At 71.8% G+C, this 410,230-nt stretch carries 377 protein-coding genes, 2 tRNA genes, 4 pseudogenes and 3 riboswitches (2 of these 386 cut by a window edge); of the genes and pseudogenes, 226 read left to right on the top strand and 157 right to left on the bottom strand.

The features are described 5' to 3' along the window. Positions 1 to 603, bottom strand: the 5' portion of a protein-coding gene (locus R2B67_RS27640; protein WP_317821846.1) for an adenosylcobinamide-GDP ribazoletransferase. 183 nt of this gene lie to the left of the window's left edge; the window shows 603 of its 786 coding nt (coding positions 1-603); its start codon is at positions 601 to 603; its stop codon lies off the left edge, out of view. 88 nt (positions 604 to 691) lie between these two features. Between R2B67_RS27640 and R2B67_RS27645 the strand changes: the two genes are divergently transcribed. After that, positions 692 to 1,456, top strand: coding sequence for a hypothetical protein (locus R2B67_RS27645; protein ID WP_317821847.1), 765 nt, complete (start codon positions 692 to 694; stop codon positions 1,454 to 1,456). Here R2B67_RS27645 and R2B67_RS27650 read toward each other — a convergent pair. The 4 genes from R2B67_RS27650 to R2B67_RS27665 form a co-directional block, all read right to left on the bottom strand. Beyond that, positions 1,396 to 2,172, bottom strand: a complete 777-nt coding sequence (locus R2B67_RS27650) for a hypothetical protein (RefSeq protein WP_317821849.1) — start codon at positions 2,170 to 2,172, stop codon at positions 1,396 to 1,398. The two genes, R2B67_RS27645 and R2B67_RS27650, sit on opposite strands and share 61 nt — an antisense overlap. After that, entirely contained in the window at positions 2,169 to 3,992 is a 1,824-nt protein-coding gene (locus R2B67_RS27655) for a phosphatidylglycerol lysyltransferase domain-containing protein (protein ID WP_317821851.1), read from the bottom strand. The genes R2B67_RS27650 and R2B67_RS27655 overlap by 4 nt, the downstream gene beginning before the upstream one ends. Positions 3,993 to 4,077: 85 nt before the next feature. Beyond that, positions 4,078 to 5,187: a nicotinate-nucleotide--dimethylbenzimidazole phosphoribosyltransferase gene (cobT, locus tag R2B67_RS27660; RefSeq protein ID WP_317821853.1), complete on the bottom strand. Its 1,110-nt coding sequence runs from the start codon at positions 5,185 to 5,187 to the stop codon at positions 4,078 to 4,080. A gap of 181 nt (positions 5,188 to 5,368) precedes the next feature. Next, complete coding sequence (locus R2B67_RS27665; protein WP_317821855.1) at positions 5,369 to 6,571, bottom strand: bifunctional adenosylcobinamide kinase/adenosylcobinamide-phosphate guanylyltransferase; 1,203 nt, start codon at positions 6,569 to 6,571, stop codon at positions 5,369 to 5,371. A gap of 118 nt (positions 6,572 to 6,689) precedes the next feature. On the opposite strand from R2B67_RS27665, the gene R2B67_RS27670 reads away from it, so the two are divergent. Beyond that, positions 6,690 to 6,899: a hypothetical protein gene (locus R2B67_RS27670; RefSeq protein WP_006123939.1), complete on the top strand. Its 210-nt coding sequence runs from the start codon at positions 6,690 to 6,692 to the stop codon at positions 6,897 to 6,899. 57 nt (positions 6,900 to 6,956) lie between these two features. Here the strand turns inward: R2B67_RS27670 and R2B67_RS27675 are convergent, their stop codons facing one another. The 3 genes from R2B67_RS27675 to R2B67_RS27685 form a co-directional block, all read right to left on the bottom strand. Beyond that, positions 6,957 to 8,045 (bottom strand): S1C family serine protease, encoded by a 1,089-nt coding sequence (locus R2B67_RS27675; protein WP_317821862.1) that lies wholly within the window; start codon positions 8,043 to 8,045, stop codon positions 6,957 to 6,959. A 263-nt stretch (positions 8,046 to 8,308) separates the two neighbouring features. Continuing rightward, positions 8,309 to 9,001: a class I SAM-dependent methyltransferase gene (locus R2B67_RS27680; protein WP_317824969.1), complete on the bottom strand. Its 693-nt coding sequence runs from the start codon at positions 8,999 to 9,001 to the stop codon at positions 8,309 to 8,311. 77 nt (positions 9,002 to 9,078) lie between these two features. Then, on the bottom strand, positions 9,079 to 9,678 hold the full coding sequence (locus tag R2B67_RS27685; protein ID WP_018511918.1) for a DUF3043 domain-containing protein: 600 nt from the start codon (positions 9,676 to 9,678) through the stop codon (positions 9,079 to 9,081). A 298-nt stretch (positions 9,679 to 9,976) separates the two neighbouring features. Between R2B67_RS27685 and R2B67_RS27690 the strand changes: the two genes are divergently transcribed. From R2B67_RS27690 to R2B67_RS27710, 5 genes are all read left to right on the top strand, one after another. Next, the gene (locus R2B67_RS27690) at positions 9,977 to 10,759 is read left to right on the top strand and encodes a PspA/IM30 family protein (protein WP_018511919.1); all 783 of its coding nucleotides are present in this window, start codon (positions 9,977 to 9,979) and stop codon (positions 10,757 to 10,759) included. A gap of 13 nt (positions 10,760 to 10,772) precedes the next feature. Continuing rightward, positions 10,773 to 11,051, top strand: coding sequence for a PspA-associated protein PspAA (pspAA, locus tag R2B67_RS27695; protein ID WP_018511920.1), 279 nt, complete (start codon positions 10,773 to 10,775; stop codon positions 11,049 to 11,051). A 163-nt stretch (positions 11,052 to 11,214) separates the two neighbouring features. Further along, the gene (locus tag R2B67_RS27700; protein ID WP_317821868.1) at positions 11,215 to 12,495 is read left to right on the top strand and encodes a sensor histidine kinase; all 1,281 of its coding nucleotides are present in this window, start codon (positions 11,215 to 11,217) and stop codon (positions 12,493 to 12,495) included. Beyond that, on the top strand, positions 12,492 to 13,232 hold the full coding sequence (locus tag R2B67_RS27705) for a response regulator (protein WP_317821870.1): 741 nt from the start codon (positions 12,492 to 12,494) through the stop codon (positions 13,230 to 13,232). The genes R2B67_RS27700 and R2B67_RS27705 overlap by 4 nt, the downstream gene beginning before the upstream one ends. 258 nt (positions 13,233 to 13,490) lie before the next feature. Then, positions 13,491 to 16,664, top strand: coding sequence for an efflux RND transporter permease subunit (locus R2B67_RS27710; protein WP_317821872.1), 3,174 nt, complete (start codon positions 13,491 to 13,493; stop codon positions 16,662 to 16,664). A gap of 61 nt (positions 16,665 to 16,725) precedes the next feature. Here the strand turns inward: R2B67_RS27710 and R2B67_RS27715 are convergent, their stop codons facing one another. Both R2B67_RS27715 and R2B67_RS27720 read right to left on the bottom strand, forming a co-directional pair. After that, positions 16,726 to 16,920 (bottom strand): DUF397 domain-containing protein, encoded by a 195-nt coding sequence (locus R2B67_RS27715; RefSeq protein ID WP_317821874.1) that lies wholly within the window; start codon positions 16,918 to 16,920, stop codon positions 16,726 to 16,728. 32 nt (positions 16,921 to 16,952) lie between these two features. Then, a pseudogene (locus tag R2B67_RS27720) lies at positions 16,953 to 17,646 on the bottom strand (helix-turn-helix domain-containing protein). Between the two features lie 65 nt (positions 17,647 to 17,711). On the opposite strand from R2B67_RS27720, the gene R2B67_RS27725 reads away from it, so the two are divergent. Further along, positions 17,712 to 18,053 carry a hypothetical protein gene (locus R2B67_RS27725; RefSeq protein ID WP_398869153.1) on the top strand — a complete coding sequence of 114 codons (342 nt, stop codon included), beginning with the start codon at positions 17,712 to 17,714 and terminating at the stop codon, positions 18,051 to 18,053. 13 nt (positions 18,054 to 18,066) lie between these two features. Here R2B67_RS27725 and R2B67_RS27730 read toward each other — a convergent pair whose 3' ends face one another. Together R2B67_RS27730 and nadA are read right to left on the bottom strand one after the other, a co-directional pair. After that, entirely contained in the window at positions 18,067 to 20,484 is a 2,418-nt protein-coding gene (locus R2B67_RS27730; RefSeq protein WP_317821876.1) for an ATP-binding protein, read from the bottom strand. 221 nt (positions 20,485 to 20,705) lie between these two features. Beyond that, positions 20,706 to 21,884: a quinolinate synthase NadA gene (gene nadA, locus R2B67_RS27735; protein WP_030564260.1), complete on the bottom strand. Its 1,179-nt coding sequence runs from the start codon at positions 21,882 to 21,884 to the stop codon at positions 20,706 to 20,708. A 252-nt stretch (positions 21,885 to 22,136) separates the two neighbouring features. On the opposite strand from nadA, the gene R2B67_RS27740 reads away from it, so the two are divergent. Continuing rightward, positions 22,137 to 22,493 carry a HesB/IscA family protein gene (locus R2B67_RS27740; RefSeq protein WP_003969624.1) on the top strand — a complete coding sequence of 119 codons (357 nt, stop codon included), beginning with the start codon at positions 22,137 to 22,139 and terminating at the stop codon, positions 22,491 to 22,493. 76 nt (positions 22,494 to 22,569) lie between these two features. Here the strand turns inward: R2B67_RS27740 and R2B67_RS27745 are convergent, their stop codons facing one another. Both R2B67_RS27745 and R2B67_RS27750 read right to left on the bottom strand, forming a co-directional pair. Then, a complete protein-coding gene (locus tag R2B67_RS27745; RefSeq protein ID WP_317821880.1) occupies positions 22,570 to 24,006 on the bottom strand; it encodes a hypothetical protein in 1,437 nt (478 codons plus the stop codon). A 215-nt stretch (positions 24,007 to 24,221) separates the two neighbouring features. Beyond that, a complete protein-coding gene (locus R2B67_RS27750; protein WP_109977391.1) occupies positions 24,222 to 24,428 on the bottom strand; it encodes a hypothetical protein in 207 nt (68 codons plus the stop codon). Positions 24,429 to 24,584: 156 nt separating this feature from the next. Between R2B67_RS27750 and R2B67_RS27755 the strand changes: the two genes are divergently transcribed. Next, positions 24,585 to 25,559 (top strand): carbohydrate kinase family protein, encoded by a 975-nt coding sequence (locus R2B67_RS27755; protein ID WP_018511931.1) that lies wholly within the window; start codon positions 24,585 to 24,587, stop codon positions 25,557 to 25,559. Positions 25,560 to 25,568: 9 nt separating this feature from the next. Here the strand turns inward: R2B67_RS27755 and R2B67_RS27760 are convergent, their stop codons facing one another. Beyond that, the gene (locus R2B67_RS27760; RefSeq protein ID WP_317821882.1) at positions 25,569 to 26,951 is read right to left on the bottom strand and encodes a cysteine desulfurase/sulfurtransferase TusA family protein; all 1,383 of its coding nucleotides are present in this window, start codon (positions 26,949 to 26,951) and stop codon (positions 25,569 to 25,571) included. Positions 26,952 to 27,224: 273 nt separating this feature from the next. Between R2B67_RS27760 and ctaC the strand changes: the two genes are divergently transcribed. From ctaC to R2B67_RS27780, 4 genes are all read left to right on the top strand, one after another. Beyond that, the gene (gene ctaC / locus R2B67_RS27765; RefSeq protein ID WP_026241468.1) at positions 27,225 to 28,196 is read left to right on the top strand and encodes an aa3-type cytochrome oxidase subunit II; all 972 of its coding nucleotides are present in this window, start codon (positions 27,225 to 27,227) and stop codon (positions 28,194 to 28,196) included. Then, positions 28,193 to 29,929 carry an aa3-type cytochrome oxidase subunit I gene (gene ctaD, locus R2B67_RS27770; protein ID WP_018511934.1) on the top strand — a complete coding sequence of 579 codons (1,737 nt, stop codon included), beginning with the start codon at positions 28,193 to 28,195 and terminating at the stop codon, positions 29,927 to 29,929. Before ctaC ends, ctaD begins: the two co-directional genes overlap by 4 nt. Then, complete coding sequence (locus tag R2B67_RS27775) at positions 29,926 to 30,324, top strand: cytochrome c oxidase subunit 4 (RefSeq protein WP_018511935.1); 399 nt, start codon at positions 29,926 to 29,928, stop codon at positions 30,322 to 30,324. The genes ctaD and R2B67_RS27775 overlap by 4 nt, the downstream gene beginning before the upstream one ends. Positions 30,325 to 30,450: 126 nt before the next feature. Further along, positions 30,451 to 31,704: a L,D-transpeptidase gene (locus R2B67_RS27780; protein ID WP_018511936.1), complete on the top strand. Its 1,254-nt coding sequence runs from the start codon at positions 30,451 to 30,453 to the stop codon at positions 31,702 to 31,704. Between the two features lie 60 nt (positions 31,705 to 31,764). Here the strand turns inward: R2B67_RS27780 and R2B67_RS27785 are convergent, their stop codons facing one another. Next, positions 31,765 to 32,166 carry a DNA-binding transcriptional response regulator gene (locus R2B67_RS27785; protein ID WP_018511937.1) on the bottom strand — a complete coding sequence of 134 codons (402 nt, stop codon included), beginning with the start codon at positions 32,164 to 32,166 and terminating at the stop codon, positions 31,765 to 31,767. Between the two features lie 187 nt (positions 32,167 to 32,353). Here R2B67_RS27785 and ctaE point away from each other — a divergent pair, with 187 nt between their 5' ends. From ctaE to R2B67_RS27815, 6 genes are all read left to right on the top strand, one after another. Then, complete coding sequence (gene ctaE / locus R2B67_RS27790) at positions 32,354 to 32,974, top strand: aa3-type cytochrome oxidase subunit III (RefSeq protein ID WP_026241469.1); 621 nt, start codon at positions 32,354 to 32,356, stop codon at positions 32,972 to 32,974. Between the two features lie 55 nt (positions 32,975 to 33,029). Further along, complete coding sequence (gene qcrC / locus R2B67_RS27795; RefSeq protein WP_018511939.1) at positions 33,030 to 33,839, top strand: cytochrome bc1 complex diheme cytochrome c subunit; 810 nt, start codon at positions 33,030 to 33,032, stop codon at positions 33,837 to 33,839. After that, positions 33,836 to 34,888, top strand: a complete 1,053-nt coding sequence (qcrA, locus tag R2B67_RS27800; protein WP_237325430.1) for a cytochrome bc1 complex Rieske iron-sulfur subunit — start codon at positions 33,836 to 33,838, stop codon at positions 34,886 to 34,888. Before qcrC ends, qcrA begins: the two co-directional genes overlap by 4 nt. Further along, complete coding sequence (gene qcrB, locus R2B67_RS27805) at positions 34,885 to 36,531, top strand: cytochrome bc1 complex cytochrome b subunit (protein WP_018511941.1); 1,647 nt, start codon at positions 34,885 to 34,887, stop codon at positions 36,529 to 36,531. The genes qcrA and qcrB overlap by 4 nt, the downstream gene beginning before the upstream one ends. A gap of 123 nt (positions 36,532 to 36,654) precedes the next feature. Further along, positions 36,655 to 37,719 (top strand): anthranilate phosphoribosyltransferase, encoded by a 1,065-nt coding sequence (gene trpD, locus R2B67_RS27810; protein WP_317821887.1) that lies wholly within the window; start codon positions 36,655 to 36,657, stop codon positions 37,717 to 37,719. Between the two features lie 85 nt (positions 37,720 to 37,804). Further along, positions 37,805 to 37,922, top strand: a riboswitch (SAM riboswitch). A gap of 178 nt (positions 37,923 to 38,100) precedes the next feature. After that, a complete protein-coding gene (locus R2B67_RS27815; RefSeq protein ID WP_317821888.1) occupies positions 38,101 to 39,480 on the top strand; it encodes an aminotransferase class V-fold PLP-dependent enzyme in 1,380 nt (459 codons plus the stop codon). A 65-nt stretch (positions 39,481 to 39,545) separates the two neighbouring features. On the opposite strand, the gene R2B67_RS27820 is transcribed toward R2B67_RS27815, so the two are convergent. Further along, positions 39,546 to 39,827 carry an Lrp/AsnC family transcriptional regulator gene (locus R2B67_RS27820; protein WP_003969641.1) on the bottom strand — a complete coding sequence of 94 codons (282 nt, stop codon included), beginning with the start codon at positions 39,825 to 39,827 and terminating at the stop codon, positions 39,546 to 39,548. Then, positions 39,824 to 40,588 (bottom strand): rhomboid family intramembrane serine protease, encoded by a 765-nt coding sequence (locus R2B67_RS27825; protein ID WP_317821894.1) that lies wholly within the window; start codon positions 40,586 to 40,588, stop codon positions 39,824 to 39,826. The genes R2B67_RS27820 and R2B67_RS27825 overlap by 4 nt, the downstream gene beginning before the upstream one ends. A gap of 194 nt (positions 40,589 to 40,782) precedes the next feature. Between R2B67_RS27825 and R2B67_RS27830 the strand changes: the two genes are divergently transcribed. The 5 genes from R2B67_RS27830 to R2B67_RS27850 all read left to right on the top strand — a co-directional run bounded on the left by R2B67_RS27830 (position 40,783) and on the right by R2B67_RS27850 (position 46,341). Further along, a complete protein-coding gene (locus tag R2B67_RS27830) occupies positions 40,783 to 41,025 on the top strand; it encodes a hypothetical protein (protein WP_003969643.1) in 243 nt (80 codons plus the stop codon). Between the two features lie 39 nt (positions 41,026 to 41,064). After that, positions 41,065 to 42,426 (top strand): NYN domain-containing protein, encoded by a 1,362-nt coding sequence (locus R2B67_RS27835; protein WP_317821896.1) that lies wholly within the window; start codon positions 41,065 to 41,067, stop codon positions 42,424 to 42,426. Between the two features lie 289 nt (positions 42,427 to 42,715). Then, positions 42,716 to 43,750, top strand: a complete 1,035-nt coding sequence (locus R2B67_RS27840; protein ID WP_317821898.1) for a C40 family peptidase — start codon at positions 42,716 to 42,718, stop codon at positions 43,748 to 43,750. Between the two features lie 242 nt (positions 43,751 to 43,992). Continuing rightward, positions 43,993 to 45,021 (top strand): C40 family peptidase, encoded by a 1,029-nt coding sequence (locus R2B67_RS27845; protein WP_317821899.1) that lies wholly within the window; start codon positions 43,993 to 43,995, stop codon positions 45,019 to 45,021. A 63-nt stretch (positions 45,022 to 45,084) separates the two neighbouring features. Beyond that, positions 45,085 to 46,341: a hypothetical protein gene (locus R2B67_RS27850; RefSeq protein ID WP_317821901.1), complete on the top strand. Its 1,257-nt coding sequence runs from the start codon at positions 45,085 to 45,087 to the stop codon at positions 46,339 to 46,341. On the opposite strand, the gene R2B67_RS27855 is transcribed toward R2B67_RS27850, so the two are convergent. After that, entirely contained in the window at positions 46,317 to 47,558 is a 1,242-nt protein-coding gene (locus R2B67_RS27855; protein ID WP_381075246.1) for a glycosyltransferase 87 family protein, read from the bottom strand. The two genes, R2B67_RS27850 and R2B67_RS27855, sit on opposite strands and share 25 nt — an antisense overlap. A gap of 123 nt (positions 47,559 to 47,681) precedes the next feature. Between R2B67_RS27855 and R2B67_RS27860 the strand changes: the two genes are divergently transcribed. Beyond that, positions 47,682 to 48,824 (top strand): glycosyltransferase family 4 protein, encoded by a 1,143-nt coding sequence (locus tag R2B67_RS27860; RefSeq protein WP_317821903.1) that lies wholly within the window; start codon positions 47,682 to 47,684, stop codon positions 48,822 to 48,824. Positions 48,825 to 48,890: 66 nt separating this feature from the next. Here R2B67_RS27860 and R2B67_RS27865 read toward each other — a convergent pair whose 3' ends face one another. Continuing rightward, positions 48,891 to 50,687, bottom strand: a complete 1,797-nt coding sequence (locus R2B67_RS27865; RefSeq protein ID WP_317821905.1) for an AMP-dependent synthetase/ligase — start codon at positions 50,685 to 50,687, stop codon at positions 48,891 to 48,893. 279 nt (positions 50,688 to 50,966) lie between these two features. On the opposite strand from R2B67_RS27865, the gene R2B67_RS27870 reads away from it, so the two are divergent. The 6 genes from R2B67_RS27870 to R2B67_RS27895 all read left to right on the top strand — a co-directional run bounded on the left by R2B67_RS27870 (position 50,967) and on the right by R2B67_RS27895 (position 56,035). After that, on the top strand, positions 50,967 to 51,776 hold the full coding sequence (locus R2B67_RS27870; RefSeq protein WP_018511952.1) for a metallophosphoesterase family protein: 810 nt from the start codon (positions 50,967 to 50,969) through the stop codon (positions 51,774 to 51,776). Between the two features lie 109 nt (positions 51,777 to 51,885). Continuing rightward, positions 51,886 to 52,335: an SRPBCC family protein gene (locus R2B67_RS27875; RefSeq protein ID WP_317821907.1), complete on the top strand. Its 450-nt coding sequence runs from the start codon at positions 51,886 to 51,888 to the stop codon at positions 52,333 to 52,335. Positions 52,336 to 52,340: 5 nt separating this feature from the next. Continuing rightward, complete coding sequence (locus R2B67_RS27880; RefSeq protein WP_317821908.1) at positions 52,341 to 53,549, top strand: ArsA family ATPase; 1,209 nt, start codon at positions 52,341 to 52,343, stop codon at positions 53,547 to 53,549. A 108-nt stretch (positions 53,550 to 53,657) separates the two neighbouring features. Beyond that, complete coding sequence (locus R2B67_RS27885; protein WP_317821909.1) at positions 53,658 to 54,125, top strand: DUF5304 domain-containing protein; 468 nt, start codon at positions 53,658 to 53,660, stop codon at positions 54,123 to 54,125. A gap of 134 nt (positions 54,126 to 54,259) precedes the next feature. Further along, the gene (locus R2B67_RS27890) at positions 54,260 to 55,201 is read left to right on the top strand and encodes an ROK family glucokinase (protein ID WP_109977380.1); all 942 of its coding nucleotides are present in this window, start codon (positions 54,260 to 54,262) and stop codon (positions 55,199 to 55,201) included. Between the two features lie 78 nt (positions 55,202 to 55,279). Then, on the top strand, positions 55,280 to 56,035 hold the full coding sequence (locus R2B67_RS27895) for an endonuclease/exonuclease/phosphatase family protein (protein ID WP_381075249.1): 756 nt from the start codon (positions 55,280 to 55,282) through the stop codon (positions 56,033 to 56,035). Position 56,036: 1 nt separating this feature from the next. On the opposite strand, the gene R2B67_RS27900 is transcribed toward R2B67_RS27895, so the two are convergent. Continuing rightward, entirely contained in the window at positions 56,037 to 56,753 is a 717-nt protein-coding gene (locus R2B67_RS27900; protein WP_317821910.1) for a hypothetical protein, read from the bottom strand. Beyond that, positions 56,746 to 57,525, bottom strand: coding sequence for an alpha/beta hydrolase (locus tag R2B67_RS27905; RefSeq protein WP_317821911.1), 780 nt, complete (start codon positions 57,523 to 57,525; stop codon positions 56,746 to 56,748). Before R2B67_RS27905 ends, R2B67_RS27900 begins: the two co-directional genes overlap by 8 nt. A gap of 224 nt (positions 57,526 to 57,749) precedes the next feature. Between R2B67_RS27905 and R2B67_RS27910 the strand changes: the two genes are divergently transcribed. The 4 genes from R2B67_RS27910 (at position 57,750) to R2B67_RS27925 (ending at position 61,662) form a co-directional block, all read left to right on the top strand. Continuing rightward, entirely contained in the window at positions 57,750 to 58,547 is a 798-nt protein-coding gene (locus R2B67_RS27910; protein WP_237329398.1) for a lysophospholipid acyltransferase family protein, read from the top strand. Between the two features lie 32 nt (positions 58,548 to 58,579). Then, positions 58,580 to 59,827 carry a MacS family sensor histidine kinase gene (macS, locus tag R2B67_RS27915; RefSeq protein WP_317821913.1) on the top strand — a complete coding sequence of 416 codons (1,248 nt, stop codon included), beginning with the start codon at positions 58,580 to 58,582 and terminating at the stop codon, positions 59,825 to 59,827. 86 nt (positions 59,828 to 59,913) lie between these two features. Continuing rightward, positions 59,914 to 60,558, top strand: coding sequence for a response regulator (locus R2B67_RS27920; RefSeq protein ID WP_051104635.1), 645 nt, complete (start codon positions 59,914 to 59,916; stop codon positions 60,556 to 60,558). Between the two features lie 108 nt (positions 60,559 to 60,666). Then, a complete protein-coding gene (locus tag R2B67_RS27925) occupies positions 60,667 to 61,662 on the top strand; it encodes a 2-hydroxyacid dehydrogenase (RefSeq protein WP_109977374.1) in 996 nt (331 codons plus the stop codon). A gap of 29 nt (positions 61,663 to 61,691) precedes the next feature. On the opposite strand, the gene R2B67_RS27930 is transcribed toward R2B67_RS27925, so the two are convergent. After that, positions 61,692 to 63,590 carry an anthranilate synthase family protein gene (locus tag R2B67_RS27930; RefSeq protein WP_317821915.1) on the bottom strand — a complete coding sequence of 633 codons (1,899 nt, stop codon included), beginning with the start codon at positions 63,588 to 63,590 and terminating at the stop codon, positions 61,692 to 61,694. A gap of 129 nt (positions 63,591 to 63,719) precedes the next feature. Next, entirely contained in the window at positions 63,720 to 63,788 is a 69-nt protein-coding gene (locus R2B67_RS36080; protein ID WP_106429850.1) for a trp operon leader peptide, read from the bottom strand. Between the two features lie 102 nt (positions 63,789 to 63,890). Between R2B67_RS36080 and R2B67_RS27935 the strand changes: the two genes are divergently transcribed. Together R2B67_RS27935 and R2B67_RS27940 are read left to right on the top strand one after the other, a co-directional pair. Continuing rightward, positions 63,891 to 65,237 carry a class II 3-deoxy-7-phosphoheptulonate synthase gene (locus R2B67_RS27935; RefSeq protein WP_026241475.1) on the top strand — a complete coding sequence of 449 codons (1,347 nt, stop codon included), beginning with the start codon at positions 63,891 to 63,893 and terminating at the stop codon, positions 65,235 to 65,237. A gap of 175 nt (positions 65,238 to 65,412) precedes the next feature. Beyond that, complete coding sequence (locus tag R2B67_RS27940; RefSeq protein ID WP_317821917.1) at positions 65,413 to 65,721, top strand: (2Fe-2S)-binding protein; 309 nt, start codon at positions 65,413 to 65,415, stop codon at positions 65,719 to 65,721. Between the two features lie 22 nt (positions 65,722 to 65,743). Here R2B67_RS27940 and bfr read toward each other — a convergent pair whose 3' ends face one another. Next, a complete protein-coding gene (bfr, locus tag R2B67_RS27945; RefSeq protein WP_018511967.1) occupies positions 65,744 to 66,223 on the bottom strand; it encodes a bacterioferritin in 480 nt (159 codons plus the stop codon). Between the two features lie 152 nt (positions 66,224 to 66,375). Between bfr and R2B67_RS27950 the strand changes: the two genes are divergently transcribed. Beyond that, the gene (locus R2B67_RS27950) at positions 66,376 to 67,008 is read left to right on the top strand and encodes a sulfite oxidase-like oxidoreductase (RefSeq protein ID WP_018511968.1); all 633 of its coding nucleotides are present in this window, start codon (positions 66,376 to 66,378) and stop codon (positions 67,006 to 67,008) included. Between the two features lie 15 nt (positions 67,009 to 67,023). Here R2B67_RS27950 and R2B67_RS27955 read toward each other — a convergent pair whose 3' ends face one another. The 5 genes from R2B67_RS27955 to thiO all read right to left on the bottom strand — a co-directional run bounded on the left by R2B67_RS27955 (position 67,024) and on the right by thiO (position 72,204). After that, positions 67,024 to 67,893 (bottom strand): deoxyribonuclease IV, encoded by an 870-nt coding sequence (locus R2B67_RS27955; protein WP_317821919.1) that lies wholly within the window; start codon positions 67,891 to 67,893, stop codon positions 67,024 to 67,026. Positions 67,894 to 67,895: 2 nt separating this feature from the next. After that, positions 67,896 to 69,830: a Stk1 family PASTA domain-containing Ser/Thr kinase gene (gene pknB, locus R2B67_RS27960; RefSeq protein ID WP_317821920.1), complete on the bottom strand. Its 1,935-nt coding sequence runs from the start codon at positions 69,828 to 69,830 to the stop codon at positions 67,896 to 67,898. A 150-nt stretch (positions 69,831 to 69,980) separates the two neighbouring features. Continuing rightward, the gene (locus tag R2B67_RS27965) at positions 69,981 to 70,775 is read right to left on the bottom strand and encodes a thiazole synthase (protein WP_317821922.1); all 795 of its coding nucleotides are present in this window, start codon (positions 70,773 to 70,775) and stop codon (positions 69,981 to 69,983) included. A gap of 2 nt (positions 70,776 to 70,777) precedes the next feature. Continuing rightward, complete coding sequence (gene thiS, locus R2B67_RS27970; protein ID WP_018511972.1) at positions 70,778 to 70,999, bottom strand: sulfur carrier protein ThiS; 222 nt, start codon at positions 70,997 to 70,999, stop codon at positions 70,778 to 70,780. Next, complete coding sequence (gene thiO, locus R2B67_RS27975) at positions 70,996 to 72,204, bottom strand: glycine oxidase ThiO (protein ID WP_317821924.1); 1,209 nt, start codon at positions 72,202 to 72,204, stop codon at positions 70,996 to 70,998. Before thiO ends, thiS begins: the two co-directional genes overlap by 4 nt. Continuing rightward, a riboswitch (TPP riboswitch) is annotated at positions 72,202 to 72,314 on the bottom strand. It overlaps the preceding gene by 3 nt. 53 nt (positions 72,315 to 72,367) lie before the next feature. Between thiO and R2B67_RS27980 the strand changes: the two genes are divergently transcribed. From R2B67_RS27980 to R2B67_RS28005, 6 genes are all read left to right on the top strand, one after another. After that, complete coding sequence (locus R2B67_RS27980) at positions 72,368 to 72,709, top strand: avidin-fold protein (protein WP_317821925.1); 342 nt, start codon at positions 72,368 to 72,370, stop codon at positions 72,707 to 72,709. 29 nt (positions 72,710 to 72,738) lie between these two features. Beyond that, complete coding sequence (locus R2B67_RS27985; RefSeq protein WP_317821926.1) at positions 72,739 to 73,983, top strand: NAD(P)/FAD-dependent oxidoreductase; 1,245 nt, start codon at positions 72,739 to 72,741, stop codon at positions 73,981 to 73,983. 115 nt (positions 73,984 to 74,098) lie between these two features. After that, the gene (locus R2B67_RS27990) at positions 74,099 to 74,464 is read left to right on the top strand and encodes an Rv2175c family DNA-binding protein (protein WP_018511976.1); all 366 of its coding nucleotides are present in this window, start codon (positions 74,099 to 74,101) and stop codon (positions 74,462 to 74,464) included. Positions 74,465 to 74,544: 80 nt separating this feature from the next. Continuing rightward, positions 74,545 to 75,195 carry a thiamine phosphate synthase gene (thiE, locus tag R2B67_RS27995; RefSeq protein WP_317821928.1) on the top strand — a complete coding sequence of 217 codons (651 nt, stop codon included), beginning with the start codon at positions 74,545 to 74,547 and terminating at the stop codon, positions 75,193 to 75,195. 121 nt (positions 75,196 to 75,316) lie between these two features. Continuing rightward, positions 75,317 to 76,234: a methylenetetrahydrofolate reductase [NAD(P)H] gene (gene metF, locus R2B67_RS28000; protein ID WP_109977364.1), complete on the top strand. Its 918-nt coding sequence runs from the start codon at positions 75,317 to 75,319 to the stop codon at positions 76,232 to 76,234. 48 nt (positions 76,235 to 76,282) lie between these two features. Beyond that, positions 76,283 to 77,260: an SCO2102 family sporulation regulator gene (locus R2B67_RS28005; protein WP_317821930.1), complete on the top strand. Its 978-nt coding sequence runs from the start codon at positions 76,283 to 76,285 to the stop codon at positions 77,258 to 77,260. Positions 77,261 to 77,281: 21 nt separating this feature from the next. Here the strand turns inward: R2B67_RS28005 and R2B67_RS28010 are convergent, their stop codons facing one another. The 5 genes from R2B67_RS28010 to R2B67_RS28030 all read right to left on the bottom strand — a co-directional run bounded on the left by R2B67_RS28010 (position 77,282) and on the right by R2B67_RS28030 (position 83,380). Continuing rightward, complete coding sequence (locus R2B67_RS28010; protein ID WP_317821932.1) at positions 77,282 to 78,784, bottom strand: phytoene desaturase family protein; 1,503 nt, start codon at positions 78,782 to 78,784, stop codon at positions 77,282 to 77,284. Positions 78,785 to 78,883: 99 nt separating this feature from the next. After that, entirely contained in the window at positions 78,884 to 79,501 is a 618-nt protein-coding gene (locus tag R2B67_RS28015) for a DUF4126 domain-containing protein (RefSeq protein WP_317821934.1), read from the bottom strand. 384 nt (positions 79,502 to 79,885) lie between these two features. Next, positions 79,886 to 80,497: a TetR/AcrR family transcriptional regulator gene (locus tag R2B67_RS28020; RefSeq protein ID WP_018511982.1), complete on the bottom strand. Its 612-nt coding sequence runs from the start codon at positions 80,495 to 80,497 to the stop codon at positions 79,886 to 79,888. 29 nt (positions 80,498 to 80,526) lie between these two features. Continuing rightward, positions 80,527 to 82,623: a YhgE/Pip family protein gene (locus tag R2B67_RS28025; RefSeq protein ID WP_317821935.1), complete on the bottom strand. Its 2,097-nt coding sequence runs from the start codon at positions 82,621 to 82,623 to the stop codon at positions 80,527 to 80,529. Further along, entirely contained in the window at positions 82,595 to 83,380 is a 786-nt protein-coding gene (locus R2B67_RS28030) for an ATP-binding cassette domain-containing protein (protein ID WP_317821937.1), read from the bottom strand. Before R2B67_RS28030 ends, R2B67_RS28025 begins: the two co-directional genes overlap by 29 nt. Positions 83,381 to 83,577: 197 nt before the next feature. Between R2B67_RS28030 and R2B67_RS28035 the strand changes: the two genes are divergently transcribed. The 3 genes from R2B67_RS28035 to R2B67_RS28045 all read left to right on the top strand — a co-directional run bounded on the left by R2B67_RS28035 (position 83,578) and on the right by R2B67_RS28045 (position 85,696). After that, complete coding sequence (locus R2B67_RS28035; RefSeq protein WP_237325400.1) at positions 83,578 to 84,105, top strand: SAV_6107 family HEPN domain-containing protein; 528 nt, start codon at positions 83,578 to 83,580, stop codon at positions 84,103 to 84,105. A 125-nt stretch (positions 84,106 to 84,230) separates the two neighbouring features. Continuing rightward, positions 84,231 to 84,989, top strand: coding sequence for a class I SAM-dependent methyltransferase (locus R2B67_RS28040; protein WP_317821939.1), 759 nt, complete (start codon positions 84,231 to 84,233; stop codon positions 84,987 to 84,989). Positions 84,990 to 85,291: 302 nt separating this feature from the next. Next, on the top strand, positions 85,292 to 85,696 hold the full coding sequence (locus tag R2B67_RS28045; RefSeq protein WP_317821940.1) for an SCO2097 family morphological protein: 405 nt from the start codon (positions 85,292 to 85,294) through the stop codon (positions 85,694 to 85,696). A 204-nt stretch (positions 85,697 to 85,900) separates the two neighbouring features. On the opposite strand, the gene R2B67_RS28050 is transcribed toward R2B67_RS28045, so the two are convergent. The 4 genes from R2B67_RS28050 to R2B67_RS28065 form a co-directional block, all read right to left on the bottom strand. Further along, positions 85,901 to 88,321, bottom strand: coding sequence for a transglutaminase TgpA family protein (locus tag R2B67_RS28050; RefSeq protein ID WP_317821941.1), 2,421 nt, complete (start codon positions 88,319 to 88,321; stop codon positions 85,901 to 85,903). Further along, a complete protein-coding gene (locus R2B67_RS28055; RefSeq protein ID WP_317821942.1) occupies positions 88,318 to 89,700 on the bottom strand; it encodes a DUF58 domain-containing protein in 1,383 nt (460 codons plus the stop codon). Before R2B67_RS28055 ends, R2B67_RS28050 begins: the two co-directional genes overlap by 4 nt. Further along, on the bottom strand, positions 89,700 to 90,764 hold the full coding sequence (locus R2B67_RS28060; protein ID WP_317821944.1) for an AAA family ATPase: 1,065 nt from the start codon (positions 90,762 to 90,764) through the stop codon (positions 89,700 to 89,702). The genes R2B67_RS28055 and R2B67_RS28060 overlap by 1 nt, the downstream gene beginning before the upstream one ends. 209 nt (positions 90,765 to 90,973) lie before the next feature. Next, positions 90,974 to 91,537 (bottom strand): beta-class carbonic anhydrase, encoded by a 564-nt coding sequence (locus R2B67_RS28065; protein WP_237325398.1) that lies wholly within the window; start codon positions 91,535 to 91,537, stop codon positions 90,974 to 90,976. A 433-nt stretch (positions 91,538 to 91,970) separates the two neighbouring features. Between R2B67_RS28065 and rsmH the strand changes: the two genes are divergently transcribed. The 16 genes from rsmH (at position 91,971) to R2B67_RS28145 (ending at position 109,842) form a co-directional block, all read left to right on the top strand. Beyond that, entirely contained in the window at positions 91,971 to 92,936 is a 966-nt protein-coding gene (gene rsmH / locus R2B67_RS28070; RefSeq protein ID WP_317821946.1) for a 16S rRNA (cytosine(1402)-N(4))-methyltransferase RsmH, read from the top strand. Positions 92,937 to 92,955: 19 nt separating this feature from the next. Continuing rightward, entirely contained in the window at positions 92,956 to 93,567 is a 612-nt protein-coding gene (locus R2B67_RS28075) for a cell division protein FtsL (RefSeq protein WP_317821948.1), read from the top strand. A 4-nt stretch (positions 93,568 to 93,571) separates the two neighbouring features. Further along, the gene (locus R2B67_RS28080) at positions 93,572 to 95,554 is read left to right on the top strand and encodes a peptidoglycan D,D-transpeptidase FtsI family protein (RefSeq protein WP_317821949.1); all 1,983 of its coding nucleotides are present in this window, start codon (positions 93,572 to 93,574) and stop codon (positions 95,552 to 95,554) included. A 40-nt stretch (positions 95,555 to 95,594) separates the two neighbouring features. Further along, positions 95,595 to 97,313, top strand: coding sequence for a UDP-N-acetylmuramoyl-L-alanyl-D-glutamate--2,6-diaminopimelate ligase (locus R2B67_RS28085; RefSeq protein WP_026241483.1), 1,719 nt, complete (start codon positions 95,595 to 95,597; stop codon positions 97,311 to 97,313). Between the two features lie 4 nt (positions 97,314 to 97,317). Beyond that, entirely contained in the window at positions 97,318 to 98,739 is a 1,422-nt protein-coding gene (locus R2B67_RS28090; RefSeq protein ID WP_317821950.1) for a UDP-N-acetylmuramoyl-tripeptide--D-alanyl-D-alanine ligase, read from the top strand. Further along, complete coding sequence (gene mraY / locus R2B67_RS28095; RefSeq protein WP_018511997.1) at positions 98,736 to 99,806, top strand: phospho-N-acetylmuramoyl-pentapeptide-transferase; 1,071 nt, start codon at positions 98,736 to 98,738, stop codon at positions 99,804 to 99,806. The genes R2B67_RS28090 and mraY overlap by 4 nt, the downstream gene beginning before the upstream one ends. Further along, positions 99,788 to 101,230: a UDP-N-acetylmuramoyl-L-alanine--D-glutamate ligase gene (murD, locus tag R2B67_RS28100; RefSeq protein ID WP_317821951.1), complete on the top strand. Its 1,443-nt coding sequence runs from the start codon at positions 99,788 to 99,790 to the stop codon at positions 101,228 to 101,230. The genes mraY and murD overlap by 19 nt, the downstream gene beginning before the upstream one ends. A 64-nt stretch (positions 101,231 to 101,294) precedes the next feature. After that, positions 101,295 to 102,623: a putative lipid II flippase FtsW gene (gene ftsW / locus R2B67_RS28105; protein WP_317821952.1), complete on the top strand. Its 1,329-nt coding sequence runs from the start codon at positions 101,295 to 101,297 to the stop codon at positions 102,621 to 102,623. Positions 102,624 to 102,629: 6 nt separating this feature from the next. Next, positions 102,630 to 103,724, top strand: coding sequence for an undecaprenyldiphospho-muramoylpentapeptide beta-N-acetylglucosaminyltransferase (gene murG, locus R2B67_RS28110; RefSeq protein ID WP_015607995.1), 1,095 nt, complete (start codon positions 102,630 to 102,632; stop codon positions 103,722 to 103,724). Positions 103,725 to 103,773: 49 nt separating this feature from the next. After that, on the top strand, positions 103,774 to 104,568 hold the full coding sequence (locus tag R2B67_RS28115) for a cell division protein FtsQ/DivIB (protein ID WP_317821953.1): 795 nt from the start codon (positions 103,774 to 103,776) through the stop codon (positions 104,566 to 104,568). Between the two features lie 276 nt (positions 104,569 to 104,844). Next, a complete protein-coding gene (ftsZ, locus tag R2B67_RS28120) occupies positions 104,845 to 106,068 on the top strand; it encodes a cell division protein FtsZ (protein ID WP_237325389.1) in 1,224 nt (407 codons plus the stop codon). Then, positions 106,065 to 106,805, top strand: a complete 741-nt coding sequence (pgeF, locus tag R2B67_RS28125; RefSeq protein ID WP_317821955.1) for a peptidoglycan editing factor PgeF — start codon at positions 106,065 to 106,067, stop codon at positions 106,803 to 106,805. The genes ftsZ and pgeF overlap by 4 nt, the downstream gene beginning before the upstream one ends. Before the next feature lie 6 nt (positions 106,806 to 106,811). Beyond that, the gene (locus R2B67_RS28130; protein ID WP_237325387.1) at positions 106,812 to 107,531 is read left to right on the top strand and encodes a YggS family pyridoxal phosphate-dependent enzyme; all 720 of its coding nucleotides are present in this window, start codon (positions 106,812 to 106,814) and stop codon (positions 107,529 to 107,531) included. A gap of 126 nt (positions 107,532 to 107,657) precedes the next feature. Next, on the top strand, positions 107,658 to 108,281 hold the full coding sequence (locus tag R2B67_RS28135; protein WP_030564126.1) for a cell division protein SepF: 624 nt from the start codon (positions 107,658 to 107,660) through the stop codon (positions 108,279 to 108,281). Positions 108,282 to 108,371: 90 nt separating this feature from the next. Further along, positions 108,372 to 108,656, top strand: coding sequence for a YggT family protein (locus R2B67_RS28140; RefSeq protein WP_006123846.1), 285 nt, complete (start codon positions 108,372 to 108,374; stop codon positions 108,654 to 108,656). 49 nt (positions 108,657 to 108,705) lie between these two features. Continuing rightward, a complete protein-coding gene (locus R2B67_RS28145) occupies positions 108,706 to 109,842 on the top strand; it encodes a DivIVA domain-containing protein (RefSeq protein WP_317821960.1) in 1,137 nt (378 codons plus the stop codon). Between the two features lie 304 nt (positions 109,843 to 110,146). Here R2B67_RS28145 and ileS read toward each other — a convergent pair whose 3' ends face one another. Further along, the gene (ileS, locus tag R2B67_RS28150) at positions 110,147 to 113,290 is read right to left on the bottom strand and encodes an isoleucine--tRNA ligase (RefSeq protein WP_317821962.1); all 3,144 of its coding nucleotides are present in this window, start codon (positions 113,288 to 113,290) and stop codon (positions 110,147 to 110,149) included. Positions 113,291 to 113,867: 577 nt separating this feature from the next. Here ileS and R2B67_RS28155 point away from each other — a divergent pair. From R2B67_RS28155 to R2B67_RS28175, 5 genes are all read left to right on the top strand, one after another. Next, complete coding sequence (locus tag R2B67_RS28155) at positions 113,868 to 114,695, top strand: TraR/DksA family transcriptional regulator (RefSeq protein WP_317821964.1); 828 nt, start codon at positions 113,868 to 113,870, stop codon at positions 114,693 to 114,695. A 58-nt stretch (positions 114,696 to 114,753) separates the two neighbouring features. After that, on the top strand, positions 114,754 to 115,344 hold the full coding sequence (gene lspA, locus R2B67_RS28160) for a signal peptidase II (protein WP_018512009.1): 591 nt from the start codon (positions 114,754 to 114,756) through the stop codon (positions 115,342 to 115,344). A 43-nt stretch (positions 115,345 to 115,387) separates the two neighbouring features. Further along, positions 115,388 to 116,329 carry an RluA family pseudouridine synthase gene (locus tag R2B67_RS28165; RefSeq protein WP_018512010.1) on the top strand — a complete coding sequence of 314 codons (942 nt, stop codon included), beginning with the start codon at positions 115,388 to 115,390 and terminating at the stop codon, positions 116,327 to 116,329. Beyond that, a complete protein-coding gene (locus R2B67_RS28170; RefSeq protein ID WP_317821966.1) occupies positions 116,326 to 116,811 on the top strand; it encodes a GNAT family N-acetyltransferase in 486 nt (161 codons plus the stop codon). The genes R2B67_RS28165 and R2B67_RS28170 overlap by 4 nt, the downstream gene beginning before the upstream one ends. 191 nt (positions 116,812 to 117,002) lie before the next feature. Next, positions 117,003 to 118,589 carry a Na+/H+ antiporter gene (locus R2B67_RS28175; RefSeq protein ID WP_317821968.1) on the top strand — a complete coding sequence of 529 codons (1,587 nt, stop codon included), beginning with the start codon at positions 117,003 to 117,005 and terminating at the stop codon, positions 118,587 to 118,589. Between the two features lie 38 nt (positions 118,590 to 118,627). Here the strand turns inward: R2B67_RS28175 and R2B67_RS28180 are convergent, their stop codons facing one another. Then, positions 118,628 to 119,779: a mechanosensitive ion channel family protein gene (locus tag R2B67_RS28180; RefSeq protein WP_317821970.1), complete on the bottom strand. Its 1,152-nt coding sequence runs from the start codon at positions 119,777 to 119,779 to the stop codon at positions 118,628 to 118,630. Positions 119,780 to 119,816: 37 nt separating this feature from the next. Between R2B67_RS28180 and R2B67_RS28185 the strand changes: the two genes are divergently transcribed. After that, positions 119,817 to 120,395: a dienelactone hydrolase family protein gene (locus R2B67_RS28185; RefSeq protein WP_317821971.1), complete on the top strand. Its 579-nt coding sequence runs from the start codon at positions 119,817 to 119,819 to the stop codon at positions 120,393 to 120,395. Positions 120,396 to 120,402: 7 nt separating this feature from the next. On the opposite strand, the gene R2B67_RS28190 is transcribed toward R2B67_RS28185, so the two are convergent. From R2B67_RS28190 to R2B67_RS28205, 4 genes are all read right to left on the bottom strand, one after another. Next, positions 120,403 to 122,088, bottom strand: a complete 1,686-nt coding sequence (locus R2B67_RS28190; RefSeq protein WP_317821972.1) for an alkaline phosphatase D family protein — start codon at positions 122,086 to 122,088, stop codon at positions 120,403 to 120,405. A gap of 162 nt (positions 122,089 to 122,250) precedes the next feature. Further along, the gene (locus R2B67_RS28195) at positions 122,251 to 123,066 is read right to left on the bottom strand and encodes a DsbA family protein (RefSeq protein WP_018512016.1); all 816 of its coding nucleotides are present in this window, start codon (positions 123,064 to 123,066) and stop codon (positions 122,251 to 122,253) included. Between the two features lie 64 nt (positions 123,067 to 123,130). Then, positions 123,131 to 123,862, bottom strand: a complete 732-nt coding sequence (locus tag R2B67_RS28200) for a hypothetical protein (protein ID WP_317821973.1) — start codon at positions 123,860 to 123,862, stop codon at positions 123,131 to 123,133. Positions 123,863 to 123,940: 78 nt separating this feature from the next. After that, the gene (locus R2B67_RS28205; protein ID WP_317821974.1) at positions 123,941 to 125,266 is read right to left on the bottom strand and encodes a DUF2252 domain-containing protein; all 1,326 of its coding nucleotides are present in this window, start codon (positions 125,264 to 125,266) and stop codon (positions 123,941 to 123,943) included. Between the two features lie 203 nt (positions 125,267 to 125,469). On the opposite strand from R2B67_RS28205, the gene dnaE reads away from it, so the two are divergent. Further along, complete coding sequence (gene dnaE, locus R2B67_RS28210; protein ID WP_317821975.1) at positions 125,470 to 129,009, top strand: DNA polymerase III subunit alpha; 3,540 nt, start codon at positions 125,470 to 125,472, stop codon at positions 129,007 to 129,009. 79 nt (positions 129,010 to 129,088) lie between these two features. Here dnaE and R2B67_RS28215 read toward each other — a convergent pair whose 3' ends face one another. Next, positions 129,089 to 129,268, bottom strand: coding sequence for a hypothetical protein (locus R2B67_RS28215; RefSeq protein ID WP_026241484.1), 180 nt, complete (start codon positions 129,266 to 129,268; stop codon positions 129,089 to 129,091). 291 nt (positions 129,269 to 129,559) lie between these two features. On the opposite strand from R2B67_RS28215, the gene R2B67_RS28220 reads away from it, so the two are divergent. The 4 genes from R2B67_RS28220 to R2B67_RS28235 all read left to right on the top strand — a co-directional run bounded on the left by R2B67_RS28220 (position 129,560) and on the right by R2B67_RS28235 (position 133,686). Continuing rightward, positions 129,560 to 130,831 (top strand): NYN domain-containing protein, encoded by a 1,272-nt coding sequence (locus tag R2B67_RS28220; protein WP_317821976.1) that lies wholly within the window; start codon positions 129,560 to 129,562, stop codon positions 130,829 to 130,831. 152 nt (positions 130,832 to 130,983) lie between these two features. Beyond that, a complete protein-coding gene (locus R2B67_RS28225) occupies positions 130,984 to 131,967 on the top strand; it encodes an ABC transporter ATP-binding protein (RefSeq protein WP_030564098.1) in 984 nt (327 codons plus the stop codon). Between the two features lie 97 nt (positions 131,968 to 132,064). Next, positions 132,065 to 132,904 carry an ABC transporter permease gene (locus R2B67_RS28230; protein ID WP_018512023.1) on the top strand — a complete coding sequence of 280 codons (840 nt, stop codon included), beginning with the start codon at positions 132,065 to 132,067 and terminating at the stop codon, positions 132,902 to 132,904. A gap of 68 nt (positions 132,905 to 132,972) precedes the next feature. Further along, the gene (locus R2B67_RS28235) at positions 132,973 to 133,686 is read left to right on the top strand and encodes an ABC transporter permease (protein ID WP_317821978.1); all 714 of its coding nucleotides are present in this window, start codon (positions 132,973 to 132,975) and stop codon (positions 133,684 to 133,686) included. Between the two features lie 173 nt (positions 133,687 to 133,859). On the opposite strand, the gene ybaK is transcribed toward R2B67_RS28235, so the two are convergent. The 4 genes from ybaK to R2B67_RS28255 form a co-directional block, all read right to left on the bottom strand. Continuing rightward, a complete protein-coding gene (gene ybaK, locus R2B67_RS28240) occupies positions 133,860 to 134,363 on the bottom strand; it encodes a Cys-tRNA(Pro) deacylase (protein ID WP_317821980.1) in 504 nt (167 codons plus the stop codon). Between the two features lie 17 nt (positions 134,364 to 134,380). Continuing rightward, the gene (locus tag R2B67_RS28245; RefSeq protein ID WP_018512026.1) at positions 134,381 to 135,145 is read right to left on the bottom strand and encodes an LON peptidase substrate-binding domain-containing protein; all 765 of its coding nucleotides are present in this window, start codon (positions 135,143 to 135,145) and stop codon (positions 134,381 to 134,383) included. A gap of 5 nt (positions 135,146 to 135,150) precedes the next feature. After that, on the bottom strand, positions 135,151 to 136,191 hold the full coding sequence (locus R2B67_RS28250; protein ID WP_018512027.1) for a hypothetical protein: 1,041 nt from the start codon (positions 136,189 to 136,191) through the stop codon (positions 135,151 to 135,153). A 221-nt stretch (positions 136,192 to 136,412) separates the two neighbouring features. Then, positions 136,413 to 138,014 carry a hypothetical protein gene (locus R2B67_RS28255; RefSeq protein WP_018512028.1) on the bottom strand — a complete coding sequence of 534 codons (1,602 nt, stop codon included), beginning with the start codon at positions 138,012 to 138,014 and terminating at the stop codon, positions 136,413 to 136,415. A 168-nt stretch (positions 138,015 to 138,182) separates the two neighbouring features. Between R2B67_RS28255 and hisD the strand changes: the two genes are divergently transcribed. The 11 genes from hisD (at position 138,183) to R2B67_RS28310 (ending at position 149,502) form a co-directional block, all read left to right on the top strand. Beyond that, complete coding sequence (gene hisD, locus R2B67_RS28260; protein ID WP_317821984.1) at positions 138,183 to 139,505, top strand: histidinol dehydrogenase; 1,323 nt, start codon at positions 138,183 to 138,185, stop codon at positions 139,503 to 139,505. Further along, complete coding sequence (locus R2B67_RS28265) at positions 139,502 to 140,632, top strand: histidinol-phosphate transaminase (RefSeq protein ID WP_317821986.1); 1,131 nt, start codon at positions 139,502 to 139,504, stop codon at positions 140,630 to 140,632. The genes hisD and R2B67_RS28265 overlap by 4 nt, the downstream gene beginning before the upstream one ends. Further along, on the top strand, positions 140,629 to 141,225 hold the full coding sequence (hisB, locus tag R2B67_RS28270; protein ID WP_006123812.1) for an imidazoleglycerol-phosphate dehydratase HisB: 597 nt from the start codon (positions 140,629 to 140,631) through the stop codon (positions 141,223 to 141,225). Before R2B67_RS28265 ends, hisB begins: the two co-directional genes overlap by 4 nt. Beyond that, entirely contained in the window at positions 141,222 to 141,389 is a 168-nt protein-coding gene (locus R2B67_RS28275) for a CG2302 family histidine operon protein (protein WP_003969742.1), read from the top strand. Before hisB ends, R2B67_RS28275 begins: the two co-directional genes overlap by 4 nt. Positions 141,390 to 141,399: 10 nt before the next feature. Beyond that, a complete protein-coding gene (gene hisH, locus R2B67_RS28280; protein ID WP_026241486.1) occupies positions 141,400 to 142,041 on the top strand; it encodes an imidazole glycerol phosphate synthase subunit HisH in 642 nt (213 codons plus the stop codon). Continuing rightward, positions 142,041 to 142,766, top strand: coding sequence for a bifunctional 1-(5-phosphoribosyl)-5-((5-phosphoribosylamino)methylideneamino)imidazole-4-carboxamide isomerase/phosphoribosylanthranilate isomerase PriA (priA, locus tag R2B67_RS28285; protein ID WP_018512033.1), 726 nt, complete (start codon positions 142,041 to 142,043; stop codon positions 142,764 to 142,766). Before hisH ends, priA begins: the two co-directional genes overlap by 1 nt. Then, positions 142,763 to 143,176: a RidA family protein gene (locus R2B67_RS28290; RefSeq protein ID WP_018512034.1), complete on the top strand. Its 414-nt coding sequence runs from the start codon at positions 142,763 to 142,765 to the stop codon at positions 143,174 to 143,176. Before priA ends, R2B67_RS28290 begins: the two co-directional genes overlap by 4 nt. Next, the gene (gene hisF / locus R2B67_RS28295) at positions 143,173 to 143,928 is read left to right on the top strand and encodes an imidazole glycerol phosphate synthase subunit HisF (RefSeq protein ID WP_317821996.1); all 756 of its coding nucleotides are present in this window, start codon (positions 143,173 to 143,175) and stop codon (positions 143,926 to 143,928) included. Before R2B67_RS28290 ends, hisF begins: the two co-directional genes overlap by 4 nt. 204 nt (positions 143,929 to 144,132) lie before the next feature. Continuing rightward, the gene (gene bdeA / locus R2B67_RS28300; RefSeq protein WP_018512036.1) at positions 144,133 to 145,056 is read left to right on the top strand and encodes a bis(hydroxyethyl) terephthalate hydrolase; all 924 of its coding nucleotides are present in this window, start codon (positions 144,133 to 144,135) and stop codon (positions 145,054 to 145,056) included. Positions 145,057 to 145,208: 152 nt separating this feature from the next. After that, positions 145,209 to 148,037: a LuxR C-terminal-related transcriptional regulator gene (locus R2B67_RS28305; RefSeq protein ID WP_317821998.1), complete on the top strand. Its 2,829-nt coding sequence runs from the start codon at positions 145,209 to 145,211 to the stop codon at positions 148,035 to 148,037. Positions 148,038 to 148,131: 94 nt separating this feature from the next. Beyond that, on the top strand, positions 148,132 to 149,502 hold the full coding sequence (locus R2B67_RS28310; protein ID WP_317822000.1) for a PucR family transcriptional regulator: 1,371 nt from the start codon (positions 148,132 to 148,134) through the stop codon (positions 149,500 to 149,502). Positions 149,503 to 149,507: 5 nt separating this feature from the next. Here R2B67_RS28310 and R2B67_RS28315 read toward each other — a convergent pair whose 3' ends face one another. Continuing rightward, positions 149,508 to 150,140: a TIGR03085 family metal-binding protein gene (locus R2B67_RS28315; RefSeq protein ID WP_018512039.1), complete on the bottom strand. Its 633-nt coding sequence runs from the start codon at positions 150,138 to 150,140 to the stop codon at positions 149,508 to 149,510. A gap of 84 nt (positions 150,141 to 150,224) precedes the next feature. Here R2B67_RS28315 and hisI point away from each other — a divergent pair, with 84 nt between their 5' ends. From hisI to lgt, 11 genes are all read left to right on the top strand, one after another. Beyond that, the gene (hisI, locus tag R2B67_RS28320; RefSeq protein WP_317822002.1) at positions 150,225 to 150,608 is read left to right on the top strand and encodes a phosphoribosyl-AMP cyclohydrolase; all 384 of its coding nucleotides are present in this window, start codon (positions 150,225 to 150,227) and stop codon (positions 150,606 to 150,608) included. 9 nt (positions 150,609 to 150,617) lie between these two features. Further along, a complete protein-coding gene (locus R2B67_RS28325) occupies positions 150,618 to 152,111 on the top strand; it encodes an anthranilate synthase component I (RefSeq protein WP_317822004.1) in 1,494 nt (497 codons plus the stop codon). A 14-nt stretch (positions 152,112 to 152,125) separates the two neighbouring features. Beyond that, entirely contained in the window at positions 152,126 to 152,791 is a 666-nt protein-coding gene (locus R2B67_RS28330; RefSeq protein WP_317822006.1) for a TIGR02234 family membrane protein, read from the top strand. Between the two features lie 134 nt (positions 152,792 to 152,925). After that, a complete protein-coding gene (locus R2B67_RS28335) occupies positions 152,926 to 153,177 on the top strand; it encodes an HGxxPAAW family protein (protein WP_030564058.1) in 252 nt (83 codons plus the stop codon). Between the two features lie 475 nt (positions 153,178 to 153,652). Continuing rightward, positions 153,653 to 154,084 carry a DUF2752 domain-containing protein gene (locus R2B67_RS28340; RefSeq protein ID WP_317824971.1) on the top strand — a complete coding sequence of 144 codons (432 nt, stop codon included), beginning with the start codon at positions 153,653 to 153,655 and terminating at the stop codon, positions 154,082 to 154,084. Between the two features lie 115 nt (positions 154,085 to 154,199). Then, entirely contained in the window at positions 154,200 to 155,009 is an 810-nt protein-coding gene (trpC, locus tag R2B67_RS28345; protein WP_010064524.1) for an indole-3-glycerol phosphate synthase TrpC, read from the top strand. A 22-nt stretch (positions 155,010 to 155,031) separates the two neighbouring features. After that, positions 155,032 to 155,244, top strand: a complete 213-nt coding sequence (trpM, locus tag R2B67_RS28350) for a tryptophan biosynthesis modulator TrpM (protein ID WP_317822008.1) — start codon at positions 155,032 to 155,034, stop codon at positions 155,242 to 155,244. A 145-nt stretch (positions 155,245 to 155,389) separates the two neighbouring features. Further along, positions 155,390 to 156,676, top strand: a complete 1,287-nt coding sequence (trpB, locus tag R2B67_RS28355) for a tryptophan synthase subunit beta (RefSeq protein ID WP_317822010.1) — start codon at positions 155,390 to 155,392, stop codon at positions 156,674 to 156,676. Next, positions 156,673 to 157,485 (top strand): tryptophan synthase subunit alpha, encoded by an 813-nt coding sequence (gene trpA, locus R2B67_RS28360; RefSeq protein WP_317822012.1) that lies wholly within the window; start codon positions 156,673 to 156,675, stop codon positions 157,483 to 157,485. Before trpB ends, trpA begins: the two co-directional genes overlap by 4 nt. Before the next feature lie 76 nt (positions 157,486 to 157,561). Continuing rightward, positions 157,562 to 158,389 (top strand): thioredoxin domain-containing protein, encoded by an 828-nt coding sequence (locus R2B67_RS28365; protein WP_018512048.1) that lies wholly within the window; start codon positions 157,562 to 157,564, stop codon positions 158,387 to 158,389. 121 nt (positions 158,390 to 158,510) lie between these two features. Then, positions 158,511 to 159,488 carry a prolipoprotein diacylglyceryl transferase gene (gene lgt / locus R2B67_RS28370; protein ID WP_317822014.1) on the top strand — a complete coding sequence of 326 codons (978 nt, stop codon included), beginning with the start codon at positions 158,511 to 158,513 and terminating at the stop codon, positions 159,486 to 159,488. A 50-nt stretch (positions 159,489 to 159,538) separates the two neighbouring features. On the opposite strand, the gene R2B67_RS28375 is transcribed toward lgt, so the two are convergent. Genes R2B67_RS28375 through R2B67_RS28405 form a run of 7 tightly spaced genes read right to left on the bottom strand, consistent with a single transcriptional unit; the run spans position 159,539 to position 167,355 of the window. Beyond that, on the bottom strand, positions 159,539 to 160,405 hold the full coding sequence (locus R2B67_RS28375) for an HpcH/HpaI aldolase/citrate lyase family protein (RefSeq protein WP_317822016.1): 867 nt from the start codon (positions 160,403 to 160,405) through the stop codon (positions 159,539 to 159,541). Continuing rightward, on the bottom strand, positions 160,402 to 161,619 hold the full coding sequence (locus tag R2B67_RS28380) for a CaiB/BaiF CoA transferase family protein (RefSeq protein WP_317822018.1): 1,218 nt from the start codon (positions 161,617 to 161,619) through the stop codon (positions 160,402 to 160,404). The genes R2B67_RS28375 and R2B67_RS28380 overlap by 4 nt, the downstream gene beginning before the upstream one ends. After that, entirely contained in the window at positions 161,616 to 162,506 is an 891-nt protein-coding gene (rbsK, locus tag R2B67_RS28385; RefSeq protein ID WP_317822019.1) for a ribokinase, read from the bottom strand. The genes R2B67_RS28380 and rbsK overlap by 4 nt, the downstream gene beginning before the upstream one ends. Further along, positions 162,503 to 163,870 (bottom strand): ADP-ribosylglycohydrolase family protein, encoded by a 1,368-nt coding sequence (locus R2B67_RS28390; protein ID WP_317822020.1) that lies wholly within the window; start codon positions 163,868 to 163,870, stop codon positions 162,503 to 162,505. Before R2B67_RS28390 ends, rbsK begins: the two co-directional genes overlap by 4 nt. Then, positions 163,867 to 165,063 carry an ADP-ribosylglycohydrolase family protein gene (locus R2B67_RS28395; RefSeq protein ID WP_317822022.1) on the bottom strand — a complete coding sequence of 399 codons (1,197 nt, stop codon included), beginning with the start codon at positions 165,061 to 165,063 and terminating at the stop codon, positions 163,867 to 163,869. The genes R2B67_RS28390 and R2B67_RS28395 overlap by 4 nt, the downstream gene beginning before the upstream one ends. Next, a complete protein-coding gene (locus tag R2B67_RS28400; protein ID WP_317822023.1) occupies positions 164,987 to 166,234 on the bottom strand; it encodes an ADP-ribosylglycohydrolase family protein in 1,248 nt (415 codons plus the stop codon). The genes R2B67_RS28395 and R2B67_RS28400 overlap by 77 nt, the downstream gene beginning before the upstream one ends. Beyond that, a complete protein-coding gene (locus R2B67_RS28405) occupies positions 166,231 to 167,355 on the bottom strand; it encodes an ADP-ribosylglycohydrolase family protein (RefSeq protein ID WP_317822024.1) in 1,125 nt (374 codons plus the stop codon). The genes R2B67_RS28400 and R2B67_RS28405 overlap by 4 nt, the downstream gene beginning before the upstream one ends. A 298-nt stretch (positions 167,356 to 167,653) precedes the next feature. Here R2B67_RS28405 and R2B67_RS28410 point away from each other — a divergent pair, with 298 nt between their 5' ends. The 3 genes from R2B67_RS28410 to R2B67_RS28420 all read left to right on the top strand — a co-directional run bounded on the left by R2B67_RS28410 (position 167,654) and on the right by R2B67_RS28420 (position 174,854). Beyond that, positions 167,654 to 168,385, top strand: a complete 732-nt coding sequence (locus R2B67_RS28410; protein WP_018512057.1) for a VIT1/CCC1 transporter family protein — start codon at positions 167,654 to 167,656, stop codon at positions 168,383 to 168,385. Between the two features lie 456 nt (positions 168,386 to 168,841). After that, positions 168,842 to 173,401, top strand: coding sequence for a glutamate synthase large subunit (gltB, locus tag R2B67_RS28415; protein ID WP_317822027.1), 4,560 nt, complete (start codon positions 168,842 to 168,844; stop codon positions 173,399 to 173,401). After that, positions 173,394 to 174,854, top strand: coding sequence for a glutamate synthase subunit beta (locus R2B67_RS28420; RefSeq protein ID WP_161264456.1), 1,461 nt, complete (start codon positions 173,394 to 173,396; stop codon positions 174,852 to 174,854). Before gltB ends, R2B67_RS28420 begins: the two co-directional genes overlap by 8 nt. A 187-nt stretch (positions 174,855 to 175,041) precedes the next feature. On the opposite strand, the gene R2B67_RS28425 is transcribed toward R2B67_RS28420, so the two are convergent. Next, entirely contained in the window at positions 175,042 to 175,953 is a 912-nt protein-coding gene (locus R2B67_RS28425; RefSeq protein ID WP_109977310.1) for a rhomboid family intramembrane serine protease, read from the bottom strand. A gap of 304 nt (positions 175,954 to 176,257) precedes the next feature. Between R2B67_RS28425 and R2B67_RS28430 the strand changes: the two genes are divergently transcribed. From R2B67_RS28430 to R2B67_RS28440, 3 genes are read left to right on the top strand one after another with little or no spacing between them, the layout of a single operon-like run. Then, positions 176,258 to 177,007 carry a vWA domain-containing protein gene (locus R2B67_RS28430; protein ID WP_317822031.1) on the top strand — a complete coding sequence of 250 codons (750 nt, stop codon included), beginning with the start codon at positions 176,258 to 176,260 and terminating at the stop codon, positions 177,005 to 177,007. Then, positions 177,004 to 177,576, top strand: a complete 573-nt coding sequence (locus tag R2B67_RS28435) for a HutD/Ves family protein (RefSeq protein WP_317822032.1) — start codon at positions 177,004 to 177,006, stop codon at positions 177,574 to 177,576. Before R2B67_RS28430 ends, R2B67_RS28435 begins: the two co-directional genes overlap by 4 nt. 55 nt (positions 177,577 to 177,631) lie before the next feature. Further along, a complete protein-coding gene (locus tag R2B67_RS28440; RefSeq protein ID WP_026241492.1) occupies positions 177,632 to 178,123 on the top strand; it encodes a pyridoxamine 5'-phosphate oxidase family protein in 492 nt (163 codons plus the stop codon). 31 nt (positions 178,124 to 178,154) lie between these two features. Here R2B67_RS28440 and R2B67_RS28445 read toward each other — a convergent pair whose 3' ends face one another. Together R2B67_RS28445 and R2B67_RS28450 are read right to left on the bottom strand one after the other, a co-directional pair. Continuing rightward, positions 178,155 to 179,141 (bottom strand): acyl-CoA dehydrogenase family protein, encoded by a 987-nt coding sequence (locus R2B67_RS28445; RefSeq protein ID WP_317822034.1) that lies wholly within the window; start codon positions 179,139 to 179,141, stop codon positions 178,155 to 178,157. After that, entirely contained in the window at positions 179,141 to 180,286 is a 1,146-nt protein-coding gene (locus R2B67_RS28450) for an acyl-CoA dehydrogenase family protein (protein WP_317822035.1), read from the bottom strand. Before R2B67_RS28450 ends, R2B67_RS28445 begins: the two co-directional genes overlap by 1 nt. Positions 180,287 to 180,395: 109 nt before the next feature. Between R2B67_RS28450 and R2B67_RS28455 the strand changes: the two genes are divergently transcribed. From R2B67_RS28455 to R2B67_RS28475, 5 genes are all read left to right on the top strand, one after another. Continuing rightward, the gene (locus R2B67_RS28455; RefSeq protein ID WP_317822037.1) at positions 180,396 to 181,178 is read left to right on the top strand and encodes an SDR family oxidoreductase; all 783 of its coding nucleotides are present in this window, start codon (positions 180,396 to 180,398) and stop codon (positions 181,176 to 181,178) included. Positions 181,179 to 181,221: 43 nt separating this feature from the next. Then, positions 181,222 to 181,833 (top strand): TetR/AcrR family transcriptional regulator, encoded by a 612-nt coding sequence (locus tag R2B67_RS28460; RefSeq protein ID WP_026241493.1) that lies wholly within the window; start codon positions 181,222 to 181,224, stop codon positions 181,831 to 181,833. 30 nt (positions 181,834 to 181,863) lie between these two features. Further along, on the top strand, positions 181,864 to 183,021 hold the full coding sequence (locus R2B67_RS28465) for an acetyl-CoA C-acetyltransferase (RefSeq protein WP_317822040.1): 1,158 nt from the start codon (positions 181,864 to 181,866) through the stop codon (positions 183,019 to 183,021). 234 nt (positions 183,022 to 183,255) lie between these two features. After that, entirely contained in the window at positions 183,256 to 183,459 is a 204-nt protein-coding gene (locus tag R2B67_RS28470; RefSeq protein ID WP_003969786.1) for a cold-shock protein, read from the top strand. Between the two features lie 205 nt (positions 183,460 to 183,664). Beyond that, entirely contained in the window at positions 183,665 to 185,311 is a 1,647-nt protein-coding gene (locus R2B67_RS28475) for a DEAD/DEAH box helicase (RefSeq protein WP_317822048.1), read from the top strand. Positions 185,312 to 185,504: 193 nt separating this feature from the next. Here R2B67_RS28475 and R2B67_RS28480 read toward each other — a convergent pair whose 3' ends face one another. Genes R2B67_RS28480 through R2B67_RS28495 form a run of 4 tightly spaced genes read right to left on the bottom strand, consistent with a single transcriptional unit; the run spans position 185,505 to position 188,982 of the window. After that, positions 185,505 to 186,572, bottom strand: coding sequence for an NAD(P)H-dependent flavin oxidoreductase (locus R2B67_RS28480; RefSeq protein WP_317822050.1), 1,068 nt, complete (start codon positions 186,570 to 186,572; stop codon positions 185,505 to 185,507). Further along, positions 186,572 to 187,321 carry a CoA-transferase subunit beta gene (locus R2B67_RS28485; RefSeq protein ID WP_317822051.1) on the bottom strand — a complete coding sequence of 250 codons (750 nt, stop codon included), beginning with the start codon at positions 187,319 to 187,321 and terminating at the stop codon, positions 186,572 to 186,574. Before R2B67_RS28485 ends, R2B67_RS28480 begins: the two co-directional genes overlap by 1 nt. Continuing rightward, positions 187,318 to 188,196, bottom strand: coding sequence for a CoA transferase subunit A (locus R2B67_RS28490; RefSeq protein ID WP_317824972.1), 879 nt, complete (start codon positions 188,194 to 188,196; stop codon positions 187,318 to 187,320). The genes R2B67_RS28485 and R2B67_RS28490 overlap by 4 nt, the downstream gene beginning before the upstream one ends. Positions 188,197 to 188,232: 36 nt before the next feature. Further along, positions 188,233 to 188,982, bottom strand: a complete 750-nt coding sequence (locus R2B67_RS28495) for an enoyl-CoA hydratase family protein (RefSeq protein ID WP_317822053.1) — start codon at positions 188,980 to 188,982, stop codon at positions 188,233 to 188,235. Positions 188,983 to 189,076: 94 nt separating this feature from the next. Here R2B67_RS28495 and R2B67_RS28500 point away from each other — a divergent pair, with 94 nt between their 5' ends. Both R2B67_RS28500 and R2B67_RS28505 read left to right on the top strand, forming a co-directional pair. After that, positions 189,077 to 190,003, top strand: coding sequence for an SDR family oxidoreductase (locus R2B67_RS28500; RefSeq protein WP_317822054.1), 927 nt, complete (start codon positions 189,077 to 189,079; stop codon positions 190,001 to 190,003). 87 nt (positions 190,004 to 190,090) lie between these two features. Beyond that, positions 190,091 to 190,654 carry a GNAT family N-acetyltransferase gene (locus R2B67_RS28505; protein ID WP_317822055.1) on the top strand — a complete coding sequence of 188 codons (564 nt, stop codon included), beginning with the start codon at positions 190,091 to 190,093 and terminating at the stop codon, positions 190,652 to 190,654. On the opposite strand, the gene R2B67_RS28510 is transcribed toward R2B67_RS28505, so the two are convergent. Then, complete coding sequence (locus R2B67_RS28510) at positions 190,620 to 191,453, bottom strand: ankyrin repeat domain-containing protein (RefSeq protein ID WP_317822056.1); 834 nt, start codon at positions 191,451 to 191,453, stop codon at positions 190,620 to 190,622. The genes R2B67_RS28505 and R2B67_RS28510 overlap by 35 nt on opposite strands. Before the next feature lie 30 nt (positions 191,454 to 191,483). Continuing rightward, positions 191,484 to 192,398: a hypothetical protein gene (locus R2B67_RS28515; protein WP_317822058.1), complete on the bottom strand. Its 915-nt coding sequence runs from the start codon at positions 192,396 to 192,398 to the stop codon at positions 191,484 to 191,486. A 234-nt stretch (positions 192,399 to 192,632) separates the two neighbouring features. On the opposite strand from R2B67_RS28515, the gene R2B67_RS28520 reads away from it, so the two are divergent. Continuing rightward, positions 192,633 to 193,412 carry a S1 family peptidase gene (locus R2B67_RS28520; RefSeq protein WP_018512078.1) on the top strand — a complete coding sequence of 260 codons (780 nt, stop codon included), beginning with the start codon at positions 192,633 to 192,635 and terminating at the stop codon, positions 193,410 to 193,412. 34 nt (positions 193,413 to 193,446) lie between these two features. Here R2B67_RS28520 and R2B67_RS28525 read toward each other — a convergent pair whose 3' ends face one another. Then, entirely contained in the window at positions 193,447 to 195,261 is a 1,815-nt protein-coding gene (locus tag R2B67_RS28525) for a glycoside hydrolase family 35 protein (RefSeq protein ID WP_317822059.1), read from the bottom strand. A 234-nt stretch (positions 195,262 to 195,495) separates the two neighbouring features. Here R2B67_RS28525 and R2B67_RS28530 point away from each other — a divergent pair, with 234 nt between their 5' ends. Both R2B67_RS28530 and R2B67_RS28535 read left to right on the top strand, forming a co-directional pair. Then, positions 195,496 to 196,374 carry a helix-turn-helix domain-containing protein gene (locus R2B67_RS28530; RefSeq protein ID WP_030563986.1) on the top strand — a complete coding sequence of 293 codons (879 nt, stop codon included), beginning with the start codon at positions 195,496 to 195,498 and terminating at the stop codon, positions 196,372 to 196,374. A 25-nt stretch (positions 196,375 to 196,399) separates the two neighbouring features. Beyond that, entirely contained in the window at positions 196,400 to 196,774 is a 375-nt protein-coding gene (locus R2B67_RS28535) for a chorismate mutase (protein ID WP_317822061.1), read from the top strand. Here the strand turns inward: R2B67_RS28535 and R2B67_RS28540 are convergent. Further along, complete coding sequence (locus R2B67_RS28540) at positions 196,755 to 197,549, bottom strand: MIP/aquaporin family protein (RefSeq protein ID WP_317822065.1); 795 nt, start codon at positions 197,547 to 197,549, stop codon at positions 196,755 to 196,757. The genes R2B67_RS28535 and R2B67_RS28540 overlap by 20 nt on opposite strands. Positions 197,550 to 197,748: 199 nt before the next feature. Between R2B67_RS28540 and pepN the strand changes: the two genes are divergently transcribed. The 3 genes and pseudogenes from pepN (at position 197,749) to R2B67_RS28555 (ending at position 203,522) form a co-directional block, all read left to right on the top strand. After that, entirely contained in the window at positions 197,749 to 200,313 is a 2,565-nt protein-coding gene (gene pepN / locus R2B67_RS28545; RefSeq protein ID WP_317822067.1) for an aminopeptidase N, read from the top strand. A gap of 350 nt (positions 200,314 to 200,663) precedes the next feature. Continuing rightward, positions 200,664 to 202,078: pseudogene (locus R2B67_RS28550) on the top strand (pyridoxal phosphate-dependent decarboxylase family protein). Between the two features lie 67 nt (positions 202,079 to 202,145). Further along, a complete protein-coding gene (locus R2B67_RS28555) occupies positions 202,146 to 203,522 on the top strand; it encodes a lysine N(6)-hydroxylase/L-ornithine N(5)-oxygenase family protein (RefSeq protein WP_317824973.1) in 1,377 nt (458 codons plus the stop codon). A gap of 74 nt (positions 203,523 to 203,596) precedes the next feature. Here the strand turns inward: R2B67_RS28555 and R2B67_RS28560 are convergent, their stop codons facing one another. Further along, the gene (locus tag R2B67_RS28560) at positions 203,597 to 205,432 is read right to left on the bottom strand and encodes a bifunctional metallophosphatase/5'-nucleotidase (protein ID WP_317822069.1); all 1,836 of its coding nucleotides are present in this window, start codon (positions 205,430 to 205,432) and stop codon (positions 203,597 to 203,599) included. A gap of 142 nt (positions 205,433 to 205,574) precedes the next feature. On the opposite strand from R2B67_RS28560, the gene R2B67_RS28565 reads away from it, so the two are divergent. Together R2B67_RS28565 and pyk are read left to right on the top strand one after the other, a co-directional pair. Continuing rightward, positions 205,575 to 206,297, top strand: coding sequence for an SIMPL domain-containing protein (locus R2B67_RS28565; RefSeq protein WP_317822070.1), 723 nt, complete (start codon positions 205,575 to 205,577; stop codon positions 206,295 to 206,297). Positions 206,298 to 206,417: 120 nt separating this feature from the next. Next, on the top strand, positions 206,418 to 207,857 hold the full coding sequence (gene pyk / locus R2B67_RS28570; RefSeq protein WP_317822071.1) for a pyruvate kinase: 1,440 nt from the start codon (positions 206,418 to 206,420) through the stop codon (positions 207,855 to 207,857). 6 nt (positions 207,858 to 207,863) lie between these two features. Here pyk and R2B67_RS28575 read toward each other — a convergent pair whose 3' ends face one another. Continuing rightward, positions 207,864 to 208,652 carry a helix-turn-helix domain-containing protein gene (locus tag R2B67_RS28575; protein WP_317822072.1) on the bottom strand — a complete coding sequence of 263 codons (789 nt, stop codon included), beginning with the start codon at positions 208,650 to 208,652 and terminating at the stop codon, positions 207,864 to 207,866. 71 nt (positions 208,653 to 208,723) lie between these two features. Continuing rightward, a tRNA-Leu gene (locus R2B67_RS28580) sits at positions 208,724 to 208,810 on the bottom strand. A 94-nt stretch (positions 208,811 to 208,904) separates the two neighbouring features. On the opposite strand from R2B67_RS28580, the gene R2B67_RS28585 reads away from it, so the two are divergent. Next, a complete protein-coding gene (locus tag R2B67_RS28585; RefSeq protein ID WP_018512090.1) occupies positions 208,905 to 209,561 on the top strand; it encodes an ANTAR domain-containing response regulator in 657 nt (218 codons plus the stop codon). 90 nt (positions 209,562 to 209,651) lie between these two features. On the opposite strand, the gene R2B67_RS28590 is transcribed toward R2B67_RS28585, so the two are convergent. The 7 genes from R2B67_RS28590 to R2B67_RS28620 form a co-directional block, all read right to left on the bottom strand. After that, positions 209,652 to 210,368: an ABC transporter ATP-binding protein gene (locus R2B67_RS28590; protein WP_237325321.1), complete on the bottom strand. Its 717-nt coding sequence runs from the start codon at positions 210,366 to 210,368 to the stop codon at positions 209,652 to 209,654. After that, positions 210,365 to 211,324: an ABC transporter ATP-binding protein gene (locus R2B67_RS28595; RefSeq protein WP_317822075.1), complete on the bottom strand. Its 960-nt coding sequence runs from the start codon at positions 211,322 to 211,324 to the stop codon at positions 210,365 to 210,367. The genes R2B67_RS28590 and R2B67_RS28595 overlap by 4 nt, the downstream gene beginning before the upstream one ends. A 2-nt stretch (positions 211,325 to 211,326) precedes the next feature. Next, positions 211,327 to 213,156 carry a branched-chain amino acid ABC transporter permease gene (locus R2B67_RS28600; protein WP_381075203.1) on the bottom strand — a complete coding sequence of 610 codons (1,830 nt, stop codon included), beginning with the start codon at positions 213,154 to 213,156 and terminating at the stop codon, positions 211,327 to 211,329. Between the two features lie 5 nt (positions 213,157 to 213,161). Then, positions 213,162 to 214,091 carry a branched-chain amino acid ABC transporter permease gene (locus tag R2B67_RS28605; protein ID WP_018512094.1) on the bottom strand — a complete coding sequence of 310 codons (930 nt, stop codon included), beginning with the start codon at positions 214,089 to 214,091 and terminating at the stop codon, positions 213,162 to 213,164. 94 nt (positions 214,092 to 214,185) lie between these two features. Continuing rightward, positions 214,186 to 215,421: a branched-chain amino acid ABC transporter substrate-binding protein gene (locus R2B67_RS28610; RefSeq protein WP_237325319.1), complete on the bottom strand. Its 1,236-nt coding sequence runs from the start codon at positions 215,419 to 215,421 to the stop codon at positions 214,186 to 214,188. A 658-nt stretch (positions 215,422 to 216,079) separates the two neighbouring features. Continuing rightward, positions 216,080 to 216,550 (bottom strand): PaaI family thioesterase, encoded by a 471-nt coding sequence (locus tag R2B67_RS28615; protein WP_018512096.1) that lies wholly within the window; start codon positions 216,548 to 216,550, stop codon positions 216,080 to 216,082. Between the two features lie 89 nt (positions 216,551 to 216,639). Continuing rightward, positions 216,640 to 218,934 carry an FdhF/YdeP family oxidoreductase gene (locus R2B67_RS28620; protein ID WP_317822081.1) on the bottom strand — a complete coding sequence of 765 codons (2,295 nt, stop codon included), beginning with the start codon at positions 218,932 to 218,934 and terminating at the stop codon, positions 216,640 to 216,642. A gap of 128 nt (positions 218,935 to 219,062) precedes the next feature. Here R2B67_RS28620 and polA point away from each other — a divergent pair, with 128 nt between their 5' ends. Next, the gene (gene polA / locus R2B67_RS28625; RefSeq protein ID WP_317822082.1) at positions 219,063 to 221,774 is read left to right on the top strand and encodes a DNA polymerase I; all 2,712 of its coding nucleotides are present in this window, start codon (positions 219,063 to 219,065) and stop codon (positions 221,772 to 221,774) included. A 117-nt stretch (positions 221,775 to 221,891) separates the two neighbouring features. On the opposite strand, the gene R2B67_RS28630 is transcribed toward polA, so the two are convergent. After that, positions 221,892 to 222,779, bottom strand: coding sequence for a DUF4184 family protein (locus tag R2B67_RS28630; RefSeq protein WP_317822084.1), 888 nt, complete (start codon positions 222,777 to 222,779; stop codon positions 221,892 to 221,894). 201 nt (positions 222,780 to 222,980) lie between these two features. Here R2B67_RS28630 and R2B67_RS28635 point away from each other — a divergent pair, with 201 nt between their 5' ends. From R2B67_RS28635 to R2B67_RS28645, 3 genes are all read left to right on the top strand, one after another. Then, positions 222,981 to 224,741, top strand: coding sequence for a lytic transglycosylase domain-containing protein (locus R2B67_RS28635; RefSeq protein ID WP_317822085.1), 1,761 nt, complete (start codon positions 222,981 to 222,983; stop codon positions 224,739 to 224,741). Positions 224,742 to 224,881: 140 nt separating this feature from the next. After that, positions 224,882 to 225,019, top strand: coding sequence for an SPW_0924 family protein (locus R2B67_RS28640; RefSeq protein ID WP_018512101.1), 138 nt, complete (start codon positions 224,882 to 224,884; stop codon positions 225,017 to 225,019). A 60-nt stretch (positions 225,020 to 225,079) separates the two neighbouring features. Next, entirely contained in the window at positions 225,080 to 226,069 is a 990-nt protein-coding gene (locus tag R2B67_RS28645; RefSeq protein WP_317822086.1) for a cell envelope lipid trafficking protein PgfA, read from the top strand. Here R2B67_RS28645 and hrpB read toward each other — a convergent pair. Continuing rightward, on the bottom strand, positions 226,047 to 228,551 hold the full coding sequence (hrpB, locus tag R2B67_RS28650) for an ATP-dependent helicase HrpB (protein ID WP_317822087.1): 2,505 nt from the start codon (positions 228,549 to 228,551) through the stop codon (positions 226,047 to 226,049). The two genes, R2B67_RS28645 and hrpB, sit on opposite strands and share 23 nt — an antisense overlap. A gap of 91 nt (positions 228,552 to 228,642) precedes the next feature. Continuing rightward, positions 228,643 to 229,473: a class I SAM-dependent methyltransferase gene (locus tag R2B67_RS28655; protein ID WP_026241497.1), complete on the bottom strand. Its 831-nt coding sequence runs from the start codon at positions 229,471 to 229,473 to the stop codon at positions 228,643 to 228,645. A 436-nt stretch (positions 229,474 to 229,909) separates the two neighbouring features. Here R2B67_RS28655 and rpsA point away from each other — a divergent pair, with 436 nt between their 5' ends. Continuing rightward, the gene (gene rpsA / locus R2B67_RS28660; protein ID WP_018512105.1) at positions 229,910 to 231,421 is read left to right on the top strand and encodes a 30S ribosomal protein S1; all 1,512 of its coding nucleotides are present in this window, start codon (positions 229,910 to 229,912) and stop codon (positions 231,419 to 231,421) included. 106 nt (positions 231,422 to 231,527) lie between these two features. Here rpsA and R2B67_RS28665 read toward each other — a convergent pair whose 3' ends face one another. Next, positions 231,528 to 232,487 carry a right-handed parallel beta-helix repeat-containing protein gene (locus R2B67_RS28665; protein WP_317822090.1) on the bottom strand — a complete coding sequence of 320 codons (960 nt, stop codon included), beginning with the start codon at positions 232,485 to 232,487 and terminating at the stop codon, positions 231,528 to 231,530. Positions 232,488 to 232,726: 239 nt separating this feature from the next. Here R2B67_RS28665 and R2B67_RS28670 point away from each other — a divergent pair, with 239 nt between their 5' ends. The 3 genes from R2B67_RS28670 to R2B67_RS28680 all read left to right on the top strand — a co-directional run bounded on the left by R2B67_RS28670 (position 232,727) and on the right by R2B67_RS28680 (position 234,786). Continuing rightward, on the top strand, positions 232,727 to 233,665 hold the full coding sequence (locus R2B67_RS28670) for a PAC2 family protein (RefSeq protein ID WP_317822092.1): 939 nt from the start codon (positions 232,727 to 232,729) through the stop codon (positions 233,663 to 233,665). A gap of 65 nt (positions 233,666 to 233,730) precedes the next feature. After that, positions 233,731 to 234,336: a dephospho-CoA kinase gene (gene coaE, locus R2B67_RS28675; protein WP_109977276.1), complete on the top strand. Its 606-nt coding sequence runs from the start codon at positions 233,731 to 233,733 to the stop codon at positions 234,334 to 234,336. An 81-nt stretch (positions 234,337 to 234,417) separates the two neighbouring features. Continuing rightward, positions 234,418 to 234,786, top strand: a complete 369-nt coding sequence (locus R2B67_RS28680; protein WP_018512109.1) for a tetratricopeptide repeat protein — start codon at positions 234,418 to 234,420, stop codon at positions 234,784 to 234,786. An 88-nt stretch (positions 234,787 to 234,874) separates the two neighbouring features. Here the strand turns inward: R2B67_RS28680 and R2B67_RS28685 are convergent, their stop codons facing one another. After that, complete coding sequence (locus tag R2B67_RS28685) at positions 234,875 to 235,183, bottom strand: DUF6343 family protein (RefSeq protein WP_043185009.1); 309 nt, start codon at positions 235,181 to 235,183, stop codon at positions 234,875 to 234,877. A gap of 81 nt (positions 235,184 to 235,264) precedes the next feature. Here R2B67_RS28685 and R2B67_RS28690 point away from each other — a divergent pair, with 81 nt between their 5' ends. After that, the gene (locus R2B67_RS28690) at positions 235,265 to 235,963 is read left to right on the top strand and encodes a class I SAM-dependent methyltransferase (RefSeq protein ID WP_317822096.1); all 699 of its coding nucleotides are present in this window, start codon (positions 235,265 to 235,267) and stop codon (positions 235,961 to 235,963) included. 57 nt (positions 235,964 to 236,020) lie between these two features. Here the strand turns inward: R2B67_RS28690 and R2B67_RS28695 are convergent, their stop codons facing one another. Further along, on the bottom strand, positions 236,021 to 236,377 hold the full coding sequence (locus R2B67_RS28695; RefSeq protein ID WP_076967538.1) for a hypothetical protein: 357 nt from the start codon (positions 236,375 to 236,377) through the stop codon (positions 236,021 to 236,023). Positions 236,378 to 236,745: 368 nt separating this feature from the next. Here R2B67_RS28695 and R2B67_RS28700 point away from each other — a divergent pair, with 368 nt between their 5' ends. From R2B67_RS28700 to R2B67_RS28710, 3 genes are read left to right on the top strand one after another with little or no spacing between them, the layout of a single operon-like run. Next, the gene (locus R2B67_RS28700; RefSeq protein WP_317822098.1) at positions 236,746 to 239,826 is read left to right on the top strand and encodes an SCO1167/SCO6262 family helicase; all 3,081 of its coding nucleotides are present in this window, start codon (positions 236,746 to 236,748) and stop codon (positions 239,824 to 239,826) included. 8 nt (positions 239,827 to 239,834) lie between these two features. Continuing rightward, positions 239,835 to 241,205, top strand: a complete 1,371-nt coding sequence (locus R2B67_RS28705) for an SWIM zinc finger family protein (RefSeq protein WP_317822099.1) — start codon at positions 239,835 to 239,837, stop codon at positions 241,203 to 241,205. Positions 241,206 to 241,248: 43 nt separating this feature from the next. After that, entirely contained in the window at positions 241,249 to 241,980 is a 732-nt protein-coding gene (locus R2B67_RS28710) for a DUF7873 family protein (protein ID WP_109977272.1), read from the top strand. A 462-nt stretch (positions 241,981 to 242,442) separates the two neighbouring features. Here the strand turns inward: R2B67_RS28710 and R2B67_RS28715 are convergent, their stop codons facing one another. Next, positions 242,443 to 243,654: a pyridoxal phosphate-dependent aminotransferase gene (locus tag R2B67_RS28715; protein WP_161267944.1), complete on the bottom strand. Its 1,212-nt coding sequence runs from the start codon at positions 243,652 to 243,654 to the stop codon at positions 242,443 to 242,445. Positions 243,655 to 243,740: 86 nt separating this feature from the next. Here R2B67_RS28715 and R2B67_RS28720 point away from each other — a divergent pair, with 86 nt between their 5' ends. Together R2B67_RS28720 and R2B67_RS28725 are read left to right on the top strand one after the other, a co-directional pair. Beyond that, entirely contained in the window at positions 243,741 to 244,406 is a 666-nt protein-coding gene (locus R2B67_RS28720; RefSeq protein WP_317822101.1) for an HxlR-like winged helix-turn-helix transcriptional regulator, read from the top strand. Positions 244,407 to 244,430: 24 nt separating this feature from the next. After that, positions 244,431 to 245,075: a nucleoside/nucleotide kinase family protein gene (locus R2B67_RS28725; protein ID WP_317822102.1), complete on the top strand. Its 645-nt coding sequence runs from the start codon at positions 244,431 to 244,433 to the stop codon at positions 245,073 to 245,075. Here the strand turns inward: R2B67_RS28725 and R2B67_RS28730 are convergent. After that, positions 245,072 to 245,989: a carbohydrate kinase family protein gene (locus tag R2B67_RS28730; RefSeq protein WP_317822103.1), complete on the bottom strand. Its 918-nt coding sequence runs from the start codon at positions 245,987 to 245,989 to the stop codon at positions 245,072 to 245,074. The genes R2B67_RS28725 and R2B67_RS28730 overlap by 4 nt on opposite strands. Beyond that, entirely contained in the window at positions 245,986 to 246,918 is a 933-nt protein-coding gene (locus R2B67_RS28735; protein ID WP_317822105.1) for a pseudouridine-5'-phosphate glycosidase, read from the bottom strand. Before R2B67_RS28735 ends, R2B67_RS28730 begins: the two co-directional genes overlap by 4 nt. Before the next feature lie 105 nt (positions 246,919 to 247,023). Here R2B67_RS28735 and R2B67_RS28740 point away from each other — a divergent pair, with 105 nt between their 5' ends. After that, on the top strand, positions 247,024 to 247,386 hold the full coding sequence (locus R2B67_RS28740) for a cupin domain-containing protein (protein ID WP_030567974.1): 363 nt from the start codon (positions 247,024 to 247,026) through the stop codon (positions 247,384 to 247,386). A gap of 91 nt (positions 247,387 to 247,477) precedes the next feature. Here R2B67_RS28740 and R2B67_RS28745 read toward each other — a convergent pair whose 3' ends face one another. The 3 genes from R2B67_RS28745 to R2B67_RS28755 all read right to left on the bottom strand — a co-directional run bounded on the left by R2B67_RS28745 (position 247,478) and on the right by R2B67_RS28755 (position 250,541). After that, a complete protein-coding gene (locus R2B67_RS28745; protein WP_381075198.1) occupies positions 247,478 to 248,758 on the bottom strand; it encodes an MFS transporter in 1,281 nt (426 codons plus the stop codon). Between the two features lie 236 nt (positions 248,759 to 248,994). Continuing rightward, entirely contained in the window at positions 248,995 to 249,561 is a 567-nt protein-coding gene (locus R2B67_RS28750) for a methylated-DNA--[protein]-cysteine S-methyltransferase (RefSeq protein ID WP_026241499.1), read from the bottom strand. An 89-nt stretch (positions 249,562 to 249,650) separates the two neighbouring features. Further along, positions 249,651 to 250,541, bottom strand: coding sequence for a glycerophosphodiester phosphodiesterase family protein (locus R2B67_RS28755; RefSeq protein ID WP_317822109.1), 891 nt, complete (start codon positions 250,539 to 250,541; stop codon positions 249,651 to 249,653). A gap of 248 nt (positions 250,542 to 250,789) precedes the next feature. Between R2B67_RS28755 and R2B67_RS28760 the strand changes: the two are divergent. The 5 genes and pseudogenes from R2B67_RS28760 to R2B67_RS28780 all read left to right on the top strand — a co-directional run. Next, a pseudogene (locus R2B67_RS28760) lies at positions 250,790 to 251,434 on the top strand (MHYT domain-containing protein); the annotation flags it as partial. 47 nt (positions 251,435 to 251,481) lie between these two features. Then, complete coding sequence (gene uvrB, locus R2B67_RS28765; RefSeq protein ID WP_317822112.1) at positions 251,482 to 253,608, top strand: excinuclease ABC subunit UvrB; 2,127 nt, start codon at positions 251,482 to 251,484, stop codon at positions 253,606 to 253,608. 159 nt (positions 253,609 to 253,767) lie between these two features. Then, entirely contained in the window at positions 253,768 to 254,346 is a 579-nt protein-coding gene (locus R2B67_RS28770; RefSeq protein ID WP_018512128.1) for a TerD family protein, read from the top strand. Between the two features lie 112 nt (positions 254,347 to 254,458). Beyond that, the gene (locus tag R2B67_RS28775; protein ID WP_317822114.1) at positions 254,459 to 256,408 is read left to right on the top strand and encodes a TerD family protein; all 1,950 of its coding nucleotides are present in this window, start codon (positions 254,459 to 254,461) and stop codon (positions 256,406 to 256,408) included. A gap of 242 nt (positions 256,409 to 256,650) precedes the next feature. After that, positions 256,651 to 257,670 (top strand): TerC family protein, encoded by a 1,020-nt coding sequence (locus R2B67_RS28780; RefSeq protein ID WP_317822116.1) that lies wholly within the window; start codon positions 256,651 to 256,653, stop codon positions 257,668 to 257,670. Positions 257,671 to 257,780: 110 nt separating this feature from the next. Here the strand turns inward: R2B67_RS28780 and R2B67_RS28785 are convergent, their stop codons facing one another. From R2B67_RS28785 to R2B67_RS28795, 3 genes are read right to left on the bottom strand one after another with little or no spacing between them, the layout of a single operon-like run. Next, entirely contained in the window at positions 257,781 to 258,563 is a 783-nt protein-coding gene (locus R2B67_RS28785; protein WP_317822118.1) for an alpha/beta fold hydrolase, read from the bottom strand. A gap of 55 nt (positions 258,564 to 258,618) precedes the next feature. Beyond that, entirely contained in the window at positions 258,619 to 259,275 is a 657-nt protein-coding gene (locus tag R2B67_RS28790) for an MBL fold metallo-hydrolase (protein WP_317822119.1), read from the bottom strand. A 53-nt stretch (positions 259,276 to 259,328) separates the two neighbouring features. Beyond that, positions 259,329 to 260,018, bottom strand: coding sequence for a maleylpyruvate isomerase family mycothiol-dependent enzyme (locus tag R2B67_RS28795; protein WP_317822121.1), 690 nt, complete (start codon positions 260,016 to 260,018; stop codon positions 259,329 to 259,331). A 178-nt stretch (positions 260,019 to 260,196) separates the two neighbouring features. Between R2B67_RS28795 and uvrA the strand changes: the two genes are divergently transcribed. After that, complete coding sequence (gene uvrA / locus R2B67_RS28800) at positions 260,197 to 263,256, top strand: excinuclease ABC subunit UvrA (protein WP_317822123.1); 3,060 nt, start codon at positions 260,197 to 260,199, stop codon at positions 263,254 to 263,256. A 210-nt stretch (positions 263,257 to 263,466) separates the two neighbouring features. Then, the gene (locus R2B67_RS28805) at positions 263,467 to 263,895 is read left to right on the top strand and encodes a Rieske (2Fe-2S) protein (RefSeq protein WP_018512135.1); all 429 of its coding nucleotides are present in this window, start codon (positions 263,467 to 263,469) and stop codon (positions 263,893 to 263,895) included. A gap of 53 nt (positions 263,896 to 263,948) precedes the next feature. Here R2B67_RS28805 and R2B67_RS28810 read toward each other — a convergent pair whose 3' ends face one another. Continuing rightward, positions 263,949 to 264,884 carry a hypothetical protein gene (locus R2B67_RS28810; protein ID WP_317822125.1) on the bottom strand — a complete coding sequence of 312 codons (936 nt, stop codon included), beginning with the start codon at positions 264,882 to 264,884 and terminating at the stop codon, positions 263,949 to 263,951. Positions 264,885 to 265,110: 226 nt separating this feature from the next. Here R2B67_RS28810 and R2B67_RS28815 point away from each other — a divergent pair, with 226 nt between their 5' ends. The 15 genes from R2B67_RS28815 to R2B67_RS28885 all read left to right on the top strand — a co-directional run bounded on the left by R2B67_RS28815 (position 265,111) and on the right by R2B67_RS28885 (position 280,782). Further along, entirely contained in the window at positions 265,111 to 265,713 is a 603-nt protein-coding gene (locus R2B67_RS28815; RefSeq protein WP_317822127.1) for a papain-like cysteine protease family protein, read from the top strand. A 4-nt stretch (positions 265,714 to 265,717) separates the two neighbouring features. Continuing rightward, entirely contained in the window at positions 265,718 to 266,596 is an 879-nt protein-coding gene (locus R2B67_RS28820) for a hypothetical protein (RefSeq protein ID WP_317822129.1), read from the top strand. A 141-nt stretch (positions 266,597 to 266,737) separates the two neighbouring features. Next, complete coding sequence (uvrC, locus tag R2B67_RS28825) at positions 266,738 to 268,774, top strand: excinuclease ABC subunit UvrC (protein ID WP_317822131.1); 2,037 nt, start codon at positions 266,738 to 266,740, stop codon at positions 268,772 to 268,774. Beyond that, complete coding sequence (gene rapZ, locus R2B67_RS28830; protein ID WP_317822133.1) at positions 268,771 to 269,778, top strand: RNase adapter RapZ; 1,008 nt, start codon at positions 268,771 to 268,773, stop codon at positions 269,776 to 269,778. Before uvrC ends, rapZ begins: the two co-directional genes overlap by 4 nt. Further along, positions 269,775 to 270,809: a gluconeogenesis factor YvcK family protein gene (locus tag R2B67_RS28835; protein WP_026241501.1), complete on the top strand. Its 1,035-nt coding sequence runs from the start codon at positions 269,775 to 269,777 to the stop codon at positions 270,807 to 270,809. Before rapZ ends, R2B67_RS28835 begins: the two co-directional genes overlap by 4 nt. After that, complete coding sequence (gene whiA / locus R2B67_RS28840) at positions 270,800 to 271,789, top strand: DNA-binding protein WhiA (protein WP_026241502.1); 990 nt, start codon at positions 270,800 to 270,802, stop codon at positions 271,787 to 271,789. The genes R2B67_RS28835 and whiA overlap by 10 nt, the downstream gene beginning before the upstream one ends. A 292-nt stretch (positions 271,790 to 272,081) precedes the next feature. After that, the gene (gene gap, locus R2B67_RS28845) at positions 272,082 to 273,092 is read left to right on the top strand and encodes a type I glyceraldehyde-3-phosphate dehydrogenase (protein WP_018512143.1); all 1,011 of its coding nucleotides are present in this window, start codon (positions 272,082 to 272,084) and stop codon (positions 273,090 to 273,092) included. A gap of 115 nt (positions 273,093 to 273,207) precedes the next feature. Beyond that, positions 273,208 to 274,419 (top strand): phosphoglycerate kinase, encoded by a 1,212-nt coding sequence (locus R2B67_RS28850; protein WP_317822137.1) that lies wholly within the window; start codon positions 273,208 to 273,210, stop codon positions 274,417 to 274,419. Positions 274,420 to 274,425: 6 nt separating this feature from the next. Next, positions 274,426 to 275,202: a triose-phosphate isomerase gene (gene tpiA / locus R2B67_RS28855; protein WP_317822138.1), complete on the top strand. Its 777-nt coding sequence runs from the start codon at positions 274,426 to 274,428 to the stop codon at positions 275,200 to 275,202. A gap of 120 nt (positions 275,203 to 275,322) precedes the next feature. After that, positions 275,323 to 275,553: a preprotein translocase subunit SecG gene (secG, locus tag R2B67_RS28860; RefSeq protein WP_018512146.1), complete on the top strand. Its 231-nt coding sequence runs from the start codon at positions 275,323 to 275,325 to the stop codon at positions 275,551 to 275,553. 109 nt (positions 275,554 to 275,662) lie between these two features. Continuing rightward, complete coding sequence (locus R2B67_RS28865) at positions 275,663 to 275,998, top strand: RNA polymerase-binding protein RbpA (RefSeq protein WP_073217477.1); 336 nt, start codon at positions 275,663 to 275,665, stop codon at positions 275,996 to 275,998. Between the two features lie 179 nt (positions 275,999 to 276,177). Continuing rightward, the gene (gene pgi / locus R2B67_RS28870; RefSeq protein WP_317822146.1) at positions 276,178 to 277,830 is read left to right on the top strand and encodes a glucose-6-phosphate isomerase; all 1,653 of its coding nucleotides are present in this window, start codon (positions 276,178 to 276,180) and stop codon (positions 277,828 to 277,830) included. 4 nt (positions 277,831 to 277,834) lie between these two features. Beyond that, complete coding sequence (locus tag R2B67_RS28875; protein WP_317822147.1) at positions 277,835 to 278,344, top strand: PH domain-containing protein; 510 nt, start codon at positions 277,835 to 277,837, stop codon at positions 278,342 to 278,344. Continuing rightward, positions 278,341 to 279,885, top strand: coding sequence for a PH domain-containing protein (locus tag R2B67_RS28880; RefSeq protein ID WP_317822148.1), 1,545 nt, complete (start codon positions 278,341 to 278,343; stop codon positions 279,883 to 279,885). The genes R2B67_RS28875 and R2B67_RS28880 overlap by 4 nt, the downstream gene beginning before the upstream one ends. Positions 279,886 to 279,942: 57 nt before the next feature. Further along, entirely contained in the window at positions 279,943 to 280,782 is an 840-nt protein-coding gene (locus tag R2B67_RS28885) for a poly-gamma-glutamate hydrolase family protein (RefSeq protein WP_317822150.1), read from the top strand. Between the two features lie 12 nt (positions 280,783 to 280,794). Here the strand turns inward: R2B67_RS28885 and R2B67_RS28890 are convergent, their stop codons facing one another. The 6 genes from R2B67_RS28890 to tkt form a co-directional block, all read right to left on the bottom strand. Further along, entirely contained in the window at positions 280,795 to 281,157 is a 363-nt protein-coding gene (locus R2B67_RS28890; RefSeq protein WP_317822151.1) for a VOC family protein, read from the bottom strand. Between the two features lie 72 nt (positions 281,158 to 281,229). Next, entirely contained in the window at positions 281,230 to 282,012 is a 783-nt protein-coding gene (pgl, locus tag R2B67_RS28895) for a 6-phosphogluconolactonase (protein ID WP_317822152.1), read from the bottom strand. Then, positions 282,009 to 283,037, bottom strand: coding sequence for a glucose-6-phosphate dehydrogenase assembly protein OpcA (gene opcA, locus R2B67_RS28900; RefSeq protein WP_317822153.1), 1,029 nt, complete (start codon positions 283,035 to 283,037; stop codon positions 282,009 to 282,011). The genes pgl and opcA overlap by 4 nt, the downstream gene beginning before the upstream one ends. Continuing rightward, complete coding sequence (gene zwf, locus R2B67_RS28905; protein WP_018512155.1) at positions 283,034 to 284,566, bottom strand: glucose-6-phosphate dehydrogenase; 1,533 nt, start codon at positions 284,564 to 284,566, stop codon at positions 283,034 to 283,036. The genes opcA and zwf overlap by 4 nt, the downstream gene beginning before the upstream one ends. Positions 284,567 to 284,571: 5 nt before the next feature. After that, on the bottom strand, positions 284,572 to 285,690 hold the full coding sequence (tal, locus tag R2B67_RS28910; RefSeq protein ID WP_161265352.1) for a transaldolase: 1,119 nt from the start codon (positions 285,688 to 285,690) through the stop codon (positions 284,572 to 284,574). 46 nt (positions 285,691 to 285,736) lie between these two features. Further along, complete coding sequence (tkt, locus tag R2B67_RS28915) at positions 285,737 to 287,824, bottom strand: transketolase (RefSeq protein WP_317822155.1); 2,088 nt, start codon at positions 287,822 to 287,824, stop codon at positions 285,737 to 285,739. Between the two features lie 289 nt (positions 287,825 to 288,113). On the opposite strand from tkt, the gene R2B67_RS28920 reads away from it, so the two are divergent. Both R2B67_RS28920 and R2B67_RS28925 read left to right on the top strand, forming a co-directional pair. Then, entirely contained in the window at positions 288,114 to 289,067 is a 954-nt protein-coding gene (locus R2B67_RS28920; RefSeq protein ID WP_043184826.1) for a heme o synthase, read from the top strand. Between the two features lie 95 nt (positions 289,068 to 289,162). Then, positions 289,163 to 289,540 (top strand): hypothetical protein, encoded by a 378-nt coding sequence (locus R2B67_RS28925; protein ID WP_018512159.1) that lies wholly within the window; start codon positions 289,163 to 289,165, stop codon positions 289,538 to 289,540. A gap of 60 nt (positions 289,541 to 289,600) precedes the next feature. Here R2B67_RS28925 and R2B67_RS28930 read toward each other — a convergent pair whose 3' ends face one another. From R2B67_RS28930 to R2B67_RS28940, 3 genes are all read right to left on the bottom strand, one after another. Continuing rightward, entirely contained in the window at positions 289,601 to 290,587 is a 987-nt protein-coding gene (locus tag R2B67_RS28930) for a COX15/CtaA family protein (protein WP_317822159.1), read from the bottom strand. Between the two features lie 76 nt (positions 290,588 to 290,663). Continuing rightward, positions 290,664 to 291,431, bottom strand: a complete 768-nt coding sequence (locus R2B67_RS28935) for an ABC transporter permease (RefSeq protein WP_317822161.1) — start codon at positions 291,429 to 291,431, stop codon at positions 290,664 to 290,666. Continuing rightward, the gene (locus R2B67_RS28940; RefSeq protein WP_018512162.1) at positions 291,428 to 292,354 is read right to left on the bottom strand and encodes an ABC transporter ATP-binding protein; all 927 of its coding nucleotides are present in this window, start codon (positions 292,352 to 292,354) and stop codon (positions 291,428 to 291,430) included. Before R2B67_RS28940 ends, R2B67_RS28935 begins: the two co-directional genes overlap by 4 nt. Positions 292,355 to 292,490: 136 nt before the next feature. On the opposite strand from R2B67_RS28940, the gene R2B67_RS28945 reads away from it, so the two are divergent. The 8 genes from R2B67_RS28945 to R2B67_RS28980 all read left to right on the top strand — a co-directional run bounded on the left by R2B67_RS28945 (position 292,491) and on the right by R2B67_RS28980 (position 299,088). After that, complete coding sequence (locus R2B67_RS28945; protein WP_237325273.1) at positions 292,491 to 293,234, top strand: helix-turn-helix transcriptional regulator; 744 nt, start codon at positions 292,491 to 292,493, stop codon at positions 293,232 to 293,234. Next, entirely contained in the window at positions 293,231 to 294,652 is a 1,422-nt protein-coding gene (gene sufB / locus R2B67_RS28950; RefSeq protein WP_109977242.1) for a Fe-S cluster assembly protein SufB, read from the top strand. Before R2B67_RS28945 ends, sufB begins: the two co-directional genes overlap by 4 nt. 99 nt (positions 294,653 to 294,751) lie before the next feature. Continuing rightward, the gene (gene sufD / locus R2B67_RS28955) at positions 294,752 to 295,933 is read left to right on the top strand and encodes a Fe-S cluster assembly protein SufD (protein ID WP_026241505.1); all 1,182 of its coding nucleotides are present in this window, start codon (positions 294,752 to 294,754) and stop codon (positions 295,931 to 295,933) included. Next, a complete protein-coding gene (locus R2B67_RS28960; protein WP_018512166.1) occupies positions 295,933 to 296,250 on the top strand; it encodes a bifunctional 3-phenylpropionate/cinnamic acid dioxygenase ferredoxin subunit in 318 nt (105 codons plus the stop codon). The genes sufD and R2B67_RS28960 overlap by 1 nt, the downstream gene beginning before the upstream one ends. 7 nt (positions 296,251 to 296,257) lie before the next feature. Next, a complete protein-coding gene (gene sufC / locus R2B67_RS28965; RefSeq protein WP_018512167.1) occupies positions 296,258 to 297,022 on the top strand; it encodes a Fe-S cluster assembly ATPase SufC in 765 nt (254 codons plus the stop codon). Continuing rightward, on the top strand, positions 297,019 to 298,287 hold the full coding sequence (locus tag R2B67_RS28970; RefSeq protein ID WP_317822166.1) for a cysteine desulfurase: 1,269 nt from the start codon (positions 297,019 to 297,021) through the stop codon (positions 298,285 to 298,287). The genes sufC and R2B67_RS28970 overlap by 4 nt, the downstream gene beginning before the upstream one ends. Before the next feature lie 10 nt (positions 298,288 to 298,297). Continuing rightward, complete coding sequence (gene sufU / locus R2B67_RS28975) at positions 298,298 to 298,753, top strand: Fe-S cluster assembly sulfur transfer protein SufU (RefSeq protein WP_010061311.1); 456 nt, start codon at positions 298,298 to 298,300, stop codon at positions 298,751 to 298,753. Next, positions 298,750 to 299,088, top strand: a complete 339-nt coding sequence (locus tag R2B67_RS28980; protein ID WP_015607822.1) for a metal-sulfur cluster assembly factor — start codon at positions 298,750 to 298,752, stop codon at positions 299,086 to 299,088. Before sufU ends, R2B67_RS28980 begins: the two co-directional genes overlap by 4 nt. 53 nt (positions 299,089 to 299,141) lie before the next feature. Here the strand turns inward: R2B67_RS28980 and R2B67_RS28985 are convergent, their stop codons facing one another. Continuing rightward, positions 299,142 to 299,591 carry a hypothetical protein gene (locus R2B67_RS28985; protein WP_317822174.1) on the bottom strand — a complete coding sequence of 150 codons (450 nt, stop codon included), beginning with the start codon at positions 299,589 to 299,591 and terminating at the stop codon, positions 299,142 to 299,144. A 75-nt stretch (positions 299,592 to 299,666) separates the two neighbouring features. Here R2B67_RS28985 and R2B67_RS28990 point away from each other — a divergent pair, with 75 nt between their 5' ends. Continuing rightward, complete coding sequence (locus tag R2B67_RS28990) at positions 299,667 to 300,032, top strand: VOC family protein (protein WP_018512170.1); 366 nt, start codon at positions 299,667 to 299,669, stop codon at positions 300,030 to 300,032. A gap of 3 nt (positions 300,033 to 300,035) precedes the next feature. Here R2B67_RS28990 and R2B67_RS28995 read toward each other — a convergent pair whose 3' ends face one another. Next, the gene (locus tag R2B67_RS28995; protein WP_317822176.1) at positions 300,036 to 301,019 is read right to left on the bottom strand and encodes a DUF7847 domain-containing protein; all 984 of its coding nucleotides are present in this window, start codon (positions 301,017 to 301,019) and stop codon (positions 300,036 to 300,038) included. A gap of 286 nt (positions 301,020 to 301,305) precedes the next feature. Here R2B67_RS28995 and R2B67_RS29000 point away from each other — a divergent pair, with 286 nt between their 5' ends. The 3 genes from R2B67_RS29000 (at position 301,306) to dapD (ending at position 303,366) form a co-directional block, all read left to right on the top strand. Further along, entirely contained in the window at positions 301,306 to 301,632 is a 327-nt protein-coding gene (locus R2B67_RS29000; RefSeq protein ID WP_018512172.1) for a DMT family transporter, read from the top strand. Beyond that, on the top strand, positions 301,632 to 302,186 hold the full coding sequence (locus R2B67_RS29005; RefSeq protein WP_317822178.1) for a TetR/AcrR family transcriptional regulator: 555 nt from the start codon (positions 301,632 to 301,634) through the stop codon (positions 302,184 to 302,186). Before R2B67_RS29000 ends, R2B67_RS29005 begins: the two co-directional genes overlap by 1 nt. A gap of 181 nt (positions 302,187 to 302,367) precedes the next feature. Beyond that, complete coding sequence (gene dapD, locus R2B67_RS29010; RefSeq protein ID WP_237325269.1) at positions 302,368 to 303,366, top strand: 2,3,4,5-tetrahydropyridine-2,6-dicarboxylate N-succinyltransferase; 999 nt, start codon at positions 302,368 to 302,370, stop codon at positions 303,364 to 303,366. Between the two features lie 11 nt (positions 303,367 to 303,377). Here dapD and dapA read toward each other — a convergent pair whose 3' ends face one another. Continuing rightward, positions 303,378 to 304,259: a 4-hydroxy-tetrahydrodipicolinate synthase gene (dapA, locus tag R2B67_RS29015; RefSeq protein WP_317822181.1), complete on the bottom strand. Its 882-nt coding sequence runs from the start codon at positions 304,257 to 304,259 to the stop codon at positions 303,378 to 303,380. A 169-nt stretch (positions 304,260 to 304,428) separates the two neighbouring features. Between dapA and R2B67_RS29020 the strand changes: the two genes are divergently transcribed. The 7 genes from R2B67_RS29020 (at position 304,429) to R2B67_RS29050 (ending at position 310,325) form a co-directional block, all read left to right on the top strand. Then, the gene (locus R2B67_RS29020; protein ID WP_317824975.1) at positions 304,429 to 305,082 is read left to right on the top strand and encodes a DUF4232 domain-containing protein; all 654 of its coding nucleotides are present in this window, start codon (positions 304,429 to 304,431) and stop codon (positions 305,080 to 305,082) included. A gap of 84 nt (positions 305,083 to 305,166) precedes the next feature. Further along, on the top strand, positions 305,167 to 305,880 hold the full coding sequence (locus R2B67_RS29025; protein ID WP_317822182.1) for an antibiotic biosynthesis monooxygenase: 714 nt from the start codon (positions 305,167 to 305,169) through the stop codon (positions 305,878 to 305,880). Between the two features lie 102 nt (positions 305,881 to 305,982). Beyond that, complete coding sequence (locus R2B67_RS29030; RefSeq protein WP_317822184.1) at positions 305,983 to 307,482, top strand: hypothetical protein; 1,500 nt, start codon at positions 305,983 to 305,985, stop codon at positions 307,480 to 307,482. After that, positions 307,477 to 307,538: transfer RNA gene (locus R2B67_RS29035), tRNA-Arg, on the top strand. Before R2B67_RS29030 ends, R2B67_RS29035 begins: the two co-directional genes overlap by 6 nt. A 79-nt stretch (positions 307,539 to 307,617) precedes the next feature. Then, entirely contained in the window at positions 307,618 to 307,809 is a 192-nt protein-coding gene (locus R2B67_RS29040; RefSeq protein ID WP_317822185.1) for a hypothetical protein, read from the top strand. Between the two features lie 610 nt (positions 307,810 to 308,419). After that, on the top strand, positions 308,420 to 310,009 hold the full coding sequence (locus tag R2B67_RS29045; RefSeq protein ID WP_317822186.1) for a TROVE domain-containing protein: 1,590 nt from the start codon (positions 308,420 to 308,422) through the stop codon (positions 310,007 to 310,009). Positions 310,010 to 310,094: 85 nt separating this feature from the next. Beyond that, on the top strand, positions 310,095 to 310,325 hold the full coding sequence (locus R2B67_RS29050; protein ID WP_003969918.1) for a hypothetical protein: 231 nt from the start codon (positions 310,095 to 310,097) through the stop codon (positions 310,323 to 310,325). Positions 310,326 to 310,454: 129 nt separating this feature from the next. On the opposite strand, the gene R2B67_RS29055 is transcribed toward R2B67_RS29050, so the two are convergent. The 4 genes and pseudogenes from R2B67_RS29055 to R2B67_RS29070 all read right to left on the bottom strand — a co-directional run bounded on the left by R2B67_RS29055 (position 310,455) and on the right by R2B67_RS29070 (position 314,004). Continuing rightward, positions 310,455 to 311,663 (bottom strand): TerD family protein, encoded by a 1,209-nt coding sequence (locus tag R2B67_RS29055; RefSeq protein WP_237325263.1) that lies wholly within the window; start codon positions 311,661 to 311,663, stop codon positions 310,455 to 310,457. A gap of 99 nt (positions 311,664 to 311,762) precedes the next feature. Continuing rightward, positions 311,763 to 311,984: a hypothetical protein gene (locus tag R2B67_RS29060; RefSeq protein WP_018512182.1), complete on the bottom strand. Its 222-nt coding sequence runs from the start codon at positions 311,982 to 311,984 to the stop codon at positions 311,763 to 311,765. A gap of 37 nt (positions 311,985 to 312,021) precedes the next feature. Beyond that, positions 312,022 to 313,009 (bottom strand): annotated as a pseudogene (locus tag R2B67_RS29065) (MFS transporter). Between the two features lie 83 nt (positions 313,010 to 313,092). Next, positions 313,093 to 314,004 carry a LysR family transcriptional regulator gene (locus R2B67_RS29070; protein WP_317822190.1) on the bottom strand — a complete coding sequence of 304 codons (912 nt, stop codon included), beginning with the start codon at positions 314,002 to 314,004 and terminating at the stop codon, positions 313,093 to 313,095. A gap of 159 nt (positions 314,005 to 314,163) precedes the next feature. On the opposite strand from R2B67_RS29070, the gene R2B67_RS36085 reads away from it, so the two are divergent. From R2B67_RS36085 to R2B67_RS29095, 6 genes are all read left to right on the top strand, one after another. Further along, complete coding sequence (locus R2B67_RS36085; protein WP_356067282.1) at positions 314,164 to 314,238, top strand: putative leader peptide; 75 nt, start codon at positions 314,164 to 314,166, stop codon at positions 314,236 to 314,238. A gap of 214 nt (positions 314,239 to 314,452) precedes the next feature. Further along, positions 314,453 to 315,577: a dimethylsulfone monooxygenase SfnG gene (gene sfnG, locus R2B67_RS29075; RefSeq protein ID WP_317822192.1), complete on the top strand. Its 1,125-nt coding sequence runs from the start codon at positions 314,453 to 314,455 to the stop codon at positions 315,575 to 315,577. Then, the gene (locus R2B67_RS29080; protein ID WP_317822193.1) at positions 315,574 to 316,791 is read left to right on the top strand and encodes an acyl-CoA dehydrogenase family protein; all 1,218 of its coding nucleotides are present in this window, start codon (positions 315,574 to 315,576) and stop codon (positions 316,789 to 316,791) included. Before sfnG ends, R2B67_RS29080 begins: the two co-directional genes overlap by 4 nt. A 61-nt stretch (positions 316,792 to 316,852) precedes the next feature. After that, positions 316,853 to 317,407, top strand: coding sequence for an NADPH-dependent FMN reductase (gene ssuE / locus R2B67_RS29085; protein ID WP_237325258.1), 555 nt, complete (start codon positions 316,853 to 316,855; stop codon positions 317,405 to 317,407). A 74-nt stretch (positions 317,408 to 317,481) separates the two neighbouring features. Continuing rightward, positions 317,482 to 318,654 carry an SfnB family sulfur acquisition oxidoreductase gene (locus R2B67_RS29090; protein WP_317824976.1) on the top strand — a complete coding sequence of 391 codons (1,173 nt, stop codon included), beginning with the start codon at positions 317,482 to 317,484 and terminating at the stop codon, positions 318,652 to 318,654. 27 nt (positions 318,655 to 318,681) lie between these two features. Then, the gene (locus R2B67_RS29095) at positions 318,682 to 319,836 is read left to right on the top strand and encodes an LLM class flavin-dependent oxidoreductase (RefSeq protein WP_317822195.1); all 1,155 of its coding nucleotides are present in this window, start codon (positions 318,682 to 318,684) and stop codon (positions 319,834 to 319,836) included. A 57-nt stretch (positions 319,837 to 319,893) separates the two neighbouring features. On the opposite strand, the gene R2B67_RS29100 is transcribed toward R2B67_RS29095, so the two are convergent. Then, positions 319,894 to 320,814: an alpha/beta fold hydrolase gene (locus tag R2B67_RS29100; RefSeq protein ID WP_317822196.1), complete on the bottom strand. Its 921-nt coding sequence runs from the start codon at positions 320,812 to 320,814 to the stop codon at positions 319,894 to 319,896. A gap of 170 nt (positions 320,815 to 320,984) precedes the next feature. Between R2B67_RS29100 and R2B67_RS29105 the strand changes: the two genes are divergently transcribed. Further along, positions 320,985 to 322,310 (top strand): NCS2 family permease, encoded by a 1,326-nt coding sequence (locus R2B67_RS29105; RefSeq protein WP_317822197.1) that lies wholly within the window; start codon positions 320,985 to 320,987, stop codon positions 322,308 to 322,310. Positions 322,311 to 322,386: 76 nt separating this feature from the next. Here R2B67_RS29105 and R2B67_RS29110 read toward each other — a convergent pair whose 3' ends face one another. From R2B67_RS29110 to R2B67_RS29135, 6 genes are all read right to left on the bottom strand, one after another. Then, a complete protein-coding gene (locus R2B67_RS29110) occupies positions 322,387 to 323,838 on the bottom strand; it encodes a peptidoglycan D,D-transpeptidase FtsI family protein (RefSeq protein WP_317822198.1) in 1,452 nt (483 codons plus the stop codon). 90 nt (positions 323,839 to 323,928) lie between these two features. Further along, positions 323,929 to 324,594 (bottom strand): response regulator transcription factor, encoded by a 666-nt coding sequence (locus R2B67_RS29115; protein WP_317822199.1) that lies wholly within the window; start codon positions 324,592 to 324,594, stop codon positions 323,929 to 323,931. Continuing rightward, the gene (locus tag R2B67_RS29120; protein WP_317822200.1) at positions 324,591 to 325,892 is read right to left on the bottom strand and encodes a sensor histidine kinase; all 1,302 of its coding nucleotides are present in this window, start codon (positions 325,890 to 325,892) and stop codon (positions 324,591 to 324,593) included. Before R2B67_RS29120 ends, R2B67_RS29115 begins: the two co-directional genes overlap by 4 nt. Further along, positions 325,889 to 326,938: a hypothetical protein gene (locus R2B67_RS29125; RefSeq protein ID WP_317822202.1), complete on the bottom strand. Its 1,050-nt coding sequence runs from the start codon at positions 326,936 to 326,938 to the stop codon at positions 325,889 to 325,891. Before R2B67_RS29125 ends, R2B67_RS29120 begins: the two co-directional genes overlap by 4 nt. An 89-nt stretch (positions 326,939 to 327,027) precedes the next feature. Next, positions 327,028 to 327,507 (bottom strand): GNAT family N-acetyltransferase, encoded by a 480-nt coding sequence (locus R2B67_RS29130; protein WP_109977222.1) that lies wholly within the window; start codon positions 327,505 to 327,507, stop codon positions 327,028 to 327,030. Further along, positions 327,507 to 328,277 carry an IclR family transcriptional regulator gene (locus tag R2B67_RS29135; protein WP_237325249.1) on the bottom strand — a complete coding sequence of 257 codons (771 nt, stop codon included), beginning with the start codon at positions 328,275 to 328,277 and terminating at the stop codon, positions 327,507 to 327,509. Before R2B67_RS29135 ends, R2B67_RS29130 begins: the two co-directional genes overlap by 1 nt. A gap of 142 nt (positions 328,278 to 328,419) precedes the next feature. Here R2B67_RS29135 and R2B67_RS29140 point away from each other — a divergent pair, with 142 nt between their 5' ends. The 5 genes from R2B67_RS29140 to R2B67_RS29160 all read left to right on the top strand — a co-directional run bounded on the left by R2B67_RS29140 (position 328,420) and on the right by R2B67_RS29160 (position 334,237). Then, on the top strand, positions 328,420 to 329,940 hold the full coding sequence (locus tag R2B67_RS29140; protein WP_317822204.1) for an aldehyde dehydrogenase (NADP(+)): 1,521 nt from the start codon (positions 328,420 to 328,422) through the stop codon (positions 329,938 to 329,940). Positions 329,941 to 330,001: 61 nt separating this feature from the next. After that, positions 330,002 to 330,613, top strand: a complete 612-nt coding sequence (locus R2B67_RS29145; RefSeq protein WP_317822206.1) for a DUF1349 domain-containing protein — start codon at positions 330,002 to 330,004, stop codon at positions 330,611 to 330,613. A gap of 44 nt (positions 330,614 to 330,657) precedes the next feature. Then, positions 330,658 to 332,217: a hypothetical protein gene (locus R2B67_RS29150; RefSeq protein ID WP_317822208.1), complete on the top strand. Its 1,560-nt coding sequence runs from the start codon at positions 330,658 to 330,660 to the stop codon at positions 332,215 to 332,217. Between the two features lie 156 nt (positions 332,218 to 332,373). After that, a complete protein-coding gene (locus R2B67_RS29155; protein ID WP_161268011.1) occupies positions 332,374 to 333,090 on the top strand; it encodes a DsbA family oxidoreductase in 717 nt (238 codons plus the stop codon). A gap of 88 nt (positions 333,091 to 333,178) precedes the next feature. Then, complete coding sequence (locus tag R2B67_RS29160) at positions 333,179 to 334,237, top strand: aminotransferase class V-fold PLP-dependent enzyme (RefSeq protein WP_317822212.1); 1,059 nt, start codon at positions 333,179 to 333,181, stop codon at positions 334,235 to 334,237. Between the two features lie 36 nt (positions 334,238 to 334,273). Here the strand turns inward: R2B67_RS29160 and R2B67_RS29165 are convergent, their stop codons facing one another. Next, positions 334,274 to 334,780, bottom strand: coding sequence for a MarR family winged helix-turn-helix transcriptional regulator (locus tag R2B67_RS29165; protein ID WP_317822214.1), 507 nt, complete (start codon positions 334,778 to 334,780; stop codon positions 334,274 to 334,276). 197 nt (positions 334,781 to 334,977) lie between these two features. On the opposite strand from R2B67_RS29165, the gene R2B67_RS29170 reads away from it, so the two are divergent. Next, positions 334,978 to 336,048 carry an alkene reductase gene (locus R2B67_RS29170; RefSeq protein ID WP_317822216.1) on the top strand — a complete coding sequence of 357 codons (1,071 nt, stop codon included), beginning with the start codon at positions 334,978 to 334,980 and terminating at the stop codon, positions 336,046 to 336,048. On the opposite strand, the gene R2B67_RS29175 is transcribed toward R2B67_RS29170, so the two are convergent. The 6 genes from R2B67_RS29175 to R2B67_RS29200 all read right to left on the bottom strand — a co-directional run bounded on the left by R2B67_RS29175 (position 336,024) and on the right by R2B67_RS29200 (position 341,942). After that, positions 336,024 to 337,058 carry a VOC family protein gene (locus R2B67_RS29175; protein ID WP_317822217.1) on the bottom strand — a complete coding sequence of 345 codons (1,035 nt, stop codon included), beginning with the start codon at positions 337,056 to 337,058 and terminating at the stop codon, positions 336,024 to 336,026. The genes R2B67_RS29170 and R2B67_RS29175 overlap by 25 nt on opposite strands. Before the next feature lie 102 nt (positions 337,059 to 337,160). Then, entirely contained in the window at positions 337,161 to 338,054 is an 894-nt protein-coding gene (thpD, locus tag R2B67_RS29180; protein ID WP_018512206.1) for an ectoine hydroxylase, read from the bottom strand. Positions 338,055 to 338,060: 6 nt separating this feature from the next. Next, positions 338,061 to 338,459: an ectoine synthase gene (locus tag R2B67_RS29185; protein WP_018512207.1), complete on the bottom strand. Its 399-nt coding sequence runs from the start codon at positions 338,457 to 338,459 to the stop codon at positions 338,061 to 338,063. Between the two features lie 84 nt (positions 338,460 to 338,543). After that, entirely contained in the window at positions 338,544 to 339,806 is a 1,263-nt protein-coding gene (ectB, locus tag R2B67_RS29190; RefSeq protein WP_161263391.1) for a diaminobutyrate--2-oxoglutarate transaminase, read from the bottom strand. 190 nt (positions 339,807 to 339,996) lie between these two features. Continuing rightward, positions 339,997 to 340,527 (bottom strand): diaminobutyrate acetyltransferase, encoded by a 531-nt coding sequence (ectA, locus tag R2B67_RS29195; protein WP_078533124.1) that lies wholly within the window; start codon positions 340,525 to 340,527, stop codon positions 339,997 to 339,999. Between the two features lie 308 nt (positions 340,528 to 340,835). Next, on the bottom strand, positions 340,836 to 341,942 hold the full coding sequence (locus tag R2B67_RS29200) for a pyridoxal-phosphate-dependent aminotransferase family protein (protein ID WP_317822219.1): 1,107 nt from the start codon (positions 341,940 to 341,942) through the stop codon (positions 340,836 to 340,838). 112 nt (positions 341,943 to 342,054) lie between these two features. Here R2B67_RS29200 and R2B67_RS29205 point away from each other — a divergent pair, with 112 nt between their 5' ends. Both R2B67_RS29205 and R2B67_RS29210 read left to right on the top strand, forming a co-directional pair. Then, positions 342,055 to 343,131 carry an amidohydrolase family protein gene (locus R2B67_RS29205; protein WP_381075220.1) on the top strand — a complete coding sequence of 359 codons (1,077 nt, stop codon included), beginning with the start codon at positions 342,055 to 342,057 and terminating at the stop codon, positions 343,129 to 343,131. Between the two features lie 313 nt (positions 343,132 to 343,444). After that, entirely contained in the window at positions 343,445 to 344,575 is a 1,131-nt protein-coding gene (locus R2B67_RS29210; RefSeq protein WP_317822220.1) for an SCO1860 family LAETG-anchored protein, read from the top strand. Between the two features lie 117 nt (positions 344,576 to 344,692). Here the strand turns inward: R2B67_RS29210 and cobC are convergent, their stop codons facing one another. Further along, positions 344,693 to 346,273 carry an Rv2231c family histidinol phosphate aminotransferase CobC gene (gene cobC / locus R2B67_RS29215; protein WP_317822222.1) on the bottom strand — a complete coding sequence of 527 codons (1,581 nt, stop codon included), beginning with the start codon at positions 346,271 to 346,273 and terminating at the stop codon, positions 344,693 to 344,695. A gap of 170 nt (positions 346,274 to 346,443) precedes the next feature. Between cobC and R2B67_RS29220 the strand changes: the two genes are divergently transcribed. Further along, positions 346,444 to 347,166 (top strand): ZIP family metal transporter, encoded by a 723-nt coding sequence (locus R2B67_RS29220; RefSeq protein WP_018512214.1) that lies wholly within the window; start codon positions 346,444 to 346,446, stop codon positions 347,164 to 347,166. 34 nt (positions 347,167 to 347,200) lie between these two features. Here the strand turns inward: R2B67_RS29220 and R2B67_RS29225 are convergent, their stop codons facing one another. From R2B67_RS29225 to R2B67_RS29255, 7 genes are all read right to left on the bottom strand, one after another. Beyond that, entirely contained in the window at positions 347,201 to 348,559 is a 1,359-nt protein-coding gene (locus R2B67_RS29225) for a cobyrinic acid a,c-diamide synthase CobB (RefSeq protein WP_317822223.1), read from the bottom strand. Continuing rightward, positions 348,553 to 349,152 (bottom strand): cob(I)yrinic acid a,c-diamide adenosyltransferase, encoded by a 600-nt coding sequence (gene cobO, locus R2B67_RS29230; protein WP_018512216.1) that lies wholly within the window; start codon positions 349,150 to 349,152, stop codon positions 348,553 to 348,555. Before cobO ends, R2B67_RS29225 begins: the two co-directional genes overlap by 7 nt. Beyond that, on the bottom strand, positions 349,152 to 351,194 hold the full coding sequence (locus R2B67_RS29235) for a putative cobaltochelatase (RefSeq protein ID WP_317822225.1): 2,043 nt from the start codon (positions 351,192 to 351,194) through the stop codon (positions 349,152 to 349,154). Before R2B67_RS29235 ends, cobO begins: the two co-directional genes overlap by 1 nt. After that, positions 351,191 to 352,825 (bottom strand): cobyric acid synthase, encoded by a 1,635-nt coding sequence (locus tag R2B67_RS29240; RefSeq protein ID WP_317822226.1) that lies wholly within the window; start codon positions 352,823 to 352,825, stop codon positions 351,191 to 351,193. The genes R2B67_RS29235 and R2B67_RS29240 overlap by 4 nt, the downstream gene beginning before the upstream one ends. After that, on the bottom strand, positions 352,822 to 353,817 hold the full coding sequence (locus R2B67_RS29245) for a cobalamin biosynthesis protein (RefSeq protein WP_317822228.1): 996 nt from the start codon (positions 353,815 to 353,817) through the stop codon (positions 352,822 to 352,824). Before R2B67_RS29245 ends, R2B67_RS29240 begins: the two co-directional genes overlap by 4 nt. A 145-nt stretch (positions 353,818 to 353,962) precedes the next feature. Beyond that, positions 353,963 to 354,145: riboswitch (cobalamin riboswitch) on the bottom strand. A gap of 117 nt (positions 354,146 to 354,262) precedes the next feature. Beyond that, entirely contained in the window at positions 354,263 to 354,499 is a 237-nt protein-coding gene (locus R2B67_RS29250) for a hypothetical protein (protein WP_018512220.1), read from the bottom strand. 12 nt (positions 354,500 to 354,511) lie between these two features. Further along, entirely contained in the window at positions 354,512 to 355,780 is a 1,269-nt protein-coding gene (locus R2B67_RS29255; RefSeq protein WP_317822230.1) for an inorganic phosphate transporter, read from the bottom strand. 277 nt (positions 355,781 to 356,057) lie between these two features. On the opposite strand from R2B67_RS29255, the gene R2B67_RS29260 reads away from it, so the two are divergent. The 3 genes from R2B67_RS29260 (at position 356,058) to R2B67_RS29270 (ending at position 359,467) form a co-directional block, all read left to right on the top strand. Beyond that, positions 356,058 to 356,717: a class II aldolase/adducin family protein gene (locus R2B67_RS29260; RefSeq protein WP_317822232.1), complete on the top strand. Its 660-nt coding sequence runs from the start codon at positions 356,058 to 356,060 to the stop codon at positions 356,715 to 356,717. 102 nt (positions 356,718 to 356,819) lie between these two features. Next, the gene (locus R2B67_RS29265) at positions 356,820 to 357,947 is read left to right on the top strand and encodes an alpha/beta hydrolase (RefSeq protein WP_317822233.1); all 1,128 of its coding nucleotides are present in this window, start codon (positions 356,820 to 356,822) and stop codon (positions 357,945 to 357,947) included. 185 nt (positions 357,948 to 358,132) lie between these two features. Then, the gene (locus R2B67_RS29270) at positions 358,133 to 359,467 is read left to right on the top strand and encodes a hypothetical protein (RefSeq protein ID WP_018512224.1); all 1,335 of its coding nucleotides are present in this window, start codon (positions 358,133 to 358,135) and stop codon (positions 359,465 to 359,467) included. Positions 359,468 to 359,494: 27 nt separating this feature from the next. On the opposite strand, the gene R2B67_RS29275 is transcribed toward R2B67_RS29270, so the two are convergent. Continuing rightward, complete coding sequence (locus R2B67_RS29275) at positions 359,495 to 359,908, bottom strand: VOC family protein (protein ID WP_317822234.1); 414 nt, start codon at positions 359,906 to 359,908, stop codon at positions 359,495 to 359,497. Positions 359,909 to 359,968: 60 nt separating this feature from the next. Next, positions 359,969 to 360,859, bottom strand: coding sequence for a KPN_02809 family neutral zinc metallopeptidase (ypfJ, locus tag R2B67_RS29280; protein WP_317822235.1), 891 nt, complete (start codon positions 360,857 to 360,859; stop codon positions 359,969 to 359,971). A 203-nt stretch (positions 360,860 to 361,062) separates the two neighbouring features. Here ypfJ and R2B67_RS29285 point away from each other — a divergent pair, with 203 nt between their 5' ends. The 3 genes from R2B67_RS29285 to R2B67_RS29295 all read left to right on the top strand — a co-directional run bounded on the left by R2B67_RS29285 (position 361,063) and on the right by R2B67_RS29295 (position 364,168). Next, a complete protein-coding gene (locus R2B67_RS29285) occupies positions 361,063 to 362,661 on the top strand; it encodes an ABC-F family ATP-binding cassette domain-containing protein (protein WP_018512227.1) in 1,599 nt (532 codons plus the stop codon). A 364-nt stretch (positions 362,662 to 363,025) separates the two neighbouring features. Beyond that, positions 363,026 to 363,247 carry a helix-turn-helix domain-containing protein gene (locus R2B67_RS29290; protein WP_006123601.1) on the top strand — a complete coding sequence of 74 codons (222 nt, stop codon included), beginning with the start codon at positions 363,026 to 363,028 and terminating at the stop codon, positions 363,245 to 363,247. A 129-nt stretch (positions 363,248 to 363,376) separates the two neighbouring features. Further along, positions 363,377 to 364,168, top strand: coding sequence for an enoyl-CoA hydratase/isomerase family protein (locus R2B67_RS29295; protein ID WP_317822245.1), 792 nt, complete (start codon positions 363,377 to 363,379; stop codon positions 364,166 to 364,168). A 6-nt stretch (positions 364,169 to 364,174) separates the two neighbouring features. On the opposite strand, the gene R2B67_RS29300 is transcribed toward R2B67_RS29295, so the two are convergent. Beyond that, a complete protein-coding gene (locus R2B67_RS29300; RefSeq protein ID WP_317822247.1) occupies positions 364,175 to 365,038 on the bottom strand; it encodes a hypothetical protein in 864 nt (287 codons plus the stop codon). A 95-nt stretch (positions 365,039 to 365,133) separates the two neighbouring features. Between R2B67_RS29300 and R2B67_RS29305 the strand changes: the two genes are divergently transcribed. Genes R2B67_RS29305 through amaP form a run of 5 tightly spaced genes read left to right on the top strand, consistent with a single transcriptional unit; the run spans position 365,134 to position 367,467 of the window. Further along, a complete protein-coding gene (locus R2B67_RS29305) occupies positions 365,134 to 365,607 on the top strand; it encodes an Asp23/Gls24 family envelope stress response protein (RefSeq protein WP_161267401.1) in 474 nt (157 codons plus the stop codon). Between the two features lie 54 nt (positions 365,608 to 365,661). Then, positions 365,662 to 365,853, top strand: a complete 192-nt coding sequence (locus tag R2B67_RS29310; protein ID WP_012381448.1) for a hypothetical protein — start codon at positions 365,662 to 365,664, stop codon at positions 365,851 to 365,853. Further along, positions 365,850 to 366,197: an Asp23/Gls24 family envelope stress response protein gene (locus R2B67_RS29315; RefSeq protein ID WP_109977200.1), complete on the top strand. Its 348-nt coding sequence runs from the start codon at positions 365,850 to 365,852 to the stop codon at positions 366,195 to 366,197. The genes R2B67_RS29310 and R2B67_RS29315 overlap by 4 nt, the downstream gene beginning before the upstream one ends. Further along, complete coding sequence (locus tag R2B67_RS29320) at positions 366,194 to 366,883, top strand: DUF6286 domain-containing protein (protein WP_317822249.1); 690 nt, start codon at positions 366,194 to 366,196, stop codon at positions 366,881 to 366,883. The genes R2B67_RS29315 and R2B67_RS29320 overlap by 4 nt, the downstream gene beginning before the upstream one ends. Positions 366,884 to 366,888: 5 nt before the next feature. Next, positions 366,889 to 367,467 carry an alkaline shock response membrane anchor protein AmaP gene (gene amaP, locus R2B67_RS29325; protein ID WP_317824978.1) on the top strand — a complete coding sequence of 193 codons (579 nt, stop codon included), beginning with the start codon at positions 366,889 to 366,891 and terminating at the stop codon, positions 367,465 to 367,467. A 20-nt stretch (positions 367,468 to 367,487) separates the two neighbouring features. On the opposite strand, the gene R2B67_RS29330 is transcribed toward amaP, so the two are convergent. From R2B67_RS29330 to R2B67_RS29355, 6 genes are all read right to left on the bottom strand, one after another. Further along, complete coding sequence (locus R2B67_RS29330) at positions 367,488 to 368,243, bottom strand: SDR family oxidoreductase (RefSeq protein WP_317822251.1); 756 nt, start codon at positions 368,241 to 368,243, stop codon at positions 367,488 to 367,490. A 4-nt stretch (positions 368,244 to 368,247) separates the two neighbouring features. Then, complete coding sequence (locus R2B67_RS29335) at positions 368,248 to 370,041, bottom strand: glycoside hydrolase family 15 protein (protein WP_317822252.1); 1,794 nt, start codon at positions 370,039 to 370,041, stop codon at positions 368,248 to 368,250. An 84-nt stretch (positions 370,042 to 370,125) separates the two neighbouring features. Then, positions 370,126 to 370,932, bottom strand: a complete 807-nt coding sequence (locus R2B67_RS29340; RefSeq protein WP_317822253.1) for an SURF1 family cytochrome oxidase biogenesis protein — start codon at positions 370,930 to 370,932, stop codon at positions 370,126 to 370,128. Between the two features lie 78 nt (positions 370,933 to 371,010). Next, positions 371,011 to 371,244 carry a metallothionein gene (locus R2B67_RS29345; protein WP_006123591.1) on the bottom strand — a complete coding sequence of 78 codons (234 nt, stop codon included), beginning with the start codon at positions 371,242 to 371,244 and terminating at the stop codon, positions 371,011 to 371,013. 63 nt (positions 371,245 to 371,307) lie between these two features. Further along, positions 371,308 to 372,321 carry a DEDDh family exonuclease gene (locus tag R2B67_RS29350; RefSeq protein WP_237325224.1) on the bottom strand — a complete coding sequence of 338 codons (1,014 nt, stop codon included), beginning with the start codon at positions 372,319 to 372,321 and terminating at the stop codon, positions 371,308 to 371,310. Positions 372,322 to 372,427: 106 nt separating this feature from the next. After that, positions 372,428 to 375,091, bottom strand: a complete 2,664-nt coding sequence (locus tag R2B67_RS29355; protein ID WP_317824979.1) for an MXAN_6230/SCO0854 family RING domain-containing protein — start codon at positions 375,089 to 375,091, stop codon at positions 372,428 to 372,430. A gap of 272 nt (positions 375,092 to 375,363) precedes the next feature. On the opposite strand from R2B67_RS29355, the gene R2B67_RS29360 reads away from it, so the two are divergent. Together R2B67_RS29360 and R2B67_RS29365 are read left to right on the top strand one after the other, a co-directional pair. Beyond that, the gene (locus R2B67_RS29360) at positions 375,364 to 376,278 is read left to right on the top strand and encodes a sterol desaturase family protein (RefSeq protein ID WP_317822255.1); all 915 of its coding nucleotides are present in this window, start codon (positions 375,364 to 375,366) and stop codon (positions 376,276 to 376,278) included. Then, entirely contained in the window at positions 376,275 to 376,955 is a 681-nt protein-coding gene (locus tag R2B67_RS29365; protein WP_317822256.1) for a lysoplasmalogenase, read from the top strand. The genes R2B67_RS29360 and R2B67_RS29365 overlap by 4 nt, the downstream gene beginning before the upstream one ends. A gap of 81 nt (positions 376,956 to 377,036) precedes the next feature. On the opposite strand, the gene R2B67_RS29370 is transcribed toward R2B67_RS29365, so the two are convergent. After that, positions 377,037 to 378,575: a S8 family peptidase gene (locus tag R2B67_RS29370; protein ID WP_317822257.1), complete on the bottom strand. Its 1,539-nt coding sequence runs from the start codon at positions 378,573 to 378,575 to the stop codon at positions 377,037 to 377,039. Positions 378,576 to 378,922: 347 nt separating this feature from the next. Between R2B67_RS29370 and R2B67_RS29375 the strand changes: the two genes are divergently transcribed. The 3 genes from R2B67_RS29375 to moaA all read left to right on the top strand — a co-directional run bounded on the left by R2B67_RS29375 (position 378,923) and on the right by moaA (position 382,098). Beyond that, positions 378,923 to 379,288, top strand: a complete 366-nt coding sequence (locus R2B67_RS29375; RefSeq protein ID WP_018512243.1) for a DUF485 domain-containing protein — start codon at positions 378,923 to 378,925, stop codon at positions 379,286 to 379,288. Beyond that, positions 379,285 to 380,928: a monocarboxylic acid transporter gene (locus tag R2B67_RS29380; RefSeq protein WP_018512244.1), complete on the top strand. Its 1,644-nt coding sequence runs from the start codon at positions 379,285 to 379,287 to the stop codon at positions 380,926 to 380,928. The genes R2B67_RS29375 and R2B67_RS29380 overlap by 4 nt, the downstream gene beginning before the upstream one ends. Before the next feature lie 180 nt (positions 380,929 to 381,108). Next, entirely contained in the window at positions 381,109 to 382,098 is a 990-nt protein-coding gene (gene moaA / locus R2B67_RS29385; RefSeq protein WP_317822258.1) for a GTP 3',8-cyclase MoaA, read from the top strand. Positions 382,099 to 382,107: 9 nt separating this feature from the next. Here the strand turns inward: moaA and R2B67_RS29390 are convergent, their stop codons facing one another. Further along, positions 382,108 to 382,350, bottom strand: a complete 243-nt coding sequence (locus R2B67_RS29390; protein ID WP_317822260.1) for a hypothetical protein — start codon at positions 382,348 to 382,350, stop codon at positions 382,108 to 382,110. A 221-nt stretch (positions 382,351 to 382,571) separates the two neighbouring features. Next, a complete protein-coding gene (locus R2B67_RS29395; RefSeq protein WP_317822262.1) occupies positions 382,572 to 382,949 on the bottom strand; it encodes a DUF3099 domain-containing protein in 378 nt (125 codons plus the stop codon). 207 nt (positions 382,950 to 383,156) lie between these two features. Here R2B67_RS29395 and R2B67_RS29400 point away from each other — a divergent pair, with 207 nt between their 5' ends. Further along, positions 383,157 to 383,432 carry a GlsB/YeaQ/YmgE family stress response membrane protein gene (locus R2B67_RS29400; protein ID WP_317822264.1) on the top strand — a complete coding sequence of 92 codons (276 nt, stop codon included), beginning with the start codon at positions 383,157 to 383,159 and terminating at the stop codon, positions 383,430 to 383,432. A 79-nt stretch (positions 383,433 to 383,511) separates the two neighbouring features. Here R2B67_RS29400 and tyrS read toward each other — a convergent pair whose 3' ends face one another. The 3 genes from tyrS to R2B67_RS29415 all read right to left on the bottom strand — a co-directional run bounded on the left by tyrS (position 383,512) and on the right by R2B67_RS29415 (position 387,859). Beyond that, positions 383,512 to 384,783, bottom strand: coding sequence for a tyrosine--tRNA ligase (tyrS, locus tag R2B67_RS29405; protein WP_317822265.1), 1,272 nt, complete (start codon positions 384,781 to 384,783; stop codon positions 383,512 to 383,514). Positions 384,784 to 384,834: 51 nt separating this feature from the next. Further along, positions 384,835 to 386,229 (bottom strand): metallopeptidase TldD-related protein, encoded by a 1,395-nt coding sequence (locus tag R2B67_RS29410; RefSeq protein ID WP_317822266.1) that lies wholly within the window; start codon positions 386,227 to 386,229, stop codon positions 384,835 to 384,837. Between the two features lie 106 nt (positions 386,230 to 386,335). Continuing rightward, positions 386,336 to 387,859 carry a TldD/PmbA family protein gene (locus R2B67_RS29415; protein ID WP_317822268.1) on the bottom strand — a complete coding sequence of 508 codons (1,524 nt, stop codon included), beginning with the start codon at positions 387,857 to 387,859 and terminating at the stop codon, positions 386,336 to 386,338. Between the two features lie 237 nt (positions 387,860 to 388,096). On the opposite strand from R2B67_RS29415, the gene fabG reads away from it, so the two are divergent. The 3 genes from fabG to R2B67_RS29430 all read left to right on the top strand — a co-directional run bounded on the left by fabG (position 388,097) and on the right by R2B67_RS29430 (position 390,145). After that, positions 388,097 to 388,816, top strand: a complete 720-nt coding sequence (gene fabG, locus R2B67_RS29420; RefSeq protein WP_018512251.1) for a 3-oxoacyl-[acyl-carrier-protein] reductase — start codon at positions 388,097 to 388,099, stop codon at positions 388,814 to 388,816. A 5-nt stretch (positions 388,817 to 388,821) separates the two neighbouring features. Then, positions 388,822 to 389,589: an enoyl-ACP reductase FabI gene (fabI, locus tag R2B67_RS29425; protein WP_018512252.1), complete on the top strand. Its 768-nt coding sequence runs from the start codon at positions 388,822 to 388,824 to the stop codon at positions 389,587 to 389,589. 184 nt (positions 389,590 to 389,773) lie between these two features. Then, complete coding sequence (locus R2B67_RS29430) at positions 389,774 to 390,145, top strand: hypothetical protein (protein ID WP_018512253.1); 372 nt, start codon at positions 389,774 to 389,776, stop codon at positions 390,143 to 390,145. A 12-nt stretch (positions 390,146 to 390,157) separates the two neighbouring features. Here the strand turns inward: R2B67_RS29430 and R2B67_RS29435 are convergent, their stop codons facing one another. Then, positions 390,158 to 390,832, bottom strand: coding sequence for a FadR/GntR family transcriptional regulator (locus R2B67_RS29435; protein ID WP_018512254.1), 675 nt, complete (start codon positions 390,830 to 390,832; stop codon positions 390,158 to 390,160). 135 nt (positions 390,833 to 390,967) lie between these two features. On the opposite strand from R2B67_RS29435, the gene R2B67_RS29440 reads away from it, so the two are divergent. The 4 genes from R2B67_RS29440 (at position 390,968) to R2B67_RS29455 (ending at position 393,446) form a co-directional block, all read left to right on the top strand. Further along, positions 390,968 to 392,302 carry a CynX/NimT family MFS transporter gene (locus R2B67_RS29440; protein ID WP_317822270.1) on the top strand — a complete coding sequence of 445 codons (1,335 nt, stop codon included), beginning with the start codon at positions 390,968 to 390,970 and terminating at the stop codon, positions 392,300 to 392,302. A 17-nt stretch (positions 392,303 to 392,319) separates the two neighbouring features. Next, the gene (locus tag R2B67_RS29445) at positions 392,320 to 392,436 is read left to right on the top strand and encodes an SGM_5486 family transporter-associated protein (protein ID WP_256859158.1); all 117 of its coding nucleotides are present in this window, start codon (positions 392,320 to 392,322) and stop codon (positions 392,434 to 392,436) included. A 147-nt stretch (positions 392,437 to 392,583) separates the two neighbouring features. Beyond that, complete coding sequence (locus tag R2B67_RS29450) at positions 392,584 to 392,823, top strand: hypothetical protein (RefSeq protein WP_317822273.1); 240 nt, start codon at positions 392,584 to 392,586, stop codon at positions 392,821 to 392,823. 104 nt (positions 392,824 to 392,927) lie between these two features. Then, positions 392,928 to 393,446 carry a SixA phosphatase family protein gene (locus R2B67_RS29455; protein WP_026241515.1) on the top strand — a complete coding sequence of 173 codons (519 nt, stop codon included), beginning with the start codon at positions 392,928 to 392,930 and terminating at the stop codon, positions 393,444 to 393,446. A 122-nt stretch (positions 393,447 to 393,568) separates the two neighbouring features. Here the strand turns inward: R2B67_RS29455 and serB are convergent, their stop codons facing one another. Further along, positions 393,569 to 394,822 (bottom strand): phosphoserine phosphatase SerB, encoded by a 1,254-nt coding sequence (gene serB / locus R2B67_RS29460; protein WP_317822274.1) that lies wholly within the window; start codon positions 394,820 to 394,822, stop codon positions 393,569 to 393,571. A 250-nt stretch (positions 394,823 to 395,072) separates the two neighbouring features. On the opposite strand from serB, the gene R2B67_RS29465 reads away from it, so the two are divergent. Further along, positions 395,073 to 397,649 (top strand): ABC transporter ATP-binding protein/permease, encoded by a 2,577-nt coding sequence (locus R2B67_RS29465; protein ID WP_455679980.1) that lies wholly within the window; start codon positions 395,073 to 395,075, stop codon positions 397,647 to 397,649. Positions 397,650 to 397,745: 96 nt separating this feature from the next. Here R2B67_RS29465 and R2B67_RS29470 read toward each other — a convergent pair whose 3' ends face one another. From R2B67_RS29470 to R2B67_RS29480, 3 genes are all read right to left on the bottom strand, one after another. Then, positions 397,746 to 398,492: a transglycosylase SLT domain-containing protein gene (locus R2B67_RS29470; protein WP_026241518.1), complete on the bottom strand. Its 747-nt coding sequence runs from the start codon at positions 398,490 to 398,492 to the stop codon at positions 397,746 to 397,748. Between the two features lie 273 nt (positions 398,493 to 398,765). After that, positions 398,766 to 399,869 carry an S-adenosylmethionine:tRNA ribosyltransferase-isomerase gene (locus tag R2B67_RS29475; RefSeq protein ID WP_381075338.1) on the bottom strand — a complete coding sequence of 368 codons (1,104 nt, stop codon included), beginning with the start codon at positions 399,867 to 399,869 and terminating at the stop codon, positions 398,766 to 398,768. 80 nt (positions 399,870 to 399,949) lie between these two features. Then, positions 399,950 to 400,675: an SDR family NAD(P)-dependent oxidoreductase gene (locus R2B67_RS29480; protein WP_317824981.1), complete on the bottom strand. Its 726-nt coding sequence runs from the start codon at positions 400,673 to 400,675 to the stop codon at positions 399,950 to 399,952. Positions 400,676 to 400,956: 281 nt separating this feature from the next. Between R2B67_RS29480 and R2B67_RS29485 the strand changes: the two genes are divergently transcribed. The 3 genes from R2B67_RS29485 (at position 400,957) to R2B67_RS29495 (ending at position 403,103) form a co-directional block, all read left to right on the top strand. Continuing rightward, the gene (locus R2B67_RS29485) at positions 400,957 to 402,102 is read left to right on the top strand and encodes a GAF domain-containing sensor histidine kinase (RefSeq protein ID WP_317822277.1); all 1,146 of its coding nucleotides are present in this window, start codon (positions 400,957 to 400,959) and stop codon (positions 402,100 to 402,102) included. Further along, on the top strand, positions 402,095 to 402,739 hold the full coding sequence (locus tag R2B67_RS29490) for a response regulator (RefSeq protein ID WP_018512265.1): 645 nt from the start codon (positions 402,095 to 402,097) through the stop codon (positions 402,737 to 402,739). Before R2B67_RS29485 ends, R2B67_RS29490 begins: the two co-directional genes overlap by 8 nt. Positions 402,740 to 402,851: 112 nt before the next feature. Beyond that, a complete protein-coding gene (locus tag R2B67_RS29495) occupies positions 402,852 to 403,103 on the top strand; it encodes a chaplin family protein (RefSeq protein WP_317822278.1) in 252 nt (83 codons plus the stop codon). A 279-nt stretch (positions 403,104 to 403,382) separates the two neighbouring features. On the opposite strand, the gene R2B67_RS29500 is transcribed toward R2B67_RS29495, so the two are convergent. Continuing rightward, positions 403,383 to 404,174 (bottom strand): Rv1486c family protein, encoded by a 792-nt coding sequence (locus R2B67_RS29500; protein WP_026241522.1) that lies wholly within the window; start codon positions 404,172 to 404,174, stop codon positions 403,383 to 403,385. 170 nt (positions 404,175 to 404,344) lie between these two features. Here R2B67_RS29500 and R2B67_RS29505 point away from each other — a divergent pair, with 170 nt between their 5' ends. From R2B67_RS29505 to R2B67_RS29520, 4 genes are all read left to right on the top strand, one after another. Next, entirely contained in the window at positions 404,345 to 405,142 is a 798-nt protein-coding gene (locus tag R2B67_RS29505; RefSeq protein ID WP_317822280.1) for an ABC transporter ATP-binding protein, read from the top strand. Between the two features lie 118 nt (positions 405,143 to 405,260). Further along, positions 405,261 to 405,692, top strand: a complete 432-nt coding sequence (locus tag R2B67_RS29510) for an NfeD family protein (RefSeq protein WP_018512269.1) — start codon at positions 405,261 to 405,263, stop codon at positions 405,690 to 405,692. A gap of 99 nt (positions 405,693 to 405,791) precedes the next feature. Further along, a complete protein-coding gene (locus R2B67_RS29515; RefSeq protein ID WP_317822282.1) occupies positions 405,792 to 406,820 on the top strand; it encodes an SPFH domain-containing protein in 1,029 nt (342 codons plus the stop codon). An 84-nt stretch (positions 406,821 to 406,904) separates the two neighbouring features. Continuing rightward, positions 406,905 to 407,672: a sulfite exporter TauE/SafE family protein gene (locus tag R2B67_RS29520; RefSeq protein ID WP_018512271.1), complete on the top strand. Its 768-nt coding sequence runs from the start codon at positions 406,905 to 406,907 to the stop codon at positions 407,670 to 407,672. Positions 407,673 to 407,757: 85 nt separating this feature from the next. Here R2B67_RS29520 and R2B67_RS29525 read toward each other — a convergent pair whose 3' ends face one another. The 3 genes from R2B67_RS29525 to R2B67_RS29535 form a co-directional block, all read right to left on the bottom strand. Beyond that, positions 407,758 to 408,270, bottom strand: coding sequence for an HNH endonuclease (locus R2B67_RS29525; protein WP_030568234.1), 513 nt, complete (start codon positions 408,268 to 408,270; stop codon positions 407,758 to 407,760). Positions 408,271 to 408,408: 138 nt separating this feature from the next. Then, on the bottom strand, positions 408,409 to 408,945 hold the full coding sequence (locus R2B67_RS29530; protein ID WP_317822285.1) for a YbhB/YbcL family Raf kinase inhibitor-like protein: 537 nt from the start codon (positions 408,943 to 408,945) through the stop codon (positions 408,409 to 408,411). An 84-nt stretch (positions 408,946 to 409,029) separates the two neighbouring features. Further along, complete coding sequence (locus tag R2B67_RS29535) at positions 409,030 to 409,812, bottom strand: sporulation protein (RefSeq protein ID WP_018512274.1); 783 nt, start codon at positions 409,810 to 409,812, stop codon at positions 409,030 to 409,032. 87 nt (positions 409,813 to 409,899) lie between these two features. Here R2B67_RS29535 and R2B67_RS29540 point away from each other — a divergent pair, with 87 nt between their 5' ends. Beyond that, positions 409,900 to 410,230, top strand: the 5' portion of a protein-coding gene (locus R2B67_RS29540; protein WP_317822288.1) for a DNA-3-methyladenine glycosylase. Its footprint extends 314 nt past the window's final position; 331 of the gene's 645 nt are visible here — the first part of the coding sequence; the start codon lies at positions 409,900 to 409,902; its stop codon lies off the right edge, out of view.

The following is a 410,230-nucleotide window of genomic DNA, read 5'->3' on the forward strand; positions in this document are numbered from 1 at the left end:
GCCCGCCGCCGCGCACAGGGCCACCGTCACCGCTGCCACGACCACCGCCCACCTCACCGGGACCGTGGCCGCGACCACCGCGCCGAGCCCCTCCGGCCGGGCCGCCGGGACGCCCTGACGGGACGCCAGGGTGAGCGCGAGCCGGGCGGCGACGGCCGCGACGACGGCCCCGAGCGCCCCGTGCGCCCAGCCCCCCTCCCCGTACAGCTCGAAGAGGACGGCGACCTGGGCCAGCAGGACCAGGAGCAGGGTGATGACACCGAACGGCCCAATGTCGGACTGCTTCATGATCCGCAGCGCGTCCCCGGCCGGTTTCCCGCTGCCGAGGCCGTCCGCCGTGTCGGCGAGGCCGTCCAGGTGCAGCCCCCGGGTGAGGGCGGCGGGCACCGCGACCGAGGCGACCGCCGCGAGCAGCGGCCCCGACCCGGCCAGCAGCGACAGCGCGCCGAGCCCGGCGGCGAGCAGGCCGACGACGAGCCCGGCGAGCGGGGCGCAGAGCATCCCGGCCCTGGCGGTCGCGCGGTCCCAGCGGGCCACGCGGACGGGCAGCACGGTGAGGGTGCCGAAGGCGAAACGCAGCCCGTGGCTGTTCAGGGAGGTCACCGCGGGCAGGTTAGCCGCTCCCGCGCACGGATAGATTGGCCAAAACGTCAGAAAAGCCGCAGAGCAGGGCACATCGGGAGCGGGTGGCATGGGTAACTGGTGGCACACCAACATCGCCGAGCCGGGCAAGCTCCCGCTGCTCCTCGCGCTGGCCGCCTTCGTGCTGACCTTCGCCGTCACCCGCACGATCACGCGGATGATCCGCGCGGGGAAGGGCCCGTTCCGCAACATCACCCCGGGCGGCATCCACATCCACCATGTGGTGCCCGGGGTCGTGCTGACGGTGGTCGGCGGCTTCGGCGCGGTGGCCGCGGGGAGGCACGGGGTGGCCGCCGGGGTGTTCGCGGTGATCTTCGGGGTCGGGGCCGGTCTGGTGCTGGACGAGTTCGCGCTGATCCTGCATCTGGACGACGTGTACTGGACCGAGGAGGGCCGCCAGAGCGTGGAGGTGGTCGTGCTGACGGCCTCGCTCGTGCTGCTGGTCCTGGCGGGGTTCTCGCCGCTCGGGGTGGACGACGTCACCGACGAGGAGCAGCAGGGCAGGCTCAGTGTCATCACGTCGTACGTGGTCAACTTCTGCTTCGTCCTGATCGCGCTGTTCAAGGGCAAGACCCGGATGGCGGTGCTCGGCACCCTCGTCCCGTTCGTCGCGCTGATCGGGGCGATCCGGCTGGCCCGCCCCACCTCGATGTGGGCTAAGCGGTTCTACCGCAACCGCCATCGGGCCCGCTCCAAGGCGGTGCTGCGCGCCTACCACCACGATGTGCGGTGGGCGGGGCCGCGCCGGAAGTTTCAGGACCTCATCGGCGGCGCCCCCGACCGGGTCCCGCTGCCGCCCGCCGGCAAGCCCTGACCGCCGCCCGTCCGCCGCCGCCCGAGCCACTCCCGTACGGCACAGACCACCAGGACGGCGGCGATGGAGGCCAGATGTTCCCGGCCCGCCAGGTTGTCCTTGACGAGGACCTCCACCACCATCGCGACGACCACCAGCGCCCCGGTGAACCAGGCCCGGTAGGCGTGGCAGACGTACACCGCGAGCCCCACCACCGCCGCGGACGGCCCGGTGTCCACCACCTGCGCGTCCGAGGCCGGCAGCCCCAGGAACGCGTCCGGGCCGAGCGCGATGCCGACCCGGGCGTACAGGGTCCCCGCCAGCGTGGCCACGTACGCGATCGCGAGGGTGCGCCACCGCCCCAGGCACACCTCCGCGATGCCGAACACCAGCAGGATCTGCGCCAGCGCACCCCAGACCGGCAGGTCGAGGGCGGGGACGAAGAGGGACAGCGGCGTACGCAGCAGAGCCAGCCAGAGGGGGTCCTCGGCCCGCACCGCCCCCAGGTTCTGCACCGGGCCGTAGCCCCACGCCTGGTTCTGGACCAGCTGGACGGTCGCGGTCAGCGCCACCGCCGTGAGGGTCAGCGCGAGCGCCCGTATGCCGTGGTCGTGGAGCCCCGTCCGTACGGTGGTGAACAGCGGGCCCCACTCGCGCCGCGCGGCCCGGCGCAGCGCCGGGAAGCGGCTCGTCCCCGAGCGGCTCGTCTCCGCGCGGCTCGTCCCGGAGCGGTTCATCTAGGGGCGCCGAGACACGCGCGGTGCAGCCACTTCGGCAGCCCCGGCGCCTCCAGGAACCCTTCGGCGCGGCCTGCCGCGAGGGAGATGCGCGCCAAGTCGGCGCTCTTCTCGAACAACATGAAACGTGGCTCCCAGATCGGTCGGTACTTGGCGTTGGCCCGGTACAGCGACTCGATCTGCCACCAGCGCGAGAAGAAGCTCAGCAGCGCACGCCACAGCCTCAGCACCGGTCCCGCGCCGAGTCGCGATCCCCTCTCGAAGACGGACCGGAACATGGCGAAGTTGAGCGAGACCTGCGTGATCCCGATCTCGCCGGAGCGCTGGAGGAGCTGGATGACCATGAACTCCATGAGGCCGTTCTCCGCCTCCCGGTCGCGGCGCATCAGGTCCAGGGAGAGGCCGTGCGGGCCCCAGGGGACGAAGCTGAGGACGGCGCGGAGTTCGTCGGGGGCCTGTGTCCGATCCGGCTCTCCCGTGTCGTCCTTGCCCGGCTTTCCGCCCTCGCTCGCGTTCCGGCACTCCAGCATCACGCACTGCCCGTCCGCCGGGTCGCCGAGCCGGCCGAGCGCCATGGAGAAGCCGCGCTCGGTCTCCCCGTCGCGCCAGTCGTCGGCGCGCCGGACCAGCTCGGCCATCTCGGCCTCGGGGATGTCCGCGTGGCGCCGGATGGTCACCTCGTAACCGGCGCGCTTGACCCGGTTGTAGGCCTGGCGCACCCCGCGCATCGCCCGGCCGTCCAGGGTGAAGTCGGCCGTCTCCACGATCGCCTCGTCACCCAGCTCCAGCGCGTCCAGGCCGTGCCGGGCGTAGACCGTGCCCGCCTCCTCGCTCGCGCCCATCACGGCCGGGATCCAGCCGTGCTCGCGGGCCTCGGCGAGCCATGGGTCGATCGCGCCCGGCCAGGCCTCCGGGTCACCGATCGGGTCGCCGGAGGCCAGCGAGACCCCGCCGACCACCCGGTAGACCACGGCGGCCTTCCCGGTCGGCGACCAGAGCGCGCTCTTCTCCCGGCGCAGCGAGAAGTAGCCGAGCGAGTCCCGGTCGCCGTGCCTGTCCAGCAGGGCGCGCAGCTTCGCCTCGTCCTCGGGGGAGAGTGGGTCGACGGCCCGGCGGGAGCGGAACGCGGCGTACACGACGGCGATCAGGAGCAGCGTCGAGAGGATGTTGATGACGACGTTCACCCAGCCCGGGGTGGTGATCCCGGGGAAGCGTGAGTCGTCGGCGGCCACCGAGACCAGCCGCAGCGCGCCGTAGCGCCAGCGGTCCAGAAAGGTGGAGCGGTAGTCGTCGTGGGCGGTGTTGGTGACGGTGACCAGGGCCGTCGCGACCAGCGAGGTGACCAGCAGCCCCACCACGGCGACCAGGGACGCCAGCTTGGGGTTGGAGCGGTCGCCCTTGGCGTAGAACTCGCGCCGCCCCAGCACCAGGGCCACGACGAAGGAGGCCGTCAGTGCCAGGGAGACCCAGTTCTGGGCGTGCTGCCGGATCTCCCCGAAGAAGAACGCGAGGAGATACGCGACCAGCACGAGCCCGCCCAGGACCATGTTCACGATCCACGCGGCCCGCTTCCGCCGCCGCATGGTCACCGCCAGGAACAGGGCGATCACCCCGGAGGAGAACCCGGCCGTGAGCAGGTACGGCGTGAAGTAGTTCTCGGTGTTGTGGCGGCGCAGGTCCTGGCCGAGGGTGACCCAGACGGCGCTCAGGAAATTGATGAACGAGACGACGCGCAGATACCAGATGGCGAACGCCGCGCTGCGCCGGGAACGGGCGGTGCTGTGCCGGGCTGCCTCTTCGGCCGATCGAACCTCTCCCATGAGAGGTGATCATATGGCGCATTACGGACACAGGGGCGGCAAAGGTGGCTCACGGGACCTGCCCCGCAGCGCCGCCCCCGGCCGCTCAGGTCGCGTCGAGTGCCTGTACGTCGTACTCCTCGCTCCCGGAAGGCCCGGCGTCCTCCTCGTCCTTCTCCGGCGTACGCTCCGGCAGCTCGGCCGCGAACGCGGCCGCCGCCTGCACCAGCGGCAGGGCCAGCAGCGCCCCCGTGCCCTCGCCCACCGTGACCCCGTGGTCCAGCAGCGGGGTCAGCGCCATCCGGTCCAGGGCCTTCGCCTGCGCGGGCTCCCCGCTGACCTGCCCGGCCAGCCACCAGTCCGGCGCCCGGAAGGCCGCCCGCTGCGCCACCAGCGCACAGGCCGCCGCGACGACCCCGTCCAGGATCACCGGCATCCGGCGCACCGCCGACTGGAGCAGGAACCCCGTCATCGCGGCCAGGTCCGCCCCGCCCACCGTGGCCAGCAGCTCCAGCTGGTCGCCGAGCACCGGCCGGGCCCGGCGCAGCGCGTCCCGGATCGCGGCGCACTTGCGCATCCAGGCCAGGTCGTCGATGCCCGCACCGCCGCGCCCGGTCACCACCGAGGCGTCCGTACCGCACAGCGCCGCGATGAGGGTGGCCGCGGCCGTGGTCCCGCCGACGCTCAGGTCGCCGAGCACCACCAGATCGGTGCCGGAGTCCGCCTCCTCGTCGGCGATCGCCATGCCCAGGCGGACGGCCCGCTCGGCCTCCTCGGCACTCAGCGCGTCCTCGATGTCGATGCGCCCCGATCCTCGCCGCACCCGGTGGCGTACGGCGGACTCGGGCAGCAGCTCCGGGTCGCAGTCGACCCCGGCGTCCACGATCCGCAGCGGCACCGAGAAGCGCCGGGCCAGCACCGCCACCGGGCTCGCCCCGTCGAGGGCAGCCCGCACCAGCTCATGGGTGGTGCCCGCCGCACGTCCGGAGACGCCCAGCTCCGCCACCCCGTGGTCACCGGCGAAGAGCACCACGCGCGGCTGCGCGACGGCCTTGACCGGTACGGACTGCTGCGCGGCGCTGAGCCACTCGCCCAGCTCGTCGAGCCGGCCCAGGGCCCCGGGCGGGACGATCAGCCGCTCCCGCCGTTCCTCGGCGTCGCGCCGTACGCCCCCGTCGGGGCGCTCGATCAGGTCGGAGAAGTCGTCCAGGTTCACGGAGGTCTGCCTCGCGGGTCGTCACGTCGGTTTCCGGTGCGGGCACCCGGCGGCGGGCCCCTGCCGGGAACAGTACCGGTCGGCCCGGACACCCCGAGAGGTAGCAGTGACGCCCCCTCACCCCGCGAGTCGGGCTGAGGACCGCCCCCTCACCCCGCGAGACGCGCCAAGGACCGCCCCCTCACCCCCGCAGCACCACCGCCTGCCCCGCCACCACCAGCAGCACCTCCTCGCACTCGGCCGCCACCGCCGCGTTCAGCCGCCCCAGCTCGTCCCGGAACCGCCGTCCCGCCGGGGTCGCCGGGACCACCCCCGCACCCACCTCGTTGGTCACCAGCACCACCTGACGCCGGGTCCCGCGCACCGCCGCCACCAGCTCCCGGGCCCGCGCCCGCAACGCCTCCTGGCCGCCCTCCCGCCACCGCTCGTCCTCCCAGGCGTCCACCCGGTCCATCGCGTCGGTCAGCCACAGCGACAGGCAGTCCACCAGCAGCGGCGGCCCGTCCGCGCCCAGCAGCTCCGCGACCTCACAGGTCTCCTCGGTCCGCCACGCGCCCGGCCTGCGCTCCCGGTGCAGCCCCACCCGGGCCGCCCACTCCGGGTCCCCTTCGCGCCGCCCGCCGGTCGCCACGTACACCACCTCGGGGAACGTCTCCAGACGCCGCTCCGCCTCCACCGACTTCCCCGACCGCGCGCCGCCCGTCACCAGCACCCGGCGCGGCACGTCCGGCACCACCGGGTACTCGCCCACCACCAGCGTCGTCCCGTCCGGCACCGCCCGCGCCCCGGCCGCCGCCAGGCGCCGGTCCAGCGCCGCACCCGGCGGGGCGTCGTGGTCCAGGTGGACCGCGATCACCTCGGTGGCCGGCCCGACCGCGCCGACCGCCCGCAGCCGCGCCACCGCGTCGGGCCGCCCGATCACATCGCAGAGGACCATGTCGTACGGCCGCTCGGCCCGCCCGTCGAGACCGGCGGGCGCGGCCCCCGGCGGCAGGTAGAGCAGCCGCTCGCCGTCCGGGGAGCTCACCTCGTAACCGGTCCCCGGCGCGTCCATCGGCACCGCCCGCACCCGGTGCCCGCTGATCAGCGTCAACACCTGGCCGTCCGGCACCCGTCCGGCCGGCGGCAGCGTGGGCGGCAGCTCCACGGCGGGCCCGTCGTGCGGATGGGTCAGCAGCACCTGGCGCACCGCGCCCAGCGAATGCCCCGCGCGAGCGGCCGCGAACACCGCTCCCGGGGTCAGGTCCAGCAGCAGCGCGTCGTCGATCAGCAGGGCGGTCGCGGCGCGCGCCCACGGGCCACGGGCCGTCGCGCAGGCCGCACAGGGGCAGGAGGGGCGCGGCAGCCCGTCGGGGGCTCCGGTGCCGAGCAGAGTCAGTTCCACACCTTGATCCTCCCGTGTCCGCACGCCGGGTGCGCGCCCGGCTAGGCTTCGGGCAGCAACTGACCCAGGAGCGGCAACGGGCCCGGGAGTCGGGCGCAACGCGACCCAGGAGGCGGACATGGCGTGGACGTGGCGGTTCGAGAAGTCCGACGGTACGGAGACGGAGCCGGCGCTGCAGCCGGAGGAGTTCACCACCCAGGGCGACGCGGAGTCCTGGATCGGTGAGTACTGGAAGGAGCTCCTGGAGGGCGGCGCCGCCCAGGTGACGCTCTTCGAGGACTCGACCAAGATCTACGGCCCCATGAGCCTGCAGGCCGACGGCGCCTGAGGGCTGCCGGAAGGGGCGGTACGGGGCTTCCCGTACCGCCCCTTCTCCCTGCGGGCCTCAGATCTCCCCGAGCGTGACCTCCGCCGTCCTGCTGTCGCCGTCCCGGGTGTACGTCACGGTCACCTTGTCGCCCGGCTGGTCGCCCGCCAGGGCCTCGGAGAGCGAGGTGATGGTGGTGACGGCCGTGTCGCCGATCTTCGTGATGATGTCTCCGGCACGCAGTCCCGCCTCGCCCGCGGCGCCGTCCCGCTCCACGCTCACCAGCGCCACCCCGGCGGGCCGGTAGGAGTCGTCGACGACCGTACGGCCGGTGATGTTCAGCCCGGCCCGGCCCGAGTCGGTGACCCGGCCGTCCTTGATGATCTGGTCGGCGACCGTCCGCACCATCGAGACGGGGATCGCGAAGCCGATGCCCGGCGCCGCGCTGTCGCCCATCTGCGGGTCGGTCGCCGCGAGGGTCGGGATGCCGATCACCTCGCTGCTCAGGTTGACCAGCGCCCCGCCGCTGTTGCCCGGGTTGATCGCTGCCGAGGTCTGCACCATGTTGGCGATCGTCGCGCCCGTGCCACCGCCCGCCCGGCTCTCGCTGACGGTCCGGCCGAGCGCCGAGACGATGCCCTGGGTGACGCTGCTGGAGAGGCCGAGCGGCGAGCCCATCGCCATCACGATCTGCCCCACCTCGACCTTCTCCGCGTCGCCGAACTTCGCGGGCTTCAGACCGTCGGGCACGTCGTCCAGCTTGATGACCGCGAGGTCCTGCTCCGGGTAGGAGGAGACCAGCGAGGCGTTCAGCACCGCCTCCCCGGTGGCGACGGTGACCTTGAAGGTCTTCTCGTCGCCGATCACATGGGCGTTGGTGACGATATGGCCCTTGTCGTCGTAGACGATCCCGGAACCGAGGCTGTCCGACGCGTCGATCTGCACCACCGAGGGCAGCACATCGTTGATGACGGCCTTGTAGGCGTTCTCCAGCTCGGCGGTGTCACGGGTCACGGAGCCCTGGGCCGTACCGGAGGCACTGGCCTCCGGCGCGGGTGATGCCGCCGGTTCCGCGCCGGAGCAGCCGGCCGCCAGGGCGATCGCGCAGACCCCCGTGATCAGGGGCAGCAGGCGCCGTGCGGAGCGGCGGGAGGGGGATGCGTCCATATCCGGAGTCTGGTGCCCCCACCCTTTCGGGTGCCTGTGCTGATGGGCCGAACGAGGCCCTGCCGCCGTACCCGGCTTCGTACCGTCCGCTAGGGCCTGTCGTCAAACTGCCGCCTGCCGCGCGACGCCTGGCACGCACGCTCGCGGCGTTGCCGAAATGGCCAAGTAGCTCCGCTACGAGACCATTCCGGCGCCTTGCGATCGCACGCACCATGCGCCGCGCGGCCGCCCTTCGGGCGACGACGGCAGTTTGACGACAGGCCCTAGCCGCGCACTCCGCACAGATGCAGCAGCGCCGCGACACCCCGGTACGGGTCGGTCCGCCCGGCCCGGTCCTCCAGGGTCAGCACCCGCTCCAGCTCGCCCGCGGGCAGCTCGGTCCCGTCGGCCGCGTTGTCGGTGAAGACCCGGATGCCGTACCAGGCGTGCAGCGGGGCGGCGATCCCGGCCAGGGTGGCCCGCAGCGCGTCGAGCCGGTCGGCCCGCACGGTGAGGCCGAGGTCGTTCGTGTACGTCGCCGAGTCGAAGGCATCCAGGGCCGCACCGAAGTCGCCGGTGAGGCCGGGGCGCATCGCGAGGGCGTCCGCGTTCCGTACGAGCAGCGAGAGCAGACCGCCCGGCGCCAGCATCCGGGCCAGCCCGGCCAGCATCGGATCGGGCTCCTCGACGTACATCAGGACGCCGTGACAGAGCACCACGTCGAAGCTGCCGGGCAGGAAGTGCACACCGGTCTCCCGGCCGTGCCCCTCGATCAGCTTGACCCGCTCCCGGATGCCCTCGGGCTCGGTCGCCAGGGCCTCGCGGGCCACCCGCAGCAGCTCGGCGTCCGACTCCAGACCGGTCACCGAGTGACCGGCCCGCGCGAGGCGGAGCGCCTGGACCCCCCGGCCCATGCCGACGTCCAGGACGCGCAGCCGCTGACCGACCGGGAACCGCCCGGCTATCTGCTCGTCCAGCTGCCGGGCGACGAGCTCCTGGCGGACGGTGTCCCGTACGCCCCCTACGGGGCTCACCGGAGGGACGATCTCCGTGCTCAGGGCCGCTCTCCGCGCTTGACCTGCGGCTTCGGGAGCCGCAGACGACGCATCTGGAGCGTGCGCATCAGGCCGTAGGCGACGGCGCCGCGCTTGGGGGTGTCCGGGAAACGCTCTCGCAGCTGCTTCTTCAGGCGGATCGACAGACCGATCGAGTCGATCACGATCAGGATGATCACACCCATCCAGAGCAGCAGCGAGATGCTCTGGATGTTCTGCACCTGGATCACGCTGAGAATCAGGATGACCACGGCGAGCGGCAGGAACCACTCGGCGATGCAGAAGCGCGAGTCCACGAAGTCACGGACGAAGCGCCGCACCGGGCCCTTGTCGCGGACCGGGAGGTAACGCTCGTCGCCCGACGCGAGCGCCTCACGCTGCCGGGCCAGATCGGCCCGGCGCGCCTCGCGCTGGCGCTTCACGGCCGCCTTGCGGTCGGTCGGCGCGCTGGACGCGGCACGGCGGCGCTGCGTCTGGGCCTCGCTGCGCTTGGGGGTGGGGCGACCCTTGGGAGCCTGCGGGTCGCGGGGCTGCTGGGAGAGGTCCGCCGTCACCTTGTCGGTGGGGGCCTTCTCTGTCTTGGCACGGCTACGGAACACAAAACCCAAGGGTACGGGGTCGGGCCGCGGGCTCGTGGACCCGGGCGGGAACGATCCGGCAACGGACGGCGTCCCTGTAGGCACCCGACACGGGCAGAACAGGCCTTAACCATCGGTTTCCCTGACCGTCACCTACACCCTGGGCGGGAGCACCGGCCGGGCTCAGTCGTCCTTGGGGAGGAGCACATCGGGACTCGAACAGTGCGGTAATAGAGACAGGGCCCGTACTGTGGGTTCTATCGGGAGTGCTGGAGCTCAGTCCGTCAGAAGGGGGCGCGCGAAGCCCATGAGCGGTGTCATGAAGCGTATGGGGATGCTTTTCCGCGCGAAGGCAAACAAGGCCCTTGACCGGGCCGAGGATCCGCGCGAGACCCTGGATTACTCGTACCAGAAGCAGCTGGAGCTGCTTCAGAAGGTGCGCCGCGGCGTCGCCGACGTCGCGACGTCCCGCAAACGGCTGGAGTTGCAGCTGAACCAGCTGCAGGGCCAGTCGTCCAAGCTGGAGGACCAGGGCCGCAAGGCGCTGGCGCTCGGCCGTGAGGACCTGGCGCGCGAGGCGCTGTCCCGGCGCGCCGCCCTCCAGCAGCAGGTCACCGACCTGGAGACGCAGCACACGACGCTGCAGGGCGAGGAGGAGAAGCTCACCCTCGCGGCCCAGCGGCTACAGGCCAAGGTCGATGCCTTCCGCACCAAGAAGGAGACCATCAAGGCGACCTACACGGCGGCCCAGGCGCAGACCCGGATCGGCGAGGCCTTCTCCGGCATCTCCGAGGAGATGGGCGACGTCGGCCTGGCGATCCAGCGGGCCGAGGACAAGACGCAGCAGCTCCAGGCGCGGGCCGGCGCCATCGACGAGCTGCTCGCCTCCGGCGCCCTGGACGACCCGACCGGCACGGCGAAGGACGACATCGCCGCCGAGCTGGACCGGATCTCCGGCGGCTCGGACGTGGAGCTGGAGCTCCAGCGCATGAAGGCCGAGCTGGCCGGCGGCTCCTCGTCCTCGCAGCAGGCGATCGAGGGCGGTGCCCAGGACGGCACGCAGCAGTCGCAGCAGTCCCCGCACAAGTTCGACAAGCAGTAGTGAGGGCGGCGTCATGATCGTACGGATCATGGGGGAAGGCCAGGTCAAGCTGGCCGACAGTCACTTCGTCGAACTCAACGAGCTCGACGACGTCCTGCTCAAGGAGATGGACAGCGGGGACGGTCCCGGCTTCCGCACCACGCTCCACGCACTCCTCGACAAGGTGCGCGAGCTCGGCACTCCGCTCCCCGACGACTCCCTGGAGCCGTCGGAGCTGATCCTGCCGGCGCCCGACGCGACCCTCGAAGAGGTGCGCGCGATGCTCAGCGACGACGGACTCATCCCGAACTAGGCGTACCGGCTCCACCAGCACTCTTACGTCTGTGCCCCGCATCCGGCCCGTCCGGTGCGGGGCACAGGTGCTGTACGCGCCTGCTGTCCTCGTACGGTTCCGTGCCCGTTCCGGCACACCGCGGAGACCGATCCGTACACGACACGCCGTACCGTTGCTGGACGTGACCACCCTCCCCTCCGGGTTCGCGCGTGCCCGCCGCTGGCTTCGGGACCACCCGCTCGCGTTCGACGCGACCCTGGCGTTCTGCGTCCTGATCGCGATGATCTGCGGTTCGTTCGCGGACCCGGGCAAGGGCGGGCACGGGCCGACGTTCGGGACCCGCACCCCCGAGGCGTTCAGCGTGCTGCTGATGGTGCTGGCGGCCTCGGCGCTCGTCCTGCGCCGGCGGCACTCCATGGCGGTCCTCGCGGTGACCGGCGGTCTCACGGCGACCGAGTACATCTTCATGGACCCGCCGGCCCCGGTCGTGATGAGCACCGTCATCGCGCTCTACACCGTCGCCTCCCGCACCGACCGCCCCACCACCTGGCGGGTCGGCCTGCTGACCATGGGGATCCTGACGGTGGCCGCGATGGTGTTCGGCTCGACGCCCTGGTACAGCCAGGAGAACCTCGGCGTCTTCGCCTGGACCGGGATGGCGTCGGCCGCCGGGGATGCCGTACGCAGCAGGCGCGCCTTCGTCGACGCGATCCGGGAGCGCGCGGAGCGGGCCGAGCGCACGCGGGAGGAGGAGGCCCGTCGCCGCGTCGCGGAGGAGCGGCTGCGGATCGCCCGGGACCTCCACGACGTCGTCGCCCACCACATCGCCCTGGTCAACGTGCAGGCCGGGGTCGCCGCCCACGTCATGGACAAGCGCCCGGACCAGGCGAAGGAGGCGCTCGCCCACGTACGGGACGCCAGCCGCTCCGCGCTCAACGAACTCCGCGTCACCGTCGGCCTGCTCCGCCAGTCCGGCGACCCCGAGGCCCCCACCGAACCGGCCCCCGGCCTCGCGGTCCTGGACGAGCTGGTGGACACCTTCCGCAACGCCGGGCTCCCCGTCGAGGTGGCCGGCGCCGACCGGGGCCCGGGGCTGCCCGCCGCCGTCGACCTGGCCGCGTACCGGGTCATCCAGGAGGCCCTGACCAACGTACGCAAGCACGCGGGCGCCGGAGCGAGGGCCGAGGTGAGCGTCGTACGGGTCGGAACCACGGCCGAGATCACGGTGCTGGACAACGGCCGGGGCAGCGCGGCCGGGCGCCCGGGTGCCGAGAGCACCCCGGACGGTGGCGGCCACGGTCTGCTCGGCATGCGCGAACGGGTCACCGCCCTCGGCGGCGCCCTCACGGCGGGACCTCGCTACGGGGGCGGGTTCCGGGTCCATGCGATCCTGCCCCTGGAGGCCCGCACGGGTGAACCGGAACAGCCCGGCCCGGCGGCCGCGACGGGGGAGCGCCGATGAGCGAGTCCGTACAGGCACCTGAGGCACTTGAGACACCTGGGGCATCTGAGGCACCCATCAAGGTGCTGCTCGCCGACGACCAGGCGCTCCTGCGCAGCGCGTTCCGGGTGCTGGTGGACTCCGAACCCGATATGGAGGTCGTCGGCGAGGCGGCCGACGGGGCCCAGGCGGTGGAGCTGGCCCGGGAGACCGGCGCCGACGTGGTGCTGATGGACATCCGGATGCCGGGCACGGACGGGCTCGCCGCCACCCGCATGATCAGCGCGGACCCGGCCCTGGCGGCGGTGCGGGTGGTCATGCTCACCACGTTCGAGGTCGACGAGTACGTGGTCCAGGCCCTCCGCGCCGGAGCCTCCGGCTTCCTCGGCAAGGGCGCGGAGCCGGAGGAACTGCTCAACGCGATCCGGATCGCCAACGCGGGCGAGGCGTTGCTCTCCCCGGCGGCGACCAAAGGGCTGATCGCCACCTTCCTGGCGCAGGGCGGGAGTTCGGGGGAGGGGCCGGACAGCGCGGAGTACGCGGAACGGCTGGCCGCGCTCACCGTGCGCGAGCGGGAGGTGCTCGTCCTGGTGGCGGGCGGCCACTCCAACGACCGGATCGCGGAGCGGCTGGCGGTCAGCCCGCTCACGGTCAAGACCCATGTGAACCGGGCGATGGCGAAGGTGGCGGCCCGCGACCGCGCCCAGCTGGTGGTCATCGCGTACGAGTCGGGCCTGGTACGCCCCCGGGTGGAGTGAGGCGGAGCAGGAGGACGCGGAGGGTGGAGAGACGGCGTACTCCACCTGCGGTATGCGCGGCATAAGAAAGCAGCCCGGGGACCGACGTCCGGGCGATCCGGGTCGGAGATCGTATAAGCGGGCGGGCTTGTCCCCCCGAGCGGACCCCGGAACGCACCGGAACGCAGGAACGCACCGGAACGCACCGGGACCTCAGACCTTGGGTCCCCGCTCTCTCCCGCCCCTCCGTCTCGTACGCCACAGAAGAGAGACCCACCCATGTCCTGGCTGTCCAGATTCAGCCTCGCGCAGCGGGCCCTGATCGGGCTGATCTCGATCGTCGCGCTCGTCTTCGGCGCGATCGCGATACCGCAGCTCAAGCAACAGCTGCTGCCCACCATCGAACTCCCGATGGTGTCGGTGCTGGCCCCCTACCAGGGTGCGTCTCCCGATGTGGTGGAGAAGCAGGTCGTCGAGCCGCTGGAGAACTCCCTCAAGGCCGTCGACGGCGTCGAGGGCATCACCTCCACCGCCAGCGAGGGCAACGCCCTCATCATGGCGACCTTCGACTTCGGCGACGAGGGTACGAAGCAGCTCGTCGCCGACATCCAGCAGGCGGTGAACCGGGCCCGCGCCCAGCTGCCCCCGACGGTCGACCCGCAGGTCATCGCCGGTTCCACGGACGACATCCCGACCGTGGTCCTCGCCGTCACCTCCGACAAGGACCAGCAGGCGCTCGCCGACCAGCTGGACCGCACGGTCGTCCCCGCCCTCCAGGACATCGAGGGCGTCGGCCAGGTCACGGTGGACGGGGTGCAGGAGCTCCAGGTCTCCGTCGTCCCCGACGACAAGAAGCTCGCCGCGGCCGGCCTGAACGCGGGCGCGCTCGCCCAGGCGCTCCAGGCGGGCGGCGCCACGCTGCCGGCCGGCTCCTTCTCCGAGGCCGGCAAGAACCGCACGATCCAGGTCGGCGGCGGCTACACCTCGCTGAAGCAGATCGAGGACCTCCAGATCGCTCCCCAGCCGCAGGCGGGTGGCGGCGACGGCGGCGACGGCGGCGGCCAGGCCAAGCCGGTCGTCCGGCTCGGTGACGTCGCCGAGGTGAAGCAGGAGCCGTCCACCGCGGTCTCCATCACCCGGACGAACGGCAAGCCGAGCCTCGCCGTGATGGCCACGATGGACAAGGACGGCAGCGCCGTCGCCATCTCCGACGCCGTCAAGGACAAGCTCCCCGACCTCCGTAAGGACCTCGGAGCGGGCGCCGAGCTGACCGTCGTCTCCGACCAGGGCCCGGCCGTCTCCAAGTCGATCTCCGGCCTCACCACCGAGGGCGCGCTCGGCCTGGTCTTCGCGGTCCTGGTGATCCTGGTCTTCCTCGCCTCGATCCGCTCGACGCTGGTCACGGCTGTCTCCATCCCGCTCTCGGTCGTCCTCGCGCTGATCGTGCTGTGGACCCGCGACCTGTCGCTGAACATGCTGACGCTCGGCGCGCTGACCATCGCGATCGGCCGGGTCGTCGACGACTCGATCGTGGTCCTGGAGAACATCAAGCGGCACCTCGGCTACGGCGAGGAGCGCCACGCGGCGATCATCACCGCGGTCAAGGAGGTGGCCGGAGCGGTCACCTCCGCGACGCTCACCACCGTCGCCGTGTTCCTGCCCATCGGTCTGGTCGGCGGCATGGTCGGCCAGCTTTTCGGCTCGTTCTCGCTGACCGTCACCGCCGCGCTGCTGGCCTCGCTGCTGGTCTCGCTGACGGTGGTCCCGGTCCTCTCCTACTGGTTCCTGCGCGCCCCCAAGGGCACCCCCGAGGACGCGGCGGAGGCCCGCCGCCTGGCCGAGGAGAAGGAGGCGGCGAGCAAGCTCCAGCGCCTGTACGTTCCGGTCCTGCGCTTTGCGACCCGCCGCCGGATCACCAGCCTGGTCATCGCGGTCGCGGTACTCATCGCCACATTCGGCATGCTCCCGCTCCTCAAGACCAACTTCTTCGACGCGGGCGAGCAGGAAGTCCTCACCGTCAAGCAGGAGCTGGCCCCCGGCACCAGCCTCCAGGCCGCCGACGAGGCTGCCCGCAAGGTCGAGAAGGTCCTCACCGAGGACAAGGGCGTCAAGGACTACCAGGTCACCGTCGGCTCCTCCGGCTTCATGGCGGCCTTCGGCGGCGGTACGGGCTCCAACCAGGCGTCGTACCAGGTCACGCTGAAGGACGCGGCCGACTACGTGGACGCCCAGGACCGTATCGACGCGGCCCTCGGCAAGCTCGACGGCATCGGCGACACCACCATCGCGGCGGGCGACGGCTTCGGCTCCCAGGACCTCAGCGTCGTGGTCAAGGCGTCCGACGCCGAGGTCCTGAAGAAGGCGGCCGAGGCGGTCCGTACGGAGGTCGCCACGATCAAGGACGTCACCGACGTCCAGAGCGACCTGGCGCAGAGCGTCCCGCGCATCTCCGTCACGGCCAACGAGAAGGCGGCGGCAGCCGGTTTCGACTCCACCACCCTGGGCGGGATCGTCGCCGGAGCCGTACGCGGCACCCCGGCCGGCAGCGCGACGCTGGACGACACCGAGCGCGACATCGTCATCAGGTCGGCCCGCCCGACGGCCACCATGGCCGAACTGAAGGCCCTCCCGCTCGGCCCGGTCAAGCTCGGCGACATCGCCACGGTCGAACTGGTCCCCGGCCCGGTCTCGATGACCCGCATCGACGGCCAGCGCGCGGCGACGATCACCGCCAAGCCGGTCGGCGACAACACGGGCGCGGTCAGCACGACGCTCGCCTCCAAGATCGACGCACTGGACCTCCCCGAGGGCGCCACCGCCACCATCGGCGGCGTCACCGAGGACCAGAACGAGGCGTTCGCCCAGCTCGGCCTCGCCATGCTGGCAGCCATCGCGATCGTCTTCATGCTGCTGGTGGCCACGTTCCGCTCGCTCGTCCAGCCGCTGATCCTGCTGGTCTCGGTCCCGTTCGCGGCGACCGGCGCCATCGGCCTCCTGCTCATCACGGGCACCCCGCTGGGCGTCCCCGCTATGATCGGCATGCTGATGCTCATCGGCATCGTGGTCACCAACGCGATCGTGCTGATCGACCTGATCAACCAGTACCGCTCACGCGGCCTCGGCATCGTGGAGGCAGTCATCGAGGGCGGCCGCCACCGCTTCCGCCCGATCATCATGACGGCCCTGGCCACCATCTTCGCCCTGCTCCCGATGGCGCTCGGCGTCACCGGCGAGGGCGGCTTCATCTCGCAGCCGCTGGGCGTCGTGGTGATCGGCGGCCTGATCAGCTCCACGGTCCTGACCCTGGTGCTGGTCCCGACGCTGTACGCGATGGTCGAACTCCGCAAGGAACGCCGAGCCAAGAAGAAGGCCGCGAAGCGCGCGGCCAAGGCAGGCGTCCCGGCACAGCCGGAGCCGGAGGAGGCGAAGGAGGCCGAGCCCGCGAAGGCCTGACGGCAAGGGAAGGGGCCCGCCCCACGCACGCGCGTGGGACGGGCCCCTTCGGCTTCCCGGCCTACTTCACCGAGGAGACGAACGCGCTCCAGGCGGCGGCCCGGAGGACGAGTGCGGGTCCGGTGGGGTTCTTGCTGTCGCGTACGGGGACGAGCCCGGGGAAGTCGTCGCTGACCTGGACGCATTCGCCGCCGTTGGAGTTGCTGTAGCTGCTGCTGCGCCAGTGGGCGGTGCTCAGCTCGGGGGAGTGGTTCATGGTCGTTAGCCCTTCATCGCGGTACGAATCCGTTAGGCCGACTCGTCCAGCGTGAGGGAGTTGGCGCGCAGCACCTCGTACTGCCGCCTCCACCTCTTCACCGCAGCCGGGTCCTCGTAGAGATGACCAGCTTCGATGCCCTCCTCGTACGCCACCGAAACGCCATCCGGCAGGGTCAGCAGAGTCAGCGCGCCACCCAGCAGCGAGTGAGATCCCGCACCGAACGGCATGACCTGAACCTTACTGCTCGGCGTGTCCACCTGCTCCAGCAGAGAAGCCAGTTGCTCGCGCATGCAGTCCCGGCTTCCCATCGGCCGTAGCAGCACGCTCTCGTCGATGATGGCCCAGCGGAACGGCGGCTGTTCCGACCGCAGGCGCCCCTGCCGTGACATCCGCGCGGTGATAGCGCTTGTACTGGTCGGGATGGATCTCGCGGCGGGCCAACTCGTACAGCCCGTGGAAGTGCTGGTCCGTCCCGAAGGCGATGTCCAGCCGGGCCGGGATGTCCGGCGGCGGCATCAGCTCCGCCGTCTCGATGCGGCCCAGCGTGCTCTTGCTGGAGTTCACGATGCCCGCGAGCTGGTTGAGGGAGAGGCCCGCCTGCTCGCGGTGGCGGCGTTGCTGCGAGCCGAAGTAGTGGCGGGCGGAGAGGTACGGGGTGAGGGGCTGGGGCTTGAACGTTACGGTGCGTGCCTTTCGTGTGTCCCGTTCCCAAGGCCGGGACAGCGGCGCCCTGTTGGGGCGATGTTCCCCAGGGCGACGATTGCGGCACACACCGTAACCGTCCTCTCGTGCGGTGCACCAGAGGGCCTTCTCCGGAGGTAGCGACCGAGATGATGTTCGACGGCAAGGGCCGGGCCATGCGACTGCTCCCGTGGACCAACGACTTCGGGGCGCCGTGCTGGCTCAGCACGGCGAACCCCGACAGCCGCATCTCCCGGATGGCAGACGAACTGGAGGCCGCCATGATCGCCTCGGCCGAGGAAGTGCTGGCCGAGGCACGGGAGTTGCTGGCGGAGTCCGCCGTGGGGGAGCAGGAGCTGCGCTTCACCGGCACCCGGCTCGCCGAGTCGCTGGGGGACACCCTGCGGATCGCGGCGAGCCGGGGCGGGCGGCTGGAGAGTGAGGGCTGAGTGCTGAGCGGGGTCAGGCGTCCCCGCCGAGGGCCCGGATGATCCGGCGCAGTGCCTCACCGTGCCGCTCGGGGTGCCGGACGCCGACGGCGAGGGTCTCCTTCAGCAGGCGGATACGGGTCTCCTCGTCGGACTTGTGCCGGAGCGCGGCCAGGTCGTCGGGGTCGAAGCCCTCGCTCTCGCCCGAGAGCACCAGGGCCACCTGGGCGTGGGTGAGGGAGGAGAGGCGGTCGCCGAAGACCTGGCCCTCGATGCCTCCGCCGTGCATCAGCGCGGTGCCGTCGCCGGCCTCCAACGACCGGTCCACATAAGCCTGGAGGGCTTCCCGGTCCGCCACCAGGCGGTACGCCGCGTCCAGGCCCTCCGCGCGGCCGATGTCGAGCACGGCGACGTGGGCCAGCGGGGTGTCCTGCGGCGGCGTCACGGTCAGGAGGCGCGGGTGCTCCTCCAGGTAGGCGCGGGACTCCGCCCAGTCCGCGCACTCCAGCCACTCCGCCAGCTGCTCCGACAGGATCAGCGGATCGTAGGCGGCGGTCACCCCGTGCACGAGTACGGCGTCGCGGAGCACGGCGTGCCGTTGCGCGCCGTGCGGGTCCAGCACCGCCAGCTCGTCCAGGGCCGTCCCCGCCGCCTGGCCGCTCAGCGCCTCCGCGTTCTCGGACCAGAAGTCCCGCGACCGGGGCCAGTTGGGCGCGAACATCCAGGCGCTGACCAGCTCCAGGGTCTCCGGCCGCAGCGCGAGCCACTCCGGTACGGGCGTGAACGTCTCCTCCTCCCACGCCGTGCGCACCGCCGCCGTGTCACCGTACGAACGCAGCGCCTGCCGGGCCCGTACGATCACGGTGTCCGCGCTCACGCCGCCCTCCGCCTCGCGGTCCAGCCACGCCACCAGCTCGGTCAGCCCGTTCCCGGGCCACGGTTCGGGGCAGCGCAGCAGGAAGATGTCCCGCTCCACGCCCAGGCGTCGGGCGGTCGCCGGGTCGGTGTCCTCGAACTCCTTGACGGTCTCCTCGAACTCGTTGATCGCCGCCAGATGCTCGCCGGTCCGCGCGAGCGCCCGGGTCAGGTCGTCCAGCGCCGAGACCAGGGCGGTGACCGAGGCGGCAGCGGCGCCCGGCTGCTCCAGCGCCAGGGCCCGGTGGAGCGCCACCGCCTCCCAGAACGCCTCCACCGCCCCCTCGGTGTCGCCGTTCAGCTCCACATACGTACCGAGCACCTGGAGGGAGTCGGCCAGCTCCGGCAGGAAGGCGTCCCCCAGCTCCCGCAACAGGTCGACCGCCTCCCGCACCGGCGGCAGCGCACCCACCGGGTCCCCGGTGGAGGCCAGGCACCGGGCCAGGGTGAGCAGGGCGGCGGCGAGGCCGGGCCGGGACGCCTCAAGGTCCTGTGCGGCCGGCTCGCGGTGCAGGGCCACGGCCTCCTCCGCCGCCCGCCGGCCCTCCACCGGGTCGCCCGCCCTGCTGAGGTGACCGGCGAGGCCGTCGAGCGCCGTGGCCAGCTCCGGGCGGCAGGCGTCCGGCCGGTGAGCGGAGAGTTCGCGGAGGAGGCCGCACGCCTCCTGGGCCGCCTCGATCGCCCCGGACACGTCGCTCACCGCCGCCCGGTGGCCGCCCAGCGCGTGCAGGGCGGCGGCCAGCCGGGGCCGGAACGCCTCCGGGTCCTCGGCGGCGAGGCTCCGGAGATGGCCGACCGCCTCCTCGGCCCGGGGCACCGCCTCCACCGGCTCCCCGGCGGCCGCCAGATGCCGGGCGTAGTTCAGCAGGTACTCCACGAGCGCCGGCACGGACGCGTCCGGCTGCTCCTCCTCCACCAGCTCCCGCTGGAGCCGTACGGCCTGCTTCCCGAACGGCACGGGGGTCGTCCGGTCCCCGGTGTCGGCGATCCGGTCGCCCAAGGCGTTCATGGCCTCGGCCAGCTCCGCCTGGTAGCGGTCCGGGCGCTTCATGCCCAGCTCGGCGTACAGCTTCGCGGCCTCCTTCGCCGGGGGCAGGGCGGCGGTGTGGTCCCCGGTGGCGGAGATCCGGTTCGAGAGCTGGTGCAGGGCCCCGGCCAGCGTGGGTACGAAGCCGTCCTCGGGGTTCTCGGAGAGCGCCCGGTAGATCTCGACCGCCTCCCGGGCCGGAGCCACCGCCCCTTCCCGGTCCCCGGCCTCGGCCCGGAGCGAGGAGAGGGCGCCGAGCGCTGCCGCCAGCCCGGGCCGGCCGGCGGCGGGATCACCCTCGGCCGCGGCACGCCGGTTCCGTACCTCCTCCTCGGCCTGGGGGAGGCCGACGGGGTCAGGTGTCTCCGTCTGCGCACGGTCGTCCAGACCGGTCGTCTCCGTGCGCGCAAGCGCACCCGGGCCGCCCCGACCGGCAGCTACCGCCTGCCCCGCACCCCCCGCCCCCCGCGCCTCGTCGCCCGCACCCGTCCCACGGTCCTCGTAACTCATGCCCGCCCCACCGTCCTCGCCGTTCCATCCGGTCAGTCCCGCGCGCGCCGACGGCCCACTGCGGTGAGTAGCAGCGTAGTTACGGGGAGGAGGGGGCGGGGTTCGTATGGAGAAGATTCAGCCTGCCCGCGAGTGCGCGAAAAGCCCCGCTCGGCAGCGAAAAGCCCGGGTATGCCGCACCTGCGGCATACCCGGGCTTTTCCCGGCGGACGGGGCCGCTGCTACGGCAGCGCCAGCATCCGCTCCAGCGCCAGCTTCGCGTACTTCTCCGTCTCCGGGTCGACCTCGATCCGGTTCACCAGCTTGCCGTCGGCCAACGACTCCAGGGTCCAGACCAGGTGCGGCAGGTCGATCCGGTTCATCGTCGAGCAGAAGCAGACCGTCTTGTCGAGGAAGACGATCTCCTTGTCCTCCGAGGCGAAACGGTTCGCCAGGCGGCGGACCAGGTTCAGCTCCGTGCCGATGGCCCACTTCGAGCCGCGCGGAGCCGCCTCCAGGGCCTTGATGATGTACTCCGTCGACCCGACGTAGTCCGCCGCCGCCACGACCTCGTGCTTGCACTCCGGGTGCACCAGCACGTTGACCCCGGGCATCCGGGCACGGACGTCCTCGACCGACTCGACCGAGAAGCGGCCGTGGACCGAGCAGTGGCCGCGCCACAGGATCATCTTCGCGTTCCGCAGCTGCTCGGCGGTGAGGCCGCCGTTCGGCTTGTGCGGGTTGTACAAAACGCAGTCGTCCAGGCTCATCCCCATGTCCCGCACCGCCGTGTTGCGGCCCAGGTGCTGGTCGGGGAGGAAGAGGATCTTCTCGCCCTGCTCGAAGGCCCACTCCAGGGCCCGTTTCGCGTTGGACGACGTACAGATCGTGCCGCCGTGCTTGCCGGTGAAGGCCTTGATGTCGGCGGAGGAGTTCATGTACGAGACGGGCACCACCTGGTCGGCGACCCCGGCCTCCGTCAGCACGTCCCAGCACTCGGCGACCTGCTCGGCGGTGGCCATGTCGGCCATCGAGCAGCCGGCGGCCAGGTCCGGCAGCACGACCGCCTGGGCGTCCGTGGTCAGGATGTCCGCGGACTCGGCCATGAAGTGCACACCGCAGAACACGATGTACTCCGCCTCCGGGCGCGCGGCCGCGTCCCGGGCGAGCTTGAACGAGTCGCCGGTGACGTCCGCGAACTGGATGACCTCGTCGCGCTGGTAGTGGTGGCCGAGGACGAAGACCCGGTCCCCGAGCTTCTCCTTGGCTGCCCGGGCGCGGGCGACCAGGTCCGGGTCGGAGGGGGAGGGGAGGTCGCCGGGGCACTCGACGCCTCGCTCGCTCCTCGGGTCGGCCTCGCGGCCGAGCAGCAGGAGCGCGAGGGGTGTCGGCTGTACGTCCAGGGGCTGGGCCGTGGTCACGTCACGCACCCTTTCTTCTATGCGTTCTGCTCTGCGGCTTCGGCGAACGCGCCTTTTCGTCTATTTGACGTTATCTATCATAGCTCCTTCGTGTCACTTTGACGATGCCGATAGCGTCGATGTGACGCATCCCCCGGGCGACCGGGTGTGCGAGCATGAAAAGGAACAGACAAGCGCTTGGCCCGGAATGAATCCGCGGCGCAGGCGGTTGAACCGTCGGCAAGCAGTCCGTACAACCCGGGAGAGAAGCAGATGTCCGTATCGGACGAGACCACCACCGTGAGCGACGGCATCCTCCTGTCCGACGCCGCCGCAGCCAAGGTCAAGGGCCTGCTGGAGCAGGAGGGCCGCGAGGACCTGGCGCTGCGCGTCGCCGTCCAGCCCGGCGGTTGCTCGGGCCTGCGCTATCAGCTCTTCTTCGACGAGCGTTCGCTCGACGGCGATGTCGTCAAGGACTTCGACGGCGTCAAGGTCGTCACCGACCGCATGAGCGCCCCGTACCTGGGCGGCGCCTCCATCGACTTCGTCGATACCATCGAGAAGCAGGGCTTCACGATCGACAACCCGAACGCCACCGGCTCCTGCGCCTGCGGCGACTCGTTCAGCTAACCGCTGAGCGGACACAGACGTACGAGGGCGGCCCCGGGAATCACTCCCGGGGCCGCCCTCGTACGTCCTCAGACTCTCAGCTGCGCGGCACCGTCGCCCCGCTCTCCGCGTCGATCACCGTCCGGTCGCCCAGCGGCTTCTCCAGCGTCACCGTCCGCTTCAGCTCCTTGGCGATCATGATGCAGGCGCCCTTCTTCTGCTTCTCCTCCGTGATGGTGACCCGCACCTGGCCCGCGCTCTCCTCGGCGCTCGCCGTGTAGGTGGAGCAGACGCCGCCCCAGAAGGTCACCTCAAGGGTCCGCCCGTCGGCCGCGTACGAGGTCGCCTTCCGGTCACCCGAGGGCGTCGGGGCCGTGGGCTTCTCGACGAACTCCGGCGCCACCGCGATCTGCGTGACCGTGCTCTCCGGCCCGCCCGTCCCCTGGCGGACGTGGAACAGCCAAGACGGTACGAGGGTCTGCCGGCCGTCCACGTACTGGAGGGCCAGGCCGAACTCCGCGTCCTCGACCGTCTGCGTCACCGGCGCCCGCTTGCCGTTCGCCGGCACGCACTGCGGGTCCGACGGCTTCGGCTCACCCTCCAGCGGTACGGGAGTGGCGCAGCCGCCGATGTCCCGGCTCGCGTCCCCCTTGGCCTTGCCCGCCTCGTTGAGCTGCTTCAGAGCGTCCTCGGCGCCGACCACCGGGTACGTGTCGCCCTTCTCCAGCGCCTTCAGCTGCCCGCTGCCCCCGACCACCTTGCCGTCCGGGCCGACCTGCACCCCGGTCGACCAGCCGTACGTGGGCAGCCCGTCCACCTTCGGGTCCGCGTTCACCACGCGTACGTCGCCCATGAGCTGGCCCGCCGTGAGCGCCGCGTCGTCCTGGCCGACGGCCTTGAGGACCGGCACCGCGGCGGCCTTCGCCGCCTTCTCGCTCACCGGCTGCCCGTCCGCCTCCGGCGGGCTCTGGTTCGCGCACATCTCGCCCGGGTCGCAGGGCTTCGTCGGCATGGTGCGGGCGAACGTCCAGGTGCCCGGGGCCTGCTTGGTGACCTTCAGGAGCGCACCGGGCCCGTCCTCGTCACCGACCACCCAGGACGCGTCCACGGTCCGCGGGGTCCCCGGAATGCCGAGCACCTCCGCCAGCCGGGCCACCTCCGCCGAGGCGACCGTGCCCGTGGCCCGGTGGACCGCCGCCTCGTCCGGGCCGTCCGGGAGCTGGCCCGCCGCCCGGTAGACCACGGGCGGACCGTTCGGGTCCGGTTCACCCGGGGCGATGCCCGGGGGAGGCGTGCTCGGGTCGCCGGGGGTGGCCGGGTCCGCCTCGGCGACGGAGTCCAGGGCCAGCACGGGGGCCTTGTCACGGGAGGCGGAGCCGCTGTCCGCCGCGCTGCCATCGCCGGAGGCGGTGGAGGCCCAGTAGGCCGCGCCGCCCCCGGCCAGCAGCACCGCTGCCGCCACCGAGGCCACCGCGAGCGGCGTACGCCGCCGCCGGGGGCCGGTCACGTCGTTGTCGGGTCGCTCGGTGCTCACCGGATCGCTCCTTCGACTGCGTTGCCGTCGCGTTCACTACCGCGTGCCCCCGGACGGGGACACCGGTGGGACGGAGCGGAGGAGGATGTGGTTCCCGTACGGCGGTGAACCGGGCACGGATTCCGTACAGTTCCGGCCGAAAACATGGCACTTCCGGCCGAGAAACGCGCCGAAGTGCTGTGCTCAGCCGCCGAAGTGCTCAGCCGTCGAAGTCCTCAGTCCCCGTAGTCGGACATCGCGTCGATCAGCCGCGCCGACGCGGGCGGCACCGTCACCCCGTGGATCAGGGACGGCTTCACCGGCACGGTGACGGCCTTCTTGGGCGCGGCCCAGTGCGGAGCCATGCGTGCGCAGTCCCCGCGCAGCTCGGCCAGGCTCACTTCGGTCTCTCGGGACTCTCGCGATGCGGTGTGGTTCGACATATCCGCACCGTAACCACGGTCACGCTCAGGTAGAAAGCCCTACTATCGGGTAGTTTTCCCTTTTCCCGACCGGAGAGCTCACCCGGTAGCGTGAACTGTCACGCCGTCCCGGAGGGCGCACCTCGGCCCTTCGCCTTCCGCAGGAGAAGCCTCCCCGTGCGTATTGCAGTCACCGGCTCCATCGCCACCGATCACCTCATGACCTTCCCCGGCCGCTTCGCCGACCAGCTGGTCGCGGATCAGCTGCACACGGTCTCCCTCTCCTTCCTGGTCGACAACCTCGATGTGCGCCGGGGCGGTGTCGCCGCCAACATCTGCTTCGGCATGGGCCTGCTCGGCACCAAGCCGATCCTCGTGGGCGCCGCGGGCTCCGACTTCGACGAGTACCGCGCCTGGCTCGACCGGCACGGCGTCGAGACCGGGTCGGTCCGGATCTCCGAGGTCCTGCACACCGCCCGCTTCGTCTGCACCACCGACTCCGACCACAACCAGATCGGCTCCTTCTACACGGGCGCGATGAGCGAGGCCCGCCTCATCGAGCTGAAGAGCGTCGCGGACCGCGTGGGCGGCCTCGACCTGGTCTCGATCGGCGCGGACGACCCGGAGGCGATGCTCCGCCACACGGAGGAGTGCCGCTCCCGGAACATCCCGTTCGCCGCGGACTTCTCGCAGCAGATCGCCCGGATGAACGGCGACGAGATCCGCATCCTGCTGGACGGCGCCACCTACCTCTTCGCCAACGAGTACGAGAAGGGGCTCATCGAGTCCAAGACCGGCTGGAGCGACGAGGAGATCCTCTCCAAGGTCGGCCACCGCGTCACCACGCTCGGCTCGCGCGGTGTGCGGATCGAGAAGGCCGGCGAGCCGGTCATCGAGGTCGGCTGCCCCGAGGAGGACACCAAGGCCGACCCGACCGGCGTCGGCGACGCCTTCCGGGCCGGGTTCCTCTCCGGTCTCGCCTGGGGCGTCGGCCTGGAGCGCGCCGCCCAGGTCGGCTGCATGCTCGCCACGCTGGTCATCGAGACGGTCGGCACCCAGGAGTACACCCTGCGCCGGACCAACTTCATGGACCGCTTCACCAAGGCGTACGGCCACGAGGCCGCCGCCGAGGTCCAGCAGCACCTGAAGTAGACGCAGCCCTCAGGAGAGCCGGCGGACCACATAGGCCGAACCCCGGTCCGCCGGCTCCTCGCCCACGTACTCCTGCTCCCGCATCTCGCACCAGGCGGGGATGTCCAGCCGCGCCGCCTCGTCGTCGGCGAGCACCGTCACCATGGCGCCCACCGGTACCTCCCCGATCACCTTTGCGAGCTCGATCACCGGGATCGGGCAGCGCCGGCCGAGCGCGTCCACCACCAGGGAGGCGACGGGGGAGGAGGACGGGGGCGAGGCGACCGGCGCGCCGAGCCGCTCCCGTACCTCCGCGACCACCCCGGGCAGCACCTCCAGGAACCGGTCCACATCCGCCTCCGCCGTGCCCACCGGCAGCGACACCCGGACGTTCCCCTCCGACAGCACGCCCATCGCCTTGAGCACATGGCTCGGCTCCAGCGTGCTGCTGGTGCAGGACGAACCGGACGATACGGAGAAACCGTGCCGGTCCAGCTCGTGCAGCAGGGTCTCCCCGTCGACATAGAGACAGGAGAAGGTGACCAGATGCGGCAGCCGCCGCTCCGGATCGCCCACCACCTCCACATCGCCCACCCGCTCGGCCACCACCGACCGGATCCGGTCCACCAGCGCCCGCAGCCGCACCGCCTCGCCCGCCGCCTCGTCCCGTACCGCACGGAGCGAGGCCGCCGCCGCCACGATCGCCGGCAGGTTCTCGAACCCCGGCGCCCGGCCCGACTCCCGCTCCCCGGCCGGGCCTTGCGGCGCGAACCGCACCCCCTTGCGTACCGCCAGCAGCCCCACCCCGGCCGGCCCGCCCCACTTGTGCGCGCTCCCCGTCAGCAGCGACCAGCCACCCGCCACCGGCCCCCACCCCAGCGACTGGGCGGCGTCCACCAGCAGCGGCACCCCCGCCTCGGCGCAGAGCGCGGCCACCTCCGCCACCGGCTGCTCGGTCCCCACCTCGTGGTTGGCCGACTGGAGGCAGGCCAGCGCGGTGTCGGGGCGCAGCGCTCCGGCGTACGCCGCCGGGTCCACGGCCCCCGACCGCCCCACCGGCACCTCGGTGGACGAGCCGCCCGCCGCCTCGTGCGCCGCCGCCGTATGGAGTACGGAGGAGTGCTCGACGGCGGAGAGGGCCAGATGGCGGCCGACACGCCGACGCCCCGAAAGAGCTCCGGCAATTCCCGCGTGCACCGCGGTCGTCCCCGAAGAGGTGAAGACCAGCTCGTCCGGACGGCAGCCGACGGCTTCCGCGGCGGCCTCCCGGGCGGCGTCCAGCAGCAGCCGGGCGCGGCGCCCCTCCCGGTACAGGCGGGCGGGATCGGCCCAGCCCTCGTCGAGCGCGGCAAGCAGCGCCCGGCGTGCGACGGGGTGCAGGGGGGCGGCGGAGGCGGCGTCGAAGTAGGGCACACCGCCACGCTAGCCCGCACCGGTCCCGGCCCCGCCGCCCGCCCGTCCGCCCCGGCCGGGAGAGAGGGCGTCAGATGGCTGCCGGAGGCCCGGATTCCACCCCTTCGGGGAGTCGGGCGGCGCGTTGGGCACCCTCCCCGCGCGACCCCAAATAGCGTCCAGTAGGGTTTGGTCCGCATAAACATCCAAACCCCTGCCCGCGACAGGGACGGCGACCGACCAGTAGAGACGGGCGCGCCGACCGTGCGGGCGAGACTCTCGGGAAGGCGCTACGTGAGTCCCAACGGCTCCGACCGCTCGTCGCGGCGCCCGATGCGGCGGAAGCTGCCGCAGGTGCTGACTGCGGGCCTGGTCCTGGCGACGGCCTCCGGTTGTTCATACAACTGGGAGGATTTTCCCCGCCTCGGTATGCCCACCCCGGTGACGGAAGAGGCCCCTCGGATCCTCTCCCTCTGGCAAGGCTCGTGGGCGGCAGCGCTCGTCACGGGTGTCCTTGTCTGGGGGCTGATCCTCTGGAGCGTCTTCTTCCACCGGCGTAGCCGCACCAAGGTGGAGGTACCTCCGCAGACCAGGTACAACATGCCCATCGAGGCGTTGTACACAGTGGTCCCCCTCATCATCGTCTCGGTGCTCTTCTACTTCACCGCGCGTGATGAGTCGAAGCTCCTCGAGCTCTCCGACAAGCCGGCCCACACCGTCAACGTGGTCGGCTACCAGTGGAGCTGGGGCTTCAACTACATCGAGAAGGTGGACGGCCAGCCCGCCCCGGCGGGCAACGAGATCCCCAAGGAGCTCGACGCCATCCCCAAGAAGTTCCAGGATGACTTCCCGAAGGACGCCACCGGCGTCTACGACGCGGGCATCCCCGGGACGCGCAACCCCCAGAACGGCAACCCGGGCCCGACCCTGTGGCTGCCGAAGGGGGAGAAGGTCCGCTTCGTCCTCACTTCGCGTGACGTCATCCACTCCTTCTGGGTGGTGCCGTTCCTCATGAAGCAGGACGTCATCCCGGGCCACACCAACGTCTTCGAGGTGACTCCCAACCGGGAGGGCACCTTCATGGGCAAGTGCGCCGAGCTGTGCGGCGTCGACCACTCCCGGATGCTCTTCAACGTCAAGGTCGTCTCCCCGGAGCGGTACCAGCAGCACCTCAAGGAGCTGGCCGAGAAGGGTCAGACGGGCTACATGCCGGCAGGTATCGAGCAGACCGACCCGGCCAGGGATTCGGAGAAGAAGCAACTGTGAGCATCCTCAACGAACCTCAGGGTGCGGCACCGGCGGACGACTCGTACGAGGACGAGCTGCCCGTGCGCCGCAAGGAGCCCGGAAACGTCGTCATCAAGTGGCTGACCACCACCGACCACAAGACGATCGGCTCGCTCTACCTGGTCACCTCGTTCGCCTTCTTCATCATCGGCGGACTCATGGCGCTCTTCATGCGCGCCGAGCTCGCTCGTCCCGGCACGCAGATCATGTCGAACGAGCAGTTCAACCAGGCGTTCACGATGCACGGCACGATCATGCTGCTGATGTTCGCGACGCCGCTGTTCGCCGGGTTCGCGAACTGGATCATGCCGCTGCAGATCGGCGCGCCCGATGTGGCGTTCCCGCGGCTGAACATGTTCGCGTACTGGCTGTACCTCTTCGGCTCGCTCATCGCGGTGGCCGGCTTCCTCACGCCGCAGGGCGCCGCCGACTTCGGCTGGTTCGCCTACGCGCCGCTGAACGACGCGGTCCGCTCGCCGGGCATCGGCGCCGACATGTGGATCATGGGTCTGGCCTTCTCCGGCTTCGGCACGATCCTCGGCTCGGTCAACTTCATCACCACGATCATCTGCATGCGCGCCCCCGGCATGACGATGTTCCGCATGCCGATCTTCACCTGGAACGTCCTGCTGACCGGTGTCCTGGTCCTGCTGGCCTTCCCGGTTCTCGCCGCCGCGCTCTTCGCGCTGGAGGCGGACCGCAAATTCGGTGCGCATATCTTCGACTCCGCCAATGGCGGCGCGTTGCTGTGGCAACACCTCTTCTGGTTCTTCGGACACCCAGAGGTGTACATCATCGCCCTGCCGTTCTTCGGAATCATTTCCGAGGTCATCCCGGTATTCAGCCGCAAGCCGATGTTCGGCTACATCGGTCTGATCGCCGCGACGATTGCCATCGCCGGCCTTTCGGTGACGGTGTGGGCGCACCACATGTATGTGACGGGCGGCGTGCTGTTGCCGTTCTTCTCCTTCATGACGTTCCTCATCGCGGTGCCAACGGGTGTGAAGTTCTTCAACTGGATCGGCACCATGTGGAAGGGGTCGTTGTCCTTCGAGACACCGATGCTCTGGGCCGTCGGCTTCCTCATCACCTTCACCTTCGGTGGTCTGACCGGCGTCATCCTGGCCTCGCCCCCGATGGACTTCCACGTCTCCGACTCGTACTTCGTCGTCGCGCACTTCCACTACGTCATCTTCGGCACCGTGGTCTTCGCGATGTTCTCCGGATTCCACTTCTGGTGGCCGAAGTTCACCGGCAAGATGCTGGACGAGCGGCTCGGGAAGATCACCTTCTGGACGCTGTTCGTCGGCTTCCACGGCACCTTCCTGGTGCAGCACTGGCTCGGTGCCGAGGGAATGCCGCGTCGCTACGCGGACTACCTCGCCGCCGACGGCTTCACCGCGCTGAACACGATCTCCACGATCGCGTCCTTCGTGCTCGGCCTGTCGATGCTGCCGTTCTTCTACAACGTCTGGAAGACCGCCAAGTACGGCAAGAAGATCGAGGTCGACGACCCCTGGGGTTACGGCCGCTCGCTGGAGTGGGCGACCTCCTGCCCGCCCCCGCGGCACAACTTCATCACCCTGCCGCGGATCCGTTCCGAATCCCCGGCGTTCGACCTGCACCACCCGGAGATCGCGGCGCTCGAACAGCTTGAGCACCACTCCGAGTCGGACAAGGCCCTCGCCGGCGGCAAGGAGGCAGGCAAGTGAAGATCCAGGGACAGATGTTCATCTGGCTGAGCGTCTTCATCCTCATCATGGCCGGCGTCTACGGCGTGTGGTCGAAGGAGCCGGTCGGCACCACGGCGCTCTTCCTGGCCTTCGGGCTCTCGGTCATGATCGGCTTCTACCTGGCCTTCACGGCCAACCGGGTCGACGCCATGGCCCAGGACAACAAGGAGGCGGACGTCGCCGACGAGGCGGGCGAGCTGGGGTTCTTCTCCCCGCACAGCTGGCAGCCGCTCGCGCTGGCCGTCGGTGGCGCCTTCGCCTTCATGGGCGTCGTCTTCGGCTGGTGGCTGATGTACTTCTCGGCTCCGCTGCTCCTGATCGGCCTCTTCGGCTGGGTCTTCGAGTACTACCGGGGTGAGAACCGCACCCAGTGACACCCTCCGGAGGGTGACACCGCACTACCCCACGAGGGGCCCGCGTCGCAGGAAGCGACACGGGCCCCTCGCTCGTTCGGAGTCATTGAACGCGCTGGATCGGATGAATCTTCTTACGTTGAGTTCATGAACCACACGCCGCGCATCCGCACCGTAGTGAGCTGCACTCTGCTGGTCGTGACCCTTGGCGCGGGTGCGACCGCCTGTGGCGAGCCCGACGGACACCCGCTGTCGACGAAGCCGTACGACGCGGGCGACCAGGTCTCCTTCAACGGCCCCTCCAAGAACGAGAAGGCCGACCCCGACAAGCCGCTGGAAGTCACCGTCAAGGGTGACGACGGCCGCATCACCGACGTCAGCGCCGTGGACACGGGCGGCCGCCACCTGGCGGGCGAGCTCTCCGCCGACGGCCGGAGGTGGCGCTCCACGGCCCCGCTGGCGGCCGGCACCGGATACACCGTCAGGGTCTCCACCGAGAACGGGGACGGCGCTCCCGGCACCCGTACGCTCTCCTTCGACACCTCCTCGCCCAAGAAGCTGCTGAAGGTCGCCTTCGGCCCGGAGGCGGGCACCTACGGCGTCGGACAGCCCATCACGGCGGAACTCAGCGCTCCGGTCACCGACAAGGCTTCCAGGGCCACCGTGGAGCGCGCCCTGAAGGTCCGCTCCACCCCGGCCTCCACCGGCTCCTGGTACTGGGTCGACGACAAGAAGCTGCACTACCGGCCCCAGGAGTTCTGGCCCGCCAACGCCACCATCGAGGTCCGCTCCAACCTCAGCGGCATCAAGGTGACCAACGCGCTCTACGGAGCCGAGGCCAAGCCCCTGAAGATCACCACCGGCGACCGGATCGAGGCCCTCACCGACGCCTCGACCCACACCATGACGGTCCTGCGCAACGGAGAAGTGATCAACACCATTCCGGTCACCACCGGCAAGCCCGGTTTCTCCACCCGCAACGGCGTCAAGGTGATCCTCGCCAAGGAGCAGTTCGTACGGATGCGCGGGGAGTCCATCGGCATCGCCGCCGGCTCCTCGGAGTCGTACGACCTGCCGGTCTACTGGGCCACCCGGGTGACCTGGAGCGGCGAGTACGTCCACGCCGCGCCGTGGTCCGTCGGCTCCCAGGGCAACGCCAACGTCAGCCACGGCTGCACCGGCATGAGCATGAGCAACGCCGAGTGGTTCTTCGACACCGTGCGCCAGGGCGACATCGTCAAGGTCGTCGGCAGCGCCGGGGAGACCATGACCCCGTTCGACAACGGGTTCGGCGAGTGGAACCTCTCCTGGGCGAAGTGGCAGAAGGGCAGCGCCCTCAACGAGGGGGTGCCGGACAGCCCGCAGACGCTCCAGGCCGCCCGCCTGCGCCCGCATGTCTGACCGGACACAGCAGGAGCGCCCCGCACGGCGGGGCGCTCCTCATGGGCTCACAGGGCCCTCTCAGGCCTCCACGGCGAGCCGGGCGCGCAGCAGCGCCGCCAGCGCGTCGGCGAACTCCACCGGATCCACCGGCAGCGTCACAGCCGCCTCCGCCCGGCTCCAGGTGGCCAGCCAGGCGTCCTGCGGGCGGCCGATCAGCAGGAGGACCGGGGGGCAGTGGAAGATCTCGTCCTTGATCTGACGGCAGACGCCCATGCCGCCGATGGGAGCCGTCTCGCCGTCCAGGACGCAGACGTCGATCCCGCCGCCGTCCAGCGCCTCCAGGACGGCCGGAAGCGTCGCGCACTCCAGGAACTTCACCGGTGGCACGTCGGCGGCGGGCCTGCGACCGGCTGCCAGCTTCACCTGCTCGCGGATGTTGGCGTCGTCGCTGTAGACCAGGACCGTGGCGGTCGCCTGCATTGTTCCTCCGTGACATCTGTGTCTTCGGGGCTCTCGGGGCATGAACCGATGCGCGGATCGTACTCCGGTCGACCGGCCGTCAGCACCGGTAAGGACACCGATTCGATGGGCCGTTCGGGCAGGACACACGGGACTGACACACCGAACGGCACCCCCCGGAGTGAGGGCGGGATAAGCGACCGACATAATGTCGGTCGTGGCGACAGCAACGACAGTAGAAACCGGGCACGCGCACCCGTCGGTCAATCGGCCGAACCTCACCAGCGTCGGAACCATCATCTGGTTGGCGTCCGAGCTGATGTTCTTCGCGGCCCTCTTCGCGATGTACTTCACCCTTCGATCGGTGATGGGACCCGATTACTGGAAGGAGATGGCCGGGCATCTGAACTTCCCGTTCTCGGCCACGAACACCACGATCCTGGTGCTTTCCTCACTCACCTGCCAGCTCGGCGTGTTCGCCGCCGAGCGGGGCGATGTGAAGAAGCTCCGCACCTGGTTCATCGTGACGTTCGTGATGGGCTCGATCTTCGTGGGCGGCCAGGTCCTGGAGTACGTGGAGCTGGTCAAGGAGGCGGGGCTCTCCCTGTCGTCCGACCCGTACGGCTCGGTGTTCTACCTGACCACCGGCTTCCACGGTCTGCACGTGACAGGCGGCCTCATCGCCTTCCTGCTGGTCCTCGGCAGGACGTACGCAGCCAAGAGGTTCACCCATGACCAGGCCACCGCGGCCATCGTCGTGTCCTACTACTGGCACTTCGTGGACGTGGTGTGGATCGGCCTGTTCGCAACGATCTACATGATCAAGTAACCGGGCTCGCACCCGCCCACCATCGACGCAGAAGATCCTGACACCGGGGTAATCCGTGAAAAAGCTCTCCGCACGACGACGCCATCCGCTGGCGGCGGTCGTCGTACTACTCCTCGCGCTGGCGGCTACCGGGGGGCTGTACGCCGCGTTTGCGCCTGCGGGCAAGGCGCAGGCCGATGAAACCGCCCAGTCCCTCGCCATCGACGAGGGCAAGAAGCTCTACACCGTAGGCTGCGCCAGCTGCCACGGAACCGGCGGTCAGGGCACCACCGACGGGCCGTCCCTCGTGGGCGTGGGCTCCGCCGCCGTCGACTTCCAGGTCGGTACGGGCCGTATGCCCGCGCAGCAGCCGGGCGCCCAGGTACCGAAGAAGAAGGTCATCTACACCCAGGCGGAGATCGACCAGCTCGCGGCGTACGTCGCGTCGCTCGGCGCCGGTCCGATCACGCCGACCGACAAGCAGGTCGACCCGGCCGGCGCGGACGTCGCCAAGGGTGGCGAACTGTTCCGCAACAACTGCGCCCAGTGCCACAACTTCACGGGTAAGGGCGGCGCCCTGACCAAGGGCAAGTACGCCCCGGACCTCGAAGGCGTGAGCCCGAAGCACATCTACGAGGCCATGCAGACCGGCCCGCAGAGCATGCCCTCCTTCCCCGACACGACGATGCCGGAGCAGGAGAAGAAGGACATCATCGCGTACATCCAGACCGTGAACGGTTCGGAGTCGGCGAGCCCCGGTGGCCTCTCCCTCGGCGGTCTGGGCCCGGTCAGCGAGGGCCTGTTCGCCTGGATCTTCGGACTCGGTGCGCTCGTCGCAGTTGCCATTTGGGTCGCGGCCCACACCGCTAAGGCCAAGAAGTCATGAGTAGCCAACAGATTCCAGAAGACAACCTGCCCGTAGTGCAGGAGACCGCGCACGGCGCGGTGGAGGGTACGGACGACCCGTTCGCCGACCCGGGGCTGCCGGCCCACAAGCCGCGCATCCAGGACCTCGACGAACGCGCCGCGAACCGCTCGGAGCGGGCCGTCGCGTTCATGTTCGTCCTCTCGATGCTGTCGACGGTGGGCTTCATCGCCTCCTACGTCATCTTCCCGGTGGACAAGATCGTGTTCATCTGGCCCTTCGGCCATGTGAGCGCGCTCAACTTCTCCCTGGGACTGACGCTCGGCTTCGCGCTCTTCTTCATCGGAGCGGGCGCCGTCCACTGGGCGCGCACCCTGATGTCCGATGTCGAGGTCGCGGCCGAACGCCACCCGATCGAGGCTCCGGCCGAGGTCAAGGCGCAGGTCCTGGCCGACTTCAAGGCCGGTGCCGAGGAGTCGGCGATCGGCCGTCGCAAGCTCATCCGCACCACGATGTTCGGCGCGCTGGCCCTGGTGCCGCTCTCCGGTGTGGTGCTGCTGCGCGACCTCGGTCCGCTCCCGGAGAAGAAGCTCCGGACCACGATGTGGGCCAAGGGCAAGCTGCTCGTCAACATGAACACGGGCCAGCCGCTGCGTCCCGAGCACGTCGCCGTGGGGTCGCTGACCTTCGCCAAGCCCGAGGGCCTGGAGGACGACGCGCACGACTTCCTGTCGCAGATCGCCAAGGCCGCCCTGATGATCGTCCGCATCGAGCCGGACGACATCAAGGACAAGCGCCAGCGCGACTGGGCCCACGAGGGCATCGTCGCCTTCTCCAAGATCTGCACCCACGTCGGCTGCCCGATCAGCCTGTACGAGCAGCAGACACACCATGTGCTCTGCCCGTGCCACCAGTCCACCTTCGACCTCTCCGACGGCGCCCGCGTCATCTTCGGTCCGGCCGGCCACGCGCTTCCGCAGCTGCGGATCGGCGTGAACAGCGAGGGCAACCTCGAGGCGCTCGGTGACTTCGACGAGCCCGTCGGCCCTTCCTTCTGGGAGCGCGGATGAGTACTGCGACAACCAACCCGCCCGCCGACCAGGCGGGACAGCGCAAGGCACCCGCGGGCGAGCGGGTCGCCGACTGGGCGGACGGCCGGCTGGGCATCTACGGCCTGGCCAAGGCCAACATGCGCAAGATCTTCCCGGACCACTGGTCCTTCATGCTCGGTGAGGTCGCGCTCTACAGCTTCATCATCATCATCCTCACGGGTGTGTATCTGACGCTGTTCTTCCAGCCGAGCATGAACGAGATCGTGTACCACGGTCCGTACGAGCCCATGCAGGGCATCCGCATGTCGGAGGCCTACGCCTCCACGCTGAAGATCAGCTTCGAGGTCCGCGGTGGTCTGCTCGTGCGGCAGATCCACCACTGGGGCGCGCTGATCTTCCTGGCCGCCATGTTCGTGCACATGTGCCGTGTCTTCTTCACCGGTGCCTTCCGCAAGCCGCGCGAGGTCAACTGGGTCTTCGGCTTCCTGCTCTTCGTGCTGGGCATGTTCACCGGCTTCACCGGCTACTCCCTCCCGGACGACCTGCTCTCCGGTACGGGTGTCCGCTTCACCCAGGGCGCGATCCTGTCCGTGCCGATCGTCGGTACGTACATCTCGATGTTCCTGTTCGGCGGCGAGTTCCCCGGCCACGACTTCGTGGCCCGGTTCTACTCGATCCACATCCTGCTGCTGCCGGGCATCATGCTCGGGCTGCTGGTGGCCCACCTGATCCTGGTCTTCTACCACAAGCACACGCAGTTCGCGGGTCCCGGCCGGACCAACAAGAACGTCGTGGGCATGCCGCTGCTGCCGGTGTACATGGCGAAGGCCGGAGGGTTCTTCTTCCTGGTCTTCGGCATCATCGCGATCATCTCGGCCATCGCCACGATCAACCCGATCTGGGCGCTCGGCCCGTACCGCCCGGACCAGGTGTCCACCGGCGCCCAGCCCGACTGGTACATGGGCTTCGCCGAGGGTCTCGTCCGTGTCATGCCGGGCTGGGAGATCGTCTTCTGGGGCCACACGCTCAACCTGGGCGTGTTCATCCCGCTGGTCCTCTTCGGCCTGGTGCTCTCGCTGCCCGCGGTGTACCCGTTCGTCGAGTCCTGGATCACCGGGGACAAGCGCGAGCACCACATCCTGGACCGCCCGCGCAACGCCCCGACCCGTACGGCGCTGGGCGTCGCCTGGATCACGGCGTACTTCATCGGCCTCGTCGGCGGTGGTAACGACCTGTGGGCCACGCACTTCCATCTGTCGCTGAACGCCATCTCGTGGTTCGTCCGGATCTTCTTCTTCGCCGGACCGGTCATCGCGTTCATCGTCACGAAGCGGATCTGCCTGGGCCTCCAGCGCCGCGACCGGGACAAGGTGCTGCACGGTCGCGAGACCGGCATCATCAAGCGCCTGCCGCACGGTGAGTTCGTCGAGATCCACGAGCCGCTCTCCCCGGGGCAGCTGCACACGCTCACCGCGCACGAGCAGTACAAGCCGGTCGAACTCGGCCCCGAGGTCGACGAGAACGGCGTCAAGCGCAAGATCTCCCCGGTCCAGAAGCTGCGCGCCAAGCTCAGCAAGGGCTACTACGGCGAGAACAACCAGATCGCCAAGCCCACCGCCGAGGAGTACAAGGAGATCACCGAGGGCCACGGCCACCACTGATCGCCTGACCTGATCGCCACCGTGAGAGCCCCGTCCATTCGCTGGACGGGGCTCTTCGCGGTCCCGGTGGCTGGATAGGGTGGAGCCGTATCTTTCCCGGCTGTGGACCCCCTGGAGCGGACCATGAACGTTGTGACCCCGAGCGGCGGCGACAGCGTGGCGGACCGTTCCTGGCCCGGCCTGCTGAACCCCCTGCTGCGCGGCGAGAACCTCTCCTCCGAGGCGACCGCCTGGGCGATGGACCGCATCATGAGCGGCGAGGCGACCGACGCGCAGATCGCCGGCTTCGCGGTCGCGCTGCGGGCCAAGGGCGAGACCGTCGAGGAGGTCACCGGTCTGGTGCGCGCGATGTACGCGCACGCCAACACCATCCAGGTGCCCGGCCGCACCGTCGACATCGTCGGCACCGGCGGCGACCTCGCCAAGACGGTCAACATCTCCACCATGTCCGCGATCGTCATCGCCGGGACCGGCGCCAAGGTCGTCAAGCACGGCAACCGGGCCGCCTCGTCGGCGAGCGGCTCCTCCGACGTACTGGAGAAGCTCGGCGTCAACCTGGAGCTGACCCCGCAGCGGGTGGTCGAGGTCGCCGAGGCGGCGGGCATCACCTTCTGCTTCGCCGTGAAGTTCCACCCCGCCCTGCGGTACGCGGCCAAGGCCCGCCGGGAGCTCGGCGCGCAGACCACGTTCAACATCCTGGGCCCCCTCACCAACCCGGCTCAGGTGCGCTCCCAGGCCATCGGGGTGGCCGACGCAAGGATGGCGCCCATCGTCGCGGGCGTCCTGGCGGAGCGGGGCAACTCGGCGCTCGTCTTCCGCGGCGACGACGGCCTCGACGAGCTGACCACCACGGCCACCTCCCGGGTCTGGGTGGTCCGCGACGGCGCGGTCCGCGAGGAGCCCTTCGACCCGCGCGACGTCGGCCTCCCGCTGGTCCCCGTCGAGGCGCTGCGCGGCGCCGACGCCTCGTACAACGCCGATGTGGCCCGCCGCCTCCTGGACGGCGAGGGCGGCGCGGTACGGGAGGCGGTGCTGCTCAACTCGGCGGCGGCGCTGGTCGCGCTCGACCCGGGGCCCGGCACGCTGACCGAGCAGATCGCGGCGAAGATCCAGGTGGCCGCCGAGGCCGTCGACTCCGGGGCCGCCAAGCGCGCGCTGGAGCGGTGGGTGGCGGCCAGTAACGCCTGAGCGACGCAGAGTGTGACGCAGGGCGCAGTCCGGATGCCGGACTGCGCCCTTGCGCGTGCGCATACATATGGCAAGATGCTGCGCAGGTCATGAGTGACAGCGACTACGGCCCCGGCCCGCTGTCCGGCAACCCTCCGTCCGTGGCGGGGTGCCCCGGGTGAAGACCAGGCCGTAGGCAGCGAGGTCTGCGGCAAGCGCGGGCCCCTCGGCGTCCAGTGGACGCCAGCCCCCGGGGTCCTGGTCCCTAGGGAGCCTCTTGTGAGCAAGCGAATGCGCTAGGGCTTCATCGCCCTCCTTCAGCGCACCATTTTTCCTTCCCCCTCCCGCGCTGCCGCGTACCCGCCGGCGCCGGATTTCGCCTGCCTTTTACGGGAGTTCGCCATGTCTGTCTCCACCGCTGCCATCGACCCGTCGGTTTGTGCCCCGCTGCCCGTTCTGGGGCAGGATGTCACCGTTCCGCTCGTCACCGGCGGTGAAGTCACCTACGCCGCACTCGACTACGCCGCCAGCGCCCCGGCCCTCCAGCGGGTCTGGGACGACGTCGCCGCGTACGCCCCGTACTACGGCAGCGTCCACCGCGGGGCCGGATACCTCTCGCAGCTCTCCACCGACCTCTTCGAGAACAGCCGCCGCACGGTCGCGGAGTTCCTCGGCTGCCGCGCGGAGGACCAGGTCGTCTTCACCCGCTCGACGACCGACTCCCTCAACCTGCTGGCCGCCGCGATCCCCGCCGACTGCCAGGTCTTCGTGTACGAGACCGAGCACCACGCCTCCCTGCTGCCCTGGCGCGACGCCCAGGTCACCTACCTCAACGCGCCCCGCACCCCCGGCCAGGCGGTGGAGACCCTGGAGCGCGCGCTGGCCGACCGCGACCCCTACGGCCCCGCCCTGGTCTGCGTCACCGGCGCCTCCAACGTGACCGGTGAGCTGTGGCCGGTGAGGGAACTGGCCGCCGCCGCCCACGCGCACGGCGCCCGAATCGTCCTCGACGCCGCGCAGCTCGCCCCGCACCACCCCGTGGACATCGCCGAACTGGACGTCGACTGGGTCGCGTTCTCCGGCCACAAGCTGTACGCGCCCTTCGGCTCGGGCGTCCTCGCGGGCCGCGCCGACTGGCTCCAGGCGGCCGAGCCGTACCTCGCCGGCGGCGGCGCCTCCCGCAAGGTCGCCCGGCGCGCCGACGGCGGCGTGGACGTCGACTGGCACACCACGGCCGCCCGCCACGAGGCCGGTTCGCCCAACGTCATCGGCGTCTACTCCATCGCCTCCGCCTGCAAGGCCCTCACCGAGGCGGGGTTCGACTCCCTGGTGGCCCGGGAGCAGGAGCTGGTGGGCCGGGTACGCGAAGGGCTCGCCGAGGTCCCCGAGGTCCAGGTGCTCTCGCTCTTCGGCGACGACGCGCCCCGGGTCGGCGTCATCTCCTTCGTGGTGCGCGGCTGGAACAGCTCGCACTTCGCCGCCGCCCTCTCCGCGGAGTACGGCATCGGCGTCCGCGACGGCCTCTTCTGCGCCCACCCGCTGGTGCGCACCCTCCTCGGCAGCGACCCGCAGGACCCGGGCGAGTGCGGCGCCCCCGAGGCCGAGCCGGGCGAGCGGTCCCTCAACGCGATCCGGGTCAGCTTCGGCGCCGGTACGCCCGACGAGCACATCGACCGCTTCCTGCGCGCGGTCACCGAGCTGGTCCGCGAGGGCGCCCAGTGGAAGTACCGCACCGAGGACGGCCGTTGCGTCCCGGACCGGGGCGAGGCCGCCCAGGTCTGAGGCTGGTAAAGCATGTCGGCCGGGAACAGGCAGCGCGCCTGTACCCGGCCGAAGTGCGTCGGAGGTTACGCGTCCAGGCCGATGGCGAACGCCGCTTCCAGGTCGTGCTGGGAGTACGTACGGAACGCCACATGGGTGTCGGTGCCCTCGACGCCCGGGATCTTGCTGATCCGGCCGGGGATGACATCGGCGAGGTCGTCGTGGCGGGCGACCCGGACCATGGCGATCAGGTCGTAGGTGCCGGTGACGGAGAAGACCTCGCTGACACTGTCCAGCGCGGCGATGGCCTCGGCGATCTCCGGAATCCGGTCCACGCTGGTCTTGATGAGCACGATCGCGGTGATCACGGCTGTCTGTCTCCCTCGGTCGCCGTGGCTGGAACCTTCACCTTAGCCCCACCCCGATACCGCACCCAGGCGTACAGGAACCCGGCCGCGAACCCCGCCACATGCGCCAGATACGCCACCCCCGGCCCGGCGTCCGCCGCCTGAGCGGCCGCCCACTGGAGCCCGAACCAGAAGACCAGCACGATCCAGGCGGGAAACCGCAGCGGCAGGAAGAAGAGGAACGGGAACAGGCTGGTCACCCGGGCCTTGGGAAACAGGTACAGGAACGCGCCGAGCACCGCCGAGATCGCGCCCGACGCGCCGACCAGCGTCTGTTCCGAGTCCGCGTGCACCGCCGCGTAACAGACCAGCGCCAGGTAGCCGCACCCCACGTAGAAGAGGGCGAACGGCACCCGGCCCATGCGTTCCTCGGCCATCGCCCCGAACACGTACAGGAAGAGCAGGTTGCCCAGCAGGTGCAGCCAGCTGCCGTGCACGAACAGCGCGGTGAACGGGGTGAGCAGGGCGCGCGCCGAGCCCTCCCACAGCTCGGCCGGGATCACGCCCCACCGCTCGAAGTACCCGGCCTGCGCGGCGAGCAGTGCGTCCTGGCTGCTGTAGGAGGCGCCGCCGAACCCGGAGAGCGGGCTGATCAGGAAGATCGCGCAGCACAGGGCGATCAGCCCGTACGTCACCGGCGCCCCGCCCACCGTCCCGCCCGCCGCGCTGTCCCGGACCCTCCCGGCCGAGGCCCGCCAGTCGAACCGCCCTAGGTCGATCATGTACAGAGCATGGCGTACCGAGGGAGAACGGGACGGAGCGCCTCGCCGTGCCGATGCCTATACGCGAGGCCGTAGGGTTACGCCAGGACTTCCGCAGTTCGACGGCGCACCGCGAGATCCTTGACGTAGACAGGTGGAGTCGCGGCGGCACGCCCGGCGCGGGCTCCTGGAGACGACGAAAGAGGACGCAGACGATGACGACGGTTCCCCTGCCGACGGACTCGACCCGCTGGCGCTGCACCCTGTGCGGCAATCTCACGCGCTTCGACGTGACGCGGTCCTCCAAGGTCGTGGAGTACGTGCACCTCGACCTGGCCGGTGAGTCCAGTGTCGAGGAGCGGGAGGTGGTCAGTGAGACCATCGAGTCGGTCCGCTGCCGTTGGTGCAACGCGGTGGACCAGATCGAACTGGTGGACAGGCCGGGTGCCGCTTCCTGAGGGAGCGCACCGACAGACATATCTATGGGGTGACGGACGGTGGATCAGCCGACCAGCGGCGCCGAACCGGCCGATGCGGCCGACGGTGGTGCAGAGGCGCTCGACCGCCCGCTGCCCGAAGGCGTACGGCGGCGGGTCATCGCCCTGGTCGCGGACGCCTTCGGTGGCCTGACCGTCGCCGAACTGCCCGCCCAGTTGCGGCAGTATGCCCGGTTCACCCCGACCCGGCGGGCCAAGTTCGCCGGGAACGCGATGGCCGCCGCGCTGGAGGGCGACCCGCTGTTCCGGCAGCGCATCGGTGAGCGGCTGAGCCAGGCCCAGCCGGAGCTGGCCGGTGCGCTGGAGGCGGGGTCGCCGCCCGCGGCCGCCGACCCCGTCGACGTGGCCGCCGCCGCCTATGTGCTGCGCCCGGTGGGCTGGGTCAAGCTGGTCGAGGCGGCCGGCGAGGAGGTCCAGCGCGCCGACGCGGAGCGGGTGGACGAGGAGACCCGGCGCGAACTGGTCCAGCTGCGCGAGGAGCTGGAGCGGGCGCGCGCCCACACCCGCAGCGAGACCGAGCGGCTCCGCGCCGAGCTGGACGCGGCCCGCAAGGAGTCCGAGTCGCTCCACCGCAAGCTCCGCTCCGCGCAGAGCGAGGTGAAGCGCGGCGAGGCCGCCCTGCGCCGCTCCACCGCCGAGGCGGAGGCCCAGCGCGCCGAGGCGGCCGCCCAGCTCTCCGCCGCCGAGAGCGAGTCGCGCCGGCTCAAGCACCGGCTCGGCGAGGCCGAGGCGTCCGTGGAGGCGGGCCGCAGAGCCTCCCGTGAGGGGCGCTCGATGGAGGACATGCGGCTGCGGCTGCTGCTCGACACGGTCCTGGACGCGGCCTCGGGGCTCCGGCGCGAGCTGGCCCTGCCCCCGGTGACCTCCCGCCCGGCCGACAGCGTGGACGCGGTGGAGCCGGGCCGGATGTCGCCCAAGGACATCGCCGCCAGGGCGCTTTCGGACACCGATCCGGCGCTCCTCGACCAATTGCTGGCGCTCCCGCAGGCGCATCTCATCGTGGACGGCTACAACGTCACCAAGACCGGCTATCCCCAGATGCCGCTGGAGAAGCAGCGGTTGCGGCTGCTGGGCGGCCTCTCGGTGCTCGCCGCGCAGACCGGCGCCGAGATGACCTGTGTCTTCGACGGTGCCGAACTGGCCGCCCCGGTGCTGCTCGCGCCGCCGCGCGGGGTGCGGGTCCTGTTCAGCAAGGCGGGGGTCACGGCGGACGAGCTGATCCGTCAACTGGCCCGCGCGGAACCGCCGGGGAGACCTGTCGTGGTCGTCTCCACCGACCGCGAGGTGGCGGACGGGGTGGCCAAGGCCGGCGCCCGGCCTGTCGCGTCCGTCTTGCTCCTGAAGCGCCTTTCGCGCGTCTAGGCACAGTTGTGCGACATGTGTGCCATGCCGGATTTTTGGGAACGTACCGTCAAGTCGCCACTACACGTGGTGGAGTGAGAGTAAAGAAGTGCCTGATGTGACAAGAAAAATCCTGTGAGGATTTGAACTGATCACAAGAGGGTCACTAGGGTCAGGCCTCGAACCTTCGCACGGTTGATCACCCATCGGGGGTGACGGCGAAGGAACCGCCGAGTCCGTGAGTGTACGGAGCCGGGGATTCTTCCCCACAGCCCGGTAGGCGGCTCTGAGGAAGAAGGAGCTCGCCTTCGTGGCGTCCCACCGTCGTCCCAAGCAGCCGAGCCGCACCCGCGTGACCGTGCTCACCGCGACCGCCGCCGCGGCCGTTGCCCTGACCTCCCAGGCCGCCCACGCCGACCCCAAGCCGACCAAGAACGAAGTCAAGGCGAAGGTCGACAAGCTCTACCACGAGGCCGAGGCCGCCACCGAGAAGTACAACGGCGCCAAGGAGCAGCAGGACAAGCTCAAGAAGCAGGTCGACGCGCTGCAGGACAAGGTCGCCCGCGGCCAGGACGAGCTCAACACCCTGCGCGGCGAGCTGGGTTCGATCGCCACCGCGCAGTACCGCTCCGGCGGTATCGACCCCTCGGTCGCCCTCTTCCTCGCCTCGGACCCGGACAGCTTCCTCGACCAGGCCTCCGCGCTCGACCAGCTGACGGTCAAGCAGACGGAGTCGCTGCAGAAGATCCAGGCCAAGCAGCGCACCCTCGCCCAGCAGCGCAAGGAAGCCCAGGACAAGCTCGGCGACCTCGCCGACGTCCGCAAGGCGCTCGGCGAGAACAAGAAGAAGTACCAGGGCAAGCTGGCCGACGCGCAGCGCCTCCTCAACAGCCTGACCGCTGCCGAGCGCGCGAAGATCCAGGAGGAGGAGGCCGCGAAGGACCGCGCCAGCCGCGCCACCAGCGAGCGGGTCGACCTCGGCAACGAGGCCCCCGCCTCGGGCCGCGGAGCCGCCGCCCTCAGCGCCGCCGCCACCCAGCTCGGCAAGCCCTACGTCTCCGGCGGCTCGGGCCCCAACTCGTACGACTGCTCCGGGCTGACCCAGTGGGCCTTCGCCCAGGCCGGTGTCGGCATCTCCCGGACCACGTACACCCAGCAGAACGACGGCACGAAGATCGGCCGCAGCCAGCTCCGCCCGGGCGACCTGGTCTTCTTCAACGGCCTGTCGCACGTCGGCTTCTACGCCGGCAACAACCAGATCCTGCACGCCCCGAAGCCGGGCACCGTCGTCCGCTACGAGTCGATGGACTACATGGGCACCTTCCAGTTCGGCGTCCGCATCTGACGCCACGCCCGCCCGGAGCGACGCCCGAACGAGGGAATCGCCCCAGCTCGCGCTGACGCCCTGCCCCGCCCGGAGACCGAGGTCACCGGCGGGGCAGCGCCGTTTCGACGCCCCTTCCGCCACCGGCGAGGTCTTTGGACGCCCGGTAGTCGTCCGATTACTGTCTGGCTGCTGCGCGGCTCCCCGTACGGACCCGCGCGTTCCTGCGTCAACTGCGTCAGCGGAAGGAAGTGCGGCTTCCTGTGGTGTCCCATCGCCGTCCCACCCAGTCCGGCCTCCATCGGGGCGTCCGCGTCACGGTCGTCTCGGCGGCCGCCGCCACCGCGGCCGCGACCCTGACCGGGGCCCCCGCGAGCGCCGACCCGAAGGACACCCGCGAGAGCGCCAAGGCGGCCGTCGACCGGCTCTACGGTGAGGCCGAGCAGGCCACCGAGCGCTACAACGAGGCCGGGGAGCGGGTGGACCGGCTGCGCGGCGAGGCGGACCGGGCCCAGGACGCGGCCGCCCGCGGCCAGGAGTCCATCAACCGGATGCGCAACTCGCTCGGCGCGATGGCGGGCGCCCAGTACCGCACCGGTGGCATCGACCCCGCGCTCGCCCTGCTGCTCTCCTCCGACCCGGACACCTACCTGGAGCGGGCCGCCGCCCTCGACCGGGCCGGCGCGCGCCAGGCGCTCACCCTGGACAAGCTCCGCCACGCCCAGCGCGGCGTCGCCCAGAGACGCGCCGAGGCCTCCCGCGCCCTCACCGAGCTGGAGCACAACCGGGCCGCCGTCACCCGCCACAAACGGGCCGTCGAGGCCAAGCTCCGCCAGGCCCGGCAACTGCTGGCCTCACTGCCCGCCGAGGACCGCGCCTCCTTCGACCGGGTCTCCCGCTCCGGCCGCGACGGCGCCCCCGACCTCTCCGGCGTCGCCCCCGGCTCGGCCCGGGCGATGTCCGCCGTCGCGGCCGCCCGCCAGGCGCTCGGCAAGCCCTACGTGTGGGGCGCCAACGGGCCCTCCGGCTTCGACTGTTCCGGCCTCATGCAGTGGGCCTACGCCCAGGCCGGGGTGAGCCTGCCCCGCACCTCGCAGGCCCAGCGGTACGCGGGCCGCATGGTGCCGCTCTCCCAGGCCCAGCCCGGCGACCTGGTCGCCTACCGCGCCGACGCCAGCCACATCGGGATGTACGTGGGCAACGGCCAGGTCATCCACGCCCCCTACCCGGGCGCCGCGATCCGCTACGACCCCGTCGGCATGATGCCCGTCTCCTCGGTGACCCGGATCTGATCACCGCCCGGATCCGGCCGCCGTGCCGGCCGCCCGCCCGGAACGGACCGTACGATCGGCAGGGTGGCCGTACGAGGACGTGATGCGCGAGGGGGACGCCCTCGGCTCCCTCGGTGTGCGGCGGGCCTCGTGCTCGCCGTCCTGCTGACCGCCTCCGCCTGCTCGGCCCCCGCCGACGCCGACACCTCCCTCACCGTCCGGGAGATCGACGCCACCCTGGAGCGCCGCGCCGCCGCCGTCCTCGCCCGGGACCCGGCGGGCTACCTCGACGCGCTCGCCCCCGACGCCGCGAAGCTGCGGGCCGCCCAGCGCACGGAACTGGCCAACCTCGCCGACGTACCCCTGAAGTCCTGGTCGTACGAGGTGAAGGGCATCACCGAGGAGGACGGCGACTGGGCCACCGCCGAGGTGGAGCTGCGCTACCGGATCGACGGGTACGACACCGCGCCCGTCGCCGCCCGCCGCACCCTGGAGCTGATGCGGGACGGCGAGCGGTGGTACGTCAGCGCCGACCGGCCCGCCAAGGGCGCCTCCGACCAGCTCTGGCACCAGGGGGAGGTGGAGGTGATACAGGGCGCCCACAGCCTCGTCCTGGGCGTCGGGCGGCCCGAGGAGGAGCTGCGCCAGATCGCGGACACCGTGGACCTCGCCGTCCCGGCCGTGTCCGACGCCTGGCCGCAGCCGTGGGCGCGCCGGGTGGTCGTCCACGTCCCGGACTCGGTGGAGTCCATGGCGGGGCTGCTGGGCTCCCCGGAGACCAGCTACCGGGGCATCGCCGCCGTCACCACCGGTGAGGCGGGCACCACCGGCGAGCGGCCCGCCCTCGCGGACCGGGTGATCGTCAACCCGCAGGCGTACGCCTCACTCGGCAGTTTCGGCCAGCGCGTCGTCCTGACCCATGAGACGACCCATGTCGCCACCCGGACCAGCACCTCCACGGCCACCCCCGTCTGGCTCTCCGAGGGCTTCGCCGACTGGGCCGCCTACCGGGGCGAGGACCGCACCCCCGACCTGGTCGCCCCGGAGCTGACGGGCGCGGTCCGGGCCGGTGACGTACCCGCCGGACTCCCCGACGACAAGGACTTCGGCTTCGACGGCGACCCCGCCGAGCTCGCCCGGGCCTACGAGAGCGCCTGGATGGCCTGCGAGCTGATCGCGGAGCGGTGGGGCCAGGAGAAGCTCACCGCCTTCTACGCGGCGGTGGGCGCCCATCCCGGGCGGGACGGGGCGGTGGAGCAGGCGATGGGGTCGGTCCTCTCCACGACGCCGGAGCAGTTCACCGCCGACTGGCGCGACTACCTGAGCACCCGGCTCGGCTGATCCGCGCCGACAGGAGACAGACCGGCCGCCGCCCCCGGCACCGTCTCCCGCCACAGCCGCCGCGCGGCGATCAGCGAGGCCGCCACCAGGAGCCCGTTCCGTACGAAGAGGAGCGCCACGCCCCACGCGTCGCTCGCCACCACCTCGGCGAAGTACACCGGGAACTCCAGCACCGTCACCCCGGCCGCGGCCAGCACCAGCACGGCGGGCCGCACCATCCCGCCGCCCCGGAACGCCAGGCAGACCGCCGCGAGACCGACCAGCCACACCACGTACTGCGGGCTGATCACCCGGCTCGTCGTGGTGAACAGCAGCACCGCCGTGAACGCGGCCTGCGCCGGGGTGTGGGCGGCGAACGTCCGGGCCCGCAGCCGCCACACCAGCAGCCAGCCCAGTGCCACCACGGCCAGCCCCAGCACCAGCGTCGAGACCAGCCCCACGTGCGGGCCGAGGAACTCCATGGAGCCGTAGTGCAGCTCCACCCGCCCCTCCCAGCCGGTGTGCCGCGCGAGGTGGAAGTACAGCGCCCCCAGCGACTCGATCTCCAGGCCCCGGTCCCGCTGGAAGGCGAGGAACGCGTACCCCCCCGGCATCCACAGCGCGAACCCCACACCGAGACCGGCCGCCGTCAGCGCCGCCGCCGACCAGGCCGCCCGGGTCGGCCGCCCCCGCCGGACCCCGATCAGCACCAGCGCCGGCCACACCTTCAGCAGCGCCCCGAACGCGGCCAGCGCCCCCAGCGCCTTCGGATGGCGCACCCCCGCCAGCAGCGCCGCCACCGCGACCGCCGTCACCATCAGGTCGTAACGGGCGTACACGGTCGGCCCCAGCAGCGGCACCCCCACGACCCACACCCACGCACCCGCCGCCCTCATCCCCGGCCGCCGGCCCGCGTACAGCAGCAGCCCGAACACCAGCGCGTCGCAGAGCAGGACGAGGGCGTAGAAGGCGCTCGCGTACTCCCAGAAGGGCAGCAGGGCGGGGGAGAGGATCGCGAGGGCGGCGCCGGGCGGGTACTGCCAGGTGACGTCGTCCAGCGGGTACGTGCCCGTCAGCAGCGTCTCGTACCAGCCCCGGTAGATCACCGACACGTCCACCGTGACATCGAGGCCGCCCAGGGTGAACACCCCGCACACCCAGAGCAGCAGCGCCGCCCGGGTCACCGCCCAGACCGCGCACGGCAGGAGCGCCGCGCCCCTGGATGTCTGCCCTGTCATCCGCATGTCCGCCCGGTCATCGCCGCCGCCCTGGGCCGTCTCCGGCCCTCGTCCGGCGGCCCATGATGCCGGGGGGTGAGGGCGTGGGCCGTGAAGCGCGGCCGTTCGGTACTGTCAGCCGCGATGGACAAGACCTTGATCGTGACCAACGACTTCCCGCCCCGCCCCGGTGGCATCCAGGCGTTCCTGCACAACATGGCGCTGCGCCTGGACCCCGACCGGGTCGTCGTCTACGCCTCCACCTGGAAACGCGGCGAGGAGGGTACGGCGGCCACCGCCGCCTTCGACGCCGAGCAGCCGTTCACCGTGGTGCGCGACCGGACGACGATGCTGCTGCCGACCCCGCGCGTCACCCGGCGGGCCACCGACCTGCTGCGCGAACACGGCTGCACCTCCGTCTGGTTCGGTGCCGCCGCTCCGCTCGGGCTCATGGCCCCGGCGCTGCGCCGCGCGGGCGCGCAACGGCTCGTCGCCACCACCCACGGGCACGAGGCCGGGTGGGCCCAGCTGCCCGCCTCCCGGCAACTGCTGCGCCGCATCGGGGAAGGCACGGACACGATCACCTATCTGGGGGAGTACACCCGCTCCCGGATCGCCGCCGCCCTCACCCCGGACGCGGCCGCCCGCATGGTGCAACTGCCGCCGGGCGTCGACGAGAAGACCTTCCACCCGGCCTCGGGCGGTGACCAGGTCCGCGCCCGCCTCGGGCTCTCGGACCGCCCGGTCGTCGTCTGCGTCTCGCGCCTGGTGCCGCGCAAGGGCCAGGACACGCTGATCCTGGCCATGCCCGCCATCCTCGCGCAGGTCCCGGACGCGGTGCTGCTGATCGTCGGCGGCGGCCCGTACGCCAAGGAGCTTGAGCGGCTCGCGGCGGAGACCGGGGTGGCGGACTCGGTGCGGTTCACCGGGCCCGTGCCGTGGGCGGAGCTGCCCGCGCACTACGGGGCCGGGGACGTCTTCGCCATGCCGTGCCGGACCCGGCGGCGAGGGCTCGACGTGGAGGGGCTCGGGATCGTCTACCTGGAGGCGTCCGCGACCGGGCTGCCGGTGGTGGCCGGGGACTCGGGCGGCGCGCCGGACGCGGTGCTCGACGGCGAGACCGGGTGGGTGGTGCGCGGCGGCAGTGCCGAGGAGTCGGCGGACCGGATCGTGACGCTGCTCGGCGACCCGGAGCTGCGGCGGCGGATGGGGGAGCGGGGACGGGCCTGGGTCGAGGAGAAGTGGCGCTGGGACCTGCTGGCGGAGAAGCTCAAGACGCTGCTGTGAGTACGCGGAAGGGGCCCGCGCCTGATGATTCAGGTGCGGGCCCCTTCCGCGTACGCGTAACACCGCTCAGGCGCGGTAGATCGACTCCACCTCGTCCGCGAAGTCCTTCGCCACCACGTTCCGCTTCAGCTTCAGCGACGGCGTGATGTGGCCCGCCTCCTCGGTGAACTGGGCGGGCAGGATCCGGAACTTGCGTACGGACTCTGCCTTGGAGACCGCCGCGTTGCCGTCGTCCACCGCCCTCTGCACCTCCGCCAGCAGCTCCGGGTCCTCGCGCAGCGACAGGGCGGTCGAACCGGCCGGCTTGCCGTGCTCCTCGGCCCAGCGGCCCAGGAAGTCCTCGTCCAGGGTGACCAGGGCGCCGACGAACGGGCGGCCGTCGCCGACCACCATGCACTCGGCGACCAGCGCGTGGGCGCGGATGCGGTCCTCGATCACCGCCGGGGCGACGTTCTTGCCGCCCGCCGTGACGATGATCTCCTTCTTGCGGCCGGTGATCGCGAGGTAGCCGTCCTCGTCGAGGGTGCCGATGTCCCCGGTGTGGAACCAGCCGTCGGCCAGCGCCTCGGCGGAGGCCGCCTCGTTCTTCCAGTACCCGGTGAACAGGTGCTCGCCGTGGAGCAGCACCTCGCCGTCGTCCGCGATCCGGACCACCGAGCCGGGCAGCGGCTGGCCGACCGTACCGATCTTCTGCCGGTCCCACGGGTTGAACGCGGTCGCCGCGCAGCTCTCGGTCAGGCCGTAGCCCTCCAGGACCGTGAAGCCGATGCCCCGGTAGAAGTGGCCGAGCCGCTCGCCGAGCGGGGCGCCGCCGGAGATCGCGAACTCGCCCTTGCCGCCGAGGACGTTGCGCAGCTTGCCGAAGACCAGCTTGTCGAAGAGCTTGTGCTTGAGCTTCAGCCCGAGGGAGGGACCCTGCGGAGTGGAGAGCGCCCGGCTGTAGGCGATCGCCGTGTCGGCGGCCCGGTCGAAGATCTTGCCCTTGCCGTCCGCCTGCGCCTTGGCGCGCGCCGCGTTGTAGACCTTCTCGAAGACCCGGGGCACCCCGAGGATCAGCGTCGGCCGGAACGAGGCCAGCTCATCGGTGAGGTTCTTGATGTCGGGGACACAGCCGAGCCGGATCGGGGCCATCACCGAGGCCACCTCGACCATCCGGCCGAAGACGTGCGCGGCGGGCAGGAACAGCAGCACCGAGCACTCGCCCGTACGGAACAGCGGCTTCAGCCGCTCCACCACGTTGCCGCACTCCGCGAAGAAGCTGCGGTGGGTCAGCACACAGCCCTTGGGCCGGCCGGTCGTGCCGGAGGTGTAGACGATGGTCGCCGGGTCGTCCGCCTTGGCGCTGACCATCCGCAGGTCCATGGTCTCGTCCGAGACTTCGGCACCCGCCTCGCCCAGGGCCTTCACCGCGCCGGCCTCGATCTGCCAGACGTGCGCGAGATCGGGCAGCCCCTCCCGTACGGAGGCCACCGCCGCCGCGTGCGCGTCGCTCTCCACGAACACCGCCACCGCGCCGGAGTCGCTGAGGATCCACTGCACCTGCTCGGCGGAGCTGGTCTCGTACACCGGCACGGTCACCGCGCCCGCGCTCCAGATCGCGAAGTCCAGCAGCACCCACTCGTACCGGGTGCGGGACATCAGGGCGACCCGGTCGCCGGGCTGCACGCCCGAGGCGATCAGGCCTTTGGCGGCGGCTCTCACCTCGGCCAGGAACTGGGTGGCGGTGACATCGGCCCACGCACCGGCCACCTTGCGGCTCATCACCGCGACATCGGGATGCTGAGCGGCGTTGCGGCGGATGAGATCCGTCAGATTGCCGTCCGTCGGGACCTCGTACAGGGCCGGAAGGCTGAACTCGCGCAAGACTGCTGCTCCTCATCGGGCTCCGGTGCCACGGCTCTGTGTGACGCACCGGCTGCGGTCCAAGAATGGCAGGTGCTCAGTGGGGTGAGCACGACTGGACTGCCCGGACGTTACCCACCGGTACTAGGTTCCCGATAGGGGGTTCCGGCCAGATGTCTTATGCATCACACATATAAATGGCCCTTTCGCGCACAGTAGTCCACCGGCGTGACGACTCGAAAGTAACCGCAGGTCCAGCCGGTCTACCCGCGCGTGGACGGGCGCTCTAGGGTGATCCGTATGCGAGGCAGCGAAGCAGGCGGCCCGGCGGCCGGCACCCGGCGCACCACCCGGATCCACGTGGTCAGCGATGTGCATGGCAACACCGAGGCCCTGGCCCGCGCCGGGGACGGCGCCGACGCCCTCATCTGCCTCGGTGACCTGGTGCTCTTCCTCGACTACGCCGACCACTCGCGCGGCATCTTCCCCGACCTGTTCGGCCAGGAGAACGCGAGCCGCATCGTCGCCCTGCGCACCGCCCGCCGCTACGAGGAGGCCCGCGCCTTCGGCCGTGAGCTGTGGGCGGGCCGCGACCGCAACACCGAGATCATCGGCGCGGTACGCAGGCAGTACGCCGAACTCTTCGCCGCCTTCCCCACTCCGACGTACGCCACCTACGGCAACGTCGACGTCCCCCGCCTGTGGCCCGAGTACGCCCTCCCCGGCACCACCGTGCTGGACGGCGAGCGGGTGGAGATCGGCGGATGGGTCTTCGGCTTCGTCGGCGGCGGCCTGAAGACCCCGATGAACACCCCGTACGAGATCAGCGACGAGGAGTACGCCGCCAAGGTCGAGGCGCTCGGCCCGGTCGACGTGCTCTGCTCGCACATCCCGCCCGAGGTCCCCGAGCTGACGTACGACACCGTCGCCCGCCGCTTCGAACGCGGCTCCACCGCCCTGCTGGAGGCCATCCGCACCACCCGCCCCCGGTACGCACTTTTCGGCCATGTTCACCAGCCGTTGGTCCGCCGGATGCGGATCGGCCACACCGAGTGCGTCAACGTCGGTCACTTCGCCTCCACCGGGACGCCCTGGGCGCTGACCTGGTGACCGGAAGGGCCCGGGGCGTGGACCGGAGCGCGGCGGGCACGCGATAGCCTGCACAGCGGCAGGCTCCTGCCGAAAGCGACCGGTTACACCGCACTGGAGGGCCACGGCGATGGCTGAACACACCAGCTCGAGCATCACGATCGAGGCGGCACCGGCCGACGTCATGAGCGTGATCGCCGACTTCGCCCGCTACCCCGAGTGGACCGGCGAGGTGAAGGAGGCCGAGGTCCTGGCCACGGACGACCAGGGCCGCGCCGAGCAGGTCCGCCTCGTCCTGGACGCCGGGGCCATCAAGGACGACCACGTCCTGAAGTACACCTGGCTGGGCGACAAGGAAGTCAGCTGGACCCTGGTCAAGTCCCAGATGCTGCGCTCGCTGGACGGCACGTACGCCCTCGCGCCGATGGCCGGCGGGGTGCGCACCGAGGTCACCTACAAGCTGGCCGTCGACGTCAAGATCCCGCTCCTGGGCATGATCAAGCGCAAGGCCGAGAAGGTCATCATCGACCGCGCGCTCGCCGGTCTGAAGAAGCGCGTCGAATCCTTCCCGCAGGGCTGAGAGAGATGCGTACGGTCCTGGTCACCGGCCCCGGCGGCGCGGGCCGTACCACCCTCGCCGCGGCGACCGCCCTGGCCGCCGCCGCGAGCGGCCGCCGCACCCTCCTGGTCTCCGCCGAGCCCATACCCGGCTTCCCCTCCGGCCCGGAACCCACCCCGGTCACCGACCGCCTCGACCACGCCCGGATCGACTCAGGCGCCCACTTCCGCGCTGAACTCACCGAGCTCCAGCAGCGCGCATCGAGCGTCCTGGACCTGGTCGGGGCCGGGCGCCTGGACGGCGAGGAGCTGACCGAACTCCCCGGCGCTCCGCAGCTCGCCCTTCTCCACACCCTGCACCGGGCCGCCGCAGGCGACTGGTCGACGGCCGGCTACGACACCCTCGTCGTCGACCTCCCGCCGCTCGATCAGGCCCTCGCCCTGCTGGCCCTCCCCGAGCAGCTCCGCCGCTACCTGCGCCGCCTGCTGCCCGCCGAACGCCAGGCCGCCCGCGCCCTGCGCCCGGTCCTCGCCCAGCTCGCCGGGGTCCCGATGCCCGCGCAGTGGCTGTACGAGGCCGCCGCCCGCAAGGACGAGGAGCTGGCCGCCGTGCAGGCCCTGGTCGAGGACGGCTCCACCACGCTCCGCCTGGCCGCCGAGCCCGGGCCCGCCGCCGAGGACGCCCTGCGCACCGCCCGCACCGGCCTCGCCCTGTACGGGCTCCGCGCCGACCTGCTGGTGGCCAACCGGGTCCTGCCGCGCCACTCCTCCGACCCCTGGTTCGCCGATCTCGCCGCCCAGCAGGAGAAGTGCCTGGGCCACTGGCACGAGGAGTGGGCCCCGCATGTCCCGGTCCACGAGGCCGCGCACCTCGGCCGCGACCCCCGGACCGCCGACGACCTGGCCGCGCTCGCCGTCCCCGCGCCGGACGAGCGTGAGCCGGGCCGGGTGGAGGACCCGTGGTGGATCGAGGAGGAGTCGGGGGAGGAAGAGCCGGGCGAGGAGGGCCGTCCGGCCATGCTGGCCTGGTGCCTGCCGCTGCCCGGCGCGGTGAAGGAGGAGCTGCGCCTGGTCCGCCGGGGCGAGGAACTGCTCCTGACCGTGGGCCCGTTCCACCGGATCGTCCGCGTCGCCTCGGCCCTGCGCCGCTGCACGGTCTCGGGCGCGGCCCTGACCGACGGGGTCCTGCGGGTCCGCTTCACGCCGGACCCGGCGCTCTGGCCGCGTACCCCGTGACCCGTACCTCCTGAACGGTCCGCGGCCATTCGGGTAACGTCGGTGGTACGAGTTCGAGCCCGGCCGGCCGGCGCCGGCCGTCTCCACCCCGCGTCGCAGGAGTCCGCCATGAGTGAAGCCACCGATCGTCCCGTCGACGGCGACGCGTGGGCCGACGCCTGCGCCGAGGACCTCGCCGAGGAGAAGGCCCGCCGCCGCGCGCAGTATGGCCCGCAGTCCGGCTCGGCCGCCGAGGAGCTGCGCAAGCTGGTCGACGCGGTCGCCGACAAGGTCTCCTCGCTCCAGTCGCCGCTGCTCGGGGTCGCCGCCCAGGGCGCGGTCCAGCAGGCCATCCGGCAGGCGAAGTCCGCCGTGGAGCCGGTCATCGAGCGCAACCCGCAGGTCTTCGACCACCTCGCCGCCGCGGGCAACGAGCTGCTCGCCGCCTACCGCTCGGCGGTGGAGGGCCAGGAGAGCCGCTGGACCCGCACGGCGGCCGACCCCGCCAGGCCCGCCTCTACGGAGAAGGCCGCCGACGACCCGTCCGACCCCCGCGACGAAGGCCCCTCCGGCACCGAACGCATCGACCTGGACTGAATCGTCCTGGACCGAGCGGACGCACCACCCGGCAGGCCGCTCCACATCGGCCGGGACCGACCGGTCCCGGCCAGGCCGGGCGCTGCCTCGGGTACGGTTGGCCCTAGCGGGGCTCGACCGAAACTGAGGGATTCATGGGACTCACCATCGGCGTCGATATCGGCGGCACGAAGATCGCGGCTGGAGTGGTCGACGAAGAGGGCCGGATCCTCTCGACGTTCAAGGTGGCGACGCCCCCGACGGCCGAAGGCATCGTCGACGCGATCTGCGCGGCGGTGGCCGGGGCGAGCGAGGGCCACGACGTGGAGGCCGTCGGCATCGGCGCCGCCGGTTACGTCGACGACAAGCGCGCCACGGTGCTCTTCGCGCCCAACATCAACTGGCGCCACGAGCCGCTCAAGGACAAGGTCGAGCAGCGCGTCGGCCTGCCCGTCGTCGTCGAGAACGACGCCAACGCGGCCGCCTGGGGCGAGTACCGCTTCGGGGCCGGCCAGGGCCACGACGACGTCATCTGCATCACGCTCGGCACCGGCCTCGGCGGCGGCATCATCATCGGCAACAAGCTGCGCCGCGGACGCTTCGGCGTGGCCGCCGAGTTCGGCCACATCCGGGTCGTCCCGGACGGCCTGCTCTGCGGCTGCGGCAGCCAGGGCTGCTGGGAGCAGTACGCCTCCGGCCGCGCCCTCGTGCGGTATGCGAAGCAGCGCGCCAACGCCACCCCGGAGAACGCCGCCATACTGCTGGGCCTCGGCGACGGCACGGTGGACGGCATCGAGGGCAAGCACATCAGCGAGGCCGCCCGCCAGGGCGACCCGGTCGCGGTCGACTCGTTCCGCGAGCTGGCCCGCTGGGCCGGCGCCGGACTGGCCGACCTCGCCTCGCTGTTCGACCCGTCCGCGTTCATCGTCGGCGGCGGCGTCTCGGACGAGGGCGAGCTCGTGCTCGACCCGATCCGTAAGTCGTTCCGGCGCTGGCTGATCGGCGGCGAGTGGCGCCCGCACGCCCAGGTGCTCGCGGCCCAACTCGGCGGCAAGGCAGGGCTCGTGGGCGCGGCCGACCTGGCCCGCCAGGGCTGAGTCCGTACGGCACGACGCATCGGACGCCCGTCGCCGCCCTCCGGGGCAGCGGCGGGCGTCCGTCGTATCGTGGCCCGCATGGTCCTGACGCCTCTGCCCGACTCCCGTACCGAGCCGGACGGTTCAGCCGTGATCCGGGTGCTGAGCTACAACGTCCGGTCGATGCACGACGACACCGCGGCCCTGGCCCGGGTCATCCGCGCCTGCGCCCCCGACCTCGTCCTCGTCCAGGAGGCGCCGCGCTTCTTCCGCTGGCGCAAGGCGGCCGCGAGACTGGCCAAGAGCAGCGACCTCGTGGTCCTCAGCGGGGGCGCCACCGCCGCCGGACCGCTGCTGCTGTGCTCGCTGCGGGCGGCCGTCGAGAGCACCGAGGACGTTCTGCTGCCGCTCACACCGGGCCTGCACCGCAGGGGCTTCGCCACCGCCGTCGTCAGGATCGGCGGGGTCCGGCTCGGGGTGCTGAGCTGCCATCTGAGCCTCCAGCGCGACGAGCGCCTCGCCCAGGCGGACCTGCTGCTGGAGCAGCTGGCCTCGATGGGCGTGGAGCACGCGGTGGCGGGTGGCGACCTCAACGACGTACCGACCGGGAAGGCGTTCCGGCATCTGGCCGGGCCGCTCCAGGACTGCCGGGCCGTCGCCCCGTGGGGCGGCGAGCTGACGTTCCCGCCCGACGAGCCCCGTAAGCGCATCGACGCGGTCTTCGCGACCCCGGGCATCGAGGTGCTCGGCTGCGGCGTCCCGGCCGGGCTCCCCGGCGTGAGCGAGGAAGACCTGAGGGCGGCCACGGACCATCTGCCGGTCCTGGCCGCCCTCAGAGTGCCTGCCGCGAGGTGACCTACACGACCGCGCCGCGCCCCGGGTCGCCGTAGCTGTCGTCATCGTCGTCGTGCGGCATCCGGGCCACCAGGGTGACGAAGCCGCCCAGGAAGCCGCCGACGCAGAGCGTGGTGAGCCACCACGTCATGTGCCACTGGAGCAGCACCGCCAGCAGCATCAGGACCGGTCCGCCGAGCACCGCGAGCCAGGCGAACTTCGCCGTGGTGTCGGCCTCCGGCAGCGGCGGCGGCTCCGGGGGCACGAAGTGGCCCTCTTCGCCGTCGTCCGGCACATCGATGCCGTCGTCCTTGGACTCGGGCAGCTCGTAGTCGCGGGGACCGGCGACACCGGGCGCGAAGACGACGGAGCTGCCGAGCGGCTTCTTCTCGGGAGGCTTCGGGGGTGCCTTGCCCGACCCCTTGTCCGCCGGGTCACCGGCCCGGCCGTTGTCCGGCCCGACCACGTTGCGCTGGTCGTCCTCCAGCAGGGCGAGGTCCTCGACCGACTTGAAGGGTTTGGCGCCCGGCGGGTCCGGCGGCTCCTCCCCGTACCCCGCGACGATCGCGGCCCAGGCCGCGTCCTCGTCGATCACCCGCTCCTCGTCCGCCCTCTTCTCCGGCTCGGCCCCTTCCGGGACAGCCGGTTTCGTCGTCCCCTCCGGGACGGCCGCGCTCTCCGTGGGGCGCGGTTCGCGCTCCTCGTCGCTGCCTGTGCGTTCCGCGTCGTGCTCAGCCACCGGACGTGCTCCCCTTCATCCCGACGCTCGGTGCGAGACGGCCGATGAACCGGTAGCTCTCATCGAAGATCCGCTCCGCATCATGGTCCAACGTCGCCACGTGGTAGCTCTGTTCCAGCAGGATCTCCTCGACGTCGGTGGAGGAGATCCGGCTCAGGATCCGCGCGCTGTCCGCGGGCGGTACGACATGGTCCTGCGGGCTGTGCAGCAGCACCACCGGCTGGGTCACCTGCGGCAGCTCGCCGTCGACCAGCCGGAAGAACTTCCGCACCGAGTGGGCGGCGTGCAGCGGCACCTTGTCGTAGCCCACCTCGTGCGACCCGGGGAGCGCGATGTCGTCGGCCAGCCCCTTCGTCGTACGGACGAGGTGGCGGGCGACCGGCAGCGCGTACGCCGAGAGGCCGTGCACCTTGTTGGCCGGGTTGACCAGCACCAGACCGCTGATCGCGTCCCCGTGCTTGGCCGCCAGCCGCAGGGACAGCGCGCCGCCCATGGAGAGGCCGAAGACGAAGACCTGCGCACACTTCTCGCGCAGCACCCGCAGCTCGCGGTCCACCTCCGCGTACCAGTCCTGCCAGCCGGTGACCGCCATGTCCTCCCAGCGGGTGCCGTGGCCGGGCAGCAGCGGCAGGGAGACGGTGAGCCCGCGCTCGGCGAGGTAGTCGGCCCAGGGGCGCAGCGACTGCGGGGAGCCGGTGAAGCCATGACAGAGGAGGACGCCGACCTCTCCGCCCTCGTGGCGGAACGGCTCGGCTCCAGGGAGGACCGGCACCGGGGTCTCCTGTTCGTGAGGTGAGGTAGAGGTGAGGCGGGGGTGGGGGCGGGGGCGCGCACCGGGGCGTGCTTGACGGATGACTTCACCGTACGCGACCGGACCGACACCGACCAGGGCCGTCACGGACCCCGCGCACGCGCCGGGTCACGGACCCCGCGTACGCCCCGGGATAAGGTCTGAGCCACAGCACACAGGAGGCAGAGCAGTTGATCTACGGCGCAATGAAGTTCTCCATCGGCGGCTCCTTGAAGCTCGCCTTCCGGCCGTGGGTGGAGGGCCTGGAGAACATCCCCGAGCGGGGGCCGGCGATCCTCGCGAGCAACCACCTCTCCTTCTCCGACTCGTTCTTCCTCCCCGCTGTCCTGGACCGCAAGGTCACGTTCATCGCCAAGGCGGAGTACTTCACGGCCCCCGGGGTGAAGGGCAAGCTCACCGCCGCCTTCTTCAAGGGCGTCGGCCAGCTCCCCGTCGACCGCTCCGGAGCCCGCGGTGCCGGTGAGGCCGCCATCAAGGCGGGCATCCAGGTCGTCGAGAGCGGCGGCCTCTTCGGCATCTACCCCGAGGGCACCCGCTCGCCCGACGGCCGCCTCTACCGCGGCAAGCCCGGCGGCCTGGCCCGCGTCGCGCTGGCCACCGGCGCCCCCGTCATCCCGGTCGCGATGATCGACACCGAGAAGATCCAGCCGCCCGGCCAGGTGGTGCCCAAGCTGATGCGCCCCGGCATCCGGATCGGCAAGCCGCTGGACTTCAGCCGCTACCAGGGCATGGACGGCGACCGCTTCATCCTGCGTTCGGTGACCGACGAGGTCATGTACGAGATCATGAAGCTCTCCGGCCAGGAGTACGTGGACATCTACGCCACCGCCGCCAAGCGCCAGATCGCCGACGAGGCGAAGGCGAAGGCGGAGGAGGCCAAGCGGGAGCGGAAGCAGGCGCAGGCGGCGGGTGACGAGAGCGGGCGCGCGCAGAGCCAGGGGCGCGCGGGCGACGAGGACGGAACGGAACGGTCCGGCGCCTGAGCGCGTCGTAGACCGTCGGGGGGTGGGGCCAGATGGCCAAGCGTGAGCGGGTCGTACGGATGTCGGTCGAGCAGCCGCTGTGGCGCGCGCTGACGGGCTACCGCGTACTGACGATGGTCTACGCGGTGCTGCTCGCGATCTTGGGGAAGGACAACTTCGGCCAGCCGAGGTTCGAGCGGCCCTGGGTGGCCTTCGCCTACCTCGCGTTCCTCGCCGTGTGGACGCTCGCCACCCTGCCCAAGGTCCGCTCGGCGGCGGCCTGTACCAAGCGCTTCCTCGGCGCGGATCTCGTCGTCGCGCTGACCGGGATCATGCTCACCCCGGTCGCCGACATCCACTCCCACACCTTCGACGGCCCGACGCTGCCCTCGATCTGGACGGCCGGAGCGGTCCTCGCCTTCGCCATCAAGGGCGGCTGGCGGTGGGCGGCCTTCGCCTCCACCTTCGTCGCCGCCGCCAACATCATCCAGCGCGGCGACCCCAGCCGGGACACCTTCCACAACGTCCTGCTGGTCTGGGTCGCCTCCATCGCCATCGGGTACGTCGTCGAGGTCGCCCGCGCCAGTGAACGCACCCTGGCCCGCGCCCTGGAGATCGAGGCGGCGACCCGCGAACGCGAGCGCCTCGCCCGCGACATCCACGACAGCGTCCTCCAGGTCCTCGCCATGGTGCAGCGCCGGGGCACCGCGATCGGCGGTGAGGCGGCCGAGCTGGGCCGGATGGCCGGGGAGCAGGAGGTGGCCCTGCGCACCCTGGTCTCCAGCGGCCTGGTCCCGCCGACCCGGGTCTCCGAGGACGCCGCCGAGGGGGCCGTCGTGCGCACGGTCGACGTGGACGAGGAGAGCCCGGACTCCGCCGCCACCTGCGACCTGCGCGCCCTGCTCGCCCCGCACGCCGGCGCCCGCACCAGCTTCGCGGAGCCCGGCGCCCCCGTGGTGCTGCCGGCGGAGGCCGCCCGCGAGCTGGCCGCCGCTGTCAGTGCCGCCCTGGACAATGTGCGGGTGCACGCCGGGGACGGGGCCCAGGCGTGGATCCTGGTCGAGGACGAGCCGGGCGAGGTCATCGTCACCGTCCGGGACGACGGCCCCGGCATCCCGGAGGGCCGCCTCGCCCAGGCGGAGGGGGAGGGGCGGATGGGGGTCGCGCTCTCCATCCGCGGCCGGCTGCGCGATCTCGGCGGCACGGCCGAGGTGATCTCGGTGCCGGGACAGGGCACCGAGGTCGAGTTGAAGGTTCCGAAAGCACAGGTTTCCCGGGGGAAGGCAGGATCGGCCCGATGAGCACGCAGAACGCAGGACCGCAGGACACGCCTCAGAGCGCACCGCAGCAGGACGGCGGGGAGGGCGCCGACCGGCCCATCAGGGTCATGGTGGTCGACGACCACCCCATGTGGCGTGACGCCGTCGCCCGCGACCTCGCCGAGTCCGGCTTCGACGTCGTCGCGACCGCCGGCGACGGCCCGCAGGCGGTCCGCCGCGCTAAGGCGGTCAACCCGGACGTCCTGGTCCTCGACCTGAACCTGCCCGGCATGCCCGGCGTCCAGGTCTGCAAGGAGCTGGTCCCCTCCCACCCCGGCCTGCGCGTCCTGGTCCTCTCGGCGAGCGGTGAGCACGCCGACGTCCTGGAGGCGGTGAAGTCCGGCGCCACCGGCTATCTCCTGAAGTCCGCCTCCACCCAGGAGCTGACCGACGCCGTCCGCTCCACCGCCAACGGCGACCCGGTCTTCACCCCGGGCCTCGCCGGCCTGGTCCTCGGCGAGTACCGCAGGCTCGCCTCCGACCCCGTACCCGCCGCGTCCAACGAGCCCAAGGCCCCGCAGCTCACCGACCGGGAGACCGAGGTGCTGCGGCTGGTCGCCAAGGGGCTCTCGTACAAGCAGATCGCCGAGCGCCTGGTCATCTCGCACCGCACCGTCCAGAACCACGTGCAGAACACCCTGGGCAAGCTCCAGCTGCACAACCGGGTGGAGCTCGTGCGGTACGCGATTGAGCGCGGCCTCGACGACGTCTGACCGGGACCCGGGGCCGGGGAGGGCCGGGACGCGGGCCGGGACCTCCGGCCCGACCGGAGGGCCGTCCGGCCCCGGGCGCACCTGGGAGCGGAGTCGTATATTCGCGCTATGGAGATCCTCGCGTTCGGTGTGCAGTCAGACGAGAAGCCCCTGATCGAGAAGGCCTTCGCCGGGCTGCACGAGGTCCGCTGCCTGGACGTCTTCCTGAACCGGGACACCGCCCCCATCGCGGCCGGGTACGAGATCATCTCCACCAGCGTCAACGCCGACCTCGGCTCCCCGGTGCTCCAGACCCTGGCCACCGGCGGAACGCAGATGATCGCCCAGCGCTCCACCGGCTTCAACAACATCGACCTGGACGTCGCCGAACGGCTCGCCCTGCGCGTCGCCCGGGTCTCGTACTACTCGCCGTACTCGGTCGCCGAATTCGCCTGGACCCTGGCCATGGCGGTCAACCGGCGCGTCATCCGGGCCGCGAGCCGCACCCGCGACTTCGACTTCCGCCTCGACGGGCTGCTCGGCCGCGACATGCACGGGCGGACCGTCGGCGTCGTCGGCACCGGCAAGATCGGTGAGGCGTTCACCCGGATCGCCCACGGCTTCGGGATGAAGCTGCTCGGCTGGGACGTCGTGGAGAACCCGGCCTGCCTGGAGCTGGGCATGGAGTACGTGGAGAAGGAGCGCCTCTTCGCCGAGGCCGACCTCGTCAGCCTCCACGTCCCGCTGCTGCCCGCGACCCAGCACATCATCAACGAGGCCGCCCTGAAGTCGATGAAGGACGACGCGATCCTGGTCAACTCCAGCCGCGGCGGCCTCATCGACACCGCAGCCCTGGTCACCGAGTTGCGCGCGGGCCGCTTCCTCGGCGTCGGACTCGACGTGTACGAGGCGGAGGCCGGGCTCTTCTTCCTGGACAAGTCCCTGGAGGGCGTCGACGACGACACCCTGGCCCGGCTGGTGACTTTCCCGAACGTGATCGTCACCTCGCACCAGGCGTACTACACCGAGGACGCGGTGGGCCAGATCATCGACGCGACCGTACAGAACGTCACCGACTACCTGGCCCGCCGCCACAGCGAGAACGTGCTCGTGCCGCGTATGTGAACCCTCCGAGGCCGTGAGCCCGAAGGGGCTCAGCTCAGCACCGGCAGCCCCGCCAGCAGCTCCGTCACGATCGCCGCCCCCCGCACGGTCAGCACCGACTCCGGGTGGAACTGCACCGAGGCGAAGCCCGGCCCGCGCAGCGCGTGCAGCTCACCGCTCTCCTCGTCCCGGCTCACCTCGATCCCGTGCGCGGCCAGCTCGGCGGCGGCAGGAGAGTCGCAGCGAGCGGTGAAGCTGTTGTAGAAGCCGACCGTCTCCGGCCGCTCGAACAGCTCGATCCTGGTCTGCGCCCCCTGGTACGGCACCGCCTTGCGCACGATCTCCATGCCCAGCTCGGCCGCGATCAGCTCATGCCCGAGGCAGACGCCCAGCAGCCCGTACCGGTGCTCCCGCACCAGCCCCGCCGCCAGCTCCCGCAGCAGCCGCATCTTCGGGTCCGCGAGATCGCCCGGATTCCCGGGACCGGGGCCCAGCACGACCGGCCCCCGGTGCGCCCGCACCACCTCACGCAGCCCCGGCTCGTCGAACCGCCGCACCGACACCTCCAGCCCGGACGAGCGCAGCAGGTGGGCCAGCATCGCGGTGAACGTGTCCTCGCCGTCCACCACCAGCGCATGCCCGGTCAGCTCCCGGGTGCGCTCCTGCATCCGCAGCCAGAACGGAGCGAGCCCGCCGCGCCGGTCGTCCAGCGCCGCCTGCACCCGGGGATCGGCGGCCAGCAGCGGACGCCCCGCCTCCGCCTCCGGCCGCCCCGGCCGCACCCCGAGGGCGGCCAGCACCCCGGCGGCCTTGGCATGGGTCTCGGCGACCTCGCTCTCCGGGTCGGAATGGCGTACGAGAGTGGCGCCGACCGGCACCTTCAGCGAACCGTCCGGGGCGATGTCGGCGGTCCGGATGAGGATCGGCGAGTCGAGCGTCTGCGCCCCGTTCGCGTCCTGCCCCACCAGGGCCAGCGCGCCCGCGTAGTAGCCGCGCCCGCCCTGCTCGTACCGCTCGATCACCCGGCAGGCGTTCTGCACCGGGGAGCCGGTGACGGTGGCCGCGAACATGGTCTCGCGCAGCACCTCCCGTACGTCCAGGGAGGACCGGCCCCGCAGCTCGTACTCCGTGTGGGCGAGGTGGGCCATCTCCTTGAGCCGGGGTCCGACGACCACCCCGCCCATGTCGCCGACCGTGCACATCATCTTCAGCTCCTCGTCGACCACCATGGACAGCTCCTCGCTCTCCTTGCGGTCCCCGAGGAACGCCAGCAGGCTCGTCGCGGTGGGCCCCTCGGCCGGGTAGCGGTAGGTCCCGCTGATCGGGTTCATCACGACGGTCCCGCCGGACATCCGCACATGCACCTCCGGGCTGGCCCCCACCAGCGTCCTGTCGCCCGTGTGCACGACGAACGTCCAGTACGCGCCCCGCTCACCCGCGAGCAGCCGCCGGAACAGCGCCAGCGCGTCCGCCCGCCCGAACCCCGGGATCTCCCCCCGGAACGTCCGCCGGATCACGAAGTTCGCGCCCTCGCCCTGCCCGATCTCGTCCCGGATCACCCGCCGCACGATCTCCGCGTACGCCGCGTCCGGCACATCGAAGCCCCGGTCCTCCACCACCACGTCATGGGCGGGCAGCGCGGCCAGCACCTCCGCCAGCTCCAGCTCGTGACTCTCGTCCGCGACCAGCACGCTCAGCGGCGTCCCGTCGTCCCGTACGTCGAAGCCGCGCTCGGCGATCTGCCGGAACGGCACCAGGGCCAGCGCGGGCGACGCGCCCACCGGCAGATCGGCCAGCCGCTCCGCCTCCCGCACCCGGCCGATCAGCACTTCCACGTGATCGTGGTCACGGCCGGGCGTACGTCGGCGCAGCAGGGCGAAGGGCGGGGCGTCCTCGGCCAGCAGCCGGCGGACGAGATCGGAGGCGGTGCGATGCGCGGTACGGGACATGGGAGCGGGTTCCTTCCGGACGGACCGTACGAGGGGCTCGTACGGGATTCACGGGGGAGAGGAACGGCTCCGAAACGCAGGAAAGGCCGCCCCTCGGGCGGCCTTCGCGAAGTGTGTCAGCGCGATGTGTCAGCGGGCCGCCGGATGAGCGGTCCACCACCAGTTCTGGATCGAGATCTGGATCTGTTGCGTCGACATGCTGCGACCCTAGCGGACGTTCCGGGCATCGGAGCGGGTGTCTCAACTATTGAGCGCTCGAATGGACGCCCCGCGCGACCCCGTAATGTTGTGCACGTGACCGTGAACGCCAATACCTCCGTCGCCGGTGGCAACACCTGGCGAGACCTTCCCGCGGCGCAGCAGCCCGAGTACCCCGACTCCGAGGCCCTGCGCGATGTACTCGCGGACCTCGCGTCGTATCCGCCGCTCGTCTTCGCGGGCGAGTGCGACCAGCTGCGCGCCCGCCTGGGAGCCGTCGCCAAGGGCGAGGCGTTCCTGCTGCAGGGCGGCGACTGCGCCGAGGCCTTCGACGCCGTGTCCGCCGAGCACATCCGGGCCAAGCTGAAGACGCTGCTCCAGATGAGCGCCGTCCTGACCTACGCCGCCTCCGTGCCGGTCGTCAAGGTCGGCCGGATCGCGGGCCAGTACTCCAAGCCGCGCTCCAAGTCGACCGAGACCCGCGACGGCGTGACCCTGCCGACCTACCGCGGCGACTCGGTGAACGGCTTCGCCTTCACCGAAGAGGCCCGGATCCCGGACCCCGCGCGGCTGAAGCAGATGTACCACGCGTCCTCCTCGACGCTGAACCTGGTGCGCGCCTTCACCACCGGTGGTTACGCGGACCTGCGCCAGGTGCACGCCTGGAACCAGGACTTCGTGAAGTCGTCCCCCGCAGGCCAGCGCTACGAGGCCCTGGCGCGCGAGATCGACAACGCGCTCAACTTCATGAAGGCGTGCGGTACCGACCCGGCCGAGTTCAAGGCGGTCGAGTTCTACGCCTCGCACGAGGCGCTGCTGCTGGACTACGAGACGGCGCTGACCCGCACCGACTCGCGTACCGGCGAGCTGTACGACACCTCCGGCCACATGGTCTGGATCGGTGAGCGCACCCGGCAGATGGACGGCGCGCACATCGAGTTCGCCTCCAAGGTCCGCAACCCGATCGGCATCAAGCTCGGCCCGACGACCACCGTCGACGAGGCCCTCGGCTACGTCGACCGCCTGGACCCCGAGCGCGAGCCCGGCCGGCTGACCTTCATCGTCCGCATGGGCGCCGACAAGGTCCGCGACAAGCTGCCCGAGCTGGTCGAGAAGGTCACCGCGTCCGGCGCCACCGTGGCGTGGGTGACCGACCCGATGCACGGCAACACCTTCGAGGCCGCCTCCGGCCACAAGACGCGCCGCTTCGACGACGTTCTGGACGAGGTCAAGGGCTTCTTCGAGGTCCACAAGGGCCTCGGCACCCACCCGGGCGGCATCCACGTGGAGCTGACCGGCGACGACGTCACCGAGTGCGTGGGCGGCGGCCACGAGATCTTCGTGGACGACCTCCACCAGCGCTACGAGACGGCCTGCGACCCGCGGCTCAACCGCAGCCAGTCCCTCGACCTGGCCTTCCTCGTCGCCGAGATGTACCGCGACCAGTAAGCGGTCCGGCGGGTATTCCCGCCGGTCGCACCTGTGGGGCACGGATCCATGTGATCCGTGCCCCACAGTCCGTTCCCGGGCTTTTGCGCGCCTCGCCAGGCGGGTAAGGTTAGGTTAGCCTCACCGACGAAGACGGGGACGGCACCAGCGACCGGCCCGCAGGGAGGTGAACCGCATGTACGTCTGCTCCTGCTTCGGCATCACCGAGGCGCAGGTCAAGAAGCATGCGGACGCCGGGGCCTGCACCCCGCGCCAGATCGCCTCGGCCTGCAAGGCCGGCACCGACTGCGGCGGCTGCGTCCGCCGGATCCAGGCCCTGCTGGGGCGTGACTGCTCGCGCCGCGACCTCACGGGCCAGCAGCGGGAGCCCGCGGCGGCGTCCGTCACGCACCCGGTCCCCGCGGCGGCATCGGTCACCCACCCGGTCCCTGCGGCGGCATCGGTCAGCCACCCGGTCCCGGCGGTGGCACCGCTCGCCGCCTGACGGCCTCTCGTAGCGCGTCGGCTCAGCTCTCCGGCTGCTCGATCAGCTGCGCGATGTAGAGCGGCTCACCGAGCTTCTCGACCAGCTCCAGCTGGGTGTCGAGGTAGTCGATGTGGTGCTCCTCGTCCTCCAGGATGGACTCGAAGATGTTCGCCGAGGTGATGTCCCCCTTGGCGCGCATCAGCTCGATCCCGCGCTTGAGGCGGTCGATCGCCTCCACCTCGACCTGGCGGTCCGCCTGGAACATCTCGGTGACCGTCTGGCCCACCCGGACGTGGAAGAGCCGCTGGTAGTTCGGCAGCCCGTCCAGGAACAGGATCCGGTCCGTGAGGATCTCGGCGTGCTTCATCTCGTCGAAGGACTCGGCCCGGGTGTACTTGGCGAGCTTGGTCCAGCCGAAATTGTCCTGCATCTTCGCGTGCAGGAAGTACTGGTTGATAGCGGTCAGTTCGGCCGTCAGCTGTTCGTTGAGGAACTCAAGGACCTCGGGGTCGCCCTGCATCGCAGAGGCTCCTTCCAAGCGTGATCGACAAGGTGGCCGCATCCTCGCACCGCACTCACCGGCCGTCCAGTAAGTGCACGCTTAGTACGAGTTGACCCCATGGGGGTCTGCCCTGGTCATGACCACCCCTGCCTGTCTGTCACCATGGATACATGGGTCAGCCGGAAAACCGGGAGAATCGCGCGGCAGAGCAGTCGGAGCTTCCACCAGGACAGCGACTGCAGCGCGGATGGCCGGTCACCCACTACGGGCCCGTTCCCAAGTTCAAACCGGAGCGCTGGGAGTTCCGGGTCTTCGGGGCCACCGCCGACGGCGACAAGCACTGCTGGAACCACCAGGACTTCTCTGCGCTGCCGTTCTCCTCGGTCGTCGCTGATCTGCACTGTGTGACGAAGTTCAGCATGATCGGCGCCGAATGGGGCGGAGTCCTCGCCCGTACGGTGCTCGACCTGGCACCCCCCGCGCCCGACGTCACCCACGTGATGGTCTGGGCCGAATACGGCTTCTCCTCGAACCTGCGCCTGGACGACTTCGCCTCCGAGCGCACCCTCTTCGCCACCCACAAGGACGGCGAGCTCCTCACCGCCGAGCACGGCTTCCCGCTCCGCCTCGTCGTCCCGCACCTGTACGCCTGGAAGGGCCCGAAATGGGTCCGGGGCGTGGAGTACATGACGACCGACCGGCGCGGATTCTGGGAGGAGCGGGGCTACCACAACATCGGCGACCCCTGGAGCGAGCAGCGCTACTCCTACCAGGAGGAGCCCGGGGACGGCCCCGAGCTCTAAGGCTTCTTCAGCGCGCTAGGGCTTCTTCCGGACGCCCTTCCGGAGCTCCTTCAGGCGGGCCACGTCCGCCGCGTGCCCCTCCTTGCCGCCGGGCGTCTCGATGATCAGCGGTACGCCCTCGGTCGCCGGGTGCGCGAACAGCTCCCGGAAGGGCTCCGCACCGATGTGACCGGCGCCGATGTTCTCGTGCCGGTCCTTGTGCGCGCCCACGACGTCCTTGGAGTCGTTGGCGTGGATCAGCTTCAGACGGCCCTCGCCCACCGTCTCCACCAGCAGGTCGAGTGTCTGCCGCATCCCCGAGGGGCCGGCCAGATCGTGCCCCGCCGCGTAGATGTGGCAGGTGTCCAGGCAGATGCCCAGCTTGGGGTGGGCGTCCAGCGCCTCGAAGTACGGTCCGAAGTCCCACGTACGGGAGCAGAGCGAGGAGCCCTGGCCCGCCGTCGACTCCAGCAGCAGATACGGGTCGTCGTCGTGGGTCAGCTCGTCCAGCAGGGGCCGCATGTGCTCCCGCACCTGGGCCAGCGCCTCGGAGCGGGGCCGCCCGCCCGTCGCCGAGCCGGTGTGCACCACCACGCCCAGCGCGCCGATCTCCCGGGCCCGCCGCAGCGAGTGGCGCAGCGACTCCACGGACTTCTCGACCGTCGCCTCGGTGTGCGAGCCGAAGTTGATCAGATACGGGGCGTGGACGTACGCCGGTATCGACGCGGTCGCGCACTCCGTGCGGAACAGCTCGTCCTGGGCCGGGTTCCCCGTGGGCGTCGCCCAGCCGCGCGGGTTGGCGACGAAGACCTGCACGGCCTCGGCCGCCAGCTCACGGGCGTACTCCAGACCGACCTTGGCGAGGCCGCCGGCCACCGGGACATGACCGCCCACAGGGTTACGCATGTCTAGAACCCCTTGGTCCTGATGGTGATGGTGGAGCCCTCGGGGGCCTGCTCGCCGCCCTCCACGGACTGGCTCGCGATCGTGTTGCTGAAGGAGAGGAACGGCCGGTCGACCTTCACCTCGAAGCCCGCCTCCTCCAGGGTGGCCCGGGCCTCGTCGACGTCCCGCCCGGTGATGTCGGGGACGTCCAGCATCCGGGGGCCCTTGGAGACGGTCAGCTCGATCGTGTCGCCCTCGGCCGCCTCGGCGCCCGCGCCGGGGGACTGCTTGGCGATGTCGCCGTCGGCCTCGGGGGAGTGGACCCGGCCGGGCAGCACGTCCACCTTCAGCCCCTCCTCCGCCAGCTCCGCCGTGGCGTCCTCGACCGAGAGGCCGGTGACGTCCGGGACGTCGACGGGACTGCCCTTGCTGACGATCAGAGCGACGGCCGTGTCGGGGTTCCGGTCGGTGCCCGCGCGCGGATCCGTACGGATCACCTCACCGCGCGCCACGTCCTCGCTGAACTCCCTGGTCACCATGCCGGGGACCAGGCCCACCTTCTTCAGGGAGCGCCGGGCGTCCGCGAGGGAGGAGCCCGCGACATCGGGCACCCGGACGATCTCCGGGCCGCGCGAGACGACGAGCTTCACCGAGCCGTTGCCCCGGATCCGGTCGCCGGACGCGGGGTCGCTGTCGACCACGGAACCCCGCTCGACGGTGTCGCTGAAGACCCGCTCCACCCCCTTCAGCCCGAGCCCCTCGTCCGCGAGCCGCTGCTCCGCCACCTTCTGGGTCTGGCCGAGCAGCGAGGGGACCTGGGTGAACTGGCCCGAGTTGATGTACCAGACGCCCGCGCCGACGCCGAGCGTCAGCAGGACGGCGGTGATGATCGTGATCAGCTTGCGGTGCGGTCCGCCGAACGGCCCGCGCCGGGCGGCCCGGCGCCGGGGCGGGGCGACCGGCGGCGGCATCTCCAGCCGGCTGGTGCGGTGCACGCCGCCCCCGTCCGCGCCGTCGTCCACCGGAAGGGCCCGGGGGATCACGCTCGTACGGTCCTGAGCGCCGTCGTGGGTGTCCGACAGCGCCTGCGGCGGTACGGCGTCCAGCTCGGCCTCGGTCAGCCCGGCACGGGCCTCCCGGGCCTCGGCCAGCAGCAGGACCGCGTCGTACGGGCGCACCTCGGGATTGCGGGCGGTCGCGCTCGCCACCAGGCTGTCCAGCGCGACCGGGAGCCCCGGCACGACGGCGGACGGGGCCGGGACGTCGGTGTTGAGGTGCTGGTAGATGACCTGGGCGGCGTTCTCCCCGGTGTGCGGCTTGGCGCCGGTCAGCATCTCGTACAGCACGACCCCGCAGGCGTACACATCACTGCGGGTGTCGGCGGTGCCGTGCTCGATCTGCTCGGGCGCCAGATACGAGACCGTGCCCAGCAGCGAACCCGTGGTGTCGGTGGCCGTGCCGACCGCCCTGACCAGGCCGAAGTCGGCGACCTTCACCCGCCCGTCGTCCCCTATCAGGACGTTCTCCGGCTTCATGTCGCGGTGCACGAACCCCGCCCGGTGCGCGGCGCCGAGCGCGGCGAGGACCGGCTCCAGGATGTCCAGCGCGGCCCGGGGCTGGAGGGCGCCGCGCTCGCGCAGGACGTCGCGCAGAGTGCAGCCCGCCACATACTCCATCGCGAGATAGACGTACGCACCCTGGGCGCCCTGGTCGAAGACCGCGACGACATTGGGGTGGGCCAGCCGGGCCACCGACTTGGCCTCGCGGATGAACCGCTCGACGAAGGCGGCGTCGACGGCGAGCGCCGGGTGCATCACCTTGAGGGCGAGCACCCGGTCCAGGCGGGTGTCCACGGCCCGGTAGACCGTGGCCATCCCGCCGACGGCGATGCGCGCCTCAATGCGATACCGGCCGTCGAGCAGCTGCCCGACGAGAGGGTCCTGGAGGGTCGTGTCCACCCCGAGAGTCTACGAGCCGCCACCGACACCCCGGACGGAGCGGGCACTCCCGGGGCCGTTCCCTTACCGACCTGTGACGTGCGGTTCAAGCCCCTCCGGCGTTTGAGGAGCGGGGGCTCGGGGGCAGCGCCCCCGACCACGAACCGCCGCTCAGAACGCCGGCCGCTCCGGATCCAGCGCCGCCCGCCCGTCCACCGGCGAGGACGCCTCGGCGAAATGGCGGCGCGGAATCCGCCCCGCCCGGTACGCCAGCCGCCCGCCCTCCACCGCGTGACGCATCGCACCCGCCATCAGCTCCGGCTCCTGCGCCCGGGTCACCGCCGAGGCGAGCATCACCGCCGCGCACCCCAGCTCCATCGCCAGCGCCGCGTCCGACGCGGTCCCGGCCCCCGCGTCCAGGATCACCGGCACCCCCGCCCGCTCCACGATCAGCTCGAAGTTGTGCGGGTTGCGGATGCCGAGCCCCGAGCCGATGGGGGAGCCGAGCGGCATGATCGCCGCGCACCCCACGTCCTCCAGCTTCCGGGCCAGAACCGGGTCGTCATTCGTGTACGGCAGCACGGTGAACCCGTCGTCCACCAGGATCTCCGCCGCGTCCAGCAGCTCGATAGGGTCCGGCAGCAGCGTCCGCTCGTCGGCCACCACCTCCAGCTTGACCCAGTCGGTGCCGAGCGCCTCCCGGGCCAGCCGCGCGGTCAGCACCGCCTCACCGGCCGTGAAGCAGCCCGCCGTGTTCGGCAGCACCTGGATGGAGAGCCGCTCCAGCACGGAGAGGACCGAGCCCTGCACGGTCGGGTCGAGCCGGCGCATGGCGACGGTGGTCAGCTCGGTGCCGGAGGCGATCAGCGACCGCTCCAGCACCTCCAGGCTCGGCGCCCCGCCGGTCCCCATGATCAGCCGGGAGCCGAAGGCGGCCGGCCCCAGGGCGAAGACGTCGTCGGACACGGTCAGCCTCCCTGGACAGCGGTCAGGACCTCGACGCGGTCGCCCTCGCCGAGCGTGGTGGCGGCCCACTGCCCGCGCGGCACGACGCACTCGTTGACGGCGGCGGCGACGCCGGAGGGCGCGGTGGTCAGGGTGGCGACGAGGCGGTCCAGCGCGGTGCCCGCGTCGAGGACGCGCGGCTCCCCGTTGACCGATACCGACACGGGCGGGCTCAGCGTGCTCATACGGACTGCTCCTGGAGTACGGGGGCGGCGCCGGCGGACGTGAACCGGCCCGGGGTGAAGGGGCGGGCCACCTCGGGCAGCTCGCCGGTGGTCAGCACCTCGGCCATCGCGTCGCCGGTGACGGGCGTCAGCAGGACGCCGTTGCGGTGGTGGCCGGTGGCGAGGAGGAGACCGGGCAGGGCGGTCGGGCCGAGCAGCGGGGCGTTGTCGGGGGATGCGGGGCGCAGACCGGCCCGGGTCTCGGTGAGCGGCAGCTCGGTGATGCCGGGCACCAGCTCGTGGGCGTCGCGCAGCAGCTCGTAGACCCCGCCGGCGGTGACCGTGGTGTCCCAGCCCATCTCCTCGCTGGTCGCGCCGACGACCAGCTCGCCGTTCTCACGCGGTACGAGATAGAGGTGGCCGCCCCGGACGACGGCGCGCACGGTCCGGCTGAGGAAGGGGGCGTACGCCCGGGGCACGGTCAGCCGCAGGACCTGGCCCTTGACCGGGCGGACCGGCGGCAGGACCTCCTCCGGCAGCCCCGCGAGCCGCCCGCTGAGGCTGCCCGCCGCCAGGACGACCTGGTCGGCCCCGGCCTCCGTACCGTCGTCGAGCACGGCCCCGGCCGCCCGGCCCCCGCTGACGGTGAGCCGCACGGCGGAAGCCCTGCGGAACACCACCCCCGCCCGCTCGCACGCGGCCAGCAGCGCGGCGGCGAGCCGACGCGGATCCACCTGATGGTCACCGTCCACCCGCAGCCCGCCCCGTACCCCCGGCGCGAGCATCGGCTCCAGGCGGCGGCACTCACGGCCGCTCAGCCAGACCGACTCCAGGCCCGAACGCTCCTGGAGGGCGTGCAGCTCCCGCAGATGGGCCCGGTCGTCGGAGTCCAGCGCGACGGCCAGCGTTCCGCAGGTACGGAAGCCGGTCTCCCGGCCGCTCGCCGCCTCCAGCTCCGCGACGAACTCCGGATAGCGGGCGGCCGAGGCGAGGTTGAGGCCGAGCAGCATCTCCTCGCCGTAGTGCAGTTCGGTGACGGCGGCCAGCATGCCCGCCGCGACCTGGGCGGCGCCGCCGCCCGGACCGGGATCGGCCACGGTGACGGCCAGCCCGCGCTGGGCCGCCCGCCACGCCGTGACCAGGCCGATGACGCCGCCCCCGATGACAAGGACATCGGACCCTGATTTCTCCCCCGGGCTTCCGGAGGTCTTCCCCGAGACGCGCATGGGTGTCCAGCCCCTCCCTTCGCCGGCATGACCCGGATCAGGTTCGTACGGTCGGAGGCGCTCCAGCCTCCCTCTCAGCCCGGTGCGTCCGGGCTCCCGCGAGTTGTTCTACGTTGGCCACCCTAAACCCACCCGCATTCCGCCCAGTAGGGGAGCAGCCACCATGGCCCGTTCGCTCGACGGACTCGTCCTCTCACCCGTCGCCGACCAGGCCCCGGGCCAGGTCGGCACCCGTACCCGCTTCACGTACCACGAGCAGGACGGCGCGATCTGGGCCGAGTACGCGGGCGGTGACGTGGCCCGCGGCCATCTCGTCGGCACCCGCGAGGGGGACGCCCTCGACTTCCGCTACGTCCAGCTCAAGCAGGACGGAACGACCTCTTCCGGACACTGCCTCTCCACCGTCACGGCACTCCCGGACGGCCGGGTGCGGCTGGACGAGCGCTGGGAATGGGAGTCACAGGAAGGCAGCGGGACGAGTGTGGTGGAGGAAGTCACCCCTTGACGTCGCGTCAGCTGAATAGAGTGGTACACGTGAGCGAGCAGACGGAACACCACGCGGCGCGAGAGCGCACACGGAACGTCGTGATCGTCGGAGCGGGCATGGCGGGCGTACAGACCGCCGTCGCCCTGCGGGAAGCCGGCTTCACCGGCCCCGTCACCCTGATCGGCGCCGAACCCCACCAGCCCTACGACCGGCCGCCGCTGTCCAAGGCGGTGCTGCTGGGCAAGGCCGAGGACTCCGCCTTCGACGTCGACTTCGAGGCGCTGGACATCACGCTGCGCCTCGGTGTGGACGTCACCGCCCTGCGCGCCGCCGACCACGTCCTGGACACGGCGGACGGCCCCGTCCCCTACGACGTCCTGGTCCTGGCGACCGGCGCCGAGCCCATCGCCCTGCCCGGCACCGAGGCCGTTCCCGGCGTCCATCTGCTGCGCACCCTGGACGACGCCGCCCGGCTGCGGCCCGTCCTGGAGCAGCAGCACGACGTGGTCGTCGTCGGGGCGGGGTGGATCGGTGCCGAGTTCGCCACCGCCGCCCGCGCCGCCGGCTGCGCGGTCACCGTCGTCGAGGCCGCCGCCCGCCCGCTGGCCGGCACCCTGCCCGCCGAGGTCGCCGCCCCGATGGCCGACTGGTACGCGCAGAGCGGCACCGAACTCCTCACCGAGGCCCGGGTCGAGCGCGTCGAGGAGGGCACCGTGGTCCTCGCGGACGGCCGGACCCTGCCCGCCGGGGCCGTGGTCGTCGGCATCGGCGCCCGCCCCGCCACCGGCTGGCTGGCCGGCTCCGGGATCGAACGCGGCCCGGACGGTTCGGTCACCGCCGACAGCGCGCTGCGCACCTCCCTGCCCGATGTGTACGCGGTCGGGGACTGTGCCTCCTTCCCCTCCGCCCGCTACGGCGAACGCCTGCTGATCCACCACTGGGACAACGCCCTCCAGGGCCCGCGCACCGCGGCCGCCGCGATCCTCGCCGCGGAGAGCGGTGAGCCGCTGCCGGTCCACGACCCCGTCCCGTACTTCTGGTCCGAGCAGTTCGGCCGCTTCGTGCAGTACGCCGGCCACCACGCCCACGCCGACACCCTGATCTGGCGCGGCGACGGCGCCGAGGCCACCTGGTCGGTGTGCTGGCTGAAGGCCGGTGCGCTGGTCGCCGTCCTCGCGGTGGGGCGCCCGCGCGACCTCGCCCAGGGCCGCAAGCTCATCGAATCCGGGGCCGTCCTCGACCCCGAGCGGGTCGCCGACCCCGCCGTACCGCTGAAGTCCACCGCCCTGTGACACCCCGGGCCGACCCCCTGTGACACCCCGGGCCGACCCCCTGTGCCCCCCGGTCCGACCCCCGTACGGTCGGCCCGGCTACCGGCTGTCAGTCCCAGATGGCACGCTTGTCCTTGTGACCGAGATTGACGCAAAGACCGATGCTCTCGTCCCCGCCTGGCTCCACCTTCCCGACATCGCGGAAAAGCTCGATGTCGAGGTGACGCGTGTACGGCAGTTGGTCAAGGAGGGCCAGCTCATCGCCGTACGCCGTGGTGAGAACCGGACGCTCCAGGTGCCCGCCGCCTTCATCGACGGCACCAAGGTGGTCAAGGGCCTCTCCGGCACCCTGACCCTCCTGAGGGACGACGGCTACTCCGACGAAGAGATGCTGGAGTGGCTCTTCACTCCCGACCCGACCCTGCCCGGCACCCCCGCACAGGCGCTGAGTGAGAATCGCGGTACGGAGGTGAAGCGCCGCGCCCAGGCGCTCGCCGTCTGACCGACACGACCGGAAGCGGCGTACGGGCCCCGCGCTGAGCGCGGGCCCGTGCCCCGCCTCGACCACGGGGGGAATCCACCATGCCCACGCCTCGCGAGCAGCTGTCCGACGCCCGGCTCTACCTCTGCACGGACGCTCGTAAGCGCCAAGGTGACCTCCCGGCCTTCCTGGACGCCGTGCTCTCCAGCGGCGTCGACATCGTCCAGCTCCGGGACAAGGGCATGGAGGCCGCCGAGGAGCTGGAGCACCTCGCGGTCTTCGCCGATGCCTGTCGGCGCCACGGCAAGCTCCTCGCCGTCAACGACCGCGCCGACGTCGCCCACGCCATCGGCGCCGACGTCCTGCACCTGGGCCAGGGCGACCTGCCCGTGCCCGCCGCCCGCGCGATCATCGGCTCCGACCGGCTGATCGGCCGCTCCACGCACGCCGAGTCCGAGGTCGACGCCGCCGTCGCCCAGGACGGCGTGGACTACTTCTGCACCGGCCCCTGCTGGCCCACCCCCACCAAGCCCGGCCGCCACGCCCCCGGCCTCGGCCTCGTGCGGTACGCCGCCTCCCTGCGGCAGTCGCGCCCCTGGTTCGCGATCGGCGGCATCGACGCGGGCAACCTGGACGAGGTGCTGGAGGCGGGCGCCCGCCGGATCGTCGTCGTCCGGGCGATCACCGCGGCGGACGACCCGGCGGCCGCCACCGCCGAGCTCGCGAAGAGGGTCCGGGCACACACCCTCTGATCAGGTCTTACGAGGTTTCCGGTCCACCTTCGTCCCAAGGGGTGGACGGCAAACCGGCAAAACGAGACAATCTTGGCTGCTCTGGTTGGGGGAGTGTCCACCCCCTGGTTAACCTCGCCCTATGGCCCTTGGGACAGCTTCCACCAGGACGGACCACGCACGCACGGTGCGTGACCTGCTCGCGACCGGCAAAACCTCGTACTCCTTCGAGTTCTGGGCGCCCAAGACCGAGAAGGGCGAGCGCAACCTCTGGAACGCGCTGCGCCGGGTCGAGGCGGTGCGCCCGAGCTTCGTCTCGGTGACCTACGGGGCCGGCGGCTCCACCCGGGCCGGGACCGTGCGGGCGACCCAGCAGATCGCCGCCGACTCCACGCTCACCCCGGTCGCCCACCTCACCGCGGTCAGCCACTCGATCGCCGAGCTGCGCAACATGATCGGCCAGTACGCCGACGCCGGGATCAGGAACATCCTCGCGGTCCGCGGTGACCCGCCCGGCGACCCCATGGGGGAGTGGGTCGAGCACCCGCAGGGCGTGAAGTACGCGGCCGACCTCGTCCGCCTCATCAAGGAGTCCGGCGACTTCTGCGTCGGCGTCGCCGCGTTCCCCGAGATGCACCCGCGCTCCTCCGACTGGGAGACGGATATCGGCCACTTCGTCGACAAGTGCCGGGCCGGGGCCGACTACGCGATCACCCAGATGTTCTTCCGTCCGGAGGACTACCTCCGGATGCGTGACCGGGTGGTCGCGGCCGGTTGCGATACGCCGGTGATTCCCGAGGTCATGCCGCTCACGAGTGTGAAGCAACTGGAAAGATTCTCGCAGCTCAGCAACGCGACCGTCCCGGAGCCGCTGAAAGAGCGGATCCTCGCGGTCAAGGACGATCCGGCCGCTGTACGCTCCATCGGTATCGAGTTCGCGACGGAGTTCTGCGCGACGCTGCTGTCCGAGGGTGTGCCCGGGCTGCACTTCATCACGCTCAACAACTCGACGGCAACGCTCGAAATCTACGAGAATCTCGGACTGCACAAGCAGTCGTGACCGGCCGTACCCGCCCCCGAGCGGCTGCGGCCGCAGGAGGGGGCGGGCGTGGGCTGGACGGTCCTCTACATCGCATTCGGCTTGGTGGCACTGTGGCTGCTCGGTGAGGTGCTGCTGCAGTACAAGGCGCGGCTGCGCTGGCGGCTCCTCGCCTTCGGCGGCTTCCTCGGTGTGGTCATGGGGGTCCTGCTCGCCTCCGTCCCGGTCATCGTCGTCGGCGCCCTCGCCTTCGCCACCGGTCAGACCTATGTGACGCTCTCCTTCCGCCGCGGCTTCTCCACCGGCTGGGCCATAGGCGGCAGCCCGGGCGAGAGCCGCCGTCGCCGGGGCGGCGGCGAGCGCCCGGCCGCCAAGGAGCCCACGCTGGAGGTCTCCGGCCTGGAGGTCTCGGACCCCGCGGCCGAACCGGCCTTCGACTCCTTCGGCAACGGCACCGGGGCTCCGGCCACCGCGTCCGACGACCCCACCTCGGTCACCTCCGTGTACGAGCCGCAGCCGCTGCCCGACGACACCGGCCAGTACGGCGTGTACAGCGACTCCGGCTACGCGGCCGACGGCCCCGGCCAAGGGAGCCAGGACTCGTACCCGTACGAGGCGGACCCCGCGGCCCAGCCGCAGTTCGCCGCGTACGACCCCTACTCCGGCTACGACCCGCAGCAGGTCCAGGACACCTACGCCGGCCCCTACGACTACGGGACCGGCCAGCAGAGCTACGCCGCCTACTCCGACCCGTACATCGGCACCACCAACGGGACGGCCCCCTACGGCGGTTACGACGCCTACGGCAACGGTGGCAACGGCTACGACAGCCAGGGCGGCCAGCAGAGTTACGCCGACCCCTACGCCCAGAGCTACGGCACGGACGCGTACACCACGGACACCCCGCCCGGCGGCGTCTGGGTCCCGCAGCAGCGCGACGCCGAGCAGTACCCCCCGATGCCGCCCGAGCAGCCCGCCCCGTACGGCCAGGGCAACGGCAACGCCAACGGGTACGACACCGGGCAGAACGAGCAGTACCGCTACTGAGGCGGCGCGCCCCCGCGGCCCCTACTGCGAACCGCGGAACCCGTCGCCCTCCACCACGAGCCCGGCCACCAGCGTCCCCGACATCCCGGCGTGCGCGAGCCCGCCGCCCGGGTGCGACCAGCCGCCCGCCAGATAGAGCCCCGGCAGCCGGGTGAGGTTACCGGGGTGCAGATACGTGCCCTGAGCACCGGCCAGCGCGGGCGGCGGCACCGCACCGCCCTCGGCCCCCGTCTCCGCCTCGGTCTCCGCGGGCGTACGGACCTCCGTGTGCAGGATTCGCTCCCGCAGCCCGGGCACGGCCGCGCCCGCCCGCTCCACCAGCACGTCCGCGAACCGCTGCCGCACCGCCGGGTCCGTCCAGTCCACCGGGCCCTGCGTGGCCACCACCGCGCTCAGCGTCACCGCCTCGTGCGCGTCGTCCGGCCGGGTCGCCGGGTCGTCGGGGCGCAGCACCGTCACCGTCGGGTGCGCGGCGACCCGGCCCCCGAACACCGCCCCCCGCTCCGCAGCCGCATCGGCGCTGTGCACCACGGTCCGGTGCGCCGCGTCCGCCTCCCGGCCCCCGCGCAGCGACAGCAGCACCACGAACCGCCCCGGCACCGAGCCCGCCCGGACCGTCACATCGTCCGCGCCCCACACCTGCCCGCCCGGCACCAGCCCCGCGTGCGGCCGCGCCCCCAGCACCACCCGGTCCGCCTCGGCCACCTCACCGCCGGCCAGCTCCACGCCCGCCGCCCGGCCGTCCTTCTCCACGACCCGGACCACCTGGGCCCCGAAGAGGAACTCCACCCGCCGGGCCACACACCGCTCGTACACCGCCCGGGCCAGCTCCCGCATCCCGCCCATCACGTACCAGCTGCCGAAGGACTGCTCCATGTACGGCAGCAGCGCGGCGCTCGCGGGCGCGGTGCGCGGGTCGAGGCCGTAGGAGAGCGCGTACCCGTCGAGCAGGGCGGCCAGCCGGGCGTCCGCCAGCTCCCAGGCGCCGATCTCCGCCACGGTGGCCGCCTGCCGGGTGCGCAGCAACCGCCGCTGCTTCAGGGCGGGATACGGGTCGCGGCCCAGCACCTGGTGGTCCGCCCGCAGCGGCTCCTCCAGCAGCGGCCGCCGCGACCGGTCCCAGGCGTCCCGGGCCCGCTCCAGGAACCCGGTCCACCGCTCCCCGGTACCGGCGCCGAGCGTCGCGTCCAGGGCGGCGGCCACCCCGGCGCGGGAGGCGTTGGGCAGGGACACCGACGTGCCGTCGGCGAAGAGGTGACGGCTCGCCGGGTCGACCTGGGTCAGCGTGACGCTCTGCTCCAGGGACTCCTTGCCGGTCTTGACGAAGAGGTCCCGCTGGACGGCGGGAAGATGCAGCAGCCCGGGTCCCGTGTCGAAGACGAAGCCCTCGTGCTCATGACGGCCGAGCGAGCCGCCGTAGCTCGCGGACCGCTCGTACACCGTCACCTTGTTGCCCGCGACGGCCAGCCGGGCGGCCGCCGCCATGGCGCCCGTCCCGGCGCCGATCACCGCAATTCGTGCCATGCCGGTGACTTTATCGACCGCCACCGACAGCCCGGCCGGGAGGCCGGGACCCACCGGCCGACAGCTCAGCCGGGAGGCCGGGACCCACCGACCGGCAGCTCAGCCGGGCGGCCAGGGCCCCTCCGCGCCGGCCAGCCGTTTCTCCTCGCGGCGCTGGGCCCGGCGGCGCAGGAAGCGGCGGATCCGCGAGGCCAGGAAGATGACTATGACGATCCCGAGCACCAGCAGCACGGCGGCGATGATCGCCGCCGCCACCGGATTGAATATGGCGAACGTGACCACCCCGGCGACCCCGAGGTCCTCGGCGATGCTCATCCCGATGTTGCTGAAGGGCTCCGGGGAGGTGTTGACCGCCATCCTCGTCCCGGCCTTCACCAGATGGCTCATCAGCGCCGTCGACCCGCCGATCGCCCCGGCCGCCAGCTCCGGCAGCGAACCGCTCTCCCCGGCGAGCAGTGCGGCGATCACCGCCCCCGCCACCGGACGGATCACGGTGTGCAGGGTGTCCCAGACGGAGTCCACGTACGGGATCTTGTCGGCCACCACCTCGCAGAGGAAGAGCACACCGGCCACGATCAGGACGTCGGTGCGCTGCAACGCGGCGGGCACCTCGTCGGAGACGCCGGTCGCGCCGAAGACGCCGAGCAACAGGACCACCGCATAGGCGTTGATCCCGCTCGCCCAGCCACTTGTGAACACCAGAGGGATTACGGACACGCAGGAGATCGTAACGACCCGGTCGGACAACGGGCTGGGGTCGGGTGCGCAGCTCTGAGTACCCGTACTCAGGGAGCGAGATGAGTAGATGCGCGGATAGGCCCGGATCTGCGGGGACGGAAGAGTGGTGACCACGGAAGGGGCGCGGCGCCCGGACCGCCGACACGGGGCGGCGGACCGGGCGCGGCCCCTGACGGAACGGGGGTGCACGACGTCAGGACCCGGGGGCCACGGGGGACATACGGGGTCACGGGGAACGGGTCCGACGGATGCACGGAAGACGCCGGTCCGGTGGAGTTCGCAGGGGGATGCGAGCTTCACCGGACCGGCGTCTTCGTGCTTTCCGGGACCCTGGGCTCTCCGTTCGTCCGGGACCCCGGGCTCTCAGTGCCCGCTGACCCGCCCGTGCAGCAGCAGGGACAGCGCCGAGTGGACCTCGTCGATCGACCGCTCCGGCTGGAACGCCTGCCAGTCCAGCGCCGCCACCAGCACCATCCCGACCAGCGCCGCGGCCGTCAGCGGGATGTCGATCTCCTCGCTCAGCTCACCGCTGCGCACCGCCTCGCGCAGCACGTCCTCCACCACCGCGACGGCCTCCTGCCGCACCACCAGCAGCGTGGACTGCCAGGCGCGGTTGGTGCGCCATAGCTCGGCCACGTACAGCTGGGTGAAGGCCGGGTAGCGGTCGATGAAGGCCAGGCCGGCCCGGATCATCGCGTCCAGTGCCTCGACCCGGGTGCCGCCGCGCTCCTCCGACTCCTCGGCGGCGGCCCGCAGTGAGGCGGTGAGCAGCCCGACGCCGTGCCGGAGCAGCTCCTCGAACAGTTCGGTCTTGCTCTTGAAGTTGTAATAGACCGTGCCCTTGGCGACCCCGGCCCGCTCGGCGATCTCGTCGACGGTGGTGGCGGAGAAGCCCTGCTCGGCGATGAGGGTCACCGCCGCCTCGTAGAGCCTCTGCCGGGTGGCCTGGCGGCGCGTGGTGCCACTGCTTTCCATGAGGCCGATTCTCCCAGCTTCCGGCGCGCTCACAGGCTCAGCTCCGGGTGCAGCCGGCTCAGGCTCCACACCTGCTTGCGGCGGGCGGTGAACGCGGTCAGGGCGAGGGCGCCGACGGTGAAGGCGGCCAGCACCGCGCAGCCCAGCCAGACCGGGCCGAGAGGACCGCCGGTGATGAGCCTGCGCAGCCCCTCGACGACGTACGTCATGGGCAGGTACGGGTGGATCGCGCCGAAGAAGCCGGGGCTGGTCTGGACGGGGTACGTGCCCCCGGCCGAGGTCAGCTGGAGCATCAGCACGACCAGCACCAGGATGCGTCCTGCCGCGCCGAAGCAGGCGTTCAGCCACTGCACGATCGAGGCGAAGCAGCAGGTCACCAGGGCCAGGAAGGCGATCGTCCCGGCCGAGCGCGCCATCTCCAGACCAAGGCCCCAGTGCAGGACGGCCATCAGGGCGCCGACCTGGAGGATGCCGATGGCGGCGACCGGCAGCCAGCCGGCGAAGGCGATCCGCCAGGCGGAGGCGCCGGTGGAGAGCGCCCGCTTGTTGAGCGGTTGGATGATCATGTAAGCGACCATCGCGCCGACCCAGAGGGAGAGCGGGATGAAGTACGGGGCGAAACCGGTGCCGTAGTTGGGTGCCGCGTGAAGGGACTTGGAGGCCAGCTTCACCGGGTCGGCCATGACGTCGGTCCGGGCGTCGCGGTCCTTCTTGTCGTAGTCCGGGATCTTCTCGACGCCGTCGTTGAGCCCCTGGGCGAGCTCGGCCGAGCCGTCGCCGAGCCGGAACAGCCCGCCGTCGAGGTTCTCGGCGCCCGTCTTCAGCTTGCCCATGCCGGTGTTGAGGTCGGCCGAGCCGGTACGGGCGTTGCCGAGGCCGGTGTGCAGCGCGACCGCGCCCTTGGCGACCTTCTGGGCGCCGGTGTTGAGGGCGTTGACGTCCTTGACGGCCTTCTCCAGGTCGGACTCGAGGTTCGGCGCGCGCTGCGCCAGGTTCTCGGCCTGCTTCTGGAAGGCGGCCAGGTGCGTGCTGAGCGTGTTCAGTTCGCCGTTCTGACCGCTGACCAGCTTGCTCACGTCGGCGGCCGTCGTGGCGGCGTCGGACGCCGCCTCACTGGCCTTCTTCAACGCGGGGCAGGACGCCTCGTCGGGCTCGGCCGCCTCCTCGCACCGGGTGCGGTACACCCTGCCGAGTTCGTCGGCGGCGGTGCGGGCGTCGGCTGCCGCCGCCGGGGCGGCGGCCACCAGCTTGCCGAGGTTCTCACGCGCGGTCTTCGCCCCGTCGGCGGCCAGGCGGGCGGCCTCCCCGATGCTCTTCCCGTTCTCCTTGAAGTACGTGAAGAAGGGGCGGGCCTCGCCGGCGGCACCGTTGACCTTGTCGGCCAGCTGCTGGGTGCCGCCGGCCACCTGGCGGGCACCGGAGGCGACTTGGCCCGCGCCGGTGTTCAGCTTGACGATCCCGTCGGAGAGCCGCTCGGTGCCCGCCTTGGAGTCCTTGAGGCCGTCCGCGAGCTCCTTGGAGCCCTTCTTCGCCTTCGATATGCCGCCCTTGAGCTCGTCGGCGCCCTTGGCCGCGTCGGCGGTCTTGTCGTGCAGATCGGAGAAGTTGACGAAGATCCGGTCCAGGAAGCCCCGCGAGGCGTTGGTGGAGGCGGCGTTGCGCACCTCGCCGAAGACGGTCTTGGAGATCTGCCCGACGATGTAGTTGTTGGCGTCGTTCGTCCGCACCTGGAGCGCGCCCGTCTCGGGGGAGTCCCCGCCGCTGGACGCGATCTTCTTGCTGAAGTCGGCCGGCATCGTCAGCGAGAGGTAGTACGTCCCGTCCTCGACGCCCTTCTCCGCTTCCGCGGAACTCACCTCATGCCACGCGAACACCTTGGAGTCGAGGAGCTTGTCGCTGATCTCGTCCCCCGCCTCGACACGCTTGCCGTTGTTCGTGGCCCCCTTGTCGTTGTTGACCAGGGCGACGGGCAGCTTGTCGAGGTTCCCGTACGGGTCCCAGAACGAGAACAGGTACAGGGCGCCGTAGAGCAGCGGCAGGAGCAGCAGGGCGACCAGCGCGGCGGCCGGCAGCTTCCCCCTGCGGAACCGCCTCAGCTCAAGCGCGGCCAGCTTCGGCGATCGCATCGGCGCTCTCCTCCTCTTCGGTCTCTTCGGTGGTGGGTGCGGCCGGGGCCTCGTCGGAGGTGGCGGGCGCGGTACGGACGACCTGGACGTCCTCGGGGGCCTCGCTGCACACGGCGAGCACCGTGGTGCCGGAGTCGGCCACGGACCGCAGCAGCGCCCAGGCGTCGGCGCGTTCGGCGGGGGAGAGCTTGAGATCGGCGTCGTCCAGCGCGAGCAGCCGCGGGGTGCCGATCAGCGCCAGGGCGACGGAGAGCCGGAGCGCTTCGAGCCGCTCCAGATCCCGTACGGAGGTCCGCTCGGCCTTCGGCAGGGTGGCGGTGTCGAGCCCCGCGGCTTCGAGCGCCGTGTCGATCCGGGCCCGGGCGGTGGCCCGGCGTTCGGCGCGCGGGCGGAGCAGGGTGCGCAGAGAGGCCCCGTAACGGCCCTGGAGCAGGGCCCGTTCGCGCAGGTGCTCGGCGACGGTGAAGGCGGGGTCCAGCTCGCTGACGCCGGGCACCGGGCCGAGGGCCGCGATCCTGCGGACGGCGGCCGCCTTGCGGGGCAGTTCGAGGCCGCCGGTCTCCGCGCTGCCCTCGGTGGCGCGCATGCGGCCGGTCAGAGCGAGCAGAAGACAGGTGCGTCCGGAGCCGGAGGGCCCCTCGACAGCGACGAGCGACCCCGGTGGAGCGCTGAACCCCACGTGGCGGAAGACCCAGCCGCGCGGCCCCTTGAGTCCGAAGTCCTCGGCGCCGACTGCGGCGCCGTGCGGGCTCTCCACAGACCCTCCCCTGATCTCGTCCGTGATCCGATCCGGTCCCATTCTTTGAACTGACCGGTCAGTTCAAAAAGCTATCCCGAACTCGCGCTCGAAGCAAAACGGCAGGTCAGGGAAGGTTTCTGACCGATTGTCAGTGGTACCCGCCACCATGGGCACATACGGCCACGGAGCCGTCACACGACGACAGGAGGTTCGTCATGGCCAGCTCGTCCGCAGCCGCCGCCCCGCGGCGCCGCGCAGGCAGCCCTGCCCCCTCACTGACCGGTCCCGCCGACGATGTGCACCCCGTGCTGCGCCGCACCACGGCACCGCCCGCCGCCCTCGACCTGCTCGCCAAGGCCCGCACCGGCCTGGACGAGGCCGCCGTGCTCCACGAACCGAACGAGCGCTACGCCACCGCCCACCTCGCGGCCCTGCGCACGGCGGCCGCCGTGCTGGCCGCCCGGGGCCGCCCCGAGACGAACAAGCGCCACCGCGACCGCATCCGGAGCGTCTGGGAGGTCCTCCCGGAGATAGCGCCCGAGCTCACCGACTGGAGCGACCTCTTCGCCTCCGGGGCGCCCCGCAGGGCCCGCGCCGAGGCGGGCATGCCCGGCGCCGCCGACGACCGGGACGCGGACGACCTGCTGCGTGACGCCGCGCAGTTCCTGCGCCTGGTGGAGCGGCTGCTGGTCCTCCAGCCGGTGCTCCCGCAGCCGAGGACGGGGAGGCCGGCCACGGGATGAGACGGGCCGGTGCCGGATGACCGGGACGGCGGTGCGAGGCAATAGGGTGGTCAACGCTCACATCACCACCTGCACTGTTCACGCTCCGCCGTCCCAGGCGGCACCGTGCCGAGGAGTCATCTGCCGTGTCGGACCAGCTGCGCCCCCGCGCCTCCCTCCGTACCGCCGTGGTCTGGGAGGTCCTGAAGGACGCTCTGGACCGTCAGGTCAAGGCGGCCGGCCGGGACGCCCTGGATGTCCTGGACACCGGCGGCGGCACCGGCAACTTCGCGGTGCCCGCCGCCCGGCTCGGCCACCACGTCACCGTCGTCGACCCCAGCCCCAACGCGCTCTTCGCGCTGGAGCGCCGGGCCGCCGAGGCCGGGGTCGCCGACCGCGTCCGGGGCGTCCAGGGCGACATCCTCGGCCTGTTCGACGTCGTGGAGCGCGGCGGCTTCGACGCGGTGCTCTGCCACGGCGTCCTGGAGTACGTCGACGACCCCGCCGAGGGCGTACGGAACGCCGTGGCGGCCCTGCGCCCCTCCGGCGCCCTCAGCCTGCTCGCCGCGGGCCTGGGCGGGGCCGTGCTGGCCCGCGCGCTGGCCGGCCACTTCACCGAGGCCCGGCAGGCGCTCACCGACCCGGCGGGCCGCTGGGGCGAAGGCGACCCGGTGCCCCGCCGCTTCACCGCCGAGCAGCTCGCCGAGCTGGTCTCGGGGGCCGGCCTGGAGGTCGGAGCCGTGCACGGCGTGCGGGTCTTCGCCGACCTCGTACCGGGCGTCCTGGTGGACACCGAGCCCGGTGCCGTTGACGCGCTCCTCCAGCTCGAAGCCGCCGTCGCGGAGCTGCCCGCCTTCCACTCCGTCGCGACCCAGCTGCACGTTCTCGGCGAGAAGCGCCCCTGAGCCGGGCGCCCGGACCGGCCCCCGGAAGCCCCCGCGAGGGCCGGTACGGGGCTGATCAGCAACGAAGCTGTGCACGGAGTCGGACTCGGGACCCCCGTAGCGGGCCGGAGCCCCGTATGATCGGGTGACACCATCCGGCATGACGGATCGGTCGTCGGGGAATCTACGCCTCAGCAGCCGAGCCGACATAGCGGTCCGGACTGGCTGAACGCTAGAGGGCGGGTTTCACGGGGGCGAATCCCTGCCTATCCTGGAAGGGCCGCATACCGGTCGCCCCCGCGGCCGACGACGAGGAGGATCCCGTGCCGCTCTCGGAGCACGAGCAGCGCATGCTCGAGCAGATGGAGCGAGCGCTGTACGCCGAAGATCCCAAGTTCGCGACAGCGCTCGAGGGAAGCGGGCTGCGTACGTACACCCGTAAAAGGGTCTACCAGGCGGTCGCTGGCTTCCTGGTGGGTATCGCGCTCCTCATGGCCGGAATGGTCGCCCAGCAGATCTGGATCAGCGTGGTGGGGTTCCTCGTCATGCTCGGCTGTGCCGTGCTCGCGGTCACCGGATGGCGCAAGGCGCCGAAGCCCGGTGAGCAGCAGCCGGCCGCCGCGGACGGCGGGCACGGCGGCTCGCGCCGACGACCCAGACAACGCCGGTCGGTGATGAACCGCATCGAGCAGCGGTGGCAGCGCCGCCGCGACGAACAGGGCCAGTAAGAATCTTCCGGCCCGGCCCCGGAGCTCATGGCGGGGCGGGCCGTGCTCGGCACGACGTACGACACTGATGGCTGAGGGGCGGCCGCATTTCTGCGGCCGCCCCTCAGCCGTTGGCGCATGAATTCTCTGTGACGGATGAACGGGCGGACGGACGAGCGGGGCCCGGCCAGGACCACGCGGTCCTGGCCGGGCCCCGCCTCCGTCTCAGCCGTGCTGGCGTGACAGCCGGCGCCACCGGGCCGTCCAGCGGCCGCGCCCCGGACGGTCCGTCCACCGCTGGACGAGCGCCGCCCACCGGTCCGAGAGCGCCCACGCCACCCGGACGGCCGAGCGCGGTGCCAGCTTCGCCCGCAGCCGTGCGCCCCGGCCGGCCTTGGCCTCCAGCCCCGCCCGCACCGCCAGCGCGTCCTCGATCAGCCCGGCCGCGAGGCGCGGCTCGGGGGCGTACAGCACCTGTTCCACCGCGCCCGCGATCCGGTGCACGGCCTCGGCCGCCATGGTGTCGAGCCCGCCCAGACGCACGATCCGGGCCGCCGCCTTGCGGGGCGTCAGCGACTCGTCCGGCGCGATGCCGTAGTCCCAGGCGCAGTCGGTGATCTCCTGCCAGGCCGCCAGGACCCTGGCCGCCGCGTCCGAGGGCGTACGCCCCCCGGAACCGAGGCGCCGGTTTCTCACCCGGATCCGCCAGAGCAGCGGCAGCAGGGGCAGCAGCAGGACCAGCAGCGCACCGAGAACCACCAGCGCGACCGTGCCGGCCGGGGTGCCCTCGTCGGTCGGGGACGTCGGACCGGGCGCGGCGGACAGACCGCACTCACCCTGTCGGCGCATCTGCGGCGAGCAGCTATCCGAGGCGGACGGGACCGCGGACGGGGCGGTGGAGGCGTCGGCCGACGGCTGAGCCGGAGCGCTCGAACCGCCCGTGGGGGTCTCCGGCAGGGTGTAAGCCGGGGTGGCCCCCCGGCTCGGGGTGGGCTCGAAGCGGGTCCACCCGACGCCCTCGAAGTACAGCTCGGGCCAGGCGTGCGCGTCCCGCAGCCCGACCGAGGTCGAACCGTCCGCCTGGAGGGTGCCCGGGGTGAAGCCCACCGCGACCCGGGCCGGGATGTCCAGGGTCCGGGCCATCGCGGCCATCGTGAAGGAGAAGTGGATGCAGAACCCCTCCTTGTCCCGGAGGAACCGGGCTATGGCCGAGGAGCCCGTCCCCGAACTGACCGAGGTGTTGTACGTGAAGCCGCCCTCGGAGGCGAACCAGCTCTGGAGCTTCACGGCCCGCTCGTAGTCGTTGGCCGAGCCTTCGGTGATCTTCTCGGCCTCCTCGGCCACCACGTTCGGCAGCGAGTCGGGGACCTGCGTGTACTCGCTGCGCAGCTTCTGCGGCGGCGGTCCGGCCGCCGCCAGCTGGGCCGCCGTCGGCTCGACGACCAGGCTGGAGACCTCGTACTGCGCGCCGCCGGTGTCCTGCCCGTCGTCGCCGATGAGCGTGCGGCCCTCCGGCTCGTACCGCCAGCGGCCCTCGATCGCCACCTCGCTCGCCGGGTAGGGGAGCGGCAGATAGTTCTGCCGGTACGAGGGCGAGGAGGAGATGTTCGTGCGGATCTCGGTGACGGAGACGTCCCGGCCCAGACCGGTGGGCTGCGGGAGGCGGTCCGGCACATCCGTCAGACGGCGGGTCGAGGAGCGCCACTCACTGCCGTTGAACTCGTCCAGGGAGATGATCCGCAGATAGAGGTCGCGTGGGTCCTCGGCGTTGGTGCGGTACGTCATCACCTCCCGGTTGTCCGGCTGGTTGAGGTTGTCCTTGAGCGACACCAGCGGGTTCACCGCGGTGATGGTGCCGCCACCGCTGCCCTTGCCGTTCCCGCCGCCCCGGCCGCCCAGCAGACCGTTGTCCATGGCGGGCAGCGCCAGCGGAACCACCAGGGCGATGCCCAGGGCCAGCACACCGATGCGCCGCCCGGTGCGGACCGGTGCGGCCGCACCGCCGCCCCGGCCGGACAGGCCGTCCGCCAGGCCTCCCGGGGACCGGCCGGCTCCGCCGAAGACGCGCCCCCACTGGGAGAGCCGGTCGCGGCCCTCGACCAGCAGAAGCACCAGATAGCCGCAGGCCGCCAGCAGGAACCAGAGCCAGCCCGCCCCGCCGTCACCGAGTCCGGCGGCCACCGAGTACAGGGCGAGCAGGGGCAGTCCGGCCGGGGCCGCGCTGCGGAAGGTCACCGCCAGGGCGTCCACCGCCAGCCCGATCAGCACCACCCCGCCGACCACCATGAGCCGGATGCCGTCCGTCATCGGGGCCGGGATGGCGTACGTACCGATGTCCTCGCCGCCCGCCACCAGCAGCTCACCGAGGCGGACGACGGCCTGCGGGCCCGGGAGCACGCCGAACACGGCCTGGTCCCGCGCGAAGACCACGGTCAGCAGCAGCAGGGTCACCAGCGTCTGGGAGGCGATCGTCAGCGACCGGGCCAGCGGAACCCGGCGGGCGAGCGCGCCCACCCCGCCCTGGACCCCGAGCAGCAGGGCCGCCTGCACGAGCCAGCCCGCCCCCTCCACCAGCGGGAGCAGGGCCCCCGACGCCAGGAGTGTCGCCGCAAAGGCGCACAGCGCCAGCCGGGCCCGCCCGCTCATGACCATCCCCCCGGGAAATCTGTCGAACCGCCGTTGCCGGCGGACTGGGTGTCGGTGCGCATCTGGCCCGCCAGCTGCCACAGCGCCGGCAGCTCGGCCCCCGGCTCCACGGGCACCACGATCCAGCCCGCCTCGCGCAGCTTCCGCAGCCGCTCCTCGGCCTGCCCGGGCGGGGGGCCGAGGAGCAGCTCCATGCCGCCGGACCAGCGGGCGCTGTCCAGGACGAAGGCGACCGCCGCTCCGGTGCGCTGCCGCATCCGGGCCGCGACCGAGGTCTGCTCCTCGTCGAGATCGCCGAAGAACGCGATCAGCAGCCCTTCGTTGCCGCCGCGCAGCACATCGTGGGCGCGCGAGAGCCCGCCGCCGTCGGAGTGGTCGACGACCGCGAGCGTGTCCAGCATCAGGCCCGCCGAGTCCGCTGACTCCTGGGTCGAGCCCGCGAAGCCGTCGGACCCGCTCCCGGGCACCGCGTTCCCGTCGTCCGTGAGCAGCCGTACGGCGAAGCCGCGCTCCAGCATGTGCACCAGGGCGGAGGCCGCCCCCGAGACCGCCCACTCGAACGCCGAGTCGGGCCCGGAGCCCGTGTAACCGGCCTGCCGGGTGTCCAGCAGCACCGTGCAGCGGGCCCGCTGCGGCTGTTCCTCGCGGCGGACCATCAGCTCGCCGTGGCGGGCGGTGGAGCGCCAGTGGACCCGGCGCAGGTCGTCGCCGTGCCGGTAGCCGCGCGGGATGATGTCGTCCTCACCGGCCAGCGCGAGCGAGCGCTGCCGCCCGTCGCCGTACCCCGAGGCCTCGCCCGCGAGCCGCAGAGCGGGCAGCGGGACCGTGCGCGGGATGACGACGAGCGTGTCGTACGCGCTGAAGGAGCGGGTCAGCTCGCACATCCCGAACGGGTCGCTGAGCCGCAGCTGCAACGGGCCCAGCGGATAGCGGCCGCGCAGGTCGGAACGGACCCGGTAGGACACCTCACGCCGGCCGCCCCCCTCCACCCGGTCCAGCACGAACCGGGGCCGCGGCCCGAGCACGTACGGCACGCGGTCCTGGAGCATCAGCAGCCCCGTGGGGAGCCGGGACACGTTGTCCATCCGCAGGTGCACCCGGGCCTCCGAGCCCGTGGGCACCCGGGACGGCGTCAGCCGCCGGGTCCCCGTCACCCGGTAACGGGTGCGGTAGAGCACGATCACGCAGACCAGGGGCAGCACGGCCAGCAGCAGCCCGACGCGCAGCAGGTCGGCCTGGCCCAGGACGTACGCGCAGACGGCGGCGGCCACCCCGGCGGCGAGGAAGGAGCGCCCCCGCGTGGTGAGCCCGCCGAAAGCCGCCCGCAGTCCGCCCTTGCTGGAGCCGTCCTGCACGGCGCCGGGCTCGCCGGCCGTCATCACAGCCGCCGGGTGCCGGGCTGCTGCTGGCCGTAGAGCGGGCGGCCCGGGTCGTGCGCGCCCTGGGGCGGAGGCACGGGGCCGCCGCGCACGGCGCCGGGATCGGTCGGGACCGGGGTGCGCTGGATGATCTCCAGCACCACCTGCTCCGCCGTCCGGCGGTTCAGCTGGGCCTGCGCGGTGGGCAGCAGCCGGTGCGCGAGCACGGGCGCGGCCAGGGCCTGCACGTCGTCCGGGAGGGCGTAGTCCCGGCCGCTGAGGGCCGCCGAGGCCTTCGCGGCGCGCAGCAGGTGCAGCGTCGCGCGCGGGGAGGCGCCGAGCCTGAGGTCCGGGTGGCTGCGGGTGGCCCCGACCAGCTCCACCGCGTACCGCCGCACGGCGTCGGCGACGTGCACCGTACGGACGGCGTCGATCAGCTTCACGATGTCGTGGGCGTGCGCCACCGGCTGGAGGTCGTCCAGCGGGGAGACGCCCCCGTGCACGTCGAGCATCTGCAGCTCGGCCTCCGGGCTCGGATAGCCGATGGAGACCCGGGCCATGAAGCGGTCGCGCTGGGCCTCGGGCAGCGGGTAGGTGCCCTCCATCTCGACCGGGTTCTGCGTGGCCACCACCATGAAGGGGTCGGGCAGCTCGTAGGTCTTGCCGTCGATGGTGACCTGGCGCTCCTCCATCGACTCCAGCAGCGCCGACTGGGTCTTCGGCGAGGCACGGTTGATCTCGTCGCCGATCACGATCTGCGCGAAGATCGCACCGGGCTTGAACTCGAAGTCGCGCCGCTGCTGGTCGAAGATCGACACACCGGTGATGTCCGACGGCAGCAGATCCGGCGTGAACTGGATGCGCCGCACCGAACAGTCGATGGACCGCGCCAGCGCCTTGGCCAGCATGGTCTTGCCGACCCCGGGCACATCCTCGATGAGGAGATGCCCCTCGGCGAGCAGCACGGTCAGCGAGAGCCGTACGACCTCAGGCTTGCCCTCGATCACACCCTCCACCGACCTGCGCACCCGCTCCGCTGTGGTGGTCAGATCTGTGAGGCTCGCTCGATCGTCATAGGTCGTCACCCGGCCCTCCTCGGCCCTTTTGCGCATGGGCCGGGGCGCATGTATCCGCCCGGCCCACCCCGAAATACGGACGCTCCTCCGGAAGGCCCGGTGGAGGTCACCCACGCATTCTTGTTGCCGTTACCGCTTCGTGTCACTTGCCTGTGGATAAGTGGGTGCGAAATGTCAGTCTCTGCCGTGTTTCGCGGGTGGGCCGGGACGGGCGGTGGTCAGGAGGCGGGCTTGATCTCGCGGAGCAGACCGGTGGTCACGTCGAAGACGAAACCGCGGATGTCGTCGGTGTGCAGGAGGAACGGCGAGGTCCGCACCCGCTGCATCGACTGGCGTACGTCCTGGTCGGCGTCCGTGTAGGCCTCGACCGCCCAGACCGGCCGCTGGCCGACCTCGCGCTCCAGGTCCTGCCGGAACTCCTCGGTGATGGATTCCAGGCCGCAGCCCGTGTGGTGGATGAGGACGATGCTGCGGGTGCCGAGCGCCCGCTGGCTGATGGTGAGCGAGCGGATCACGTCGTCGGTGACGACACCGCCGGCGTTGCGGATGGTGTGGCAGTCGCCGAGTTCGAGACCCAGCGCGGCGTGGAGGTCGAGACGGGCGTCCATGCAGGCGACGATGGCGACCTGGAGGACCGGCTTGGCGTCCATCCCGGGGTCGCGGAAGCCCTTGGCGTACGTGGAGTTCGCCTCGACCAGCTGATCGGTGACCTGGCCCCCCTCGCGGACCGCCGCGGCGGTGGACGTCACGGAGTCGGCGGGGGAGTGAGCAGAAGTCGACATGGCTACGACGTTAGCCTTCCCACCTGGTCCGGGTGGGATGTGAGAGCGGACAAAGAACGTCAACGGGTCTTGTTGTGAGCTAACCCACAAGCACCAGGAAACGCGCCCGTTCGGGTGGCGTCGCCGCTTCCGGACGGGTGGCGCGACTCGCTGCCCGGTTCGTTGATCGCGAATCGATCGAATGGCAGGGTGGACTAAAGTAACGCGAAGTCACCACCCTGAACCCGTACCACCACCACTCCGCACCCCCTGCACCTCCTGCATATTCCGTATAGTCCGTTTCCCCGTGATGTGCGGCGTACGTGCGGCCCGGCCCTCTCCCGCTCTCGGTCGGCCGACGCCCCTTCCCCGGCGCCGGCGGACCTCCCCTTCAGAGCGGGCGGGGACCAGGACGTACGTACCGGCCGCGCGGTACAGAGCCTGAGAGGGCGCATTGAGCCAGACCCGACACGTCCCGGTGATGCTCCAGAGGTGTCTGGACCTGTTGGCCCCGGCTCTCCAGGACCCGGCCCACCCCGAGCCCGTGGTCGTCGACTGCACCCTCGGCCTCGGCGGCCACAGCGAGGCGCTCCTCGAAGCCTTCCCCACCGCCCGGCTGATCGCACTGGACCGGGACAAGGAGGCCCTGCGGCTCTCCGGTGAACGGCTCGCCCACTTCGGCGACCGCGCCACCCTCGTCCATGCCGTCTACGACGAGCTCCCCGACGTCCTCGCCCGGCTCGGCGTCCCCAAGGTCCAGGGCATCCTGTTCGACCTCGGCGTCTCCTCCATGCAGCTCGACGAGGCCGACCGCGGCTTCGCGTACGCCCAGGACGCCCCGCTCGACATGCGCATGGACCAGTCGACCGGCATCGGCGCCGCCGAGGTGCTCAACACCTACCCGCCCGGCGAGCTCGTGCGGATCCTGCGCGCGTACGGCGAGGAGAAGCAGGCCAAGCGGATCGTCTCCGCCGTCGTACGCGAGCGCGAGAAGGAGCCGTTCAGCAACAGCGCCCGGCTCGTCGAGCTGATCCGCGACTCCCTGCCCCAGGCCGCCAAGCGGACCGGCGGCAACCCGGCCAAGCGGACCTTCCAGGCCCTGCGCATCGAGGTCAACGGCGAGCTCAGCGTGTTGGAGCGGGCCATCCCGGCGGCCGTGGCGGGCCTCGCGGTCGGCGGCCGGATCGCCGTGCTCTCGTACCACTCGCTGGAGGACCGGCTGGTCAAGCAGGTCTTCGCGGCCGGCGCCGCCAACACCGCGCCGCCCGGACTGCCCGTCGTCCCCGAGCGCTACCAGCCCCGCCTCAAGCTGCTCACCCGGGGCGCGGAACTGCCCACCGAGGACGAGATCGCCGAGAACCGGCGCGCCGCCCCCGCCCGGCTCCGCGGCGCCCAGCGCATCCGGGAGGACGAGCGATGAGCACCACGGGGGGCACGCGGTGAGCAGGCCGGCCGCATCGCTGAAGGGGCGCGCCGGGCGGCTCGCCCGGCTGATGCCGTCCGCATCACCCAGCAGCGCGGCCCGTACGCCTTTCGTCCTGCTGGTCGTGCTCCTCCTGGGCGGCGGGCTCATCACCCTGCTGCTGCTGAACTCCGCGCTCAACGAAGGATCGTTCAGGCTCAGCAAGCTCAAGCGGGACACCACTGAGCTCACCGACGAACAGCAGGCCCTCCAGCGCGACGTCGACAGCTACTCCCAGCCCGACGCCCTGGAGCGCCGCGCCCGGGAACTCGGCATGGTCCCCGGCGGCAGCCCCGCCTTCCTGAACCCGGACGGCACGGTCCGCGGAGTCCCCAAGAAGGCCATCGCCCCGCCGCCCAGCCCCAGTCCGAGCCCCACCCCCACCCCGAGCGCCGACCCGACACCCGAGGGCGGCGCGCAGGCCGACGGCACGGACCCCGCCGCCCCGGCCGCCCCCTCCGGCTCCGCGATCCCTTCGCCGGGCGCATCCGCCGAGCCCGAGCCCCAAGGCGCCCAGGCCGACACCGCCCCCGCCCCGGAGAACAACCCGGCGTCTCCGACCCCGCCCCCGACCACCCCCGGCAGGTGACGCAGTGCCGCCCAAGGAACCGCCGCGCCGCCGAGTACCCGGCCCGGCGCGCCCCCGTAACGGGGCCAACGGCCGCTCCGGCGCTCGCCCCCCGGCCCCCGGCCCCCGCCCCGCCCCACGGCGCACCACCGCACGCGGACGGGCGCCCCGCACGCTCCGCCTCGGCTCCCCGCGCCCCCGGCTCCGGCTGGTCAGCCTCGGGCTGACGCTGATCATGCTGCTCTTCGTGGCCCGGCTGCTCCAGGTCCAGGCTGTCGACGCCACCGCGTACGCGGCCAAGGCCGAGAAGAACCGCTACCTGGAGTACACGGTCGCCGCCGAGCGCGGCGAGATCACCGACCGCAGGGGCGTCGCCCTCGCCACCAGTGTGGACGCGCACAACATCACGGCCGACCCGAAGATGTTCACGCCCGAGGACAGCAAGGCCCCCGACGCGCCCCAGCAGGCCGCCGCCCTGCTCGCCCCGATCCTCGGCAAGGACGTCGACGAGCTGGTCAAGAAGCTCTCGACCCCCAAGAGCCGCTACACCGTGCTCGCGTACCGGCAGACCCCCCAGGTCTGGAAGCAGATCAAGGACCTGAAGGCCGTCTTCGCCGAGAAGGCGTCCGAGGACGAGCTGAACGGGGGCACCGGCGCCAACGTCCTGGCCGGGGTCCTCCAGGAACCCACCACCAAGCGGGTCTACCCCAACGGGGACCTCGCCGCCGGGATACTGGGATTCGTCAGCGCCGACGGCAAGGGCGGCGGCGGACTCGAATCGCAGCTGGACAAGGAGCTCGCGGGCGAGGACGGCAAGATCCGCTACGCCCAGTCCGGCGGCCGCCGCGTCCCCACCGCGGGCGGCAGCGAGGACCCGGCCGTGCCCGGCTCCGACATCGAGCTGACCATCGACCGCGACATCCAGTGGGCCGCCCAGAAGGCCATCAGCGACCAGGTCGCCAAGTCCAAGGCCGACCGCGGCTACGTCATCGTGCAGAACACCCGGACCGGCGAGCTGCTGGCCATGGCCAACTCGCCGGGCTACGACCCCAACGACCTCTCCCAGGCGACCTCGGCGTCGCTCGGCAACGCGGCCCTCCAGGACGTGTACGAGCCCGGCTCCACCAGCAAGGTCATGTCGATGGCCGCCGTACTGGAGGAGAAGGCCGCCACGCCCGGCACCCATGTCACCGTCCCCAACCGGCTGCACCGCGGCGACCGGCTCTTCAAGGACGACGTCGACCACCCCACCTGGTACCTCACGCTCAACGGGGTCCTCGCCAAGTCCAGCAACATCGGCACCATCCTGGCGACCGGTCAGCTCGGCAAGACCCAGGCCGAGTCGAACAAGGTGCTCTACGACTACCTGCGGAAGTTCGGCCTCGGCAAGAAGACCGGCCTCGGCTACCCCGGCGAGTCGCCCGGCCTCCTCGCCCACCCCAAGGACTGGTCGACCTCGCAGCAGTACACGATCCCCTTCGGCCAGGGACTCTCCATGAACGCCGTCCAGGCCGCCTCGGTCTACTCCACGGTGGCCAACGGCGGGGTCCGGATCGCCCCCACCCTCGTACGCGGCACCAAGGGCGCCGACGGCCGCTTCACCGCAGCCGACGCCCCCGACGAGAACCGGGTGGTCAGCGAGAAGACCGCCAAGACCCTGGCGACCATGCTGGAATCCGTCGTCGACGACCAGGAGGGCACCGGCACCAAGGCCGCCATCCCCGGCTACCGGGTCGCGGGCAAGACCGGCACCGCCAACCGGGTCGACCCGGTCCGCGGCGTCTACAAGGGGTACACCGCCTCCTTCGCCGGCTTCGCCCCGGCCGACGATCCGCAGATCACCGTCTACTGCGCGATCCAGAACCCCACCAAGGGAAGCTACTTCGGCGGCCAGATCTGCGGCCCGATCTACAAGCAGGTCATGGAGTTCGCGCTCAAGACGCTCCAGGTACCACCGTCCGGCAGCAAGCCGCCCCGGCTGCCGGTGTCCTTCAAACCCGGCGAGTGAACACGGGGATGCGCGAGCATCTCCTCCAAGGGAACCCTCAGTGACAACCATCACCCCCGATCCCGGGAACCGGAACGAGAACTTCCCGGGACCCGGTCCCTCGCTTCGCGAGAGCCCGCACCGGCCCGGTACGCTCACCGCCGTGCCCCACGCTGATCAGTCCCAAACCTCTCAGAAGGACGCGCCTGTGACCTACCCGGGAGCGCCCCGACCGGACCGGCTCCGGCCCACCCCTCTCGGCGAGCTGGCCGCCCGGCTCGGCGTCGAAGCGGCGGGAGCCGGTGACGTCACCGGCATCACCCACGACTCGCGGGCCGTGCGCCCCGGAGACGTGTACGCGGCCCTGCCCGGCGCCCGTATGCACGGCGCCGACTTCGCCGCCCAGGCCGCGGGCCTCGGTGCCGTCGCCGTCCTCACCGACCCGACGGGCGCCGAACGCGCCGCCGCCACCGGCCTGCCGGTGCTGGTCGCCGAGGACCCACGGGGCGTCATGGGCGAGCTGGCCGCCGACATCTACGGGCGGCCCGGCATCGGCCTCCTCCAGATCGGCATCACCGGAACCTCCGGCAAGACCACCACCGCGTACCTGGTCGAGGGCGGACTGCGCGCCGCCGGCCGCGCCACCGGGCTCATCGGCACCGTCGAGATGCGCATCGGCGACGAGCGCATCAAGTCCGAGCGCACCACCCCCGAAGCCACCGACCTCCAGGCCCTGTTCGCCGTCATGCGCGAACGCGGCGTCGAGGCCGTCGCGATGGAGGTCTCCAGCCACGCCCTGGTGCTCGGCCGGGTCGACGGCTGCGTCTTCGACGTCGCCGTCTTCAACAACCTCAGCCCGGAGCACATGGAGTTCCACTCCGGCATGGAGGACTACTTCCAGGCCAAGGCCCAGCTCTTCACCCCCGAGCGCAGCCACCGCGGCGTCGTGAACTTCGACGACGAGTACGGCCGCCGGCTCATCGACGAGTCCGGCGTCCCGGTCACCACCTTCTCCACCGAGGGCCACCCGGACGCCGACTGGCATGCCGAGGACGTCCAGGTCGGCCCGCAGGACAGCACCTTCACGGCTGTCGGCCCCAAAGGTGAGCGGATTGCCGCCCGCGCCCCGCTGCCCGGCCCGTTCAACGTCGCCAACACCCTCGCCGCGATCGTCACGCTGGCCGTCGCAGGCGTCGACCCGCAGATCGCCGCCGACGGCATCGCCGCCGTCCCCGGGGTCCCGGGCCGGCTGGAGCGGGTGGACGCCGGACAGCCGTACCTCGCCGTCGTCGACTACGCGCACAAGACCGACGCCGTCGAGTCCGTGCTCCGCTCCCTCCAGAAGGTCACCGAGGGTCGGGTGCACATCGTCCTCGGCTGCGGCGGCGACCGCGACACCACCAAACGCGGCCCGATGGGCGCCGCCGCGGCGCGCCTCGCCCACACCGCCGTCCTGACCTCCGACAACCCCCGCTCCGAGGACCCCCTCGCGATCCTCGCCGCGATGCTCTCCGGCGCCGCCGAGGTCCCCGTCCACGAACGCGGTGACGTCCTGGTCGACGCCGACCGGGCCTCGGCCATCGCCGCCGCCGTCGCGCGCGCCGAGCCGGGGGACACCGTCCTCGTCGCGGGCAAGGGCCACGAGCAGGGCCAGGACATCCACGGGGTCGTACGCCCCTTCGACGACCGCAAGGTCCTGCACGACGCCATCGAGCGGTCCCTGGGGCGCACCGGCGCCGCGGACCGCGCCCCCCGCCACGAGAACAACAGTCAGGGATGACCAAGTGATCACCCTTTCCCTCGCCGAGATCGCGGACATCGTCGGCGGGCAGCCGCACGACATACCGGATCCGGCAGTCACCGTCACCGGCCCCGTCGTCATCGACTCCCGCGAGGTCGAACCCGGCAGCCTGTTCGTCGCGTTCGCCGGCGAACGCGTGGACGGCCATGACTACGCCCAGCGCGCCGTCGAGGCGGGCGCGGCAGCCGTCCTGGCCGCCCGCCCCGTCGGCGTTCCGGCGATCGTCGTGGACGACGTCCTCGGCGCCCTCGGCGTGCTCGCCCGTACCGTCGTCGAACGCCTCGGCACCACCGTCGTCGCGCTCACCGGCTCCGCGGGCAAGACGTCCACCAAGGACCTGATCGCGCAGCTCCTCCAGCGCCACGGCCCGACCGTCTGGACGCCCGGCTCCCTCAACAACGAGATCGGCCTGCCGCTCACCGCCCTGAGCGCCACCTCCGAGACCCAGCACCTGGTCCTGGAGATGGGCGCCCGCGGCATCGGGCACATCCACTACCTCGCCGAGCTCACCCCGCCCCGCATCGGCCTGGTCCTCAACGTCGGCTCCGCCCACCTCGGGGAGTTCGGCAGCCGCGAGGCGATCGCCCAGGCCAAGGGCGAGCTGGTCGAGGCGCTCCCCGAGGACGGCTGCGCCGTACTCAACGCCGACGACCCTCTCGTACGCGCGATGGCTTCGCGCACCAAGGCCCGCGTCCTGCTCTTCGGAGAAGCCCCGGAAGCGGACGTACGGGGCGAGAAGGTCCGCATGACCCCCGACGGGCGGCCCGCGTTCGAGCTCCACACACCCACCGGGTGCAGCGACGTGACCTTGCGCCTGTACGGTGAGCACCACGTGTCGAACGCGCTCGCCGCGGCCGCCGTCGCCCATGAGTTGGGCATGTCCGTGACCGAGATCGCCGAGGCGCTCTCGGAGGCGGGCACCCTCTCCCGCTGGCGCATGGAGGTCACCGAGCGCGGGGACGGTGTGACGGTTGTCAACGACGCCTACAACGCGAACCCCGAATCCATGAGAGCCGCACTGCGTGCGCTGGCTGCCATGGGCCAGGCCCGAGCGGCCGACGGGGGACGCACCTGGGCGGTGCTCGGTCAGATGGCCGAGCTCGGTGACGCGTCGCTCGCCGAGCACGACGCGGTCGGACGGCTCGCCGTCCGGCTCAACGTCAGCAAGCTCGTCGCTGTCGGGGGGAGAGAAGCCTCCTGGCTGCAACTGGGCGCATATAACGAGGGTTCGTGGGGTGAGGAGTCGGTGCACGTGTCCGACGCACAGGCGGCCGTCGACCTGTTGCGCAGTGAACTGCGCCCGGGAGACGTCGTGCTGGTGAAGGCGTCCCGGTCGGTCGGCCTGGAGAAGGTCGCCCAGGCACTGCTGGAGAACTCGACCGAGGGCGAGGTCGCCGGCCGATGAGGCAGATCCTCTTCGCGGGGGCCATCGGGCTCTTCCTGACCCTGGTCGGGACCCCGCTGCTGATCAAGCTGCTGGCCCGCAAGGGATACGGGCAGTTCATCCGGGACGACGGCCCGCGCACGCACGGCAGCAAGAAGGGCACGCCCACGATGGGCGGCATCGCCTTCATCCTGGCGACGATCATCGCGTACGTCCTGGCGAAGGTGATCACCGGCGAGGACATGCGGTACTCCGGCATCCTCGTGCTGTTCCTGATGGCCGGGATGGGCCTCGTCGGCTTCCTCGACGACTACATCAAGATCGTCAAGCAGCGTTCGCTGGGTCTGCGGGCCAAGGCGAAGATGGCCGGCCAGCTGATCGTCGGCATCGCCTTCGCGGTGCTCTCGCTCCAGTTCGCGGACTCCCGGGGCAACACCCCCGCCTCCACCCGGCTCTCCTTCGTGGAGGACTTCGGCTGGTCGATCGGCCCGGTGCTGTTCTGCGTCTGGGCGCTGTTCATGATCCTCGCCATGTCCAACGGCGTGAACCTCACGGACGGCCTCGACGGCCTCGCCACCGGCGCCTCGGTGATGGTCTTCGGCGCCTACACCTTCATCGGCCTCTGGCAGTTCCAGGAGTCCTGCGCTAACGCGGACAACCTGACCAACCCCAGCGCCTGTTTCGAGGTACGCGACCCACTCGACCTCGCAGTCGTCGCCGCCGCCCTCATGGGCGCCTGTTTCGGCTTCCTGTGGTGGAACACCTCGCCCGCCAAGATCTTCATGGGTGACACCGGATCGCTCGCCCTCGGCGGCGCCCTCGCGGGCCTCGCGATCCTCTCCCGCACCGAATTCCTGCTCGCCATCCTCGGCGGCCTCTTCGTGATGATCACCATGTCCGTGGTCATCCAGGTCGGCTCGTTCAAGATGACCGGCAAGCGGGTCTTCCGGATGGCACCGCTCCAGCACCACTTCGAACTCAAGGGCTGGTCCGAGGTCCTGGTCGTGGTCCGTTTCTGGATCATCCAGGGCATGTGCGTGATCGTCGGCCTCGGCCTCTTCTACGCGGGATGGGCAGCCAAGAAGTGAGCACCGTGGACTGGCAGGGCAAGCACGTCACCGTCGCCGGACTCGGCGTCAGCGGCATCCCAGCGGCCCGTGCCCTGCACGAGCGCGGCGCGCTCGTCACCGTCGTCAACGACGGCGACGACGAGCGCGCCCGCGCGCAGGCCGCCGAACTGGAGGCGCTCGGCATCACCGTGCGCCTCGGCGACGGCGCCACCCTGCCGCCGTCCACGGAACTGATCGTCACCGCCCCCGGCTGGCAGCCGGACAAACCGCTCTTCCTGGCTGCCGCCGAGGCGGGCGTCGACATCTGGGGCGACGTCGAACTCGCCTGGCGGCTGCGCGGCGACAACGGCAGGAAGGCCGCGCCCTGGCTCGCCGTCACCGGCACCAACGGCAAGACCACCACCGTACGGATGCTGGCCTCGATCCTCGAAGCGGCCGGCCTGCGCACCGCGGCGGTCGGCAACATCGGCGTATCGCTGCTGGACGCGGTGCTCGGAGACCAGGAGTACGACGTCCTCGCCGTCGAACTCTCCAGCTACCAGCTGCACTGGGCGCCCTCCCTGCGCGCCCACTCCGCCGCCGTCCTCAACCTCGCCCCGGACCACCTCGACTGGCACGGCTCGATGGAGGCGTACGCCGCCGACAAGGGCCGGGTCTACGAGGGCAACACCGTCGCCTGCGTCTACAACGCGGCCGACCCCGCCACCGAGGACCTCGTCCGCGAGGCCGACGTCGAGGAGGGCTGCCGCGCCATCGGCTTCACCCTCGGCGCCCCCGGCCCCTCCCAGCTGGGCGTGGTCGACGGCATCCTCGTCGACCGGGCCTTCGTGAAGAACCGCCAGAAGCAGGCGCAGGAGCTCGCCGAGGTCTCCGACGTGAACCCGCCGGCGCCGCACAACATCGCCAACGCGCTGGCCGCCGCCGCCCTCGCCCGCGCCTTCGGCGTGGAACCGGCCGCTGTCCGCGACGGGCTGCGGAACTTCCGCCCCGACGCCCACCGCATCGAACACGTCGCGGACATCGACGGAGTCGCGTACGTCGACGACTCCAAGGCCACCAACACCCACGCCACCGAGGCCTCCCTCGCCGCCTACGACTCCATCGTCTGGATCGCCGGCGGCCTCGCCAAGGGCGCCACCTTCGACGAGCTGGTCACCGGCGCGGCGAAGCGGCTGCGCGGGGTCGTGCTGATGGGCGCCGACCGGGCGCTGATCCACGAAGCCCTGACGCGACACGCCCCGGAAGTCCCGGTGGTCGACCTCGACCGGACCGACACTGGGGCGATGTCCGAGGCGGTGGAGCACGCCGCCAGGCTCGCGCGGCCGGGCGATACGGTATTGCTGGCCCCGGCCTGCGCCTCGATGGACATGTTCACCAACTACAACAAGCGGGGCGAGGCGTTCGCGGACGCGGTCCGCGCACGCGCCGAGACGAGCGCCTGACCGACCGGGCCTCCGCGCCCGGGGTCACCGGCCCCGGGCACGAGCAGTGGAGGGGACAGCGACAATGCCGGCCGAGAAGAGCTCCGCCGTACGCAGCCGCCGGCCGGCGCCGCCCCGGAGCGCGGGACGCGGCTCCCCGGCGCCCCGGGCCCCGCGCGGCGGCGTACGGCGCCTCTACGAACAGGCACGCCGGGCCTGGGACCGCCCTCTGACCGCCTACTACGTGATCCTCGGCTCCAGCCTCCTGATCACCGTGCTGGGCCTGGTGATGGTCTACTCCGCCTCGATGATCCAGGCGTTGAACATCGACAAGTCGTCGACGTACTTCTTCGGCAAGCAGTTCGTCGCCGCCGTCATCGGGGGCGCGCTCATGCTGATCGCGTCCAGGATGCCGGTGAAGCTCCACCGCGGGCTCGCCTACCCGATGCTCATGATCACGGTCTTCCTGATGGTCCTGGTCCAGGTGCCGGGGATAGGGCTTTCCCGCGGCGGGAACCAGAACTGGATCTACCTCGGCGGCCCGTTCCAGCTCCAGCCCAGCGAGTTCGGCAAGCTCGCGCTGATCCTGTGGGGCGCCGACCTGCTCGCCCGCAAGCAGGACAAGCGGTTGCTGACGCAGTGGAAGCACATGCTCGTCCCGCTCGTCCCGGTCGCCTTCATGCTCCTCGGGCTGATCATGCTCGGCGGTGACATGGGGACCGCGATCATTCTCACGGCGATCCTCTTCGGGCTGCTCTGGCTGGCCGGCGCCCCCACCCGGCTCTTCGCCGGGGTGCTCGGATTCGCCGCCGCCCTGGCGTTCCTGCTGATCTGGACCAGCCCCAACCGGATGTCCCGGCTCTCCTGCATGGGCATCATCGGCGAACCCGATCCGGACGACGGCTGCTGGCAGGCCGCACACGGAATCTACGCCCTGGCCTCCGGCGGATGGTTCGGTTCCGGGCTGGGTGCGAGTGTGGAAAAATGGGGTCAACTCCCGGAACCGCACACCGACTTCATCTTCGCGATCACGGGTGAGGAACTGGGTCTGGCGGGGACGCTGTCCGTGCTCGCCCTGTTCGCGGCTCTAGGCTATGCGGGTATCCGCGTGGCCGGACGCACGGAGGACCCCTTCGTCAGGTATGCCGCGGGAGGCGTGACCACCTGGATCATGGCCCAGGCCGTGATCAACATCGGTGCGGTGCTCGGCCTGTTGCCGATCGCCGGTGTCCCGCTCCCGCTGTTCTCCTACGGAGGGTCCGCCCTGCTGCCGACGATGTTCGCGGTCGGGCTCATGATCGCCTTCGCGCGGAACGATCCCGCCGCGAAGGCGGCCCTGGCCATGCGGAGGCCCGGGGTGAGATGGAAGACGATGAGACGGCGCGTCACGAAGCGTCCGTCCGGAGAGCGGTGAATTTCGGTGCATGTCGTACTCGCCGGCGGGGGGACCGCCGGACACATCGAGCCCGCGCTTGCCCTCGCAGACGCCCTGCGCAGGCAGGACCCGACCGTGGGAATCACTGCCCTCGGCACGGAACGCGGCCTGGAGACCAGGCTCGTACCCGAGCGGGGGTACGAGCTCGCCCTCATCCCTGCCGTGCCGCTGCCCCGTAAGCCCACCCCCGAGCTGATCACCGTCCCGGGCCGGCTGCGCGGCACCATCAAGGCCGCCGAGCAGATCCTGGAGCGCACCAAGGCGGACTGCGTGGTCGGCTTCGGCGGCTACGTCGCGCTGCCCGGCTACCTCGCCGCCAAGCGCGTCGGCGTGCCGATCGTGGTCCACGAGGCCAACGCCCGCCCGGGCCTCGCCAACAAGATCGGCTCCCGGTACGCCCACGGGGTCGCCGTCTCCACCCCGGACAGCAAGCTGCGCGGCGCCCGCTACATCGGCATCCCGCTGCGCCGCACCATCGCCACCCTGGACCGCGCCCGGGTCCGCCCGGAGGCCCGCGCCTCCTTCGGCCTCGACCCCAACCTGCCCACGCTGCTGGTCTCCGGCGGCTCGCAGGGCGCGCGCCACCTCAACGAGGTGGTCCAGCGGGTCGCGCCGCTGCTCCAGCGCTCCGGGATCCAGATCCTCCATGTGGTCGGCCCGAAGAACGAATTGCCGCGGATCGACAACATGCCCGGGATGCCGCCCTACATCCCGGTACCGTACGTGGACCGGATGGACCTCGCGTACGCCGCGGCCGACATGATGCTCTGCCGTGCGGGCGCGATGACCGTCGCCGAACTCTCCGCTGTCGGGCTCCCCGCCGCCTACGTCCCGCTGCCCATCGGCAACGGCGAACAGCGGCTGAACGCCCAGCCGGTGGTCAACGCCGGCGGCGGCCTGCTGGTGGACGACGCGGCGCTGACCCCCGAGTGGGTGCAGGGCAACGTCCTGCCGGTGCTGTCGGACCCCCACCGGCTGTACGAAATGTCCCGTGCCGCGGCCGAGTTCGGCCGGCGCGACGCCGACGACCTGCTCGTCGGCATGGTGTACGAAGCGATTGCCTCCCGCCGCCAGGCGTGAGGCGGTGCGGACCCGGGGCGGGCGCCCCGGGTCCGGCGAAGGAGCGAGCGTGGCCGGACCGACGACCGCCCAGCGCGGCGCAACGGGACGGGCGGACACCACCGCCCGCCCGCCGCACATCGGCCCCGAGGGGCGCCGGCTCAGCCGCCGTACGCTCCTGATCCTCATCGGCGTAGCGGCGGCCCTGCTCACCGCGTTCGTCATCTGGGTGCTGTACGGCTCCTCCTGGCTCCGCGTCGAACGTGTGACCACCAGCGGCACCGAGGTGCTGACCCGCGAAGAGGTGGAAGCGGTTGCCGCCGTACCGCTCGGGGCTCCGCTGATCTCCGTGGACACCGGTGCGATGGAAGGCCGGTTGCTCCAGAAGTTGCCACGTATCGACTCCGTGGATGTCGTGCGGTCCTGGCCGCACGGCATCGGCCTTAAGGTGACGGAACGCAAGCCGGTCCTTCTGGTGGAAAAGGGCGCGAAGTTCGTCGAAGTAGACGGAACGGGCACCCACTTCGCCACGGTGGACCGGGCGCCCAAGGGTGTGCCCCTGCTGGAGCTGAAGCCGGAACGGTCCGCGAGTCTGCGCAGGTTCGGCGGCGACCGTCTGTCGGCGGAGGCCGTGCAGGTCGCGGGCGAGCTGCCGAAGGGGCTCGCGAAGGAGATCAAGGCGGTGCGGGTCACCTCGTACGACGGGATCTCCTTGCGGCTCACCCGTGGCCGGACGGTGATCTGGGGCAGTAGTGAGGACGGGCCGGTGAAGGCGCGTGTTCTCGCCGCTCTCATGAAGGCGGACCCCAAAGCGGGACAGTTCGACGTGAGTGCCCCCAGCGCCCCTGCGGTATCGGGGAGTTGACGTGCATTTGTGCTGGCCAGCCCCCTGGTTGGTCAGCGCTACGGGTGATCACATAGGGTGAAAAGAAAAACGGGAGGTTCGGCGTGTTCGTTGAACGTGCGCCACTTGTCGACTTAGTGTCCTGTTCGGAAGAGTCCAGGAAGCAGACACACTGTTAACCCTAAAGTTGAACGTTAGGGTTTGGGTCGGCGTTCGGACCGTCCCCATCGACATCAGTCGTCGCCGCGGGTCCCCCGCAGAGCGACGACACGTAACTCGAGGCGAGAGGCCTTCGACGTGGCAGCACCGCAGAACTACCTCGCAGTCATCAAGGTCATCGGTGTCGGCGGCGGTGGTGTCAATGCCATCAACCGAATGATCGAGGTCGGTCTCAAGGGCGTCGAGTTCATCGCGATCAACACGGACGCACAAGCCCTGTTGATGAGCGACGCCGACGTCAAGCTCGACGTCGGCCGCGAACTCACCCGGGGCCTCGGCGCCGGGGCGAACCCGGCCGTCGGTCGTAAGGCGGCAGAGGACCACCGTGAGGAGATCGAGGAGGTCCTCAAGGGGGCCGACATGGTCTTCGTCACCGCCGGAGAGGGCGGCGGCACCGGCACCGGCGGCGCACCCGTCGTCGCCAACATCGCGCGCTCGCTGGGCGCCCTGACGATCGGTGTGGTCACCCGCCCGTTCACCTTCGAGGGCCGGCGACGCGCGAACCAGGCGGAGGACGGCATCGCCGAACTCCGCGAAGAGGTCGACACCCTCATCGTCATCCCCAACGACCGCCTGCTGTCCATCTCGGACCGCCAGGTCAGCGTGCTCGACGCCTTCAAGTCGGCCGACCAGGTCCTGCTCTCGGGTGTCCAGGGCATCACCGACCTGATCACCACGCCGGGCCTGATCAACCTGGACTTCGCCGACGTCAAGTCGGTCATGTCCGAGGCCGGATCGGCGCTCATGGGCATCGGCTCGGCGCGCGGCGACGACCGCGCGGTCGCGGCGGCGGAGATGGCGATCTCCTCGCCGCTCCTGGAGGCGTCCATCGACGGCGCCCGCGGCGTCCTGCTCTCCATCTCCGGCGGCAGCGACCTCGGTCTCTTCGAGATCAACGAGGCCGCCCAGCTGGTGAGCGAGGCGGCACACCCCGAGGCCAACATCATCTTCGGCGCCGTCATCGACGATGCCCTGGGCGACGAGGTCCGGGTCACCGTGATCGCGGCCGGATTCGACGGCGGACAGCCGCCGGCCCGGCGCGAGAGCACGCTGGGCGCCAGCACGAACAAGAGGGAGGAGCCGGCCGCCCCGGCCAGGCCCTCCGCCGAGAGCGCGCGTCCGTCGGGCGGACTCGGTTCCGTACCTCCGCGTGAGGAGAGCCCGGCCCCGGCCGAGCCCGCCCCCGCGTCGGCTTCGAGCGAGGGCCCGCTGTCGCCGGTCTCTCCGCCGCACGTCCCGCCGGCCCGTCCCTACCAGGACACCCAGGCCGAAGAGCTGGACGTACCGGACTTCTTGAAGTGATAGGTCAGCACCAGGCGGAACCCGTCACGGGCAGCGCTCATTTCGCCTTCACCGACCGGTGGGGCGGAGTGAGCGCCGCTCCGTACGGTGAGCTCAACCTCGGCGGCGCGGTCGGTGACGACCCCGCCGCCGTCGGCGCGAACCGCGAGCGCACGGCCCGCCGGCTCGGCCTCGACCCGGCCTCGGTCGTCTGGATGAACCAGGTGCACGGCCGGGACGTGGCGGTCGTCGACGGACCCTGGGGCGCGGAGGCGGAGATCCCGGCCGTGGACGCGCTGGTGACCACGCGGCGCGGACTGGCGCTCGCCGTCCTCACCGCCGACTGCACCCCCGTCCTCCTCGTCGATCCGGTCGCCGGAGTCGTCGGGGCGGCGCACGCCGGGCGGCCGGGGCTGGTCGCCGGGGTCGTCCCGGCGGTGGTCGAGGCCATGACCGCGCGGGGCGCACGCCCGTCCCGGATCACCGCACACACCGGGCCTGCCGTCTGCGGGCGGTGCTACGAAGTGCCCGAGGAGATGCGGGCCGAGGTCGCCGACGCGGTCCCCGGTACCTGGTCGGAGACCAGCTGGGGGACCCCGGCGGTCGACGTCACCGGCGGAGTCCACGCCCAGCTCGCCGCTCTCGGGGTGAGCGACCTGCACCGTTCGCCGGTCTGCACCCGTGAATCGGGCGACCACTTCTCGTACCGCCGCGACCGCACCACCGGGCGGCTCGCCGGATATGTCTGGTTGGACTGATAGGGCATGACGGACCGTAAGGCTCAACTCGCGGCGAATCTCGCACAGGTGGAGGAAAGGATCACCTCCGCCTGTGCCGCGGCCGGCCGCAAGCGCGAGGAGGTGACCCTGATCGTGGTCACCAAGACCTACCCCGCGAGCGATGTACGGATGCTGCATGAGCTCGGTGTGCGCCATGTCGCCGAGAATCGTGACCAGGACGCGGCACCGAAAGCCACCGCTTGTGCGGATCTTTCCCTGACATGGCACTTTGTCGGACAATTGCAGACGAACAAGGTTCGTTCTGTGACGAGTTATGCCGATGTCGTGCAGTCGGTCGACCGGATCAAGCTGGTCACCGCCCTCTCGGCCGCAGCGGTCCGTGCGGAGCGCGAGCTCGGCTGTCTGATCCAGGTCGCCCTGGACGCGGAGAGCGGCGAGCGCGGAGAGCGCGGCGGCGTCGCGCCCGACGGGATCGAGGAGTTGGCCGCCGCGGTCGACGCGGCGGAGGGTCTGCGGCTGGAGGGTCTGATGACCGTGGCGCCGCTAGCCGGACCGTTTGCCGGCAGGCAACGGGCCGCGTTCGACCGGCTGATGGAATTCGCCACCCGCCTGCGCGCCGGTCATCCGGCTGCCACCATGGTCTCCGCAGGTATGAGTGCGGACCTGGAGGACGCGGTGGCGGCCGGAGCGACACATGTACGCGTCGGTACGGCGGTACTCGGAGTCCGACCCGGGCTCGGGTAACGTCGCGAAGCAAGTCGGACCACAGCAGAAAATATGGTCATTCCCCAGCACGACGGGGCGGACCACAGTGGATCGCGGGCACTTGGTGACGAATGCCGATCCACCACAGAGCGGAGGACTCGGAGCATGGCCGGCGCGATGCGCAAGATGGCGGTCTACCTCGGCCTCGTGGAGGACGATGGGTACGACGGTCCGGGGTTCGACCCCGATGACGAATTCGAGCCTGAGCCGGAGCCCGATCGGCGACGGCATCAGCCCCCGCACCAGGTGGAACGCGAGCGCGAGCGGGAGCGCGAAAGGGACGAACCGGTACGAGTGGTACAGCCGCCCGCCCAGCGTGAGCCGGTTCAGCTCCCCGCGGAAAGCGGGCGACCCGCCCGGATCGCACCCGTGGCATCCATCACACCTGAACGCCCGAACATGGAGAAGAACGCACCGGTGATCATGCCCAAGGTCGTGTCCGAGCGGGAGCCGTACCGCATCACCACGCTGCATCCCAGGACCTACAACGAGGCCCGTACCATCGGGGAACACTTCCGTGAGGGCACTCCGGTGATCATGAATCTCACGGAGATGGACGATACGGACGCGAAGCGACTTGTCGACTTTGCCGCAGGACTCGTCTTCGGGCTCCATGGCAGCATTGAACGCGTGACGCAGAAGGTGTTCCTGTTGTCGCCTGCTAACGTCGATGTCACGGCGGAGGACAAGGCCCGCATCGCAGAGGGCGGATTCTTCAACCAGAGCTGAGAACACGACACCGGGAACAACCCGGCCGCGAGGCCGGTGCCGGCCGAGAGGCCGGAGCTACGAGAGCCAGGGGAGAGGGAAGCGCGAGACATGGGCGTCGCACTGGATGTGGTCTATATCGCGCTGATGTGTTTCCTCATCGTGCTGATCTTCCGGCTGGTCATGGACTACGTCTTCCAGTTCGCACGTTCATGGCAACCCGGCAAGGCGATGGTGGTCGTACTTGAGGCCACCTACACTGTCACCGATCCACCGCTCAAGCTTCTGCGGCGGTTCATTCCGCCGCTGCGTCTCGGGGGCGTGGCACTCGACCTGTCCTTCTTCGTTCTGATGATCATCGTCTACATCCTGATCAGCGTTGTGGTCAGGTTGTGAGCGATACGGTCTTGCCGACTGCCGACGACTACGTAGAGGTGAAGAAGAGATGCCGTTGACCCCCGAGGACGTGCGGAACAAGCAGTTCACGACCGTCCGCCTCCGAGAAGGCTATGACGAGGACGAGGTCGATGCCTTTCTCGACGAGGTCGAATCGGAGCTGACCCGTCTGCTCCGTGAGAACGAGGACCTGCGCGCCAAGCTGGCCGCCGCGACGCGTGCCGCCGCGCAGAACCAGCAGCAGCAACAGCAGCAGGGTATGCGCAAGCCCCCGGAGCAGCAGGACCGCCCGGGCGCTCCCGTACCCGCCGCCATATCTGGACCGCCGCAGCAGCAGCAGCCCCCGCAGATGGGTCCGCCCCAGCTGCCCGGTGGCGCGCCGCAGCTGCCTGCCGGTCCCAGCGGTCATGGCCCCCAGGGCGGCCACGGCGGCCCGCAGGGTCAGGGCCCGATGCAGGGCGGCCCCATGGGCGGTCCGATGGGTCAGCACCCCCAGCAGCAGCAGATGCAGCAAATGCAGCAGATGCAGCAGCCGCAGATGCAGCAGCAGGGGCAGGGCCCCGGTGGCGACAGCGCCGCCCGTGTCCTCTCGCTCGCGCAGCAGACCGCCGACCAGGCGATCGCGGAGGCCCGTTCCGAGGCCAACAAGATCGTCGGCGAGGCGCGGAGCCGTGCCGAGGGTCTGGAGCGCGACGCGCGCGCCAAGGCGGACGCCCTGGAGCGGGACGCGCAGGAGAAGCACCGCGTGGCGATGGGCTCGCTGGAGTCGGCCCGCGCGACGCTGGAGCGCAAGGTCGAGGACCTGCGTGGCTTCGAGCGCGAGTACCGCACGCGGCTGAAGTCCTACCTGGAGAGCCAGCTGCGTCAGCTGGAGACCCAGTCGGACGACTCGCTCGCCCCGCCGCGGACCCCGGCGACGGCCTCGCTGCCGCCGTCCCCCTCGCTGGCCCCGGCCGGTGCGGGTGCGATGGGTCACTCCATGGGCAGCTCCAACCACGGTGGCCACGGTGGCCAGCAGATGGGTGGCGGCCAGTCCATGGGCGGTGCGCCGTCCTACGGTGGGCAGCAGCAGATGTCGCCCGCGATGACGCAGCCGATGGCGCCGGTTCGGCCTCAGGCGCCGCAGCCGATGCAGCAGGCGCCGTCGCCGATGCGTGGCTTCCTGATCGACGAGGACGACAACTGATCGGATCGCGCTCGCTGAGCGCGTAGCCGTCGGCAGTCAAAGGGCCGGGCCTCGGGGTTTTCCCCGGGGCCCGGCCCTTTGCCGTGGGCGGTGCCGATGGGGGCGCCTGCGGCGGGCCTTGTCCCCTCCCCGCCCCTTCCCGAAACCGGGGCGCTGCCCCGGACCCGCTCCTCAAGCGCCGGAGGGGCTGAAACCTCAGCCTCGCCGGCGTTTGAGGCGTGGGGGTTCGGGGGCGGAGCCCCTGAGGGGGTACGGCGAAGGGCCCGGCCGGATGCGTTCCGGCCGGGCCCTTCCGCGTACGGGCCTACTGCTTGCGCAGGCGGAACACCAGCTCCAGGCCCTCGTCCTCGAACGGCGCGCCGTACGTGTCGTCCGCCTCGCCCTCCGCGTAGTCCAGGGCCAGCACCTCGTCCGCGATCAGCGGCTTGTGCTCCGTGAGGGCCTCCGCCGTTGCGGGGGACGTCGTCGTCCAGCGGACGGCGATGCGGTCCGCCACGTCCAGGCCGCTGTTCTTGCGGGCCTCCTGGATCAGGCGGATCGCGTCACGGGCCAGGCCCGCGCGGCGCAGCTCCGGGGTGATCTCCAGGTCCAGGGCCACCGTCGCGCCCGCGTCCGAGGCGACCGACCAGCCCTCGCGCGGGGTCTCCGTGATGATGACCTCATCGGGGGTAAGGGTGATCTGCTCGCCCTCCACCTCCACCGACGCCGTGCCCTCGCGCAGGGCCAGGGAGAGCGCCGCCGCGTCCGCGTTCGCGACCGCCTTGGCCACCGCCTGCACGCCCTTGCCGAACCGCTTGCCCAGCGCCCGGAAGTTCGCCTTCGCCGTCGTGTCGACCAGCGAGCCGCCGACCTCCGAGAGCGTGGCGAGCGATGTGACGTTCAGCTCCTCCGTGATCTGCGCCCGCAGGTCCGGGGCAAGCGACTCGAAGCCGCTCGCCGCCACCAGTGCCCGCGACAGCGGCTGCCGCGTCTTCACGCCCGACTCCGCGCGCGTCGCCCGGCCCAGCTCCACCAGGCGGCGCACCAGCGCCATCTGGGAGGAGAGGGTCGGGTCGATCGCCGACGCGTCCGGCTTCGGCCAGGAGGAGAGGTGCACCGACTCCGGGGCGTCCGGGGTCACCGGTGCGATCAGGTCCTGCCAGACCCGCTCCGTGATGAACGGGACCAGTGGGGCCATCAGCCGGGTCACCGTCTCGACGACCTCGTGCAGCGTGCGCAGCGCCGCCTTGTCGCCCTGCCAGAAGCGGCGGCGCGAGCGGCGTACGTACCAGTTGGAGAGGTCGTCGACGAACGCCGAGAGCAGCTTGCCGGCGCGCTGGGTGTCGTAACCCTCCATCGCGACCGTCATCTGGTCGACCAGCGCGTTGAGTTCGCTGAGCAGCCAGCGGTCCAGGACCGTGCGGTCCGCCGGGGCCGGGTCGGCCGCCGACGGGGCCCAGTTCGAGGTGCGTGCGTACAGGGCCTGGAAGGCGACCGTGTTCCAGTAGGTGAGGAGCGTCTTGCGGACCACCTCCTGGATCGTGCCGTGGCCCACCCGGCGCGCCGCCCACGGGGAGCCGCCCGCCGCCATGAACCACCGCACCGCGTCCGCCCCGTGCTGGTCCATCAGCGGGATCGGCTGGAGGATGTTGCCCAGGTGCTTGGACATCTTGCGGCCGTCCTCGGCGAGGATGTGGCCCAGGCAGACCACGTTCTCGTACGAGGACTTGTCGAAGACCAGCGTTCCTACAGCCATCAGCGTGTAGAACCAGCCGCGGGTCTGGTCGATGGCCTCCGAGATGAACTGCGCCGGGTAGCGGCTCTCGAAGACTTCCTTGTTCTTGTACGGGTAGCCCCACTGCGCGAACGGCATCGAACCCGAGTCGTACCAGGCGTCGATGACCTCCGGGACGCGGTACGCCTCCAGCTGGCAGTTCTCGTGCGTGCAGGTGAAGGTGATCTCGTCGATGAAGGGGCGGTGGGGGTCGAGGGATGACTGGTCCGTGCCGGTGAGTTCTGTGAGTTCCGCCCTTGAGCCCACGCACGTCAGGTGGTTGTCCTCGCAGCGCCAGATCGGCAGCGGCGTGCCCCAGTAGCGGTTACGGGACAGCGCCCAGTCCACGTTGTTGTTCAGCCAGTCGCCGAAGCGGCCGTTCTTGACCGAGTCCGGGAACCAGTTGGTCTTCTCGTTCTCCTGAAGGAGACGGTCCTTGATCGCCGTCGTCCTGATGTACCAGGACGGCTGCGCGTAGTAGAGCAGCGCCGTGTGGCAGCGCCAGCAGTGCGGGTAGCTGTGCTCGTACGGGACGTGGCGGAAGAGCTTGCCGCGCGCCTCCAGGTCCGCGGTGAGAGCCTCGTCGGCCTTCTTGAAGAAGACGCCGCCGACCAGGGGGAGGTTCTCCTCGAACGTGCCGTCGGGGCGGACCGGGTTGACCACCGGCAGGCCGTACGCGCGGCAGACCAGGAGGTCGTCGGCGCCGAACGCGGGGGACTGGTGGACCAGACCCGTACCGTCCTCGGTCGTGACGTACTCGGCGTTGACCACGTAGTGGGCTTCTGCCGGGAAGTCGACGAACGTGAAGGGGCGCTCGTAGGTCCAGCGCTCCATCTCCGCGCCGGTGAAGGACTGGCCGGTTGCCTCCCAGCCCTCGCCGAGGGCCTTCTCCAGGAGCGGTTCGGCTACGACGAGCTTCTCCTCGCCGTTCGTCGCGACGACGTACCGGACCTCGGGGTGTGCGGCGACCGCCGTGTTGGAGACCAGCGTCCAGGGGGTCGTCGTCCAGACCAGAAGCGACGCCTCGCCGGCCAGCGGGCCGCTGGTGAGGGGGAAGCGGACGAAGACGGACGGGTCGACGACCGTCTCGTAACCCTGCGCCAGCTCGTGGTCGGAGAGGCCGGTGCCGCAGCGCGGGCACCAGGGGGCGACGCGGTGGTCCTGGACCAGCAGGTCCTTGTTGAAGATCTCCTTCAGCGACCACCACACGGAGTCCACGTACTCCGGGTCCATCGTGCGGTAGGCGTCGTCCAGGTCGACCCAGTACCCCATCCGGGTCGTGAGCTCGGCGAAGGCGTCGGTGTGCCGGGTCACCGACTCGCGGCACTTGGCGTTGAACTCGGCGATGCCGAACGCCTCGATGTCCTTCTTGCCGTTGAAGCCCAGCTCTTTTTCCACCGCGAGCTCGACCGGCAGGCCGTGACAGTCCCAGCCGGCCTTGCGGCCCACGTGGTAGCCCTGCATGGTGCGGAAGCGGGGGAAGACGTCCTTGAAGACGCGGGCCTCGATGTGGTGGGCGCCGGGCATGCCGTTGGCGGTGGGCGGGCCCTCGTAGAAGACCCACTCGGGGCGGCCCTCGGACTGGTCGAGGCTCTTGGCGAACACCTTGTGCTCTTGCCAGAAGTCGAGAACGGCGTGCTCCAGCGCGGGCAGGTCGACCTGGGCGGGTACCTGGCGGTACTGCGGCGATGTCATGTGCGGCTTCCTCCGGCGGACGTATTCCACTTCCGTCGGAGGGACGAGAGCCGGATCTGCTCCCGCGGTACCACCCTCCTTGGCCCCGGGCGTGTGCCCGTGGCCCCCTCATTGGGGTCGCGATGCCGGGTCTAGTGGCCTCGGGCGCCGGTGGGCGGGGCCCATGGTCCGAGGCGTTCTTCCGGCGGCTCCGGGGTGATCTTCACGACGCGCTCGCCCCCGGGCTCCCACCGTCCCCGGGTCGCTGCTGGCTGCGTACGGCGCTACTCGTCCCATCCATGCCTTTCGCTGCGCCCAGTGTACGGGCCCGGACGGCTGACGGCCGACCGGTTTAACCGGGGCCCGGGCGTGACCCGAATGGCCAGTCGGGGGCGTACGGAGTCGAGCGCGGGGTGCGGGGGCGGCCGGGGGCTGGATTACCGGGCGGGGAGCTGGGAACAACGGATGCAGGTGCGCCACGACCGGGTACGGGGAGGGGCGGAAAGGGCGGCGTGCCCCGTTGCCGCGGGGCTGGGGTCGATTTATCGTCCCAGCACGATTCGCGTGCAAGATCACAATATGTGAAGGGGCCGCGGCCATGGTGGCGAAGAAGACGGCGGAAGAGACCGCGGCCGGGCAGAAGGCCGACGGGAAGCCACCGGCCGACGAGACGTCCGAGGACGGGACGGCCGCCGGGAAGGCGCCCACGAAGAAGGCGGCCGTGAAGAGGGCTGCCGCGAAGAAGGCGGGCGCGAAGAAGACCGCCGCGAAGAAAGCGCCTGTCAAGAAGGCGGCTGCGAAGAAGGCCGCCGCCGAGAAGAGCACCGCGAGTACGAAGAAGAGCGCCGCGAAGAAGAGCGCGGCCGAGAAGGCTTCGAAGACGGCCGCACAGACGGCCACGGGGGCGGCTCAGGCCGCCGAGGAGACGGGAGCCCACACGGTGGTAGCCAAGAAGAGCGCGAGTCGCCCCGCAGCCGCTACGGACGAGGCGGCCGTGCCGCCGGCCCGTGGAGCCGCCGCGACCGCTCCCGGCGAACTGGCGGTACGGCCCGGGGAGGACCCCTGGACGCCCGAGGAGGTCACCGAGGCACGCACGCTGCTGACCAGCGAGATCATGCGGCTGCGCAGCGAGCTGGAGGCCTCGGGGGCAGCCCTTGCCGGGCTGATGCGGGACTCCGGCGACGGCGCGGGCGACGACGAGGCCGACACGGGCACCAAGAACATCACGCGGGAACACGAGCTGTCGCTCGCTGCCCACGCCCAGGAGACGCTGGAGCAGACCGAGCGGGCCCTCGCGCGGCTGGAGGCGGGGACCTACGGGCTCTGCGAGGTGTGCGGCAAACCGATCGGCAAGGCACGGATGCAGGCATTTCCCCGCGCCACCCTCTGCGTCGAGGACAAACAGAAGCAGGAGCGGCGCGGCTGACCCGTACAGGTGTGTCGTACCCTCGTCCTCAGTCAGGCACCTAGGTTGAGGGACTCACGTGGCAGAGGCGGAGCGCATCATCGGTACGCCGGACAATCCCGAGGCCGAGCACACGGACGAAGGCGGCTCCACGGCCGCCGACGCCGCGGTGAACGCGGGCACGGGCAAGCGCAAGATCCTGGCACTCGTCGTCGTCGCGATCGTGGCCTACCTGCTGGACCTGGTCTCCAAGCTGATCGTGGTCGCCAAGCTGGAGCACCAGCCGCCGATCGACATCATCGGTGACTGGCTCCAGTTCCGGGCGCTGCGCAATCCCGGTGCCGCGTTCGGGTTCGGCGAGGCGTTCACGGTGATCTTCACCATCATCGCCGCCGGCGTGATCGTGGTCGTCATCCGGCTGGCCCGCAAGCTCTACAGCCTGCCCTGGGCCATCGCCCTGGGACTGCTCCTGGGCGGCGCGCTCGGCAACCTCACCGACCGCATCTTCCGGGCGCCCGGCGTGTTCGAAGGGGCGGTGGTCGACTTCATCGCCCCCAAGCACTTCGCCGTCTTCAACCTCGCCGACTCCGCCATCGTCTGCGGCGGCATCCTCATCGTGATCCTCTCCTTCAAGGGGCTGGACCCCGACGGGACCGTCCACAAGGACTGACCGGGCTGCGCGGGGAGCGTGGCGCGCAAGGCATACTCGACAGGTGAGTACGCACCCCGAGATCCGCACCCTGCCCGTACCGGACGGCCTGGAAGGCGAGCGTGTCGACGCCGCCATCTCCAGGATGTTCGGTTTCTCCCGCACCAAGGCCGCCGAGCTGGCCGCCGCCGGGAAGGTCCAGGTGGACGGTTCGGTGGCCGGCAAGTCCGAGCGCGTGCACGGCGGCGCCTGGCTGGAGGTCGAGATGCCCCAGGCACCCGCCCCCGTCCAGGTCGTGGCCGAGCCCGTCGAGGGCATGGAGATCGTCCACGACGACGACGACATCGTGGTCATCATGAAGCCGGTCGGCGTCGCGGCCCACCCCAGCCCCGGCTGGACCGGCACCACCGTCATCGGCGGCCTCGCCGCCGCCGGGTACCGCATCTCGACGTCCGGCGCCGCCGAGCGCCAGGGCATCGTGCACCGCCTCGACGTCGGCACCTCCGGCCTGATGGTCGTCGCCAAGTCCGAGCGCGCGTACACCCTGCTCAAGGCCCAGTTCCGCGACCGGATCGTCGACAAGAAGTACCACGCGCTCGTCCAGGGCCACCCGGACCCGATGAGCGGCACCATCGACGCCCCCATCGGGCGCCACCCCAACCACGACTACAAGTGGGCGGTCACCGCCGAGGGCAAGCCGTCGGTGACCCACTACGACCTGATCGAGGCGTACCGCGCCGCCAGCCTCCTGGACATCAAGCTGGAGACCGGCCGCACCCACCAGATCCGGGTCCACATGTCCGCCCACCGCCACCCCTGCGTCGGCGACCTGACGTACGGCGCCGACCCGACCCTGGCCAAGCGGCTCGGGCTGACCCGGCAGTGGCTGCACGCGGTGCGCCTGGGCTTCGAGCACCCGAGCGACGGCAGCTGGGTGGAGTTCTCCAGCACCTACCCGGCCGACCTCCAGCACGCCCTCGACACCATCGCCGCGGAGAGCCAGTGACCGCCGTACCACCCCCGTACACCGTCCGCAGGGCCGTCGAGGAGAGCGACCTCGCCGCCTGCTTCCAGGTGCGCAAGGAGGTCTTCGTCGGCGAGCAGAACGTGCCCGAGGAGATCGAGTACGACGCCTACGACCCGACCGCCGTGCACGTCCTGGCCGTGGCGGCCGACGGCACCGCCCTCGGTACGGGGCGGCTGCTGCACGGCGCCGACGCTGCCGGGAAGACCGGCGGTGACCTCACCGTCGGCTCGCTCGGCCGGCTCGCGGTGACCCGGCAGGCGCGCGGCCTCGGCGTCGGCGCGGCCCTGGTGCGCGCCATCGAGGACGAGGCGGTCCGGCTCGGCCTGACCGCCGTGGACCTGCACGCCCAGACCCACGCCCTCGGCTTCTACGAGCGGCTCGGCTATGTCGCGTACGGCCCCGAGTTCCCGGACGCGGGCATCCCGCACCGGGCGATGCGCCGCGACACCGCGGCTGCCTGATCCCGCCGTACGGGGGGTCTCGCCCGTTCCGTGAACCGTGCGTGGCAGGGTGGAGCCCTGCCCGGCCGTCGCCCCGGCCGGGCTCCTGACGGCCGCTCACTCCGGCCGGACCCGCGGTCACGGCCGAGGCCGTGACCTGCACGTCGGCCCGGTGAGAGGCCCGGAACCGCACGCTCCGGAAGGCACCTGCCGTGGATCAAATGGCCCTGCTGCTCCTGCTGCTGCTCGGAGCCGTGGTCACGGTGCCCCTCGGCGCCCGCCTGGGGCTGCCGGCACCGGTCCTGATGACGCTGGCCGGGGTCGCGATGGCGTTCGCGCCCTTCGTGCCGAACGTCGACATCCCGCCCGAGATCATCCTCCCGGCCCTGCTGCCGCCGCTGCTCTACGCCTCCGTGCAGCGCACCTCCTGGCGCCAGTTCGCCGCCAACAAACGCCCGATCTTCCTGCTGGCCGTCGCCCTGGTCTTCGTCACCACGGCCGCCGTCGCCGCCGTCGCCAACTCCGTCGTGCCCGGTCTGCCGATCGCCGCGGCCGTCGCGCTGGGCGCGCTCGTCGCCCCGCCCGACCCGGTCGCCGCGACCGCCGTGGCGGGCTCGGTCGGCCTGCCGCGCCGGCTGGTGTCGATCCTGGAGGGCGAGGGGCTCTTCAACGACGTCACCGCCATCGTGCTCTACCACGTGGCCATCGCCGCGGCGGTGAGCGGCACCTTCTCGGTGCCCGAGGCCTTCGGGCTGCTGATCCTCTCCGCCGTGGTCGCGATCGCCGTCGGCCTCGCGCTCGGCTGGCTCACCATCAAGCTGATGGGCCTGCTGGGCGACGCCACCCTCCAGGTCGGCCTGAGCCTGCTGGTGCCGTTCGTCGCCTACGTCCTCGCCGAGGAGCTGATGGGCTCCGGTGTGCTCGCCGTCCTGACCATCGCGCTCTACCTCGCCGAGCACACCGCCGACGCCGACGACGTGCTCGGCCGGCTCACCGGACGTACCTTCTGGGAGATCGTCGACACCCTCGTCACCGGCGTGGCCTTCGGACTGATCGGCCTGGAGCTGCACAGCGTGTTCGGCACCTCGGGCGGGCGCGAGTTCCAGATGCTCGGCTGGGGGCTCGTGATCGTCGGGGTCGTCGTCGGTGTCCGGCTGGCCTGGCTGCTGCCCGCCACCTGGCTCGCCAAGCGGCTGCACACCCGGCGGGACGTCAGCGAGGAGATCCCGACCAGCTGGCGGGAGACCGTCGTCATGTGGTGGGCCGGGATGCGCGGGGTGGCCTCCGTCGCGCTGGCGCTGGCGATTCCGCTGGAGACGGACGACGGGCAGCCCTTCCCCGGCCGCGACGAGATCATCTTCATCGCCTTCTGCGTCATCATGGTCACCCTCGTCTTCCAGGGCCTCACCCTGCCGTGGCTGGTCCGCAAGCTCCGGGTGCGCGCCGACGCCGACGCCGAGGAGGCCCTGGAGCGGGAGCTCGCCGTGCGCGCCGCCAAGGCGGCCAAGCGCCGGCTCAAGGAGATCCAGGAGGTCGAGGAGTTCCCGGACGAGGTCGTGGAGCGGCTCCAGAAGGCCGCGTACGACATCGGGGCCCGGATCAACCCGGAGATCGTGGACGAGGAGCGGCGCGAGGCGTACGCGAAGCGGGCCGAGCGGTTCAAGGCGGTCAGCCGGGTCCAGCGGGAGATGATGTCGGCCGCCCGCCACGAGGTCCTCTCGGCGCGCAACGAGGCCGGCTCCGACCCCGAGGTCGTGGACCGGGTGCTGCGCTACCTGGACTTCCGCTCACTGCGCTGAGCCTCGGGGCGCCCTGAGCCTTCAGGACGCCCCGGTCCTCAGCCGCGGCCCGTCCGGGGTGACTTGGAGTCGTCCAGGTCGAGGGAGGGGCCGGACCCGTTGCGGCCGGGCCGGGGCCGTGCCCCCGTCAGCTCCGCCCACTGCTCGCCCGGCGGCAGCGCGGCGGGGGAGCTGGCGATGCGCGGCAGCGCGTACGGGTGGTGGTCGCGCAGCCAGCCGATCAGCTGCTCGCGCACCGCGCACCGCACCGTCCAGATGTCGTCCGCGTCCTTCGCCGTGACCACCGCCCGCACCTGGATCGTGGTCGGGGTCGTGTCGGTGACGGCGAGGGACCAGTCGCGGCCGTCCCACGCGGCGATGTCGCCGAGGATGTCCCGCAGCTTCTTGCGCATGGCGGCCACCGGCGCCGCGTGGTCCAGGTGGAAGAAGACCGTGCCGGTCATCTGGACCCCGCCGCGCGACCAGTTCTCGAACGGCTTGCTCGTGAAGTACGAGACCGGCATCGTGATCCGCCGCTCGTCCCAGGTCCGTACCGCCAGGAACGTCAGCGTGATCTCCTCGATGGTGCCCCACTCGCCGTCCACCACCACGGTGTCGCCGATCCGGACCATGTCGCCGAACGCGATCTGGAGCCCCGCGAAGAGGTTGCCGAGGGTCGACTGGGCGGCCACACCCGCGACGATGCCGAGCACACCGGCCGAGGCCAGCATCGAGGTGCCGACCCCGCGCATCGCCGGGAACGTCAGCAGCATCGCCGCGATGGCGACCACCGTCACCACCGCGATGACGACCCGCTGGATCAGCGTCACCTGCGTCCGGACCCGGCGGACCCGGGCGGGGTCGCGGGTGGACGTCGCGTACCGGGCGTAGCTGGACTCGACGACCGTCGCGGCGGCCCGCACCACCAGCCAGGCCGTGGCGCCGATCAGCACCAGGGAGAGGGCCTGGCCGATGCCGACCCGGTGCTCCCACACCCAGGCGATGCCCGACTGCCGGTAGCTGCCGCGCAGCAGCGCCGTGATGATCACCACCTGCAACGGTGGCCGGCAGCGCCGCAGCAGACCCCACAGCGGGGTCTCGTGGTGGCGGCTGTCGGCCTTGCGCAGCAGCCGGTCGACCAGCCAGCCGATCAGCAGGGTGATCACCACGGATCCGCCGAAGACGATCAGCGGGCGCAGCACGTTCTCCATCGTCCGGTCCTCCAAGCTGTGAGGCGCAACTGGCACCATGGGCCTCATGAACATCATGCTTTTCCACTCGACCTACGGGCTCACGCCCGCAGTGCACGCCGCGGCCGCGCGTCTGAGGGACGCCGGCCACGTGGTGCGCGTGCCCGATCTTTTCGAGGGGCACACCTTCGACACGGTGGAAGAGGGCATTGCCTTCAAGGAGGAGGTCGGCAAGGAGGAGCTGCTGAAGCGCGCGGTGCTGGCCGCCGCGCCCTACTCCGACCAGGGGCTCGTCTACGCCGGGTTCTCCCTCGGGGCGGCGACCGCGCAGACCCTGGCGCTCGGCGACGCGAAGGCGCGCGGGCTGCTGCTCCTCCACGGCACCTCGGACATCGCCGAGAACGCCACGGTGGACGAGCTTCCGGTCCAGCTGCACGTCGCGGACCCGGACCCCTTCGAGTCCCACGACTGGCTGAACAGCTGGTACCTCCAGATGCAGCGGACCGGCGCGGACGTGGAGATCTACCGCTACCCCGGGGCCGGCCACCTGTTCACCGACCCCGACCTCCACGACTACGACCAGGCGGCCGCCGAGCAGACCTGGAAGGTCGCGCTCGGCTTCCTGGCCACGCTGTAGAGCTCTCTCACCGCACCGGGCGGTCCACCCGCTCGACCTTCTGGGTGCCCCGGCGCGTCCGGTAGGAGCGGACCCAGGCGGAGGTGGCGTCCTGGGCCGTCTTGTCGGACAGCACGTAGTAGTCCATCTGCGAGCGCTCGGCGGTGACGTCCAGGACGCCGTAGCCGTGCGAGTCCATGTCCACCCACTTCACATGGCGGTTGGCGGTACGGACGGCCGCCGACGCGACCGTCGACACGGTCTGCGGCGCGACCCGCAGGATGTCGTCCAGGTTGTCCGAGGTCACCGACGTGACGACGAACTCCGTCGCCGCCGAGGGCGACAGCGGATACGTCGCCGCCTTCACCGGCACCTCACTGGCCCAGGCCATGTGGACGTCGCCGGTCAGGAACACCGTGTCGCGGATCCCCCGGTCCCGCAGATGCCCGATCAGCTCCTTGCGGTCGTCGGTGTACCCGTCCCACTGGTCGACGCTGAACGCCAGCCCCTCCTTCGGCAGCCCCAGCAGCCCGGTGAGCGGCCCCAGCAGATGGGCGGGGAGAGCCCCGAAGGCGACCGGCGAGATCATCACCGACGTCCCCACCAGCTTCCACACCGCGTCCGACCCGGCCAGACCCGCCTTCAGCCAGTCCAGCTGCGCCCGGCCGGTGATCGTACGCTCCGGGTCGTCCACCGAGCCGTTGCCGATGGACGCCTGCTCGGAACGGAAGCTCCGCAGGTCCAGCAGGTGCAGATCGGCCAGCCGCCCGAACCGCAGCCGCCGGTGGACGGTCCCCTCGGTGGAGGCGCGGACCGGCATCCACTCGAAGTACGCCTGCTTGGCCGCCGCCACCCGCTCCGCCCACGCCCCCTCCGTACCCGGGGTGTGGTTCTGCGCCCCGCCCGACCAGGCGTCGTTGGCGAACTCGTGGTCGTCCCAGATCGCGATGACCGGGTGGGCGGCGTGCAGCGCCTGGAGGTCGGTGTCGGTCTTGTAGGTGCCGTGCCGCAGGCGGTAGTCGGCCAGGTTCAGGATCTCGTGGGCGGGCCGGTGCTCCCGCAGGGCCGCGCCCTGGGTCGGGTAGCCGCCGGTCGCGTACTCGTACAGGTAGTCGCCCAGGTGCAGCACCGCGTCCAGGTCGCCGCGGGCGGCGAGATGGCGGTACGCGGAGAACCAGCCCGCCTCCCAGTTGGCGCAGGACACCACGCCGAAGCGGAGCCCCGCCACGCTCGCCCCGGTGGCGGGCGCGGTGCGGGTGCGGCCTACGGGGGAGCGGACCTCGGCGCCCTCGCCGGCCCCGCCTGCCTCGCCGCCCGCCGTGAAGCGGAAGTAGTACGTGGTGGCCGGGCGCAGTCCGCGGACGTCGGCCTTGACCGTGTGGTCGGAGGCGGCCGAGGCGAGCGTCGTACCGCTCCCGGCCGGCACGGTGAACTCCCGGTCCTCCGCGACCTCCCAGCGCACCGGGGTATCGGCCCCGCGCCCCGAACCGGGCTCCGCGCCGGGCTCGGGGGTGACGCGGGTCCACAGCAGGACCCCGTCGGGCAGCGGGTCACCGGAGGCGACGCCGTGCAGGAAGGCGGGCGCCGCCACCTGAGAGCCGGCAGTGGCGGAGGTGATGGTCGAGGTGGCGAGTACGGGGACGGCGGCGGCGGTCGCGGCGGCGGCCCGGACGACCGTGCGGCGGCTCAGCGAGGGTATGTGTCGACTGGTCACGGCCGATCACCCTACGGGCGCGTACAGCGAACGGGCGGGCGAACGGAGGAAGTTCGCCCGCCCGTCGGGAAACGGTCGCCGGGAGGTGGCCCGCCGGTCGGGGGCCGCCCGGAGGCGGGCGGACAGTCGGGGCCGCCGCCCGGCCCGGCAGCTCTGGAGGCGTTACGCCTTCAGCGCCTTGTCCACCGCCGCCGTGAACTCGGCCGCCGTCATCGGGGCGTTGTCGCTGCCCTCGGTGGTGACCTTCTTGCCGTCCATCTTCAGCGTGGGCGTGCCCTCCACCCCGCTCTTGCCGAACGCGTCGGACATCTTCATCGCCCAGGCGTCGTACGTACCGTCCTCGACGTCCTTCTGGAAGGCCTTGTTCCCCTTCAGCGCGTCCACCGAGTCGGCGACCTCGATGAGGTAGCTGTCCTTGGCGAACTTGTCCTCGCTCTCCTCCGGGTGGAACTTCGCGGAGTACAGCGCGGCCTTGTACTCCATGAACGCCTCGGGGCTCACGTTCAGCGCGGCGCCGAGCGCGCTCAGGGCGTTCTTGGAGCCCTCACCGTTGTCGACGTTGTCGATGAAGGTCGCACCGACGTACTTGACCTTGTACTTGCCGGCGTCGACGTCCTTCGTGACGGTCTCGCCGACGCCCTGCTCGAACGTGGCGCAGACCGGGCAGCGGGAGTCCTCGTACAGCTCCAGGGTCTTCTTGGCGTCGGACTTGCCGATCACCACGGTGGTGCCGTCCTTGCCGGAGGTGTTCCTCGGCGCTGTGACGTTCTTCGCGTCGGCGGCGGCGTCCCAGGCGGAGGGCTTGTTCAGCTGCATCACGCCGTAGCTGATACCGCCGATGACGGCGAGGGCCGCGACGACCGAGACGCCGACGACGAGCTGCTTGCGGGTCCGGTCCTTCTTGGCCTGCGCCTCGCGCTCGGCGCGCAGCCGCTCACGGGCCGCTGCCTTGTTCTGCTGGGTGTTGCGCTTGCTCATGGTGGTGTTCTCCGTGGATGCGTGGGGAGTGGAAGGGTGCTGCCCGGCGCCGGCCGTCCTGCCCTCAGGCAGCGGTGGCGTACGCGGTGAGCGGCGGCCCCCTCCGTCCCACGGAGTGCACGGGGAAGCGGGCCGGGGAGAGCGGGTGCACGCGCCCGGCTGCGCGGGGGAGACGGGGAGCGGACCGGACGGTGCCGCTCACCACGGCGACCGCGGTGAGCAGCGGCCGGAACGCCACCAGGGCCGCCGTGCGCACCAGCCCCGCCAGCGCCGCCTCGCCGCGCCGCAGCCAGGCGGCGGCGAGCAGCCCGACGGCCACATGGGCGGCGAGCAGCAGCCACGGCACGGCCGGACCCGGCTGCGCCAGCAGGGCCGCCGCGCGGTCGCCCGTACCGGTCATCCCGGCGAGCGGGGTGCCCACCGTGCCGACGCCCGCGATCCGTGCCCCGGTCGCGCCGACCTCGCCGCCCCCGCAGAGCACGTCGAAGCCGACCGAGCGCAGCGGGCCCGCGATGGGCCCGCCGGCCGCCCCGTAACAGAGGTGCTGGCCGGTGGTGAAGAGCGTGTCGGCCGCCAGCTCCAGCGGGACGAGCAGCCCCGCGATGGCGCCGAAGCCGCGCTCCCGGCCGGCCAGCGCGTACGCCATGCCGAAGACGACCGCCGCGAGGAGCGCGACGGCGGCCAGCGGCAGCGGGACCCCGGAGAGCAGCACGTGGGACGCCGTGGACAGGGTGACGACGAGCGCGGCGAAAAGCGCCGCGCGCACCACCCTGAGCTGCGTACCTGAGATGTCCATCGTCGGAAAGTGTGTCATGTGCGGAGGTAAGCGGACCTTAAAGAAGCTGAGAGTCACGGCACGGCCGGCTGCCGGCGCCTACAGGCCGGGGATCCGGCCGTTGCGGAAGAGGTCCACGAAGATCTGGTGGTCCGCGCGGGCCCGGGCCCCGTAGCTGTGGGCGAAATCGACCAGCAACTCGCCGAACCCCTCCTCGTCGGCCGCGATGGCCGCGTCGATCGCCCGCTCCGTGGAGAACGGCACCAGCGAGTGGCCGCTCTCGTCGTCCGCCGCCGCGTGCATGGTGGCCGTCGCCCGGCCGAGGTCCGCGACGACCGCCGCGATCTCGCCCACCTCGTCGATCTCGGACCAGTCCAGATCGACCGCGTACGGCGAGACCTCGGCGACCAGCTGGCCCGCGCCGTCCAGCTCGGTCCAGCCCAGCCACGGGTCCGCGTGCGCCTGGAGCGCCCGCTGCGAGATCACCGTGCGGTGCCCCTCGTGCTGGAAGTAGTCCCGCACGGCGGCGTCCGTGATGTGCCGGGAGACCGCCGGGGTCTGCGCCTGCTTGAGGTAGATCACCACATCGTTCTCCAGGGCGTCGCTGTTGCCCTCCAGGAGGATGTTGTACGAGGGCAGCCCGGCCGATCCGATGCCGATGCCCCGGCGGCCCACCACGTCCTTGACCCGGTAGGAGTCGGGGCGGGTCAGGCTCGACTCCGGCAGCGTCTCCAGATAGCCGTCGAACGCGGCCAGCACCTTGTACCGCGTGGCGGCGTCCAGGTCGATCGCGCCGCCGCCGTCCGCGAACCGGCGCTCGAAGTCCCGGATCACCGTCATCGAGTCCAGCAGCGAGAAGCGGGTCAGCGAGCGGGCGGCGCGCAGCGCGTCCAGCAGCGGGCCCTGAGCGGTGTCCAGCGTGAAGGGCGGCACCTCGTCGTTCTTCGCGCCCGTCGCCAGCGCGTGGATCCGCTCCCGGTAGGCCGCGGCGAAGACCCGGACCAGGTCGGTGATCTGCTCGTCGGACAGCGCCTTGGCGTACCCGATCAGCGCCACGGAGGCGGCGAACCGCTTCAGGTCCCAGGTGAAGGGGCCCACGTATGCCTCGTCGAAATCGTTGACGTTGAAGACGAGGCGGCCGTTGGCGTCCATGTAGGTGCCGAAATTCTCCGCGTGGAGATCACCGTGGATCCAGACCCGGCCGGTGCGCTCGTCCAGATACGGGCCGCCGCTCTGCTCCCGCTCCAGGTCGGTGTAGAACAGGCAGGCCGTGCCCCGGTAGAAGGCGAAGGCCGAGCCCGCCATCTTGCGGAACTTGACCCGGAAAGCGGCGGGATCGGCGGCCAGCAGCTCCCCGAAGGCGGTGTCGAAAACGGCGAGAATCTGTTCCCCGCGCTGCGCTGCGCCGGTCTGCGTTTCCGACATCTCTTGCTGCCTCCTGCTGTCGTTGGCGTGCCTGCCGGGGAACCCGGTGCGTGTGACGGAGTGCATGACAAAACGGACACCCGCCCCGCCCTCTCCAACGCTCGGCGGAAGCCGGGAGTGCCCGTCGTCCGACTCCGTCACGTCGTAGACTTCCACGCTGTCCCCCCGTCCGTCATCGCCCGACTTCCCGGAGGCCCGACGCCGTGACCAAGCCGCCCTTCACGCACCTGCACGTTCATACCCAGTACTCGCTGCTGGACGGTGCGGCGCGGCTCAAGGACATGTTCGAGGCGGCCAACGAGATGGGCATGACGCACATCGCGATGACCGACCACGGCAACCTCCACGGGGCCTACGACTTCTTCCACTCGGCCAAGAAGGCGGACGTCACGCCGATCATCGGCATCGAGGCGTACGTCGCCCCGGAGTCGCGCAAGCACAAGCGCAAGGTGCAGTGGGGACAGCCGCACCAGAAGCGCGACGATGTGTCCGGATCCGGTGGTTACACCCACAAGACGATCTGGGCGTCCAACAAGACCGGGCTGCACAACCTCTTCCGGCTCTCCTCCGACGCGTACGCCGAGGGCTGGCTCCAGAAGTGGCCCCGCATGGACAAGGAGACCATCTCCCAGTGGTCGGAGGGGCTCATCGCCTCCACCGGCTGCCCCTCCGGCGAGGTGCAGACCCGGCTGCGGCTCGGCCAGTTCGACGAGGCGGTGCAGGCGGCCTCCGACTACAAGGACATCTTCGGGGCCGACAAGTACTTCCTGGAGCTGATGGACCACGGCATCGAGATCGAGCGCCGGGTCCGTGACGGGCTGCTGGAGATCGGCAAGAAGCTGGACATCCCGCCGCTGGTCACCAACGACTCCCACTACACGTACGCGCACGAGGCCACCGCCCACGACGCCCTGCTCTGCATCCAGACGGGCAAGAACCTCTCGGACCCGGACCGCTTCCGCTTCGACGGCACCGGCTACTACCTGAAGACGACGGACGAGATGTACGCCGTCGACTCCTCCGACGCCTGGCAGCAGGGGTGCGCCAACACCCTGCTGGTCGCCCAGCAGATCGACACCACCGGCATGTTCGAGGCGAAGAACCTCATGCCGAAGTTCGAGATCCCGGACGGCTTCACGGAGATCACCTGGTTCCAGGAGGAAGTGCGCAAGGGCATGCAGCGCCGCTTCCCGAACGGTGTGCCCGACGACCGGCAGAAGCAGGTCGAGTACGAGATGGACATCATCATCCAGATGGGGTTCCCGGGGTACTTCCTGGTCGTCGCGGACTTCATCATGTGGGCCAAGAACAACGGCATCGCGGTGGGCCCCGGCCGTGGTTCGGCGGCCGGTTCGATCGTGTCGTACGCCATGGGCATCACCGACCTCGACCCGATCGAGCACGGGCTGATCTTCGAGCGGTTCCTCAACCCCGAGCGCGTCTCCATGCCCGATGTCGACATCGACTTCGACGAGCGTAGGCGCGTCGAGGTGATCCGGTACGTCACCGAGAAGTACGGCGCCGACAAGGTCGCCATGATCGGCACCTACGGCAAGATCAAGGCGAAGAACGCCATCAAGGACTCGGCCCGGGTGCTGGGCTACCCGTACGCCATGGGCGACCGCCTCACCAAGGCGATGCCCGCCGACGTCCTCGGCAAGGGCATCGACCTCAACGGCATCACCGACCCCAAGCACCCGCGCTACAGCGAGGCGGGCGAGATCCGGGGGATGTACGAGAACGAAGCGGACGTCAAGAAGGTCATCGACACGGCAAAGGGTGTCGAGGGCCTGGTCCGGCAGATGGGCGTGCACGCCGCCGGCGTCATCATGTCCAGCGAGCCGATCGTCGACCACGCCCCCGTCTGGGTCCGGCACACCGACGGCGTCACCATCACGCAGTGGGACTACCCGCAGTGCGAGTCGCTCGGCCTGCTGAAGATGGACTTCCTCGGCCTGCGCAACCTGACGATCATGGACGACGCCATCAAGATGGTGAAGTCCAACAAGGGCATCGACCTGGAGATGCTCGCCCTGCCGCTGGACGACCCCAAGACGTACGAACTGCTCTGCCGCGGTGACACGCTCGGCGTCTTCCAGTTCGACGGCGGGCCGATGCGCTCCCTGCTCCGCCAGATGCAGCCCGACAACTTCGAGGACATCTCCGCCGTCTCGGCCCTCTACCGGCCGGGCCCGATGGGCATGAACTCGCACACGAACTACGCGGAGCGCAAGAACGGCCGCCAGGAGATCACCCCGATCCACCCGGAGCTGGAGGAGCCCCTCAAGGAGGTCCTCGGCCTCACCTACGGCCTGATCGTCTACCAGGAGCAGGTCCAGAAGGCCGCCCAGATCGTCGCCGGGTACTCGCTCGGCGAGGCCGACATCCTGCGCCGCGTGATGGGCAAGAAGAAGCCCGAGGAGCTGGCGAAGAACTTCGTCCTCTTCGAGAAGGGCGCCAAGGAGAAGGGCTTCTCCGACGCGGCGATCAAGGCGCTGTGGGACGTCCTGGTGCCGTTCGCCGGGTACGCATTCAACAAGGCGCACTCCTCGGCGTACGGCCTGGTCACCTACTGGACCGCCTACCTCAAGGCGAACTACCCCGCCGAGTACATGGCTGCCCTGCTGACCTCGGTCAAGGACGACAAGGACAAGTCCGCGGTCTACCTCAACGAGTGCCGCCGCATGGGCATCAAGGTGCTCCCGCCCAACGTCAACGAGTCGCTGTCCAACTTCGCCGCCCAGGGCGACGACGTGATCCTCTTCGGCCTGACCGCCATCCGCAACGTAGGCCAGAACGTCGTCGACTCGATCATCCGCTCCCGCAAGGCCAAGGGGAAGTACAGCACCTTCCCCGACTTCCTCGACAAGGTCGAGGCGGTCGTCTGCAACAAGCGCACCGTCGAATCGCTGATCAAGGCCGGCGCCTTCGACGAGATGGGCCACACCCGCAAGGGGCTCGTCGCCCACCACGAGCCGATGATCGACAACGTGGTGCAGGTCAAGCGCAAGGAGGCCGAGGGACAGTTCGACCTCTTCGGCGGCATGGGCGAGGAGGAGAGCGACGAGCCGGGCTTCGGCCTGGACGTGGAGTTCTCCGACGTCGAGTGGGAGAAGGCCTACCTGCTCGCCCAGGAGCGGGAGATGCTCGGCCTGTACGTCTCCGACCACCCGCTCTTCGGCCTGGAGCACGTGCTGTCCGACAAGGCCGACGCCTCGATCTCCCAGCTGATGGGCGGCGACTACAGCGACGGCTCGATCGTCACCGTCGGCGGCATCATCTCCGGTCTCCAGCGCAAGATGACCAAGCAGGGCAACGCCTGGGCCATCGCCACCGTGGAGGACCTGGCCGGCTCCATCGAGTGCATGTTCTTCCCCGCCACCTACCAGCTGGTCTCCACCCAGCTCGTGGAGGACACCGTCGTCTTCGTCAAGGGACGGCTCGACAAGCGCGAGGACGTGCCCCGGCTGGTCGCCATGGAGATGCAGGTCCCCGACATCTCCAACGCCGGGACCAACGCCCCGGTCGTCCTCACCATCCCCACCGTGAAGATCACCCCGCCGATGGTCACGCGCCTCGGCGAGGTGCTCAGCCACCACCGGGGCGACACCGAGGTACGCATCAAGCTCCAGGGCCCCCGCAAGACCACCGTCCTGCGGCTGGACCGGCACCGGGTCAAGGCCGATTCGGCCCTCTTCGGCGATCTGAAGGTGCTGCTCGGGCCGTCCTGCCTGGCCGGCTGAGCCGTCCCGTAGAGACGAGAGGGGCGTCCCGCACCGTGCGGGACGCCCCTCTCGTGCATGACCGCGAGCGGCCGACGCGTCAGTTGTGACCGAAGCGCCGCTGGTGCTTGCGCGCCACGTCGGACGGGCTGCCCTGGGACTGCGTCTGCGGCTGGGTCTGCGACTCGTACGCCGTCGACTTGGCCTGCTCGGCGCTACGCTCCGACGCGGACGCGCGATCGTGCTGGCTGCCCTGCTTGCGGTTCTTGTTCTTGGCCATGGTGAATGCCTCCTGTGGGGAATCCTGGGGGGCCAGGACCATCGTCAGACTCACATAGCGCCGCAAACCGTGCATGTTGGATCATTACCGTGCGTAGCGGTATCCGCAGTGACGGTCGTCCCCGCCCTCCGCCCCAGACCTTTTCCAGCCCTTTCCCGATTCGCCACGCCGATGATCGAGTTCCGGCCGTTAACCCTTGTGCGGTCGGGCAGACTCGAAGGAAACCCTGGGTAAGCGGACCCGGTCATCGAGGGGCGGGCCGCTGAACCGTTCCCGAATTCCTGGAAGAGGGTGGAACGCGTGGACCGTTGCGTCGTCCTGGTGGACGCCGGCTACTTGCTGGGCGCAGCCGCGAGTCTGCTGGCCGGAGAGCCCGCCCGTTCCCGCATCACCGTCGACCACGCGGCCCTCATCCAGGGGCTGCGCGAGCGGGCCGAGGCCGATACGCAGCAGCCGCTGCTGCGGATCTACTGGTTCGACGGCGCCCCCGACCGGGTGCCCCAGCCCGAGCACCGCAGGCTCCGGGTGATGCCCCGGGTGACCGTACGGCTGGGAGCCCTGACCCGCAGCGACGGACGCTGGGCGCAGAAGGGCGTGGACGCCGCCATGCACGCCGAGCTCACCGAGCTGGCCAGGAACCGGGCCTGCTCGGACGTGGTCCTGGTGACCGGTGACGGCGATCTGCTGCCGGGGCTCATGTCCGCCAAGGAGCACGGCGTCGCCGTCCACCTGTGGGCCGTCCAGGCCGCCGACGGCGACTACAACCAGTCCGAGGACCTCGTCGCCGAGGCGGACGAACGCCGCGTCCTCGACCGGGCCTGGATCACCAAGGCCGTCCGCGCCAAGGACACCGGCGGCAGCTGCCCCCCGCCGCCCGCCCCGCGCCCCGAGATCGCCGCCATCCTCTCCGCGCCACTGCCGGAGGCCGCCCTCGCCGCCTCCGCCGAGCGGGCCTCCGAAGCGGCCCAGGCGGCCCAGGCCGCCGCCCGCACCGGGCCCGCCGCGCCCGCCGAGCCCGGCCCCTCCGAGCCCCCGGCCGCCCCCGGCCACAAGGGCGTCCCCACCCCCAAGGACCTCGCCGCCCTCCGCGCCCACGCCACCCACCCCGACCGGACGGCCGCCCAGAACGCGACCCCCGCCAACGCGACCCTGCGCTGGTCCTCCGACAAGGGCTGGGTCGAGCGCGGCGGCCCCCTCGGCGAACCCGCCGAGACCGCCTCCCTGCCGACCCTCGCCCAGGTCACCAGCGCCGAACAGCGCTGGGCCGACCGGGAGGAGGACATCACCACCGTCGGCGGCGACCCCTTCGAGGTCGGCCAGGTCTTCGCCCGGCGCTGGATGGAACGGCTCCCGGAGACCGTCCACCTCCAGAAGCTCTCCACCATGTACCCGCGCATCCCGCACCGCATCGACGGCGAACTCCTGCGGTACGCGGCCCGCTTCGGGCTCCTCGCCCACAAGGACGACCAGATCGACGAGCACGACCGCTATGCGATCCGGGCCGGGTTCTGGCGCGAGATCGACGTGCGGGCGGCGGCGGAGCACGTGCCCGCCGGGGAGTAGGGCGTTCCCCCGGGCCGTGCCGGGCGTCTCCCGCCGCTCGTGACGGGCTCCGCGACGCGTGACGGCCCCGGACGCAAACCGGGGCGTGTGACCCCGTACCCTCGTACCTCGTGAGTACGGGCACAGCACAGGCGCAGAGCGACACCGGCACCGTGTGCGCGGTGCGTGACCTCGTCAAGACCTATCCCGCCGTCCGGGGCCGCCGCGGCGCGCCCGCCACCCCCGAGGTGCGCGCCACCGACGGGATCAGCCTCGATGTCGAGCGCGGCGAGATCTTCGGACTGCTCGGCCCCAACGGCGCCGGCAAGTCCACCCTCGTCCGCCAGCTCACCGGGCTGATGCGCCCCGACTCCGGCTCCGTCGAAGTCCTCGGCCACGACCTCGTACGCCACCCCGAGCGGGCCTCCCGGCTGATCGGCTACCTCGGGCAGGAATCCACCGCCCTGGACGAGCTGACGGTCTCCCTGGCCGCCGAGACCACCGGCCGGCTGCGCGGCCTCCACGTCCGCGAGGCCCGCGCCGAACGCGACGCCGTACTGGAGGAGCTCGGCCTCACCGAGCTGGCCGGGCGGCCCCTGAAGAAGCTCTCCGGCGGACAGCGCAGGCTCGCCTGCTTCGCCGCCACCCTCGTCGGGGACCGGCCCGTACTGGTCCTGGACGAACCGACGACCGGCATGGACCCGGTGGCCCGGCGGGCCGTCTGGGCCGCCGTCGACCGCCGCCGGGCCGAACGCGGCGCCACCGTCCTGCTGGTCACCCACAACGTCATCGAGGCCGAGACCGTCCTCGACCGGGTCGCCGTCCTGGAGCGCGGCCGGGTCATCGCCTGCGACACCCCCTCCGGGCTCAAGGAGAAGGTCGCCGGCGAGGTCCGCGTCGAGCTCATGTGGCGCGAGCGGGCCCCGCTGGACGTCCCGGAGGTCGCCGCGCTGCGCCCGTCCGCCCAGGAGTCCGGGCGGCGCTGGGTGCTGCGGCTCAGCCCCGACGAGGCCCGGGCCGCGGTCGCCGCGGTGACGGGCGGCGCGGCCTTCGCCGCGCTCGACGATTTCACCCTGGCCACACCCAGCCTGGAAGATGTGTACCTGGCGCTCGGCGGGGACGCGGCCAATGCGAGCAAAGGGCTGGTGAAGGCGTGAGGATCCGGGGACGCGGGGCGCTGAACGGGGCGCAGGCACCGTACGTAGTGGTGGGCGCGGTGGATGTACTGGACGGGTGTAAGGGGAGCGGCCTCAGGTGACGAGCATCATTCCGGCCCGGACCGCACCCTCGCGGCCCCGGTCCCTGCCCCGGCCCACCGGCTCCGCCGCGCGGACCGTGCCCGCCCCGCTCGCGCCGCGCGCCCGACTGCTGCCCTCGCTGGCCGCCGTCTACCGCGCCCAGCTCTCCCGGGCCCGGGTCGCCCGGATCCCGCTGCTCTTCGTGGCGACCTTCCAGTCCGTCGGGATCATGGTCCTGATGCGGGGCGTCGTCGACGGCGGGGCCGAGGCGCGTGCGGTGGTCGCCGGCTCCAGCGTGCTGGTGGTGGCGTTCGTCGCGCTCAACCTGCTCGCCCAGTACTTCGGCCAGCTACGGGCCGGCGGCGGGCTCGACCACTACGCCACCCTGCCGGTGCCGCCCGCCGCGGTGGTGCTGGGGGCGGCGGCCGCGTACGCCTCGTTCACCGTGCCCGGCACGGTCTTCACGGCGATCACCGGGAGCGTGCTGTTCCAGCTCCCGATGACCCATCTGTGGGTCCTGGTCGCCGTCATCCCGCTCTCCGGCGCCGCCCTGGCCGGTCTGGGGGCGGCTCTCGGGCTGCTCGCGCCGCGCCAGGAGCTGGCCACGCTGCTGGGGCAGCTGGGCATGTCCGCGGCCCTGCTGCTCGGGGTGCTGCCGGCCGACCGGCTGCCGGAGCCGGTGGGGTGGGCGCGGGACCTGCTGCCCTCGACGTACGGGGTGGAGGCGCTGGCCCGCTCCTTCGACGCCTCGCCGGACTGGGGCATGATCGGCCTCTTCCTCGCGGTCTGCGCGGTGGTGGGGGTGCTGTCGCTGGCGGTCGCCACGTGGGCGTACCGGCGGGCGGCGGTGCGGTAGGGGCGTGTCGTACGCCGGTGGCGTGCCCCGTACGCACGGGTGCGGCAGCCGGTGAGGCGCCGCACAGGGTGGCCTGGCACGATGGCACGGTGACCGCACCTCTGACGCCGCCTCACCAGCCGAACCCGCACGATCCGTGGCAGAACCCGCCCTCGGGCTCCCACCTCGCGCCCGCGTACGGCTCGCCCGACGACCCGGACACGGCGACGGAGCTCCGTCAGGCCGCCGTGGTCCTGGTGCTCGTGGCGCTCGCCGGTATCGCGCTCGGGCTGCTGTGGCTGTGGCTGGCGCCCCGCGTTCCCCTGGTCTCCGACGGCAGTGCCGTCTTCCTGCAGAACAGCGAGGGCGAGGAGGCGATCGGGGCGGACGGAACGTTCGTCCTGCTGGCGGCCGTGTTCGGCGTGCTGTCGGCGGCCGTCGTCGCCTGGCGGCTGCGGCGGGGCGGTGTCCTCGTCGTGGTGGGACTCGCGCTGGGCGGGGTGCTCGGCTCGCTGCTGGCCTGGCGGGTGGGGATCTGGCTGGGGCCGTCCTCCGACGTGGTGGCCCGGGCGCGGGAGGTCGGCAAGGGGGTCGTCTTCGACGCGCCGCTGGAGCTGCACGCGGTGGTGGTGGCGGTGCTGGTGTGGTCGTTCGTGGCGCTGGCCGTGCATGTCCTGCTGACGGCGGCGTTCGGGGTGCGGGAGCCTGAGCCGGCTTGGGTGGGGGAGGGGTGGACGTCCTATTACGGGAAGCCGGGGCCTGATGTGCCGCCGGCGCCGGGTGGGGGTTCGGGGGCGTCGTAGCGGCGCGGGTGGGGGCGCCTGCGGCGGGCTGTTCCCCTCCCCGCCCCTTCCCGATACCGGGGCTCCGCCCCGGGCCCCTTTGTCCTCAAGCGCCGGACGGGCTGGTTTCGGGGCTCCGCCCCCGGACCCCGCTCCTCAAGCGCCGGAGGGGCTATGAATAGCCCCGGCCGGGGCTACAAGTGGCCCCGGCCGATCTCCGCGAACACCGCCCCCGTCAGCTCCGCCAGATCCGGCGCCGCCAGCTCCACCTGCAGGCCCCGGCGGCCCGCCGAGACGCAGATCGTGGTGTGCGTCCGGGCCGACGCGTCCAGCACCGTACGCAGGCGTCTGCGCTGGCCCAGGGGGGAGATGCCGCCCCGGACGTAGCCCGTGGTGCGTTCTGCGGCCGCCGGGTCCGCCATCGTGGCGCGCTTGCCGCCCACCGCGGACGCCAGGGCCTTGAGGTCCAGGGAGCCGGCCACCGGGACGACCGCGACCGTCAGCTCGCCGTCGACGTCCGCGACCAGGGTCTTGAAGACCCGGTCGGGGGAGATGCCCAGGGCCTCGGCGGCCTCCTCGCCGTAGGAGGTGGAGGCCGGGTCGTGGTCGTAGGGGCGGAGCGTGAAGGCGGTGCCCGCCGCGGTCAGGGCGACCGTGGCGGGGGTGCCGCCCGACTGCTTCTTCGGCTTCTTCGCCACCGGTACGGAATCCTTGTTCAGTTGGGGTGGGTAGGGGCGCGGGTCAGGTCCGGCGCGGGGAGCGAGGGCAGGTGGCGGATGACCGCAGTCTCCCGGCGCAGCAGCGTCAGCTCCTCGCGCAGGCGCGTCGCGGTGTCCGGGGCCTGGAGGAGGCGCTGCTTGGTGGGGACGTCCAGGACGGTGGCCGCCGCGACCAGGTAGGAGACCACCGAGGGGTCGTCGGGCAGCTCGGAGCCGGTGGCGAGTGAGCGTTCGGTCGCTCCCGCCAGCCGCTTCTGGTAGGCGCGGAACGCCCGCAGGACGCCCTCCGCCAGGGCTCCGGCCTCGTCGGCCTCGTCCTCGGCGGGCGGCTCCTCGGCGACCTCCTCGACCTCGGCGCTCAGATACGGGCCGCTCGCGTCGATCGAGAGCAGCCTGACCCGGGTGGTGCCGGTGGCCAGGACCTCGAAGCTGCCGTCCGGGCGCTCATGGATGGTCGCCGCGTCGGCGATGCAGCCGACCCGGTGGAAGGTCTGGATGGGGTCGGGGCCGAAGCCCTCGGCGGGCGCGCGCTCGGCGGGGGGTGCGGAGGCGACGGGGTCCGGCATGCCGGTGCCCGTCACCGCGGTCTCGCGGCCGTCGCGGATCGCGACCACGACGAAGCGGCGAGGTTCGTCCTCGTCGCTCTTCAGCAGCTCCCGCATCATGGCGCGATACCGCTCCTCGAAGACGTTGAGCGGCAGCACGAGGCCGGGGAACAGCACCGTGTTGAGCGGGAAAAGGGGGAGACGGGCGGTGGTCACAACGCTCAAGCGTAATGGCCGCGCGGACGTCCGCGGTCGGCCCGGTTCCGCAAGGGGGTCACGGAGGCCACCTGGAGCCGTGCGCCGTCCCGTGCGTCGAGGAACCGGCCCAGGGCGTCGTCGGAGACCGAGGACCACGGGAACGACGTCGCGTGCTGCCCGATCAGCGTGAACTGCTCCAGCGCCTCGGCCCAGCGCCCCCGGGCGAGGAGCACGTACGCGAGGAGGTTGCGGACCTCGGCGGGCCACGGGTCGCCGGGCCGGTAGGCGGCCGACAGCCGGATGGCCGCGTCGGCCGCCGCGTCGATCCGCTCCTCCAGTACGGAGGTGGTGCGGCCGAGCGCCTGGGTGTCCAGGAGGAGGGCGAAGGCCGCCCGGACCGGGAGGGCCTGCACCAGGGAGTGGGGTACGGCGTCCTCGGCGGCCCGCTCGGCGAAGTCGAAGCACTCGCGGTGCGAGCCGTACCAGGCGGCCGAGAGGTACCGCAGCGCCGCCACATGGCAGCCGTAGTGGTGCGCGGAGCGCCGTATCGCCTGTTCCCACAGCGACTCGAAGGCGGTGTGCGTGGCGTGGCTGCCGCGGGCGTGGTCCAGGGCGAGCCGCCAGGGGACCGGGTCGCGCGGGTCCGCCTCGGCGGCGGCGGTGATCAGCGGGCCGACCTCGTGGAGCCGTTCCGCGCGGGCGGGCGACTCCCAGGCCCGGCGGACCGCGAGCTCCGCCTTGACCAGCAGGGCGTCCGGGTCGCGCGGGGCGGCGGCCAGCCAGTCGGTGAGCCAGCCGTCCCGGTGGCGGGCGAAGGTGACGAGCCGGCCGAGATAGCGGTCGCGGTTCTCCCAGTCGGCGGAGTCCCGGGTGGTGGCGAGCAGCTTGGCGGCCGGTTCGGGGTCGCCGAGGGCAGCGGCCACCAGCGCCGGGGACAGCCGCTCGTCGGGGGCGTCGAGCAGCACGGCGTCATCCGCGGGCAGTCCGGCGGACAGCGGAGGGCTGTGCCGGATCATGCGCGCGGTACTGAGCAGAGCGCGAAGGAAGGCCATGGTGCAGACCATTGAAAAGCCCTGGTGAGGGCCGCGCCAGGGGTGCGCTGTGAAGCTTCTGTGCCGAGTGGATGGGTTGTATCCGGCCGGGTCAAGAAAGGGCAAAGGAAATGTCCGGCAGTGGCTTGAAAATGACCCTCCAGGCACCTCGTCACCGGCGTCACAGCGGCCCCGCGCACCCCTCGGAACCGCCGGTCCAGGCCACCCTCACCCGGTTCGAACTGCCGTTTCGGTCAGCCCCTGCGCAGCAGCCGGGAGGCTCCCGCGGCCACCGTCGTGGCCAATATCCACCCCACGAGCACCAGAGCGGCCGCCGCCCACTGCCAGCCGCCCTCCATCCGCCAGTAACCGTCCTGGCCGAGGTTGACCACGGGGATGAGGAGGTCCAGCGCGTAGAGCGCCGGATTCCACAGCGGCGACTCGTCGTTCTTGATCGTCAACGGGTCATACCGCGAGAAGGCCGCCGTGCCCGCCGCCCACAGCACCGCCATCCACACCAGCGCCCGCCCCGGCCGGTACCCGTACGCCACCGTCCAGTCCTGGAGGAACCCCCACGCCTTCGCGGCGGGCGGCAGCGTCTCCCGGCGGCGGCGCTGCTTGGCCAGCAGCACCTCCCGCGCGTCCGAGTCCTCCCCGCTGCCGCGCAGCACCGTCGCGAGCCGCTCGTACGGCTCGGGGACGTACTCCGGGGTCGCAGCCAGCACCCACTCCAGCCGCCGCGAGAGCGGGAAGTGGCCGTACGGGACGAGGTTCTCGTAGACGAAACCGCCCATCGCCAGACCGCCGGGCCCCGGCCAGCTGGTCGACAGGTCGATCAGGGTCACCACCTTCGCCCCGTTCAGCACGACCCGGCCCTCCTCCGGCCGCTCCGCGTTGAACCGCAGCTCCGGCGTGACGATCCGGCGCAGCGACAGCTCCTCCTGCCGGGTCATCGAGAACCGGGCCTTGTGCAGGTCCACCGCGTCCCCGAACCGCCCGTCGTCCAGCCGCACCCCGCCCTTGCACTCGAAGATCTGCGACCGGGTCCCGCGCGCCGGGGTCGGCGCGTAGACCACGCCGTACGGGGGAGTCGTGCCCTGGTTCCCGGTGTCGACGCTCACCCACGCCTCGGTCATGTAGAGCGTGCGCTCCACCGTCAGCTGCGGTGCGTTCAACGCGCGCCGGTCCTCCGCCGCCCGCAGATGGCTGCCCCGCAGGCTCAGCGAACCGCCCACCTTCGCCCCGCGCAGGCTCAGCTCCCCGTGCGTCTCGATCATCTCGGCCTGGAGGTCCTGGGCGACCGACATGCCGTCCCCGACGAAGGCCCGGCCGTGCCGGTCGGGCCCCACGCTGAGCTGGTTGATCAGGAGGTCCGTGCCGATCTGGGCGTCGGTGAGCCGGATGCCCCGGTCGATCCGGCAGCGCGGCAGATGCAGATCGCCCTCCGTGTGCAGCCGGGCCGCCTCCAGCCGGGGCAGCAGACAGCCCACCATCCGCAACGTCGTGAAGTGGCACTCCGGGAGCACCACCTCCTGCTCGAAACGGCACCCCGTCAGCTCCACGTACGGCGAGACCCGCCCGCCCGCCAGATCCAGCTTCCCGGTGATCCGCACCCCCCGGAGCTTCAGCGCCGCCACCCGGCCCGGCCGCGCCGGCGGCCCACTCAGCAGCAGCCGCGCCACCGTCCGCGCGCCGACACTCCGCTCGGGCCCCCAGGAGTGCGGGCCGAACGGATCGTTGCGGGCGGAGTCGTACGTACGTAAGTCGTAGGTCGTCCCGTTCCGGAAGGACTGCCACATGCCCAGCTCCGCTGCGCTGAGCCCGTCCGGGATATCGCCTTCGTGCGGCTCGGTCACGGCCGCTCCCTCCGTGCACACATGCTGTAGTCGTGTCCTTCCCTCTGTGTGACGCCGTGAAAGCTATCGGGCAGCAGTGACAGCGGGCACGGCCCGAGTTGGCCGAGACATGTATCAGCCAGTGATACGGGCGACCGGGCGTCCCGAGCGGTCTGCGAGAATTGCGGTGTGATCTCTCGAATCGATCTGCGCGGCGACACCCTCCCCGAGGGTGCTGCCCTGCGCGACCTGCTGCCCCGTGCCGAGTTCGACGTGGAAGCCGCCCTGGAGACGGTGCGGCCCATCTGCGAGGACGTACGCCATCGCGGCTCCGCGGCAGTGATCGAGTGGGGGGAGAAGCTCGACGGTGTCCGGATCTCGTCGGTCCGTGTGCCCGCCGAGGCGCTGAAGCAGGCGCTGGAGGAGCTGGACCCGGCCGTGCGCGCCGCGCTGGAGGAGTCGATCCGCCGCGCCCGCCTCGTCCACCGCGAGCAGCGCCGCACCACGCACACCACCCAGGTCGTCCCCGGCGGCACCGTCACCGAGAAGTGGGTCCCCGTCGAGCGCGTGGGGCTCTACGTCCCCGGCGGCCGCTCGGTCTACCCCTCCTCCGTCGTGATGAACGTCGTCCCGGCCCAGGAGGCGGGCGTCGAGGGCATCACGGTGGCCTCTCCGCCGCAGAAGGACTTCGACGGCCTCCCGCACCCGACGATCCTCGCCGCCTGCGCCCTGCTCGGCGTGGACGAGGTGTACGCGGCGGGCGGCGCCCAGGCCGTCGCGATGTTCGCGTACGGCACCGAGGACTGCCTCCCGGTCAACCTGGTCACCGGCCCCGGCAACATCTACGTCGCCGCCGCCAAGCGCCTCCTCAAGGGCCGCATCGGCATCGACGCCGAGGCCGGGCCCACCGAGATCGCGATCCTCGCCGACACCACCGCCGACCCGGTGCACGTCGCCGCCGACCTGATCAGCCAGGCCGAGCACGACCCGATGGCCGCCGCCGTCCTGGTCACCGACTCCGAGGAGCTGGCCGCCGCCACCGAGGCGGAGCTGGCCCCTCAGGTCGCCGCGACCAAGCACATCAAGGACCGCATCGAGCCCGCGCTGGCCGGCCGCCAGTCCGCGATCGTGCTGGTCTCCTCGATCGAGGACGGCCTCAAGGTCGTCGACGCGTACGGCGCCGAGCACCTGGAGATCCAGACCGCCGACGCCGCCGCCGTCGCCGACCGGGTCCGCAACGCCGGAGCGATCTTCGTCGGCCCCTGGTCGCCGGTCTCGCTCGGCGACTACTGCGCCGGCTCCAACCACGTCCTGCCCACCGGCGGCTGCGCCTGCCACTCCTCGGGCCTCTCCGTGCAGTCCTTCCTGCGCGGCATCCACATCGTCGACTACACCCGCGACGCGCTCGCCGAGGTCACCCACCATGTGGTGACCCTCGCCGAGGCGGAGGACCTCCCCGCCCACGGCGCAGCGCTCAAGGCAAGGTTCGGCTGGAAGGTCCCGCAGCAGTGACGAACGGCAGCACCACCCCCCGTAACCCCTGGGACGAGCTCCCCATCCGCGACGAGCTGCGCGGCCAGTCCCCGTACGGCGCGCCCCAGCTCGACGTCCCCGTACGCCTCAACACCAACGAGAACCCCTACCCGCTCCCCGAAGCCCTGGTCGATCGCATCGCCGAGCGGGTCCGCGAGGCCGCCCGCGGCCTCAACCGCTACCCCGACCGGGACGCCGTCGAGCTCCGCACCGAGCTGGCCCGCTACCTCACCCGGACCGCCGGGCACGAGGTCACGGCGGCCCACGTCTGGGCGGCCAACGGCTCCAACGAGGTCCTTCAGCAGCTCCTCCAGACCTTCGGCGGGCCCGGCCGCACCGCGATCGGCTTCGAACCGTCGTACTCGATGCACGCCCTGATCTCCCGGGGCACCGGCACCGGCTGGATCTCCGGGCCGCGCAACGACGACTTCACCATCGACGTCGAGGCCGCCCGCGCCGCCATCGCCGAACACCGCCCCGAGGTCGTCTTCATCACCTCGCCCAACAACCCCACCGGCACCGCGGTGAACGCCGACACCGTCCTCGCCCTGTACGACGCCGCCCAGGCCGCCGGGCCCTCGATCGTCGTCGTCGACGAGGCGTACGGCGAGTTCAGCCACCACCCCTCGCTGCTCCCGCTGATCGAGGGCCGCCGCAACCTGATCGTCTCGCGGACCATGTCCAAGGCGTTCGGCGCCGCCGGGCTGCGCCTGGGCTACCTCGCCGCCGACCCGGCCGTGGTCGACGCGGTCCAGCTGGTGCGGCTGCCGTACCACCTCTCCTCCGTCACCCAGGCCACCGCGCTCGCCGCCCTGGAGCACACCGATACGCTGCTCGGGTACGTCGCGCAGCTCAAGAGCGAGCGCGACCGGCTGGTGGCCGAGCTGCGCGCCACCGGCTACGAGGTCACCGACTCGGACGCCAACTTCGTCCAGTTCGGCCGCTTCGACGACAGCCACGCCGTCTGGCAGAGCATCCTCGACCGGGGCGTCCTGGTCCGGGACAACGGCGTACCGGGATGGCTGCGGGTCACCGCGGGCACCCCGGCAGAGAACGACGCGTTCCTCGATGCGGTACGCGAACTCAAGAAGGAGCACGACGCATGAGCCCCCGCGTAGGCCGCGTGGAACGCACCACGAAGGAAACGTCCGTGCTCGTCGAGATCAACCTCGACGGCACCGGAAAGGTCGATGTCGCCACCGGGGTCGGCTTCTACGACCACATGCTCGACCAGCTCGGCCGCCACGGCCTCTTCGACCTCACGGTCAAGACCGAGGGCGACCTGCACATCGACACCCACCACACCATCGAGGACACCGCCCTCGCGCTCGGCGCCGCCTTCAAGCAGGCCCTCGGTGACAAGGTCGGCATCTACCGCTTCGGCAACTGCACCGTCCCGCTGGACGAGTCGCTCGCCCAGGTCACCGTCGACCTCTCCGGCCGCCCCTACCTGGTGCACACCGAGCCGGAGAACATGGCCCCGATGATCGGGACCTACGACACGACGATGACCCGCCACATCTTCGAGTCCTTCGTCGCCCAGGCCCAGGTCGCCCTGCACATCCACGTGCCGTACGGGCGCAACGCCCACCACATCGTGGAGTGCCAGTTCAAGGCGCTCGCGCGTGCCCTGCGGTACGCCTCCGAGCACGACCCGCGCGCCGCCGGCATCCTGCCCTCCACGAAGGGCGCCCTGTGACCGGCCTCAACACCATCCTGATCGTCGTCGGCCTCTTCCTGGCCGGCGGCGTCTACTCCTTCGCCAAGCAGGGGATGCCCAAGGGCGTCATCGTGCTGCTGTCGATCGGCTCCGTGATGTGCCTGGTGGCGGGCATCCTGCGGATCCAGGGCCTGTGGGACTGAGGGGCACGCTGTGACTGACACGAAAAAGGTCGTCGTCTTCGACTACGGCTTCGGCAACGTCCGTTCCGCCGAGCGGGCCCTCGCCCGCGTCGGCGCGGACGTCGAGATCACCCGCGACTACGACCGCGCGATGAACGCCGACGGGCTCCTCGTCCCCGGCGTCGGCGCGTTCTCCGCCTGCATGGACGGGCTGAAGCGGGCCCGCGGCGACTGGATCGTGGGCCGCAGGCTCTCCGGCGGCCGCCCCGTGATGGGCATCTGCGTCGGAATGCAGATCCTCTTCGAGCGGGGCATCGAGCACGGCGTGGAGACCGAGGGCCTGGACGAATGGCCCGGTACGGTCGGGCCCCTGAAGGCCGACATCGTCCCGCACATGGGCTGGAACACCGTCGACGCCCCCGAGGACTCCCGGCTCTTCGCCGGCCTGGACCCCGAGGCCCGCTACTACTTCGTGCACTCCTACGCGGCGCACGACTGGTCCCTCGAAGTCACCAACGCCAAGATCCGTGCGCCCAAGGTCACCTGGGCCACGCACGGCGAACGGTTCGTGGCCGCCGTCGAGAACGGCGCGCTGTGGGCCACCCAGTTCCACCCCGAGAAGTCCGGCGATGCCGGCGCCCAGCTGCTGACCAACTGGATCGAGACGCTGTAATGCCGAAGCTTGAACTGCTCCCCGCCGTCGACGTCCGCGACGGCCAGGCCGTCCGCCTCGTCCACGGCGAGTCCGGCTCCGAGACCTCCTACGGCTCCCCGCTGGAGGCCGCCCTCGCCTGGCAGAGCGCCGGCGCCGAGTGGCTGCACCTCGTCGACCTGGACGCCGCCTTCGGGACCGGTGACAACCGGGACCTGATCGCCGAGGTCGCCGGGGCCATGGACATCAAGGTCGAGCTCTCCGGCGGCATCCGCGACGACGCCTCGCTCGCCGCCGCCCTCGCCACCGGCTGCCGTCGCGTCAACCTCGGCACGGCCGCCCTGGAGACCCCGGAGTGGGTCGCCAAGGTCATCGCCGAGCACGGCGACAAGATCGCCGTCGGCCTCGACGTCCGGGGCACCACCCTGCGCGGCCGCGGCTGGACCCGCGACGGCGGCGACCTCTACGAGACCCTCGCCCGCCTCGACGCCGAGGGCTGCGCCCGCTACGTCGTCACCGACATCGCCAAGGACGGCACCCTCCAGGGCCCCAACCTCGGCCTCCTGCGGGATGTCTGCGCTGTCACCGACCGCCCGGTCGTCGCGTCCGGCGGTGTCTCCTCCCTCGCCGACCTCCGCGCGATCTCCCTCCTCGTCCCCGAAGGTGTCGAGGGCGCGATCGTCGGCAAGGCGCTGTACGCGAAGGAGTTCACGCTCGAAGAGGCGCTCAAGGCGGTCGCCGCATGACGGAGCCCACCGCTTCGGCCTCCGTCCGCCGGATCTCCACCGGCGCCCCCTGGGAGGAGAAGTTCGGCTACTCCCGCGCGGTCGAACTCCCCAACGGCCTCGTCCTGGTGGCCGGCTGCACTTCGGTCGTCAACGGCCAGATCGCCGCCGGCTCCCCGTACGAGCAGACGATCACCGCCTTCGACGTCGCCTTCGCGGCGCTGGAGCAGGTCGGCCTCACCCGCGAGGACGTCGTCCGCACCCGGATGTACATCACGCACGCCCGGGACGTGGACGACATCGGCCGCGCCCACAAAGAACTGTTCGACGCCGTACGCCCCGCCGCCTCCATGATCATCGTGTCCGGGTTCGTCGACCCGAGCCTGGTCGTCGAGGTCGAGATCGAGGCCTACCGAGGAGGCGCCAAGTGACGCTCGCCGTACGGGTCATCCCCTGCCTCGACGTCGACAACGGCCGCGTCGTCAAGGGTGTCAACTTCCAGAACCTGCGGGATGCCGGTGACCCCGTCGAGATGGCCAAGCTGTACGACGCCGAGGGCGCCGACGAGCTGACCTTCCTCGACATCACCGCCTCCAGCGGCGACCGCGAGACCACGTACGACGTGGTCCGCCGCACCGCCGAGCAGGTCTTCATCCCGCTCACCGTCGGCGGCGGCGTCCGCACCCCCGACGACGTGGACAAGCTGCTGCGCGCCGGGGCGGACAAGGTCGGCGTCAACACCGCCGCCATCACCCGCCCCGACCTCATCCGCGAGATCGCCGAACGCTTCGGCCGCCAGGTCCTGGTCCTGTCGGTGGACGCCCGCCGCACCCCGTCCGGGACCTTCGAGGTCACCACCCACGGCGGCCGCAAGGGCACCGGCATCGACGCCGTCGAGTGGGCGCACCGCGCCGCCGAGCTGGGCGCGGGCGAGATCCTGCTCAACTCGATGGACGCGGACGGCACGAAGGACGGCTACGACACCGAGATGATCGAGGCGGTACGCAAGCACGTCACCGTCCCCGTCATCGCCTCCGGCGGCGCGGGCCGCCTCGCGGACTTCGCCCCGGCCATCGAGGCGGGCGCGGACGCGGTGCTCGCCGCGTCGGTGTTCCACTTCGGCGACCTGCGGATCTCCCAGGTGAAGGACGCGCTGCGGGAAGCGGGACAGCCGGTCCGCTGACGCCTTCGATCCCTTTTGGCGGTATCACCGGTCCGCGAAGACCGGTGATACCGCCGATGCGTGTGCACGGGACGCACCGTGAGAGTGGCGACCGCCGACGAACGACGACGGCAGCCACGCGGCGCACCCCGACAGCCCCCGGACGACGGGCTCATGGGCCTCCGCGTGGTGTGGTTCCCCCCGCCACCACCGAGAGGATCCCCCGTGCAGCAGCACCTCCTCGCACGCCGACAGGCCCCACGCCCGAGCCGCTCCCGTACGCTCACCGGCCTGCTGGCCTCCGCCGCGGCCACCGCCGGTCTCCTGCTGACCGGCCTGGCACCCGGCGCCCAGGCCGTCGCCGCCAACCCCTACGAGCGCGGCCCGGCCCCCACCAACGCCTCCATCGAGGCGAGCCGCGGCTCGTACGCCACCTCCCAGACGTCCGTCTCCTCGCTCGCCGTGAGCGGGTTCGGCGGCGGCACGATCTACTACCCGACCTCCACCGCCGACGGCACGTTCGGCGCGGTCGTCATCTCGCCCGGCTTCACGGCCTACCAGTCCTCCATCGCCTGGCTCGGCCCGCGCCTGGCCTCGCAGGGCTTCGTGGTCTTCACCATCGACACCAACACCACCCTCGACCAGCCCGACAGCCGGGGCCGCCAGCTCCTGTCCGCGCTGGACTACCTGACCCAGCGCAGCTCGGTACGGACCCGGGTCGACGCCTCCCGGCTCGGCGTGATGGGCCACTCGATGGGCGGCGGAGGCTCGCTCGAAGCGGCCAAGAGCCGTACGTCGTTGAAGGCGGCGATCCCGCTGACCGGCTGGAACACCGACAAGACCTGGCCCGAACTGCGCACGCCCACCCTGGTGGTGGGAGCGGACGGCGACACGGTCGCACCGGTCGGCACGCACTCCAAGCCGTTCTACGAGTCGCTGCCCGGCTCGCTGGACAAGGCCTACCTGGAGCTGCGGGGCGCCTCGCACTTCACGCCCAACTCGTCCGACACCACGATCGCCAAGTACAGCCTTTCGTGGCTGAAGCGATTCATCGACAACGACACCCGCTACGAGCAGTTCCTCTGCCCGATCCCGCGACCGAGCCTCACCATCGCGGAGTACCGGGGCACCTGCCCGCACACGTCGTAGACCCGCACACGTCCTGGAACGGCTCCTTCCGGCGGCTCCGGCCCTGTGCCCGCGCACAGTGCCGGAGCCGTCCGGCTGGGAGCCCGCACCGCCCGGCCGGGCCGCCGGACGCGCACCTTCCGCCCCCGCTCGCACGGTCCTAACGTGCCGATGTGACCTCATCGACGACCGTGCACAGTCCGCTCCGGCTGTACGGCCGCAGCGGTGAACTCGCCATCCTGGAAGGCCTGCTGGCCCGGCTCTGGCAGGGCGACGGCGGCGCCCTCGTCCTGACGGCACCGCCCGGCCTGGGCCGCAGCGCGCTTCTCCGCGAGGCGGCCGCCGCCCACCGGGCCCGGGGCCCGGTGCTGCATGCCACCGCCTCCCCCGACGAACGCGGCCCGCACTCCCTGCCCCGCACCGCCGATGCGCTGCTCGCCCGGCTACGGGAACGGGGCGCCGCCCGCCCGCTGCTGGTCTGCGCCGACGACGCCCACGCCTGGGACCCGGCCTCCCGCACCGCCCTCGCCCTCGCGGCCCGCAGTCTGGGCCCGGGCAGCCGGGTCGCCCTCCTGATCGCGGCCGACGGCGGGCCCGCCTTCGCGGGCCTGCCCGCACTGCGGCTCGGCCCGCTGGACGAGGACGCGGCCGCCGCGCTGCTGGACCGGCTTGCGGGGGGCGGGGAGGGGGTGTCCGGCGGGGCGGATGGCCCCGGCCGTCGCCCGCCAAGGCTTCCCGGCGTTACGGGGGGACTCGACCCGGTCGTGCGTGCCGAGCTGCTCCGGGAGGCGGCCGGGAACCCGCGCCTCCTCACCGGGCTCATCCGCCGCCTCACCCCGGACCAGCTCGCCGGGCGCACCCCGCTGCCCTGTCCGCTGCCCGGCGCCGAGGGGGTGCTGGCCGCGCACGCGGACCGCCTCGACGGGCTCCCGGCGCACACCCGGGCGCTGCTCCTGCTCGCGGCCGCCGCCCAGGAGCACGAGCCCGCCGGCGCCGGGGCCGATGCCCTGCTCCTGCTGCGCGCCGGCACCCGGACCGGGCTGCCCCGGGACTTCCTGGACGGCGTCCTGTTCGGCTCGGCCGCCCCCGAAGGCTTCCTCCAACGGGCGGGCAGCCGGGTCCACTTCAGCCACCCGCTCTTCGCCCGAGCGGTCCTGCACCACGCCCCGCCCGCCCGCCGCCGCGCCACCCATGAGCTGCTGGCCGCCCTGCTGGCGGAGACCGGCGACCGCCCCGCCCTGCCGGGCACTCCCGCCGCGCCCTCCGGTGACCGCGACGTCCTTCCGCTCGCCGCCCTCGTCCAGCTCTCCTGCGCCGCCCCCGGCCCGGACACCGTGCTCGCCGCCCGGCTGGAGGCGGCCGCGACCGCCCCGTACCCGCACGGCGAACGCTCCTCCGCCCTCTGCCGCGCCGCCGCGCTCACCACCGGCCCGCCCCTGCGCTCGGCCCGGTTCGCGGCGGCGGCCGAACAGGCGGCCCTCGCGGGTGACCCGGACCGGGCCCGCGCCCTGCTGGCCCGTACCGGAGCGGCGGGGGAGCAGAGCGCCTCGCCCGGTCTGGCCCCGTACGTCCACGGCCTGCTCGCCCTGCGCACCGGCCCCGTCGCCGACGCCCACGCAGCCCTCATCGCCGCGGCCGCCCTGCTCGGCCCGTACGACCCCCGGCGGGCCCTCGACGCCCTCCTCGGCGCGGCCGAGGCGGCCTGGGTGGCGGGGGACGCGCCCGGCTACCTGGAGGCCATGGGCCGCATCGACCCCGCCCCGTACGACCGTGCGTTCGCCTCCTACCGGGCCGGGATGTGCGCGGTGCTCGCCGGGCGCACGGAGGCGGGGCACGCGCTGCTCCGCCAGTGCCTCGACCCGGTGGACCCCGCCCCCGCCGCCCTCCTCCGCGCCGGGGTCGCCGCCCTCGTCCTCGGGGAGGTCGCCGCCGCCTGCCGGACCGGGGCCCGGGCGCTCGCCGCCGTACGGACCGCAGGGCCCGACGCCCTGCTGCCGCAGGCCCTGGAGCACCTGGCCTACGCCGAGCTGCGGGCCGGACTGCACGCCGGGGCCCGCGCCCACGCGCTGGAGGGGCTGCACGCCGCACGCCGTACCGGGCAGCCCGACAGCTCCGTCCACCTCCACGCCGTCCTCGCCCTCGCCGCCTCCGTGGAGGGGCCCGCCGAAGCCTGCGCCGCCCACTGCGACGCCGCGCTCGCCGGGGCGGGACCGCACGGACTCGCCCAGCCCGCGACCCTCGCCACCTGGGCCCGGGCCCGGGCCGACCTCGCCGCCGGGCGCTCGGATGAGGCGGCCGCCCGGCTCGGCCCCCTGGTGCGCCCCGGGCCCCGGCAGGGCCACTTCGCCGCCCGGATGCTCGCCGTGCCCTGCTATGTCGAGGCCGCCGTCCTCGCGGGCCGGGGAGCCGAGGAGGCCGGTGAACTCCACGCCGCCGTGGCCGAGTTCGCCGGGTGGACCGCCCGGACCGCCGACCCGCAGGCCCCCGCCCAACTGGCCCGCTGCCAAGCCCTGCTGGCACCGGCCGAGGAGGCCGACGCCCGGTACGCGGAGGCCCTGGCCCACCACGCCAGGGCGGGCGGGGACTTCGAACGGGCCCGCACCCAGCTCCTGTACGGGCAGTGGCTCCGCCGCCGCCGGCGTACCCGCGAGGCCCGCACCCCGCTGCGCGACGCCCTCGTCGCCTTCCAGCGCTGCTCGGCCCGCGCGTGGGCGGAACGCGCGGCCGGCGAGTTACGGGCGGCGGGGGAGCAGGGCCCCTCGGTGCGGCCCGCGACGGACGGGGCGCTCTCCGCGCTCACCCCGCAGCAGCAGCGCATCGCCCGCTGTGTCGCCGAGGGGGCCACCAACCGCGAGGTCGCGCTCCGGCTCTCGCTCAGCCCGCGCACGGTCGACCACCACCTCCGCAACGTCTTCGCCGCCCTCGGCATCCGCTCCCGCACCGAGCTGGCCCGGCTCCTGGGCCCCGAGGGCCCGTCATGGCCGGAGGTTGCGAGACCGTGATGACAAGTTCCGCGCAGACCCCTAGGTACCGACCGGGCGGTATGTCATTCTGCGGGCGTCAGGATCGCCCGGTCGATCTCCGGTGGAGGCCGCCATGCCACAGGTCGTACGTCCTCGGTTCGCGGTGCTGCACGGCACCCACCCCGCCGCGCCGTTGCCCCAGCGCTTCCGTTCCCTGGCCGACCGCGCAGCCGTCGAGGTGCTGCACCGGGCCGCCCGGGTCCTCGTCGCCTCGCTCCCGGTCCTCACCGACCGGCTCGTGGAGGCCCTGTACGAACAGGAGCCCGGCTACCGGGCGGCGATCGACTCGGACCGGGCCGAGGTCTGGCAGGAGGTCCACCACTCACTGCGCCACAACGTCGGCTCGCTGATCCAGCCCCGGGAGTTCCGCGACGCCGCCCACCGCACCTCCCGCTGGATCGGCGAGATCCGCGCCGAACAGGGCGTACCGCTGGACGCCGTCCTGCACGCCTTCCGGATGGGCGGCGCGATGGTCTGGCAGGACCTGGTGGACGAGACGGCCCGCCGCGACCCCGACGACGTACGGCTGCTCGTCCATGTCGCCGCCGATGTGTGGAACTTCGTCGACGAGCACTGCGGCATTGTCGCGGACGCCTACCGGCAGGCCGAGCGGCGGCTCTCCTGGCGGCGCGAGAACCAGCAGCGGCTGATGGTGGCGGCGCTGCTCGACGGGACCGCCCGGATCGCGGACGTCGGCGAGGCGGCGGCGATGCTGGGGCTGCCGGAACAGGGGCGGTACGCCGTACTCGCGGTGGCCTCCGTACGGTCCGGCGGACCGCAGCAGCCGGCCCCTGCCCGGCCACGGGTGACCCTGCCGACCGCACCGCCACCGGACGCAGCCCCGCACGCGGCCCCGGCCGCGGGACCGGACGGGCCCCCGTACGCGGCCCCCGCCACCCCCCTCTGGCACACCGGACCCGACGCCGAGTTCGCCATCCTCCGGCTCACCGGCGGCCCCGGCGATCCCGGTGACCCCGGCGAGCTGCACGCCATCGCCGACGCCCTGGACGCCCCCGCCGGAACCCGGGCGGGCATCGGCTCCGCCGTCGACGGCCTGGCCGCGCTCGGGGACGCCCGGCGGCTGGCGGAGACCGCGCTGCGGGCCTGCCCGGCCTCCGGGGGCACGGTCGTACTCGACGAGCACCTCCCGGACGCCCTCGTCGTCTCGTCCCCGGCCCTCGGCTCCGCCCTCGCCGACCGGGTGCTCGGCCCGCTGGACCGGCTGGACCCCTCGGACCGGGACGTCATCCTGGAGACGCTGACGGCCTGGCTGGACGCGGACGGCTCGGCGCAGCGGGCGGGCGCGCGGCTCTACTGCCACCGCAACACCGTCCTCAACCGGCTCCGCCGCTTCGAACAGCTCACGGGCCGCTGCCTCACCCGCCCCCGGGACGCCGTCGAGGTCTCCCTCGCCCTGGCGGCCCGGCGGCTGCTGGGAGCGTAAAGGGGCTACATCCCCAGCGCCGCCCGGTGCAGCCGGTCCACCGCCTCCTTCTCGCCCTCCACCTGCACGTCCGCCGCGTCCTGCCGGCCGGACGCGAACAGCAGCAGCTCCGAGGGCTCCCCGGTCACCGTCACCACCGGGGCGCCCTTGTGGGCCACCGCCGTCCGGCCGTCCGGACGGCGCAGCACAAGACCGACCGGGGACTTGCGCCCCAGCACCCGGGCGGTCTTCTCGACGTTGGACCAGAGCGCGTCGGCGAAGACCGGGTCCAGCTCGCGCCGCGACCAGTCCGGCTGGGCCCGGCGTACGTCCTCCGCGTGGACGAAGAACTCCACCGTGTTCGCCGCCTCGTCGATCTGCTTGAGGGACATCGGGGAGAACCGGGGCGGGCCCGTACGGATCAGCTGGATCAGCTCCTCGTACGGCTTCGCCGCGAACTCGGCCTGCACCCGCTCCAGACGGCTCTTCAGGGCGGAGATCACCAGCCCGCCCGCCGCGTCGGCGCGGCGCTCACGGACCACCACATGGGCGGCCAGATCACGGGTCTTCCACCCCTCGCACAGGGTCAGGGCCTCGGGACCGGCCGCTTCCAACAGATCGGCGAGCAGAAGACGTTCACGCTTCGCATGGGTCGACATGCCCGCCAGCGTACGACCGTCACCCGGGGTCCGCCCAGTGGACGTCCGCCCGGAAGGCCGCCGCCACCACGGCACAATGGGGCCATGACCAGCAGCACGCCCGGCCCCACGCCGCCCGCCAGCAGCCTCGACCCCGCCATCGCCGCCCGCCTCAAGCGCGGCGCCGACGGCCTGGTCCCGGCCATCGCCCAGCAGTACGACACCGGCGAGGTGCTGATGCTCGGCTGGATGGACGACGAGGCGCTGCACCGTACCCTCACCACGGGCCGGGCCACCTACTGGTCGCGCAGCCGCCAGGAGTACTGGGTCAAGGGCGACACCTCCGGCCACATCCAGCGGGTGAAGGCCGTCGCCCTGGACTGCGACGCCGACACCGTGCTGGTCAAGGTCGACCAGACGGGCGCCGCCTGCCACACGGGCGACCGCACCTGCTTCGACGCCGACGTCCTCACCCTCCTCGACAGCTAAGGTCCGGCCATGGATCTCGACACCTTCCGCAAGCTGGCCGTCGACCGGCGCGTCGTCCCCGTCAGCCGCCGCCTCCTCGCGGACGGCGACACCCCGGTCGGCCTCTACCGCAAGCTCGCCGCCGAGCGACCCGGCACCTTCCTGCTGGAGTCCGCGGAGAACGGCCGGACCTGGTCGCGCTACTCCTTCATCGGCGTACGCAGCGACGCCACCCTCACCGCCCGCGACGGCGCGGCCCACTGGCTCGGCACCCCGCCCGTCGGCGTCCCGGTCGACGGCGACCCGCTGGAGGCCCTCCGCGCCACCGTCGAGACCCTCCACACCCCGCGCGACCTGGTGAGCGACGAGGGCCTGCCGCCCTTCACCGGCGGCATGGTCGGCTACCTCGGCTACGACGTCGTCCGCCGCCTGGAGAAGATCGGCGAGCACGGCGGCGACGACCTGAAGCTGCCCGAGCTGACCATGCTGCTCACCTCGGACCTCGCCGTCCTCGACCACCAGAACGGCACCGTCCTGCTGATCGCCAACGCGATCAACCACAACGACCTCTCCACCGGCGTCGACGAGGCGTACGCGGACGCCGTCGCCCGCCTCGACGCCATGGAGCAGGACCTGCGCCGTCCGGTCGAGAACGCCCCGGCCGTCCTGCCCCCGTCCGAGCTGCCGCCGTACACCGCGCTCTGGGGCGGCGAGGCCTACCAGGAGGCCGTCGAGGACATCAAGGAGCGCATCCGGGCAGGGGAGGCCTTCCAGGTCGTCCCCTCCCAGCGCTTCGAGACCCCGTGCACGGCGAGCGCCCTGGACGTCTACCGGGTGCTGCGGGCCACCAACCCGTCCCCGTACATGTATCTCTTCCGCTTCGACGGGTTCGACGTCGTCGGCTCCAGCCCCGAGGCCCTCGTCAAGGTCGAGGACGGCCGGGCCATGGTCCACCCGATCGCCGGGACCCGGCACCGCGGCGCCACCCCGCAGGAGGACCAGGCGCTCGCCGAGGAGCTGCTCGCCGACCCCAAGGAGCGCGCCGAGCACCTGATGCTCGTCGACCTCGGCCGCAACGACCTGGGCCGGGTCTGCGAACCGGGCAGCGTGGAGGTCGTCGACTTCATGTCGATCGAGCGGTACTCCCACGTGATGCACATCGTCTCCACCGTCACCGGCCGCGTCACCGAGGACCGCACCGCCTTCGACGTCCTCACCGCCTGCTTCCCCGCCGGCACCCTCTCCGGCGCCCCCAAGCCGCGCGCCATGCAGATCATCGAGGAGCTGGAGCCCAGCCGTCGCGGACTGTACGGGGGCTGCGTCGGCTACCTCGACTTCGCCGGGGACTCCGACACCGCGATCGCCATCCGCACCGCGCTGCTGCGGGACGGCACGGCGTACGTGCAGGCGGGCGCCGGTGTCGTCGCGGACTCGGACCCGGTCGCGGAGGACACCGAGTGCCGCAACAAGGCGGCCGCCGTCCTGCGCGCCGTCCATACGGCCAACCGGCTCCACGACCGCTGAGGCGGTAGGGGATAGTGGAACGCGTGAGTGCTGTTCCCGTACCCCAGCCCCGTACCGTCACCGCCGACCCCGCGCCCGACTCATCGGACGGCCGAGGCAGCCGCCGGTCCCTCGCGGCCGCGCTGCTCCTGGGCGCGGCCGGTGCGACCGTCGTCCTGCTGGCCTCCGGCCAGGTCTGGGCCGAGGGCCGGGCGGCGACCGGCGGCGGCGCCCTGCCGCTGACCGCCGACGGCCGGGACGTCACCGGTGCCCCGGCCGCCCTGGCGATCGTCGGCCTGGCCGCCCTCGTCGCCGTCTTCGCCGTCCGCGGCGCGGGCCGCCGCCTCGTCGCCGTCCTGCTCGCCCTCAGCGGCCTCGGGGCCGCGCTCAGCGCGTGGGCGGGCGCGACCGACAGCACGGCCCTCGACGAGGAGGCCGCCCGCACCACCGGTGACGCGGCGGCCACCATCGACGCCCTCACCCACACCGCCTGGCCGTACGTCACCGCCGCCGGGGGCCTGCTGATCCTGGTCGCCGGGCTGCTCGCCCTGCGCTTCGGCAGCCGCTGGCCCACGATGTCGGGCCGCTACGAACGCGACGGCACCCCGCGCCCCCGCAAGGCGCCCCGCACCGCCCCGGACCCGGACCGGCCCGAGGAGCTGTGGAAGGCACTGGACCGGGGCGAGGACCCGACGGGCTAGCCACGGCCGGGGCCGGACCCCCGGCTCACCCCCGGTGGCCCCGTACGGGACAATGGAGGCGAGCCGTCCCCCGAGCGACAGCTGCAGCGACACCCACGCGATACCCACCGCGCAACACCAACAAGGAGCAACTCATGGCGGGCACGAGCCACGGACACACCCCGGCCGCCTGGACCGGTGTCATCATCGCCTTCATCGGCTTCTGCGTCGCAGGCGTCTTCATGGTCGCGGCCAACCCGCTCGGCTTCTGGGCCGGTATTGCCGTCATCTTCGCCGGTGGCATCGTCGGTTACGCCATGAAGCTCGCGGGCTTCGGCATGCCGAAGGAGTCCGCCGAGCTGGTGGAGGCCCGGGCGCGCGCCGGTGAGGCCCAGGTCTCGCACTGACCCGCGCGTCCGACACGCAGCAAGGCGCAGCCCCGGGTGGGCTGCGCCTTTCCGTATGACCGGGGACAATCACCGGGTGGACGCCACCCCGAACCCGAACCCCGAACCCGACCCCCAGGGCGTCGGCCCCTGGAACATGCCGCTGACGGTCTGCCCGACCCCGGACATGGCCCGCCCCACCACTTCAGCCGGTCCGGCGCTTGAGGACGGAACCGGGGCCCACCCAGCCCCTCCGGCTTCCGGGGACGGAGCCCGCGCCCTTTCAGCCCGTCCGGCGCTGGAGGACGGAACCGGTGACCACCAGGTCCGCCCGGCGTCCGGGGCCGAAGCCCTCGCCACCCCAGCCCGTCCGGCGTTTGAGGACGGAACCCTCGCGGGGGTGGGCCCGGAGCGCACAGGCCCCTCGGGCGAGGAACCCTCGCAGGTGCCCGGCCCCCAAGGCCACGGTTCCGTCCTCAAACGCCGGACGGGCTGGATGGGGCCCCGGTCCGGCCAGGCAGGCCCCCCGGTCGGCCGGCTTCGGCGGCTCGCCACCCCCCTCGGCATCCTCGCCACCGTCTCAGCCGCCTTCGCCTACGTCGGCACCGTCGACCCCAACGAGCCCGGTCACTACCCCGTCTGCCCGCTGCTCAAGATCACCGGCGCGTTCTGCCCCGGCTGCGGCGGACTCCGCAGTGCCCACGCTTTCATCCACGGCGACCTCGGCGCCGCCTTCTCCGCCAACGCCGTCGCCACCACCGGCTACTTCCTCTTCGCCGCCGTCTGGGTCATCTGGCTCGTCCGGGCCTGGCGCGGACAGCCGCTCCGGATCGTCCTCGCCCCCGCCTGGTGGTGGAGCATCGGGGCACTGCTCCTGATCTTCACCGTCGTCCGGAATCTGCCGTTCGGCTCGGCGTTGGCGCCCTGAATGCCCAGGTAGTGGGACGCGGCGTGGCCTGATGCGGGCCCGGAGGCCTCCTACGGATACCATCGGTATGGCTGATCCTGTTCACCGTCAACCGTTCCGGAAGGGGGCCGCTCGCGTGAGTGTGCTCGACGAGATCATCGACGGCGTTCGCGCCGACCTCGCGGAGCGGCAGGCGCGCGTCAGCCTCGACGAGCTGAAGGAGCGCGCCGCCCGCGCTCCCCAGGCCAAGGACGGAGTCGCCGCCCTGCGCGGCGAGGGCGTCACCGTCATCTGCGAGGTCAAGCGCTCGTCCCCGTCCAAGGGTGCCCTTGCCGCCATCGCGGACCCCGCCGCCCTCGCCGCGGACTACGAGGCCGGTGGCGCGTCCGTCATCTCGGTCCTCACCGAGGAGCGCCGCTTCGGCGGCTCGCTCGCCGACCTGGAGGCCGTCCGCGCCAAGGTCGACACCCCGATCCTGCGCAAGGACTTCATCGTCACCTCGTACCAGCTGTGGGAGGCCCGCGCGTACGGCGCCGACCTCGCGCTGCTGATCGTCGCCGCCCTCGACCAGGAGGCCCTGGTCTCCCTGATCGAGCGCGCCGAGTCGATCGGGCTCACCCCGCTCGTCGAGGCGCACGACGAGGAGGAGGCGGAGCGCGCCGTGGACGCCGGAGCGAAGATCATCGGTGTGAACGCGCGCAACCTGAAGGACCTCAAGGTCGACCGCTCCACCTTCGAGCGCGTCGCCCCCGAGATCCCCGACCACATCGTCAAGGTCGCCGAGTCCGGCGTCCGGGGCCCGCACGACCTGATCGCGTACGCCAACGCCGGCGCCGACGCCGTTCTGGTCGGCGAGTCCCTGGTCACCGGCCGCGACCCGCGCGCCGCCGTCGCCGACCTCGTCGCCGCGGGCGCCCACCCGGCGCTCCGCCACGGCCGCGGCTGACCGGGGACGGACGACAGCGACCATGACCGGACGTCCCGCGCCCCGCACCCGGCCGGGCCTGCGCCCCGCCGGGGCCCCGGCCCGGGACCCGCACGCCCCGCTGGCGCGCGGCTGCCGCCCGCGCGGCTGCCGTGCCCCCGCCCGGCGTGTGCACGGACGGCGCGTGCGGTACGTGATCGGGGACGAGCCCGGCCAGGTGAACGGGATGCGATGGCGCCCGGGGTCCGCGCTGTAGCGAGCCCCGGCCGACGTACCGCAGCACCCCACATCTCCACCCGTACGTACGACCGCACCACCCCGACCGCACGCCGGTCCCGGTGGCGCTCGCTCCTCCGCGCATACGGTGAACCCACCCGTTGCCATGCCAAGGAGCACGTCGCATGACGTCCGAATTCTTCATTCCGGACCCCGAGGGTCTGACCCCCAGCGCCGAGGGCTACTTCGGTGCCTACGGCGGCAAGTTCATCCCGGAGGCGCTCGTCGCCGCCGTGGACGAGGTCGCCGTCGAGTACGACAAGGCCAAGTCCGACCCGGCCTTCGCCGCCGAGCTCAACGAGCTCATGGTCAACTACACCGGCCGCCCCAGCGCGCTGACCGAGGTTCCGCGCTTCGCCGAACACGCGGGCGGCGCCCGGGTCTTCCTCAAGCGCGAGGACCTGAACCACACCGGCTCGCACAAGATCAACAACGTGCTCGGCCAGGCGCTGCTCACCAAGCGCATGGGCAAGACCCGGGTCATCGCCGAGACCGGAGCCGGCCAGCACGGCGTCGCCACCGCCACCGCCTGCGCCCTCTTCGGCCTCGACTGCACCATCTACATGGGCGAGATCGACACCGAGCGCCAGGCCCTCAACGTGGCCCGGATGCGGATGCTCGGCGCCGAGGTCGTCGCCGTGAAGTCCGGCAGCCGCACCCTGAAGGACGCCATCAACGAGGCGTTCCGCGACTGGGTCGCCAACGTGGACCGCACGCACTACCTCTTCGGTACGGTCGCGGGTCCGCACCCCTTCCCCGCGATGGTCCGCGACTTCCACCGCGTCATCGGCGTCGAGGCCCGCCGCCAACTCCTGGAGCGCACCGGCCGCCTCCCGGACGCGGCGGTCGCCTGTGTCGGCGGCGGCTCCAACGCCATCGGCCTCTTCCACGCCTTCATCCCGGACGCGGATGTCCGCCTGGTGGGCTGCGAGCCCGCAGGGCACGGCGTGGAGACCGGCGAGCACGCGGCCACCCTGACCGCCGGTGAGCCGGGCATCCTGCACGGTTCGCGCTCCTACGTCCTCCAGGACGACGAGGGCCAGATCACCGAGCCGTACTCCATCTCGGCCGGTCTGGACTACCCGGGCATCGGCCCGGAGCACTCCTACCTCAAGGACATCGGACGCGGCGAGTACCGCGCGGTCACCGACGACGCCGCCATGCAGGCCCTGCGCCTCCTCTCCCGCACCGAGGGGATCATCCCGGCCATCGAGAGCGCCCACGCGCTCGCCGGTGCGCTGGACCTCGGCAAGGAGCTCGGCAAGGACGGGCTGATCCTCATCAACCTGTCCGGCCGCGGCGACAAGGACATGGACACCGCCGCCCGCTACTTCGGGCTGTACGACACCGACGCCGCCGTCGAGGCGGACGCGGACAGCGACCGCGCCGAGATCGAGGGGGACGCCAAGTGAGCGGCAACATCGAGCTGTTGAGCACCACCCTCGCCGCCGCCAAGGCGGAGGACCGGGCCGCGCTCATCGCCTACCTCCCGGCCGGCTTCCCGACCGTCGACGGCGGCATCGAGGCGGTCAAGGCCGTCATCGCGGGCGGCGCCGACGTCGTGGAGATCGGGCTCCCGCACAGCGACCCGGTCCTCGACGGGCCGGTCATCCAGACCGCCGACGACATCGCCCTGCGCGGCGGCGTCCGCATCGCCGACGTGATGCGTACGGTCCGCGAGGCGTACGAGGCCACCGGGGTCCCGATCCTGGTCATGACGTACTGGAACCCCATCGACCGGTACGGTGTCGAGCGCTTCACCGCCGAACTGGCCGAGGCGGGCGGCGCCGGGTGCATCCTGCCCGACCTGCCGGTCCAGGAGTCCGCGCTGTGGCGCGAGCACGCCGACAAGCACGGCCTCGCCACCGTGTTCGTCGTCGCCCCCAGCAGCCAGGACGCCCGCCTCGCCACCATCACGGCGGCGGGCAGCGGCTTCGTCTACGCGGCGTCCCTGATGGGCGTCACCGGCACCCGCGCCTCCGTCGGCGCCCAGGCCAAGGAGCTGGTGGGCCGCACCCGCGCCACCACCGACCTGCCGGTCTGCGTCGGCCTCGGCGTCTCCAACGCCGAACAGGCCGCCGAGGTCGCCGGATTCGCCGACGGCGTCATCGTAGGCTCTGCCTTCGTCAAGGCCATGCTGGACGCCCCCGACGAGGCCGCCGGCCTCGACGCCGTCCGCTCGCTCGCGGGCGAGCTGGCCCAGGGCGTTCGAAAGCGGTGACCCTCGAAGTCACCTGAATGGGTGGAATATGGACCGGGGAGGCGCGTACGTGCCTCCCCGGTTCGTTGCTGCGGGTGTGAGCGACAAGAACCCTGAGGGAAACCGAAGCGCGCGTGAGCGCCTGGCCCAGCAGCGCGAGCGGGAAAAGGGCCGCGACAAGCGCCGCCGTACGCTGATCGTCTCCTCCGCCGTGGTCGGCGTCCTGGCGCTGGCCGCCGTCGTCGGCCTGATCGCGGCCAACGTGGGCAAGGACGGCGGCAGCGACAGCGCCTCCGGCCCCGCCATCACCCCGTCGGGGGCGACCGGCGAGGACTCCCTGACCCTCCCGGTCGGCGCCTCCGACGCCCCGTCCACGCTCACGATCTGGGAGGACTTCCGCTGCCCGGTCTGCGCCCAGTTCGAGAACGCCTTCCGGGACACCATCACGGAGCTGGTCGAGGCGGGCCAGCTCAAGGTGGACTACCACCTGGCCACGATCATCGACGGCAACCTCGGCGGCAAGGGTTCGCTGCGCGCCGCCAACGCCGCCGCCTGCGCCCAGGACGTCGGCAAGTTCGCCCCGTACCACGACGTGCTCTTCCGCAACCAGCCCCCCGAGCCCGACGACGCCTTCGCCAAGAACAGCCGGCTGATCGAGCTGGCCGGAGAGGTCGAAGGGCTCGACACCCCCGCCTTCCGCACCTGCGTGGAGAGCGGCGAGCACGACAGCTGGGTCCAGAAGTCGGACACGGCGTTCCGCGAGGGCGGCTTCCAGGGCACCCCGACCGCCCTCCTCAACGGCGAGTCGATCTTCCCGAAGAAGGGCGACGAGCAGATCTCCGTGGAGAACCTGAAGAAGTGGGTCCTGGAGGCCAACAAGGGCAAGAAGCCCGGCACCGCCACCCCGTCCGCCCCCGCTTCCTGAGGGGCGCGGGGGAGTCCCTTGAGGGGTGGGCGGTACGGGGCCGTGACAGGGCCCTCGTTACCCAGACGTTGCCGGGTGGCTTGCCGTACCCACCGCCCGGCAAGGTAGCGTCGACCCCGTCATGAACCTTGCCTCCATTCCCAGCCCGTCGACCGGCGTGATCGAGCTCGGCCCGATCCCGCTCCGCGGCTACGCGTTCTGCATCATCATCGGTGTCTTCGTCGCCGTCTGGATCGGCAACAAGCGCTGGGTCGCCCGTGGCGGCAAAGCGGGCACCGTGGCCGACATCGCCGTCTGGGCCGTGCCCTTCGGCCTGGTCGGCGGCCGGCTCTACCACGTGATCACCGACTACCAGCTCTACTTCAGCGACGGCCAGAACTGGGTCGACGCCTTCAAGATCTGGGAGGGTGGCCTCGGTATCTGGGGCGCCATCGCCTTCGGTGCCGTCGGCGCCTGGATCGGCTGCCGCCGCCGGGGCATCCCGCTGCCCGCCTGGGCGGACGCGCTGGCCCCCGGTATCGCCGTCGCCCAGGCCATCGGCCGCTGGGGCAACTGGTTCAACCAGGAGCTGTACGGCAAGCCGACCGACCTCCCGTGGGCGCTGGAGATCAGCGAGGGCCCGAACCGGGTCGCCGGGACGTACCACCCAACCTTCCTCTACGAGTCGCTGTGGTGCATCGGCGTCGCGCTGCTGGTCATCTGGGCCGACCGCCGCTTCAGGCTCGGCCACGGACGGGCGTTCGCGCTGTACGTCGCGGCCTACTGCGCCGGACGCGGCTGGATCGAGTACATGCGGGTCGACGAGGCCCACCACGTCCTGGGCCTGCGCCTGAACGTGTGGACCGCGATCATCGTCTTCGTCCTCGCCGTCGCCTACATCGTGATCTCCGCGAAGCTCCGCCCGGGCCGTGAGGAGATCGTGGAGCCGGAGAAGGACGCCGCCGAGGCCGCGAAGGACGTCGAGAAGAAGGACGACGCGGAGGCCGCCGACGCGGACGGCGACCCGCTGAAGAAGGACGACAGCGACCCGCTGAAGAAGGACGACAGCGACCCGCTGAAGAAGCAGGACGCCGCCCCCGAGGCAGCCGACAAGAGCTGACCTCCCCCCGCGCGCACTGCCCCCGATCGCCGGGCGGACCTGGGAAAACCTCAGGTCCGCCCGGCGATCGCCAGTGTGCGGCGCGCCGACGCCACCACCGCCGCGTCCACGAACCGCCCGTCCGGCAGCGCCAGCGCCCCTGCCTCCATCGCCGACGCCGCGATGATCTCCTCCGCCGCCTCGATCTCCCGGTCCGTCGGCCGGAACGCCCGCTCGATCACCTCCAGCTGACGCGGATGGATCGCCGCCCGCCCCAGCAGCCCGAGCCCCCGCCCCCGTACGCAGGACGTCCACAGCCCGTCCAGGTCCCGGACGTCCGGGAAGACCGACTGCGCGGGCGGCGGCAGTGCGGCCGCCCGGGCCGCCACCACGAGCCGGCTGCGCGACCAGTCCAGCCCGCTGTCCTCCCGTACGCCGAGATCGGCGCGGAGGTCCGCCTCGCCCAGCGCGATGCCCCGGACGGCGGGGTCGGCCGAGGCGATCGAGTACGCGTGCTCGACCCCGAGCGCCGACTCCAGCAGCGGATAGAGCGGTACGCCGGGGGCCACCGCCGCCACATGGTGCACGGAGACCGCGTGCGTGATCTTGGGCAGCCGGAAACCGGAGAGCCCGGGCAGCCCCGTCAGCGCCCGGATGTCGTCCTCGCCGTGCACCCGGACATGGATGGGTACGGCGTCGGGGGCGGCGGCCTGCGGATCGGCGAGGAGCTCGGCGGTGGCGGCGCGCGCGTACTCCTTGCGGTCGGGGGCGACCGCGTCCTCCAGGTCGACGATCACCACATCCGCCCCGCAGCCGAGCGCCTTGGCCACCACCTCCGGCCGGTCCCCGGGGACGTACAGCCAGGTCAGCGGGGGCCGGCCGAGGGGTGGCGGCGGGCCTTCCGGCAGCGGCGGGGCCGGGATCGGGCGGCCGGTCACAGCGCCCCCTGGTCGCGCAGCGCCGCGATCCGGGTCTCCGAGAGGCCGAGCCCGGCCAGGATCTCCTCGGTGTCCGCGCCGTGCGGGCGGCCCGCCCAGCGGATGGCGCCCGGGGTCTCCGAAAGCCGGAAGAGGACGTTCTGCATCCGCAGCGGCCCCAGCTCCGGGTCGTCGACCTCGGCGATGGTGCCCAGAGCCCGGTACTGCGGGTCCTCCATCACCTCCCGTACGTCATGGATCGGCGCCACGGCCGCCTCTGCCTTCTCGAACCCGTTGAGGACCTCCTCGCGGCTGTGGCGGGAGATCCAGTGGCCGACCGCCCCGTCCAGCTCCTCGGTGTGCTCGGCCCGGGTGGTGCCCGACCCGAACCAGGGCTCCTCGATCAGCTCCGGGCGGCCCACCAGCCGCATCACCCGCTCCGCGACGGACTGCGCGGAGGTGGAGACCGCGACCCAGTGGCCGTCGGCGGTGCGGTAGGTGTTGCGCGGGGCGTTGTTGCGGGAGCGGTTGCCGGTACGCGGCTGGACATAGCCGAGCTGGTCATACCAGAGGGGCTGCGGGCCCAGCACGGTCAGGATCGGCTCGATGATCGCCAGGTCCACCACCTGCCCCTCGCCCGTCTTCTCCCGCCCTGCGAGCGCGGCCATCACCGCGTACGCCGCCGCCAGCGCCGCGATCGAGTCCGCGAGACCGAACGGCGGCAGGGTCGGGGGCCCGTCCGGCTCCCCGGTGATCGCCGCGAACCCGCTCATGGCCTCGGCCAGCGTGCCGAACCCGGGCCGGTGCGCGTACGGCCCGAACTGCCCGAACCCGGTGACCCGGGCCAGCACCAGACGCGGGTTGACGGCGTGCAGCTCCTCGGGACCCAGGCCCCAGCGCTCCAGCGTCCCCGGCCGGAAGTTCTCGACGATCACATCGGTCTCGGCGGCCAGTTGGAGGAGAACGTCCCGGCCACCGGGGGCGGACAGGTCCAGCGTCAGGGTGCGCTTGTTGCGGCCGAGCAGCTTCCACCACAGGCCGACCCCGTCCTTGGCGGGCCCGTGCCCCCGCGAGGGGTCCGGCTTACGGGGGTGCTCGACCTTGATCACATCGGCGCCGAAGTCCCCGAGCATGGTGGCGGCGAGCGGCCCGGCGAAGAGGGTGGCGAGGTCGATGACCTTCAGCCCGGTCAGGGGGCCGGCCTGTGTGCCGGGCCCTGCTGCTGTCGTACTCATACGGCATCCGCCTCGATCTCGCTCCGGTACGGCATGGACGTGGACGCGCCCGGCTTCTGGACGCAGAGCGCGGCGGCCGAGGAGGCGAACGCCAGCGCCTTCGCCACCGGCCGCCCCTCTCCGAGCGCCACCGCCAGCGCGCCGACGAAGGTGTCCCCGGCCCCGGTCGTGTCGACGGTGTTCACCTCGGGCGCCGCGAACAGCACCGGCTCGCCGCCCCGGGCCGCGTACAGGGACCCCTTCGCACCGAGCGTGATGATCACCTCCGGCACCTGCCGCAGCAGGATCTGCGCCGCCGCGTGCGGCTCGGTCTGCCCGGAGAGCTCGGCGGCCTCGTGCTCGTTGGGTACCAACAGGTCGATGTGGTCGAGGAGTTCGCCGGGCAGTGGTTGTACGGGGGAGGGGGTGAGGATGGTCCGTACGCCCTGGGACCTGGCGGCGCGGGCGCCCTCCACGACGGCGGAGAGCGGGAGTTCGAGCTGCATCAGCAGCAGGTCGGCGGCGGCGACGGCCGCGATCTCGCCGGGGCCGAGCGCGGTGACGACCCCGTTGGCGCCGGGGATCACCACGATCGCGTTGGACCCGGAGTCGTCCACCACGATGTGCGCGGTGCCGCTCGGGCCCTCGGCGGTGTGGAGCAGGTCCGTGTCGACCCCGGCGTGTTCGAGGCCGTCGCGGAGTTGTGCGCCGTACGCGTCGTCGCCGACGGCGCCGATCATCGTCACCTCGCCGCCCGCGCGGGCGGCGGCGACGGCCTGGTTGGCGCCCTTGCCGCCGGGGATCGTCCGGAACTCCCGGCCGGTGACGGTCTCGCCGCGTTCCGGGGCGCGGGCGGTGTAGGCGACGAGGTCCATGTTGGTGCTGCCGAGCACCGCGATACGGGTCATGGGCGCAGAGCCTCCTGGTGGGTCAGAGCGGCGAGGGTGTCGAAGCCGGTGCGGTCGTAGCCGGGTACGGAGGTGGCGAGGCGGTTCTTCAGCGGGGCCGTCCAGTGGTCGGGCAGAGCGGCCGGGGCGCCCGCCAGGAGTCCGGCGAGGGAGCCCGCGGTGGCCCCGGTCGAGTCGGTGTCCCAGCCGCCGGAGACCGCGCAGCCGATCGACCGGGTGAAGTCGCCGTCGGCGTGGGTGAGGGCGGCGGCGAGCAGCGCCGCGTTGGGCAGCACGTGTACCCAGTGGTGGGTGTCGGCATACGCGGCGTGCAGCCGGTCCACCACCGTGTCGAACTCCCCTTCCGCGCGCGCTGTTTCGATCCCGAGCCGGACCGCGACGGCGTACCGCGAGTGCGGCGGCACCACCCGCAGCCCGGCGGCCAGGCAGCCGTGCACATCGCTCTCCCCGCCCGCCGCCACCGCGAGCGCCGCCGCTGTGAACATCGCGCCGTAGACCCCGTTGGCGGTGTGGGTCAGCACCGCGTCGCGGTGGGCCTGGGCGGCGGCTCCGGCCGGGTCGCCGGGGTGGGTCCAGCCGTGCACGTCGGCCCGGATCTGGGCGCCGATCCACTCGCGGAACGGGTTGCGGAGCCGGGCCGTCTCCGGGGGTTCGACGCCCGCGAGGAGGTTGCCGTACGCGATGCGCTCGGCGGTGAAGGTGCGGCCCGCCGGGAGCTCGTCCAGCCAGAGGCGGGCCAGGTCGGCGGTGGTGAAGGAGCGCCCGTGCCGCTGGAGCAACAGCAGCGTGAGAAGGGGGTAGTTGAGGTCATCGTCCTCGGGCATGCCGTCGATGTTCTCGGCGAGCGAGGTGGGGGCCGAGCGGCGGTTCCAGGGGTGGGCGGCCAGCAGCTCGTCGGGCACGCCGCGCGCGGTGAACCAGGTGGTCAGGGGCCAGTTGCCGGTGGCGCGGGCCAGGGCGCGGATCCCGTACAGCGGCAGCTTCTCCACCGGCTTCCCGAGCAGGCAGCCCGCCGCCCGGCCGAGCCAGGCCGCGTGCAGCCGGTCCCGGCCGACGGTGGCTGCGGCCTCGGGCGGTCCTGGCCACTGCGGGCAGGCGGCCATGATGTCCGCCAGCTCGGTGGGCTCGTCGGCGGCCAACGGGGATTCCAGCAGGGCGAGTTCGTCGAGGAGCTGCCCGGCCAGCTCGCGCAGGCGCGGCGGCGCGGGCGGCTCGGAGGCGCCCGCGCACTCCGGGGCGGGTGAACCCCCGGCCGCGTACCACCGCTCCTCGATCTCCCGGGCGTCCCGCCCGTCCTGCGCGGCCTGCCGCAGCTCGTGCCCGACCAGATCCTCGGGCTGCACCCAGGTGAGCCGGACGTTCACCGCGTACCCGCCAGCGCGGTGAACGCCTCCTCGTGGGACCGGCGGCGCTCCACGTCCCGGGCGAAGACCTCCCGGGCCACCTGCGCCAGGGTCCGGGCCGGGGCCTCCAGGTCCAGCCGGCTCGCCTGCGCCACCGTCTGTGCCCAGTCGGCCGGGACCTCACCGCCCAGCGCGCCCGCGATGGCGCCGCTCATCGTGGCGATGGAGTCGCAGTCCCGCCCGTAGTTGACCGAGCCGAGCACCGTACGACGGTAGTCACCGCCCCCGACCAGCAGCATGCCCAGCGCGACGGGCAGCTCCTCGATGGCGTGCAGCCGGGAGGGGCGGCGGGCGCCGAGCGCGGGGGAGCGGTAGTCGGGGCCGACCGTGTCGAACGGCTCCACCGCCGCCCGCAGCGGGGCGATCGCCGCCTCGAAGTCGTCGTGGTGCGCGGCCACGTCGCAGACCGCCTCGATCGCGGACCGGGTGCCGTCCTTGGCCAGCGCGAGTACGGCGTCGACCACCGAGGCGGGTGTGGCGCCCGGGCGGCAGGCGGCGGCGACGGCGGCCGCGAAGACCCCGGCGGCCTCCCGCCCGTAGGAGGACTGGTGGGGCGCGGCGACCTCCAGGGCCTCGGCGTACGCGGCCTCCGGGTGCCCGGCGTTGACCAGGCCCACCGGAGCCATGTACATCGCGGCCCCGCAGTTGACGATGTTGCCCGCACCGGCCTCGCGCGGGTCGACGTGCCCGTAGTGCAGCCGGGCCACGATCCACTTCTCCGCCAGGAAGATCCGCTGGAGCGGCAGCGCCTCGGCCTCCAGCTCCGGGATCCAGCGGGGTGAGAGCAGATCCGGGACGAGGTGGTCCGCGACGGCGTACGCGTCCAGGTGGTCGCGGACCTTCTCGTAGACCCGGATCAGCGCGTGGGTCATCAGGGTGTCGTCGGTGACGTGCCCGTCGCCCTTGTGGTACGGGGCGATGGGGCGGGCGGTGCGCCAGTTCTCGCCGTGCCAGGGGCCGACGATCCCGGTCACCCGGCCGCCGTGGCGCTCGGCGATCTGCTCGGGGGTCCAGCCCTCGACCGGGCCGCCGAGGGCGTCCCCGACGGCGGCGCCGACGAGGGCCCGGGTGATGCGGTCATCGAGTCCGGGAGGGGACGGGGGTGTCGAGGGGGCGGGGACGGGCTCGGCTGCCGTGGCCGTTGTGGGCGTCATGCCGGAATTGTCCACCCGGGGTGGCCGGTTCCGTGGCTGCCAGCAGCCCGGCGAGTTCGACCAGATCCGTGCCCGCGAGCCGGGGCAGCGCACACCCCGCCAGCGTCCGGCACGCCTCGCGCCAGCCCGCCGGTACGGCGGTGACCGAGCCGATCGCCCCGGTCAGCGCCCCGGCCAGGGCGGGCGCGGAGTCCGCGACCCGGGAGAGGCAGGCGGCGGCCGGGAGCGCCTGGGCGATCTCGCCCCGGGCCGCGGTGGTGAGGGCGAGCGCGACCGGTACGGTCTCCGCCGCCGCGATCCCGTAGCTGTAGACGTGGTCCACGATCTGGTGCTCCAGGACCGGGACCAGGGCGAACGCCCCGGCGGGCTCGTCCGCGAACTCCCGGGCGAGGCGGACCGCGTGCGCGGCGTTGCGGGCGATCTCGGTGCCCTCGGGGAGCTGGGCGAGGGCGGCGTTCACCACCGCGTCGACGTCCGCCCCGGTCAGCGCCACGGCGATCGCGGCGGCCATGGCGCGGGCGCCGTGCACCCCGTCGCCGTCCTGGGTGTAGCGGGCGTCGAACTCCGCGAGGGCCGCCGCCTTCTCCGGATCGCCCGGGTGGACGACGGCGAGCACGGCCGCCCGGACGCAGGCGGCGTCGTCGAAGTAGTGCGGGTTGTCGTGCCCGGTGGCGGGCGGCCGCAGCCCGGCGGCCAGGTTGCCGAGCCCGGCCCGCACCGAGATCCGGGCGCGCAGCGGGAGCACCGCCGCCTCCACCTCGGGGGCCCGGGCGCTCGCGGCGGCGACGGTGGCGGCCAGCGCGTTCCAGGCCCGGTCCACCGCGTCCCGCATCCGGCGGCCCGGGGAGAGCCCGTCCGCGTCGTCGGCCGCCGCCAGCACCGTACGGCCGGCGAACGCGGCCCACTCGGCGTCGTCGGACGGGCCGAGCCGCAGCGGCTCGGGCGGCTGGTTGAGGGCGATGGGGACGGGGAGCGTGGTGGTGGCGTTCTGCTCGGCGAAGGTGTCCAGCTCCCGGGTGAGCCGCCGGGTCCACTCGGGCATCCGGGCCGCCCGGTGCCGCGCGGCGGGCCATCCGGCGGCGTCCCCGGAGGCGAGGCCGAGGAGCAGGCCCTCGATCCGGGCGCGCCGGGAGGGGGCGGCGTCGCTCGCGGGCAGCCTGGGTGTCGTCATCGCCGCTCCTCCCGTACGGGCTCGAAGGACGCGGCCACCGACGCCATGTCCCGTACGGCGGACGGCTCACGCCCACCGCCCCGGCCCTGGCTTTCCGCCGCCTCCGCGCTTTCCGCCGCGTCCGCGCTCTCCGCCGCGTCCGCGCCCTCCGGCGTCAGCAGGTCCGCGATGTCCAGCACGTGGTACCCCCGCATCGAGGGCAGGCAGCTGCCCCGCACCGGCCCGATCGCCGCAGCCCACTCCGGCGGGATCGCGCCCGCCCCGTGCAGCGCCCCGGCCAGGGCCCCCGCCACCGCCGCCGTCGTATCCGCGTCGCGCCCCATGTTCACGGCGGTCAGCACGGCGGTACGAAAATCGCCCCGGGCCGCCGTGAACGCCCCGAACGCCAGGCCCACCGCCTCCGGCGCCAGGTCCGTCCACGGGTAGCCGCCGATCACCACGGCCGACCGCACCGCCCGCTCCATCGTCAGCCGGTCCGGGTAGGGCCGCTGGGCCGCCGCCACCGCACGGCGCAGTGAGCGGGCGGTCCAGGAGTCCATCGGGATCACCGACAGCGCGGCCGCGATCACCGAGGCGAGGCCCGCGCCGACCATCGCCGCCGCGACCCCGGCCGCCACCGCCTGGCCCCCGTAGATCCCCTCGCCCTCGTGGCTCACCCGGCCGTCCACCGCCACCAGCCGGGCCGCCTCGGCGGGGTGACCGGCGGCGAACACCCCGAAGGGGGCCGCCCGCATCGCGAGGCCGTCGCTCCAGGCGTGCCGGTGCTGGGCCGAGATCGGCGCGGCGAGGCCCCGGCGCAGGTTCTCCAGGGTGCCGCGCTCGCTGAACCCGGCGCCCCGGAACGGGCCCTCGTCCAGATCGGCGATCCAGTGGTGCCAGGCCCGCTCCACATGGGAGACGGCGAGCGCCGAGCCGTGCCGGGCCAGCAGCAGCCCGGAGAAGATCGCGTACTCCGTGTCGTCGGTCCCCGCCGGGTCCTCGCTCACGAACCCCTCGATCCGCCCCCAGCGGCGGCGGATCTCCGAGGGCCGCAGATTCTCCGCCGGCGCGCCGAGCGCGTCCCCGACCGCGAGCCCCAGCAGCGCACCCCTGCCCCGTTCCTTGCCGACGGCCGTGTCCATGGCGTCGCCCTCCGCTCGTCCGGCGCGTCCGAGTCCGATTCCGGGCTCTTGCGCATATCCGCATATCTGCCACGCGGAACGTGACCGGAGGCCGTGCAGCGGCAGAAAGGGGCCGGTCGGATGACCCCGGTACGCAGCTGAGGCTGGCCTTTCTTCGCAGGTCAGAGGGGTGGTAAGCCAGGCCTTCCTTGCTGGCGGAGGTCGCCCGTCCGGCGTACCTTGGACTTTGTCGAAAGTTATATAGATAACCGCTCGGCGGGGGTGACAGCCCACCGGGGGAGCAGGGGAGACGCAGACCGTGGCCATCATCGAGACCGACGCCGTCCTGCACGAGGCGCACCGGGACAACCACACCCACCGGGATGTGAACGGCGGCTGGCTGCGCCCCGCCGTCTTCGGCGCCATGGACGGCCTGGTCTCCAACCTCGCCCTGATGACCGGTGTCGCGGGCGGTGCGGTCTCCCAGCAGACCATCGTGATCACGGGGCTCGCGGGGCTGGCCGCCGGGGCGTTCTCCATGGCGGCCGGTGAGTACACCTCCGTCGCCTCCCAGCGTGAGCTGGTGGAGGCCGAGCTGGCCGTCGAGCGCCGGGAGCTCCGTAAGCACCCCAAGGACGAGATGGCCGAGCTCGCCGCGCTCTACGTGGCCCGGGGCGTGGACGCCCCGCTGGCCGGCGAGGTGGCCCGGCAGCTCTCGCGCGACCCGGAACAGGCGCTGGAGATCCACGCCCGCGAGGAGCTGGGCATCGACCCGAACGACCTGCCGTCCCCGCTGGTGGCCGCCGTCTCCTCCTTCGGCGCCTTTGCGCTCGGGGCCCTGCTGCCGGTCCTGCCGTATCTGCTCGGGGCGAGCGCCCTGTGGCCCTCGGTGGCCCTGGCCCTGCTCGGCCTCTTCGGGTGCGGTGCGGTGGTGGCCCGGGTGACGGCTCGCAGCTGGTGGTTCAGCGGCCTGCGGCAGCTCGCCCTCGGTGGTGGGGCGGCGGCGCTGACGTACGGACTCGGCACCCTGTTCGGTGTGGCGGTCGGCTGACGAGGGGGGCATGGTAAGCCGGGGCGTACGGCGTAACGAACCCGCCCGAACGGCTTAACCGTGCGGCAACCCGTGTGACGTACGTCTTGGCACCGCCCCCTGGGCGGGAGCGGCCCGGCGGCCGTAAAATGAGTCTCTATGCAGGGCTACACATAAGTAGCCGTTACTCGGTGGTTTCGTTTCCTTTGCCGCCGGGCATGAGCCGTAGGCACCGCAGGCAACGACGCCTGCTCTCTGCGGGTCCCCCGGGCGCCGATCGTTCCGACAGCGACCCACCCCCTGGTCAGCCGGTCACCTCTGGTCACGCAGTCACTTCCGGTCACCACGGTGTCCGTATGTTGGAACAAGCCTTCCGCTTCTTGAGAAGCGCCCCATCATGTAACCTGCACGAAATTTCGCAGAGGGCCAACGTCGTCCCTCGGCACCGCAAATGCCACGACGACGACGGGAGAGCCGATGCGTATCGACGCCTGGTCGCCCATGGACGGTCGCCCCGCCCAGCAGGGGATGTACGACCCCCGTAACGAGCACGACGCCTGTGGCGTCGGGTTCGTGGCCACTCTGACCGGTGTGGCCAGCCATGAGCTGGTCGAGCAGGCGCTGACCGTACTGCGCAACCTCGAACACCGCGGCGCCACCGGCTCCGAGCCCGACTCCGGCGACGGTGCCGGCATCCTGTGCCAGGTCCCCGACGCCTTCCTGCGCGCCGAGACCCCTTTTGAGCTTCCCGAGGCGGGTTCGTACGCCGTCGGTATCGCCTTCCTGCCCGCCGACGGCTCCACCGAGGCCGTCCGCACGATCGAGGAGATCGCCACGCAGGAGGGCCTCACGGTCCTCGGCTGGCGCGACGTCCCGGTCACCCCCGCACTTCTCGGCAACGGCGCCCGCGCCACCATGCCCGAGTTCCGCCAGGTCTTCGTCGCCGACGGCGAGTCCGCCGGCATCGTCCTGGACCGCAAGGCGTTCGTTCTGCGCAAGCGTGCCGAGCGTGAGGCCGGGGTGTACTTCCCCTCGCTCTCCGCCCGCACCATCGTCTACAAGGGCATGCTCACCACCGGGCAGCTGGAGCCGTTCTTCCCGGACCTCTCCGACCGCCGCTTCGCCTCCACGGTCGCGCTGGTCCACTCCCGCTTCTCCACCAACACCTTCCCGAGCTGGCCGCTGGCCCACCCGTACCGCTTCGTCGCGCACAACGGCGAGATCAACACGGTCAAGGGCAACCGCAACTGGATGAAGGCCCGCGAGTCCCAGCTCGCCTCCTCCCTCTTCGGGCAGGCGCAGCTCGACCGGATCTTCCCCGTCTGCACCCCGGACGCCTCCGACTCGGCCTCCTTCGACGAGGTCCTGGAGCTGCTCCACCTCGGCGGGCGCTCGCTGCCGCACTCGGTGCTGATGATGGTCCCCGAGGCGTGGGAGAACCACGACTCGATGGACCCGGCCCGGCGCGCCTTCTACCAGTACCACTCCGCGATGATGGAGCCCTGGGACGGCCCGGCCTGTGTCACCTTCACCGACGGTGTCCAGGTCGGCGCGGTCCTCGACCGCAACGGTCTGCGCCCCGGCCGCTACTGGGTCACCGACGAGGGCCTCGTCGTGCTCTCCTCCGAGGTCGGCGTCCTGGACATCGACCCGGCGAAGGTCGTCCGCAAGGGCCGCCTCCAGCCCGGCAAGATGTTCCTCGTCGACACCGCCGAGCACCGCATCATCGAGGACGACGAGATCAAGGCGTCCCTCGCCGCCGAGCAGCCGTACCAGGAGTGGCTGGAGACCGGCGAGATCGAGCTGAGCGACCTGCCCGAGCGTGAGCACATCGTGCACACCCACGCCTCGGTCACCCGCCGCCAGCAGACCTTCGGCTACACCGAGGAAGAGCTGCGCGTCATCCTCGCGCCGATGGCCCGCACCGCCGGTGAGCCGCTCGGCTCCATGGGCACCGACTCGCCGATCGCCGCGCTCTCCGAGCGCCCCCGGCTTCTCTTCGACTACTTCACCCAGCTCTTCGCCCAGGTCACCAACCCGCCGCTGGACGCCATCCGCGAGGAGCTCGTCACCTCGCTGCGCTCCTCGCTCGGCCCCCAGGGCAACATCCTGGAGCCGACCGCCGCCGCGGCCCGCAGCGTCACGCTGCCGTTCCCGGTGATCGACAACGACGAGCTCGCCAAGCTGATACACATCAACGCCGACGGCGACATGCCGGGTATGAAGGCCGCCACGCTGGCCGGTCTCTACCGGGTCAGCGGCGGCGGCGACGCGCTCGCCGCCCGGCTGGAGGCGATCTGCACCGAGGTCGACACCGCCATCGAGGACGGCGCCCGCCTCATCGTCCTCTCCGACCGGCACTCCGACGCCGAGCACGCCCCGATCCCCTCGCTGCTGCTCACCTCCGCCGTCCACCACCACCTCATCCGGACCAAGCAGCGCACCCAGGTGGGGCTGCTGGTCGAGGCCGGGGACGTCCGCGAGGTCCACCACGTCGCCCTGCTCATCGGTTACGGCGCCGCCGCGGTCAACCCGTACCTCGCGATGGAGTCCGTCGAGGACCTGGTCCGCGCCGGCACGTTCATCGAGAACATCGACGTCGAGCAGGCCATCCGGAACCTGATCTACGCGCTCGGCAAGGGCGTCCTCAAGGTCATGTCCAAGATGGGCATCTCCACCGTCGCCTCCTACCGCGGCGCCCAGGTCTTCGAGGCCGTCGGCCTGGACGAAGAGTTCGTCGGGACGTACTTCAACGGCACCGCCACCAAGATCGGCGGCGCCGGCCTGGATGTCGTCGCCAAGGAGGTCGCCGCCCGGCACACCAAGGCGTACCCCGCCTCCGGCATCGCGGCCTCGCACCGCGCGCTGGAGATCGGCGGCGAGTACCAGTGGCGTCGGGAGGGTGAGCCGCACCTGTTCGACCCGGAGACGGTCTTCCGCCTCCAGCACGCCACCCGCAACCGGCGCTACGACATCTTCAAGCAGTACACGGACCGGGTGAACGAGCAGTCCGAGCGCCTCATGACGCTCCGCGGCCTTTTCGGCTTCACCTCCGGCCGGGCCCCGATCTCCGTCGACGAGGTCGAGCCCGCCTCCGAGATCGTCAAGCGGTTCTCCACCGGCGCCATGTCGTACGGCTCGATCTCCCGCGAGGCGCACGAGACGCTGGCCATCGCGATGAACCAGCTCGGCGGCAAGTCCAACACCGGCGAGGGCGGCGAGGACCCGGAGCGCCTGTACGACCCGGCGCGCCGCTCGTCCATCAAGCAGGTCGCCTCCGGCCGCTTCGGTGTGACCAGCGAATACCTGGTCAACGCGGACGACATCCAGATCAAGATGGCGCAGGGCGCCAAGCCCGGCGAGGGCGGCCAGCTGCCCGGCCACAAGGTCTACCCGTGGGTCGCCAAGACGCGTCACTCGACGCCCGGCGTCGGCCTCATCTCGCCGCCGCCGCACCACGACATCTACTCCATCGAAGACCTCGCGCAGCTGATCCACGACCTCAAGAACGCCAACCCCGTGGCCCGCATCCACGTGAAGCTGGTCTCCGAGGTCGGCGTCGGCACAGTCGCCGCCGGTGTCTCCAAGGCCCACGCGGACGTCGTCCTCATCTCCGGCCACGACGGCGGAACGGGCGCTTCCCCGCTCACCTCGCTCAAGCACGCGGGCGGCCCCTGGGAGCTCGGCCTCGCCGAGACCCAGCAGACGCTGCTGCTCAACGGCCTGCGCGACCGCATCGTCGTGCAGACCGACGGCCAGCTCAAGACCGGCCGTGACGTCGTCATCGCCGCGCTGCTGGGCGCCGAGGAGTTCGGTTTCGCGACTGCGCCGCTCGTCGTCTCCGGCTGCGTCATGATGCGCGTCTGCCACCTGGACACCTGCCCGGTCGGCATCGCCACCCAGAACCCGGTGCTCCGCGACCGGTTCTCCGGCAAGGCCGAGTACGTCGTCAACTTCTTCGAGTTCATCGCCGAAGAGGTCCGCGAGATCCTCGCCGAGCTGGGCTTCCGCTCCATCGAGGAGGCCGTCGGCCACGCCGAGCTGCTCGACACCGACCGGGCCGTCTCCCACTGGAAGGCGCAGGGCCTCGACCTCGCCCCGCTCTTCCACGTGCCGGAGCTGCCCGAAGGCGCGGTCCGCCACCGGATCGTCGAGCAGGACCACGGTCTGACCAAGGCGCTCGACAACCAGCTCATCAAGCTGGCCGCCGACGCGCTCGGCGCCGACAGCCCCGAGGCCGCCCAGCCGGTCCGGGCTCAGGTCGCCATCCGCAACATCAACCGCACGGTCGGCACCATGCTCGGCCACGAGGTGACCAAGAAGTTCGGCGGTGCGGGCCTGCCCGAGAACACCATCGACATCACCTTCACCGGCTCCGCCGGCCAGTCCTTCGGCGCCTTCCTCCCGCGCGGGGTCACCCTGCGCCTGGAGGGCGACGCCAACGACTACGTCGGCAAGGGCCTCTCCGGCGGCCGCGTGATCGTCCGCCCGGACCGGGGCGCCGACCACCTCGCCGAGTACTCCACCATCGCCGGCAACACCATCGGCTACGGCGCCACCGGCGGCGAACTCTTCCTCCGCGGCCGCACCGGCGAACGCTTCTGCGTCCGCAACTCCGGCGCGACCGTCGTCTCCGAAGGCGTCGGCGACCACGGCTGCGAGTACATGACCGGCGGCCACGCCGTCGTCCTCGGCGAGACCGGCCGCAACTTCGCCGCCGGTATGTCGGGCGGCGTCGCGTACGTCATCGACCTCGACCGCGACAACGTCAACGTGGGCAACCTCGGCGCGATCGAGGAGCTCACCGACACCGACCGGCAGTGGCTGCACGACGTCGTGCGCCGCCACCACGAGGAGACCGGCTCCACCGTCGCAGAAAAGCTTCTCGCCGAGTGGGACACCGCCGTGACCCGCTTCAGCAAGATCATCCCGTCCACGTACAAGGCAGTGCTCGCCGCCAAGGACGCCGCTGAGCTCGCCGGTCTCTCCGAGCAGGAGACCACCGAGAAGATGATGGAGGCGGCGACCAATGGCTGACCCCAAGGGCTTCCTGACCACCGGACGCGAGGTCGCCCAGACCCGCCCCGTGGCCGAGCGCGTCAAGGACTGGAACGAGGTCTACGTTCCGGGCTCGCTGCTCCCGATCATCAGCAAGCAGGCCGGCCGCTGCATGGACTGCGGCATCCCGTTCTGCCACAACGGCTGTCCGCTCGGAAACCTCATCCCCGAGTGGAACGACTACGCCTACCGCGGGGACTGGACCGCCGCCTCCGAGCGGCTGCACGCCACGAACAACTTCCCGGAGTTCACCGGGCGGCTCTGCCCGGCCCCCTGCGAGTCGGCGTGCGTGCTCGGCATCAACCAGCCGGCCGTCACCATCAAGAACGTCGAAGTCTCCATCATCGACAAGGCGTGGGACAGCGGCGACGTCACCCCGCAGCCGCCCGAGCGCCTCTCCGGCAAGACCGTCGCGGTCATCGGCTCGGGCCCGGCGGGACTCGCCGCCGCCCAGCAGCTGACCCGGGCCGGCCACACCGTCGTCGTCTACGAGCGCGCGGACCGCATCGGGGGCCTGCTGCGCTACGGCATCCCCGAGTTCAAGATGGAGAAGTCGCACATCAACCGCCGCATCGAGCAGATGCGCCTGGAAGGCACCAAGTTCCGCACGGGGGTGGAGATCGGCCAGGACATCGACGCCGCCAAGCTCCGCCGCCGCTACGACTCGGTCGTCATCGCGGCCGGTGCCACCGTCTCCCGCGACCTGCCCGTCCCCGGCCGTGAGCTGGGCGGCATCCACTTCGCGATGGAGTACCTCCCACTCGCCAACAAGGTGCAGGAGGGTGACCTGACGGTCGCCCCGATCCACGCCGGCGGCAAGCACGTCGTCGTCATCGGCGGCGGCGACACCGGCGCCGACTGCGTCGGCACCGCCCACCGCCAGGGCGCGGCCTCCGTCACCCAGCTGGAGATCATGCCGAAGCCGGGCGAGGACCGGAACGCGGGCCAGCCGTGGCCGACCTTCCCGATGCTCTACAAGGTCACCTCCGCGCACGAGGAGGGCGGCGAGCGGGTCTACTCCGTCTCCACCACCCACTTCGAGGGCGACGAGGACGGCAACGTCGCGGCCCTCCACCTGGTCGAGGTCGAGTTCAAGGACGGTAAGCTGGAGCAGAAGCCCGGCACGGAGCGGCGCATCCCCGCGCAGCTCGTCACCCTCGCCATGGGCTTCACCGGAACCGACCAGTCCAACGGTCTGGTCCAGCAGTTCGGCCTGGAGCTCGACGCGCGCGGCAACGTCGCCCGCGACGAGAACTACGCGACCAACGTCGACGGCGTCTACGTCGCCGGTGACGCGGGCCGCGGCCAGTCGCTGATCGTCTGGGCGATCGCCGAGGGCCGCTCCGCCGCCCGCGGTGTGGACCGCTTCCTGACCGGGACCAGCGCCCTGCCGGCCCCGATCCGCCCGACGGACCGCTCCCTGCTGGTCTGAGCACCACCCGGGTTTCCCCCTGGGCCACACGGCCCGGGGGTGAGCCCCCTTTGATCGTCCCGTACAACGGCGTACGGAACTGAACGCGGCGCCCGCCTGTCCCCGACCGGACTCAGTGGGCGCCGTGGCGCGTCCGGGGCCGGTTCCGCCCCGGGCCGGTTCCGACCCGGGGCGGCTCAGTCGCCGGTCAGCCGCCCGTCAGCGCCGAGGTCTTCACCGCCACCGCCACCGCGAACAGCCCCAGCAGCACCACCCCGCCGCCGAGCTGCACCGGCCAGGTCCGCAGCTTCGCCGGCGCGTAGGCGAGCCCGTACGTCACCAGCGCCCCGGTCAGCAGCCCGCCCAGGTGCCCCTGCCACGAGGTGAACAGGGCCGAGAGCACCATCCACAGCAGGAACCCGGCCATGAACCGGTTCACCGCCGCCATGTCCCGGCCGAGCCGCCGGTTGATCACCCAGAACGCGGCGGCAAGACCGAAGACCGCACCGGAGGCACCCACGGTGGAGGTGTCCGGGGCCAGCAGATACACCACCACGGAACCGCCGACCGCCGACAGCAGGTACAGCGCCAGATAGCGGGCCCGGCCGAGCTGCCCCTCCACCACGCGCCCGATGTTCCACAGCGCGAACATGTTGAACAGCAGGTGCATCACCCCGAACGAGGCGTCCGGCGGCAGATGCAGGAAGGCCCCGGTCACCAGCCGGTACCACTCGCCGTCCGCGATGCCCGTCAGCTCGTACCCGGCGAACGTCTCGCCCCGGTAGTAGTACCGCTCCCCGTCCGGCCCGGTCAGCGCGGCGCCGAGCACCGCGAACCGGTCCACGATCTCGGGCCGGACCACCTCGCCGAGGTAGGCCAGGATGTTCAGCGCCATCAGGACGTACGTCACCACGGGCGCCGTCGCCCCGGACACCGCACCGCCGAACACGGTCCGGGCCCGCCGCACCGAGCGCTGCCCCTCCTTCACGCACTCCGGGCAGTGGTAGCCGACCGAGGCCTCGTGCATGCAGTCCGGGCAGACGGTGCGCTCGCAGCGGGTGCAGCGGACATACGTCTCGTACGACGGATGGCGGTAACACGTGGTGGCGGCGGCCTCCATGACCGGCTCCTTCACTGGGAGTGCGCTGCGGGGCTGCCGGTGTGGGCGGCGGCGATCAAGATAGCGAACGGGTGAGGGGGAGTCAGGAGCCGGGGGCACCCCCTAGGGGGTGTCTTGCCGATCATGCCGGGCTCGCGGGGTCTGGCACCGCACCTCGCGGCGTTGTCGTCACTCGCCATGGCTCCGCCATGACTCCCTCCTCCGCCTTGCGATGCACGGCACCAGACCCCGCTCCCTGATCCGGCCTGATCGGCAAGACACCCCCTAGGCTCTAGGTGCGCGGAGCGCGGAACGGGGGCCGTCGATGCACGGTACGAACACGGTCGCGGGCACGGGCCCGGCCATCAGCCTGGAGAAGGTACGGGAGACGGCTCCCGGCCTCGTCAGCCTGTACAAGAGCGCCGGCGTCTCGCTGGAGAAGCACGGACTGAACGGCCGGCGGGCCGCCGTCTACCTCGTCCTCGACTACTCCGGCTCCATGCGGGACTACTACAAGGACGGCAGCGTCCAGGCGCTGGCCGACCGGGTGCTGGGGCTCTCGGCCAACCTCGACGACGACGGCCGGGTGCCCGTCGTCTTCTTCTCCACGGACATCGACGCGGTCACCGACATCGCCCTCGACAACCACCACGGCCGGATCGACGCGATCGTGGCGGGCCTCGGGCACATGGGGAAGACCAGCTACCACCTGGCGATGGACGCGGTCATCGACCACTACCTCGACAGCGGCTCCACCGCGCCCGCGCTCGTCGTCTTCCAGACGGACGGCGGGCCGATCAGTAAACTCGCCGCCGAGCGCTACCTCTGCAAGGCCGCGAAGCTGCCGTTGTTCTGGCAGTTCGTCGGGTTCGGCGACACCCGCAGCACCCAGTTCGACTTCCTGCGCAAGCTCGACGAGCTGGCGGTCCCGGCCAAGCGGGTCGTCGACAACGCCGGGTACTTCCACGCCGGGCTCGACCCCCGGAAGGTGCGGGACAGCCAGCTGTACGACCGGCTGGTCGCGGAGTTCCCGTCCTGGCTGGCCGCCGCCGAGGCCCAGGGGATCGTCCGATGAGCACGAGGATCCTGCGCGCCGCCGACCGCACGCCCGTCCCCTGGAAGAACGGTGGCGGGCTCACCCGTGAGGTGGCGGCCGCGCCTGCGGGAGGCGACGGGTTCGACTGGCGCGTGAGCCTCGCCGACGTCACCGCCGACGGGCCGTTCTCCGTCTTCCCGGGCATCGACCGCACGCTGACGGTGGTTGAAGGCGCGGGCATGGACCTCGTCGTCGGCGGCGAGCACCACATCGTCGACGAGCCGCTGTGGCCGCACGACTTCCCCGGCGACCGGCCCACCGACGGCTTCCTGCTGTCCGGACCCGTCGTCAACCTGAACGTCATGTACCGCAGGGGGCGTACGCGGGCGGAGACCGCCGTCGTCTGCGGCACCGTACGCCTGATGGCACCGCCGGGCGGCGCGGTGCTGGCCCTCTCCCTGGACGACGGGGCCGTGCTCGACGGGGCCGTCCTCGACGGGACGGGCGTCCGGCTCGACCGCTACGACGCGGTGCTCGCCGAGGGCGGATCGCCCGGGGTGCTGCGGACGATGGGCCAGGCGGTGGTCATCACGTTCTCGGACGTGTGAGCGGCCGGAGACGGTCGGCGATACCGGACAGAAGATGTCGGGTATCGGGTGTTCGATGGCGCCCATGACGTCTTCCGCACCGCTGTCCTGGAGTGGCTTCGCCGCCGCCGAGCCCGTCTTCGCCGACACCGTCCGCCGCCGCTTCCAGCTCTACAAGCACCACGTCCTCGCCACCCTCCGCGCGGACGGCTCGCCTCGTGTCAGCGGCCTGGAGGCCGACTTCCGCTTCGATGAGCTGCTGCTCGGCATGATGCCGGACTCGCGCAAGGCCCTGGACCTGCGCCGCGACCCCCGCTTCGCCCTCCACGCCAACCCGGGCCCCGACGCCGAGATGAACGACGGCGATGTCCGCGTCAGCGGCCGGGCGGTGGAGATCACCGACCCGGAGTACCTCGCCCGCTTCGTCGACGACGCCACCCCGCCGGAGCCGTTCTACCTCTTCCGGGCCGAGCTGACGGAGGCGGTCCGCGTCGGGCTGGACGGGGATGAGCTGGTCATCCAGTCCTGGCGGCCGGGGCAGCCGCTTCGTACGGTACGCCGGAAGTGACGGTGCTGCGGAGGCCGGAGGCCTGAGGGGTTCACCCTTCCAGCACCCGAGCCCGGCACACCGACGGCGTCCCCCACGCGTCCCGCAGCGGCCGGGCCCGGCGCAGCCACCACGCCAGGTCCAGCTCCTCGGTGTACCCCACCGCGCCGTGCAGTTGCAGGGCGGTGCGGGCCGCCGCGTACCCGGCCTCGCCCGCCGCCACCTTCGCCGCCGCGACCGCCGCCCCGGCCCCGGGCGACCCCTCGGCCAGCTCCACCGCCGCCCCGTACAGCAGCGGGCGGGCGAACTCCAGGCCGAGCAGGGTGTCGGCGAGGCGGTGTTTGACGGCCTGGAAGGAGCCGACGGGCACACCGAACTGGGTGCGCTGCTTCACGTACGCCACCGTCGCCCGCAGCAGCGCCTCCCCGCAGCCGAGCGCCTGGGCCGCCGTGGCGAAGGTGGCCCAGGTGCCCGCCGCCCGGGCCGCCTCGCGTACCTTCGGCCCGGCCGCCACCACCTCGCCGCCCGCCCCGGGCCGGAACAGCCGCCGCGCCGGGTCCATGGAGGGCGTGAGCTCTCCAGGGCCCCGCGTCAGCCGCAGCTCGTCCCCGGCCACCGTGAACACCGCCTCCGCCGCATCCGCGTCCAGCGCGTACGGCCCGTACCCCTCCAGGACCAGCGACACCACCGCCGTACCGGACGCGACCCTCGGCAGCCACTCCTTGGCGACCGGCCCGCCCAGCCCGCCCAGCAGCACCCCCGCCGCCACGCTCTCCACCACCGGACCCGGCACCCCGTGGCGGCCCAGCTCCATAAGCGCCACGGCCGTCTCCACCGGGAGCGGGCCCACACCCCCGTACGCCTCCGGGACCGCCAGCGCGAACACCCCCGCGTCCGCGAGCCGCCGCCAGAGGGTGAGTCCCGGGCCGGGGTGGCCCGCAGCCCACCCCCGTACCACCGCAGACGTATCCGCCGCCGTCAGCAGCGCGTCCAGCGAGCGGGCGAACTCCCGCTGCTCGTCGTCCAGCAGGAAACGCATCAGCGCCGTCCCTTCGGCAGGCCCAGCAGCCGCTCGGCGATGATGTCGCGCTGGATCTCGTTCGTCCCCGCGTAGACGGGCCCCGCCAGCGCGAAGACGTACCCCTCGGCCCACGGGCCGTCCGCCGCCTCCGCGTCCGGGCCGAGCAGGTCGAGCGCGGTCTCGTGCAGCGCGATGTCGTACTCCGACCAGAACACCTTGTTCAGGCTGGACTCCGCCCCGAGCGCCGCCCCCGCCGCGAACCGGGACGCCGAGGCGGCCGTGAACAGCTGGTACGCCCGCGCCCCGATCGCCGCGTCCGCCACCCGGTCCCGCAGCGCCGTGTCCGCCGGGTCGCCCACCTCCCGCCACAACTCCGTCAGCCGGTCGGCGGCGGCCAGGAATCGGCCGGGGGAGCGGAGGGTGAGGCCGCGCTCGTTGCCGGTGGCCGACATGGCGATGTGCCAGCCCTGGCCGGGCTCCCCGATGACGTCCTCGTCCGGTACGAAGACCTCGTCCAGGAAGACCTCGGCGAACGCGGGCTTCCCGTCCAGCCGCCCGATGGGACGGACCGTGACCCCGGGGTCCCGCAGCCCGAACATCAGGTATGTGAGCCCCTGGTGCGGCTTTTCCGCCCCCGGGTCCGTACGGAAGATGCCGAACGCCCGGTCCGCGAACGCCGCCCGCGAGGACCATGTCTTCTGCCCCGACAGCAGCCAGCCGCCCTCCGTCCGCACCGCCCGCGACCGCAGCGCCGCCAGGTCGGACCCGGCCTCCGGCTCCGACCAGGCCTGCGCCCAGATCACCTCGCCGCTCGCCATCGGGGGCAGCACCCGGGCCCGCTGCTCGGCGGTGCCGTGGTCGAAGAGGGTCGGGGCGAGGAGGCTGATCCCGTTCTGCGAGACCCGGCCGGGGGCTCCCGCCGCCCAGTACTCCTCCTCGAACGCCAGCCACCCGAAGAGGTCCGCGCCCCGGCCCCCGTACTCCTCGGGCCAGGAGAGGGCCGACCACCCGCCGCCGTACAGCTCCGCCTCCCACTCCCGGTGCGCGGCGAACCCCTCCGCCGTCTCCAGGGAGGGGAGCGGCCGGGCGGGCACATGGGCGCGCAGCCACTCCCGCGCCTCGGCCCGCAGTGCCTCGGTCCGTGCTGTCTGCGCGAGATCCATGGGGGCCTGCCTTCCGTGAGGTCGGCACTGTCGCCGAGGCCGTTCCCTAACAAGTGTTTGGTAGGTTAACGTACGGCTCACGCACCGTCGAGGAGTGGGGGATGGGCCGATGAGCGCACCGGACTACCTGCCGGGCCACGGGCTGCTGGCCGGCCGCACCGCCGTCGTCACCGCCGCCGCCGGAGCCGGGATCGGCGGCGCCAGCGCCCGCCGCTTCCTGGAGGAGGGGGCGCGCGTCGTCATCAGCGACGCGCACGCCCGGCGGCTGAAGGAGAGCGCGCACGTCCTGGCCGAGGAGTTCGGCCCCGACCGTGTCACCGCCCTGACCTGCGACGTCACCGACGAGAACCAGGTGCAGGCCCTCTTCGCCCACGCCGAAGAGGCCCACGGCCGCCTCGACATCGTCGTCAACAACGCGGGCCTCGGCGGCACCGCCGAACTCACCGAGATGACCGACGACCAGTGGACGAAGATCCTCGACGTCACCCTGAACGGCACCTTCCGCTGCACCCGCGCCGCCCTGCGCTCCCTCCAGGCCGCCGGCACCGGAGGCGTGATCGTCAACAACGCCTCCGTCGTCGGCTGGCGCGCCCAGCGCGGCCAGGCCCACTACGCCGCCGCCAAGGCCGGCGTCATGGCCCTCACCCGCTGCGCCGCGCTCGAAGCCGCCGACTACGGCGTACGCGTCAACGCCGTCGCCCCCAGCCTCGCCATGCACCCCCACCTGGCCAAGGTCACCTCCGCCGAGCTGCTCGCCGAGCTGACGGAGAAGGAGGCCTTCGGCCGGTACGCCGAGCCCTGGGAGATCGCCAACGTGATCGTCTTCCTGGCCAGCGGCTACTCCTCGTACATGACCGGTGAGGTCGTCGCCGTCAGCAGTCAGCACGCGTGACCACCATGCGTGAACACCCAGGCCGCGGGCGGACAATGGACCGGTGCCTACCAAGAAGAAGCCCCAGGTGACCCCCACCCCCGAACGGCGCCGCGAACTCCTCGCCACCGCCGCCGAGGTCTTCGCCGCCCAGGGATACAACGCCACCACCGTCCGCCGCATCGCGGACGAGGCGGGGATGCTCGCCGGCAGCCTCTACTACCACTTCGATTCCAAGGAATCGATGATCGACGAGATCCTCTCCACCTTCCTCGACGAGCTCTGGCAGGGGTACGACGCCGTCCTGGCGGCCGGACTCGGCCCCCGCGAGACCATCGAGGCACTGGTCACCGAGTCCTTCCGGGAGATCGACCGGCACCGCCCCGCCGTCGCGATCTACCAGAAGGAGTCCAAGCACCTCGCCACCCAGCCGCGCTTCGCCTACCTCACCGACTCGCAGGCGAAGTTCGAGAAGGTCTGGCTCTCCACCCTGGAACGCGGTGTCGCCGAAGGCACCTTCCGTGACGACCTGGACATCCGCCTCACCTACCGCTTCGTCCGCGACACCGTGTGGGTCGCGGCCTCCTGGTACCGGCCCGGCGGACACCACAGCCCCGAAGAGATCGCCCGCCAGTACCTGTCGATGGTGCTGGACGGGATCGCCCTGCGCACCTAGCCACCTCCTGACGACCGAGGAGCAGCAGCCATGACCGAGGCCTACATCGTCGAAGCGGTACGGACACCCGTCGGACGGCGCAAGGGAGGTCTCGGGTCCGTCCACCCCGCCGACCTCGGCGCGCACGTGCTGCGCGAGCTCATCGCCCGCTCCGGCGTCGACCCGGCGGCCGTGGAGGACGTCGTCTTCGGCTGCCTGGACACCGTCGGACCGCAGGCGGGGGACATCGCCCGTACGTCATGGCTGGCCGCCGGGCTCCCCGAAGAGGTCCCGGGCGTCACCATCGACCGGCAGTGCGGCTCCTCGCAGCAGGCCCTCCACTTCGCGGCCCAGGGCGTCCTCTCCGGCACCCAGGACCTCGTCGTCGCGGGCGGCACCCAGAACATGACCCAGGTCCCCATCGCCTTCGCCTCCCGGCAGGCCGCCGAACCCCTCGGCCTCACCGAGGGCCCGTACGCGGGCAGCGAGGGCTGGCGGGCCCGGTACGGTGACGCGCCCGTCAACCAGTTCCACGGCGCCCAGCTCATCGCCGAGAAGTGGGGCATCAGCCGCCAGGACATGGAGGAGTTCGCCCTCACCTCCCACCGCCGCGCCGTCCGCGCCATCGACGAGGGCCGCTTCGCCCGCGAGACCGTCGCGTACGGGGACGTCACCGAGGACGAAGGCCCGCGCCGCGACACCACCCTGGCCAAGATGGCCGCCCTCAGCCCTGTCCTGCCCGGTGGCACGATCACCGCCGCCTGTTCCTCGCAGGTCTCCGACGGGGCCGCCGCCCTGCTCATCGCCTCCGAGCGGGCCGTCGCCGAACACGGCCTGACCCCGCGTGCCCGGATCCACCACCTCTCCGTACGGGGCGAGGACCCGATCCGCATGCTCTCCGCACCGATCCCGGCCACCGCGTACGCCCTGAAGAAGACCGGCCTCACCATCGACGCCATCGACCTCGTCGAGATCAACGAGGCTTTCGCCCCGGTCGTCCTCGCCTGGCTGAAGGAGACCGGCGCCGACCCGGAACGCGTCAACGTCAACGGCGGGGCGATCGCGCTCGGCCACCCGCTCGGGGCGACCGGCGCCAAGCTGATGACCACGCTCCTGCACGAACTGGAACGCACCGGGGGCCGCTACGGGCTCCAGACCATGTGCGAGGGCGGCGGACAGGCCAACGTCACCATCGTCGAGCGCCTCTGACCAGCGCCCGGCGTCCTCGGGCCCTGCGCGTGGCGTGATCCACCACGCGCAGGGAGGACGTGCTACGGTGTCTCCGTTGCAGTTTTGGTACCCATGAACTTTATGTGCGCCTGACGGGAATGCTTCCTCAGGCGCTTTATTGTTTTCCGGCTTTCTCCGGATGGGGCTCAATGCGGCGACTTGGAATCCGTAAAGTGCGGATTCTCGGCACTGCACCTGTTTTAGGAGAATGACATGGCCACCGGCACCGTGAAGTGGTTCAACTCGGAAAAGGGCTTCGGCTTCATCGAGCAGGACGGCGGCGGCGCCGACGTCTTCGCCCACTACTCCAACATCGCCACCTCGGGCTTCCGTGAGCTCCAGGAGGGCCAGAAGGTCTCCTTCGACGTCACGCAGGGCCAGAAGGGCCCGCAGGCGGAGAACATCGTCCCGGCCTAATTGCCGCGACGCGTACCTCGCTGACCGGGGCCCGCACCGTGAAGGTGCGGGCCCCGGTTTGTGCTGTCCGAGCTTTTGAGCTTCTCCGAGCAACAACCCGCTCTGTGCGCGCATCCTGGGGGCGCACGACAAGCGGTCGGACAAGCACATCGGCAGTGCTCCGAATCCGTAGTTGCCCAGGAATCCCCCAGGAGGGCAATTCCGTATGACTCGCTTCGAACGCCAGGACCGCACCCCCCGCTCCCGCCCGGCCCGTGGCCGCGGCCAGGGCGCGACCGCGCAGGGGGCGTCCAATCCCCGTGGCGGCTCCGCCGGCCGCTCCAAGGCTCCGGCCCGCCGCAAGTCCGCCGCCGCGCCGCCCGCAGAGTTCACCCTGCCGGAGACGGTGACCCCCGCACTGCCCTCCGTCGAGGCCTTCGCGGACCTCGAGATGCCCGCCGCGTTGCAGAAGACCCTCGCCGCGCAGGGCGTCACCGAGCCGTTCCCGATCCAGGGCGCGACCCTGCCGAACTCGCTGGCCGGCCGGGACATCCTCGGCCGTGGCCGCACCGGCTCCGGCAAGACCCTCGCCTTCGGCCTGGCCCTGCTCGCCCGCACCGCCGGGCGCCGCAGCGAGCCGCGCGCCCCGCTGGCCATGGTCCTCGTGCCCACCCGTGAGCTGGCCCAGCAGGTCACCGACGCGCTGACCCCGTACGCGACCGCCGTGAACCTGCGGATGGCCACCGTCGTCGGCGGCATGTCGATCACCAAGCAGTCCGCCACCCTGCGGCGCGGCGCCGAAGTGCTCGTCGCCACCCCGGGCCGGCTGAAGGACCTCATCGAGCGCGGCGACTGCCGGCTGGACGAGGTCGCCATCACCGTCCTCGACGAGGCCGACCAGATGGCCGACATGGGCTTCATGCCGCAGGTCGTCGCCCTGCTCAAGCAGGTCGAGGCGGACGGGCAGCGCATGCTGTTCTCCGCGACCCTGGACAAGAACATCGACCGCCTCGTCAAGATGTTCCTCACCGACCCGGTCGTCCACTCCGTCGACCCGTCGGCCGGTGCGGTCACCACGATGGAGCACCATGTGCTCCACGTGCTGGACGAGACGGACAAGAAGGCCGTCGCCACGAAGATCGCCGCCCGGGACGGCCGCGTGATCATGTTCGTGGACACCAAGCGTGCCGCCGACCGGTTCGCCAAGCGGCTGCTCGCCAGCGGTGTACGGGCTGCCGCCCTGCACGGCGGGCGCTCCCAGCCGCAGCGGAACCGGACCCTGGACCAGTTCAAGAACGGCCAGGTCACCGCGCTCGTCGCGACGAACGTGGCGGCCCGTGGCATCCACGTCGACGACCTCGACCTCGTCGTCAACGTGGACCCGCCGACCGACCACAAGGACTACCTCCACCGGGGCGGCCGTACGGCCCGCGCCGGGGAGTCCGGCAGCGTCGTCACGCTGGTGCTGCCCGAGGAGAAGCGGGAGATGACCCGCCTGATGCAGGACGCGGGCATCGCGCCGCGCACCACGCGGGTCACCTCCAGCGACGAGGAGCTGTCCCGGATCACGGGGGCGCGTGAGCCGTCGGGCGTCGCGATCGTGATCGAGGTCCCGCAGCCGACTCCGCCGAAGCAGCGGACCCGGTCGGGCGGTTCGGGTTCTGGCTCGGCCGGCTCCGGCGGGGGCACGGTGCGCTCCGGGAGCCGGGGGCGGGGACGGCGCGGGTCCGGTTCCGGCGCGGGTGCGGGTGGCGCCGGGGGCGGTGCGCAGGGGGGTGGCGCGGGTCGTTCGGGCGGTGCGGCGCGTTCCGGCGCGGCGCGTTCCGGTGGCGGACGCTCCGGCGCGCCTACGCGGGGGCGTCGCGCCGCCTAGCGGCATCTCCAGCCGTCCGGCGCACATCCAGCCGTCCGGCGATTGAGGACCGGGGTCCGGGGCAGAGCCCCGAAAACCCCGGTCCGGGGCTGTCCTCAAGCGCCGGACGGGCTGGATGCGTCGGGTCCGTCCTCAAGCGCCGGACAGGCTGGAGATGGCCCCGGTCGTCCGGCGCAGGACCGACGTGGTGTCCTCAAGCGCCGGACGGGCTGGATTTTGAGGCGGGCAGCCCCGCCAAGGCGTCCTCCGCCTCCGCCATGATCCGCCCCACCAGCACCCCCACGCTCGGCAGGTCCTCGATCAGGGCCGCCACCTGGCCCGACGCCATGACGCCCACGTCCGTGCGGCCCTCCACCATGGCCGCCCTCAGCAGTATCGGCGTGTTCGCCGCCAGCAGCACCTGGCTCCAGGTCAGCTCCTTGCCGTGCCGCAGCGCCAGCCCGTCCCGCACCATCCCGGGCCAGGTCAGCCCGGAGATCCGCCGGAAGCCGGACGCCCGCCGCAACGCGCGGTACAGCGAACGCACCCGTCCCGCCCCCTCCAGCTCCGCCACCATCTCCGTACGGAGCATCCGGTGCGGGAGCCCGTCCACGGCCCTCGTCAGGGTGATGTCCTTCACCCCGGCCGCCAGATACCGCGCCTTCACCGCGTCCGGCACCGTCGAGTCCGAGGTCAGCAGGAACCGGGTCCCCATCGCCACGCCCGCCGCCCCGTACGCCAGCGCCGCCACCAGCCCCCGCCCGTCGTGGAAGCCGCCCGCCGCGATCACCGGGATGTCCACCGCGTCGACCACCTGGGGCAGCAGCACCGTCGTCGCCACGTCCCCCGTGTGCCCGCCGCCCTCGCCGCCCTGCACGATCACCGCGTCCGCGCCCCACGCCGCGACCTTCTCCGCATGCCGCCGGGCCCCCACCGACGGGACGACCACCACGCCCGCGTCCTTCAGCTCCGCGATGAGCTCCTGCGACGGGGCGAGCGCGAACGACGCCACCCGTACGCCCTCCTCGACGATGATCCGCACCCGCTCCCGCGCGTCCCCGGCGTCCGCCCGCAGGTTCACCCCGAACGGGGCGTCCGTCCGCGACCTCACCTCCCGTACCGCGGACCGCAGTTGGTCCGGCGTCATCGTCGCGGAGGCCAGGATGCCGAGCGCCCCGGCCCGCGCGGTCGCGGTGACCAGGCGGGGGCCGGAGACCCACCCCATCCCCGTCTGCACGATCGGGTACCGCACCCCCACGAGCTCCGTGAGCGCCGTGCGCATCAGCCCCGCACCTCGCGGTTCCGGGTGCCCGACGGGTCGATGACCTCGCGGATCAGGGCGAGTTCGGCGGGGGTGGGGTCGCGGGTGTACGGGACGTCGGCGGGGACGGTCAGTTGGAAGCCCGTCGCTTCCTGGACCATCTCCACCGTGACGCCCGGGTGGAGCGAGGCCAGTCGCATCGAGCGGTCCGGGGTCGCGAAGTCGAAGACCCCGAGATCGCTGACGACTCGGGGGATGCGGTGGAAGCGGGTGGCGGAAGGGCCCGCCGCCTCGGCCCGGTCGTAACCGACGCCGCAGACCATGTCGACCCGTTCGACGAAGACCCGGGGCGAGTGCCGGGGGATCCAGTAACTCACCGGGTTGTTCAGGGTGTTGACCGGCGCTCCGCGCACTCCCAGGAGCTGGCGGGCCGGCTGCTCCCAGTCGCCGATGCAGGAGATGTTCTGGTTGCCGAACCGGTCGATCTGGCTCGCGCCCATCATCACGTGCCGCCGGCCGCCGGTCACCAGGGTGAGGTGCTTGCGGTAGGGGAGCCAGCCCTCCACCTCGCCGTCCGGGCCGACGATCGTCGCCTCGCCGTCGGTGAGCAGCAGTTCGGGGGCGAAGGTCAGCCGCGCCAGCCGCGCCCCGACGGACGGGATCGCCCCCATCGGGCTGGCCAGCACATCGCCGTCGCCCCGCCAGGCCTCCGCGCAGGCGATCACGCAGTACTCGGCACGGGTCGCGGCAGCAGTGCCCGGTGTGTTCATCGCTGCTCCTCGTGCCAGGTGCGGACCGCCTGCTGGTAGCCCTTCTCGTCGCCGTCCGGAGGCAGGAAGCGCGCGCTGAACTCCGCCCAGGCCGCCGGATCCGCCGCCGCTGCCGTGTACGCCTTCTGGAACGGCTCGTCGCGCGGATGGTCGGGAACGCACGAGGTGAAGTGCGCGCCGCCCGGCGTCTCCACGACCCCGGTGACGGAGTGCCGCCGGATGAGGAGCGTCTGTGGGGCGGAGCCCGGACTCCCCGCCAACTCCGCCGTCTCCAACAGGCGTTCGCAGGAGACGTACGCCGTGTCCGCCGCCTCGCAGAACAGGTCGTCGAAGTACGGGTCGGGGCCCAGGTACTGCCCGTTGCCCAGCCGGTCCGCCCGGTTCATATGGACCAGCGCCGCGTCCATCCGCAGGGCCGGCGCCGCGACGAACTCCTCGCCGTCCTCGTACGGCGAAGTCACCGTGCGCAGCTCGGGGTTGACCCGCATCACATCCGAGCCGAGCCCCGCCCGCACCGGCAGGAACGGCAGCCGGTTGGCGGCCGCGTGCAGGCCCCACAGGAACATCGCCTCGTCGATCTCCGTCAGCGCGAACGCCCCGCGCTCCCGGGCCGCCCGGTAGTGCGGCTCCAGCGGGATCGAGTCGAGCGTCACGAACGCCGTGACCAGGCGGGAGATCCGGCCGGCGGCGGCGAGCAGCCCGACGTCCGGGCCACCGTAGGAGATCACCGTCAGATCGGTGACGGGGGAGCGGAGCAACGCCCTTACCAGGGCCATGGGTTTGCGGCGTGAGCCCCAGCCGCCGATGCCGATCGTCATGCCGCTGTGCAGCCGGGCGGCCACCTCGTCGGGCGTCATGGTCTTGTCGGGCGTCATCGTCCTGTCGCGCGCGGCGGACACCGTACTCACGTCTCAGGCCTCCTTGCCGAAGGTGTCACGGACCCGGCCGGCCGTCCCCGCCAGGCTCGCCTCGAAGGTGAAGCCCTGCTCGAAGCGGTAGCTGCGCCGTACGTCGACGGGGTCGATGCCGTTGAGCGCGGCCTTGGCCAGCCGCAGCAGGTGCCCGTCCTTACGGGCGATCTCCGACGCCAACTCCAGTGCCGCATGCAGTAGTTCGGCCGCCGGGACGACCCGCCAGACCGAGCCGTGGGCCAGCAGCTCGGTCGCGGTCACCGTGCGCGCGGTGAAGTACAGCGTCCGCATCAGATGCTGCGGGACCAGCCGGGCCAGATGGGTCGCGGCCCCGAGCGCGCCCCGGTCCAGCTCCGGCAGCCCGAAGACGGCGTCCTCGCTCGCCACGATCGCATCGGCGTTCCCGACGAGGCCGATCCCGCCCCCGAGGCAGAACCCCCGCACCGCCGCGACGACCGGGACCTCGCACGCGTACACGGCCTCGAACGCCTCCGCGCAGCCCCGGTTGACGGCGATCAGGGCCGCGTTCCCCGGGTCGCGCTGCAACTCCTTGATGTCGACACCGGCGTTGAAGCCGCGCCCGGCGGCGGCCAGGACGACACAGCGCACCTCCGGGTCGCGGCCCGCCGCCCGGACGGCGTCGGCCAGCTCGTACCAGCCCTGCACGGGAAGGGCGTTGACGGGGGGATGGTCGACGGTGATGACGCAGACGCCCTCGGCATCGGCCGGATATGCGGTGGAGACAGTCATCGGAGGATCAGCTACCTTTCCACCAAACATTTGTTAGGTGGACGGTAGCAGCCACCCCTGTCCGCCAACCAGGCCCACGCGAACGGGAGATGCGATGACCCCACCCACCACCGGACGGCTCTGCGCGGGCCGGGTCGTCGCCGTCACCGGCGCCGGACGCGGCCTCGGCCGGGCCCACGCGCTCGCCTTCGCCGCCGAAGGCGCCCGGGTCGTCGTCAACGACCTCGGCGTCGGACCCGGTGGCGACGGCGGCTCGGCCGGCCCCGCCCGCCGCGTCGTCGAGGAGATCGTGGCCGGGGGCGGCGAAGCGGTCGTCCACGACGGCGACATCGCCACCACCGAGGGCGCCGCCTCCCTGGTCACCACCGCCCTGGACGCCTTCGGCCGCCTGGACACCCTGGTCAACAACGCGGGTTTCCTGCGCGACCGGATGCTCGTCAACCTGGACGAGGACGACTGGGACGCGGTGATGCGCGTCCACCTCAAGGGCCACTTCCTGCCCCTGAAACACGCCGCCGCCCACTGGCGCGGCGAAGCCAAGGCGGGCCGGACGCCCGTCGCCCGGGTGATCAACACCAGCTCCGGCGCCGGGCTCCTCGGCAGCGTCGGCCAGGGCAATTACGCGGCCGCCAAGGCCGGAATCGTCGCCCTCACCCTGGTCGCGGCCGCCGAACTCAGCCGGTACGGAGTCCACGTCAACGCCCTCGCCCCCGCCGCCCGGACCCGGATGACCGAGCAGACCTTCGCCGCGACGATGGCGGCCCCGGGGGAGGGGGAGTTCGACGCGATGGCCCCCGGGAACGTCTCCCCCCTCGTCGTCTGGCTCGGTTCCGCCGCGAGCGACGGGGTGACCGGCCGCGTCTTCGAGGCCGAGGCGGGCCGCATCACCGTCATGGAGGGCTGGCGCCCCGGCCCCACCGACGACCGGGGCGCCCGCAGGTCCCCGGCCGAGGCGGGGGAGTCCGTACGCCGGCTGCTGGCGGACGCGGAGGTTCCGCAGCGCGTGTACGGGGCGTCGTAGCCGGTCCCGTACGACGCGCGGGCCAGGCTGTGCGGCGCTCCGCATATCCGGTGGCGGGACCCGGCCCCGTACGGAGAGGATCACCGCATGCCCGCCTTCCTGGAGACCGACCGGCTCGCGCTGCGCCCGTTCACGGACGCCGACGCCCCCGCCCTGCTCGCCCTCGACGACGACCCCGAGGTCATGCGGTACATCAACGGCGGCCGGCCCACCACCGCCGAGTCCATCCGGGAGCGCACCCTGCCACGGCTCCTCCACGACCACCCGTGCACCGGCACCCGAGGGTTCTGGGCCGCCGAGGAGAAGGCCACCGGCACCTTCCTCGGCTGGTTCGAACTCCGGCCCGTCGACGAGCAGGACCGCACCGTCGTCGAGCTCGGCTACCGGCTCAACCGGGCGGCCTGGGGCCGTGGTTACGCCACCGAGGGCGTGCGGGCGCTGGTGGAGAAGGGGTTCACCGACCTCGGGGCCGAGCGCGTGACCGCCAACACCATGGCCGTCAACGCCGGGTCCCGGCGGGTGATGGAGAAGGCGGGGCTGACCTTCCTCCGCGCCTACGCCGAGGACTGGCCGGACGCCATCGAGGGCTCGGAACATGGCGAGGTGGAGTACGAGCTCACCCGGGCGGAGTGGGCGGCGCGCCGGGCGTAGTCCCCCGAGGCGCGTCGGGCGTACTCCCCCGAGGTGCGCCCCCGCGCGTCACCCCCTCCAGCAGCGCCGCGATCTCCGCGTGCCCCGTGTGCCGGTCCACCCCCGCCGCCGGCTCCCCGTCGCGCAGCAGCTCCACGGTCACCGTCTCCTCGCCGTCGGCCAGCTCCCGCCGGACCACCGCGTCGAGGCCGGTCCCGTACGCCTCCTCCAGCTGCCCCAGCAACTCCTGCTCCAGGTCGAGACCGGCCAGCCGCCGCGCCTCCTCCAGCGCCACCCCGGCCGCCGCCTCCTGCCCCGGCGCCCCCGCCCCGTACCCCAGCAGCGCCCGCACCGTCCGCAGCGAACCGCGCTGCGCCGCCAGGACCAGCATCGGCTCCCCCTGAGGGCCGGGCAGCAACGGGTCCGCGCCTCCGGCGAGCAGCGCCTCCACCGTCGCCGCGTGGCCGAGACCCACCGCCCAGCGCAGCGCCGTGAACCCGAACTCCTCCCGTAGATCCGGCCGCGCCCCGGCCGACAGCAGCGCCTCCACCACCTCGGTGTGCCCACCGCACGCCGCCCCGCACAGCGGCAGGTCGCCCGCCTCGGGGCCGCTCGCCCGGTCGGGATCGGCGCCCGCCGCGAGCAGCAGCCGTACCGTTCCGGGCAGGTCCTGGACCGCCGCCAGATAGAGCGCCGTCATCCCCTCCTCGTCGCTCGACTCGGCCTGCGCGCCCGCGCGCAGCGCCCGTACGACAGCGTTCTCGTCCTCGTACAGCGCATCGAACAGGCTTGGTTCATCCCTGATCGGCTCGTTCGTCATGCTTCGACCCTACGGTGGCCGAAATGATGCTCAGGTGTCGCACTCCAGTCGCGTACGGCACAGTCCGCACCGTGCGACGGTCCGGCCCCGGACGGGCAGCCGGATGCGCTGGTGGCAGGTGGGGCAGGGGAAGGAGACCCGCAGTCCCTCGCTGCCGGGCTCGAAGGCGTACGGAACAGCCGGGTCCGCGCCCGAGCCCGGATCCGTGCCGGGGTGGTCCTGGGCGTACCGCCGGTCCTTGGCGTAGCGCCGCCGTCCCGCCCAGCCCGCCGCCGTCAGCGGGGGCCGGCGCAGATCGTGCAGCGCCTGCGCCCGGCCCTTGGTGTACGCCGTGTACGCCTGCGGGCTGGTGAACCACGGCGAAGGATCCTCGTCGAACGCCAGCGCCCGCTTGGCCAGGACGTATCCGAACTCCTCCGGCGTCAGATAACCCAGCTTCTGCCGGGACGTGGCGTCCTCCCGGAAGGCGTCCAGCAGCAGCCAGCCCGCGCCGAGATACGCGGTCACCGTGTCCGTGAGGATCTCGTTGTCCCGCGTGCCGGGGAACTCCAGGCCCAGCCGGTGCAGCAGGACATGGGTGATCTCATGGGCGAGCGCCGCGCCGATGTCCCTGCGGTGGGTGCGGAACCGGTCGTTCAGCTCGATGAAGTACTCGGGTCCCGCGGTCAGTTCCACGCTCGCCGCGTGCTCCATCGTGCGGAAGCCGACGATCATGCGGGCGTCGGGGAGGTGGAGGTGCTGGACCAGGGCCCGGGCCACCCGCTGGGCGCCGAGGTGGAGGTCGTCCGCGTCGGAGAAGGCGGCGTCGGCCGGGACCAGGCTGGTGCCGTAGGAGTGGACGCCGTCCGGGGAGAGCCGCCGGTACAGCGCGGTGATCGCGGACCGGACCGTGTCCAGATGCGGAAAGCCGTGGACGACCGGTGCGCCCGGACTGCCGTTGCTCACGTCCGTACCCCCATCCGCTCCGGCCGAGGGCCCCCGCCCACGGCCGCTCTCCACTGTAGGCCGGGGCGTCCGAGGGGAGCGGGAGTCGCCGGGGGCGAGCTTGGCCGAAAAGTGCGCCTTGTGGCAGCGGTGAACGGCTCCCGATAATCGGATGGCCTTGACGGGTTCATGACCAAGTCGTGGAGTCGTCCCGTCGTGGTTCCCACAGCAGCCCCCCACGAAAGTAGGCAGTCCGTGAAGCAACTCCTGCGTGCGCTGAAGAGATGTTCCGTCGTCGTCGCCACCGTCGCCATAGCGGTCGTCGGCCTCCAGCCCGTCACCGCCTCCGCCGCCCCCAACCCCGTCGTCGGCGGAACCCGCGCCGCCCAGGGCGAGTTCCCCTTCATGGTCCGGCTCTCCATGGGCTGCGGCGGCGCCCTCTACGCCAAGGACATCGTCCTCACCGCAGCCCACTGCGTGAACGGATCGGGCAACAACACCTCCATCACCGCCACCGGCGGCGTCGTCGACCTCCAGTCGCCCAACGCCGTCAAGGTCCGCTCCACCAAGGTCCTCCAGGCCCCCGGCTACAACGGCACCGGCAAGGACTGGGCGCTGATCAAGCTGGCCCAGCCCATCAACCAGCCCACCCTCAAGATCGCCACCACCACCGCGTACAACCAGGGCACGTTCACCGTCGCCGGCTGGGGCGCCAACCGCGAGGGCGGCAGCCAGCAGCGCTACCTGCTCAAGGCCAACGTCCCGTTCGTCTCCGACGCCGCCTGCCGCTCCGCCTACGGCAACGAGCTCGTCGCCAACGAGGAGATCTGCGCCGGATACCCCGACACCGGTGGCGTCGACACCTGCCAGGGTGACTCCGGCGGCCCGATGTTCCGCAAGGACAACGCCAACGAGTGGGTCCAGGTCGGCATCGTCAGCTGGGGTTACGGCTGCGCCCGGCCCGGCTACCCCGGCGTCTACGCCGAGGTCTCGACCTTCGCCTCCGCCATCGCCTCCGCGGCCCGCACGCTCTGACGCCGCTGACCAGCACCCGCCTCCCTGCGGGTGATCACGGCTGAACCACTCCGGGGGTGCCCGAGCACCGTACGGGCGCCCCCGGACCCAGCTCCACCCACGCCTCGCCCGCGCCCTCCAGCTCCAGCACCCACACCTCGTTGACGCCCTCGCTGAGCACCGGGCCCGGCACGTACAGCGTCTCCTGCGGGCCCGCCGACCAGTAGCGGCCCAGGCAGGAACCGTTCACCCAGACGAAGCCACGTGTCCAGCCGGGCAGCCGCAACCCCGCGTGATCGACGCCCTCCGTCCCCCCGACGGTGAACGTCCCCCGGAACAACCCGGTCCCCCCAGGGGCCCCCGGCACCGGACCGAACGGAACCCCCGCCACCGCGCCCGCCTCCTCGAAGGCGTCCAGCCGCAGCCCCCGGGCCCGTACACCGTGCAGGTACTGCCGCTCGTGCAGCACCCCGTCCGTGATCCCCTTCGGCTCACCCAGCCGCGGCCCGTAGTTGACCCGGCCCAGCGACTCCACCCACAGCTCCACCACCGCCGGCCCCGCCACCGGCTCGGCCAGCGTCGGGCTCTCCTCGGTCAGCACCCCCGCCCGCACCCCGTCCACGTAGACCACCGCCCGGTCCCGCAGCCCGGCGGCCGTCAGCGGATACGGGCCGCGCGGCCCCGGCACCGCCACCCGGTAGCGCACCAGCCCCCGGCCGACCCCCAGCTCCTCGAAGGTCGGCGCCACGCCCGACTCCGGCCCCTCCGGATCACCCAGCGCCTCCAGTACGCCGTCGAGCCCGGCCCACCCGTCCAGCTCCACCCGCACCGGCGGCCCGCCCAGGCCCCTCGGCTCCGGCGGCAGCGCGGGCAGCGGGCCCCGCGCGTACTCCGCCAGCACCTTCCGGAAGAGATGGAACTTGTCCGTGGCCCGCCCGTACTCGTCGACCGGCGCGTCATAGTCGTACGACGTCACCGTCGGCTGGAACTCCCCGTCCTGCACCGGACCGCCCCGGTTCGCCCCCGCCCACCCCGCGAAGTTCGTCCCGCCGTGCGCCATGTAGACGTTCACCGACGCCCCGCACTCCAGGATCTCCCGCAGCGCCTCCGCCGCCTGCCCGGCGTCCCGTACGACGGGTTCGGCCCCCCAGTGGTCGAACCACCCGCACCAGAACTCCATGCACATCAGCGGCCCCTTGGGCTGATGGCGGCGCAGCACCTCGAAGGCCTCCCGCGCCCCGGAGCCGAAGTTGGCCGTCGCCAGCAGCCCGGGCACGGAACCGCCCGTCAGCATGTGGTCCTCCGGCCCGTCCGACGTGAACAGCGGCACACTCACCCCGCACTGCCGCAACAGCCCCGCCAGCCACTCCAGATACACCGCGTCCGAGCCGTAACTCCCGTACTCGTTCTCCGCCTGCACCAGGATCACCGGACCGCCCCGGCCGATCTCCCGCTCCACCACCTGCGGCAGCAGCTCCCGGAACCACCGCTCCACCACCGCCCGGTAGCCGTCGTCCCGCGTCCGCACCCGGCGTCCGAACCGGCCCGTCACCCAGACCGGCAGCCCGCCGTTCTCCCACTCGGCACAGATGTACGGACCCGGGCGCACGATCGCCCACAGCCCCGCCCGCTCCACCGCGTCCAGGAACCGGCCGAGCGCCCCCACATCCCGGTACGCCCCCTCGCGCTCCTCGTGCAGATTCCACGGCACGTACGTCTCGACGCAGTTCAGCCCCATCGCCGCCAGCATCGCCAGCCGGTGTTCCCACTGCTCCTCGTGCACCCGGAAGTAGTGCAGGGCACCCGACAGCAGCCGTACGGGCTTCCCGTCGAGCCGGAAGTCGTCGTCCCCCACGGTGAAGTCGGTCATCGTGCTCGTACGCTCCTGTGCTCGGCCCACCCGGCGGCCCGGGCGCGCAATGGTCCGACCACTGTGACCTCTGGCGTTACGACGGGTCCATGGACAAAGATCGCTGCTGATTGGACGCAACGGGCCCGGCGGACGCAACGGACTCGGCGGACCCGAAGGACGCAACAGACCCCACGGACGCAACAGACCCGACGGACGCAACGGATACCAGGACCCTGGGAGGGGAAGGCCGCGATGTACCACACCTGGATGCGCTTCTTCACCCCCAGCCCGCTCCACCACCGCCTCGGCCTCGTCTGCCTCGGCGTCGGCCTCCAGCACGGCGCCCTGCCCACCGTCGGCCCCCGCACCCTGGACCACCACGTCGCCGTGATCGTCAACTCCGGCACCGGCTGGTTCGCCGGCCCCGACGGACGCCGCACCCCCGTCACCGGGCCCACCCTCATCTGGCTCACCCCCGGCACCCCGCACCACTACGGCGCCGACCCCGGCACCGGCTGGGACGAGAGCTTCGTCGACTTCACCGGCCCCGCCACCACCACCTACACCGAGCTCGGCTGCATCGAGCCCGACCGCCCCCTCGTCCCGCTCTCCGACACCGCCGCCCCCCGCGCCGCCGTCGGCCGCATCGTGCGCGCCGCCCGCCGCGGCAACCCCTTGCTGGAGGTCGAGACCGCGGCCGCCGTCCACGAACTCCTCGTCGCCCTGCGCCGCGCCCGCGCCGACCTCGGCCCCGACGGCGACCCGGTCCTCCAGGCGCTCGCCCGCGACGCCTACCAGCCGCTCACCGTCGCCGAGCACGCCGCCAAACACGGCATGACCCCCGCCGAACTCCGCACCGCCGTCCGGCGCGGCGCCGGATGCAGCCCCAAGGACTACCTGCTCACCATCCGCCTCGGCCGGGCCAAGGAACTCCTCGCCGCCACGGACCTCCCGGTCGCCGCCGTCGCCCGCCGCGTCGGCTACGACGACCCCGCCTACTTCTCCCGCCTGTTCGCCCGCCGCGTCGGCACCGCCCCCGTCCGCTTCCGCGAACAGCAGGGCCGCAGCGTGCCCGGCGGCTGGAGCGACCAGGTACCCGACCCGGACCACCCGCCGATGATCGGGCCGTGAGGAGGGGCGTCTAAGCTCGCTGACCATGAGTACGAGCGAAACCGGCGCGACCGCCCCGATCGACGCGACCGTCCAGGCCGAGCTGAACCGGCTGCGCGAGTCCATCGACAACATCGACGCCGCCGTCGTCCACATGCTCGCCGAGCGCTTCAAGGCCACCCAGCAGGTCGGCCGCCTCAAGGCCGACCACCAGCTGCCGCCCGCCGACCCGGCCCGCGAGACCCGCCAGATCACCCGGCTGCGGCAGCTCGCCCAGAGCGCCAACCTGGACCCGGCGTTCGCCGAGAAGCTGCTGAACTTCATCATCGCCGAGGTCATCCGTCACCACGAGCGCATCGCGGAGGAGGCGGGGAACGGGAGCGCCGACGGAAACGGGAGCGCTACGGCTGCCGAGGCCTGACCGGCGGCCGGGCGATCCGAACCCCGAGTGTCCCGGCCCTCCTGCACAGCCCCGCCCCGGCCACCGCCCCCAGCACCGGCCCGGCCGCGTACACCCACAGCCGCCCGGCCTCCCCCGACAGCAGCGCCGGGCCGAACTGCCGGGCCGGGTTAACCGAACCGCCGCTCAGCGGACCGAGCACCGCGATCACGAGGGCGGTGACCAGGCCGACGGCGTACGGGAGGAGTCTTCGGCCCACCGGATGCGCCAGGAGCCCGGCGAGCAGCAGCGCCGACCCGGCCAGCACCCCCGCCTCGGCCGCCACCACGGCCCCCTCGCCCCAGCCCGGACCGGGCCGCACCACCGCGTGGGAGACCGGCGGCCGGGCGACCACCGGCCCCCACACCAGCCCCGCCGCCCACGTCCCGGCCACCGACCCGCCGAGCTGCGCCACGACGTACGGCACCACCTCCCGCCCCGGGAACACCCCGAGCCGCCACAGGGCGACGGTGACCGCCGGATTCAGGTGCCCGCCCGACCACCGCCCCGGCGCGGAGAGCATGAGCGCGCCGAGCAGCACGCCGACCCCCGCCCCGAGCAGGGCGAACGCCATCCCGCCGCCTCCGTACCCGTCCGGCGCGAACAGCCACCGCACCCCGCTCACGACCGCCAGGAGCAGCAGCGCCGTCAGCCCGAACTCGCAGGCGGCACGGCGCAACGGGCCGGGGGAGGGGGAGCGGGCGGGAACAGGGTCAGGAACGCGGGCGGCGGCATCGCGCGCAGGCGTGAGCGTCATGAGGACGTCCTCGGTACTCGGTGTGCCGCGCCGAGGAGATGGTAAGCGCCGTCACCCCCCAGGGGGTACACGGCCCCGCAGCCACAGCCCCCAGGGGGTATCCGTCCGCCCCCGCCGCCCCGGGGTACGCCCCGCGGCCCCCGTACGCCCAGCGAGAACCCCCCTGCGCCCGCCCCACCCCGTACGGCAGCATGGGCCCATGTCCGTACTGACGCGCGACGAAGCGCAGACCCGAGCCCAGATCATCGACGTGGAGCGGTACACGATCGCCCTCGACCTCACCACCGGCGAGGAGACCTTCGACTCCCGGGCCGCCATCCGGTTCACCGCCCACGCGGCCGGAGACACCTTCGTCGAGATCAAGCCCGCCACCCTGCGCTCCATCGCCCTGGACGGACAGCCGCTGGACCCCGCCCTCCTCGACGGGAACCGCTACCCCCTCACCGGCCTCACCCCCGGCCCCCACGAACTCCACGTCGACGCCGCGATGAGCTACTCGCGCACCGGCGAGGGCATGCACCGCTTCACCGACCCGGCCGACGGCGAGACGTACCTCTACACCCAGCTGTTCCTGGAGGACGTCCAGCGCGTCTTCGCCGCCTTCGACCAGCCCGACCTGAAGTCCGTCTTCGCCATCGACGTCACCGCCCCCACAGGCTGGACCGTCCTCGGCAACGGCGTCGCGACCCGCACCGGCGACGGGCGCTGGACCATCGCGCCCACCCCGCTCATCTCCACCTACCTCGTCGCCGTCGCCGCGGGCCCCTGGCACTCGGTCACCACCGAGCACGCCGGACTGCCCTTCGGCCTCCACTGCCGGCGCTCCCTCGCGCCCTACCTGGACGCCGACGCGGACGAGATCCTCGGTATCACCCGCGCCTGCTTCGACCGCTACCACGAGAAGTTCGACGAGCCCTACCCGTTCGACTCCTACGACCAGGCCTTCGTCCCCGAGTTCAACGCGGGCGCCATGGAGAACCCCGGACTCGTCACCTTCCGCGACGAATACGTCTTCCGCTCCGCCGTCACCGACACCGAACGCCAGTCCCGCGCCGTGACCATCGCCCACGAGATGGCCCACATGTGGTTCGGCGACCTCGTCACCCTCAGCTGGTGGGACGACATCTGGCTGAACGAGTCCTTCGCCGAGTACATGGGCTACCAGACCCTCACCGAAGCCACCCTTCCCCAAGCTCCCAACTCCGTTCGAGCAGGGGAGACCCTGTTCCCCGACACCTGGGTCGACTTCGGTGTCGCCCGCAAGGGCTGGGGCTACGACGCCGACCAGCGCCCCTCCACCCACCCCGTCGCCCCCGACCCCGAAGCCGTACCCGACACCGCCTCCGCCCTCCTCAACTTCGACGGCATCAGCTACGCCAAGGGCGCCTCCGCGCTCCGCCAACTCGTCGCCTGGCTCGGCGAGAAGGACTTCCTCGCCGGGATCAACACCCACTTCGCCCGGCACAAGTTCGCCAACGCGACCCTCGCCGACTTCATCGACAACCTCGCCTCCGCCACCGACCGCGATGTCCACGCCTGGGCCGAGCAATGGCTGCGCACCACCGGCGTCGACACCCTCACCGCCGACGTCCACGAACCCACCGCGCCCACCGAGGCCGGACAGTCCTGGGCGCTCGCCGTCGACCGCGACGGCAGCCGCCCCCACCGCATCACCGTCTCCACCTTCGACCACGCCCTCAACACCCAGGCGGGCCCCGGCCACCTCGCCCCCCGCGACCGCTTCGCACTCGACATCCCCGGCGACTCCACCCCCCTCGTCCGCCCCGGCCGCCGCCCCGCCCTCGTCGTCCTCAACGACGGCGACCTCACCTACGCCAAGATCCGCCTCGACGCCGCCTCCTGGGACACCGCCCTCACCCACCTCTCCGCCATCCCCGACGCCCTGACCCGGGCCGTCATCTGGAACGCGGCCCGCGACATGGTCCGCGACGGCGAGCTGGACCCCGCGCGCTACCTCACCGCCGCCCGCACCCACCTCCCGTACGAGAGCGACCTCGCCCTCGTCCAGGGCGTCCTGTCCTTCGCCGACGGCCAGATCGCCGCCCGCTACGCCACCCCCGAGGCCCGCCCCGCAGCGCTCGCCACCCTCACCAGCCTCTGCCGCGACCTCATCCGCCGCACCGAGGACGGCTCCCACCCGGGGCTGCGCCTCACCGCCGTACGCCACTTCATCGACGCCGCCACCCAGCCCGACACCCTCCAGAGCTGGCTCACCGAAGGCACCGTCCACGGCGGACCCGAGCTCGACCCCGAGCTGCGCTGGCGCATCCTCACCCGCCTCGCCGCCCTCGGCGCCACCGACGAGGCGGCCATCGCCGCCGAACTCGCCGCCGACCCCAGCGCCACCGGCCGCGAAGGCGCCGCCCGCTGCCGGGCCGCCCTGCCCACCCCGGAGGCCAAGGCCGCCGCCTGGCACGCCATGTTCGGCGACGACACCCTCTCCAACTACCTGTTCACCGCCACCGCCCAGGGCTTCTGGCAGCCCGGCCAGGACGAGCTGCTCGCCGCCTACGTGGACCGCTTCTACCCCGACGCCACCGCACTCGCCGCCCGCCGCGGCCCGGCCATCGCGGAAGCCGCCGGACGGCACGCCTTCCCCGCGTACGCCATCGACCCCGAGAGCCTCGCCACCGGCACCCGCGCCCTCAAGGACCCGGCCCTCACCCCGGCGCTGCACCGCAAGCTGGTCGACCAGCTCGACGACCTGCGCCGCGCCCTGACCGTACGGACCACGGAGCACTGAGACGGCAGACCCGGGGGAAAACCGGCGGGCGCGCGAAGACACCCTTCGCGCGCCCGCCGGTTTTTCCACCGGTCCCGCACCGACGGCCCCTCGACCGACCGCCGAGGGAACAGCCGCCCCCACCCCAAGCGCCCCGTCACACCCGCCCCACCACAACCACCCACACACCCGCCACCCGCACACCCGTCCCGAAACCGCACACCCTTACCACCAAAACCCCCGGCAAATGGCCCACACCGGCCACCAGTACCCCTTTCGAGTTCGAATCGTTGGGCTCTTCGGCCGCGCCCCCCGAAACCCGGGACAAGCTGGCATGTCCACCCCCGCCCTCCCGAAGGACCACCCCGCCCATGCCCACCCCGCCCCTCGCCGGAGGCACCGCAGGCCCCGCCGCACTGCGCCCCCTCATCGACACCGTGCTCACCGCACTCCACGACGGTGCGGCCCTCCGGGACGCCCCCTCCCCGCCGGCGGACCCGACACCGTCACCCCCGCACCCGCACCGCCACCCACCCCTCATCCCCGACCACGGCACCGGCGCCCACCACGCCCTCCGCGCCCTCGTCACCGCCCTCACCGAAGGCGCCGCCGACCCCGCCCACCCCCACTGCGCCGCCCACCTCCACACCCCGCCCTCGCCCTCGCAGCCGCCGCCGACCTCGCCGCCAGCGCCCTCAACCCCTCCATGGACTCCTGGGACCAGGCCCCCGCCGCCTCCGCCCTCGAAGCCGACCTCACCACCGCACTCGCCGCCGAGATCTACCCCCACACCCCCTCACCCGACGCCGTCATCACCACCGGCGGCACCGAAGCCAACCAACTCGCCCTCCTCCTCGCCCGCGAACGCCACGGCCCCGTCCAGACCGTCTGCGCCACCAACACCCACCACAGCGTCGCCCGCGCCGCCTGGCTCCTCGGCCTCCCCGAACCCGTCACCGTCCCCGCCCCCGACGGCACGATGGACCCCGCCGCCCTCGACCAGACCCTCGCCCGCCTCGACCGGCCCCTCCTCGTCGTCGCCACCGCCGGCACCACCGACACCGGCGCCATCGACCCCCTCGACACCATCGCCGACCTCTGCACCACCCACGGCGCCGAACTCCACATCGACGCCGCCTACGGCGGACCCCTCCTCTTCAGCCCCACTCACCGCCCCCTCCTCCACGGCCTCCACCGCGCCCACAGCGTCACCCTCGACCTCCACAAACTCGGCTGGCAACCCGCATCCGCCGGCCTCTTCGCCGTCCCCGAACGCCACCACCTCACCCCCCTCCACCACCACGCCCCCTACCTCAACGCCGACGACGACACCGAATCCGGCCTCCCCGACCTCCTCGGCCGCTCCCTGCGCACCACCCGCCGCCCCGACGCCCTCAAGATCGCCGTCACCCTCCAGGCCCTCGGCCGCACCGGGCTCGCCGACCTCATCGACCGCACCCTCGCCACCGCCCACCACCTCGCCGACCTCATCACCAAAACCCCCACCCTCGACCTCTACGAACGCCCCACCATCTCCACCGTCCTCTTCCGCCCCACCGACGCCGACGACCACACCGTCGCCACCCTCCGCCGCACCCTCCTCAACCGCGGCCACGCCGTCCTCGGCCGCGCCCACACCGCCGGCCGCCTCTGGCTCAAGGCCACCCTCCTCAACCCCCACACCACCCCCGAAGACCTCCAGGCCCTCATCGACCTCATCACCGCCACCACCACCGACCTGGCAGTCACCACCACCCCCCGCACAGAAGGCGACACCCCGCGATGACCGACCGGCCCGCCCCCGACCGGCCAGCCCCACTCCCGAACCCGACCGCCCCCACGACCTCGTCGGCATCGGCATCGGCCCCTTCAACCTCTCCCTCGCCGCCCTCGCCCACAACATCCCCACCGCCCCCGACGACCCCCGCCCCCTCGCCGCGACCTTCTACGAACAACGCCCCGCCTTCCACTGGCACCCCGGCCTCCTCCTCGACGGCGCCAGCCTCCAAGTCCCCTTCCTCGCCGACCTCGTCACCCTCGCCGACCCCTCCAGCCCCTGGAGCTTCCTCAACTACCTCCGCACCCGCGACCGCCTCTTCCCCTTCTACTTCGCCGAGCGCTTCCACATCCAACGAGCCGAATACGACGCCTACTGCCGCTGGGTCACCGAACAACTCCCCGGACTCCACTTCGGCCACCAGGTCGACGCCGTCCGCTGGAACGCCGAACGCGCCCTCTTCGAAGTCGACTTCACCCAACTCGACCCCGACGGCGAAGCCGAAGCCCTCGGCCGCGCCTACGCCCGCCACATCGCCCTCGGCATCGGCACCGAACCCTTCGTCCCCGAACCCCTGCGCCCCCTCGCCGAAGCCCCCTCCGTCCCCGTACTCCACTCCGCCGACTACCTCCGCCACCGCGAACAACTCCTCGCCGCCGACCACATCACCGTCATCGGCTCAGGACAGTCCGGCGCCGAAGTCTTCCTCGACCTCCTGCGCGCCCGCCCCGAAGGCGCCGAAAAACTCCACTGGCTCGCCCGCACCCAGGCCTTCGCCCCCATGGAATATTCCAAACTCGGCTTGGAGCACTTCACCCCCGACTACAGCCGCTACTTCCACGCCCTCCCCGAAACCGCCCGCGACGAACTCGTCCCCCGCCAATGGCAGCTCCACAAAGGGATCGACGCCGACACCATCGCCGCCATCCACGACGAGCTCTACCGCCGCACCCTCCACGGCGGCTGGCCCGACGCCACCCTCACCCCCGGCGTCCACGTCCGCACCGCAGGACGCCTCGCCAACACCCGCGTCGAACTCCACCTCGAACACACCCAGCAAGGCACCCGCTCCCGCCTCACCACCGACGCCGTCATCCTCGCCACCGGCTACCGCGAACGCCCCCTCGACGCCCTCCTCGGCGGCCTCGACCCCTACCTCCGCCGCGACACCTCGAACCGCCCCCGCATCGACGACCAGTACCGCCTGATCCTCGACCGCGCGGTCACCGGACACGTCTACGTACAGAACGCCGAACGCCACACCCACGGCGTCGGAGCCCCCGACCTCGGCCTCGCCGCCTGGCGCAGCGCCACCATCCTCAACAACCTCACCGGCACCACCCCCTACCCCCTCCCCGAACGCACCGCCTTCACCACCTTCGGCCTCACCACCGGCCACCCCCGCGTCCCCGCCCAGGCCCCGGCGCTCATCCCCCTCAGCCAGTCCGTCTGACCCACCGGAACACAGAACGGCCCGGGACCCCACCGAAGGAGCCCCGGGCCGAACAACCACCACACCGCACAGAGTTACGGGAACACCGGCGTCCCCTCACGCGTCAGACGCCACCCCACCGAAGCGAACGCCGCCGGATCCACCGACCCCTTCGCCTGCACCCACGCGATGATCGTGTTCCGGATCTCATCCGAATTCGCCCACAGCTGCTTCGCCCCCGGCACATGCGGGAAATTGCCCCCACCGCTCGCCCGGTAGTTGTTCACCGCGAACACGAAGCGCGCCGCCGGATCCACCGGCTTCCCCTCGAAGGACAGCCCCACGATCCGCGACCCCACCGGCTGCGCGATATCGATGTCGTACGTCACTCCCGACACCGCGTCATAGTTGTAATCCGGAATCCCGTCCGCATTCGTCAGCTTCGCTGTATCCACCGGACCACCCGCGGCCGTCCGCACGTAATACCGCGCCGAATACTCCAGATACTCCCTCAACTGCGCCCCCGTCAGCAGCCGCGCCTCCAACGTGTTCTCGAACGGATACAGCCCCGCCGCATCCCGGATCGTCACATCACCGGCCGGAATCCCCGCCGTACGCGAGAAGCACGACGCCTGCGACAGCACCGGCAGCTCCGCATACTCCCCACCCGCCAGCGCCGCCGCCACCGTCTCCGCCTGCACCTGGTTGATCAGATCGATGATCGGCTCGTCCCTCCACGGCGCATCCGCCGTCGACATCGCCACCACCGACGTACCGATCACCTGATTCACGTACGCCACCACCTTCCGGTGCTCGTCCCGCAACAGCGAGACCACCTTCCGGTCCTCGGCCACCGCATTCGAGTTCAGCACCCGCGAACCCGCCTTCTCGACCGTCCAGCGCCCCTTCTCCCACACCAGATCGAAATCGAAGACCGTCAGCCGCTGCCCCCACTTCGCCGGCTCCGAAAGAACCACCCGCTTCCCCGTCACCTTGTTCGTGACGAAGTGCTCGGCGATCTCCACATGTGCGTGCCCCACCAGAATCGCGTCGATCCCCGGCACCTGCTCCGCCACCAGACCCGCCGCATTCTCCACGTACGGCAACTGATCCCCGTACGACGACGTCCCCGACGAACCCGAATGCGCCGACACGATCACCACATCAGCACCCATCGAACGCAGCTTCGGCACCCACTTCGCCGCCTGCTCCTCCAACCCCGGGAACACCATCTTCCCGCCCACATTCGCCTTGTCCCAGATCGCGATCCCCGGATTCGTCAACCCCAGAACCGCCACCCGCACATCACGCCCGAACGGCGTCCGCATCCGCTTGATCACGTACGGGGCGAACGCCGGCCGCAACGTCCTCGCATCCAGCGCATTCGCCCCCAGCAGCGGAAAATCACACTGCTCCTCGAACTTCCGCAGCACCGGAATCCCGTAATTGAACTCGTGATTCCCCAGCGCCGCCGCGTCATACCCGATCGCGTTCATCGCCTGCGCCATCGGATGCACCGGACCACGCCGCGCGGTGATCGGATCCACCTTCGCGTAGTAGTACGACAACTGCGTGCCCTGGATCGTGTCACCCGCGTCGATCAGCAACGTGTTCCGACGCCCCTTCTCCCGGCGCACCTGATCCACCAGCGTCGAGATCTTCGCCAGACCGACATCGTTGTGGGCCGCGTCGTCGTACTCCTTGTCGGTGAAGTAATCCCAGTTGAAGACGTTCCCGTGCAGGTCGGTCGTGCCCATCACCGTGAACGAGTACCGCCTGCCCGGCCGCCCACGACCATGACCATGCCCGCGGCCGTGCGCCTCCGCCGTACCCGCCGCGCCCACCACCGCACCGCCCGCCAACGCCACCCCCGCACCGGCGGCAGCCGAACGGCCCAGAAACGTCCTGCGGTCCACGGGGTCCAACGACATCGCTCACTCACTCCTCGTTCAGTACGGGCAACGCGCGTAGATTCTGACCCGCCCCCCGTTCCACGCAACACCCCACACAGGTTTCGATCCGATGACCCCCGACACACCACCTCCACACCCACCCCCGTGCCACAGTGAACGCATGACCGAAACCCCCACACCCACGCCTGTTGCCCACCACCCCTACGGCACCCCCGACACCCCCCACGTCACCGTCCGCGGCGAAGCCCACCTCGAAGTCGACCCCGAACTCGCCCACATCGCCATCACCCTCACCGCCCGCGGCGCCGACCGCCGCACCACCCTCGACGACCTCACCCACCGCAACGCCACCACCCTCGACCTCATCAAGAGCTACGGCGACACCATCGAAAAACTCGAAACCGGCACCCTCACCATCAACCCCGAACTCACCCGCCACGGCCGCGCCGAACGCATCCGCGCCTACCACGGCCACATCCAACTCACCGCCACCCTCAACGACTTCACCACCCTCGGCGAACTCATCACCCGCCTCGCCGACCACGAACTCACCCGCATCGACGGCCCCTGGTGGTCCCTGCGCCCCACCTCACCCCACCACGCCACAGCCCGCCGCCAAGCCGTCCGCGAAGCCCTCCAACGCGCCCGCGAATACGCCGAAGCCCTCGACACCCGCCTCGGCGCCCTCCTCGAACTCAGCGACACCGGCACCCGCCACAGCCCCCTCGGCCGCGCCGCCTTCGCCGAATCCCTGCCCTACGCCGCAGCCGCGGGCGGAGCCGAAGCCGCCGACGCCGCCCCGATCAACCTCGAACCCGTACGCCAGAACATCGACGCCCAGGTCGAAGCGTCCTTCACCCTCATCCCGCCGGCCCTCGGATAAACGCTCATCGGAGCGGACTGCTGCACAATTCAACACTTGTCAATAACCCTTCACCCAAAGGTTGTTGAGGTGTCATGCCGAGCCAAATACCTACCCGTAGGTAAGGTTTAGGCTCGAACCATGCGCCGAGCGAAAATCGTTTGTACCCTGGGACCCGCAACCGACACATACGACCAGATCAAGGCCTTGGTCGAAGCGGGAATGGACATCGCCCGCTTCAACCTCAGCCACGGCTCCTACGCCGAACACGAGCAGCGATACCACCACGTCCGCAAAGCCGCCGAAGAGACCGGCCGCAGCGTCGGCATCCTCGCCGACCTTCAAGGCCCGAAGATCCGCCTCGGACGCTTCCGCGAAGGCCCCGTACTCCTTGAACGCGGCGACACCTTCACCATCACCGTCGAACCCCTCGAAAACGAAGGCGACGGCGACATCTGCGGCACCACCTACGACGGCCTCGCCGCCGACGTCACCACCGGCGAACGCATCCTCGTCGACGACGGCCGCGTCACCCTCGAAGTCACCGACGTCGACGGCCCCCGCGTCCACACCACCGTCATCGAAGGCGGCATGGTCTCCGACAACAAGGGCCTCAACCTCCCCGGCGTCGCCGTCTCCGTCCCCGCCCTCTCCGAGAAGGACATCGACGACCTCCGCTGGGCCCTGCGCACCGGCGCCGACCTCATCGCCCTCTCCTTCGTCCGCACCGGACGCGACATCGACGACGTCCACCGCATCATGGACGAAGAAGGCCGCCGCCTCCCCGTCATCGCCAAGGTCGAAAAACCCCAGGCCGTCGAGAACATCGACGACATCGTCGCCGCCTTCGACGGCATCATGGTCGCCCGCGGCGACCTCGGCGTCGAAATGCCCCTGGAACAGGTCCCGATCGTCCAGAAGCGCGCCATCAAACTCGCCAAGCGCAACGCCAAGCCGGTCATCGTCGCCACCCAGATGCTCGACTCGATGATCGACAACTCCCGCCCCACCCGCGCCGAAGCCTCCGACGTCGCCAACGCGATCATCGACGGCACCGACGCGGTGATGCTCTCCGGCGAGACCAGCGTCGGCAAGTACCCCATCGAGACCGTCCGCACCATGTCCCGCATCGTGGAGGCGGCCGAAGAGGACATCCTCGCCAAGGGCCTCCCACCCCTCACCGAACGCAACAAGCCCCGCACCCAGGGCGGCGCCGTCGCGAGGGCCGCCGCCGAGATGGGCGACTTCCTCGGCGCGAAGTTCCTCGTAGCGTTCACCCAGAGCGGCGACACGGTGAAGCGCCTCTCCCGCTACCGCTCACCCATCCCGCTCCTCGCCTTCACCCCCGACGAAGCGACCCGCGCCCAGCTCAACCTGACGTGGGGCGTCGAGACCTTCCTCGGCCCGAAGGTCGACTCCACGGACGCGATGGTCGCCCAGGTCGACGAGGAGCTCCTCCGCATCGGCCGCTGCGCGAAGGGCGACATCGTGGTGATCACCGCCGGCTCGCCGCCCGGCGTGGCCGGCTCCACCAACCTGGTCCGCGTCCACCACATCGGCGAGGACGACAGCCCGAAGTAGGACGGCTCAGTATTTCGGCCCGACGTGCGCATCCATGAGGGCGACGGATGCCCGTCGGGCTACGGAGATGTTGTAGGGCTTGCCCGCCCGTGTGCAGTGCGTCCAGACGATGCCGAGCGCGTCGAGGGTGTCGGTGTAGAGGCGGCGGATGTCGTCGGAGACGTTGGTGAACCAGTACCGGGGGTACTCGTACCGCTTCCGTTCGCCGCCCACCATGCGCGTGGTCCAGTTGGTGATGCGACAGCCGTCGGAGTGGATGAGTCCCCGTACGAGCTGCCAGGGGTGTGCGTCGACGATGGCCTGCTGCCAGGGCTCCAGGGCTATGGCGCGCTCGTGCTTCCTGCCGGGGCCGTGCTGGGGGAACAGGCAGGCGAGGTGCTTGGAGTAGACCTTGATGTTGTGGCAGCCGGTCCGGCGGACCCGGCACGTGGAGTTCTCGGGGAAGACCTTGCGTAACGCGGCCTCCGCCTCGTCCTGGATGCCTGGCCAGGCATCGTCCAGCGTGATCATGAGGCTGGGTGCTCGGTGCGCCGAGTATTGACTGATGTGGCCGTCGCCCAGGTAGAGGCCGAGCAGGTACGCGTAGGTGGGTTCGTCGAGGGTTGTGCCGTCGCATCGGTGGCACAACGGGGCATGCGCCCCGGGGCACTCACCACGCTGGGAGCGGTCCATGTGGAGCCAGTACGAGACGGTGCCGCGAGGCACGTTCAGTTGGCGGGCGACCTCGGCACCCTTGACGCCGGTCCGGAGGAGGGCGAGCGCCTTCTGGCGTACCTCTGTGCTGTGCGCGTTCATGCGTCCACTCGTACGAACACGCGCAGCAAAAAGCGGATGTTCACGCGAAAGTGAACATCCGCCCTGCGAGCTGGTACCGGGTATGGGATTCGAACCCACATGTCCTTTCGGACAGAGGTGTTTGAGACCTCCGCGTCAACCAATTGCGCCAACCCGGCCTGGTGACCGATCAGCAGTGTACCTGGTGACAGAAGGCAGCAGCAGGTAGGTAGGCTGCTTCGCAGCAGTGCCTGCCCTGAATCAAGGAGCCCCGTGACCACCCCCGAGTCGCCCCAGCCCGTAGACGCCGTCGACGACGACAAGTCGCACGTCCCGCCGCTGACGACCCGCGTCGTCATCGCCGAGGACGAGGCCCTCATCCGCCTCGACCTCAAGGAGATGCTGGAGGAGGAGGGCTACTCCGTCGTCGGTGAGGCGGGCGACGGGCAGCAGGCCGTCGAGCTGGCCCGGGAGCACAAGCCGGACCTGGTGATCCTCGATGTGAAGATGCCGGTCCTCGACGGGATCTCCGCCGCCGAGAAGATCGCCGAGGAGTCCATCGCACCCGTCCTCATGCTCACCGCCTTCTCGCAGCGCGACCTGGTCGAGCGGGCCCGGGACGCCGGGGCGATGGCGTACCTCGTGAAGCCGTTCAGCAAGAGCGACGTCGTGCCGGCCATCGAGATGGCCGTCTCCCGGTTCGCGGAGCTGAAGGCGCTGGAGAGCGAGATCGCGGACCTGTCCCAGCGGCTGGAGACGCGGAAGCTGGTGGACCGGGCGAAGAGCATTCTGCAGACCGATTACGGGCTCTCCGAGCCGGCCGCGTTCCGGTGGATCCAGAAGACGTCGATGGATCGCCGGATGTCGATGCAGCAGTTGGCGGAGGCGCTGATCGCGGACGCCGAGGAGAAGAAGAAGGCGGCCGAGTAGCCGCGTACGTACGCGATCGTACAAAGAAGAAGAGGCCCGCACCCGGCTCAAGAACCGGGTGCGGGCCTCTCCGCGTACAGGGGAAGGACCTCAGTCCTCGCCCAGGTACGCCTTGCGGACCGAGTCGTCGTGCAGCAGGTCCTGGCCGGTGCCGGAGAGGACGATGCTGCCGACCTCCATCACGTGCGCGTGGTTGGCGAGCGAGAGCGCCGCCTGGGCGTTCTGCTCCACGAGCAGGATGGTGGTGCCCTGGGCACGCAGTTCGGTGATGGTCGCCATGATCTTCTGCATCATGATCGGGGAGAGCCCCATGGAGGGCTCGTCGAGCATGAGCAGCTTCGGCTGGGACATCAGGGCCCTGCCCATGGCGAGCATCTGCTGCTCGCCGCCGGAGAGGGTTCCGGAGGCCTGCTTCCGGCGTTCCCCGAGGATGGGGAAGAGGTCGTAGGCGCGCTGGATGTCCTTGTTGATCCCGTCGCTGTCCTTGCGGAGGAAGGCGCCGAGGCGCAGGTTGTCCTCGATGGACATGCGGGGGAAGATGTGGCGGCCCTCGGGGGAGTGGGCCAGTCCCAGGGAGACGACCTGGTGGGCCGGGACCTTGCGGAGGGACTTGCCGTTGAACTTGATCTGGCCGGCGAGGGGCTTGATCAGTCCGGAGAGGGTGCGCAGCGTCGTGGTCTTGCCGGCGCCGTTGGTGCCGATGAGGGTGACGACTTCGCCTTCTTCGACCTTGAACGAGATTCCTTTGACGGCCTCGATCTTGCCGTAGGCGACGCGCAGGTCCTCGACTTCGAGAAGTGCGGTCATCGGTCGTTCTCCTTGCTGGTGCTGTCGCCGGGGGTGGCCGGAGTGGCCGGTGCCTCGGGGGTGGTGGTTCCCGGGGTGGTGGTCTCCGGTGCTGCGGCGGCTTCGGCGGCTTCGACCTCGGCGACTTCGGCCGCGCCGGGGTCGCCTTCGAAGGGTTCGCCGAGGTAGGCGGCGACGACGCGGTCGTCGCCCTGGACCTCGGCGGCGGTGCCTTCGACCAGTTTCTCGCCCTGGACGAGGCAGGCGACGCGGTCGCAGAGGTTGAAGATGAACCGCATGTCGTGCTCGATGACGAGGATGGCGATGCCCTTGTCGCGGATGGCGAAGATGAGTTCTTCGGCCGCGCGGGTCTCCTGCGGGTTCATGCCGGCGGTGGGCTCGTCGAGGAGGAGGAGTCCGGGTTCGCTGGCGAGTGCGCGGGCGATTTCGAGCTTGCGCTGTTCGCCGTAGGGGAGGTTGCGGGAGAGGTGTTCGGCCTTGTGGTCGAGGCCGATGAACTCCAGTAGTTCCATGGCGCGGGCCTTGGATTCGGCTTCGGCGCGGTGGAAGCCGGGGCCGCGGAGGAGGGCGGACCAGAGGCCTTCCTTGGTGCGGGTGTGGCGTCCGACGAGGACGTTCTCCAGGACGGTCATGTTGGAGAAGAGCCGGATGTTCTGGAAGGTGCGGGCGATGCCGGTCGCCGTGATCTTGAAGGATTTGGCGGGGAGGACGTTGCCCTTGTAGCGGACTTCGCCTTCGGTGGGGGTGTAGAGGCCGGTGAGGCAGTTGAAGAAGGTGGTTTTGCCGGCGCCGTTGGGGCCGATGAGTCCGACGATCTCACCGGCGTTGACGGTGAGGTCGACGGAGCGGACGGCGGTGAGGCCGCCGAACCGCATGGTGACGCCGCGGGCGTCGAGGACGGTTTCGCCGGGTGTGCTCACGGCTGTGACCTCGGCGGTGGTGGTGTCGGTGGTCATCGTCAGGCCCCTGCCTTGGTGAGAGTGGCGGGCGCTTCGTCCTTCTCGTGGAACTCGAGTTGCTGGCGGCGGTTGGCGATGAGGCCTTCGGGGCGGAAGCGCATCAGCAGGACCAGTGCGAGCCCGAAGGCGAAGAGCTGGAAGTCGCTCATGAACTGGAGCTTGTTCGGGATGAGGAAGAGCAGTGCGCCGCCGATGAGGGGGCCGCTGATGGTGCCCATGCCGCCGAGGACGACCGCTGCGAGGAGGAAGGCCGAGTTGGGGGGTACGGCGTGGGCGAACTGGTACTGCTCGGGGGTCACGGTGTAGGTGACGTGTGCCTGTACGGCTCCGGCGAGGCCGGCGAGGGTGGCGCCGAGGGCGAAGGCGATGAGCTTGGTGCGGAAGCCGTTGATGCCCATGGCTTCGGCGGCTGTCTCGTCCTCGCGGATGGCGACCCAGGCGCGGCCGATGCGGGATTCGGCGCTTCGCCTGAAGACAACGACCACGATGAGGGTGACCAGCAGCATCAGGAAGAAGTAGTTCGCGAAGCGGCCGATGGTGAATCCGCCGATGGTGTGGGTGGCGCCGAAGTCGAAGCCGAAGAGGTTGAGGTTCGGGATCGAGGAGATGCCGTTGGAGCCGTTGGTGACGTCGGGGCCGGAGGTGCCGTCGAGGTTGAGGACGGCGATGCGGAAGATCTCTCCGAAGCCGAGGGTCACGATGGCGAGGTAGTCGCCGCGCAGTCGCAGGGTGGGAGCGCCGATGAGGACGCCGAAGACCATGGATGCGGCGGCGCCGACCAGGATGGCCTGCCAGAACGGCAGGTGGATGCCGAGCGGGGAGGTCGGGGAGCCGGAGACCAGGGCGGCGGCGTAGGCGCCGACGCCGAGGAAGGCGACGTATCCGAGGTCGAGGAGGCCGGCGAGGCCGACGACGATGTTGAGGCCGAGGGCGACGGTGGCGAAGATGAGGATGTTGACGCCGATGGTCGCGTACTGGTCGTCGGACTGGGTGAACGGGAAGGCCGCGGCGGCGACGAAGGCGCCGACGAGGGTCACGTTGCGGTGGCGTGCGGTGAGGGTGGTCACGCGCTGGATGAGGCCGGCTTTCTGGATCGCCGCGAAGCCGAAGCCGGCGGTGATGAGGAAGCCGATGAAGAGTTCGTCGTACTCGGTGCTGATGCCGTAGGTGAAGACGACGAGTCCGAGGGCGAGGACGACCGCGACGATCAGGATCTCGAGGTACGAGGGGAGGGGCTTCGCGGGCCGGGCGCTGTCGGTGGCGAAGGCGCTCTTGTAGGTGGTCCAGCGGTTGCTCAGGTTGTGCTTGAACTGCTCGAAGCCGCTGTCGTCGGGGTCGGCCGGGTGGTTCTCGGGCCGCTCGTAGGGCAGGGAGCGGGCGCCGGTCCAGCCGATGAGGGTGGCGATGGCGGCGACGTAGGCGCCGGGTTCGAGGTTGACGACGCCGCCGAGGCTGACGCTGATGGCGATGATCGAGAACCAGGCGGTGGCGAGGGCCGCGTAGGAGGCGAGCCGGATCGCGGGGTCGGCGCCTTGGGGGGTGAGCCAGCCCAGGCCCTTGATCCCGTAGGAGGAGAGGCCGAAGAGGGCGAGGAGGGCGCCGCTGACGAGGACGAGCCACTGGAGGCCGCCGGGGTAGCCGTAGACCGTGAGGTCGCCGGGGAAGGCGGAGGTCCAGGTCCAGGCGAGGAAGGCGGAGACGACGGTGAGTGCGCCGCCGGCCGTGGCGGTGGCCCGGGCTATGTGCGGCGGGAGCGTGAGCGGGCCGCGGGTGGTGGGTGCGGTCGTTGCGGGTGCGGTGACCGTGGTGGTGGTCTGTGTGGTGGTCATGGTGGTCACGCCCTGTCCGCGACGCGCTCGCCCATGATGCCCTGGGGCCGGAAGAGGAGCACGAGGATGAGGAGTACGAAGGCCCAGGCGTTGGCCCAGGACTGGCCGCCGAGCTGTTCGAGGCCGGGGACTTCGGCGATGTAGGCGGCGGCCATGGTCTCGGCGACGCCGAGGGTGAGGCCGCCGATCATGGCGCCGTAGATGTTGCCGATGCCGCCGAGGACGGCTGCGGTGAAGGCCTTGAGGCCGAGCAGGAAGCCCATGCGGAACTGGACTTCGCCGTACTTGAGGCCGTAGGCGACGGCTCCGATGGCGGCGAAGGTGGCGCCGAGGGCGAACGCGACCACGATGATGCGGTCGGTGTTGATGCCCATGAGCTTGGCGGTGTCGGGGTCCTGCGCGGTGGCCTGCATGCCGCGGCCGGTGCGGGTCTTGATGACGAAGTAGCCGAGGACGGCCATGGAGATGGGGGCGGCGATGAGCAGGAAGACGTCACCGGTCTGGATGGTGACGGGGCCGAGCTCGAAGGGGCCGCCGGGGATCTCGGGGAAGGTGCGGGCGGACTTGGCGCCCGGGTACCAGGCCCATACGGCTTGCTGGAGGGCGAGCGAGAGGCCGATGGCGGTGATGAGGGGCGCGAGGCGTGGTCCGCCGCGGAGCGGTCGGTAGGCGAATCGTTCCGCGCCGACGGCTATGAGGGTGGCGACGAGGATGGCGCCGATGAGCATGAGGGGGAGTGCGAGCAGCACGCTGGTGCCGCTGGGGAGTATGAGCCAGACCGTGAGGGCCCCGAAGCCGCCGGTCATGAAGATCTCGCCGTGGGCGAAGTTGATGAGCTGGACAATGCCATAGACCATCGTGTAGCCGATGGCGACGAGCCCGTACATCGATCCGAGTAGCAGGCCGTTGACCAGCTGTTGCGGCAGTTCGTTCACCGCGGGTCCTCCGTGTCTTTCGCCGGGTATAGAACAGCGCGGGGCGCATGGTGTGCGGCGCCCCGCGCTGCCGGTGGTGGGTCAGGCTGGTGGGTCAGCTGGTGAGCTCGCCGGACTTGACCGCGGCCCAGGCGCCGTCCTTGTACTCGTAGACGGTGAGCTGCTTGTTGGTGGTGTCGCCGAACTCGTCGAAGGAGACCTTGCCGGTCACGCCTTCGAAGTCGACCTTGCCGACGGCCTCGGCGACCTTGGCGCGGGCGTCGTCGGGGAGCTTGCCGTCGTTGGCGTCGACGACGGCCTTGACGGCCTCGATGATCGACCAGGCGGCGTCGTAGGAGTAGCCGCCGTAGGCCTCGAAGGGCTCCTTGTAGCCGGCCTTCTCGTAGTTCGCGACGAACTCCTTGGCGGACGGCAGGGTGTCGATCGGCGCGCCGACCGAGGTGGCGAGGTCGCCCACGCCCTCGGCGCCGGAGAGCTTGATGTACTCGGCGCTGTAGATGCCGTCGCCGCCGACGAGCGGGATCTTGGCGCCGGCCTTCTTGATCTGCTTGCTGAGCGGGCCGGCCGCGGGGTATTCGCCGCCGTAGTAGACGACGTCGGCGCCGGCGCTCTTGACCTTGGTGGCGACCGAGGAGAAGTCCTTGGTCTCGGGGTCGATGTGCTCGGTGCCGACGACCTTGCCGCCGAGCTTGGTGAACTCGGCCTTGAAGGTGCCGGCGAGGCCGGCGCCGTAGGTCTTCTTGTCGTCGATGACGAAGACCTTCTTCTTCTTGGCGTCGTTGAAGAGGTACTGCGCCGCGAAGGGGCCCTGGACGGCGTCGGTGGTGGCGGTGCGGAAGTAGGAGGCGAAGGGGCGCTCCTTGGTTCCCTCGTTCCACTTCTGGCCCTGGGTGAGGGAGGGCGAGGTGTTGGCGGGGGAGACCTGGACGAGCTTGGCGTCGGCCAGGACCTTCTGCATGGACTCGCCGACGGAGGAGTTCAGCGGGCCGACGGTGCCGAGGACCTTCTTGTCGGCGACGAACTTGCTCGCGTTCTGCTGGCCGGACGAGGGCTGGGCCTGGTCGTCGAGGGCCTGGATCTCGAAGGTGACGCCGTCGACGTACTTCTTGGCGTTGGCCTGCTTGGCGGCGAGGTCGGCGGAGTTCTTGATGCCGAGGCCGAGGGCGGAGAGGTCGCCGGTGAGCGGGGCGTCGACGCCGATGACGACGGTGGTGGTGCCGCCGTCGCTGCCGCTGCTGTTGTTGCTGTCGTCGCGCGAACCGCAGGCGGTGAGGGTGAGTGCTCCGGTGGTGAGCACGGCGGTGAGTATGAGCAAAGAACGGTGTCGCACGAAAAGTCCTTTCCCTGGCGCGGCCTCCTCTGCTTGAGGTGCCGTGTCGGTCGCCGGGTCGTGCTGGGGGTGGTGCTTGGGGGTTGTGCTGCAGACGTGCCCGGCGGCGCGGTGACTGGCGGTGACTCTAAGCGCAGCCGGGGGCGTCCGGGACGGGTCGGCGTCGGATGTGACGCTCTTGTTATGCCGTTGAGCAAGGCTTGAGGTTTCCGGGTGTGGATGTGCGGCTTTGGCACGGAGTGCGGAATGACCACATGCTGAGAACGCGCAGCTCTGCTAAGGGGCTTGGGGTGATCTTGGTGCTGACGCGGGGTGGGGGTGGCGTCGGGCGTGCCGGAGTGCCCCGGGGGCCTCGGGCCGGGGTGGCGGTTGGTTTTCACATTTCGTGGTTGTTACGCAGTGTTACAACGGCGAAGGTGCGTTCGAGTTCGCTGAGGCCAATGTGGCTGCTGAGTGGCTCATGGAACGTGGCTCGCCGTCAAGGGTGTTGACCGAGGGTGGTGATCAACTCCGCTGGATTTGGTGGGGATATGGCGCTGCCCGGCCGGATTGCGAGGTGCGGTTTCCGGCCGGGCAGGGGGTCTTGCGGCGGTGGTGCGGGGGGTGACGGGGTGTGCCGTCGGGGCGCGGTGGTGGGGTCGCGCCGGGGTGCGGGTGGTCAGCCGGCGTCGGGGCGGGGAGTGTCGCGGAGGAGGCAGGTGAGGCGGGCGGTGCAGACCCGCTTGTCCTGTTCGTCGGTGATGACGATCTCGTACGTGGCGGTCGAGCGGCCCCGGTGTACGGGGGTGGCGACGCCGGTGACGAGGCCGCTGCGGGCGCCCCGGTGGTGGGTGCAGTTGAGGTCGACGCCGACGGCGATCTTGGTGGCGCCGCCGTGGAGCATGGAGCCGATGGAGCCGAGGGTCTCGGCGAGGACGGCGGAGGCGCCGCCGTGCAGGAGGCCGTAGGGCTGGGTGTTGCCTTCGACGGGCATGGTGCCGACGACGCGGTCGGCGGCGGCCTCGACGATGGTCACGCCCATGCGCTCGCCGAGGTGGCCGGCGGAGAAGAGGGCGGGCAGGTCGACGCCGAGTGCCGCGTACTCGTCGATGACTTCCTGCGGGAAGAGGGGTGCGGTGTGCTCGCCCATGGGTCCGGCTCCGATCGTCTGCGCTGGTTCATTGCTGTGTGCACTGTTCTTACCAGACGACTGAGCGGACGCTTAGGGGGTGGCGGTTTTCAGTCGTCGCCGGGGGTGCTCCGGGGCTCCTCGAAGCGGATGACGACCGACTTGCTGGCCGGGGTGTTGCTGGTGTCGGCGGTGGAGCCGAGGGGGACCAGGACGTTGGTCTCGGGGTAGTAGGCGGCGGCGCAGCCGCGGGCGGTGGGGTAGTGGACGACGCGGAAGCCCTCGGCCCGGCGCTCGACGCCGTCCTTCCACTCGCTGACGAGGTCGGTGTAGGCGCCGTCGGTGAGGCCGAGGGCGGCGGCGTCGTCGGGGTTGACCATGACGATGCGGCGGCCGCCCTTGATGCCGCGGTAGCGGTCGTCGAGGCCGTAGATGGTGGTGTTGTACTGGTCGTGGGAGCGCAGGGTCTGCAACAGGAGCCTGCCTGCGGGGAGTTCGGGGAACTCGACGGGAGCGGCGGTGAAGTTGGCGCGGCCGGTGGCGGTGGGGAAGCGGCGTTCGTCGCGGGGGGCGTGCGGGAGGGCGAAGCCGCCGGGGTGGGCGGCGATGCGGGTGTTGAAGTCCTCGAAGCCGGCGACGACGCGGGAGATGCGGTCGCGGATGGTGGCGTAGTCCCGCTCGAACTCCTCCCACGGTGTACGGGAGTCGGCGCCGAGCACCGCCCGGGCGAGGCGGGCCACGATGGCGGGCTCGGAGAGGAGATGGGGGCTGGCGGGGGTGAGGTTGCCTCGTGAGGCGTGGACCATGCCCATGGAGTCCTCGACGGTCACGAACTGCTTGCCGCCCGTCTGGACGTCCTTGTCGGTGCGGCCGAGCGTGGGGAGGATCAGCGCGCGGGTGCCGGTGACGGCGTGGGAGCGGTTGAGCTTGGTCGACACGTGGACGGTGAGGCGGGCGCGGCGCATCGCGGCCTCGGTGACGGCGGTGTCGGGGGTGGCGGCGACGAAGTTGCCGCCCATCGCGAAGAAGACCTTGGCCTCGCCGTCGCGCAGGGCCTGGATGGCGCGCACCACGTCATAGCCGTGGTGGCGGGGCGAGGTGATGCCGAACTCCTTGTCGAGGGCGTCGAGGAAGGCCGGTGCGGGGCGTTCGAAGATGCCCATGGTGCGGTCGCCCTGGACGTTGGAGTGGCCGCGCACCGGGCAGACCCCGGCGCCGGGGCGGCCGATGTTCCCGCGCAGGAGGAGGAAGTTGACGACTTCCCGGATGGTGGGAACGGAGTGTTTGTGCTGGGTGAGGCCCATGGCCCAGCAGACGATGGTGCGCTCGGAGGCGAGGACGAGGGCGAGGGCCTGTTCGATCTCGGCGCGGGTGAGGCCGGTGGCGGTGAGGGTCTCGTCCCAGTCGGCGGCTTCGGCGGCCTGGGCGAACTCCTCGTAGCCGTGGGTGTGTTCGGTGACGAACGCGGTGTCGACGGCGCCCTCGGTGGCGAGGATCAGCTTGTTGAGGAGGCGGAAGAGGGCTTGGTCGCCGCCGATGCGGATCTGGAGGAAGAGGTCGTTGAGCGGGGTGCCCTTGAGCATGCCGTGCGGGGTCTGCGGGTTCTTGAACCGCTCCATGCCCGCTTCGGGGAGCGGGTTCACCGAGATGATCTTCGCGCCCGCGTTCTTGGCCTTCTCCAGGGCGGAGAGCATCCGGGGGTGGTTGGTGCCGGGGTTCTGTCCGGCGACGATGATCAGGTCGGCCTGGTGGATGTCCTCCAGGGAGACGCTGCCCTTGCCGATGCCGATGGTCTCGTTGAGCGCCGAGCCGGACGACTCGTGGCACATGTTGGAGCAGTCGGGCAGGTTGTTGGTGCCGAACTCGCGGGCGAAGAGCTGGAAGAGGAACGCGGCCTCGTTGCTCGTACGTCCCGAGGTGTAGAAGAGGGCCTCGTCGGGGGAGGAGAGCGCTGTCAGCTCCTCGGCGATGATCGCGAAGGCGCGCTCCCAGGTGACCGCCTCGTACCGGTCGGCGCCTTCGGGGAGGTACACCGGCTGGGTGATCCTGCCCTGCTGGCCCAGCCAGTAGCCGCTGCGTCCGGCGAGGTCGGCGACGGGGTGGGCGGCGAAGAAGTCGGGGGTGACGCGGCGCAGGGTCGCCTCTTCGGCGACGGCCTTCGCCCCGTTCTCGCAGAATTCGGCGGTGTGCCGCTTGTCGCCCTCGGGCCAGGCGCAGCCGGGGCAGTCGAAGCCGTTCTTCTGGTTGACCTTGAGGAGGGTCTGGGCGGAGCGGCGCACGCCCATCTGCTGCTGGGCGATGCGCAGGGAGTGGGCGACGGCGGGCAGCCCGGCGGCGGCGTGCGGGGCCGCTTCGACCTGCGGGGCGTCCTGGACCGGGTCACCGGTCGGCGGCTTGCTGGCCATGATGCTGCTCCCCTTCGAGCGCTTCTTCCACGCGGCGGCGTATTCATGTCGTCACCATCGATCCTGTCACGGGTGCGCAAGGCCGTGCCCGGTCCGGATTGTCAGTGGGGCGTGGCAGGATCGGGGGCGTGGCTGAGACGGCATCGAAGAAGACGGCAGACAACCGACCGCGCCTGCTCCTCATGGACGGGCACTCCCTGGCGTACCGGGCGTTCTTCGCCCTGCCCGCGGAGAATTTCACGACGGCGGTGGGGCAGCCGACGAATGCCGTGTACGGCTTCATGTCGATGCTGGCGAACACCCTGCGTGATGAGGCGCCCACGCACTTCGCGGTGGCGTTCGACGTGTCCCGTAAGACGTGGCGGGCGCAGGAGTTCCCGGAGTACAAGGCGAACCGCTCCAAGACCCCCGACGAGTTCAAGGGGCAGGTGGAGCTGATCGGCGAGCTGCTGGACGCGATGCACGCGGACCGGTTCGCGGTGGACGGGTTCGAGGCGGACGACGTCATCGCGACGCTGGCGACCCAGGCCGAGGCGGCCGGGTTCGAGGTGCTGATCGTCACCGGTGACCGGGACTCCTTCCAGCTGATCACGGAGAACGTGACCGTGCTGTACCCCACGAAGGGGGTCTCCGAGCTGACCCGGTTCACCCCGGAGAAGATCGTCGAGAAGTACGGGCTCACCCCGCAGCAGTATCCGGACTTCGCGGCCCTGCGCGGCGACCCGTCGGACAACCTTCCGAGCATTCCCGGCGTCGGTGAGAAGACGGCCGCGAAGTGGATCAACCAGTTCGGTTCGTTCACCGAGCTGATGGAGCGGGCCGACGAGGTCAAGGGCAAGGCCGGGCAGAATCTCCGCGACCACCTGGACGCGGTGAAGATGAACCGGGTGCTGACCGAGATGGTCCGGGACGTGGAGCTGCCGAAGTCCGCGACCGACCTGGAGCGGGCCCCCTACGACCGCTCGGCGGTCACCGGCATTCTGGACATACTGGAGATCCGCAACCCGAGCCTGCGCGAGCGCCTGCTCGCCGTCGACCCGGGCGCCGCGGAGGCCGAGCCGCCCGCCCCGGCGGCCGGTATCGAGCTGGACGGCGCGGTCCTCGGCTCGGGTGAGGTCGCCCCGTGGCTGGAGGCGCACGGTGCGCAGCCGCTCGGCGTGATGACCGTCGACACCTGGTCGCTGGGTGCCGGCACGGTCACCGAGGTCGCGCTCGCCGCCGCCGACGGGGCCGCCGCCTGGCTGGACCCGACGCAGCTGGAGGAGGCCGACGAGCGGGCGTTCGCCGCGTGGGTGGCGGACCCGGAGCGGCCGAAGGTCCTGCACAACGCGAAGAACGTGATGCGGGTCTTCCCCGAGCACGGCTGGCAGCTCGAAGGCGTCGCGATGGACACCGCGCTCGCCGCGTATCTGGTGAAGCCGGGCCGCCGCTCCTTCGCCCTGGACGCGCTGGCCGTGGAGTATCTGGGCCGTGAGCTGGCCCCGGCCGCCGCCTCCGACGGGCAGCTGGCCTTCGGCGCGGACGACCGGGCCGAGCAGGACGCCCTGATGGCGCAGGCCCGCGCCGTGCTCGACCTGGGGGACGCGTTCACGACCCGTCTGAAGGAGGTCAACGCCACCGAGCTGCTCCACGACATGGAGCTGCCGACCTCGATCCTCCTGGCCCGTCTGGAGCGGCACGGCATCGCCGCGGACCGGGCCCATCTGGAAGGCATGGAGCAGCAGTTCGCCGGGACCGTGCAGCAGGCGGTGAAGGAGGCGCACGCGGCGGTGGGCCGGGAGTTCAATCTCGGTTCGCCCAAGCAGCTCCAGGAGATCCTCTTCGGTGAGCTGGGCCTGCCGAAGACGAAGAAGACGAAGACCGGATACACGACGGACGCGGACGCGCTGGCGTGGCTGGCCGCGCAGACCGAGCACGAGCTGCCGGTCCTCATGCTGCGCCACCGCGAGCAGGCCAAGCTCCGGGTCACGGTCGAGGGCCTGATCAAGACGGTCGCCGCCGACGGTCGCATCCACACCACGTTCAACCAGACGGTGGCGGCGACCGGCCGGCTCTCCTCCACCGACCCCAACCTGCAGAACATTCCGGTCCGCACCGACGAGGGCCGGGCCATCCGCCGGGGCTTCGTCGTCGGCGAGGGCTTCGAGACGCTGATGACGGCGGACTACAGCCAGATCGAGCTGCGGGTCATGGCCCACCTCTCCGAGGACGCCGGTCTCATCGAGGCGTTCACCTCCGGTGAGGACCTGCACACCACGGTCGCCTCCCAGGTCTTCGGCGTCGAGAAGGACGCCGTCGACCCGGAGATGCGCCGCAAGATCAAGGCCATGTCGTACGGACTGGCCTACGGCCTCTCCGCGTTCGGCCTCTCCCAGCAGCTGAACATCGACCCGGCCGAGGCACGGGTGCTGATGGACACCTACTTCGAGCGGTTCGGCGGCGTACGGGACTATCTCCACCGGGTCGTCGAGGAGGCGCGGGCCACCGGCTACACGGAGACGATCCTCGGCCGCCGCCGCTACCTCCCCGACCTGAACAGCGACAACCGCCAGCGCCGCGAGGCCGCCGAGCGGATGGCGCTCAACGCCCCGATCCAGGGCACCGCCGCGGACATCGTGAAGGTGGCGATGCTGCGGGTGGACAAGGCGCTGCGGGAGGCGGAGCTGACCTCGCGGATGCTGCTCCAGGTCCACGACGAAATCGTGCTGGAGATCGCGAAGGGCGAGCGGAAGCAGGTGGAGGAGATCCTGCGCCACGAGATGGCGAACGCGGTTGAGCTGCGCGCCCCGCTGGACGTCTCGGTCGGCGTCGGTAAGGACTGGGAGTCCGCGGCCCACTGACCGACGCCGACAAGAAGCCGAGCTGAGCCACGGAAAGCCGAAGGGCCCGGAACCGCACCACGGTTCCGGGCCCCTCCTCGTCCCGCTACGTGCGGGTCCGGGCCCTCACCCGTCCTGCTACGTCCGGTCGGCGGCGGACTCCTCCGCACGGGGTGCGTCCGCCATGGACGGTACGGAGGTGGCTTCCGGGCTCTCCGCCGGCCGCCCGCGCCCGCGCAGCAGCCGCATCCACGCCCCGTACAGCAGCAGCCCCGCCGCCAGCCCCGCGCCCGCGCCGAAGCAGGCCGTCGGGATGATGTCGAGCGGGTTCTCGATGCCCCCGAAGTGGGCGTAGAAGCGCAGGCACCGGTGGACGATCCCCAGCACCATGCAGCCGGCCAGCAGCCCGAGCGCACCCCACCGCTCACCCCGGCCGAGCTCCGGGAGCGCCTCCGGCACCGGGGTCGCGACCGTGCGCCGCAGCGCGGTGAGCAGGAACCAGCCGAGCACCACCAGCGCCAGCGCCGAGCTGCCGTACTGCGCGAACTGGTAGAGCGGGAAGCCCCCGACGCTCCGGTCGAGGTGCAGCAACTCCGTGCCCCACCGGCTGTGGTGGGTGAACGCGTCCCACGCCACATGGGTGGCCGCGCCGAGGGCGGCCGACCCCACGAACACCAGCCAGGCGTGCGGCCCGAACGACTCCCGGGTCCACCGCTGCCCCCGTACGAGAGCGTGGACGCGGCCCCGTACGCTTACCGGACCCAGCGCCACCAGCGGTTCGCGCAGCGCTGCCCACACCGCCACCAGCACGGCGGCGATCAGCACGTTCACGGTGACCACACCGAGGAAGGTGTGCGTGAACTCGCCGAACCTCATGGCCCCGGGGATCACGGTGTCCGCGAAGTAGGTGACGTCGGGCGCGAACGAACCGGCGATGAGGGCCGAGGGGTACAGCCCCCAGCGGGCGGTCCCGTTCCGGCGGACCGCCGGGAGCACGGCGGCGGCATGGCTGAGGGTGAACGGCATGGCGGCAAGTATGCGCGAACGCCCCGAGCCGTACGTCAGGGCACCCTCCGTTGCCCTCCCGGACCACGCCGGCGCTGGAACGTGAAAAAACAGTAAGAAGCGGTCAGGGTGCGGTGCTCGGGCGCCACCTGGTGCCGTAGGGTCGCTTGAGTCCTGCGCTGGGGAGCGCGAGCAGCCTTCGAGGGGGAGGGACCGGAACGTATGGCAGCGCACATTCGCCGACGGCTGCGCAAGGGGGCCACGACCACCGCGGTGGCGGCGGCCGCCGTGGCGGCGCTCGCGGCGTCCCAGGCACCCGCGGCCCCGCTGGCCGAGGGAGCCACGGGCGGTGACCAGCAGGCCGCCGGCGGTGAGTCGGGCGGCCCGGAGGACGGCGCCGCCACCGGCAACTCGCCGTACTACACCGACCTCCCGCCCCTCGTCACGCCCGATCGCCCCGGTTCGTCCAGCAACCTCCCGGCCGCCACCGGCAGCGCGGAAGCGGGCATACCGGCCTCCGTCCTGGCCGCGTACAAGCAGGCCGAGCGGACCGTCGGGACCACCGACCCGGCCTGCCGGCTGCCCTGGCAACTCCTCGCGGCGATCGGCAAGGTCGAGTCAGGCCAGGCCCGCGGCGGCCAGGTCGACGCGAACGGCACCACCCTCTCCCCGATCCTCGGCCCGGCCCTGAACGGCCAGGGCTTCGCGCTGATCAAGGACACCGACGGCGGGGCGTACGACAGCGACGCCGTCCACGACCGCGCGGTCGGCCCGATGCAGTTCATCCCGTCCACCTGGGCCACCTGGGGCCAGGACGCGAACGGCGACGGCCGCAAGGACCCCAACAACATCTACGACGCGGCGCTCGCCGCCGGCCGCTACCTCTGCGCGGGCGGCCGGAACCTGGCCGTCGCCGCCGATCTCGACCGGGCGGTGCTGAGCTACAACCAGTCGACGGAGTACCTGCGTACGGTCCGCTCCTGGTTCGCGTACTACCAGCGCGGCACGCACGAGGTGCCCGACGGCAGCGGAGTCCTGCCCACCGCACCGAGCACCCCGACGCCGAGCCCCACCCCGACTCCGAGCCCCACCCCCGGCGGGACGACCAGCCCGACGCCGTCCCCGTCGCCCTCCAAGCCCGGCGGTGGCGGTACGAAGCCGAGCCCGAGCCCCTCCAAGCCCGGCGACGGCTCCACCAGCCCGACCCCGACCCCGACGCCTCCCCGGCCGACGCCGCCCCCGAAGCCGACCCCGTCCCCGGCCGAGACCTTCGGCTCCCTGGAGAACGCGGGCACCGGCCCCCTCACCGCCACCGCCGGCGGGACGTTCGAGGAGCGGGTCTCCGTCCGTGCCCGCAACGCCCTCGGCGCCCCGATGGCCCAGCTGCCCGTCACCTTCACCATCACCGGGACCACCGGCACCCTCTTCGACGGCGGCAAGAAGAAGGTCACGGTCATCAGCAAGGCCGACGGCACCGCCACCGCACCCGCGCTCAAGGCGGGCGAGAAGACCGGCAAGTTCACCGTCACCGCCACCGCGGGCACCAACCGGCCGCGCACGCTGACCTACGAGGCGAGCGTCACCGCCCGCCAGGCCGACAAGATCGTCCGGGTCGGCGACAAGGCGCTCGTCGCCGCGCCCGGCGAGAAGTTCGCGGACGCCGTCACCGTCAAGGCCACGCACAAGGGCATCGCCGCCCCGGGAGTGGCCGTCACCGCCACCATGGTCAAGGACAGCCTCGGGCTCATCGACAACGACAAGGGCCCGTACTTCAAGGACGCGGACGGCAAGCCGCTGCGGACCCTGGACCTCACCACGGGCGCCGACGGCCTGCTCCAGCTTCCGGAGATCTTCGCCGACGAGAACCCGGGCACGTACAAGCTGCGGCTCACCACCGAGGGCGGCGGCTCGGTCGTCATCGAGCTGACCGTCCAGGCCCCCGAGGAGACGGCGCCGGAGGAGACGGAAACCCCCGAAGCCTGACCCCCACTGCCCACCGCTCCACCGACAGCCCCCGCGCCCGCCCGGCGCGGGGGCTGTCCGCTGTGTTCTCATCTCGCGCCCCGGTTGCTACGGTGCCCCACCCTGACGAGCCGTCAGTTCCCCGTCCCGGGAGGTCGAGCATGCGTGCCCTTGTCGCCGCCGCCATCGGTCTGGCCGCCGCCCTCGCACTCGTGTTCACGCTCTCCGCCGTCGGCTCCCCGCCGGGCGAGACCTCACCGAAACCCCTGCTCACCACCGTCCCGGGCCCCAAGCAGTAGCCAGGCAACGGCGGCCCAGCCCCAGCAAGCAGCAGCCCAGCAAGGGAGAGGTCCACCACCATGCGCCGCCGAGCCGGTCTCGTCCTCCTCGCCTTCGCCGTCTTCTTCGCCGCCCTGTCCCCGCTGCTGCGCTGGTACGCCTTCCCCCGGCTGGCCAAGGTCCCGCCGAACCAGTACCAGGAAGTCGTCCTGGAGGCGAAGCCCGCCACCCTCCTCGACTACACGACCCTCAAGGCGAAGGAGGTCGAGAAGGTCACCATCGTCCAGACGCTCAAGGGCAACGTGGAGGAGTCCGAGAAGATCGAACGCAGCGCCGGACGGGACGTCGTCGTCTGGGACGCGCTCTCCTACATCGAGGGCCCCGACGGCAAGATGGTCTCCGAGATCCCCGAGCGCTACATCTTCGACGCCCACACCCAGGCCCCCGTCAACGCCACCGGAGAGATGGTCGACGGCGACCCGGTCCGCCGCACCGGCATCGAGTTCAAATGGCCCTTCCTCACGGAGAAGCGGGACTACGAGTACTTCGACGCCCAGTCCCGCACCACCGCGCCCATCCACTACAAGGGCACCCGAACCTTCGGCGGCCTGGAGGTCTACTACTTCGAGCAGACCATCCCGTGGACCAAGGTCCCGATGCCGAAGAAGATGCCCATCGAGGGCGTCACCGCCGAGCAGATCGCGCAGACCGGCATGACCCGCTGGTACACGACCAAGCGCATGTTCTGGGTCGAGCCGGTCACCGGGGCCCCGGTCAACGGCGAGGAGATCCACGAGGAGGAGCTGCGCGACGCCAAGAAGATGGGCATGTCCGAGGACACCGTCACCGCGTTCTCCGGCCATGTGAAGATGCGCGAGGACTACATCGTGGACACCGTCGACCTGGTGAAGTCCCAGCGCGTCCTGGTCCTCCTGCTCACCTCGTACATGCCCTGGGGCTTCCTGGGCCTGGGCATCGGCCTGCTCGCGCTGGCGCTGTGGCTGGAGGCACGGTCACGGCGACCGGCGGTTACGGAGAGCCCGGCGGCTACGGGGAGCTCTGCCGCTTGAGCCGTGCCGAGGTGTACCGCGTCGCCTGTACGGTCGCGGGGTCCTCCGGCCACGGATGCTTCGGGTAGCGGCCGCGCAGCTCCGCCCGTACGGCCTTGTAGCCGTCCTGCCAGAACGACGCCAGGTCCGCCGTGACGGCGGCGGGCCGCCCGGCGGGGGAGAGCAGGTGGACCAGGACCGGCACCCCGGCCACCGTGGGCGTCTCGCTCAGCCCGAACAACTCCTGGAGCTTCACCGCCAGTACGGGCTGTTCGCCGCCGTACTCGACCCGGATACGGGAGCCGCTCGGCACCTCGATCCGCTCCGGCGCCAGCTCGTCCAGCCGCACCGCCTCGCCCGTCGCCCACGGCAGCAGCCGGCGCAGCGCCTGCCCCGCGTCGATCCGGCCCAGGTCGGAGCGGCGCCGGGCCCGCGACAGCTCCGGCTCCAGCCAGCCGTCCGGGTCCGCCAGCAGCGCATCGTCCGACACGTCGGGCCACGGTGCGCCCAGCACCCGGTGCAGGAACGCCAGGCGCAGCCGGAACTGCTCACTGTCCCGGGTCCACCGCAGCAGCCCGAGCCCTTCCCGCCCCAGTCCCTCCACCAGGGCCCCGCGCACCAGCTCCGGATCCGGCTGCTTCAGGGGCCGTACCGCCAGCTCCACCGCCCCGACCCGGTCCACCGACCGGGCCACCACCTCGCCGTCCACCCAGCGGACCTCCTCGCCCCGCACCCGCAGATGCCCGGCGGCCAGGAGGGCGGTGGGCTCGTCGACCACCGCCGCCAGCCGCACCCGGGCCGAGGCCGCGTGGGAGGGCCGGTCCGCGACGGCGACGGCCAGCCAGGGCGCGCTGCGCAGCCGCGAGGAGTCCCGCAGCTCCGCGCCCGTGCCCGACACCATGAGGAAGGCCCCGTCGCCCCGGGCCCGCGCCACCCGCTCCGGGAACGCGAGGGCGGCGACGAGCCCGACGACGGCGTCATCGGAGCCCTGTTCGGAAGCCCCGTCCACCTGGGACGACAGCCGCCGCACCTCCTGCTTCCAGCGGGCCGCGTACCCGTCCTGCCCCCGCCGGGCGGTCCGCAGCGCCGCCGCCAGATCGTCCCCGTACTCCCTCGGCGGCTCCTCGCTCAGCAGCGCCACCACCTCCGCCGCCCGCCGCGCCCCGGCCTCCGAGGCGCCGTCCAGCAACGCCCGCGCCAGCCGGGGGTGCAGCCCGAGCCGGGACATCCGTACGCCGCGCTCGGTGACCCGGCCCGCCTCGTCCACCGCGCCGATCGCCTCCAGCACCTCGCGGGCGGCGCCCATGGCCCCGGCGGGCGGCGGGTCCAGCAGGGCGAGCGAGGAGGCGCCCGGGTCGCCCCAGCACGCCGCCTGGAGCGCGAACGCCGCCAGGTCGGCCACCTTGATCTCGGGGGCGGGGAAGCGCGCGAGCCGCCCGTCCTCGGCCTGGTCCCAGCACCGGTACACCGCCCCGGCCGCCTCCCGCCCGGCCCGCCCGGCACGCTGCTGTCCGGCCGCCTGGGGGGCCCGTACGGTGGTCAGGGCGCTCAGGCCCCGGGCGTGGTCGGTACGGGGTTCCCGGGCGAGGCCCGAGTCGACGACGACCCGTACGCCGGGCACGGTCAGCGACGACTCCGCCACCGAGGTCGCCAGCACCACCCGCCGCCCTTCCGAGGACCCGGCGAGCACCGCGTCCTGCACGGCAGCCGGCGCGCGCCCGTGCACCTGGAGCACCTCGGCGTCCACCCCGGCGAGCTGGCCGGCCACCCGCGCGATCTCCCCGACCCCGGGCAGGAAGCAGAGCACGTCCCCCTCCCGCTCGGCCAGCGCCCGCCGCACGGTCGCCGCCACATGCGTCAGCAGCGCCGGATCGACGCGCATCCCGTGCGGAGGCTTCACCGGCCGCGCGGGCGGCGCCCAGACGACCTCCACCGGGTACGAGACCCCCTCGGCCTCGACGACCGGCGCATCCCCCAGCAGCCGCGCCCACCCCTCCGCGTCCGTCGTCGCGGAGGCGGCCACCAGCCGCAGATCGGGCCGGATCGCCTCCCGTACGTCCAGGAGGAAGGCGGCCACCGTGTCCGCGTCCAAGTGGCGCTCATGGCACTCGTCGATGATCACCACGTCGACCCCGGCCAGCTCCTGGTCCCGCTGGAGCCGCTGGAGCAGCACCCCGGTGGTCACGACCTCCACCACGGTTTCCCGCCCGACCACGCGCTCCCCGCGCACGGTGAAGCCGATCCGCCCGCCCGGCTGCTCGCCCAGCAGCCAGGCCATCCGCCGCGCCGCCGCCCGCGCGGCGATCCGGCGCGGCTCGGCGACCACGACCCGGCGCACCGGCCCGTCCCCGGTCAGCCCGGCCAGGACCAGCGGCACAAGGGTCGTCTTGCCGGTGCCGGGCGGGGCGCACAGGACGGCGACGCCACGGTCGTCCAGCGCGCGCCGGAGCGCGGGGACGGCGGTGCGGACGGGAAGACGGTCCAGGGCTTCGGTGCGGATCACGCCCCCAGTGTCGTACGGACACTTCCCCGGGCCGGACGTCGGCCCGGCTCGCCCGCGAAGGGCAATCAGTCCCGCTCGCCCACGGAGGGCATCAGTCCCGCTCGCACACGAAGATCGCGGTCCCGGGGATCAGGTTGCCGCGCAGCGGGGACCAGCCGCCCCACTCCTGGTCGTTCCACGCGGGCCATTCCGGTTCGACGAGGTCGACCAGCCGGAAACCGCCCGCCACCACGTCCCGTACCCGGTCGCCGAGGGTGCGGTGGTGTTCCACATAGACGGCGTTGCCCCGCTCGTCCTGCTCGACATAGGGGACGCGGTCGAAGTAGGAGGCGGCGACGGAGAGGCCCTCGGGTCCCGGTTCGTCGGGGAACGCCCAGCGGATCGGGTGCGTCACGGAGAAGACCCACCGGCCGCCGGGCCGCAGCACCCGGTGGACCTCGCGGAAGACCTGCACGGGGTCGGCGACGAAGGGCACCGCCCCGTACGCGGAGCAGGCGAGGTCGAAGGAGGCATCCCGGAAGGGGAGCCGGCCCGCGTCCGCCTCGACGAGGGGGAGGCCCTCGCCGATGCGCAGGGCGTGCTGGAGCTGGCGGTGGGAGAGATCGAGGGCCACCGGGCGGGCGCCCTGTCCGGCCAGCCAGCGCGAGCACTGTGCGGCCCCGGCGCCGATCTCCAGGACGTCGAGCCCTTTGAGGGAGGCGGCGGGCCCCAGGAGGGCGGCCTCCGCCTCGTCGAGCCCTTCCGGGCCCCAGACGAAGCGGTCGTCCCCCAGGAAGGAGCCGTGATCCATCTGGTACTCGTCGGCGTTCCGGTCCCACCACCCGCGGCTGGCCCGGCTGCTCTCGGCCTCGTCCGCCACCCGCCGGGTCGCTTCGGGTTCTGCGGGTTCCTCTGTGTAGGTCCCGTGGATCTCTTGGCTCATCGTGCCCGCCGTTGTAGTTTGCCTTCACTCGCCGCACGCGGTACGTACCAGGGGTAGGTGCCGGGAGACGGGCGCGTGTGCGCGACGCCTTGCCGCACTGCCGTATTGTGTCCGGGTCGAATCGGCCCGAACGCGCCTCGGAGAACAGGAGTTGCTCCGGTACAGGGCCGTTGAGGGGCCGTCGCGTCCCCGGTCCACGCCTGCGCGCATTGACCCTGTCCGGCTGCCCCCGTATGCTACAAGTTGCGCTGCGAGCCTGCGCGCCTCAGACCTAGCAGGCCGCGCTCGCGTCTGTTGCATGTCCCCTCGGTTGTCGAGGCGTCTCTCCGGAAACGGATTGCGCGCTTTCCAGGCTGTCCGGCTTCTGCAGAGGCGATACGGGCTTTCGGCGTAGCAGTACCTACGATTCTCTGTCCGTACCGGAGCCCTTTCCCACATGACGAGCAGCACCGAGACCACCGCCACCACTCCGCAGGTTGCGGTCAACGACATCGGCGACGCGGACGCGTTCCTCGCGGCGATCGACGAGACGATCAAGTACTTCAACGACGGCGACATCGTTGACGGTGTCATCGTCAAGGTTGACCGGGACGAGGTTCTCCTCGACATCGGTTACAAGACCGAAGGCGTCATCCCGAGCCGCGAGCTCTCGATCAAGCACGACGTCGACCCGAACGAGGTCGTCAAGGTCGGCGACGAGATCGAGGCCCTGGTTCTCCAGAAGGAGGACAAGGAAGGCCGCCTGATCCTCTCGAAGAAGCGCGCTCAGTACGAGCGTGCCTGGGGCACCATCGAGAAGATCAAGGAAGAGGACGGGATCGTCACCGGTACCGTCATCGAGGTCGTCAAGGGTGGTCTCATCCTCGACATCGGCCTCCGTGGCTTCCTCCCGGCGTCGCTCGTCGAGATGCGTCGTGTCCGCGACCTCCAGCCCTACGTGGGCAAGGAGCTCGAGGCGAAGATCATCGAGCTGGACAAGAACCGCAACAACGTGGTCCTGTCCCGCCGCGCCTGGCTCGAGCAGACCCAGTCCGAGGTTCGCCAGACGTTCCTCACCACCCTCCAGAAGGGTCAGGTCCGCTCCGGCGTCGTCTCCTCGATCGTCAACTTCGGTGCCTTCGTGGACCTGGGTGGCGTCGACGGTCTCGTGCACGTCTCCGAGCTCTCCTGGAAGCACATCGACCACCCCTCCGAGGTTGTCGAGGTCGGCCAGGAAGTCACCGTCGAGGTCCTCGACGTCGACATGGACCGCGAGCGCGTCTCCCTGTCGCTCAAGGCGACGCAGGAAGACCCGTGGCAGCAGTTCGCCCGGACGCACCAGATCGGTCAGGTCGTCCCGGGTAAGGTCACGAAGCTCGTTCCGTTCGGTGCGTTCGTCCGCGTCGACGAGGGCATCGAGGGTCTGGTCCACATCTCCGAGCTGGCCGAGCGCCACGTGGAGATCCCGGAGCAGGTCGTCCAGGTCAACGACGAGATCTTCGTCAAGGTCATCGACATCGACCTCGAGCGCCGCCGCATCAGCCTCTCGCTGAAGCAGGCCAACGAGTCCTTCGGTGGCGACCCGGCCTCGGTCGAGTTCGACCCGACGCTGTACGGCATGGCCGCGTCGTACGACGACCAGGGCAACTACATCTACCCCGAGGGCTTCGACCCCGAGACCAACGACTGGCTCGAGGGCTTCGAGGCGCAGCGCGAGGTCTGGGAGACCCAGTACGCCGAGGCGCAGCAGCGCTTCGAGCAGCACCAGGCCCAGGTCATCAAGTCCCGCGAGGCCGACGAGGCCGCCGCTGCCGAGGGTGCTGCCGCCCCGGCTGGCGCCGCTCCGGCCGCCTCGGGTGGCTCCGGTGGCGGTTCGTACTCCTCGGAGTCGGCGGACAACTCCGGCGCCCTGGCGTCGGACGAGGCCCTCGCCGCCCTGCGCGAGAAGCTGGCGGGCGGCCAGAGCTGACGCTCCGGACCCCGACGGCTCATCGGCTGCGGTAAAGCTGTAGAGCGGTAAGTGAGGCCCGTTCCCTTCGGGGGGCGGGCCTCACTCGCGTAACAAGGGGGGCTGGTCAGGGCGTCACGGTGATGTTGGTCAGCCCTCGGCCTCCGGTGACGGTGTTGCTCGCGTACACCGTGGTGCGGCACGTGGCGCTGTTGTTGGTGACGTTGACGGCGAGCTGCCGGTCGCCGGTGGCGCCGGACAGGTTCGAGATGTTGTTCCGGAAGACGGTGCCGCAGCCCCAGCCGCTCTGCTGGGTGTGGGTCTCGTAGCCGTTGTTGGTGGTACGGGAGCCCCGGTTGCCCTCCACCAGGACGTTGTTGCCCTTCACGTCGACCCAGGAGTCGTCGTAGTTGGCGCCGGTGAGCCCGTTGCCGTCGAAGGTGTTGCCGATGATCCTGGCCCCGGTGGTGCCTTCCTTGATGTCGACGTTCTCGCCGCGGACATCCGGCCCGATCGTGTTGTTCAGGATCTGCGCGTTGTCGCTCCGGTCGGAGAGGTCGTTCGCCGTCCCGACGTACACGCCCTCGCCCATCCCGCGCCCGTTCTGCCCGGTGTCGTAGATGCGGGAGTTCTTCAGTACGCCGTCGCGCGAGGACTTCCGGAAGTGGACGCCCTCCATGTCGAGGTCGTGGACGGTCACCGAGTCGATGACGACCCCGTTCGCGGTGTCGGCCATGATGCCCTTCTGACCGCCCTTGATCGTCACCCCGTGGACCGTCCAGTACGAGGCGCCGTTGAGGTGCAGCCCGTAGCCGCCGCCCGCGGTGAGAACGGCCCTGCTGGAGCCGGTGAGGATGATGCGGGCGCCGGAGGCGCCGGGCCGGGTGGCCTTGAAGTTGCCGGTGTACGTGCCGTCGGCGAGCCGGATCGTGTCGCCGGGGGAGACGGTGGTGAGCGCCGACTTGAGCTGGGCGGCGGTGGATACGTCGATCACGGCCGCCGCGTGGGCGGGGGCCGCGGTCAGGGCGAGGCCGCCGGTGGCGAGGGCGGCGGCCAGCAGGGCGGTGAGGGGGGTGCGGGGGCGCATGGGGGGGGAGGCCTTCCCGTCGGAGGGGGCAGGGGCGTTCCCGTACATTCCTGTACGTGAATGGGGGATGCATCCCTGAACGTGTTGCCCAGTGACGGTAGGGACGGCCGCCGGCCACGTCAAGGTCTGGACCAATAACTGACGCGCCGTGAAGCTCCGTCGCCGGAAAGTGCGGACGCCGGGAATGCTCATGGAGCCGGCCGCGTTCTTCCCAGGGAACACGAGGAGGAGCGGTAACCGTGCCTGATCCGCAGAGTTTGTACGAATGGGAGCCGAAGGGGCTGGCCGTCGTCGACATGGCGCTGGCCCAGGAGTCGGCCGGCCTGGTCATGCTCTACCACTTCGACGGATACATCGACGCGGGCGAGACCGGCGAGCAGATCGTCGACGGCCTGCTCGAAACGCTGCCCCACCAGGTCGTGGCCCGCTTCGACCACGACCGGCTCATCGACTACCGCGCGCGGCGCCCCCTGCTGACCTTCCGGCGCGACCGCTGGACGTCCTTCGAGGCCCCGACCCTGGAGGTCCGGGTCGTCCAGGACGCCACCGGAGCGCCCTTCCTGCTGCTGTCGGGCCCGGAGCCGGACGTGGAGTGGGAGCGGTTCGCCGCCGCCGTCGAGCAGATCGTCGAGCGCCTCGGCGTCCGCCTCACGGTCAACTTCCACGGCATCCCCATGGGCGTCCCGCACACCCGCCCCGTCGGCATCACCCCGCACGGCAACCGCACCGACCTGATGCCGGGTCACCGCAGCCCCTTCGACGAGGCCCAGGTCCCCGGTTCGGCGGAATCCCTCGTCGAGTACCGGCTGATGGAGTCCGGCCACGACGTCCTCGGGGTCGCCACCCACGTCCCGCACTACGTCGCCCGGTCCGCCTACCCGGACGCGGCCCTGACCGCGCTGGAGGCGATCACCGCCGCGACCGGCCTGGTCCTGCCCGCGCTCGCGCACTCCCTGCGCACCGAGGCGCACCGCACCCAGACCGAGATCGACCGGCAGATCGGCCAGGGCGACGAGGAGCTCGTCTCCCTCGTCGAGGGCCTTGAGCACCAGTACGACGCCGTCGCCGGCTCCGAGACCCGCGGCAACCTCGTCGCCGAGCCGGTCGACCTGCCGTCCGCCGACGAGATCGGCCGCGAGTTCGAGCGCTTCCTGGCCGAGCGGGAGGGCGACGGCTGAGCCGCCGGGCCATCGAGCGGGAGGGCGGCCGCCGCGTGTGTCGGCAGGACCCGTAGGCTGCGGCCATGCTGAAAGTGGGCCTGACCGGCGGGATCGGCGCCGGCAAGAGCGAAGTGTCGCGGCGACTCGTCGAGTACGGTGCCGTGCTGATCGACTCCGACCGGATCGCGCGCGAGGTCGTGGAGCCCGGAACTCCCGGTCTCGCGGCCGTGGTCGAGGAATTCGGGCCGGACGTCCTGGCCGCCGACGGCACCCTGGACCGCCCGGCGCTCGGTGCGATCGTCTTCGCCGACCCGGACCGCCGGGCCGCGCTGAACGCGATCGTCCACCCCCTGGTCGGCGCCCGCGCCGCCGAGCTGGAGCGGGAGGCGGGTGCGGACGCCGTCGTCATCCACGACGTACCGCTGCTGGCCGAGAACGGCCTCGCCCCCCTCTACGACCTGGTCGTCGTCGTGGACGCGTCCCCCGAGACCCAGCTCGACCGGCTGGTGAACGTCCGCGGGATGACCGAGTCCGACGCGCGCGCCCGGATGGCCGCCCAGGCGACCCGCGAGGAGCGCCTCGCCGTCGCCGATCTGACCGTCGACAACGACGGGCCGCTGGAGGCGCTGGAGCCGCAGGTCCGCGGGGTCTGGGAGGAGCTCCTCCGCAGGGCCGCCGCCACCGGCTGACCCCCGTACCCGAATACCCGGACGGAATACCCGCTCCCGGGCGGATGTTGGAAACCCGGAAGCGAAGGGAAGGATGCGACCGTGCCCGAGAGCAACCCGGAAACCCATGTCATCGACTTCCGCGCGGCCGAGCAACTGCTCGACGCCCGGGACCCCCGGGGCGCGGTCAAACTCCTCGACTCGGTGATCGCCGCCCACCCGGAGAACACCGCCGCCCGGCTGCTGCGGGCCCGCGCCTTTTTCGCCGCCGCCCAACTGCGCCCGGCCGAGCTGGAGTTCGAGCTGGTGCTGGAGCGTGAGCCGGACAACGCGTTCGCCCACCACGCGCTGGCCCGCACCTTCGAGCGGGCGGGCCGCCCGGAAGCGGCGATGCGCCACTTCCGGCTCGCGGCGGCGCTGGATCCCAGGCCGGAATACCTGAAGGCCGCCAGGTTCGACACGGGGGAGTGAGCGCCGGAGGCCTTACGGCGGTCCCGAGGCCCTCCGACGGTCCCGAAGCCCTACGGCGGTCCCGAAGCCCTACGACGGTCTCGAAGCCCTACGGCGGTTTCGTACCGTCCCCCGGGTCCGGCCTGCGCCACTGCGGGCGCCCGCCCCGGTCCGGTTCGTACGGGGGCACATCCCGGCCCGGCTGGTAGTGCGCCCCCTGGCGCATGCGGTGGATCACCACACCGAGGTCCAGAAGCGTGAGGGCCAGGAGCACCGCGCATGCCGCCGCCCAGCCCACCCGCCCGACCAGCAAGAACGCAACCAGGCCGAAGAGCGCCCAGAACGTCCCCCAGAGACTCAGCCAGAGCCGCATCCGCAGCGGACTGCGGGCGGTCGCGGGCTCACTACCGGTACGCATGGCGATCACCTCACCCCTCCAGCATGGACCCGTGGGACCCTCGGCGGGAACCAGGGCCGCCGGGCGGACCGTTGGTCCTTCATGGGTGAATCACTGGTACGTGAGGGGTATGCCGGGACGGGGCCGGGGGCCATCACCCCGGACGGGTGCGCCGTCGAGCTCTACCGGCGGCTGGCCGTCGGCGACGAGCCGGACGTGATCGCGTCGGTCGCCCCCGCCGGCGCGAGCATTCTCGAACTGGGCTGCGGGGCGGGCCGGGTGACGCACCCGCTCGTCGAGCGCGGTTTCACGGTGACGGCGGTGGACGAGTCGCCTCAGATGCTGGAGCAGATCGTCGGCGCCCGGACGGTGCGCAGCCCCATCGAGACGCTGGACCTCGGCGCCGAGCGCTTCGACGTCGTGCTGCTCGGCTCGTTCCTGGTCCACGCGGGCGAGCACCGGGTGCGGGACGGCATGCTGCGCGTCTGCCGCAGGCAGGTGAAGGACGACGGGATCGTCCTCATCCAGCGCGAGGGCGTCGCGCACCGCTCCGGGCTGCCGTGGGAGCGGGTCGACCGGTCCGGCTGCCGCATCCGTATCGTCTCGGCGGAGCCGGTGGGGGACGGCGTGCGCTCGGTGCGCGCCGAGTACGACTTCGGTGACGCCCGGTGGACGCAGACGTTCCGGTCGCGGGAGCTGTCCGACGATCAGCTCGCCGGACACCTGGCGGCGGCGGGGCTGGCGGTGGACTGCACCCTCACCGACGACGGCACATGGCTGCTGGCCCGGCCCATGTCCTGACGCCCGGCCCATGCCCCGACGTACGGGCTCCGCCTGTGGCCCCGCCCGGTGAATGGCTCAGTGCACGAAGGTGTAGCTGCGCCAGGGCGGGCCGCTCTCGGGCGCCACATCGCTGAACCGGGTGGCCACATAGGCGGTGCCCTGACCTGTGCAGTCGCGGGTCGGGTAGAGGACGATGTCGACCAGCGTGCCGTTCTCGACCTCGCGGGCACCGGCCGGCGACAGCCGGTGGCAGCCGCGCACGGAGGGGCTGTTCACCTGCACCACCGCCTCGCGGTCGGTGTGGTAGGTCACCGGGCCGACGGCGGTGCGGCCGAGACCGGAGCAGCCCGAGACGGTGAGGGCGAGGAGCGAGGCTGCGGCGACGGCGCCGAGACGGCGTCGGCGGCGGGGATCGGGCGCGGTCACGGACATGGGCGGGTCCTCGTCTGCTCGTCCGGCGCTCGTCCGGCTCACACCGGTGCTCGTCCGGTTCTCATCGGTACGTCTCCGGCCCTCATCGGTGCGCCGGGGAGACGTGCTGGCGCTGGCCACCCTGCCCGCTCCCCACCGCCCCGGCATTTCGTGCGCCGCCGACCGGGCGAGGGACGGGCGATGCGGCAGACCGTTCGCCCGTCACGGGGCGTAACGGGTGCCGGGCCGGTCCCGCGCCCCCCGTATGCCGCTCTGAGCTGCGGTGACGCGGCAGGGGGAGGGGTTGTCAGACCTCCCGCCTAGACTCGCAGAGTCAGCATGAACCGTGCCGACAAGATCAGCGGACCAGGTGGGAGGGGGTGGCCGGAATGGCAGAGCCGAGGGCACAGGGCGCGCGGGACCCGCGCGCCGACGAGCCGCGCACCGCGGACGTGGGCCGCCTGCTGCGCTGTGCGGCGCTCTTCCTGCCGGGCCCGGTCCCGCGCGAGGGCCGGATCGCCTTCTGGGACCCGCACGCGGAGCCCGGTGCGCCCGCGCGTGACGGGTCCTCCTCCTTCGCCTACGCGGACAGCGGCTACGCGAACGGTCCCTCCGGGGGCAGTGCCTACGCGAACGGCGCCCACGCCGACGACCGGGCCCCGGCCGACGCCGTGCCGTACAGCGCCTCCCTGCTCACGGTCGTCCGGCGGGGCGGGGCCGCGGCCACCGGTCTCCGGACCGCCGAGGTGCCCGCCGCGCTGCTCTCCGTGGCCGACGCGCTCCCCGTCCTCGTCCGCGCCCGCCACCAGGCGTCCGCCCACCCCGCCACCCGCTGCTGGGGCGCTGCCGCGCTCCACGCCCTCCACCTGGTCGCGCGCGGCAGGCTGCTGCCCGGTCTCACGGCGGCCGGCCACGACGCCTGGCGGGCGGGCCCACGGGACGCCGAGGACATCGCACACCTGCGGGCCACCGCCGCCGCGATGCCCTCCGAGGGGTACGCGGTGCCGCTCCCGGAGCTCGATCCGCCCCGGCTCCCCGACCCGGAGGCGCTGATCGGGTCTTTCCTGGACGCGGTCGCCGACACCCTCCCGCGCACCCCCGCCGCCGCCTTCGCGATGGGCGCGCCCTTCGCCGCCCGGGAGCCCCAGCACCTGCCGCATGCCGCTGCCTGGGCCGTCGAGGTGGCCTCAGGACTGGACGCGGGGGTGCGGGTCTCGCTCCGGCTCGACCTCTCCGCCTACGAGCTGTTCGACACCGCCGACACCTACGCCGTCACGGCCTCCCGGGAAGGCCCCGACGAAGCCGCCCTGGACGCCCCCGCGCCCCCGGACGCCCCCGCGCACCCGGACGACCCTGCGGTCCGCCATGCCGCCGCGGCCGTCGTGCAGGTGCACAGCCTCGCCGACCCGACGTACGTGGTCGACGCCGCCGGCCTCTGGAACGGGCTGGCGGGCGAGCCGTTCGGGCCGCGCGCCCGGGTCGACGCGGTGCTGGCGCTGCGCCGGGCCGCCCGGGTCTGGGCCCCGCTGGAGCGGCTGCTGGACCAGCCCGTCCCCGATGTCCTCGCGATCACGGAGGACGAGCTGTACGAGCTGCTGAGCGACGCGGGGGCCCGGCTGGCCGCCGCCGGGGTCCATGTCCACTGGCCGCGCGAGCTGGCCCGTTCGCTCACTGCCGCCGCCGTCGTGCGGCCCGCGCCCGGATCGGCCACCGACGGCACCTCGTTCTTCGACGCCGAGCAGCTCTTCGCCTTCAACTGGCAGGTGTCGCTGGGCGACGAGCGGCTGACCGAGGCCGAGATGGACACCCTCGCCGAGGCCCACCGCCCGGTGGTGCGGCTGCGCGACCAGTGGGTGGTCGTCGACCCCGCCCTCGTACGGAAGGCGCGCAAGCGGGAGCTGGGGCTGCTGGACCCGGTGGACGCGCTGGCCGTCGCCCTCACCGGGAGCGCCGAGGTGGACGGGGAGCAGGTCGAGGCCGTCCCGGTCGGAGCCCTCGCCGCGCTCCGTACGCGCATCCTCTCCGAGGACGCCACGATCGCACCGCCGCCCGGTCTCGACGCCACCCTGCGCGACTACCAGCTGCGCGGTCTGGCCTGGCTGGACCGGATGACCTCGCTAGGGCTCGGCGGCTGCCTCGCCGACGACATGGGCCTCGGCAAGACGATCACCCTCATCGCCCTCCACCTGCACCGCGCGCGGAAGGCCCCCACCCTGGTGATCTGCCCCGCCTCCCTCCTCGGCAACTGGCACCGGGAGATCAACCGCTTCGCCCCCGGCGTCCCGGTCCGCCGCTTCCACGGCACCGACCGGACCCTCGGCGAGCAGGACGGCGGCTTCGTCCTCACCACGTACGGCACGATGCGGTCCAGCGCCGCCCAGCTCGCCGCGCACACCTGGGGCCTGGTCGTCGCCGACGAGGCCCAGCACGTCAAGAACCCGCACTCCTCCACCGCCAAGGCCCTGCGCACCATCCCCGCCCCGGCCAGGGTCGCCCTGACCGGCACCCCCGTGGAGAACAACCTCTCCGAGCTGTGGGCCCTGCTCGACTGGACGACCCCCGGACTGCTCGGCCCCCTCAAGGCGTTCCGGGCCCGGCACGCCCGGATCGTGGAGAACACCGGTACGGCCGCCGGCCTGGGCAACGAGGAGGCCGTCGAGCGGCTCTCCCGGCTGGTCCGCCCCTTCCTGCTCCGCCGCAAGAAGTCCGACCCCGGCATCGCCCCCGAGCTGCCGCCCAAGACGGAGACCGACCACCCCGTCTCCCTCACCCGGGAGCAGGCCACGCTGTACGAGGCGGCGGTGCGCGAGACGATGGCGCAGATCGAGGCGGCCGAGGGCATCGCCCGCCGCGGTCTCGTCATGAAGCTGCTGGCCTCGCTCAAGCAGATCTGCAACCACCCGGCGCAGTATCTGAAGGAGGAGCCCACCCGGCTCACCGGCCGCTCCGGCAAGCTCGCCCTGCTGGACGAGCTGCTCGACACGATCCTCTCCGAGGACAGCTCGGTCCTGATCTTCACCCAGTACGTGACCATGGCCAAGCTCCTCTCCGCCCACCTCGCCTCCCGCGCGATCCCCTCCCAACTCCTCCACGGCGGTACGCCGGTGGCCGAGCGGGAGCGGATGGTGGACCGCTTCCAGTCCGCCGAGGTCCCCGTCTTCCTGCTCTCCCTCAAGGCCGCCGGCACCGGGCTCAACCTGACCCGCGCCGCCCATGTCATCCACTACGACCGCTGGTGGAACCCGGCCGTGGAGGAGCAGGCCACCGACCGGGCGTACCGCATCGGGCAGACCCAGCCCGTGCAGGTCCACCGGCTCATCGCGGAGGGCACGGTGGAGGACCGGATCGCCGAGCTGCTGGAGTCCAAGCGCGCCCTCGCCGACGCGGTGCTGGGCACGGGCGAGACCGCCCTCACCGAGCTGAGCGACCGGGACCTCGCCGACCTCGTCTCGCTGCGGAGGCCCGCATGAGCCCGCGCATGAGCCCCCGATCGACGCCCGGTCCGGCCCCGCGCCCGACCACCGGCCCGGCCGCCCGGAGATCGGCCCCCCGCGCCCGCCCCGGCCCCGACGACCTGCGCCGCACCTTCGAGGCGGTGCCCGCCCGCACCTCGCCGGAGGGCGAGCCCTTCGCGGACAGCTGGTGGGGCCGCGCCTGGGTGGCCGCGCTGGAGTCCCTGTCGATGGACGAGGCCCGGCTCGCACGCGGCCGCGCGTACGCGGACGAGGGCAAGGTCGCCGCGATCACCGTCACCCCCGGCCGCGTCGTCGCCTATGTCCACGGCAGCCGCGCCCGCCCCTACCGCGCCGAGCTGCGGCTGCGCACCTTCACCGACACCGGCTGGGACACCCTGCTCGACGCGGTCGCCGCCCACCCCGGCCACCTCTCCGCGCTCCTGGCGAAGGAGATGCCGCACTCCCTGGCCGACACCGCGCGGGAGGCCGGTGTCCGGCTGCTGCCCGGCGGCGACGACCTGGACCCGAGCTGTACGTGCCCCGACCACGGCCGCCCGTGCAAGCATGTCGCCGCCCTCTGCTACCAGACCGCGCGGCTGCTCGACAGCGACCCGTTCGTCCTGCTGCTGATGCGGGGCCGGGGCGAGCGCGACCTGCTGGACGAGCTGGGCCGCCGCAACGCCGAGCACACCGCCCGCGAGCGCCCCGCCGCCCCCGCCGTCCCCTCGGTCCCGGCGGCGGCAGCCCTCGCGGACCGGTACCTGCCGCCGCTCCCGGCGCCCCTCCCCGTACCGGCGTATCCGGGTCAGCCACCGTCCTACCCGGACCTGCCGGGTGCGCGCGATCCGCTGGGCCTGGACCACCTCGCCACTGACGCCGCCGCCCGCGCCCACGCCCTCCTGACCACGGGCCGCGATCCGCTCGCCGGGCTGACCCCCTGGCAGGACGCCGTCCGGATCGCCGCCTCACGCCCGACCGCCGGGCTCACCGCCACCACCCGCGCGCTCTACCGGGAGCTCGCCCACGCCACCGGCCGCAACACCACCGACCTGGCCCGCGCGGTGGCCGCCTGGCGGCAGGGCGGCGCCGAGGGCCTCACGGTCCTGGAGACGCCCTGGGACCCCCCGGCCGGCCCCTTCGACCGGGCCAGGCCCCTGCTGGCCGCCGCCGAGTTCCCGCGCTTCACGCCCTGGCGCAACCACCTCACCCACCCGGCCGGCACGCTCCAGCTCCGCTTCGGCCACGACGCCCGCTGGTACGGCTACGAGTCCGACCCCGGCGCCGACGACTGGTGGCCCCGCGCCACCCCCGAACCCGACCCGGTCGCCGCCCTCGAAGCCCTGCTGACCGGCGACACGGTCACGGCGCCCCCCGACGACACCTACGTACGGTAAATCCTTTGGCCACGGCGCAGTTGGCACTGCTAGCGTCCTCGACGTGGCGAAACTCAATCAGATCATCGCAGTGGAGAAGGGCGTCAAGTCCAAGGCGCACCAGGACCTCACGGCAGCCCACCACGGCCTGCAGAAGGCCGGACTGCTGGCCGGGATCTCCCGGACCTACCAGCCCAAGGACGAGGAGGGTGAGCAGCTCCCGCCCGAGTCGACGCTGGTCCAGGTCAAGGCCGAGGACGTGCTGCGGGACACCGCCGCCACGCTCACCCGGCTCTTCGATGTCACCGCCACGAAGGACTGGGCGAACTGCTCGGCCCGGGCCGATGTGAAGGTCGACGGCCGGGTGCTGGTGAGCGAGGTGCCGGTGTCGTATCTGCTCTTCCTGGAGAAGCAGCTGACCGACCTCAACACCTTCATCCGCAAGCTCCCGGTGCTGGACGCCGCCGAGTCCTGGGTGCAGGACCCGTCGACGGACTCCTGGAAGACCGAGCCGGTCCGGACGCTCCGCACGAAGAAGGTGCCCCGCAACCATGTGAAGGCGGAGGCCACCGAGAAGCACCCGGCGCAGGTCGAGGTGTACTACGAGGACATCCCGATCGGGTACTGGACGACCGTCAAGTTCTCCGGGGCGCTGCCCGCGCGGCGCGTCAACGAGCTGCTGGACCGGGTCGAGAAGCTCCAGCAGGCCGTGAAGTTCGCCCGCGAGGAGGCCAACGGCGCGGACGTCACCGACCAGCGGGTGGGTGATGCGGTATTCGGTTACCTCTTCGGGTGACCGGCCTCGGTCATCTCTTCCGATGACCGACCATGGATTCCCCGGCAGCCGATCAAGGCCACCGGGGTGCGCGAGGAGCGCAAGCTGAAACTGAAGCTTGTCGTGAAGGCGCGGTTCCAGTGGAGGTTCGACTCCTCCCTCCGGCACGGGCCGGAGTAGCCCAAGCAGGCAGAGGCAGACCGCCGTCAATCTCAGACTCTTGCTCCAGACTCAGCATTCGCCGCCGATCGCCGGATCGAACGGGCCCGGGCCCGCGCGCGTCGAGATGCCGGTTCAAGTCCGGCCCGCAGAGCTTTCGATCTGCGGTGGTCCAAAGGCAGGACGCGACGACATCATGACTGACCCGGATCCTTAAACGTGCCGGCGTGCGAGATGGGCGGCACACTCAGGGCCCGGAGGCCGGCTACGCCTCCGGGCCCGCTCCCGTTTCCGGGCGCGGGGCCTTGGCGGCCTGGGGCCCACTCACTGCCGGTACCCGTTCAGGAAGCGGCCGATGCGGCTGATCGCCGCGTCGAGGTCGTCGGCGTACGGGAGGGTGAGGATGCGGAAGTGGTCCGGGCGCGGCCAGCTGAAGCCCGTGCCCTGCACCACCTGGATCTTCTCCCGCAGCAGCAGGTCCAGGACGAACTTCTCGTCGTCGACGATGGGGTGGACCTTCGGGTCGATGCGCGGGAACGCGTACAGCGCGCCCTTCGGCTTCACGCACGAGACGCCGGGGATCTCGTTCAGCCGCTCCCAGGCCCGGTCCCGCTGCTCGTGCAGCCTGCCGCCCGGCGCCACCAGCTCCCGGATGGACTGCCGGCCGCCGAGCGCGGCCTGGATGGCGTACTGCGCGGGGGCGTTGGGGCAGAGCCGCATGGAGGCCAGCATGGTGAGGCCCTCCAGATAGTTGCGGGCGTGCTGGTGCGGACCGGAGACCACCATCCAGCCGGAGCGGAACCCGGCCACCCGGTACGTCTTCGAAAGCCCGCTGAAGGTGAGGCAGACCAGGTCCGGGGCGAGGACGGCGGCGCTGTGGTGCTCGGCCCCGTCGTACAGGATCTGGTCGTAGATCTCGTCGGCGAACACCATCAGCCCGTGCCGGCGCGCGAGATCGAGGATGCCCTCCAGGATCTCGCGCGGATAGACCGCGCCGGTGGGGTTGTTCGGGTTGATGATCACGACGGCCTTGGTCCGGTCGGTGATCTTCGAGGCCATGTCGGCGAGATCCGGGTTCCAGTCGGAGCCCTCGTCGCAGATGTAGTGCACGGCCTTGCCGCCCGCGAGCGTGGTCACCGCCGTCCAGAGCGGGAAGTCGGGCGCCGGGATCAGCACCTCGTCGCCGTCCTCCAGCAACGCCTGCACGGCCATCGAGATCAGCTCGGAGACCCCGTTGCCGAGGAAGATGTCGTCCACCCCGACCTCGGTGAGCCCCATGGCCTGGTAGCGCTGGGCCACCGCCCGCCGCGCGGAGAGGATGCCGCGCGAATCGGTGTAGCCGTGGGCCTGGGGCAGCATCCGGATCATGTCCTGGACGATCTCCTCCGGCGCCTCGAAGCCGAAGAGCGCCGGGTTGCCCGTGTTGAGCCGGAGCACGCTGTGACCCGCCTCCTCCAGGGCGTTGGCGTGCTCGATGACCGGGCCCCGGATCTCGTAACAGACCTCGTTGAGCTTGCTGGACTGCCGGAACTCCATGCGGTGCCTCCCCGAGCCGAACTGCGATACTTGGTTTTACCAAGTGGGAGCTTGGAAAGTCCAACAACATGTCTAGACTGCGTCGCATGCCACGTCAGCAGCCCGCCGCCCAACGCCCCGTCAGACGCCGGAGCTACGACCAGTTCTGCGCCTCCGCCCGCGCCCTCGACTCCGTCGGCGACCGGTGGACGCTGCTGATCGTCCGCGAACTGCTCGCCGGACCCCGCCGCTACACCGACCTCCACGCCGACCTGCCGGGCGTCTCCACCGACGTCCTGGCCTCCCGCCTCAAGGACATGGAGCAGGGCGGCCTCGCCGTACGCCGCAGACTCCCGCCGCCCGCCGCCGCATCGGTCTATGAGCTGACCGAGCGGGGCCACGGCCTGCTCCCGGTCCTCGCCGCCCTCGCCGAGTGGGGAGCCCCAGCACTCGCCGAGCGCCGCCCCACCGACGCCGTACGGGCCCACTGGTTCGCCCTGCCGCTGCTGCGCGCGCTCACCGGGCTGACGCAGGAGGGCGTCCTCGAAGTCCGGCTGGTCGAGGGGGAGTTTCACGTCCGTACGGGGAGGGACGCGGCGGTGGAACTGTACGGGTTCGGTCCAGCCCCGCAGCCTGACGCCCGCATCACCCTCGACGCCGAGCTGTGCCTGGAGCTGGGGCGCGGCGATGTCACCCTCGCGGAGGCGGTGAAGGACGGGCGGATCGAGGTGGCGGGGGACGGTCCGCTCGCCGCGGAGCTGCGGGGCGGGTGAGACGGCGCCAGGGATGATGGAGGCGTGCGACTCGAAGCGATCACCTGGGAACGGCTGGCCGGCGAACTGGCCCGGCACAGCGACGGCCTGACCGCCGCCGACGGAGCCCCCTGGCTCACCCTCGGGATCGACGGCGCCCCGGCCGCCCGCACCGCTGACCTGGCGGAACGTCTCGCCGACGAGCTGAGGCTGCGCGGCCGGTCGGTGCTCGTGGTCGCCACCGAGGGGTTCCTGCGCCCGGCGAGCCTGCGGTTCGAGTACGGGAAGGAGGACCCGGACGCGTACGCCGAATCCTGGTTCGACACGGGTGCGCTCTGGCGCGAGGTGTTCGGGCCGCTGGAAGCGGGCGGCTCCGGGCGGGTGCTGCCCGACCTGTGGGACCCGGTCACCGACCGGGCCACGCGCACTCCGTACCACCCGCTGCCGGAGGGCGGCGTGGTGATCGTGCACGGGCCGCTGCTGCTGGGGCACTGGTTCCCGTTCGCGCTGAGCGTCCATGTGCGGCTCTCGCCGGGGGCATTGCGGCGGCGCACGGCGGAGGGGGAGCGGTGGACACTGCCTGCTTTCGCCCGGTACGAGGAGGAGGTGGCGCCCTCAGACGTCGCGGACGTGGTCGTGCGCGCGGACGACCCGGGCCATCCGGCGTGGTCGGGGCTGGGGAGTCTCTAGGGGCTGGACGGGCGTCCGCCCACCGTCGCGACCGCTTCGGCCCCCGCCCGGCAGCCCTCCGCCGCGGCGGCCTCGTCGTCCGCCCCGGCCAGCAGGGCCGCGAGGAACCCGCCGGTGAACGCGTCGCCCGCGCCCGTCGAGTCGACCGGGTCCAGGACCGGCCGGGCCCGGACCCGCCCCGTGACCACGCCCCCGGCGGCGACCACCGCACCCCGCTCACCCAGGGTGACAGCGACCCGTGGAAACGTACGGCTCAACTCCGCCGCCGCTTCCTCCGGTTCGGGCAGGCCGGTCAGCAGCCGGGCCTCGTCCGCGTTCGGCAGCAGCAGCTCGGCCCCCTCGGCATACTCCAGAAACCGCTTCGGCCCCAGCTCCGCCAGGAACCCGGCCGACGCCGGATCCACGCTCACCGGAACGCCTCGTTCCACGGCTGTACGCAGAGCGAGCAGCGCCGTGGCACGGCTCGCCGCGGCGAACAGGAGATAGCCGGACAGGTGCAGCCGTCCCACGCCGTCCAGCATCGAGGGCGCGAAGTCCTCGGTGGCCAGGCGCAGTACGGCCCCGCTGTCGGTGAGGAACGTCCGCTCGGCGGCGGCGTCCACCAGCGCGATGACGGTGGCGGTCGCCACCTCCGGGTCCACCGCCAGCAGCGCCCGCACCCCGGCCCGCTCCAGCGCCTCCCGGTGCCAGTCGGCGGACTCCGCGCCGGCCCGCGCCACCAGCGCCACGTCCCGGCAACCCGAACGCACGGCCCAGCACGCCACGTTGGCTCCGGCGCCGCCCGGCACGCTCAGAATGTGGGCGGCGGTGTCCGTGCCATGGACGAGCGGGGAGCCGTGCCGAGCCACGACGTCGGTGACCACCTCGCCGACCACGAGGAGCCCGCGCCCGGCCGCCGCGCCGGCGCCGTTCACCGTACGGCTGCCGCTGCGGCGATCCGCGCCGCGAGCCGCACGTTCCCGCGCACCGCCGCCAGGTTCGCCTCCAGCGACGCGCCCTCGGTCCGCCGCATCAGCTCCTCCAGCAGGAACGGGGTGACCCCCTGCCCGGCGATCCCGCGCTCCCGGCACGCGGCGAGGGCCTCTGCGAGCACCCGATCGTGCAGCGCGGGATCCAACTGGTCCTGTTCCGGTACGGGGTTGGCGACGATCAGCGCCGCTTCCGGGCCGCCCAGCGCCTCCTTCGCCCGGACCACCTCCACCACTTCCTCCGGGCTGTGCACGGTCCAGTCGACCGGCTGCCCGGAGCTGCTCAGGTAGAAGCCGGGGAAGTGGCCGGTGCCGTAACCGAGGATGCCCACCCCCAGGGTCTCCAGGCGCTGGAGCGTCGCCGGGACGTCGAGGATCGACTTCACGCCCGCGCAGACCACCGTGATCCCGGTGCGGGCGAGCAGCCGCAGATCGGCCGACTCGTCCTGGCTGTCGGCCCACTCCCGGTGTACGCCGCCGAGCCCGCCCGTGGCGAAGAAGCGCAGGCCCGCCCGCGCCGCCAGGAACGCCGTCGCGGAGACCGTCGTCGCTCCGCTCGCCCCGAGCGCGAGGGCGGGGGCGAGATCGCGGTGGCCCAGCTTCCGGACCGCCGGGTCCCCGGCCACCCGCTCCAACTGGTCCTTCTCCAGACCCACATGGGCCCGCCCGTCCAGGACGGCGATGGTGGCCGGGACCGCCCCGGCGGACCGGACGATCCCTTCCAGCTCGATGGCCACCCGGAGGTTGCGGGGGCGCGGCAGCCCGTGCGCGATGATCGTCGACTCCAGGGCCACCACGGGCAGCCCGCCGGCCAGGGCCGCGCGTACCTCGGCGGAGAGGACCGGCTCGTAGGAGGTGTCGGTGTTCTGTGGCATGCCCCCATCCCTGTCGCGGGCAGGAGGGCCGCAAACCACGGGGGGACCGGTTCCGGCCGGTCCTGGTGGCGGGTCGGCCGGAAGTGGTCGCTAAGGTGACCGGCCATGACGACAAATGACCAGGCCGCCGCCTCCTTCGCCGTGCACATCCCGGACGCCGAGCTCGAACCGGAGCCGCTGGATCCGGCACAGATCGTCTCGGGCGAGCCCGTGGTGACGGGCAAGGTGCTGTGGGAGTCCGCCGACGGCAAGCAGGTGCGCGGGATCTGGCAGATCACGCCGGGAGTGGTGACCGACACCGAGGCGAACGAGCTGTTCGTGGTCGTCAGCGGGCGGGCCACCGTGGCGGTCGAGGGCGGCGCGACGCTGGAGATCGGGCCGGGGGACGCCTGCGTCCTGCGCGAGGGTGACCGGACGACGTGGACGGTCCACGAGACGCTGCGCAAGGCGTACCACATCAGCCTCTGAGACTCGTGGGGCTGTAGGGCTTGGAGGGCTCGTGGGGCCTGCGGCGCCTGGGGACCTGTGGGACCTGTGAGTCCTGTGGGATCTACAGGCCTCAGGCTCCGGCGGTGGAAGGCTTCATGCTCCGCCGCAGGGCCAGCGCGGCCACCGGCAGCAGCAGCGCGGCACCGATCGCGTTCAGTGGGCCGTACCCCCACTGGGCGACGATCACCCCGGCCGTCGCTCCGCCGATGCCCGCCGCCGCGTTCATGGTCAGGTCCGACAGGCCTTGCACGGCCGCCCGGGCGTCCTGCGGTACGGAGTCGGTGAGCAGCGCCGAACCGGCGATCATCCCCGCCGACCAGCCGAGGCCGAGCACGAAGAGGCCCAGGGCGGTCTGGCCGTGCCGGGGCCCCGCGGTGCCCGCGAGCAGGGCTGCGCAGCTCAGCAGACCGACCGCGAGGCCGATCACCGAGAGCCTGCCGAAGCGGTCCGCCAGCCACCCCATCACCGGTGAGAACGCGTACATGCCCGCGATGTGGCCGCTGATGACCAGCCCGATCAGCTGGAGACCGGCGCCGTGCCCGCCCAGATGGACCGGGGTCATGACCATGATCGACACCATCGCGGTGTGGGACACGGTGACGGTCCCCAGGGCCAGCTTGGCCATCGGCGACTCCCGTACGGCCGCGACTCCGGCGCGCAGCGAGCGCTTCCCTTCTCCCTGCGGACTCCGCGGGGCCAGGGCGCGCGCCGTGAGCAGCGGGTCCGGGCGCAGCAGCACGGCCACGGTCACCCCGGCGGCCAGGAAGGCGACCGCGGACCAGAGGTAGGGGCCCGCGGTCTCGGGCACCGGGCTCCCGCGGAACAGCCGGCCGGCCGGGGCCGCGATGTTGGGGCCCACCACCGAGCCGATCGTGGTGGCCCAGACGACGGTGGAGATCGCCCGGCCCCGCCGCTCCGGCCCGACCAGGTCGGCCGCCGCGAACCGGGCCTGGAGGTTGGCGGAGGACCCGGCGCCGAACGCGGCCATCCCGAGCAGCAGCAACGGGAAGCTGCGCGCCATCGTGCCGAGGACCACCAGGGCGCCGCCGAGCGCGCCGATCAGATAGGCCAGCACCAGGCCGGGGCGCCGGCCGCGCGAGGTCATCAGGGCGGCCAGCGGGAGCGACAGCAGCGCCGTACCGGCGACGGAGGCGGTCGGGGCCAGCCCGGACAGGGCCTCGGAGCCGGTCACCTCGGTGGCCAGCATCGGAGCCAGGGCGATGCCGATGGCCACCCCGAGGCCGCCGAGTATCTGGCTGACGACGAGCACGGCCGACGTCCGGCGCTGGAGGGCGGGCAGACCGGCGGCCGTGACCGGGGGTACGGCGGAGCGGGGGAGGGATGGTGTCACCGGCGCAGTGTGCCATCAGATGAACGGCATGTTGCACCCGTACGAGTGAACAGGCCACTTCCCTAGGGCCTGTCGTCAAACTGCCGCCTGCCGCGCGACGCCTGGCACGCACGCTCGCGGCGTTGCCGAAATGGCCAAGTAGCTCCGCTACGAGACCATTCCGGCGCCTTGCGATCGCACGCACCATGCGCCGCGCGGCCGCCCTTCGGGCGACGACGGCAGTTTGACGACAGGCCCTAGAACAGCGGCTGTGGCAGCACCCCCTCCAGCGCCAGCAGCTGCCGCTTGGTCTCCAGCCCGCCCCCGAACCCCCCGAGGCCGCCGTCGCTCTCCACCACACGGTGGCAGGGCACCACCACCGGCAGCGGGTTGGACCCCATGGCGGCCCCCACCGCCTGCGCCCCCTCCGGCCGGCCGACCCGCGCGGCCAGCTCCCCGTACCCGACGACCGTCCCGTACGGCACCCCGGACTCCAGCTCGCGGAGCACCTCGCGGTGGAAGCCGGCCGTCAGCGACCAGTCCAGCTCCAGGCCGAAGTCCTGCCGCTCCCCCGCGAAGTAGGCCGCGAGCCGGCGTATCGGCTCGGCGAGGCGCGGGGAGCCGGGCGCCTCCACCGGCTCCGTGCCGAGCCGGGTCCGCAGCTGGGCGAGCGCCGCGTCCCGCACGTCCGGGCGGGCGTGGAAGGCGACGCTCACCAGACCGGCGGGGGTCGCGGCGAGCAGCAGCGGCCCGATGGCGCTCTCGACGACGGACCACTCGACGGCCGGCTCCGCACCGGCCGCACCGGCCCCGTAGCTGTTCATGGAGTCCACGGTACGACCGGCCACTGACAACGCCGGTCCCGTCGGCGGAACCGGACGGGCCCGCCCCGCAACGATCCGGGCGCCCCCCGTCAGCGCGTGGCGTCGCGCACCACGTCCGGATAGTTGGTGATGATGCCGTCGACGCCGTAGCCGCGGACCTTCGCCGCGTTCGCCGCGTCGTTGACCGTCCAGGTGTTCACCCGCAGCCGCTTGCCGTGCGGGCCCTTGAGCCGCTGAACGGCCGCCACGTAGTCGGCGCCGATCGTGGTGTGCGAGGGGTTGATCTGATCGGTGAACGCCGCGTACGAGGGGAGGTCCGCCACCGCCGGGGTGCCCAGGAAGCCGGTGGTGATGTCGGGGCGCAGGGCGTGCACCTTCTTGACGCTGTCGGCGCCGAAGCTCTGGATGACCAGGCGGCCTCGCACGTGCGAGCGGTCCAGCCACCCTTCCCTGCCCAGCACGCGCAGGATGTCCCGCTCGATGCCCGGATAGGTCGCGGGGCTCTTGATCTCCAGGAGGAGCTTCTGCCGGTTGCGCTCCAGCCGGTTCACGAACTGGGTGAGCGTCGGCACCCGGGCCCCCGCGAACTGCTTCCCGAACCAGCTGCCCGCGTCCAGCTTCGCCACCTCGGCGGCGGTGAAGTCCTTGACCGCCCACGGGGCACGGCCGGGGAAGACCTCCTCGACGTTCGTCGTGCGCTTCAGGTCGGTGTCGTGCAGCACGACGAGCACGCCGTCCTTGGTGCGGTGGACATCGTTCTCCACCCACTCGATGCCGAGCGCCTTCGCGGCGTCCGCGGCGGCGAGCGTGTTCTCCGGCGCGTACCCCGACGCGCCCCGGTGAGCCACGACGACGGGGCTCACCTGCCGGTCCGGGGTCCGGGCGGCCGTCTCCTGCGGCGGGGCGACGGGCAGCAGCAGGGCGCCGCCGCCGAGGAGGGCCGCGGCGGCGGTGGAGGCGGTTGCGGTGCGTACGAACACGTGGACTCCCCGTATCGGAGGGTGCGGACACGACGAGACTGGCAGCGGCCCACCAACGCCGGGTGGGGCGGCGATGGCCACGGAATGAACGGAAATCCGCGCCCCCGGAGTGGTCCGAGAACACCCCGGGACGCACCCCGGGGGGCCAGGAGCACGGTCCTGTGCCGATAAAATGTGTTCCCTACATATGCCTGCAGGGCCCTGGGGGACCCCCCTCGAACCCGGGCTTTCTCGAAGGGCGTGACGGCGTGCGCGGAACGGTTGAGGGATTCACCCACGGTCCGGTGATCCCGGTCCTGGCTTTCCTCGCGGCCTGTGTGGGGGCCGCTCTCGGACTCCGCTGCGGCATCAGGTCCCTGCGCACGCACCGCTCCTTCAAGACCGGCCGGCTGGCGCTCGGTGCGCTGTCCATCGGCTGCGGGATCTGGACCATGCACTACGTGGCGATGACGGGCTTCACCGTCGTGGAGGCACCGCTCTCGCACGACAAGCCCCACACCTTCGCCGCCCTGGCCGTGGCCGTGGTGATGGCCGGCGTCGGCCTCTTCATTGTCGGGTACCGGGGCGCGACCCGCATGGCGTTGATCACCGGCGGCACCCTCACCGGCCTCGGCATCGCCTCCACGCACTACCTCGGCATGGCGGGCATCCGCTTCCGGGGGCACTTCACGTACGAGACACCCCTCGTCGTCCTCTCGGTCCTGATAGCCGCGATCGCCGCCACCGCCGCACTGCGGGCCGCCCTCTCCGCCCGGGTCCTCTTCTCCGGCCTGGGCGCGGGCGTCATGATGGCCGTCGCGGTGACCGGGATGCACTACACCGGCATGGCCGCGCTCGGCGTGCACCTGCATCCGACCGCCCCCGGCCCCACCTCCGGCCACGTGTCCTCGGACTGAGCGCATCCGAGGCCGTTGTCAGTGGGGGGCCGTACGGTGGTTCCATGCGGCCTGTTTCCCAGATCGAACGTTCGGTGGCGCCCTTCGAGGTCGTCAGTCCCTACCAGCCCAGCGGCGACCAGCCGGCGGCCATCGCCGAGCTGGAGCGGCGTATCCGCGCAGGTGAGAAGGATGTCGTCCTGCTCGGCGCGACCGGCACCGGCAAGTCGGCGACCACCGCCTGGATGATCGAGAAGCTGCAGCGCCCCACCCTGGTGATGGCGCCGAACAAGACACTCGCCGCCCAGCTGGCCAACGAGTTCCGCGAGCTCCTGCCGAACAACGCGGTGGAGTATTTCGTCTCGTACTACGACTACTACCAGCCCGAGGCGTACGTCCCGCAGTCGGACACCTACATCGAGAAGGACTCCTCGATCAACGAGGAGGTCGAGCGGCTGCGCCACTCGGCGACGAACTCGCTGCTGACCCGGCGCGACGTCGTCGTGGTCGCCTCCGTCTCCTGCATCTACGGCCTCGGTACGCCCCAGGAGTACGTGGACCGCATGGTCCAGCTCAAGGTCGGCGAGGAGATCGACCGCGACCAGCTGCTCCGCCGGTTCGTCGAGATGCAGTACGCGCGCAACGACCTCGCGTTCACCCGGGGCACCTTCCGGGTCCGCGGCGACACCATCGAGATCTTCCCGGTCTACGAGGAGCTCGCCGTCCGCATCGAGATGTTCGGCGACGAGATCGAGGCCCTCTCCACCCTGCACCCGCTGACCGGCGAGGTCATCAGCGAGGACCGGGCCCTGCACGTCTTCCCCGCCAGCCATTACGTGGCCGGACCCGAGCGGCTCCAGAAGGCCGTCCGGGGCATCGAGGAGGAGCTCGAAGCCCGCCTGGCCGAGCTGGAGAAGCAGGGCAAGATGCTGGAGGCCCAGCGGCTGCGCATGCGCACCACGTACGACATCGAGATGCTCCACCAGATCGGCAGCTGCTCCGGCGTCGAGAACTACTCGATGCACTTCGACGAGCGGTCCCCCGGCACCGCCCCCAACACCCTCCTCGACTACTTCCCCGAGGACTTCCTGCTCGTCCTCGACGAGTCGCACGTCACCGTGCCGCAGATCGGCGCGATGTACGAGGGTGACGCCTCCCGCAAGCGGACCCTCGTCGACCACGGCTTCCGGCTGCCGTCCGCGATGGACAACCGCCCGCTGAAGTGGGAGGAGTTCCTGAAGCGGATCGACCAGACCGTCTACCTCTCCGCCACCCCGGGGAAGTACGAGCTCTCGCGCGGCGACGGCTTCGTCGAGCAGATCATCCGCCCCACCGGCCTGGTCGACCCCGAGATCGTCGTCAAGCCCACCGAGGGCCAGATCGACGACCTGGTGCACGAGATCCGCAAGCGCACCGAGCGCGACGAGCGGGTCCTGGTCACCACCCTCACCAAGAAGATGTCGGAGGACCTCACCGACTACTTCCTGGAGCTCGGCATCCAGGTCAGGTATCTGCACAGCGACGTCGACACCCTGCGCCGCATCGAGCTGCTGCGCGAGCTGCGCTCCGGCGAGTACGACGTCCTGGTCGGCATCAACCTGCTGCGTGAGGGCCTCGACCTCCCCGAGGTGTCCCTCGTGGCCATCCTCGACGCCGACAAGCAGGGCTTCCTGCGCTCGGGCACCTCGCTCATCCAGACCATCGGCCGCGCCGCCCGTAACGTGTCCGGCCAGGTCCATATGTACGCGGACAAGGTCACCCCGGCGATGGAGCAGGCCATCGACGAGACCAACCGCCGCCGCGAGAAGCAGATCGCCTACAACACCGAGCGCGGGCTCGACCCGCAGCCGCTGCGCAAGAAGATCAACGACATCGTCGCGACCATCGCCCGCGAGGAGATCGACACCGAGCAGCTCCTCGGCACCGGCTACCGCCAGGGCAAGGAGACCAAGACCCCGGTGCCGACGCTCGGGGTGAAGGCGACCAAGGGCGCGAAGGGCAAGGGAACGTCGGCCGGCGCGGTGGTCGGCGACCGTCCCGCGACCGAACTGGCCGGAATCATCGAGGAGATGACCGACCGGATGCGGGCCGCCGCCGCCGACCTCCAGTTCGAGGTGGCCGCCCGGCTGCGCGACGAGGTGGGCGAGCTCAAGAAGGAGCTGCGCCAGATGAAGGAGGCGGGCCTCGCCTGAGGCCCGGCACACCGGGCGTGCGGCGAGCACCGCACGCCCGGTGTGTTGCAAGACCGACACAAAAACGGACCGAACCTCCTACCGTCCCGGGGGGAATGCGTAGGGTGCGGGGAAACCGCACACGGACGGTTGCGGGGCAATGCCGAGAGGGGACAGCGCGTGACGGTCAACATGACCAAGGGTCAGGCCATCAACCTGCAGAAGAGCGACGGGGGGACCCTGACGGCGGTACGGATGGGGCTCGGCTGGCAGGCGGCTCCGCGCCGCGGTCTGTTCGGCTCGCGCACCCGGGAGATCGACCTGGACGCCTCGGCGGTGCTCTTCGCCGACAAGCAGCCCGTCGACGTCGTGTTCTTCCGTCACCTCGTCAGCGACGACGGCTCGGTCAAGCACACCGGGGACAACCTGGTCGGCGGCGCCGGCTCTGGCGGCGACGACGAGGCGATCCTCGTCGACCTCCAGCGCGTCCCGGTCCACATCGACCAGATCGTCTTCACGGTGAACTCCTTCACCGGGCAGACGTTCCAGGAGGTCCAGAACGCCTTCTGCCGCATCGTCGACGAGACCAACGGCCAGGAGCTCGCCCGGTACACGCTGGACGGCGGCGGCCAGTACACCGCCCAGATCATGGCGAAGGTGCACCGCGCGGGCAGCGGATGGAAGATGACGGCCCTCGGGAACCCGGCCAACGGCCGCACCTTCCAGGACCTGATGCCGTCCATCCTGCCCCACCTGTAGGCGGACCGGACCGGATCAGGCCGGCACCGGCACGTGCGGCTCCCGGAGGCACCCGCCTCCGGGAGCCGCACCGGGCGCGGGCACAGCACACATCGTCGAGGGGGACAGCGCAATGACGGCCGAACTGGTCCGGGGGCAGAACCACACCTTGCCCCAGACCCGTCTGGAGATCCGGGTATCGGCGGGCTCGCCCGTCGTGGCCGGCGCCACCCTCGGCGACGAGAACGGCGTGGTGCGCGGCGCCGAGTGGATCGCCCACCCCGGCTCGCCCCAGCTTCCCGGCCTCGAAGTCTCCCAGCAGGCCGCGGCCGGCCACCGCCTCGCCGTCGACCTGGAGGCCCTGCCCGAGACGGTGCACCGGGTCACCGTGCTGCTCGCCCTCCCGGTGGGCGTGGGCGGCCCGACCCGCTTCGGCGCCACCGCCGCGCCCTTCATCGCCGTCACCGGGCTCGACGGCACCGAGATCGCCACCTTCACCCTCACCGGCTTGGACGCCGAGTCGGCGGTCAGCGCCCTGGAGCTCTACCGCCGCCAGGGCGCCTGGAAGGTCCGGGCCGTCGGCCAGGGGTACGCGGCCGGCCTGGCCGAGATGCTCGCCGACCAAGGCCTGGCCGGAGCGGCGGAGCTGGCCGCGTCCATCCAGGAAGCGGTCGCCCGGTCCCTGGCCCGCTCGGTGGCCCCGCCGCCGCCCCGCACGCCCGAAGGCGACCGCGTACGGCAGGCCTCCGGGCCGTCGGACCCCGGCCCCGCGCCCGCCGCGCCCCCGGCAGCCACCCCCGTACAACCGGCGGCCGACCCCGGCACAGCCTCCGTCTCTGCCTCCGCCCCCACCCCCGGCGGCCCCATCAACTACGCGCACCCGCGCCGGCAGCACGCCGCCCCGCCGACGCCGCCGCCCACCGCGCCCCCCGCCCAGCCCGGGCAGGCCGCGCAGCCGGTCGCCGGGGACGCCACCGGCTGGTCGATGGACGAGCGGCTCTACAACCAGATCTGGGGCATGTTCGAGGACCTGGCACGGGCCGCCGCTGCCTACCGCAGCGCTGTGGACTTCGCCGAGTCCCGGATGGACCAGGAGCTCGACCGGTCCCTGTCCGACCCGCGCAACCGGATCGGCGGCGCGGGCGACCGCGCCCGCGAGGAGGCCCGCGCCAAGCGCGACGAGCTGACCGCCCGGGCCCGCGAGGTCCTCGACCGCGACCTCGCCCAGCTGGCCGCCGAAGCCGCCGTCGTCGAACCCGCGCTCCCCGCCGCGTACGCCGGCTGGGACAACCCTGTCTGGCACGCCCACCGCATCCCGATGGAGCTGCCGATGGCCCTGCGCCTCGGTGACCTCCATCTGCCCGAGCGCACCGGCCTGCGCATCCCGCTGCTCGTCCGGCTGCCGCTGGAGCGGGGGATATGGGTCGACAGCGGGCGTACGGCCTCCGAGGCCGCCGCGCTCATGGACAGCGACCGGCTGCGCCGCCTGGCGATGGAGACCGCCGTCCTGCACTCCGCCCGGCTGCTCGCGGTGTACCCGCCCGGTGAGTTCTCGGTGCACGTCATCGACCCGGCGGGTTCGGCGGCGGGGCCGCTGGCGCCGCTGGTCGACGCGGGCGTCCTCGCCGGCCCTCCGGCCGCCGGGCCCCAGGGGGTGGCCGCGGTCCTCGCCCATCTCACCCGCCGCGTGGACCTGGTGCAGATGGCGGTGCGGGCCGGGGCGGCCGACTCGCTCCCGCCCGACCTGGACACCGGCGAGCAGCTCCTGGTGGTCAACGACTTCCCGCACGGCTTCGACGACCGGGCCGTCACCCAGCTCCGCTACCTCGCCGACGAGGGCCCCGCGGTCGGCGTGCATCTGCTGATGGTGGCGGACCGCGAAGATGCGAGTGCGTACGGACCGGTGCTCGACCCTCTGTGGCGTTCGCTGCTGCGGATCACCCCGGTCGCCGACAACCACCTCGCCGACCCCTGGGTCGGTCACGCCTGGACCTATGAGCCGCCGGTGACGCCACCGGGCAGCCGCGTCCTGGAGCAGGTCCTCGCGGCGGTCACGGCCGCCCGCAGAGCTGCCGGCCGCTGATCTTTCCATCCGCCCTGAACTGCACACTTGGTGAACTCTTTACCTTTTTCTTTACCTATCCTTGGCCGTGCCTGTACTGTTCGGTGCACGGAGGGGAGTACTCCTTACGCGACGTTCCCGTCAGTACGGACCGTGACCGGTCCCGGGGCGTCGGCCCGGCACGCATCCCGTGTGCCAGGGTGGAAGAGACCTCCGGCAGCGACGACGCTGATCAGTAGCCGTAGCGAACTGCCGGAGGCGCAGTGGACGTTTCATGGACCCTTTGGGCTGTGACCATCATTGGTCTGTCAGCCCTGATCGCCGTCGACTTCTTCATCGGGCGCAAGCCCCATGACGTGTCGACCAAGGAAGCCGGAATCTGGACGATCGTCTGGATCGCCCTGGCCGTCCTCTTCGGACTCGGCCTGCTGGTGTTCGGCAACAGCCAGTCATCCGGAGAGTTCTTCGCCGGATTCATCACCGAGAAGTCGCTGAGCGTCGACAACCTCTTCGTCTTCGTCCTGATCATGGCGAAGTTCTCGGTGCCCTCGCACCTCCAGCAGCGCGTGCTGCTCATCGGTGTGCTCATCGCCCTGGTGCTCCGGGCGATCTTCATCGCCGCCGGTGCCGCCGTGATCGCGAACTTCTCGTGGGTGTTCTACATCTTCGGCGCGTTCCTGATCTACACCGCCTGGAAGCTCATCCAGGAGGCCCGGGCCGGCGAGGAGGAAGAGGAGTTCGAGGAGAACCGTCTCCTCAAGTCGATCGAGAAGCGCTTCGGCGTCTCCGACCAGTACCACGGCACGAAGCTCTTCATCCAGAAGCACGGCAAGCGCGTCATGACGCCGCTGATGGTGGTCATGCTCGCCATCGGCACCACCGACGTCCTGTTCGCGCTGGACTCGATCCCGGCGATCTTCGGCCTGACCCAGGACCCGTACATCGTCTTCACGGCCAACGCGTTCGCGCTGATGGGCCTGCGCCAGCTGTACTTCCTCATCGGCGGTCTGCTGAAGAAGCTGGTCCACCTCAGCTACGGCCTGTCGGTGATCCTCGGCTTCATCGGCGTCAAGCTGGTGCTGCACGCCCTGCACGAGTCCGGGGTGCACGTGCCCGAGATCTCCATCCCGTTCTCCCTCACCGTCATCTGCGGCGTCCTGGTGGTCACCACGATCACCAGCCTGATCGCCAACAAGAAGCAGGAGGCGGCCGAGGCCGAGGCGGCGGCCAAGGCGAAGAGCATCGACGCGTCCGACGAGCAGCCGGAGAGCGTCAGCAGCTGACCCCGGGCCGCCCACGGCGGCACAGGGACCTCACCGGCAGCGGTCGGGGCTGGAACGGCGCAAGCCGTCCGCCCCGGCCGCTGTGCGTGTGCGCCGTCGGAGGCCTGTCGTCAGAGATCCGCGAGGAACGCACGGACAGCGGCGGAGAACCCCTCGGGATCGGTCTCATGGACCGTGTGACCCGTGGGCAGGTGGACCAGGCGGGTCTGCGGGCGGCGGTCCGCCATGGCCTGGGCGTGCCCGGGGGAGAGGGTGCCGCTGCGGACACCGTGGACGAGGAGGGCCGGGCACTCCGTGGCCAGCCAGTCGCCCCAGTGATCGCCCTGGAGCAGCCGCTGCGAGGCGACCATGTCCTCCGGACGGAAGGCCAGCCCCCAGCCGTCGTCGTACGAGTGGATCGCGTCGGCCAGATAGCGCGCGGACGCGCCCAGCCCCGCGACCAGGGCCTCGCGGTCCGGCGCCCGGCGGGGCCAGGAGAGGCAGAAGGACAGGTCGTCCTCCACGACGGCACCGATGTCCTCGATCACCAGCGCGCGAACTCTCTCCGGATGGTGGGCGGCGAGCTGATAGGCGTTGACGCCGCCCAGCGAGTGGCCGAGCACGACGACTGGGCCGAGGCCGAGATGGTCGAGGACGGCGAGGGCGTCCGCGAGATAGCCCCGGCGGCCGTAGTCGCCCGGGCGGTCCGACTCCCCGTGCCCCCGCTGGTCGGGCGCGATGACCCGCCAGTCGGGGGCCAGCTCCCGGGCCAGCCGGGCGAAGGTCCGCCCCTCCGAGAAGTGGCCGTGCAGGGCCAGCAGGGGCCGGCCGGCCCCGCCGAAGTCGAGGAAGGACAGCCGGCGCCCGTCGAGATCGAGATCGACGCGGGTCGCCTCGGGCACGGTGAAGGTCATGCCGGGACCCTAGTGTGCGGGTCTGACACAGCCCGCAGCACAAGGGTTCCGTCGGCTACCAGCCGCGCGCCCGCCACTCCGGCAGGTGCGGACGCTCGTCGCCGAGGGTCGTGTCGTTGCCGTGGCCCGGGTAGACCCAGGTCTCGTCCGGCAGCCGGTCGAACAGCTTCGTCTCGACGTCGTGCAGCAGGCTCGCGAACGCCTCGGGGTCCTCGTGCGTGTTGCCGACCCCGCCGGGGAAGAGGCAGTCCCCGGTGAACAGGTGCGGGGCCCCGTGCGGGTCGTCGTAGACCAGCGCGATGGAGCCGGGCGTGTGGCCGACCAGGTGGCGGGCGGTCAGCTCGACCCGGCCCACCGTGATCGTGTCGCCGTCCTCCACGGGCACGTCCGTGGCGACCGGGATGCCCTCGGCGTCGTACCGGCCCGCGTACGTCCGCGCGCCGGTGGCTGCCACGACCTCGGCCAGCGCCTGCCAGTGGTCGCCGTGCCGGTGGGTGGTGACGACGGAGGCGATACCGTCGTCACCGATCAGCGCCGTCAGGGTGGCGGGCTCGGCCGCCGCGTCGATCAGGAGCTGCTCGCCGGTGGCCCGGCAGCGCAGCAGATAGGCGTTGTTGTTCATGGCGCCGACGGCGACCTTGGAGATCATCAGGTCCGTCAGTTCGTGCACGCTCGCCGGTCCGCCGACCTTCACCGCTCCGCTGTACGTCATACGGCTCACCCTAATCCGTGTGACGTACGGCGGGGACGGAGTCCGGACAGCCGCTACAGCGGTGGCAGCTCCGGCAGCGCGCCCCCGGCCACGGTCAGCGCCGAGCCGTCGCGGCGGCCGGCCAGCCAGCCGAGGAGATCGGCGGCCGTACCCCGCACGGACACGGCCGGACCGTCCGACCCGCCGCCCGTGGTCCAGGTGCGGCCGTCCTCGGCGGTCACCGTGGTGGCGGGAACGTCCGGGTGGCCGCTGAAGCGGTCGGTGAGGAAGGCGATCTCCCGCTCCGTGAAGTCCGCCGGCAAGTCCTCCAGCTCGTAGCCCGCGTCCAGGTCGACGTGGTGGAGCTCCAGCTCGATCAGCCGGCGGAAGGGGACGCGGGACGCGGAATCCGTCACGCCGTTGCGCAGGGTGACCGTACGGGACCAGTCGGCCGGTTCGTCGGCCGCCGCCCGCAGGCGGTCCGCGCTCTCCCGGAAATCGGCCAGCTGCTCGTCCAGGGGACGCGAGGCGCCGGCCTCGATGTCGGCGTCCCGCATTTCGCTGCTCGCGTACATCGGCAGACCTCGGAGAACATTTCCGATCGCGTCGGCGTTACGTGACAAGTGGGTCAGGACATGGCCCCGACTCCATCCGGGCAGCCGTGAGGGCTCGGCGAGTGCGGCGTCATCCCACTTACCCGCTTCGTTGAGCAGCCGTTCGGTCGCTTCGCGTACAGCTCCCAGGTCATGCGCATGATCCATCATGCGGCCGAGCCTAGCTCCGCCACCCATTCGGGTGAAGGTGTCAGAGCGCGACCGTAAATCGAATGTGCGTGCTATACGCTCGGAGGAGACAAAGCTTCCCACATCGCTGTGGCGCCCCCCATAACCTGGAACGGGGGCTCAGTTCCCCCCGTTTCTCTCTAGAAAGGTGCGGACCGGCGTGGCCGACCGTCTCATCGTCCGTGGCGCGCGCGAGCACAACCTGAAGAACGTCTCGCTCGATCTCCCCCGTGACTCCCTCATCGTCTTCACCGGGCTCTCCGGGTCGGGCAAGTCGTCCCTCGCGTTCGACACGATCTTCGCCGAGGGCCAGCGGCGCTATGTGGAGTCCCTCTCCTCGTACGCCCGGCAGTTCCTCGGCCAGATGGACAAGCCGGACGTCGATTTCATCGAGGGCCTCTCGCCCGCCGTCTCCATCGACCAGAAGTCGACCTCGCGCAACCCGCGCTCCACGGTCGGCACCATCACGGAGGTCTACGACTACCTCCGGCTGCTCTTCGCCCGGATCGGCAAGCCGCACTGCCCCGAGTGCGGGCGTCCCATCGCCCGTCAGTCGCCGCAGGCCATCGTGGACAAGGTCCTCGGCCTGCCCGAGGGCAGCCGCTTCCAGGTGCTCTCGCCACTGGTGCGCGAGCGCAAGGGCGAGTTCGTCGACCTCTTCGCCGACCTCCAGACCAAGGGGTACAGCCGCGCCCGGGTCGACGGCACCACCATCCAGCTCTCCGAGCCGCCCACGCTCAAGAAGCAGGAGAAGCACACCATCGAGGTGGTCATCGACCGCCTCACCGTCAAGGACAGCGCCAAGCGCCGGCTCACCGACTCGGTGGAGACCGCGCTCGGCCTCTCCGGCGGCATGGTCGTCCTTGACTTCGTCGACCTCCCCGAGGACGACCCCGAGCGCGAGCGCATGTATTCGGAGCACCTGTACTGCGCGTACGACGATCTCTCCTTCGAGGAGCTGGAGCCGCGCTCCTTCTCCTTCAACTCGCCCTTCGGCGCCTGCCCCGACTGCACGGGCATCGGTACGCGGATGGAGGTCGACCCGGAGCTGATCGTTCCGGACGAGGAGAAGTCGCTCGACGAGGGCGCCATCCACCCCTGGTCGCACGGCCACACCAAGGAGTACTTCGGCCGGCTGATCGGCGCGCTCGCCAAGGCGCTCGGCTTCCGCACGGACATCCCCTGGGCCGGACTGCCGCAGCGCGCCAAGAAGGCCCTGCTGTACGGCCACAAGATCCAGACCGAGGTCCGCTACCGTAACCGGTACGGGCGCGAGCGCGCCTACACCACGCCCGCCTTCGAAGGCGCGGTCCAGTTCGTCAAGCGGCGCCACACCGAGGCCGAGAGCGACTCCAGCCGGGAGCGCTTCGAGGGCTACATGCGCGAGGTGCCCTGCCCCACCTGTGAGGGCACCCGGCTCAAGCCGATCGTCCTCGCGGTGACGGTGATGGAGAAGTCCATCGCCGAGGTCTCCGCGATGTCGATCAGCGAGTGCGCCGAGTTCCTGGGCCGCCTCAAGCTGAACGCCCGCGACAAGAAGATCGCCGAGCGGGTCCTCAAGGAGGTCAACGAGCGGCTGAAGTTCCTGGTCGACGTCGGTCTGGACTACCTCTCGCTGAACCGCGCGGCCGGCACGCTCTCCGGCGGCGAGGCCCAGCGCATCCGGCTCGCCACCCAGATCGGCTCCGGACTGGTCGGCGTGCTGTACGTCCTGGACGAGCCGTCCATCGGGCTGCACCAGCGCGACAACCACCGCCTGATCGAGACCCTGGTCCGGCTCCGTGACATGGGCAACACGCTCATCGTCGTCGAGCACGACGAGGACACCATCAAGGTCGCCGACTGGGTCGTCGACATCGGCCCCGGCGCCGGTGAGCACGGCGGCAAGGTCGTCCACTCCGGTTCGCTCAAGGAGCTGCTGACCAACAAGGAGTCGGTCACCGGCCAGTATCTGTCCGGCAAGCGGTCCATCCCGACGCCGGACATCCGCCGCCCGGTCGACCCGGCCCGCAGCCTCACGGTGCACGGTGCCCGCGAGAACAACCTGCACGACATCGACGTCTCCTTCCCGCTCGGCGTGCTCACGGCGGTCACCGGTGTCTCCGGGTCCGGGAAGTCGACCCTGGTCAACGACATCCTCTACACCCACCTGGCCCGCGAGCTGAACGGCGCCAAGTCCGTCCCGGGCCGCCACACCCGGGTCGACGGCGACGACCTCGTCGACAAGGTGGTCCACGTCGACCAGTCGCCGATCGGCCGGACGCCCCGGTCCAACCCGGCGACGTACACCGGGGTCTTCGACCACGTCCGCAAGCTGTTCGCCGAGACGATGGAGGCGAAGGTACGTGGCTATCTGCCGGGCCGCTTCTCCTTCAACGTCAAGGGCGGCCGCTGCGAGAACTGCTCCGGCGACGGCACGATCAAGATCGAGATGAACTTCCTGCCCGACGTGTACGTCCCGTGCGAGGTCTGCCACGGTGCGCGCTACAACCGGGAGACCCTGGAGGTCCACTACAAGGGCAAGTCCATCGCCGAGGTGCTGGACATGCCGATCGAGGAGGGCCTGGAGTTCTTCGAGGCCGTCCCGGCGATCGCCCGCCACCTCCGGACACTCAACGACGTGGGTCTCGGATACGTCCGGCTCGGCCAGTCCGCGCCGACCCTCTCGGGCGGTGAGGCGCAGCGCGTCAAGCTGGCGAGCGAGCTCCAGAAGCGCTCCACCGGCCGCACGGTCTACGTCCTGGACGAGCCGACCACCGGTCTCCACTTCGAGGACATCAGCAAGCTGATCACCGTCCTCTCCGGCCTGGTCGACAAGGGCAACTCGGTGATCGTCATCGAGCACAACCTGGACGTCATCAAGACCGCCGACTGGGTCATCGACATGGGCCCCGAAGGGGGCAACGGCGGCGGACTGGTCGTCGCCGAGGGCACGCCCGAGGAGGTCGCCTCGGTCCCCGCCAGCCACACCGGGAAGTTCCTCCAGGGCATCCTGGACGCGGACCGGATCAGCGAGGCCGCGGTGCCGTCGGGACGGGGGACGGCTCGTAAGACCGCCGCCCGGAAGACCACCACGGCGAAGAAGGCCACGGCGGCCGGTGCGAAGAAGACCACCGCCACCAAGGCCACGGCGGCCAAGAAGGCGACGGGGGCCAAGAAGGCCACCGCCACCACCAAGGCCGCCCCCGCGAAGAAGGCGGCGCGCGCCCGCAAGGCGTGAGCCGACGGCTGTGGCCCCCTCCCCGCCCGGGAGGGGGCCACAGCCATGACCGGGGGCCAGCGCCGTGACCGGAGGCCACCGCAGTGACCGGGCCCGGCCGCAGGCCGTCCGTTCCCCGCCGGTATCGTCGGTTCCGTCACCGGCGGCAACAGCCTTCGCCGCCTCCCGGCGACACCCGCCCCACCCCGAACACCGATCCGTGGAGTCCGCATGCCCGGCCTGCCCGCCGCCCGCCGTACCGTGCTGAAGGGCGCCGCGCTCGCCGGTGCCGCCGGGCTGGGAGCGGCCGCCTGCTCCACCGAGTCCAAGCTCGGCCACGCCAAGTCGCCCACCCCCACCGCCCCCGTCGCGCTCGGCGAGGCCTCCGAGGTGCCCGTCGGCGGCGCCAAGCTCTACCGCGAGCAGCGCCTCGTCGTGAGCTGCCCGGCCAAGGGCGAGTACAAGGCGTTCAGCGCCCAGTGCACCCACGGCGGCTGCGTCCTGAGCAAGCTCGAAGGCACCGAGGGCCACTGCGCCTGCCACGGCAGCCGCTTCGACACGACCACCGGCGAGGTCGTCCAGGGCCCGGCCACCGTGCCGCTGCCCGCCGTCCCGGTCACCGCCGAGGGCGGAAAGCTCGTCGCGGGCCCCGGCGCCTGACCCGCCGCACGACCCCGGCGCCTGACCGCCTCTCCGTAACGCGGACCGGGCGGTCAGGCCCAGTCCCAGTCGATGCCGACCAGCCCCGGCCGCACCCCCTCCTCCACCACATGAACCGTCCGGTGGAGCCCGGTCAGCGTCAGGTCTCTGCGGGCGGCCCGCGCCGCACCGGCCGAGGCCTGCTCGAACCGGCGGCACCGCACCGGCAGCGCCCCCTCGTCGAAGCCGATCTGGAGCACGTACTGCCCGCCGCCGAAGGTGAAGCCGCGCACGTACTCGTCGCTCGCCCCGCCCGTACCGTCCTCGAACCCGTAGCCGAACACGTACGTCTCGCCCGACCGCAGCCGGGTGTCGAAGAGCAGCTCCGCCACCAGCACCCCCGCCTCCGCGTCCCAGCGCACCCGCCCGGTCCGGCAGTTCTCTCCCGCCCGTACGGCGATCCGCGCCGGATCGCACCCCGGATCGCCCCGGTGGATCGCCAGATAGCGGTCGACCCCGTCCCGGTGCGCCCGTACGACATGGAGCGAGGTGCGGCCCGCCAGCTCGCGCCGCGCCCCGATCCGTACCCGCTCCTGGTGGTCCACCGTGTGCAGCCCGCCGTCCACCGGTGACTCCATCGCCGCCAGCAGCCGTTCCACCGCGCCCGAGGACTCCAGCAGCGAGCGGTACGAGCGCGCCGCCGGGCGCTCCCCGTCCGCGCCGCCGGCCCCTTCCGTCCGGTCCCGCAGCAGCCGCAGCAGCGAGTCGTCCGGCAGCGCGAGTACGTCCTCCAGTGCGCGGACGGCCCGCAGCGACTCCGGGCGGCGCGGTCGCCGTACGCCCTGCTGCCAGTAACTCAGGCTGGTCACACCGAGCTTGACGCCCCGGTGCGCCAGATGGTGCTGCACCCGGTGCAGCGGCAGCCCGCGCACGGAGAGGGCGGTGCGCAGGGCCAGATGGAAGGGGCCGGTGTCCAGCACCCGGTCCAGTTCTCTCTCGGTGTGCCGCATAGGGGCCTCCGGTGAACGTTCACGTGGGGGAGAGGGGACACCGCCCCCGGGGGATGCGGGGGAGCAGGTGACGGGGCTGCGCCGTTCACATGGGCGCCGCGCCGTTCACACCGTGATGTCACTCCGCATTGAAGCGTGTTGACCTGTTCCGGACAACGGTCGATGCTCCTCATCAGCGTCCGGACGCGCTCCTCCGATCCCCGCCCCCCGCCTTGGGAGGAACGCCATGCGCAACCGAAGAATCCGTCCCCGAAGGCTGTCCTTCACCGCCCTCGCGGCCGCCGTCCTTCTCGCCGTCCCCGCGGCCACCGCCACCGCGGCCCAGTCGGACAGCGGTGTCTCCATCGCCGCCGCCCAGCGCCTCAACATCACCATGCAGGCGCAAGCGAAGACCAACTGGTGCTGGGCGGCCGGCGGCAACACCATCGCCGCCTGGTTCGGCCGCAGCTACTCCCAGAACCAGTTCTGCAACGCCTCCTTCAACCGATCCCAGAACACCGAGTGCCCCAACTCGCAGGCCACCCTCGGCAACGTCCAGACCGGCCTGTCCTGGACCGGCGTCCGGCCCGGCAGCTACGTCACCGGCTGGCTGCGCTACCCGACCGTCCAGGCCGAGATAGCCGCCCAGCGGCCCATCGAGACCCGCATCCAGTGGTCGTCCGGCGGCGGCCACATGCACGTCATCTACGGCTACGACGACGCCAACAGCTGGGTCTACTGGGGCGACCCGTGGCCCTCCAGCGACCGCTACAACTGGGCCTCGCACTCCTGGTACGTGAACAACAACCAGTTCTCCTGGACCCACTCGCTCTACCGGATCGGGGCGTGAGGACATGACCGCGACCACCCGGCGCCTCGCCGTCACCACCGCACTCGCCGCCACCGCCTTCCTCGCCGCCGCACCCGTCGCCGCCGCCGACGAACGGCCCGCCCCGCCGAAGCTGACCGCCGCCACGCTGGAAGCCGCCCACGAGGCCGCCTCCGCACCGGCCACCCTGGACACCCTGTCCCGGTTCTTCGCCCGGGAGGGCGCGGTGGCGCGTACGGCGGCCGCCCCGCGCATCGAGGCGAAGACCGTCCCCGTACGTACGCTCTCGGCCGCGTTCGTCGCCGGGAAGCCGGGGGCCGCGCCCAGCACCCTGGACTACCTCGCCGCCACCGCCGTCTCCTCCGACGGCCAGAAGGCCTCCCTGTGGACCGTCCCCGGGGCCGGTGCGAGCGGAGCGTGGCAGGTGGTGAACATCGCCACCGGCGACGATGAGGCCCGCTACACCGCGCGGGGGGCTCGCGCGCTCCCGGGCGGCACGGTCTTCCGGGAACCGCAGATCGACGCCTGGTACGTCCACGACGCCTCCCGGGTCCTCCCGCTGGACGAGGACGCGACGGCGGCCGTGGGTGCGAAGGGCACCACCCTGAACGCCTACCGGGCCCGGGTGAAGGAGGCGTACGGCGACAAGCTGCCCGGCTCCGGCTACGCGAAGTCCGGCAAGGCGGGAGGCTACGGACCCGGGGCGGCGGGCGCGGACACCGGACAGGCCCCCGCCCCCGGCCCCGCGCTCGCCGACGCGGCGGGCACGGGCACCCCGGACACCGCCCTGACCACGGTCTCCACGATGGCCGGAGCCGGGGCCCTGCTCGCCCTGGCGCTCGGCGGGGCCACCGCCGTACGCCACCGCCTCCGCACCCGGCGGAACCCCGCGCCGGACGCCTGAGCCAGGCGCTCCGGGGCCGCACGCCCCGGAGCGACCGTCCACGAGGCCGCGCTCCGGGGCCGCCGGCACCCCCGGCGCCCCGGAGCGCACCGGTCACCCGGAGGACGACGTCCTGTCACACCCCGCAAGTAGGGTGTGAACATGGCAGACCCCTCCAGCTACCGCCCCAGCCCGGGGCAGATCCCCGACTCCCCGGGGGTCTACAAGTTCCGCGACGAGCACCGCCGGGTGATCTACGTCGGGAAGGCCAAGAACCTCCGCCAGCGCGTGGCCAACTACTTCCAGGACCTGGCCAATCTCCACCCGCGTACGCGCTCGATGGTCACGACCGCCGCCTCCGTCGAGTGGACGGTGGTCTCCACCGAGGTCGAGGCGCTCCAGCTGGAGTACACCTGGATCAAGGAGTTCGACCCCCGGTTCAACGTCAAGTACCGGGACGACAAGAGCTATCCCTACCTCGCCGTCACGCTGAACGAGGAGTTCCCCCGCGTCCAGGTGATGCGCGGCGCCAAGAAGAAGGGCGTGCGCTACTTCGGTCCGTACGGGCACGCCTGGGCGATCCGCGAGACCGTCGACCTGATGCTCCGCGTCTTCCCCGTCCGCACCTGCTCCGCCGGCGTCTTCAAGAACGCCGCACGCACCGGCCGCCCCTGCCTCCTCGGGTACATCGACAAGTGCTCGGCCCCCTGCGTCGGCCGGGTCACCCCCGAGGAGCACCGCGAGCTGGCCGAGGACTTCTGCGACTTCATGGCCGGGCGCACCGGCACCTACATCCGCCGCCTGGAGAAGGACATGACGCAGGCGGCCGAGGAGATGGAGTACGAGCGCGCCGCCCGCCTCCGGGACGACGCCGGGGCCCTGCGGCGGGCCATGGAGAAGAGCGCCGTCGTCCTCGCGGACGCCACCGACGCCGACCTGATCGCCGTCGCCGAGGACGAGCTGGAGGCCGCCCTCCAGATCTTCCACGTGCGCGGCGGCCGGGTCCGCGGCCAGCGCGGCTGGGTCACCGACAAGGTCGAGGCGGTCGACACGGCCGGCCTCGTCGAGCACGCGCTCCAGCAGCTGTACGGGGAGGAGCGCGGCGACGCCGTCCCCAAGGAGGTCCTCGTCCCCGCCCTGCCCGAGGACACCGAAGCGGTCTCCCAGTGGCTCGCCGAGCGCCGGGGCTCCCAGGTCAGCCTGCGCATCCCGCAGCGCGGCGACAAGAAGGACCTCATGGCGACGGTCCAGCGCAACGCCCAGCAGGCGCTCGGCCTGCACAAGACCAAGCGCGCCTCCGACCTGACCACCCGCTCCCGGGCCCTGGAGGAGATCGCGGAGGCGCTCGGCCTGGACGCGGCCCCGCTGCGCATCGAGTGCTACGACATCTCCCACCTCCAGGGGGACGACGTGGTGGCCTCCATGGTGGTCTTCGAGGACGGCCTCGCCCGCAAGAGCGAGTACCGCCGCTTCCAGATCAAGGGCTTCGAGGGCCAGGACGACGTCCGCTCGATGCACGAGGTGATCGGCCGCCGCTTCAAGCGCTACCTCCAGGAGAAGGAGCGCACGGGGGAGTGGGAGCAGACCCCGCCGGTCTCCGGGGAGGCCCCGCACCCCGCCCAGGACTCCCCGGCCCCGGCCCAGGCCGACGAGACCGACCCCCGGGAGGACGACGGCCGGCCGAAGCGGTTCGCCTACCCGCCGCAGCTCGTCGTCGTCGACGGCGGGCAGCCCCAGGTCGCCGCCGCCAAGCGCGCCCTGGACGAGCTGGGCATCGACGACATCGCCGTCTGCGGCCTGGCCAAGCGGCTGGAGGAGGTCTGGCTCCCCGATGACGACGACCCCGTCGTCCTGCCCCGCTCCAGCGAGGGCCTCTACCTCCTCCAGCGCGTCCGCGACGAGGCCCACCGCTTCGCCATCACCTACCAGCGCGCCAAGCGGGCCAAGCGCATCCGTACGAGCCCCCTGGACGACGTGGCAGGCCTGGGCGAGACCCGCAAGCAGGCCCTGATCAAGCATTTCGGCTCCGTGAAGAAGCTCCGGCAGGCGACAATCGAGGAGATCTGCGAGGTCCCCGGGATAGGGCGCAGGACGGCCGAATCGGTGGCGGTCGCCCTCGCCTCGGCGGCCCCCGCGGCCCCTGCCGTGAACACGGCCACAGGAGAGATCATGGAAGAGGACGACGGGGGCACGTCATGACCGAGCACACCCGCCGGGCCGACGGCGCGGGCGACGCCGACAGCGCGCCCGCCGACGACCGGCAGCACGAACGAACAGACCGAGCAGACGGAGCAGACGTGAGTACGAACACCACGAACGAGACGGGCGAGGCAGTGGCGCCGGCCATCCCCGAGCTGGTGATCATCTCCGGCATGTCCGGCGCCGGACGCAGCACCGCCGCCAAGTGTCTGGAGGACCTCGGCTGGTTCGTCGTCGACAACCTGCCGCCCGCGCTGATCCCCACCATGGTGGAGCTCGGCGCCCGCTCCCAGGGCAACGTGGCGCGGATCGCCGTCGTCGTCGACGTGCGCGGCCGGCGCTTCTTCGACAACCTCCGCGAATCCCTCGCCGACCTGGAGGCCAAGCACGTCACCCGGCGGATCGTCTTCCTGGAGTCCTCCGACGACGCCCTGGTGCGCCGCTTCGAGTCCGTCCGCCGCCCGCACCCGCTCCAGGGCGACGGCCGCATCGTCGACGGCATCGCCGCCGAGCGCGACCTGCTGCGCGAGCTGCGCGGCGACGCCGACCTGGTCATCGACACCTCCAGCCTCAACGTGCACGAGCTGCGGGCCAAGATGGACGCCCAGTTCGCGGGCGAGTCCGAGCCGGAGCTGCGCGCCACGGTGATGTCCTTCGGCTACAAGTACGGCCTCCCCGTCGACGCCGACCTGGTCGTGGACTGCCGCTTCCTGCCCAACCCGCACTGGGTCCCGGAGCTGCGCCCCTTCACCGGCCTCAACGAGGAGGTCTCCGGTTACGTCTTCGACCAGCCCGGGGCCAAGGAGTTCCTCAACCAGTACACGGAGCTGCTCCAGCTGATCGCCGCCGGCTACCGCCGCGAGGGCAAGCGGTACGTGACCATCGCCGTGGGCTGCACGGGCGGCAAGCACCGCTCCGTCGCCATGTCGGAGAAGCTCTCCGCCCGCCTGGCCGCCGAAGGCATCGAGACCGTCCTCGTCCACCGGGACATGGGGCGCGAGTGACCGGTCGCAATCTGCGGATGCGGCGGCTGAGCCGCGCCACCTCGGCGCTCTCCGGCCGCAAACGCGGTGCACAGCCCAAGGTCGTCGCCCTCGGCGGCGGCATGGGCCTCTCGGCGTCCCTGGCGGCGCTGCGCCGGATCACCGGCGACCTCACGGCCGTGGTCACCGTCGCCGACGACGGCGGCTCCAGCGGCCGGCTCCGCGAGGAGCTGGGCGTCCTGCCCCCTGGCGACCTGCGCAAGGCGCTCGCCGCGCTCTGCGGCGACGACGACTGGGGCCGCACCTGGTCCCGGGTCATCCAGCACCGGTTCGAGTCAAAGGGCGACCTCCACGAGCACGCGGTCGGCAATCTGCTGATCGTCGCCCTCTGGGAGCAGCTCGGCGACCACGTCCAGGCCCTCGACCTGGTCGGCAAGCTGCTCGGCGCGCAGGGCCGGGTGCTGCCCATGTCCGCCGTGCCGCTGGAGCTCCAGGCGCTGGTCAAGGGCCACGACCCGGAGCTACCCGACGCGATCGTCACCGTGCGCGGCCAGGCCACCGTCGCGCTCACCCCGGGCGAGGTGCAGTCCGTGCACGTCGTCCCGCCCGACCCGCCTGCCGTCCCGGAGGCCGTCGAGGCGGTCCTCGACGCGGACTGGGTGGTGCTCGGCCCGGGCTCCTGGTTCTCCTCGGTGATCCCGCACCTCCTGGTGCCGGAACTGCTCGACGCACTGGTCACCACCAAGGCCCGCAAGGTGCTGTCGTTGAATCTCGCACCACAGCCCGGTGAAACCGAGGGGTTCTCACCGCAGCGTCATTTGGAGGTTTTGGGACGACACGCCCCTAAACTCGCCTTGGACGTGGTGCTGGCCGACGAGGCAGCCGTGCCCGACCGCGCATCGCTCGACGACGCCGCCCAGCGGCTCGGAGCGGCGGTCGAGCTGGCGCCGGTGGCATCGCCCGACGGCGTTCCGGTCCATGATCAGGAGCTGTTGGCCGCCGCGTACGACCGTATTTTTCGGATGCATGGAAGGATCGGCCCATGGCGATGACGCCAGCGGTGAAGGACGAAATCTCTCGGCTTCCCGTCACCCGGACCTGCTGCAGAAAGGCAGAGGTCTCGGCGATTCTTCGGTTCGCGGGCGGGCTGCACCTGGTGAGCGGCCGCATTGTGATCGAGGCGGAGCTGGACACCGCGATGGCGGCGCGCCGGCTCAAGCGCGACATCCTCGAGATCTTCGGGCACAGCTCGGAGCTGATCGTGATGGCACCCGGCGGACTGCGGCGCGGCTCGCGCTATGTCGTACGGGTGGTGGCGGGCGGCGACCAGCTGGCCCGCCAGACCGGCCTGGTGGACGGCCGCGGCCGTCCCATCCGCGGCCTGCCGCCGCAGGTGGTCTCGGGGGCCACCTGCGACGCCGAGGCCGCCTGGCGCGGTGCGTTCCTGGCTCACGGCTCGCTCACCGAGCCCGGCCGCTCCTCCTCGCTGGAGGTCACCTGCCCCGGCCCGGAGGCGGCCCTCGCCCTGGTCGGCGCGGCCCGCCGGCTCTCCATCGCCGCCAAGGCCCGCGAGGTTCGCGGCGTGGACCGGGTCGTCGTCCGCGACGGCGACGCCATCGGCGCCCTGCTCACCCGGCTCGGCGCCCATGAGTCGGTGCTGGCCTGGGAGGAGCGCCGGATGCGGCGCGAGGTCCGCGCCACGGCCAACCGGCTCGCCAACTTCGACGACGCGAACCTGCGCCGCTCGGCCCGCGCGGCGGTCGCCGCCGGCGCCCGGGTGGGACGCGCGCTGGAGATCCTCGGCGAGGAGGTCCCCGAGCACCTCGCGGCGGCCGGCCGGCTCCGCATGGAGCACAAGCAGGCCTCGCTGGAGGAGCTGGGAGCGCTCGCCGAGCCGCCGCTGACGAAGGACGCGGTCGCCGGCCGGATCCGCCGCCTGCTGGCCATGGCCGACAAGCGCGCCCAGGATCTCGGTATCCCGGGGACGGAGGCCACGCTCAGCGAGGAGCTGGCGGACGGCCTGGTCGGCTGAGCCGAGCGGCGCCCGGGATCGATGCCCCGGGTGGCGGCCCGGGATCAACGTCCCGAGCGGCGGCCCGGGACCAACGTCCCTGGCCGCACCGGGACCAAGGTCCTGAAGCGTGAACGGAGGCCCGTGACCCTACTGGGGAGTACGGGCCTCCCGGCGTATCCCGGTGGCGCGTACGGCCCCTCTCGATGTCACCCCGGAGCCCATGGAGGGGTAGGGTCGGAGGCGGTCGGGGACATCCCTATACAACTCGCCGGCGTCGAAAACCGGCGTACCTATACGAGGAGATCGGTTCGTGACGATCCGCGTAGGCATCAACGGCTTTGGCCGCATCGGTCGCAACTACTTCCGCGCGCTGCTGGAGCAGGGTGCGGACATCGAGATCGTGGCTGTCAACGACCTGGGTGACACTGCGACCACGGCCCACCTGCTGAAGTACGACACCATCCTGGGTCGTCTCAAGGCAGAGGTCAGCCACACCGCCGACACCATCACGGTCGACGGCCACACCATCAAGGTGCTCTCCGAGCGCAACCCGGCCGACATCCCCTGGGGTGAGCTGGGCGTCGACATCGTCATCGAGTCGACCGGCATCTTCACCAAGAAGGCCGACGCGGAGAAGCACATCGCCGGTGGCGCCAAGAAGGTCCTCATCTCGGCTCCGGCCAAGGACGAGGACATCACCATCGTGATGGGCGTCAACCAGGACAAGTACGACGCGGCCAACCACCACGTCATCTCCAACGCCTCCTGCACCACCAACTGTGTGGCGCCGATGGCCAAGGTTCTCGACGAGAACTTCGGCATCGTCAAGGGCCTGATGACGACGGTCCACGCGTACACCAACGACCAGCGCATCCTGGACTTCCCGCACTCGGACCTGCGCCGCGCCCGTGCCGCCGCCGAGAACATCATCCCGACGACGACCGGCGCCGCCAAGGCCACCGCCCTGGTCCTCCCGCAGCTCAAGGGCAAGCTCGACGGCATCGCGATGCGCGTCCCGGTCCCGACCGGCTCCGCCACCGACCTCGTCGTCACCCTGGACCGCGAGGTCACCAAGGACGAGGTCAACGCCGCGTTCAAGAAGGCCGCCGACGACGGCGCCCTCAAGGGCTTCCTGACGTACACCGAGGACCCGATCGTCTCCTCGGACATCGTCGGCGACCCGTCGTCCTGCACCTTCGACTCCTCCCTGACCATGGTCCAGGAGGGGAACACGGTGAAGATCCTCGGCTGGTACGACAACGAGTGGGGCTACTCCAACCGCCTCGTCGACCTCACGGTCTTCGTCGGCGAGCAGCTCTGACCCTCGGGTCGGCAGGCACAACGATGTGAGTGAAGGGGCTCGACCGGCGCAACGAAGCGCCGGTCGGGCCTCTTAGCATGTTCATCCGCCCTTGCAAGGAGTAACGGAAGACCAGATGAAGACGATCGACGAACTTCTCACCGAAGGGGTCGCCGGCAGGCGGGTATTCGTCCGCGCCGACCTCAACGTGCCGCTGGACGGCACCACCATCACCGACGACGGCCGCATCCGCGCCGTCCTGCCGACGGTCGCCAAGCTCGCCGAGGCCGGCGCGCGCGTCGTCGTCGCCTCGCACCTCGGCCGCCCCAAGGGCGCCCCGGACCCGGCGTTCTCGCTGGCGCCCGCCGCCGCGCGCCTCGGTGAACTCCTCGGTGCCGACGTCGCCTTCGCGACCGACACCGTCGGCGACTCCGCCCGCTCCGTCGTCGCGGGCCTCACCGACGGCCAGGTCGCCGTCGTCGAGAACCTCCGCTTCAACGCCGGTGAGACCTCCAAGGACGACGCCGAGCGCGGCGCCTTCGCCGACCAGCTGGCCGAGCTCGCCGACGTGTACGTGGGCGACGGCTTCGGGGCCGTACACCGCAAGCACGCCTCCGTGTACGACCTCCCGGCGCGGCTGCCGCACTACGCGGGCTACCTCATCGCCACCGAGGTCGGCGTGCTGAAGAAGCTCACCACCGACGTCCAGCGCCCGTACGCCGTCGTCCTCGGCGGGGCCAAGGTCTCCGACAAGCTCGGCGTCATCGACCACCTGCTGGAGCGGGCCGACCGCATCCTGATCGGCGGCGGCATGGCGTACACCTTCCTCAAGGCCCAGGGCCACGAGGTCGGCAGCTCGCTGCTCCAGGAGGACCAGATCCCCGCCGTACAGGAGTACCTGCGGCGCGCGGCGGAGAAGGGCGTGGAGTTCGTCCTCCCGGTCGACGTCGTCGTCGCCCCCGCCTTCCCCGATCTGAAGACCAAGGCCCCGGCCGACGCCACCACCGTCGCCGCCGACGCCATCCCGGCCGGTCAGATGGGTCTGGACAACGGGCCGGAGACCAACAAGCTCTACGCATCGAAGCTCGCCGACGCGGCCACCGTCTTCTGGAACGGCCCGATGGGCGTCTTCGAGCACCCCGACTTCGCCGACGGCACCCGCGCGGTCGCCCAGGCGCTCGTCGACTCCCCGGCCTTCAGCGTCGTCGGCGGTGGCGACTCCGCCGCGGCCGTCCGCATCCTGGGCTTCGACGAGAATGCTTTCGGACATATTTCGACCGGTGGCGGCGCCAGCCTCGAATACCTCGAGGGCAAGACGCTTCCCGGCCTCGCCGCACTGGAGGACTGAACCTCAATGACCACCCGCACCCCGCTGATGGCGGGCAACTGGAAGATGAACCTCAACCACCTCGAGGCCATCGCCCACGTCCAGAAGCTCTCCTTCGCCCTGGCCGACAAGGACTACGACGCCGTCGAGGTCGCCGTCCTGCCGCCCTTCACCGACCTGCGCTCCGTGCAGACCCTGGTGGACGGCGACAAGCTGAAGATCAAGTACGGCGCCCAGGACATCTCGGCGCACGACTCCGGCGCGTACACCGGGGAGATCTCCGGCGCCATGCTCGCCAAGCTGCGCTGCACCTACGTGGCCGTCGGCCACAGCGAGCGCCGCCAGTACCACGGCGAGAGCGACGAGATCTGCAACGCCAAGGTGAAGGCCGCCTACAAGCACGGGCTGACCCCGATCCTCTGCGTCGGCGAGGGCCTGGACATCCGCAAGGCCGGTGACCAGGTCGCGTACACCCTCGCGCAGCTCGACGGCGGCCTGAAGGACATCCCGGCCGAGCAGGCCGAGTCCATCGTCATCGCCTACGAGCCGGTCTGGGCGATCGGGACCGGCGAGGTCGCCACCCCCGAGGACGCCCAGGAGGTCTGCGGTGCGATCCGCCGCCGGCTGGCCGAGCTGTACTCGCCGGAGCTGGCCGACGCCGTCCGTATCCAGTACGGCGGCTCGGTGAAGTCCGGCAACGTGGCGGCCATTATGGCCCAGCCCGACGTGGACGGCGCCCTGATCGGCGGCGCCGCGCTGGACGCCGACGAGTTCGTCAAGATCGTTCGCTTCCGCGACCAGTGAGTATGCGGTAGCGCGGATCCGTCGTACCCTTGCGGGGGCCGAGGGGGTTGCCACCCTCCGGCCCCCGCTGTACGTACAGGCAGTAGTCGAGAATTCTGAAAGTAGGGACCAGCCGTGGTTATGGCGTTCCAGATCGCTCTGATCGTCTTCAGCCTGCTGCTGATGCTGCTGGTGCTCATGCACAAGGGCAAGGGCGGCGGCCTCTCCGACATGTTCGGTGGCGGAATGCAGTCGTCCGTCGGTGGCTCCTCCGTCGCCGAACGTAACCTCGACCGCATCACCGTCGTGGTGGGCCTGGTCTGGTTCGCATGCGTCGTCGTCCTCGGTCTGCTGGTCAAGCTGGGCGACTGACCCGACGCCCGCGATTGCCGGTGAGGGTGTAACTCCTTTCACTGGACGCGCGTTGGGCCTTACGTAGACTGGGGCTTCGTCGAGCACCATCAGGCAGGGAGTTACGACCGTGGCAAGTGGCAACGCGATCCGGGGAAGCCGGGTCGGAGCGGGGCCGATGGGTGAGGCCGAGCGGGGCGAGTCCGCGCCGCGCCTCCGCATCTCCTTCTGGTGCTCGAACGGGCACGAGACGCAGCCGAGCTTCGCCCATGACGCGCAGGTGCCGGACACCTGGGACTGCCCGCGCTGCGGCTTCCCGGCCGGCCAGGACAAGGACAGCCCCCCGGACCCGCCCCGCACCGAGCCGTACAAGACGCACCTCGCGTACGTACGCGAGCGGCGCAGCGACGAGGACGGGGAGGCCATCCTCGCCGAGGCCCTCGCCAAGCTCCGCGGCGAGATCTGACGTTCCGCGCAGCTCCACGGACCACCCCAGTCGTTCACCGGCCGGACACCCCACGGGTGTCCGGCCGGAGTGCTTTTCCGCGCCGTGGCCCGCGTCCGCGCCACCCGCCTCCTCGATCAATTAGGTTGGAGGGGCAGCGGGGATGCTGACGTACAAGAAGAAGTGGGCTGATATCCGGGATGAACGCAGCAAGCCGAACCAAGCTCAACCAGACCCCCGAGTGGACCGCTCTCGCCAAGCACCGTGAGGAGTTCGGCGCGGCCCAGCTGCGCGAGCTGTTCGCGCAGCAGCCGGACCGGGGCACCGCCTACACCCTCCGGGTCGGCGACCTCCACCTCGACTACTCCAAGCACCTGGTCACCGACGAGACGCTGCGCCTGCTGCGCGAGCTCGCCGCCGCCACCGGGGTCGCGGAGCTGCGGGACGCGATGTTCCGCGGGGAGAAGATCAACACCACCGAGGACCGGGCCGTCCTGCACACCGCGCTGCGCGCTCCGCGCGGAGCGGTGATCGAGGTCGACGGCGAGAACGTCGTGCCCGCCGTGCACGCCGTCCTGGACAAGATGGCCGCCTTCGCCGACAAGGTCCGGGCGGGCGAGTGGACCGGCCACACCGGCAAGCCCATCAAGAACATCGTCAACATCGGCATCGGCGGCTCCGACCTCGGCCCCGCCATGGCGTACGAGGTGCTGCGCTCCTTCACGGACCGCTCGCTCACCGTCCGGTTCGTCTCCAACGTCGACGGCGCCGACCTCCACGAGGCCGTCCGCGACCTGGACCCCGCCGAGACGCTGTTCATCGTCGCCTCGAAGACGTTCACCACCATCGAGACGATCACCAACGCCACCTCCGCCCGGGACTGGCTCCTCACCGAGCTGCGGGCCGGCCAGGACGCCGTCGCCAAGCACTTCGTGGCGCTGTCGACCAACGCGGAGAAGGTCGAAGAGTTCGGCATCGACACGGCCAACATGTTCGAGTTCTGGGACTGGGTCGGCGGCCGCTACTCCTACGACTCCGCGATCGGCCTCTCGCTGATGATCGCCATCGGTCCGGACCGGTTCCGTGAGATGCTCGACGGCTTCCACCTCGTCGACGAGCACTTCCGCACCGCCCCCGCCGAGGACAACGCCCCGCTCCTGCTCGGCCTCCTCGGCGTCTGGTACGGCAACTTCTTCGACGCCCAGTCGCACGCGGTGCTGCCCTACAGCCACTACCTGTCGAAGTTCACCGCCTACCTCCAGCAGCTCGACATGGAGTCCAACGGCAAGTCCGTCGACCGCGAGGGCGACCGCGTCGACTGGCAGACCGGACCGGTCGTCTGGGGCACCCCCGGCACCAACGGGCAGCACGCGTACTACCAGTTGATCCACCAGGGCACCAAGCTGATCCCGGCGGACTTCATCGGCTTCGCCGCCCCGGTCCACGACCTGCTGCCCGGCCTGATCGCCCAGCACGACCTGCTGATGGCCAACTTCTTCGCCCAGACCCAGGCGCTCGCCTTCGGCAAGACGCCCGACGAGGTCCGCGCGGAGGGCGTGCCGGAGGAGCTCGTCCCGCACAAGACGTTCCGCGGCAACCACCCGACGACCACGATCCTCGCCGACAGGCTGACCCCCTCGGTCCTCGGCCAGCTCATCGCGCTCTACGAGCACAAGGTCTTCGTCCAGGGCGCCATCTGGAACATCGACTCCTTCGACCAGTGGGGCGTCGAACTCGGCAAGGTCCTCGCCAAGAAGATCGAGCCCGTCCTGACCGGGGAGGCCTCCACCGGGGAACTCGACAGCTCCACCGCCGCCCTGGTCACCGCCTACCGCACGCTGCGGGGGCGCTGAGCCCATGCCGGAGGGGGAGGGGACGGCGGAGATACGGCTGCGGCCGCCGCGCAACACGCTGAACGAGCGGGTCGTCGGCTGGTGGCGGCTCCAGTGGCTGCTCATGACGGCGGTACCCGTCGTCCCGCTGGCCGTCCTGGGCGCGCTCATCGAGCCCGCCCGCTTCTGGCTGCTGCTGCCCGCCGTGGTTCTCGCCGCGGCGGGCGGTGGGGCCGCCGCCCTCCTCCCCGTCTGGTGGTTCCGCACCCACCGCTGGGAGGTCACCGAGGACGCGGTGTACGTACGCACCGGGTTCTTCTGGCAGGAGTGGCGGATCGCGCCGATGTCCCGGATCCAGACCGTGGACACCGTGCGCGGCCCGCTGGAACAGCTCCACCGGCTCGCCACCGTCACGGTCACCACCGCGTCCTCCAAGGGCGCGGTACGGATCGAGGGCCTGGACCACGAGGTCGCCGCCGAACTGGCCGAGCGGCTCACCCGCATCACCCGCGCCACCCCCGGCGACGCCACATGAGTACCCCGCAAACCCCGTACGCCCCCGAGGACGGATGGCGCCGCCTCGACCCGCGTACGGTCCTGGTCACCGCCCTCGTCGTCGCGGGCGTCGTCGCGGGTGCCGCCGTGCCCGCCGTCCTCGGCCTCGCCCGCTGGCTCGGGCTCCCCGGCGCGGTGCTCTGGGCGCTCGCCGCGGCCGTCGGCGTCATCGGGGTCGCGGCGGGCGCCGACCGGGTCCGCTGGCACCGCACCCGCTACCGGATCGGCGAGGAGCGCGTCGACCTCCACACCGGCCTCCTCCTCGTCAAGCGCCGCTCCCTGGCCCGCGAGCGCATCCGCACCGTCGACCTCACCGCCAACCTGCTGCTGCGCCTCCTGGGCCTCGTCACCGTCAGGATCGGCACCGGCGAGCACGGCAGCGACTCCACCCTGGAGCTGGACCCGGTCACCCGCGCCGAGGGCGAACGGCTCCGCCTCCTCCTGCTGGAACGCGCCACCACGCCCCGGACCGGGGAACACCGCGACGGCGAACTGGCCACGCTGGACCCCCGCTGGATCCGCTACGCACCGGTCTCCTTCGTCGCCCCCATGCTCGGCGGCGCGGCCGTCGGGGCCGTCATGCAGATCAGCGACTGGGTGGGCGCGCAGGGCGAGGTCATCGCCTGGGTCGGCGACCGCTTCCAGGAGACCCCGCTCCTGTGGGTGATCGTCACCCTCGTCGCGGCCGCCCTGGCCGCGGGTGTCGTCGGGGCGCTCGGCCTCTGGATCGAGATGTGGTGGAACTACCGCCTGGAGCGCGAGCCCGGCGGCACCATCCGGGTCCGGCGCGGGCTGTTCACCTCCCGGTCCATCTCCGTCGAGGAGGCCCGGCTGCGCGGTGTGGACCTGGTCGAACCCCTCGGCGTACGGCTGGTCGGCGCCGCCCGGCTGGACGCCATCACCACCGGGCTCGCCCAGGACGACGAGTCGAAGAACGCCGACCACAACACGGTCCTCCCGGCGGTGCCGCGCCCGCTGGCCGACTCCGTCGCCGCCGCGATACTGCGCGAGGAGGCCACCCCGACCGGCGCCCCGCTGACCCGCCACCCGCGCGCCGCCCGGGGCCGCCGGCTGCGCTGGTCGCTCGCCGCCGCCCTCGCCCCGGTCCTGCTGCTCACCCTCCTCGGGGCGCTCCTCACCCCCGTACTCCTGTGGATCGCGCTCGGCTGCGCGGTGGTGTTCCTGCCGCTCGCGGTGGCGCTGGCCCTGGACGCGTACCGGAACCTCGGCCACGCGCTCTCCGGCCGCTACCTGGTCACCCGCTCCGGCACGCTCCGCCGCTCCACCGCCGCCCTGGAGCGGGCCGGGGTGATCGGCTGGACCGTCAAGCAGTCGTACTTCCAGCGGCGGGCGGGGCTGCTCACCCTCACGGCCACCACGGCCGCCGGAGGGGGCGCGTACTCGGCGTACGACACCGATGCGGCCGAGGGCCTCACCTTCGCCGCCGAGGCCGTCCCCGGGCTGCTGGAGCCCTTCCTGGAGCGGGATGTGCTGGAGCGGGATGTGCGCCCCGGCCCGTGACGGACGGCACAACCGGCCGTCTGGGCTCCCGTCCCCGTGTGGGCGACGATAGTGATCATGACCTTCACCCACCGTCGTACGGTCCTCACCGCCCTGGCCACCGCCGCTGTCGGCGGCCCGCTGCTCGGCTCGCTCACCGCGACGCCCGCCCACGCCACGGACGACCTGGACATCTACACCTCCAACACCGACCTCTACAAGAAGCTCGCCGGGCAGGAGGGCGTCGAGTTCGCCCGCCGCTACAAGAGACACGAGTACGCCGACCACTCGACGCCGCAGAGATACCCGTACAACCGGACCACCGTCATGGCCCTGCACGGCGGCGGCATCGAGACCGGCACCTCCGAACTGTGCCTCGGCATAGCCGGTTACCACCCGGCCACGCTCGCCCCGCTCCAGGACGGCCACGGCGTGCACGACTACTGGATGTTCGAGGGACTGCGCTCCTCCGGCAACCGCGACCTGCACGTCACCGCCAAGAACTGCGACGACCACGTCGCCATCTCCATGGCGGCCTCCAGCCTCAACGTCCTGAGCCTGCACGGCTGTACGTCGGCACAGGCGGGCACCGTCCCGCAGGCCGTGGTGGTCGGCGGGCTCAACACCCGCTTCAAGACCCTGCTCAAGGCCGAGTTCGACAAGGTGGGCATCGCCTGGCGGGACGGGAACGAGACGCCGGACCTGGCCGGCGTCAACCCCACCAACCCCGTCAACCGCACCATGCTCTCCAAGGGCGGCCAGCTGGAGCTCACCACGGAGCTGCGCGCCGCCATGTTCACGAACAACACCCGGCCGGGCCGGGCCGGCTCCACGACGCCGGTCTTCGACCGCTTCGTCGGCGCCTGCCGGGCCGCGATCACCAAGCTGGAGCAGGGCACCGACCAGGTCATCCTCTGATCTGCGGGCCCCTCAGGCGTTGTGCGTCGTGTCGATGACGCAGAAGCGGTTGCCCTCGGGGTCGGCGAGGACCACGAAGTCCGGGTCCGGCGGGTAGAGCTCCCACGCGACCCGCTCGGCGCCCAGCCCGATCAGCCGCTCCACCTCGGCCTCCTGCTCGTCGGAGTAGAGGTCGAGGTGGACCCGGGGGACCTCCTGCACGGGGGAGGCGGAGCGCCCCAGCGCCACGCCGACGCCGGGCCCTTCGACCGGGACCAGCACCACCCACTCGTCCGTCCCCGGCTCCCGCTCGGTGTAGGTGAGCGCCGCCTTCCAGAAGGCGGCCGCCCGTCGTACGTCGCTCGCGCCCATCACCACAGTTCCGATATGCACCATGGGCGCGAGCTTTTCACGCACGAGGCCCGGCCCGCTGAGAAAAAGCGGGCCGGGCCTCGTCATACGCAACTATCAGGCGGACGCCGGTGGATACAGCGCGCGCGGCAACTGCGAGGCCGCCGCCGCGTCCAGCAGCCACAGTGTCCTGCTGCGGCCGTACGCGCCCGCCGCCGGGGCCTGGATCTCCCCGGCCCCGGACAGGGCGATCGCCGCCGCCTCCGCCTTGTCCTCGCCCGCCGCCAGCAGCCACACCTCACGCGCCGCGCGGATCGCGGGGAGCGTGAGCGAGACGCGGACCGGCGGCGGTTTGGGGGCCCCGTGCACACCGACGACGGTGCGCTCGGTCTCCCGTACCGCGGGCAGCTCCGGGAAGAGCGAGGCGACATGCGTGTCCGGGCCGACGCCCAGCATCAGCACGTCGAACGACGGCACCGAGCCGTGGTCCTCCGGCCCCGCGGCGGCGGCCAGTTCGGCCGCGTACGCCGCTGCCGCCTCGTCCACGTCCTTGCCGTACGGGCCGTCGGACGCGGGCATCGCGTGCACCCGGGCCGGGTCGAGGGGCACCGCGTCCAGCAGCGCCTCACGGGCCTGGGTGATGTTCCGCTCGGGGTCGCCCTCGGGCAGGAACCGCTCGTCGCCCCACCACAGGTCCAGGCGCGCCCAGTCGACCGCGTCCCGGGCGGGCGCGGCGGTGAGCGCGGCCAGCAGGCCGTTGCCGTTGCGCCCGCCGGTCAGCACCACCGAGGCGTGGCCCCGGGCGGCCTGGGCGTCCACGATCTTCGTGATCAGCCGGGCCGCCGCGGCCTGCGCCATCAGCTCCTTGTCGCGGTGCACGACCAGCTGAGGAGGCGTCACTTGGCGGCCGCCTTCTTCGCCGGGGCCTTCTTCGCGGCAGGCGCCTTCTGCTCGCCCTCCGCCGCGGGCTTCTCCGCAGTGGCCGCCTTTGCCTCGCCGCCCGTGTGGAGCTTCTCCACCCCGAACTTCACCGCGGACTCGTAGGTGTTGTCGGGGTCGAGCCGGCGCAGCTCCTCCGCCAGCAGCTCGGCCGTGTCGCGGCGCTTGAGCGCCACGGCGCGGTCCGGCTGGCCCTGCATGGAGAGCGTGGCCAGCGAGCCGTCGGCCCGGTCGAGGACGATGACGCCGTTCTTCGTCTCCATCCGGACGGCGGTCAGCCCCGGGCCGCCGGAGTACGTGCGCTCCACCGGGACGGCGAGCCGGTCCGCGAGCCACATCGCGAGCAGCTCGCAGCTCGGGTTGTCGCTCTCGCCCTCGACGGTGACGCCGATGACCTGCGCGGGCTGCTGGTCCAGCGCCGCGGCCAGCATCGAGCGCCACGGTGTGATCCGGGTCCACGACAGGTCGGTGTCGCCGGGGCTGTACGTCGCCGCCCGCACCGCCAGCTCGTCGAGCGGGCGCTCGGCGGAGTAGCCGTCGGTGATCCGGCGCTGGGCGAGCGCGCCCAGCGGGTCCTTCGCGGCGTCGGCGGGCGCGTCCTCGGGCCACCACACGACGACCGGGGCGTCGGGGAGCAGCAGCGGGAGCACCACCGACTGGGCGTGGTTGGCCAGTTCGCCGTGGAGGCGCAGGACGACCGTCTCGCCGGTCCCGGCGTCGGAGCCGACCCGGACCTCCGCGTCGAGCCGGGCGTCCCGGCGGGCGCGCGGCGAGCGGCTGACCCGCTTGATCACCGCGATGATCCGCGAGGGGTGCTCGCGGGAGGCGTCACCGGCCGACTTGAGCGCGTCGTACGCGTTCTCCTCGTCGGTGACGATGACCAGCGTGAGCACCATGCCGATGGCGGGAGTGCCGATGGCCCGGCGGGCCGAGACCAACGCCTGGTTGATCTTGCTGGATGTGGTTTCCGTGAGATCGATCTTCATGGCCGCCTCCAGCTCCGTCCGTCACGTGCGAGCATCTCGTCGGCCTCGGCCGGACCCCAGGTGCCGGCCGCGTACTTCGCGGGCTTGCCGTGCTTGTCCCAGTACTCCTCGATCGGGTCGAGGATGGTCCAGGAGAGCTCGACCTCCTGGTGGCGCGGGAAGAGGTTGGCGTCGCCGAGCAGCACGTCCAGCAGGAGCCGCTCGTACGCCTCCGGGCTGGACTCCGTGAAGGACTCCCCGTACGCGAAGTCCATCGTGACGTCCCGGACCTCCATCGAGGTGCCGGGCACCTTGGAGCCGAAGCGCACGGTGACGCCCTCGTCCGGCTGGACCCGGATGACCAGGGCGTTGCCGCCGAGCTCCTCCGTGGCGCCGGACTCGAAGGGCAGGTAGGGCGCGCGCTTGAAGACGACCGCGATCTCCGTGACCCGGCGGCCGAGCCGCTTTCCGGTACGGAGGTAGAACGGCACGCCCGCCCAGCGGCGGTTGTTGATCGTCAGCTTGATCGCGGCGAAGGTGTCGGTCGTCGACTTGGGGTCGATGCCCTCCTCCTCGCAGTAGCCGAGGACCTCCTGGCCGCCCTGCCAGGCGTGCTCGTACTGGGCGCGCACGGTGTGCAGACCCAGGTCCTCGGGCAGCTCGACGGCGGTGAGCACCTTGAGCTTCTCGGCGACCAGGGCCTTCGGGTGGAAGGAGCCGGGCTCCTCCATCGCGGTCAGCGCCAGCAGCTGGAGCAGGTGGTTCTGGATGACGTCACGGGCGGCGCCGATGCCGTCGTAGTAGCCGGCCCGGCCGCCGATGCCGATGTCCTCGGCCATCGTGATCTGTACGTGGTCGACGTAGGACCGGTTCCAGATCGGCTCCCACATCGTGTTGGCGAACCGCAGCGCCAGGATGTTCTGGACCGTCTCCTTCCCCAGGTAGTGGTCGATCCGGAAGACCTCGTTGGGCGGGAAGACGTCGTGCACGAGCTGGTTGAGCTCCTGCGCGCTGGCCAGGTCGTGGCCGAAGGGCTTCTCGATGACGGCACGCCGCCAGGAGCCCTCCTTCTGGTCGGCCAGGCCGTGCTTCTTGAGCTGCTGGACGACCTTGGGGAAGAACTTCGGCGGCACGGAGAGGTAGAAGGCGAAGTTGCCGCCCGTCCCCTGCGCCTTGTCGAGCTCCTGGATGGTCGCCTTCAGCGTCTCGAACGCCTCGTCGTCGTCGAAGTTGCCCTGGACGAAGCGCATCCCCTGGATGAGCTGCTGCCAGACCTCCTCGCGGAACGGCGTACGGGCGTGCTCCTTGACGGCGTCGTGGACGACCTGGGCGAAGTCCTCGTCCTCCCAGTCGCGGCGCGCGAAGCCGATGAGCGAGAAGCCCGGTGGCAGCAGGCCGCGGTTGGCCAGGTCGTAGACAGCAGGCATCAGCTTTTTACGGGACAAATCGCCCGTGACGCCAAAGATGACCAGGCCCGACGGCCCCGCGATACGCGGGAGCCGTCGGTCCTGTGCGTCACGGAGCGGGTTGGCTCCGGGAACAGCAGACAAAGTGGTCAGCCCTCCGAGGGGGCGAGGCGCGAGAGCTCCGCCTCGGTCGACTTGAGCAGGTCGTTCCAGGACGCCTCGAACTTCTCGACGCCCTCGTCCTCCAGCACCTGCACGACGTCGTCGTACGAGATGCCGAGCTTCTTGATCGCGTCGAGGTCGGCGCGGGCCTGGTCGTAACCGCCGGCGACGGTGTTGCCGGTGATCTCGCCGTGGTCGGCCACGGCCTCCAGGGTCGCCTCCGGCATGGTGTTCACCGTGTTGGGGGCGACGAGGTCGTCGACGTACAGGGTGTCCTTGAGGGACGGGTCCTTGACGCCGGTGGAGGCCCAGAGCGGGCGCTGCTTGTTGGCCTGCGCCTTGTCCAGCGGGGCCCAGCGGTCGGAGGAGAAGACCTCCTCGTACGCCTCGTAGGCCAGGCGCGCGTTGGCCAGGGCGGACTTGCCCTTGGCGGCCTTCGCCTCGTCGGAGCCGATGGCGTCCAGGCGCTTGTCGATCTCGGTGTCCACGCGGGACACGAAGAAGGACGCCACCGAGTGGATCTTGGAGAGGTCCAGGCCCGCGGCCTTCGCCTTCTCCAGGCCCGCCAGGTAGGCGTCCATGACCGCGCGGTAGCGCTCCAGCGAGAAGATCAGCGTCACGTTGACGCTGATGCCCCGGCCGATGGTCTCGGTGATCGCCGGGAGACCGGCCTTGGTCGCCGGGATCTTGATGAGCGTGTTCGGCCGGTCGACCAGCCACGCCAGCTGCTTGGCCTCGGCGACGGTGGCCAGGGTGTTGTGCGCCAGGCGCGGGTCGACCTCGATGGAGACCCGGCCGTCCTGGCCGCCGGTCGCGTCGAAGACCGGGCGCAGGATGTCGGCGGCGTCGCGGACGTCCGCCGTCGTGATCATGCGCAGGGCTTCCTCGACGGTGACCTTGCGGGCGGCGAGGTCGGTGAGCTGCTGCTCGTAACCGTCGCCCGAGGAGATCGCCTTCTGGAAGATCGACGGGTTGGTGGTGACGCCGACGACGTGGCTCTGGTCGATCAGCTCGGCCAGGTTGCCGGACGTGATCCGCTTGCGCGACAGGTCGTCGAGCCAGATCGCCACGCCCTCGTCGGAGAGGCGCTTGAGTGCGTCTGTCATGGGTTGCATCTCCTACTAGTCGTATATCTACGTCGTATATACGGCGTCAGCGCGCTGCGGCTTCGAGGGATTCCCGCGCTACGGCGGCCACGTTCTCGGCGGTGAAGCCGAACTCGCGGAAGAGGACCTTCGCGTCGGCCGAAGCACCGAAGTGCTCCAGCGAGACGATCCGGCCGGCGTCCCCGACGTACCGGTACCAGGTCAGGCCGATGCCCGCCTCGACGGCGACGCGCGCCTTGACCGACGGCGGGAGCACGCTCTCCTTGTAACCCTGATCCTGCTCCTCGAACCACTCGACGGACGGCATCGAGACGACCCGGGTCGGCACACCGGCCGCCTGGAGCTGCTCGCGCGCCTCGACGGCGACATGGACCTCGGAGCCGGTCGCGATGAGCAGCACCTGCGGCTCGCCACCCTCGGCCTCGAACAGGACGTAACCGCCCTTGGCCGCGTCCTCGTTCGCCTCGTACGTCGGCACGCCCTGGCGGGTCAGCGCCAGACCGTGCGGGGCGCCCACGCCGAACTCCTTGGTGTAGCGGCGCAGGATCTCGCGCCAGGCGATGGCGGTCTCGTTGGCGTCGGCCGGGCGCACGACGTTCAGGCCCGGGATGGCGCGCAGCGCGGCCAGGTGCTCCACCGGCTGGTGGGTCGGGCCGTCCTCGCCGAGGCCGATCGAGTCGTGCGTCCACACGTACGTCACCGGCAGGTGCATCAGTGCGGAGAGCCGCACCGCGTTGCGCATGTAGTCGGAGAACACCAGGAAGGTGCCGCCGTAGATGCGGGTGTTGCCGTGCAGCGCGATGCCGTTCATCGCGGCGGCCATCGCGTGCTCGCGGATCCCGAAGTGGATCGTGCGGCCGTACGGGTCGGCCTCCGGCAGCGGGTTGCCGACCGGGAGGAACGACGACGTCTTGTCGATCGTGGTGTTGTTCGAGCCGGCCAGGTCGGCGGAGCCGCCCCACAGCTCGGGCACGACATCGCCGAGCGCCTGGAGCACCTTGCCGGAGGCGGCACGGGTGGCCAGGGACTTGCCGGGCTCGAAGACCGGGAGCTTCTCCTCCCAGCCCGCGGGCAGCTCGCCCGCGGCGATCCGGTCGAAGTCGGCGGCGCGCTCCGGGTTGGCGGTGCGCCACGCGGCGAACGACTTGTCCCACTCGGCACGGGCCTCGCGGCCGCGGTCCAGGGCCTCGCGGGTGTGGCCGATGACCGCGTCGGAGACCTCGAAGGTCTGCTCCGGGTCGAAGCCGAGGACCCGCTTGGTCGCCGCGATCTCCTCGTCGCCGAGCGCCGAGCCGTGGGCCGCCTCGGTGTTCTGGGCGTTGGGGGCGGGCCAGGCGATGATCGAGCGGGCCGCGATGAACGAGGGGCGCTCGGTCTCGGCCTTGGCCGCCTGGAGCGCCGCGTACAGACCCGCCGGGTCCAGGTCACCGTTGGGCGCCTGCTCGACACGCTGGACGTGCCAGCCGTACGCCTCGTACCGCTTCAGGGTGTCCTCGGAGACCGCGGTCTCCGTGTCGCCCTCGATGGAGATGTGGTTGTCGTCCCAGAGCAGGACCAGGTTGCCCAGCTTCTGGTGGCCGGCCAGTGAGGACGCTTCGGCCGAGATGCCCTCCTGGAGGCAGCCGTCACCGGCGATGACCCAGACCGTGTGGTCGAAGGGCGAGGTGCCGGGGGCAGCCTCGGGGTCGAACAGGCCGCGCTCGTAGCGGGCGGCCATGGCCATGCCCACCGCGTTGGCGACACCCTGGCCCAGCGGGCCGGTCGTCGTCTCGACACCGGTGGTGTGCCCGTACTCCGGGTGGCCCGGGGTCTTGGAGCCCCAGGTCCGGAACGCCTTCAGGTCGTCCAGCTCCAGGCCGTAACCGGCGAGGTAGAGCTGGATGTACAGGGTCAGGCTGGAGTGGCCCGCCGAGAGGACGAACCGGTCGCGGCCGGTCCACTCCGCGTCCGCGGGGTCGTGCCGCATGACTTTCTGGAACAGGGTGTACGCGGCGGGAGCCAGGCTCATGGCCGTACCCGGGTGGCCGTTTCCGACTTTCTGTACGGCGTCCGCGGCGAGGACGCGGGCGGTGTCCACGGCCCGCTGGTCCAAATCGGTCCACTGGAGGTCTGTGGTGGTCGGCTTGTTGCTCACCCTGAGTCAGGGCTCCTCTCCACTGTTGTAAGCCGGTGACTGTTACCGCACCGGGCGTTGCCGAGCCTACCCCCGCCGCGGGGCACACTTCCCGAGCACTTTCCAGGGTGCGGGCGGCCCGCGCACTTCGCCTCCCGGCGGACGGACTCCGTACATCGCACAGTCACCCTCAACACGACCCCACCCCCGCGAAGGGCGGTGTATCCCCAACGTCTAGAGTGGTCGAGTTCGCGCAAGTCTTCACAAGGGCCTTTCCGGCCCGGAGCTTGCTGGGATTTCTCTGTCAGGGGTGTGCGTGACGGCCGTCGAGTCCCGACCCGCAGGGGTCGCCTTGACTCCCAGCCCAGGGGGCCATCGCCCGTTCGGGGCCCGTGTCAAGGCGTTCGTGGCGCTTACCAAGCCACGGATCATCGAGCTGTTGCTCATCACCACCGTTCCGGTGATGTTCCTCGCCGCCCAGGGCGTGCCCGACCTGTGGCTGGTGCTCGCCACCACGCTGGGTGGCTATCTCTCGGCGGGCGGCGCCAACGCGCTGAACATGTACATCGACCGCGACATCGACGCGCTGATGGACCGCACGTCGCAGCGTCCGCTGGTCACCGGGATGGTCAGCCCGCGCGAGTGTCTGGCCTTCGGTATCGCCCTCGCGGTGATCTCGACGCTCTGGTTCGGACTGCTCGTCAACTGGCTGTCGGCCGCGCTCGCTCTCGGAGCGCTGCTCTTCTACGTCGTCGTCTACACGATGCTGCTGAAGCGCCGCACCTCCCAGAACATCATCTGGGGCGGCATCGCCGGCTGCCTGCCGGTGCTCATCGGCTGGTCCTCCGTGACGAACTCCCTCTCCTGGGCCGCCGTCATCCTCTTCGCCGTCATCTTCTTCTGGACGCCGCCGCACTACTGGCCGCTCTCCATGAAGGTGAAGGACGACTACGCCCGGGTCGGCGTCCCGATGCTCCCGGTCATCGCCTCCAACCAGGTGGTGGCCCGGCAGATCGTCATCTACAGCTGGGTGATGGTCGGCGTCTCGCTGCTGCTCACCCCGCTGGGCTACACCGGCTGGTTCTACCTGTCGGTGGCGCTGCTGGCGGGCGGCTTCTGGCTCTGGGAGGCCCACGGGCTGCAGAACCGGGCCAGGGCCGGGGTGAGCGGCGCCAAGCTCAAGGAGATGCGGCTGTTCCACTGGTCCATCACCTACGTCTCGCTGCTCTTCCTGGCCGTCGCGGTGGACCCCTTCCTCCGCTAGTCATCCGGTCACCGGCCTCGACGGGCGGGTCACGTGGCACAAGCCACGCGACCCGCCCGTCGCCGTTCCCTCTACCCGTCGGTAGCATCCTGTCCATGGGAGAGACGGCAGCAGACGCAGCAGAGACCGGGCAGACCTCGCGGACGGACGCCAGGAAGGCGGCCCGTGCGGAGCGCAGGGCGGCGAAGCTGGCCCGTGAGATCGGGTCCTTCGCCAAGGAGCACGGCGGCGCCGAGGGGCAGCTCGCCTACATCGGCCAGGCGGGCGCCCGCATCGTCCTGGTCGGTCAGGACGGCGCCTGGGGCGACCTGGTGGCTCCGACGTACGCCGTGGCCGAGAGCGCGGCGGAGAAGTCCGGGATCACGATGCACGAGGAGTTCGACGGCGACTTCGCGCTGAAGGTCCGCACGGGCCCGTACGAGTGGTCGCGGATGGCCGGGATCCAGGTCGGCGGCCCGTCCAACGACAGCTGAACGGCCGTACGGAGAAGGGGCGGCGGGCATCTGCCCGCCGCCCCTTCTCCGTACAACCGTTCAGAGAGCCTGAGCCGACTCCCGCTGCTCGGCGGAGGCGGACGGGCCCGGCAGCGTGGCCGGCTCCTCGTCGCCGCGCTCGCGCATGCTCAGCACCAGGCGGACCACGGCGATCCACATGATGGCGGAGCCGAACATATGGACGCCGACCAGGATCTCGGGGACGTCGCTGAAGTACTGCACGTACCCGATCGCGCCCTGGGCGAGCAGCACGACCAGCAGGTCACGGGCGCGCGCCCGGGTGTCGGCGGGGGCGTCAACCACCCGCAGGGCCAGCCACATCGCGATGGCCAGCGCGCAGACCACCCAGGCGGCAATGGCGTGGATGTGTGCGGCGGCCGACCAGTCCCACGGCATCCGCGGTACGTCGCTGCTGTCGCCCGCGTGCTTGCCGGAACCGGTCACCGAGGTGCCGAGCACGATGAGGACCACGGTGGTCGCCAGGATCGCCCAGGAGAGGCGGCGTACCGGCAGGGGGGCGCGGGGGCGGGCCGGGCCGTCGCCCTCGCAGATCCGGACCCAGGTGATCACGGCGACCGCGAGGAGCAGGTTGGCGAGCAGGAAGTGCCCGGCCACCGTCCACGGGTTGAGCCCCGCCCAGACGGTGATGCCGCCGAGGATGGCGTTGCCGAGCACGATCCAGAACTGCGACCAGGCCAGCCGGGTCACCTTGCGGCGGCGCGGCTTCATCGAACTGACGGCGATGATCGCCCAGCCGACGGCGGCCGACAGGACGTACGTCAGCAGCCGGTTGCCGAACTCGATCGCACCGTGCATGCCCTGCGCGGGCGTAGCGAAGAGGCTGTCGTCGGTGCACTTGGGCCAGGTGTCGCAGCCGAGCCCCGAACCGGTCAGCCGGACGGCACCGCCGGTCACGATGATGAAGACGCTCATCAGGACGGCGGAGAGCGCGGCGCGCTTCACCACCTTGGTGGACGGCGTCCAGCGCTTGGCGATGGCAGTGATGGGGGTTTCCACGCGGACCATCGTAGGACGTGGCTTGTGCATGATTTCACGAGGGGTGGTTCGTGGCGGCTTGCCCGTGAGATCCCTGCTGCCGGGGCTACTCCCAGCGGAAGAACTTCGCCGCCGCGCCAAGCCCCAGCACCGCCCAGACCGCCAGGATCCCGGCCTGGCCCCACGGCATCGACGCGCCGTGCTGGAGGACGTCCCGCAGCCCCTCGGAGAGCGCCGAGATGGGCAGTAGCCCCAGCACCGACTGCACCGCGTCCGGGAACTTGTCCAGCGGCACGATGACCCCGCCGCCGACCAGCAGCAGCAGGAAGACCAGGTTGGCGGCGGCGAGCGTCGCCTCGGCCTTCAGCGTCCCGGCCATCAGCAGCCCGAGCCCGGAGAACGCGGCGGTCCCCAGCACCAGGAGCAGCAGCACGGAGAGCGGGTTGCCCTGCGGCGACCAGCCCAGCGCGAAGGCGATCGCCGTCAGCAGCAGCACCTGGAGCACCTCGGTGACCAGCACCGACAGGGTCTTCGCCGTCATCAGCGCCCAGCGGGGCAGCGGGGAGGCCCCGAGCCGCTTGAGGACCCCGTAACGGCGTTCGAAGCCGGTGGCGATCGCCTGGCCGGTGAAGGCCGTCGACATCACCGCGAGCGCGAGGATGCCCGGGGCCAGGAAGTCCACCGACGCGCCCGAGCCGGTGTCGACGATGTCGACCGCGCTGAACAGCACGAGCAGCAGCGTCGGGATGATCACCGTCAGCAGCAGCTGCTCCCCGTTGCGCAGCAGCATCCGGGTCTCCAGCGCCGTCTGCGCGGCGATCATCCGGGGGAGCGGGGCGGCGCCGGGGCGCGGGGTGTACGTACCGGCGCTCATGCGCGCAGCTCCTTGCCGGTCAGTTCGAGGAAGACGTCCTCCAGGGTGTGCCGCTCCACCGAGATGCCCTCGGGCATCACGCCGTGCTGCGCGCACCAGGAGGTGACGGTGGCCAGCAGCTGCGGGTCGACGGTCCCGGTGATGCGGTACGTCCCCGGGAGCGGCTCGGCGGCCTGGGAGCCGTCGGGCAGCGCCTTGACCAGGGAGCCGAGGTCGAGCCCCGTACGGCCGGTGAAGCGCAGGGTGTTCTCGGCGCCGCCCCGGCAGAGCTGCTCGGGGGAGCCCTGGGCGATGACCCGGCCCGCGTCGATGATCGCGACGTCGTCGGCGAGCGCCTCGGCCTCGTCCATGAAGTGGGTGGTCAGCACCACGGAGACGCCGTCTCCGCGCAGTTCGCGCACCAGGTCCCAGGTGGAGCGGCGGGCCTGCGGGTCGAGCCCGGCGGTCGGCTCGTCCAGGAAGACCAGCTCGGGCCGGCCGACGACCGCGAGGGCCAGGGCGAGGCGCTGCTGCTGGCCGCCGGAGAGCCGCCGGTAGGTGGTGCGGCCGCAGGAGCCGAGGCCGAGGCGCTCGATCAGGGCGTCCACGTCCAGCGGGTGGGCGTGCAGCTTGGCCATGTGGCGGAGCATCTCGTCGGCGCGGGCGCCGGAGTAGACGCCGCCGGACTGGAGCATGACCCCGATCCGGGGGCGCAGCCGCTCCGCGTCGGCGACCGGGTCGAGTCCGAGGACCCGTACGGTGCCGGCGTCGGGGCGGCGGTAGCCCTCGCAGGTCTCGATCGTGGTGGTCTTCCCGGCGCCGTTCGGGCCGAGGACGGCCGTCACCGCGCCCGACGCCACGACCAGATCGAGGCCGTCCACCGCGGTCTTCGTGCCGTACCGCTTCACCAGGCCCTTGACCTGTACGACGGGCTCGTTCTCCATGGCGCGTAAGTCTAGGCAGGGGTTCCGGTGGTCCCTCTGCCGGGGCCAGATTAGGTAACCCTAAGTGACGAACCACACCGTAGATCGTTCCGGACCGTGGTTGTCAGGGCCGAATGAATTACGCAACAATGGTGTTGTGAAATACGACGGACGGGCTCCTCAGGAGGAACTCGCGACCGGTGAGCGCTCGACGCGCAACCGGGTCGCGCGCTCCATCCTGGACCATGGCCCCTCCACCGTCGCGGACCTCGCCAAGCGCCTCGGCCTCACCCAGGCCGCCGTCCGCCGCCACCTGGACGCCCTCGTCTCCGACGATGTCGTCGAAGCCCGTGAACAGCGGGTCTACGGGGCGCGGACCCGAGGCAGGCCCGCCAAGGTGTTCGCCCTGACGGACTGCGGCCGGGACGCCTTCGACCAGTCCTACGACAAGCTGGCGGCGGACGCCCTCCGGTTCATCGCCGAGTCCGGCGGTGACGAGGCGGTCACCGCCTTCGCCCGTGCCCGGATGGCGGCGATGGGCGAGGCGTACCGCGCCGCGGTCGAGGCCGCGGAGCCCGAAGAGCGCACGGAGGCCCTCGCCAGGGCCCTGAGCGCCGACGGGTACGCTGCTACGGCGCGCAGCGCGCCGGGCCCGCAGCAGGGCGAGCAGCTGTGCCAGCACCACTGCCCGGTGGCGCATGTCGCCGAGCAGTTCCCACAGCTGTGCGAGGCGGAGACGGAATTCTTCTCCAGCCTCCTCGGGACCCATGTGCAGCGTCTGGCCACCCTCGCCCACGGCGACGGCGTGTGCACGACCTATGTGCCGCGCAGCGGCCAGGCAGCACCCCCACAGACCACCCATTCAGCATCTGCAAGCACGGCCGGGAGGAACCCCGCATGACGCTCCCCACGGAGACTGCCCACCCTGAGCTCGAGGGTCTGGGTACGTACGAATTCGGCTGGGCCGACTCCGACGCGGCAGGCGCGGCGGCGAAGCGCGGCCTGTCCGAGGCTGTCGTCCGCGACATCTCGGAGAAGAAGAACGAGCCCGAGTGGATGCTGAAGCTGCGGCTCAAGGGCCTCAAGCTCTTCGACAAGAAGCCCATGCCCAGCTGGGGCTCGGACCTGTCGGGCATCGACTTCGACAACATCAAGTACTTCGTGCGCTCCACGGAGAAGCAGGCGGCCTCCTGGGACGACCTGCCCGAGGACATCAAGAACACGTACGACAAGCTCGGCATCCCGGAGGCGGAGAAGCAGCGCCTCGTCGCCGGTGTCGCAGCGCAGTACGAGTCCGAGGTCGTCTACCACCAGATCCGCGAGGACCTGGAGGAGCAGGGCGTCATCTTCCTGGACACCGACACCGCGCTGAAGGAGCACCCGGAGCTCTTCAAGGAGTACTTCGGCACCGTCATCCCGGTCGGCGACAACAAGTTCGCCTCGCTGAACACGGCCGTGTGGTCCGGTGGCTCGTTCATCTACGTGCCCAAGGGCGTCCACGTGGACATCCCGCTCCAGGCCTACTTCCGTATCAACACGGAGAACATGGGCCAGTTCGAGCGGACGCTGATCATCGTCGACGAGGACGCCTACGTCCACTACGTCGAGGGCTGCACCGCCCCGATCTACTCCTCGGACTCGCTGCACAGCGCCGTGGTCGAGATCATCGTGAAGAAGGGCGGCCGCTGCCGCTACACGACGATCCAGAACTGGTCGAACAACGTCTACAACCTGGTCACCAAGCGGGCCGTGGCCTACGAGGGCGCGACCATGGAGTGGGTCGACGGCAACATCGGCTCCAAGGTGACCATGAAGTACCCGGCCATCTACCTGATGGGCGAGCACGCCAAGGGTGAGACCCTCTCCATCGCCTTCGCGGGCGAGGGCCAGCACCAGGACGCCGGCGCCAAGATGGTCCACATGGCGCCGAACACCTCCTCGAACATCGTCTCCAAGTCGGTGGCGCGAGGCGGCGGCCGTACGTCCTACCGCGGTCTGATCGAGATCGGCGAGGGCGCGCCGGGCGCGAAGTCCAACGTGCTCTGCGACGCTCTGCTCGTCGACACGATCTCCCGCTCGGACACCTACCCCTACGTCGACGTCCGCGAGGACGACGTGTCGATGGGCCACGAGGCGACCGTCTCCAAGGTCTCCGAGGACCAGCTCTTCTACCTCATGAGCCGCGGACTCACCGAGTTCGAGGCCATGGCGATGATCGTGCGCGGCTTCGTCGAGCCGATCGCGAAGGAGCTGCCCATGGAGTACGCCCTGGAGCTCAACCGGCTGATCGAGCTGCAGATGGAGGGTTCGGTCGGCTAGGTCCTCGTACGAGGATCCTGTGGGGCGGCCCTCGCGGCCGCCCCCGCCCCCACCGAACCACCCCCCTTCTTGACTGAGAAAGCGAGCACTACGACAGCCATGGCTGAGGCTCAGAACACTCCGGTGGGCTCCACCACCGCCGGCTCCATCGCGGTGGCCGCCGAGTCGACCGTCGCCACGCGCATGAGCGCGCCCCCGTCCTTCGACGTCGCGGACTTCCCCGTCCCGCACGGTCGCGAGGAGGAGTGGCGCTTCACCCCGCTGGAGCGGCTGCGCGGGCTGCACGACGGCACCGCCGTCGCGAACGGCAGCGGCGTGAAGGTCGCGATCGACGCGCCCGAGGGCGTCACCGTCGAGACCGTCGGCCGCGACGACGCCCGGCTCGGCAAGGCCGGTACGCCGGTGGACCGGGTCGCCGCCCAGGCGTACAGCTCCTTCGAGCAGGCCTCGGTCGTCACCGTCGCCAAGGAGGCCGTGCTCGCCGAGCCGATCCGGATCACCGTGCACGGCGAGGGCGGCACCGCCTACGGCCACCAGCTCATCGAGCTGAAGGCCTTCGCCGAGGCCGTCGTCGTCATCGACCACACCGGTGACGCGGTGCTCGCCGCCAACGTCGACTACGTCCTGGGTGACGGCGCCAAGCTGACCGTCGTCTCCGTCCAGGACTGGGACGACACGGCCGTCCACGTCGCCCAGCACAACGCGCTGGTCGGCCGGGACGCCTCGTTCAAGTCGATCGTCGTCACCTTCGGCGGCGACCTGGTCCGCCTGCACCCGCGGGTCGCCTACGCGGCGCCCGGCGGCGAGGCGGAGCTCTTCGGCCTGTACTTCACCGACAAGGGCCAGCACCAGGAGCACCGCCTCCTGGTCGACCACAACACCCCGCACTGCAAGTCCAACGCGGTGTACAAGGGCGCACTCCAGGGCGACGGCGCGCACGCCGTCTGGATCGGCGACGTCCTCATCCAGGCCGCGGCCGAGGGCACCGACACCTACGAGATGAACCGGAACCTCGTCCTCACCGACGGTGCCCGGGTCGACTCCGTGCCCAACCTGGAGATCGAGACCGGCGAGATCGTCGGCGCGGGCCACGCCTCGGCGACCGGCCGCTTCGACGACGAGCAGCTGTTCTACCTCCAGTCCCGCGGTATCCCGGCCGAGGAAGCCCGCCGCCTGGTCGTGCGCGGCTTCTTCGCCGAGCTGGTCCAGCAGATCGGCCTGCCGGACGTGGAGGCGCGGCTGCTCGACACGATCGAGGCCGAGCTGAAGGCGTCCGTCTGATGACCTTCGTCAAGGCCTGTGCGCTGAGTGAGCTGGAGGACGACACCCCGATGCGGGTGGAGCTCGACGGCACACCCGTCTCCGTCGTCCGCACCGAGGGCGAGGTGTTCGCGATCAACGACATCTGCTCGCACGCGAACGTGTCGCTCTCGGAGGGCGAGGTGGAGGACTGTGCGATCGAGTGCTGGCTGCACGGCTCGTCGTTCGACCTCCGCACCGGCAAGCCGTCCGGCCTTCCCGCGACGCGCCCCGTCCCCGTATACCCCGTAAAGATCGAAGGGGACGATGTGCTCGTCTCCGTCACCCAGGAGTCCTGAGTCACCCATGGCAACGCTTGAAATCCGCGACCTGCACGTCTCCGTCGAGGCCGACAACGCCACGAAGGCGATCCTCAAGGGCGTCGACCTGACCGTGAAGCAGGGCGAGACCCACGCCATCATGGGCCCCAACGGGTCCGGCAAGTCCACCCTCGCGTACTCGCTGGCCGGTCACCCCAAGTACACGATCACCGGCGGTACGGTCACCCTGGACGGCGAGGACGTCCTGGAGATGTCCGTCGACGAGCGCGCCCGCGCCGGCCTCTTCCTCGCCATGCAGTACCCCGTCGAGATCCCCGGTGTCTCGGTCTCCAACTTCCTGCGCACCTCCGCCACCGCCGTCCGCGGCGAGGCGCCCAAGCTGCGTACGTGGGTCAAGGAGGTCAAGGAGACGATGGCCGGGCTCCAGATGGACCCGGCCTTCGCCGAGCGCAACGTCAACGAGGGCTTCTCCGGCGGTGAGAAGAAGCGCCACGAGATCCTCCAGCTGGAGCTCCTCAAGCCGAAGATCGCCGTCCTGGACGAGACCGACTCCGGCCTGGACGTCGACGCGCTCAAGACCGTCTCCGAGGGTGTCAACCGGGTCCGCGCGACCGGCGAGGTCGGCACGCTGCTGATCACGCACTACACCCGCATCCTGAAGTACATCCAGCCCGACTTCGTGCACGTGTTCGCCAACGGCCGGATCGCGGCCTCCGGCGGTGCCGAGCTGGCCGACCAGCTGGAGAACGAGGGCTACGAGGCATACACGAAGGGTGGCGCTTCCGCGTGACTGACGCCCGACAGGGGCTCACCGGCCTCCTCGACACCGAGGCGATCCGCAAGGACTTCCCGATCCTGGACCGCACGGTCCACGACGGCAGGAAGATCCTCTACCTGGACTCCGCGGCGACCTCGCAGAAGCCGCGCCAGGTCCTCGACGCGCTCAACACGTACTACGAGCGCCACAACGCGAACGTGCACCGAGGCGTCTACACGATCGCCGAGGAGGCCACCGCGCTGTACGAAGGCGCCCGTGACAAGGTCGCGGCCTTCATCAACGCGCCGAGCCGCAACGAGGTGATCTTCACCAAGAACGCCTCGGAGTCGCTCAACCTCGTGGCCAACATGCTCGGCTGGGCTGACGAGCCCTACCGGGTGGACCGCGACACCGAGATCGTCACCACGGAGATGGAGCACCACTCCAACATCGTGCCGTGGCAGCTGCTCGCGCAGCGCACCGGCGCGAAGCTGAAGTGGTTCGGCATCACCGACGACGGCCGGCTCGACCTGTCGAACATCGACGAGATCATCACCGAGAAGACGAAGATCGTCTCCTTCACGCTGGTCTCCAACATCCTGGGCACCGTCAACCCGGTCGAGCCGATCATCCGCCGCGCCCAGCAGGTCGGCGCGCTGGTCTGCATCGACGCCTCGCAGGCCGCCCCGCACATGGTGCTGGACGTGCAGGCGCTCCAGGCCGACTTCGTGGCCTTCACCGGCCACAAGATGGTCGGCCCGACGGGTATCGGCGTGCTCTGGGGACGGCAGGAGCTCCTGGAGGACCTGCCGCCGTTCCTCGGCGGCGGCGAGATGATCGAGACCGTGTCGATGCACTCGTCCACCTACGCCCCGGCGCCGCACAAGTTCGAGGCCGGTACGCCCCCGATCGCACAGGCCGTCGGCCTCGGCGCGGCCGTGGACTACCTCTCCTCGATCGGCATGGAGAACATCCACCAGCACGAGAAGGCGATCACCCAGTACGCGGTGAAGCGCTTGCTGGAGGTCCCGGACCTGCGGATCATCGGTCCGGCGACGGCCGAGGACCGCGGGGCGACGATCTCCTTCACGCTCGGCGACATCCACCCGCACGACGTGGGCCAGGTCCTCGACGAGCTGGGCATCTGCGTCCGGGTCGGCCACCACTGCGCCCGCCCGGTCTGCCTGCGGTACGGAATTCCCGCGACGACGCGAGCGTCGTTCTATCTGTACTCCACGCCCGCCGAGGTCGACGCACTGGTGGACGGGCTGGAGCACGTCCGGAACTTCTTCGGGTGAGGGCGTAACGGTGAAGCTTGATTCCATGTACCAGGAAGTGATCCTGGACCACTACAAGCACCCCCACGGGCGCGGCCTGCGGGACGGCGACGCCGAGGTGCACCACGTCAACCCGACGTGCGGTGACGAGATCACGCTCCGGGTGAAGTACGACGGCGAGACCATCGCCGACGTGAGCTACGAGGGCCAGGGCTGCTCCATCAGCCAGGCCTCCGCCTCCGTGCTGAACGAGCTGCTCGTCGGCAAGGAGCTGTCCCAGGCGCAGAAGATCCAGGACGCCTTCCTGGAGCTGATGCAGTCCAAGGGCCAGCTGGAGCCGGACGACGCGATGGAGGAGGTGCTGGAGGACGCCGTGGCGTTCGCCGGTGTCTCCAAGTACCCCGCCCGGGTCAAGTGCGCGCTGCTGAGCTGGATGGCGTGGAAGGACGCGACGGCCAAGGCGCTGTCCGAAGGGAAGACCGCATGAGCGAGAACGAGACCGCGACCATGAAGCCGGCCTCCGAGGAGGAGGTCCGCGAGGCGCTGTACGACGTCGTCGACCCCGAGCTGGGCATCGACGTCGTCAACCTGGGCCTGATCTACGGCATCCACGTCGACGACGCCAACATCGCCACCCTCGACATGACCCTGACGTCCGCGGCCTGCCCGCTGACCGATGTCATCGAGGACCAGGCGAAGTCCGCCACGGACGGCATCGTCAACGAGCTCCGGATCAACTGGGTCTGGATGCCGCCGTGGGGCCCGGACAAGATCACGGACGACGGGCGCGAGCAGCTCCGCGCGCTCGGGTTCAACGTCTGACCTCGAGCTTTCCCCGTACGACGCGAACGGGAAGCGCGTCGTACGGGAAGAGCTCAGGCGAGCGGGGGCGCGGGCCGTGCGCCACGGAGCGTGCCCCGGACCTCCCCGGCGCAGACCAGCGCGATGACCGCACAGGCCGCCACGGCCACCACCGCGACCAGGCTGTCCGGCCCCAGGGACTCCCGCAGGGCCGTCGTCGCGAAGCTCACCGCGACGACGACCTCGGTGCCCCCGAGCACCGCGAGCCACACGGCCCGTACGCCACCCGGCACCCGGGCCCGTACGGACTCCGAGCCCAGCAGCGCCGCCCCGCCGGCGGCCGGCAGGACGAACGCCAGCAGCAGCCCGTCGAACAGGGCATGCGCGACGGGCGACGGGTCCGTGTGGTCGATCTCGGCGGTGCCGGGCCCCGACTGGGCGAACAGCAGCCCGAAGAAGCCCAGGTAGGCGACCTGGAGGCAGAGCAGGACGGGCGCGACCCCGTGGATGAGCAGGCGTTTCACGTGTGGTCTCCGAAAGGTGCTTCGTAAGTGGGGGTGCGGGTGCGGGCGCCGTGACCGCCGGGCACACTGTCCGGCATGGCCGTCCGCATGTATCACCTCGCCGTCGATGCCCATGACCTGCCGCTCCTGGCCCGCTTCTGGAGCGCCGTGCTGGACTGGCAGGTGCTCTTCGAAGACGAGGACGAGATCGTCATCGGCGCGCACGAGACCGCGCTGCCGGGCATGTGCTTCCTCCCCGTGCCGGAGGGGAAGACCGTCAAGAACCGGCTGCACATCGACCTGACCCCCGACGACCAGGACGCCGAGGTGGAGCGCATCCTCGCGCTCGGCGCACGGCGGATCGATGTCGGCCAGGGGCCGGACGCCACTTTCGTGGTGCTGGCCGATCCCGAGGGCAACGAGTTCTGTGTGCTGCGCCCGAAGCGGACGCTGACCGACTGAGGCCTACGAGGGTGTGGCCGGGGGCGGCCCGTACTGCTCCGGCAGGTTCTGTGCCGCCGCCTCCGCCAGGACCGGGGCCAGGTTCTCGTTGCGCATCCGGAGGTCCACGTACAGCAGTCCGGTCATCAGGGGCGGGAAGATCGACGAGAAGAGCTGGCTGACCAGTCCGCTGATCATGGACAGCACCACGAAGCCGCCGAACAGGGCGAGGATCTCCCCGCCGCTCGGTTCGCCCGTCATCTCCGTGCTGTCCAGGGAGCCGGGGATCATGCCGAGCGCCTGGAACGGCATCTGGATCATGTAGCCGACCACGGACGCCAGCCCGAAGGCGAGCAGGGTGATGCCGAGGACCCGCCACCAGCTGCCCTGCACCAGCCGGGCCGAGCGGCGGAGCGCCGCGACCGGGCGCTGGGCCTCGAAGACCACGATCGTCGGGGCCAGGGAGAACTTCACCCAGAGCCAGATCGCGACCGGGGCGATCACCAGCCAGCCGAGGAGGCCGAACAGGAGGAGCGGTCCCGCGGTGTCCGAGTCGCCGAGCGAGACGAAGTAGACCACGGTGGCGACCATGGTGAACATGATGAGCAGGAAGGGGATGGCCACGGCCAGGGCCAGCAGGAACACCGTGCCGATCATGGCCCACACCCGCGACCAGGCCCGCCGCCATACCGTGCCGAAGCCGATCGGGCGGCCCAGGACCGCTTCCTGGAGGACCACCGGGACCGCCGCCTGGACGACGGCCGACGCCAGCAGGTAGGCGATGACGCCGATGACCATCAGGACGCCGAACGCGATGCCCAGCGGGACCAGTTGGGCCGTGTCCGGTTCGCCGGGCCCGGTCAGGTCCTCCCAGTTGGCCGCCACGGTGGAGAAGGCGATGGCCACCCCGATACCCAGCACGGCCGTCGCCGCGCCGAAGAGCGCCAGCGCTATCCCGACCAGCGGCTTCCAGTAGCCGCCGATCGTCGCGAAGGCGCCGCTGAGCATGTCCGAGACCCTCAGCGGCGCCAGGGGTATCACCCCCGGCTTGGGCGGTGCCGCCCATCCGCCGTTCCAGCCACCCGGTCCCTGCGCTCCCCCGTGGAAGGGCCCCCCACCGTGGGGCGCGCCCCCGTACGGGCCACCGCCCCACCCTGCGTCCTGCGCCACTGTCACTCCGCTCCTGTCCTCGGCCCGTGGTCCCGGGCCGTGTCATCGGTCGGCACACCGTAGCGCCCCTGGCGTGGGCCGATGATATGTACGATCGTACGCAACGATGCGTACACTCGTACACATGGGATACGCATACGGACTGCTGGCCGCGGCGATCGCGGCGGAGGTGGCCGGGACGACGGCCATGAAGTACAGCGAGGGGTTCACCCGGCTCTGGCCCTCGATCGGCACGGCGGTGGGGTATCTGATCGCCTTCACCCTGCTCGCGCAGACCCTCAAGACGCTCTCCGTGGGCACCGCGTACGCGATCTGGGCCGGCGTCGGCACGGCGGCCGTGGCCCTCATCGGGATCCTGTTCCTGGGGGAGTCCAGCAGCCTGGTCAAGATCGTGGGGGTCGGTCTGATCGTCGTCGGGGTCGTCGTGCTCAACCTGGGGGGAGCCCACTGATGGCCCGCCGGTACGACCCCGAGCGGCGTACGCGGATCATCGACGCGGCGCTGCGGGTGATAGCGGCCGACGGGATAGCCGGGCTCAGCCACCGCACCGTGGCAGCCGAGGCCGACGTGCCGCTCGGCTCGACCACGTACCACTTCGGCTCGCTGGACGAGCTGCTGACGGCCGCCCTGCGCCGGTCCAACGAGAATTTCGCCCGGGCGCTGCGCGACAGCGAGGTGTGCGCCGGGGACGCGTCCTCCGCCTCCGGCCTCGCCGATGAGCTGACCCGGGTGCTGGGGGAGTGGTTCGAGGGCGACCGGGGCGCGATCGAGCTGGAGTACGAGCTGTACCTCGCGGCCCTGCGCCGCCCGGTCCTGCGTCCCGTCGCCGCGGAGTGGACCGCGTCGGCGGTCGAGGTGCTGTCCGCGCGCACGGACCCGGCCACCGCGCGGGCGCTGGTCGCGCTGCTGGACGGCGTCTGCCTCCAGGTGCTGCTGACCGGCTCCGCCTTCGATCCGGCCTACACCCGCGAGATGCTGGCGCGGGTGGTGGACGGCTGCGCCTGAGCGGCCGGGGCCGGGCCTGAGGGGCGCGGGCCGGGGCGGGTGCGGGTCAGCCCAGGCTGCGTACGGTCTTCAGGGGCGCGACGGGAGCGGTCGCCAGGGCGGGACCGGGGGCCGCCGGGGGAACGGCCGGAAGCTGAGACCGGTTCGCCCGAGCGGGCCCTGGCCGGTTAGGTTTCTGTCCATGACCGACACGACTTCCCAGGCCACTTCCCGTACCACCGGCGCCGTCGCCGCCGGCCTCGCCACCGTCGCCGGTGACGGCACCGTCCTCGACACCTGGTTCCCCGCCCCCGAGCTCCAGCCCGAGCCCGGCCCGGCCGGTACGCAGCGGCTCACCCCGGACGAGGCCGTCAACCGCCTCGGTGAGGGCGCCGCCAAGGCCATCGGCGTGGACGCCCGGCGCGGCGTCGAGGTCGTCGCCGTCTCCACGGTCATCTCCTCGCTGGAGGACAAGCCGCTCGACGCGCACGACGCGTACCTGCGCCTGCACCTGCTCTCGCACCGGCTCGTCCAGCCGCACGGCCAGAACCTCGACGGCGTCTTCGGCCTGCTGGCCAACGTCGCCTGGACCTCGCTCGGCCCGGTCGCGGTCGACGACCTGGAGCGGGTCCGCCTGAACGCCCGCGCCGAGGGGCTGCACCTCCAGGTGACCTCGGTCGACAAGTTCCCGCGCATGACGGACTACGTGGCCCCCAAGGGCGTACGCATCGCCGACGCCGACCGGGTCCGCCTCGGCGCGCACCTCGCCGCCGGGACCACCGTCATGCACGAGGGCTTCGTCAACTTCAACGCGGGCACCCTCGGCACCTCCATGGTCGAGGGCCGTATCTCCGCGGGCGTCGTCGTCGGCGACGGCTCCGACATCGGCGGCGGCGCCTCCACCATGGGCACCCTCTCCGGTGGCGGCAACGTCCGCATCGTCATCGGTGAGCGCTGCCTGGTCGGCGCGGAGGCCGGCGTCGGCATCGCGCTGGGCGACGAGTGCGTCGTGGAGGCCGGGCTGTACGTCACGGCCGGCACCCGCGTCACGCTGCCGGACGGCCAGGTCGTCAAGGCCCGTGAGCTCTCCGGCGCCTCCAACATCCTCTTCCGCCGCAACTCGGTCACCGGCACCGTCGAGGCCCGCCCGAACAACGCGGTGTGGGGCGGCCTGAACGACGTCCTGCACGCCCACAACTGATCTTCTACGGATCAGGCCGCGAGGAGCTCCTCGTACGCCGCACGCAGCCCGTCGACCGCCTCGCGGCCGGCGGGCTGCAGCGGTTCCCGGACCGGGCCCGCGTCCAGCAGGGCCTTCGCGGTGACGGTGCCGGGCAGCCCGCCCGCCATCATCAGCCCGGCCAGCCGGACCGTCAGCCCGTTGAGCCGCGCCGCCTCGTCCGTCCGCCCCGCGTCGAACGCGTCCAGCGGCGCCCGCATCTGACGCGGGACCACGTTGGCGACCGTGCTGACATAGCCCGCGCCACCCAGCGCGTACAGCGGGAGGTTCAGCTCCTCGCACCCCGAGTAGTACGCCAGCCCGGTGCGGGCGATCACCTTCGTCGACCCGAGCAGGTCGTACGCGCAGTCCTTCACCGCGACGACGCGCGGGTGGTCCGCGAGCCGCAGCAGGGTCTCCGGCTCGATCCGGACGCCGGTACGGCCGGGGATGTCGTACAGCATCAGCGGTACGCCGGTGGCCTCGGCGATCCGCAGGAAGTACGTCTCCACGGCGGCCTGCGGCGGCCGGCTGTAGTACGGCGGCACCACCAGCAGCCCGTCCGCGCCGGCCTCCTCGGCCTCGCGCGCGAGCCGCACCGCGTGCGTGGTGTCCGCGCTGCCGACCCCGGAGAGCAGCGGCACCCCGTCACCGACCTCTGCCCGGACCGCCCGCAGCAGGTCCGACTTCTCCGCGTCCGACGTGGTGGGCGACTCCCCGGTGGTGCCGCTGAGCACCAGCCCGTCGCACCCCTCGGCCACCAGGTGGGCGGCGTGGGCGCGGGCGGCGTCTAGGTCCAGCGCCCCGGTGGCGGTGAACGGCGTGATCATGGCGCAGAGGGCGCGGCCGAAGGGGCGGGGCGCGGTGGCAGTCATGTCCGAAGTGTCGGCTCCGGTGAGCGTGAAGGTCCACTTAGATCTGCTTGTCCGGACCGGGAAGAGATGCTGAACAGTGCCGTGGGGGAGCCCGCCCCTGACATGATCGAACACGCGGACGGCGTACGGCCGGAGGGCTGTCATGAGGGGCGGGCGAGGGATGGGCGCGATGGGCGAGCGGGTGCGGGGGCGGACGCGGACGTGGAGACCGGCTGCGGTGGTGGTGCTCCTGACGGCGCTGACCGGCTGTTCGGGATTCCTCGTCCCGGCCGGTGAGGGCGAACGCGAGCCCACCCCGACCGCCCGGGCCGCGACGCCGCCCCCGTCCTCCGTCAACCCGCCACCGGTCGCCGACGCACCGGCGCAGGGCCCGGACCCGTCCCGCACCGCCACCCCCACCGGCACGTGTCCCGCCTCCGGGGCCGTGGTGACCATGGGGGAGGTGCAGGCCGTGATGATGAGCCGTGCCGCCGTCCTCACCCTGACCAACTGCGGCTCGAAGCCCTACCGGGTCGACGGCTACCCCTCGGTCCAGGCGCTCGGCGAGGACGGTGAGCGCCTCCCGGTGAAGGTCAACCCGGCAGGGTCGGTATTCGGCCAGGACAAGGGCCCCGAGCCGCGCACGCTGAAGCCGGGCGCCACCGTGAGGTCGATGCTCGCCTGGGTCTCCACCCAGGAGGGCGGCGAACTCGTCATGGCCGACGCGCTGGAACTGGCCGCCGCGCCCGACGCCGGGGCGCGGGTCCAGCCCTTGGAGGGCCACGACATCCGGTACATGGACGAGCTGAACATCACGGCCTGGCGGGCGGAGCTGCCCGAGTGACCGCCCTTGACCTCAAGCGGACTTGAGGTGTGACGGTGGTGGCAACGTCGCACCGGACGGTGCGCGTGAGAGGGGAGAGCCACCATGACCGTGCAGATCACCGACCGCCCGGACCCGGCCCGTGACGACGCCGGGATCGCCAGGGCCAGTACCTGGGACGTCGGTACGCCGGAGCGTCAGCGGCAGGCCGTCGACGCCATCCGGAAGGCGTGGGAGAGCCGGGAGTGGCCGCACCCCGGGCTGCTCTCGTACAGCGTCTACGCGGGCGAGGACGGCAGGACCCTGCTGCACTACTCCCAGTGGTCCGGCGAGCAGGCCTACCAGGACTTCGTCCGGGAGAGCCGCGACGCCCGCAACGCCGACATCGACGCCGCCGTGCCCGGCATCGAACGCCGCGCCCCGCACACGTACGAGCTCTACCGCTCCGGGCTCCGGGCTGAGGGCGACACCCGCGAGCCCGGGTGCGTCGTGATCGTCGACGCGGAGTTCGCCGGCCCCGATCCGGCGCGGCAACGGGACTGGGTGGACGCCGTGTTCGAGGCGCTCGGCGAGGACCCCCACACCCCCGCCGGCGGCATCGCCGCACACTTCCACGTCAGCACCGACGGCACCCGGGTCCTCAACTACGCCGAGTGGGAGAGCGCCGGACACCACATCGCGGCACTCGCCGCGCCCGGCGAGGGGGTCGGTTCGCCGTCGCCGCTGTGGGAGCGGGTGCTGAAGTATCAGGGTGTGACCGGTGGGGGCGTGAACCGTTACACACCGGCGCTCAGCATGGAGGCGGGCGCGGGCGCGTGAAGGGCGCGCCGGGCGGCGGGCGGTGAATGACGTCTAGGCTTGGACGGCTGAACCGCGTACGCCCTCCGTACGCTCCCGAGCACGCACCGAGGAGAACTCCCGATGTCCGCAGAGCGTCCCATCCTGCCGCCGGTGCGGCTGCACTCCGAGGCCGAACTGGCGCGGGACGCGCTCGCCGCACCGCTGTTCGTGCGCGCCGTGGAGCTCGCCCGCTGGGCCGGCCCGGACACCCGGGTCGGCGCGGGCGGCGAACTCGTCGAGGCGCACCTGCCCGCCGCCGCCGAGCACCTCGGCCTCCCCGCCGACGAGGAGGGCGCCGCGTACGCCAGCGAGGCCTGGCGGCTCGCCGTGGACACCGGGCTCCTCGACGTGACGGACCCGGAGGAGGGGGAGCTTCCGGACGGGGCGGGCGGTTCGGAGGAAGCGGAGGCCGAGGGCACCGTCACCGCGGGCGAGAACCTGGCGCTGATCACCTCCGGCTCCCCGCAGGACATCCTCTCCATCTGGCTCGACGGCCTCGACGCCGTGCACGCCGACGCCACCGCGCCCGTCCTGGACGACTTCGCGGACCTCGTCGGCGAGGACGGCTCGATCGACTTCGACGCCCTGGACTGGGACCCGGAGGCCGAGGCGGAGTTCCTCGACGGCGTTCTCGGCAACCTCTACCTGCTCACCCTCGCGGACAACGGCGCGGGCGACGGCCCGGTGCCGCTGCCCGCCCTCGCCGCGTCGATGATCGTCCCCGACGACATGGGCGAGCCCACCGACGACATCCTGGAGCAGGTGTCGGAGGCGATGATGCGGCTCGACGACCAGTTCCGGCTCCTCGAACCCATCGGGATCGTCGCGTACCAGCCGGTCGACGAGGCGTTGATGGTCGAGGAGGGTGAGCCGGTGGACGCCTCCGCCGCCGGGGCCGACGAGGAGGACGTCACCCGGTACGGGATGGTCAAGCTCACCCCGCTCGGCCTGTACGGCGTCCGGGCCCGGATGCTGGAGGCCGGGGTGGACGCCCCCGCCGTCGGCGACCTCGCCGACAAGGGCGCCGACACCCTTCTCGACGGCATCGCGCACTACCCGGAGCCCGCCGCCCGCGCCGAGATCCAGCTCTGGCTCGCCGGGCGCGGCAGCCAGGGCGCGGTCGCGGCGGCAGCCGAACTGCTGGCGGCGGCACGCGGCACGGACGAGGGCGCACCGCTGCGCCGCCTCCACTGCCAGCAGGCACTCGCCCTCGCCGGCGCGGAGGCCGAACCCGCCGTACGCGCGGTCCTCGGCGACCAGGAACTCGGCGGCCTGGCCCGGGTCTGGCTCGCCGAGCACGGCGCGACCGACGTCCCGCCCCCGCCGGAGGCGATGATCTTCTGGCTGGCCATCGACACGATCGCCGCCCAACTGGACGCCGACGGCGAGCTCGACGAGCTCCAGGGCCTGGTCGAGGGGCTCTCCGCCCAGCACAGCGGCTTCTTCGACGAGGTCTGGCGCGTCGACCACCCGGCCACCGCCGACGTGCTGGAGGCCATGGGCCGCCTGCACAGCGACAAGAAGGCGGCGAAGGACGCCCGGAAGGCGGCGTTCAAGGCCCGGTCGCGCGCGGGGGGCTGAGGGGCTGGAGCACCGCTCTCCTAAAGCGGGTGTCGCAGGTTCACATCCTGCCGGGGGCGCGAGCGCCTCATGAGCAGTCCGACGACGAAGTAGGTGGGTTTCCCAGCTCGGAACGGCCTACGCGAGGATGCTGACATGAGCATCGAGAGCCCCGCACCCTCCCACCACTGCCACGTGGCACTCCGCGTCGGCGTCGCCAGTTCCGGGAAGCCGGTGTTCGAGACACTTCCTGCCAGGGCCGTCGGTTCCGGCAGCTACGAACTGACCGGCAGCCCGGGCGGAGCGGACGAGGAGCCGCTGAACTGGTGGCACGAGTTCGAGGCGTGACCGGCGGCGTGCATCTGTCGAGGCGGTGATGAGGGGGGTGGGGATCCACGGCTTGCAACATAGTCCCGAGGTGGCTCCCGGGGACCTTTGTGCCCACCCCCCTTGACCGCGGACCTCGAAGGTTCTCCGACCGGTCTTCAACCACCAGGCAATGTAGCAAGTGGCACTGACAACGGTCAGGGCCCAGGGGGAGCGACGGTGCCCCGCCGCCGTCCCCCGCCTGCGCGGCGCCCGCACCGTCACCTTCGGTGGGCGCGCGGAAATCCCTTCGCGTCCACGGAAGTTGTTCCCTAAGGTCATGGACATGCACCTCCCGGTGCGAAGGCCGCGGCTCCTTCCTTTCACGAAATACGCCGCAGCCACTGTTGATCTCGGGAGGCGCGAGCGCCGGGGTGCCCGGTGCGCAGACGACGGATACTTCCTTGATCTGGCGGTTGCGGGTTCGAGTCCCGCCCGGCTCCGGCCGGTAGCTCAAGCGGGTAGAGCACCAGAATGTTCTCCGTCGTCGACCCCGGGCCGTTCGTCGGCCCCGATCTCGGGCACCCCGTTCCGCCGCCGCGTCCTCCCCCAGGAACCACGAACCAGGATTCAGGAATTCGGGGGAATTCTCATGGCCCGCTTCAACCAGCGCGTCACCCAGCTCCGTTCCGCTCTTTCGCGGCCCACCTCGCCCGTCACCACGACCGGTGCGCTCGCGGCCAACCACCAGGGCGGGACCGGGCGGGTGCGGGACGCGCGGTCCGAGCTCTTCCTTCTCGCCGTCGCCAACTTCGTGGCGCAGGAGACCTTCTACGAGGGCGGCGAGGAGCGCGACACCCGGTTCGCCGCCCTCGTGCGCCGCCTTGCCGTCGAGGACCCCGCCTGGACCGCGGGGCTCCTGCACTGGCTGCGTCGTGACGGGCAGATGCGGACCGCCTCGCTGGTCGGCGGCGCGGAGTACGTGAAGGCGCGGCTGGACGCGGGGTGCACCGAGGGGCCGGCGAACCGGCAGGTCATCGACTCCGTACTGCTGCGCGCCGACGAGCCGGGCGAACTGCTCGGCTACTGGACTTTCCGCTACGGGCGGGCCCTGCCCAAGCCACTCAAGCGGGGCATCGCCGATGCCGTGCGCCGCCTCTACAGCGGCCGGTCCCTGCTGAAGTACGACACCGCCTCCAAGGGGTTCCGCTTCGGTGACGTCCTCAACCTGGTGCACGCCGCTCCGGACCCGGCCAAGCCCTGGCAGGGCGAGCTGTTCCGGTATGCCCTGGACCGCAGGCACCGGCCCGAGAGCGCCGTGCCGCCGGTCGGCGACCGCACCCTGAACGCGCACCGGGCCCTCATGGAGCTGCCGGTCGCCGAGCGTCGCGCGGTCGTCACCGGGCCCGGCGGCGCCGAGCGGCTGGCCGAGGCCGGGATGACCTGGGAGGCGCTGGCGGGCTGGCTGCAGGGGCCGATGGACGCGGAGGCGTGGCAGGCGGTGATTCCGTCGATGGGGACGATGGCGCTCGTACGTAATCTGCGGAACTTCGACGAGGCCGGGGTGAGCGACGAGGTCGCGGCCGCGGCGGCGGAACGCATCCGCGACCCCGAGGCCGTCGCCGCGTCCCGGCAGTTCCCCTTCCGCTACCTCGCCGCCCACCGGCACGCACCCTCGCTGCGCTGGGCGTACCCGCTGGAGCAGGCGCTCGGCCACTCGCTGAGCCAGGTTCCGGCGCTGCCCGGGCGCACCCTGGTCCTGGTCGACCGTTCCGGTTCCATGTGGTCGCCGCTCTCCGACCGCTCCCAGCTGAACCGGGCCGACGCTGCCGCCGTCTTCGGCGCCGCCCTCGCGCTGCGCGCCGCCGACGCGGACCTGGTGGAGTTCGGCACGACCAGTGCGCCGGTGGCGTACCGCACGGGCGAATCGGTGCTCAGGGTCCTGGAGCGCTTCGGCAACCTGGGCGGCACCGACACCGTACGGGCCGTGGAGCGCCACTACCGGGGCCACGACCGGGTGCTCATCGTCACTGACGAGCAGGCGTCGTACACCTACCGTGGCGATGCCACCCGGAGCGTTCCGGACACGGTGCCCGTCTACACCTGGAACCTGGCCGGATACCGGCTCGGCCACGCCCCGTCCGGCGACGGAAACCGCCACACGTTCGGGGGGCTTTCCGACGCCGCGTTCCGCATGGTTCCGCTGCTGGAGGCGGGGGAAAGCGCTGACTGGCCTTGGTGAGCACGGGTCACGAATCCGGCACTTCTGGGGCTCGGGCGGCAAACGGGCATGGCGTCGGGCCTTCACAGGGCGCATACTCGACTTAATGAAACAGTCAGCCGGATCCCGGCGTCACCTGCCTTCCAGTCCCTTCAACCGCCCGGCCCAGGAGGCCCCACCGGTCGAATGCTTCGATGTGGGCGACAGGGTGTCGCACGACCAGTTCGGGCTCGGCAGAATCCTTGCTGTCGAGGGCGACAACGACGCAGTCCTCATCGATTTCTCCGGGCGACAGGGGAGGATCCTGAGCCCGTACTCCAAGCTGACCAAGCTCTGAGACACCGGACGAGCACGAGCAGCGTCAGCGCCCGTCTCCTCCTTCTCCGGATCCGGGGCACCTGAATCACATCAGGTGCCCCGGATGCCGTTGTGGCCCGGGCCACGGAGGGCTACCGGGCCCCGGAGGTCAGAGGGACTTGGCGGCGGGCTTCACCATGCCCCGTACGGTGCGGGACTTCACGAACTCGCCCATGGCCGTCATCTCCCACTCACCGGTGAACTGCTTGATCAGCTTGGCCATCATGACGCCGGTCTGCGGCTCGGCGCCGGTCAGGTCGAAGCGGACCAGCTCCTCGCCGGTGGCCGCGTCGATCAGGCGGCAGTAGGCCTTGGCGACCTCGTTGAACTTCTGGCCGGTGAACGAGTTCACCGTGAAGACCAGGCCCGTCGCCTCGGCCGGGATGCGGCCCAGGTCCACGACGATCGTCTCGTCGTCCCCGGCGCCCTCACCCGTGAGGTTGTCTCCGGAGTGCTTGATCGCCCCGTTGAGGATGGAGAGCTTGCCGAAGTAGCAGCTGTCCAGGTGGTTCCGGTTGGGGCCGTAGGCGATGACCGAGGCGTCCAGGTCGATGTCCTTGCCGCGGAACGCGGGCTCCCAGCCGAGGCCCATCTTGACCTGGGAGAGGAGCGGGGCGCCGCCCTTGACCAGGGAGACCGTCTGGTTCTTCTGGAGGTTGACCCGGCCCTTGTCGAGGTTGATCTTCCCGGCCCCCACGGGCGCGGCGGCGGGCGGTGCCGGGGGAGCGGCGGGGGCCGGCGGGGCGATCCTCGGGTCGACCGGGGCGGCCGCCGGAGCCACCGGGGCGGCCGCGGCCGGGACCGGCGGGGCGGCCGGCTCCTCGACCGATACGCCGAAGTCCGTGGCGATGCCGGCCAGCCCGTTCGCATACCCCTGGCCGACCGCGCGGGCCTTCCAGGCGCCGTTGCGCCGGTAGACCTCGATGACCACGAGCGCCGTCTCGCCGCCCAGCTGGGGCGGGGTGAACGTGGCCAGCGCGGTGCCGTCGTCGGCGTTGCGCACGGTGGCCGTGGGCTCGATGCCCTGGAAGGTCTGGCCTGCGGCGTCGGGGCTCGCGGTGACCACGATCTTCTCGATGCCGGGCGGGACCGCGGTGGTGTCCACCACGATGGCGTCGGGTGCGGAGCCCCCGCCGGCGCGGTAGGTCACACCGGGGCCGGAGGGCTGGTTGTAGAAGATGAAGTCGTCGTCGGAGCGCACCTTGCCGTCGGCGGTGAGCAGCAGGCCCGAGACGTCGAGCCGCACCGGAGCGGCGACGTCCACCGCCACACGGACGGCGGAGAGAGGGATGTTCGAGCCGGGGGTCATTGCGGTCATGCACGGGGTAACGAACGACCCCGCTTTGCCGTTCCCTTACCTTTGCGGCCGTTCGGCAGCCACTTCTGCCAGCGCCCGCCTCCGGCCGTCGGGGCGTCCTCAGCGGCGGTTGCGCGGGTGGTCGCGGGCCGTACGTTCGTTGCCGTGCTTGTACGCGCCGGTCCAGCGCGCCATCACCAGCTGGGCGTCGCCCGCCGCCACCTCGGCCAGGAACTTCTCCGCCCGGCCGCCGCGCAGGGTGCCCGCCGGGCGGCCGTGGTGGGTGACGGTGACACTCCGGTCGCCGTGCTGTTCGTACTGGAATCCGGAAGGTCGCGGCATGCGCGCATCCTGTCGCTCCGACCGCCGCCGCGTCCATTCATATAAGTGGACGTACGAAGACCCCGCGCGCCAGCACCGCCGCGGCCACCACCCCCACCACCCCCGCGCCCGCCGCGATCACCCGGGCGTCCACCACCGCGACGAGCCCCGCCCCCACCGCCAGGGCCACCGCGTTCGGGACCGTCATCAGCGAGCCCGCCGTGGCGGCCGTCCGGCCCAGCACCGCGTCCGGGGTCTCCCGCTGCACCGCCGTCACCGCCGCGACCAGCACGCACGGCAGCCCGAACCCGATCGCCGCACTCGCCGCCAGCGCCACCGTCTCCTGCGGCACCGCCCGGGCTGCCACCGCCAGCCCGAACAGCGACATCCCGCCCGCCGCGAACACCCGCTCCGGCAGCCGGCGCAGCAGCGGCCCCGCCAGCAGCCCCACCGCCACCGAACCGGCGCCCTGGACCGCGTACAGCACCCCCGCGTACGCCGGCGCCCGCCCGAGCACCTCGTCCACGTACGCGTACGTCAGCGCGCCGTTCACCCCCGCCACCAGCATCGTCGCCGCCCCGGCCGCCACCAGCGGGCGCAGCACGGCCGACGTGCGGATCCGCCGCAGCCCGGCGGCGAGTTCACCGCGCCACGAGCGCCGACTCCGCCGCGTCGAGGAGCACCCCGCCCGTGCCGCAGAGCACCAGCACCACGAAGAGCAGCCAGACGCTCCGTACCGAATCCACCAGCACCAGCGAGGCCAGCAGGCAGGCCAGCGCCGCATTGACCCGGACCAGCAGCGCCTTGCGGGGCAGCCGGTCCGCGAGGGCGCCGAGCGCTGGTCCGGCCAGCACCGGGGCCCACAGCGCGAAGACGGTCAGCGCCGCCAGACTGTTCGAGCCGGTCAGTGACTTGACCCAGATCCCGGCGGTGAGCCACATCGCCGACGTACCGAATCCGGAGACGACCACCCCCGCCAGGCAACGCCCCGCCGTCCGGTCCCGCAGGACCCGCATCGTCGCCGAACCGCCCCTGCCGCCGCCCATGCCACCGCCCCCGCCTCTCGCACCTGTTGCCCGTGCGGCTCATGCTGGGGAGTAAGGCGGCCCGGAGGCATCGGGCGGATGCCCTACGGCTGCGCCCTGCGGTGCGCCTCCGCGCGCTCCACGAAGATCCGGTGCAGGTCGCGGGCGGCCCGGGTGACCGAGCCCGAGCGGCTGCGCTGCACCACCAGGAGCACCGTGGTCGTGTCGTCCTTCAGCGGGCGGCAGGTGATCGCGCCGGTGCGCTCCAGGGGATCCCCGACCACGCTGTAGTCCGGGAGCACGGTGACCCCGAGCCCCTCCGCCACCATCAGCTTGCCCATCTCCGCCCCGTCGGCGGAGTACGAGAACGAGGGCACCCGGCCCTTCAGCAGCCGGTGCGTGAAGCGGTGCATCAGATAGCCGGAACGCATCACGATCAGCGGCTCGCTCAGCAGGTCGTCCACCCCGACCGACTCCAGCGGCGCCAGCGGGCTGTCGGGGCGCAGGCAGACGACCGGACGGCCGCGGAGCAGCTCCGTGGTGTGCAGGTCGGGGGCCAGGTCGTCACCCTCCAGGTAGTTCACCAGGCCGAGGTCCACACCGCCCTCCAGCAGCGAGCGGTGGATCACCGACTGCTGGGCGGCGATCACCTCCACCTCGGTGGCCGAGTGCAGCGCGTGGAACTCCCGGATCGCCGGTACGAGCAGGGGGACCGTGGCCGCGAAGACCGTGCCGAGCCGGACCGTACGGCTGGTGCGGTGCTGCTCGTCGGCGGCCCGGCGCAGCCGGTCGACCGCGTCCAGCACCCCGATGATGTGCGGCAGCAGCTCGCGCCCCGCGTCACTGATCGTCGCCCCGGACCGCTTCCGGTCCAGCACGGCCACCCCGAGCTCGCGCTCCAGGTTCCGTACGGTCTCGCTCAACGCGGGCTGGGACAGGTGCAGTTCCTCCGCCGCCCGGCGCAGCGACCCGAGTCGGGTGACGGCCTCGATGTACTCCAGCTGTTCGATCCGCACGGCGGCCCTTCCCTCGACCGGTCACCAAGTGGAAGGGAAACCCTATCGCTCCCTCGTCGATGCCTTCTCGACCCGGAGCGTTCCGGCGCCCTACTCTGGAACCGGAAGGCGTCCCCGGGTCCACCGGGTGTCCGCCGCGGAACGCGAAAGGAGAGGGATGTGCGCCGCTTGACCCGTCGCCGCCACATCGACCTCGGCCGCGTTTCCAGCGCCTTCTGTTGTCGCGAAGTCTGAGGAGAGCCTCCCTCCTTCGCACCCCCGCGTGAGCCGTGCCCGGTCCGCGTGAGCCGTGCCCGCCTGCGTTACGCCGTGCACCTCCGCGTACGCCGTCGCGCTCGTGCGGTGACCGTCGCAGCCCGGATGCTCCTCTCCTCCCGCCCCCTCGCCCCTGATCGGGTTTCTCGATCACCAGGCCCCTCCGCCATGCTCAGCCCTCCGGGAGAACCCCATGCCCACGTCCTCCTCCGCCGACCCGGTCCGCTTCGCGTACTGGGTGCCCAACGTCAGCGGCGGCCTCGTCACCAGCACGATCGAGCAGCGCACCGACTGGGGGTACGACTACAACCGCGAACTCGCCGTCCTCGCCGAGAACAACGGCTTCGACTACGCGCTCAGCCAGGTCCGCTACATGGCCAGCTACGGCGCCGAGTACCAGCACGAGTCCACCTCCTTCAGCCTCGCCCTGCTGCTCGCCACCCAGCGGCTCAAGGTCATCGCCGCCGTCCACCCCGGCCTCTGGCACCCCGGCGTCCTCGCCAAACTGGGCGCCACCGCCGACCACCTGAGCAACGGACGCTTCGCCGTCAACGTGGTCAGCGGCTGGTTCAAGGACGAGTTCACCGCGCTCGGCGAACCCTGGCTGGAGCACGACGAGCGCTACCGCCGCTCCGAGGAGTTCATCCGGGCCCTGCGCGCCGTCTGGACCGAGGACCACGCCGAACTCGCCGGGGACTTCTACCGCATCCGGGACTTCACCCTGAAGCCCAAGCCGATCGCCTCGCCGGAGCGCCCGCACCCGGAGATCTTCCAGGGCGGCAACTCCACCGCCGCCCGGCGGATGGCCGGACGGGTCTCCGACTGGTACTTCTCCAACGGCAAGGACTTCGACGGCGTCACCGAGCAGATCGCGGACGTCCGGGCCGCCGCCGAGAGCGCCGGACGCACCCCGCCCCGCTTCGGCCTCAACGGCTTCCTCATCGCCCGCGACACCGAGGCGGAGGCCCGCGACACCCTCCGCGAGATCGTCGCCAAGGCCGACACGGAGGCCGTCCACGGCTTCGGCTCGGCCGTCAAGCAGGCGGGAAGCTCCACCGCCGACGGCAAGGGCATGTGGCAGGACTCCTCCTTCGAGGACCTGGTCCAGTACAACGACGGTTTCCGTACGGGGCTCATCGGCACCCCGGAACAGATCGCGGAGCGCATCGTCGCCTACAAGCACCTCGGCGTCGACCTGCTGCTCCTCGGCTTCCTGCACTACCACGAGGAGGTCGAGTACTTCGGCAAGAAGGTGCTGCCGCTCGTCCGTGAGCTGGAGGCCCACCGCGCACCCCTCTCCCCGGAAGGATCGTCATGAGCACCGCAGCGCCCACCCGGTGGAAGACCGTCCCGGCTCCCGACAGCCCCGACGCCTGGATCGGCCGCGCGGCCGAGGTCGCCGCCCTCCTCGCCACCGACGCCGCCGCCCGCGACAAGGCGGGCGCCACCCCGTACACCGAGGTCCAGCTGCTCAAGGAATCCGGGCTCGTCACCCTGCTCGGCCCGGCCGAACACGGCGGCGGGGGCCAGGACTGGACGACCGCCTACCGGGTGATCCGCGAGGTCGCCAAGGCCGACGGCTCCATCGGGCAGCTCCTCGGCTACCACTACCTCTGGAACTGGGCGGCCCGCCTCGTCGGCACCCGCGAGCAGTGGGAGCACGTCGAGGCCGAGGCCGTCCGGCAGACCTGGTTCTTCGGCGGCGCCGTCAATCCGCGCGACAGCGACGTCGTGGTCACCGAGGACGGCGACGACCTCGTCTTCACCGGCGCCAAGACCTTCTCCACCGGCAGCAAGGTCTCCGACGTCACCGTCCTCGAAGGCGTCCTGGAAGGCACCGACCAGCACATCTTCGCCATCGTGCCCTCCGACAGCGAGGGGCTGGTCTTCCACGACGACTGGGACAACATCGGCCAGCGCCTCACCGAGAGCGGCGGCGTCACCATCGACGGCGTCCGCACCCCGTGGGCCTCCGCCGCCGGTTACGTGGACAAGGAGTTCCGGCCCCGCGTCTACAACACGCTCAACGTGCCGACGATCCAGCTGTTCTTCATCAGCTTCTACCTCGGCATCGCCGCCGGCGCCCTGGAGACCGCCGCCACCTACACCCGCACCAAGGCCCGCTCCTGGCTGCACGGCGGGTACGAGCAGGCGGTCGACGAGCCGTACGTCATCGACACGTACGGCGACCTGACCGCCAAGCTCTGGGCCGTCGAGGCCCTGGCCGACGCCGTCGCCGCCGAGGGGCAGAAGCTGCACGACGCCCCGGACGAGGTGACCGAGCGGACGCGCGGTGAGTTCGAGGTCCGGGTCGCGGCGGCGAAGGCCCGCGCCACCGATGTGGCCCTGGAGGTCACCAGCCGGATCTTCGAGGTCACCGGGGCCCGCGCGACCGCCTCCGCCGAAGGGCTCGACCGCTTCTGGCGCAACGTCCGCACCCACACCCTGCACGACCCGGTCGCCTACAAGCGCCGCGAGGTCGGACGCCACGTCCTGACCGGCGAACTGCCCGAACCCACCTGGTACTCCTGACCCGCCCCCCGCCGGGCCGGGGGCGGTCCTCCCACCGCCCCCGGCCCAGAAACGAGGTCCCATGGCCACCGTCCTGTCGGTCTCCGGCAGCCCCTCCGCCACCTCCCGCACCGCCCGCCTCCTGCGCCACCTCGACGCCGACCTGAGCGCCCAGGGCCACGAGGTGATCCCGCTCGACGTCCGTACGCTGCCCGCCGAGGCCCTCCTCGGCGCCGACTTCGCGCACCCCGAGATCGTCCGGGCCACCGAGCTGTTCGCCCGCGCCGACGGCATCGTCATCGGCACCCCCGTCTACAAGGCCGCCTACTCCGGGCTCCTCAAGACGCTCCTCGACCTGCTGCCGCAGTACGCGCTGACCGGCAAGACCGTCCTCCCGCTCGCCACCGGCGGCACCACCGCCCATGTCCTGGCCCTCGACTACGCCTTGCGCCCGGTGCTCTCCTCCATGGGCGCCGCGCACATCGTCCCGGGCTGGTTCGTCCTGGACCGGCACATCACGGCGGGCGAGGACGGTTCGGTCGTCCTCGACCCCGCGTCGGCCGCCCCGCTCGACCAGGTGGTCGCCCAGTTCGCCGCCGCCCTGGACCGGACCGCCCCGGTTCCCGCCACCCGCTGACCCCTGCCTGTACCCCCTTGGAGGCTGGCCCTGTGACCGCGCCGACCCGACGACGACCACCCCTCACCGCGCGGGTGATCCGCGACGACGCCGAGGCGCTGCGCACCGCCGCCCGACTCGCCGAGGAGTTCCGCCCGGGCGCCTCCGGGCGGGACGCCCGGCGCGAGCTGCCCCGCGCCGAACTCGACCGCCTCACCGCCACCGGCCTCCTCGCCGTCACGGTCCCGGCCGAGCACGGCGGGGCCGACGTCTGTGCCGCCACCCTCGCGGAGGTCTTCCGGCTGCTCGCCTCCGCCGACGCCAGCCTGGCGCAGATTCCGCAGAGCCACTTCGCGTACGTCAACGTCCTGCGGCAGCAGGGGAGTCCGGAGCAGCAGGCCTTCTTCTTCGCGGAGGTGCTGGGCGGCCGTCGCTTCGGCAATGCCCAGTCCGAGGCCGGGACCAAGCACCTCCAGGACATCCGGACCCGGCTCAGCACGGCCGAGGACGGCTCGTACCTCCTGACCGGGGTGAAGAACTACTCCACCGGGGCCCTCTTCGCCGACTGGATCCCCGTCCTCGCCCGCGCCGATGACGACCTGCTCCATGTCGCGTACGTCCCCGCCGACGCGCCCGGCCTCACGGTGACCGACGACTGGGACGGCATGGGCCAGCGGACGACCGCGAGCGGCACGGTCGAACTGGCGGATGTCGTGGTCCCCGCAGCCCACGTCGTCCCCCACCACCTCACCTTCACCGGCCCCCAACTCCACGGTGCGATAGCCCAGTTGCTGCACACCGCCATCGACGCGGGGATCGCGGCGGGCGCGCTGGCCGAGGCGGTGGAATTCGTGACGACCCGGAGCCGGCCCTGGTTCGAGAGCGGGTACGACACCGCCGCCGAGGACCCCCTCCTCATCCAGCGCTTCGGTGAACTCGACCTCCGCCGCCGGGCCGCCGACGCCCTGCTGGCCACCGCCGCCCGGGCGGTGGACGCGGCACGGGCCGACCTGGACGACGACAGCGCGGCCGAGGCGTCCATCGCGGTCGCGGCGGCGAAGGCGTACGCCGGGAGCGCGGCGCTGGAGATCGCGGACGCGCTCTTCGAGGTCTCCGGGACGCGCGCCGCCCTCGACAGCCTCAACCTGCACCGGCACTGGCGCGACGCCCGCACCCACACCCTGCACGACCCGGCGCGCTGGAAGATCCAGCACATCGGGCGGTACGTCCTCAACGGCACCCGCCCGCCCCGCCATGGCCTGCTCTGACCTGCCACCCCCTGTTTCGGAGAGACGATGTCCCTGACCTTCCACTGGTTCCTGCCCACCAACGGCGACAGCCGCCATGTCGTCGGCGGCGGCCACGGCACCCCGGTCACGGCGGCGGGCGGCGACCGGCCGCCGACGGTCCGCTACCTCGCCCAGATCGCCCGCGCCGCCGAGGACGTCGGCTTCACCGGGGTGCTCACCCCCACCGGGGCCTGGTGCGAGGACGCCTGGCTGACCACCGCGATGGTGAGCCAGCACACCGAGCGGCTGAAGTTCCTGGTCGCCTTCCGCCCCGGCTTCATCTCACCGACGCTGGCCGCCCAGATGGCCTCCACCTACCAGCGGCAGACCGGCGGGCGGCTGCTGCTCAACGTCGTCACCGGCGGCGAGAGCCATGAACAGCGCGCCTACGGGGACTTCCTGGACAAGGACGCCCGGTACGCCCGCACCGGCGAATTCCTGGAGATCGTCCGGCAGTTGTGGGACGGCAAGACCGTCGACCTGGACGGCGACCACCTGCACGTCGAGCAGGCCCGGCTCACCCAGCTCCCCGACCCCGTCCCCGAGGTCTACTTCGGCGGCTCCTCCCCGGCCGCCGGACGCGTCGCCGCCCGCCACGCGGACGTCTACCTCACCTGGGGCGAGCCCCCGGCCCAGGTCGCGGAGAAGATCGCCTGGATCAGGTCGCTCGCCGCCGAGCAGGGCCGTACCGTACGGTTCGGCATCCGGCTGCACGTGATCACCCGCGACACCTCCGAGGCGGCCTGGGCGGAGGCGGACCGGCTGCTCGCGGGCTTCGACCCGGCGACCGTGCGCTCGGTCCAGGAGGGGCTGCGGCGCAGCGAGTCGGAGGGCCAGCGGCGGATGCTGGAGCTGCACGGCGGCGGCCGGGACGGTCTGGAGATCCACCCGAACCTGTGGGCCGGCATCGGCCTCGTCCGGGGCGGCGCGGGCACCGCCCTGGTCGGCAGTCACGCGGAGGTCGCGGACCGGATCCGGGAGTACCACGCCCTGGGCATCGACGAGTTCGTGCTCTCCGGATACCCGCACCTGGAGGAGGCGTACTGGTTCGGCGAGGGCGTCCTGCCCCGGCTGGCGGATGCGGGGCTCTGGACGCACCCGGCGGGGCCGGTCCGGCCGGGCGGCGCGGCGGAGATCCCGTTCGCGGGCGGGGCGCGGTAAGGGGCTGTCCGGCGTACGGGCGCGGGGCGCGGTGAGGGGCTGTCGGCAAGACACCCCCTAGAGGCCGGCCACCGACCGCCGTACCTCCTCCGCGAGTTCCGCCGCCGAGGTGGTCAGCACCATGTGGTCCGCCTCCGGCAGCACCACATGCCGGCCGTGCGGCGACTGCCGGGCCCGGTACGCGTGCGAGACCGTGGCCCGCTCCCGTACGGCCTTCGGCATACCCGGGGAGACCCGTCCCGCCGACACCACCGTCACCGGCAGCCCCGCGAGCCCCGGCGGGTTCTCCAGGAGCGCCCGCAGGTCGCCCGCCGCGTCCTCCAGCTCGCGGCCCCGGGTGCGGGTCATGGCGACGGTGTACCCCTCGGCCCGCATGTCGGCGGCGGCGTCGGGCGGCAGGGCGGCGGTGAGGGAGCGGTAGGCGCGGCCCAGCAGCCCGAGCCGGGCCAGCGCGACCGTCGCCAGCTGCCCGACCCGCTCGACCCGCCGCATCGCGGGCCGGAACAGCAGCTCGCACGCCTCGTCCGAGGGGTCCACGAGCACCAGCCCGGCCACCCGCGCGGGCCGGGCGGCCGCGGCCAGCCGCACCAGGGGGCCGCCCCAGCTGTGCCCGACCAGGACGTACGGGCCCTGGGGCCCCAGGTGGTCCAGCAGATCGGCCAGGTCGTCGGCGAGGGCGGGCAGCCGGCGCGAGAACCCGGCCGGGGCGGCGGGGCTGCGGCCGAGACCGCTGCGGTCGTACACCACCGTGGGCGCGACATCGGCGAGCGCGGTCTGCACGGGCGCCCAGTACGAGCGTCCGGCGGCGAGCCCGCCCTCGAAGACCACGGTGGGCACGGTCCCCGCTCCGGCCGGGCCCGCCAGCCGCTGGTAGTACAGCTCCCGCCCGTCCCGGGTGCGCGCGATCCCCGGTTCGCCCTGGCTGTGGGCGGGGGCGGCGGCTCCGCCGCGTCCCGTTCCGTGCTCTGCCGGACCCATTCCCCGCCTCCCGGACACGCTCGGTCGTGGACGCACCACCAGGCGCCAAGTAAGGCAAGGATAACCTAAGTTGACCGACGGGAAGCTCTTCGCTCCCCGGCAAGGCGTAACACGGCGAAAACCTGAACTCCCCTCCCTGACGGAACAATCCAGCTACCCGTCACCACCGGATGTCCGTCACCGAGGCCTACATCCTGGTGCTCAACCCGATCATCCTCGGCTCGGCCGAGGACAAGTTCGGGGCGCAGCTCTCCGGCCCCCAACTGGTCACCGCCACCGCCCTGGTGGCCGCCGTGATGACCGTCATCATGGGCGTCGGCGGCAACCTGCCGCTCGCCCTCGCCGCCGGACTCGGCCTCAACGCCGTGGTCGCGTACCAGATCGCCCCGCTGATGAGCTGGCCCGACGCCATGGGTCTGATCGTCCTGGAAGGGCTGCTGATCTGCGTCCTGGTCGTCACCGGCCTCCGCGAGGCGGTCATGCACGCCATCCCGCCCGCCCTCAAGCAGGCGATCAGCGTCGGCATCGGCCTCTTCATCGCGTTCATCGGCTTCGTCGACGCCGGATTCGCCACCCGCATCCCCGGCGAGACCGGCTCCGTCCCCGTCCAGCTCGGTGCCACCGGCCACCTCTCCGGCTGGCCGGTCCTGGTCTTCTGCCTCGGGGTGCTGCTCACGGTCGCCCTGCTGGCCCGCAAGGTCCGGGGCGCGCTGCTCATCAGCATCGTGGCCATGACCGTGGTCGCGATCGTCGTCAACGAGATCGCCGACATCGCCCCGGCCGCCTGGGGGCTGACCGTCCCGGCAGTCCCCGCCGACATCGTCGCCGCCCCCGACTTCGGGCTGCTCGGCGCCTTCAGCCTCTTCGGCGCGTTCCAGCAGGTCGGGATCATCACCATCGTCCTGCTCGTCTTCACCCTGCTCCTCAGCGACTTCTTCGACACGATGGGCACCGTCGTCGGCGTCTCCAGTGAGGCCGGACTGCTGGACGAGAACGGCAAGGTGCCGAACCTCGGCCGGGTCCTGCTCATCGACGGGGCCGCCGCCGTCGCCGGAGGGGCGGCCTCCGCCTCCTCCAGCACCTCCTACATCGAGTCCGCCGCCGGGGTCGGGGAAGGTGCCAGGACCGGGTTCGCCTCTCTGGTCACCGGCGGCCTCTTCGCCGTCGCCCTCTTCCTCACCCCGCTCGCCACCGTCGTCCCCGCCCAGGCCGCCGCCCCCGCGCTCGTCGCGGTCGGCTTTCTCTTGATGGCACAGGTGCGGCACATCGACTGGGAGCGGTACGAGATCGCGATCCCGGCGTTCCTGACGATCGCGGTGATGCCGTTCACGTACTCGATCACCAACGGTATCGGGGCCGGATTCCTCGCGTACGTCGTCATCCAGACCGCCCTGGGCCGGGCCCGCCGGGTCCACTGGCTGCTCTGGGCCTCCTCGGCGCTGTTCGCCCTCTACTTCGCGATCGACCCGGTCGAGCAGCTGCTCGGCGTGAAGTAGCGGGACGCCGTACGGGGGGCCGGTGCGCGCTCGGCCACCGGCCCCCGGCCACTGTCCCCCGACCCCCGTGACCTGCTCACCGCTCCAGCGCCGCCTTCATCATCTTCTGCGCGATCGGCGCCGCCAGCCCGTTGCCGCTGACCTCGGAGCGCGCCGAGCCGGAGTCCTCGACGATCACCGCGACGGCGACCTCCTTGCCGCTGCTGTCGTCCTTCGCGTACGACGTGAACCAGGCGTACGGGGTGTTGCTGTTGTCCACGCCGTTCTGCGCGGTCCCCGTTTTCCCGCCGACCTCGGCCCCGGCGATCCTCGCGTTGGTGCCGGTGCCCTCCTCGACGACGGTCACCATCGCGCTGCGGAGCTGCTCGGCGGTCTTCTCCTCCACCACCCGCTTGTTCTCCCCGTCGCCGGTCTCCTCCAGCGTGGAGCCGTCCCCGTCCGTCACCGACGACACCATGTGCGGCGCGGCCAGCTCACCGCCGTTGGCGAGGGCCGCGGTGACCATCGCCATCTGGAGCGGGGTCGCGGTGACCTCGAACTGGCCGATCCCCGTCAGCGCCGTCTGCGCCTTGTCCATACCGGTCGGGTAGACGCTCTCGGCGGCCCGCACCGGGACGTCCAGCTTCTTGGTGTCGAAGCCGAAGGCGTCCGCCATCTCCTTCACCTTGTCCTGGCCGAGGTCGGCGGCCACCTTGGCGAAGACGTTGTTGCAGGAGTAGCGGAGGGCGGTGCGCAGGGTCGCGTTCTCGCAGGGGGCGGAGGCGTTCTCGTTGCGCAGGACGGTACGGGTGCCGGGGAGCGTGTACGGGTCGGGGCTGTCGGTCGCCTCGTCGACGGAGCCGTACAGACCGTTCTCCAGCGCCGCCGCCGCGACCACGAGCTTGAACGTGGAACCCGGCGCCAGCGGCTGCCGCAACGCCCGGTTGACCAGCGGCTTCTCCTGGTCGTCCAGCAGCTTCTTCCAGGCGTCGCCGTCGTTCGTACCGCTGATGGCGGAGGGATCGTACGAGGGCGTGGAGACCATGCCCAGGATGCGGCCGGTCTTCGGGTCGATGGCCACGGCCGCGCCCTTGTCGTCGTCGAGCGCCTCGTACGCCGCCTTCTGGACGCCCGGGTCGATCGTGGTGAGGACGTTGCCCGGGGCGGCCTGCTTGCCGGTGATCAGGTCGGCCGGGTTCTTCAGGCGGTCGTCCGTGCCGTCCAGGACGTCGCTGTAGATGCCTTCGAGCTGGGTCGCCCCGTACGCCTGCGAGCTGTAGCCCGTCACCGCCGCGTAGAGCTCGCCCTGCGTGTAGGTCCTCTTGTACCGGAGGTCGCCGCCACTGGTCCCCTTCGATCCGGTGACCGGCGAACCGGCCACGATGATGTCCCCGAGCGGATGCGCGTACTGCGCGATGGTGTTCCGCCGGTTGTGCTCGTCGTCTGCGAGCGCCTTGGCCTGGTAGCCCTGCACCCACGTCGCCCGCACCAGCAGGGCGAGCACCATGAGCAGGCAGAAGACCGAAGCGCGCCTGATTGTCTTGTTCATCCCGCTGGAGGGACGAGCGGGGGCGTTCCGCCCGTTCCCGGTTGTGCCGCTTCTCACCGATTTCTCACGCGGCCCACCGCGTTGTGACGCTCAGCCCGGGGTGATGAACCCGGACTCGTACGCCGCGATGACCGCCTGCGTACGGTCCCGGGCGCCGGTCTTCGCGAGGATCGCCGCCACATGGGTCTTCGCCGTCGCCGGACCGACCGCGAGCCGCCCCGCGATCTCCGCGTTGGTCAGCCCCGCCGCCATCAGCCGCAGCACATCCGCCTCCCGCCCGGTCAGCCGCGCCACCCACGCCGGGGCAGGGGTCTCCCGCCGGGTGTGCCGGCCGGCCAGGGCGCGGACCGCCGCCGGATAGAGGAGCGAGTCGCCGCACGCCACCACGCGGACCGCCTGCACCAGCTCCTCGGCCGCCGACCGCTTCAGCAGGAACCCGGCGGCTCCGGCGTGCAGGGCGTCGTACACGTACGCGTCGTTCTCGAAGGTCGTGACGACGACGATCCTCGGCGGGTCCTCCAGCGTGGCGAGGATCTGCTCGGTGGCCCGGATGCCGTCGATCTCCGGCATCCGCACGTCCATCAGCACCACATCGGGCCGCAGGGCGCGCACCACGGAGACGGCCTCCGCCCCGGTGGCGGCCTCCCCGACCACCTCGATGCCCTCCTCCGCGTCCAGGATCGCGCGCAGCGCCGTACGCACCATCTCCTCGTCGTCCGCGACCACGACCCGCACCACCGCTGTCCCCCCGCTCATGGCCGCTCCTTGGGGCGACCGGTCAGCGGCAGCCGGACGGCCAGCCGCCAGGTGGTGCCGTCGGTGCCGTCGTACGGTCCCGCCTCGCTCCGGCCGCCCAGCAGCGCGGCCCGCTCCGCGATACCGCGCAGCCCCCGGCCGCCCCCGGGCCGCACCACGGCGGGCCGCTCGCCCGGCGGGTTCTCCATCACGATCTCCAGCTCCCTCTCCCGTACCGCGACCAGCAGCCGTGCGGTGGGCGTGCTGCCCCCGCCGTGCCGCAGGACGTTGCTCAGTCCCTCCTGCACGATCCGGTACGCCTCCCGCGAGACCACCGGCACCACCACGCGCGGGTCGCCCGGGTCGCCCTCCCGCTCGTACGCCACCGGCACCCCGCAGTGCGCCAGCAGCCCGTCGAGCGCGTCGAGCCCAGGACCGTACGCCGTATCCGCGTCCCCCGGCTCCCCGCTCCCCGCCTCCTCGTCCCGGCGCAACAGCCCCACCACCGCGTCCAGCTCGCCGACCGTCCGCCGCGTCGTCTCCTCGATCGCGGTCAGCGCCCGGCGGACGAACTCCGGATCCCGGTCCAGGACCCGCCGGGCCGCCCCTGCCTGGAGGGTCACCGCGCTCAGGGCGTGGCCCACCGAGTCGTGCAGCTCCCGGGCGAGCCGGTTGCGCACGGCCAGGTCCGCCGCCCGGCGCTCGGCGGCGGCCAACCGGTCCTCGGGCGTCGGCCCGAGCAGCACCGGCACCCGCCGGGCCAGCAGCTCCCCGGCGCCCGCCGCCACAGCCGCCATCGCCACCAGCATCGCGAGCCCCGCGAACGGAGCGAGGGCCAGGGCCCACGGCTCCACCAGCACACCGCTGCCGGCCGCCAGCCAGGATTCGCGCAGCGCCGCCGAGAACGGCAGCCCCGCCACCGCGAGGGCGAACGGCGTCAGCGCCAGCGTGATCCCGCTGACGATCCCGCCGAGGCCCAGGTGCAGCGTGAACCAGGCGGTGGTCCGCACCCGGGCCTGCCGGGTCCGGGCGGGCCCGTCGGCCAGCAGGGCGGGCGGGACCCCGCACAGGGCGCGGGCCGCGGCCGCGGTCAGCGGCCGGACGAGTGGGAAGAAGCCGCTGACCGCCACCATCGGCAGGGCACAGGCGAACGCGGCCAACTGGGCGGGCACGGAGGAGAAGAGCCCCGCCCCGCCGCCCGCCATGCTGACCAGGACCGTGCCGACCAGGAAGTACGGCATCAACAGCGCGCCGCCGATGATCAGATGCAGCCAGCGCAGCCGCGCCCGCCGCCCGATCAGCGGGGCGAACAGCCTCACGCGCGGGTGCCGGAACGGGTGCCGGAACGGGGGCCGGACGGCGTGGAGGTGGCCGCCGCGCGCTCCGCGAGGAGGTGCGCGACCGGCAGCGCGATGAGGATTCCGACCAGCATCTGCCCAGCGTAGATCAGCACCATCGCCGTCGTCGGCCGATCGGCGACGTCACCCGCACCCACCAGCGCGGCGAGGCTCAACCACCCTCCCCAGCAAGCCACTTGCGCCGAACCGGCCCAGACGAGGACGAGCGGCACCCGCAACGGGAGCCGGCCCCCGCGCCGGAAGGCGAGCAGCAGCACCCCGGCGACGGCGGCGGCCACGAAGAGCGCGTTGACGGCTTCGAGCACATGGAAGTCGCTGGTGCGCCCTGCCACGCGCCCCTCGTCGAGCCCGGCCGTCGACCCGGCGGCCCAGAGCAGATGGGCGAGGCCCGGGGCGAGGGCGACCAAGGCGGCGGCCACGGCCGCGACCCGCAGCACGCCGGAGGCCGGAGTCCTGGGAAGGTCCCGCAGCCGGCCCTGCCAGAGGTGGCCCCAGCGCTCCTTCGCGTACAGCGCGAAGAGGGTGCCCAGCGCGAGGCCTTGGACGATGAAGCCGCCGTAGACGACGCCGAAGACCCACGGTTCGAGGAAGGGATCGCCCGCCCCTCCGGAAGTCTGCCCACCGTCGCCGCCGAGGAGCCGGACGGCCATCTGGAGCGGATAGGCCGTCAGGATCGGCAGCAGCAGACCGCTCGCCACCCACATCGGCACCACCAGCAGCCAGGCGGGTACCCGCAGCCCCCAGGGCCGGGTGAGCAGCAGGGCGAGGACGACGACACAGCCGGCCATCAGGACCGTCGCCGCATTGCCGACGGCCAGCACGACACCGCCGTCCAGCAGCGGACTCCCGTCCGGGATACCGGCCCGACTGCCCGCCAGCCAGGCGAGCTTGAGGCCGACGTAGGGCACGCAGGCCGCGACTGCGAGCACCCGCGCCACGCTCCGGACCCGGCCGATGCGGTACGGGGCCGTCGGGGGCGGGGCGGGGGCCCGGTTCGCTGTCGTCATGACGACAACGCTCCCGTGCGGCCGCCGCCCGCACCTCCTGCCCGGCGACGATCCGTCTCCGCCGCGCGGGGGAGGGGGCGTGCGCGGTCTCAGCCGTGCAGCGTCGCGAGCACCTCGTCGATCTCCTCACCACGGGCGTGGGCGAACCCGCGGTCCCGGCCGGTCACCACGAAGCCGCACTTCTCCAGCACCCGGCGTGAGCCGAGGTTGTCGGCCGCGGCCCACGCGTGCAGCGGGCGTGTGGGCGTCTCGCGGAGGAACGCGCGCAGGGCGGCCGTCGCCAGTCCTCGGCCCCAGTGCGCACGGTCCATCCAGTACGTGACGTGGCGGTCGCCGGGCTCGCCGTACGCCCCCACATGGCCCACCACCACACCGTCGGCCACCACCGTGCGCATCACCGCACCGCCGGATCCGGCGCGGATCCGTGCCCAGTGGGCGTCGAACGCGGCGCGGTCGGTGGGGTCCTCGGAGGTGAACGCGGCGACGCGGGTCGCCGCGGGGTCGCTCGTCCAGGCGAAGAACAGCGGCAGGTCGCCGTCCTCCACCGGGCGCAGGACGATCTCGGTCATCAGAGCCTCCGCGTCGCGAGGGTGAGCCGGTCGCGGGCGTCCAGCAGGGCGTCCTTCACCGTCTGTTCGTGGCCGGGGGTGAGGCGGGCGACCGGCACCGAGCAGCTGACCGCGTCGCGGGCGGGCGTCCGGTAGGGGATGGCCACGCCGAAGCAGCGCAGGCCGAGGGTGTTCTCCTCGCGGTCCACCGCGTAGCCCTGCTCCCGGACCAGGCGCAGCTCCTCGATGAGCTTCTCGCGGTCGGTGATGGTGTGTTCGGTCAGCGCGGGGAGCGTCTCGGGGAGCAGCTTGCGGACCTGCTCGTCGCTGTGGGTGGCCAGCAGCGCCTTGCCGAGCGCGGTGGAGTGCGCGGGCAGCCGGCGGCCGACCCGGGTGAAGGGGCGCAGATAGTGCTGGGACTGCCGGGTGGCGAGGTAGACCACGTTCGTGCCGTCGAGCCGGGCCAGGTGGATGGTCTCGGTGGTGTCGTCGGAGAGCCGGTCCAGGGTGGGCCGGGCGGCGGCCACGACCTCGTCGCCGTCGATGTAGGAGGTGCCCACCAGCAGGGCCCGCACCCCGATCCCGTACCGCGTGCCCGTCGCGTCCGTCTCCACCCAGCCGAGCTCCACCAGGGTGCGCAGCAGCATGTAGAGGCTGGACTTCGGGTAGCCCACGGCCTCCTGGACGGTGGCGAGCGAGTGCATGCCGGGGCGCCCCGCGAAGTATTCGAGCAGCTCCACCGTCCGTACCGCGGACTTGACCTGCGCCCCACCGGACTCGGCGACCGACATCGCCCCACGCTCCTTCTCCGGCCTTCGGCCATTGCCAACACGGAAGGCCCGGAAATAGAGTCCGAGCACATTCACGATCAGGAACTCTGTTCAGAATACCGAACGTCTCTGGCCGGTGTTCCAGGACCCGAGGGGAATCACGGTGAGTGCAGCACCAGTCTGGAGTGTCGACCCCCGCAGCGGGAACCCGCGCGAGCAGGTCGCCGTGGAGGCCACCGCCGAGGAGGTCGACCGGGTGGTCCGGGCGGCCCACTCCGTACGCGACGCCCTCGCCGACCGCACGGCACGCGCCGCCTTCCTGCGCGCCGCGGCGGAGCTGCTGGACAAGTCCGGCCCGCACATCATCGAGGCCGCCGACGCGGAGACCGCCCTCGGCCCGGCCCGGCTCACCGGAGAACTCGCGCGCACCGCCGCCCAGTTGCGGGCCTTCGCGGAGGTCGTCGACGAGGGCGCCTACCTCGACATCCGCATCGACCACGAGGACGGCTCCCGCACCCCGCCCTGGCCCGACCTGCGCCGCTGGAAGATCCCGCTCGGGGTCGTCGCCGTCTACGCGGCGAGCAACTTCCCGCTCGCCTTCTCCGTCCCCGGCGGCGACACCGCCAGCGCCCTCGCGGCGGGCTGCCCGGTCGTCGTCAAGGCGCACCCGGGCCACCCTGCCACCTCCGAACTCTGCGTCTCGGTGCTCCGCCGCGCCGCCGCCCGCACCGGTCTGCCCGAGGACGTGGTGACCCTGGTCCACGGCTTCGACGCGGGCGTCGAGCTGATCCGCCACCCACTGGTGAGCGCGGCGGGCTTCACCGGCTCGGTACGCGGCGGCCGCGCCCTGTTCGACGCGGCGGCCGCCCGCCCCGCCCCCATCCCCTTCCACGGCGAACTCGGCTCGCTCAACCCGGTCGTGGTCACCGAGGCGGCCGCCGCCGAGCGTGCCCCGGAGATCGGCGCCGGGCTCGGCGCCTCGATGACCCTGGGCGTCGGCCAGTTCTGCACCAAGCCCGGCCTCGTCCTCGCCCCGACCGGCGACACGGGCGACCGGCTGGTGAAGGCCCTCACCGAGACGGTCAGCTCCGCCGGTTCCGGCGTGATGCTGGACCACCGGATGCGGGACGCCTTCCTCGCAGGCGTACGCGAACGGGCCGCCCTCCCGGACGTCGAGACCCCCGTCACCCCCGGCGCGGGCGGCGAACACACCGTCTCCGCCGGCTTCCTGACCGTCCCGGCCGCCGCCCTGACCGCCGAAGGCCCGCACGACGCGCTCCTGGAGGAGTGCTTCGGCCCGGTCACCGTGATCGCGCGCTACGGCTCCGAGGGCGAGGTCGCCGCCGTACTCGCCCGGCTCCCCGGCAACCTCACCGCCACCCTCCAGACCGCGACGGAGGGCGACGACCCGGAGGCGGCCGGGCTCCTCGCCGCCCTCACCCCGCTCGCCGGGCGCATCCTGGTCAACGGCTGGCCGACCGGCGTCGCCGTCGCCCCGGCCCAGCACCACGGCGGCCCCTACCCCGCCACCACCTCCCCCTCGACCTCGGTCGGCGCGACGGCCATCGAGCGCTGGCTGCGCCCGGTGACGTACCAGAACACCCCCGACCCGCTCCTCCCGCCGGAACTGCGCGAGACCAACCCCCTGGACCTGCCCCGCCGCGTGGACGGCCGCCGCGCGTGACTCTGCACCTGCACCTGCACCTGCACCCGCACTCGCACCCGCACCTGATCGGATTCCGCGCATGACCCTGCACCTGGACGGCCTCCCCTTCGCCCTGGCCCCGGAGGGCCCCGACGGCCGCTGGACCCACGCCGACTCCATGCTCACCGGCCGCGCGGGCCCCGGCCAGGACCTCTTCGTACCGCCGTCCGGTGACGCCCCGGTCTCCGCCACCGACACGCCACGCCTGCTCGGCGCGGTGGGTGACGGCGACTTCCGCCTCCTCGCCCGGGTCCGCCCCGGCCTGGTCGCGGCGGGCGACGCCGGGGCGCTCCACCTCCACCTCGGCGACCACGACTGGGCCAAGCTCTGCCTGGAGCACTCCTCGGGCCTGGCGACCGTGTGCAGCGTCGTCACCCGCGGCCACTCCGACGACGCCAACGCCTTCGTGGTGGAGGACGACAGCTACTGGCTCCGCCTCAGCCGCACCGGCAACGCCTACGCCTTCCACGCCTCCGCCGACGGCGAGACCTGGACCTTCGTCCGCGTCTTCACCCTGGGCACGGCCGAGCAGCGGGCGGCCGCCCGCGTCGGCTTCCTGGTGCAGTCGCCGACCGGCGAGGGCTGCGGCGCGGTCTTCGACCGGATCGCGCTCCTGCCCGGGGGAGTGGAGAACCTGCGCGACGGGCGGTGAGGGACAGCTCGGAGAGAGATCGGAGAGAGAACGGGGGCCGGCCGGTGTCGGCGACGCTGAAATTCGACCAGCGGGCGATAGCCGTGGTGGAGCTGCTGGGAACGACGACGGAGTGCGAGGACTTCGAGGAGGCGCTGCGGGAGAGAAGGTGGCCGGTTCTCCAGAAGGAGGGCGGCCCCTCGACGGCGATGAGCGCACGCACGACCCGCTATCTGCTGGAGTGCCGCTTCCCCGGCAGCCGGGTCAACGCCCGGCGCGGAGCGCGGGAGCGCATCGAGGTGGTGGGGGACGAGCTGCAGCTCGATCTCGTCGTCGAGGTCACCGACCTGGTGGTCAGGGATCCCGAGCACCGGCCGACCTGGTTCGCCTACGAGCGCCCGGAGACGGCTGGCCCCCCGACGAACTCTCCGACGCGTCGGGCGCGGTGGCAGAGGCAGGTCCGGCGGTGGTGTGCGGAACGGCTCGCGCCCTACCGAACGGGGCGTCATATCTCCGCCGCGTCCCGCTCGCGCGCCGAGGAACTCGCCACGCGTACGCTGCCGGGCGCGGTCACCCCCTCGCCGCGCGCGACGGTGCGCCGGCCCATGGCGACTCCGGACCCGGACCCCGGGGCCGTGACCGCGAGGCGGCGGCGGGAGGACCGCGAGATCTTCAAGCTCTGCCACGCCGCGGCGGTCCTCATGATCGCTTCGTCCCTGATCGCCCGCCTCTGGCCGCAGGGCTTCGCCGCCTGGTGGGTGCTGGGCGCGGTGGCGGTCGCGGCTCTGGGGCCGGCCGCCTACTGGCTGACCCGGATCATGCCCGGCAAACCCGGGGCCGCTCTGATGTCGGCGCTGGGGCTCGGCGCGGGCATGGCCGCGGTCGGAACCATGATCGAGCTCTCCGGCGAGCCCGACGGCCCCTCGGGGGCCATGGGCCTGGTGGTCGTCGCCGCCGGCTATGCGGTCTTCACGGGGATCCGCCTGCTGGTACGCCAGTGGAGCTGGCGCGTCGTCGCCCCCTGGCTGCTGCCCGCGGTGCTGCCGCTCGTCCTGGGGTTCTTCCCCTCCCTCGGCCTCGGGCTCCACGCGCTCTATCTGGATGCTTTCGGCCTGAACCTGGAGGATGTGGAGATTCCGAGGCTCTGGCAGGTCATCGCCACGGTCAGGCTGGGGCTCGCGGTCAACCTCTGGCTCGTCGCCCTGGCCGGGCTCGGCTATCTCCAGCATCTCCACTGGTGCGTACGCGACCGATGGATCGGTTTCACCCTTCTCGGCTTCTTCGCCCTGGTGTTGCTGATGTCCGGCGTCTGGAACTTCGGCCTCCAGACAGCCGCCCACGCCGGGGCCGGCGCGGTGCGGGCGGCAGCGTCGGGGAAGGCCGTGGACGCGTATTTCGGCATCTCCCCGCAGTGGGTGTGCGTGCGCCCCATCGGCCCGGTCAAGGACATCCATGTCGACGGAGGGGAGTTCCGCCCCTCCCGTCCGTATCTGAAGATCGGCGACGCGTCCGGAACCGCTGTGCTCTGGGACCCCGCCGAGAAGAGCGCGCTCAAGATGCCCATGGACAAGCTCCGCATCATCCCGGTGGACAAGCCCTCGAAGAGCTGCGCCCCCTCTGTGTGAATCCCTGCGTGAATCTCTGCGTGAATCGCTCCGGCAGGGACGGGCCGCCCCGGGAATCACCAGGTCAGGTTCGGTGTTCGAACGAGAGGCCCGTCCTGTGGGGCGGCCTCCGCACACCCGTCCGCGACCCCCGTCACCCTGGAGAGAAGAAGAGTCATGCGCGTCGAGATCTGGTCCGATATCGCTTGTCCCTGGTGCTACATCGGCAAGGCCCGCTTCGAGAAGGGCCTCGCCGAGTTCGCCCACCGGGACCAGGTCGAGGTCGTGCACCGCTCCTTCGAGCTCGACCCCGGGCGGGCCAAGGGGGAGACCGAGCAGGTCATCGACATGCTGGCCACCAAGTACGGGCGGACCCGCGAGGAGGCCGCCTCGATGGAGGCCAACGTCGCGGCCAACGCGCAGGCCGAGGGGCTCGGATACCGCACCGAGGGCCGGGACCACGGCAACACCTTCGACATCCACCGGCTGCTGCACCTGGCCAAGGCCCGGGGCCGCCAGGACGAGCTGCTGACCCTCGCCTACCGGGCCAACTTCGCCGAGGAGCGGTCCGTCTTCGACGACGACGTGCTGCTCGCCCTCGCCGTGGAGGCCGGGCTCGACGCCGACGAGGCGCGTGCGGTGCTCGCCGACCCCGAGGCGTACGCCGACGAGGTCCGGGCCGACGAGCGCGAGGCGTCCGAGCTGGGCGCCAACGCGGTGCCGTTCTTCGTGCTCGACCGGCGGTACGGGATCTCCGGCGGCCAGCCCTCCGAGGTCTTCGTCCAGGCGCTGGAGCAGGCGTGGAAGGACCGCCCGGCCACCGCGTTGACCACCGTCGGCGGTGACGCGGCGGCCTGCGACACGGACGGCGCCTGTGAGGTTCCGAAGGGCTGAGCGCCAGCCTCGTCCATAAGTATTTCTTGGGTGCGCCCCGCGGATTTCGGCAATTGACTATGAGTCGCGGGGGCTCCAGGCTGGGCGTATGACGATCTCTCCGCTCAGCCAGGTGGCCGCCGCCGAGTTCGCGCCCGAGGTCACGTACCTCAACACCTCCAGCTGGGGGCTGCTGCCCCGCCGCACCATCGCCGCCGTCAAGGCCCTCGCCGACGAGAACGCCGCCGGCCGCCGGATCGGCGCGGGCAGCTTCGACGCGGTGGAGGCGGCCCGGATCGGCTTCGCCCGGCTCGCCGGGGTGCGGCCGGACCGGGTCGCCACCGGCAGCTCGGTCACCGTCCATGTCGGGCTGATCGCCGCCTCGCTCCCGGCGGGCGCCGAAGTCCTGGCGCCCGAGGGGGAGTTCGCCTCCGTCGTCAGCCCGTTCGCGCTCCGCGGCGACCTGCGCATGCGGTACGTCCCGCTCGCGGACCTCGCCGACGCCGTACGGCCCACCACCGCGCTCGTCGCCTTCTCCTCGGTCCAGTCGGCCGACGGCCGGGTCGCCGACCTCGCCGCCGTCCGCGCGGCCGCCGCCGCCCACGGGACCCGCACGCTGCTGGATGCCACCCAGTCGGCGGGCTGGTCCCCGCTGGACGCCGGGGCGTACGACTACACCGTCACCGGCGGGTTCAAGTACCTGCTCTGCCCCCGCGGTACGTCGTTCCTCACCGTGACCGAGGAGGCGCAGGACACCCTGCCGAAGCTCTTCGCCGGGTGGGTCTCCGCCGGGGCCCCCTGGACGAACAACTACGGTCCGCTGGAGCAACTCGCCCCCGGCGCCCGGGGGTTCGACGAGCCGCCCGCCTTCCTCTCGTACCACGGGGCCGAGCACTCCCTCGCGCTGCTCGCGGAGATCGGCACCGACGCGCTGTACGCGCACGCCACCTCGCTCGCCGACCGGCTGCGCTCGGGGCTGACGGAGCTGGGGCACCAGGTGGTGCCGGGGGAGTCGGCGATCGTCTCCGTGCCGGGGCTGGAGCGCCGCCACGACGAGCTCACCCGGGCCGGGATCGCGGTCTCGGCCCCGGCCGGGAATCTGCGGATCTCCTGCCACCTCTACAACACGGAGGCGGATGTGGACCGGGTGCTGGACGTGCTGGGCTGACTGGAGGTGCTGGGCTGAGGGGTCCGGGGCGGTGGTTCAGCCGCGCTCCGGGCACCCCTCCGTCTCCTGGCAGAGGTTGGCCTCCACCTTCGCCAGCAGCCGCGTCAGCTCGGTGCGCTCATCGCTCTCCAGCCCCGCGAGCGTGTGCTCCTCCAGGCTGCTCCACGCGTCCCGCACCGCCGCGTGCAGCGCGCAGCTCTCGTCCGTCGCCTCGACCAGCACGGCCCGCCGGTCGTCCGGGTCGGGGCGGCGGCGTACGTGCCCGGTCTGCTCCAGGCGCTGGAGCATCTTGGTGACCGTGGACGGGTCCAGGTCCAGGGTCCGGATCAGCTCGGACTGGCGGACCGGCCCCGAGTCCCACAGGTGCATCATCAGGAGCTCCTGGCCGGGGTAGAGGCCCAGCCCCTTCAGCAGCTTCCCCGCCGCGATCCGGTGCAGCCGGGCGACGCGCGAGACGGCGTGGCTCACGGGCCCGCCGAGCGCTGCTCCGGGCAGCGCGTCGGTACAGGGGACGTCTGCGGTGGCGGCGTGGCCGGTGTCCATGTCGGGGCTCCTCGGTGCTGCTCCGGTGGGGCTCAGGTGGGGCTTCGATGATGCCCGGCGGCTCTTGCCCACACTTTACCTTGGTCGGCCAAGTAATGAGCTACAGTGACGCCAGTGCCAATGATTGGCCGACCACATATTTTGCCGGCCGGTCCCGTACCCCTTGCTCCTTGCCGCAGATTCTTTGGAGAGCCCGCATGACCACCGCATTCGACCCGATCGACCTGTCCGGCACCCCGCTGGCCAACCGCATCGTGATGGCCCCGATGACCCGGAGCCGAGCGGGCGAGGGCGGTACGGCCACCGAGCTGACGGCCGCCTACTACGCCCAGCGCGCCTCGGCCGGCCTCGTCATCACCGAGGGCATCCAGCCCTCCGTCGTGGGCCAGGGCTACCCCTTCACGCCGGGGCTGCACAGCGCCGAGCAGGTCGCCTCCTGGCGCAAGGTCACCGACGCGGTGCACGCCGAGGGCGGCCGCATCTTCGCCCAGATCATGCACGCGGGCCGCATCGGCCACCCGGTCCTGCTCCCCGAAGGACTGGTCCCGGTCGGCCCCTCCCCGGTCAGGGCCGAGGGACAGGTCTACACCCACGAGGGCCCCAAGGACTTCGTGGAGCCGCACGAGCTGACCGACGCCGAGATCCGGCAGACCATCGCCGACTTCGTCTCCGCCTCCCGCAACGCGATCGAGGCCGGGTTCGACGGTGTGGAGCTGCATGGCGCCAACGGCTACCTCATCCACCAGTTCCTCGCGCCCAACACCAACCTGCGCACCGACGCGTGGGGCGGTTCGGAGACCGGCCGCACCCGGTTCGCCGTGGAGGTCGTCAAGGCGGTCGCGGCCGAGATCGGCGCGGCGCGCACCGCGCTGCGCATCTCGCCCTCGAACGTCTACAACGACATCGACGAGCCCGCCCCGGAGGCCGTCTACACCGCGCTGGCCCAGGAGATCGAGCCGCTGGGCCTCGCCTACCTGCACATCCTGGAGGGCGCCCCGATCCGCGAGCTGACCCTCACCCTGCGCAAGATCTTCACCGGCACCGTCCTGATCAACGTGCACTCCGACGGGCCGACCGGGCCGGACGCCCACACCGTGATCGACGACGGGATCGCCGACCTCATCTCGTACGGCGTGCTCTTCCTCGCCAACCCGGACCTGCCCGCCCGGCTCAAGGCCGGGGGTCCCTTCAACACCCCCGACCCGTCGTCCTTCTTCGGCGGCGACGCCAAGGGCTACACCGACTACCCGGCGCTCGACGCCGTCTGATCCTCCAGAGGCCGCCCGTCCCACCGCCATGACGTGCGGCGCGGGTGGTCCGGCAGTCCGGCGCGGCCGGTGGCCCAGAGCAGCACGGTCCACCGGTCCCCGCCCGCCGGGGCGTCGGGGAAGAGCCGGGCCAGCACCCGGTCGCAGAGCGCGGTCGGCGGCGCCCACGCAAGGCCCAGCCCCTCGGCGAGGTCATGGGTGTGCACCAGGGTCTCCACCACACCCATCGCGGCGAAGCCCTCCGGGTCGGAGACCCCGTAGACGTGGTAAGCGCGCACCTCCGGCGGCGTCGTCCGCACCATCGAGGCCAGCAGCGCACCGCTCGCCTCCAGCGTCGCCAGCAGCCCGGCGGGCCCGGCCGCCCGGTCGGCGAAGAGCAGGCTGTACGGCCCGCCCGGGCGTTCGGAGGTCCATCGGAGGGGGAGGTTCCGCTCCAGCGGAGGTGTGCGCGGACCCAGCCGCACGGCGTACGAGACGAGATCGTCGCCCAGATGCTCCGCCGTCTCCCAGCACGTCCACTCCAGCGTTCCGGCGAGGGCCTCCCAGCGGTCCGCCGGGGCCCCGGCCAACGTGTCCACCGCGAGCCGGACGGCGGTCGTCACATCGTCGGCGGTGACCGGCAGCCGGGTCCCGGTCAGCGCGGCCCGCTCGGCGGCGGAACACTCCACACAGAACTCGTTGCCCTCGGGATCCGCCAGCACCGCCCACCCCCGCCCGTTCGCCTTGCGGTGGTCCTCCAGCAGGGTGGCGCCGAGCGCGAGGAGCCGCTCGACCTCCTCGTCCCGGGTGCGGTCCTGCGGCCGGATGTCGAGGTGGACCCGGTTCCTGACGGTCTTCGCGTCGGGCCCCTGGACGAAGAGGATCGCCGCGCCGGGGGTTTCGAGCAGGGCCTCCGGATCGCCGGGGAAGTCGTCGTCGGCGAGCGGGGCGCCGAGCACCTTCGACCAGAAGCTGCCGAGCGCGTGGGCGTCGGCGCAGCCGACGGTGATGTGCCGTACATGGGAAGTCATGGCCGCCACCCTCTCCGGCGGCCGGTGGCGGGGTCCAGCGAGTTACGCGGCGAGGGCCCGGGACGGCGTACCGTCCCGGGCCCATCACGCAGGCGTGTGCCGCTACTTCACCGGGGTGAAGTCCCGCGCCCCGATGAACTCGGGGCGGCGGATCGGCGCCGCGAACGGCTCCTGCGCCTCGTTCTCCACGCTGTTGAAGACGATGAAGACGTTCGAGCGCGCGTACGGGGTGATGTTGTCGCCCGAGCCGTGCATGGCGTTGCAGTCGAACCAGGTCGCCGAACCGGCCTTGCCCGTGAAGAGCCTGATGCCGTGGCGGTCGGCCATCTTCGTCAGCGCCTCGTCGGACGGGGTGCCGGCGTCCTGCATCTGGAGCGACTTCTTGTAGTTGTCCTTCGGCGTCTCGCCCGCACAGCCGAGGAACGACTTGTGCGAACCGGGCATGATCATCAGCCCGCCGTTGGTGTCGAAGTTCTCGGTGAGCGCGATCGACACGGAGACGGTCCGCATGTTCGGCAGACCGTCCTCGGCGTGCCACGTCTCGAAGTCCGAGTGCCAGTAGAAGCCCGTGGCCCCGAAGCCCGGCTTCACGTTGATCCGGGACTGGTGGACGTACACGTCCGACCCGAGGATCTGGCGGGCCCGGCCCACCACCCGCTCGTCGCGGACCAGAGCGGCGAAGACCTCGCTGATCTTGTGGACCTCGAAGACGGACCGTACGTTCTGCGACTGCTTCTCCACGATGGAGCGCTCGTCGGCACGGATCGCCGGGTCGGTGATCAGCCGGTTCAGCTCCGCCTCGTAGACGGCGACCTCGTCCGGGGTGATGAGCTGGTCGACGGTGAGGAAGCCGTCGTGCTCGTAGCCCTGGAGATCCTTGGCGGCGATCGGGCCCGGTGCGCCCGGCGCGGACCAGATGACCGGGTCCTGGCGGGGAGTGGTCATCTCGGCGGCGCCGCGCGAGGGGTACAGATCGGCGCGTACTTCGGTGGTCATGGTGGTTCAGGCCTCCTCGGTCAGCAGTGGGTAGACACCGTTCTCGTCATGGTCCTCCCGTCCGGTGACGGGGGGGTTGAAGACGCACACGCAGCGGAAGTCGGTCTTGGGCCGCAGGGTGTGCCGCTCATGCCCGTCCAGCAGGTACATCGTGCCGGGGGAGATCCAGTGGGTCTCGCCGGTCTCGTCGTTGGTGAGCTCGGCCTCGCCCTCGGTGCACAGGACGGCCTCGATGTGGTTCGCGTACCACATGGAGGTCTCCGTACCCGCGTAGAGCACGGTCTCGTGGAGCGAGAAGCCCACCTTCTCCTTGGCGAGCACGATGCGCTTGCTCTCCCAGGTGCCGGACGCGGACTTCACATGCCGGTCGGTGTTCTCGATGTCCTTGAACGATCGGACGATCACAGTGAGCAGTGCCTTTCTCTTGAACTCCGCCCCGGGCCCCGCGGGCCCGGGGCGCTACTTCCCGCCTGCCCCGGACTCGCCGGGTCAGGCCGTCTCGCGGACGCAGCGGGCCAGCGTGCGCAGCCCCTCGTCCAGCTCCTCGGTGGTGATGGTCAGCGGCGGCAGCAGCTTGACGACCTCGCTCTGCGGGCCGGACGTCTCCAGCAGCAGCCCCAGCTGGAAGGCGCGGGCGCAGACCGCCGAGGCGCGCGCCGGGTCCTCGAACTCCATGCCCCAGACCAGGCCGCGGCCGCGGAACTGCGCGGTCGGCTCCTCGGCGCAGATCGCCAGCAGCGCCTGCTCGACCTGGAGGCCGCGCTCCTTGGTCTGCTGCTCCACCCGGCCGTCGGCCCAGTAGGCGTCCAGCGCGGCGGCGGCCGTGACGAAGGCCGGGTTGTTGCCGCGGAAGGTGCCGTTGTGCTCGCCCGGCTCCCAGATGTCCAGCTCCGGCTTGAACAGGCACAGCGACATGGGCAGGCCGTAGCCGCTGATGGACTTGGAGAGCGTGACGATGTCCGGGACGATGCCGGCCTCCTCGAAGGAGAAGAAGCCGCCGGTACGGCCGCAGCCCATCTGGATGTCGTCGACGATCAGCAGCATGTCCTGGCGCTCGCACAGCTCCTTGAGCGCGCGCAGCCACTCGGGGCGCGCGACGTTGATACCGCCCTCGCCCTGGACCGTCTCCACGATCACGGCGGCGGGCTTGTTCAGCCCGGAGCCCTGGTCCTCGAGGAGCCGCTCGAACCAGAGGAAGTCCGGGACGGTGCCGTCGAAGTAGTTGTCGAACGGCATCGGGGTGCCGTGCACCAGCGGGATCCCGGCGCCGGCCCGCTTGAACGCGTTGCCGGTGACGGCGAGCGAGCCCAGCGACATGCCGTGGAAGGCGTTGGTGAACGAGACGACGGACTCGCGGCCCTTGACCTTGCGGGCCAGCTTGAGCGCCGACTCGACGGCGTTGGTGCCGGTCGGGCCGGGGAACATCACCTTGTACGGGAGGTCGCGCGGGCGCAGGATGACGTTCTGGAACGTCTCCAGGAAGGCGCGCTTGGCGGTGGTCGCCATGTCCAGGCCGTGGGTGATGCCGTCGCGCTCGATGTAGTCGATCAGCGCTCGTTTCAGCACCGGGTTGTTGTGGCCGTAGTTGAGCGAGCCGGCCCCGGCGAAGAAGTCCAGGTAGGAGTGGCCGTCCTCGTCGGTCAGCCGGGCGCCCTGCGCGCGGTCGAACACGGCGGGCCAGCCGCGGCAGTAGCTACGGACCTCCGACTCCAGGGTCTCGAAGACGCTCAGTGCGGGCGGTGTGATGGTCACAGCGGATCTCCTGCGTGAGGGGGTGTGACGGGCAGTGGTCGGTGCTCCCTGCCGCACGGAGGCGGCCGGGACCGCGCCGGGTGGTCGGCCGGCGCGAAAAGTCGTGGGGAAACCGGCGTACGGGTCAGGTACGCCGGGCCGGGAACGGAGCAGCCTGTCCGCTCAGGGCGGCCCAGGTGGCTCAGGTGGCTCAGTCGGCGAAGGGGCCGATCCGGTAGAGGACCTCCGGCAGGTGCGTCCCCTCGGGGAACAGCACCCCGTCGAAGAGGACCTCCTGCTCCAGCGGGACGTCGTGCCGCTGGGCGTAGGACGTGAACAGCCGGTCGGAGGCGGTGTTGTCCGGGGTGATCGTCGTCTCGACGCAGGAGAGCCCCTGGTCGGAGGCGACGCGGGCGGTCAGCGCGTCCAGCAGGGTGGCGGCGAGTCCCTTGCCACGATGTGCCTGGTCGACGGCCACCTGCCAGACGACGAGGGTCTCGGGGCGGTCGGGCCTGATGTAGCCGGTGACGAAGGCGATCGGCTCGCCGTCCTCGCCACGGGCGACGGCGGACGTCGCGGCGAAGTCACGACACCACAGCAGGTAGCTGTACGAGGAGTTCAGGTCCAGGACCTCGGAGTCGCGGGCGATGCGCCAGATCGCGGCTCCGTCCTCCACTCGTGGCGTGTCGATACTCAGGAATTCGCTTCGGGCACGGGCAAAATCTGCTGGTGCGGCGGTCATGCGAATTGAATTTACCCAGCAAATTTCTAAATTGCATCGAGGCAAAGGGTTGGGTGACGCGCCCGTCTGTGTTATCAGGCGTGCGTGAGACCCCCCACGATCCGGGTACGATTTCCCGCTCTTTGTCCCGAATTTTTCGGGCATAACGCCGTCGGTGTGGAGTCGGTCACAGGGTTGTAACTCCTCTGAGACGTGTCCGAATCATGCAGTTCGGGCCCCGGGAAAACTCCTGCGTTTAGGGGGCGGGAAAGCGGGCAGAAGAATGCGGGGAGCTGCTTTCGATAAAGCAGCTCCCCGCATTATGAATATCAGAGGTCCGGCGAGGTTTCCGTCACCGCACGGCGGGCATCTTCGAAGTCGACCCGTCGGCCCGCGTCGCCCAGCGCCGCCCCCAGAGCCGCGAGCGAGGACAGCACCGCCCCCCGCGTCGCATCCGCCCCGTAGTGATTGACCCGGATCATCTCCTTGGCCAGCGCCCCGCCGCCCGCGATGAGCGGCAGCGAGGGCTCCAGCTCCAGCGCCCGCGCGACCAGCGCGGAGGCGTCGGTCCCCGCCGGGGCGCGCAGCGTCGTGGCCACCGGAGCGGCGTCCCGCGCATCGAGGACGTACGGCTCCAGACCGCCGCCCAGCGCCACCGCACCCGCCCGGGTCGCCGCGGCGGCCGAGGCGTGGCGGGCCATCACCGCGTCCAGGCCCTCCTCCTCGATCCGCTCCAGGCACGCCTCCAGGCCCAGCATCTCCAGCTGCGCCGGAGCGTGCGGCAGCGCCGTGCGGCCGCCGTCGATCCAGCGCTCCTTCCAGTCCAGGAGCGAGAGGTACGAGCGGCGCGGGGCGGCCGGGTTGGCGGTGATCCGCTGCCAGGCACGCTCGCTCACCGACACCGCCGACACCCCGGCCGGACCGCCCATCGCCTTCTGCGCGCCGATCACGCACAGGTCGACGCCCCAGGCGTCCGGCAGCAGCGGCTCGGCGCCCACCGAGGCGACCGCGTCCAGCATGAACAGCGCCCCGTGCGCCCGGACCACCTCACCGATCTCCGCGACCGGGTTGGTGTTGCCGGTCGCCGCCTCGGCGTGCACCAGGGAGACGAAGTCGATCTCCGGGTGCTCGGCGAGCGCGTCGGCGACCTGGCCGGCGGTCACCGCGGTGTGGAAGGGCACGGCGAGGTCGACGACCTCGGCGCCGCAGTCCCGCAGCCAGTTGCCGAAGGTCTGCCCGTACGGTCCGGTGACCACGTTCAGCGCGGTCGAGCCGGGGCGGGCACCGCTGCGGATGCAGCCCTCCAGCGGCAGGAGCGCCTCGCCCTGCGTGATGACGACGTCCTGCTCGGTGGCGAGGAGCGCGGCCACCCGTCGCTCGATGGCCGCGAAGTGCGCGGCGGTCAGCGGGGGGAGGTCGAGGAAGGGGTGCGTCACGGCGGGGCTCTCTTCGGGTTCGGTCGGCGGTCGACAGGCTCCAGCAGCCTACCGAGGGCCTCGTACAGTGCCGCGTATGAGTGATCAGATGAGCGGTCGGGACGGGCAGCGGGTGCTGCGGGTGAGGGGACGGGTCCTCGTCGGCCCGGACGAGGTGCGGGACGGACTGTGGGCCGTCGACGGGCGGATCACCTTCGACCGGCCGCCGGGCGCGGACCGCGCGGAGACCGTCACGGGCTGGGCGCTGCCCGGCCTCGTCGACGCGCACTGCCATGTCGGCCTGGACCGGCACGGCCCGGTCGACGCGGCGACCGCCGAGAAGCAGGCGCTCACCGACCGGGAGGCCGGGACCCTGCTCATCCGGGACGCCGGATCGCCCTCCGACACCCGCTGGATCGACGACCGCGAGGACCTCCCGAAGATCATCCGGGCCGGCCGCCACATCGCCAGGACCCGCCGCTACATCCGTAACTACGCCCATGAGATCGAGCCCGGGGACCTCGTCGCGTACGTCGCCCAGGAGGCCCGGCGCGGCGACGGCTGGGTCAAGCTGGTGGGGGACTGGATCGACCGGGACGCGGGCGATCTCACCGCCTGCTGGCCGCGCGGCGAGGTCGAGGCGGCCATCGCCGAGGCGCACCGGCTGGGCGCCCGCGTCACCGCGCACTGCTTCGCCGAGGCCGCGCTGCGCGATCTGGTGGAGGCGGGTATCGACTGCATCGAGCACGCCACCGGCCTCACCGAGGAGACGATCCCGCTCTTCGCCGAGCGGGGCGTCGCGATCGTCCCGACGCTGGTCAACATCGCCACGTTCCCCGACCTCGCGGCGGGCGGCGAGGCCAAGTTCCCGCGCTGGTCGGCCCATATGCGGCAGCTGTACGAGCGACGCTACGACACCGTGCGCGCCGCGTACGACGCCGGCATCCCGGTCTACGTCGGCACCGACGCGGGCGGCTCGCTGGCGCACGGCCTGGTCGCGGGCGAGGTCGCCGAACTCGTGAAGGCGGGCATCCCGGCCCTGGAGGCCCTCTCCGCCACCGCGTGGGGGGCGAGGCGGTGGCTGGGGCGGCCGGGCCTTGAGGAGGGCGCTCCGGCCGACCTGGTCGTTTACGACGAGGATCCGCGCGCGGACGTCCGGGTGCTGGCCGCCCCGCGCCACATCGTGCTGAACGGGCGGGTGATCGGCTGAGGTGGCGCCGGGTTGACAGGCAGTGACGGATGCGGCCCCCGGCTCGTTGGTTTTGCCCGGCCCGTCGCCGCTCTCGGCTCGCACCTGGCTCACACCGTGTGAAACGGGTGACGGAGTGAGGCAGGAGGGAACGCACGTGCCGAAAGATTCGAATATGCGCGCGGAAACCCCCCTTTGGGGTGAACTCACGTCAGGTATCCGCCAGTTCACCCTCAGTGCGTAAAGATTCACGGAGTCGAGGCCACCGGCGCAGGCGATGTCCCCCATTGGACTGTGCCGGTGGCTCCATGTCTCTTGTGGGGGTTCCACCATCTTGAACAGCAACACCTTCCGTCTCGCTGCCCTGGCGGTCGCCGCCGCTCCCGTCGCTCTGTTTGCCGCCGTCCCCGCGCAGGCAGCTCCGGCGACGCCCGCCACCGGCGGCGAGGGCAAGGCGAGCGCGGTCGTGCTCCGTACGGCGCTCGACGTCTCCCTCCTCAACAAGTCCGTCCAGGTGCCCCTCAAGGTCACGCTCAACGAGGTGCAGGCCCCGGCCAGCGCCGAGAAGACCGCACTGTCGGTGAACCTGGACGGCGTGGAGGGCGGAAAGCCGGTCAGCGTCCTGCGCGCCGACGTGGCCACCGCGAACGCCACCGTGGACGAGCACAAGGCCGAGGGATACACCAACCTGGCCAAGGCCCGGGTCCATGTCCCCGGTCTGCCGCTGCTCTCGCTCATCGAGGTCGAGAAGGTGACCTCCAAGGCGCTCTGCGAGGTCGGCAAGCAGCCCGTCGCCGAATCGAACGTGCTCGGCCATGTCAAGGTGCTCGGCAAGAAGGTGACGCTCTCCGCGGGCGGACCGACCCGGGTCGTGGTGCCGGGCGTCGGCGAGGTCAGCCTCGACCTGTCGAAGACGGAGACCACCTCGCGTACGGCCGCCGCGACGGCGCTCCAGCTGAAGGTCTCGGTGAACCCGCTCAAGCTCAACGTGGCCGAGGTGGACGGCGAGGTCACCCTGGCCGAGGCGACCTGCGAGACCCCGGAGGGGCCCAAGACGCCCGAGGAGCCGGGGGAGAGCGACGGCGGTTCCACGAACGGCGGCTCCACGGGCGGTTCCACCGGCGGTTCCACGGGCGGCGACACCAGCGGCGGGACCGGCGGCACAGGGGGTTCCACGGGCGGCTCCTCCGGCGGTGACACCGGCGGCTCCACGGGCGGTTCCGACGGCGGCTCCACGGGCGGTTCCGACGGCGGCTCCACCGGCGGTGACCAGGGCGACGGCGGTACCGATGTGAAGCCGCAGACCGGCTCCGACAGCGGCAAGGCCCCCACCACGGCCAACCTCGCCGAGACCGGCGGCAGCTCCACCACCCCGTACATCGCGGGCGGTGCGGCCCTCCTGCTGGCGATCGGCGCGGGCGCCACGGTGGTCGCGCGCCGGCGCAGCGGCGGCAGCCAGGCCTGATCCGCGCCCGGGACCTGATCCGAGCCCGGGGCCGATCAGCGCCCGCACACGGGACCGTGGGGCGGTGGCGTCCGTACGAGGCGACGCCGCCGCCCCACGGGCTGTGCCGAGCCCCCCTCAGCGCCCCGTTCGCGCGGGCAGCGCCTGAACGGCCTGGTCCAGGGCCTGGAGGAAGCGGTTGGTCGTCGCCCGGTCGCGTACGGCCAGCCGCAGCCACTGCGGCCCGAGCCCCGGGAACGTATCGCCGCGCCGGGCCGCGAAGCCCAGCAGCCGCAGCCGCTCCCGGATCTCCGCCGCCCGCTCCAGCCGGACCAGGACGAACGGCCCCCGGGCCTCCTCGACCGCCCGCACCTCGCTGAACTCCGCGAGCCCGGCCAGCAGATGGGCCCGGTCCACGGTGATCCGGTCCGCCGCCTCGGCCGCCTCCACCAGCGCCCGCGGCTCCATGCACGCCTGCGCCGCCGCCAGCGCCGGGGACGACACCGGCCAGAGCGGCTGCGCCTCGGCGAGCAGCGCGATGGTCTCCGGGTGGGCCAGGACGTAACCGATCCGCAGCCCGGCCAGCCCCCAGGTCTTGGTGAGGCTGCGCAGCACGACAAGACCGGGGATGTCCGTCCGCCCGCACAACGCCTCGCGCTCGCCCGGCACGACGTCCATGAACGCCTCGTCGACCACCAGCGTCCGCCCGGGTCTGGCCAGCCGCTCCAGCAGGGCCGCCGGGTGCAGCACGGACGTCGGGTTGGTCGGGTTGCCGACCACCACCAGGTCCGCCTCCTCCGGCACCGCCGCCGGATCGAGCCGGAAGCCGTCCTCCGCCCGCAGCAGCACCCGCCCCACCCCGTGCCCGGCCGCCCGCAGCGCCGCCTCCGGCTCGGTGAACTGCGGATGCACGACCACCGGGTACCGGGCCGGCAGCGCCCGGGCGATCAGCACGAACGCCTCGGCCGCGCCCGCCGTCAACAGGACACGTTCCACCGGCAGTCCGTGCCGCTCGGCGACCGCCTCCCGGGCCGGGGTGCCGTCGGGGTAGGCGGCCAGCGAGACCAGCGACGCGGCTATCCGCTGGCGCAGCCACTCCGGCGGTGTGTGGGTACGGACGTTCACGGCGAGATCCGTCAGATTCTCGCCGCGCACCTCCGCGTCGCCGTGGTGGCGCAGGTCGGGCCCGGCGCTCTCGATGTCTCGCGTGGGGGGATGCGTGGGGGGATTCATGGCTGTCATGGTGAACGGCCGGGGGCCTTCCGTCACGAGGGGGGTGGAAGTTTTCTCGCCGGAAACAGGGAATGACGGGAGGACGGCCGGAAACCGGCGTGCCACGGCGCAGGTTGCGAGCCCTTTGCCGCCGGCCTTCTCCACCACCAGCTCGTCCGCCTCGATCAGCGCCGCCGCCTCCGCGACCGACGGCGTGCCCACCGCCCCGGCCGCCGCACCCGACGGGTTGGGTACGCGCACGGTCGCCAGCGCCGCCGCCGGATACGTCCGCACCGGCACCCCGAGCCGGGCCGCCGCCCCCACGATCCCCGGCTCGTCCGCCTTCGCGTCGACGGTCGCCACCTCCACCACATCGGCGGTCCGCAGCCCCGCCCCGTGCAGGGTCTCCTCGATCAGGCCGTACACCTCGCCGAGCGGCGCTCCCCGGCGGGCACCGACCCCGACGACCAGGTTCCGCGCGCCGGGCTCGGGTGTGGGGGTCGTCATGGCGGAGCCTGCCTTTCACATCAAGCGGTGGGGGGTGGAGCTGTTCCGTATACGGTCACGGACCCGGCGGCCGTACGGGTCACGGACCCGGGCGTACGGGTGGGTGCGGGCGGCCCGGGTAAGGACACCCTGAGATGCGGTCGGCGGGGTCGATCGACTAGCAAGACCCCATGGCGGTGTTCGTCGCGCTCGGCGCGTTCCTGATGACTCTGGCCGGCGGCTGGGTCGCGCAACGCGTCACGGACCGCCGCCACCTGGTGCTCGGCTTCGCGGGCGGACTGATGCTCGGCGTGGTCGGCCTGGACCTCCTGCCGGAGGCGATGGAGGCCGCGGGGACCCCGGTGTTCGGGGTGCCCGCCGCCCTGCTGCTCTTCGTCGGCGGCTTCCTGGTGGCCCATCTGGTCGAGGGGCTGCTCGCCGTACGCCAGGTGGCACACGGGGCGAGCGGTGAACGCGTGCCGCAGGTGGGGCTCACGGCGGCCGCCGCGATGGTCGGCCACAGCCTGATGGACGGCATCGCCCTCGGCGCCGCCTTCCAGGTCAGCGGAGCCATGGGCGTGGCCGTCGCGCTGGCGGTGATCAGTCATGACTTCGCCGACGGATTCAACACGTACACCCTCACCAGTCTTTACGGGAACGCCCGCCGCAAGGCGCTCCTGATGCTGTTCGCGGCCGCCCTGGCACCGGTCGTGGGCGCCGCGACGACGCTGCTGTTCACCCTTCCGGAGGAACTGCTCGGCGGCTATCTCGGATTCTTCGGCGGAGCCCTGCTCTACCTGGCCGCTGCGGAGATTCTTCCCGAGGCACACCACACCCATCCCGCCCGCTCCACCCTTCTCTGCACCATCGGGGGCGTGGGCTTCATCTGGCTGGTGGTCGGCATCGCGGAGTGAGCCGTACGCGCGCCTTCACGCGCCCTCGTACGCCTCACCGCGCCCGGCAGTGCTCCACGAAACGTCGGGCCACCTCGGGGGAGGCCGCCCAGTGGGTGTGCAGATAGCTGGCGTGCACGCCCCGCTGGACGTACCCCTCCACCCGCCGCTCCGGCTGGTGCATGCCCCACGCGGGAACCGGCCCCGCCCCCGGCTCCAGCACCGTCCGGTGGAACTCATGGCCGCGCATCCGGGTCCCGGCGGCCGCGAGCGGGCTGTCGGAGACCGCCACCGCCTGCCGGTACCCGAGCGTGAGCCGCTCCGACATCCGGGCCGTGGCGTCCAGCACCCCGCACATCGGCTTCCCGTCCAGCTCCCGCGCCAGATACAGCAGCCCCGCGCACTCGGCCGCCACCGGGGCACCGCTCAGGGCCAGTTCGGTGACCGCCCGGCGCAACGGCTCGTTGGCCGACAGCTCGGGGGCGTACATCTCCGGGAACCCGCCGCCGATCACGAGCCCCGCCGTGCCGACCGGCAGCTTCTCGTCCCGCAGCGGGTCGAAGACGACGACCTCCGCACCGGCCGCCGCCAGCAGCTCGGCGTGTTCCGCGTACGCGAAGGTGAACGCCGCCCCGCCGGCCACGGCGACGACGGGCCTGGGACTTTCCGAGCTTTCCGCAGGGGCGTACGCGGGCTCCCACGCCTCGTCCGCCAGCGCGGGCGCACTCCGGGCCAGCGCCATCAGCGCGTCCAGGTCGCACCCGGCGCGCACCCGCTCACCCATGGCCCGTACGGCGTCCACCGCATCGCCCTGCCGCTCGGCCACCGGCACCAGACCCAGGTGGCGCGAGGGCGTGGCCACCTGAGGCGCCCGCCGGATCACGCCCAGCACCGGAAGCCCCGACTCGTCCAACGCATCGCGCAACAGCGCCTCGTGCCGGTCGGAGGCCACCTTGTTCAGGATCACCCCGCCGATCCGCACCTCGGGGTCCCAGGAGGCGAACCCGTGGACCAGGGCCGCCACCGACCGGGACTGGGAGGAGGCGTCCACCACCAGCACCACGGGCGCCTTGAGCAGCTTCGCCACCTGCGCGGTCGACGCCAGCTCCCCCTGCCCCGAGGCACCGTCGTACAGCCCCATCACGCCCTCGACCACGGCGAGGTCGCACCCCGCCGACCCGTGCGCGAAGAGCGGGGCGACCAGCTCCGGCCCGCACATGTACGCGTCGAGATTGCGGCCGGGGCGGCCCGTCGCCAGCGAGTGGTACCCCGGATCGATGTAGTCCGGGCCCACCTTGTGCGGCGATACGGCAAGCCCGCGCGCGGTGAAGGCGGCCATCAGGCCGGTGGCGACGGTGGTCTTGCCGCTGTTGGAAGCAGGTGCGGCGATGACCAGACGGGGCGTACTCACCACTCGATGCCCCTCTGGCCCTTCTGCCCCGCGTCCATCGGGTGCTTGACCTTCGACATGTCGGTCACCAGGTCGGCGGCCTCGATCAGCGCGTCCGGCGCGTTGCGGCCGGTGATCACCACGTGCTGGGTGCCGGGCCGGTTCCGCATCACCTCGACGACCTCGTCGGTGTCGATCCAGCCCCAGTGCATCGGGTAGGCGAACTCGTCCAGCACGTACAGCTTGTACGTCTCGGCGGCGAGATCACGCTTGACCTGCTCCCACCCCTCGCGGGCCTTCTCCTCGTTGTCGAGCTGGCCGTCGCGCTGGACCCAGGACCAGCCCTCGCCCATCTTGTGCCAGTCGACGGTGCCGCCCTCGCCGCTCGCGCCCAGCACCTTCAGCGCGTTCTCCTCGCCGACCTTCCACTTCGCCGACTTCACGAACTGGAACACCCCGATCGGCCACCCCTGGTTCCAGGCCCGCAGCGCGAGCCCGAAGGCGGCGGTCGACTTGCCCTTGCCTATGCCCGTGTGGACGAACAGGAGCGGGCGGTTGCGCCGCTGACGGGTGGTGAGCCCGTCGTCCGGCACCGATGTCGGCTGTCCCTGCGGCATTAAGCGGCCCTCCCGGCTGCGGTGACGTCCTTGACGAGCCCGGCGATCGAGTCGGCCCGCAGCTCGTCGAGCGTGACGGCGGTGCCTCCCAGCTCCCGGGCGAGTTCCCCGGCGAGACCGAGGCGTACGTACCCCGACTCGCAGTCCACGACGACCGATGCCGTCCCCTCGGCCTGGTGCAGCCGCGCCGCCCGCCCCGCGAGCGCCACCGGCTCAGGACCGCCGGTCGCCCGGCCGTCCGTGACGACGACGAGCAGCGGCCGGCGCGAAGGATCGCGCAGCCGCTCCACCCGCAGCACGTCATGGGCCTTGAGCAGCCCGGCGGCGAGCGGGGTGCGGCCCCCGGTCGGCAGCGACTCCAGCCGGGCGGCGGCCGCGTCCACGGACGAGGTCGGCGGCAGCGCCACCTCGGCCTCCTTGCCCCGGAAGGTGACCAGACCGACCTTGTCCCGCCGCTGGTAGGCGTCCAGCAGCAGCGACAGCACGGCCCCCTTGACCGCGCTCATCCGCTTCCGGGCCGCCATCGACCCGGAGGCGTCCACGACGAACAGCACGAGGTTGCCCTCACGCCCCTCCCGGGTCGCCTGCCGCAGATCGTCCCGCCGCACCACGAGCCCGCGCCCGGACCGCCCGCGCGCCCGCTGGTGGGGGGCGGCGGCCTGGACGGTGGCGGAGAGGTGCAGCTTGGTGAGAGCGCCCTGTGGCCGGACCGCTCCTGTGGTCCGACCATGCGCCGTACGGGCCCGGGAGCGCCGCCCCGCAGCGCCTTCCCCCAGCCCCGGAACGCTGAGCATCTTCGTACGGAACGGCTCGGCGGCGGCCACCGGCTGCTGCTCGGCCCCGGCGGAGCGCCCGGGCGCGTCGGGGGCGGAGTCGGGGGCCTGGGACGGCGTGTCGTCGTCTTCCGCAGGGGGTGGCGTACGGTCGCCATCGGCCTGCGGCGGCACGCCACCGCCCCCACCACCGTCGCCGCCGCCATCGGGCCCGGGGTCGGGATCGTCGTCGCCGTCGTTGTTCTCCTGGTTCTCCTGCGGGCCTGCCTCGTCCAAGGTCTGGTCCAGCTTGTCCTCGTCCAGACCCGGCGCGTCGAAGGGGTTCCGGCGCCGCCGGTGGGGGAGCGCCAGCAGGGCGGCCTGCCGTACGTCGTCGGCGGTGACCTCCTCGCGCCCGGCCCAGGCGGCGAGCGCGGTCGCGGTACGGGCCATCACGATGTCGGCCCTCATCCCGTCGACCTCGAACGCGGCGCAGGTCGCGGCGATCTGCCGCAGCACGCCGTCCCCGAGCACGACACGCGGCAGCAGGGCACGCGCGGCGCCGATGCGCTCCCGGAGCGCCGTCTCCTCCTCGGCCCAGCGCGCGGCGAACCCCTCGGGATCGTCGTCGTACGCGAGCCGGCGCCGTACGACCTCCACCCGCTCGTCGGTGTCCCGGGAGGCGGCCACCTCGACGGTCAGCCCGAACCGGTCCAGCAACTGCGGCCGCAGCTCGCCCTCTTCCGGGTTCATCGTCCCGACCAGTAGGAACCGCGCCGCATGCCGTACGGAGACGCCTTCGCGCTCGACGTACGAGGCACCCATGGCGGCCGCGTCCAGCAGCAGGTCCACCAGGTGGTCGTGGAGGAGGTTGACCTCGTCGACGTACAGGATCCCGCGGTGCGCGTCGGCCAGCAGCCCCGGCTCGAACGCCTTCACGCCCTCCGAGAGCGCCCGCTCGATGTCCAGCGCCCCCACGAGCCGGTCCTCGGACGCCCCGACGGGCAGCTCCACGGTCCGCGCCGCCCGCGACACACCGGCCGCCTCCGCGTGCGGCCCGTCAGGACACGCCGGATCGGGGGAGAGGGGATCACAGGAGAACCGGCACCCCGGTACGACGGAGACCTCGGGCATGAGCGCGGCCAGTGCCCGCACGGCGGTGGACTTGGCGGTCCCCTTCTCGCCCCGCACGAGCACACCACCGACGGCCGGACTGACCGCATTCAGCAACAGCCCGAGCCGCAGGTCGTCCTGCCCGACGATCGCGGTGAAGGGATACGGCGTACTCACAAGGCCTCCTTGTTGACATGCTCTTCAGCTTCGACGTGACCGGTCGCTACAAGCCCCTCCGGCGATTGAGGAGCGGGGCCCGGGGCAGCGCCCCGGCTCTCCGCCGCACCCGCACCCGCCCCCAACGGCGGCGCCCCCGGCGGCACGAACGGCAACCCGGGCGGCGCGCCCCCCTCGATCAACCGCCACAACGCATCCGTATCCGCATGCTCCTCCACCAGATCCCCCAGCCGATCCAGCTGCTCCTCCCGCAACACCCCGAAGCTCGTGTCCGGCGCGGGAACGAACTGCCGCCCGGCGGCCCGGGCCACCTCCTCCAGGAACCGCCGCCGGAACCCATCGCTCTCCAGCGACCCGTGCCAGTGCGTCCCCCACACCGCCCCGACCCGGCACCCGTCCAGGAACGGCTCACCGCCCCGCACATCGGCGACCCCGTGATGGATCTCGTACCCCTCCACCGGCTCACCCAGCGCCGAACCCACCGGCCGCGCCAGCGTCTTGGCCCGCTCGAAGCGCACCCGTACCGGCAGCAGCCCCAGCCCGTCCACGACCCCGGCCCGCGACTCCACCTCGTCCTCGATCCGCTCACCCAGCACCTGGAACCCCCCGCAGATCCCCAGCACCGGCCGCCCCTCCGCCGCCCGCCGCACCAGCGCGTCCGCGAGCCCCCGCTCCCGCAGCCAGGCCAGCGCCTTCACCGTGCCGCGCGTCCCGGGCACGACGACCAGGTCCGCGTCGGCCAGCTCATCGGGCCGGTCCACGAACCGCACCACCACACCCGGTTCGGCGGCCAGCGCGTCCACATCCGTGAAGTTGGACATCAACGGCACCGCGCAGACCGCGACCCGCAACACGTCCTCGCCATGGGGCGGCGCCACGACCGACTCCCGCACCGCACCCCGCAGGGACACCCGCAGGCCGTCCTCCTCGTCGATGCCGAGCCCATGGGTGAACGGCAGCACCCCGTAAGTCCGCCGCCCGGTCAGCCCGTACAGCATGTCCAGCCCCGGCTCCAGCAGCGAGACGTCACCCCGGAACTTGTTCACCAGGTAGCCCGCGACCAGCGACTGGTCCTCCGCGCTCAGCAGCGCCGTGGTCCCGAAGAAGGACGCGAAGACCCCGCCCCGGTCGATGTCCCCGACCACCAGCACCGGGAACTTCGCGGCCCGCGCGATCCCCATGTTCACGATGTCGGTGCGCCGCAGATTGATCTCGGCGGGGCTTCCGGCCCCCTCGCAGATCACCGCGTCGTACGTCGACCGCAGCTCCTCCAGACACCCCGTCACCGTCCCGAGCAGCGCCTCCTGACGCCCCCCGTGGTACCCCCGGGCGCTCATCTCGCCCACCGGCTTTCCCATCAGCACGACCTGGCTGGACCGGTCGCTGCCCGGCTTCAGCAGTACCGGGTTCATCAGCGCCGTCGGCTCCACCCGGGCGGCCTGCGCCTGCATGGCCTGGGCGCGCCCGATCTCCGCGCCCTCACGGGTCACGAAGGAGTTGAGGGACATGTTCTGCGCCTTGAAGGGCGCGACCTTCACGCCCCGGCGCACCAGCCAGCGGCAGATGCCCGCCGTGACGACGCTCTTGCCCGCGTCCGATGTGGTCCCCGCGACCAGCAGCCCACCGCTCATGCCCGACCCCGCCTCTGTCCTGTCGACGACCGTCCGGCGACCACACGCCTCGCGACCACGCGCCCCACGACCGTCCGGCCCACCACGCACACCCCGAGGGCCAGCACACTCACCCGGCGCGACAACCGCACCGCGCGCTCGATGTCGGAGCTCCGGACCTCCCGGCCCGACCCGCCGTTCAGCACCGGCCGGTGCTCGACGCGCCCCGCGTACGCCAGCGTCCCGCCGAGCCGTACGCCGAGCGCCCCCGCGAACGCGGCCTCCACCGGCCCCGCGTTCGGGCTGGGGTGACGCCCCGCGTCCGCCTTCCAGGCGCGTACGGCCTCCGAGGGCCGCCCGCCGCCCGCCACGGCCAGCGCGGCCGTCAGCCGTGCCCCGGGCCACCCCGCGAGGTCGTCCAGGCGGGCCGAGGCCCAGCCGTAACGGCGGTAACGGGGTGACTTGTGGCCGACCATCGCATCGAGCGTGTTCACGGCCCGGAAGCCGACGAGCCCCGGCACCCCGCCGATCGCGCCCCACACCAGCGCGCCCACGACGGCGTCCGAGGTGTTCTCCGCGACCGACTCCACGACGGCACGGGCGATCTGCGGCCCGTCCAGGGAGTGCGGATCACGCCCGCACAGATGCGGCAGCCGCTCCCGGGCCACCTCCAGGTCACCGGCGGCCAGCGCGCCCCCGATGGCGCGGGCCTCCCGGCCCAGCGAGGTGCCGCCGACGACCGACCAGGTGGTGGCGGCCGTCAGCGCGACGGCGAGCGCGGGGCGTCCTCGTACGGCACGGGCGGCCAGCGCGGCGGCCCCCACGGCCCCTCCGGCGCACAGCAGGGTGTGCAGCGCGCCCCGGCCCCGGTCGTCCCGCCACAGCAGCGACTCCACCCGCGCGGCAGCCCGGCCGAAACCGGCGACGGGATGGCCCCGGCGCGGGTCGCCGAGAGCCGCGTCGGCGATCAGCCCGGCGACGGCGCCGTACGCGAAGACACGATCGGCACGCACGGGTTCAGCCCGCCGCGGGCAGAGGCGTTCCGGCACGGAGAGGTACCGCGAGCGATACCGGAGGAGATACCGGGAGAGGCACAGGGTGCGGCGCACGGCGGCCGGGCATGGCTTATGTCCTCACTCAGGGTCCGCGCCCTGGTTCGACGTGACCGGCGACAAGAGTCTCCTGGCTCCCCGGATCCGCAGTTCCCCCGGCCTTCCAGCCCTCGGTCAGGAGGGCCGTGACATCCGGTGTGGGGGAGTGCTCCCCGGTGACAGTGGCGGGACCGCGCCGGATTCGCACCGGCTTCCTCTTCTGTCGCCGTAAATGGCTCCGGCAGTCCACCACGCTGCGAGAACGGCCGTCAACTTGCTGTTGACCTGCGGAGCTCCAGTGTGCGCAGACGCACAGCGGGCCGGACACACGGTGGTGTGTCCGGCCCGAAGGAACGTGTCCGCGCGGTCAGGCGACGATCAGATAGATCCCGTACGCGACCGCCGCCACGCACGCCGCGAAGGCGGCGTACGCGCCGGTGCGCGCCAGTGCGGCCGAACCGCCGGTGGCGCCGGTGGCACTGCCGGCCGGGGCCGACAGCTTGGAGAGGGCGACGATGCCCAGGGTGAAGACGCCGACCAGCGCGACGGTGACCACGAGACTGACACCGAAGACGGAGGCGAGTGCTGCCCAGTCGATTTTCATACGGATCTGTCCTTACACCGTGGCCGCGGGGCGGGGCGTGTCGTCGGGCGCCCCGGCCGGGGCCGGGATGGTGGTCGAGAGTTCGGAGACCGCACCGGCGGTGGGCGGCGGCGCGACCGCGGCCATGGCGGTGGTGACGACGCCCTGCGGCTCGTCCGCCGTCGCGTCCTCGGTGTCGTTGACGTTGGTGTGGTCGACCGGCTCGCGGCGCGAGGCCAGCCAGATGGCGAAGGAGCCGCCGACCAGGATGACCGCCGTGACGGCGATGCCCCAGGGGCCCTGCTTGGTGAGGAACTCGGCGCCCGCGCCGACCAGACCCGCGGCCGGGAGCGTCAGGCCCCAGGCGACGAACATCCGGGTGGCGGTGGACCAGCGGACCACGCCGCCCTTGCGGCCGAGGCCCGCGCCCATCACGGCACCCGAGCAGGACTGGGTGGTGGAGAGCGAGAAGCCGAGGTGAGAGGAGGCCAGGATGACGGTCGCCGCGCTGGTCTGGGCGGCGAAGCCCTGCGGCGGCTGGAGGTCGGTGAGGCCCTTGCCCATGGTGCGGATGATGCGCCAGCCGCCGAGGTAGGTGCCGAGCGCGATGGCGATACCGGCGGAGACGATGACCCACATGGGCGGGTTGGAGCCCGGGGCCAGGACACCGCTGGTGACCAGGGCCAGGGTGATGATGCCCATCGTCTTCTGGGCGTCGTTGGTGCCGTGGGCGAGCGAGACGAGACCGGCGGAGGCGATCTGTCCGGCCCGGTAGCCCTTGGCGGTCGACTTCTGCTGGTTCGGGTCGGTGACGTTCCGGTTGATCCGGTACGTCAGCCGGGTGGCCAGCATCGCGGCGATACCGGCGACCAGCGGGGCGGCGATCGCGGGGAGCAGCACCTTGGTGACGACGGTGCCGCCGTTGATCGAGGACCAGCCGGCCGACATCACGGCGGCGCCGATCAGGCCGCCGAACAGGGCGTGGGACGAACTGGAGGGCAGGCCGACCAGCCAGGTCAGCAGATTCCACAGGATGGCGCCGACGAGCGCCGCGAAGATGACCTCTGTTCTGATGCCGTCTTCGTTGACGATCCCGCCGGAGATCGTCTTGGCGACCTCCACCGACAGGAACGCGCCGATCAGGTTGAGAACGGCGGACATGGCCACCGCTGTCTTGGGCTTCATCGCGCCGGTCGAGATGGTGGTCGCCATCGCGTTGGCGGTGTCGTGGAAACCGTTCGTGAAATCGAACACGAGAGCTGTTACGACCACAATCGCAAGCAGCAGCGTGATGTGTTCCATTTACCCAGGCAATCGTTCGACGTCAGTGGCTCGTGGACCGTAGGCAACCTGGGTGAACGGAAGATGAACTGGACGGGGCGCTGTGGTGACCCGAATCGGAGTGCGGTGATTCCGTTTGTGTGCGGGAGGGGCTGCGGAGGGGCGGTGGGGCACCGGCTGGTCTGCCCTTTGCCCCTTGTTGGCGAAGTTTTTGACGGTCACATTCGGCCCCGGAAGAGATCCCGGTCACGTGGGGGATGACGTTCCGGTTTCGCGCCGCCGCGCCTACGCTCGCCCCATGAGCGCACAGCAGCCGGAATCGGTGGCCCTGGCCTGGCAGGACGTGGTCGCGACCGCCCGTCGGAGCGCCGCCGACGGCCTGGTCGTCGGTACCTCCGGCAATGTGTCGGCCCGCGTCGGAGACCTGGTCCTGGTGACCCCCAGCGGGGTGCCCTACGACCGGCTCGGACCCGGGGACGCCGTCGGCGTCGGCCTGGACGGCCGCCAGGTCCTCGGGGAGCTGAAGCCGACCAGCGAACTCCCCATCCACCTCGCGGTCTACGCGGAGACCGACGCCGCCGCCGTGGTCCACACCCACGCCGTGCACGCCACCGCCGTCTCCACCCTCGTCACCGAGGTGCCGCTCGTCCACTACGCGGCCGCCATCCTCGGCGGGCCCGTCCGCACCGCCGCCTACGCCCGCTACGGCACCCCGGAGCTGGCCGACGCCATGCTCACCGCCCTCCGGGGCCGCACCGGCTGCCTGCTGGCCAACCACGGCACCGTCACCTACGGCTCCACCCTCGACCAGGCCTACGAGCGCACCGCCCAGCTGGAGTGGCTCTGCCGCCTCTGGCTCACCGCGAGCGCGCTGCCCGGCCGCACCCCGTCCCTGCTCAGCGAGGCCCAGCTGGCCGAGGTGACCGAGGCGCTGAAGGGATACGGCCAGCCCGGCTGACCCACGGCACAGCACAGCACCGCCCGCCCGTGCCCCCGCCCCGCCGCACCGGACGGCCCCCGCCCACTGGCACCGCGCCGCCCGCCCCACGACACTGAAGCGGTGCGCCCGGCAACTGCGACGGCAACGGCCGTCACCACGATCCTCGGCGCCGGTGCGGCAGCGGTCGCAGCCGGCCGGTACGCCAGCGACGCCGCCCTCAAGGCGGCGCCCGGCCGACCCCTGCCCACCGACCGCAGACTCACCGTGCACGCCACGGGGATCCGGCAGGTCACCCTGACCCGCTCCCTCACGGCGCTGCGCCCCGGTACGTACGGGATCGAGGGCCCCGGCGTCCACGCCGTGGTCGGCCCCGTCGTCGAAGGGGCCGAGTCCACCGCCGACACCGTCGTCCGCACCCTGGAGCGGATCACCCACGGCATCCTGGAGCCGGGCGACAAGGTCCGCCTCACCCCCGAGGTGTACCGGGGGGACCCCGGCGCCGCCCTCGGCCTGGAGTACCGGGAGGTCGAGATCCCCGGCGAACTCGGCGGACTGCCCGCCTGGTGGGTCCCCGGCGACCGCGACACCTGGGTCATCACCGCGCACGGCCTCGGCACCACCCGCGAGCACCCCATGAACCTGATGGGCTTCCTGAGCGGCCAGCAGCTCCCCGTGCTGGACCTCGCCTACCGGGGCGACGCCGGAGCCCCCCGCCCCGCCGACGGCCTCGGCCACCTCGGCGCCTCCGAGTGGCGCGACCTGGACGCCGCGATGCGCTTCGCCGTCCGCTACGGCGCCCGGAACGTGATCCTGTACGGCTGGTCCACCGGCGCCTCCATGGCCCTGCACGCCGCCGCCAACTCCCCGCTGCGCGAGCGCGTCGGCGGCCTCGTCCTGGACTCCCCGGTCCTGGACTGGCCGACCACGCTGCGCGCCCTGGCCGCCGCCCGCGGAGTCCCCGCCGCCCTGCTGCCGCTCGCCGTCCGCGCCGCGCAGGGCCGGACGGGGATGACCTCGGCCCCGCTCCTGGACGCCTCCCTGGCCGACGCACTGCCCGCCCCGACGCTGATCGTGCACGGCCCGGACGACACGATCGCCCCCTGGGGCCCGTCGAGGGCGCTCGCCGCCCGCCGCCCGGACCTGGTCAGCCTCCACTCCGTATCCCAGGCTCCGCATGCGTCGATGTGGAACGCGGATCCCGGCCGCTACGAAGAGCGGCTCCGGCGCTTCCTCACGCCCCTGATGTGAGGTGATGCGGGGATCGGTCCCTTTGGTCACCGCACCCCCGGTAACCGGGCGGGGACCGGGGAAACGCCTTCCGTTTGGGCTTTCGGGCCGTCAGAGGCAAGACTGCTCCCGTGACGTCCCGTACCCCGCGCGACTCCAGGCTGCGACTTGTCCGCCCGCGACCCCTCGCCACCGCCCGCAGGGCTGTGTCCACCCGGCGCACCCGGCCGGCCCCCCGGCCCCCCGAGGGCACCCCGCCCCGCACCGAACTGGCCCGCCAGGCCCGGGCGGTCCTCGCCGACGCCGTACGCATCGCCCACTGGGCCGCCGGCGCCCCCGCCCCCGGCAGCGCCGCACCCCTCGCCACCCAGGCCCTCGAACGGGCCGCGACGGCCCTGGAACTCTCCCCGGCACAGGTCCGTGCGGGCTGGGACCGGGCCCGGCTGGCCGGCCTGATCGAGCTGCACGGCGACACCGCCCGCCCCGGCTGGCGGCTGCGCGCCTGGGACCGGGACGACTCCGCCGTCCTGCGCGGCTGGGTCGCGCTCTTCGACGCCTGGTCGCTCGTCCACGCCGCCCCCGAGGGCATCGAGGCCGGAGCGGTCGCCGAAGCCGTCGAGGCCGTGCCCCAGGTGCTCTCCCTCCTCCAGCTCTCCGCGGGCCCCGTCGCCGTACCGGCCCTCCTGGACCTCCTCGCCCAGCGCATCGCCGAGCTCCAGGAGGAGCGCTGCGAAGTGCCGTACGGCGCCGGCCGCTCGGCCGCCGAGAGCGCTCCCGCCACCACCGGCCGCCCGGTGCCCGCCCCCGACCGCAGCGCCGACCTCGACGCCCTGCTGCTCGACTGGGCCCTGGAGGGCCTCGCCGCCGTCGGCGCCCTGACCCTCGGCAAAGGTCACGCCACCCTCACCCCGCTCGGCAACTGGGCGGTCTGGGTCAAGCTGGAACAGATCTGCGTCGCCGCCCAGAGCCCGGCCGGGAACATCGAGCAGTCCGCCGCCGACATGCTGCTCGGCTGCGCCCGGCTCACCCCCGGACCGGCCCGCGCCGAATACCGGGCCTGGCTCGCCGCCCGTACGGTCGGCAGCGCCGTCGCCGAACTCCTCGCCGTCGCCCGGGGCCAGGACGCGCTGCTGCGGGGACTGGCCTTCGAGGCGCTCCGCGTCGTCGGCGCCCCCGCCGAGCCCGAGGTCCGCGCGGTGGTCACCAACCCGTCGCTGCGGCCCTACGCGCTGCTCTGGCTCGCCGAGTACGAAGGGGCCGACCCGGACGACGCGCAGGAGATCCTCAGCCGCGAGGAGGCCACCTGGCTCTGGGTCGACACCGCGGCCGCCGTCGCCGACCACGGCGAGACCGGTCTGCTGGTACGCCACCTCGACTCCGCCGTCCAGGGCACCGTCCCGGCCCTCCTGGACGAGGTCAGAGCCGTCGGCCACCCGCGCACCGTCCAGGTCCTGGTCGCCCTGGCCGCCGCCCACCCCGACCCCGCCCTGGCCAAAGCGGTCCGCCGGGCCGCCTTCCAGGTCCACACCGGCGGAGCCTGAGCCCGCACCCCCCGGGGTCGGCCCGGTTCAGCCGGCGGACCCCGGGGCGTACGTCCCGAAGCTCCAGACGTTGCCCTCGGCGTCCCGCGCCATGTAGTCCCGCGAGCCGTAGTCCTGGTCCGTCGGCTCCATCAGGATCTCCACCCCGAAATCCCGGGCCCGCGCGAAGTGCTCGTCGACCTCCTCCACCACCACGTACACCCCCGCCGGGCCCGCCCCCGCCATCGCCCGGGCGAACGCGCCGTCCCCGCCCTTGGAGCCGAGCATCACCCTGCCGTTGCCGCAGGACAGCTCGGCGTGCACCACGCTGCCGTTCTCGCCCTCGTAGACCGCCTCCTCGGTGAAGCCGAGGCCCTCCGTCAGCGTCCTGATCGCGGCCTTCGCGTCGTCGTAGAGGACCGTCGGGTAGATCGTCGGGACACCCTTCGCCACACCTGCCATCCCACTCACCTCTCCTGTGATCTGCGTCTCAGTCTTCCACCCGGCGCCGACAACGGCGGCTCAGGCGAAGGTGTCGCACCGCCCCATGTCGCCGCTGCGGAACCCGGTGGAGAACCACTGCTGGCGCTGCGCGGACGAGCCGTGCGTCCAGGACTCCGGGGTCACCCGGCCCTGGAACCGCTCCTGGATCCGGTCGTCCCCGACCGCCGCCGCCGCGTCCAGGCCGTCCCGGATGTCCGCCCGGGTCAACTCCGTGATCAGCGGTCGGCCCGTCGACTCGTCCGGCGTCGTCGTCGCGTGGTGCGCCCAGACCCCGGCGTAGCAGTCGGCCTGCAGCTCCACCTTCACCGCGTTGCTGTCCGCCCCCTGCCGCCCGTCCTGCGACCGGCTCAGCGTGCCCGTCAGGTTCTGCACATGGTGGCCGTACTCGTGCGCGATCACGTACGCCTGGGCGAACGGCCCGCCGCTGGAGCCGAACTTCTTCCGCAGCTCGTCGAAGAAGCCCAGGTCCAGATAGACCTTCCGGTCACCGGGACAGTAGAACGGCCCCACCGCCGAGGTCGCCGCCCCGCAGGCGGTACCGACCCGCTCGCTGAACAGGACCGTCGGGGCGGCCGCGTACCGACCGCGCCGCCGCTCGAACTCCTGGCGCCAGAAGTCCTGCACGCTGTTGACCACCGCCACCGTCCGGCAGTCGTCCCGGCTGTTGGCGTCCTGGCCCTTCAGGCAGCTCTCCTGCACCTGCCCCGCCGACGAGGACACCGCCCCGGGCTCCGTATCACCGGACGAGAGGCCGAGCTGATCGGGGCCGACGCCGAACAGCAGCCCCAGGATCAGCGCGATCACCCCCACGATGCCGCCGCCCACGGTGGCCCGCCCGCCCGGGATCCGGCTGCCGCGCACGTCCTGGACCTCGGATGTGTCCAGATCGGCGTCGTCGTCGAACTGCACGGGCGCACCACCCTCGGCTCGGGGCGGGCGACGGGGTGCCGCCCTGCGCCGAGTATCGGACGGTTCGTCCCGGCGGGCACGCGGAAAAGCAGTTGCACACCGCCAGTAGAATGGGGCCTATGGCCATTCTCCTTGCGCATTAGCGGCGTCGAGAGACCTCCGCCCTCGTCCCTCCGCCGTCCATCCTGCCCTGGAGTTTTTCCGTGATCACCGCCTCCGGCATCGAGCTGCGCGCCGGCGCCCGCATCCTCATCGAGTCCGCCTCCTTCCGTATCGCCAAGGGCGACCGCATCGGCCTGGTCGGCCGCAACGGGGCGGGCAAGACCACCCTCACCAAGTGCCTCGCGGGCGAGGGCACCCCCGCGGGCGGCACCATCAGCCGCTCCGGCGAGGTCGGCTACCTCCCGCAGGACCCGCGCACCGGCGACCTGGAGATCCTCGCCCGCGACCGCATCCTCTCCGCCCGGGGTCTCGACGAGATCCTGCGCAAGATGCGCGAGAACGAGGAGCGGATGGCGAACGGCAAGGGCGCCACCCGTGAGAAGGCGATGAAGAAGTACGAGCGCCTGGAGACGGAGTTCCTCACCAAGGGCGGGTACGCCGCCGAGGCCGAGGCCGCCACCATCGCCGCCGCGCTCAGCCTGCCCGACCGGGTGCTCGGCCAGCCCCTGCACACGCTCTCCGGTGGTCAGCGCCGCCGCGTCGAGCTGGCCCGGATCCTCTTCTCGGACGCCGACACCCTGCTCCTCGACGAGCCCACCAACCACCTCGACGCGGACTCGATCGTCTGGCTGCGCGACTACCTGAAGAACTACCGCGGCGGCTTCGTCGTGATCTCCCACGACGTCGAGCTCGTCGAGACCGTGGTCAACAAGGTGTTCTACCTCGACGCCAACCGCTCGCAGATCGACATCTACAACATGGGCTGGAAGCTCTACCAGCAGCAGCGCGAGGCCGACGAGAAGCGCCGCAAGCGCGAGCGCCAGAACGCCGAGAAGAAGGCGGCGACCCTCAACGCGCAGGCCGACAAGATGCGCGCGAAGGCCACCAAGACCGTCGCCGCCCAGAACATGGCCAAGCGCGCCGACCGCCTGCTCTCGGGCCTGGAAGCCGTACGGGTCTCCGACAAGGTCGCCAAGCTGCGCTTCCCCGACCCCTCGCCCTGCGGCAAGACCCCGCTGATGGCGGAGGGCCTCTCCAAGTCCTACGGCTCGCTGGAGATCTTCACCGACGTCGACCTGGCCATCGACAAGGGCTCCCGCGTCGTCATCCTCGGCCTCAACGGCGCCGGCAAGACCACACTGCTCCGCCTGCTCGGCGGCGCGGAGAAGCCCGACACCGGCCAGATCATCGAGGGCCACGGCCTCAAGCTCGGCTACTACGCCCAGGAGCACGAGACCCTCGACCCGGACCGCACGGTCCTGGAGAACATGCGCTCCGCCGCGCCCGACCTCGACCTGGTCCAGGTCCGCAAGACGCTCGGCTCGTTCCTCTTCTCCGGCGACGACGTCGACAAGCCGGCCGGGGTGCTCTCCGGCGGAGAGAAGACCCGGCTCGCGCTCGCGACCCTGGTCGTCTCCTCCGCCAACGTGCTCCTGCTCGACGAGCCGACGAACAACCTCGACCCGGCCAGCCGCGAGGAGATCCTCGGCGCGCTGCGCACCTACAAGGGCGCCGTCGTCCTGGTCACCCACGACGAGGGCGCCGTCGAGGCGCTCCAGCCGGAGCGGATCATCCTGCTCCCGGACGGTGTCGAGGACCTCTGGGGTGCCGACTACCGGGACCTGGTCGCCCTCGCCTGATCCGTCCGGAGAGAGCGCCTGCCCTCTCCGGACGGATCTCCGGCCCCCCTCCGGATAGATCATTCGGCCTACGCGTGATCCACCATCTGCGTGAGGGCGTCTCGTACCCCGGTGGTGCGCCCGGCGGTCACCCGCCGCGCGCCTCTTTCCGGGGCCTTGTTCCCCGTACGGCTCTGACCTGCCGGTTCTTTCGCCGGTAGGGGGCGCACGCCCCTGTGGCCCGCCGGAATACGGGATTCCGATCGTGTCCGGGCGCTCTCCGGTCCGGAATCCGGTCGCACCGACCTTGCCGAATGGGTGGCCAGGAAGCGCGGGAGGGGTGATCATGAGAGTCCAGAGCGCACTTCCCATAGAGGAGGCACGGGTGGCCGAGACTCTGAAGAAGGGCAGCCGGGTGACCGGCGCCGCGCGTGACAAGCTCGCGGCAGACCTGAAGAAGAAGTACGACTCCGGTGCGAGCATCAGGGCGCTGGCCGAGGAAACCGGCCGCTCCTACGGGTTCGTCCACCGGATGCTCAGTGAGTCCGGAGTGACGCTGCGGGGACGCGGCGGAGCCACACGAGGCAAGAAGGCCGCTTCGGCCTGAGTGCCCCGGAGGCGACAGGGCTCATCGGAATTCGGGGTGGCCACCCGGCTGACCGCGAGGTCGTCCGGGTGGTTACTGTTCAGTCACTTAGTTTCTGAGTGCTGACTGCACCCGATCCGGAGGCGCCCCATGACCTCGCTCGACCCTGTGCTCGACAAGGACGGCGTACGGCTCACCGTCGAAGACGCGGTTGCCACGGTGACGCTCACCAACCCGGCCAAGCGCAACGCCCAGTCTCCCGCTCTGTGGCGGTCGTTGACCGAGGCCGGACGGGTGCTGCCCGGCGATGTCCGCGTCGTGGTGCTCCGCGGCGAGGGCAAGTCCTTCTCCGCGGGCCTCGACCGGCAGGCGTTCACCCCCGAGGGGTTCGACGGCGAGCCGTCCTTCCTCGACATGGCGCGCGGCCCGGAGGCCGAGCTCGACGCGACCATCGCCGAGTACCAGGAGGCGTTCACCTGGTGGCGCCGCAACGACCTCGTGTCGATCGCGACGGTCCAGGGCCACGCCATCGGCGCAGGCTTCCAGCTCGCCCTCGCCTGCGATCTGCGGATCGTCGCCGAGGACGTGCAGTTCGCCATGCGCGAGACCAGCCTCGGCCTCGTTCCCGACCTCACGGGCACCCACCCTCTGGTGAACCTCGTGGGGTACGCCCGCGCGCTCGAGATCTGCGCCACCGGGCGGTTCGTCCACGCCGAGGAGGCCGAGCGCACCGGCCTCGCCAACCTCGTGGTCCCCGCCGACCAGCTCGACGCGGCGGCCCGCGACCTGGCCGCCGCCCTGGTCTCCCCACCCCGCGACGCCGTCGTGGAGACCAAGGCCCTGCTGGCCGGCGCCGTCTCCCGTGACTACGAGGAACAGCGCACCGCCGAGCGCGCCGCCCAGGGCCGCAGGCTGCGCGACCTCGCGGGCATCACCGACTAGCGGGCATCACCGACCAGCAGGGAGCGCCGGGCGCTGACGGCTAGCGCGCGGCGCCTCGACCACGTCGGTGACCAGCACCGACACCGGCAGCCGGTCCGCCGTGGCCGCCGACACCGCCGTGCGCACCGACCGGGCCACATCGAGGGCCCGGTGGTCCCCGGCCGTCGCCACCTCGACCCGGATGTGGTCCTGGGCGGTGTGCACCGCACCGCCGAGGACCCGGGTCAGTGAGACGACACCGGGGACCGCCGCAGCCGCCTCTCCCGCAGGCCCCTCCGCCTCCGCCTTCGCGACCGGGGCCGGGGCCGGCGGGTTGGGTGCGTCGGCCGGGTCCGTCACCTGATCGGGCGCAGCGTCGTCGAGCAATGCCGTCACCCGCAGGTCCACCTCCGCGATCTCCAGGCCGAGCCGGGCGGCGGCCGCCGTGACGAGCGCCGCGCGCAGGGCGGCCGCCGAGTCGGGCAGCGGGCGGTCCCCGGCCGCCCGGAACTCCGCCTCGATCCTCAGCGGCCCGGGCGGCAGACCGCTCGGCGGCGCCGGAGGCAGGGCGAGACCCGCCTCCGCAACGACGCCTGCCCCCGCCGGACCCCCTGCTCCCGCCGGACCTCCCGTACCCCCCGTCCCTGCCGGACGTTGCGCCTCCGGCCGTGTCTCCGCACCGGTTGTCGCCTCCCGGGCCGGCCCGATCCTCAGCGTTCCCAGCACCGCGCCCTCCACGGTCGCCCCGCGCAGCACCGAGGCCGCCGCCGTCTCCGCGATCCAGGCGCCGTCCACCGCGCCACCCAGCGGGAGCAGTCTGCCGAGGCCCAGGCGTTGCCGTACCGCGGCTGTCCATCCGTCGGCCCTCTGCGGGCTCCGCTCCGTCGTCATCGCCCCAGCCTGCCGTATCCACGGCGCGGGACCGGGCAAGCGCACTTAACGTGGGCGGAGGAAGTCCCCACCCCGCCCCGAAGGGAAGAGCGGCGATGACTGAGACACCCCAGCGCAACAGTCCCGACAGCGGTTCGGGCAAGTCCCCCCTGAGCAAGCGCGGCGGAGGCGATCCCGGCACCCGCGGCCGCACCACCATCGCCGACGGCGTCGTCGAGAAGATCGCCGGAATGGCCGCACGCGATGTGGTCGGCGTCCACGCCATGGGCAGCGGGCTGTCCCGGACCTTCGGCGCGGTCCGCGACCGGGTCCCCGGCGGCGGCAAGTCCGTCACCCGCGGTGTGAAGGCCGAGGTCGGCGAGTCCCAGGCCGCCCTCGACCTGGAGATCGTCGTCGACTACGGCGTGGCCATCTCCGACGTGGCCCGCGATGTGCGCCAGAACGTCGTCTCGGCGGTGGAGCGCATGACCGGCCTCGAAGTCGTCGAGGTCAACATCGCGGTCAGCGACGTCAAGCTGCCCGACGAGGACGACGACGAGGACGACGGCGAGTCGCAGCGCGTCCAGTAGTTCCGGTTTCCCCGCCGCAAAACATTGACGCCGCAAGGCAGTTCAGGAGAGACGATGAGCATGGCTGTGGCCGGTCTGCTGGCCGGCATGGCGCTCGGGTTCGCCGGGTATTTCGGCGGCTTCGGAGCCTTCGTACTGGTGGCCGCGCTGGGCGCGGTCGGCTTCATCGCCGGCCGCTTCCTGGACGGTGACCTGGAACCCGGCGACTTCTTCCGGAGTCGCGAGCGCGGCGACCGGCGACGGTGACGGCGGTGACCGGGCGGGTCGCCGCCGCCGAGCGGGGTGAGACCCGGATCGCCGACCGGGTCGTCGCCAAGATCGCCGCCCAGGCGGCGAAGGAAGCCGTCGACGATCCGCCCCCGGACGGGGCCTCCCCGCGCGCCACGGTCACCGTCCACCGCGACGCCGCCCGCGTCCGGGTCAGTCTGGAGCTCGGCTACCCCGGCGACATCGGCCGCCAGTGCGGTGCCGTACGGAGCAGGGTCGCCCAGCGGGTCAAGGCGCTGGCGGGCATGGAGGTGCCCGAGGTGGCCGTCCAGGTCGAGCGGCTGCACCCGGCCACGAGCGGAGCACAGGGGAGGATCCGATGACCGAACCCGGCGATCACGGCGGCCCCGCCGGCTCCACCCGGCGGATGCCCACGGTGGACCAGGACGGAGGCGGGACGCACACCCCCGGCCCCGGCACGCCCGCCGACCACGACCGGGTCCCCACCCTGGAACAGGGCGGCGGCCGGGCCGGCCGCTTCTGGTCCGCGCGCCGGATCCCGGCCGCCCTGCTGGCCCTGGTGCTTCTGGGCGCCGCCGGGCTGCTGCTCTACGACATCGCCGCCGTACGGGCCGGGCACCCGGCCATGCAGTGGCGGCGCTCGCTGGCCGACGGCCTCGCCGACCGGCAGCTCGACGATGTCGCGGTGCTCATCGGTGCCGGGGTCGCCGCGCTGATCGGCCTCTGGCTGCTCCTGCTCGCCCTCACCCCCGGACTGCGCGACCTGCTGCCGATGCGCCGTGACCGCGCCGGCGTACGCGCCGGACTCGACCGGACCGCCGCCGCACTCGTCCTGCGGGACCGGGCCGTGCGGGTGCCCGGGGTGCAGTCCGTCCGGGTCCGGATGGGGCGGCGCAAGGCGAAGGTGCGCGCCCTCTCGCACTTCCGGGAACTCGACGACGTACGCGGCGACCTGAACTCCGTACTGACCACGGCCGTCCGGGAACTGGGCCTGGCGAAGCCGCCCGGTCTCTCCGTCCAGGTGCACCGGCCGGCGAAGAAGGGATGAGCGGCATGCGCTCCACCGTCAACCGGGTCCTGCTGGCCCTCGCCGGGCTCGTCCTGATCGTCGTCGGCGGAGGGGCGCTCGCCGTCGGCCTCGGCGCCTCCGTGCCCAGCTGGTGGCCCTGGGACGGCAAGAACGACGTGCTGCTCAGCGCGTCCGACCGGGGCCGCTGGCGCGACGAGGGCTGGTGGTGGCCGACCGTGATCGCGGTCCTCGCCGTCCTGGTCGTCCTCGCCCTGTGGTGGCTCCTCGCCCAGCTCCGGCGCGGCCGCCTCGCCGACGTGCTGGTCGACAGCGGCGACGGTGAGGGCGCGCGGGTGCGGGGCAAGGCGCTGGAGGGCGTGCTCGCCGACGAGGCGGGGCAAGTGGACGGAGTGGCCCGCGCCCAGGCGGCCCTGACCGGCCGCCGGACCGCCCCGCAGGCCCGTGTCCGGCTGCTGATGGAGCCGCACGCCGCCCCCGAGCAGGCGCTGAACGCGGTGGCCGACGGAGCGCTGGCCCACGCCCGCGAGTCGGCGGGCCTGGACGAGCTCCCGGCCGAGGTACGGCTGCGGGCCGTCAAGCACCGCGCGGAGCGGGTGACCTGACGGCCCGTGGACCGGGCCCCTCAGAACCCGCGCCGCGACCCGCCGTCGACCGGCACCATGATCCCCGTCAGATACGAGGCGGCGGGGGAGAGCAGGAAGGCCGCGGTCTTCCCGAACTCCTCCGGCGTCCCGTAGCGCCGCAGCGGGATGCGCGCCTCGTTGGCCGTACGGGCCGCCTCGGCGTCGCCCGACAGGGCGTCCAGCTCGCGGACCCGGTCGGTGTCGATCCGGGCGGGCAGCACGCCGACGACCCGGATGCCGCGCGGCCCCAGCTCGTCGGCGAGCGACTTGGCGAAACCGGCGAGGCCGGGGCGCAGCCCGTTGGAGATGGTCAGTCCGCCGATCGGCTCGTGCACCGACCCGGACAGGACGAAGCCGATGACGCCGCCCTCGCCCAGCGCGGCGGCGGTCGTCCGGGCCAGCCGGACCGCCCCGAGGAACACCGTCTCGAACGCCGTCTGCCACTGGTCGTCGGTGTTGTCGGCGGCGAAGCCGGGCGCGGGCCCGCCGACGCTGATGAGTACGCCGTCGAGCCGGCCGAACCGCTCCTTGGCCGTGTCCACCAGCCGCTGGGCGGCGCTCGGGTCGGCGTTGTCGGCGGCGAGCCCCACGGCGTCCGGCCCCAGCTCGGCGGCGGCCTCCTCGGCGTCCTTCTCGTCCCGGCCGGTGATGATCACCTTCGCGCCGTCGGCGGCCAGGGCGCGCGCCGTGGCGTTGCCGAGCCCCCGGGTCGCGCCGGTGACGATGTACACGCGGTCCTTCAGTCCAAGATCCATGGCCCTATCCTGCCGGGTCCACCCCGGCGAGGTCGACCGCGGAGTTGACCAGTCCGATATGGCTGAACGCCTGGGGGAAGTTGCCCAGCTGCCGGCCGGCCGCGACGTCGTACTCCTCGGCCAGCAGCCCCATGTCGCTGCGGAGCTCCAGCAGATGCTCGAACAGCTCCCGCGCCTCGTCGGGCCTGCCGATCCGCTGCAAGGCGTCCACCAGCCAGAACGAGCAGGCGAGGAACGCCCCCTCGTCGCCGGGCAGCCCGTCGACGGAGACCCCCTCGGTGCTGTAGCGGCGGACCAGACCGTCGCTGCCCAGCTCGTCGCGGACCGCGTCGACCGTGCCGGTGACCCGGGGGTCGTCGGGCGGCAGGAACCCGGTCCGCACGATGAGCAGCGTCGCGGCGTCCAGCTCCTTGGACCCGTAGGACTGGGTGAAGGTGTTCCGCACGGGGTCGTACCCCTTCTCGCACACCTCGGCGTGCACGGCGTCCCGCATCGCCCGCCAGCGGTCCGCGTCCCCGGGCAGCTCGGGGTTCTCCTCCAGCGAGCGCACCGCCCGGTCGGCGGCGACCCAGGCCATCACCTTGGAGTGCACGAAGTGGCGCCGCGCTCCGCGGATCTCCCACAGCCCCTCGTCCGGCTCCCGCCACGACGACTCCAGGAAGCCGAGCAGGCTGAGCTGGAGGTTCCAGGCGTGCGGTTTGTCGTCCAGACCGGCGACCCGGGCCAGCCGGAGCGCGTCGATGACCTCCCCGTACACATCCAGCTGGCGCTGGCGGACGGCCGCGTTGCCGGTGCGCACCGGGCGGGAGTTCTCGTACCCGGCGAGCCAGGGCAGCTCCATCTCGGGGAGCCGGCGCTCGCCCGCGAGCCCGTACATGATCTGGAGGTCCGCCGGATCCCCGGCCACGGCCCGCAGCAGCCAGTCGCGCCAGGCCGCCGCCTCCTCCAGATAGCCGGCCGAGACCATCGCCCCGAGGGTCAGGGTGGCGTCCCGCAGCCAGCAGAAGCGGTAGTCCCAGTTCCGTACGCCCCCGATCTCCTCCGGCAACGAGGTGGTCGGGGCCGCCACGATGCCGCCCGTCGGGGCGTACGTCAGCGCCTTGAGGACGATCAGCGAACGCAGCACGGCCTCGCGGTACGGCCCCTCGTACGTACACCGCTCGGTCCACTTCGCCCAGTCGTGCAGCGTGTGCTTCAGCGCCTTGTGCGGGTCGATCAGCTTCGGGCGCGGCGAGTGCGAGGGGTGCCAGGTGAGGACGAACGCCACGCTCTCGCCCTCGGTGACGGTGAACGAGGAGCAGGTGCTGAACTGCTGGCCCCAGGTCTTGACCGGCGGTTCGCTGCGCAGCCAGACGGAGTCGGGCCCGGCGACCGCGACCCGGTGGCCGTGCGAGCGGCGCACCCAGGGCACCACGGACCCGAAGTCGAAGCGCAGCCGCAGGACGGAGCTCATGTCGACGGTGCCGCTGACGCCCTCGACGATCCGCATCACATCGGGCGACTTGTCGCGCTGCGGCATGAAGTCGACGACCTTGACCGTGCCGGTCCGGGTCTCCCAGTACGTCTCCAGGACCAGCGAATCACCCGCATAGCCGCGCCGGGTACAGGTGTCCGCTGGGTCCGTGCCCGCAGGCGCGATGCGCCAGTGGCCGTTCTCCTCGGTGCCGAGCAGAGCGGCGAAGCAGGCGCCGGAGTCGAAGCGGGGCAGGCAGAGCCAGTCGATCGAACCGTTCCTGCCGACGAGCGCGGCGGTCTGGAGATCGCCGATCAGGGCGTAGTCCTCGATGCGTGGGGTCACGCTCTGGCGTGTTCCCGAACAGGACCCTCGTCAACCAGCCGACCGGTGTGCCGGAGCTCTCAGAGCCCCCGGACGGAGGGGCCCTCAGGCGCTCGCGGGGGCGGGCTGCTCGCTGTCCTCCGCAGCCGGCTCACCCTTCGCGGCGGCCTCCTCGCGGTCCCGCTTCTCCCGCCGTACGAGGATGATCCAGCCGACCGGGACGGCGGCGACGAACAGCCACCACTGGACGGCGTACGCCATGTGCGCGCCGATGGAGCTGTCGTCGGGGTCGGGGATCTGCTCGGGCAGCCCGCCCGCGGTCTGCGGGGCGGTCTGCTCGATGTACCCGCCGAGGACCTCGCGGGAGAGCAGATGCGCCTGCTGCTCGCTGTTGATCAGCATCACCTGCCGGTCCGGCAGCCCCGCCAGGTCCTTGATGCCGCTGCTGCCGGTCGTCTCGTCCGCCTTGAGCCGCCCGGTGACGGTCACTTCGCCGCGGGGGGCGGGCGGCACGTCCGGGTACGACGTCTGGTTCGGGGCGGCGGGCACCCAGCCCCGGTTGACCAGGACGGTGCCCCCGTCCCTGAGGTCCAGCGGGGTCAGCACATGCACGCCGATCTTGTCGTCCTCCGACGTGCGCCGGCGGACCACCACCTCGTGCTCGCTGTCGAACGTGCCCGTCGCGGTCACCGCCCGCCAGTAGTCGGCGCGCGGGACGGTGTGCCCGGGGGAGGTGAGATCGGTGACCGGGAGCGGATCGGCCTTCAGGTTCCGCGAGATCAGCTCGTTCTGCGCGACCCGGTGCTGATGGCGGTGGAACTGCCAGAAACCCAGCTCGACCATGGTCGGCATCAGGACGAGAGCGAGGAGGGTGAGGAGAACCCACTGCCGGGTCAACAGGAAGCGGTACACCCCATGACCGTACAGCCGGGGTCATGGGGTGCGGCACTCAGGGGTGGCGCCGGGGAGGCCCGGCAATGAGATCTTCTCTCACACTTTGTCCACGATGCCCGCCTTCCCCTCGGCGCGGGCGCAGTGGGCACCGCAGTACCAGTGCCCGTCCGCCTCGACGCCCTGCCCGATCACCTGGACCCGGCAGTGCTCGCAGATCGGCGCCATACGGTGGATGGCGCAGGAGAAGCAGTCGAAGACGTGCACCGCGCCCTGCGCGTGCACCTCGAAGGACATGCCGTAGTCGTTTCCGCAAACCTCACAACGTGCCATGCGCCACAGGGTGGGACGCCGGGCGGCGACGGGCGAGCGGCGGCCTGGCGAGTCGCGCCCGGTTCACTCCGATGACGGTGGCGGCGCCTGGTGCGGCAGCACAGCCCCGTCGGCGGGCGCCACATCGCGCAGCAGATGGGTGAAGGCGCTCTCCTCCAGGATCGGTGTGCCGAACGACTTCGCCTTCTGCGTCTTGGACGTCGCCGCGTCCGGGTCGTTGGTCACCAGCAGACTGGTCAGCCGCGACACGCTCGTGGCCACATGCAGCCCCGCCTCCACCGCCCGGTCCTCCAGCAGCTCCCGGTCGATCGAGGTGTCCCCGGAGAACGCCACCCGCATCCCCTGCTTGAGAGGCTTCTCCTTCTCGTACCGCCCCGGATTGGGATACGGGCAGGCCGGCCGCTTCCGCGAGGGCCGCCAGCTGTTCGGCTGCCGCGCGGGCTGATACCCGACGCGCGGGGCGACGGGGGAGTCCGACCACTCGGTCAGCGGCCGGCACTCCAGCAGAGGCAGCCGCACCCCGCCCCGGGCCGCCGCGTGAAGACTCGGCCGGAACGCCTCGGCCAGCACCCGGGCGTCGTCCAGGGCGTGGTGGGCGTGCTGCTGTACGACGCCGAAGTGGGCGGCGAGCGAGGCCAGCTTGTGGTTGGGCAGCGGCAGCCGCAGCTCCTTGGCGAGCGCGATCGTGCAGAGCCGCTGCTCGACCGGGGCGACCACCGAGGCGCGCGCGTACTCCCGGGCGATCATCGACCAGTCGAACGCCGCGTTGTGCGCGACGAGCACTCGGTCCGCGAGCCGCGCCGACAGCTCGGCGGCGACCTCAGGAAAGAGCGGCGCGCCTTCCAGCACGTCGCTCGTCAGCCCGTGGATCCAGACGGGACCGGGGTCCCGCTCCGGATTCACCAGCGTGTACCAGTGGTCCTCGACATTGCCCAGGGCGTCGAGCCGGTAGACGGCGGCGGACACTATCCGGTCGTCGCGGGCGAGGCCGGTGGTCTCCACGTCGACGACCGCGTACCCCTGGGGGTAGGCGGTCGGCCACGGTGCGGCTGTCTGGCGGTCGTCGAGCATGGTCACAGAGAATACGGGCCGGGACTGACAGACCCCTATTCGGCCGGGCGGGGCAGGGCCCGGAGCACCGCCGCGAAACCCGCAACTCCGTTCCCCGTAAGCCCCTTTCGGGTCAGCCGAGCGCGGCCACCAGGTCGCCCGCGGCCACCCGGTCGAGTCCGCAGCCGTCCACCGGACCGGGCAGCAGCCGGTAGACCGTGCCGCTCACCTTCTCCGGGGCCGCGTCCCCGTTCACCACTGCGAGCAGCACCCGCTTCCCGGCCGCCGCCCGCTCCATCGCAGCGACCCCGTCTGCGGACCCCGTGCCGTGCGGCTCCTCCGCGTCCGGGGTGCGGAAGTTGCGTATCCGCCTCGCGAAGGCGGCCGTGTCCTCCCCAGCCCCGCGCAGGTAGCGCACCAACCCGTCCCGGCGGAAGACCGCCACCTCGTCGGTCCGGGCCGCCGCGTGCCACACCGCCAGGTCCCACAGCGTCGTCCGCCCCGCCGAGAAGTATTGGTACAGGTCCCTGCCCGCCTGGCCCAGCTCGTCGATGTGCCGGCTCACGCTGTGGTGGCCCTCCGACGGCGGCAGATGCAGATCGGTCCAGAGGAAGGTGCGCCGCTCCACGTCCACCACCATCGGCACATGGACCCGGGAGTGGCCGATCAGGTCGTAGCGCTGGCGGACGGTCCGCGGGTCGAAGTGCGCGACGCGCCCGTCCACCGACGGCAGCGCCATGAACCCGGCGAAGGCGTCGGGCAGCAGCTCGAAGGGCACGTTGTTGTAGCTGAACACCACCGGCATCGCGAACCGCACCCCGGCCCGGGTGAGTCCGTCCAGGTCCAGGTCGGCGTACTCGCTGGCGCCCCTCGGCGCGGGCGCGGAGGTCAGGTCGCCGGAGTGCACGGCCACCCGGTTCCGGTACACCAGGTTCGTGTAGTCGCAGAGCCCGAGGTAGGTCCAGTCGGCGTCGAAGAAGGCCACCGACAGGTCGAGGTCGACGATCTCGGCGGGCGGCTGCATCCAGTGCAGGAACATCCGCAGCACCTCGCCCTCGGGCAACGGCTGCGTGCTCCCCCGGGGAACCGCGACCAGCGCCTTGGCCGCCGCGCTCTCGGCGGAGGGCACGGCGAGCGCGGCCAGCCCCTCGTCGAGCACCGCCACATCGAAACGGGACGCGGTGGAGAGCCGCCGCAGCACCTCGCGTTCCAGCAGCGCGCAGACCCGCGCCACGGTCGGGGCGGGCAGCGGGGGACGGGTGTCGTCGAGGGTGTACGAGTGCGTCACCTGGCCCCGTGGGAAGAACACCCGCCGCCCGCCGGGAACGTCACGGATCCTCAGCCGCCCCAGCGCGGCCAGCAGCGGACCGGGCCCGGCGCCGGAGAGCCCGTGCTCCAGCACGTGCAGCAACGCGTCCTGAGGCGCCCCGTCCTGAGGCTCCCCGTCCTGAGGCTCCGCGTCCTGAGGCTCCGCGTCCTGAGGAACCTCATCCGGAGGCTCCGCGTTCCCCTCCATCCGGAGCACCTGGTCGAGCCGGCGCAGCAGGGTGCCCGGGCGCTGGGCGAGGAGGGCGATCACGGTGCCCCTCTCGCCCGCCGCGAACGCCTGCTCGACCCGCCCGGTCCAGGTGTTGGCCTTGAACAGTGCCCCGTCCGCCCGTACGGCGAGCGGGTTCTCGGCCGCCGTACGCACCAGGGTCGCCGCGAGCGGCTCCGACACCGTGGACACATGCGTCGCCCGCAGCACCGCGAAGGCCAGGGCGGCCCGGGGGTGGCGGGCGTGCTGCTCGTTCGGGTGCAGCGTCTCGCCCGCCCGCTTCCACCGCTCGGGGTGCCGCAGGACGTCCTCGACCAGCGAGGAGGGGTCCAGCGCGTCCAGTACGGCGAGGAGTTCGCGCCGCAGCCCGCGCGGCAGGGACCGGTGCCGGGGCGTGTCCAGCAGGTCCGCCCCGCCGCCCGACCACACCGCGAGGAGCCGCAGCACATCGGTGGCGGTGGTCAGCCGGACGGGCAGGACCGCCCGCACGGCGTCCCGGGTCCGCCGGTCCCGCAGCAGCGTGCCCAGGACCAGCGCCTTCGTCTCCCGTACGGGAATCTCCTCGGGCAGCCAGTCGAGCCCCGCCGGGGTGTGGGCCAGCAGCGCCACGACGTCGTCCCGGTCCTGCGGAGGCAACGGGGTGCGCCGCGCGAGCAGCCGCCCCAGCGCCGTGACCGCGTCCGCCGCCGCGTCGGTGCCGAGGACCAACGGCTGCACCGGCCCGGCCGCCGTCTCCACCTGCCGGCGCGGCGGCGCGGGCTTCAGGAACGGGTCGTCGTCGGCGGTGCGGCGGTGGCAGACCGGACAGCCGGAGTAGTCGGCACCGTCCCAGCACTCCCGGCACACGAGATGGGCGCAGGGGGCGACCGGGTGCACGCTGCCGACCGTGGAACAGAGCACGCACGGCTGGTGCGGCCACTGGAACAGCAGGGTGAACACCCGGTCCACGTACAGCTGGAGCGTGTCGTCCGGCACGGAGGCCGGAAAGCTGCGGAAGAGCGGCATGTGTGTACGGTCCGCGCCGAGCTCGGCGTCGATGTGCCCCACCAACTGCTTCCCCGCGTCGGCCAGTCCGGCGGGCCCGAGCCACGCGAGGGCGGCGTGCAGAGCCGGCGTGAGGACGAACCCGCGATCCAGGAGCTCGGCCTCCAGGGCCACCAGCCCGGTCGTGGTCGGCGGATCACCGGGCCGGTGCCCGGCCTCCCCGACGTACACCGTCCGAAGACGGCGGAGCAGCACGGACGACAGCGACGGCGACACGGACAAACAGGCCCCAGGGGAGAAGAGGGAGGAGGTGTGGGGCGGGGGCGGAGAGTGGGCGCGCTGCGGGATTCGAAGAGGTGGAGAAGGAAGCACACCGCGGAGCCGCCCCCGCGCAAGAGGGAGCCTAGGGGGGTGTGTTGGGACGCGCCATGTATTTATCGGCCCGCCGTCCCTTGGCAGAAGGTGCCAAAGACTGCTGACACCAGATCTCGCATACTTGTGGGTAACAACATCTAGCCCTCACCGACGGGCGGCCCTACGGTGCTCGCATGGAGCCGAACCTGCCCGATGTCGTGCTGTGGTCAATACCGGCCTTCGTGCTGCTCACCGTGATCGAGATGGTCAGCTACCGCTTCCATCCGGACGAGGACGCGGCCGGCTACGACACCAAGGACGCCGCCACCAGCGTCACGATGGGGCTCGGCAGCCTCGGGTTCGACCTGCTGTGGAAGATCCCCATCCTGGCCATCTACATGGGGGTCTACGAGCTGACACCGCTGCGGGTGCCCGTGGTGTGGTGGACCGTCCTGCTGATGCTCCTGGCCCAGGACTTCTTCTACTACTGGTCCCACCGCGGCCACCACGTCATCCGGATCCTGTGGGCCTGCCACGTGGTCCACCACTCCAGCCGGAAGTTCAACCTCACCACCGCGCTCCGCCAGCCCTGGACCTCCGCCACCGTCTGGCCCTTCTACCTCCCGCTGATCGCCTGCGGTGTGCACCCGGCGGCGCTCGCGTTCTGCCAGTCGGCCAACCTCGTCTATCAGTTCTGGGTCCACACCGAGCGCGTCGGCAAGCTCCCGCGCCCCTTCGAGTACGTCCTCAACACGCCCTCCCACCACCGCGTCCACCACGCCTCGCAGGGCAGCTACCTGGACCGCAACTACGGGGGCATCCTGATCATCTGGGACCGGATGTTCGGGTCCTTCGCGGCCGAGACCGAGCGGCCCGTCTACGGGCTCACAAAGAACATCTCCACCCACAACCCGCTGCGCGTGGCCACCCATGAGTACGCCGCGATCGCCCGGGACGTCCGGGCCGCCGGGAGCTGGAGCGAGCGCGCCGGGCGGGTCTTCCGGGGGCCGGGCTGGCAGCCCGCGCCGAAGTCCGCTGCCGTACCGGTCGATCCACCCGCGCCCGCCCCCGTACCCGCGCAGGCCGCCGCCCCGGAACCCACCCGATGAGCGCCACCGCGTCCCGCCCCGCCCGGCCGGAGACGGCAGGGCCCGGGCGGTTCGCGCGGCCGCTCCTCGGGGCCTTCCTGGTCGCCGCCGCCGTCGACCTCGCGGGGCTTCTCGCCGGGCTCGACACGGTCCACCAGGTCGCCAAGCCGCTGCTGATGCCGCTGCTCGCCGCGTACGCCACCGTCCAGGGCGGGCCCCGGCTGCTCATCGCCGCCCTGCTGTTCGGGTGGGGCGGGGACGTGTTCCTGCTCGCCGACAACGACCTGGCGTTCCTCCTCGGGATGGGCTCCTTCGCCGTCGGCCATGTCTGCTATCTGACGCTGTTCGGGCGGGGGCAGGCCCGGACCCGTGCGTCCCTGGCCGCGGGGATCGCGTACGCCGTCGTCCTCGCCGTGTTCCTCGTCCTGATCTGGTCCGACCTCCCGGCGGAGCTGCGTGTTCCGGTGGCCGGCTACAGCCTGCTGCTCACCGCGATGGCGTGGCGGGCCGGTGTGCTCGGACGGTACGCGGCGGCCGGCGGGGCGCTCTTCCTGCTCTCCGACGCCCTCATCGCCACCGGCATCGCGGAGTGGCCCCGGCTGCCCGCCCCCGACTTCTGGGTGATGCTCACCTACATCGCCGCGCAGCTCCTGCTGGCCCTCGGGGTGCTCAGGGCGGGGCGGGCCGGCCGGTCGTAGGAGTACGTAGGAGTACAGAGGTACGAGCAGGGGCCCGGGGAGATCCCCGGGCCCCTGCTCGTCGCTACGTCATCCGCCTACCTACCAGCGGACCGCGTCCAGCGCGTCGACCACTCCGGCTCCGTAGAAGCCGTTGTAGCTCTTGCCGCCCTCGCAGACCGCGTCGATGACCCCGTCACCGTTGTAGTCGTACGGCTCGCCGCACGCCTTCGCGTCCGCCTGGAGGCCCAGCAGCACCTTCACCGCGGCCGGCGAGGCGTAGGGGTGGCGGGACTTGATCAGGGCCACGACGCCCGCGACGTGCGGGGACGCCATCGACGTACCGGCCTTGTAGCCGAACCTGCCGCCGGGCAGCGTCGAGAGGATCAGCCCGTTGACGGCAGGCGGCTCGGGGGTCTGGTAGATCGTCGAGTCACCGCCGGGGGCGGCGACGTCGATGACGCCCTTGCCGTAGTTCGAGTAGGAGGACTTCAGGCCCTTGGCGCCCGTCGCGGAGACGGTCACCACGCCCGGCAGCATGGTCGGGACGTCGGGGCAGACCCGCGGGTCGATCGTCCGGGTGACCGGCTCGGTGTCGTTCGGGCTGGTCCGGTCCTCGATGGTGTCGGAGGACAGGTCGTGGCGGGCGTTGCCCGCCGCGGCGACGTTGACCGTGCCCTTGCGCTCGGCGTACTTGGCCGCGCGGGTCAGGGACTCGACCAGGGCGCCCTGGTCCGGGTCGTTCTTGCAGGCGAAGAGCCAGGGGTCGGTGTAGTAGCTGTTGTTCGTGACGTCGACGCCGTGCTCGGCCGCCCAGAGGAAGCCGCAGACGACGGCCTCGGTGTAGAAGAGGCCGTCCGGGGTGGAGACCTTGATGCCGGAGACCTTCACACCCGGCGCCACCCCCGTCACGCCGAATCCGTTCTTCGCGGCGGCGATGGTGCCCGCCACATGGGTGCCGTGGTCGCTCTCGCCCGCCGTCGGCCGCCAGGAGCCGTCGGTGGTGTCCGGAGCGCCCGTGACGCAGTTGACGGAGGCGGCGCGGTCGAAGTTGGGCGCCAGGTCCGGGTGGGTGTCGTCGACGCCCGTGTCGATGACGGCGACCGTCACCTTCTTCGAGCCGAGCGACTTCTGGTGCGCCTTGTCCGCCTTGATCGCGGGCAGCGACCACTGCAACGGCTCCAGCGGGTCCTCCTCCGCCGTCGCCTGTGCGGCCGCGGCGGCCGCCTGGGCCTCGGTCAGCGGCTGCGCTATGGCGCCGACGTCCTTGGTGGCCTGGGGCACGATCGGGTTGGTCCGGGTCGCGCCCGCCGACTGCACGCCCCGTACGCGGCGGATCGTTTCGCCGAAGGCCGGGTTCTGCGAGTGGGCGACGATGACGCCGATCTGGTCGTACGAGATGACGACCGTGCCGCCGGCCTGCTTGACGGCCTTCTCCACCTGCTGGACAGCCGTGCGGCCGCTGCCGGTGTTCACGACGTAACTCAGCTTCGGTCCGTCGGTCCGCGGGGTCGCGGTGGCCGGTGCGCCGGTGGGCGCCGCCGTGGCCGACGCCGCCGGCAGGAAGCCGAGCGAGGCGACGAGCGCGAGTCCGACGGGCAGCGCGAGCGCGCGGGTCCGTCTCGATGCCAGATGAGCCATGGGTTCTCCACATCATCCGTGCCGGTCGACCGGACACCTGGCGTGTTCGGTCGCGTACATGACGAGTGAAGCTATCGCCGATCTTCCTGGCACATCAACGATTTGGGGCAAGTGAGTTCGAAGAGTGCACCTGTGCGGCCGAATGTGTACGGGCGACTTCAGGCCACCGGGACGGAGGGGCTTCCGGTCACCGGGATGAGGCCGAGAAGGCGAAAGATCCGGTGAACCGCTTCGTCGCGCCCTCCGTGCCGTTGTCCAGGAGGCACATCACCGTCCCCCGGTATCGAGGCCTCCCTATGACACCCACCGTTCCCCAGTTCACCGCACCCGCGTCGCGAGGAGATTCCGTGGCTACCGATGCACCGCCGCCCGAGGGCCGTTCCGACACCAGCCCGGCCCAGCCCACCACCGAGGCGTTCAACGCGGTGCAGGCGAGTGCCGAGTTCGCCGACCTGCGCCGCTCGTTCCGCTCCTTCGCCTTCCCGCTCACCATCGCCTTTGTGACCTGGTACCTGCTCTACGTCCTGCTCTGCAACTACGCGGGCGGCTTCATGAGCACCAAGGTCGTCGGCAACATCAACATGGCGCTCGTCCTCGGCCTCGCCCAGTTCGCCACCACCTTCCTCATCGCCGTGCTCTACTCCCGGCACGCCGCCAGCAAGCTCGACCCGAAGGCCGAAGCGATCAAGTCCCGTATGGAGGCCGACGTATGAGCGCCGCCCACACCCTCTATCCGGCCGTCCAGCTCGCCGCCACCGAGAACGCGAGCGAGCACCGGCCACTGATCATCACCCTGTTCGCCGCCTTCGTCGTGGCGACCCTCTTCATCACCGTGTGGGCGGGCCGCCAGACCAAGAGCGCGTCCGACTTCTACGCGGGCGGCCGCCAGTTCACCGGCTTCCAGAACGGGCTCGCGGTCTCCGGCGACTACATGTCCGCGGCGTCCTTCCTGGGCATCGCGGGCGCCATCGCCCTCTTCGGATACGACGGCTTCCTCTACTCCATCGGCTTCCTCGTCGCCTGGCTCGTCGCCCTGCTCCTGGTCGCCGAACCGCTCCGCAACTCCGGCCGCTACACCATGGGCGACGTCCTCGCCTACCGGATGCGCCAGCGCCCCGTCCGTACCGCCGCCGGTACGTCCACCATCGTCGTCTCGATCTTCTACCTGCTGGCCCAGATGGCCGGTGCCGGCGTCCTCGTCTCGCTGCTGCTCGGCATCACCAGCGACTTCGGCAAGATCGTCATCGTCGCCCTGGTCGGCGTACTCATGATCCTGTACGTCACCATCGGCGGCATGAAGGGCACCACCTGGGTGCAGATGGTCAAGGCCGTCCTGCTCATCGCGGGCACCCTGCTCATCACCTTCCTGATCCTGCTGAAGTTCAACTTCAACATCTCCGACCTGCTCGGCACCGCCGCCAGCAACAGCGGCAAGGGCGCCGCCTTCCTGGAGCCCGGTCTGAAGTACGGCGCCACCGGCGTCTCGAAGCTGGACTTCATCTCCCTCGGCATCGCCCTGGTCCTCGGCACCGCGGGCCTGCCGCACATCCTGATCCGCTTCTACACCGTGCCCACCGCCAAGGCCGCCCGTAAGTCCGTGAACTGGGCGATCGGCATCATCGGCGCCTTCTACCTGATGACGATCGTGCTCGGCTTCGGCGCCGCCGCGATCCTCAAGCCCGACGACATCATCGCCTCCAACAAGGCGGGCAACACGGCGGCACCACTCGCCGCCCTGGAGATCGGCGGCGGCTCCGGATCCACCGGCGGCGCCATCCTCCTCGCGGTGATCTCCGCCGTCGCCTTCGCGACCATCCTCGCCGTCGTCGCCGGACTCACCCTCGCCTCCTCCTCGTCGTTCGCGCACGACATCTACGCCAACGTGATCCGCAAGGGGAAGGCCACCGAGAAGGAGGAGGTCCGCGCCGCACGCTGGGCCACCGTCGCCATCGGCATCGTCTCCATCGCACTCGGCGCGCTCGCCCGCGACCTCAACGTGGCCGGCCTGGTGGCCCTCGCCTTCGCGGTCGCCGCCTCCGCCAACCTGCCGACGATCCTCTACAGCCTCTTCTGGAAGCGCTTCACCACCCAGGGGGCCCTCTGGTCCATCTACGGCGGGCTCTCCTCCTCCGTCCTGCTGGTGCTTTTTTCGCCGGTCGTCTCCTCCAAGCCGACCTCGATGTTCCCGAGCGTCGACTTCGCCTGGTTCCCGCTGGAGAACCCCGGCCTGATCTCGATCCCGCTGGGCTTCCTGCTCGGCTGGCTCGGCTCGGTGATCGGCAAGGAGAAGCCCGACACCGACAAGTACGCCGAGCTGGAGGTCAAGTCCCTCACCGGCACCGGAGCGCACTGAGAGAAGGAATTCACCCAGCCGTTCGGTGCATCCGCCACCCCCTGGTCCGGGCCGCGTCGTAGAGTCCTACGACGCGGCCCGGCCGCACCTCGTGGCAAACGGGCCCCTGCGATGTCAGCGGTCTCACGTAGGCTCGGAAGAGATCGACCGAACCGACACCACCGGGGGAGGAGAGCCACCGTGCTCATCGACACCTATGACAGGGTCGCCACCGACCTGCGCGTGTCACTGACCGACAAGTGCAATCTGCGGTGCACCTACTGCATGCCGGAAGAGGGCCTGCAGTGGCTCGGCAAGAGCGAGCTGCTCTCGGACGACGAGATCGTGCGCCTGATCCGCATCGCGGTCACCGGCCTCGGCATCACCGAGGTCCGCTTCACCGGCGGGGAGCCCCTGCTCCGCCCCGGCCTCGTCTCCATCGTCGAGCAGTGCGCCGCGCTCACCCCGCGCCCCCGCATGTCCCTCACGACCAACGGCATCGGCCTCAAGCGGACCGCCGCCGCCCTCAAGGCCGCGGGCCTCGACCGGGTCAACGTCTCCCTGGACACCCTGCGCCCCGACGTCTTCAAGACCCTCACCCGCCGGGACCGCCACAAGGACGTCCTGGAAGGCCTCGAAGCCGCCCGCGAGGCCGGCCTCACCCCGGTGAAGGTCAACTCCGTCCTGATGCCGGGACTCAACGACGACGAGGCCCCCGAGCTGCTGGCCTGGGCCGTCGCCAACGATTACGAGCTCCGCTTCATCGAGCAGATGCCGCTCGACGCCCAGCACGGCTGGAAGCGCGACGGCATGATCACCGCCGGTGACATCCTCGCCTCGCTGCGCACCCGCTTCACCCTCACCGCCGAGGACGACGAAGCCCGCGGCTCCGCCCCCGCCGAGCGCTGGACCGTCGACGGCGGCCCCCACCGCGTCGGCGTGATCGCCTCGGTCACCCGCCCGTTCTGCCGCGCCTGCGACCGCACCCGGCTCACCGCCGACGGGCAGATCCGCACCTGCCTCTTCGCCCGCGAGGAGACCGACCTGCGCTCCGCGCTGCGCTCGGACGCGCCGGACGCGGAGATCGCCCAGCTCTGGAAGGTCGCCATGTGGGGCAAGAAGGCGGGCTCCGGACTGGACGACCCGTCGTTCCTCCAGCCGGACCGCCCGATGTCGGCGATCGGCGGCTGACTCACCCTGCTAGGAGCCGTCGGACTCCCAGTCGGCGAGCGCCACGACATCCTTGAGGAAGCCTCGTACGCCCAGGAACTGCGACAGGTGTTCCCGGTGCTCGTCACAGGCCAGCCAGGTCTTGCGCCGCTCGGGCGTGTGCAGCTTGGGGTTGTTCCAGGCGAGCACCCAGACCGCGTCCGCCCGGCAGCCCTTGGCGGAACAGATCGGGGCACCGGCGGCGCTCTCGGCGGATGTCTCGGGGAAGATCACGGCACCCAGCCTAAGTCAGGCGCTCCGCGCACCGAACGACGCATCCCCGGCCGGAGAAACGGCGACGCCGGGCAGCCACGGGGGGAGCTGCCCGGCGTCGGTCCATCGCTCCGACGGGGGATGCGGAGCGCCTCTGAAGTATGTCACGGGCACCGGGGTGCGGTGCACCGGAACGTCATGATTGATCTGAGCTTTTCCTGAGCTTCGCGGTACGCCCGGGCTCAGTTGTGCTCCTGTGACGGGGGCACCCACCCGGCCCGCCCGTCAGGACCCGCGGACTCGGCCCGGCCGGCGGCCGGAGTGGCCTCCAGGGCGGGGCGGGCGGGGGCGGTGAGATAGGCCGACGGCAGCGAAGGGGCGTTCTCCCGGCCCGCGTTGGCGATGACCACCGCCACGTACGGCAACAGCACCCCCAGGGCGAGCGCCACGATCGCGACATGCCGCTCCACGTTCCACAGCACCGCGGCCAGCACCACCGACACCGTCCGCACGGACATCGAGATCACATAGCGCCGCTGCCTGCCCCGCACATCGTCGGCCAGCCCCTGACGGGCCTCCGTGATCCGGAAGACCTCCACCTCGTCGCTCTTCCGCAGCATGTGTTCCACCACCAGATCTCTGTGCCGGACGCTCCGGGACCGGGCCGCATCCACGGTACGCCGAGCACCCGGGGTACCGAAGACCGGGGCGCGCCCCCGCTGTCCCCGGCCGGCCGGCCCACCCTTACGGCCCCGCCCGGCGTGCGGCCCGCCGACGGCCGCCCAAGACTGGGCGGACGCGCACTCCGCGCCGCACGAGGAGGCGAAATGAGCTGGTTGTGGGCAATCATCGTGGGCCTGGTGCTCGGTGTGATCGCACGGGCGATCCTGCCGGGCAAGCAGGACATTCCGATTTGGCTGACGATCATCTTCGGTATTCTCGGCTCCATCCTCGGTAATGCCGTGGCCGGCTGGATCGGCGTCGAGGACACCAAGGGCATCGACTGGATCCGCCATCTGCTCCAGCTGGCCGGTGCCGTGGCGGTGGTCGCCGTCGGCGACATGGCCTGGCAGTCCATCCGCGGCAACAGGCGCAGAACCTGACCGCGCATAGCACAGCACAGCGCCGCGGCCGGACACGCGAGGAAAAGCGTGTCCGGCCGCGGCGCTGTTGCGACGTACGTCAGCCGGCGGGGACGACCTCCACCGCCGCCAGGTTCTTCTTGCCCCGGCGCAGCACCAGCCAGCGCCCGTGCAGCAGCTCCCCGGCGTCCGGCGCGACCTCGCCGTCGGCGACCTTCACGTTGTTCACGTAGGCGCCGCCCTCCTTGACCGTGCGCCGGGCACCCGACTTGCTCGGTGCGAGGCCGACCTCCACCAGGAGGTCCACCAGCGGAGCCAGCTCGGAGACCCGGGCGTGCGGCACCTCGGAGAGGGCCGCGCCCAGCGTCGCCTCGTCCAGCTCGGCCAGATCACCCTGCCCGAACAGCGCCTTCGACGCCGCGATGACCGCCGCGCACTGCGCCCCGCCGTGCACCAGCGTGGTCAGCTCCTCGGCCAGCGCCCGCTGCGCGGAACGCGCCTGCGGCCGCTCCTCGGTCAGCTGCTCCAGCTCCTCCAGCTCGGCCCGGCTCTTGAAGCTGAGGATGCGCATGTAGCGCGAGATGTCCCGGTCGTCCACGTTCAGCCAGAACTGGTAGAACGCGTACGGCGTGGTCATCTCCGGGTCCAGCCAGACGGCACCGCTCTCGGACTTGCCGAACTTGGTCCCGTCCGCCTTCACCATCAGCGGGGTCGCCAGCGCGTGCACGGTGGCACCCGGCTCCAGCCGGTGGATCAGGTCGATGCCCGCGGTGAGGTTGCCCCACTGGTCGCTGCCGCCCTGCTGGAGGACGCAGCCGTAGCGGCGGTACAGCTCCAGGAAGTCCATCCCCTGGAGCAGCTGGTAGCTGAACTCCGTGTAGCTGATGCCCTCCTGCGACTCCAGCCGGCGGGCGACCGAGTCCTTGGTGAGCATCTTGTTGACCCGGAAGTGCTTGCCGATGTCCCGCAGGAACTCGATCGCGGACATCCCCGCGGTCCAGTCCAGGTTGTTGACCATCGTCGCCGCGTTCGGGCCCTCGAAGGTGAGGAAGGGCTCGATCTGCTCCCGCAGCCGCTGCACCCAGGCCGCGATGGTCTCCGGGTCGTTCAGCGTGCGCTCGGCGGTCGGGCGCGGGTCACCGATCTGACCGGTGGCACCGCCGACCAGGGCGAGCGGGCGGTGCCCCGCCAGCTGGAGCCGGCGCACGGTGAGGACCTGCACGAGGTGGCCCACGTGCAGGCTCGCCGCGGTCGGGTCGAAGCCGCAATAGAAGGTGACGGGACCGTCCGCGAGAGCCTTGCGCAGTGCGTCCTCGTCAGTGGACTGGGCGAACAGCCCGCGCCACTTCAGCTCGTCGACGATGTCCGTCACGGTTCCGGTGCTCCTAACGAAGGTAGAGATCTGGGTGTCAGTCTAGGCGGGTCACACCCCCTGGCTGACCGAGCTCATGTTGAAGTCCGGGATGCGCAGCGCGGGCATCGCGGCCCGGGTGAACCAGTCGCCCCACTCGCGCGGCAGCGTCTTTTCCGTACGGCCCGCCTCCGACGCCCGCGACAGCAGGTCCACCGGCGACTCGTTGAACCGGAAGTTGTTCACCTCGCCGACCACCTGGCCGTCCTCGACCAGATAGACGCCGTCCCGGGTCAGCCCGGTCAGCAGCAGCGTCGCCGGGTCCACCTCCCTGATGTACCAGAGGCAGGTCAGCAGGAGCGCCCGGCCGGTCGTCGCGGCCACCATCTCCTCCAGCGACCGCTCGCCGCCCCCGTCCAGCACCAGGTTGTCGATGGCCGGGGCGACCGGCAGCCCGGTGAGGGCCGCCGAGTGCCGGGTCGTCGTCAGGCGCTCCAGCTTCCCGTCCCGGATCCAGTCCGTCGGGGCCAGCGGCAGCCCGTTGTCGAAGACGGAGGCGCTGTCGCCGGAGGAGTGGGCGATCACGAACGGCGCCGACTCCAGCCCCGGCGCGTGCGGGTCGCTGCGCAGGGTCAGCGGGAGCGGGGCCAGCGTCTCGCCGAGCCGGGTTCCGCCGCCCGGCTGGGAGAAGACCGTCCGGCCCTCCACGGCGTCCCGCGCGGCGGACGACCAGAGCTGGTAGATCAGCAGGTCCGCGACGGCGGTCGGCGGCAGCAGCGTCTCGTACCGCCCGGCGGGCAGGTCGATGCGCCGCTCCGCCCAGCCCAGCCGCTGCGCCAGCTCCGCGTCCATCGCCGCCGGGTCGACGTCCTTGAAGTCCCGCGTCGACCGGCCCGCCCACGCGGAACGGGTCCGGTCCGGGGACTTGGCGTTCAGCTCCAGCGTCCCGGTCGGCTGGTCGTGGCGGAGCCGCAGCCCCGTCGACGTACCGAGGTAGGTGGAGGTCAGCTCGTGGTTCGCGAACCCGTACAGCTGGCGCCCGCCGGAGCGGGCCTGGGCAAAGGCGTCACCGAGGGCCGGGGCGAAGTCCGCGAAGACCTCCGAGCCGGTCTCGGCGGGCGCGTCCGTGAAGTCGGGGGACGAGGGCACCCCGCTGACCAGGGGCTGCGCGTCCTCTGCCGGACCGGCGCCCCGGGCGGCGGCCTCGGCGGCCCGTACCAGCGGCTCCAGGTCGTCGGCGGTCACGGCGGACCGGGAGACGACGCCGGACGCCGTGCCCTCCGCCCCGTCGACGGTCGCGATGACGGTGAGGGTCCGACCCCGGGTCACCCCGTTGGTGGTGAGCGCGTTGCCGGCCCAGCGCAGGTTGGCGGAGGAGTGCTCGTCGGCGATGACCACCAGACCGTCCGTGGTGGACAGCTCCAGGGCCCGCTCGACGATCTCGTACGGCTTGCTGACGCGGCTCATCGTCCGGCCTCCTGCGTCGTGTTGAGACTGTGCCTGCCCGGGGGACACTGCGTCCGATTGCGGCTGCGCCGCGGGCCGGACCCCCAGCCGATTCCGTGGTCGCCGCTCATCGTCCGGCCTCCTGCGTCGTGTTGAGGATGTTGACGCCCCGGAAGAGGGCGGAGGGGCAGCCGTGGGAGACCGCCGCGACCTGGCCCGGCTGGGCCTTGCCGCAGTTGAACGCGCCGCCGAGGACGTACGTCTGCGGGCCGCCGACCTTCTCCATCGAGCCCCAGAAGTCCGTGGTCGTCGCCTGGTACGCCACATCGCGCAGCTGCCCGGCGAGCTTGCCGTTCTCGATGCGGAAGAACCGCTGCCCGGTGAACTGGAAGTTGTAGCGCTGCATGTCGATCGACCAGGACCGGTCACCGACCACGTAGATCCCGCGCTCGACCCCGCCGATCAGGTCCTCCGTGGACAGCCCGCCCGGATCCGGCTTGAGCGACACGTTCGCCATGCGCTGGACGGGGACATGGCCCGGCGAGTCCGCGTACGCGCACCCGTTGGACCGGCCCAGACCCGTGAGCTTCGCGATCCGGCGGTCCAACTGGTAGCCGACGAGCGTGCCGTCCTTGACCAGGTCCCAGGACTGCGCCTCGACGCCCTCGTCGTCGTACCCGATGGTCGCGAGGCCGTGCTCGGCGGTGCGGTCACCGGTCACGTTCATGACGGGGGAGCCGTACGCCAGCTTGCCCAGCTGGTCGAAGGTGGCGAACGACGTGCCCGCGTACGCCGCCTCGTAACCGAGCGCCCGGTCCAGCTCGGTGGCGTGGCCGATCGACTCATGGATGGTCAGCCAGAGGTTCGACGGATCGACGACCAGGTCGTACGTCCCCGCCTCGACGCTCGGCGCCCGCATCTTCTCCGCCAGCAGCCCGGGGATCTGCTCCAGCTCGGCGTCCCAGTCCCAGCCGGTGCCGGTCAGGTACTCCCAGCCGCGCCCGGCGGGCGGGGCGATGGTCCGCATGGAGTCGAACTCACCGGTCGTGGAGTCCACCGCCACGGCCGTGAACTGCGGCTGGATACGCACCCGCTGCTGGGTGGTGACGGTCCCGGCCGTGTCCGCGTAGAACTTGTTCTCATGGACGGTCATCAGGGACGCGTCCACATGCGCAACGCCGTCCGCGCCCAGCAGCCGCCCGCTCCACTCGGCGAGCAGCGCCGCCTTCTCCTCGTCCGGTACGGAGAAGGGGTCGACGTCGTACGCCGAGACCCAGGTCCGCTCGCCGTGCACCGGCTCGTCCGCCAGCTCAACCCGCTCGTCGGAACCCGCCGCCGCGATCACCTTCGCGGACAGCTTGGCCATGGCGACGGCCTGCGAGGCCACCTTCGCCGCCGCGTCCATCGTCAGGTCGACGCCCGAGGCGAACCCCCAGGCCCCGCCGTGCACCACCCGCACCGCGTACCCGAGGTCCGTACTGTCCGAAGCCCCGGCCGGCCGCGCGTCCCGCAATCGCCAGGAGGCGCTGCGCACCCGCTCAAGACGGAAGTCGGCGTGCGTGGCGCCGAGCGCGCGCGCCCGCGCGAGCGCCGCGTCGGCCAGCGCGCGCAGCGGCAGGGCCAGGAATGACTGATCTACCTCGTGGGGCACAGGGAATTCCCTTCTCGATACACGACGGCAGTGAACCATGCGGAAGGCGGGGACAGCCGGGGATATCGCGGACATGTGTGCCCGGCACGCAATCGTGCGAACTGTAGGAACCCCACAGCACCCCGGACAAGCCACTGTCAGGGCCCGATTCCTCGATCGGCGGACGGTACCGATAGGTTTTCGACGTACTCGACCGCCAGAGGGTACGCACCACACCGCCAAGGAAAGGGTGATCCGTTGAGCCGCTCGGTTCTCGTCACCGGAGGAAACCGGGGCATCGGCCTCGCCATCGCCCGCGCCTTCGCCGACAACGGCGACCAGGTAGCGATCACCTACCGCTCGGGCGAGCCTCCTCAGTCCCTCACCGAGGCCGGTGTCCTCGCGGTCCGCTGCGACATCACCGACGCCGAGCAGGTGGAGCAGGCCTACAAGGAGATCGAGGAGAAGCACGGTCCCGTGGAGGTGCTGGTCGCCAACGCCGGTATCACCAAGGACCAGTTGCTGATGCGGATGTCCGAGGAGGACTTCACCTCCGTCGTCGACACCAACCTCACCGGCACCTTCCGGGTCGTCAAGCGCGCCAACCGCGGCATGCTGCGCGCCAAGAAGGGCCGCGTCGTCCTGATCTCCTCCGTCGTCGGCCTCCTCGGCTCGGCGGGCCAGGCCAACTACGCCGCCTCCAAGGCCGGACTGGTCGGGTTCGCCCGGTCGCTGGCCCGGGAACTCGGCTCGCGGAACATCACTTTCAACGTCGTCGCCCCCGGTTTTGTCGACACCGACATGACCCAGGTGCTCACCGAGGAGCAGCGCAAGGGCATCGTGTCCCAGGTGCCGCTGGGCCGCTACGCGCGGCCCGAGGAGATCGCCGCCGCCGTGCGCTTCCTCGCCTCCGACGACGCGTCGTACATCACTGGAGCCGTCATCCCCGTTGACGGCGGATTGGGCATGGGTCACTGATCACCATGAGCGGAATTCTCGACGGCAAGCGCATCCTCATCACCGGGGTGCTGATGGAGTCGTCCATCGCGTTCCACGCCGCGAAGGTGGCCCAGGAGCAGGGTGCCGAGGTCATCCTCACGGCCTTCCCCCGCCCCACCCTGACCGAGCGCATCGCCAAGAAGCTGCCGAAGCCCGCCAAGGTCATCGAGCTGGACGTCACCAACCAGGAGCACCTGGACCGGCTGGAGGGCCTGGTCCGCGAGGAGCTCGGCTCGCTGGACGGCGTCGTCCACTCCATCGGCTTCGCGCCGCAGGACGCGCTCGGCGGCAACTTCCTCAACACCCCGTTCGAGTCCGTCGCCACCGCGATGCACGTCTCGGCGTTCTCCCTGAAGTCGCTGGCCATGGCGTGCAAGCCGCTGATGAGCGAGGGCGGCTCGATCGTCGGTCTCACCTTCGACGCCCAGTACGCCTGGCCGCAGTACGACTGGATGGGCCCGGCCAAGGCCGCGCTGGAGGCCACCTCCCGTTACCTCGCCCGTGACCTGGGCAAGGACGGGCTGCGCTGCAACCTGATCTCCGCCGGACCGATCGGTTCCATGGCCGCCAAGTCCATCCCGGGCTTCTCGGAGCTGGCCGACGTCTGGAACACCCGCGCCCCGCTCGCCTGGGACATGTCCGACCCGGAGCCGGCCGGCCGCGGCGTCGTGGCGCTGCTCTCCGACTTCTTCCCCCGCACCACGGGCGAGATCATCCACGTCGACAGCGGCGTGCACATGATGGGCGCCTGACCGGCCTCCATCCCCGCAGGACGGCCCCCGGCCGCGTACCTCCTCGTCGTTCTTCGAGGCGGTACGCGGCCGGGGGCCGTCGCCGTCCGTGACTCCCCGCCGCCGCTCCGGTCGAAAAGTCGGCCGGTCCACCGCAGAATGTGGAGGAACCGGACTTCTGTCAGGCTGCGGGAGGGAGATCGCCGTGCGCCCCACGCGTCGCCGCACCCGTCTCCTGCTGGCCGCGTCGGCGGCCGTCGCCGCACTCGCCGTACCCCTGGGGGTCCACGTCGCTCGTGGAGCCGACTCCGGTACGGCTGCCGAGCCCCCGACCCCCGAACCGGCCGGCTCCGAGTGCCGTACGACGGTCGAGGGCTCCCGGGTCGTCGCGTACTGCCACAACCCCTACCCCTCCACCGACCTGGTCCAGCTCCACACCGAGTGCGCCCGCTGGTGGGACGTCGACGCGGACGGCGCGGCGGTCGCGGTGGCGCCGGGGCGGACCGTGCGGCTGGAGGACCGCTGCTGGAAGGAGATCGCGACCGCCTGGGTCAGCCACCGTCCGGCGCCGCTCTGAGGGGGGCCGGGGTCACACCCGGTCCGCCAGGCAGTTCAGCGCGTGGCTCGCCGCCTCGGCCGCCGCCGTCTCCGCGTCCCCGGCCCGGATCGCCTCGACCAGTCGCGCGTGATCCATATGGTTCTCCGGGCGCAGCTCGGGGCCCACGTCGTCCCGTAGGTAGTCGCGCAGCAGATCACCGAGGTCCGCGTAGAGCTCGGTGAGGACGTCGTTGTGCGAGGCGGCGACCACCGCCAGGTGCAGGGTCGCGTCCGCCGCGACGAACGCCTCCGCGTCCCCCGAGGCCCACGCCTCCTCCCGCCGCGCCATCAGGGTGTCGAGCTGCCGCAGATCGCGCTCGGTGCGCCGTACGGCGGCGAGCCGGGCGGCCGACGACTCCAGCGTGGAGCGCAGCTCCGCGACATGGCGCGGGTCGGCGGCGGCGAAGCGGCGGTGCATCACCCCGGCCAGCTCGCTCGTGGCGATCACATAGGTGCCCGAGCCCTGCCGGATGTCCAGCAGCCCGTTGTGCGCGAGCGCCCGCACCGCCTCGCGCACGGTGTTACGGGCCACGCCGAGCTGCTCGACCAGCTCCGGCTCGGTCGGGATCCGCGAACCGACCGGCCACTCGCCCGACGTGATCTGGTTCCGCAACTCCGCGATCACCTGGTCGGAGAGTGCCGAACGCCGGGGAGACGTCAGCGCCATGGTGCTCCTTGCTCGTGAGCTGTCAGGTCCGGGCCGGATTCTCTCAGGGAGGCCCGGGGGACCGGGGTATCCGGGGGATTCGGTCGGTTCCGCGCGATTGGACAACCAATCATCCCATGATTCTATGATGGCCTCATGCCGGACGACGAGACCCCGACCCCGACCCTGAACCGCAGGGAGACCCTGAACCGCGGCGGCGCCGCGCGCACCCCCGCCGGCCCCCCGGCCCCGCGGCTCCCCGGAGCCGCCGAGGCCCCCGCCCCCTGGCTGCTGCGCCTGATCGCCGTCGGGCTCGTCCTGGCCGCCCTCAACCTCCGCCCCGCCATCACCAGCCTCGGCGCCCTCCTCGAAGAGGTCCGCGACGGGCTGCACATGAGCGGCAGCGTGGCGGGCGTGCTCACCTCCGTACCGCCGCTCTGCTTCGCGGTCTTCGGGGTCATGGCCCCCCGCCTGGCCCGCCGCTTCGGGGCGGGCGCCGTCGTCTGCGCGGGCATGGCCGCCATCGCGGCGGGCCTGGTGATCCGCCCGTACATCGGCTCCACCGCCGGGTTCCTGGCCGCCAGCGCCCTGGCCCTGATGGGCATCGCCGTCAGCAACATCCTGATGCCGGTGATCGTCAAGCGCTGGTTCCCCGACCGCGTCGGCACCATGACCGGCCTCTACTCCATGGCCCTGGCCCTGGGCACCGCGCTGGCCGCCGCCGTCACCGTGCCACTGACGAGCGCGATGGGCGGGAGCTGGCAGTCCGGGCTGGCCGTCTGGGCGGTGCTCGCGGCTCTCGCGGTGCTGCCCTGGATCGTCCTCGTACGGGACCGGACCCCGGCGCCCGGAACCCCCGCGCCGGACCGGTCCGCGTCCGGGCAGGCCTCCCGTCCCGCCGACGCCCCGGCGCTCCGGATCACCCGCAGCCGGACCGCCTGGGGCCTCGCCTGCTTCTTCGGGCTCCAGGCGACGGCCGCGTACATCACCATGGGCTGGATGCCGCAGATCTTCCGCGACGCCGGGGTCTCGGCCGGTACGGCGGGCGTCCTGCTCGCGGTCACCATGGCGATGGGCGTGCCGCTCGCCTTCGTCATCCCCCGGGTCGCCGGCCGGCTCAAGCAGCAGGGCCCCATCGTCGTCGTCCTCGGCCTGTGCGGCCTGATCGGTTACGGCGGCCTCTACCTGGCCCCGGCTGCCGGCGCGTGGGTCTGGGCGGTGCTGCTCGGGGTGGCCAACTGCGCCTTCCCGCTCGCCCTCACCATGATCGGCATGCGGTCGCGGACCGGGGCGGGCGTGGTCCGGCTCTCCGCCTTCGCCCAGTCCACCGGCTATCTCCTCTCGATCCCGGGCCCGCTGCTCGTCGGCGTGCTCTACCAGCACAGCGGCGGCTGGGGGCTGCCGATCGCCCTGATGGCGGGGCTGATGATCCCGCAGATGGTGGCCGGGGTGCTGGCGGGGCGGGACCGGACCATCGAGGACGAGTGCTGAGATGCGAGACTGGCTCCATGCCAGTGCTCGATCCTCAGCCCAAGAACGGTCAGAAGAAGCTCCTCCTCGTCTTCGGGGCGATGCTTCTCGTCACGGTGGTCATCGGTGTGATCGCCTCGATCGCCTCCCCCTGACGCCCGGCCGCCCCGCCCATGGTGGGGCTGGCCCCCTGTCCCCTAGGGGGCCAGGGTCAGGGTGAAGTGGGTGGATCACCGGATGGGACCGGCCCGGTCCGTTCCGTAGGTTCTTCGGTAACGAACCGAATACCTACGGAGGCGGACATGCCGGTCCCTGCGCACCCCAGCTCCCACGTACCGGCCGCCCCCACCCGGTCGACTTCGTCCCGGCCCGCCGCCGACCGGGTGGAGATACGGCTGCCGTGGTGGGCCGTGGCGCTCCCGGCCGTCGCCTTCGCCGCTCTGCTGCTCATGATCATGAGCCCGGGGCAGGCCCAGGCGGCCACCGCCGACCCCGCACTCGGACAGCTGATCGAGCGCACGCTCCACCTGCTCGCCCCTTGATCCACGCGTTACGGCGAAACCTTCCCGGACCGGCGTGTCAACCTTCCGGATGAGCCCGTCAACACCCTGCGCCAGAGGCCGCGTTTCATGCGAAGCTGAGGTGTATGAGCGTCGAGACACCTCGCAGGATCGTCCTTCTCAGGCATGCCAAGGCGGAATGGTCGCAGTCCTCCGATCATGAGCGCCCCCTGGCCGAGCGCGGCCGCAAGGACGCGCCCGTGGCCGGCCGCAGGCTCGCCGACTCCGGTATCGACTTCGATCTGGCCCTGTGCTCCAGCGCCGTCAGGACCCGGGAGACCTGGAAGCTGGCGGTCCACGAATTCGCCCAGCGCCCCCGGACCGTCTATGAGGAGAGGCTGTACGAGGCCTCCCTCGGCGAACTGATCGCCCTCTTCAACGAGACCCCGGACGATGTCCGCAACCTCCTGGTCATCGGCCACAACCCGGGTATGCACGGAGCCGCCGACGCCCTCTCCGGCTCGGCCGAGGGCGACACCCTGGCCCGGATGACGCGGGACGGCTTCCCGACGGCGTCCTACGCCGTGGTGGAGTTCCCCGGCTCCTGGAAGAGCGTGGAGCACGGGGCGGGCAGGCTCACCGAGTACTGGACGCCCAACGACTGAGCGCCCCTGCCCAGCACGGCTGAACATGTGAACGCGCAGGGCCCCGGCACGCATCCCGTGCCGGGGCCCTTTTCCGTACGCTGCCGGAAGCCGTCGGTCGACTCCGTACGCCGCCGGAACCGTCAGTCGACCAGGCCGTCCGCCGCCTCGACCTCTTCCCGGGTGATCCCGAGCAGATAGAGCACGGTGTCCAGGAACGGCACGTTCACCGCGGTGTGCGCCGCCTCGCGGACCACGGGCTTGGCGTTGAAGGCGACCCCGAGCCCCGCCGTGTTCAGCATGTCGAGGTCGTTGGCCCCGTCGCCGATGGCCACCGTCTGCGCCAGCGGCACCCCCGCTTGCTCGGCGAAGCTCCGCAGCAGCCGGGCCTTCCCGGCCCGGTCCACCACATCGCCGACGACCCGCCCGGTGAACTTGCCGTCCACCACCTCCAGGGTGTTGGCGGAGGCGAAATCGAGGCCGAGCCGTTCCTTCAGATCGTCCGTGACCTGGGTGAACCCGCCCGAGACGACGCCCACCTGGTACCCGAGGCGCTTCAGCGTACGGATCAGGGTCCGGGCCCCGGGCGTGAGCCGCACCTCGGTGCGCACCTTGTCCACCACCGAGGCGTCCAGCCCCGCCAGCAGCGCGACCCGGGCGTGCAGCGACTGCTCGAAGTCCAGCTCGCCGCGCATCGCCTGCTCGGTGACCTCGGCGACCTTGTCCTCACAGCCCGCATGGGCCGCGAAGAGCTCGATCACCTCGTCCTGGATGAGCGTGGAGTCCACGTCCATCACGACCAGCCGCTGCGCCCGCCGGCTCAGCCCGGCCGAGACCACCGCGACGTCCACGCCGATTTCGGCGGCCTCGGTCGCCAGCGCGGTCCGCAGCTCCGCGGTCTCCGTCCCCGACACCGCGAACTCCACGGCGGTGACCGGGTACTTCGCCAGCCGGAAGATGCGGTCGATGTTCCCGCCGGTCGAGGTGATCGTGGCCGCTATGGCGGCGGTCGACTCCGCGGTGAGCGGGTGCCCCAGCACGGTCACATGGGAACGGCCGTAACCACGGGGCCGGTTGTCACCCGTGCCCGAGATGATCTCGGCCTGCAACTTCAGGGACTCGGCCCAGCTGTGCACGGTCGCCCGCAGGTCGCCCTCGGTCGTGCCGCCCGCGGTGGGCGAGGTGACCAGGGCGCAGAGCACGATGCGGCCCCGGGTGACGACCTGCTCGATGTCCACCACGTCGACGGAGTACGCGGCGAGGGTGTCGAAGAGCCCGGCCGTGATGCCGGGGCGGTCCTTGCCGAAGATCTTGACGAGGAGGGTGGGCGTGCCGTCCACGGAGGTCACGGAAGGCTCGGGGGAGGGGGGAGGCTGAGGTGGCTGAGATGCGCTCATGGTGTTCCCACCGTATCGGTCCCGGGGCCGCGCCCGGCTGCCCGTCCCGAGTGCCGGACGGAGGACGCGGGGGCTTCCCGCCGGCTGTCCCCTTTGCTACGGGATCACACAGCTTCTCCGCTTCGGGGCCCGTCTTCTCCGGCCCGACTTTCGGATAAGGGACTGCTCCTGGAATAGTTCCCCACGATGTTCAGCATCCCTAGACTCCCTGCGACGGGGGAAACTCGGGGGACAACAAGTGGGGCGCGGAGTGCCGGAACTCGTACTGGAATTGAATGGCAGCACCTGGACGCTCGATCCGTCCAGGCCGTACACCCTGGGGCGTGACCCGCAGGGGGACCTGACGATCGACGACGCCAGAGTCTCGTGGCGGCACGCCACGATCAGCTGGGGCGGCGGGAGTTGGTTCATCGAGGACCACGGCTCCACCAACGGCACGTATGTGCAGGGGCAGCGGATCCAGCGGGCGGAGATCGGGCCCGGCTCCGCCGTACGCCTGGGCAACGCGACCGACGGCCCGCGGCTGGATCTCACCGCCGGCGCCCACGGCGGTCAGCCGGCCGCCGCAGCCCACCAGGCCCCCGCACACCAGCCGCAGCAGCACGCGCAGGCGGGCGGCGCCTGGCCCGGACAGCAGGCACCCGCCCAGCACCAGGCCCCGCCCCAGCAGGCGTGGCAGCAGCAGGCACCGGAGCCCCAGCAGCAGGCCCCGTACCAGCAGGTTCCGCACCAGCAGGGCCCGGCCCAGCCGGCCGCCCCGGCCCAGGGCGGCGGACCGGCCCACGGCGGCGGTCCGGTTGCTCCGCACGGCTACGGCGACCGCAGCCCGACCACGTTCCACCAGCTGGCGCTCGGCCGCGTCATGCGCATCGGCCGTGCCCTGGAGAACGAGCTGGTCGTCTCCGACCTCCAGGTCTCCCGTAACCACGCCGAGTTCCACGCGACGCCCGACGGCCGGTTCGAGATCCGCGACCTCGGCTCGCACAACGGCACGTACGTCAACGGTCTGCCGCTCCAGAAGTCCGGCTCGGCGCTCATCGGCCCGAACGACATCGTCGGCGTCGGCCACTCGACGTTCCGCCTGGTCGGCGACCGGCTGGAAGAGTTCGTCGACACCGGCCAGGTCTCCTTCTCCGCCCGCCACCTCACGGTGACGGTCGACGGCGGGAAGCAGATCCTCAAGGACGTCTCCTTCGGCGTCCCCGAGAAGTCGCTGATCGCGGTCATCGGCCCCTCGGGCTCCGGAAAGTCCACCCTGCTCAAGGCGCTCACCGGCTACCGGCCCGCCGACGAGGGCGACGTCCTCTACGACAACCGGAACCTGTACAAGCAGTTCGCCGAGCTGCGCCAGCGCATCGGTCTGGTCCCGCAGGACGACATCCTGCACAAGGAACTGACCGTCACCAAGGCCCTCAAGTACGCGGCCAGGCTCCGCTTCCCCGCGGACACCACGGAGGCCGAGCGCCAGGCCCGGATCACCGAGGTCCTCGCCGAGCTCAAGCTCGACATCCACAAGGACAAGAAGATCACCTCGCTCTCCGGCGGCCAGCGCAAGCGCGTCTCGGTCGCCCTGGAGCTGCTGACCAAGCCGTCGCTGATCTTCCTGGACGAGCCGACCTCCGGCCTCGACCCGGGCATGGACCGCGACGTCATGCAGCTGCTGCGCGGCCTCGCCGACGACGGCCGTACCGTCCTCGTCGTCACGCACTCCGTGGCCGAGCTGGCCATCTGCGACAAGCTGCTCGTGATGGCGCCCGGCGGCGCCGTCGCGTACTTCGGTCCGCCGGAGGAGGCGCTGAACTTCTTCGGCTACAGCTCCTGGGCCGACGTCTTCTCCGCCTTCGAGAACTACCGCGACTACGACTGGGCGGGCCGCTGGCGCGGTTCGCAGCACTACCAGATGTACGCCGCCGACATCGACGCCGTCGCCGCGCAGTCCGTCCACATGCCGCCGCCCCAGCAGATGCGCCCCCCGAAGCCGCAGAGCTGGGGGACGCAGCTGTGGACCCTGGTGCGCAGATACACCTCCGTCATCGCCTCCGACAAGGCCTTCCTCGGCCTGATGGTGGCGCTGCCCGCGGTGATCGGTGTGCTGGCCGCGGTCATCCCGGCCGACTTCGGACTGGCCCCGCCCACGCCGCCGACCCAGTTCAACGGCAAGGCCGGAATGATCCTGCTGATCCTCGCGGTCGGCATCTGCCTGGCCGGTTCCGCCAGCTCCGTACGAGAACTGATCAAGGAACGCGTCATCTACGAACGGGAACGGGCCACCGGCCTCTCCCGCTCGGCCTATCTGGTGTCCAAGGTGATCGTGCTCGGCGTGATCACCGCTTTCCAGAGCGTGATCCTCTGCGGCATCTGCTTCGCCGCCCGTGAGCTGCCGGCCGAGGGGCTGTTCATGTCTCCGGCCGTCGAGATCTGCATCTCCATCGTGGCCCTCGGGTTCACCTCGATGATGTTCGGCCTGATGATCTCCGCGCTGGTCAAGACGTCCGAGATGACCATGCCGCTGCTGGTCATGTTCGCGATCGTCCAGCTGGTCTTCACCGGAGTCCTCTTCCAGGTGTACGGGACGCCCGGCCTGGAGCAGCTCACCTGGCTGATGCCGTCCCGCTGGGGCGTGGCCGCGGCCGGCACCACGCTGGACCTGGCCAACCTGATGCCGCCGTGGGACCCGAAGAACCCGACCGACCTGGACCCGCTGTGGGAGGCCACGGCGACCCAGTGGGGGATCAACATCTTCGTGCTGCTGGTGCTCGGCCTGCTCTGCGCCTTCGCCGTCGCCCGGCTGCTGCGCCGCCACGAGCCCGAGGTCATGCGCAAGTAGTCCATATCCATGTCCATGTCCATGGACGACGCCGAGGCCGGCACCCCGCGGGGTGCCGGCCTCCGGCATGTGTACGGCTCAGCGGTGGAGCCGGGCTCAGTACGCGCTGTCGACGTTGTCCATGGTGCCGTAGCGGTCGGCCGCGTAGTTGCAGGCGGCGACGATGTTGGCGACCGGGTCGTACAGGTCCTTCTTGGTGCCCTTGACGTGGTACCGGTCGAAGGTCGGCTGGATCACCTGGAGCAGACCCTTGGAGGGGACGCCGTTCCGGGCGTTGATGTCCCAGTTGTTGATCGCCCAGCGGTTGCCGCTGGACTCCCGGATGATGTTGCGGTGGATCCCCTCGTAGGAGCCGGGGATGCCTTCCTTCTTCATGATCGCCATGGCCTCGCGGATCCAGCCGTCCAGGTTGTTGGCGTAGACGGGCTTGCGCGCGGTCGAGCGGTTGGCGGCCTGGGCGTCGCGCTTCTTCGCGTCGGCCTTGGCCTTGGCTGCCTTCTCGGCCTTGTCCTTCGCGTCCGCCGCGGCCTTGGCCTTCGCGGCCTTCGCCTTGGTCTCGGCGGCGGCCTTCGCCTTGGCGGCGTCGGCGGCCTTCACGAGCTGCTCGGCGGTGGAGTGCTGCTCGATAAGGCTGTCCTGCACGGTCTTGGCCTGCGCGGAGCCGCCGGTGAAGGCGACGGGAGCGGCAGCGCCCGCTGCCTGCGGGGCAACCTCGGCCTCGGCGTTCGACGGGACGAGCGAGAAGGTCAGGGAGGCGACGGCCAGGGCCGACACACCGGCCACGGAGATCTTCTGGACCTTGTTCAGACGACGGACACGGCTGGGAATGCGAGTCGCAGACATGTAGGGCTACCTCTTCGTATTGCTCAGGTGTCCTCACGGAGGACGAGACCGGAGGCGGCGATGCGCACCTCCGTCGGGGACGAGAGCAATTCTTAGCGGCAGCAAAATCGTGTGGCAAAGGTGTGACGTACGAAGCCGGGTAGTGGAACAGGGTCCTGTTAGTCCGAAATAACCCCCGCTCATGCCCACCCAAAACGCCCTTTTAGGTCCACTAGGGACGTTCGTAAGTGACCTGCGCCCTATGCCTGGGCTCACACCGGCGACGCGCCGACCTCACCATTCGTTGCTGGAGCAATCCGGAGCGTTATGTTCCTCATCCGGCAAGATGAGATGGACGTCCCCGAACTCGTGCCAGAGGTAGCGCCGTTCCAGCGCGGCCTCGTACCCACGGCGCAGCGCCTCGCGCCCCGCCACCGCCTCCAGCATCAGCAGGTGCGAGGCCTGCGGCTCGTGCAGCCCGGTCAGCAGCCCGTCCACCGCCCGCACCCCCCGGCGCGGCGTCACCACCAGATCCGTCCAGCCCGCGACCGGGCGCACCACCCCCTCCGTGTCCGCCGCCGACTCCAGCGCCCGCACCGCCGTCGTCCCGACCGCCACCACCCGGCCGCCCGCCGCCCGCGCCGCGTTCACCAGCCACGCCGTGGCGGACGGCACCGCGAACCGCTCCGGGTACGGCGGCTCGTGCGCCTCCGCCGACGCCACCCCCGTATCCAGGGACAGCGGGGCGAACTGCACCCCGCGGCTCACCAGCTCCGCCACCAGGGCGGCCGTGAAGGGCCGGGCCGCGCTCGGCATCTCCGCCGAACCGCGCCCGTCCGGCGCCGGGACCGCGAACACCGTCTGATACGCGGACAACGGCTGATCCCGCTCCGTGTACGCGTACCGGATCGGCCTCCCGTACCGCCGCAACAGCTCCGGCACCCGGTCCGGGACCCGCGCCCACCACAGCCGCGCCCCCACCGCGGGCCCCGGGGAGTGGCGCCGGTCCGGCCCGCCCGACAAGGTGCCTCCCACCGGCTCCTCCAGCACCAGCTCCCGCCCGCCCGGCAGCCGCACCACCGCACCCGCCGGCCCGCCCGGGCGCGGCACGGTGGCCCCCGAGGCGGCGGGCGCCCGCAGCTCCACCGCCCACCGCCCGTCCTCACCCCGCGTCGAGAAGTGCACGACGACCCGGTCGCCGCCCACCCGCCCGTTCACCGCGGCCGGCAACGTCGCCGACGTGTTCACCACCAGCACGTCCCCGGCCCGCAGCTGCCCCGGCAGCTCCCGGAACGCGTGGTGCGACACGGCCGCCCCCCGGGTCACCAGCAGCCGTACGTCGTCCCGCCCCGCCCCCCGCTGCTCGGCCGGCACCCGGGCCGAGAGCTCAGCGGGCACCCGCAACGCCTCCAGGGGCGAAGCCCCGGGCCCGGCCGAAGGGGCGCCGCCCCCGTCCCGCCTCGCCGCCCCCACCGCACTCACCGCGCACCCCCGTCCGCCGCCACCGGCCCCTCCAGCAGGGCCGGAGCGGCGAACCGCCCACTGGCCGGCCGCTCCCGCACCAGCCGCAGGAACGCGGGCACCACGCTCGCGGGTGAGGGCCGCCTCTCCCCGCCGTCGTCCGGCACGGCGGCCTCGTACAGATCCGTGTCCATGTCCCCCGGATCGACGGCCCACACCCGCAGCCCCGGCTCCTCCACGCCCAGCACCGCCGCCAGCTGGTCCAGCGCCGCCTTCGACGCCCCGTAACCGCCCCACGTCCCGTACGGCTCCGCCGCCGCGTCCGAGCTGACCGTCACCACCGCCCCCGCGGCCGACGCCCGCAGCAGCGGAAGCGCCTCCTGTACGAGGCCGAGCGCGGCCACCACGTTGGTCTCCAGCGCCTGCCGCAACCCCTCCAGCGGCTGCGCCTCCAGCCGGACCAGCGGCTCGGCACCCAGCACACTCGCGTTGCTCACCAGCAGATCGAGCCCGCCCAGCTCCCCGGCGGCCGCGACCAGCTCCGCCCGGTGCGCCGCGTCCGTGACATCCCCCGGCACGGCCGCCACCCGCGTCCCGTACCGCTCCCGCACCTCCTTCGCCGTCGCCTCCAGCACTACGGAGGTCCGCGCGTCCAGCACCAGATCCCACCCCTGCCGGGCCAGCGCCTCGGCCAGCGCGCGCCCCAGCCCCTTCGAACCACCCGTGATCAACGCAACCGGCATCGTGACCGTCTCCTCGCTCCACACCGGCGTCCACCGGGCGATCCCGGCGACGCGGAACATCGGCGTCCACCGGGGGTCACCCCGGCGACTCCAACGTAGGAAGCCCTGATCACCCCGCGCCTCGCCCGGTAGCCGCACCCGCACCCGGCACTTCGACCTAGGACCGGGGCGGTCCTAGGTCCTGCGACCGGCCACGGACCCCGACCGGCCTAGGCCCACCGCCCGCCGGCAGCCGCCCTCGGCCCGATCCGGCCGCCGTACCCCGCCGGTACGGTGATCCCATGAGTCATCGCCCGCCGTCGGCCCTCGCCGCGGTGAGTGCCGCGCTGCTCGCCATGAGCCGGCACCTCGAAGTAGGAGACGTCCTCAAGACGATCGTGGCCTCCGCCCGCGAACTGCTCGACGCCCAGTACGCGGCCCTCGGCGTCCCGGACGACCACGGCGGGTTCGCCCAGTTCGTGGTCGACGGCGTGAGCGACGAGCAGTGGAAGGCCATCGGCCCGCTGCCCCGGCAGCACGGCATCCTCGCCGCGATGCTCCACCAGGCGAAGCCCGAGCGGCTCGCCGACGTCCGCAAGGACCCCCGCTTCGAGGGCTGGCCCGACGCGCACCCCGACATGTCCGACTTCCTCGGCCTGCCCATCACGGACGGCGACGAGATCATCGGCGCCCTCTTCCTCGCCAACAAGATGTGCCCCAAGCCCGACGGCGGCTGCGGCTTCACCGCCGAGGACGAGGAGCTGCTCTCGATCCTCGCCCAGCACGCCGCGATCGCCCTCACCAACGCCCGCCTCTACGAGCGCAGCCGCGAGCTGACCATCGCCGAGGAACGCTCCCGCCTCGCCCACGAGCTGCACGACGCGGTCAGCCAGAAGCTGTTCTCGCTCCGGCTCACCGCCCAGGCCGCCACCGCCCTCGTCGACCGCGACCCGGCCCGCGCCAAGGGGGAGCTCCAGCAGGTCGCCGTCCTCGCCGCCGAAGCGGTCGACGAACTGCGGGCGGCCGTCGTGGAGCTGCGCCCCGCCGCGCTCGACGAGGACGGCCTGATCGCCACCCTCCGCACCCAGATCCAGGTCCTGGACCGGGCCCACGCGGCCGCGGTCACCTTCGGCAGCAGCGGTGTACGCGCCCTGCCCGCCGGCCAGGAGGAGGCGCTGCTCCGGGTCGCGCAGGAGGCCCTGCACAACGCCCTGCGCCACTCCGGCGCGGAGCACGTGGACGTCACCCTGACCCGGCGCGCCACCGGGACCGTCCTCCGCGTCACCGACGACGGCACCGGCTTCGACCCCACCGCCGTCCGGCGGGCGGGCCGGCACCTCGGGCTCGTCTCCATGCGCCACCGGGCCAAGAGCGTCGGCGGCAGACTCACCGTTGTTTCGGAGCCCGGGAAGGGCGCCACGATCGAGATGGAGGTCCCCGGTGGCTGACAAGATCATCAGGGTGCTGCTGGTCGACGACCACCAGGTGGTCCGCCGTGGACTGCGTACGTTCCTGGAGATCCAGGAGGACATAGAGGTCGTCGGCGAGGCGTCCGACGGCGCGGAGGGCGTGGCCCGCACCGAGGAGCTGCGGCCCGACGTCGTCCTCATGGACATCAAGATGCCCGGCACCGACGGCATCGAGGCCCTGCGCAGGCTCCGCCAACTCGACAACCCGGCCAGGATCCTCATCGTCACCAGCTTCACCGAACAGCGCACGGTGGTCCCCGCCCTGCGCGCCGGAGCCTCCGGTTACGTCTACAAGGACGTCGACCCGGACGCCCTGGCCGGCGCCATCCGCTCGGTCCACGCCGGACACGTGCTGCTCCAGCCGGAGGTCGCCGGGGCGCTCCTCGCCCAGGACGACGCCGGCAGCGGTACGGGCCGGGGGAGCACCCTGACCGAACGCGAGCGCGAGGTCCTCGGCCTCATCGCCGACGGCCGCTCGAACCGGGAGATCGCCCGCGCCCTCGTCCTCTCCGAGAAGACGGTCAAGACCCATGTATCGAACATCCTGATGAAGCTCGACCTGGCGGACCGCACGCAGGCGGCGCTGTGGGCGGTCCGCAACGGCGCTGCGGGCTGAGATTCATACTGTCGGGTGGATGTCACCCGAACGGCGCATCCTCCCGGGCCGTACGGCGTTCTCCAGGGCACGCTGCGGCGGCTTGCCGCAGCCTCTCTAGGAGGATCCTGAAGTGAACAACCTGAAGAAGGCCGCCGCCGTCACCATGATCGCCGGCGGGCTCATCGCCGCCGGCACCGGCGCGGCCTCCGCGACCGGCCACAGCGGAGCCGACGCCCACGGCGTGGCCGTCGGCTCCCCGGGCGTCGCCAGCGGCAACCTGGTCCAGGTCCCGGTCCACGTCCCGGTGAACGTGGTCGGCAACACGGTCAACGTGATCGGCCTGCTCAACCCGGCCTTCGGCAACCTCGGCCTGAACCACTGACACCCCCGGCCCGCCCCCACCCTCCCCGGGGGCGGCCCGCACCCACCCAGCCCGTCCGCCCCCACTCAGCCCGTCCGGCGCTTGAGGACGGAACCCTGCCCCCGGGGCTCCCGAGGCGAGCGAGCCCCTCGCCCCGCGAATCCCAGCCAGCTCGCCCGCACCCACCCAGCCCGTCCGGCGCTTGAGGACGGAACCCTGACCCCGGGGCTCCCGAGGCGAGCGAGCCCTCCGCCCGGCAAATCCAGCCCGTCCGGCGCTTGAGGACAGATGCCCGCGGCCCTAGCGCCGAACCTCCCCGCCCTCCACATACGCGTTGTAGGCCGCCACCAACGCCCGCCGAGCCACCCGCTCCACCGGCCGCAACGCCGCCCCCCGAGCCGCGATCTCCGACGCGCTCACCGCACCCCCGTGCCCCGACCCGTACGCCACCGAGACCAGCAGCCCCACCCGCTGCGCCAGCTCCAGCACCCGCACCGCCCGCGGCGGATACCCCGGCGCCAGCACATCGCGCCCCCGGCCCCCCTCCGCCCGCGCCCGGTACGCGTCCACCGCCGCCTCCGCCACCGGACCCGAACCGGCCACATCCAGCCGCGCCAGCGCCGCCGTCGCATCCCGCAACGCCTCCGCCAGCTCCCGCTCCGCCTCGCTCAGCGACGGCACGTCCGCCGGCGGCGCCTCCCGCACCGGCAGCACCCGCCACACCACCTCGACGTGCAGATCCCCCTCCGGCCCCGCCTCGGTCACCTCCGGCACCAGCCCGTACGGCACCCCGTACGCGATCACCGCCTCCTCCGCCTCCAGCGCCCGCGCGTTGAAGTCGGGCGGACCGGACAGCCCCAGCGGATGCCCCGGCACCGGCAGCGCGACCCGGAAACCCGTCGCCCCCAGCGCCCGCAACCGCCCGAGCGCCAGCGTGAGCCCGACCGGCCCCGCCTCACCCGGCAGCCCCTCGACGCGGTGCACCGCGTCCTCCCCGACAATCGCGAGAGCCGCGTCGTCCGGCGAGACAAGTCCCGCCAGCAGCGCGTTCCCCCAGGCGGCCAACAACCCTGAACGTGGTTCCACAAGCATGGGAGACAGCCTAAAGAACACCCCGGGAACGAACAGAGAACTGACCGGAGACGGACCGGGACCGGACCTCACGGCCGGACCACTCGCGCGGTGGCGTAGGTTTTCTCCTGGGACCGTGCCCACAGGCACGCGACGATCTCGACGAGACTGCATGGGGAGACAACGCGCTCATGAGCGATGTACTGGAGCTGGTGGACGTATCCGTGGTCCGCGACGGACGCGCTCTGGTGGACGACGTCTCCTGGTCGGTCAAGGAGGGGGAGCGCTGGGTCATCCTGGGCCCCAACGGCGCCGGCAAGACGACGCTCCTCAACCTCGCGTCCAGCTACCTCTTCCCGAGCAAGGGAACGGCCACCGTCCTCGGCGAGCAGCTGGGCGGCGTCGGCACCGACGTCTTCGAGCTCCGCCCCCGGATCGGCATGGCGGGCGTGGCGATGGCCGACAAGCTGCCCAAGAAGCAGACGGTGCTGCAGACCGTGCTCACCGCCGCCTACGGCATGACCGCCACCTGGCACGAGAACTACGAGGCCGTCGACGAGGAGCGCGCCCGCGCCTTCCTGGACCGCCTCGGCATGACCGAGTACCTGGACCGCAAGTTCGGCACGCTCTCCGAAGGAGAGCGCAAGCGCACGCTGATCGCCCGCGCGATGATGACCGACCCCGAGCTGCTGCTCCTCGACGAGCCCGCCGCCGGACTCGACCTCGGCGGCCGCGAGGACCTGGTCCGCCGCCTCGGCCGCCTCGCCCGCGACCCGTACGCCCCCTCCATGATCATGGTCACCCACCATGTCGAGGAGATCGCGCCCGGCTTCACCCACGTCCTGATGATCCGCCAGGGCAAGATCCTCGCGGCCGGACCCATGGAGACCGAGCTCAGCTCCCGTAACCTCTCGCTCTGCTTCGGCCTGCCGCTGATCGTCGAGCACACCGGCGACCGCTACACCGCCCACGGCCTGCCGCTCTCCTGACCGAACGCCCGCCCGCAGCCGGCCCGGCGGCCGGTATGGCGCAATCCGCCGGGTAATCAGCGCAGTTGACCACCCCTGCGCCCTGTCGGTGACGCACCGACAGTCCTACGATGACCATGTGGACATCGACGCATGGGTGTGGTGGCTGATCGTCGCGGCGGGGCTGGGCATCCCCCTCGTCCTGACCGCGATGCCTGAATTGGGAATGTTCGCCGTCGGGGCGCTGGCCGCATCGGTCGTCGCCGCGCTCGGCGGCGGCATCGTGGCCCAGGTGCTGGTCTTCGTCGGGGTGTCGGTGGCGCTGCTCGTCGTCGTCCGCCCGATCGCCGCCAGACACCGGGCCGGACAGACGGGGCACGCCAGCGGTATCGACGCCCTGAAGGGCCGTCAGGCGGTCGTCCTGGAACGGGTGAGCGCCGACGGCGGCGGCCGCATCAAGCTCGCCGGTGAGGTCTGGTCGGCGCGCTCGCTCGACGAGGACCAGGTCTTCGAGCCCGGCCGGCAGGTCGATGTCGTGGACATCGACGGAGCGACGGCCGTCGTCATGTGAGCGAACCGCGCACGAGCCGGGCGCAGTTCTGCGAGACTCGAAGTCGATCATGTCGATCATCATGAGATCCGTCGGCAACCGAAGGGCACGAGAGACACGATGCAACCGATCATCATCGTCCTGATCATTCTGGTGGTGCTCGTCTTCATCGCCCTGATCAAGACGATCCAGGTCATCCCGCAGGCCAGCGCCGCCATCGTGGAGCGCTTCGGCCGCTACACGCGCACCCTGAACGCGGGCCTGAACATCGTCGTCCCGTTCATCGACTCGATCCGCAACCGGATCGACCTCCGTGAACAGGTCGTGCCCTTCCCGCCGCAGCCGGTGATCACCCAGGACAACCTGGTCGTCAACATCGACACCGTCATCTACTACCAGGTGACCGATGCCCGCGCCGCGACCTACGAGGTCGCCAGCTACATCCAGGCGATCGAGCAGCTCACCGTCACCACCCTCCGCAACATCATCGGCGGCATGGACCTGGAGCGCACCCTCACCTCCCGCGAGGAGATCAACGCGGCGCTGCGCGGCGTCCTCGACGAGGCGACCGGCAAGTGGGGCATCCGCGTCAACCGCGTCGAGCTCAAGGCCATCGAACCGCCCACCTCCATCCAGGACTCGATGGAGAAGCAGATGCGCGCCGACCGTGACAAGCGCGCCGCGATCCTCACCGCCGAAGGCATCCGGCAGTCCCAGATCCTCACCGCCGAAGGTGAGAAGCAGTCCGCGATCCTGCGCGCCGAGGGTGAGTCGAAGGCAGCGGCCCTCCGGGCCGAGGGTGAGGCCCAGGCCGTCCGCACGGTCTTCGAGGCCATCCACGCGGGGGACCCGGACCAGAAGCTGCTCTCGTACCAGTACCTCCAGATGCTCCCGAAGATCGCCGAGGGCGATGCCAACAAGCTCTGGATCGTGCCCAGCGAGATCGGCGACGCCCTCAAGGGCCTCAGCGGAGCCTTCGGCAACCTCGGCGGCGGCACCCCCGGCTTCAACACCGGCGGCACCGGCGGCAACAGCGCCGACGGAAGCAACGGGGGTAACGGCGGCACCGGCGGCAACGGAGGAGGTGCCGGCGTGGTCAACCCCCGTGGCGCCGCCGTCGAACGCCGCGAAGAACCCCCGGTCTACTGACGCGCCACCACCTTCGTGCATGATCAGTGAGGCCCCTCGACCTTCATGGCGGGGAGGCATCACTGACCATCGAAGGAGATGGCCTTGTCCATCTGGGAAATACTCGCCGTCTTCGCGGCGGGAGTCGGTGCGGGCACGATCAACACGATCGTCGGCTCAGGCACCCTGATCACCTTCCCCGTCCTGCTGGCCACCGGCCTCCCGCCGGTGACCGCCACCGTCTCCAACGCACTCGGGCTGATCCCCGGCTCCATCAGCGGCGCCATCGGCTACCGCAAGGAGCTGGCCGGCCAGCGCCGCCGCATCCTGAAACTCTCCGTCGGAGCCGCCATCGGCGGCCTCACCGGCGCCACGCTCCTCCTCGCGCTGCCCTCCACGGCGTTCGAGACGATCGTCCCGGTCCTGGTCGCCCTGGCCCTCGTCCTGGTGGTCCTGCAACCACGCATCAGCAAAGCCGTCCAGCGCCGCCGCGAACGCACCGGCACCCCGGCCCGCCCCGACGGCGGCCCGCTCCTGTTCACCGGCCTCACGCTCGCCAGCGTCTACGGGGGCTACTTCACCGCCGCCCAGGGGATCATCTACCTCTCCCTGATGGGGATGCTGGTCGACGACACCCTCCAGCGCCTCAACGCCGTCAAGAACGTCCTGGCCGCCGTGGTCAACACCATCGCCGCGCTGTTCTTCCTCTTCGTCGCTGACTTCGACTGGACGGCGGTCGTCCTGATCGCCGTCGGCTCGGCCATCGGCGGCCAGATAGGCGCCAAGGTCGGCCGCCGCCTCAGCCCCGCCCTCCTGCGCGCCCTGATCGTCGTCGTCGGCTCCGCGGCCATCGTCCAGCTGCTGCTCCGCTGACACACGTGGGCCCGCCCCCTCACAGGGACGGGCCCACGCACACAGCATCAGCCGTACGTCATCTACGTCATGGATCTACATGGCTCTACGCGGCCGCCGCACCCCGCTCCAGCCACTGCGGCAGCTCCGCCCGGTCACCGGCCCCCATCGCCAGCAGCATCGCCTCGGCGGGGGAGGGGACGAACGGCTGTTTCAGCAACGGCATCCCCGCCTGCTCGGGCGTCCGGGCCGCCTTGCGGTGGTTGTCCTCGGCACAGGACGCCACCGTGTTCAGCCAGGTGTCCTGACCGCCCTGGGCCCGCGGTACGACGTGGTCGACGGTGGACGCCCGCCGCCCGCAGTAGGCGCACCGGTGCTGGTCCCGTATGAGCACACCCCTTCTGGACCACGGGGCCTGTCTTCGGAACGGCACCCGTACGTACCGGCAGAGCCTGATCACCCGGGGCGCCGGAATGTCCACGGCGGCACCACGCATACGGAGCTCGGGATGCGACTGCTCGACGACGGCCTTGTCCGTCAGGATCAGGACCACCGCACGGTTGAGCGTCACTGTCGACAGCGGCTCGAAGCTCGCGTTGAGAACCAGCGTGTCACGCATCCTGCCCACCTCCCGTGTGCCGCCCGCCCCCTGGCAGGCCCGGATCAACTCTGGCTGGGCAGGCCGCGATGGACAACGCAATAAAAAATGCCCTGCTCTGATCTCTCCAAGACCAGAGCAGGGCAAACAACAGGCGAACTAATCGGCGGCGGGAGCCTCGTACTCACCGATCAGCTGAGCACGCCCCAGCGTGTGGAACCGCAGGTTGAACCCGACCACCGCGGGCGAGGAGTCGCTGTCGATCCCGAGCTTCTCGGTGTCCACCGCGTACACGGTGAACACATAGCGGTGGTTCTCCCCGGCGGGCGGCGCGGCCCCGCCGAACTCCTTCGCCCCGTAGTCGTTACGGGCCTGGACGGCCCCCTCGGGCAGCCCCTCGAACGCACCGCTGCCCGCGCCGGCCGGCAGCTCGGTCACGGAGACCGGGATGTCGAAGACCACCCAGTGCCAGAACCCGCTCCCCGTCGGGGCGTCCGGGTCGAAGCACGTCACGGCGAAACTCTTGGCATCCGCCGGGAAACCCTCCCACCGCAGGTGCGGCGATGTGTTCCCGGACGCAAGCACCTGAGCGTCGGCCAGCACCGCACCGGGCGCGAGATCCTTGCTCGTCACGGTGAACGCGTGGACCTCCGGATGGAAGTCGTGCGGCAGCGGGGCCCTCTTCGGCTCGGTCACGTCTCGTACCTCTCCTGATCGGCGTCGGCTCGTCTTCAGAGGGTTTCCCCACCTGGCGGATCTACCCCATCCGACCCTAGAGCCCTAGAGCCAGTTGCGCTGTCCGCCGACCTGGGCCAGCCACTGGTTGAGGTAGGCCGCCCAGTCGGTCTGCTGGAAGTCGTGCAGACCCACCTTGAACGCGCGGTAGGAGTCGCTGCCCTCGCTGAACAGCCCCGGCTTCTTGTCCATCTCCAGGATCACGTCCATCTCGCGGTCGTCCGCGACGAACGTCAGCTCGACCTGGTGGAGCCCGCGGTACTGCGACGGCGGGACGAACTCGATCTCCTGGTAGAACGGCAGCCGCTGACGCGACCCGCGGATGTGGCCGCGCTCCATGTCCGCGCTGCGGAAACGGAAGCCGAGCTGCCCGAAGGCGTCCAGAATGGCCTGCTGCGCCGGCAGCGGGTGCACATTGATCGGGTCCAGGTCACCGGAGTCCAGCGCCCGGGCGATCTCCAGCTCGGTGGTCACCCCGATGTCCATGCCGCGCAGGTGCTGACCGGCGAACATCGTGACCGGCGTCTCCCAGGGGATCTCCAGGCCGAACGGCACCACGTGCACCGCCCCCGCCTGCACCTCGAAGGCGCCGCCGAGCCGCACCTTGGCGAACTCGATGTTCTGCTTGGTCTCCTGGTCACCGCTCTCGACCTCGACCCGCGCCTGCAGGCCGACGGAGAGCCCCTCGATCTGCTGAGCCACGGACCCGCCCTGGATCCGCACCTCCCCCTGCACGACCCCACCGGGGACGACGTTCACCTCGGTGAGCTCGGTCTCCACCGAGGCACCACCGGCACCCAGACTCGCGAGCAGCCGCTTGAAGCCCATGTTCACTCCTTCTTGGTCCTGACCCCTAGATACGCGCCATGACCGTAGCCGGTTCCCGCGCTCACCTCCCCAGTACCCTCGGACGGCATGACCAAGGGCTCCGACCGCACACCGCTGACGCGCGACTTCTTCGACCGATCCGTCCTGGACGTCGCCCCCGACCTGCTGGGCCGCACGCTCGTCCGCCACAGCGACGAGGGCACGATCGAGGTACGTCTCACCGAGGTGGAGGCGTACGCCGGCGAGGCCGACCCCGGCTCGCACGCCTTCCGGGGCCGCACGGCCCGCAACAGCGTGATGTTCGGCCCGCCCGGTCATACGTACGTCTACTTCACGTACGGGATGTGGCACTGCCTCAACCTGGTCTGCGGCCCCGAAGGCCATGCGAGCGGGGTCCTGCTCCGGGCCGGCGAGATCG

It is taken from the genome of Streptomyces cyaneofuscatus, assembly GCF_033109485.1.
In the GTDB taxonomy this organism is placed as follows: Bacteria; Actinomycetota; Actinomycetes; order Streptomycetales; family Streptomycetaceae; genus Streptomyces; species Streptomyces cyaneofuscatus.

Coding starts and splice junctions, on each gene's coding strand:
- R2B67_RS27645 (WP_317821847.1), top strand. CDS start 692: ATGGGTAACTGGTGGCACACCAACATCGCCGAGCCGGGCAAGCTCCCG.
- R2B67_RS27650 (WP_317821849.1), bottom strand. CDS start 2,172: ATGAACCGCTCCGGGACGAGCCGCGCGGAGACGAGCCGCTCGGGGACG.
- R2B67_RS27655 (WP_317821851.1), bottom strand. CDS start 3,992: ATGGGAGAGGTTCGATCGGCCGAAGAGGCAGCCCGGCACAGCACCGCC.
- R2B67_RS27670 (WP_006123939.1), top strand. CDS start 6,690: ATGGCGTGGACGTGGCGGTTCGAGAAGTCCGACGGTACGGAGACGGAG.
- R2B67_RS27675 (WP_317821862.1), bottom strand. CDS start 8,045: ATGGACGCATCCCCCTCCCGCCGCTCCGCACGGCGCCTGCTGCCCCTG.
- R2B67_RS27690 (WP_018511919.1), top strand. CDS start 9,977: ATGAAGCGTATGGGGATGCTTTTCCGCGCGAAGGCAAACAAGGCCCTT.
- pspAA (WP_018511920.1), top strand. CDS start 10,773: ATGATCGTACGGATCATGGGGGAAGGCCAGGTCAAGCTGGCCGACAGT.
- R2B67_RS27705 (WP_317821870.1), top strand. CDS start 12,492: ATGAGCGAGTCCGTACAGGCACCTGAGGCACTTGAGACACCTGGGGCA.
- R2B67_RS27710 (WP_317821872.1), top strand. CDS start 13,491: ATGTCCTGGCTGTCCAGATTCAGCCTCGCGCAGCGGGCCCTGATCGGG.
- R2B67_RS27715 (WP_317821874.1), bottom strand. CDS start 16,920: ATGAACCACTCCCCCGAGCTGAGCACCGCCCACTGGCGCAGCAGCAGC.
- R2B67_RS27730 (WP_317821876.1), bottom strand. CDS start 20,484: ATGAGTTACGAGGACCGTGGGACGGGTGCGGGCGACGAGGCGCGGGGG.
- R2B67_RS27740 (WP_003969624.1), top strand. CDS start 22,137: ATGTCCGTATCGGACGAGACCACCACCGTGAGCGACGGCATCCTCCTG.
- R2B67_RS27750 (WP_109977391.1), bottom strand. CDS start 24,428: ATGTCGAACCACACCGCATCGCGAGAGTCCCGAGAGACCGAAGTGAGC.
- R2B67_RS27780 (WP_018511936.1), top strand. CDS start 30,451: ATGAACCACACGCCGCGCATCCGCACCGTAGTGAGCTGCACTCTGCTG.
- R2B67_RS27785 (WP_018511937.1), bottom strand. CDS start 32,166: ATGCAGGCGACCGCCACGGTCCTGGTCTACAGCGACGACGCCAACATC.
- ctaE (WP_026241469.1), top strand. CDS start 32,354: ATGTCGGTCGTGGCGACAGCAACGACAGTAGAAACCGGGCACGCGCAC.
- qcrA (WP_237325430.1), top strand. CDS start 33,836: ATGAGTAGCCAACAGATTCCAGAAGACAACCTGCCCGTAGTGCAGGAG.
- qcrB (WP_018511941.1), top strand. CDS start 34,885: ATGAGTACTGCGACAACCAACCCGCCCGCCGACCAGGCGGGACAGCGC.
- trpD (WP_317821887.1), top strand. CDS start 36,655: ATGAACGTTGTGACCCCGAGCGGCGGCGACAGCGTGGCGGACCGTTCC.
- R2B67_RS27815 (WP_317821888.1), top strand. CDS start 38,101: ATGTCTGTCTCCACCGCTGCCATCGACCCGTCGGTTTGTGCCCCGCTG.
- R2B67_RS27825 (WP_317821894.1), bottom strand. CDS start 40,588: ATGATCGACCTAGGGCGGTTCGACTGGCGGGCCTCGGCCGGGAGGGTC.
- R2B67_RS27830 (WP_003969643.1), top strand. CDS start 40,783: ATGACGACGGTTCCCCTGCCGACGGACTCGACCCGCTGGCGCTGCACC.
- R2B67_RS27855 (WP_381075246.1), bottom strand. CDS start 47,558: ATGACAGGGCAGACATCCAGGGGCGCGGCGCTCCTGCCGTGCGCGGTC.
- R2B67_RS27860 (WP_317821903.1), top strand. CDS start 47,682: ATGGACAAGACCTTGATCGTGACCAACGACTTCCCGCCCCGCCCCGGT.
- R2B67_RS27870 (WP_018511952.1), top strand. CDS start 50,967: ATGCGAGGCAGCGAAGCAGGCGGCCCGGCGGCCGGCACCCGGCGCACC.
- R2B67_RS27875 (WP_317821907.1), top strand. CDS start 51,886: ATGGCTGAACACACCAGCTCGAGCATCACGATCGAGGCGGCACCGGCC.
- R2B67_RS27880 (WP_317821908.1), top strand. CDS start 52,341: ATGCGTACGGTCCTGGTCACCGGCCCCGGCGGCGCGGGCCGTACCACC.
- R2B67_RS27885 (WP_317821909.1), top strand. CDS start 53,658: ATGAGTGAAGCCACCGATCGTCCCGTCGACGGCGACGCGTGGGCCGAC.
- R2B67_RS27890 (WP_109977380.1), top strand. CDS start 54,260: ATGGGACTCACCATCGGCGTCGATATCGGCGGCACGAAGATCGCGGCT.
- R2B67_RS27895 (WP_381075249.1), top strand. CDS start 55,280: ATGGTCCTGACGCCTCTGCCCGACTCCCGTACCGAGCCGGACGGTTCA.
- R2B67_RS27910 (WP_237329398.1), top strand. CDS start 57,750: ATGAAGTTCTCCATCGGCGGCTCCTTGAAGCTCGCCTTCCGGCCGTGG.
- macS (WP_317821913.1), top strand. CDS start 58,580: ATGGCCAAGCGTGAGCGGGTCGTACGGATGTCGGTCGAGCAGCCGCTG.
- R2B67_RS27920 (WP_051104635.1), top strand. CDS start 59,914: ATGGTGGTCGACGACCACCCCATGTGGCGTGACGCCGTCGCCCGCGAC.
- R2B67_RS27925 (WP_109977374.1), top strand. CDS start 60,667: ATGGAGATCCTCGCGTTCGGTGTGCAGTCAGACGAGAAGCCCCTGATC.
- R2B67_RS27930 (WP_317821915.1), bottom strand. CDS start 63,590: ATGTCCCGTACCGCGCATCGCACCGCCTCCGATCTCGTCCGCCGGCTG.
- R2B67_RS27940 (WP_317821917.1), top strand. CDS start 65,413: ATGTACGTCTGCTCCTGCTTCGGCATCACCGAGGCGCAGGTCAAGAAG.
- bfr (WP_018511967.1), bottom strand. CDS start 66,223: ATGCAGGGCGACCCCGAGGTCCTTGAGTTCCTCAACGAACAGCTGACG.
- R2B67_RS27950 (WP_018511968.1), top strand. CDS start 66,376: ATGGGTCAGCCGGAAAACCGGGAGAATCGCGCGGCAGAGCAGTCGGAG.
- R2B67_RS27955 (WP_317821919.1), bottom strand. CDS start 67,893: ATGCGTAACCCTGTGGGCGGTCATGTCCCGGTGGCCGGCGGCCTCGCC.
- thiS (WP_018511972.1), bottom strand. CDS start 70,999: ATGAGCACGCTGAGCCCGCCCGTGTCGGTATCGGTCAACGGGGAGCCG.
- thiO (WP_317821924.1), bottom strand. CDS start 72,204: ATGCGCGTCTCGGGGAAGACCTCCGGAAGCCCGGGGGAGAAATCAGGG.
- R2B67_RS27980 (WP_317821925.1), top strand. CDS start 72,368: ATGGCCCGTTCGCTCGACGGACTCGTCCTCTCACCCGTCGCCGACCAG.
- thiE (WP_317821928.1), top strand. CDS start 74,545: ATGCCCACGCCTCGCGAGCAGCTGTCCGACGCCCGGCTCTACCTCTGC.
- metF (WP_109977364.1), top strand. CDS start 75,317: ATGGCCCTTGGGACAGCTTCCACCAGGACGGACCACGCACGCACGGTG.
- R2B67_RS28010 (WP_317821932.1), bottom strand. CDS start 78,784: ATGGCACGAATTGCGGTGATCGGCGCCGGGACGGGCGCCATGGCGGCG.
- R2B67_RS28020 (WP_018511982.1), bottom strand. CDS start 80,497: ATGGAAAGCAGTGGCACCACGCGCCGCCAGGCCACCCGGCAGAGGCTC.
- R2B67_RS28025 (WP_317821935.1), bottom strand. CDS start 82,623: ATGCGATCGCCGAAGCTGGCCGCGCTTGAGCTGAGGCGGTTCCGCAGG.
- R2B67_RS28035 (WP_237325400.1), top strand. CDS start 83,578: ATGGCCAGCTCGTCCGCAGCCGCCGCCCCGCGGCGCCGCGCAGGCAGC.
- R2B67_RS28050 (WP_317821941.1), bottom strand. CDS start 88,321: ATGAGCGGGCGGGCCCGGCTGGCGCTGTGCGCCTTTGCGGCGACACTC.
- R2B67_RS28055 (WP_317821942.1), bottom strand. CDS start 89,700: ATGACGGCCGGCGAGCCCGGCGCCGTGCAGGACGGCTCCAGCAAGGGC.
- R2B67_RS28065 (WP_237325398.1), bottom strand. CDS start 91,537: ATGTCGACTTCTGCTCACTCCCCCGCCGACTCCGTGACGTCCACCGCC.
- mraY (WP_018511997.1), top strand. CDS start 98,736: ATGAGGCAGATCCTCTTCGCGGGGGCCATCGGGCTCTTCCTGACCCTG.
- murD (WP_317821951.1), top strand. CDS start 99,788: ATGGGCAGCCAAGAAGTGAGCACCGTGGACTGGCAGGGCAAGCACGTC.
- ftsW (WP_317821952.1), top strand. CDS start 101,295: ATGCCGGCCGAGAAGAGCTCCGCCGTACGCAGCCGCCGGCCGGCGCCG.
- R2B67_RS28130 (WP_237325387.1), top strand. CDS start 106,812: ATGACGGACCGTAAGGCTCAACTCGCGGCGAATCTCGCACAGGTGGAG.
- R2B67_RS28135 (WP_030564126.1), top strand. CDS start 107,658: ATGGCCGGCGCGATGCGCAAGATGGCGGTCTACCTCGGCCTCGTGGAG.
- R2B67_RS28140 (WP_006123846.1), top strand. CDS start 108,372: ATGGGCGTCGCACTGGATGTGGTCTATATCGCGCTGATGTGTTTCCTC.
- R2B67_RS28145 (WP_317821960.1), top strand. CDS start 108,706: ATGCCGTTGACCCCCGAGGACGTGCGGAACAAGCAGTTCACGACCGTC.
- ileS (WP_317821962.1), bottom strand. CDS start 113,290: ATGACATCGCCGCAGTACCGCCAGGTACCCGCCCAGGTCGACCTGCCC.
- R2B67_RS28155 (WP_317821964.1), top strand. CDS start 113,868: ATGGTGGCGAAGAAGACGGCGGAAGAGACCGCGGCCGGGCAGAAGGCC.
- R2B67_RS28180 (WP_317821970.1), bottom strand. CDS start 119,779: ATGGAGAACGTGCTGCGCCCGCTGATCGTCTTCGGCGGATCCGTGGTG.
- R2B67_RS28185 (WP_317821971.1), top strand. CDS start 119,817: ATGGGCCTCATGAACATCATGCTTTTCCACTCGACCTACGGGCTCACG.
- R2B67_RS28195 (WP_018512016.1), bottom strand. CDS start 123,066: ATGAGCAAGCGCAACACCCAGCAGAACAAGGCAGCGGCCCGTGAGCGG.
- R2B67_RS28200 (WP_317821973.1), bottom strand. CDS start 123,862: ATGGACATCTCAGGTACGCAGCTCAGGGTGGTGCGCGCGGCGCTTTTC.
- R2B67_RS28205 (WP_317821974.1), bottom strand. CDS start 125,266: ATGTCGGAAACGCAGACCGGCGCAGCGCAGCGCGGGGAACAGATTCTC.
- R2B67_RS28215 (WP_026241484.1), bottom strand. CDS start 129,268: ATGGCCAAGAACAAGAACCGCAAGCAGGGCAGCCAGCACGATCGCGCG.
- R2B67_RS28250 (WP_018512027.1), bottom strand. CDS start 136,191: ATGGTCTGCACCATGGCCTTCCTTCGCGCTCTGCTCAGTACCGCGCGC.
- hisB (WP_006123812.1), top strand. CDS start 140,629: ATGAGCCCCCGCGTAGGCCGCGTGGAACGCACCACGAAGGAAACGTCC.
- priA (WP_018512033.1), top strand. CDS start 142,041: ATGCCGAAGCTTGAACTGCTCCCCGCCGTCGACGTCCGCGACGGCCAG.
- R2B67_RS28290 (WP_018512034.1), top strand. CDS start 142,763: ATGACGGAGCCCACCGCTTCGGCCTCCGTCCGCCGGATCTCCACCGGC.
- R2B67_RS28310 (WP_317822000.1), top strand. CDS start 148,132: ATGCCACAGGTCGTACGTCCTCGGTTCGCGGTGCTGCACGGCACCCAC.
- R2B67_RS28315 (WP_018512039.1), bottom strand. CDS start 150,140: ATGTCGACCCATGCGAAGCGTGAACGTCTTCTGCTCGCCGATCTGTTG.
- hisI (WP_317822002.1), top strand. CDS start 150,225: ATGACCAGCAGCACGCCCGGCCCCACGCCGCCCGCCAGCAGCCTCGAC.
- R2B67_RS28325 (WP_317822004.1), top strand. CDS start 150,618: ATGGATCTCGACACCTTCCGCAAGCTGGCCGTCGACCGGCGCGTCGTC.
- R2B67_RS28335 (WP_030564058.1), top strand. CDS start 152,926: ATGGCGGGCACGAGCCACGGACACACCCCGGCCGCCTGGACCGGTGTC.
- R2B67_RS28340 (WP_317824971.1), top strand. CDS start 153,653: ATGGGGCCCCGGTCCGGCCAGGCAGGCCCCCCGGTCGGCCGGCTTCGG.
- trpM (WP_317822008.1), top strand. CDS start 155,032: ATGACCGGACGTCCCGCGCCCCGCACCCGGCCGGGCCTGCGCCCCGCC.
- trpB (WP_317822010.1), top strand. CDS start 155,390: ATGACGTCCGAATTCTTCATTCCGGACCCCGAGGGTCTGACCCCCAGC.
- lgt (WP_317822014.1), top strand. CDS start 158,511: ATGAACCTTGCCTCCATTCCCAGCCCGTCGACCGGCGTGATCGAGCTC.
- R2B67_RS28380 (WP_317822018.1), bottom strand. CDS start 161,619: ATGAGTACGACAGCAGCAGGGCCCGGCACACAGGCCGGCCCCCTGACC.
- rbsK (WP_317822019.1), bottom strand. CDS start 162,506: ATGACCCGTATCGCGGTGCTCGGCAGCACCAACATGGACCTCGTCGCC.
- R2B67_RS28395 (WP_317822022.1), bottom strand. CDS start 165,063: ATGACGCCCACAACGGCCACGGCAGCCGAGCCCGTCCCCGCCCCCTCG.
- R2B67_RS28400 (WP_317822023.1), bottom strand. CDS start 166,234: ATGACGACACCCAGGCTGCCCGCGAGCGACGCCGCCCCCTCCCGGCGC.
- R2B67_RS28405 (WP_317822024.1), bottom strand. CDS start 167,355: ATGGACACGGCCGTCGGCAAGGAACGGGGCAGGGGTGCGCTGCTGGGG.
- gltB (WP_317822027.1), top strand. CDS start 168,842: ATGCGTATCGACGCCTGGTCGCCCATGGACGGTCGCCCCGCCCAGCAG.
- R2B67_RS28420 (WP_161264456.1), top strand. CDS start 173,394: ATGGCTGACCCCAAGGGCTTCCTGACCACCGGACGCGAGGTCGCCCAG.
- R2B67_RS28425 (WP_109977310.1), bottom strand. CDS start 175,953: ATGGAGGCCGCCGCCACCACGTGTTACCGCCATCCGTCGTACGAGACG.
- R2B67_RS28430 (WP_317822031.1), top strand. CDS start 176,258: ATGCACGGTACGAACACGGTCGCGGGCACGGGCCCGGCCATCAGCCTG.
- R2B67_RS28435 (WP_317822032.1), top strand. CDS start 177,004: ATGAGCACGAGGATCCTGCGCGCCGCCGACCGCACGCCCGTCCCCTGG.
- R2B67_RS28440 (WP_026241492.1), top strand. CDS start 177,632: ATGGCGCCCATGACGTCTTCCGCACCGCTGTCCTGGAGTGGCTTCGCC.
- R2B67_RS28445 (WP_317822034.1), bottom strand. CDS start 179,141: ATGCGTTTCCTGCTGGACGACGAGCAGCGGGAGTTCGCCCGCTCGCTG.
- R2B67_RS28450 (WP_317822035.1), bottom strand. CDS start 180,286: ATGGATCTCGCGCAGACAGCACGGACCGAGGCACTGCGGGCCGAGGCG.
- R2B67_RS28455 (WP_317822037.1), top strand. CDS start 180,396: ATGAGCGCACCGGACTACCTGCCGGGCCACGGGCTGCTGGCCGGCCGC.
- R2B67_RS28465 (WP_317822040.1), top strand. CDS start 181,864: ATGACCGAGGCCTACATCGTCGAAGCGGTACGGACACCCGTCGGACGG.
- R2B67_RS28470 (WP_003969786.1), top strand. CDS start 183,256: ATGGCCACCGGCACCGTGAAGTGGTTCAACTCGGAAAAGGGCTTCGGC.
- R2B67_RS28475 (WP_317822048.1), top strand. CDS start 183,665: ATGACTCGCTTCGAACGCCAGGACCGCACCCCCCGCTCCCGCCCGGCC.
- R2B67_RS28480 (WP_317822050.1), bottom strand. CDS start 186,572: ATGCGCACGGCGCTCACGGAGCTCGTGGGGGTGCGGTACCCGATCGTG.
- R2B67_RS28485 (WP_317822051.1), bottom strand. CDS start 187,321: ATGAACACACCGGGCACTGCTGCCGCGACCCGTGCCGAGTACTGCGTG.
- R2B67_RS28490 (WP_317824972.1), bottom strand. CDS start 188,196: ATGACGCCCGACAAGACCATGACGCCCGACGAGGTGGCCGCCCGGCTG.
- R2B67_RS28495 (WP_317822053.1), bottom strand. CDS start 188,982: ATGACTGTCTCCACCGCATATCCGGCCGATGCCGAGGGCGTCTGCGTC.
- R2B67_RS28500 (WP_317822054.1), top strand. CDS start 189,077: ATGACCCCACCCACCACCGGACGGCTCTGCGCGGGCCGGGTCGTCGCC.
- R2B67_RS28505 (WP_317822055.1), top strand. CDS start 190,091: ATGCCCGCCTTCCTGGAGACCGACCGGCTCGCGCTGCGCCCGTTCACG.
- R2B67_RS28510 (WP_317822056.1), bottom strand. CDS start 191,453: ATGACGAACGAGCCGATCAGGGATGAACCAAGCCTGTTCGATGCGCTG.
- R2B67_RS28525 (WP_317822059.1), bottom strand. CDS start 195,261: ATGACCGACTTCACCGTGGGGGACGACGACTTCCGGCTCGACGGGAAG.
- R2B67_RS28530 (WP_030563986.1), top strand. CDS start 195,496: ATGTACCACACCTGGATGCGCTTCTTCACCCCCAGCCCGCTCCACCAC.
- R2B67_RS28535 (WP_317822061.1), top strand. CDS start 196,400: ATGAGTACGAGCGAAACCGGCGCGACCGCCCCGATCGACGCGACCGTC.
- R2B67_RS28540 (WP_317822065.1), bottom strand. CDS start 197,549: ATGACGCTCACGCCTGCGCGCGATGCCGCCGCCCGCGTTCCTGACCCT.
- pepN (WP_317822067.1), top strand. CDS start 197,749: ATGTCCGTACTGACGCGCGACGAAGCGCAGACCCGAGCCCAGATCATC.
- R2B67_RS28560 (WP_317822069.1), bottom strand. CDS start 205,432: ATGTCGTTGGACCCCGTGGACCGCAGGACGTTTCTGGGCCGTTCGGCT.
- R2B67_RS28565 (WP_317822070.1), top strand. CDS start 205,575: ATGACCGAAACCCCCACACCCACGCCTGTTGCCCACCACCCCTACGGC.
- pyk (WP_317822071.1), top strand. CDS start 206,418: ATGCGCCGAGCGAAAATCGTTTGTACCCTGGGACCCGCAACCGACACA.
- R2B67_RS28575 (WP_317822072.1), bottom strand. CDS start 208,652: ATGAACGCGCACAGCACAGAGGTACGCCAGAAGGCGCTCGCCCTCCTC.
- R2B67_RS28590 (WP_237325321.1), bottom strand. CDS start 210,368: ATGACCGCACTTCTCGAAGTCGAGGACCTGCGCGTCGCCTACGGCAAG.
- R2B67_RS28595 (WP_317822075.1), bottom strand. CDS start 211,324: ATGACCACCGACACCACCACCGCCGAGGTCACAGCCGTGAGCACACCC.
- R2B67_RS28600 (WP_381075203.1), bottom strand. CDS start 213,156: ATGACCACCACACAGACCACCACCACGGTCACCGCACCCGCAACGACC.
- R2B67_RS28615 (WP_018512096.1), bottom strand. CDS start 216,550: ATGGGCGAGCACACCGCACCCCTCTTCCCGCAGGAAGTCATCGACGAG.
- R2B67_RS28620 (WP_317822081.1), bottom strand. CDS start 218,934: ATGGCCAGCAAGCCGCCGACCGGTGACCCGGTCCAGGACGCCCCGCAG.
- R2B67_RS28630 (WP_317822084.1), bottom strand. CDS start 222,779: ATGCCGTTCACCCTCAGCCATGCCGCCGCCGTGCTCCCGGCGGTCCGC.
- R2B67_RS28635 (WP_317822085.1), top strand. CDS start 222,981: ATGGCAGCGCACATTCGCCGACGGCTGCGCAAGGGGGCCACGACCACC.
- R2B67_RS28640 (WP_018512101.1), top strand. CDS start 224,882: ATGCGTGCCCTTGTCGCCGCCGCCATCGGTCTGGCCGCCGCCCTCGCA.
- R2B67_RS28645 (WP_317822086.1), top strand. CDS start 225,080: ATGCGCCGCCGAGCCGGTCTCGTCCTCCTCGCCTTCGCCGTCTTCTTC.
- R2B67_RS28655 (WP_026241497.1), bottom strand. CDS start 229,473: ATGAGCCAAGAGATCCACGGGACCTACACAGAGGAACCCGCAGAACCC.
- rpsA (WP_018512105.1), top strand. CDS start 229,910: ATGACGAGCAGCACCGAGACCACCGCCACCACTCCGCAGGTTGCGGTC.
- R2B67_RS28665 (WP_317822090.1), bottom strand. CDS start 232,487: ATGCGCCCCCGCACCCCCCTCACCGCCCTGCTGGCCGCCGCCCTCGCC.
- coaE (WP_109977276.1), top strand. CDS start 233,731: ATGCTGAAAGTGGGCCTGACCGGCGGGATCGGCGCCGGCAAGAGCGAA.
- R2B67_RS28685 (WP_043185009.1), bottom strand. CDS start 235,183: ATGCGTACCGGTAGTGAGCCCGCGACCGCCCGCAGTCCGCTGCGGATG.
- R2B67_RS28690 (WP_317822096.1), top strand. CDS start 235,265: ATGGGTGAATCACTGGTACGTGAGGGGTATGCCGGGACGGGGCCGGGG.
- R2B67_RS28695 (WP_076967538.1), bottom strand. CDS start 236,377: ATGTCCGTGACCGCGCCCGATCCCCGCCGCCGACGCCGTCTCGGCGCC.
- R2B67_RS28700 (WP_317822098.1), top strand. CDS start 236,746: ATGGCAGAGCCGAGGGCACAGGGCGCGCGGGACCCGCGCGCCGACGAG.
- R2B67_RS28705 (WP_317822099.1), top strand. CDS start 239,835: ATGAGCCCCCGATCGACGCCCGGTCCGGCCCCGCGCCCGACCACCGGC.
- R2B67_RS28715 (WP_161267944.1), bottom strand. CDS start 243,654: ATGGAGTTCCGGCAGTCCAGCAAGCTCAACGAGGTCTGTTACGAGATC.
- R2B67_RS28720 (WP_317822101.1), top strand. CDS start 243,741: ATGCCACGTCAGCAGCCCGCCGCCCAACGCCCCGTCAGACGCCGGAGC.
- R2B67_RS28735 (WP_317822105.1), bottom strand. CDS start 246,918: ATGCCACAGAACACCGACACCTCCTACGAGCCGGTCCTCTCCGCCGAG.
- R2B67_RS28740 (WP_030567974.1), top strand. CDS start 247,024: ATGACGACAAATGACCAGGCCGCCGCCTCCTTCGCCGTGCACATCCCG.
- R2B67_RS28750 (WP_026241499.1), bottom strand. CDS start 249,561: ATGAACAGCTACGGGGCCGGTGCGGCCGGTGCGGAGCCGGCCGTCGAG.
- uvrB (WP_317822112.1), top strand. CDS start 251,482: ATGCGGCCTGTTTCCCAGATCGAACGTTCGGTGGCGCCCTTCGAGGTC.
- R2B67_RS28775 (WP_317822114.1), top strand. CDS start 254,459: ATGACGGCCGAACTGGTCCGGGGGCAGAACCACACCTTGCCCCAGACC.
- R2B67_RS28785 (WP_317822118.1), bottom strand. CDS start 258,563: ATGACCTTCACCGTGCCCGAGGCGACCCGCGTCGATCTCGATCTCGAC.
- R2B67_RS28790 (WP_317822119.1), bottom strand. CDS start 259,275: ATGACGTACAGCGGAGCGGTGAAGGTCGGCGGACCGGCGAGCGTGCAC.
- R2B67_RS28795 (WP_317822121.1), bottom strand. CDS start 260,018: ATGATGGATCATGCGCATGACCTGGGAGCTGTACGCGAAGCGACCGAA.
- R2B67_RS28805 (WP_018512135.1), top strand. CDS start 263,467: ATGCCCGGCCTGCCCGCCGCCCGCCGTACCGTGCTGAAGGGCGCCGCG.
- R2B67_RS28810 (WP_317822125.1), bottom strand. CDS start 264,884: ATGCGGCACACCGAGAGAGAACTGGACCGGGTGCTGGACACCGGCCCC.
- R2B67_RS28815 (WP_317822127.1), top strand. CDS start 265,111: ATGCGCAACCGAAGAATCCGTCCCCGAAGGCTGTCCTTCACCGCCCTC.
- R2B67_RS28820 (WP_317822129.1), top strand. CDS start 265,718: ATGACCGCGACCACCCGGCGCCTCGCCGTCACCACCGCACTCGCCGCC.
- uvrC (WP_317822131.1), top strand. CDS start 266,738: ATGGCAGACCCCTCCAGCTACCGCCCCAGCCCGGGGCAGATCCCCGAC.
- rapZ (WP_317822133.1), top strand. CDS start 268,771: ATGACCGAGCACACCCGCCGGGCCGACGGCGCGGGCGACGCCGACAGC.
- whiA (WP_026241502.1), top strand. CDS start 270,800: ATGGCGATGACGCCAGCGGTGAAGGACGAAATCTCTCGGCTTCCCGTC.
- R2B67_RS28850 (WP_317822137.1), top strand. CDS start 273,208: ATGAAGACGATCGACGAACTTCTCACCGAAGGGGTCGCCGGCAGGCGG.
- tpiA (WP_317822138.1), top strand. CDS start 274,426: ATGACCACCCGCACCCCGCTGATGGCGGGCAACTGGAAGATGAACCTC.
- secG (WP_018512146.1), top strand. CDS start 275,323: ATGGCGTTCCAGATCGCTCTGATCGTCTTCAGCCTGCTGCTGATGCTG.
- pgi (WP_317822146.1), top strand. CDS start 276,178: ATGAACGCAGCAAGCCGAACCAAGCTCAACCAGACCCCCGAGTGGACC.
- R2B67_RS28875 (WP_317822147.1), top strand. CDS start 277,835: ATGCCGGAGGGGGAGGGGACGGCGGAGATACGGCTGCGGCCGCCGCGC.
- R2B67_RS28880 (WP_317822148.1), top strand. CDS start 278,341: ATGAGTACCCCGCAAACCCCGTACGCCCCCGAGGACGGATGGCGCCGC.
- R2B67_RS28885 (WP_317822150.1), top strand. CDS start 279,943: ATGACCTTCACCCACCGTCGTACGGTCCTCACCGCCCTGGCCACCGCC.
- R2B67_RS28890 (WP_317822151.1), bottom strand. CDS start 281,157: ATGGTGCATATCGGAACTGTGGTGATGGGCGCGAGCGACGTACGACGG.
- opcA (WP_317822153.1), bottom strand. CDS start 283,037: ATGAAGATCGATCTCACGGAAACCACATCCAGCAAGATCAACCAGGCG.
- tal (WP_161265352.1), bottom strand. CDS start 285,690: ATGACAGACGCACTCAAGCGCCTCTCCGACGAGGGCGTGGCGATCTGG.
- R2B67_RS28925 (WP_018512159.1), top strand. CDS start 289,163: ATGGGAGAGACGGCAGCAGACGCAGCAGAGACCGGGCAGACCTCGCGG.
- R2B67_RS28930 (WP_317822159.1), bottom strand. CDS start 290,587: ATGGTCCGCGTGGAAACCCCCATCACTGCCATCGCCAAGCGCTGGACG.
- R2B67_RS28935 (WP_317822161.1), bottom strand. CDS start 291,431: ATGAGCGCCGGTACGTACACCCCGCGCCCCGGCGCCGCCCCGCTCCCC.
- R2B67_RS28940 (WP_018512162.1), bottom strand. CDS start 292,354: ATGGAGAACGAGCCCGTCGTACAGGTCAAGGGCCTGGTGAAGCGGTAC.
- sufB (WP_109977242.1), top strand. CDS start 293,231: ATGACGCTCCCCACGGAGACTGCCCACCCTGAGCTCGAGGGTCTGGGT.
- sufD (WP_026241505.1), top strand. CDS start 294,752: ATGGCTGAGGCTCAGAACACTCCGGTGGGCTCCACCACCGCCGGCTCC.
- R2B67_RS28960 (WP_018512166.1), top strand. CDS start 295,933: ATGACCTTCGTCAAGGCCTGTGCGCTGAGTGAGCTGGAGGACGACACC.
- sufC (WP_018512167.1), top strand. CDS start 296,258: ATGGCAACGCTTGAAATCCGCGACCTGCACGTCTCCGTCGAGGCCGAC.
- R2B67_RS28980 (WP_015607822.1), top strand. CDS start 298,750: ATGAGCGAGAACGAGACCGCGACCATGAAGCCGGCCTCCGAGGAGGAG.
- R2B67_RS28990 (WP_018512170.1), top strand. CDS start 299,667: ATGGCCGTCCGCATGTATCACCTCGCCGTCGATGCCCATGACCTGCCG.
- R2B67_RS28995 (WP_317822176.1), bottom strand. CDS start 301,019: ATGCTCAGCGGCGCCTTCGCGACGATCGGCGGCTACTGGAAGCCGCTG.
- R2B67_RS29000 (WP_018512172.1), top strand. CDS start 301,306: ATGGGATACGCATACGGACTGCTGGCCGCGGCGATCGCGGCGGAGGTG.
- R2B67_RS29005 (WP_317822178.1), top strand. CDS start 301,632: ATGGCCCGCCGGTACGACCCCGAGCGGCGTACGCGGATCATCGACGCG.
- dapD (WP_237325269.1), top strand. CDS start 302,368: ATGACCGACACGACTTCCCAGGCCACTTCCCGTACCACCGGCGCCGTC.
- dapA (WP_317822181.1), bottom strand. CDS start 304,259: ATGACTGCCACCGCGCCCCGCCCCTTCGGCCGCGCCCTCTGCGCCATG.
- R2B67_RS29020 (WP_317824975.1), top strand. CDS start 304,429: ATGGGCGAGCGGGTGCGGGGGCGGACGCGGACGTGGAGACCGGCTGCG.
- R2B67_RS29025 (WP_317822182.1), top strand. CDS start 305,167: ATGACCGTGCAGATCACCGACCGCCCGGACCCGGCCCGTGACGACGCC.
- R2B67_RS29030 (WP_317822184.1), top strand. CDS start 305,983: ATGTCCGCAGAGCGTCCCATCCTGCCGCCGGTGCGGCTGCACTCCGAG.
- R2B67_RS29040 (WP_317822185.1), top strand. CDS start 307,618: ATGAGCATCGAGAGCCCCGCACCCTCCCACCACTGCCACGTGGCACTC.
- R2B67_RS29045 (WP_317822186.1), top strand. CDS start 308,420: ATGGCCCGCTTCAACCAGCGCGTCACCCAGCTCCGTTCCGCTCTTTCG.
- R2B67_RS29050 (WP_003969918.1), top strand. CDS start 310,095: ATGAAACAGTCAGCCGGATCCCGGCGTCACCTGCCTTCCAGTCCCTTC.
- R2B67_RS29055 (WP_237325263.1), bottom strand. CDS start 311,663: ATGACCGCAATGACCCCCGGCTCGAACATCCCTCTCTCCGCCGTCCGT.
- R2B67_RS29060 (WP_018512182.1), bottom strand. CDS start 311,984: ATGCCGCGACCTTCCGGATTCCAGTACGAACAGCACGGCGACCGGAGT.
- sfnG (WP_317822192.1), top strand. CDS start 314,453: ATGCCCACGTCCTCCTCCGCCGACCCGGTCCGCTTCGCGTACTGGGTG.
- R2B67_RS29080 (WP_317822193.1), top strand. CDS start 315,574: ATGAGCACCGCAGCGCCCACCCGGTGGAAGACCGTCCCGGCTCCCGAC.
- ssuE (WP_237325258.1), top strand. CDS start 316,853: ATGGCCACCGTCCTGTCGGTCTCCGGCAGCCCCTCCGCCACCTCCCGC.
- R2B67_RS29095 (WP_317822195.1), top strand. CDS start 318,682: ATGTCCCTGACCTTCCACTGGTTCCTGCCCACCAACGGCGACAGCCGC.
- R2B67_RS29100 (WP_317822196.1), bottom strand. CDS start 320,814: ATGGGTCCGGCAGAGCACGGAACGGGACGCGGCGGAGCCGCCGCCCCC.
- R2B67_RS29105 (WP_317822197.1), top strand. CDS start 320,985: ATGTCCGTCACCGAGGCCTACATCCTGGTGCTCAACCCGATCATCCTC.
- R2B67_RS29110 (WP_317822198.1), bottom strand. CDS start 323,838: ATGAACAAGACAATCAGGCGCGCTTCGGTCTTCTGCCTGCTCATGGTG.
- R2B67_RS29115 (WP_317822199.1), bottom strand. CDS start 324,594: ATGAGCGGGGGGACAGCGGTGGTGCGGGTCGTGGTCGCGGACGACGAG.
- R2B67_RS29125 (WP_317822202.1), bottom strand. CDS start 326,938: ATGACGACAGCGAACCGGGCCCCCGCCCCGCCCCCGACGGCCCCGTAC.
- R2B67_RS29130 (WP_109977222.1), bottom strand. CDS start 327,507: ATGACCGAGATCGTCCTGCGCCCGGTGGAGGACGGCGACCTGCCGCTG.
- R2B67_RS29135 (WP_237325249.1), bottom strand. CDS start 328,277: ATGTCGGTCGCCGAGTCCGGTGGGGCGCAGGTCAAGTCCGCGGTACGG.
- R2B67_RS29145 (WP_317822206.1), top strand. CDS start 330,002: ATGACCCTGCACCTGGACGGCCTCCCCTTCGCCCTGGCCCCGGAGGGC.
- R2B67_RS29155 (WP_161268011.1), top strand. CDS start 332,374: ATGCGCGTCGAGATCTGGTCCGATATCGCTTGTCCCTGGTGCTACATC.
- R2B67_RS29160 (WP_317822212.1), top strand. CDS start 333,179: ATGACGATCTCTCCGCTCAGCCAGGTGGCCGCCGCCGAGTTCGCGCCC.
- R2B67_RS29165 (WP_317822214.1), bottom strand. CDS start 334,780: ATGGACACCGGCCACGCCGCCACCGCAGACGTCCCCTGTACCGACGCG.
- R2B67_RS29170 (WP_317822216.1), top strand. CDS start 334,978: ATGACCACCGCATTCGACCCGATCGACCTGTCCGGCACCCCGCTGGCC.
- R2B67_RS29175 (WP_317822217.1), bottom strand. CDS start 337,058: ATGACTTCCCATGTACGGCACATCACCGTCGGCTGCGCCGACGCCCAC.
- thpD (WP_018512206.1), bottom strand. CDS start 338,054: ATGACCACCGAAGTACGCGCCGATCTGTACCCCTCGCGCGGCGCCGCC.
- ectA (WP_078533124.1), bottom strand. CDS start 340,527: ATGACCGCCGCACCAGCAGATTTTGCCCGTGCCCGAAGCGAATTCCTG.
- cobC (WP_317822222.1), bottom strand. CDS start 346,273: ATGACGACCCCCACACCCGAGCCCGGCGCGCGGAACCTGGTCGTCGGG.
- R2B67_RS29220 (WP_018512214.1), top strand. CDS start 346,444: ATGGCGGTGTTCGTCGCGCTCGGCGCGTTCCTGATGACTCTGGCCGGC.
- cobO (WP_018512216.1), bottom strand. CDS start 349,152: ATGCCGCAGGGACAGCCGACATCGGTGCCGGACGACGGGCTCACCACC.
- R2B67_RS29240 (WP_317822226.1), bottom strand. CDS start 352,825: ATGAGCGGTGGGCTGCTGGTCGCGGGGACCACATCGGACGCGGGCAAG.
- R2B67_RS29250 (WP_018512220.1), bottom strand. CDS start 354,499: ATGAAAATCGACTGGGCAGCACTCGCCTCCGTCTTCGGTGTCAGTCTC.
- R2B67_RS29255 (WP_317822230.1), bottom strand. CDS start 355,780: ATGGAACACATCACGCTGCTGCTTGCGATTGTGGTCGTAACAGCTCTC.
- R2B67_RS29260 (WP_317822232.1), top strand. CDS start 356,058: ATGAGCGCACAGCAGCCGGAATCGGTGGCCCTGGCCTGGCAGGACGTG.
- R2B67_RS29275 (WP_317822234.1), bottom strand. CDS start 359,908: ATGGCAGGTGTGGCGAAGGGTGTCCCGACGATCTACCCGACGGTCCTC.
- R2B67_RS29295 (WP_317822245.1), top strand. CDS start 363,377: ATGACCTCGCTCGACCCTGTGCTCGACAAGGACGGCGTACGGCTCACC.
- R2B67_RS29300 (WP_317822247.1), bottom strand. CDS start 365,038: ATGACGACGGAGCGGAGCCCGCAGAGGGCCGACGGATGGACAGCCGCG.
- R2B67_RS29305 (WP_161267401.1), top strand. CDS start 365,134: ATGACTGAGACACCCCAGCGCAACAGTCCCGACAGCGGTTCGGGCAAG.
- R2B67_RS29310 (WP_012381448.1), top strand. CDS start 365,662: ATGAGCATGGCTGTGGCCGGTCTGCTGGCCGGCATGGCGCTCGGGTTC.
- R2B67_RS29320 (WP_317822249.1), top strand. CDS start 366,194: ATGACCGAACCCGGCGATCACGGCGGCCCCGCCGGCTCCACCCGGCGG.
- amaP (WP_317824978.1), top strand. CDS start 366,889: ATGCGCTCCACCGTCAACCGGGTCCTGCTGGCCCTCGCCGGGCTCGTC.
- R2B67_RS29330 (WP_317822251.1), bottom strand. CDS start 368,243: ATGGATCTTGGACTGAAGGACCGCGTGTACATCGTCACCGGCGCGACC.
- R2B67_RS29345 (WP_006123591.1), bottom strand. CDS start 371,244: ATGGCACGTTGTGAGGTTTGCGGAAACGACTACGGCATGTCCTTCGAG.
- R2B67_RS29360 (WP_317822255.1), top strand. CDS start 375,364: ATGGAGCCGAACCTGCCCGATGTCGTGCTGTGGTCAATACCGGCCTTC.
- R2B67_RS29365 (WP_317822256.1), top strand. CDS start 376,275: ATGAGCGCCACCGCGTCCCGCCCCGCCCGGCCGGAGACGGCAGGGCCC.
- R2B67_RS29370 (WP_317822257.1), bottom strand. CDS start 378,575: ATGGCTCATCTGGCATCGAGACGGACCCGCGCGCTCGCGCTGCCCGTC.
- R2B67_RS29380 (WP_018512244.1), top strand. CDS start 379,285: ATGAGCGCCGCCCACACCCTCTATCCGGCCGTCCAGCTCGCCGCCACC.
- R2B67_RS29395 (WP_317822262.1), bottom strand. CDS start 382,949: ATGCTGCGGAAGAGCGACGAGGTGGAGGTCTTCCGGATCACGGAGGCC.
- R2B67_RS29400 (WP_317822264.1), top strand. CDS start 383,157: ATGAGCTGGTTGTGGGCAATCATCGTGGGCCTGGTGCTCGGTGTGATC.
- R2B67_RS29410 (WP_317822266.1), bottom strand. CDS start 386,229: ATGAGCCGCGTCAGCAAGCCGTACGAGATCGTCGAGCGGGCCCTGGAG.
- fabI (WP_018512252.1), top strand. CDS start 388,822: ATGAGCGGAATTCTCGACGGCAAGCGCATCCTCATCACCGGGGTGCTG.
- R2B67_RS29435 (WP_018512254.1), bottom strand. CDS start 390,832: ATGGCGCTGACGTCTCCCCGGCGTTCGGCACTCTCCGACCAGGTGATC.
- R2B67_RS29440 (WP_317822270.1), top strand. CDS start 390,968: ATGCCGGACGACGAGACCCCGACCCCGACCCTGAACCGCAGGGAGACC.
- R2B67_RS29445 (WP_256859158.1), top strand. CDS start 392,320: ATGCCAGTGCTCGATCCTCAGCCCAAGAACGGTCAGAAGAAGCTCCTC.
- R2B67_RS29450 (WP_317822273.1), top strand. CDS start 392,584: ATGCCGGTCCCTGCGCACCCCAGCTCCCACGTACCGGCCGCCCCCACC.
- R2B67_RS29455 (WP_026241515.1), top strand. CDS start 392,928: ATGAGCGTCGAGACACCTCGCAGGATCGTCCTTCTCAGGCATGCCAAG.
- serB (WP_317822274.1), bottom strand. CDS start 394,822: ATGAGCGCATCTCAGCCACCTCAGCCTCCCCCCTCCCCCGAGCCTTCC.
- R2B67_RS29470 (WP_026241518.1), bottom strand. CDS start 398,492: ATGTCTGCGACTCGCATTCCCAGCCGTGTCCGTCGTCTGAACAAGGTC.
- R2B67_RS29480 (WP_317824981.1), bottom strand. CDS start 400,675: ATGCCGGTTGCGTTGATCACGGGTGGTTCGAAGGGGCTGGGGCGCGCG.
- R2B67_RS29485 (WP_317822277.1), top strand. CDS start 400,957: ATGAGTCATCGCCCGCCGTCGGCCCTCGCCGCGGTGAGTGCCGCGCTG.
- R2B67_RS29500 (WP_026241522.1), bottom strand. CDS start 404,174: ATGCTTGTGGAACCACGTTCAGGGTTGTTGGCCGCCTGGGGGAACGCG.
- R2B67_RS29505 (WP_317822280.1), top strand. CDS start 404,345: ATGAGCGATGTACTGGAGCTGGTGGACGTATCCGTGGTCCGCGACGGA.
- R2B67_RS29515 (WP_317822282.1), top strand. CDS start 405,792: ATGCAACCGATCATCATCGTCCTGATCATTCTGGTGGTGCTCGTCTTC.
- R2B67_RS29525 (WP_030568234.1), bottom strand. CDS start 408,270: ATGCGTGACACGCTGGTTCTCAACGCGAGCTTCGAGCCGCTGTCGACA.
- R2B67_RS29535 (WP_018512274.1), bottom strand. CDS start 409,812: ATGGGCTTCAAGCGGCTGCTCGCGAGTCTGGGTGCCGGTGGTGCCTCG.